The organism is Streptomyces canus, from assembly GCF_041435015.1.
GTDB lineage: Bacteria > Actinomycetota > Actinomycetes > Streptomycetales > Streptomycetaceae > Streptomyces > Streptomyces canus_G.
On record NZ_CP107989.1, the window covers coordinates 6670220 to 7131592 of the forward strand.

At 70.4% G+C, this 461373-nt stretch carries 391 protein-coding genes, 6 tRNA genes and 11 pseudogenes (1 of these 408 running past the window's edge); 223 read left to right on the forward strand and 185 right to left on the reverse strand.

Annotated elements, in window-relative coordinates; genetic code table 11:
- The first annotated feature begins 21 nt into the window (after positions 1-21).
- Both OG841_RS30520 and OG841_RS30525 read left to right on the forward strand, forming a co-directional pair.
- Positions 22-588, forward strand: coding sequence for an SCO2584 family spore wall biosynthesis protein (locus OG841_RS30520; RefSeq protein ID WP_328638584.1), 567 nt, complete (start codon positions 22-24; stop codon positions 586-588).
- A 78-nt stretch (positions 589-666) separates the two neighbouring features.
- Positions 667-1737, forward strand: coding sequence for an SCO2583 family membrane protein (locus tag OG841_RS30525; RefSeq protein ID WP_328638583.1), 1071 nt, complete (start codon positions 667-669; stop codon positions 1735-1737).
- A 38-nt stretch (positions 1738-1775) separates the two neighbouring features.
- Here the strand turns inward: OG841_RS30525 and OG841_RS30530 are convergent, their stop codons facing one another.
- Positions 1776-2876 (reverse strand): M48 family metallopeptidase, encoded by a 1101-nt coding sequence (locus OG841_RS30530; RefSeq protein ID WP_328638582.1) that lies wholly within the window; start codon positions 2874-2876, stop codon positions 1776-1778.
- A gap of 145 nt (positions 2877-3021) precedes the next feature.
- Between OG841_RS30530 and OG841_RS30535 the strand changes: the two genes are divergently transcribed.
- The 7 genes from OG841_RS30535 (at position 3022) to OG841_RS30565 (ending at position 7380) form a co-directional block, all read left to right on the forward strand.
- Positions 3022-3180: a hypothetical protein gene (locus OG841_RS30535; protein ID WP_328638581.1), complete on the forward strand. Its 159-nt coding sequence runs from the start codon at positions 3022-3024 to the stop codon at positions 3178-3180.
- Positions 3181-3298: 118 nt separating this feature from the next.
- On the forward strand, positions 3299-3463 hold the full coding sequence (locus tag OG841_RS30540; RefSeq protein WP_031051387.1) for a hypothetical protein: 165 nt from the start codon (positions 3299-3301) through the stop codon (positions 3461-3463).
- A 79-nt stretch (positions 3464-3542) separates the two neighbouring features.
- Positions 3543-4181, forward strand: coding sequence for a nicotinate-nucleotide adenylyltransferase (gene nadD, locus OG841_RS30545; protein ID WP_057615891.1), 639 nt, complete (start codon positions 3543-3545; stop codon positions 4179-4181).
- A gap of 16 nt (positions 4182-4197) precedes the next feature.
- Positions 4198-6012: an LCP family protein gene (locus tag OG841_RS30550; RefSeq protein ID WP_328638579.1), complete on the forward strand. Its 1815-nt coding sequence runs from the start codon at positions 4198-4200 to the stop codon at positions 6010-6012.
- A gap of 115 nt (positions 6013-6127) precedes the next feature.
- Complete coding sequence (gene rsfS / locus OG841_RS30555) at positions 6128-6571, forward strand: ribosome silencing factor (protein WP_057615887.1); 444 nt, start codon at positions 6128-6130, stop codon at positions 6569-6571.
- On the forward strand, positions 6568-7227 hold the full coding sequence (locus OG841_RS30560; protein ID WP_328638578.1) for a histidine phosphatase family protein: 660 nt from the start codon (positions 6568-6570) through the stop codon (positions 7225-7227). The genes rsfS and OG841_RS30560 overlap by 4 nt, the downstream gene beginning before the upstream one ends.
- A gap of 80 nt (positions 7228-7307) precedes the next feature.
- Positions 7308-7380 (forward strand) — tRNA-Ala (locus tag OG841_RS30565).
- Positions 7381-7437: 57 nt separating this feature from the next.
- Here the strand turns inward: OG841_RS30565 and OG841_RS30570 are convergent.
- Positions 7438-8286, reverse strand: a complete 849-nt coding sequence (locus OG841_RS30570) for a helix-turn-helix transcriptional regulator (RefSeq protein WP_371567301.1) — start codon at positions 8284-8286, stop codon at positions 7438-7440.
- Positions 8287-8511: 225 nt separating this feature from the next.
- Between OG841_RS30570 and OG841_RS30575 the strand changes: the two genes are divergently transcribed.
- The 4 genes from OG841_RS30575 (at position 8512) to OG841_RS30590 (ending at position 10530) form a co-directional block, all read left to right on the forward strand.
- Positions 8512-9879 (forward strand): MFS transporter, encoded by a 1368-nt coding sequence (locus tag OG841_RS30575; protein ID WP_365115207.1) that lies wholly within the window; start codon positions 8512-8514, stop codon positions 9877-9879.
- A gap of 69 nt (positions 9880-9948) precedes the next feature.
- Positions 9949-10122 carry a hypothetical protein gene (locus tag OG841_RS30580; protein WP_106409891.1) on the forward strand — a complete coding sequence of 58 codons (174 nt, stop codon included), beginning with the start codon at positions 9949-9951 and terminating at the stop codon, positions 10120-10122.
- A 3-nt stretch (positions 10123-10125) separates the two neighbouring features.
- Positions 10126-10359, forward strand: a complete 234-nt coding sequence (locus OG841_RS30585) for a hypothetical protein (RefSeq protein ID WP_003976229.1) — start codon at positions 10126-10128, stop codon at positions 10357-10359.
- 98 nt (positions 10360-10457) lie between these two features.
- Positions 10458-10530 (forward strand) — tRNA-Ala (locus tag OG841_RS30590).
- A gap of 114 nt (positions 10531-10644) precedes the next feature.
- On the opposite strand, the gene OG841_RS30595 is transcribed toward OG841_RS30590, so the two are convergent.
- Entirely contained in the window at positions 10645-12258 is a 1614-nt protein-coding gene (locus tag OG841_RS30595) for an NADH-ubiquinone oxidoreductase-F iron-sulfur binding region domain-containing protein (protein WP_328638576.1), read from the reverse strand.
- Positions 12255-13589, reverse strand: a complete 1335-nt coding sequence (locus OG841_RS30600) for a cytochrome b/b6 domain-containing protein (RefSeq protein ID WP_328638575.1) — start codon at positions 13587-13589, stop codon at positions 12255-12257. The genes OG841_RS30595 and OG841_RS30600 overlap by 4 nt, the downstream gene beginning before the upstream one ends.
- Positions 13590-14037: 448 nt before the next feature.
- On the opposite strand from OG841_RS30600, the gene leuS reads away from it, so the two are divergent.
- The 8 genes from leuS (at position 14038) to holA (ending at position 25125) form a co-directional block, all read left to right on the forward strand.
- Positions 14038-16911: a leucine--tRNA ligase gene (gene leuS / locus OG841_RS30605; protein ID WP_371567308.1), complete on the forward strand. Its 2874-nt coding sequence runs from the start codon at positions 14038-14040 to the stop codon at positions 16909-16911.
- A 154-nt stretch (positions 16912-17065) separates the two neighbouring features.
- Positions 17066-17800 carry a hypothetical protein gene (locus OG841_RS30610; protein WP_371567310.1) on the forward strand — a complete coding sequence of 245 codons (735 nt, stop codon included), beginning with the start codon at positions 17066-17068 and terminating at the stop codon, positions 17798-17800.
- Between the two features lie 72 nt (positions 17801-17872).
- On the forward strand, positions 17873-18718 hold the full coding sequence (locus OG841_RS30615) for a DegV family protein (protein ID WP_328638572.1): 846 nt from the start codon (positions 17873-17875) through the stop codon (positions 18716-18718).
- A 122-nt stretch (positions 18719-18840) separates the two neighbouring features.
- Complete coding sequence (locus OG841_RS30620) at positions 18841-20067, forward strand: ComEA family DNA-binding protein (protein ID WP_328638571.1); 1227 nt, start codon at positions 18841-18843, stop codon at positions 20065-20067.
- Entirely contained in the window at positions 20064-22748 is a 2685-nt protein-coding gene (locus tag OG841_RS30625; RefSeq protein WP_371567313.1) for a ComEC/Rec2 family competence protein, read from the forward strand. The genes OG841_RS30620 and OG841_RS30625 overlap by 4 nt, the downstream gene beginning before the upstream one ends.
- Positions 22729-23583 (forward strand): arylamine N-acetyltransferase family protein, encoded by an 855-nt coding sequence (locus tag OG841_RS30630; RefSeq protein ID WP_328638570.1) that lies wholly within the window; start codon positions 22729-22731, stop codon positions 23581-23583. Before OG841_RS30625 ends, OG841_RS30630 begins: the two co-directional genes overlap by 20 nt.
- Positions 23584-23644: 61 nt before the next feature.
- A complete protein-coding gene (locus tag OG841_RS30635) occupies positions 23645-23890 on the forward strand; it encodes a hypothetical protein (protein ID WP_311716642.1) in 246 nt (81 codons plus the stop codon).
- 245 nt (positions 23891-24135) lie between these two features.
- Positions 24136-25125, forward strand: coding sequence for a DNA polymerase III subunit delta (gene holA / locus OG841_RS30640; protein ID WP_328638569.1), 990 nt, complete (start codon positions 24136-24138; stop codon positions 25123-25125).
- Positions 25126-25541: 416 nt separating this feature from the next.
- Here holA and rpsT read toward each other — a convergent pair whose 3' ends face one another.
- Positions 25542-25802 carry a 30S ribosomal protein S20 gene (gene rpsT, locus OG841_RS30645; protein ID WP_057615865.1) on the reverse strand — a complete coding sequence of 87 codons (261 nt, stop codon included), beginning with the start codon at positions 25800-25802 and terminating at the stop codon, positions 25542-25544.
- 255 nt (positions 25803-26057) lie between these two features.
- Between rpsT and lepA the strand changes: the two genes are divergently transcribed.
- Both lepA and OG841_RS30655 read left to right on the forward strand, forming a co-directional pair.
- Positions 26058-27926: a translation elongation factor 4 gene (gene lepA, locus OG841_RS30650; RefSeq protein ID WP_371567317.1), complete on the forward strand. Its 1869-nt coding sequence runs from the start codon at positions 26058-26060 to the stop codon at positions 27924-27926.
- A gap of 231 nt (positions 27927-28157) precedes the next feature.
- Complete coding sequence (locus tag OG841_RS30655; protein ID WP_328638567.1) at positions 28158-30032, forward strand: AMP-dependent synthetase/ligase; 1875 nt, start codon at positions 28158-28160, stop codon at positions 30030-30032.
- 83 nt (positions 30033-30115) lie between these two features.
- On the opposite strand, the gene OG841_RS30660 is transcribed toward OG841_RS30655, so the two are convergent.
- On the reverse strand, positions 30116-30664 hold the full coding sequence (locus OG841_RS30660; protein WP_328638566.1) for a response regulator: 549 nt from the start codon (positions 30662-30664) through the stop codon (positions 30116-30118).
- A gap of 13 nt (positions 30665-30677) precedes the next feature.
- On the reverse strand, positions 30678-34754 hold the full coding sequence (locus tag OG841_RS30665) for a HAMP domain-containing protein (RefSeq protein ID WP_328638565.1): 4077 nt from the start codon (positions 34752-34754) through the stop codon (positions 30678-30680).
- A 156-nt stretch (positions 34755-34910) separates the two neighbouring features.
- Here OG841_RS30665 and OG841_RS30670 point away from each other — a divergent pair, with 156 nt between their 5' ends.
- Together OG841_RS30670 and hemW are read left to right on the forward strand one after the other, a co-directional pair.
- Entirely contained in the window at positions 34911-36902 is a 1992-nt protein-coding gene (locus OG841_RS30670) for an ATP-binding SpoIIE family protein phosphatase (protein ID WP_328638564.1), read from the forward strand.
- A gap of 31 nt (positions 36903-36933) precedes the next feature.
- A complete protein-coding gene (gene hemW, locus OG841_RS30675; protein ID WP_328638563.1) occupies positions 36934-38166 on the forward strand; it encodes a radical SAM family heme chaperone HemW in 1233 nt (410 codons plus the stop codon).
- A gap of 215 nt (positions 38167-38381) precedes the next feature.
- Here the strand turns inward: hemW and OG841_RS30680 are convergent, their stop codons facing one another.
- Positions 38382-39221 (reverse strand): DUF3097 domain-containing protein, encoded by an 840-nt coding sequence (locus OG841_RS30680; protein WP_328638562.1) that lies wholly within the window; start codon positions 39219-39221, stop codon positions 38382-38384.
- A gap of 31 nt (positions 39222-39252) precedes the next feature.
- The gene (locus OG841_RS30685) at positions 39253-39984 is read right to left on the reverse strand and encodes an MBL fold metallo-hydrolase (RefSeq protein WP_328638561.1); all 732 of its coding nucleotides are present in this window, start codon (positions 39982-39984) and stop codon (positions 39253-39255) included.
- A 150-nt stretch (positions 39985-40134) separates the two neighbouring features.
- Between OG841_RS30685 and hrcA the strand changes: the two genes are divergently transcribed.
- The 10 genes from hrcA to OG841_RS30735 all read left to right on the forward strand — a co-directional run bounded on the left by hrcA (position 40135) and on the right by OG841_RS30735 (position 51005).
- Positions 40135-41151: a heat-inducible transcriptional repressor HrcA gene (gene hrcA / locus OG841_RS30690; RefSeq protein WP_057615852.1), complete on the forward strand. Its 1017-nt coding sequence runs from the start codon at positions 40135-40137 to the stop codon at positions 41149-41151.
- On the forward strand, positions 41152-42291 hold the full coding sequence (gene dnaJ, locus OG841_RS30695) for a molecular chaperone DnaJ (RefSeq protein WP_007381949.1): 1140 nt from the start codon (positions 41152-41154) through the stop codon (positions 42289-42291).
- 166 nt (positions 42292-42457) lie between these two features.
- Positions 42458-43534 (forward strand): nitronate monooxygenase, encoded by a 1077-nt coding sequence (locus OG841_RS30700; RefSeq protein WP_328638560.1) that lies wholly within the window; start codon positions 42458-42460, stop codon positions 43532-43534.
- Positions 43531-44280, forward strand: a complete 750-nt coding sequence (locus OG841_RS30705) for a 16S rRNA (uracil(1498)-N(3))-methyltransferase (protein WP_371567323.1) — start codon at positions 43531-43533, stop codon at positions 44278-44280. Before OG841_RS30700 ends, OG841_RS30705 begins: the two co-directional genes overlap by 4 nt.
- Positions 44281-44297: 17 nt before the next feature.
- Positions 44298-44690, forward strand: coding sequence for a VOC family protein (locus OG841_RS30710; RefSeq protein ID WP_328638558.1), 393 nt, complete (start codon positions 44298-44300; stop codon positions 44688-44690).
- A 210-nt stretch (positions 44691-44900) separates the two neighbouring features.
- Positions 44901-45434 carry a hypothetical protein gene (locus OG841_RS30715; protein WP_328638557.1) on the forward strand — a complete coding sequence of 178 codons (534 nt, stop codon included), beginning with the start codon at positions 44901-44903 and terminating at the stop codon, positions 45432-45434.
- 45 nt (positions 45435-45479) lie between these two features.
- Positions 45480-48695, forward strand: a complete 3216-nt coding sequence (locus OG841_RS30720; protein WP_328638556.1) for a S41 family peptidase — start codon at positions 45480-45482, stop codon at positions 48693-48695.
- Positions 48696-48729: 34 nt separating this feature from the next.
- Entirely contained in the window at positions 48730-49083 is a 354-nt protein-coding gene (locus OG841_RS30725; RefSeq protein ID WP_328638555.1) for a histidine triad nucleotide-binding protein, read from the forward strand.
- A 6-nt stretch (positions 49084-49089) separates the two neighbouring features.
- Positions 49090-49995 (forward strand): ribonuclease Z, encoded by a 906-nt coding sequence (locus tag OG841_RS30730; protein ID WP_328638554.1) that lies wholly within the window; start codon positions 49090-49092, stop codon positions 49993-49995.
- Between the two features lie 20 nt (positions 49996-50015).
- On the forward strand, positions 50016-51005 hold the full coding sequence (locus tag OG841_RS30735) for an adenosine deaminase (RefSeq protein WP_328638553.1): 990 nt from the start codon (positions 50016-50018) through the stop codon (positions 51003-51005).
- A 17-nt stretch (positions 51006-51022) separates the two neighbouring features.
- Here OG841_RS30735 and OG841_RS30740 read toward each other — a convergent pair whose 3' ends face one another.
- Entirely contained in the window at positions 51023-52207 is a 1185-nt protein-coding gene (locus tag OG841_RS30740) for an MFS transporter (protein ID WP_328638552.1), read from the reverse strand.
- 187 nt (positions 52208-52394) lie between these two features.
- Positions 52395-53177, reverse strand: coding sequence for an IclR family transcriptional regulator (locus OG841_RS30745; protein WP_328638551.1), 783 nt, complete (start codon positions 53175-53177; stop codon positions 52395-52397).
- Between the two features lie 115 nt (positions 53178-53292).
- Between OG841_RS30745 and OG841_RS30750 the strand changes: the two genes are divergently transcribed.
- From OG841_RS30750 to OG841_RS30760, 3 genes are all read left to right on the forward strand, one after another.
- Positions 53293-54237: a 5-dehydro-4-deoxyglucarate dehydratase gene (locus OG841_RS30750; RefSeq protein WP_371567328.1), complete on the forward strand. Its 945-nt coding sequence runs from the start codon at positions 53293-53295 to the stop codon at positions 54235-54237.
- On the forward strand, positions 54234-55523 hold the full coding sequence (locus OG841_RS30755; RefSeq protein ID WP_328638549.1) for a glucarate dehydratase family protein: 1290 nt from the start codon (positions 54234-54236) through the stop codon (positions 55521-55523). The genes OG841_RS30750 and OG841_RS30755 overlap by 4 nt, the downstream gene beginning before the upstream one ends.
- 283 nt (positions 55524-55806) lie before the next feature.
- Positions 55807-56964 (forward strand): carbohydrate kinase family protein, encoded by a 1158-nt coding sequence (locus OG841_RS30760; RefSeq protein WP_328638548.1) that lies wholly within the window; start codon positions 55807-55809, stop codon positions 56962-56964.
- Between the two features lie 295 nt (positions 56965-57259).
- Here OG841_RS30760 and OG841_RS30765 read toward each other — a convergent pair whose 3' ends face one another.
- Positions 57260-57976, reverse strand: a complete 717-nt coding sequence (locus tag OG841_RS30765) for an FAD binding domain-containing protein (protein ID WP_328638547.1) — start codon at positions 57974-57976, stop codon at positions 57260-57262.
- A 227-nt stretch (positions 57977-58203) separates the two neighbouring features.
- Between OG841_RS30765 and OG841_RS30770 the strand changes: the two genes are divergently transcribed.
- Genes OG841_RS30770 through OG841_RS30785 form a run of 4 tightly spaced genes read left to right on the forward strand, consistent with a single transcriptional unit; the run spans position 58204 to position 62504 of the window.
- Positions 58204-60333 carry a PhoH family protein gene (locus OG841_RS30770; RefSeq protein ID WP_371567330.1) on the forward strand — a complete coding sequence of 710 codons (2130 nt, stop codon included), beginning with the start codon at positions 58204-58206 and terminating at the stop codon, positions 60331-60333.
- Between the two features lie 13 nt (positions 60334-60346).
- The gene (gene ybeY / locus OG841_RS30775) at positions 60347-60844 is read left to right on the forward strand and encodes an rRNA maturation RNase YbeY (protein ID WP_007381932.1); all 498 of its coding nucleotides are present in this window, start codon (positions 60347-60349) and stop codon (positions 60842-60844) included.
- On the forward strand, positions 60841-62148 hold the full coding sequence (locus OG841_RS30780) for a hemolysin family protein (RefSeq protein WP_328638545.1): 1308 nt from the start codon (positions 60841-60843) through the stop codon (positions 62146-62148). The genes ybeY and OG841_RS30780 overlap by 4 nt, the downstream gene beginning before the upstream one ends.
- A complete protein-coding gene (locus tag OG841_RS30785) occupies positions 62145-62504 on the forward strand; it encodes an MmcQ/YjbR family DNA-binding protein (RefSeq protein WP_328638544.1) in 360 nt (119 codons plus the stop codon). The genes OG841_RS30780 and OG841_RS30785 overlap by 4 nt, the downstream gene beginning before the upstream one ends.
- Here OG841_RS30785 and OG841_RS30790 read toward each other — a convergent pair.
- Positions 62466-62945: pseudogene (locus OG841_RS30790) on the reverse strand (MFS transporter); the annotation flags it as partial. The gene OG841_RS30785 and the pseudogene OG841_RS30790 overlap by 39 nt on opposite strands.
- A 38-nt stretch (positions 62946-62983) precedes the next feature.
- Here OG841_RS30790 and OG841_RS30795 point away from each other — a divergent pair.
- The 5 genes and pseudogenes from OG841_RS30795 to OG841_RS30815 all read left to right on the forward strand — a co-directional run bounded on the left by OG841_RS30795 (position 62984) and on the right by OG841_RS30815 (position 67153).
- A pseudogene (locus tag OG841_RS30795) lies at positions 62984-63464 on the forward strand (hypothetical protein).
- 165 nt (positions 63465-63629) lie between these two features.
- A complete protein-coding gene (locus OG841_RS30800; RefSeq protein ID WP_328638543.1) occupies positions 63630-63983 on the forward strand; it encodes a cytidine deaminase in 354 nt (117 codons plus the stop codon).
- Positions 63984-64186: 203 nt separating this feature from the next.
- Positions 64187-64660 (forward strand): hypothetical protein, encoded by a 474-nt coding sequence (locus tag OG841_RS30805; protein WP_328638542.1) that lies wholly within the window; start codon positions 64187-64189, stop codon positions 64658-64660.
- Between the two features lie 143 nt (positions 64661-64803).
- Positions 64804-66120, forward strand: a complete 1317-nt coding sequence (locus OG841_RS30810) for a beta-xylosidase (RefSeq protein ID WP_328638541.1) — start codon at positions 64804-64806, stop codon at positions 66118-66120.
- Positions 66121-66169: 49 nt separating this feature from the next.
- Positions 66170-67153 carry a WxL protein peptidoglycan domain-containing protein gene (locus OG841_RS30815; protein ID WP_328638540.1) on the forward strand — a complete coding sequence of 328 codons (984 nt, stop codon included), beginning with the start codon at positions 66170-66172 and terminating at the stop codon, positions 67151-67153.
- A 25-nt stretch (positions 67154-67178) separates the two neighbouring features.
- Here OG841_RS30815 and OG841_RS30820 read toward each other — a convergent pair whose 3' ends face one another.
- Together OG841_RS30820 and OG841_RS30825 are read right to left on the reverse strand one after the other, a co-directional pair.
- Positions 67179-67517, reverse strand: coding sequence for a P-II family nitrogen regulator (locus tag OG841_RS30820; protein ID WP_328638539.1), 339 nt, complete (start codon positions 67515-67517; stop codon positions 67179-67181).
- A complete protein-coding gene (locus OG841_RS30825) occupies positions 67514-68824 on the reverse strand; it encodes an ammonium transporter (RefSeq protein WP_328638538.1) in 1311 nt (436 codons plus the stop codon). The genes OG841_RS30820 and OG841_RS30825 overlap by 4 nt, the downstream gene beginning before the upstream one ends.
- A 174-nt stretch (positions 68825-68998) precedes the next feature.
- Between OG841_RS30825 and era the strand changes: the two genes are divergently transcribed.
- Complete coding sequence (era, locus tag OG841_RS30830) at positions 68999-69958, forward strand: GTPase Era (protein ID WP_057615799.1); 960 nt, start codon at positions 68999-69001, stop codon at positions 69956-69958.
- Positions 69959-70050: 92 nt separating this feature from the next.
- Here era and OG841_RS30835 read toward each other — a convergent pair whose 3' ends face one another.
- Positions 70051-70905 carry a helix-turn-helix transcriptional regulator gene (locus OG841_RS30835; RefSeq protein ID WP_328638537.1) on the reverse strand — a complete coding sequence of 285 codons (855 nt, stop codon included), beginning with the start codon at positions 70903-70905 and terminating at the stop codon, positions 70051-70053.
- A gap of 118 nt (positions 70906-71023) precedes the next feature.
- Between OG841_RS30835 and OG841_RS30840 the strand changes: the two genes are divergently transcribed.
- Complete coding sequence (locus OG841_RS30840; protein WP_328638536.1) at positions 71024-71878, forward strand: NAD-dependent epimerase/dehydratase family protein; 855 nt, start codon at positions 71024-71026, stop codon at positions 71876-71878.
- Between the two features lie 94 nt (positions 71879-71972).
- Here the strand turns inward: OG841_RS30840 and OG841_RS30845 are convergent, their stop codons facing one another.
- From OG841_RS30845 to OG841_RS30860, 4 genes are read right to left on the reverse strand one after another with little or no spacing between them, the layout of a single operon-like run.
- Positions 71973-73211: an MFS transporter gene (locus OG841_RS30845; RefSeq protein WP_328638535.1), complete on the reverse strand. Its 1239-nt coding sequence runs from the start codon at positions 73209-73211 to the stop codon at positions 71973-71975.
- Positions 73208-74530 (reverse strand): GH1 family beta-glucosidase, encoded by a 1323-nt coding sequence (locus OG841_RS30850; RefSeq protein ID WP_328638534.1) that lies wholly within the window; start codon positions 74528-74530, stop codon positions 73208-73210. Before OG841_RS30850 ends, OG841_RS30845 begins: the two co-directional genes overlap by 4 nt.
- Before the next feature lie 58 nt (positions 74531-74588).
- Positions 74589-74855 carry a protealysin inhibitor emfourin gene (locus tag OG841_RS30855; RefSeq protein ID WP_328638533.1) on the reverse strand — a complete coding sequence of 89 codons (267 nt, stop codon included), beginning with the start codon at positions 74853-74855 and terminating at the stop codon, positions 74589-74591.
- Between the two features lie 21 nt (positions 74856-74876).
- Positions 74877-75944 carry a M4 family metallopeptidase gene (locus OG841_RS30860; RefSeq protein WP_328638532.1) on the reverse strand — a complete coding sequence of 356 codons (1068 nt, stop codon included), beginning with the start codon at positions 75942-75944 and terminating at the stop codon, positions 74877-74879.
- 329 nt (positions 75945-76273) lie between these two features.
- Between OG841_RS30860 and leuA the strand changes: the two genes are divergently transcribed.
- The 5 genes from leuA to OG841_RS30885 all read left to right on the forward strand — a co-directional run bounded on the left by leuA (position 76274) and on the right by OG841_RS30885 (position 83030).
- Positions 76274-77995, forward strand: coding sequence for a 2-isopropylmalate synthase (leuA, locus tag OG841_RS30865; RefSeq protein ID WP_328638531.1), 1722 nt, complete (start codon positions 76274-76276; stop codon positions 77993-77995).
- A 186-nt stretch (positions 77996-78181) separates the two neighbouring features.
- Complete coding sequence (locus OG841_RS30870; RefSeq protein WP_059205416.1) at positions 78182-78874, forward strand: TerB family tellurite resistance protein; 693 nt, start codon at positions 78182-78184, stop codon at positions 78872-78874.
- Between the two features lie 138 nt (positions 78875-79012).
- A complete protein-coding gene (locus OG841_RS30875; protein WP_371567339.1) occupies positions 79013-81088 on the forward strand; it encodes an MMPL family transporter in 2076 nt (691 codons plus the stop codon).
- Complete coding sequence (locus tag OG841_RS30880) at positions 81085-82368, forward strand: sensor histidine kinase (protein WP_328638529.1); 1284 nt, start codon at positions 81085-81087, stop codon at positions 82366-82368. Before OG841_RS30875 ends, OG841_RS30880 begins: the two co-directional genes overlap by 4 nt.
- Positions 82365-83030 carry a response regulator transcription factor gene (locus OG841_RS30885; RefSeq protein WP_328638528.1) on the forward strand — a complete coding sequence of 222 codons (666 nt, stop codon included), beginning with the start codon at positions 82365-82367 and terminating at the stop codon, positions 83028-83030. The genes OG841_RS30880 and OG841_RS30885 overlap by 4 nt, the downstream gene beginning before the upstream one ends.
- Before the next feature lie 24 nt (positions 83031-83054).
- On the opposite strand, the gene OG841_RS30890 is transcribed toward OG841_RS30885, so the two are convergent.
- The 3 genes from OG841_RS30890 to OG841_RS30900 all read right to left on the reverse strand — a co-directional run bounded on the left by OG841_RS30890 (position 83055) and on the right by OG841_RS30900 (position 85537).
- The gene (locus OG841_RS30890; RefSeq protein ID WP_328638527.1) at positions 83055-84005 is read right to left on the reverse strand and encodes a dihydrodipicolinate synthase family protein; all 951 of its coding nucleotides are present in this window, start codon (positions 84003-84005) and stop codon (positions 83055-83057) included.
- A gap of 96 nt (positions 84006-84101) precedes the next feature.
- Complete coding sequence (locus OG841_RS30895) at positions 84102-85013, reverse strand: hypothetical protein (RefSeq protein ID WP_328638526.1); 912 nt, start codon at positions 85011-85013, stop codon at positions 84102-84104.
- Positions 85010-85537 carry a SigE family RNA polymerase sigma factor gene (locus OG841_RS30900; RefSeq protein WP_057615769.1) on the reverse strand — a complete coding sequence of 176 codons (528 nt, stop codon included), beginning with the start codon at positions 85535-85537 and terminating at the stop codon, positions 85010-85012. Before OG841_RS30900 ends, OG841_RS30895 begins: the two co-directional genes overlap by 4 nt.
- Positions 85538-85618: 81 nt before the next feature.
- Here OG841_RS30900 and OG841_RS30905 point away from each other — a divergent pair, with 81 nt between their 5' ends.
- Positions 85619-86056: a phosphatase domain-containing protein gene (locus OG841_RS30905; protein WP_328638525.1), complete on the forward strand. Its 438-nt coding sequence runs from the start codon at positions 85619-85621 to the stop codon at positions 86054-86056.
- On the opposite strand, the gene bla is transcribed toward OG841_RS30905, so the two are convergent.
- The gene (bla, locus tag OG841_RS30910; protein WP_328638524.1) at positions 86049-86978 is read right to left on the reverse strand and encodes a class A beta-lactamase; all 930 of its coding nucleotides are present in this window, start codon (positions 86976-86978) and stop codon (positions 86049-86051) included. The two genes, OG841_RS30905 and bla, sit on opposite strands and share 8 nt — an antisense overlap.
- 88 nt (positions 86979-87066) lie before the next feature.
- Here bla and OG841_RS30915 point away from each other — a divergent pair, with 88 nt between their 5' ends.
- Entirely contained in the window at positions 87067-88173 is a 1107-nt protein-coding gene (locus OG841_RS30915; RefSeq protein ID WP_371567344.1) for an abortive phage infection protein, read from the forward strand.
- Here OG841_RS30915 and OG841_RS30920 read toward each other — a convergent pair.
- Entirely contained in the window at positions 88163-88606 is a 444-nt protein-coding gene (locus OG841_RS30920) for a GNAT family N-acetyltransferase (protein WP_328638522.1), read from the reverse strand. The genes OG841_RS30915 and OG841_RS30920 overlap by 11 nt on opposite strands.
- Before the next feature lie 80 nt (positions 88607-88686).
- Between OG841_RS30920 and OG841_RS30925 the strand changes: the two genes are divergently transcribed.
- Genes OG841_RS30925 through OG841_RS30950 form a run of 6 tightly spaced genes read left to right on the forward strand, consistent with a single transcriptional unit; the run spans position 88687 to position 95155 of the window.
- Entirely contained in the window at positions 88687-89433 is a 747-nt protein-coding gene (locus OG841_RS30925) for an SCO2525 family SAM-dependent methyltransferase (protein WP_328638521.1), read from the forward strand.
- A gap of 45 nt (positions 89434-89478) precedes the next feature.
- The gene (locus OG841_RS30930) at positions 89479-91332 is read left to right on the forward strand and encodes an SCO2524 family protein (RefSeq protein WP_328638520.1); all 1854 of its coding nucleotides are present in this window, start codon (positions 89479-89481) and stop codon (positions 91330-91332) included.
- Between the two features lie 3 nt (positions 91333-91335).
- A complete protein-coding gene (locus OG841_RS30935) occupies positions 91336-92253 on the forward strand; it encodes an SCO2523 family variant P-loop protein (protein WP_371567347.1) in 918 nt (305 codons plus the stop codon).
- Positions 92250-93239: an SCO2522 family protein gene (locus OG841_RS30940; RefSeq protein WP_371567349.1), complete on the forward strand. Its 990-nt coding sequence runs from the start codon at positions 92250-92252 to the stop codon at positions 93237-93239. Before OG841_RS30935 ends, OG841_RS30940 begins: the two co-directional genes overlap by 4 nt.
- A complete protein-coding gene (locus tag OG841_RS30945) occupies positions 93236-94189 on the forward strand; it encodes an SCO2521 family protein (RefSeq protein ID WP_371567351.1) in 954 nt (317 codons plus the stop codon). The genes OG841_RS30940 and OG841_RS30945 overlap by 4 nt, the downstream gene beginning before the upstream one ends.
- A gap of 15 nt (positions 94190-94204) precedes the next feature.
- Positions 94205-95155 carry a DUF6879 family protein gene (locus tag OG841_RS30950; protein ID WP_328638516.1) on the forward strand — a complete coding sequence of 317 codons (951 nt, stop codon included), beginning with the start codon at positions 94205-94207 and terminating at the stop codon, positions 95153-95155.
- Here the strand turns inward: OG841_RS30950 and OG841_RS30955 are convergent.
- Complete coding sequence (locus OG841_RS30955) at positions 95143-96624, reverse strand: alpha/beta hydrolase (RefSeq protein ID WP_371567354.1); 1482 nt, start codon at positions 96622-96624, stop codon at positions 95143-95145. The genes OG841_RS30950 and OG841_RS30955 overlap by 13 nt on opposite strands.
- Positions 96625-96840: 216 nt before the next feature.
- Here OG841_RS30955 and recO point away from each other — a divergent pair, with 216 nt between their 5' ends.
- On the forward strand, positions 96841-97593 hold the full coding sequence (gene recO, locus OG841_RS30960; RefSeq protein WP_069759073.1) for a DNA repair protein RecO: 753 nt from the start codon (positions 96841-96843) through the stop codon (positions 97591-97593).
- A 19-nt stretch (positions 97594-97612) separates the two neighbouring features.
- Entirely contained in the window at positions 97613-98461 is an 849-nt protein-coding gene (locus OG841_RS30965) for an isoprenyl transferase (protein ID WP_371567356.1), read from the forward strand.
- Between the two features lie 33 nt (positions 98462-98494).
- Here OG841_RS30965 and OG841_RS30970 read toward each other — a convergent pair whose 3' ends face one another.
- From OG841_RS30970 to OG841_RS30990, 5 genes are all read right to left on the reverse strand, one after another.
- Positions 98495-100894, reverse strand: coding sequence for a M4 family metallopeptidase (locus OG841_RS30970; RefSeq protein WP_371567358.1), 2400 nt, complete (start codon positions 100892-100894; stop codon positions 98495-98497).
- 147 nt (positions 100895-101041) lie between these two features.
- Positions 101042-101458: a Fur family transcriptional regulator gene (locus tag OG841_RS30975; protein ID WP_371567360.1), complete on the reverse strand. Its 417-nt coding sequence runs from the start codon at positions 101456-101458 to the stop codon at positions 101042-101044.
- Between the two features lie 58 nt (positions 101459-101516).
- Positions 101517-102419: a metal ABC transporter permease gene (locus tag OG841_RS30980; RefSeq protein ID WP_328638512.1), complete on the reverse strand. Its 903-nt coding sequence runs from the start codon at positions 102417-102419 to the stop codon at positions 101517-101519.
- On the reverse strand, positions 102419-103195 hold the full coding sequence (locus tag OG841_RS30985) for a metal ABC transporter ATP-binding protein (protein WP_328638511.1): 777 nt from the start codon (positions 103193-103195) through the stop codon (positions 102419-102421). The genes OG841_RS30980 and OG841_RS30985 overlap by 1 nt, the downstream gene beginning before the upstream one ends.
- Positions 103192-104139, reverse strand: coding sequence for a metal ABC transporter substrate-binding protein (locus OG841_RS30990; protein WP_328638510.1), 948 nt, complete (start codon positions 104137-104139; stop codon positions 103192-103194). Before OG841_RS30990 ends, OG841_RS30985 begins: the two co-directional genes overlap by 4 nt.
- Before the next feature lie 162 nt (positions 104140-104301).
- Between OG841_RS30990 and OG841_RS30995 the strand changes: the two genes are divergently transcribed.
- The 4 genes from OG841_RS30995 to OG841_RS31010 all read left to right on the forward strand — a co-directional run bounded on the left by OG841_RS30995 (position 104302) and on the right by OG841_RS31010 (position 108068).
- Entirely contained in the window at positions 104302-105684 is a 1383-nt protein-coding gene (locus OG841_RS30995) for a glycine--tRNA ligase (protein WP_057615743.1), read from the forward strand.
- Positions 105685-105766: 82 nt separating this feature from the next.
- Complete coding sequence (locus OG841_RS31000) at positions 105767-106378, forward strand: LysE family translocator (protein ID WP_328638509.1); 612 nt, start codon at positions 105767-105769, stop codon at positions 106376-106378.
- 66 nt (positions 106379-106444) lie between these two features.
- Complete coding sequence (locus OG841_RS31005; RefSeq protein ID WP_328638508.1) at positions 106445-107455, forward strand: aldo/keto reductase; 1011 nt, start codon at positions 106445-106447, stop codon at positions 107453-107455.
- 25 nt (positions 107456-107480) lie between these two features.
- Positions 107481-108068 (forward strand): TetR family transcriptional regulator, encoded by a 588-nt coding sequence (locus OG841_RS31010; protein WP_062043107.1) that lies wholly within the window; start codon positions 107481-107483, stop codon positions 108066-108068.
- 6 nt (positions 108069-108074) lie between these two features.
- Here OG841_RS31010 and OG841_RS31015 read toward each other — a convergent pair whose 3' ends face one another.
- Complete coding sequence (locus OG841_RS31015) at positions 108075-108281, reverse strand: hypothetical protein (protein WP_371567365.1); 207 nt, start codon at positions 108279-108281, stop codon at positions 108075-108077.
- A gap of 98 nt (positions 108282-108379) precedes the next feature.
- The gene (locus tag OG841_RS31020) at positions 108380-109807 is read right to left on the reverse strand and encodes an MFS transporter (protein ID WP_371567367.1); all 1428 of its coding nucleotides are present in this window, start codon (positions 109805-109807) and stop codon (positions 108380-108382) included.
- Positions 109808-109908: 101 nt separating this feature from the next.
- Between OG841_RS31020 and OG841_RS31025 the strand changes: the two genes are divergently transcribed.
- From OG841_RS31025 to OG841_RS31035, 3 genes are all read left to right on the forward strand, one after another.
- Positions 109909-110808 (forward strand): MmyB family transcriptional regulator, encoded by a 900-nt coding sequence (locus OG841_RS31025; protein ID WP_328638506.1) that lies wholly within the window; start codon positions 109909-109911, stop codon positions 110806-110808.
- Between the two features lie 85 nt (positions 110809-110893).
- Positions 110894-111406, forward strand: coding sequence for a hypothetical protein (locus OG841_RS31030; protein WP_328638505.1), 513 nt, complete (start codon positions 110894-110896; stop codon positions 111404-111406).
- 9 nt (positions 111407-111415) lie between these two features.
- Positions 111416-115759: a cation-translocating P-type ATPase gene (locus OG841_RS31035; RefSeq protein WP_328638504.1), complete on the forward strand. Its 4344-nt coding sequence runs from the start codon at positions 111416-111418 to the stop codon at positions 115757-115759.
- Positions 115760-115865: 106 nt separating this feature from the next.
- Here the strand turns inward: OG841_RS31035 and OG841_RS31040 are convergent, their stop codons facing one another.
- Positions 115866-117497: a transposase gene (locus OG841_RS31040; RefSeq protein WP_328638503.1), complete on the reverse strand. Its 1632-nt coding sequence runs from the start codon at positions 117495-117497 to the stop codon at positions 115866-115868.
- A gap of 204 nt (positions 117498-117701) precedes the next feature.
- Positions 117702-119162 (reverse strand): MFS transporter, encoded by a 1461-nt coding sequence (locus OG841_RS31045; protein WP_328638502.1) that lies wholly within the window; start codon positions 119160-119162, stop codon positions 117702-117704.
- Between the two features lie 96 nt (positions 119163-119258).
- Between OG841_RS31045 and dusB the strand changes: the two genes are divergently transcribed.
- Positions 119259-120413, forward strand: coding sequence for a tRNA dihydrouridine synthase DusB (dusB, locus tag OG841_RS31050; RefSeq protein WP_328638501.1), 1155 nt, complete (start codon positions 119259-119261; stop codon positions 120411-120413).
- A 678-nt stretch (positions 120414-121091) separates the two neighbouring features.
- Here dusB and OG841_RS31055 read toward each other — a convergent pair.
- The 3 genes from OG841_RS31055 to OG841_RS31065 form a co-directional block, all read right to left on the reverse strand.
- Positions 121092-122843 (reverse strand): CDP-alcohol phosphatidyltransferase, encoded by a 1752-nt coding sequence (locus tag OG841_RS31055; RefSeq protein WP_371567370.1) that lies wholly within the window; start codon positions 122841-122843, stop codon positions 121092-121094.
- Between the two features lie 175 nt (positions 122844-123018).
- On the reverse strand, positions 123019-124959 hold the full coding sequence (locus OG841_RS31060) for an amylo-alpha-1,6-glucosidase (protein ID WP_328638499.1): 1941 nt from the start codon (positions 124957-124959) through the stop codon (positions 123019-123021).
- Entirely contained in the window at positions 124956-126380 is a 1425-nt protein-coding gene (locus OG841_RS31065; protein WP_328638498.1) for an MGH1-like glycoside hydrolase domain-containing protein, read from the reverse strand. Before OG841_RS31065 ends, OG841_RS31060 begins: the two co-directional genes overlap by 4 nt.
- Positions 126381-126500: 120 nt before the next feature.
- On the opposite strand from OG841_RS31065, the gene OG841_RS31070 reads away from it, so the two are divergent.
- The 4 genes from OG841_RS31070 to OG841_RS31085 all read left to right on the forward strand — a co-directional run bounded on the left by OG841_RS31070 (position 126501) and on the right by OG841_RS31085 (position 135665).
- The gene (locus tag OG841_RS31070) at positions 126501-127703 is read left to right on the forward strand and encodes an ROK family protein (protein WP_328638497.1); all 1203 of its coding nucleotides are present in this window, start codon (positions 126501-126503) and stop codon (positions 127701-127703) included.
- A 418-nt stretch (positions 127704-128121) separates the two neighbouring features.
- Positions 128122-130842 carry a pyruvate, phosphate dikinase gene (ppdK, locus tag OG841_RS31075; protein WP_328638496.1) on the forward strand — a complete coding sequence of 907 codons (2721 nt, stop codon included), beginning with the start codon at positions 128122-128124 and terminating at the stop codon, positions 130840-130842.
- A 519-nt stretch (positions 130843-131361) separates the two neighbouring features.
- Positions 131362-132933 (forward strand): sigma-70 family RNA polymerase sigma factor, encoded by a 1572-nt coding sequence (locus OG841_RS31080; protein WP_328638494.1) that lies wholly within the window; start codon positions 131362-131364, stop codon positions 132931-132933.
- A 281-nt stretch (positions 132934-133214) separates the two neighbouring features.
- Positions 133215-135665: a non-reducing end alpha-L-arabinofuranosidase family hydrolase gene (locus OG841_RS31085; protein WP_328638493.1), complete on the forward strand. Its 2451-nt coding sequence runs from the start codon at positions 133215-133217 to the stop codon at positions 135663-135665.
- A gap of 216 nt (positions 135666-135881) precedes the next feature.
- On the opposite strand, the pseudogene OG841_RS48655 reads toward OG841_RS31085, so the two are convergent.
- Positions 135882-136013: pseudogene (locus OG841_RS48655) on the reverse strand (YceI family protein); the annotation flags it as partial.
- Between the two features lie 119 nt (positions 136014-136132).
- Positions 136133-137851 carry an LPXTG cell wall anchor domain-containing protein gene (locus tag OG841_RS31095; protein WP_328638492.1) on the reverse strand — a complete coding sequence of 573 codons (1719 nt, stop codon included), beginning with the start codon at positions 137849-137851 and terminating at the stop codon, positions 136133-136135.
- Between the two features lie 758 nt (positions 137852-138609).
- Here OG841_RS31095 and OG841_RS31100 point away from each other — a divergent pair.
- Together OG841_RS31100 and OG841_RS31105 are read left to right on the forward strand one after the other, a co-directional pair.
- The gene (locus tag OG841_RS31100) at positions 138610-138900 is read left to right on the forward strand and encodes a hypothetical protein (RefSeq protein ID WP_365115281.1); all 291 of its coding nucleotides are present in this window, start codon (positions 138610-138612) and stop codon (positions 138898-138900) included.
- A 29-nt stretch (positions 138901-138929) separates the two neighbouring features.
- Positions 138930-139856, forward strand: a complete 927-nt coding sequence (locus tag OG841_RS31105; RefSeq protein ID WP_365115283.1) for an oxidoreductase — start codon at positions 138930-138932, stop codon at positions 139854-139856.
- A 22-nt stretch (positions 139857-139878) separates the two neighbouring features.
- Here the strand turns inward: OG841_RS31105 and OG841_RS31110 are convergent, their stop codons facing one another.
- The 4 genes from OG841_RS31110 to OG841_RS31125 form a co-directional block, all read right to left on the reverse strand.
- Positions 139879-140529: a LysE family translocator gene (locus tag OG841_RS31110; RefSeq protein ID WP_328638489.1), complete on the reverse strand. Its 651-nt coding sequence runs from the start codon at positions 140527-140529 to the stop codon at positions 139879-139881.
- A gap of 306 nt (positions 140530-140835) precedes the next feature.
- The gene (gene nirD, locus OG841_RS31115; protein ID WP_328638488.1) at positions 140836-141186 is read right to left on the reverse strand and encodes a nitrite reductase small subunit NirD; all 351 of its coding nucleotides are present in this window, start codon (positions 141184-141186) and stop codon (positions 140836-140838) included.
- On the reverse strand, positions 141183-143777 hold the full coding sequence (gene nirB, locus OG841_RS31120; RefSeq protein ID WP_328638487.1) for a nitrite reductase large subunit NirB: 2595 nt from the start codon (positions 143775-143777) through the stop codon (positions 141183-141185). Before nirB ends, nirD begins: the two co-directional genes overlap by 4 nt.
- A 1-nt stretch (position 143778) precedes the next feature.
- Complete coding sequence (locus OG841_RS31125; protein WP_365115286.1) at positions 143779-144993, reverse strand: NAD(P)/FAD-dependent oxidoreductase; 1215 nt, start codon at positions 144991-144993, stop codon at positions 143779-143781.
- Positions 144994-145222: 229 nt separating this feature from the next.
- Between OG841_RS31125 and OG841_RS31130 the strand changes: the two are divergent.
- Together OG841_RS31130 and cpt are read left to right on the forward strand one after the other, a co-directional pair.
- Positions 145223-145505, forward strand: a pseudogene (locus tag OG841_RS31130) (hypothetical protein); the annotation flags it as partial.
- Between the two features lie 127 nt (positions 145506-145632).
- Positions 145633-146178, forward strand: coding sequence for a chloramphenicol phosphotransferase CPT (gene cpt, locus OG841_RS31135; protein WP_371567376.1), 546 nt, complete (start codon positions 145633-145635; stop codon positions 146176-146178).
- Here cpt and OG841_RS31140 read toward each other — a convergent pair.
- A complete protein-coding gene (locus OG841_RS31140) occupies positions 146162-146788 on the reverse strand; it encodes a class F sortase (RefSeq protein WP_328638484.1) in 627 nt (208 codons plus the stop codon). The genes cpt and OG841_RS31140 overlap by 17 nt on opposite strands.
- 111 nt (positions 146789-146899) lie before the next feature.
- Complete coding sequence (locus OG841_RS31145) at positions 146900-147418, reverse strand: hypothetical protein (protein WP_328638483.1); 519 nt, start codon at positions 147416-147418, stop codon at positions 146900-146902.
- Positions 147419-147695: 277 nt separating this feature from the next.
- Between OG841_RS31145 and OG841_RS31150 the strand changes: the two genes are divergently transcribed.
- From OG841_RS31150 to OG841_RS31160, 3 genes are all read left to right on the forward strand, one after another.
- Positions 147696-148277, forward strand: a complete 582-nt coding sequence (locus tag OG841_RS31150; RefSeq protein WP_328638482.1) for an NADPH-dependent FMN reductase — start codon at positions 147696-147698, stop codon at positions 148275-148277.
- Between the two features lie 63 nt (positions 148278-148340).
- On the forward strand, positions 148341-148769 hold the full coding sequence (locus tag OG841_RS31155; RefSeq protein ID WP_365115353.1) for a VOC family protein: 429 nt from the start codon (positions 148341-148343) through the stop codon (positions 148767-148769).
- A 186-nt stretch (positions 148770-148955) separates the two neighbouring features.
- Positions 148956-150140 carry an IS701 family transposase gene (locus tag OG841_RS31160; RefSeq protein WP_365124102.1) on the forward strand — a complete coding sequence of 395 codons (1185 nt, stop codon included), beginning with the start codon at positions 148956-148958 and terminating at the stop codon, positions 150138-150140.
- A gap of 160 nt (positions 150141-150300) precedes the next feature.
- On the opposite strand, the gene OG841_RS31165 is transcribed toward OG841_RS31160, so the two are convergent.
- From OG841_RS31165 to OG841_RS31175, 3 genes are all read right to left on the reverse strand, one after another.
- Positions 150301-151200 (reverse strand): aminoglycoside phosphotransferase family protein, encoded by a 900-nt coding sequence (locus tag OG841_RS31165; protein WP_371567379.1) that lies wholly within the window; start codon positions 151198-151200, stop codon positions 150301-150303.
- A 76-nt stretch (positions 151201-151276) separates the two neighbouring features.
- Positions 151277-151621, reverse strand: coding sequence for a hypothetical protein (locus OG841_RS31170; protein ID WP_371567381.1), 345 nt, complete (start codon positions 151619-151621; stop codon positions 151277-151279).
- An 85-nt stretch (positions 151622-151706) separates the two neighbouring features.
- The gene (locus OG841_RS31175) at positions 151707-153362 is read right to left on the reverse strand and encodes a M4 family metallopeptidase (protein WP_328638479.1); all 1656 of its coding nucleotides are present in this window, start codon (positions 153360-153362) and stop codon (positions 151707-151709) included.
- Between the two features lie 130 nt (positions 153363-153492).
- Here OG841_RS31175 and OG841_RS31180 point away from each other — a divergent pair, with 130 nt between their 5' ends.
- Positions 153493-153912: a gamma-glutamylcyclotransferase family protein gene (locus tag OG841_RS31180; protein ID WP_371567383.1), complete on the forward strand. Its 420-nt coding sequence runs from the start codon at positions 153493-153495 to the stop codon at positions 153910-153912.
- Position 153913: 1 nt separating this feature from the next.
- On the opposite strand, the gene OG841_RS31185 is transcribed toward OG841_RS31180, so the two are convergent.
- Positions 153914-155995 carry a molybdopterin oxidoreductase family protein gene (locus OG841_RS31185; RefSeq protein ID WP_371567385.1) on the reverse strand — a complete coding sequence of 694 codons (2082 nt, stop codon included), beginning with the start codon at positions 155993-155995 and terminating at the stop codon, positions 153914-153916.
- Between the two features lie 303 nt (positions 155996-156298).
- Between OG841_RS31185 and OG841_RS31190 the strand changes: the two genes are divergently transcribed.
- From OG841_RS31190 to OG841_RS31200, 3 genes are read left to right on the forward strand one after another with little or no spacing between them, the layout of a single operon-like run.
- Positions 156299-157819 (forward strand): amino acid adenylation domain-containing protein, encoded by a 1521-nt coding sequence (locus OG841_RS31190; RefSeq protein WP_371567387.1) that lies wholly within the window; start codon positions 156299-156301, stop codon positions 157817-157819.
- On the forward strand, positions 157816-159063 hold the full coding sequence (locus tag OG841_RS31195) for a hypothetical protein (RefSeq protein ID WP_328638475.1): 1248 nt from the start codon (positions 157816-157818) through the stop codon (positions 159061-159063). The genes OG841_RS31190 and OG841_RS31195 overlap by 4 nt, the downstream gene beginning before the upstream one ends.
- Before the next feature lie 12 nt (positions 159064-159075).
- Positions 159076-159843 (forward strand): enoyl-CoA hydratase-related protein, encoded by a 768-nt coding sequence (locus OG841_RS31200; protein WP_328638474.1) that lies wholly within the window; start codon positions 159076-159078, stop codon positions 159841-159843.
- A gap of 55 nt (positions 159844-159898) precedes the next feature.
- On the opposite strand, the gene OG841_RS31205 is transcribed toward OG841_RS31200, so the two are convergent.
- A complete protein-coding gene (locus OG841_RS31205; RefSeq protein ID WP_365115306.1) occupies positions 159899-160588 on the reverse strand; it encodes a SanA/YdcF family protein in 690 nt (229 codons plus the stop codon).
- A gap of 211 nt (positions 160589-160799) precedes the next feature.
- Between OG841_RS31205 and OG841_RS31210 the strand changes: the two genes are divergently transcribed.
- From OG841_RS31210 to OG841_RS31230, 5 genes are all read left to right on the forward strand, one after another.
- Positions 160800-161594, forward strand: coding sequence for a sirohydrochlorin chelatase (locus OG841_RS31210; protein ID WP_328638472.1), 795 nt, complete (start codon positions 160800-160802; stop codon positions 161592-161594).
- Between the two features lie 56 nt (positions 161595-161650).
- Positions 161651-162892, forward strand: coding sequence for a deoxyguanosinetriphosphate triphosphohydrolase (locus OG841_RS31215; protein WP_328638471.1), 1242 nt, complete (start codon positions 161651-161653; stop codon positions 162890-162892).
- A gap of 155 nt (positions 162893-163047) precedes the next feature.
- A complete protein-coding gene (locus OG841_RS31220; protein ID WP_328638470.1) occupies positions 163048-164313 on the forward strand; it encodes an NAD(P)/FAD-dependent oxidoreductase in 1266 nt (421 codons plus the stop codon).
- A 29-nt stretch (positions 164314-164342) separates the two neighbouring features.
- Positions 164343-166250, forward strand: a complete 1908-nt coding sequence (gene dnaG / locus OG841_RS31225) for a DNA primase (RefSeq protein ID WP_328638469.1) — start codon at positions 164343-164345, stop codon at positions 166248-166250.
- Positions 166251-166399: 149 nt separating this feature from the next.
- A complete protein-coding gene (locus tag OG841_RS31230) occupies positions 166400-167689 on the forward strand; it encodes an RNA polymerase sigma factor (RefSeq protein ID WP_328638468.1) in 1290 nt (429 codons plus the stop codon).
- Between the two features lie 46 nt (positions 167690-167735).
- On the opposite strand, the gene OG841_RS31235 is transcribed toward OG841_RS31230, so the two are convergent.
- The 4 genes from OG841_RS31235 to OG841_RS31250 form a co-directional block, all read right to left on the reverse strand.
- Positions 167736-169664 carry an ABC transporter ATP-binding protein gene (locus tag OG841_RS31235; protein WP_328638467.1) on the reverse strand — a complete coding sequence of 643 codons (1929 nt, stop codon included), beginning with the start codon at positions 169662-169664 and terminating at the stop codon, positions 167736-167738.
- A complete protein-coding gene (locus OG841_RS31240; protein WP_371567392.1) occupies positions 169664-171397 on the reverse strand; it encodes an ABC transporter ATP-binding protein in 1734 nt (577 codons plus the stop codon). The genes OG841_RS31235 and OG841_RS31240 overlap by 1 nt, the downstream gene beginning before the upstream one ends.
- Before the next feature lie 169 nt (positions 171398-171566).
- Positions 171567-173009, reverse strand: a complete 1443-nt coding sequence (locus tag OG841_RS31245) for a xylulokinase (protein WP_328638465.1) — start codon at positions 173007-173009, stop codon at positions 171567-171569.
- 141 nt (positions 173010-173150) lie between these two features.
- A complete protein-coding gene (locus tag OG841_RS31250) occupies positions 173151-173456 on the reverse strand; it encodes a YtxH domain-containing protein (protein ID WP_328638464.1) in 306 nt (101 codons plus the stop codon).
- Positions 173457-173614: 158 nt separating this feature from the next.
- On the opposite strand from OG841_RS31250, the gene OG841_RS31255 reads away from it, so the two are divergent.
- The 6 genes from OG841_RS31255 to OG841_RS31280 all read left to right on the forward strand — a co-directional run bounded on the left by OG841_RS31255 (position 173615) and on the right by OG841_RS31280 (position 178063).
- Positions 173615-173687 (forward strand) — tRNA-Asn (locus OG841_RS31255).
- Positions 173688-173693: 6 nt separating this feature from the next.
- Positions 173694-173766 (forward strand) — tRNA-Asn (locus tag OG841_RS31260).
- Positions 173767-173933: 167 nt separating this feature from the next.
- Positions 173934-174007 (forward strand) — tRNA-Ile (locus OG841_RS31265).
- Positions 174008-174840: 833 nt separating this feature from the next.
- A complete protein-coding gene (locus OG841_RS31270; RefSeq protein WP_328638331.1) occupies positions 174841-175494 on the forward strand; it encodes a response regulator transcription factor in 654 nt (217 codons plus the stop codon).
- Positions 175485-176753: a sensor histidine kinase gene (locus OG841_RS31275; protein WP_328638330.1), complete on the forward strand. Its 1269-nt coding sequence runs from the start codon at positions 175485-175487 to the stop codon at positions 176751-176753. Before OG841_RS31270 ends, OG841_RS31275 begins: the two co-directional genes overlap by 10 nt.
- A gap of 38 nt (positions 176754-176791) precedes the next feature.
- On the forward strand, positions 176792-178063 hold the full coding sequence (locus OG841_RS31280; protein ID WP_365115314.1) for a COG4705 family protein: 1272 nt from the start codon (positions 176792-176794) through the stop codon (positions 178061-178063).
- Between the two features lie 377 nt (positions 178064-178440).
- Here OG841_RS31280 and OG841_RS31285 read toward each other — a convergent pair whose 3' ends face one another.
- Positions 178441-179232 carry a COG4705 family protein gene (locus OG841_RS31285; RefSeq protein ID WP_328638328.1) on the reverse strand — a complete coding sequence of 264 codons (792 nt, stop codon included), beginning with the start codon at positions 179230-179232 and terminating at the stop codon, positions 178441-178443.
- A gap of 185 nt (positions 179233-179417) precedes the next feature.
- Here OG841_RS31285 and OG841_RS31290 point away from each other — a divergent pair, with 185 nt between their 5' ends.
- The gene (locus OG841_RS31290) at positions 179418-180905 is read left to right on the forward strand and encodes a hypothetical protein (RefSeq protein WP_328638327.1); all 1488 of its coding nucleotides are present in this window, start codon (positions 179418-179420) and stop codon (positions 180903-180905) included.
- An 11-nt stretch (positions 180906-180916) separates the two neighbouring features.
- A complete protein-coding gene (locus tag OG841_RS31295; protein WP_365115316.1) occupies positions 180917-181849 on the forward strand; it encodes a lysylphosphatidylglycerol synthase transmembrane domain-containing protein in 933 nt (310 codons plus the stop codon).
- A gap of 94 nt (positions 181850-181943) precedes the next feature.
- On the opposite strand, the gene OG841_RS31300 is transcribed toward OG841_RS31295, so the two are convergent.
- Positions 181944-182771: an ABC transporter permease gene (locus OG841_RS31300; protein ID WP_328638325.1), complete on the reverse strand. Its 828-nt coding sequence runs from the start codon at positions 182769-182771 to the stop codon at positions 181944-181946.
- A gap of 174 nt (positions 182772-182945) precedes the next feature.
- Positions 182946-183341, reverse strand: a complete 396-nt coding sequence (locus OG841_RS31305) for a winged helix-turn-helix domain-containing protein (protein WP_328638324.1) — start codon at positions 183339-183341, stop codon at positions 182946-182948.
- A 407-nt stretch (positions 183342-183748) separates the two neighbouring features.
- Between OG841_RS31305 and OG841_RS31310 the strand changes: the two genes are divergently transcribed.
- Positions 183749-185398 carry an alkaline phosphatase family protein gene (locus OG841_RS31310; RefSeq protein WP_328638323.1) on the forward strand — a complete coding sequence of 550 codons (1650 nt, stop codon included), beginning with the start codon at positions 183749-183751 and terminating at the stop codon, positions 185396-185398.
- Positions 185399-185798: 400 nt separating this feature from the next.
- Here the strand turns inward: OG841_RS31310 and OG841_RS31315 are convergent, their stop codons facing one another.
- From OG841_RS31315 to OG841_RS31325, 3 genes are read right to left on the reverse strand one after another with little or no spacing between them, the layout of a single operon-like run.
- Positions 185799-186887, reverse strand: a complete 1089-nt coding sequence (locus OG841_RS31315; protein ID WP_371567398.1) for an ABC transporter substrate-binding protein — start codon at positions 186885-186887, stop codon at positions 185799-185801.
- Between the two features lie 59 nt (positions 186888-186946).
- Complete coding sequence (locus tag OG841_RS31320) at positions 186947-187828, reverse strand: ABC transporter permease (protein WP_371567399.1); 882 nt, start codon at positions 187826-187828, stop codon at positions 186947-186949.
- Positions 187825-188685, reverse strand: a complete 861-nt coding sequence (locus OG841_RS31325) for an ABC transporter ATP-binding protein (RefSeq protein WP_371567401.1) — start codon at positions 188683-188685, stop codon at positions 187825-187827. The genes OG841_RS31320 and OG841_RS31325 overlap by 4 nt, the downstream gene beginning before the upstream one ends.
- 236 nt (positions 188686-188921) lie before the next feature.
- On the opposite strand from OG841_RS31325, the gene OG841_RS31330 reads away from it, so the two are divergent.
- Positions 188922-190586, forward strand: a complete 1665-nt coding sequence (locus OG841_RS31330) for a sensor histidine kinase (RefSeq protein ID WP_328638319.1) — start codon at positions 188922-188924, stop codon at positions 190584-190586.
- Entirely contained in the window at positions 190583-191272 is a 690-nt protein-coding gene (locus OG841_RS31335) for a response regulator (protein ID WP_371567403.1), read from the forward strand. The genes OG841_RS31330 and OG841_RS31335 overlap by 4 nt, the downstream gene beginning before the upstream one ends.
- A 176-nt stretch (positions 191273-191448) precedes the next feature.
- Here OG841_RS31335 and OG841_RS31340 read toward each other — a convergent pair whose 3' ends face one another.
- Positions 191449-192525 carry a sodium-dependent transporter gene (locus OG841_RS31340; RefSeq protein ID WP_371567405.1) on the reverse strand — a complete coding sequence of 359 codons (1077 nt, stop codon included), beginning with the start codon at positions 192523-192525 and terminating at the stop codon, positions 191449-191451.
- 169 nt (positions 192526-192694) lie between these two features.
- On the opposite strand from OG841_RS31340, the gene OG841_RS31345 reads away from it, so the two are divergent.
- Positions 192695-193534, forward strand: coding sequence for a COG4705 family protein (locus OG841_RS31345; protein ID WP_371567407.1), 840 nt, complete (start codon positions 192695-192697; stop codon positions 193532-193534).
- 218 nt (positions 193535-193752) lie between these two features.
- A complete protein-coding gene (locus OG841_RS31350; protein WP_371567409.1) occupies positions 193753-194214 on the forward strand; it encodes an ATP-binding protein in 462 nt (153 codons plus the stop codon).
- 37 nt (positions 194215-194251) lie between these two features.
- Here the strand turns inward: OG841_RS31350 and OG841_RS31355 are convergent, their stop codons facing one another.
- The 5 genes from OG841_RS31355 to OG841_RS31375 are packed head-to-tail and all read right to left on the reverse strand — an operon-like array spanning position 194252 to position 198242.
- Positions 194252-195631, reverse strand: coding sequence for a sensor histidine kinase (locus OG841_RS31355; RefSeq protein WP_371567411.1), 1380 nt, complete (start codon positions 195629-195631; stop codon positions 194252-194254).
- On the reverse strand, positions 195628-196290 hold the full coding sequence (locus tag OG841_RS31360; protein ID WP_328638314.1) for a response regulator transcription factor: 663 nt from the start codon (positions 196288-196290) through the stop codon (positions 195628-195630). The genes OG841_RS31355 and OG841_RS31360 overlap by 4 nt, the downstream gene beginning before the upstream one ends.
- Complete coding sequence (locus OG841_RS31365) at positions 196265-196975, reverse strand: phosphatase PAP2 family protein (RefSeq protein ID WP_328638313.1); 711 nt, start codon at positions 196973-196975, stop codon at positions 196265-196267. The genes OG841_RS31360 and OG841_RS31365 overlap by 26 nt, the downstream gene beginning before the upstream one ends.
- On the reverse strand, positions 196972-197577 hold the full coding sequence (locus tag OG841_RS31370) for a phosphatase PAP2 family protein (protein WP_328638312.1): 606 nt from the start codon (positions 197575-197577) through the stop codon (positions 196972-196974). The genes OG841_RS31365 and OG841_RS31370 overlap by 4 nt, the downstream gene beginning before the upstream one ends.
- Positions 197574-198242 carry a DedA family protein gene (locus OG841_RS31375; RefSeq protein WP_371567414.1) on the reverse strand — a complete coding sequence of 223 codons (669 nt, stop codon included), beginning with the start codon at positions 198240-198242 and terminating at the stop codon, positions 197574-197576. The genes OG841_RS31370 and OG841_RS31375 overlap by 4 nt, the downstream gene beginning before the upstream one ends.
- A 211-nt stretch (positions 198243-198453) precedes the next feature.
- Here OG841_RS31375 and OG841_RS31380 point away from each other — a divergent pair, with 211 nt between their 5' ends.
- On the forward strand, positions 198454-198972 hold the full coding sequence (locus OG841_RS31380; RefSeq protein WP_328638310.1) for a hypothetical protein: 519 nt from the start codon (positions 198454-198456) through the stop codon (positions 198970-198972).
- Between the two features lie 101 nt (positions 198973-199073).
- On the opposite strand, the gene OG841_RS31385 is transcribed toward OG841_RS31380, so the two are convergent.
- The 4 genes from OG841_RS31385 to OG841_RS31400 form a co-directional block, all read right to left on the reverse strand.
- Positions 199074-199799, reverse strand: a complete 726-nt coding sequence (locus OG841_RS31385; RefSeq protein WP_328638309.1) for a cation transporter — start codon at positions 199797-199799, stop codon at positions 199074-199076.
- Position 199800: 1 nt separating this feature from the next.
- Entirely contained in the window at positions 199801-200136 is a 336-nt protein-coding gene (locus OG841_RS31390; RefSeq protein WP_328638308.1) for an ArsR/SmtB family transcription factor, read from the reverse strand.
- A 192-nt stretch (positions 200137-200328) separates the two neighbouring features.
- Entirely contained in the window at positions 200329-201048 is a 720-nt protein-coding gene (locus tag OG841_RS31395) for a polysaccharide deacetylase family protein (RefSeq protein ID WP_328638307.1), read from the reverse strand.
- Positions 201045-202433 (reverse strand): glycosyltransferase, encoded by a 1389-nt coding sequence (locus tag OG841_RS31400; protein WP_328638306.1) that lies wholly within the window; start codon positions 202431-202433, stop codon positions 201045-201047. Before OG841_RS31400 ends, OG841_RS31395 begins: the two co-directional genes overlap by 4 nt.
- A 142-nt stretch (positions 202434-202575) precedes the next feature.
- On the opposite strand from OG841_RS31400, the gene OG841_RS31405 reads away from it, so the two are divergent.
- The gene (locus OG841_RS31405; RefSeq protein ID WP_328638305.1) at positions 202576-203001 is read left to right on the forward strand and encodes a BlaI/MecI/CopY family transcriptional regulator; all 426 of its coding nucleotides are present in this window, start codon (positions 202576-202578) and stop codon (positions 202999-203001) included.
- Between the two features lie 4 nt (positions 203002-203005).
- Complete coding sequence (locus tag OG841_RS31410; RefSeq protein WP_328638304.1) at positions 203006-204013, forward strand: M56 family metallopeptidase; 1008 nt, start codon at positions 203006-203008, stop codon at positions 204011-204013.
- A gap of 31 nt (positions 204014-204044) precedes the next feature.
- Here OG841_RS31410 and OG841_RS31415 read toward each other — a convergent pair whose 3' ends face one another.
- Both OG841_RS31415 and OG841_RS31420 read right to left on the reverse strand, forming a co-directional pair.
- Entirely contained in the window at positions 204045-204239 is a 195-nt protein-coding gene (locus OG841_RS31415; RefSeq protein ID WP_371567418.1) for a hypothetical protein, read from the reverse strand.
- 1045 nt (positions 204240-205284) lie between these two features.
- A pseudogene (locus tag OG841_RS31420) lies at positions 205285-205815 on the reverse strand (transposase); the annotation flags it as partial.
- Positions 205816-206396: 581 nt separating this feature from the next.
- On the opposite strand from OG841_RS31420, the gene OG841_RS31425 reads away from it, so the two are divergent.
- The 8 genes from OG841_RS31425 to OG841_RS31460 all read left to right on the forward strand — a co-directional run bounded on the left by OG841_RS31425 (position 206397) and on the right by OG841_RS31460 (position 215082).
- Entirely contained in the window at positions 206397-207356 is a 960-nt protein-coding gene (locus OG841_RS31425; protein WP_328638303.1) for a helix-turn-helix transcriptional regulator, read from the forward strand.
- 221 nt (positions 207357-207577) lie between these two features.
- The gene (locus OG841_RS31430; protein ID WP_328638302.1) at positions 207578-208957 is read left to right on the forward strand and encodes an APC family permease; all 1380 of its coding nucleotides are present in this window, start codon (positions 207578-207580) and stop codon (positions 208955-208957) included.
- Between the two features lie 189 nt (positions 208958-209146).
- Positions 209147-209494: a hypothetical protein gene (locus OG841_RS31435; protein WP_371567421.1), complete on the forward strand. Its 348-nt coding sequence runs from the start codon at positions 209147-209149 to the stop codon at positions 209492-209494.
- Between the two features lie 17 nt (positions 209495-209511).
- Positions 209512-211827, forward strand: a complete 2316-nt coding sequence (locus OG841_RS31440) for a N,N-dimethylformamidase beta subunit family domain-containing protein (protein ID WP_371567423.1) — start codon at positions 209512-209514, stop codon at positions 211825-211827.
- Positions 211828-211994: 167 nt separating this feature from the next.
- A complete protein-coding gene (locus OG841_RS31445; RefSeq protein ID WP_371567425.1) occupies positions 211995-212150 on the forward strand; it encodes a hypothetical protein in 156 nt (51 codons plus the stop codon).
- Positions 212147-213586 (forward strand): gamma-aminobutyraldehyde dehydrogenase, encoded by a 1440-nt coding sequence (locus OG841_RS31450; protein WP_371567427.1) that lies wholly within the window; start codon positions 212147-212149, stop codon positions 213584-213586. Before OG841_RS31445 ends, OG841_RS31450 begins: the two co-directional genes overlap by 4 nt.
- An 813-nt stretch (positions 213587-214399) precedes the next feature.
- Positions 214400-214633: a type II toxin-antitoxin system VapB family antitoxin gene (locus tag OG841_RS31455; RefSeq protein WP_053672219.1), complete on the forward strand. Its 234-nt coding sequence runs from the start codon at positions 214400-214402 to the stop codon at positions 214631-214633.
- Positions 214630-215082, forward strand: coding sequence for a PIN domain nuclease (locus OG841_RS31460; protein ID WP_328638297.1), 453 nt, complete (start codon positions 214630-214632; stop codon positions 215080-215082). The genes OG841_RS31455 and OG841_RS31460 overlap by 4 nt, the downstream gene beginning before the upstream one ends.
- A gap of 349 nt (positions 215083-215431) precedes the next feature.
- On the opposite strand, the pseudogene OG841_RS31465 reads toward OG841_RS31460, so the two are convergent.
- The 5 genes and pseudogenes from OG841_RS31465 to OG841_RS31485 all read right to left on the reverse strand — a co-directional run.
- Positions 215432-216424 (reverse strand): annotated as a pseudogene (locus OG841_RS31465) (KGGVGR-motif variant AAA ATPase); the annotation flags it as partial.
- Positions 216424-219240, reverse strand: a complete 2817-nt coding sequence (locus OG841_RS31470) for a TIR-like protein FxsC (protein ID WP_328638296.1) — start codon at positions 219238-219240, stop codon at positions 216424-216426. The pseudogene OG841_RS31465 and the gene OG841_RS31470, both read right to left, overlap by 1 nt.
- 37 nt (positions 219241-219277) lie before the next feature.
- A complete protein-coding gene (locus tag OG841_RS31475; RefSeq protein ID WP_328638295.1) occupies positions 219278-220213 on the reverse strand; it encodes an AAA family ATPase in 936 nt (311 codons plus the stop codon).
- Positions 220210-222267 carry a hypothetical protein gene (locus tag OG841_RS31480; RefSeq protein WP_328638294.1) on the reverse strand — a complete coding sequence of 686 codons (2058 nt, stop codon included), beginning with the start codon at positions 222265-222267 and terminating at the stop codon, positions 220210-220212. The genes OG841_RS31475 and OG841_RS31480 overlap by 4 nt, the downstream gene beginning before the upstream one ends.
- Entirely contained in the window at positions 222264-223220 is a 957-nt protein-coding gene (locus tag OG841_RS31485; protein ID WP_328638293.1) for an alpha/beta hydrolase, read from the reverse strand. The genes OG841_RS31480 and OG841_RS31485 overlap by 4 nt, the downstream gene beginning before the upstream one ends.
- A 2214-nt stretch (positions 223221-225434) precedes the next feature.
- On the opposite strand from OG841_RS31485, the gene OG841_RS31490 reads away from it, so the two are divergent.
- From OG841_RS31490 to OG841_RS31505, 4 genes are all read left to right on the forward strand, one after another.
- Positions 225435-226871, forward strand: a complete 1437-nt coding sequence (locus OG841_RS31490) for a carboxylesterase family protein (RefSeq protein WP_371567431.1) — start codon at positions 225435-225437, stop codon at positions 226869-226871.
- 128 nt (positions 226872-226999) lie between these two features.
- Entirely contained in the window at positions 227000-228022 is a 1023-nt protein-coding gene (locus OG841_RS31495; protein WP_328638291.1) for an alcohol dehydrogenase catalytic domain-containing protein, read from the forward strand.
- A gap of 43 nt (positions 228023-228065) precedes the next feature.
- Complete coding sequence (locus OG841_RS31500; RefSeq protein ID WP_371567433.1) at positions 228066-228521, forward strand: YybH family protein; 456 nt, start codon at positions 228066-228068, stop codon at positions 228519-228521.
- 160 nt (positions 228522-228681) lie between these two features.
- A complete protein-coding gene (locus OG841_RS31505) occupies positions 228682-229089 on the forward strand; it encodes a VOC family protein (RefSeq protein ID WP_371567435.1) in 408 nt (135 codons plus the stop codon).
- 102 nt (positions 229090-229191) lie between these two features.
- Here OG841_RS31505 and OG841_RS31510 read toward each other — a convergent pair whose 3' ends face one another.
- Entirely contained in the window at positions 229192-230127 is a 936-nt protein-coding gene (locus OG841_RS31510; RefSeq protein ID WP_371567437.1) for a helix-turn-helix domain-containing protein, read from the reverse strand.
- Between the two features lie 126 nt (positions 230128-230253).
- Here OG841_RS31510 and OG841_RS31515 point away from each other — a divergent pair, with 126 nt between their 5' ends.
- From OG841_RS31515 to OG841_RS31525, 3 genes are all read left to right on the forward strand, one after another.
- Positions 230254-230649 carry an MmcQ/YjbR family DNA-binding protein gene (locus tag OG841_RS31515; protein WP_371567439.1) on the forward strand — a complete coding sequence of 132 codons (396 nt, stop codon included), beginning with the start codon at positions 230254-230256 and terminating at the stop codon, positions 230647-230649.
- On the forward strand, positions 230646-230954 hold the full coding sequence (locus tag OG841_RS31520; RefSeq protein WP_371567441.1) for an MmcQ/YjbR family DNA-binding protein: 309 nt from the start codon (positions 230646-230648) through the stop codon (positions 230952-230954). The genes OG841_RS31515 and OG841_RS31520 overlap by 4 nt, the downstream gene beginning before the upstream one ends.
- A 160-nt stretch (positions 230955-231114) precedes the next feature.
- Positions 231115-232428 (forward strand): replication-associated recombination protein A, encoded by a 1314-nt coding sequence (locus OG841_RS31525; RefSeq protein ID WP_371567442.1) that lies wholly within the window; start codon positions 231115-231117, stop codon positions 232426-232428.
- 362 nt (positions 232429-232790) lie between these two features.
- Here OG841_RS31525 and OG841_RS31530 read toward each other — a convergent pair whose 3' ends face one another.
- Together OG841_RS31530 and OG841_RS31535 are read right to left on the reverse strand one after the other, a co-directional pair.
- Complete coding sequence (locus tag OG841_RS31530) at positions 232791-233204, reverse strand: PIN domain nuclease (protein WP_328638284.1); 414 nt, start codon at positions 233202-233204, stop codon at positions 232791-232793.
- Positions 233201-233416, reverse strand: coding sequence for a type II toxin-antitoxin system VapB family antitoxin (locus tag OG841_RS31535; protein ID WP_031047790.1), 216 nt, complete (start codon positions 233414-233416; stop codon positions 233201-233203). The genes OG841_RS31530 and OG841_RS31535 overlap by 4 nt, the downstream gene beginning before the upstream one ends.
- Before the next feature lie 554 nt (positions 233417-233970).
- Here OG841_RS31535 and OG841_RS31540 point away from each other — a divergent pair.
- Together OG841_RS31540 and OG841_RS31545 are read left to right on the forward strand one after the other, a co-directional pair.
- Positions 233971-235209 (forward strand): IS110 family transposase, encoded by a 1239-nt coding sequence (locus OG841_RS31540; RefSeq protein WP_328638283.1) that lies wholly within the window; start codon positions 233971-233973, stop codon positions 235207-235209.
- 119 nt (positions 235210-235328) lie between these two features.
- On the forward strand, positions 235329-235865 hold the full coding sequence (locus tag OG841_RS31545) for a hypothetical protein (protein ID WP_328635796.1): 537 nt from the start codon (positions 235329-235331) through the stop codon (positions 235863-235865).
- On the opposite strand, the gene OG841_RS31550 is transcribed toward OG841_RS31545, so the two are convergent.
- The 5 genes from OG841_RS31550 to OG841_RS31570 form a co-directional block, all read right to left on the reverse strand.
- Positions 235822-236739 (reverse strand): IS5 family transposase, encoded by a 918-nt coding sequence (locus tag OG841_RS31550; protein ID WP_328635795.1) that lies wholly within the window; start codon positions 236737-236739, stop codon positions 235822-235824. The genes OG841_RS31545 and OG841_RS31550 overlap by 44 nt on opposite strands.
- An 838-nt stretch (positions 236740-237577) precedes the next feature.
- The gene (locus tag OG841_RS31555) at positions 237578-238078 is read right to left on the reverse strand and encodes a 3'-5' exonuclease (protein WP_371567445.1); all 501 of its coding nucleotides are present in this window, start codon (positions 238076-238078) and stop codon (positions 237578-237580) included.
- Between the two features lie 315 nt (positions 238079-238393).
- Entirely contained in the window at positions 238394-239161 is a 768-nt protein-coding gene (locus OG841_RS31560) for a transposase (RefSeq protein WP_371567446.1), read from the reverse strand.
- A gap of 89 nt (positions 239162-239250) precedes the next feature.
- Entirely contained in the window at positions 239251-240927 is a 1677-nt protein-coding gene (locus tag OG841_RS31565) for a hypothetical protein (RefSeq protein WP_371567448.1), read from the reverse strand.
- A 199-nt stretch (positions 240928-241126) separates the two neighbouring features.
- A complete protein-coding gene (locus OG841_RS31570) occupies positions 241127-245026 on the reverse strand; it encodes a LamG domain-containing protein (RefSeq protein ID WP_371567450.1) in 3900 nt (1299 codons plus the stop codon).
- A 343-nt stretch (positions 245027-245369) separates the two neighbouring features.
- Between OG841_RS31570 and OG841_RS31575 the strand changes: the two genes are divergently transcribed.
- Positions 245370-253940, forward strand: coding sequence for a ricin-type beta-trefoil lectin domain protein (locus OG841_RS31575; protein WP_371567452.1), 8571 nt, complete (start codon positions 245370-245372; stop codon positions 253938-253940).
- A gap of 1 nt (position 253941) precedes the next feature.
- The gene (locus OG841_RS31580; RefSeq protein ID WP_328638278.1) at positions 253942-254466 is read left to right on the forward strand and encodes an SMI1/KNR4 family protein; all 525 of its coding nucleotides are present in this window, start codon (positions 253942-253944) and stop codon (positions 254464-254466) included.
- Between the two features lie 128 nt (positions 254467-254594).
- On the opposite strand, the gene OG841_RS31585 is transcribed toward OG841_RS31580, so the two are convergent.
- Both OG841_RS31585 and OG841_RS31590 read right to left on the reverse strand, forming a co-directional pair.
- On the reverse strand, positions 254595-254801 hold the full coding sequence (locus OG841_RS31585; RefSeq protein WP_371567454.1) for a tyrosine-type recombinase/integrase: 207 nt from the start codon (positions 254799-254801) through the stop codon (positions 254595-254597).
- Positions 254802-254934: 133 nt separating this feature from the next.
- On the reverse strand, positions 254935-255117 hold the full coding sequence (locus OG841_RS31590; protein ID WP_328638277.1) for a hypothetical protein: 183 nt from the start codon (positions 255115-255117) through the stop codon (positions 254935-254937).
- A 252-nt stretch (positions 255118-255369) separates the two neighbouring features.
- Here OG841_RS31590 and OG841_RS31595 point away from each other — a divergent pair, with 252 nt between their 5' ends.
- The gene (locus OG841_RS31595) at positions 255370-255690 is read left to right on the forward strand and encodes a hypothetical protein (protein ID WP_371567456.1); all 321 of its coding nucleotides are present in this window, start codon (positions 255370-255372) and stop codon (positions 255688-255690) included.
- Positions 255691-255856: 166 nt separating this feature from the next.
- Here OG841_RS31595 and OG841_RS31600 read toward each other — a convergent pair whose 3' ends face one another.
- The 3 genes from OG841_RS31600 to OG841_RS31610 all read right to left on the reverse strand — a co-directional run bounded on the left by OG841_RS31600 (position 255857) and on the right by OG841_RS31610 (position 260212).
- The gene (locus OG841_RS31600; RefSeq protein ID WP_266697342.1) at positions 255857-257233 is read right to left on the reverse strand and encodes an IS1380 family transposase; all 1377 of its coding nucleotides are present in this window, start codon (positions 257231-257233) and stop codon (positions 255857-255859) included.
- Positions 257234-257317: 84 nt separating this feature from the next.
- Positions 257318-259351, reverse strand: coding sequence for a hypothetical protein (locus tag OG841_RS31605; protein ID WP_371567458.1), 2034 nt, complete (start codon positions 259349-259351; stop codon positions 257318-257320).
- Positions 259352-259399: 48 nt separating this feature from the next.
- Complete coding sequence (locus OG841_RS31610; protein ID WP_371570878.1) at positions 259400-260212, reverse strand: ISAs1 family transposase; 813 nt, start codon at positions 260210-260212, stop codon at positions 259400-259402.
- 549 nt (positions 260213-260761) lie between these two features.
- Here OG841_RS31610 and OG841_RS31615 point away from each other — a divergent pair.
- Positions 260762-261772 (forward strand): annotated as a pseudogene (locus OG841_RS31615) (major capsid protein).
- Between the two features lie 189 nt (positions 261773-261961).
- A pseudogene (locus OG841_RS31620) lies at positions 261962-262344 on the forward strand (GNAT family N-acetyltransferase); the annotation flags it as partial.
- Between the two features lie 24 nt (positions 262345-262368).
- Here OG841_RS31620 and OG841_RS31625 read toward each other — a convergent pair.
- Complete coding sequence (locus tag OG841_RS31625; protein ID WP_371567460.1) at positions 262369-263802, reverse strand: glycoside hydrolase family 43 protein; 1434 nt, start codon at positions 263800-263802, stop codon at positions 262369-262371.
- Between the two features lie 406 nt (positions 263803-264208).
- On the opposite strand from OG841_RS31625, the gene OG841_RS31630 reads away from it, so the two are divergent.
- Together OG841_RS31630 and OG841_RS31635 are read left to right on the forward strand one after the other, a co-directional pair.
- Positions 264209-265774 carry a sigma-70 family RNA polymerase sigma factor gene (locus OG841_RS31630; protein ID WP_371567462.1) on the forward strand — a complete coding sequence of 522 codons (1566 nt, stop codon included), beginning with the start codon at positions 264209-264211 and terminating at the stop codon, positions 265772-265774.
- Between the two features lie 1143 nt (positions 265775-266917).
- Positions 266918-267982 carry a LacI family DNA-binding transcriptional regulator gene (locus OG841_RS31635; protein WP_328638271.1) on the forward strand — a complete coding sequence of 355 codons (1065 nt, stop codon included), beginning with the start codon at positions 266918-266920 and terminating at the stop codon, positions 267980-267982.
- Here OG841_RS31635 and OG841_RS31640 read toward each other — a convergent pair.
- The 4 genes from OG841_RS31640 to OG841_RS31655 all read right to left on the reverse strand — a co-directional run bounded on the left by OG841_RS31640 (position 267945) and on the right by OG841_RS31655 (position 272669).
- A complete protein-coding gene (locus OG841_RS31640) occupies positions 267945-269345 on the reverse strand; it encodes a glycoside hydrolase family 32 protein (protein WP_371570881.1) in 1401 nt (466 codons plus the stop codon). The genes OG841_RS31635 and OG841_RS31640 overlap by 38 nt on opposite strands.
- Before the next feature lie 5 nt (positions 269346-269350).
- A complete protein-coding gene (locus tag OG841_RS31645; RefSeq protein ID WP_365117564.1) occupies positions 269351-270211 on the reverse strand; it encodes a carbohydrate ABC transporter permease in 861 nt (286 codons plus the stop codon).
- 65 nt (positions 270212-270276) lie between these two features.
- Entirely contained in the window at positions 270277-271263 is a 987-nt protein-coding gene (locus OG841_RS31650) for a carbohydrate ABC transporter permease (RefSeq protein WP_328638270.1), read from the reverse strand.
- Positions 271260-272669 (reverse strand): ABC transporter substrate-binding protein, encoded by a 1410-nt coding sequence (locus OG841_RS31655; RefSeq protein ID WP_328638269.1) that lies wholly within the window; start codon positions 272667-272669, stop codon positions 271260-271262. The genes OG841_RS31650 and OG841_RS31655 overlap by 4 nt, the downstream gene beginning before the upstream one ends.
- 209 nt (positions 272670-272878) lie before the next feature.
- Here OG841_RS31655 and OG841_RS31660 point away from each other — a divergent pair, with 209 nt between their 5' ends.
- Positions 272879-274456 (forward strand): glycoside hydrolase family 32 protein, encoded by a 1578-nt coding sequence (locus tag OG841_RS31660; RefSeq protein WP_371567464.1) that lies wholly within the window; start codon positions 272879-272881, stop codon positions 274454-274456.
- A 376-nt stretch (positions 274457-274832) separates the two neighbouring features.
- Here the strand turns inward: OG841_RS31660 and OG841_RS31665 are convergent, their stop codons facing one another.
- A complete protein-coding gene (locus tag OG841_RS31665; protein ID WP_328638267.1) occupies positions 274833-275465 on the reverse strand; it encodes a TetR/AcrR family transcriptional regulator in 633 nt (210 codons plus the stop codon).
- Between the two features lie 175 nt (positions 275466-275640).
- Here OG841_RS31665 and OG841_RS31670 point away from each other — a divergent pair, with 175 nt between their 5' ends.
- The 4 genes from OG841_RS31670 to uidA all read left to right on the forward strand — a co-directional run bounded on the left by OG841_RS31670 (position 275641) and on the right by uidA (position 280654).
- Complete coding sequence (locus tag OG841_RS31670; protein ID WP_371567466.1) at positions 275641-276933, forward strand: sugar ABC transporter substrate-binding protein; 1293 nt, start codon at positions 275641-275643, stop codon at positions 276931-276933.
- Positions 276930-277883 (forward strand): carbohydrate ABC transporter permease, encoded by a 954-nt coding sequence (locus tag OG841_RS31675; protein ID WP_371567467.1) that lies wholly within the window; start codon positions 276930-276932, stop codon positions 277881-277883. Before OG841_RS31670 ends, OG841_RS31675 begins: the two co-directional genes overlap by 4 nt.
- 1 nt (position 277884) lies before the next feature.
- On the forward strand, positions 277885-278760 hold the full coding sequence (locus OG841_RS31680; protein ID WP_371567469.1) for a carbohydrate ABC transporter permease: 876 nt from the start codon (positions 277885-277887) through the stop codon (positions 278758-278760).
- An 88-nt stretch (positions 278761-278848) separates the two neighbouring features.
- Positions 278849-280654: a beta-glucuronidase gene (gene uidA / locus OG841_RS31685; RefSeq protein WP_328638263.1), complete on the forward strand. Its 1806-nt coding sequence runs from the start codon at positions 278849-278851 to the stop codon at positions 280652-280654.
- A gap of 22 nt (positions 280655-280676) precedes the next feature.
- On the opposite strand, the gene OG841_RS31690 is transcribed toward uidA, so the two are convergent.
- The 4 genes from OG841_RS31690 to OG841_RS31705 form a co-directional block, all read right to left on the reverse strand.
- Positions 280677-281735, reverse strand: coding sequence for a VWA domain-containing protein (locus OG841_RS31690; RefSeq protein ID WP_371567471.1), 1059 nt, complete (start codon positions 281733-281735; stop codon positions 280677-280679).
- 43 nt (positions 281736-281778) lie between these two features.
- On the reverse strand, positions 281779-282762 hold the full coding sequence (locus tag OG841_RS31695; protein WP_328638262.1) for an HpcH/HpaI aldolase/citrate lyase family protein: 984 nt from the start codon (positions 282760-282762) through the stop codon (positions 281779-281781).
- Positions 282752-283969, reverse strand: coding sequence for a CaiB/BaiF CoA transferase family protein (locus OG841_RS31700; protein WP_328638261.1), 1218 nt, complete (start codon positions 283967-283969; stop codon positions 282752-282754). The genes OG841_RS31695 and OG841_RS31700 overlap by 11 nt, the downstream gene beginning before the upstream one ends.
- Positions 283970-284092: 123 nt before the next feature.
- The gene (locus tag OG841_RS31705) at positions 284093-285019 is read right to left on the reverse strand and encodes a LysR family transcriptional regulator (RefSeq protein WP_328638260.1); all 927 of its coding nucleotides are present in this window, start codon (positions 285017-285019) and stop codon (positions 284093-284095) included.
- Between the two features lie 180 nt (positions 285020-285199).
- Here OG841_RS31705 and OG841_RS31710 point away from each other — a divergent pair, with 180 nt between their 5' ends.
- Both OG841_RS31710 and OG841_RS31715 read left to right on the forward strand, forming a co-directional pair.
- A complete protein-coding gene (locus OG841_RS31710; protein ID WP_371567475.1) occupies positions 285200-286633 on the forward strand; it encodes a CitMHS family transporter in 1434 nt (477 codons plus the stop codon).
- Between the two features lie 59 nt (positions 286634-286692).
- Positions 286693-288087 carry a prolyl oligopeptidase family serine peptidase gene (locus OG841_RS31715; protein WP_365117536.1) on the forward strand — a complete coding sequence of 465 codons (1395 nt, stop codon included), beginning with the start codon at positions 286693-286695 and terminating at the stop codon, positions 288085-288087.
- A 78-nt stretch (positions 288088-288165) separates the two neighbouring features.
- Here OG841_RS31715 and OG841_RS31720 read toward each other — a convergent pair whose 3' ends face one another.
- Entirely contained in the window at positions 288166-290610 is a 2445-nt protein-coding gene (locus OG841_RS31720) for a SpoIIE family protein phosphatase (RefSeq protein WP_365117533.1), read from the reverse strand.
- 135 nt (positions 290611-290745) lie between these two features.
- On the opposite strand from OG841_RS31720, the gene OG841_RS31725 reads away from it, so the two are divergent.
- The gene (locus tag OG841_RS31725; protein WP_328638256.1) at positions 290746-292209 is read left to right on the forward strand and encodes a benzaldehyde dehydrogenase; all 1464 of its coding nucleotides are present in this window, start codon (positions 290746-290748) and stop codon (positions 292207-292209) included.
- Between the two features lie 90 nt (positions 292210-292299).
- Here the strand turns inward: OG841_RS31725 and OG841_RS31730 are convergent, their stop codons facing one another.
- On the reverse strand, positions 292300-293685 hold the full coding sequence (locus tag OG841_RS31730; protein ID WP_371567478.1) for a mucin-1: 1386 nt from the start codon (positions 293683-293685) through the stop codon (positions 292300-292302).
- A 180-nt stretch (positions 293686-293865) separates the two neighbouring features.
- Here OG841_RS31730 and OG841_RS31735 point away from each other — a divergent pair, with 180 nt between their 5' ends.
- From OG841_RS31735 to OG841_RS31760, 6 genes and pseudogenes are all read left to right on the forward strand, one after another.
- Positions 293866-294885, forward strand: coding sequence for a LacI family DNA-binding transcriptional regulator (locus OG841_RS31735; RefSeq protein ID WP_328638254.1), 1020 nt, complete (start codon positions 293866-293868; stop codon positions 294883-294885).
- Positions 294886-295005: 120 nt separating this feature from the next.
- Complete coding sequence (locus OG841_RS31740; protein ID WP_371567480.1) at positions 295006-296346, forward strand: ABC transporter substrate-binding protein; 1341 nt, start codon at positions 295006-295008, stop codon at positions 296344-296346.
- 139 nt (positions 296347-296485) lie between these two features.
- Positions 296486-297439 (forward strand): carbohydrate ABC transporter permease, encoded by a 954-nt coding sequence (locus OG841_RS31745; RefSeq protein ID WP_328643524.1) that lies wholly within the window; start codon positions 296486-296488, stop codon positions 297437-297439.
- Positions 297440-297446: 7 nt separating this feature from the next.
- The gene (locus tag OG841_RS31750) at positions 297447-298289 is read left to right on the forward strand and encodes a carbohydrate ABC transporter permease (RefSeq protein WP_328638252.1); all 843 of its coding nucleotides are present in this window, start codon (positions 297447-297449) and stop codon (positions 298287-298289) included.
- 91 nt (positions 298290-298380) lie between these two features.
- Positions 298381-298800 carry a hypothetical protein gene (locus OG841_RS31755; protein WP_371567483.1) on the forward strand — a complete coding sequence of 140 codons (420 nt, stop codon included), beginning with the start codon at positions 298381-298383 and terminating at the stop codon, positions 298798-298800.
- Positions 298788-298868: pseudogene (locus OG841_RS31760) on the forward strand (DNA-binding response regulator); the annotation flags it as partial. The gene OG841_RS31755 and the pseudogene OG841_RS31760, both read left to right, overlap by 13 nt.
- Positions 298869-298926: 58 nt before the next feature.
- On the opposite strand, the gene OG841_RS31765 reads toward OG841_RS31760, so the two are convergent.
- From OG841_RS31765 to OG841_RS31780, 4 genes are all read right to left on the reverse strand, one after another.
- The gene (locus OG841_RS31765; RefSeq protein ID WP_328638250.1) at positions 298927-299406 is read right to left on the reverse strand and encodes a MarR family winged helix-turn-helix transcriptional regulator; all 480 of its coding nucleotides are present in this window, start codon (positions 299404-299406) and stop codon (positions 298927-298929) included.
- A gap of 11 nt (positions 299407-299417) precedes the next feature.
- Complete coding sequence (locus OG841_RS31770) at positions 299418-300479, reverse strand: alkene reductase (protein ID WP_328638249.1); 1062 nt, start codon at positions 300477-300479, stop codon at positions 299418-299420.
- 53 nt (positions 300480-300532) lie between these two features.
- Positions 300533-301438 (reverse strand): NADP-dependent oxidoreductase, encoded by a 906-nt coding sequence (locus OG841_RS31775; protein WP_328638248.1) that lies wholly within the window; start codon positions 301436-301438, stop codon positions 300533-300535.
- A 164-nt stretch (positions 301439-301602) separates the two neighbouring features.
- A complete protein-coding gene (locus tag OG841_RS31780) occupies positions 301603-302739 on the reverse strand; it encodes a DUF418 domain-containing protein (RefSeq protein ID WP_371570884.1) in 1137 nt (378 codons plus the stop codon).
- A gap of 236 nt (positions 302740-302975) precedes the next feature.
- Between OG841_RS31780 and OG841_RS31785 the strand changes: the two genes are divergently transcribed.
- A complete protein-coding gene (locus OG841_RS31785) occupies positions 302976-303161 on the forward strand; it encodes a hypothetical protein (RefSeq protein WP_328638247.1) in 186 nt (61 codons plus the stop codon).
- 141 nt (positions 303162-303302) lie between these two features.
- Positions 303303-303479: pseudogene (locus OG841_RS31790) on the forward strand (ATP-binding cassette domain-containing protein); the annotation flags it as partial.
- An 84-nt stretch (positions 303480-303563) separates the two neighbouring features.
- On the opposite strand, the gene OG841_RS31795 reads toward OG841_RS31790, so the two are convergent.
- A complete protein-coding gene (locus tag OG841_RS31795) occupies positions 303564-304673 on the reverse strand; it encodes a sensor histidine kinase (protein ID WP_371567486.1) in 1110 nt (369 codons plus the stop codon).
- On the reverse strand, positions 304670-305341 hold the full coding sequence (locus tag OG841_RS31800) for a response regulator (RefSeq protein ID WP_371567488.1): 672 nt from the start codon (positions 305339-305341) through the stop codon (positions 304670-304672). Before OG841_RS31800 ends, OG841_RS31795 begins: the two co-directional genes overlap by 4 nt.
- Before the next feature lie 191 nt (positions 305342-305532).
- Here OG841_RS31800 and OG841_RS31805 point away from each other — a divergent pair, with 191 nt between their 5' ends.
- Positions 305533-306726, forward strand: coding sequence for a DUF418 domain-containing protein (locus OG841_RS31805; protein ID WP_371567490.1), 1194 nt, complete (start codon positions 305533-305535; stop codon positions 306724-306726).
- A gap of 43 nt (positions 306727-306769) precedes the next feature.
- Here the strand turns inward: OG841_RS31805 and OG841_RS31810 are convergent, their stop codons facing one another.
- Positions 306770-306985, reverse strand: coding sequence for an ABC transporter permease (locus tag OG841_RS31810; RefSeq protein WP_371571075.1), 216 nt, complete (start codon positions 306983-306985; stop codon positions 306770-306772).
- Here OG841_RS31810 and OG841_RS31815 point away from each other — a divergent pair.
- Positions 306926-307435: pseudogene (locus OG841_RS31815) on the forward strand (sensor histidine kinase); the annotation flags it as partial. The gene OG841_RS31810 and the pseudogene OG841_RS31815 overlap by 60 nt on opposite strands.
- Before the next feature lie 23 nt (positions 307436-307458).
- Here OG841_RS31815 and OG841_RS31820 read toward each other — a convergent pair.
- From OG841_RS31820 to OG841_RS31830, 3 genes are all read right to left on the reverse strand, one after another.
- Positions 307459-309012, reverse strand: a complete 1554-nt coding sequence (locus OG841_RS31820; RefSeq protein WP_328638243.1) for an APC family permease — start codon at positions 309010-309012, stop codon at positions 307459-307461.
- 144 nt (positions 309013-309156) lie between these two features.
- A complete protein-coding gene (locus tag OG841_RS31825; protein WP_371567492.1) occupies positions 309157-309747 on the reverse strand; it encodes a hypothetical protein in 591 nt (196 codons plus the stop codon).
- Positions 309748-310687: 940 nt separating this feature from the next.
- Positions 310688-311359: an ANTAR domain-containing protein gene (locus OG841_RS31830; protein ID WP_371567494.1), complete on the reverse strand. Its 672-nt coding sequence runs from the start codon at positions 311357-311359 to the stop codon at positions 310688-310690.
- A gap of 277 nt (positions 311360-311636) precedes the next feature.
- On the opposite strand from OG841_RS31830, the gene OG841_RS31835 reads away from it, so the two are divergent.
- The 5 genes from OG841_RS31835 to OG841_RS31855 all read left to right on the forward strand — a co-directional run bounded on the left by OG841_RS31835 (position 311637) and on the right by OG841_RS31855 (position 314729).
- Positions 311637-312632: an anti-sigma factor RsbA family regulatory protein gene (locus OG841_RS31835; RefSeq protein WP_371567496.1), complete on the forward strand. Its 996-nt coding sequence runs from the start codon at positions 311637-311639 to the stop codon at positions 312630-312632.
- Between the two features lie 92 nt (positions 312633-312724).
- Complete coding sequence (locus tag OG841_RS31840) at positions 312725-313066, forward strand: hypothetical protein (protein ID WP_371567498.1); 342 nt, start codon at positions 312725-312727, stop codon at positions 313064-313066.
- 218 nt (positions 313067-313284) lie between these two features.
- On the forward strand, positions 313285-313929 hold the full coding sequence (locus OG841_RS31845; protein WP_328638239.1) for a ScbR family autoregulator-binding transcription factor: 645 nt from the start codon (positions 313285-313287) through the stop codon (positions 313927-313929).
- Positions 313930-314276: 347 nt separating this feature from the next.
- Positions 314277-314504, forward strand: a complete 228-nt coding sequence (locus OG841_RS31850) for a hypothetical protein (protein ID WP_365117521.1) — start codon at positions 314277-314279, stop codon at positions 314502-314504.
- Positions 314505-314579: 75 nt separating this feature from the next.
- Entirely contained in the window at positions 314580-314729 is a 150-nt protein-coding gene (locus OG841_RS31855; protein WP_328638237.1) for a hypothetical protein, read from the forward strand.
- A gap of 48 nt (positions 314730-314777) precedes the next feature.
- Here the strand turns inward: OG841_RS31855 and OG841_RS31860 are convergent, their stop codons facing one another.
- From OG841_RS31860 to OG841_RS31875, 4 genes are all read right to left on the reverse strand, one after another.
- On the reverse strand, positions 314778-315815 hold the full coding sequence (locus OG841_RS31860) for a rod shape-determining protein (protein ID WP_328638236.1): 1038 nt from the start codon (positions 315813-315815) through the stop codon (positions 314778-314780).
- Between the two features lie 160 nt (positions 315816-315975).
- Complete coding sequence (locus OG841_RS31865; RefSeq protein ID WP_371567500.1) at positions 315976-317664, reverse strand: carboxyl transferase domain-containing protein; 1689 nt, start codon at positions 317662-317664, stop codon at positions 315976-315978.
- Positions 317657-319102, reverse strand: coding sequence for an acyl-CoA synthetase (locus OG841_RS31870; RefSeq protein WP_371567501.1), 1446 nt, complete (start codon positions 319100-319102; stop codon positions 317657-317659). Before OG841_RS31870 ends, OG841_RS31865 begins: the two co-directional genes overlap by 8 nt.
- A 36-nt stretch (positions 319103-319138) precedes the next feature.
- Positions 319139-320512, reverse strand: coding sequence for an SLC13 family permease (locus OG841_RS31875; RefSeq protein WP_328638233.1), 1374 nt, complete (start codon positions 320510-320512; stop codon positions 319139-319141).
- 209 nt (positions 320513-320721) lie between these two features.
- Between OG841_RS31875 and OG841_RS31880 the strand changes: the two genes are divergently transcribed.
- Positions 320722-321429, forward strand: coding sequence for a FadR/GntR family transcriptional regulator (locus tag OG841_RS31880; protein WP_328638232.1), 708 nt, complete (start codon positions 320722-320724; stop codon positions 321427-321429).
- A gap of 38 nt (positions 321430-321467) precedes the next feature.
- On the opposite strand, the gene OG841_RS31885 is transcribed toward OG841_RS31880, so the two are convergent.
- Positions 321468-322337 carry an ATP-grasp domain-containing protein gene (locus tag OG841_RS31885; protein WP_371567502.1) on the reverse strand — a complete coding sequence of 290 codons (870 nt, stop codon included), beginning with the start codon at positions 322335-322337 and terminating at the stop codon, positions 321468-321470.
- A 124-nt stretch (positions 322338-322461) separates the two neighbouring features.
- Between OG841_RS31885 and OG841_RS31890 the strand changes: the two genes are divergently transcribed.
- Positions 322462-323526 (forward strand): MerR family transcriptional regulator, encoded by a 1065-nt coding sequence (locus tag OG841_RS31890; protein WP_365117509.1) that lies wholly within the window; start codon positions 322462-322464, stop codon positions 323524-323526.
- 5 nt (positions 323527-323531) lie between these two features.
- A complete protein-coding gene (locus tag OG841_RS31895) occupies positions 323532-324146 on the forward strand; it encodes an O-methyltransferase (RefSeq protein ID WP_365117507.1) in 615 nt (204 codons plus the stop codon).
- A gap of 7 nt (positions 324147-324153) precedes the next feature.
- On the opposite strand, the gene OG841_RS31900 is transcribed toward OG841_RS31895, so the two are convergent.
- The 10 genes from OG841_RS31900 to OG841_RS31945 form a co-directional block, all read right to left on the reverse strand.
- Positions 324154-324753: a hypothetical protein gene (locus tag OG841_RS31900; RefSeq protein ID WP_371567504.1), complete on the reverse strand. Its 600-nt coding sequence runs from the start codon at positions 324751-324753 to the stop codon at positions 324154-324156.
- Complete coding sequence (locus OG841_RS31905) at positions 324728-325561, reverse strand: FkbM family methyltransferase (RefSeq protein WP_328638226.1); 834 nt, start codon at positions 325559-325561, stop codon at positions 324728-324730. The genes OG841_RS31900 and OG841_RS31905 overlap by 26 nt, the downstream gene beginning before the upstream one ends.
- A complete protein-coding gene (locus tag OG841_RS31910; protein ID WP_328638225.1) occupies positions 325558-325797 on the reverse strand; it encodes a Trm112 family protein in 240 nt (79 codons plus the stop codon). Before OG841_RS31910 ends, OG841_RS31905 begins: the two co-directional genes overlap by 4 nt.
- A complete protein-coding gene (locus OG841_RS31915) occupies positions 325794-326699 on the reverse strand; it encodes a hypothetical protein (protein ID WP_328643521.1) in 906 nt (301 codons plus the stop codon). The genes OG841_RS31910 and OG841_RS31915 overlap by 4 nt, the downstream gene beginning before the upstream one ends.
- 23 nt (positions 326700-326722) lie before the next feature.
- Positions 326723-327463: a class I SAM-dependent methyltransferase gene (locus OG841_RS31920; protein ID WP_371567507.1), complete on the reverse strand. Its 741-nt coding sequence runs from the start codon at positions 327461-327463 to the stop codon at positions 326723-326725.
- Positions 327460-328830, reverse strand: coding sequence for a condensation protein (locus tag OG841_RS31925; protein WP_328638223.1), 1371 nt, complete (start codon positions 328828-328830; stop codon positions 327460-327462). The genes OG841_RS31920 and OG841_RS31925 overlap by 4 nt, the downstream gene beginning before the upstream one ends.
- On the reverse strand, positions 328827-333020 hold the full coding sequence (locus OG841_RS31930; protein ID WP_371567509.1) for a DUF3367 domain-containing protein: 4194 nt from the start codon (positions 333018-333020) through the stop codon (positions 328827-328829). The genes OG841_RS31925 and OG841_RS31930 overlap by 4 nt, the downstream gene beginning before the upstream one ends.
- Positions 333017-333757 (reverse strand): class I SAM-dependent methyltransferase, encoded by a 741-nt coding sequence (locus OG841_RS31935; RefSeq protein ID WP_069759195.1) that lies wholly within the window; start codon positions 333755-333757, stop codon positions 333017-333019. The genes OG841_RS31930 and OG841_RS31935 overlap by 4 nt, the downstream gene beginning before the upstream one ends.
- Positions 333754-334935, reverse strand: a complete 1182-nt coding sequence (locus tag OG841_RS31940) for a glycosyltransferase family 4 protein (protein WP_371567512.1) — start codon at positions 334933-334935, stop codon at positions 333754-333756. Before OG841_RS31940 ends, OG841_RS31935 begins: the two co-directional genes overlap by 4 nt.
- A 193-nt stretch (positions 334936-335128) precedes the next feature.
- Positions 335129-336118: a DUF3068 domain-containing protein gene (locus OG841_RS31945; RefSeq protein WP_328638221.1), complete on the reverse strand. Its 990-nt coding sequence runs from the start codon at positions 336116-336118 to the stop codon at positions 335129-335131.
- Positions 336119-336528: 410 nt separating this feature from the next.
- Here OG841_RS31945 and OG841_RS31950 point away from each other — a divergent pair, with 410 nt between their 5' ends.
- The 4 genes from OG841_RS31950 (at position 336529) to OG841_RS31965 (ending at position 339766) form a co-directional block, all read left to right on the forward strand.
- Positions 336529-336681 (forward strand): hypothetical protein, encoded by a 153-nt coding sequence (locus tag OG841_RS31950; RefSeq protein ID WP_020116177.1) that lies wholly within the window; start codon positions 336529-336531, stop codon positions 336679-336681.
- Between the two features lie 3 nt (positions 336682-336684).
- Positions 336685-337908 (forward strand): PucR family transcriptional regulator, encoded by a 1224-nt coding sequence (locus tag OG841_RS31955; RefSeq protein ID WP_328638220.1) that lies wholly within the window; start codon positions 336685-336687, stop codon positions 337906-337908.
- Positions 337909-338147: 239 nt separating this feature from the next.
- On the forward strand, positions 338148-338921 hold the full coding sequence (locus OG841_RS31960) for an IclR family transcriptional regulator (protein ID WP_280857388.1): 774 nt from the start codon (positions 338148-338150) through the stop codon (positions 338919-338921).
- Positions 338918-339766: an SMP-30/gluconolactonase/LRE family protein gene (locus tag OG841_RS31965; protein WP_371567516.1), complete on the forward strand. Its 849-nt coding sequence runs from the start codon at positions 338918-338920 to the stop codon at positions 339764-339766. The genes OG841_RS31960 and OG841_RS31965 overlap by 4 nt, the downstream gene beginning before the upstream one ends.
- Here the strand turns inward: OG841_RS31965 and OG841_RS31970 are convergent, their stop codons facing one another.
- From OG841_RS31970 to OG841_RS31980, 3 genes are read right to left on the reverse strand one after another with little or no spacing between them, the layout of a single operon-like run.
- The gene (locus OG841_RS31970) at positions 339767-341254 is read right to left on the reverse strand and encodes an FAD-dependent oxidoreductase (protein ID WP_371567518.1); all 1488 of its coding nucleotides are present in this window, start codon (positions 341252-341254) and stop codon (positions 339767-339769) included.
- On the reverse strand, positions 341184-342479 hold the full coding sequence (locus OG841_RS31975; protein WP_365117497.1) for an MAB_1171c family putative transporter: 1296 nt from the start codon (positions 342477-342479) through the stop codon (positions 341184-341186). Before OG841_RS31975 ends, OG841_RS31970 begins: the two co-directional genes overlap by 71 nt.
- Positions 342476-343075: a toxin-antitoxin system, toxin component family protein gene (locus tag OG841_RS31980; RefSeq protein ID WP_328638217.1), complete on the reverse strand. Its 600-nt coding sequence runs from the start codon at positions 343073-343075 to the stop codon at positions 342476-342478. The genes OG841_RS31975 and OG841_RS31980 overlap by 4 nt, the downstream gene beginning before the upstream one ends.
- A gap of 179 nt (positions 343076-343254) precedes the next feature.
- On the opposite strand from OG841_RS31980, the gene OG841_RS31985 reads away from it, so the two are divergent.
- Genes OG841_RS31985 through arfA form a run of 5 tightly spaced genes read left to right on the forward strand, consistent with a single transcriptional unit; the run spans position 343255 to position 348926 of the window.
- The gene (locus OG841_RS31985; protein WP_328638216.1) at positions 343255-344604 is read left to right on the forward strand and encodes an extracellular solute-binding protein; all 1350 of its coding nucleotides are present in this window, start codon (positions 343255-343257) and stop codon (positions 344602-344604) included.
- A complete protein-coding gene (locus OG841_RS31990) occupies positions 344601-345551 on the forward strand; it encodes a carbohydrate ABC transporter permease (protein ID WP_371567522.1) in 951 nt (316 codons plus the stop codon). Before OG841_RS31985 ends, OG841_RS31990 begins: the two co-directional genes overlap by 4 nt.
- Positions 345548-346408 (forward strand): carbohydrate ABC transporter permease, encoded by an 861-nt coding sequence (locus tag OG841_RS31995; RefSeq protein ID WP_328638214.1) that lies wholly within the window; start codon positions 345548-345550, stop codon positions 346406-346408. The genes OG841_RS31990 and OG841_RS31995 overlap by 4 nt, the downstream gene beginning before the upstream one ends.
- 10 nt (positions 346409-346418) lie before the next feature.
- Positions 346419-347384, forward strand: a complete 966-nt coding sequence (locus OG841_RS32000; protein ID WP_371567523.1) for an arabinan endo-1,5-alpha-L-arabinosidase — start codon at positions 346419-346421, stop codon at positions 347382-347384.
- A gap of 21 nt (positions 347385-347405) precedes the next feature.
- Complete coding sequence (gene arfA / locus OG841_RS32005) at positions 347406-348926, forward strand: arabinosylfuranosidase ArfA (RefSeq protein WP_328638212.1); 1521 nt, start codon at positions 347406-347408, stop codon at positions 348924-348926.
- A 4-nt stretch (positions 348927-348930) separates the two neighbouring features.
- On the opposite strand, the gene OG841_RS32010 is transcribed toward arfA, so the two are convergent.
- Positions 348931-351918: a glycoside hydrolase family 35 protein gene (locus OG841_RS32010; protein WP_371567526.1), complete on the reverse strand. Its 2988-nt coding sequence runs from the start codon at positions 351916-351918 to the stop codon at positions 348931-348933.
- A gap of 110 nt (positions 351919-352028) precedes the next feature.
- On the opposite strand from OG841_RS32010, the gene OG841_RS32015 reads away from it, so the two are divergent.
- The 7 genes from OG841_RS32015 (at position 352029) to OG841_RS32045 (ending at position 357554) form a co-directional block, all read left to right on the forward strand.
- Positions 352029-352487, forward strand: a complete 459-nt coding sequence (locus OG841_RS32015) for an RrF2 family transcriptional regulator (protein ID WP_328638210.1) — start codon at positions 352029-352031, stop codon at positions 352485-352487.
- A gap of 99 nt (positions 352488-352586) precedes the next feature.
- A complete protein-coding gene (locus tag OG841_RS32020; RefSeq protein WP_107104973.1) occupies positions 352587-353117 on the forward strand; it encodes an RNA polymerase sigma factor in 531 nt (176 codons plus the stop codon).
- Positions 353114-353932, forward strand: a complete 819-nt coding sequence (locus tag OG841_RS32025) for a zf-HC2 domain-containing protein (protein ID WP_328638209.1) — start codon at positions 353114-353116, stop codon at positions 353930-353932. The genes OG841_RS32020 and OG841_RS32025 overlap by 4 nt, the downstream gene beginning before the upstream one ends.
- Before the next feature lie 32 nt (positions 353933-353964).
- Positions 353965-354774 (forward strand): ABC transporter ATP-binding protein, encoded by an 810-nt coding sequence (locus OG841_RS32030; protein WP_328638208.1) that lies wholly within the window; start codon positions 353965-353967, stop codon positions 354772-354774.
- Complete coding sequence (locus OG841_RS32035; protein ID WP_328638207.1) at positions 354771-356165, forward strand: hypothetical protein; 1395 nt, start codon at positions 354771-354773, stop codon at positions 356163-356165. The genes OG841_RS32030 and OG841_RS32035 overlap by 4 nt, the downstream gene beginning before the upstream one ends.
- The gene (locus OG841_RS32040; RefSeq protein WP_328638206.1) at positions 356162-356737 is read left to right on the forward strand and encodes a hypothetical protein; all 576 of its coding nucleotides are present in this window, start codon (positions 356162-356164) and stop codon (positions 356735-356737) included. Before OG841_RS32035 ends, OG841_RS32040 begins: the two co-directional genes overlap by 4 nt.
- 166 nt (positions 356738-356903) lie before the next feature.
- Entirely contained in the window at positions 356904-357554 is a 651-nt protein-coding gene (locus tag OG841_RS32045) for a DUF4360 domain-containing protein (RefSeq protein WP_328638205.1), read from the forward strand.
- A 44-nt stretch (positions 357555-357598) separates the two neighbouring features.
- On the opposite strand, the gene OG841_RS32050 is transcribed toward OG841_RS32045, so the two are convergent.
- Entirely contained in the window at positions 357599-358384 is a 786-nt protein-coding gene (locus OG841_RS32050; RefSeq protein WP_328638204.1) for an intradiol ring-cleavage dioxygenase, read from the reverse strand.
- A gap of 146 nt (positions 358385-358530) precedes the next feature.
- Here OG841_RS32050 and OG841_RS32055 point away from each other — a divergent pair, with 146 nt between their 5' ends.
- The 9 genes from OG841_RS32055 to OG841_RS32095 all read left to right on the forward strand — a co-directional run bounded on the left by OG841_RS32055 (position 358531) and on the right by OG841_RS32095 (position 366455).
- Positions 358531-358836, forward strand: a complete 306-nt coding sequence (locus OG841_RS32055) for a hypothetical protein (RefSeq protein WP_266522857.1) — start codon at positions 358531-358533, stop codon at positions 358834-358836.
- 153 nt (positions 358837-358989) lie between these two features.
- A complete protein-coding gene (locus OG841_RS32060) occupies positions 358990-362301 on the forward strand; it encodes an AfsR/SARP family transcriptional regulator (protein WP_328638203.1) in 3312 nt (1103 codons plus the stop codon).
- A gap of 80 nt (positions 362302-362381) precedes the next feature.
- A complete protein-coding gene (locus tag OG841_RS32065) occupies positions 362382-362591 on the forward strand; it encodes a hypothetical protein (RefSeq protein ID WP_328638202.1) in 210 nt (69 codons plus the stop codon).
- A gap of 109 nt (positions 362592-362700) precedes the next feature.
- Positions 362701-363045, forward strand: coding sequence for a DUF1330 domain-containing protein (locus OG841_RS32070; protein ID WP_328638201.1), 345 nt, complete (start codon positions 362701-362703; stop codon positions 363043-363045).
- 77 nt (positions 363046-363122) lie between these two features.
- A complete protein-coding gene (locus tag OG841_RS32075; protein WP_328638200.1) occupies positions 363123-363602 on the forward strand; it encodes a hypothetical protein in 480 nt (159 codons plus the stop codon).
- A 246-nt stretch (positions 363603-363848) separates the two neighbouring features.
- Positions 363849-364544, forward strand: coding sequence for a WXG100-like domain-containing protein (locus OG841_RS32080; protein WP_328638199.1), 696 nt, complete (start codon positions 363849-363851; stop codon positions 364542-364544).
- Positions 364541-365350: a hypothetical protein gene (locus tag OG841_RS32085; RefSeq protein ID WP_328638198.1), complete on the forward strand. Its 810-nt coding sequence runs from the start codon at positions 364541-364543 to the stop codon at positions 365348-365350. The genes OG841_RS32080 and OG841_RS32085 overlap by 4 nt, the downstream gene beginning before the upstream one ends.
- A complete protein-coding gene (locus OG841_RS32090; RefSeq protein ID WP_328638197.1) occupies positions 365343-365897 on the forward strand; it encodes a hypothetical protein in 555 nt (184 codons plus the stop codon). Before OG841_RS32085 ends, OG841_RS32090 begins: the two co-directional genes overlap by 8 nt.
- Positions 365898-365924: 27 nt before the next feature.
- Positions 365925-366455 (forward strand): SUKH-4 family immunity protein, encoded by a 531-nt coding sequence (locus OG841_RS32095; RefSeq protein ID WP_371567532.1) that lies wholly within the window; start codon positions 365925-365927, stop codon positions 366453-366455.
- A 12-nt stretch (positions 366456-366467) separates the two neighbouring features.
- Here the strand turns inward: OG841_RS32095 and OG841_RS32100 are convergent, their stop codons facing one another.
- Positions 366468-367265 (reverse strand): alpha/beta fold hydrolase, encoded by a 798-nt coding sequence (locus OG841_RS32100; RefSeq protein ID WP_328638195.1) that lies wholly within the window; start codon positions 367263-367265, stop codon positions 366468-366470.
- A 229-nt stretch (positions 367266-367494) separates the two neighbouring features.
- Between OG841_RS32100 and OG841_RS32105 the strand changes: the two genes are divergently transcribed.
- The gene (locus tag OG841_RS32105) at positions 367495-368451 is read left to right on the forward strand and encodes an arabinan endo-1,5-alpha-L-arabinosidase (RefSeq protein WP_328638194.1); all 957 of its coding nucleotides are present in this window, start codon (positions 367495-367497) and stop codon (positions 368449-368451) included.
- A 13-nt stretch (positions 368452-368464) separates the two neighbouring features.
- On the opposite strand, the gene OG841_RS32110 is transcribed toward OG841_RS32105, so the two are convergent.
- The 8 genes from OG841_RS32110 to OG841_RS32145 form a co-directional block, all read right to left on the reverse strand.
- Complete coding sequence (locus tag OG841_RS32110; RefSeq protein WP_328638193.1) at positions 368465-370162, reverse strand: pyridoxal phosphate-dependent aminotransferase; 1698 nt, start codon at positions 370160-370162, stop codon at positions 368465-368467.
- 175 nt (positions 370163-370337) lie between these two features.
- Positions 370338-371546: an aldose epimerase family protein gene (locus tag OG841_RS32115; RefSeq protein ID WP_371567535.1), complete on the reverse strand. Its 1209-nt coding sequence runs from the start codon at positions 371544-371546 to the stop codon at positions 370338-370340.
- The gene (gene mmsB / locus OG841_RS32120) at positions 371452-372696 is read right to left on the reverse strand and encodes a multiple monosaccharide ABC transporter permease (RefSeq protein WP_328638192.1); all 1245 of its coding nucleotides are present in this window, start codon (positions 372694-372696) and stop codon (positions 371452-371454) included. Before mmsB ends, OG841_RS32115 begins: the two co-directional genes overlap by 95 nt.
- The gene (mmsA, locus tag OG841_RS32125; RefSeq protein WP_371567538.1) at positions 372693-374243 is read right to left on the reverse strand and encodes a multiple monosaccharide ABC transporter ATP-binding protein; all 1551 of its coding nucleotides are present in this window, start codon (positions 374241-374243) and stop codon (positions 372693-372695) included. The genes mmsB and mmsA overlap by 4 nt, the downstream gene beginning before the upstream one ends.
- 41 nt (positions 374244-374284) lie before the next feature.
- A complete protein-coding gene (gene chvE, locus OG841_RS32130) occupies positions 374285-375391 on the reverse strand; it encodes a multiple monosaccharide ABC transporter substrate-binding protein (RefSeq protein ID WP_057616007.1) in 1107 nt (368 codons plus the stop codon).
- Positions 375392-375535: 144 nt separating this feature from the next.
- Positions 375536-376504 (reverse strand): hypothetical protein, encoded by a 969-nt coding sequence (locus tag OG841_RS32135; protein WP_328638190.1) that lies wholly within the window; start codon positions 376502-376504, stop codon positions 375536-375538.
- A gap of 121 nt (positions 376505-376625) precedes the next feature.
- Positions 376626-377630, reverse strand: a complete 1005-nt coding sequence (locus OG841_RS32140) for a zinc-dependent alcohol dehydrogenase (protein WP_328638189.1) — start codon at positions 377628-377630, stop codon at positions 376626-376628.
- On the reverse strand, positions 377627-378787 hold the full coding sequence (locus tag OG841_RS32145) for a mandelate racemase/muconate lactonizing enzyme family protein (RefSeq protein ID WP_266522820.1): 1161 nt from the start codon (positions 378785-378787) through the stop codon (positions 377627-377629). Before OG841_RS32145 ends, OG841_RS32140 begins: the two co-directional genes overlap by 4 nt.
- Positions 378788-379254: 467 nt before the next feature.
- On the opposite strand from OG841_RS32145, the gene OG841_RS32150 reads away from it, so the two are divergent.
- From OG841_RS32150 to OG841_RS32175, 6 genes are all read left to right on the forward strand, one after another.
- A complete protein-coding gene (locus OG841_RS32150) occupies positions 379255-380274 on the forward strand; it encodes a LacI family DNA-binding transcriptional regulator (RefSeq protein WP_328638188.1) in 1020 nt (339 codons plus the stop codon).
- Positions 380275-380392: 118 nt separating this feature from the next.
- Positions 380393-381394: an ABC transporter substrate-binding protein gene (locus OG841_RS32155; protein ID WP_328638187.1), complete on the forward strand. Its 1002-nt coding sequence runs from the start codon at positions 380393-380395 to the stop codon at positions 381392-381394.
- Positions 381395-381537: 143 nt separating this feature from the next.
- Positions 381538-383076 (forward strand): sugar ABC transporter ATP-binding protein, encoded by a 1539-nt coding sequence (locus OG841_RS32160; protein ID WP_328638186.1) that lies wholly within the window; start codon positions 381538-381540, stop codon positions 383074-383076.
- A complete protein-coding gene (locus tag OG841_RS32165; RefSeq protein ID WP_328638185.1) occupies positions 383073-384158 on the forward strand; it encodes an ABC transporter permease in 1086 nt (361 codons plus the stop codon). The genes OG841_RS32160 and OG841_RS32165 overlap by 4 nt, the downstream gene beginning before the upstream one ends.
- On the forward strand, positions 384158-385189 hold the full coding sequence (yjfF, locus tag OG841_RS32170; RefSeq protein WP_328638184.1) for a galactofuranose ABC transporter, permease protein YjfF: 1032 nt from the start codon (positions 384158-384160) through the stop codon (positions 385187-385189). Before OG841_RS32165 ends, yjfF begins: the two co-directional genes overlap by 1 nt.
- A gap of 145 nt (positions 385190-385334) precedes the next feature.
- Complete coding sequence (locus OG841_RS32175; RefSeq protein ID WP_442759703.1) at positions 385335-386519, forward strand: SCO2400 family protein; 1185 nt, start codon at positions 385335-385337, stop codon at positions 386517-386519.
- 40 nt (positions 386520-386559) lie between these two features.
- On the opposite strand, the gene OG841_RS32180 is transcribed toward OG841_RS32175, so the two are convergent.
- Complete coding sequence (locus OG841_RS32180; RefSeq protein ID WP_069759237.1) at positions 386560-386994, reverse strand: MarR family winged helix-turn-helix transcriptional regulator; 435 nt, start codon at positions 386992-386994, stop codon at positions 386560-386562.
- A gap of 91 nt (positions 386995-387085) precedes the next feature.
- On the opposite strand from OG841_RS32180, the gene OG841_RS32185 reads away from it, so the two are divergent.
- Positions 387086-388084: an NADP-dependent oxidoreductase gene (locus OG841_RS32185; RefSeq protein WP_371567546.1), complete on the forward strand. Its 999-nt coding sequence runs from the start codon at positions 387086-387088 to the stop codon at positions 388082-388084.
- 96 nt (positions 388085-388180) lie between these two features.
- Positions 388181-388600, forward strand: a complete 420-nt coding sequence (locus OG841_RS32190) for an organic hydroperoxide resistance protein (protein ID WP_365117454.1) — start codon at positions 388181-388183, stop codon at positions 388598-388600.
- Between the two features lie 75 nt (positions 388601-388675).
- Here OG841_RS32190 and OG841_RS32195 read toward each other — a convergent pair whose 3' ends face one another.
- Positions 388676-389827, reverse strand: coding sequence for a serine hydrolase domain-containing protein (locus OG841_RS32195; RefSeq protein ID WP_365117451.1), 1152 nt, complete (start codon positions 389825-389827; stop codon positions 388676-388678).
- Positions 389828-389842: 15 nt separating this feature from the next.
- Positions 389843-392377 carry a M14 family zinc carboxypeptidase gene (locus OG841_RS32200; RefSeq protein WP_371567549.1) on the reverse strand — a complete coding sequence of 845 codons (2535 nt, stop codon included), beginning with the start codon at positions 392375-392377 and terminating at the stop codon, positions 389843-389845.
- 175 nt (positions 392378-392552) lie between these two features.
- On the opposite strand from OG841_RS32200, the gene OG841_RS32205 reads away from it, so the two are divergent.
- From OG841_RS32205 to OG841_RS32215, 3 genes are read left to right on the forward strand one after another with little or no spacing between them, the layout of a single operon-like run.
- Positions 392553-393416, forward strand: a complete 864-nt coding sequence (locus tag OG841_RS32205; RefSeq protein WP_371567550.1) for a hypothetical protein — start codon at positions 392553-392555, stop codon at positions 393414-393416.
- Positions 393417-393440: 24 nt separating this feature from the next.
- Positions 393441-394244, forward strand: a complete 804-nt coding sequence (locus OG841_RS32210; protein WP_371567552.1) for an EI24 domain-containing protein — start codon at positions 393441-393443, stop codon at positions 394242-394244.
- Positions 394228-394710, forward strand: a complete 483-nt coding sequence (locus OG841_RS32215; protein ID WP_365117439.1) for a GNAT family N-acetyltransferase — start codon at positions 394228-394230, stop codon at positions 394708-394710. Before OG841_RS32210 ends, OG841_RS32215 begins: the two co-directional genes overlap by 17 nt.
- Here the strand turns inward: OG841_RS32215 and OG841_RS32220 are convergent.
- A complete protein-coding gene (locus OG841_RS32220; RefSeq protein WP_328638175.1) occupies positions 394658-395905 on the reverse strand; it encodes a pyroglutamyl peptidase in 1248 nt (415 codons plus the stop codon). The two genes, OG841_RS32215 and OG841_RS32220, sit on opposite strands and share 53 nt — an antisense overlap.
- 75 nt (positions 395906-395980) lie before the next feature.
- On the reverse strand, positions 395981-396937 hold the full coding sequence (locus OG841_RS32225; protein ID WP_365117436.1) for a LysR family transcriptional regulator: 957 nt from the start codon (positions 396935-396937) through the stop codon (positions 395981-395983).
- A 58-nt stretch (positions 396938-396995) separates the two neighbouring features.
- Between OG841_RS32225 and OG841_RS32230 the strand changes: the two genes are divergently transcribed.
- Together OG841_RS32230 and OG841_RS32235 are read left to right on the forward strand one after the other, a co-directional pair.
- Positions 396996-397385: a RidA family protein gene (locus OG841_RS32230; protein WP_328638173.1), complete on the forward strand. Its 390-nt coding sequence runs from the start codon at positions 396996-396998 to the stop codon at positions 397383-397385.
- A gap of 11 nt (positions 397386-397396) precedes the next feature.
- On the forward strand, positions 397397-397720 hold the full coding sequence (locus OG841_RS32235) for a YrdB family protein (RefSeq protein WP_328638172.1): 324 nt from the start codon (positions 397397-397399) through the stop codon (positions 397718-397720).
- A 3-nt stretch (positions 397721-397723) separates the two neighbouring features.
- Here OG841_RS32235 and OG841_RS32240 read toward each other — a convergent pair whose 3' ends face one another.
- Positions 397724-398305, reverse strand: coding sequence for a TetR/AcrR family transcriptional regulator (locus OG841_RS32240; protein WP_328638171.1), 582 nt, complete (start codon positions 398303-398305; stop codon positions 397724-397726).
- Positions 398306-398409: 104 nt separating this feature from the next.
- Between OG841_RS32240 and OG841_RS32245 the strand changes: the two genes are divergently transcribed.
- Positions 398410-400839, forward strand: coding sequence for a beta-glucosidase (locus OG841_RS32245; protein ID WP_328638170.1), 2430 nt, complete (start codon positions 398410-398412; stop codon positions 400837-400839).
- A gap of 73 nt (positions 400840-400912) precedes the next feature.
- Here OG841_RS32245 and OG841_RS32250 read toward each other — a convergent pair whose 3' ends face one another.
- Together OG841_RS32250 and OG841_RS32255 are read right to left on the reverse strand one after the other, a co-directional pair.
- A complete protein-coding gene (locus OG841_RS32250) occupies positions 400913-401884 on the reverse strand; it encodes an aldose epimerase family protein (RefSeq protein WP_328638169.1) in 972 nt (323 codons plus the stop codon).
- A gap of 10 nt (positions 401885-401894) precedes the next feature.
- Positions 401895-402779 (reverse strand): SGNH/GDSL hydrolase family protein, encoded by an 885-nt coding sequence (locus OG841_RS32255; RefSeq protein WP_328638168.1) that lies wholly within the window; start codon positions 402777-402779, stop codon positions 401895-401897.
- Positions 402780-403030: 251 nt separating this feature from the next.
- Between OG841_RS32255 and OG841_RS32260 the strand changes: the two genes are divergently transcribed.
- Entirely contained in the window at positions 403031-403525 is a 495-nt protein-coding gene (locus OG841_RS32260; protein ID WP_266565254.1) for a DUF3145 domain-containing protein, read from the forward strand.
- Between the two features lie 67 nt (positions 403526-403592).
- Here OG841_RS32260 and fabF read toward each other — a convergent pair whose 3' ends face one another.
- The 5 genes from fabF to OG841_RS32285 all read right to left on the reverse strand — a co-directional run bounded on the left by fabF (position 403593) and on the right by OG841_RS32285 (position 408522).
- Positions 403593-404864 carry a beta-ketoacyl-ACP synthase II gene (gene fabF, locus OG841_RS32265; protein WP_328638167.1) on the reverse strand — a complete coding sequence of 424 codons (1272 nt, stop codon included), beginning with the start codon at positions 404862-404864 and terminating at the stop codon, positions 403593-403595.
- A 101-nt stretch (positions 404865-404965) separates the two neighbouring features.
- Complete coding sequence (locus tag OG841_RS32270) at positions 404966-405214, reverse strand: acyl carrier protein (RefSeq protein WP_159767134.1); 249 nt, start codon at positions 405212-405214, stop codon at positions 404966-404968.
- 77 nt (positions 405215-405291) lie between these two features.
- The gene (locus OG841_RS32275) at positions 405292-406287 is read right to left on the reverse strand and encodes a ketoacyl-ACP synthase III (RefSeq protein WP_328638166.1); all 996 of its coding nucleotides are present in this window, start codon (positions 406285-406287) and stop codon (positions 405292-405294) included.
- 16 nt (positions 406288-406303) lie between these two features.
- The gene (locus OG841_RS32280; protein ID WP_328638165.1) at positions 406304-407227 is read right to left on the reverse strand and encodes an ACP S-malonyltransferase; all 924 of its coding nucleotides are present in this window, start codon (positions 407225-407227) and stop codon (positions 406304-406306) included.
- 89 nt (positions 407228-407316) lie between these two features.
- Positions 407317-408522 (reverse strand): PucR family transcriptional regulator, encoded by a 1206-nt coding sequence (locus tag OG841_RS32285; protein ID WP_306981937.1) that lies wholly within the window; start codon positions 408520-408522, stop codon positions 407317-407319.
- 82 nt (positions 408523-408604) lie between these two features.
- Here OG841_RS32285 and OG841_RS32290 point away from each other — a divergent pair, with 82 nt between their 5' ends.
- The gene (locus tag OG841_RS32290; protein WP_328638164.1) at positions 408605-409258 is read left to right on the forward strand and encodes a pirin family protein; all 654 of its coding nucleotides are present in this window, start codon (positions 408605-408607) and stop codon (positions 409256-409258) included.
- Here the strand turns inward: OG841_RS32290 and OG841_RS32295 are convergent.
- Positions 409255-410070 carry a serine hydrolase domain-containing protein gene (locus tag OG841_RS32295; RefSeq protein WP_328638163.1) on the reverse strand — a complete coding sequence of 272 codons (816 nt, stop codon included), beginning with the start codon at positions 410068-410070 and terminating at the stop codon, positions 409255-409257. The two genes, OG841_RS32290 and OG841_RS32295, sit on opposite strands and share 4 nt — an antisense overlap.
- A gap of 236 nt (positions 410071-410306) precedes the next feature.
- Positions 410307-410777, reverse strand: coding sequence for a GNAT family N-acetyltransferase (locus tag OG841_RS32300; protein WP_328638162.1), 471 nt, complete (start codon positions 410775-410777; stop codon positions 410307-410309).
- Between the two features lie 97 nt (positions 410778-410874).
- On the opposite strand from OG841_RS32300, the gene OG841_RS32305 reads away from it, so the two are divergent.
- Together OG841_RS32305 and OG841_RS32310 are read left to right on the forward strand one after the other, a co-directional pair.
- Positions 410875-411339 carry a MerR family transcriptional regulator gene (locus OG841_RS32305; RefSeq protein WP_326668906.1) on the forward strand — a complete coding sequence of 155 codons (465 nt, stop codon included), beginning with the start codon at positions 410875-410877 and terminating at the stop codon, positions 411337-411339.
- On the forward strand, positions 411336-412352 hold the full coding sequence (locus OG841_RS32310) for an aldo/keto reductase (RefSeq protein ID WP_328638161.1): 1017 nt from the start codon (positions 411336-411338) through the stop codon (positions 412350-412352). The genes OG841_RS32305 and OG841_RS32310 overlap by 4 nt, the downstream gene beginning before the upstream one ends.
- A 1-nt stretch (position 412353) precedes the next feature.
- On the opposite strand, the gene OG841_RS32315 is transcribed toward OG841_RS32310, so the two are convergent.
- The 3 genes from OG841_RS32315 to OG841_RS32325 are packed head-to-tail and all read right to left on the reverse strand — an operon-like array spanning position 412354 to position 415177.
- The gene (locus OG841_RS32315) at positions 412354-413211 is read right to left on the reverse strand and encodes a DUF4429 domain-containing protein (protein ID WP_328643518.1); all 858 of its coding nucleotides are present in this window, start codon (positions 413209-413211) and stop codon (positions 412354-412356) included.
- 58 nt (positions 413212-413269) lie between these two features.
- Entirely contained in the window at positions 413270-414487 is a 1218-nt protein-coding gene (locus OG841_RS32320; RefSeq protein ID WP_328638160.1) for an alpha/beta hydrolase, read from the reverse strand.
- A gap of 54 nt (positions 414488-414541) precedes the next feature.
- The gene (locus tag OG841_RS32325) at positions 414542-415177 is read right to left on the reverse strand and encodes a TetR family transcriptional regulator (RefSeq protein ID WP_328638159.1); all 636 of its coding nucleotides are present in this window, start codon (positions 415175-415177) and stop codon (positions 414542-414544) included.
- A 67-nt stretch (positions 415178-415244) separates the two neighbouring features.
- Between OG841_RS32325 and OG841_RS32330 the strand changes: the two genes are divergently transcribed.
- Both OG841_RS32330 and OG841_RS32335 read left to right on the forward strand, forming a co-directional pair.
- Positions 415245-416864, forward strand: coding sequence for an MFS transporter (locus OG841_RS32330; RefSeq protein WP_371567560.1), 1620 nt, complete (start codon positions 415245-415247; stop codon positions 416862-416864).
- A 271-nt stretch (positions 416865-417135) separates the two neighbouring features.
- Positions 417136-417447, forward strand: a complete 312-nt coding sequence (locus tag OG841_RS32335) for a hypothetical protein (protein WP_057615275.1) — start codon at positions 417136-417138, stop codon at positions 417445-417447.
- 248 nt (positions 417448-417695) lie between these two features.
- On the opposite strand, the gene OG841_RS32340 is transcribed toward OG841_RS32335, so the two are convergent.
- Both OG841_RS32340 and aceE read right to left on the reverse strand, forming a co-directional pair.
- A complete protein-coding gene (locus tag OG841_RS32340) occupies positions 417696-418433 on the reverse strand; it encodes a potassium channel family protein (protein ID WP_328638157.1) in 738 nt (245 codons plus the stop codon).
- Positions 418434-418512: 79 nt separating this feature from the next.
- Positions 418513-421245: a pyruvate dehydrogenase (acetyl-transferring), homodimeric type gene (gene aceE / locus OG841_RS32345; RefSeq protein ID WP_328638156.1), complete on the reverse strand. Its 2733-nt coding sequence runs from the start codon at positions 421243-421245 to the stop codon at positions 418513-418515.
- 343 nt (positions 421246-421588) lie between these two features.
- On the opposite strand from aceE, the gene OG841_RS32350 reads away from it, so the two are divergent.
- The 6 genes from OG841_RS32350 to OG841_RS32375 all read left to right on the forward strand — a co-directional run bounded on the left by OG841_RS32350 (position 421589) and on the right by OG841_RS32375 (position 426062).
- A complete protein-coding gene (locus OG841_RS32350; protein ID WP_020116104.1) occupies positions 421589-422020 on the forward strand; it encodes a DUF3052 domain-containing protein in 432 nt (143 codons plus the stop codon).
- Positions 422021-422130: 110 nt separating this feature from the next.
- On the forward strand, positions 422131-422589 hold the full coding sequence (locus OG841_RS32355; protein WP_057615270.1) for a peroxiredoxin: 459 nt from the start codon (positions 422131-422133) through the stop codon (positions 422587-422589).
- A gap of 96 nt (positions 422590-422685) precedes the next feature.
- Positions 422686-423261, forward strand: a complete 576-nt coding sequence (locus OG841_RS32360) for a calcium homeostasis/redox stress adaptation protein (RefSeq protein WP_030323468.1) — start codon at positions 422686-422688, stop codon at positions 423259-423261.
- Between the two features lie 125 nt (positions 423262-423386).
- Complete coding sequence (locus tag OG841_RS32365; RefSeq protein WP_326668915.1) at positions 423387-423962, forward strand: TerD family protein; 576 nt, start codon at positions 423387-423389, stop codon at positions 423960-423962.
- A gap of 125 nt (positions 423963-424087) precedes the next feature.
- Complete coding sequence (locus OG841_RS32370) at positions 424088-425236, forward strand: DUF475 domain-containing protein (protein ID WP_328638155.1); 1149 nt, start codon at positions 424088-424090, stop codon at positions 425234-425236.
- A gap of 88 nt (positions 425237-425324) precedes the next feature.
- Complete coding sequence (locus OG841_RS32375; RefSeq protein WP_328638154.1) at positions 425325-426062, forward strand: TerD family protein; 738 nt, start codon at positions 425325-425327, stop codon at positions 426060-426062.
- 6 nt (positions 426063-426068) lie between these two features.
- Here the strand turns inward: OG841_RS32375 and OG841_RS32380 are convergent, their stop codons facing one another.
- Positions 426069-426863 (reverse strand): TerD family protein, encoded by a 795-nt coding sequence (locus OG841_RS32380; RefSeq protein WP_365117403.1) that lies wholly within the window; start codon positions 426861-426863, stop codon positions 426069-426071.
- 206 nt (positions 426864-427069) lie between these two features.
- Between OG841_RS32380 and OG841_RS32385 the strand changes: the two genes are divergently transcribed.
- The 3 genes from OG841_RS32385 to OG841_RS32395 are packed head-to-tail and all read left to right on the forward strand — an operon-like array spanning position 427070 to position 431536.
- Entirely contained in the window at positions 427070-428233 is a 1164-nt protein-coding gene (locus OG841_RS32385; RefSeq protein WP_266565292.1) for an HpcH/HpaI aldolase/citrate lyase family protein, read from the forward strand.
- Between the two features lie 25 nt (positions 428234-428258).
- Entirely contained in the window at positions 428259-430712 is a 2454-nt protein-coding gene (locus tag OG841_RS32390; RefSeq protein WP_371567565.1) for a phosphoribosyltransferase, read from the forward strand.
- A complete protein-coding gene (locus tag OG841_RS32395) occupies positions 430712-431536 on the forward strand; it encodes an HAD family hydrolase (protein WP_328638151.1) in 825 nt (274 codons plus the stop codon). The genes OG841_RS32390 and OG841_RS32395 overlap by 1 nt, the downstream gene beginning before the upstream one ends.
- Here OG841_RS32395 and OG841_RS32400 read toward each other — a convergent pair.
- Both OG841_RS32400 and OG841_RS32405 read right to left on the reverse strand, forming a co-directional pair.
- Positions 431511-432143, reverse strand: coding sequence for a DedA family protein (locus OG841_RS32400; RefSeq protein ID WP_328638150.1), 633 nt, complete (start codon positions 432141-432143; stop codon positions 431511-431513). The two genes, OG841_RS32395 and OG841_RS32400, sit on opposite strands and share 26 nt — an antisense overlap.
- Before the next feature lie 57 nt (positions 432144-432200).
- Positions 432201-432422, reverse strand: coding sequence for an FmdB family zinc ribbon protein (locus OG841_RS32405; RefSeq protein ID WP_328638149.1), 222 nt, complete (start codon positions 432420-432422; stop codon positions 432201-432203).
- Positions 432423-432524: 102 nt separating this feature from the next.
- On the opposite strand from OG841_RS32405, the gene OG841_RS32410 reads away from it, so the two are divergent.
- Positions 432525-434150 carry an alkaline phosphatase D family protein gene (locus OG841_RS32410; RefSeq protein ID WP_365117395.1) on the forward strand — a complete coding sequence of 542 codons (1626 nt, stop codon included), beginning with the start codon at positions 432525-432527 and terminating at the stop codon, positions 434148-434150.
- Between the two features lie 177 nt (positions 434151-434327).
- Positions 434328-435692, forward strand: coding sequence for a carbohydrate-binding protein (locus OG841_RS32415; RefSeq protein WP_328638147.1), 1365 nt, complete (start codon positions 434328-434330; stop codon positions 435690-435692).
- Positions 435693-435732: 40 nt separating this feature from the next.
- Here OG841_RS32415 and OG841_RS32420 read toward each other — a convergent pair whose 3' ends face one another.
- From OG841_RS32420 to OG841_RS32450, 7 genes are all read right to left on the reverse strand, one after another.
- Positions 435733-436827 carry a serine hydrolase domain-containing protein gene (locus OG841_RS32420; protein WP_328638146.1) on the reverse strand — a complete coding sequence of 365 codons (1095 nt, stop codon included), beginning with the start codon at positions 436825-436827 and terminating at the stop codon, positions 435733-435735.
- A complete protein-coding gene (locus tag OG841_RS32425; protein WP_371567569.1) occupies positions 436824-437744 on the reverse strand; it encodes a DUF6895 family protein in 921 nt (306 codons plus the stop codon). Before OG841_RS32425 ends, OG841_RS32420 begins: the two co-directional genes overlap by 4 nt.
- Positions 437741-438718, reverse strand: a complete 978-nt coding sequence (locus OG841_RS32430; protein ID WP_328638144.1) for a DUF6895 family protein — start codon at positions 438716-438718, stop codon at positions 437741-437743. Before OG841_RS32430 ends, OG841_RS32425 begins: the two co-directional genes overlap by 4 nt.
- Complete coding sequence (locus tag OG841_RS32435) at positions 438715-439428, reverse strand: hypothetical protein (protein WP_371567571.1); 714 nt, start codon at positions 439426-439428, stop codon at positions 438715-438717. The genes OG841_RS32430 and OG841_RS32435 overlap by 4 nt, the downstream gene beginning before the upstream one ends.
- 13 nt (positions 439429-439441) lie before the next feature.
- A complete protein-coding gene (locus OG841_RS32440) occupies positions 439442-439630 on the reverse strand; it encodes a hypothetical protein (RefSeq protein ID WP_328638142.1) in 189 nt (62 codons plus the stop codon).
- Positions 439631-439770: 140 nt separating this feature from the next.
- Complete coding sequence (locus OG841_RS32445) at positions 439771-441144, reverse strand: hypothetical protein (RefSeq protein ID WP_328638141.1); 1374 nt, start codon at positions 441142-441144, stop codon at positions 439771-439773.
- 80 nt (positions 441145-441224) lie between these two features.
- The gene (locus OG841_RS32450) at positions 441225-441995 is read right to left on the reverse strand and encodes a DUF4097 family beta strand repeat-containing protein (RefSeq protein ID WP_371567573.1); all 771 of its coding nucleotides are present in this window, start codon (positions 441993-441995) and stop codon (positions 441225-441227) included.
- 245 nt (positions 441996-442240) lie between these two features.
- Between OG841_RS32450 and OG841_RS32455 the strand changes: the two genes are divergently transcribed.
- A tRNA-Val gene (locus OG841_RS32455) sits at positions 442241-442312 on the forward strand.
- Between the two features lie 46 nt (positions 442313-442358).
- On the opposite strand, the gene OG841_RS32460 is transcribed toward OG841_RS32455, so the two are convergent.
- A complete protein-coding gene (locus OG841_RS32460) occupies positions 442359-442697 on the reverse strand; it encodes a hypothetical protein (RefSeq protein WP_365117383.1) in 339 nt (112 codons plus the stop codon).
- Positions 442698-442748: 51 nt separating this feature from the next.
- The gene (locus OG841_RS32465) at positions 442749-444044 is read right to left on the reverse strand and encodes an MFS transporter (RefSeq protein ID WP_328638138.1); all 1296 of its coding nucleotides are present in this window, start codon (positions 444042-444044) and stop codon (positions 442749-442751) included.
- 235 nt (positions 444045-444279) lie between these two features.
- Between OG841_RS32465 and OG841_RS32470 the strand changes: the two genes are divergently transcribed.
- A complete protein-coding gene (locus tag OG841_RS32470; protein WP_328638137.1) occupies positions 444280-444705 on the forward strand; it encodes a DUF6003 family protein in 426 nt (141 codons plus the stop codon).
- An 87-nt stretch (positions 444706-444792) separates the two neighbouring features.
- Here the strand turns inward: OG841_RS32470 and OG841_RS32475 are convergent, their stop codons facing one another.
- Both OG841_RS32475 and OG841_RS32480 read right to left on the reverse strand, forming a co-directional pair.
- Positions 444793-445758, reverse strand: a complete 966-nt coding sequence (locus OG841_RS32475; RefSeq protein WP_328638136.1) for a YihY/virulence factor BrkB family protein — start codon at positions 445756-445758, stop codon at positions 444793-444795.
- Between the two features lie 62 nt (positions 445759-445820).
- Positions 445821-446369 (reverse strand): YciI family protein, encoded by a 549-nt coding sequence (locus OG841_RS32480; RefSeq protein WP_328638135.1) that lies wholly within the window; start codon positions 446367-446369, stop codon positions 445821-445823.
- Positions 446370-446546: 177 nt separating this feature from the next.
- Here OG841_RS32480 and OG841_RS32485 point away from each other — a divergent pair, with 177 nt between their 5' ends.
- Positions 446547-447743, forward strand: coding sequence for an MFS transporter (locus OG841_RS32485; protein ID WP_328638134.1), 1197 nt, complete (start codon positions 446547-446549; stop codon positions 447741-447743).
- 84 nt (positions 447744-447827) lie between these two features.
- Here the strand turns inward: OG841_RS32485 and OG841_RS32490 are convergent, their stop codons facing one another.
- Complete coding sequence (locus OG841_RS32490; protein ID WP_328638133.1) at positions 447828-448814, reverse strand: alpha/beta fold hydrolase; 987 nt, start codon at positions 448812-448814, stop codon at positions 447828-447830.
- A gap of 154 nt (positions 448815-448968) precedes the next feature.
- Here OG841_RS32490 and OG841_RS32495 point away from each other — a divergent pair, with 154 nt between their 5' ends.
- A complete protein-coding gene (locus OG841_RS32495) occupies positions 448969-449481 on the forward strand; it encodes a GNAT family N-acetyltransferase (protein ID WP_328638132.1) in 513 nt (170 codons plus the stop codon).
- A 41-nt stretch (positions 449482-449522) separates the two neighbouring features.
- Here OG841_RS32495 and OG841_RS32500 read toward each other — a convergent pair whose 3' ends face one another.
- Complete coding sequence (locus OG841_RS32500; protein WP_328638131.1) at positions 449523-450437, reverse strand: ketopantoate reductase family protein; 915 nt, start codon at positions 450435-450437, stop codon at positions 449523-449525.
- Positions 450438-450554: 117 nt separating this feature from the next.
- On the opposite strand from OG841_RS32500, the gene OG841_RS32505 reads away from it, so the two are divergent.
- Positions 450555-450785: a DUF2277 domain-containing protein gene (locus OG841_RS32505; protein ID WP_030325559.1), complete on the forward strand. Its 231-nt coding sequence runs from the start codon at positions 450555-450557 to the stop codon at positions 450783-450785.
- A gap of 152 nt (positions 450786-450937) precedes the next feature.
- Here the strand turns inward: OG841_RS32505 and OG841_RS32510 are convergent, their stop codons facing one another.
- Positions 450938-451966, reverse strand: a complete 1029-nt coding sequence (locus tag OG841_RS32510; RefSeq protein ID WP_328638130.1) for a zinc-binding dehydrogenase — start codon at positions 451964-451966, stop codon at positions 450938-450940.
- A gap of 47 nt (positions 451967-452013) precedes the next feature.
- Positions 452014-452991 carry an aldo/keto reductase gene (locus OG841_RS32515; protein ID WP_371567578.1) on the reverse strand — a complete coding sequence of 326 codons (978 nt, stop codon included), beginning with the start codon at positions 452989-452991 and terminating at the stop codon, positions 452014-452016.
- A 215-nt stretch (positions 452992-453206) separates the two neighbouring features.
- Between OG841_RS32515 and OG841_RS32520 the strand changes: the two genes are divergently transcribed.
- Positions 453207-454100 (forward strand): helix-turn-helix transcriptional regulator, encoded by an 894-nt coding sequence (locus tag OG841_RS32520; protein WP_328638128.1) that lies wholly within the window; start codon positions 453207-453209, stop codon positions 454098-454100.
- A 57-nt stretch (positions 454101-454157) separates the two neighbouring features.
- Here the strand turns inward: OG841_RS32520 and OG841_RS32525 are convergent, their stop codons facing one another.
- From OG841_RS32525 to OG841_RS32545, 5 genes are all read right to left on the reverse strand, one after another.
- Positions 454158-454769 carry a DedA family protein gene (locus tag OG841_RS32525; RefSeq protein WP_328638127.1) on the reverse strand — a complete coding sequence of 204 codons (612 nt, stop codon included), beginning with the start codon at positions 454767-454769 and terminating at the stop codon, positions 454158-454160.
- A gap of 172 nt (positions 454770-454941) precedes the next feature.
- Entirely contained in the window at positions 454942-455391 is a 450-nt protein-coding gene (locus OG841_RS32530; protein ID WP_328638126.1) for a DoxX family protein, read from the reverse strand.
- Between the two features lie 88 nt (positions 455392-455479).
- Positions 455480-457438 carry an FAD/NAD(P)-binding protein gene (locus tag OG841_RS32535; RefSeq protein ID WP_371567581.1) on the reverse strand — a complete coding sequence of 653 codons (1959 nt, stop codon included), beginning with the start codon at positions 457436-457438 and terminating at the stop codon, positions 455480-455482.
- 178 nt (positions 457439-457616) lie between these two features.
- Positions 457617-459296 (reverse strand): alkaline phosphatase D family protein, encoded by a 1680-nt coding sequence (locus tag OG841_RS32540; RefSeq protein WP_371567583.1) that lies wholly within the window; start codon positions 459294-459296, stop codon positions 457617-457619.
- Between the two features lie 71 nt (positions 459297-459367).
- Positions 459368-460012, reverse strand: coding sequence for an HNH endonuclease family protein (locus OG841_RS32545; protein WP_328638123.1), 645 nt, complete (start codon positions 460010-460012; stop codon positions 459368-459370).
- A gap of 346 nt (positions 460013-460358) precedes the next feature.
- Between OG841_RS32545 and OG841_RS32550 the strand changes: the two genes are divergently transcribed.
- Together OG841_RS32550 and OG841_RS32555 are read left to right on the forward strand one after the other, a co-directional pair.
- Positions 460359-460940, forward strand: coding sequence for a TMEM165/GDT1 family protein (locus tag OG841_RS32550; RefSeq protein ID WP_328638122.1), 582 nt, complete (start codon positions 460359-460361; stop codon positions 460938-460940).
- Positions 460941-461131: 191 nt separating this feature from the next.
- A protein-coding gene (locus OG841_RS32555; protein ID WP_328638121.1) for an HAD-IA family hydrolase crosses the window boundary here: on the forward strand, positions 461132-461373 show its beginning. The gene runs 427 nt beyond the window's last position; 242 of the gene's 669 nt are visible here — the first part of the coding sequence; it begins with the start codon at positions 461132-461134; the stop codon falls past the right edge of the window.

Sequence of the window (461373 nt, forward strand, 5' to 3'; positions counted from 1 at the left end):
CCCCAGGTCTACTCTGGATCCGTGCCGGAGGACGTGGGGGGCACGCCGTTCCCTGACGGCTGGGAGCCCGACGACGACCACGACCGCGGGGTGTCGGACGAAGAGTTCGCCTCCGTGGTCTTCGACGAGGCCTTCGTACGGGCGGCCGTGGTGCACGAGCCGACCGCCGTCGAGCGCCTCCTGGCCGCGGCCCAGGCGAGAGCGGAGGCCTCCGAGGCCGAGGCCCGCCGCGCACGCGCCAGAGGCGAGCGGTACGAGGACGGCTACCGACCCGGCGCTTTCGGCCATGATCCCGAACTCGACGACCTGGACGACACCGAGGTCCTCGAAGGCCGCTACGGCGCCCCGGGGACGTACGGCAAACAGGTCCGCTGGCACCGCCCTGTCGCCTGGATGCTGGCCCTTGTCATGGGCATCGGCATGGTCGCGCTGGCCTTCACGGCGGTCTACCGGGGCGCCTCCTCCGGCAGCCGGGACCGGGTTCCGCCCCCGGCCTCGACCGGTCTGGAGCAGGGGAGCCCGGTGACGCCCTCGGCGTCCGCCGACTACTCCCAGCCAGCCGTCTCCGCGGTCCCGCGAACGCCCTGACACTCCTGGTGAGAACCTGTCAGAACTTGTCGCACGGCAGGGCGTTTACCTGAGCTCCCCGAGACCTACCCTGAAGATATGGGAGGGCCAGGAGACCCACCTGAGGGGACACCCGAGGGCGGCCCCGTGGGTGGTGAGGACGAGTACCGATCCGTCGTCTTCGACGAGTCGTTCGTCCGCGCTGCCCGCCTCCAGGAGTACTCCGCGCAGGAGCGCATGACCGACCACGCGCCCGCCGTACGCCGCCGCCCGCCGTTGCGCCGGGGACTGTCCCGGCAGGCGCTGATCCTGTTCCTGCTGATCGCCCTCGCCTTCGGCACCGCGATCTACATGGGTGTACGGCACCCCTACCAGACCTCCGCGGCCCGCCGGCCCGTGGAGCCCCTGCGGATGACCGTCATCCCGCTGGCCCCTGCGGGCAAGGTCCCGGGGCACGCCGACGTCGAGTACCTGTACGGGCACAGCCCGGCCGCGCAGTACCGCGTCGGCGCCGAGGGCATCCCGCTGCCGGCCTCCCGCCGCACCGCGCACTTCTCCGACAGCCAGGTCGTGTCCGCGCTGAGCACCGCCAAGGACTACATCGTGCGGTCCTCGCTCGACCCGGACGTCCTCGTCGGCGACCAGGTCCGTGCCGTGCGGGTGCTCCTCGACACGGACCAACTCGACCAGTTCGACCAGAGTTTCGCCCACCCGGCCGCGGACGGACGGCACGCGCCGACCGGGTGGCTGGTTCGCTTCGACCCCGCGGAGACGCGGCTGGCCGACCACAGGATCCGGGTGCAGGGCAGTCTGCAGGCCGCCGAGACCGACTCGTCGACGCTGGAGGTCACGGCGGACCACACCTTCGTGTACGCGCTGCGTTCCGCGGCCGCGGACGCCAGGGCCGAGGTGTCGCTGTTCACCGTCCGGCGTGAGCTGCACTTCCGGTTCGACCGGGACGATCTGCGGATGCACACGGCTCAGCTGGTCGTGTCCTACGTCCAGGCCGGGCCGCTCTCCTGCGCGGAGGACTCCACGAACCGGCTGCATCCCTTGCTGGCCGGGGAGACGGCGAAGGCAGGCGGGCCGGCGGGGACGGATCCCTATGCGACAGGGAGTGCCACGGCGCTGTGCGGGTCATTGGCGACCGGTGCGCAGCCGAAGGTGTGACCGGGGCACGGGGTCGCATCCCCCCGTACCCCGGGGGCTCAGTCCTCCTCGTCGGTGCGGGACGTGTCCGTCGGCGGCTCGTCCTCCCGTGGGGCCGAGTTCGAGAAGCCGCCGAAGCCCCTGCGCACCCTGCCGCCCAGATCGCCCGCTCCGCCCGCGATGTCGCTGACCAGCTTCATCAGGGGGTCCTTGGAGCTCTTGACGTTGGTCGCGTAGCTCGCCGCCGACTCGCGGAAGGAGTCCGTGACCGAGGTGTCCTTGTCCTCGGTGCGGCGCGGGTAGTGGCCGTCCATGATCCGCTGGTAGTCGCGGGACTCGGCCCACTTCTTCAGCTCGGCCGCCCGCACGGTGGTGAAGGGGTGGGTGCGCGGCAGGACGTTCAGGATCTTCAGCACGGAGTCGCGCAGGTCGCCGCCCGCCTCGTACTCCTCGGCCTGCTTCAGGAACGCGTCCACGTTCATCTCGTGCAGATGGTGACCGCCGGCCAGCTTCATCAGGCCGCGCATCGAGGCCTTCAGGTCCTGGCCGACCAGCAGGCCCGCCCGGTCCGCCGACAGCTCCGACTTGCGGAACCACTCGCGCAGCGCGGTCACGATCGCCATGATCGCGATGTTGCCCAGCGGGATCCACGCCACCCTGAGGGCGAGGCTGGTCAGGAACAGCAGTATGGTCCGGTAGACCGAGTGGCCGGACAGGGCGTGGCCCACCTCGTGGCCGACGACCGCCCGCATCTCCTCCTCGTCGAGCAGGTCGACCAGACCCGTGGTGACGACGATGATCGGCTCGTCCAGGCCGATGCACATCGCGTTCGGCTGCGGGTCCTGGCTGACGTACATCGGCGGGACCTTCTCGAGGTCCAGGATGTAACACGCGTCCCGCAGCATGTCGTTGAGGTACGCGAACTGCTGGTCGGAGACGCGTACCGAGTCGGACAGGAACAGCAGCCTCAGACTCCGCTCGGGGAGCAGACCGCTGAGCGCCTTGAACACCGTGTCGAAACCGCTCAGCTTGCGCAGCGCCACCAGGGCGGAGCGGTCGGCGGGGTGTTCGTACGCACGGGAGGAGATTCCCGGGAAACGCCTGCGCTGCCTGCTCGGCACGTTCTCGTGCCCGTTGTTCTGATGGCCGTCGTCGGACATGTCTTCCCCCATGTGCGTCTTTGGCTGTGCCCTGTGACCTCTGTGATCCTTTGCGGACCCTTGTGCGGCCCTTTGCGCCCCCGAAGCAGAGCCCAGCCTAGGCGGAGATAGCGTGGACGGGCAGTACAGCGAAGGAGTCCACGTCATGGAGCACACCCGGGCCGCCTGGCTCACCGAGGCCGCGAGGGCCGCCGAGCAGCAAGGGTCCGGAGATCTGCTCCGGGTGGTACTGGTCGTGATGTTCCTGGGCTGTGCGTTCACCGCGTGGTTCCTGCTGCGGGGGTACAAGCGGAAGGACGACTGACAAAGGGCGAAGGTTCCCCGCCGTCCCCCAACGGTGGAGTCGGCGTGATCGCCCTCACCGCGCCCGCTTACCATGGGCCGACGTCTTTATCCCGCCCACCGGATAGGTCCTGCCGAAGATGAGCTTCCACAGCACCGCTGCCCAGTTGGTCACCCTCGCCGCAGAGGGCGAGGAGCACGGCGGCAACCACGAGAGCCTCGACCCCTTGGTGACCGGCGGCGCCGCGTTCCTCATCCTGCTGCTCCTGCTGTGGATCACCACCCGTTTCAACCGCGACCGCTGAGGCGCCGAGTGCCCAAACCGGGGCATTTGGGGCCTCCGCCGGCCGGTGCCCTCAGGTCGGGCCGGTAGGGTCTGCACGCATGGGAGAGCAGGACATGCCTACCGGCCCGGGCAACAGCCCGTCGAACCCCGGCAAGCGCCGCCTCGGCGTCATGGGCGGAACGTTCGACCCGATCCACCACGGGCACCTCGTGGCGGCCAGCGAGGCCGTCGCGCAGTTCCACCTGGACGAGGTGGTGTTCGTACCGACCGGCCAGCCGTGGCAGAAGACCCACCGCCGGGTCTCCCCGGCCGAGGACCGCTACCTGATGACGGTCATCGCGACCGCCGAGAACCCGCAGTTCTCGGTCAGCCGCATCGACATCGACCGCGGCGGCGCGACCTACACCACGGACACGCTGCGCGACCTCAAGTCCCTCAACCCCGACACCGACCTCTTCTTCATCACGGGCGCCGACGCCCTCGGTCAGATCCTCACCTGGCGGGACGCGGAAGAGCTCTTCTCCCTCGCGCACTTCATCGGAGTCACCCGGCCCGGCCACACCCTGGCCGACCCCGGGCTGCCCGAGGGCGGCGTCTCCCTCGTCGAGGTCCCCGCCCTGGCCATCTCCTCCACCGACTGCCGGGCGAGAGTCGCCAAGGGCGACCCCGTCTGGTACCTGGTGCCTGACGGAGTCGTGCGTTACATCGACAAGCGCGAGCTGTACCGCGGCGAGTGAGCCGAGAGGGGCACCGGTGAACGACCGATACGACGCGGGCTACGGCGACGATCAGGAGAACCAGTACGCACTCGTCGGCTACGACGAGTACGGCCGGCCGGTGTACCAGCAGGTCCCGCCGCAACAGGCCCCGCAGCAGCAGTACGACCCCTACACGCAGCAGGGCTACGGCTACGACCCGTACGCCACGGGCAACCGGCAGGCCGCGCCGTACGACACGGGCACCCAGAACCCCGTCCCGCCGTACGACCCCTACGGCGCCGGCGACACCGGTCAGCAGGCGCCCGTGCCGCCGTACGACCCCTACGCCAACGGGGCCCAGCAGGGCGGCGGTTCGGCGGCCGCGTATGACCCCTACGGCCAGGCCGCCGCGAGCGGTCAGCAGCCCCGGGTCGCCGAGCAGACCGCCTACATCCCGCACCAGGCCGGGCCGGCCAGGGGCACGCAGACCGGCCAGGGCTACCGCCCAGCGGTCGAGGAGGACCTTGCCGACGCCGGTCGTCCCGGCGCCGCCCGTCCCGGTGCGGGCCCCGCCGACGAGGACGAACGGCAGTACCACACGGAACAGTTCGCGTTCGTCGAGGACCCCGACGGTGACTCCGAGGACGTCATCGACTGGCTCAACTTCACCGAGAACCGCACCGAACGCCGTGAGGAGGCCAAGCGCCGCGCCCGCAGCCGGCTCGTCGCCCTGGTCGTCGTCCTCGCCCTGGTCGCGGTGGGCGGCGTCGGCTACCTCTGGTACGCCGGAAAGCTGCCCGCCCTGTCGGACCAGGAGAGCAAGAAGGGCACCACGATCGCGGCGAGCGCCCAGAACCGCGACGTGATCGTCGTCCATCTGCACAACACCGCGAAGGGCGGCACCTCCACCGCGCTGCTCGTCGACAACACCACCACCAAGCAGGGCACCACCGTCCTGATCCCCAACTCCCTCGCCCTGACGGCGGACGACGGGACCACGACGACCCTCGCCAAGTCGGTGGACGACGACGGCTCCTCCGGGACCGTCGACTCCCTCGACACGGTCCTCGGCACCGACATCGAGGGCACCTGGCGTCTGGACACCCCCTATCTGCAGAACCTGGTCGACCTCGTCGGCACCATCGACGTCGACACCAACACCGCCGTGCCCGACCCGGACGCCAAGAAGAAGGGGCAGGCGCCCCTCGTGAACAAGGGGAAGGGCCAGACCCTCAGCGGCAAGATGGCCGTCGCCTACGCCACCTACCGCGCCTCCGGCGAGGCCCAGAACGCCCAGCTGGAGCGCTTCGGCCAGGTCATGCAGGGCGTGCTGCGCAAGCTGTCCTCCGACCCGACGGCCGCGACCACCACCGTGCAGACACTGGCCCAGATCCTGGACCCGCCCCTGACCGACAAGGATCTCGGCACCTTCCTCGCCAAGCTCGCCGACCTCGCCAAGGGCGGCGACTACAAGACCGCGCTGCTGCCCGTCCAGCAGGACGGCACGCTGAGCGCGGCTGCCAGTGCCAGCGTGGTCAAGGACGTCCTCGGCGGCAAGGCGAAGAGCCCCGACAGGGACGCGGCCGTGAGCGTCTCCGTCCAGAACGCCACCGGCACCAAGGACAACACCGAAAAGGCCCGCGTCGTCCTCCTCAACGGCGGCTTCACCTTCGTCGACGGCGGCACGCCCTCCTCGGCGCAGGCCACCTCCAAGGTCGTCTACGCCGACGCCGCCGACAAGGCGAACGCCACCGAGGTCGCCAAGACCCTGGGCCTGCCCGCCGGCGCGGTCACCAAGGGCACCCTGTCGTCGAGCGCGAATGTCTCCGTGGTCCTCGGCCGGGACTACAAGCCGTCCTCCTCGTCCTAGGCCCGGGCTCCGGCTCCGGAAACGGCACCCCGCGTGATCTCCGCGATCACGTGGGGTGGCGTCGGCGGTCCGTGAGACCCTTGATGTCAATCGACCGCCGACCGAAAGCCTTGTAGTGACCGCCACTGACCGTTCTCTCGAGCTCATCAACGCCGCCGCGCAGGCGGCCGCCGACAAGCTCGCCCATGATGTGATCGCCTACGACGTCAGCGACGTCCTGTCGATCACCGACGCCTTCCTGCTGGCGTCCGCACCCAACGACCGCCAGGTCAAGTCCATCGTCGACGAGATCGAGGAGCGCCTCTCGAAGGAGCTCGGCGCCAAGCCGGTGCGCCGCGAGGGCGACCGCGAGGCCCGCTGGGTCCTGCTCGACTACGTGGACATCGTCGTCCATGTCCAGCACAGCGAGGAGCGGGTCTTCTACGCTCTGGAGCGGCTGTGGAAGGACTGCCCCGAGCTGGAGCTGCCGGCCGACGCCAAGGCGACCCGCGGCAAGGCGGAGGAGCACACCAAGCTCCGGGCCGAGGAGGACGCCGCCGAGTTCGGGGAGCCGCGGTGACCGCTCCCGCCGACCGGAAGGGCCGGGGCCGCCGCGTCATCCTGTGGCGACACGGCCAGACCTCCTGGAACGTGGAGCGCCGCTTCCAGGGCACCACCGACGTCGAGCTCACCGAGACCGGTGTCGGCCAGGCCCGCAGGGCCGCCCGGCTGCTGGCCTCCCTCGAGCCCGACGCCATCGTCGCCTCCGACCTCCAGCGGGCCGCGAACACCGCGGCCGAGCTCTCCGCGCTCACCGGCCTTGAGGTGGCCCACGACGAGGGCCTGCGCGAGACCTACGCGGGCGTCTGGCAGGGGCTGACGCACGAGGAGATCATCGCCCGGCACGGCGAGGAGTACGCCGCGTGGAAGCGCGGTGAGCCGGTGCGCCGCGGCGGCGGCGAACTGGAGACCGAGGTCGCCGATCGCGCCGCTCCCGTCGTGCTCCGGCACGCCGAGAAGCTCCCCGAGGACGGCACCCTTGTCGTGGTCAGCCACGGCGGCACGATCCGCACCACCATCGGCCGGCTGCTCGGTCTGGACGCCAAGCACTGGGAGAGCCTCGGCGGCCTCTCCAACTGCTGCTGGTCCGTCCTCGGCCAGGGCGCCCGCGGCTGGCGCCTCATGGAGCACAACGCCGGCACCCTCCCGGAGCCGGTGCTCGGCGACGACGACTGAGGACTCCGGACCGGATTTCACTTCCGGCAGGTCGCAGGCTAAAGTTCTTCTTGTTCGCCCGCCGAGCGGGAAGAACACAAGGGGCTATAGCTCAGTTGGTAGAGCGCCTGCATGGCATGCAGGAGGTCAGGAGTTCAATTCTCCTTAGCTCCACAGATCGACACTCTGTTGAGTTGTCAAAGATCGGTGATCATCAGGGTCCCGCCTCCTTCAGGAGGCGGGATTTTCTGTATGCTCCCGCAGCCGCGCCGCTTTCTCCCGCGTCTCCTCGTCCTCCGGTGTGTAGACCACGATCCGGCACTCCGGCATCCCGTCGATCGACAGCGACTGGGACGTCATCCGCAGTACGCCCACCGCCTTGTGACGGAACGTCTTGACCCGTGGCCCCGGTTGCACCACCACTCCGCTCGCCCACAGCTCGGCGAAGTACGGGCTGGCCGCCGCCAGCGCGGCTATGAAGCTCTCCCAGGCCGGCTCGCCCACATGTCTGCCGTACGAGGACCGCAGCGTGGCGACCATGACGGGCAGCTCGCGCTCCCGGTACATCACCGGACACGCCCGCTCGGACACCGTGAACAGCGTCCACAGCGCGTTCGCCACCCCGATGTCGACGATCTCCGGGATCAGGAACAGGTCCCGGTAGCCGGGATTGGTGGCCAGGATGTCGTAGCGCGAGTTGTAGACGACCGCCGGGAGCGGGTCGAGGGCGTCGATGATGCCCTGCACCTCCGGGCCCGTCGACCGCGTCAGACCCTCCGGGTCCGGGGCGAACGGCACCTGCGCCAGGCGGTACAGATGCTCCCGCTCCGGAGGGTCGAGCCGGAGCGTGCGGGCCACGGCGTCCAGGACCTGCGCGGACGCGTTGATCGGCCGGCCCTGCTCCAGCCACGTGTACCAGGTCACACCTACGCCGGAGAGCTGGGCGACCTCCTCGCGCCGCAGTCCCGGGGTGCGGCGCCTGAGGCCCGGCGGCATGCCCACGTCGGCCGGAGTCACCCGGGCCCGCCTGCTGCGCAGGAACGAGGCCAGCTCGGGCCGTCGTCGCTGTGTCGTCCTCATCGTCACGTCCCCCTCGTCACGACCATCCTCGGTGCTGCACCCGGCGCTTGCCAGGTGCCGGCAGTACCAGCATCGGCGGGCTCTCGGCACCCTTACCGGGATGTCCTCAGGCTCGACGGCATGACGACAACGCCCCGGACGGGACCGGATCCCGCACCCGTTTCCCCACCTGCCAAAAGTGAAGCACCCGCCACTGACAACCGGCCCCGGCCGCTGCTCGCGCTCGTGCTCGCCGCCCAGTTCATGGCCCTGCTCGACGTGTTCATCGTGAACGTCGCGGCCCCGACGATCGGCACGGAACTGCACGCCTCGGGCGCCCAACTCCAGCTGGTCGTCGCCGGATACGCCATCACGTACTCGGTGCTGCTGATCACCGGCGCCCGGCTCGGCGAACGGTTCGGGCACGGCCGGGTGCACCTCGCCGGGCTCGCCCTGTTCACGACGGCCTCGCTCGCCTGCGGGCTGGCGCAGGGAGCCACCGAACTGATCGTCTTCCGGCTGGTGCAGGGCGCCGGTTCGGCGGTGATGATCCCGCAGGTGCTCAGCCTGATCCAGCGCAACTTCACCGGCGAGGCCCGGATGAAGGCGCTCGGCGTGTACTCGGCGGTCCTCGCGGTCGGCGCCGCCGCCGGGCAGGTCGTCGGTGGACTCCTGGTCAGCGCCGACCTGTTCGGCACGGGCTGGCGGCCGGTGTTCCTCGTGAACGTGCCGGTGGGTCTCGTCCTGCTCGCTGCAGGCACGCGGGTCCTGCTGCCCGGGGACCGTCCGGCGCCCCGGGACCGGGCGCGCGGTCTCGACCTGCCCGGCCTGGTGCTGCTCGGCGCGGCCGTGTCGCTGTGCACGGTGCCGCTGGTGCTCGGGCAAGAGGAGGACTGGCCGCTGTGGTCCTGGCTGTCCCTGGCCGCCGCCGCGATCCTGTTCACCGTTTTCTGCGGCTACGAGTCCCGGCTGGCCAGGCGCGGCGGGGCCCCGCTGATCACACCGAGCGTGCTGCGCCATCCCGGCATGGCCCTCGCCGTCTTCCGGATCATGGCGGTCATGGCCGTCAACGGCGGCTTCCTCTTCGTCCTCACCCTGTACGTGCAGGGCGGCCTCGGCTACAGCGCGCTGCGGGCCGGGCTCTCCTTCGCGCCGACCGCGGTGATCTTCGGCATCGTCGGACTGACCTGGCGCTCCTGGCCGGCTTCCTGGCAGCGGCTGTTGACGCCCGCCGGGTTCGTGATCATCGCGCTGGCCTCGCTGGGCGTGGGCCTGTCGCTCAAAGACGGCGGAGACGGCGGTGTCGCGCTGTACGCGGCGTACGCCGGCGTGGGCGTGGGGCTCGCGCTCGCCTTCAGCCCCACACTCACCGGAGCCCTCGCCACGGTGCCGCCCCGGCACGCTGCGGACGCCAGCGGTCTGCTCGCCACGGTCACCCAACTCGGCCAGCTGATCGGCGTCGCGGGCTTCGGCACACTGTTCTTGAACCGACTTGAGTCACTCGGCCCCTCTGAGGCGTATACCTCTGCGGAGGCGCTTTGGACGTGCACGTTCGCGCTGGCCGGGACCGCCGCGGTGGGCGCCGTGTCCGGACTGGTACTCAGGCGTCGCTGACCGTATTGGTCCGGCCGTGGCAGAATCAAACGGCCGGAAGGGGGCGCGGCCCGACGGGAGGGAGTAGTGATGCCTGCGAGCATCCTCGTGGAGGTCGGCCACCTCCGCGAAGCGGCGTCGACAAGGGACACGACGGTCCGCCTCATCTGCCCTTCCTGCGGTTCTGTCCACGTCGCCCAGGTACTCGGCGACAACGGCGGGATCTCCTACGTGTGCACGGCCTGCGGCCACAGCTGGAGCTGACGGATGGGTGCACACAGGCGAAAGTGCGACTGGTGCGGCAGCGGGACGCCGATCGTGCGGGACATGGAGCCGGTCAATCCCGACTACCAGTACTGGTGCGAGGAGTGCGCGCGGGCGCTGATCATAAAAGGCGACCCCATCGAGACGTACCGCGAACTCGAGGGTGAGCCGATCTACGGCCGACTCCTCGAAGAACACTGCACGCTGAAGCGGTTCTACTCGTTCGTGACCGCTTGACGGCGTCCCTCCCGCCCCCAGGGAAACGATTTGGTGTTCCACCCGGTGGACCGTGTAATGTTGGCGTCGCCGCCAGGGAAACCGGCGGAGTGCAGCACGGGGCTATAGCTCAGTTGGTAGAGCACCTGCATGGCATGCAGGGGGTCAGGAGTTCAAATCTCCTTAGCTCCACAGAAAGATCCCGCCGGATCATTGATCCGGCGGGATCTCGGCGTTTTCAGAGGAAGTTGTGGCCGGACAGCCGAAAGGGCCGCCCTCTTCAGGCGGCCCTTTCGTGGTATCGGTTCAGCGGCCCAGCGCGCGGCGCCCGCGGCCCTGGGAGAGGACCGGCAGGTTGCGGGAAGGCCCCTTGTCGCGTGCTGTCTCCTCCTCGAGGCGCAGGGCGAGCGCGGGGCAGCGACGCACCGCGCGGAGCGCCTTCGCCTCGGCGTAGCGCGGCACCTGCGCCTGGGCGACGGTCGGGAAGCCGTCGGCGCCGAGTTCGAAGACCTCGGGCAGGATGTCGGCGCACAGACCGTGGCCACGGCAGAGAGTCCAGTCGACGTAGATCTTCTGACGGCTGGGACCGTTCTCCTCGGCCTCGGCGCCACCCGGGAGGCCGGTGGGTGTCCTGCCGCCCTCGAAGAGCGGCAGAACGCCCTCCACGGGCCGTCCGCAGCCGTTGCCGAGGACATGGGCGGCCAGGTCGTCCGTGAACGCCTTGATGGTCGACTCCAGGAACATCGCGGAGCCGTCCGGGTGCGAGCAGGCGCCGCGCCGCTTCACGTTCTTGGCGACCTGCTTGAGGGCCTCCAGGGCGGCAGGGCCGCCGCCGTTGAGGATGTCCTCCATGCCGCGCGCGGCGGCCGGCAGACCGAGATAGCAGGGGCCGCACTGACCCGCGCTCTCCTCGGCCAGCCACTGCGCCACACGCAGCGACTCACCCAGCGGGCAGGTCTCCTGAGTGATCGGCAGGATCGCGCCGGCGCCGAGCGCGCCGCCCACGGCGTCCAGGGAGTTGCGGGAGACGATCGCCTCGTTGACGGTCGCCGCGTCGATCCACTTGCCGTGGTAGCCGCCGGTCAGCACGCCCTGCGGGACCGGCGGGGCGCCGGCCAACTGCAGGACGTAGCGCAGCGGTACGCCCGTGGGGACCTCGATCACCATCGGGCGCGCGACGGCGCCGGAGACGGTGAGCATGACGGTGCCCGGCTCGTCGTACAGCCCGGTGTTGCCGTAGCGCTCCGGGCCGATGCGGGCGGCGATCGCGAGCTGCGCGAAGGTCTCGGCGTTGGACAGCAGGGTCGGCGCCCCGCCGACGCCACTCTGGGAGGCGCTGATCTTGCGGCCGGGCGGGATGGCCGGGCCACCGTCGATGGAACGGATCAGCGAGGCCGCCGCTCCGGTGACCATACGGACGGGATTGCGCTGCACGCGTGCGCGTAGAGCCGATCTGCGGCCGTTGCTGAGACCGCGTTCGGCGAGGGCGGCCTCCATGGACCGCTGGGTGGACTCCCGGGTGACCCCCACCACGAGCGTGCGGGCACCCAGGGCTTCGGCGGCCAGGAGGGCGCCGTCCAGGATGAGGTGCGGGGCACGGTTGATGAGCACCGTGTCCTTGCGGCAGGCCGGTTCGTCCTCGCTGCCGTTGACGACGACGACCGGGCGGACGCCGCGCTTGATCGCCGCCTCGGCGACCGAGCGCAGCTTCTTGTGGAAGGGGAAGCCGGCGCCGCCGCGCCCCTTCAGGTTGATGGCTTCGGAGAGCTTGGCGAGCTGCTCCCCGCCCATGGGTTCGAGCGGCCCGTGCACCTTCAGGTGCATGGGCAGGTCAAGTCGTTCGACAAGGTCGAAACCCGACGTGAGCTGAGGAAGACCGACCACGCGGACTTCTGGTACGTCGGGCAGGGCCTCGTTCACCTATAGCCTCCGGAAGGCGTGTTCCAAGGTTCGCCCGAGCCCGGTGTGTCGAAGTCGTACGACTGACCGGGCGTTGCATCCGTGGCGGGACCGCTGTTGTACGTGTCATTCGGGTTGTACGTGCCGTAAAGGGTGTTCGTCTCACCGGTGTCGCGCACATCACCTGAGAGATAGCCGGCCGTGCCCGAATTGCCACCATAGGTCGGGATGTTGTACCCCGTGTCCTGGAGCGGGTCGTAGGCGGAGGGGGGCGCTTCGCCTACCGGTGGCGGGGAGGGGACCGGCCAGCTGCCGGAGGTGCTGCCGCCGGTGTCCATGCGCGCGATGGGGTCGGTGGCGGCCTGCATGTCCATCGGCATGTCCATGCGCGCGGTCTGGCCGGTGTCGAAGGGCTGCTGTGTGTTGGGTGACACGGCGCGATAGGCGGCGGCGAATCCGCTGCCCGCGGGCTCCGGGGCCGGTGGGGCCTGGTAGAGGGGCATGCCGCCGGTCTGCTGGGTCAGGCCCTCGTAGCCGGGCAGGGTGGACTCGGAACGCCGGCCGGCGGACTCGGCGGGCCGGCGGCTCTCGCGTCCAGGCGCGGCGGTTTCCGCGGCCCTCCTGGCGCGGCTGGCTTCCAGTCCCTCGCGGCCCGGCCGCTCCTCGGCGCCGAGGAGCATGGCGATCCGGTCGGTGACCTTGCGCTTGAAGGGGCGAGGTGCCGAGCGCAGGGCGAGGGCCGCGATGACACCGAGCACGCAGAGCGCGTACATGTACGTGAAGATCGGGGCCTTCACCGCGCGCCCCGCGTACAGGCCGTGGACCAGCCCGGCGCACCAGGCCGGGTAGGCCAGCATGTGCATCGCCCGCCACCGTGCCGCGACCGGGGCCGGGGACGCGAACCGGTTGCGCAGGGCGCCGGTGATGCCGACGAAGATCATGAGCTGGCCGGCCAGGGTGCCGAGACCTATGAGGCCTCCGCTGCTGCTGAAGCCGAGCCCGAACGGGATGAAAGCGGCGATCCAGGTCGTGTGGTCGAGGGTCAGTTTGATCCCGATGTGCAGCAGGAGGAACGCGATCGAGCCCACGGCGGTGATCCGGTGGATCCCCTGCGCGACGATCCGCTGCCGGGTGTTGAGGATCAGCCGGTCCTGTGCGACGAGCCCCCAGATCACGGAGCAGGTGAGGAGGACGAGCGTCACCACGCCCGCTCCGAAGTTGAGGAAGTCCTGGAGCCAGACACCTCCGTACACCACGACCAGAGGGATGGCCAGCAGAAAGACGGCCGTCGCCACCCCGTAGGTCGATCGGCCGGTCCTGGGGAGCGTGCTGCTAGTACTACGAGGGTTCATGGGGGCAACTCCGAGCGGTTCGGGAAGGCGGTCCCGCTGCCGCACTCTAAGTGGCGCCATACCGATGGGTACGGCATTTGAGTTATTGCGTTGTTATCAAACGACTGCGGGGCCGTTGTGATGTCCCTTAGTAGCTGTTACGCGAAGTAACCATTGGCCATGGCTCAGTTCCTGGGTCGGATCGGACGGTTGCGCTCGACTGCGGCGGCGAGTGCGGCACCCGGTGCCAAAGAGGCATACGTAAGCTCGTCGCGGCTTGCTCAACGGCTGCGGTACTCTGACGCCATGCGTGCCGTACGCCTTCTGCTTAGCGAGCCGCGCTGATCAGTCCCGACCACCGGTGAAGACGTGGTCGGAATCGGCGCGGCGTCCCCTCCTGTGCGAGGGGATTTTTCGTTTCCGGACGACACAGCCGCTGGCAGAGACGATCGATGGAGCTTTGAGGACCATGAGCGAGACGAACCCCGCTGCCGCCGAGGTGGCCGCGCCGCACCGCTACACGGCCGCCGTCGCGGCCGAGATCGAGGCACGCTGGCAGGACGTCTGGGATGCCGACGGCACCTACGCGGCGCCGAACCCCAAGGGTGACCTGGCGGGCGACCCCGGGCTGGTCGCCAAGCCCAAGAAGTACGTCATGGACATGTTCCCGTACCCCTCCGGTGCGGGTCTGCACGTCGGCCACCCGCTGGGCTACATCGCCACCGACGTCTTCGCCCGCTTCCAGCGGATGACCGGCCACAACGTCCTGCACACCCTGGGCTTCGACGCCTTCGGCCTGCCCGCCGAGCAGCACGCCGTGCAAACCGGCGAGCACCCCCGGGTCACCACCGAGGCCGCCATCAACAACATGAAGTCCCAGCTGCGCCGGCTGGGCCTGGGCCACGACAAGCGCCGGTCGTTCGCCACGATCGATCCGGAGTACTACAAGTGGACCCAGTGGATCTTCGTCCAGATCTTCAACTCCTGGTACGACGACGAGGCGAAGAAGGCCCGCCCGATCTCCGAGCTGGTCGCGCGGTTCGAGTCCGGTGAGCGCGCGGTTCCCGGTGGCCGTTCCTGGGACGCCCTGTCCGCCGCCGAGCGTGCCGACATCCTGGGCGAGTACCGCCTGGCGTACGCCTCCGACGCGCCGGTCAACTGGTGCCCGGGTCTGGGCACCGTGCTGGCCAACGAGGAGGTCACCGCCGACGGTCGCAGCGAGCGCGGCAACTTCCCCGTCTTCAAGGCCAAGCTGCGCCAGTGGAACATGCGGATCACCGCGTACGCCGACCGCCTGCTGGACGACCTGAACGAGCTGGACTGGCCCGAGGCCATCAAGCTGCAGCAGCGCAACTGGATCGGCCGCTCCGAGGGCGCCCGCGTCGACTTCCCGATCGACGGCGAGGCGATCACGGTCTTCACCACGCGTCAGGACACCCTGTTCGGCGCGACCTACATGGTGCTGGCCCCCGAACACCCGCTGGTCGAGAAGTTCACCCCGGCCGCCTGGCCCGAGGGCACGCACGACGTGTGGACCGGCGGCCACGCCACCCCGGGTGAGGCCGTCGCCGCCTACCGCGCCCAGGCCGCCTCCAAGTCGGACGTCGAGCGCCAGGCAGAGGCCAAGGACAAGACCGGTGTCTTCACCGGCGCGTTCGCCACCAACCCGGTCAACGGCGAGCAGATCCCCGTCTTCATCGCCGACTACGTCCTGATGGGCTACGGCACCGGCGCGATCATGGCCGTACCGGCGCACGACACGCGTGACTTCGCCTTCGCGCGCGCCTTCGAGCTGCCGATCCGCTGTGTGGTGGAGCCGAGCGACGACCGGGGCACGGACGCCTCGACGTGGGACGACGCCTTCGCCTCGTACGACGCCAAGATCGTGAACTCGCACGGCGAGGACGTCTCCCTGGACGGCCTGGGCGTGGTCGACGCCAAGGCGCGCATCACCGAGTGGCTGCAGCGCAAGGGCATCGGCGAGGGCACTGTCAACTTCCGGCTGCGCGACTGGCTGTTCAGTCGCCAGCGCTACTGGGGCGAGCCCTTCCCGATCGTCTACGACGAGGACGGCATCGCCCACTCCCTGCCCGAGTCGATGCTGCCGCTGGAGCTGCCGGAGGTCGAGGACTACTCGCCGCGCACCTTCGACCCGGACGACGCGGACACCTCCCCGGAGACGCCGCTGTCCCGCAACCAGGACTGGGTCGACGTCACCCTGGACCTGGGCGACGGACGGGGTCCCCGCCCGTACCGCCGCGAGACCAACACCATGCCCAACTGGGCCGGCTCCTGCTGGTACGAGCTGCGCTACCTGGACCCGCACAACAGCGAGAAGCTGGTCGATCCGGAGATCGAGCAGTACTGGATGGGCCCGCGCGCGGGGCAGCCGCACGGCGGTGTCGACCTGTACGTCGGCGGCGCCGAGCACGCCGTGCTGCACCTGCTGTACGCGCGCTTCTGGTCCAAGGTCCTGTACGACCTGGGGCACATCTCGTCGCCCGAGCCGTTCCACAAGCTGTACAACCAGGGCATGATCCAGGCGTTCGTCTACCGCGACAGCCGGGGCTTCCCGGTGCCGGCCGCCGAGATCGAGGAGCGCGACGGCGCCTTCTTCCACAACGGCGAGCAGGTCAAGCGCGAGCTGGGCAAGATGGGCAAGTCCCTGAAGAACGCCGTCACCCCCGAGACGATCTGCGAGGAGTACGGCGCCGACACCCTGCGCCTGTACGAGATGGCGATGGGCCCGCTGGACGTCTCGCGTCCGTGGGACACGCGCGCGGTGGTCGGCCAGTACCGCCTGCTGCAGCGGCTGTGGCGCAACGTCGTCGACGAGGCCACCGGCGAGGTGACCGTCGTCGACGCCGAGCCCGACGAGACGACGCTGCGTGCCCTGCACAAGGCGATCGACGGGGTGCGCCAGGACCTGGAGGGCCTGCGTTTCAACACCGCCATCGCCAAGGTCACCGAGCTGAACAACCACCTGACCAAGGCGGGCGCCGCCGTTTCTCGTCCGGTCGCCGAGTCGCTGGTGCTGCTGATCGCGCCGCTGGCCCCGCACATCGCCGAGGAACTGTGGCGCAAGCTGGGCCACACCGACTCGGTCGTCCACCAGGACTTCCCGGTCGCCGACCCGCGGTACGTCGTGGACGAGACCGTGACCTGCGTGGTGCAGGTCAAGGGCAAGGTCAAGGCGCGCCTGGAGGTCTCGCCCGCCATCTCCGACGACGAGCTGGAGAAGGTCGCGCTGGCCGACGAGAAGGTCGTGGCGGCGCTGGACGGGGCGGGTATCCGCAAGGTGATCGTGCGGGCGCCGAAGCTGGTGAACATCGTTCCGGCGTAGGGCCCGTCCGGCGTGATCCGCCGGCCAGGACCTCTGGCCCCTAGGGGCTGTGTGCGGGCAGGTTCGGGGTTCCTCCGGAACTCAGGGCCTGCCCGTGGCGTTTACCTTTGAAGAGCGGCACGGCGACCGCCGGGCCGGGCGGAGGAGGAGTTTCGTGGAAGCGGTGATCGCGATCGTGGCCCTGCTCTTCGTGCTCTTCGTGGCGCTCGGGGTGTACGCGACAGTGAAGGCGGTCGGCGCCGCCAAGCGCGGTGTGGACCGCACCATCACCCAGGCCCGGCGCACGGTCGAGGACCACACTCTGCGCGCGAAGTCCTTCGCCCAGCTCGGCCCGGCGGGCGAACTGGCCCAGCTGCGGCTGAAGCTGCGCACCTCGATGCGGGCCACCCAGGAGGCGCTGCACGCGGGCGTGGCCGAGGACGAGTCCCTCAAGGAGTCCCTCGGCCTCTTCCAGCGGCTCAGCGCCCACGGCCACGAACTGGACGGCGAACTCAAGCGCCTGGAGTCCGAGCCCGACCGTAAGACGCTCGCGGAGCGCCTGCCCGGCCTGCGGGAGCGCACCGAGCGTGTCACACAGTCGGCGGACTCCCTGCGCTGGGCGGCACGCGACCGCGCGCGCCGCTTCGCCGACGACGACCTGGACACGCTGAGCGCGCAGATCGACGTCGAGTCCGGCGCCTTGCGGCACTGGACGAAGACCGAGCCCGCCGCGACACCGCCCCCATGGCCCGAGACCTCCACCGCCGGTGGCAGCACCGAGCAGCAGACCTGGCCCGAGACGCCACGCTCCCGTACCGCCGAGGAGCCGACGCGGCCCGCGATCACCCCGCCGGGCCCTCGTCCCACCTACCCCTGGCAGAAGAAACCCCGTCCTGAGAGCACGACTTGATCCGGACACGGCAGCCCCAGGTGACAGGGGCCGGGCTGCCACCCGGACGCTACGGCAGGTAACCTCCAGCTCATGTCCCGCCATGTCGCGATCGTCACGGATTCAACGGCCTACCTGCCGCAGGGGACGATGGAGCGGCACGGCATCACAGCGGTACCCCTGACCGTGGTCCTCGGTGATCGCGCGCTGGAAGAGGGCACCGAGATCTCCACCCGGTCACTGGCCCAGGCACTGCAGAAGCGACGCTCCGTCACCACCTCGCGGCCCAGCCCCCAGGTGTTCGCGGAGCACTACCGCAAGGTCGCCGAGTCCGGCGCCACCGGCATCGTGTCGCTGCATCTGTCCGCCGAGCTCTCCGGCACCTACGACGCGGCGGTCATGGCGGCGCGCGAGGCGCCGGTGCCGGTGCGCGTGGTCGACACCGGCATGATCGCCATGGCTCTCGGCTTCTGCGCGCTCGCCGCCGCCGAGACCGCGGAGACGGGCGGCACGGTCGACGAAGCGGTCATGGCGGCGGAGAAGCGGGCCGCGGGCACGTCCGCCTACTTCTACGTCGACACCCTCGACTATCTGCGCCGTGGCGGCCGGATCGGCGCCGCGCAGGCGCTCCTCGGTTCCGCGCTCGCCGTCAAGCCACTGCTGCAGCTGGTCGGCGGGCGGATCGAGCCCCTGGAGAAGGTGCGGACGGCCTCGAAGGCCATCGCTCGCCTCGAGGAGATCGCGGCCGACCGGGCCGGCAGCGCGCCGGTCGACATCGCGGTCCATCATCTGTCCGCCCCCGACCGGGCGTCGGCTCTCGCGGACCGTCTGCGCGCGCGGGTGACGGGACTTGTCGACCTGCATGTGAGCGAGGTCGGGGCGGTGATCGGGGCGCACACGGGACCCGGGTTGCTGGGGGTCGTGGTCTCGCCCCGGTGAAGGAGCCGCGCGGGGTACCTGAGTCCCTCGTCCGGGTGGCGGAGTTTTCCACAACCGGTGGGTAATCCCCGGGAATTGGCCAAGATCATCGCGAGAGTGCTGATGTGGCCGATCCTCGGCGCATGGCACTTCGATCACGCTCACATACAGCGACGGCGACCAGCGGGCCGGGCCGAGGCCCCCATTCCGACGGGCGCTCACGGCATCGGCGACCGCCCGGCACCCAAGGCCGGGTCCGGCATCGGCATGCCGCCTCGGCGGACGAACTCCAGCGGCGGGCGGAGGTGCTCTTCGCCGAACGGGCCGGGGAGCGGAGGGACTCGGGGAAGGGGCCACCGCCGGAGGGGCCGCGGCTGGACGACGAGGCGGCGTGGGGCGACCCGGAGCACCGGGAGGCTGCCCGTGCCGTCGGTGCCGTCCACGTCGCCGAGGCCGGATCGGCCGCCGACGCGGTCGGGTTCGTGGAGAGGGCTCGGTGGGAGGCGGGTGCTGCCGAAGAGAGCCGGCGGGACGGTGGTTCCGCGGAGGGTGCCCGGCGGGACGCCGGTTCTCCCGAGGGGGTCTGGCGGGACGCCGATACCAGGGGCGGCGCCTGGCGAGACAGCGATTCCGGGAAGGGGGGCGGGGACTGGCGGGAGCGGGCCGGGTCGGCTCTGCGGGAGCGGATGCCGGTGTGGTTGCAGGCGCGGTGCGGGCTGGAGCGGCGGAACGTGGTCGCGCTCTCGGTGCTGCTCGTCGTGGCCGCGGTGTTCGCCGTGCAGCACTTCTGGACGGGCCGGACGCAGTCCGTCCAGGCACCCGAAGTGGTCCGCGCGGCGGCCCCGTTCGGGGAGAACGGGGCAAGCGGCGCGGGTGGACGGCCAGGGTCGGCCGGGCCGGCCGTCTCGGGCGGGGTCCCGAACACGGCAGGACCGGCCGGGGCCGAGATCGTCGTGGATGTCGGTGGCAAGGTCCGTGAGCCCGGCATCCAGCGGCTGCCGGCCGGCTCGAGGGTCGCCGACGCGCTGAAGGCGGCCGGTGGAGTGCGGCCGGGCACGAACACCGACACACTCAACCGGGCGCGGTTCCTCGTGGACGGCGAGCAGGTGATCGTCGGCGGCCCGTCCGCACCCGCGCCCGGCACAGGAGGTTCCGCCCCCGGCGGTGGCCCAGCGGCGGCTCCCGTCTCCTTGAACACGGCCACCGTGGACCAGCTCGACACCCTGCCGGGCGTCGGCCCCGTCCTGGCCCAGCACATCGTCGACTACCGCACCCAGCACGGCGGCTTCCGCTCGGTGGACGAACTGCGCGAGGTCAACGGCATCGGCGACCGCCGTTTCGCCGATCTGCGGAATCTCGTACGGCCATGAGGCACGGCTCCAGGATGCGGCGACGGCATGAGAGCGAGGCGCCAGTGCGGGCCGCTGTGCACGCTGCCTCGGGGAAGCGCCTCGGGGACGCCCACCCCCGGCAGGAAGGGCCTACGGATCTGCGGCTGGTACCGGCGGCGCTCGCGGCCTGGGGCACGGCCGCTGTGACCCTGGACGCCTCGCCGGGATGGGTCACGGGGGTGGTGGCCGGGTGCCTGATGCTCGCCTGCGTGCTGTTGTCGGGACGGTGGCGCGGAGTGCGGGGCCCGGGAAGGGGCGGCCGGGTGCCGGTCGCCGCCGTGCTGCTCTGTGTCACGGCGGCCGCCGTGTCCGCCGGGCTGCACGGGGCCGATCTGCGAAGGGGGCCGGTGCCCGCGCTGGCCCGGCAGTACGCCACCGTGACCGCCGAGGTCGAGGTGACCTCCGACCCCCGGCTGACCCGGCCCCGGATCACGGGGGACCACACGGCCCCGATCGCCGTCGTCATCGGCGCCGACATCCGGCGGGTGGAGACGGCGGACGGGCGGGCGGTGGTGACGCGGGCGCCGGTGCTGTTGATCGTCGACGCGCGTGCGGGGACCGGCGCGGGTGCACAGGGGGCCCGTGGTGCGCCGCCCGCCGTGGAAGGTCCGGCTCGCTCGCCCTGGCTCGGGTTGTTGCCGTCCACGCGGGTGCGGGTCACCGCGCGTGCCGCGCCGACGTTGACCGGGGGTGACCGGGTCGCGGCCGTACTGCGGGTGCGGGACCGGGGAGGGCCCGAGGTCGTGGGGGAGGCGTCGGGGACGCAGCGGTTCGCGGGGCGGTTGCGGGAAGGGCTGCGGGAAGCCACCGACGGGTTGCCGGCGGATGCCCGGGCGCTGTTGCCGGGGCTGGTCGTCGGCGACACCTCGCGGATCACGCCCGAGTTGGACGAGGCCTTCAAGGAGACGGACCTCGCCCACACGCTCGCCGTCTCCGGCAGCAACCTCACGATCCTGCTCGCCCTGCTCATCGGGCCGCCCGGACTCGCCCAACTCGTCGAGCGACGGGGGCTGGCGCCTCGCCTCGGGGCGTCGCTGCGGACGACCGCGTTGCTCGGCGGCGGGCTGACGCTGGGGTTCGTCGTCGTGTGCCGGCCGGACCCGAGCGTGCTGCGGGCCGCGGCCTGCGGGGCCGTCGCGTTGCTCGCTCTCGCGACCGGACGCCGCAGATCACTGATCCCGGCGCTGGCCACCGCCGTACTGCTGCTGGTGCTGTACGACCCGTGGCTGGCCCGCAGTTACGGCTTTCTGCTCTCCGTGCTGGCCACCGGCGCCCTGCTCACGCTCGCGCCGCGCTGGAGCCTGGCGTTGCGCCGGCGCCGCATCCCGGCACGGCTGGCGGAGGCGTTGGCCGCCGCGGCCGCCGCGCAGGCCCTGTGCGCGCCGGTGGTCGCCGTCCTGTCGGCGCGGGTGAGCCTGGTGGCGGTGCCCTGCAATCTGCTCGTGGAGTTCGCGGTCGCCCCGGCCACGGTGCTCGGCTTCGCGGCGCTGGCGACGGCACCCGTGGCGATGCCGGTGGCCAAGGCGCTGGCCTGGTGCGCGAGTTGGCCCGCCGGATGGATCGCGAACGTCGCCCGGACCGGGGCGTCGCTGCCCGGCGGGGGAGTGGACTGGCCGGGCAGCTGGACAGGGGCGGAGCTGCTGGCTCTCGTCACCGGGCTCCTGCTGCTCGTCGGGAGACGGCTGCTGAGGCATCCCTGGTGGTGTGCCGTCTGTGCCATGGCGTTCGTGCTGGCGGTCGTGCAGCCGCCCCCGCTGACCCGGGTGATCACGGGCTGGCCACCGCCGGACTGGCGGCTGGCGATGTGCGACGTGGGCCAGGGCGACGCGGTGGTGCTGGCGGCGGGCGAGGGCACGGGAGTGGTCGTGGACGCCGGACCCGATCCGGGGCTCGTCGACGACTGTCTGCGCACGCTCGGCGTCACCGAGGTGCCGCTCGTGGTGCTGACCCATTTCCACGCCGACCATGTGGCGGGACTGGCCGGGGTGCTCCGGGGGAGGTCGGTGGGGGCGATCGAGACGACGGGGTTCGAGGAGCCGCTGGACCAGGCCGAGGCGGTACGGCGGGAGGCGGCCGCTCGGCGCATTCCGGTGACGCGTGCCGTGGCCGGGGAGGAGCGGCGCACGGGAGCACTGACCTGGGAGGTGCTGTGGCCGCCGGCGGGCCCGGCGACAGTGGCGGCGACGGACGGGCCGAACGACGCCAGCGTCACGATGCTCGTCCGGTCCGCCGGGCTGCGCTTCCTCCTCCTCGGGGACCTCGAACCCCCGGCCCAGCAGGAGCTGTTGAGGTCACCGGCGGGTGCGCGGCTGGCCGGGGTGGATGTCCTCAAGGTCGCTCACCACGGTTCGGCCTACCAGGACCCGGAGCTGATACGCCGGGCCGCCCCGCGGCTCGCGCTCATCTCCGTCGGCGCCGACAACTCGTACGGCCATCCGGCTCCCGGTACGGTCGCCGCGCTGCGGGCCGGGGGTGCGGTGGTGCTGCGGACGGACCGGGACGGGGCGCTGGCGGTCGCCGGGGCGGGCGGTGGAAACGGAGCCGGAGACGAGGACGGAGGACGTGTGGGTCGCGGCGTCGGTGGAGGTGGAGGCGGTGGCGCGGGCGGTGGGGAGCTGTGGGTGGCGCGAGACTGGAGGCATGAATCCCACACAGGTTGACGCGTACCTCCGCCGACTGGGAGTCCAGCACCCGGGGTGGCCCACCGTGGAGGTCCTGCGCGAGCTGCATCTGCGCCATCTGCAGACCGTGCCCTTCGAGAACCTGTCGGTCCATCTCGGCGAGAAGATCGTGCTGGAGGAGGCGCGGCTGGTGGAGAAGGTGGTGGGCGCCCGGAGGGGAGGGTTCTGCTACGAACTGAACGGGGCGTTCGGGGCATTGCTGGCCGCGCTCGGCTTCGACGTCACGCTGCTCGCCGGCCGGGTGTACGGGGACGAGGGTCGGCTCGGGATCCCGTGCGACCATCTCGCGCTGCGGGTGGGGACGGTGGATGGGGGCGAGTGGCTGGCCGACGTCGGGTTCGGGGCGCACAGCCACTACCCGCTGGCGTTCGGGGCGCGGGGCGAGCAGGAGGATCCCGGCGGGACCTTCCGGATCGTCGAGGCGGGGCCCGATGCCGCCGGGGTGCGGAGCGGGGACGGTGCGGTGAAGAAGGGAGGGGGTGACGCCGCGGATCTGGATGTCCTCATGGGCGGCAGGAGTCAGTACCGGCTGGAGGTGCGGCCCCGGGTGCTCGGTGATTTCGTGGCCGGGGCCTGGTGGCACAGCACCTCGTCGGCCTCGCACTTCACCCGGTCACTGGTGTGTTCGAGGGTGACGGAGGACGGCGGGCGGATCACTCTCAGCGGCCGTACCTTCAAGGTGACGGCGGCCGACGGGGCGCGGGAGGAACGGGAGTTGGAGACGGACGAGGAGGTGCTGGGGGCGTACCGGGAGAGGTTCGGTATCGAGCTCGACCGGGTGCCGACTGTGCGTCATCCGGACGGGAACGGCTGAGTGCAGGTCGTGCCGAAGGGGTGAGCGGTCGGGCACCGGGGGCGAGCTGGAAAATGGTGCCGTGAGCGATGTGAGACATGTGCTGGTGCTGCCCGATCGGGATGCCGCGGAGGAGGTCGTCGAGGCGCTCTCGGAGCGGTTCGGGGTGGATGAGGAGCCGCAGGTCGTTCGGGACGCGCTGGCGGGGGAGGACGACGCGGAGGACGCGCAGTGGCTTGTGGTGCTGCGGGACGCGGCGGGGCGGCTGGACGCCGGGGAGCTGAACGAGTTCGTGGGGGAGTGGGACGGGTGGCGGGAAGAGCCGTGAGCCCGCGGCGGCTTGGCCGGGTGAGGTGGGGCCGGGTTCGTCCGGAGGCCCGGTGGGCTGGGCGGGGGTGAGTTTTCGCTCGCCCGCGCCGGCGGGGCGCTGCGCAGGCGGCGCTGCTGGGCCGGCGTGAGCGCGCCCGTCCAGGGGCGCGAGGAACTGCGCGACCAACCCGCACCAGCCCCCAACCAGCCTCTCACCGGCCCGCAGCCACGGCGCTGTCAGTGCCGCGTGCCATGCTGTACGCGATGGCCAAGAAGACTGCTCATGACGACCCTCTCGCCCCTGTGACCCTTGCCGTGGGCCAGGAGGAGCTCCTGCTTGACCGGGCTGTGCGGGAGGTGGTCGCCGCTGCTCGGGCCGCGGACGCGGATACGGATGTGCGGGATCTGAGTCCGGAGCAGTTGCAGCCGGGGACGCTGGCCGAGTTGACCAGTCCGTCGTTGTTCGCGGAGCGCAAGGTCGTGGTCGTGCGCAATGCGCAGGATCTCTCCGCCGACACCGTCAAGGATGTGAAGGCGTATCTCGGGGCGCCCGCCGAGGAGATCACTCTGGTGCTGCTGCACGCGGGGGGAGCCAAGGGCAAGACACTGCTCGACGCCGCGCGGAAGGCGGGGGCGCGAGAGGTCCTCTGTCCGAAGATGACCAAGCCGGCGGACCGGCTGGCCTTCGTGCGGCAGGAGTTCCGGGGGACGGGGCGGTCCGCCACCCCCGAGGCGTGCCAGGCCCTGGTCGACGCGATCGGGAGTGATCTGCGGGAGCTGGCGTCCGCCGTGACTCAGCTGGTCGCGGATGTCGAGGGGACGATCGACGAGGCCGTCGTGGGGCGGTACTACACGGGGCGGGCGGAGGCTTCCAGCTTCACCGTTGCCGACCGGGCCGTGGAGGGGCGGGCCGCGGAGGCGTTGGAGGCGTTGCGGTGGTCGTTGTCGACCGGGGTCGCGCCGGTCATGATCACCAGTGCGCTGGCCCAGGGCGTGCGGGCGATCGGGAAGCTGTCGTCCGCCCGGGGCGGGCGGCCCGCCGATCTCGCTCGTGAGCTGGGGATGCCGCCGTGGAAGATCGATCGGGTGCGGCAGCAGATGCGCGGGTGGACGCCGGACGGGGTCTCCGTCGCGCTGCGGGCCGTGGCTGAGGCGGACGCGGGGGTGAAGGGCGGGGGCGACGATCCCGGGTACGCCCTGGAGAAGGCGGTTGTGGCGATTGCTCGGGCGGCGCGGTCCCGGGGTCGCGGCTAGCGAACGGCGTGCCTGTGTCTGTGCCCGTGCGGGTGGGACGGGGTGTGCTTCGGTGTGGGAGCCGTCGCGCCGTCGGGGTGCCGCGCATGGCCGTAGCGCATCAGCGTCATGCGGTCTTGCCGCCGGGTGCATCGTGTTCCGGCTCGGTCGGGGACAAGGCCACCGATCTCGACGATCCACGCACGTCATGACGAATCCGCGCACGTCATGACGAAGGCCCCGGTCACGCTGCCCTGGGGAAGGGCACGGCACCGGGGCCTTCGGCTCAAGCTGTCGGAGCCACGCCCGCGTGGCGAACGCAGGCCGCGCGTGGCTCCTGGGGGCCGGTCGGGAGCGGATGAGAGAGGGCCCGCTCTGGGTCCTTCCGGCGGTTCGGTCCCGTAGCACGGGACCGGTCAGATCAGAAAGAGTCAGCCTTAGAGGCCGGCGACCTTCGAAGCAAGCGCCGACTTCTTGTTGGCGGCCTGATTCTTGTGGATGACGCCCTTGGCGACGGCCTTGTCGAGCGCACGCGCAGCAGCGCGCTGGTACTCGGTGGCCTTCTCGGCGTCACCCGCGGCAGCGGCCTCACGGGCCTTGCGGATCGCGGTCTTCAGGGAGGACTTGACGGCCTTGTTGCGCAGCCGGGCCTTCTCGTTGGTCTTGATCCGCTTGATCTGGGACTTGATGTTCGCCACGAATGAGCCTCTACAGGTTCAGGCACGGGGCCAGGAGGATTTCCACGGAGGGAAACCCAGGGTCCCGTACCAGGTGATTTCTCGGAGTTGTGCCTCGCGCTGAGAGGGCATGAGGACACAGCCACTCAGACTACCAGCGGCTCCGCGAGTGGCCCAAACCGGTCGCCGGTCCCCGCCCGTGGGACCATGGAGGCTACGTATCGATCCGACCCGAGACCGCAGACACTGCGGACGCCTCAAGAATCAGGACCCTGCGTGCCCGCGATCCCCAGCCACGTGCCCGAGCCGAGCCGTACCGACCCGGCTCAGATCCGCAACTTCTGCATCATCGCGCACATCGACCACGGCAAGTCCACGCTCGCCGACCGGATGCTCCAGCTGACCGGCGTGGTCGACCAGCGCCAGATGCGTGCTCAGTACCTCGACCGTATGGACATCGAGCGTGAGCGCGGAATCACGATCAAGTCGCAGGCGGTGCGTCTGCCGTGGGCCCCGACCCACGACAAGAGCAACACGCACATCCTCAACATGATCGACACCCCGGGGCACGTCGACTTCACCTACGAGGTCTCGCGGTCGCTCGCCGCCTGTGAGGGCACCGTCCTCCTCGTCGACGCCGCCCAGGGCATCGAGGCCCAGACCCTCGCCAACCTCTACCTGGCGATGGAGAACGACCTCAAGATCATCCCTGTACTGAACAAGATCGACCTGCCGGCCGCCCAGCCGGAGAAGTTCTCCGAGGAACTCGCCAACCTCATCGGCTGCGACCCCGAGGACGTGCTCAAGGTCTCCGCCAAGACCGGGCTCGGCGTCGAGGCGCTGCTCGACAAGGTGGTGGCGGAGGTCCCCGCCCCGGTCGGCGTCCAGGACGCTCCGGCCCGCGCGATGATCTTCGACTCCGTCTACGACTCCTACCGGGGCGTGGTGACGTACGTACGAGTCATCGACGGACAGCTCAACAAGCGCGAGCGCATCCGGATGATGTCCACGAACGCCACGCACGAACTGCTGGAGATCGGGACCAACTCGCCGGAGATGCTCTCCGCCGACGGTCTCGGTGTCGGCGAGGTGGGCTACATCATCACCGGCGTGAAGGACGTCCGCCAGTCCAAGGTCGGTGACACGATCACCACCCTGAACAAGGGGGCGACCGAGGCGCTCGGCGGCTACAAGGACCCCAAGCCGATGGTCTTCTCGGGTCTGTATCCGCTGGACGGCTCCGACTATCCCGAGCTGCGCGACGCCCTCGACAAGCTCCAGCTCAACGACGCCGCCCTCGTCTACGAGCCGGAGACCTCCGCGGCCCTCGGCTTCGGCTTCCGCGTCGGCTTCCTCGGCCTGCTGCACCTCGACGTGATCCGGGAGCGGCTGGAGCGCGAGTTCGGCCTCGACCTGATCGCCACGGCCCCGAACGTGGTCTACCGCGTCCTCATGGAGGACGGCACCGAGCACACCGTCACCAACCCGAGCGAGTTCCCGGAGGGGAAGATCAGTGAGGTGTACGAGCCCGTCGTACGCGCCACGATCCTCGCCCCGTCCGAGTTCATCGGCTCGATCATGGAGCTGTGCCAGACCCGGCGCGGCACCCTGCTCGGCATGGACTACCTGTCCGAGGACCGGGTCGAGATCCGCTACACGCTTCCCCTCGCGGAGATCGTCTTCGACTTCTTCGACCAGCTGAAGTCGAAGACGCGCGGTTACGCGTCTCTGGACTACGAGCCCACCGGCGAGCTGGCCTCCAGCCTGGTCAAGGTCGACATCCTGCTGCACGGCGACAAGGTGGACGCCTTCTCGGCGATCACGCACAAGGACGCGGCCTACGCCTACGGTGTGCGGCTCGTCGCCAAGCTGCGCGAGCTCATCCCACGGCAGGCCTTCGAGGTGCCCATCCAGGCAGCCATCGGCTCCCGGGTCATCGCCCGCGAGACCATCCGCGCCATCCGCAAGGACGTCCTCGCCAAGTGCTACGGCGGTGACATCTCCCGTAAGCGGAAGCTCCTTGAGAAGCAGAAGGAAGGCAAGAAGCGGATGAAGATGGTGGGTTCCGTGGAGGTTCCGCAGGAGGCCTTCATCGCCGTGCTCTCCAGCGATGACAGCGCGGGGTCGGGCAAGGGCAAGAAGTAACCGCGGGTTACAGCCGGTTACCCGTCGAATCGGACGGAAAGGGGTCCGTCGTGCGAAAGTGCGGTGGACCCCTACGCGTGCGTAGTGTCGCGCTCTGTGCGAAGTGACAGGCCGCCGCCCCTTACGAACGGGTCGGCCGCGCTTTACTCTGATCCCTGCTCGATAGTTACTCGCGAGTTAAACAAGCCGAAACCTGAGCCAGCCGCATTGTCGCGGGCCCCGGAGGATGTCGTGAGCGACACACAGACACTGATCGAGAACCGTCCGCCGAGTGTGGCGACCGTCTTCCTGGAGCGCGTTGCGGCCACGCCGGACGCCGAGGCGTACCGGTACCCGGTACCGGCGGCCTCCGGGCAGGGCCCGGACGACTGGAAGTCGCTCAGCTGGGCGCAGGCCGCGGAGCGGGTGTACGCCATCGCGGCCGGGCTGATCGAACTGGGAGTGCAGCCGGAGCAGCGGGTCGCCCTCGCCTCCGCGACCCGGATCGAGTGGATCCTCGCGGACCTGGGCATCATGTGCGCCGGCGCCGCCACGACCACGGTCTACCCGCAGACCAACGCCGACGAGTCGGCGTTCATCCTGTCCGACTCCGAGAGCCGGGTGCTGATCGCGGAGGATGCGGCCCAGCTCGCCAAGGCGGTCGAGAAGCGCGGCGAGCTGCCCGCCCTCACCCATGTCGTGGTGATCGACCCGGCCGGCGTCGAGACCGCCGACTGGATCCTGACCCTCTCCGAGCTGGAGGCCCGTGGTGCCGCCCGCCTCGAGAAGGACCCCGAGCTGATCAAGGAGCGGGTCGGCGCGATCACCAAGGACCAGCTCGCGACGCTGATCTACACCTCCGGCACCACCGGCCGTCCCAAGGGCGTACGGCTGCCGCACGACAACTGGGCCTACATGGCGAAGGCGACCGCCGCGACCGGCCTGATCAGCAGCGAGGACGTGCAGTACCTGTGGCTGCCGCTCGCCCACGTCTTCGGCAAGGTGCTCACCTCCGGGCAGATCGAGGTCGGTCACGTCACCGCCGTCGACGGCCGCGTCGACAAGATCATCGAGAATCTGCCGGTGGTGCAGCCGACGTACATGGCGGCCGTCCCGCGGATCTTCGAGAAGGTCTACAACGGGGTCGCCGCGAAGGCCCGTGCGGGCGGCGGCGCCAAGTACAAGATCTTCCAGTGGGCCGCCGAGGTCGGCCGCGCCTACGCCAAGGAGAGCCAGGACAACTTCCGGCGCACCGGAACCGCGGGTGCGTCCTTCGGGCTGAGCGCCAAGCACAAGGTGGCCGACGCGCTGGTCTTCTCGAAGATCCGGGAGGCGTTCGGCGGGAACCTGCGGGCGTGTGTCTCCGGGTCCGCCGCGCTCGCACCCGAGATCGGGTACTTCTTCGCCGGCGCCGGCATCCACATCCTCGAGGGCTACGGCCTCACGGAGTCCTCGGCGGCCTCCTTCGTGAACCCGGGCGAGGCCTACCGCACCGGTACGGTCGGCAAGCCGCTGCCCGGCACGGAGGTCCGTATCGCGGACGACGGGGAGATCCTGCTGCGGGGCCCGGGGATCATGGAGGGGTACCACGGGCTGCCCGAGAAGACCGCCGAGGTTCTCGAGGCCGACGGGTGGTTCCACACCGGGGACATCGGTGAGCTGTCGCCCGACGGGTATCTGCGGATCACCGACCGCAAGAAGGACCTCATCAAGACGTCCGGCGGCAAGTACATCGCGCCCGCCGAGGTCGAGGGGCAGTTCAAGGCGGTGTGCCCGTACGTGTCCAACATCCTGGTGCACGGGGCGGACCGGAACTTCTGCACGGCGCTCATCGCGCTGGACGAGGTGTCCATCCTGGAGTGGGCCAAGGAGAACGGGCTCGAAGGCAGGTCGTACGCGGAGATCGTCGCCGCGCCGGTCACCGTCTCCATGGTCGAGGGCTATGTGAAGCAGCTCAACGAGGGGCTTCAGCGGTGGCAGACGATCAAGAAGTTCCGGTTGCTGCCGAGGGACCTGGACGTGGAGCACGGTGAGATCACGCCGAGTCTCAAGCTGAAGCGGCCTGTGGTGGAGCGGGAGTACAAGCACCTCATCGACGAGATGTACGCGGGCTCTCGCGAGGCGTAGGGCGTTACCAGAGGGGTGGCGGGGCTGGTCGCGCCCACGCGGCGAAGCCGCATATCGATACAGCCCCGCGCCCCTGCGTCACCTCACCGTTTCTCCAGAAGGTGCCGGAGTTCCTTCACCTGGGTGCGCTGAGATTCCGTCAACTCGTCTTCCAGGGCTGCCAGTCGCTTGCCGACCTCCTCATAGTCCATCCGTTGTCGCGCCAGCAGTCTCTCCAGCTGCAGGTTCTTCCGGTGCAGTTCCAGGAAGACGCTCACCTTCGCCCTCAGCACCCAGGGGTCGAACGGCTTGGTCAGGTAGTCCGCGGCGCCCGTCGCGTAGCCGCGGAAGGCGTAGCCGGAGTCGTCCTCCGCGCCCGTGAGGAAGATGATCGGGACGTCCTTCGTCTGGTCCAGGCGTTTGATGTGCGCCGCCGTCTCGAAGCCGTCCATGCCCGGCATGCGGACGTCCAGGAGGACCAGGGCGAACTGGCGGCGGAGCAGGGCCTTCATCGCCTCCTCGCCCGAACGGGCGCGGAACAGTGGTTCGTTGAGGGATCCCAGGACGGCCTCCAGCGCGATCAGGTTGTCCTCCATGTCGTCGACCAGGAGGATGCCCGCGCTCTCGTCGGTCCTTGCCTCGGCGCTGCTCATGTGACTGCCTCATTCAGTCGTCGGTGGGCGGGACCACCGCTTCCTCTGCGTCGGTCCGCTCCTCCGCCTGAGCGCCCTCGGGGTCCAGGAGCGCCCAGACGACGGTCAGCAGCTGGTCGACGTCCACCGGCTTGGGTACGTAGTCGTTGGCGCCGCGCGCGATCGATTTCTCACGGTCTCCGGGCATCGCCTTCGCGGTGAGCGCGACGATGGGCAGCCCCGACCAGCGCGAGGTGCGGCGGATGGCGGCGATGGTCTCGTAGCCGTCCATCTCCGGCATCATGATGTCCATCAGCACGAGTTCCACATCCGGGTTGCGCTCGAGGGTCTCGATGCCCTCGCGGCCGTTCTCCGCGTACAGGACCGGCATGCCGACCCGGCCCAGCACATGGGTGAGGGCGAAGACGTTGCGGATGTCGTCGTCGACGATCAGCACCCGCCGTCCCGACAGCACCTGACCTGCCCGGCCCGCCGTCCACGCCTCCAGCTTGGTGGGGGCCGGCCAGGAGTCCTCGGCGTCGTGGGCGGTCGGGTAGGGCTCGGTGGACAGGTCCTCCGGGGCCGGCAGGAGACGGTCCTCGGTGGTCGGGCCGGTCGCCGGGTGGCCGGGGCTGACGACGGGGACGTAGAGCGTGAAGGTGGAGCCCTTGCCGGGTTCGCTCTCCGCGACGATACGGCCGCCCAGCAGGCCCGCGATCTCCCGGCTGATGGACAGACCGAGCCCCGTGCCGCCGTACTTGCGGTTGGTCGTGCCGTCGGCCTGCTGGAACGCCTCGAAGATCACCGGGAGCTTCTCCCGGGCGATGCCGATGCCGGTGTCGGAGACCGCGAAGGCGACCACGTCGTCGCTGTCGCGGACGTACACGTGCTCGGGGTCCTTGATGCGGTTCACGCGCAGTTCGACCCGGCCGCCGGCGGTGAACTTGATCGCGTTGGAGAGCAGGTTGCGCAGGATCTGCTGGAGGCGCTGCTCGTCCGAGTACATCTCGCGCGGCACGTCCTCGCCCACCGCCACCTCGAAGGCGAGCCCCCGGTCCAGGGTGAGCGGGCGGAAGGTCGCGTGGACGTAGTCGAGCAGCTTGATCAGCGGCAGTTTCTTCGGGCGTACGTCCATCCGGCCGGCCTCGATCTTCGACAGGTCCAGGATGTCGTTGATCAGTTGGAGCAGGTCCGAGCCCGACCGGTGGATCGTCGTCGCGAACTGCACCTCCTGGTCGGAGAGACGGCCGTCGGGGTTGTCGGAGAGGAGCCTCGCCAGGATCAGCAGGGAGTTCAGCGGCGTGCGCAGTTCGTGGGACATGTTCGCCAGGAACTCCGACTTGTACTGCGACGAGGTGGCCAACAGGGCCGCCTTCTCCTCCAGTTCCGCGTTCGATCGCTGCAACTCCGCCTGCTGCTTCTGGAGTTCGTCCGAGCGCTCCTGGAGCTGCATGGCCAGGCGCTGGGACTCGCCCAACAGGGACTCGGTGCGGGAGTTGGCGATGATCGTGTTGATGGCGACGCCGATGGTGTTCACGAACTGGTCGAAGAAGGCCAGGTGGACATCGGAGAAGCGGGAGAAGGACGCCAGCTCGATCACGCCGAGGAGCTTGTCCTCGAAGAGGATCGGGATGATGACGACGCTGGCCGGGGCCGCCTCGCCGAGCCCGCTGTTGATCTTGATGTAGTCCGGCGGGGCCTCTTCCACCAGGATGCGCTTCTTCTCGCGGGCCGCCTGGCGCACCAGGCCGTGGACCGGCATGCCGCCGGTGTCGACGGTCGCGCCCTGCGCCGAGCCGTAGCCCGCGATGAACGCGAGTCCCTTCGCGGGAACGGTGGTGCGCAGAGCGGCGCCGTCCTCGTCCGGGTCGGCCAGGAAGAACGCCCCGTACTGGGCGTTCACCAGCGGGGTCAGCTCGCGCAGGATCAGGTCGGCCACCTCCATCAGGTCCCGGTGGCCCTGCATCAGGGCGGCCAGGCGAGCGAGGTTCGACTCCAGCCAGTCCTTGGCCCGGGTCGTCTCGCGGAGGTTGGCCACCATCAGGTTGATGTTGTCCTTGAGCTCGGTGACCTCGCCCTGGGTCTCCACGGTGATGGCGCGGGACATGTCGCCCTGGGCCACCGCGGAGGCGACCTCGGCGATCGCCCGGACCTGAGTGGTCAGGTTGGACGCCAGCTCGTTGACGTTCGTCGTCAGCCGCTTCCAGGTGCCGTACACGCCCTCGACCCGTGCCTGGCCGCCGAGTTGGCCTTCGGAGCCCACCTCGCGGGCCACGCGGGTGACCTCGGAGGAGAAGGAGGAGAGCGTGTCGACCATGGTGTTGATGGCGGTCTTCAGCTCCAGGATCTCGCCGCGCGCGTCCACGTCGATCTTCTTGGACAGGTCGCCGTTGGCCACCGCGGTCGTCACCTGGGCGATGTTCCGCACCTGTGACGTCAGGTTGTCGGCCATGTAGTTGACGTTGTCGGTCAGGTCCCGCCAGACCCCGGAGACACCCAGCACCTGGGCCCGCCCGCCGAGCCGGCCGTCGGTGCCGACCTCGCGGGCCACGCGGGTGACCTCGTCGGCGAAGGCCCGCAGCTGCTCCACCATCGTGTTGACGGTGTCCTTCAGTTCGAGGATCTCGCCGCGGGCGTCGACCGTGATCTTCTTCGACAGGTCGCCGTTGGCCACGGCCGTGGTGACCTGGGCGATGTTGCGGACCTGCGAGGTCAGGTTCAGGGCCATGAAGTTGACGTTGTCCGTGAGGTCCTTCCAGACGCCCGACACGCCCCGCACCTGCGCCTGACCGCCCAGGTTGCCCTCGGTGCCGACCTCGCGGGCCACCCGGGTGACCTCGTCGGCGAAGGCCGACAGCTGGTCCACCATCGTGTTGATGGTCGACTTCAGCTCGAGGATCTCGCCCTTCGCCTCGACCGTGATCTTCTTGCCGAGGTCGCCCTGGGCCACCGCCGTCGACACCAGCGCGATGTTGCGGACCTGCGAGGTCAGGTTGTCCGCCATGAAGTTGACGTTGTCGGTGAGGTCCTTCCAGACGCCACTGACACCCCGCACTTGAGCTCGTCCGCCGAGATTGCCCTCGGTGCCGACCTCGCGGGCCACGCGGGTCACCTCGTCGGCGAAGGCCGACAGTTGGTCGACCATGGTGTTGATCGTGGACTTCAGCTCGAGGATCTCGCCCTGCGCGTCGACCGTGATCTTCTGACTCAGATCTCCGTTCGCCACGGCCGTCGTCACCTGGGCGATGTTGCGCACCTGCGACGTCAGGTTCGACGCCATGAAGTTGACGTTGTCCGTGAGGTCCTTCCAGACCCCGGACACCCCGCGTACCTGGGCCCGGCCGCCCAACTGCCCCTCGGTGCCGACCTCGCGGGCCACCCGGGTGACCTCGTCGGCGAAGGCGGAGAGCTGGTCGACCATCGTGTTCACGGTCAGCTTCAGTTCGAGCAGCTCGCCCGTCGCCTCGACCGTGACCGTACGGGTCAGGTCGCCGCGGGCCACCGCCGTGGTCACCAGGGCGATGTCCCGAACCTGCGCGGTCAGCCGGGACGCCATGGTGTTGACCGCCTCGGTCACGTCCCGCCAACTGCCCGACAGACCCGTCACCTTGGCCCGCCCGCCCAGCCGCCCCTCGGTGCCGACCTCGCGGGCCACCCGGGTCACCTCGCCCGTGAACAGGGAGAGCTGGTCGACCATCTTGTTCACGGCCCGGCCGAGACGTCGTAGATCACCGCGCAACTGCCGGTTGCCGTCGTGCAGATCGACCCGCTGGGTCAGATCACCGCCGGCCACCGCGTCCAGGACCCGGGTCGCGTTGGCGGCCGGGGCCACCAGGGCGTCGAGCAGCTGGTTCACGTCGTTGACCCGGGAGGTCCACGACCCCTGCCCAGGGCTGGGGGAGAGCCGCTCGTCGAGCCGGCCGTGCCGCACCAGCTCCCGCTTCACACGGTTGACCTCGCCGGTGAAGTGGACGTTGCGGTCCACCAGCTGGTTGAAGACGGCCGTCAGTTCCGCCACGATCCCGTCCCCGGACTCCGGCATCCGGCGGAAGTCGCCGTCCCGGGCCGCGGTCATCGCGGCGAGCAGAGGGCGCAGATCCGATGCTCGCATCCGGTCGGCATTCTGTCCGTCTTCGAGCACAGCTGTACCACTGTTCTCACTCATGGCGGCCCACTTCGGTAACTCGGCGCTTATGGGCGTGGCCAGTCTGTCACTCTGTCCGCATCGACTGAGGTGTATTCGTCCGAACTGGTTCGGGAGACGGACATGGGGGCCATTCCTGCGCAACGGGAGTCCGTTGCCCGTGCGTCCGACGTGCCGACGCGCGACGGCGACGCGCTCCCGCACGCCACGGCGCGCGCCCACGCCGCCCTTTCCGGCGGTCCGCTCGCGCCGGGCTCGGCGCGGGCCCTGTTACGGGCCGCGTTCACCGAATGGACCGAACTCGCCCTGCCCGGAACCGAGTTCCTCACCGACCGGCAGGCCGACGACGCCGTGGTCGTGGTCAGCGAGCTCGTCACCAACGCCGTCATCCACGCGGGCACCGACGTCGAGCTCGACTGCCGCCTGGAGGCGCACACCGGTGCCCTCGTCGTGGAGGTCCTCGACCACCATCCCTCGCGGGCCCCTCGCGACGGTGACCCCGAACCGTCGTACGGCACACCGGAGTACGGGCGTGGGCTGCGCCTGGTCGCCGCGCTCTCCGAGACCTGGGGCATCACCTACCGCACGGGCGCCAAGACCGTGTGGGCGCAGCTGCCGGCCGGAGGCAAGGAGGCCCTCGACGGGATCCAGGCGTACGCCGGGGACCGCGCACGGGACCGGGCGCTGCGGGTCGCCGGGATACTCGCCCCGGAGTCGCCCCCGTTCCGCGCCCCGGTCCCGCCCGCGCCCGCCGCTCGCGGTGAGCACGACCGGGACTGGCTGAATCGCGGGGCGCTGTCCTTCCTCGCCGAGGCCTCCGACCTGCTCGCCGGCCAGCTCGACGAGAACCTGGTGGCCGCCCTCGCCGGCCAGCTGATCGTGCCGCGGCTGGCCGACTGGTGCGCGGTGTGGCTGGAGGACGAGGTCGCCGGGCGCTGGGGGTCTCCCCGTCCGGGGGAGGCCGAGACCGGGACCGGCTGGGGCGAGGGCGGTGTGTCCGGGCCCCGGCTGGCCCGGGTCTGGCACTGCTCCGAGACCCGGATCGAGGATCTGCGGCAGGCGTTGGAGAAGGAGCCGCCCGGCACCGGGCCGGACCATCCCGGCCCGGTGCCGTTCCCCTGGCCCGCCGAGGCACTGGGCCCGCACGGCACGCACGGCTCCGCCCTCGCCTACCGCCTCACGGCCGGCGGCCGCCCGCTGGGCACCCTGGTCATCGGCCGGGCCGGGCTGGTCTCCTTCCCCGACGAGATCACCGGGCTCCTCGAGGACCTCAGCCGCCGGGTGGCGCTGGCCATCGGCGCGGCCCGCCAGTACGCGCGCCAGGCCACCATCAGCGCGGTGCTCCAGCGCGGACTGCTGCCCGGTGCGGTCGCCGAGATCCCCGGGGTGCGCAGCGCCCTGGTGTACGAGCCGTGCGACAAGGGCGGGCCCAGCGGCGACTTCTACGACCTCTTCCCGGCCGGTGACGGCCGCTGGTGCTTCGCCGTCGGTGACGTGCAGGGCAAGGGCCCCGAGGCCGCCGTGGTGATCGGTCTCGCCCGGCCCTGGCTCCGGCTGCTGGCCCGCGAGGGCTACCGCGTGGCCGATGTCCTCGACCGCCTCAACCAGCTGCTCCTCGACGACGCGACGGAGGCCGCGGACGCGGCGGCACGGGCCCTGGCCTCCGCGGGCGGCCGCCCCATGAACCCCGGCGACGGCCCGCAGACCCGCTTCCTGTCCCTCCTCTACGGCGAGCTCGCGCCCTTCGAGGGCGGAGTGCGCTGCACCCTCGCCTCCGCCGGGCATCCGCTGCCGCTGCTGCTCGGATCGGGCGGCGAGGTCCGTACGGCCGCGCGGCCGCAGACCCTGCTCGGGGTCGTCGAGGACGAGACGTACACCAGTGAGACCTTCGAGCTGCGGCCCGGCGACAGCCTGCTGTGCGTCACCGACGGGGTGACCGAGCGGCGCAGCGGCTCCCGGCAGTTCGACGACGAGGACGGGCTCGCGGACGCGCTGGCCGGCTGCGCGGGGCTGGACGCCGAGCTGATCGCGGAGCGGATCAAGCGGCTGGTCCACGAGTTCGGGGCGCGGCCGCCGGAGGACGACCTGGCGCTGCTGGTGTTGCAGGCGGAGTAGGAGTCCGCCGGGGTGCGGGACAATGGAGGACATGCCTTCCGCACTCCCCGACGGCGAACCCGTCCCCGACGACGGCTCACTCCCCGCGTCCGCGCTCACCGGGTCCGCCGACCGCCCGCTCGGTTTCTATCTGCACGTCCCGTACTGCGCGACCCGCTGCGGCTACTGCGACTTCAACACCTACACCGCGACCGAGCTGCGGGGTTCGGGCGGGGTGCTGGCCTCCCGCGACAACTACGCGGAGACGCTGATCGACGAGATCCGCCTGGCGCGCAAGGTCCTCGGCGACGACCCGCGCCCGGTCCGCACGGTGTTCGTCGGCGGCGGTACGCCCACGCTGCTGGCCGCCGGGGATCTCGTACGGATGCTGGGGGCGATCCGTGACGAGTTCGGGCTGGCCGCGGACGCGGAGGTGACGACCGAGGCGAACCCGGAGTCGGTGGACCCGGCGTACCTGGCCGAGCTGCGGGCGGGCGGCTTCAACCGGGTGTCCTTCGGGATGCAGAGCGCGCGGCAGCATGTGCTGAAGGTGCTGGACCGTACGCACACCCCGGGGCGGCCCGAGGCGTGTGTGTCCGAGGCGCGGGCGGCGGGGTTCTCGCATGTCAACCTGGATTTGATCTACGGCACGCCCGGGGAGTCGGACGACGACTGGCGGGCCTCCCTGGAGGCGGCGATCGGGGCCGGACCGGATCATGTGTCGGCGTACGCGCTGATCGTCGAGGAGGGCACCCAGCTGGCTCGGCGTATCCGTCGGGGCGAGGTGCCGATGACGGACGACGACGTGCACGCGGACCGGTATCTGATCGCGGACTCGGTGCTGGCGGAGGCCGGGTTCGACTGGTACGAGGTGTCGAACTGGGCCACGTCCGAGGCGGGCCGGTGCCTGCACAACGAGCTGTACTGGCGGGGCGCGGACTGGTGGGGCGCCGGGCCCGGAGCGCACTCGCACGTGGGCGGGGTGCGCTGGTGGAACGTGAAGCATCCTGGCGCGTACGCGGCGGCGCTGGCCTCCGGGAAGTCTCCGGGGGCGGGGCGTGAGCTGCTGTCGGACGAGGACCGGCGGGTCGAGCGGATTCTGCTGGAGCTGCGGCTGCGGGAGGGTGCGCCCCTGTCGCTGCTGCGCGAGGAGGGTCTGACCGCCTCTCGGCGGGCGCTGGGGGAGGGGCTGCTCGAGGCGGCGCCCTACGAGGAGGGCCGGGCCGTGCTGACGCTGCGGGGGCGGTTGCTGGCGGACGCAGTGGTGCGGGATCTGGTGGATTAGGCGCCTGGTGGGGGTGACGCGTCGGGTTGTGCGGCGGCTGCGGGTTCGTTGTGGCTGGTCGCGCAGTTCCCCGCGCCCCTTGGGTGGGTGCAGCTGCGGCAACCTGCTCAGGGGCGCGGGGCTGTATCGATGTGCGGCTACCGCCGCGTGGGCGCGACCAGCCCCCACCGGCCCGCAGCCGTACGACCCGCCCGCGGACTCGCCGCGCGTATCCGCTACGGCGCCGTGACGAAGTCGATCAGTTCCTCCACCCGGCCCAGCAGCTCCGGCTCCAGGTCCTTGTAGGAGCCCACCCGCTTCAGGATCGCCTGCCACACCGCGCCCGTGTTCTCCGACGGCCAGCCCAGCGCCCGGCACACGCCCGTCTTCCAGTCCTGGCCGCGCGGTACCCGGGGCCACGCCTCGATGCCCAGGGACGACGGCTTCACCGCCTCCCAGATGTCGATGTACGGATGGCCGACGACGAGGGCGTGTTCGCTCGTCACCTCCTGTGCGATGCGCCACTCCTTCGTGCCGGGGAGCAGGTGGTCGACCAGGACGCCGAGGCGGGCGTCCGGGCCCGGCGCGAATTCGGCCACGATCGACGGGAGGTCGTCCACGCCCTCCAGGTACTCCACGACCACGCCCTCGATGCGCAGGTCGTCGCCCCAGACCTTCTCCACCAGTTCCGCGTCGTGGCGGCCCTCGACGTAGATACGGCCCGCGCGGGCCACGCGCGCGCGGGCGCCGGGGACGGCCACCGATCCGGACGCGGTACGGGAAGGTCGTACCGAAGCGCCCGAAGCGCCCGAAGCGCCCGAAGCGCCCGAAGCGCCTGACGGCTTCACCAACGTCACCACCCGGCCCTCCAGGAGGAAGCCGCGCGGCTCCAGCGGGAACACCCGGTGCTTGCCGAAGCGGTCCTCCAGCGTCACCGTCCCCGCCTCGCAGCGGATCACCGCACCGCAGAAGCCCGTCCCCGGCTCCTCGACCACCAGACCGGGCTCGGCGGGGACCTCCGGCACCGGCTTGGGCTTCTTCCACGGAGGGGTCAGGTCGGCGGAGTACTGGCGCATTCGGATGACGATAGGAGAAGCGGCTCGGGAGTCATGACGACACGCCGAAGCGGGCCGCCAGCGCGTCCCGTTGTGCCCGGACGAACGCCGCGTCCACCACCGCTCCGTGACCGGGCACGTACAGCGCGTCCTCGCCGCCCAGGGCCAGCAGCCGGTCCAGCGCGGCGGGCCAGTGCGGCGGTACGGCGTCCGGGCCCGCCTGCGGTTCGCCCGACTCCTCGACCAGGTCGCCGCAGAAGACGACCTCCGGGGAACCGGGGACGAGGACGGCGAGGTCGTGGGCCGTGTGGCCGGGGCCGACGTTCGCCAGCAGCGCCTGGCGGCCGCCGCCGAGGTCGAGCGTCCACTCGCCGGAGACGTGATGCCGGGGACAGACGAGGGCGTCCACCGCCTCGTCGGCCACCGCCGCGTCCAGTCCGTTGCGCACCGCGTCCGCCCGCAGCTCCGCGCGGCCCAGCCGTCCCCTCAGCACCGTCTCCGCACCCACCGCGCCGAACACCTCCGCCCCCGCGAACGCCGACGCCCCGAAGACATGGTCGAAGTGGGGGTGGGTGAGAGCGAGATGGGTCACACGATGGCCGGCGAGTTCCTCGGCCTGTGCGCGCAGGCGGGCGCCCTCCGCGAGGCCGGAGCCGGAATCGATCAGCAGGGCCGTGCCCTCGCCGATCACCAGGCCCGCCGTGCAGTCCCAGCCGGGCAGCCGGCACCGCCCCACCCCGGTCGCGACCCGCTCCCACCCGAGCTCTTCCCAAGTCACCGTCATACCGCGACGCTAGCCGTACGACCCGTCACGCCGGGACCAGCCTTGCCCGGGGACTACCCCACCGCCGTACACTGGCCGGGGAGCGTTGGCACTCGGACGGACAGAGTGCCAGGCGAGGTGCCGAGGGAACGACTTCTGGAGGTGTGCGCGATGCTGAGTGAACGCAGGCTCCAGGTGCTGCGCGCCATCGTCCAGGACTACGTCGGCACCGAGGAGCCGGTCGGGTCGAAGGCCCTGACCGAGCGGCACAACCTCGGCGTCTCCCCGGCGACCGTCCGCAACGACATGGCGGCCCTGGAGGACGAGGGGTTCATCGCCCAGCCGCACACCAGTGCCGGGCGCATCCCGACCGACAAGGGCTATCGGCTGTTCGTCGACAAGCTCGCGGGCGTCAAGCCGATGACCGCGCCCGAGCGGCGCGCCATCCAGAACTTCCTCGACGGCGCGGTGGACCTCGACGACGTCGTGGCCCGGACCGTGCGGCTGCTCGCGCAGCTGACCCGGCAGGTCGCCGTCGTGCAGTACCCGTCCCTCACCCGCTCGACCGTGCGGCATGTGGAACTGCTCTCGCTCGCCCCCGCGCGCGTGATGCTCGTGCTGATCACGGACACCGGCCGGGTCGAGCAGCGCATGGTCGACTGCCCGGCACCCTTCGGGGAGGCCTCGCTCGCCGATCTGCGGGCCCGGCTCAACAGCCGGGTCGCGGGGCGCCGGTTCGCCGACGTGCCGCGACTGGTCGAGGACCTGCCCGAAGGCTTCGACGTCGAGGACAGGGGTACGGTCACGACAGTGCTCTCCACTCTCCTGGAGACACTCGTCGAGGAGAACGAGGAGCGGCTGATGATCGGCGGCACCGCCAATCTCACCCGCTTCGGACATGACTTTCCCCTCACCATCCGGCCCGTCCTGGAGGCCCTGGAGGAGCAGGTCGTCCTCCTCAAACTCCTTGGCGAGGCGGGGGATTCGGGCATGACCGTACGCATCGGTCACGAGAACGCCTACGAGGGACTCAACTCCACTTCGGTGGTGTCGGTCGGCTACGGTTCGGGCAACGAGGCAGTCGCCAAGCTCGGCGTGGTCGGACCGACCCGCATGGATTACCCGGGAACGATGGGAGCGGTACGCGCAGTGGCACGGTACGTCGGACAGATCCTGGCGGAGTCGTAAGTGGCCACGGACTACTACGCCGTTCTCGGCGTGCGCCGCGACGCGTCGCAGGATGAGATCAAGAAGGCGTTCCGTCGGCTCGCGCGCGAGCTGCACCCGGACGTCAACCCGGATCCGAAGACCCAGGAGCGGTTCAAGGAGATCAACGCCGCCTACGAGGTGTTGTCGGACCCGCAGAAGAAGCAGGTCTACGACCTCGGCGGCGACCCGCTCTCGCAGGCCGGCGGCGGTGGCGCGGGCGGCTTCGGGGCCGGTGGGTTCGGGAACTTCTCGGACATCATGGACGCGTTCTTCGGTACGGCGTCGCAGCGGGGTCCGCGCTCGCGCACCCGGCGCGGCCAGGACGCCATGATCCGTCTCGAGATCGAACTCGACGAGGCGGCCTTCGGCACCACGAAGGACATCCAGGTCGACACGGCGATCGTGTGCACCACCTGCAGTGGTGAGGGCGCGGCGCCGGGGACCTCGGCCCAGACGTGTGACATGTGCCGCGGCCGCGGTGAGGTGTCGCAGGTGACGCGGTCCTTCCTGGGCCAGGTCATGACGTCCCGGCCGTGCCCGCAGTGCCAGGGCTTCGGCACCGTGGTCCCGACCCCGTGCCCGGAGTGCGCCGGCGACGGCCGGGTCCGCTCGCGCCGCACGCTGACCGTGAAGATCCCGGCCGGTGTGGACAACGGCACGCGGATCCAGCTTGCGGGTGAGGGCGAGGTCGGTCCCGGTGGCGGTCCCGCCGGTGACCTCTACGTCGAGATCCACGAACTCCCGCACTCGCAGTTCCAGCGGCGTGGCGACGACCTGCACTGCACGGTCACGCTCCCGATGACGGCGGCGTCGCTCGGCACGAAGGTGCCGCTGGAGACGCTGGACGGCATGGAGGAGGTCGACATCCGGCCCGGTACCCAGTCCGGCCAGTCGATCCCGTTGCACAGCCGGGGCGTCACCCACCTGCGCGGCGGCGGCCGGGGCGACCTCATCGTCCACGTCGAGGTCCAGACCCCGACCAAGCTGGACCCCGAGCAGGAGCGCCTGCTGCGCGAGCTGGCGAAGCTGCGCGGCGAGGAACGGCCCACGGGGCAGTTCCAGCCGGGGCAGCAGGGGCTGTTCTCGCGGTTGAAGGACGCGTTCAACGGCCGTACGTGAGGTGTGGGACGACTGCCGGGGGTCCGGGGGTCGTCCCCCGCGGGCAGACACAGTCAGCCGGGGCAGCAGGGGCTGTTCTCGCGGTTGAAGGACGCGTTCAACGGCCGTACGTGAGGTGTCCAAGGCCCGATTCGGACTTGTTCGGAGGACGTGACAACATGCCGTCATGTCCTCCGCGCTGACCGATCTCTTCCGTCACCCGATCGTGCAGGCCCCCATGGCGGGCGGCGTCTCCGTGCCGCGGCTCGCCGCCGCCGTGTCCGAGGCGGGCGGGCTCGGGTTCCTCGCCGCCGGGTACAAGACGGCCGACGGGTTGTACCAGGAGATCAAGCAGCTGCGCGGACTGACCGGGCTGCCCTTCGGGGTCAACCTGTTCATGCCACAACCCGAGTACGCCGACCCCGCGGCCGTCGAGGTCTACGCCCATCAGCTCGCCGGCGAGGCCACCTGGTACGAGACCGAGCTCGGCGACCCCGACAGCGGCCGTGACGACGGGTACGACGCCAAGCTCGCCGTACTCCTCGACAACCCCGTGCCGGCGGCCTCCTTCCACTTCGGCATCCCGAGCAGTGAGGTCCTGGAGTCGCTGCGCCGGGCCGGCACCTTCACCCTCGTCACCGCGACCACCCCCGAAGAGGCCCTCGCCGTGCAGTACGCGGGCGCCGACGCGGTCATCGCGCAGGGCGTGGAGGCAGGCGGTCACCAGGGCACCCACCGGGACCTCCCCGAGCAGGACGGCTCCGGCCTCGGTCTCCTCTCCCTCGTCGCCCAGATCCGGGAGACGGTGACCATCCCGATCGTCGCCGCCGGCGGCATCATGCGCGGCAGCCAGATCGCCGCCGTCCTCGCCGCGGGCGCGAGCGCGGCCCAGCTCGGCACGGCGTTCCTCGCCACGCACGAGTCCGGCGCCCACGACGTGCACAAGCAGGCGTTGACCAACCCCCTCTACGTCCGCACCGAGCTGACCCGCGCCTTCTCCGGCAGACCGGCTCGTGGCCTGGTCAACCGATTCCTGCGCGAGCACGGACCGTACGCGCCCGCCGCCTACCCCGAGGTCCACCACCTCACCGCCCCGCTCAGGAAGGCCGCCGCCAAGGCCAAGGACGCCCAGGGCATGGCGCTGTGGGCGGGCCAGGGGCACCGGATGGCGCGCGAGCTGCCCGCGGGGCAGCTGGTGGAGATACTCGCCGCCGAACTCGACGCGGCCAGGACAGCGTTGTCAGGCACGGGGGACCTGCGATGACCGCACCGGTGTTCGTGGTCGAGAACTTCGACGCGGGCGGCGGCGGACGCTACGTCCTCGACGGCCCCGAAGGCCGCCACGCCGTCTCCGTGAAGCGGCTCCAGCCCGGCGAGGACGTCATCCTCACCGACGGGGCCGGGCGCTGGGCCGACTGCGTGGTGCTCGGCACCGAGGGCAAGGACCGGCTGATCGTCCAGCTGGACTCGGTGGCGGAGGAACCCCGGGCCCAGCCCCGCATCACCGTCGTCCAGGCCCTCCCCAAGGGCGACCGCGGTGAACTCGCCGTCGAGACCCTGACCGAGGTCGGCGTCGACGCCGTCGTGCCCTGGCAGGCCGCCCGCTGCATCACCCAGTGGAAGGGCGACCGGGGCCTGAAGGCGCTCGCCAAGTGGCGGGCCACCGCCCGCGAGGCCGGCAAGCAGTCCCGCCGGGTCCGCTTCCCGGAGGTCGCGGACGCGGCGACGACCAAACAGGTTGCCGCACTTCTCGCCAAAGCCGACTTCGCCGCGGTGCTCCACTCCGACTTCGACCGCGGCAGCGAGCCGCTGGCCACCGCCGAACTCCCCGACGAGGGTGAGATCGTGCTGGTCGTCGGTCCCGAAGGAGGCGTCGCCAAGGACGAGTTGGCGCTCTTCGAGGAGGCCGGTGCGCGCGCCTACGTCCTCGGGCCCACCGTGCTGCGTACCTCGACCGCCGGAACCGCGGCGACCGCTCTGCTCCTCGGCCGCACCGGCCGCTGGTCCTGACCCCTGGAAGGACGGCTGTGGAACTCGCCCAAGTACGTCTGCTCGTCACCGACTTCGCCGCCTGCTACCGCTTCTACGCCGAGGTCCTCGGCCTCAAGCCCCAGTCGGGGGCGACGGGCGGGCCGTACGAGAAGTTCAGCCCCGCCACCGGCTCGGCGGGCATCGCCCTGCAGGACCGGTCGATGATGGCGGCGGTCCTCGGTGAACTGGGCGACTCGGCCACCGGCCACCGCTCCCTGGTCGTGCTCCGCGTCGACGACCTGGACACCTACTGCGAGCAGATCGCGTCCCGTGGTGCCACCCTGCTGCACGGCCCGTCCCCGATGACGGACCGGATGCGCGTCGCCCACCTCAAGGACCCGGAGGGCAACCTGGTGGAGCTGCAGCAGTGGCTGCTGCTGCGCACCTGAGCACCACGTCGAACCGGTCCCAGCCGTCCAACTCCACTGCACCGGGCAGCCCGTAGCCGTCGGAGCTGCCCCCTCGCTCGCCCTCCCGGAAGACGACCCGGGTGCGGACTCCGTCGAGGACCAGGTGGAGCACATCGCGGTGCCCGACCGGCGCACAGGTGGCCGTATGCGCCCTACCGTCCCGGGCGGGTCAGTGGCAGGCTGCCCTCCATGGTGGCGTTGAGACGGAACTGGCGTCGGCCGCGCGGGGTGCGAGTAGCGGGTGTGATCGGGGTTGCCGTGCTGGCCGTGGGCGGGGTCGCCGCGTGCGATCCGACCGGCGTGGTCAGCTCCGCGACCGTGTCGTACACCACCGACCAGCTGGTCACCAAGGAGCTGAACCGGCAGAAGGCCGACGTGAGTTGGCTGACCTGCACGGCCACGTACGACAACGGCGACCGGACACCGAGTTCCAGTGTGAACACCGTCGCCACCGTCGACTGCGACGGGAAGACACGGGACGGCAAGGACATCACCGTCAAGGGCAAGGTGACCCGGACCGTCAGCGGCGCGTGTGTGCGCGGAGACCTCACCGCCACCGTCGGCGGCAAACAGTGGTTCCACGTGGAGGGACTCGGCGACTGCAACGCCACGCCCACCCCGCCGGCCGACAACCCGCGACAGCCAGGCCCGACCGTCACCGTGACCGTCACGAAGACCATCTGGTGCCAGAAGGACCCGCAGTGCTGGCCCGACGGCAAGTGATCGAAACCTCTGTGCACGGGGACGGCCCGTGCGTAGGGTGATCGGGTGACACAGCCTGCGACGTCTGCATATCTCCGGTTTCCCCATCTGCAGGGCGAGCTGGTGGCCTTCACCGCCGAGGACGACGTGTGGCTCGCGCCGCTCGACGGCGGGCGCGCCTGGCGGGTCAGCGCGGACAACGTACCCGTCACCCACCCCCGTATCTCGCCCGACGGCACGACCGTCGCCTGGACCTCCGCCCGCGACGGCGCCCCCGAGGTGCACATCGCCCCGGTCGACGGCGGACCGTCCAGGAGGCTGACCCACTGGGGCAGTGCACGCACCCAGGTGCGCGGCTGGACCCCGGAGGGCGAGGTCCTCGCGATCACCACCCACGGCCAGGCCAGCCTGCGCCGCAGCTGGGCGCACACCGTCCCGCTCGACGGCGGCCCCGGCACCACCCTGCCGTACGGGCCCGTCGGCCAGGTCGCGTACGGACCGGCGACCGTGATCCTCTCCGCGCCCATGGGCCGGGAGGCCGCCTGGTGGAAGCGGTACCGGGGCGGTACGGCGGGCAAGCTGTGGATCGATCCCGAGGGCGACGGCGCATTCGTACGGCTGCATGAGGAGTTGGACGGAAACCTGGAGTACCCCGTGTGGGCGGGCGACCGGATCGCCTTCCTCTCGGACCACGAGGGCACCGGGGCCGTCTACTCCTCCCTCGCCGACGGCTCCGACCTGCGACGGCACACGCCTCTCGACGGCTACTACGCCCGGCATGCGGCAGGCGACGGCACCCGGGTCGTCTACACCTCCGCCGGCGAACTGTGGATCCTCGACGACCTCGACGGCGCAGAACCTCGCCGCCTGGAGGTCCGGCTCGGCGGACAGCGTGCCGACCGGCAGCCGTTCCCCGTGGACGCCTCCCGCTGGTTCGGCTCGGCCGCTCCCGACCACACCGCGCGCGGCAGCGCGGTCGCGGTGCGCGGTGCCGTCCACTGGGTCACCCACCGTTCGGGCCCGGCCCGCGCCCTCGCCGCCGAACCCGGCGTCCGGGCCCGGCTGCCGCGCACCTTCCGCACGGAGGGCGAGGAGTGGGTGGTGTGGGTGACGGACGCGGAGGGCGACGACGCCCTGGAGTTCGCGCCCGCCACCGGTCTCGCCCCCGGCGCCACCCCGCGCCGCCTCGCCGCGGGACAACTCGGCCGCGTCCTGGGTCTGGCCATGGCCCCCGACGGCAGCCGGGCCGCGGTCGCCGCGCACGACGGCCGGGTGCTGCTCGTCGAGCGGGAGACCGGCGAGGTCCGCGAGGTCGACCGCAGTGAGGACGGCGATGTACGAGGGCTGACCTTCTCGCCCGACTCGGCCTGGCTCGCCTGGTCGCACCCCGGCCCCGCCCCGCTCTGCCAGCTCCGCCTCGCCAACACCACCGACCTGTCGGTCACCGAGGCGACCCCGCTGCGCTTCCAGGACTACGCCCCCGCCTTCACCCTCGACGGCAAGCACCTGGCCTTCCTGTCCAACCGCTCCTTCGACCCGGTCTACGACGAGCACGTCTTCGACCTCGCCTTCGTGGTCGGCGACCGCCCGCACCTGATCACCCTGGCCGCGACCACCCCGTCCCCGTTCGGCCCGCAGCGCCACGGCCGCCCCTTCGAGGCCCCCGACAAGGACGAGACCCCCGACAGCGAGGGCACCCCGGCCACCCGTATCGACCTCGAGGGCCTCGCCGACCGGATCGTGCCCTTCCCGGTGGAGGCCGGCCGCTACTCCAACCTCCGCGCGGCCAAGGACGGCGTGCTGTGGCTCCGGCACCCCGTCCAGGGCGTCCTCGGCTCCTCCCGGGCCACCCCGGACGACCCCGACCCCAAGACCGACCTCCAGCGCTACGACCTCGCCCAGCAGCGGCTCGAGCACCTCGCCGCCGACGCCGACCACTTCGCCGTCAGCGGCGACGGCAAGCGGGTCCTGCTGTGGACCGACGGCCGCCTGAAGGTCGTACCGAGCGACCGCCGCGCCTCGAACGACGACGACAGCGACACGAACATCTCCGTCGACCTCGGCCGCATCCGCCAGACCGTCGACCCGTCGGCCGAGTGGCGCCAGATGTACGCGGAGACCGGCCGCATCATGCGCGACCACTTCTGGCGCCCGGACATGAGCGGTGTCGACTGGAACGGCGTGCTCGACCGCTACCGCCCCGTCCTGGACCGTCTGGCCACCCACGACGACCTCGTCGACCTCCTCTGGGAGGTCCACGGCGAACTCGGCACCTCCCACGCCTACGTCACCCCCCGCGGCGGCCACGGCCACGGCCCACGCCAGGGCCTGCTCGGCGCCGACATCTCCCGCCACGAGGACGGCCCCCACGGGTCGGCACAGTGGCGTATCGACCGCATCCTGCCGACCGAGACCTCCGACCCCGACGCCCGCTCCCCGCTCGCCGCACCCGGCGTCGCGGTCCGCGCCGGGGACGCGATCGTCGCGGTCGGCGGTCACCCCGTCGACCCGGTCACGGGCCCCGGTCCCCTCCTGGTCGGCACGGCGGGCAAACCGACCGAGCTCACCATCTCCCCGTCCGGCGGCGGCGAACTGCGGCACGCGGTCGTCGTACCGATCTCCGACGAGGAACCCCTGCGTTACCACGCCTGGGTCGCCGACCGCCGCGCCTACGTCCACGAGAAGTCCGGCGGACGGCTGGGGTACTTGCACGTCCCGGACATGCAGGCCCCCGGCTGGGCCCAGATCCACCGCGACCTGCGGGTCGAGGTGGCCCGCGAGGGGCTCGTGGTCGACGTCCGGGAGAACCGCGGCGGCCACACCTCCCAGCTGGTCGTCGAGAAGCTGGCCCGCCGGATCGTCGGCTGGGCGTTGCCGCGCGGAATGCGCGCCTACAGCTACCCGAGGGACGCGCCGCGCGGTCCCGTCGTGGCGGTGGCGAACGAGTTCTCGGGATCCGACGGCGACATCGTCAACGCGGCGATCAAGGCGCTGGGCATCGGCCCGGTGGTGGGAACGCGCACGTGGGGCGGGGTCATCGGCATCGACAGCCGCTACCGCCTGGTCGACGGCACGCTGATCACCCAGCCCAAGTACGCGTTCTGGCTGGAGGGTTACGAGTGGGGCGTGGAGAACCACGGGGTCGACCCCGACGTGGAGGTCGTGCAGAGGCCGCAGGACTACGCGGCGGGCAGGGACACGCAGCTGGACGCCGCGGTGCGGATCGCCCTGGAGGCATTGGACAGCAGTCCTGCCAAGATTCCGCCGACCCTGCCTGACTAAGATGCCCCCCGAGATCCGAGGCGAAAGGAACACCATGCCAGGGGAACCCCAGGGCGACTGCCTGTTCTGCAAGATCGTCGAAGGCCACATCCCGGCGACGATCATCCGGGAGACGGACACCACCATCGCCTTCCGGGACATCAACCCCCAGGCCCCCACCCACGTCCTGGTGATCCCCAAGGCCCACTACGAGACTGCGGCGGTGCTCGCCGCCGCCGCGCCCGAGCTGGCCGCCGACGTCCTCCGCGAGACCCAGGCCGTCGCCGACGACGAGAAGCTGGAGAGCTACCGCACGGTCTTCAACACCGGCAGCGGCGCCGGCCAGACCGTCTGGCACGCCCACGCCCACGTGATCGGCGGCCGCGGCCTGCACTGGCCCCCCGGATAACCCACCGTGTCCGTACGTGAACTGGTCGTCCTCGGCACCGCCAGCCAGGTCCCCACAAGGCACCGCAACCACAACGGCTATCTGCTGCGGTGGGACGGCGAGGGCATCCTCTTCGACCCCGGCGAGGGCACCCAGCGTCAGATGCTGCGCGCCGGGGTCGCCGCCCACGACCTCAACCGGATTTGTGTCACCCACTTCCACGGCGACCACTCCCTCGGCCTCGCGGGCGTGATCCAGCGCATCAACCTGGACCGGGTCCCGCACGAGGTCACCGCCCACTACCCGAAGTCGGGGCAGCGTTTCTTCGACCGGCTGCGGTACGCGACGGCGTACCGGGAGACCGTCCGGCTCACCGAGGCACCGGTCGCCGAGGACGGGGTCATCGCGCGCACCGGCGGCTACACCCTCCAGGCCCGCAAGCTCTCCCATCCCGTCGAGTCCTACGGCTATCTCCTCACGGAAGCCGACGGTCGCCGCATGCTCCCCGACCGCCTCGCCGCGTACGGCATCAAGGGGCCCGACGTCGGACGGATCCAGAGGGAAGGCTCCCTCAACGGCATCTCCCTCGACGACGTCAGTGAGGTTCGCCGGGGCCAGCGGTTCGCGTTCGTCATGGACACCCGCCTCTGCGACGGCGTCCACGCCCTCGCGGCCGGCTGCAACCTGCTCGTCATCGAGTCGACCTTCCTCGACGAGGACGAGCAACTCGCCGTGGAGCACGGCCATCTGACCGCCGGTCAGGCCGCGAGGGTGGCCCGCGACGCCGGCGTACGGCATCTCGTGCTCACGCACTTCAGTCAGCGGTACTCCGAACCGGAGGAGTTCGAGCGGCAGGCGCGGGCGGCCGGCTACGAGGGCGAGCTGACCGTGGCCCACGACCTCCTGCGGGTCCCGGTTCCGAAACGGCGATAAAGCGGCCGTACGATGCTCCGATGTCCCTCCCCAAAGCTGAACTGCACCTGCACATCGAAGGCACCCTGGAGCCGGAGCTGGCTTTCGAGCTGGCCGCGCGCAACGGCGTCGAGCTGCCGTACGCCGACACGGACACGCTCCGCAAGGCGTACCGGTTCGAGGACCTCCAGTCCTTTCTGAACCTGTACTACGAGCTCATGGCCGTCCTGCGCACCGAGCGGGACTTCGAGGACCTGGCGAACGCCTATCTCGCCCGGGCCGCGGCGCAGGGGGTGCGGCACGCGGAGATCTTCTTCGACCCGCAGGCGCACCTCGCGCGGGGCGTGGAGATGGGGACGGTCGTGGAGGGGCTGGGGCGGGCGCTGGCCCACAGCGAGGCCGTGCACGGTGTCTCCACGCAGCTGATCATGTGCTTCCTGCGGGACGAGTCCGCGCAGTCCGCGCTCGAGACCCTCGAGGCCGCCAAGCCGTATCTCGACCGGATCGTCGGTGTGGGGCTCGACTCCGCCGAGGTGGGGCATCCTCCGGTGAAGTTCCGCGAGGTGTACGAGGCCGCGGCGGAGCTGGGACTGCGGCGGGTGGCTCACGCCGGGGAGGAGGGGCCGCCGGAGTACATCGTCGAGGCGCTGGACGTGCTCGGGGTGGAGCGAATAGACCATGGGCTGCGGTGCATGGAGTCTGAGGAGCTGGTCGCGCGGCTGGTGCGGGACCGGGTTCCGCTGACCCTGTGCCCGTTGTCCAACGTGCGGCTTCGTACGGTCGATGTGCTCGCCGACCATCCGTTGCCGGCGATGCTGGACGCCGGGTTGCTCTGCACGGTGAACTCCGACGACCCGGCGTACTTCGGGGGGTATGCGGGGGACAACTTCGACGCGGTGCGCTCGGCGCTGGGCCTGGGCGAGGAACGGTTGCGGGAGCTGGCCCGCAACTCCTTCCTCGCGTCCTTCCTGGAGCACGATGAGGAGCTGCGGGCCCGGTACCTTGCGGAAGTTGACGCGTACGAGTTCTGAGGTGGCACCGGCGGCACCTATGCGGCCGTTGCCTTGTCGTACGCCTGGGTCTCCACCGGGATCTGCACCACCGGCAGCGTGCGCCTGCCCGCACCCGTCGCCACCGCCGTCATCGGTACGGCGATCAGCAGCAGGCCGACGGCCAGGACCGTCCCCATCGCCGGGAAGCCGGCCTGTGTGGCCAGCAGGCTGCCGGTCAGCGGGCCCGCTGCCGTGCCCAGAGAGGACGCCGAGCCGACCAGGACCGCCCAGCGGCCGCGGGGGTCCAGGGAGGCGGCCAGGCCGATGACGTACGACAGGACGATCGGGTAGAGCGTGTTCCACGCGATCTCGCCGGACGCGAAGGACGTCAGGTCGGTCGCCGAGGCACTGAGGGTGATGCAGGCGGCGATGAGGACGGTGCCGCCGCCGATGGGGAGCGCGCGGCCGAGGCGCGGGCCCAGGGCGCCCGCGCCGACGACGCCCAGCAGGCCCGCGCCGAGGGCGATCGCGAAGACCGCGCCGACCGTCGCCTCGGAGAGGTGGGCCTGGGTGAGGCCGATGCGGCCGCTGACGCCCCAGAGGGCGTTCTGGGCGAGGGACCAGCAGAGCAGGGTGCCGGCGAGGAGGAGGCCGGCCCGGGGGCGGGGGAGCGGGGCACGCGTCTCCTGGCTTCGGGCGGGGGCCGTGGCGAGGGGGAGACGGCCCGTCAGGGGCCAGACCGCCAGCGCGGTGAGGGCGATCGCGGCCAACGGCCGGCCGTGACCGGGGCCCAGGTGGGGGACGGTCAGGTACACGGCGCCCGCGAGTGCGGAGACGCAGAGGAGGCCGACCGTCGTGGTGCGGTGCGGGTCCGGCTGGGCGGCGATGCCGGTGGCGGCCACCGCCGTCGACGTACCGGATCCGAAGCCGCCGATCAGCGCGCCCACGACGACGGCCGGGACGGCGTGGGCGAGGGCGGCGCCGCCGTAGCCGAGGACGGCGAGGGTGAGGCCGATGCGGGCGAGGGTGCGGGGGCCGACGCGGTCGACGCGGGAGGCGAGCAGGAAGCCTGCCGCCGCCGAACTCAGCAGCAGCGCGCTGCCGACGGCACCCGCCTCGGTGGCGGTGAGCGGAAGCCCCGAGTCCAGCCTGCCGACCGTGGTCGGGAGGAGGTAGGGGGCGAGGTACCCGGCCGTGAAAAGGGCAACGAGGGGCCAGGGCAGGGTGGTGCGGGCGGACACGGGCGTTCCCAGGGCATGCGAAAGAAGCGGCTCGAAAAGGGGGGTGGCGCAGGCCGTCGACGGACAGGAACGCGCGAAGAATTTGTATCAAGCACGCGGTTGCGGAAGAAGCCCGGGCTGCGTGATGTGGCTCACGTTTCGTTTGGGGCGAGGGAAGTCGGGTAGACAAGCGCGCTTCACTGCCCGCCTAACGCCAACCGGGGGCGCCCCCCGCGCCCGGTGCCGTCGCCTCGATCTTGACTCTGATCTCGCGCATCACCGCGATGATCTGCTGCTCGTGGTCCGGCGTCAGACGGGCGACCGGGACCGAGCAGCTGATGGCGTCCTGCGCGGGGGAGTCGTAGCGCAGACAGAACCCGAAGCCGACGATGCCGAGGACGCCCTCCTCGCGGTCGATCGAGTAGCCGCGTGCGCGAACCTCGGCGAGGTCCGCCAGCAGGGACTCGCGAGTGGTGTGGGAGTTCGGGGTGAGTGCCTCGTACGGCCCCTCGGGGAGCCTCTCGTCGGGCCACTCGGCCAGCAGTGCCTTGCCCAGCGCGCCGACGTGCGCGGGCAGCCGGCGGCCGACCCTGCTGATCGTCCGCAGGTACTCGTGCGACTCGCGCGTCGCCAGATAGGCCACGTCCCGGCCGTCGAGCCGGCCCATGTGGATCGTCTCGCCCAGCGCCTGGGACGCCTCGTCGAGATACGGCCGTACGACCCGCACGCGTGGGTCGGAGTCCAGATAGCTGGTGCCGGTGAGCAGGGCGTGGATGCCGATGCCGTAGAGCGAGCCGGTGATGTCGGTGCGGACCCAGCCGCGCGAGATCAGGGTCTGGAGCAGCGCGTACATCGAACTGCGCGGCACCGCCAGCGCGTCCGCGAGCTCCTGGAGCCGTGCCGGGCGGTCGCCGCGCGCGGCCAGCAGTTCGAGGAGCTCGACGGTGCGGGCCGCCGACTTCACCTCGCGGACGCCACCTGTCTCTGACATGCGCCGATGGTAATCGGCCCGCCAAACCCCGCGCCGACCCATTGACGGACCCGATTCGCCTATCTAATCTCCATCTCCATACGTAGATTTCGTCTACATGGGGAGATGAGCGAGGGTGACCCTCGACCTGGACACGGCCCGACGACTGCGGGACGGCATGGCACGCGGTGTGCTGTCGTTCCCGCTCACGAGCTTCCACGACGACGGCACCCTCGACCCGGACGGCTTCCGCACGCATGTCGCCGCCCAGATCGCCACCGGCCCCGGCGCGCTCTTCCCGGCCTGCGGCACCGGTGAGTTCTTCTCGCTGGACGAGGACGAGTACCGGCAGGTCGTCACCATCGCGGTCGAGGAGGCCGGCGGCCGGCTGCCCGTCGTCGCCGGCATCGGCTACGGCTGGGCGCAGGCCGTTCGTTTCGCCCGGATCGCCGAGGAGGCGGGCGCGGACGCGCTGCTGGTCCTCCCGCACTACCTGGTCGCCGCCCCGCAGGACGGTCTGGTCGCGCAGCTGGAGCAGATCGCGGTGCGGACGCGGCTGCCGCTCATCGCCTACCAGCGCGGCCAAGTCGCCTTCGGCATGGACGCGTTCAGGCGGGTCGCCGAGATCCCCGGTGTCATCGGCCTCAAGGACGGACACAGCGACCTCGACCGGCTCCAGCGCCTCACGCTCGCCGCCCCCGAAGGCTTCCTGTTCTTCAACGGCGCCTCCACCGCCGAGATCCAGGCCCGCGCCTACACCACCGTCAACGTCCCCGCCTACTCCTCGGCCGTCCACGCCTTCGCCCCCGAGATCGCGAACGCCTTCTTCACCGCCCTGCGCGACGGTGACGAGGGCGACGGCACGGTCGGGAAACTGCTGCGCGACTTCTACGTTCCGCTCGTCGAACTCCGCGACCGCGTACCCGGATACGCCGTCTCGCTGGTGAAGGCGGCGGCACGGCTGCGGGGGCGCCCGGTCGGGCCCGTGCGCGCGCCGCTCACCGATCCGTCGGCCGCCGACCTGGCGGACCTCGAGCGGCTGCTGGCCTCCGGACTCGACCTCGTAGGAGCCGACCTGTGAACCTCACGATCACCGACGTCCGCCTCACACCGATCCTCGTCGCCGATCCGCCCCTGCTGAACACGCAGGGCGTCCACCAGCCGTACACCCCCCGGCTGATCGTCGAGGTCGAGACCGCCGACGGGGTCACCGGGGTCGGGGAGACGTACGGCGACACCAAGTACCTGGAGCTGGCAAGGCCGTTCGCATCGAAGCTGATCGGACGTCAGGTGGGTGACCTGAACGGGCTGTTCACCGTCGCGGATCAGGTGACCGTCGATTCCTCCCGGGTCTCCGGACAGGTCGACGTCGGCGGGTTGCGAGGGGTGCAGACGGCCGACAAGCTGCGGCTGTCCGTGGTCTCCGGGTTCGAGGTCGCCTGCCTCGACGCGCTGGGCAAGGCCCTCGGGCTGCCGGTGCACGCCCTGCTTGGGGGCAAGGTGCGCGACGCGGTCGAGTACAGCGCGTATCTGTTCTACAAGTGGGCCTCTCACCCTGAGGGCGTCGCCTCCGAGAAGGACGACTGGGGGGCGGCTGTCGACCCCGCGGGGGTGGTGGAGCAGGCCCGGTTGTTCACGGAGCGCTATGGCTTCACGTCCTTCAAGCTCAAGGGCGGGGTGTTCCCGCCGGACGAGGAGATCGCGGCGGTCAGGGCGCTGGCCGAGGCGTTTCCCGGGCACCCGTTGCGGCTCGATCCCAACGGGGCCTGGAGCGTGTCGACTTCGCTGAAGGTGGCCGCGGAGCTCGGCGATGTCCTGGAGTATCTGGAGGATCCCGCGCTGGGGACGGCGGCCATGGCCGAGGTCTCCGCCGGGACCGATGTCCCGCTGGCCACCAACATGTGTGTGACGACCTTCGCGGAGATCAAGGAGGCGTTCGCCCGGGACGCGGTTCAGGTGGTGCTCTCGGATCACCACTACTGGGGCGGGCTGCGGAACACCCAACAACTCGCCGCGATCTGCCGGACGTTCGGGGTGGGAGTGTCCATGCACTCCAACACGCATCTGGGGATCTCGCTCGCCGCGATGACGCATGTCGCGTCCACCGTGCCCAACCTTCACCACGCCTGTGACTCGCACTATCCATGGCAGTCGGAGGACGTGCTCAGCGAGCGGCTGACGTTCGAGGGCGGGGCCGTGAAGGTCTCCGACGCGCCCGGCCTCGGTGTCGAACTCGACCGGGAGAAGGTGGAGTTCCTGCATCGGCGGTGGCTCGATGACGACGGTTCGCTGCGGGAGCGGGACGACGCCGCGGCCATGCGGGTGGCCGAGCCGGGGTGGGTCACGCCGGTTGTGCCTCGCTGGTAGCGCTGGAGGGGGCTGCGTGCGGACGTGCGGTCCCTCTCGCCGCGTTCAGGGTTCCGCCGACCCGCGGCGGGGGTCGTGACGAGCGGATTCGGACGCGGACGGAGAGGGCCCCGGCGGTCACCGCTGCCCCTGGAGCCCCTGGAGCCCCACCCGGCGCGCCCGGACGGCGCGCCCGGGACCTGCGACGGCCTGACGTGGCGGGCGGGTCGCAGGTGAGCGCCGACGCGTTGTCGGCCGTGTGGTGCAGACTGGCCTGATCCGCACCACGTCCAGGGAGCGCACCGTGATCGCGTCCAACGCGTCCACCGGAAAGGGACCGTCGCACTTCGGAGGGACCGGGCACGGCCAGGCCCGGGTCGACCCTCTCGCAGCTCTGCGCGTATCCGACGATCCACCCTGGGACGTCTATCTCACCGGCACCGTGTTCCTCGACATCATCTTCACCGGGCTCGACTCCGCCCCGGTGCGCGGGACCGAGTCCTGGGCGCGCGGGATGGGGTCGAGCCCCGGCGGAGTGGCGAACATGGCCACGGCCCTGGCCCGGCTCGGGCTGCGCACCTCACTGGCCGCGGCCTTCGGCGACGACCACTACGGCGAGTACTGCTGGGACGCCCTCGAGCAGGGCGAGGGCATCGACCTCTCCCCGTCCCGGACGGTCCCCGGCTGGCACTCCCCGGTCACCGTGTCGATGGCGTACGAGGGCGAACGCACCATGGTCTCGCACGGCCACGAGCCGCCCCCGGAGGCCGTGCTCGTCCAGGAGGGCGCGCCTGACTGCCCCCCATGCGCGCGTGCGGCGGTGGCGTCCCTGGAGCCGGGAAAGCGTGCCCCCTGGATCGCTCAGGCGGCACACGAGGGCACCCGCATCTTCGCCGACGTCGGCTGGGACGAGACCGGGGCGTGGGACCTGGCGGGCCTCGCCGACCTCGAACACTGCGAGGCCTTCCTGCCGAACGCGCAGGAGGCGATGCACTACACCGGCGCCACCTGCCCCCGGGAGGCCGCCCATGCCCTCACCGAACACGTACCGCTCGCCGTGGTCACCCTCGGCGCGGAGGGCGCGTACGCCGTGGACCGGCGTACCGGGGAGACCGCCGAGGTCCCGGCGATCGAGGTCCAGGCGCTCGATCCGACCGGCGCCGGGGACGTCTTCGTGGCCGGCTTCGTCACCGGCACCCTCGCGGGCTGGCCGCTGGCGGACCGCCTGGCCTTCGCCGGCCTGACCGCCGCGCTCTCCGTCCAGGAGTTCGGCGGCTCCCTCTCCGCGCCGGGCTGGTCCGAGATCGGCGCCTGGTGGCGCAAGGTCCAGTCCGTCGACTCCCAGGACCCGACCGCCCTGCGCCGGTACGCCTTCCTGGCAGACCTGGTCCCGGAGGAGGAGTCCCCGGTCTGGCCCCTGCGACGGGCGGTACCGACGATCGGATTCGGCCGGTCGGTCTGAGGGCGGGCCGGAGGTATCGCCGCCGGCCGGTTCTGTCCCTGCGGCTCGTCGGTGTCGGGGGGGGGGGGGGGCGGTGTTGCGGTGGGGGCGGCCTGCTTCCGCGGGCTCGGCGGGGAGGCGGGGCCTGGTGGTGTCGCGGCTGGGTGGTCCGTGTTCCTGGCTCGTTGACGGTGACGGAGGTGGCCGGGCGGTATCACCGCTGGTCGACCTGTCCCTGCGGCTCGTCGAGGAGGTCGAGGTCGGGCCCCTGTCGCCTCGGGCGGTCCGGCTCCGCGGCACCTGGAGCAATGGTTCGTCAGTGCCCGGCTGTCCGCTCCAGCACCGACACCACCTGCTCCCGGACCACCTCGCGGGCCGCGGCGGGCAGCGCCCCGATCGTCGTACCGCTCAACACGTCGAGCACGCTGTCCGCGCCGGCGTCGCAGGGCACGCTCTCGCTCAGGAACTCGTAGCCGTCGCGGACGGCGACGCGCAGGACCGGGCGGTCGTCCGCGTGGACGGCCGTGGCGACGACCAGGGGCGGTGGGCCACCCGGAGCCTCGGCCACCTTGCGGTAGCCGCTGACGAGTGGATCGCGCCAGTGCAGGCTCAGCAGCAGCGGCTTCTTGGCCAGCAGCTCGGCGAGGTCGACCTCGAACGGCCCTTCCGCCGCCAGCACCTGCGCCCGGGCGTCCAGGACGAGCGCCGCGGGCAACAGACAGCGCAGGGTGCTGCCGACGATGTTCCCGCCGACCGTGGCGGCCCGGCGCACGGCCCCGGTGCCGATGCCGGCCGCGGCCCGGTGCAGCACCTCCGGCACCCGCTCGTCGATCCGGTGCAGCAGGACCGCCGCCCCCACCTCCCCGGCCCCGAGGACGTTCGCCTCCGGCACCTCGCGCAGCGACACGGCCTGCTCGGGAAAGCCGTCGTGTTGCCAGGCGGCCCACACCAGCGTGGCACCGCCGACGGGTACAGCCCCGTCGGTCAGACACTCCTGTGCCTCGGGCAGGGACGTGGGCAGACGCAGCAGCACGGTCTTCCTTCTTCGCACAGTCGAGGACTTCGAACACACGGGGCAGTGAGCGCATTCTTTCCGGGGCCCCGGGGGAGCATGCAGGGCTCACCGCTGCATTCGGGGCGCCCCGACCGTCGAAAAGCCCTACGGCGTTGTCAGTGCACCGTCGTACCCTTGAAACCGCGAGGCCGCCTTCCACTGCGCGGCCATGACGAGGAGGAACCGCAGGCGTTGAGCGCCGGCCCATGACTCAGACACCCACAGGTCACAGCCCCGCGCAGGGGCAGGCGAGAGCACAGTTCACGGTCCCCGCCCAGCACCCCATGGTCACGGTCCTGGGATCCGGCGACTCCCTCCTGCGCGTCATCGAGAAGGCCTTCCCGGCGGCCGACATCCATGTCCGGGGAAACGAGATCAGCGCGACCGGCGAGGCGGCGGACGTCGCCCTCGTCCAGCGCCTGTTCGACGAGATGATGCTGGTGCTCCGCACCGGACAGCCGATGACGGAGGACGCAGTGGAACGCTCGATCGCCATGCTGCGAGCGAGCGAGAACGGGACGAGCGACGGCCAGGAGACCCCGGCCGAAGTGCTCACACAGAACATCCTGTCCTCGCGCGGCCGCACCATCCGCCCCAAGACCCTCAACCAGAAGCGGTACGTCGACGCGATCGACAAGTACACGATCGTCTTCGGCATCGGCCCCGCCGGCACCGGCAAGACCTACCTCGCCATGGCCAAGGCGGTGCAGGCCCTGCAGTCCAAGCAGGTCAACCGCATCATCCTGACCCGCCCGGCGGTCGAGGCGGGAGAGCGGCTGGGCTTCCTGCCCGGCACCCTCTACGAGAAGATCGACCCCTACCTGCGCCCGCTGTACGACGCCCTGCACGACATGCTCGACCCGGACTCGATCCCGAAGCTGATGGCGTCGGGGACGATCGAGGTGGCGCCGCTGGCGTACATGAGGGGTCGTGCGCAGCCTGTCTTCACGAACGTCCTGACTCCGGATGGTTGGCGTCCCATCGGCGACCTTCAGGTCGGCGACCTGGTCATCGGCTCGAACGGCGAACCGACCCCGGTCCTGGGTGTCTACCCGCAGGGCGAGAAGGACGTCTACCGCGTCACGGCCCAGGACGGCTCCTGGACCCTGTGCTGCGGCGAGCACCTCTGGACGGTGCGGACGCGCGACGACAAGCGACGTGACAAGCCGTGGCGTGTCCTGGAGACCCAGGAGATGATCGGCAACCTTCGGGCGGCGCACTACCGCCGGTACGAGCTGCCGATGCTGACGGAGCCGGTCAGCTTCCCCGAACGTGAGGTCCCCATGGACCCGTACGCGCTCGGGCTGCTGCTGGGCGACGGTTGCCTCACGGGTTCCACCACTCCGTCCTTCGCGACGGAGGACCGTGAGCTCGCCCAGGCACTGGAGGCCGCGCTGCCCGGTGTCACGCTGCGGCACAGGAGTGGACCGGACTACGTCCTCAACCGGATCAAGTCACCCGGTGATGTCGTCACCCTGGAGAATCCCGTCACGCGGGTCATGCGCGAGCTGGATCTCCTGCGTACTCGCTCGCACACCAAGTTTGTCCCGGACGACTACCTGTACAACTCTGCCGAAGTCAGGCTGGCAGTTCTCCAGGGCCTGCTTGATTCCGACGGGGGACCGGTCACGCAGAAGGACCGTACATGCCGGGTGCAGTTCTCGACCGCGTCGATCCTCCTGCGTGACGACGTCATCGCCTTGGTCCAGTCGCTCGGTGGCGTCGCCTACACACGCCGTCGCCTCGCCGAAGACCGCAAGCAGGGGACGGCTCTGGCGGCCCACCGCTACGACACCCATGTCGTCGACATCCGTCTCCCCGAGGGCGTCGAACCCTTCCGCCTGGCCCGTAAGCGCGACAAGTACCACGCAGCCGGAGGCGGCGGACGCCCGATGCGGTTCATCGACAGCATCGAGCCCGCGGGCCGGGAGGAGACCGTCTGCATCCAGGTGGCGGCCGAGGACTCGCTGTACGTCACGCAGGACTACCTGCTCACGCACAACACCCTCAACGACGCCTTCATCATCCTGGACGAGGCCCAGAACACGAGCCCCGAGCAGATGAAGATGTTCCTCACCCGCCTCGGCTTCGACTCGAAGATCGTGATCACGGGTGATGTGACGCAGGTCGACCTGCCCAGCGGCACCAAGTCGGGGCTGCGCCAGGTCCAGGACATCCTGGAGGGGCTCGACGACGTGCACTTCTCCCGCCTGTCCTCCCAGGACGTCGTACGGCACAGGCTGGTCGGCCGTATCGTCGACGCGTACGAGAAGTACGACAACGAGAACGGTACGGAGAACGGCACCCACAAGGGCGGCCGGAACAAGCGGAAGTAGACAAACCAGCACCATGTCGATCGACGTCAACAACGAGTCCGGAACCGAGGTCGACGAGCAGGCGATCCTCGACATCGCCCGCTACGCGCTCGCGCGGATGCGTATCCACCCGCTCTCCGAGCTCTCGGTGATCGTCGTGGACACCGACGCCATGGAGCAGCTGCACATCCAGTGGATGGACCTGCCGGGGCCCACCGACGTCATGTCCTTCCCGATGGACGAGCTCAGGCCGCCCAGCAAGGACGACGACGAACCCCCGCAGGGCCTCCTCGGCGACATCGTGCTGTGTCCCGAGGTCGCCAAGCGGCAGGGCGAGGAGGCCGAGACGCAGCACTCCATGGACGAGGAGCTCCAACTCCTCACCGTCCACGGCGTGCTGCACCTTCTCGGGTACGACCACGAGGAGCCGGACGAGAAGGCCGAGATGTTCGGTCTGCAGGCGGCGATCGTGGACGGGTGGCGGCAGGAGAAGGGGCTCACCGGCCCGTCCCCCGCGCCGACCGTCTCATGAGCCTGCCCCTCGTCTCCGGCGCGATCGCCCTGGTCGTCGTCGCCTGGCTCGCCGCCTGCGCGGAGGCGGGCCTCGCGCGCGTCTCCAGCTTCCGCGCCGAGGAAGCCGTACGCAACGGCCGGCGCGGCAGCGCCAAGCTCGCGCAGATCGCCGCCGACCCGACCCGGTATCTCAACGTGGCGCTGCTGGTGCGCGTCGCGTGCGAGATGGCGGCGGCCGCCCTGGTCACCTACGCCTGCCTTCAGCAGTTCCCGGGCACCACCCGCGCCCTGCTGGTCGCGATCGGGGTCATGGTGCTCGTGTCGTACGTCGCCGTCGGCGTCTCCCCGCGCACGATCGGGCGTCAGCACCCGCTCAACACGGCGACCGCGGCGGCGTACATCCTGCTCCCGCTGGCCCGGATCATGGGTCCGATCCCGTCGTTGCTGATTCTCATCGGCAACGCGCTCACCCCCGGCAAGGGCTTCCGCCGCGGCCCGTTCGCCTCCGAGGCGGAGCTGCGCGCGCTGGTCGACCTCGCCGAGAAGGAGTCGCTGATCGAGGACGAGGAGCGCCGGATGGTGCACTCGGTCTTCGAGTTGGGCGACACGCTGGTGCGGGAGGTCATGGTCCCGCGGACCGATCTCGTCGTCATCGAGCGCTACAAGACCATCCGCCAGGCGCTGACCCTCGCTCTGCGCTCGGGCTTCTCGCGTATCCCCGTGTCCGGGGAGAGCGAGGACGACATCGTCGGGATCGTGTATCTGAAGGACCTGGTCCGCAAGACGCACATCAACCGGGACGCCGAGTCCGAGCTGGTGTCCACCGCCATGCGGCCCGCGGCCTTCGTGCCCGACACCAAGAACGCCGGTGACCTGCTGCGCGAGATGCAGCAGGACCGCAACCACGTCGCCGTCGTCATCGACGAGTACGGCGGCACGGCCGGCATCGTCACGATCGAGGACATCCTCGAGGAGATCGTCGGCGAGATCACCGACGAGTACGACCGCGAGCTGCCGCCGGTGGAGGATCTCGGCGACGACCGCCACCGGGTCACCGCCCGCCTCGACATCACCGACCTGGGCGAGCTGTACGGGCTCGACGAGTACGACGACGAGGACGTGGAGACCGTCGGGGGGCTCCTGGCGAAGGCGCTGGGCCGTGTGCCCATCGCCGGGGCCTCCGCCGTCGTCGAACTTCCGGACGGCCGGCAGCTCCGCCTGACCGCGGAGGCCGCGGCCGGACGCCGGAACAAGATCGTGACGGTTCTGGTGGAGCCGGTGGGCGCGGCCGGAGCGGCCGAAGAGGAGAAGGAGTCCGAGTGACCCCTCAGGAACTGCGCACCCTGTGCCTGTCCTTCAACGCCGCGGTGGAGGACTTCCCGTTCAGCCCGGAGATCTCGGTCTTCAAGGTGCTCGGCAAGATGTTCGCCCTGAGCTGGATCGACGCACGGCCCCTCAAGGTCAACCTCAAGTGCGACCCGGAGGACGCGATCCGGCTGCGCACCGACCATCCCGGGCTGATCGCCCCCGGCTACCACATGAACAAGCGCCACTGGAACACCGTCACCGTCGACGGCGAACTCCCGGACCGTCTGGTCCGGGAGCTCGTCGAGGACTCGTACGACCTGGTGGTGGCTGGTCTACCGCGCGCCGACCGGCTCCGCCTCGACCGCCCCTGAGCGCACCCGCAGTCCCGTCGCGACCAGGACCGCCGCCGCCAGGACGATCACCGTGTCCAGGGCGAGGACCGTGTGGACGCCGGAGAGCAGGTCGTCCGAGGTGGTGGCGAGGACGCCCAGCAGCGGGATGCCCACGGTGAGGCCGACCTGCTGGGTGGAGGTGACCAGGCCGGTGGCCAGGCCCTGCTCCTCGTCCGGGACACCGGAGGTCACGGTGATGCCGTACGAGATGATCGCGCCGAGGTGGCACATGCTGGCCAGGGAGACGGCGGCCGTGGCGAGCCAGACGGACCAGCTCCCGGTGCCCAGGCCCAGCAGGGCGGCGATCAGGGTGCCCTGGCCGACGAGCGAGCCGACCAGCGTGCGGCGCGGGCCGAAGCGGCCGATGACCCTGGGGGCGTAGGTGCCGGCGACCGCCGACAGGACGCCCTGGACGCCGAACCAAGAGTGAGCGGCATCGTGAGCTGCGCGAGTTCCTGATGAGCCAGCGGGCGCGGGTCTCGCTCGCCGACGCCGGGCTGCCGGACGGCTGGGCGCGGCGGCGCACGCCCGGACTGCGGCGCGAGGAGGTGGCGGTGCCGGGTGCTGCGGCTGAGCAACGCCGAGCGGCGGCATCTGTACGTCCTTGCCGGGCTGAACCCGCCCGCGCCCGAGCCTGCCGCGGAACACGGCTGTGAGGGGCTGCTGCGGCTGATCGACGCGTGGATGCCGTATCCGGCGCACATCATGGACGCGTACTACAACTGCGTGCTGTACAACGAGGCCGCGGGCTGGGTGCTCGGTATGCGGCCGGAGAACCGGCTGTTGTGCGTGGAGTCCACGGCGATGCGGGTGCCGGCCCGCCCCGACCTGACGGTCGTGCTCCACACCCCCCTGGACGAGGCACACACCGCGGCCAAACTGGAGTGGCTGGCCTCACCGGAGGGGCGACGAGGGGCGAGGTGTCCGGTTGCGGGGTGAGGTGTCCGGTAGGGGTGTCCCCGGCCCTGGCCGGCGGACCCGTGGCAGCCGGTGACCCGGGGATGGGGGCACACCCCGTGGCCTGAGCCAACCCGGGGTTCGTGGGCGTACCCCAGGGTGACCCCGTGGCGCGGTCCGGGCCGGAGTGCTTCGTATGCTCCTGTCATGACCGACAACAGTGCGCTTGACCCCGAGGACCGCAAGATCGTCACCCTGGCTCGTTCGGCACGGGCTCGTAACGGGGTGCCCGAGGGGGCGGCCGTACGGGACGACACCGGGCGGACGTATGTCGCCGGGACGGTGGCTCTTCCCTCGTTGCGGTTGAGTGCTTTGCGGACGGCGGTGGCGATGGCCGTGGCGTCGGGGGCGAAGTCCCTGGAGGCGGCGGCCGTGGTGACGGACGCCGAATCGGCCTCCGACGAGGACCGGGCCGCAGTCCGGGATCTGGGCGGCCCGCAGACTCCGGTGCTGGTGGCAGGGGTCGACGGCACCGTGCGGAGCACCGTGACCGCAGGCTGATACCCCCGGTAACACTTGGCCGGAATTCCGGCTTGCCGTCCCCCGTCCCACGCGCATCAATGGAACCGGAAGTTCCGACGGACCGTCAGATCCAGCTCGCGCGGCGTCCCGCACCACGCCCGTGGAGCCCCGCCGTCCGTCGGGACGCACCCCCCGTCCATCCCCACATGGCAGTCCCCACCACGGGAAGGGAACCGGATTCCATGAAAGGCAAGCGCACAGGCACGGGTGCGGCACTGGCCGTCGGCACGCTCGCGGCCCTCGGACTCGCGTTCGCACCCACCGCCCTGGCCGTCACCCCGGACACCGCGACCATCGACGCGGACTGTGGCCTCTACGGCAGCGGCCAGGCCACCCTCACCGCCACCCAGGACGGCACCGCCGCCACCGTCACCGTCACCTCGGCGATCAACGCGCCGCTCGCCCTCGACGAGGACTCGATCGCCTCGACCCTCACCTTCGTGAACGCGAACGGCGGCACCACCACCTTCACCGGCACGGAGAACCCCGCCATCGCGGCCGGCGATCCTGTCACCGTCGGCCCGCTCAACGGCACCGTGGCGTCCGGCGACAGCCTGGAGTCGTACGGCGGTTCGCTCCAGATCGTCGTCTTCGGGATCACCGTCACCTGCACGGCGACCGGTCCGCAGTCGCCCGGACCCTTCGTGTTCGACTGATCCTCCCGGCGCGCCCCGTGGTTGCCGCAGAAACTGACAGCTCGTCAGGTTTCTGCGGCAACTCCATTGACTTCTCACGCGATCCACACATCAATGCCCCCTGTCGGCACAGGACTTCAGGAGCTTCCGGAGGGGGCACATCCATGGGTTCGACGACTCGAAGACGCCGTCTGGCGTCCTTTATCGGGGCGACCGCGCTCGCGGTCACCGCGGGCGGCGCACTGGCCTGTCCGGCCGGTGCCGCCACCAACGTGGACTTCGCCACGCACTGCATCCCGCCCGCGGTCGCGGGCATCCCGCCGATCGACGGCACCACGACGGCCTCCATCGCCGTGGACAACACCAGCCCCAAAGTGGGCGACACCGTCACCGTGACCTACACGGTGGTCAAGCCGGCCGCCAGCAACCCCACGGCCATCGCACTGCCGGCCGACATCATGACGCCGACGGGCAAGATCACCCTCGGCGGCGCCCAGACCGGTGCCGTGACGGTCGCCGGACCGAAGAAGAACGACCCGGTGCCGGGCAACGGCGCCTTCCCGTCGTTCTCGATGACCGGCACCTTCAAGGTCACCTCACCCGGCGCGATCACCCTCTCGCCCGGCGACTACAACATCCACACCAGCTACATCCTCGAACTCGACACGCCCTGCACGGTGATCACCCCGCCCGCCCCGGTATCCGAGACGGTCACCGCGACGGACACGAACCCCGTCAACGAGCGGGACATCGCGCTGGGTTCGGCCTCCGGGAAGCCCGGTGACAGCGTCACCGTCACCGGCAGCAAGTTCACCCCGGGCGCGACGGTCACCCTGGCCGGGCGGTCCGGCGCCGCCCAGACCGCGGACACCGCCACCGTCACCGCCAACTCCTCGGGTGCCTTCAGCGGCTCGCTCGTCGTCAACGACAAGACGACGACCGGTGTCGTGGCATACGAGGGCAGCGCGTACAGCGACGCCAAGGGGGCGGGGCCGAAGGCGTACGTCGTCATCGACGACACTCCCGTTCCGGACGGCAGCCAGAAGGTCACCACCACGGTGAAGGCGGGCACGCTGTCCATGTCCCAGGCCGGGGACGCCGTCAGCCTCTCGGCGGTGGACTACGGCAAGGGCGGGGCCTCGACCGGTGACCTGAACAAGGTGACCGTCCAGGACTTCCGCGGCGGACCCGCCGGCTGGTCCCTCACCGGCAAGGTCACCGACTTCACCGGACCCGGCGCCAAGATCGACGCCGGTGCGCTGAGCTGGAGTCCCGCCTGCGCCACCAAGGCGGGCAGCCCGAGCACCTGCCAGGCCGGTTCCACCGGCGCGGTCGGATCCTCGGGAGCGACGCTCGCGTCCACGCCCAACGGCACGCTCACCGGCGGTGAGTTCACCGTTGGCGCCGGACTCTCCCTGAACGTACCGGCGTTCACGCCTCCCGGCACGTACTCCGGCGTTCTCACCCTCACGCTCAGCTGACCGTACGGGCGCCCGCACCCGCCCGTCCGCCTCTTGGGGGTCCGCACCCATGCGCAAGCTGTACGTCCTCATCCTGAGCCTGTTCCTGGTCACCGCCGCCGCACCCGCGCACGCAGCCGACAACGGCAGCTGGTCCGTGTACCCCGCCGCCTCCCAGATCGCGGCGCGGCCCTACTTCTACCTCTCCGCCGACCCCGGGCAGACCATCGACGACAAGGTGGTCGTCACCAACAAGACCGGTCGGCCGCTGACCTTCCGGCTCTACGCCGCCGACGCCTACAACACCGCCCGCGACGGCGGTTTCGCCGTGCGTACGGTCGCCGAGAAGCAGCGCGGGGTGGGGGTCTGGGCGAAGCCCGCGAAGTCCCGGGTGACCGTCGCCGCGCACGGCAAGGTCATCGTGCCCTTCACGCTGTCGGTGCCCGAGGGTGCCGAACCGGGCGACCATCCCGGCGCGTTGGTGGCGCTGGACGAGCGGATCGACAAGGGCGACGGCGCGGTGGCGCTCGGTGTGCAGCGGGCCGTCGCCGCGAGGATCTATCTGCGGGTGGGCGGACCGACCGTGCCGGCGATCGCCGTCGAGGACGTCCGCGTCAGTCATCACCAGCCGCTGGTGCCGGGGTTGGGGGACAGCGGTGCGACGATCTCGTACACCCTGCGCAATACCGGCAACGTCACCCTGGACCCGAAGGTGGAGCTGCGGGCGACGGGGTTGTTCGGACGTACGTTGCTCGCCCGCGAACTCGCCAGGATCCCGGGGGAGTTGCTGCCCGGGCAGCGGGTGCGGCTGAGTGAGCCGTGGCGGGGCTCACCGCAACTCGACTGGGGCGACGTGAAGTTGACGGCGAGCGCGAAGGACACGCGGGAATCGGCGAGCGCGTCCTTCTTCGCCCTGCCGTGGCTGGTCGCGGTGATGCTGCTCGTGGCGGTGATCGTGGGCGTGGTGTTGTGGGTGCGTTTGCGGCTGCTGCGCCGTGAGGCTGGGCGTGCTCACGCGGCGGAGCCGCACATCGACACAGCCCCATGCCCCTGAAAGAGGCGCGTCACCTACCCCTTGTTCAGAGCGCGTCCGGCCCGCGCTCGCCGGTCCGGACCCGTACGACCGTCTCCACCGGCAGCGCCCACACCTTGCCGTCACCGATCTTGCCGGTCCGGGCGGCCCTGACGATGGCGTCGATCACCGGGTCCGCGTCGGCGTCGTCGACGACGACCTCGATGCGGACCTTGGGCACCAGATCGACCTGGTACTCGGCGCCGCGGTACACCTCGGTGTGGCCGCGCTGACGGCCGTAGCCGCTGGCCTCCGTCGCGGTCAGACCATGGACGCCGATCTCCTGGAGTGCGGTCTTGACCTCGTCGAGGCGGTACGGCTTGACGATCGCGGTGATGAGCTTCATGCCTGGGTCTTGACCTTCTGGGCGGAGGGGACGGAGGACGCGCCGACCGGGGCACCGTGGCCCAGGACGCCGTGATCGTATGCGGTCTCGGCGTGCACCGTAAGGTCCAGGCCGGTGTGCTCGTGCTCCTCGTCGGCCCGGAAGCCCAGCACCTTGTCGATCAGCTTCCCGAGGCCGTACGTCACCAGGAAGGCGTACGCCCCCACGGCGACCACGGCCACCAGCTGCTTGCCGAGCTGGGCGAGCCCGCCGCCGTACAGCAGTCCCTCCGTGCCGCCGGTCATCTCCTTCACGGCGAATACGCCGATCAGGAGCGTGCCGATGACTCCGCCGACCAGGTGGACGCCGACCACGTCGAGCGAGTCGTCGTAGTTGAGCTTGAACTTCCAGCCCACCGCGTAGGAGCAGACGACACCGGCGGCGAGGCCGACGACGAGCGCGCCGAGGAGGGAGACCGAGCCGCAGGACGGGGTGATCGCGACCAGGCCCGCGACCGCGCCGGACGCGGCGCCCAGGGTGGTGGGGTGGCCGTCGCGCTTCTGCTCGACGAAGAGCCAGCCGAGCAGGCCGGTGCAGCCGGCGGCGAGGGTGTTGAGGAAGGCCGCGGCCGCGAGGCCGTTGGCGCCGAGAGCCGAGCCCGCGTTGAAGCCGAACCAGCCGAACCAGAGCAGGCCCGCGCCCAGGATGACCATGGGAAGGTTGTGCGGCCGCATCGCGTCCTTCTTGAAGCCGAGACGCGGGCCGAGCACGAGCGCGAGGGCGAGACCGGAGGCACCGGAGGTGATTTCGACGGGCAGACCGCCCGCGAAGTCGAGGGCGCCGAGCGTGTCCAGGACCCACCCGCCCGGGCCCCACACCCAGTGGGCGACGGGAACGTATACGAGCAGTGCCCAGACCGGGACGAACACCAGCCACGCCCCGAACTTCGCGCGGTCCGCGATCGCGCCGCTGATCAGCGCGGCCGTGATGATCGCGAAGGTGAGCTGGAAGGTGGCGAAGAGGAGGGTGGGGACGGTGCCGTGGACGCTGTCGGGGCCGAGGCCGCTCATGCCGGCGTGCTTCAGGTCGCCGATCAGGCCGCCGAACGTGTCGTCGCCGAAGGCGAGGGAGTAGCCGGCGGCCAGCCACACCACCGTGACCAGGGCGATCGACACGAAGCTCATCATCAGCATGTTGAGGACGCTCTTCGTGCGGACCATGCCGCCGTAGAACAGGGCGAGGCCCGGGGTCATCAGCAGGACGAGGGCGGTGGCGGCGAGGAGCCAGGCGGTGTCACCGGTGTCGATGCCTTGTGCGGCGAAGGACATGGAGGTCTCCAACGAGGTGGGGGCTCGTCAGAGGGTCACTGGTGTGCGTTTCCGGTTGTGCACGAGGGTGTTTCCGCCGTGTTTCATTGCGCTGGGGTTTCCGGAAGCTCACGGTCGGGCCGGTGTGCGGGCGCCTGTGCGGCGGGGCTCTGTGGATCAGGGAGAATGGGGCGCATGAGCGTTCGCAGTCAGTCATCCGAGCCGCCGGCATCGTCGGAGGCACCCCACCGCGCCGGCTTCGCCTGCTTCGTGGGCCGCCCCAACGCGGGCAAGTCCACCCTTACGAACGCTCTGGTCGGCCAGAAGGTGGCGATCACCGCGAACCAGCCGCAGACCACGCGGCACACGGTACGCGGAATCGTGCACCGGCCCGAGGCCCAGCTGATCCTGGTCGACACCCCCGGACTGCACAAGCCGCGCACGCTGCTGGGGGAGCGGCTCAACGACGTCGTGCGGACGACCTGGGCCGAGGTCGACGTGATCGGCTTCTGTCTGCCGGCTAACGAGAAGCTCGGGCCCGGTGACCGTTTCATCGCGAAGGAACTTGCGGGGATCAAGAAGTCCCCGAAGGTCGCGATCATCACGAAGACGGACCTGGTCGACTCCAAGACCCTGGCCGAGCAGCTGATCGCCGTCGACCAGCTCGGCAAGGAGCTGGGCATCGAGTGGGCGGAGATCGTCCCGGTGTCGGCGACCGCGAACAAGCAGGTCGACCTGCTGGCGGACCTGCTGATCCCGATGCTTCCCGAGGGCCCGGCGCTCTACCCCGAGGGCGACCTCACCGACGAGCCCGAGCAGGTCATGATCGCGGAACTGATCCGCGAGGCCGCGCTGGAGGGCGTCCGCGACGAGCTCCCGCACTCCATCGCGGTGGTCGTCGAGGAGATGCTCCCCCGCGAGGACCGCCCCGCCGACAAGCCCCTCCTCGACATCCACGCCTTCGTCTACATCGAGCGCCCCAGCCAGAAGGGCATCATCATCGGCCCCAAGGGCAAGCGCCTCAAGGAAGTCGGCATCAAGTCACGCAAGCAGATCGAGGCGCTCCTCGGCACCCCGGTCTTCCTGGACCTTCACGTCAAGGTGGCGAAGGACTGGCAGCGGGATCCTCGGCAGTTGCGGAAGCTGGGGTTCTGAGGGGGGCGGTCGGCGTCGGGGGTCGCGGGCAGGTCGAGGCGCTGGCACGTCGGCCGCGCGGCGGTAGCCGCGTGTGGATGCAGCCTGCGGTTCTAGGGGGTCGCCGCCTGTGGGGACAGGTCCTGCAGGCCCACCACCCTGAGCAGTTGGAGTCGTTCGTACGCCTCCGTGCCGGGGCGGGCCGTGTGGACCACCAGGAGGTGGTGGTGTTCGTGGCTGACCATGACCTCGCAGTCGAGGTCCAGTAGGCCGACCACGGGGTGGACGAAGCGCTTCGTCGCCTTGTTGCGCTGGGACACCTCGTGCTCGTCCCACAGGCGTGCGAACTCCTCGCTGGCCGCACGGAGTTCGGCCACCAGCGCGGTCGGTTCCGGATCGTCGGGGCGGGCCGCGGCCACCGCGCGCAGGGTGGCGACCTGGGTGCGCGCGTGGTCCGCGAGGTCCTCCTCGGGAAAGAGCGTGCGCGCGGTCGGGTCCAGGAAGAAGCGCCGGACCAGGTTGCGGTCGCGGCGCGGGCGGGACATCACATCGCCCACCAGGGCCCTGGCCATCGCGTTCTGCGCCAGCACCTCGCCACAGTCGTTCACCACCTGCGCCGGGGTGTCGTGCAGCCGGTCCAGGATCAGCAGCAGCCCCGGGCGGACGTGCGCCGACGCCGTCTCGCGGCGCGGGGGCTCCTCGCCGGTCAGGTGGAACAGATGGTCCTGCTCCACGTCGGTCAGGCGCAGCGCCCGGGCCAGCGCGGTCAGCATCTGACGGGACGGGCGCGGACCACGGGACTGCTCCAGTCGCGTGTAGTAGTCCACCGACATCCCCGCCAACTGCGCCACCTCCTCGCGGCGCAGACCGGGCGTGCGGCGCCGGGCGCCCGGCGCCAGACCCACGTCGGACGGGTTCAGCCGGGCGCGGCCACGGCGCAGGAAGTCGGCGAGTTCGGCTCGGTTCACCCCTCCAGCGTGCGGCACCCCGTCCGGCTTATCCAGGGACTGCCGATCCCCCGATCAAGAGGTCTCTCCCGGTGCCTGCCCGGCCGTTCCACGCTGGTCCGGACGAGAGGAGCACAACATGCTGACTTTGGTGACAGGTACGACGGGACAGGTCGGCCGGCGCTTCGTGCCCAGGCTGCTGGCGCAGTCCCGGCCGGGGGAGCAGGTACGGGTGCTGGTGCGGGACACGGCCCGCGGTGAGCCCTTCGCGGAACTCGGCGCCGAGGTCGTCGTAGGAGATCTGCGCGACACCGACGTCCTCGGCAAGGCCGTCGCGGGCGCCGACGCGGTCGTGAACGTCGCCGCGGCCTTCCGGGGCGTGCCGGACGAGGAGGCCTGGGCCGTCAACCGGGACGCGGCCGTGGAGCTGGGCCGTGCCGCGGTGGCCTCCGGCGTTCGGCGGTTCGTGCAGGTCAGCACCGGCCTTGTGTACGGCGAGGGGCGGGGGCGCCTGCTGACGGAGGAGGACGAGAGCCGGCCCGGCGGTTCCATGTGGGGTGCCTATCCCGCGTCCAAGGCGGAGGCCGAACGGGAGCTGTTCGGGCTGGAGGGGCTCGACGTGCGGGTCGGGCGGCTTCCCTTCGTCTACGGCGAGGGGGATCCGCATCTCGCCCAGTCCCTGATGTGGGCGAAGAACTGGGCGTCGGCCCAGCGGCTGCACATGGGGCACCATGCGGATGTCGCCCAGGGGCTGCTGCGGATCCTGCATGCGCCGGGGATCGCGGGCCGGGTGTACAACATCGCCGACGATGCGCCCGTGACGGCGGTGGAGCTGCATCAACTCAACGGGGTCGAGATTCCGGGCGAGTCGTACGAGCGGGTGGATCCCGATCCGTGGCTGGTGATCATGTCCACGGAGCGGATTCGGCGGGAGCTGGGGTATCGGCCGGTGTATCCGTCGGTTTATGCGGCTCGGGAGGCTGGGGCGCTGTAACTCCGGGCCGGTTGTTGTCTGCGGCCCGGTGGGGGCTGGTCGCGCCCACGCGGCGGAGCCGCACATCGATACAGTCCCGCGCCCCTGGGGAAACCTAGTCAACGCCCCTTATACGGCCAACTAGCACCGCCCCCGCCAAACCCACCACCGCCGCCACCCCGTACAGCGCCCGGTACCCCCCGAGGTGCGTGACGATCGGTGCCGCCAGGGCGGGGGCCGCCACCTGGGGCAGCGAGTTGGCCACGTTGATGACGCCCAGGTCCTTCCCCCGGTCGAGAGCCGTCGGCAGGACATCCGTCATCAGCGCGAAGTCGACCGACATGAACACCCCGAGGCCCACCCCCAGCAGCGCCGCCACGACGATCGCGCTCGGCCAGGTCTGCCACACGGCGAGCACTCCCGTGGCCACCGCCATCAGCACACCGGACCAGCGCACGAAGGGCTTGCGGCGCCCCACCCGGTCCGACCAGACGCCGCCCACCACGACCGTGGCCAGCAGCGCCACGCTGTCCACCGCGGTCAGGATCAGCACGCCCCGCTCGGGGTCGTCGTAGTGCAGGCGGTCCCGCAGGTAGTAGAGGAGGTAGAGGAGCACCAGCGCGTTGCTGAGGTTGATCAGGAAGCGGGTCAGCCAGGCCCAGGCGAAGTCGGGGTGGCGGCGGGGGCTCAGCCGGAAGCCGCGTGCGAACGACCGCCACGACCAGGTGGGGCGGTCCGCCGCCGCCAGCCGGAGATCCCGGTGACGGAGCACGTACGGCAGCACCCCCGCCAGCGTGAACACCGCGCACGCGGCATAGCCCGCCGCGATCCCGCCGGCCGCCGTCGCCAGACCCGTGCCGACGACCGCGCCCAGGATCTGGGCCGCCCCGATCCAGCCGCCCACCGCGCCCCGCTGGAACCGCGGCACCCGGTCCGGCACGGCCGCGGTGACCGCCGCGAAGGCCGCGTTCAGGGTCAGCTGGACCAGACACCAGGCGAGCGTCATGACCCACAACCCGCCCGCCCCGGCGAGCACCAGCAACGACAGCGCGCCGCCCGCCGCACCGGCCACGATCCAGGGGCTACGGCGGCCCCGGCGGGCCGTGGTCCGGTCCGACAGCGCGCCGAAGAACGGGTTGGCCGCCAGCGACACCACCGCGCCCACGCCGGTCACCCAGGCCAGCAGCGTCTCCTTCGACATCCCGGCGCCGGGCGCGAAGTCCTCCGCCTGCCGGGCCAGCAGGATCTGCAGCGGGCCGTACCAGCCCACCCAGATCGCCACGTTGGCCAGCGACAGGGACGCCGTCCAGCCCTTGCCGACCCGCTCGACGGGCTCCGAGAGAGCCGTGCTCACCTCTGGGCCCGGAGCAGCTCCTGGTACCACGCGTACGACGCCTTGGGGGTCCTGGCCAGCGTCTCGAAATCGACGTGCACCAGCCCGAACCGGCGGGCGTATCCCTCCGCCCACTCGAAGTTGTCCATCAGCGACCACACGAAGTACCCGCGCACGTCCACACCCGCCTCGACCGCCTGGTGCAGGGCGCGGATGTGGCCGTCCAGGTAGGTGATCCGGTCCTGGTCGTCGACACCCTCGTAGGAGCAGCCGTTCTCCGTGATGACGACGGGCGGGAGCCGGTCGCCGTAGCGCTCATGGAAGGCGGTGAGGAGTTCGGTGAGCCCCTGCGGGACCACCGGCCAGCCGAAGTCCGTCACCGGGACGTCCTCGATCTCCTGGACGGAGAAGGGGAGTTCGGCGGGGATCGTCAGACCGCCGAACTCGATGTCCTCGCCCTGCGGTGCGCCCACGCGGGTCGGGGCGTAGTAGTTGACGCCGTAGAAGTCCAGCGGCTCGCTGATGATCTTGAGGTCGGCGGTGACGTCCCCCGGCATCAACTCGCCCAGTCCTGACGGGTATTCACCCAGCAGGACCGGTTCGGCGAACAGCCGGTTCAGGAGCAGGTCGTAGAAGTCCGCCGCCTCCAGGTCCGGTTGCTCCTGGGAGGCCGGCCACGTGGGGCCGTGCGAGTTGGCGATCCCGATGTCGGTGGCGCCGGCCGCGCGCAGTGCCTGGACGGCCAGGCCGTGGCCCAGGAGTTGGTGGTGGGCGGCGGGCAGGGCGTCGAACATCAGCTGCTTGCCCGGGGCGTGGGCACCGAGCGCGTGGCCGAACAGGGTGTGTTCGGCGGGCTCGTTGAGGGTGATCCACTTCTTGACGCGGTCGCCGAGACGGTCGGCCACCACGGACACGTACTCGGCGAACCGGGACGCCGTGTCCCGCTCCAGCCAGCCGCCCTTCTCGTGGAGTGCCACCGGCAGGTCCCAGTGGAAGAGCGTCGGGACCGGACGTACGCCCGCCGCGACCAGTTCGTCCACGAGACGGTCGTAGAAGTCCAGGCCGCCCTCGGAGCGCACTCGCGGCCAGGAGATCGAGAAGCGGTACGCGTCCACGCCCAGCCCGGCCAGGAGGGCGACGTCCTCGCGGTAGCGGTGGTAGTGGTCGCAGGCCACCGCCGCCGTCGAGCCGTCCTTCACCCGTCCCGGTTCGGCCGTGAAGGTGTCCCACACGGACTGCTCACGCTCGTCCGCCGCGCCCTCGATCTGATGGGCCGAGGTCGAGACGCCCCACAGGAAGCCGGCCGGGAACCGGGGGATCGCATGCTCTTGAGTCGCCATGCGCCGGATCATCGGTACCGGCGGGTAGGTAAGTCAACGGGCAGGCGTGAACAAGCAGTTACGCGCCCTCTTTGAGCACCTTCGAGATCAGCCTCCGCTGCTCCTCCGTCAACCGGGGATCGGCCGCGTACACCGTCCTGCCGTCCACGGTGATCTCGTAACTGAAGCCGTCCGGAACCCCGATGGGCCGGGTGCCCCGGCCGGCGGCGAGAGCCTTCTCGGCCAGGGCCTGCCATTCGTGGGCATCGGGCCGCCCGGAGGTGTCGACCTCCTTGTGCCGCTCGATGCCCGCGAATCCGCCCGTGCGCCGCACCTGAATACGCATGGGTCCCTGTCTAGTACGGACTCAGAGGATCCGCACCCCGACCTGCTCCCAGGCCTTCGACACGGCCTGGAGTTCGTCGCCCTCCTTGAAGCGGGCCTTCGCCGCCGCGACCGTGAGCTTCGCGAAGTCGGTGAACAGGGCCCGGTCCGAGAGTTCGCCGCCGGTCAGGACGTCGTACCAGATCTGGCCCGCCTTCTCCCAGGCATGGCCGCCGAGTGCGTTGGCCACCAGGTAGAACGCGTGGTTGGGGATGCCGGAGTTGATGTGCACGCCGCCGTTGTCGCGGCCGGTGCGGACGTAGTCGTCCATCGTCGCGGGCTGCGGGTCCTTGCCGAGCACGTCGTCGTCGTACGCGCTGCCCGGCTCCTTCATGGACCGCAGGGCCTTGCCGGAGACGCTGGGCGCGAGCAGGCCCGCCCCGATCAGCCAGTCGGCCTCGGCGGCGGTCTGGCCGAGCGTGTACTGCTTGATGAGCGAGCCGAAGACGTCGGACATCGACTCGTTGAGGGCACCCGGCTGGCCGTAGTAGGTGAGGTTCGCCGTGTACTGCGTGACGCCGTGGGTGAGTTCGTGGCCGATGACGTCGATCGGGATGGTGAAGTCGAGGAAGATCTCGCCGTCACCGTCGCCGAACACCATCTGCTCGCCGTTCCAGAAGGCGTTGTTGTAGTTCTCGTCGAAGTGGACGGTCGCGTCGAGCGGGAGGCCGTCGCCGTCGATCGAGTGGCGCGCGTAGGCCTTCAGGTAGAGGTCGAAGGTGGCGCCGAGACCGGCGTAGGCGCGGTTGACGGTGGCGTCCTGGCCGGGCTCGGAGCCCTCGGCGCGGACCTTCCTGCCCGGCAGGTCGGTCTTGTGCCCGGCGTCGTAGAGGGTGCGCAGCGGCTGGTCCGACGGTGCCTTCGCCGTCGGCGCGGCCGCGAGGCCGAACTCGGTCGTCACGCGGCGGCGGCCGCGCAGCTCGCTGTCGCGCATCAAGGTGCGCCGGGCGGGACCGGAGAGTGCGGGGTCGTCGTTCCGGGCCAGCTTGTCGAGGACATGCGGCGGAATGACGGTGCAGAAGACGGGCTCGAAGCCCCCGTGAGTCGTCATGCCCGGCACCCTTGCACTGAGTCATGACCGTGTCACTACCCGCAACCATGATTGGTGAAATATACGGACAGGTAAGCGCACGCTCCGTGACGAAGTGGTATGGCGCACTTTTTGTCCGCTTCTCTCCTTTTCGATTCCCCGGTCCCGCATACTGATACGGCGCCCCGCACGGGGAGCGGCTCCGCTAGCATTCTGCGCATCATGCGTTTCGGGCTTCTTCTTCTTAGCTGCCGCGGCGAGGGCCTGTAGTCCAGGTCGACTCCCTCCCCGCGGAGCTTCGCGTTGCGTGTCGGCCGTCCTTCCCGGACATCCCTAGGAGCCCCGCAATCATGGCGAACCGCCAGCAGCCCAGCACCATGCCGATCCACAAGTACGGCCGGTACGAGCAGGTCGACATCCCGGACCGCACCTGGCCGAACAACCGGATCACCGTCGCCCCCCGCTGGCTCTCCACCGACCTGCGTGACGGCAACCAGGCCCTGATCGACCCGATGTCGCCCGAGCGCAAGCGCCGGATGTTCGATCAGCTGGTCACGATGGGCTACAAGGAGATCGAGGTCGGTTTCCCGGCGTCCGGGCAGACGGACTTCGATTTCGTACGGTCGATCGTCGAGGAGCCGGGCGCGATCCCGGACGACGTCACCATCTCCGTCCTGACCCAGGCCCGCGAGGACCTGATCGAGCGGACCGTCGAGTCGCTGAAGGGCGCCAAGCGCGCGACCGTCCACCTGTACAACGCCACGGCTCCCGTCTTCCGCCGCGTGGTCTTCCGCGGCTCCAAGGACGACATCAAGCAGATCGCCGTCGACGGCACGCGCCTGGTGATGGAGTACGCCGAGAAGCTGCTGGGCCCGGAGACGGACTTCGGCTACCAGTACAGCCCCGAGATCTTCACCGACACCGAGCTGGACTTCGCACTGGAGGTCTGCGAGGCGGTGATGGACGTCTACCAGCCCGGTCCGGGCCGCGAGATCATCCTCAACCTGCCCGCCACCGTGGAGCGTTCGACGCCGTCCACGCACGCGGACCGCTTCGAGTGGATGAGCCGCAACATCTCCCGCCGCGAACACGTCGTCATCTCGGTCCACCCGCACAACGACCGCGGCACCGCCGTCGCCGCCGCCGAACTGGCGCTGATGGCCGGCGCCGACCGCGTCGAGGGCTGTCTGTTCGGGCAGGGCGAGCGCACCGGCAACGTCGACCTGGTCACCCTGGGCATGAACCTGTTCTCGCAGGGCGTCGACCCGCAGATCGACTTCTCCGACATCGACGAGATCCGTCGTACGTGGGAGTACTGCAACCAGATGGAGGTCCACCCGCGCCACCCGTACGTGGGCGACCTGGTCTACACGTCCTTCTCCGGCTCCCACCAGGACGCCATCAAGAAGGGCTTCGACGCCATGGAGGCCGACGCGGCCGCGAAGGGCGTCACCGTCGACGACATCGAGTGGGCGGTCCCGTACCTGCCGATCGACCCCAAGGACGTCGGCCGCTCCTACGAGGCGGTCATCCGCGTCAACTCGCAGTCCGGCAAGGGCGGCATCGCCTACGTCCTGAAGAACGACCACAAGCTGGACCTGCCCCGCCGGATGCAGATCGAGTTCTCGAAGCTCATCCAGGCCAAGACGGACGCCGAGGGCGGCGAGGTCACCGGCTCCGACATCTGGGCGACCTTCCAGGACGAGTACCTGCCCAACCCCGAGAACCCGTGGGGCCGTATCCAGGTCAGGAACGGCCAGTCGACGACGGACACCGACGGTGTGGACACGCTGCGGGTCGAGGCGACGGTCGACGGCGAGGACACGGTCCTCACCGGTAGCGGCAACGGGCCGATCTCGGCCTTCTTCGACGCACTGACCAAGGTCGGCATCGACGCCCGGCTGCTGGACTACCAGGAGCACACGATGAGCGAGGGTGCCTCCGCGCAGGCCGCCTCCTACATCGAATGCGCGATCGACGGCAAGGTTCTGTGGGGAATCGGCATCGACGCGAACACGACGCGTGCGTCGCTGAAGGCGGTCGTCTCCGCCGTCAACCGATCCGCTCGATAATCCCTCTGACCGGTGGTTTTGGGGCCTTGATCGCTGTATACGGCGATCAAGGCCCCCGTCGTTTATCGGCCACCGGCGCGTGGAGGTCACGGGTAGGTCTCGTCGGGGGGCTGACTCCGCCCCGCTGATGTGGCTAACATCACGCAAGCGCGGCGATGTTGCCGCGGGGTTACGCGGAGGTGCGACGTGCTGCCAGGACGGGGACGAACCGGTGCCGCCAGGCCTGCGCGCCTCCTGGGCACCCGTACCGCGTGGACGACCGTCGGCGACGGCGAGTTCTTCTGCCCCGGATGCGGGGGCGACCGCAACTTCCAGCGCCTGACGGGCCGTCGCCGCCTCGTCCTCCTGGGCGTCCCGGTGCTGCCGCGCGGTGACACCGGCCCGGTGGTGGAATGCGCGGCCTGCCGACGCCACTTCGGCACGGACGTCCTCGACCACCCGACCACGACCCGCTTCTCCGCGATGCTCCGTGACGCCGTCCACACCGTCGCGCTCGCGGTCCTGGCGGCGGGCGGCACCTGCTCGCGCACCTCCCTGGAGACCGCGGCCGCCACGGTCCGCGCGGCGGGCTTCGACGACTGCACGGAGGACCAGCTGGAGGCCCTGGTCGAGGCCCTCGCCCAGGACACCGGCCGCGTCTACGACCGCCCCTGCGGAGCCGGCCTCGCCATAGAGCTCCACGAGGCCCTCGACCCGCTCGCCCCCCACCTCGCCCCCGCGGGCCGCGAGTCGATCCTCCTCCAGGCCGCCCGCATCGCCCTCGCGGACGGCCCGTACACCCCGGCGGAGCGGGACGTCCTCACCACCGTGGGCACGGCCCTGACGATCTGCGCGGACGACGTCACCAGGCTGCTGGTCGCGGCCCGGACGCCGTCCTGATACTCCCCCGGGAGTAGTCCGCGCCCCGGGCCACCCCCGGCAGTACCCCCCGACTCGCCCTCCCGCCCGACGAACACCGGCCCTTTCGCCGGGAGTCTGGAAGCGATCCAGACATCCGAACCGGAGGGAGGCCCGTCGATGGGGGCCGTAAAGATGAGCGCACGGCGACGACGTGCTGTGCCCTGGCTGGTGCTGGGGTTGTGGATCGTCGTGCTGGCAGCCGTGTCGCCGTTCGCGTCGAAGCTCGCGGACGTGCAGCGGGACCGGGCCGTGGACTATCTGCCGGCGAGCGCGGACTCGACGCAGGTCGCGAAGATCCAGGACCGGCTGCCCGGAGGCGAGGCCACGCAGATGGTCGTCGTCTACCACCGGGACGGCGGGCTGACGGCGGCCGACAGGGCGACCGCCGCCGAGCAGATCGGGCGGATCGCGGACGCGCACACGCTCACCGCCGAGCCGCGGGGCATTCCGTCCAAGGACGGGACCACCGTGATGTATCCCGTCGCCAGCACCGAGCCGGGCACGGACGAGAAGGCCCGCGACCGCCTCGTCAACGACGTGCGGGACGTCGCGAAGGGCGAGGACGGGCTCGGCGTCGAGGTCGGCGGGGAAGGGGCCCTCGCCACCGATGCCGGCGAGGTCTACGACTCGCTCGGCGGGCCGCTGCTCTACACCACCGCCGCGGTGGTGGCCCTGCTGCTGATCGTCATCTACCGCAGTCCACTGCTGTGGCTGGTGCCGCTCGGGGTCGCGGGCATGTCCGAGTTCCTGGCGCGGGCCGTCGCCTACGGGCTCAACCAGGGGTTCGGAACCTCCGTCACCGGTCAGAGCTCCGGCATCATGACGATCCTCGTGTTCGGCGCCGGGACCGACTACGCGCTGCTGCTCGTCTCCCGGTACCGGGAGGAGCTACGGCGGACCGAGCGGCCGTACGACGCCATGGCGGCCGCGCTGAAGGGCTGCGGGCCCGCCGTGCTCGCCTCGTCCGGGACCGTGGCCGCGGGCCTGCTGTGCCTGCTCGCCGCCGACCTCAACAGCAGCCGCGGCATGGGCCCGTTGGGGACGGTCGGGGTGCTGGTCGCGCTCGCCGCGATGATGACGCTGCTGCCCGCGGTCCTCGTGCTGCTCGGCCGCCGGGTGTTCTGGCCGCTGGTGCCGCGCTACGGCAGCACCCCCAAGGCCCGCCGGTCGCTGTTCGCCGCGATGGGCAGCTCGGCCGGGCGGCGGCCGCTCACCGTGCTGGCCGGCGGGGCCGTGCTGCTCGGGGCGCTCGCACTGGGCGTGCTGAACCTGCCCGGCAGCATCAAGCAGGAGGACTCCTTCACCAGCAAGCCCGACGCCGTCGCCGCCATGGGGACGCTCGCCGAGGCCTATCCGGAGCGGGGCACGCAGCCCATCGGCGTCATCACCCCGGCCGACCGCGCCGACGCGACCCTCGCCGCGATCCGTGGCACCCAGGGCGTCGACAGCGCCCAGAAGGGCCGTAGCGGAGACGGCTGGACCGAGATCTCCGTCACCGCCCAGAACGCTCCCCAGTCCGCCGGGGAGACCGCGACCATCAAGGCACTGCGGGACCGACTCGACGGCTCCTACGTCGGCGGGCCCAGCGCCCAGCAGCTCGACCTGGAGGACACCAACGCGCGGGACCGGACGATCGTCGTGCCGATCGTCCTCGTCTCCGTGCTGCTCATCCTGATCGCCCTGCTGCGGTCCCTCGTCGCGCCGCTGATCCTCGTGGCCGCCGTGGTCGCCGTGTGGGGCGCCGCCCTCGGCATCGGCGGACTGGTCTTCGGGCCGGTGTTCGGGTTCGAGGGCACCGATCCGGGGCTCGGGCTGCTGTCCTTCGTGTTCCTGGTCGCCCTCGGCGTCGACTACGGCATCTTCCTGATGCACCGCATGCGCGAGGAGTCCCTGGCCGGCGCCGAACCGGTCACCGCCGCCCTCACCGCGCTGCGCACGACCGGCGGGGTCATCGCCTCGGCGGGCCTGGTCCTCGCGGCCACCTTCGCGGTGCTGACCAACATGCCACTGGTCCAACTCGTCGAACTGGGCTTCGTGATCGCGGTGGGCGTGCTCCTCGACACCTTCCTCGTGCGGACCTATCTCGTCACCAGCGCGGCCGTCGCGCTGCGCCGGAAGGTGTGGTGGCCGGGCCCGCTGTCCCGGGCGCCCGAGCCGCCGGTCCAGGCCGAGCGTCAGCCGGAACCCGTGTGACGAGGTCACTCCTGGGCGCCCTTCTCTCCCGGAAGGGCGCCTTCCTCCCCGAGGATGACACCGTGCACGAGACCACGAGGCCCCGCCCGGGGGACCGGATCATGGCGGCGGTCAACCGCGACCCGCGGACCGCCCCGCACGGCACCCGCAACGACGCGCTGCTCGCCGTCGTGCTGGCGGTGGCGGCCGTGTGCGCCGCGCTGTTCACCGACGAGGCCCGCCGCCCGGACGCCCTCGGGTGGACTCTGCTGCTGGCCGTCCATGTGCCGATCGTGTGGCGGCGGCGCCGCCCGATGCTCGTGCTGGCCGCGCTGGTGGCGCTGATCGTTCCGTACCACGCCCTCGAGTACAACCACCTCGCCCCCACCCCGGTCGCCTACGTCGCCCTCTACACGGTCGCCGTCACCGGCCGCCCCCTGCGGACGGTCCTGACGGGCGCCACCGTCCTCGGTGTCTCCACGAGCGTCATGCTCACCGTCAGCACCCATCAGGCCGTCGAACTGCTGCGGACCTCCGGCTGGATCATCGCGGTCCTCTTCTGCGGCATCGACGTCCGCTACTACCGCCAGTACGTCGCCTCCATCGTCGAGCGCGCCGTCCGCGCCGAACGCACCCGCGAGGAGGAGGCCCGCCGCCGGGTCGCCGAGGAACGTCTGCGCATCGCCCGGGACCTGCACGACCTGCTCGCCCACAGCATCACCCTGATCGGCGTCCAGACCTCCGTCGCCGCGCACGTCCTGGCGGCCGACCCCGAACGCCTCGACCGGGAGGCGGTCGCCCAGTCCCTCGACGACATCGCCGAGACCTGCCGGACCGCCCGCGGCGAACTCCGTACCACCCTGGAGGTACTGCGCGAACACGGCCTGTCCGACACCCGCGGCCCGCTGCCCGGCCTCGACGGCCTGCCCGACCTCGTCGCGGCGGCCCGGCTCTCGGGCGCCCGCGTCGAACAGGACCTGCGCATCCGCACCGATCCGCCGCCCGCCGTCGGCGCCGCCGCCTACCGGATCGTCCAGGAGGCGCTCACCAACGCGGTCCGGCACGCGGGACCCGAACCCGCCGTACGCCTGAGGCTGTACGACGAACCGGGCGCCCTGCGGGTGTCGGTGACCGACGACGGCACCGGGCCCACCCCCGGCGGTATCCCCGGCTTCGGGCTCGTCGGCATGCGGGAGCGGGCCCGCAGCGTCGGTGGCACACTCGACGCCGGACCACGCCGGGAGGGCGGCTTCGAGGTGACGGCGGCGCTGCCGCTCACCATGGGGGAGGGAACCGTATGACCATCCGCGTGCTGCTCGCCGACGACCAGACCCTGGTGCGGGCCGCGTTCGCCATGCTCGTCGAGTCGGCGCGGGACATGGAGGTCGTCGGGGAGGCGGGCAGCGGACGGGAGGCCGTGGGGGCGGCCCGCGAAGTGCGGCCCGACCTGGTGGTGATGGACATCCGCATGCCCGACCTGGACGGCATCGAGGCGACCCGGCTCATCGCGGCCGACGAGGAGCTCGCCGGGGTGCGGGTGCTGGTCCTGACGACCTACGACACCGACGAGAACATCGTCGAGGCGCTGCGCGCGGGGGCCTCCGGGTTCCTGGTGAAGGACACCCGGCCGGCCGAACTCCTCGACGCCATCCGCACGGTGGCGGCCGGCGAGGCCCTGCTGTCGCCGGGGCCGACGGCCCGGCTGATCGAGCGGTTCCTGCGCAGCCCGTCGGTGCCGGTGCCGGGCGGTGGGCCCGAGTGCCTCTCCGACCGGGAGCGTGAGGTGCTGGCGCTGGTCGCGCGCGGCCTGAACAACACCGAGATCGCCGAGGCCCTGGGCCTCAGTCCGCTCACCGCCAAGACCCACGTCAGCCGGATCATGGGGAAGCTGGGGGCGCGGGACCGGGCACAACTGGTCATCGTGGCGTACGAGTCGGGGATGGTGACTCCGGGGACCCTGTGACGGACGGGTCGTCCCGGCATTCCGTCAAGCAGGTCCGTCCTGGAGCAGCCCGGCCCCGGCCAGGAACCGGCCCACCCGCTCCACCTCCGCCTCCGACAACGGCACCTGCGGCTCCGCCGTCGCCGGGCAGTCGATCACGCCCCGCAGATACAGGGCCGCCTTGAAGGCGCCGAGCGCCGACGACGATCCGCCCATGCGGGCCCGGTCGCCCACGCCCACCATGCCGAACAGGGCACACAGCCGCTCCTGTTCGGCGCGGGCCGCCTCCAGGTCACCGGCGCGGAACAGGCGGTCGAGCCGGACGTACCCCTCGGGGTCGACGTTGGCGAGACCGGGCACCGCCCCGTCCGCGCCGACGGCGAGGGCCGCGTCGACGATGAGTTCGGAGCCGGTCAGGACACTGAACTCGATGATGCCCGGGTGGGCGCGGGCGCCGGAGACGACCGTGCGGAAGCCGGCGAGGTCTCCGCTGGAGTCCTTGAGGCCGGCCAGGACGCCCTCGGCGGCCAGGTCCAGGACCACGTCCGCGGGGAGCTTGGTGTGGACACCGCTCGGCAGGTCGTACGCGATGACCGGCACCGGGCTGCCGGCCGCGACCAGCCGGTAGTGGCGGGCGATCTCCACCGGGTGGGTACTGGCGTAGAACGGGGCGGTGACGACCACCGCGTCGGCGCCCGCCGCCGTCACCGCCCGCACATGGTCCAGGACCCGTGCCGTCGTCATGTCGATCACCCCGGCCAGCACGGGCAGCCGGCCCCCGACGTGCCCGGCCACCGTCTCCACCACCAGCCTGCGCTGAGCGTCCGTCAGGAAGGCCGCCTCGGACGACGTACCGAGCACGAACAGCCCGTGCACTCCACCCGCGACCAGATGATCGACGAGCCTGAGCAGCGACGGGACGTCCACCTCGCGGTCCGGCGTCAGCGGCGTGCAGACGGGCGGGACGACTCCGGTCAGCGGGGTGGGAAGGGTCATCGGGGCTCCTCGGGATCGGCCGTCCACCGATCTTCCCTCAAAGGGTGAGGGGGGCGCCGACCCCTGTACGGCGCCCCCCTGTCCCGAGCGGTCCTGCTACTGCACCTGCTGGTACGACGTGTCCTCGTCGGAGTCGTAGATCAGCTTGCCGCCCTGGTCGTAGCCCTTGATGTGCGGGTTCCTGGTGACCTGTTCGGTCAGGGTGCCGGAGGCGACGAACCAGCCGTGGTCGAGGACCGCCTCGCTGCTGGCGCCGCCGTAGGAGACGGTCACCTTGGCCACCGTCGGTTCGACCGTGCCGATGAAGCCCCAGCCGAACGGCAGCTTCCAGTTGCCCTTGTCCATGAAGGACTGCTGGTAGAGCTTGCCGCCGTTGATGTCGGCCAGCACGGGCGGCGAGTCCGGCTGCCGGTCGCTGCCGACGCTGGTGTTGAGCCCCGAGGTCTCGCCGTCCTTGATGTTGCAGATCAGCCGGGTCTGCTTCGGCTTCTCCTTCACGGCGACCACGAACATGCCGTCACCGGGCGAGTTGGAGTCACCGGTGCTGTTCAGCGCCAGGATGATCCGGTACTCCTCGGGCTTGCCCAGGTCCGAGGAGTCCATGCCGCCGTGAGCCACGCTGTCCCGGTCGTAGGCGAGGCACTTGTCGAGCCCCACCGCCGCCTGCTTCAGCGTGATCCCGTCCCGGAGCTGCCCCGCCGTGGCCGGTCCCGCGGGCCCGCTGGGCGTGGGGGAGGGGATCGGTGTCGGTGTGGCGCTCGCCGAGGCCGTGGGTGTCGTCGCCGTGTCGGCCGTGCCCGTCCCGCCGCCGCCCACCGCGAACGCCCCCACCGGCACCGCGGCCAGCGTCACCAGAACCGCCCCGGCCACCGCCACCCGGCGGCGCCGCTCCACCACGCCCTGGCGGCGGATCTGCGGATACGGCACCGGCGACGGACGGATCGTGTATGCGTCCTCGGCGAGCAGCTCCCGCAGTTGCTCCTCGAAGTCCCGCTCCTCTTCGCTCATTTCGTGCCTCCCTGCGGGGCGCGGTCCATGACCTGCGCGAGCCCCGGATACGTACGCAACTTCGCCAGCCCCTTGGACGCCTGGCTCTTGACCGTGCCCGGGGAGCAGCCGAGCACCTCGGCGACCTCCGCCTCCGACAGGTCCTCCCAGTACCGCATCACGACCACGGCCCGCTGCCTGGGCGGCAGCCCGGCCAACGCGCCCAACAGCACCCCGCGCTCCTCGACCCGCGCCACGGCCTCGTCCCGCCCCGCCCGCTCCGGCGGAGCGTCGGTCAGCGACTCCTTCACGCGCCGCTTGCGGAAGCGGTCACTGTTGCAGGTGACGAGCATCCGGCGGACGTACGCCTCCGGGTTGTCGCTGCCCGACACGCGCCGCCAGGAGCGGTACGCCTTCGCCAGCGCCGTCTGCGTCAGGTCCTCGGCGTGATGGGCGTCGCCGGTGAGCAGATAGGCGGTTCGCACGAGGTGCGACCACCTGGCTCTGACGAATTCCTGGAACCGATCCTCTTGTTCGGCCTGCATCAAGCACCCTCCCTCGCCCACCAGACCACGGTGGGGGCGGATTCGGTTGCCCGGGAGTCGATGACAGGTTCGAATGGGGTCATGAACGGGTGGGACGAACAGGGCCCGGGTGTCCTCCGGCTGCCGTCCGGGCGCCTGGTACGGGGCCGGGGCCTGCGGCACGCACTGGACCCGGACACGCCGAGACCGTCGTACGGCGTCTATCTGCTCGGCGGCAGCCCGCCGGAGGTCCCCTGGGCCTCCCGCTGGCTGCGCTGGCCGGACTTCCGCCTGCCGGCGGACCACGGGGAGGCCCGCGGCGTCCTGATCGACGCCTGGGAACGGTCGGCCGCCGAACGGGTCGAGATCGCCTGCGGGGGCGGCCGGGGCCGCACCGGAACAGCCCTGGCCTGCCTGGCGGTTCTGGACGGCGTGCCCCCGGAGCGGGCGGTGGCCTACGTCCGGGAGCACTACGACCGGCGAGCGGTGGAGACGCCGTGGCAGCGCCGGTACGTCAGGCGGTTCCGGCCGGTCAGGTGAGGGTGTCGGCGACCGCCCGCGCCGCGTCGGCGACCAGCGCGTCGTCCCGTACGGCGTCCTGCGCGGGCATCGTCGACAGCACGGCCAGGATGATGGGGTCGCCGTCGTCGGTCCAGACCACGCCGACGTCGTTGGCGGTGCCGTAGGAGCCGCTGCCCGTCTTGTCGGCGATCGTCCACGTCTTCGGCAGTCCCGCGTGGAAGCGGTTCACGCTGGTCGTGTTGTTCAGCAGCCAGTGGGTGAGCAGCTCCCGGTCCCGGCGGTTCAGCGCGTCGCCGAGGACCAGCCGGCCGTAGGTGCGACCGATGGCGTACGGGTTCGTCGTGTCCGTGCGCCGCCACGGCTCGGCGGTGTTGAGCTCGGGCTCCCAGCGGTCGAGGCGGGTCACCCCGTCGCCGAGGGAACGGGCGAAGCGGGTGATCGCGGTGGGGCCACCGAGTTCGCGCAGGAGGAGATTGCCGGCCGCGTTGTCGCTGTAGGTGATGGCCACGTCGGCGAGCTCGGCGATGGTCATGCCCTCCGCCAGATGCGCCTTCGTCTGGTCGGAGCCCGGCATCACCAGGTCGTCCTCGGTGTAGTGGATGCGGCGGCCGAGCACCTCGCCGTGCCGGTCCAGGTCGCGCAGGACGGCGGCGGCCGCGAGGGTCTTGAACACGGAGCACATCGGGAAGCGCTCGCCGGCGCGGAAGCCGACGGACCGCTTGGTGGCGAGGTGGTGGGCGAAGACGCCGAGCCGGGCGTCGTACCGCTCTTCCAGCGCGCGCAGACGGGCGGTGACGTCGTCGGCGGCATACGCGGTCGTGCCGGTCAGGACGGTGGCCGTGCCGGCGGCCAGGAGGGCGCGGCGGGACAGTTTTCCGGAGCCTAAGATCTTTCTCTCCTTCGCTCGGGGACAGAGGCCGATCTCTTCCGTTCTCTTCAATGATCGACGCCCGCGGTCATCCCTTGGTTGCACCTCCGTAGACCATCGGCGGACGGACAGACCTGTCCGCGGCCGACACAGTGGCGACATGGAGAAGACGACGGGGATCAACCGGACACAGTTTCTCGCCGGGGCCGCTGCCGTGGGGGCCGCGGCGCTCCTGCCCTCGGGACGGGCCGACGCGAAGGGACGACGGCACGGACTCACACGCCACGGCGTCGTCTACACCGTCGGCGAGGGCGAGACTCCTGCCACCGCCTGGAACGCCGCCCGCATGCGTGCCGACGTCCGCGCCATCCGTGACGACCTGCACGCCGACACCCTCGACGTCACCGGTGACGGCGTCGAACGCCTCACCGCCACCGCCGCCGAGGCCGCCGAACGCGGGCTGCACGTCTGGCTCCAGCCGACCCTCGGGGACGTCCCGCGGCGGGACATCCTCGACCACCTCGCCGAGTGCGGCCGGTTCGCGGAGCGGCTGCGCCGGCAGGGCGCGAGCGTCGAGCTCAGCGTGGGCTGCGAGTTCTGGCTGTTCGTGCCGGGGATCCTGCCGGGGGACACGGTCCTGGAGCGCGTCGAGAACCGGATGAAGGGCACCTTCGACCCGGTGAGGATGCAGCGCGAGCTGGACCGCTTCACCGCGAAGGCGGCCGAGGTGGGCCGCTCGGTCTTCCACGGCCGCCTCAGCTACGCCGCCGCTCAGGACGACGAGGTCGACTGGAACCTGTTCGACGTGGTCGGCATCGACTACTACTCCTCCTTCCGCCACTCACGGGACTACGTACGGGAGTTGCGCCAGTACGTGCGCTGGGGCAAGCCGGTCGCCATCACCGAGTTCGGCACCTGCACCTTCGTCGGCGCACCCGAGGCGGGCGGTATGGGCTGGAACATCGTCGACTACGACAAGGACCCGCCGGAGATCAAGGGGAACGTCGTTCGCAGCGAGCACACCCAGGCCGTCTACCTCACCGAGCTCCTGGACGTCTTCGAGTCGATGGACCTCTACGCGGCGATGGCCTTCGAGTTCCTCACCGCCGACGCCCCCCACCGCCCCGACGACCCCCGCCACGACCTCGACATGGCGAGCTACGGCATCGCCAAGGCGATCAAGGACCGCCCCGACGACCCGTGTTCGGACTGGCACTGGGAGCCCAAAGAGGCCTTTCACGCGTTGGCCGCACGGTTCACGGGGTGAGCCTCATGAGGAGCCGCGGCTCTCCCGCTCCGAAATACTCGGGGTCGGGGGCACCTTGCGCGACGAACCCGAGGGATCTGTACAGCAAAATGGCCGAGCCGTTGTCGGGCTCGACCGTCAGCCAGATCTTGTGCGCGCCCTCGGACCGTAACCGGCTCAGTATCGCCATCATCAACCGGCGCCCCAGCCCGTTCCTCCGCAACTCGGGGGTGACCCCGAGACTGATGATCCAGCTCAGCGCGTTGTGCGGCGGTGAGGCGAGGACATAGCCGTGCAACCGGAGCTCGCTGTCCTCCACGACGAGCAGGTGGTCGCCCCAGATGTCGAAGTACTGCCTCAGCACAAAGAAGGGATACGGCGCCGAAGGGAAAGCCTCGGCGTCGATGCGGGCGAGCTCGGGGAGATCTTTCTCCTCAACTGCTCTGATCCGCATCCGCTTTTCCCCGGATATAGGAATCATGTGACAATTCATACCCTGGCTGACCGGGTGCATGTGAGCTGGTACATTGAACCATGACCTCGCTCAATGGTGACGTGGCCTGGGATGACTTCAATCCCAGGGAATACAATAGGCGCAACTATCTCTTCAGACACCCGGACGACGAAGAGATCCTTTCTCTGGTTCGCGATCACTTCAGCGATCATTTTCGAAAAAGTTCCGGTCGGGTTGGTTCCGGTATTGACGTGGGGGCCGGTCCGAACCTCTATCCCGCCCTCGCCATGCTTCCCTGGTGCGACAGGATCACCCTCCTCGAACGTTCGCTCGGCAACGTGCGGTACCTCGGAGAGCAGCGCGACTCCTACGACGGCATGTGGGACAAGTTCTGGGACGTCCTGTGCAAGGAGGAGGCGTACCGCGCGCTCGGTGTGGACCCCAGGGTGCGTTTCAGGGAGGCGGTCGATGTCCGGAAGGGCGACATTTTCGACCTTGGTGGCGGAGCGGAGCGCTGGGATCTCGGGACGATGTTCTTCGTCGCCGAGTCGATCACCGAATCGCTCGATCAGTTCCGGCTCGGAGTGGCCTCCTTCATGACGGCCCTCAAGCCCGGCGCGCCCTTTGCCGCCGCTTTTATGGAGAATTCAAAAGGTTATTACGTGGACGGTCGGAAATTTCCCGCGACCAGCATCGGGAAGAGGGGCGTCAGCAGTGCCCTGAAAGGCTACGCGGACGGTGCGAACATTTATCGACTGGGCACTCCGGATGATTTGCGTGAAGGATATACGGGAATGATTGTTGCTTGCGGCCGCCGGAACGGCTGACTGTTTCCTTTCTTCGGTGACGGGTCTGTGTGAGGGGCATGGGGTATGCAGATCAAGCCACGTGAATGTCTTCTCGAAATCTGGCGTTCGGTCGCCCGCCACTCCTTCCGGGACGGCGTGTGGGACTGGGGGGAGTGGGGGCGTCGCAGCAGCGTGGCCGATGCCGAGCGGCTGCTCTGCCTCCTCTACCCGGCCACTGAGATCCCCGCCTTCCGGCTGGACGACCCGGACACCACTCAGCGGGACGTCATGGAAGCCCTGAAGCGGATCGGAGATGCCGCCGATATTCCCGGCGGCATCGTCGGGATCCTGGCCGAGTTCATGGAGGGCCACCGCGGAGGCGACCTCGACCCCACCTTCGCCGGCGGTTACTACTTCGTCCCGGAGGATCCGAGCCAGGAACTCTCCAAGGAACAGCGGGAGTTGGGTGTTGTCGACTCCTATTCGATGTCGGTGACCCTGTGCCTGGCCGCACTGGGCTTCCTCAACATCTATCGCGGCAAAACCCGCCGCGATTCCACCGTCGCCCGGATCGACGAACTCAGAGCGGCCACCAGCCTGCGGCTCACCGCCGCCATGGTCAGTCTGCTGCGCTCCTTCACCGTCAACACCTTCGGCTTCCACTCGCCCCAGGGGCAGGCGCTGTGCCAGCTCGTCGGCCAGGGGCAGCTGTCCGAACGACAGGCTTTCCAGGAGTTCCAGAGGCGGTTCAGGCCGCTGCGTTCCGTCATCAGTGAGAGCGCGGTCCTGGGCCTGGAGCCGGAGACCCGTGAACGCGTCAGCAGTGACGCCCAGTTGTTCGAGTGCGGCTGGGCCTGGAGCCTCGTGAAGGACGCGCCGACCGTCCCGACCGTCGAGGAGATCGGAGTACAGGTCGAAGGCGCCGCCCATCCAGCCCCCCACCTGTACTTCACCGTCGTTGCCCTCGACGGCATCCAGGACCTGTTCTCCGAACGAACCCTCACTCTGGGCCTGCTCAACGCCGAGCAGCAGCGGCTCGCCGAGGCTTTGCGGCTGCGCTGGGAGATCACCCAGCAGTACTGGTCGGGCATCGCCCGCTTCGGTGAGGGCAGCTGGCCGCTGGAGGACATCCCTTGGCGCACCACGGGCGGGCGGGAGCCGGAGTCGGAGTACTTCTCCCTCTCCGTCGCCTCCATCCTCGTGCACGATCTGGTACGCAGGCGGGCCACCGACGACGACCTCGCCCGCACCGTCACCGTGATGGAACGCCTCGCCGAACGCGGCCGGATCACCAGTCGTATGACCACGGGCGACCCGGCCGTCCGCCTCCACAACCCCGGCGTCTTCCTGCCCCTCCAGGGCAGCGAGGTCCTCGGCCCGGCCATGCAGTGGACCATGACCGACTTCTCCGCCCAGCTCCTGAAGCGGACCATCCAGCTCAGTTCCCTGTCCCGCAACGTCGGCTCCCGGGAACGGCTGCTCGGGCTCGGCGAGCGGATCCTCGACCACCTGTGGCAGCGCCGCATCCGAGACGGCGAGGGCGTGGGCCTGTGGGACAACGTCCACGCCGCCTACCCGGAGTCGCCGGACCGGCAGGGCCCGCTGTCCTGGAGCATCACCGAACGCGTCGCCGAATGCATGGTCGCCGCGAACGTCCTCTACACACAGCCCCCGGTCCGAAGCGCCGAACTGGAGGCCTCCGCACGGTCCCTGCTCGGCGAGGCCACCCACCTCCTCGGCAAGGAACAGATGGAACCGGCGCCCGTGCCCACGAGCGAGGAAGGCATGCTGCTCAAGAGCATCGAGGCGGATCTGCGTCGCGCCCGGCACATTCTCGACAGGCAGCCCGGCACCGCCGTCGCGCTGGCCCAGCGCGTGCTCGTGCGCCTCGACTCTCTCGCCCGGGCCCGCGAGAGCAGTACACCGCGGGGGGTGTGAGCCGTGCTCGTCTTCGCCGCCTCCGACAAGGGAGGCACCGGCCGCTCCGTCACCAGCGCCAACCTCGCCTACCATCGCGCCCTCGGCGGCGACGCCGTCTGCTACCTGGACTTCGACTTCGGCTCGCCCACGGCCGCCGCCGTCTTCGACGTACCGGGCGTCACCGACGAGGCCGAGGGCCGTGGCCTGCATTCCTACCTCAAGGGCAAGATCGCCGAGCCGCTCCTCATCGACGTCTGGGGCCGCACCGAACACCCCGTGCTGCGCAGCCGGCCCGGTGGCGCCGGTCGGCTGGTCCTCCTGCCGGGGGACCGCGGCGGCGGCGAGTTCGTCACCGACGAGGACAACCTGCGCCGGTGTGTCGACCTCGTCGTCCGGCTCCACCGCGACTTCGACCTGATCGTGGTCGACCTGAGCGCCGGACGCAGCTACGCCATGGACCTGGTCCTCGCGGCCACCGCTCGTGGCCCGTTGCGCAAGATGCCGACCCGATGGCTGGTCTACCACCGCTGGACCCGGCAGCACGTCTCGGCCGCCGCCGAACTCGTCACCGGAAAACAGGGCCTTCTCAGCGCCGGGGAGGCCATGGGGCACGACCGGAACACCCTCCTCGGCGCCATCCGTTACGTCCGGGCCGCCGTACCCGACCTGGAGTCGCCGGTGTGGGAGAAGGCCCCGCCCGAGCAGTCCCGCTGGATGCGCGAGTGTGACAGTCAACTCGAAGGTCTCGCCGCCCAGTTGGGTATCGGCCGAACCAGGATGCTGGGCTCGGTCCCCCTCGAACCGGTCCTGCAGTGGCACGAACAGCTCATCACCGAAGCCGATGTGCACGACAGCCGGATCGCCAACATCAAGACCTGGAAGGCGCTGGGGGAACTGGCGCAGCGGCTGACCGAGGACAAACACTGGGGGCAGCTGTGACAGCAGCCGGAGCACTCTTCCACGAGGTCAGCGCCGAGACCCACACCGAGGCCGTGCCCTGCTCACATCTCTCCCTGGAACTCGGCCACCTCTACATGGAGGACTTCGCCGAAGGCCCCGAGCGGCTGCGTCGGCACTTCGCCGCGGTCCGCCCCTGGGCCGATGCCGCCCGCGCCTTCGTCGCCGGACTGCCCATGGGCAAGCAGCCGCGGATCAGTACCTGCTTCCTCGTCGACGACTACTTCAGCCGGCTTTCGACCCCCGCCGAACTCGTGCCGCCCCTCCTCGACGCCGCGGACAGCGCCGGCCTGTCCATCGACTACCTGGCCCGCGAGTCGGGCTGCGCGGTCACCGACCCGTCCCGTCCCGACCAAGCGGAACTGGCCGAGTCCGTGCTGAAACGGCTCGTCGAGTCGCCGCCGCCGGGCAGCAGCGGCTTCCGCCCGCCCGTCAGCCTGACCGGCTGGCTCACCAACGGGCGACGCGCACCGGACCGCCGTACCAGCGCCGCCCTGGAGACCACCGGCGTCTGGCAGCCGCCGAGCGAGACCGAGGCACGCGGCCACTCCGTCTTCATGGACGTCGAGTTGTGGTACGAGCGTGAGCAGAGCCGCGTCTGGTCCTGCGCCTTCCTCGCGGCCGTCTGGCAACTGGCCCGCCTCGGCCTGCTGCGCGACGACGGCAGGTCCGTACTGACACCCGCCCAGTGGAACAAGGACGCTTTCCCCGACGACTGGGCCGCCCTGCCGCCCCTCGTCAGGCTCAACCCGTCGGCGGCGCCCTTCTGCGCGTACTACACGTGCAGCGTCCTGCCGACCCGGTTCCTGCCGGTCGAACACGCGGTACGCACCATCCTCGAACAGACCCACGTGGACCCCGCCGCCGTCCGTCAGATCGCCGAACGCTCGGAGGGCGAAGGGCTCACGGTGCCCTCAGGCGTCGTGGAGCGCACCTCCTACGTCTTCCCGCCGGGACTCACGTCATGAGCAGCCCCGAAGACACCATGTGCGGTGAGGTGCGCACCTGTCTGCTGCCGACCCGCCACGCCGTGAACGGCCAGGTCGCCGAGGTGCTGCTCAGGCTGCGCCCCGACGAACGCGTCAGCGTCTCCCAACGGCCCAGTCCTTACGCCGTCTCGCCGGACGTCCTCACGGGAGTGGACTGCCGGCTGCCCACCGCCAACAAGGTCAAGGTCCGCGCTGTGGGCACCGTGGCCACGCGGGCCGTGCTCACCGAGGGCCGGGTGCTTCAGGCGACGGCCTACTTCCGCGCAGCACCCCACGGACCGGACCGGCGCCGGCCCTGGGGGCACTACTTGGTTCGGCCCGGCGTACTCGTCCCCGTCGGGCGGCTGCCCCAGCGGGAGTTGACACAAGGCTTCCTGAAGGGCGGCCAGCCCGGCGAACTGGACATCGGATCCATCGCCGAGGGCCTGCTCACGCACATCTGCCAGGACGACCTGCTCGACCAGGACAGGCCGCTCGCCGCACCTGGTACGCGACTGCGCTGGGCGGCCTCACCGGGCCCGGACGGCGAGCCCGCCCGACTGGTCCGCTTCACTCTCGCCGAACTGGGCGTACGCGCCGTCGAGTTGAGTGTGCCGCCAGGCACCGGGCCACGCGCCGTGGCCGGGCTGTGCGAGGACCTCGCCCTGCACGACTGGCTGCTGACGACAGTCGTCAACGAGCTCGACGGAATACCGCTCGGTTCGATGGGGGGGACCGCCGCCCTGAAGGTGCTGAGCCCCCTCGTCGAACATCTGCTGCACCTGTGGATGCCCAGAGCCCGCGTGGACCGGTCGTTGACCGCCCCGTGGGAGTCCCTCGAACAGGAACCCGGGTTCACCCGGCAGTGGCAGACGCAGGTCCAGCGCATCCGTGACCAACTGGCCCTTCAAGCAGTCCTGTTGCAGAGCAACGCACTGGCCACAAGCTGACCGGGGGAGAAAGAGATGGGTACATCCATAACGACCGTCCAACACGGGCACCGGGAGGACGGCGCTCGGCGACTGCTGCAGAAGTTGCTGGTCACCGTCCTGGTGGGCCTCGTCGTCTACGTCCTCACCGACGTGGTCTCGCCGTCCCAGGAGGAACAGTGGAAGGTGGTCCTGGCCGTCCTGTGCAGCGGCGCCGTGCTGATCGTTCAGTACATGATCACCTTCACCAAGCAGCTGGGTGATCTGGAGGAGGTCGTCGAGCGGCGCTTCACCGACATCGGCGAGGCGACCGAACTTTTCAACCAGGTGCAGAAACTCCGTATGGACGGGGTCCCCACGCTGGCCAAGAGCGTCACCGAGATCATGACGACCGGGCCCGAGATCCTGCACCGGTTCACCCATGCCGAGGTCGAGCGCGTCGCCGAGCAGATGAAGAAACTCGTCAGTCTCAGCACCGCGTGCCCGGGCGAGAACGACGACTGGATGCTGACCCTCACCGACTGTGCGGAAACGAGCATCGACGCCATCAGCACCTCCGTCGACCGGAACTTCTGGGACTCCGAACCCGCGGGCCGTTACCTGGACGCCCAGGCCGAGGCGAAACGGCGGGGCGTGAAGATCCGGCGGTTGTTCATCGTGGACAACCCCGGGGCCGTCGGCTCCCTGGACACCCTCTGCAAGGAGCAGCGGGACCGGGGCATCGACGTGCAGGTGGTGGCCGTACAGCAGCTGCCCTACATCCGGCGGGGCCAGACCATCGACTTCATCATCTTCGACGGTGTGATGACCTACGACATCTCGACGGACCTGATGGGCATGAACCTCGCCACCCGGATCAGCGCCGAGCCGCGTGAGGTCCAGAAGCTGGTCAAGCGGTTCAGGGTGCTGTGGGACGCGAGCCACCCCAGCACCCCCGGCGATCCCTCGCCGAACGGTGCCGGAGCCCCGTCCGCTCAGACGCAGTAGAGGTCCGCGGCCGGCCGCCTGCCCGTGGCCAGGAAGCGGGACACGGTCGCGTCCCCGCACGCGGTGCCGTTGCCGAGGTAGGCGTCGTGGCCGGTGGAGTCGTTGGTGACCATGACGGCACGCCGGCCGAGCGCCTCGCGGAGCTTGAGGGCACCGCTGAGCGGGGTGGCCACGTCCCGTTCGTTCTGCACCATCAGGACGTTGGCGGGACCTCGGCCGGTGACGTGCACCGGCGCCTCCTTCGGCTCCCACGGCCAGGCGGCGCACGGCATCGCGTTCCTCGGCATGCCCCCGGTCAGCGGGTACCTCGCGCGGCTCTCGGCCACGCCCTCGCGGTAGACCGCCGGGTCGCTCGGCCAGTCGGCGTCGTTGCAGATGGTGGCGGCGGCGACCGCGGCGAGGTTCTGCAGGACCGCCTCGGGCGGTCCCGCCGGCGCGGGCGGCACCGTGCCCTGCTGCGCGGCGAGGATCAGCTTGGCGAGGGCCGGATAGTCGTCCGGGTCGTAGAAGGAGTCGAGCATCGACTGGCGCAGGACGTTGCCGTTGAGCTCCGCCGGGTTGGCGCCCGGCCAGGGGATCGGCTCGCGGTCGAGGCGGGCGGCGAGGCGCAGGAAGAGCGGGCGGACCTCGGCGGCCGTGTCGGCGAGACGGTCCGGATTGCCGGGTGCGGAGGCCCACTTGGCGAACTCCGGGAAGGTGTCCTCGGCGCCCCGCTCGAACGCGGCCAGCCAGGCGCGTTCCGCGAGGACGGGGTCCGGGTGGTCGTTGCTGTCCAGGACGACGCGGTCGGTGCGCTGCGGGAACAACTGGAGGTAGGCGGCGCCGACATAGGTGCCGTAGGACACGCCCCAGGCGGACACCTTGCGCTCGCCGAGCGCGGCGCGCACACGGTCGAGGTCGCGGGCCTCGTTGAGGGTGGTGATGTGCCGGATGAGCTCGCCGCCGTTGCGCGCGCAGGCGTCGGAGATGCGCCGGCCCGCGGCCATGGTCGCGTCGACGGAGCCGTCCGGAGCGGGCCAGGGCAGCAGGGTCGTGCGGGCCAGGTCCCGCTGTTCGAGCCCGCAGTCGACGGCCGTCGAGGGGGCCATCCCGCGCGGCGCGAACCCGATCAGGTCATAGGCGTCCCGCACGGACTGCGGCAGCTTCTGCCCCTTCTCCGACGGGTCGTTCATGCTGTCACCGCCGGGTCCGCCGGGGATCAGCAGCAGGGCACCGCGCCGGGCGTCCGGATTCTCGCTGCGGATACGGGAGACGGCGATCTCGATCTGCGGGCCGTCCGGGGCGGCGTAGTCCATGGGCACGGAGACGGTCGCGCACCGCTGACGCGGATCGAGACCACTGCCCTCGCACTGGGTCCACTTCAGCGCCTGGGCGCCGGAGGAGGCGGAGGCGGACAGCGGGGTCAGGACACCGAAGACGACACCCGAGGCGGCGGCGATCAGGGCGAGGCTTTTCGTCATCTGCTTCATGGCAGGAGCCTCGCGGATCAACCGCCATGATCCCATCCGGTCAACTGCCGTATGCCCAGGGGGGTTTACCCCCCTCGAGTCCTGGGGCCCTCAGGGGCGGCGGCCGACCGTCACCGGGCACACCGACGACCACGGCTCCCGCGTAGGCGAGAATGGGCTCATGAGTCTGTTCCGCTACGACGGCATCGCGCCGCGCGCCCCATGGGGAGGCGTGCGATGAGTCTCTTCCGGGACGACGGGGTCGTGCTGCGGACGCAGAAGCTGGGGGAAGCGGACCGGATCATCACGCTGCTCACGCGCGGGCACGGGCGGGTGCGGGCCGTGGCCAGGGGGGTGCGGCGGACCAAGTCGAAGTTCGGGGCGCGGCTGGAGCCCTTCTCGCATGTCGACGTGCAGTTCTTCTCGCGGGGGAGCGAGCTGGTGGGGCGCGGGCTGCCGCTGTGCACGCAGAGCGAGACCATCGCTCCGTACGGTGGCGGGATCGTCTCCGACTACGCCCGGTACACCGCCGGGACGGCCATGCTGGAGACCGCGGAGCGGTTCACCGACCACGAGGGCGAGCCGGCTGTGCAGCAGTACCTGCTGCTCGTCGGTGCCCTGCGCACCCTCGCCCGGGGCGAGCACGCGCCGCACCTCGTGCTCGACGCGTTCCTGCTGCGCTCCCTCGCCGTCAACGGCTACGCGCCCAGCTTCAGCGACTGCGCGAAGTGCGGCATGACCGGGCCGAACCGGTTCTTCTCCGTGGCCGCCGGAGGCTCTGTCTGCGTGGACTGCCGGGTGCCCGGCAGCGTCGTACCGTCGCCGCAGACCCTGGAACTCCTCGCCGCGCTGCTTACGGGAGACTGGGAGACCGCGGACGCGAGCGAGCCGCGGCACGTCCGGGAGGGCAGCGGGCTGGTGTCCGCCTACCTGCACTGGCATCTGGAACGCGGGCTCAGATCGCTGCGTTACGTAGAGAAGCAACCCTGAGAGGGAGACGAGAACCACCATGGTCGTACGCGGGATCCTCGGTCGTCAGCGCCGTGAGTACAGGACGCCGGAGCCGCACCCGTCCGGTGCCCGCGCGCCGAAGCTCCCCGGTGAGCTGATCCCCGAGCATGTGGCGATCGTCATGGACGGGAACGGCCGGTGGGCCAAGGAGCGCGGGCTGCCCAGGACGGAAGGGCACAAGGTCGGCGCCGAGCGGGTGCTGGACGTGCTCCAGGGCGCCATCGAGGCCGGCGTGAAGAACATCTCGCTGTACGCCTTCTCCACCGAGAACTGGAAGCGCTCGCCCGACGAGGTCCGCTTCCTCATGAACTTCAACCGGGACTTCATCCGCAAGACCCGCGACCAGCTCGACGAGCTCGGTATCCGGGTGCGCTGGGTGGGCCGGATGCCCAAGCTGTGGAAGTCCGTGGCCAAGGAGCTCCAGGTCGCCCAGGAGCAGACCAAGGGCAACGACAAACTGACCCTGTACTTCTGCATGAACTACGGCGGCCGGGCCGAGATCGCCGATGCCGCGCAGGCCCTCGCCGAGGACGTGAAGGCGGGCCGGCTCGACCCCTCCAAGGTCAACGAGAAGACCCTCGCGAAGTACCTGTACTACCCGGACATGCCCGACGTGGACCTGTTCCTGCGGCCCAGCGGCGAGCAGCGCACCTCCAACTACCTGCTCTGGCAGAGCGCCTACGCCGAGATGGTCTTCCAGGACGTCCTGTGGCCCGATTTCGACCGCCGTGATCTGTGGCGGGCGTGTGTCGAGTTCGCCTCCCGGGACCGGCGCTTCGGCGGAGCCGTCCCGAACGAGGAGCTGCTCGCCATGGAGGAAGCGATGAAGGGCGAGCCGGAGAACTGACCTCCGACCCGCCCGTCGTCGTCGTTCAGGGGATCAGCTCGTCGTCACCGCCGTGTCGTCGATCACGAAGCTGGTCTGGAGCGAGGAGTCCTCGACGCCGGTGAACTTCAGGGCGACCGTCTGACCGGCGAAGGCCGACAGGCTGAAGGACTTCTGGACGTATCCGGAGGCCGCGTTCAGGTTCGAGTACGTGGCCAGGGTCGTCGACCCGGCGGTCACCGTCAGCTTGTCGTACTGCGTGCTGGTGGTGGTCTCCGCGGTGTCGACGTGCAGGTAGAAGGTGAACGTCGTTCCCGTGCAGCCGCTCGGGATCGTCACCGACTGGGAGAGCGTGTCGGTGTGGGTGGAGCCGTAGCCGTCCAGCCAGGCCTTGTACGAGCCGGTGCGGGCGGCCTGGCTGCTGGAGTTGGTGATCACCCCGCTGCTCGCGGTCCAGGTGGTGCTGCCCGACTCGAAGCCCTGGTTGCCCAGCAGCTGGGAGGAGGTGCAGCTGCCGCCGCCCGACGAGCTCACCGTCCAGGTGAAGGACGCCGTACCGGTGGCTCCGGTGCTGTCGGTCACCGTGACCGTGGTGCTGTAGCTGCCGGCCGTGGTCGGGGTGCCGGAGATCAGCCCCGTGGAGCTGCTGATCGACAGACCGGTCGGCAGTCCGGTCGCGGAGTAAGTCGGTGAGCCGCTGTTGGTGGAACTGGCCGAGACCTGAAGGGATACGGCGGTCCCGACCGTGGTGGACTGGCTGCCCGGGTTGGTCACCGTCACACCGGTCGACGGCACGGTGATGTGGCTGCCGACGTTGATGCCCGCGAAGGCGTTGCCGACCCCGGCGTACTGCGCCGAGCCGGCGCCGTACAGCGACGCGGCGGCGTTCAGCGCGGCGGTCCGGGCCCCGGCGTAGTTGGTGCTGGACGTCATGTACGTCGTCAGCGCCTTGTACCAGATCTGCAGGGCGGCGGCCCGGCCGATGCCGGCGACGGCGACCCCGTCGGACGTGGTGCTGTTGTACGTGACCCCGTTGATGGTCTTGGTGCCGCTGCCCTCGGAGAGCAGGTAGAACATGTGGTTCGCGGGCCCGGACGAGTAGTGCACGTCGAGGTTGCCGACCCCCGAGTACCAGCTGTCGGCCGAGCCGCCGTCCTTGCTCGGCTTGTCCATGTACCGCAGCGGCGTGCCGTCGCCGTTGATGTCGATCTTCTCGCCGATGAGGTAGTCGCCGACGTCGGAGGAGTTCGCCGCGTAGAACTCCACTCCGGTGCCGAAGATGTCGGAGGTCGCCTCGTTCAGGCCCCCCGACTCACCGGTGTAGTCGAGGCCGGCGGTGTTGGAGGTGACGCCGTGGCTCATCTCGTGACCGGCCACGTCCAGTGAGGTCAGCGCGTGGGTGCCGCCGGAGCCGTCGCCGTAGGTCATGCAGAAGCAGTCGTCGTCCCAGAAGGCGTTGACGTACGACGAGCTGTAGTGGACGCGGCTGTACGCGGCGACACCGTCGTTCTTGATGCCGCTGCGGCCGAAGGTGTTCTTGTAGAAGTCCCAGGTCTCCTGGGCGCCGTAGTGGGCGTCGACACCGGCGGTCTGGGTGTTGGAGCCGGAACCGGTGCCCCAGACGTCGTCGGTGTCGGTCATCAGGGTGCCGGTGCCCGACGTGCCGTTGTTGAGGCTGTACGTCTTGTGGCCGCCGCGCGAGGTGTCGTACAGCTGGTACGTCGAACCGGACAGCGTGGTGCCCATGGTCACCGTGCCGCTGTACTGGCTGGTGCCGGTGCCGGTCTCGACGCCCTCGAAGCGGGAGAGCTCGGCGCCGGTCGTGGCGTCGGTGACGACGTGCAGCTTGCTGGGCGTGCCGTCGTCCTGGAAGCCGGAGACCACCGTCTCCCACGCGAGCTTCGGCGTGCCCGAGCCCGCCCAGATCACCTTGCGGGCACTCTGTGCGGCGGGGTTCTCGGCGTCGAGCGCCTTGGCGGTCCTCAGCGCCTTGGTCTCGGCGGACGCCTTGCTGTACGCGGCGGTCGTGGACCTGACCGAGACGGTACGGCGGTTGTTGTTGAAGGTGGTGCTGAGCGTGCCCGTCGCCTGGGCGGCCGGGGGCGTGTGCACGACCAGGTCGCCGCCGAGGACGGGAAGACCGTCGTAGGTGCGCTCGTAGCGGGTGTGGAGGGTGCCGTCGTTGTCCTTGACGACGTCCTTGACGACCAGCTTCTCCTTGGCGCCGAGGCCGAGGGAGTCGGCGGTCGCGCCGGTCCTGCCCGACGCGCTCTTGATCAGCGCCGTGCGCTGGGCCGGGGAGAGCTTCGCCTCCAGGCCTCCGGCGCGCAGGGGGCTGGGGTGGGGGGCTGCGGGCTTCGCGGTCGCGGGGACCGTCTGGATCCCTACGGCGAGCAGTGATGCGGCGGCGACCAGGGACGCGGCGGCGGCCGATCTTCGGGGGGAGGGTCTCACTCGTACTCCTACTGCGACAGGGGTGGAGGTGCCGTGCGGGAACTGCGTGAGAGCTGGGGGGAGCGTGGCACTGTTGACCCGTCCATGTCATGCAAAGGAGGCCGAGTCAAGGGTTAACCCTCGGCTCGGCTGTGAGGTCCTTGTGTGTCAGCCCTGGGCGGCCGCGCAGTCCGCGCAGGTGCCGAAGATCTCCACGGTGTGCGCCACGTTGACGTATCCGTGCTCGGCGGCGATCGCGTCGGCCCACTTCTCGACGGCCGGTCCCTCGACCTCCACCGCCTTGCCGCAGACCCGGCAGACCAGGTGGTGGTGGTGCTCGCCGCTGGAGCAGCGGCGGTAGACGGACTCGCCGTCGGAGGTGCGCAGGACGTCGACCTCGCCCGCGTCGGCGAGGTTCTGGAGGGTGCGGTAGACCGTGGTCAGACCGACGGCGTCACCCTTGTGCTTGAGCATGTCGTGCAGTTCCTGTGCGCTGCGGAACTCGTCGACCTCGTCGAGGGCCGCCGCCACGGCGGCCCGCTGCCGGGTCGAGCGGCCCTTCACGGGCGGTCCTGCGGTCGTCACGGGTTCCTCCTTCGTTCGGCGCCTGCCGGGCCATTGTGCCAGCCCGGCCTGTGCCGGGTCAGACGCCGATCGTGCCGTCCGACTCCCGACTGGCCGGAATCGCACACTCCGCGGGGTCCGGGGCGGGTTGCGCGGCCGCGGCCGCCCGGGCCCGTCGCCTGGCCAGCGGGGTGGCAAGGCCCGTCAGCACGATGAACGCCCCGATGGTCAGCAGCACGATCGTCGCGCCGGGCGGCACGTCCTGGTAGTACGAGGTCACGGTGCCACCGATCGTCACCGTCACGCCGATCGCCACCGCGACCGCGAAGGTCGCCGCGAAGCTCCGGGTGAGCTGCTGCGCCGCCGCCACCGGCACCACCATCAGCGCGCTCACCAGCAGCAGCCCGACCACGCGCATCGCCACGGTCACCGTCACCGCGGCCGTGACCGCGGTCAGCAGGTTGAGCGCGCGCACCGGGAGACCGGTGACCCGCGCGAACTCCTCGTCCTGGCTGACCGCGAACAACTGCCGGCGCAGACCGAGGGTGACGAGCACCACGAACGCGGCGAGCAGACAGATCGCCGTCACGTCGGACTGCGAGACCGTCGAGAGCGAACCGAAGAGGTAGGACGTCAGGTTGGCGTTGGAGCCGCCGGGCGCGAGGTTGATGAACATCACGCCGCCGGCCATACCGCCGTAGAAGAGCATCGCGAGGGCGATGTCACCCCGCGTCCTGCCGTACCAGCGGATCAGCTCCATGAGGACCGCGCCGAGGACCGAGACGAGGGTCGCCATCCACACCGGTGACCAGGAGAGCAGGAATCCGAGACCGACGCCGGTCATCGCGACATGGCCGATGCCGTCGCCCATGAGGGCCTGGCGGCGCTGGACGAGGTAGATGCCGACGGCGGGGGCGGTGACGCCGACCAGGACGGCGGCGAGCAGCGCCCGCTGCATGAAGGCGTAGTCGAGGAAGTCCATCAGCTCAGCAGTCCCGTGCGGATCGGCTCGTGGTCGTGGGGGTGGACGTGGTCGTGGCCCGGCAGGGCGTGCTGGCCGACGGCTCGCGGGGGCGGTCCGTCGTGCTGGACGCAGCCGTCGCGCAGGACGACCGCCCGGTCGATCAGGGGCTCCAGCGGGCCGAGTTCGTGCAGCACGAGCAGCACCGTGGTGCCCTGGGCGACCTGTTCGCCGAGCGTCCGGGCCAGCACCTCCTGGCTGGCCAGGTCCACGCCCGCCATCGGCTCGTCCATGATCAGCAGTTCGGGTTCGGCGGCGAGCGCGCGGGCGATCAGCACCCGCTGGTGCTGGCCCCCGGAGAGGGCATTGACGGAGTCCTTCGCGCGGTCCGCCATGCCGACCAGCTCCAGGGCCCGGCGCACGGCTTCCTTGTCGGCCTTGCGGAGCACACCGAAGCGGGCGCGGGACAGGCGCCCGGAGGAGACGATCTCGGTGACGGTCGCCGGGACGCCGCCCGCGGCGGTGGTGCGCTGCGGGACGTACCCGACCCGCGCCCAGTCCCCGAACCGCCCGCGCGGGGTGCCGAAGAGGTCGATCTCCCCTGCCGACAGGGGCACTTGGCCGATGATCGTGCGGATCGCGGTGGACTTGCCGGAGCCGTTGGCGCCGAGCAGCGCGACGACCTCACCGCGGTGCACGGTGACGTCGATGCCGCGCAGGACGGGCCGCGAGCCCAGGTCGGCGCGGACTCCGCGCAGCGCGATGACGGGCTCGGTCATGCCGTCCTCCGGTGTCATTTCGCTCCCAGGGCGCTCTGCAGCGCCTTGAGGTTGGCTTCCTGGACCGCGAAGTAGTCCTTGCCGCGGGACTTGGCGGTGATGCCCTCGATGGGGTCGAGGACGTCCGTCTTCAGTCCGGCGTCGGAGGCGATGGTCTTCGCGGTCTTGTCGCTGACGAGCGTCTCGTAGAACACGGTCGTGACGCCGTCGGCCTTCGCCATCTTCTCAAGGTCCTTGACGCGGTCGGCGCTGGGCTCGGACTCGGGGTCGAGGCCGTTGATGGCCTCCTCGGTGAGGCCGTAGCGCTCGGCGAGGTAGCCGAAGGCGGCGTGTGTGGTGACGAAGACCTTGGTGTCGGTGTTCCTGAGCCCGGTCTCGAACTCGGTGTTCAGGGCGTCGAGCCTCTTCACGAGAGCCGCGGTGCGTGCCTTGTAGTCGGCCGCGTGGTCCGGGTCGGCCTTCTCGAAGGCCTTGCCGACGCCTTCGGCGACCTGGGCGTAGCGCACCGGGTCGAGCCAGATGTGGGGGTCGAGACCCTTGAGTTCGCCGTTCGCGTGGTCGTCGTGTTCGGCCGCGTGGCCGCCGACCTCGTTGCCGTGCTTCTCCAGCTCGGTGAGGGAGGAGGCGTCGATCTTGGTCTTGATCTCGGACTGGCTCACCGCGTCGTCGACGGAGGGCTGGAGGTTCTTGAGGTAGAGCACCGCGTCGGACTCCTGGAGCTGCGCGGTCTGCTTGGCGCTGATCTCCAGGTCGTGCGGCTCCTGACCGGGCTCGGTCAGGCTGGTGACGCTCACATGGTCGCCGCCGATCTGCTCGGCGAGGAAGGCCATCGGGTAGAAGGACGCGACGACGTCGAACTTGCCGGTGTCGCCCGCGGCGGCGCTGTCGGTGGAGCAGGCGGAGAGGCCGGCGAGGGCAGCGGCCACGGCGACCGTGGGTATGAGGTGGCGTCGTACGTTCATGACAGTCATTTTCATCAAATATGGAAACCGTTGTCAACAAACGGGCTGAGCGGCACCGATTTGATTGGGGGGCAGCCTCCGCCGGTAACCTGAGGCATTCGCTCTGAAGCACTGCTCCGTAGAGATTGCTTCGTCGCCCGTCGTCGTAATGAAGAGAGCACCGTGGCCGCCGACAAGATCGACACCATCGTCAGCCTGAGCAAGCGCCGTGGCTTCGTATTCCCCTGCAGTGAGATCTACGGTGGCCAGAAGGCCGCCTGGGACTACGGACCGCTGGGTGTCGAGCTCAAGGAGAACCTGAAGCGCCAGTGGTGGCGTTACATGGTGACGTCCCGCGAGGACGTGGTCGGTATCGACTCGTCCGTGATCCTGGCCCCCGAGGTCTGGGTCGCGTCCGGTCACGTCGCCACCTTCTCCGACCCGCTCACCGAGTGCACCTCCTGCCACAAGCGGTTCCGCGCGGACCACCTGATCGAGGCCTACGAGGCCAAGCACAAGCGCGAGCCGGAGAACGGCCTGGCGGACATCAACTGCCCCAACTGCGGCAACAAGGGCCAGTTCACCGAGCCGAAGCAGTTCTCGGGTCTGCTCTCCACCCACCTCGGGCCGACGCAGGACACCGGTTCCATCGCCTACCTGCGCCCCGAGACCGCCCAGGGCATCTTCACCAACTTCGCCCAGGTGCAGGTCGCTTCGCGCAAGAAGCCGCCGTTCGGCATCGCGCAGATGGGCAAGTCCTTCCGCAACGAGATCACGCCCGGCAACTTCATCTTCCGCACCCGCGAGTTCGAGCAGATGGAGATGGAGTTCTTCGTCAAGCCGGGCGAGGACGAGAAGTGGCAGGAGTACTGGATGGAGCAGCGCTGGAACTGGTACACGGGCCTGGGTCTCCGCGAGGAGAACATGCGCTGGTACGAGCACCCGGCCGAGAAGCTCTCGCACTACTCCAAGCGCACCGCCGACATCGAGTACCGCTTCCAGTTCGGCGGCAACGAGTGGGGTGAGCTGGAGGGCGTGGCCAACCGCACCGACTACGACCTCGGCGCCCACTCCAAGGCCTCCGGCCAGGACCTCGCCTACTACGACCAGGAGGCCGGCGAGCGCTGGACGCCGTACGTCATCGAGCCCGCGGCGGGTGTCGGCCGCGCGATGCTGGCGTTCCTGCTCGACGCGTACGTCGAGGACGAGGCGCCCAACGCCAAGGGCAAGCTGGAGAAGCGCACGGTGCTGCGCCTCGACCACCGCCTGGCCCCGGTGAAGGTCGCGGTCCTCCCGCTCTCCCGCAACGCCGAGCTGTCCCCGAAGGCCAAGGGTCTCGCCCAGGCGCTGCGCCAGAACTGGAACATCGAGTTCGACGACGCCGGTGCCATCGGCCGCCGTTACCGGCGCCAGGACGAGATCGGCACGCCGTACTGCGTGACGGTCGACTTCGACACGCTCGAGGACAACGCCGTGACGGTCCGCGAGCGGGACTCCATGAAGCAGGAGCGGGTGTCTCTCGACCAGATCGAGGGGTACCTGGCCGGGCGTCTCGTCGGCTGCTAGCTCCACCCGTTGCTCTTTGGCCCCCGATACAGGCCTCGCTTTGGCCCTGTGTCGGGGGCCGTTCCGTGTCCAGGCTGGCCCCATGAGCCTCGCCTTTCTCCTCACCACCCTCGTCGTGGTCGCCACTCCCGGCACCGGAGTCGTCTACACGCTCGCCGCCGGGCTCTCCCGCGGTCCTCGCGCCGGCGTCGTCGCCGCGTTCGCCTGCACGCTCGGGATCGTGCCGCACGTCCTCGCCACCGTCACCGGCCTCGCCGCACTGCTGAACGCGAGCGCGGTGGCGTTCCAGGCGGTGAAGTACGCCGGGGTCGCCTACCTCCTGTACATGGCCTGGGCGACCGTGCGGGACACGGAGGTGATCGAGGTCGACCGGGGTGGCGCGCCCGTCTCCGCGGCACGCGTGATCGCCCGGGGGGTGCTGATCAACCTCCTCAACCCGAAGCTGACGATCTTCTTCTTCGCGTTCCTGCCCCAGTTCGTGAGCCCGACCGAGCCGCACGCCCTGCCGCGCATGCTCGTGCTGAGCGGGGTCTTCATGCTCGCGACCTTCGTGGTCTTCGCCGCCTACGGGGTGCTCGCGGCCTCGGTCCGCAGCCATGTGACCTCCCGGCCCCGGGTCATGGCCTGGCTGCGGCGGAGCTTCGCGGCGTCCTTCGTGCTGCTCGGAGCCAAGCTGGCCACGACCGACGCGTGACCGCACATGACAGATGACAGCTGACAGATATTGAAATCTGTCAGCTGTCATGGCACGCTGGACGCCATGACGATGCGAACCCGAACCCTCGGAACCACCGGCCCCCAGGTCTCCGCCCTCGGCCTCGGCTGCATGGGCATGTCCGGCATGTACGGCGAGACGGACCGCGCGGAGTCGATCGCCACCCTCCACGCCGCCCTGGAGGCCGGCGTCACCCTGCTGGACACCGGCGACTTCTACGGCATGGGCCACAACGAACTGCTGATCAACGAGGCACTGCGCACCGCTCCGGCCGCCCTGCGCGAGAACGCGCTGCTCAGCGTGAAGTTCGGCTCCCTGCGCGACCCGGACGGCGCCTGGTCCGGCTTCGACGGCCGCCCCGCCGCCGTGAAGAACTTCGCCGCGTACTCCCTCCAGCGCCTCGGTGTCGACCACATCGACGTCTACCGGCCCTCCCGGCTCGACCCGCAGGTGCCGATCGAGGAGACCGTCGGTGCGATCGCCGAACTGGTGGAGAAGGGCTGGGTCCGGCACATCGGGCTCAGCGAGGTCGGCGCCGACACCATCCGCCGGGCCGCCGCCACCGCCCCGATCGCCGACCTCCAGATCGAGTACGCCCTCATATCCCGTGGTCCCGAGCGGGAGATCCTGCCCACCGTGCGCGAGCTGGGCATCTCCGTCACCGCGTACGGAGTGCTCTCGCGCGGGTTGATCTCCGGCCACCTCACGGCCGACCGGCGGCTCGCCGCGAACGACTTCCGCGCCCACTCGCCCCGCTTCCAGGGCGAGAACCTCCAGCACAACCTCACGCTGGTCGAGTCCCTGCGTAAGATCGCCGAACAGAAGGGCGTCACGGTCGCGCAGATCGCCATCGCCTGGGTGCTCTCGCAAGGTGACGACATCGTGCCGCTGGTCGGCGCGAGGACCCGCGAACGGCTCGGCGAGGCACTCGGCGCCCTGGACGTGACCCTGGACGCCGCCGACCTCGCGGCCATCGAGGGCGCCGTACCGGCGGACGCGGCGGCCGGCCAGCGGTACGCGGCCCCGCTGATGGCCATGCTCGACAGCGAACGGTGAACACCGTGCCAGGTACGGTCTAGGCATGCCCCCGAGCACCGAGACCCTGACCGCCGAGCGCATCCTCGAAGCCACCGAGGAGGTGCTGCGCCGCCACGGCCCGGCCAAGGCCACCGTGGTCGACGTGGCCCGCGCGCTCGGCGTCAGCCATGGCAGCGTCTACCGGCACTTCCGGACGAAGGCGGCGCTGCGGGAGGCGGTGACGAAGCGGTGGCTGGACCGGACGACGGGGGTGCTGGCCGGAATCGTCGAGGCGGACCGTGACCCGGAGGCCCGGCTGCGGGAGTGGCTCGCAGCGCTCTTCGAGGCCAAGCGCCGCAAGGCGGGCGACGATCCGGAACTGTTCGCCACGTACACGGTGCTGACCGGTGAGAACGTCGAGGCGGTCGTCGAGCACCTCACCGAGCTGACCGACCAGCTGACCCGCGTCGTCCAGGACGGCATCGACGCGGGCACCTTCACCGTCACCGCCCCGGCCACCACGGCCCTGGCCCTCTTCCAGGCCACCGCCCGCTTCCACGACCCCGGCTATGCCGGTGAGTGGGAAAAACCGGGCGCGGAAGAGGAGTTCACCGCCCTGCTGGACCTGCTGGTACGCGGCCTGAAGGCCTGAGGGCCGCTACGTCTGCGACCGGTCCACCGTCGCCCGGTGTTCCTCCGCCAGGTGTTCCTCCGCCTTCAGCCAGGGCAGGAACTGCGCTCCCTTGCGCCAGCCGCAGGTGTCACATCTGATCGTGCGTTGCGCGCCCTTGCGCTGCACCTGGACCACGTGTTCGCGGCCGTGCTCGTCCCAGCGGCTCACCCTGCTCGTGTTGATCTGCAACATGTGCCTCGCCTCCGGCTAGGAGTGTGCAGCAAGAACAACATCAACAGCAGTATCTTCACGCGGCGTTCGCGAGGACTTGAGCCAGGCCGGTGGCCCGGTCAGGCGATCGTGCGCGGCAGACGCAGGCTCAGTACGCCCGTCAGGGCCACCCCGGCCAGCTGGACGAGGAGCGTCGTCACCAGGGCGTCCCGCATGCCCATGCCCGGCGCCAGGGCGAGGAAGAGGGTGCCCAGCGTGGCCACGCCGAGGGCCAGGGAGACCTGCTGGGTGGTGACCATCACGCCGCTGCCGACACCGGCCCGGGCAGGCGGCACCTCGGACAGGACGATCCGGAAGACCACGGGCAGTTGGAGGGCCTGGCCGACTCCGGCGATCGCGCCGCCGGGGAGCAGGGGGAGCAGCCCGAGGTCCGGCCAGGAGGAGCGCGCGGCCAGGATCATCAGACCCAGACCGACCCCCTGGATCAGTGCGCCCGCGGTCACCACCCGGGTGCCGTGGCGGGCGATCAGCCGCGGTCCGGCGATCGACGTGAACAGGAACGTCACCGCCAGCGGGACCAGTGCGAGACCCGCCTGGACGGGGCTGCGGCCCGCCCCCTCCTGGAGCGCCACCGCGATCACGAACATGAAGCCCGCGAAGCCCATCGAGAAGGGCAGGATGAGCAGCAGACCGCGGCGCAGGGACACCAGCTGGAAGAGGCTCGGCGGGACCAGGGGTGTGCGGCCCCCGCGGTCCGCCCTGAGCTCCACGGCGAAGAACGCCCACGCCAGGAACGGGAACGCCGCCAGCGACAGCCACGTCCACAGCGGCCAGCCCGCCGCCCTGCCCTCGGTCAGCGGGGCCAGCAGCGCGAGCAGGGTCGCCGCCAGCAGGACCGTGCCGGGGCCGTCCACCGGCTCCGGGCGGGGGGAACGGGTCTCGGGGACCGTACGGGCCGCGAGGAACAGGCCGAGCAGGACGACCGGGACGTTCACCAGGAACGCCGCCCGCCAGCTCGTGCCCGCGATGTCGGCCGCCACCAGGACACCGCCGAGGATCTGGCCCGCCACCATGGCGAGCCCCGCCGTGGCGCCGTACAGGCCCATCGCCCGCGCCCGGCGGGGTCCGGCCGTCGCCGACTGGATCGTGGCGAGGACCTGCGGCAGCATCGCCGCCGACGCGGCGCCCTGGGCGACCCGCGCCGCGACCAGCGTCCACGCGGTCGGCGCGAGCCCGCACGCCAGTGAGGTCAGTCCGAAGGCCAGCATGCCGCCCAGGAACAGCCGGCGCCTTCCGAAGAGGTCGCCGAGGCGGCCGCCGAGGACGAGAAGGACGGCGTAGGACAATCCGTAACCCGCCACGACGAGTTCGAGGACCGACTCGCTCGCGGAGAGGTCCGCGCCGATGGTGGGCAGCGCGACGTTGACGATGAAGAAGTCGATGAGGGGGAGTGCCGCGGCGAGCAGCACCGTGAACAGTCCGAGGCCGCTCAGCCGGGGTGGCGCGGCCGGGCGGACGGAGTGCGGAGTGGTGGTTTCGGTGGTCACGCCCCTGAGCCTGCGCCCGCTCCCATGGGGGTACCAGAGTCTCCTTATCCTGGTAGAAGAACCACCTGGCAACAGGGTCCCGACGCAGGCAGGCTGGAGGCATGACGACCATGGCCCAGGAGACAGCCGTACCGGTGATGCCGACCGCGTCCGCCTCGGCGATCCGGCGCCACGAGCTCGCCGCCTTCCTGCGCCACCGCCGCGAGCACATCGCCCCCGAACAGGTCGGTCTGCCCCGCGGCCGCCGGCGCCGCACCCCGGGCCTGCGCCGGGAGGAGGTCGCCCAGCTCTCCGCGGTCGGCGTCACCTGGTACACCTGGCTGGAGCAGGCCCGTGACATCCAGGTCTCCGTGCAGGTCCTGGACGCCCTCGCCCGCGCACTGCTGCTGGACCCGACCGAGCGCTCGCACCTCTTCCAGCTCGCCGAAGCCGTCGACCCGACGCCGGCCACCGTCTGCCCGTCGATCACCCCGGCGATCCAGCAGGTGCTCGAACAGCTGGAGCCGGTCCCGGCCTGCGTGCAGAACAGCCGCTACGACATCCTCGCCTACAACCGCACCTACGGCCTGCTGCTGTGCGACCTGGACGCGGTGCCGCCCGAGGACCGCAACTGCATGATCCTCTCCTACACCCACGATGACTGGCGCTCCTCGATCGTCCACCTGCCGGAGGCGCAGCGACTGATGGCGGCCCGCTTCCGTGCCACCATGGCCGGACACCTCGCCGAGCCCGGCTGGAAGATGCTCCTGAAGCGGCTGCGCACGGAGTCCCCGGAGTTCCGCGAGGTCTGGGACCGGCATGAGGTCATCGAACACCGGGGCCGCCGCAAGGAGTTCGTGAACCGTTACGTCGGCCATGTCTCCGTCGACCACACCGACCTGTGGCTCGGCCCCGAGGCGGGGCCGCGCATGGTGACCTACGCCCCCGCGGACGAGGAGTCCCGGCTGCGGCTGGAGAAGCTGCACGCGATCGCGCTGGAACGGGCCCGACAGCGCCCCTGACCGGTTGTCGCCGGTGGGGATGATCGCCCGCAGTGCGGGAACCCGGTCGGTCGGAAGAGAAGACCCCCCACAGGCGAGGCGAGTCATGGCCGAGCAGAAGTCGTCGCAGCAGGTAGCAGAGTCAGGATCACCGTCAACGGCGCAGGGGCTTCCGCAGCCGCTGCGGGCGGCCGCGTCGGTACTCGGGAAGGTGCCCGGGGCCGGGACGGTGGGCCGGGTGGCCGGTGGAGCGCTGGACCGGGTCGGCGCGGTGTCCCCGCGCGGCCGGCGGCTCGCGGTGTACGCCGGGGCCGGGGTGCTCGGCGTCGCGGGCGTCGTCGAGTGGCCCGTCGCGGTCACCGGGGCGGCGGTGGCGTGGCTGACGCAGCCGAGGCCGGGTGAGCGGGAGGAGCACGGCGAGTCGGGGGACGAGAGCCGGCCCACACCCCGGGTCCTGGCGTCGTCACACGGCAGGCCGTCCCACTCGTCGCACGGTTCATCGCCCTCCCCGTCCCTCCGCACACCCTCCGACAAACTCCCTCCGCACGAGACGGCGTCGCCGTCCGACCGGGGCGGACCCGGCGGCGCCACCGCGGGCCGTACCCGATCCGGCGACTGAGGACCACCGATGAACCGAGGACTCACGACGGCCGCCGCGGGCCTCGTCCTGGCCGGCCCGCGCCTGCTGGCCAGGAACACGCCCGCCGCGGTCGGCGCGGCCGCGGGAGCGGTGGCCGGAACGGCCCGGGCCGGCGTACGCACGGCGGACTTCGCGGCCCGGGCGACGAGGGCCGCTCGCGCGGCCCTCCCGGGAGCACCGCAGGACTGGCGAGCGGGCCGACGGGCCCATATGGCGCTGCGCGCGGAGACGGACGCGGACGGACAGCGCGGAGAGCACGGAGAGCACGGGGAACAGCGGTCCGACGCGGAGGCCGGTGCCGGACCCTCCTCTGCACCGCCCCGCTCCACCCGCACCGAACACCGCGCCCGCCGTCTCGTCACCGCCCTCGCCGAGCACCCCGACATCGCTCTGGCCTACTGGGACCAGGGCCTCGGGCGGCTCGTCGTGACCGCGGCGGAGGGAGTGGCCACCGAGCGGGTCGTGGAGCGGGTCTCGGTGCTCGCCGAGCGGTACGGGCTGGTGGCGGCTGGCCAGGATGTCGAGGAGCTCGCCCACCCCGGTGCCCCCGGCTCCATCCGGACCGCAGGCGTGGCGCTCGCCGCCGACGCCGTCGGGGTCGCCGCCGCGTTCGCCGGGTCCGCGCTGCGGCTGCCGGCCTCGCCGCGGCCCGTGACGGCGGTCGTGACGTTGCTGCGGGAGAACCCTCGCTTCAGGGGCTGGCTGCGAGGGCGGCTCGGCGACGCGCGGATGGACGTGGCGCTGGCCGTCGTGAACGCCGCCGTGCACGGCGCCGGGCACAGCCCCACCTCCCTGCTGCTCGACGGAACGCTGCGCACCTGCCAGCTGGCGGAGGCGGTCGTACGGACGGCCACCTTCGAAGCCGTCCACGACGACCTGTGCGTCCCGGACCGGGACAGCGTGCCCGTCGACCTGGCCCTGCGCCCGCCGCCGTGCCCCTCGCCCGCCCAGGAGTACGCGGGCCACGCATCAGCCGGCAGCATCGCCGGTGCCGTCGCCGCGCTGCTCGTCAAACACGATGTGACCGAGGCCGCGGAGGCGGTCCTCGCGGGCTCCCCGAAGGCCGCGCGCTACGGCCCCGCCGCCTTCCACGCCGTACTGAGCGCAACGCTGTCCCGCTCCGGCGTCCTGGTGCGCGACCCGGACCGGCTGCGCCGGCTGGAGACCGTCGGCACCGTCCTCCTGCACCCGAGCGCCCTGCGCACCCCGGGCGCGGGCGCAGACCCCTGGGCGGAGGCCGTGCTGGACGCGGCCCGGCGCGCCGGACTCCGCGTCGTCGTCGTGGACGACCCCGCACTGGCCGACTTCACCGGCCTCGCGGACCAAGTCGTGGACGCCGACCGTCCGTTGAGGGACATCGTCGACCAACTCCGCGACGACGCCGAGGGCGATGACGACGCCGAGGGTGGTGGCGTTCTCACCATCGCCCGCCCCCAGGACGCCGACGTCGTCGCCGGACTCCTCCGCGGTGACGTGGCCGTCTCCCTCACCGACGGCGGCTGCGCGGTCGCCTGGGGTGCCGACGTCCTCGCGACGCACGGACTGCCCGACGTCTGGCGGCTGTTGACGGCCGTGCCGGCGGCCCGCGCGGTCGGCCGCCGCTCCCAGACCCTGGCCCGCTCCGGCGCCGCCCTGTCCGGACTCCTCGTCGCCGTCGGCGAGTCGGGCCGCGGCCGACGCCGTACGGCACTCCCCGGTCTCCGGCACGCACCCGTCGACGCGGCCGCGGCCGCCGCCCTCTTCACCGGCACGCGTGCCGCCCTCCGCGTGGCCGGCGCGAGCCTCCCGCACCCGCGTCCCCGGGTGGCCTGGCACGACCTGGACCCGGACGACGTACGCGACCGGCTGGAACAGGAGGCGCCCCCGGAGCCGACGCTCGTCGAGCAGACGACCGAACGGGTCCGTACCGCCGCCGACACCGTCGTACGACTGCCCGTGCTGGCCCCCGTCAGATGGTCGGCGCAGCTCGCCCGGGCCGTGCGCGGGGAGCTGGACGACCCGCTGACCCCCGTCCTGGCGGTCGGCTCTGCCGCGTCGGCGATCCTCGGGTCCGCGATGGACGCCCTGCTGGTGGTCGGCGCCCTCGACCTGAACGCGCTCGTCGGCGGACTCCAGCGGCTGCGCGCCGAGCGGGCCCTGTCCGGGCTGCTAGCCCAGCAGAAGCAGAAGGCCCGGGTCGCGGAGGAGGACGCGGAACCGCAGGTCGTCGACGCCGCCAAGCTGAGCCCGGGGGACGTCATCGAGCTCACGCTGGACGACGTGGTGCCCGCGGACGCCCGCCTGCTGTGGGAGGACGGCCTGGAGGTCGACGAGTCCGCGCTGACCGGCGAGTCCCTCCCGGTGGACAAGTGCACCGACCCGAGCCCGCGCGCCCCCGTCGCCGAACGGCACTGCATGGTCTTCGAGGGCACGACCGTGGTGGCCGGACGGGCCCGCGCGGTCGTCGTGGACACCGGCGACCGCACCGAGGCCGCCCGCGCCGTCACGCTCGCCGCCCGTACCCCGGCCGCCGCCGGAGTCCAGGCCCGGCTCCAGGAACTCACCCGCAAGGCACTGCCGTTGACGATGGCGGGCGGTGCCGCGGTCACCGGGCTCGCCCTGGTACGCGGCACGCCCCTGCGGCAGGCGGTCAGCGGTGGGGTCGCGGTCGCGGTGGCCGCCGTACCGGAAGGGCTGCCGCTGGTGGCCACGGTCGCGCAGCTGGCGGCGGCCCGCCGGCTCAGCGCGCACGGCGTCCTGGTCCGCGCCCCGCGCACCCTGGAGGCGCTGGGCCGCATGGACACCATCTGCTTCGACAAGACCGGCACGCTCACCGAGAACCGGCTGCGCCTGGTCCGGGTCACCGACGCGGACGGCACGGTCCACACCCTCGACGAGCCCGGCGCCGACGGCCCGCTGCGCATCGCCGCCCGCGCCTGCCCCCGGCTCGACGGCGACTCCGGGCAGCGCCCGGCCCACGCCACCGACGAGGCCGTCCTGGACGCGGCCGCCCCCGACGAGGAGTGGACGCAGCTGGAGGGCCTCCCCTTCGAGGCCGGCCGCGGTTACGCCGCCGCCGTCGGACGCCCGGGCGACGGTTCCCCGGTCCTGGTCCTCAAGGGCGCCCCGGAGACCGTGCTGCCCGCCTGTGCCGACCTGCCGACCGAGGCCTCCGACCGGGCCCAGTCCCTGGCCCGGGACGGCCTGCGCGTCCTGGCGGTGGCCCGGCGTCCGCTCGACGGCGACGAGAAGGCTGTACCCGAAGAGCCTTTGCGCGACCTGGAGTTCGTGGGCCTGCTGGCCCTCGCCGACGTCGCCCGGGAGACCTCCCCGGACCTGGTCCGCGGACTGCGCGAGGCGGGCGTACGGCCTGTCGTGCTGACCGGTGACCACCCGCAGACCGCCCACGCCATCGCCACCGACCTCGGCTGGCCCGAGGACGCCACGATCGTCACCGGCGACGAGCTGGCCGCCGCCGACCGCTCGGCCCGCTCCCGGATGCTGCGCGACGCCGATGTCGTGGCCCGGGTCGCGCCCGAGCAGAAACTCCAGGTCGTCGAGGCGCTCAGAGACGCGGGCCGGGTCGTCGGCATGGTCGGCGACGGCGCCAACGACGCGGCCGCCATCCGCGCCGCCGACATCGGCGTCGGCATCAGCGCCCGCGGCTCGGCCGCCGCCCGCAACGCTGCCGACCTCGTCCTGACCGGCGACGACCTCACCGTCCTCGTCGAGGCCGTCCGGGAGGGCCGTGCCCTGTGGCACAGCGTCGCCGACGCCATCGCCATCCTGATCGGCGGCAACGCGGGCGAGGTGGGCTTCGGCATCCTCGGCACGCTCCTGTCGGGCTCCGCGCCCCTGTCCACCCGCCAGATGCTCCTGGTGAACCTCTTCACCGACCTGTTCCCGGCGATGGCGGTGGCGGTGACGCCGACGGAGAAACCCACGGAAGACGAGCCCTCGGTCGACACGATCCTGGGCGCCGCGCTGACCCGACAGATCCGCGACCGCGCGATCACCACCTGCCTGGGCGCCACCGTGGCCTGGCTGATCGGCCGCTTCACCCCGGGCACGGCCCGCCGCTCGACGACGATGGCACTGTGCGCGGTGGTGGGCACGCAGCTGGCCCAGACCCTGGCGGACCGCCGGGAGAGCCCCTTGGTCCGCTTCACGTCCCTGGGCTCGGCGGTGGCGTTGTTCGCCGTGGTGGAAATCCCGGGCGTGAGCCAGCTCTTCGGCTGTACGCCGCTGGGGCCGCTGGCGTGGGCGGGGGTGGCGGCGGCGATCGTGCTGGCGCTGGCGGGGCAGAGGTTTGTACCTGCACTGGAGCGAACGGTACTGAATCGACTGAGCTGACGTGATCCACCGAGGGGCGCGGGGCTGTATCGATGTGCGGCTACCGCCGCGTGGGCGCGACAAGCCCCCACCGACCCGCGGCCGCCGAACTACGCGCTGACCGTTCCTAATCAGTGAGCAGGAGTGAGTCTTGGACCCATATCTGGTCACTGCGGATATCCCGAACGGTGTTGGATGTCCTGGTCGCCCGCTTTCGCTCCGTGTCCGGTGACACGGATCGTGTCCGTGGTCCGGGGATACGGGGGCGGGTTTCCTCGCGCCGCCGGGTGTCCGGTCGGGCCTGGACGGTCCGATGCCCCGCACCATCACTCTGGTGGGGCGGGGGCGGTGTCGTCCGTCGCCTGATCGGGTGTCCGAGGGCGCGTCGCCCGACCGCGATGCTTGCCGCATCGTGCCGGGAAATCTTGCGGGTTGTCGTGGTGAGCGGCTGCTGCCAGTGCTGGGCGCCCCAGCGGGAGGTGTAGGCCGGGTCGACCGCCACGATCGCGAAGTTCTGTTCGGCGGCCATCGAGACGAGGCGGGCTTTGAGCTTCGCGGTGGGGAAGCGGGAGATGAGGCGGCGGAAGCGTTTGTTGCGGCCGTGCTTCTCGCGGCTGGTGCCGTCGGTGAAGTCGAGGTCCTCGATGGCGATTGCGGCGGCCCCGCAGCGGCGGGCATGGTGTAGGAGCCTGGTCAGCGTGTGCCGGATCTGCGCGTCCCGATGCTCCGCAGTGCCGGTGAGGTCGTAGAAGAAGCGCTGCGGCTCGCCGACCGGGTTGCCGTGCACATCCAACTGCCAGGCGGCGAGGTGGTCGTCGTTCATGTCCACCCCCACCACCCCCCGCGCCAGCGCCGCCTGAAGCGGCAGCACCGGAGCGGCGGCGCGCTGCCAGGATGCGGTGACATACCAGCGGCCGCGCACCACATCGTGGTGGATGCGGTAGGCCACCGCCCGGTTGACGGCGATCCGATCACGCCACTCCTGCCCCCGATGCCGGAACCGTACGGTGGCGTCGAGGACGTAGCGGCCATGTGGCGCGTTCGCCAGGTGAGCCAGCGGGGCTGGGAGCTTGAGGGAGACCTGTCCGGTGTCGGTGACGCGGATCGTTTCGTTGCCGAAGCGTTTGCCGGATTCCCCGTCGGCGGCCAGGAACATCCGCTGCGCCTGCCAGCGCTTCCGCCACGCCTGCTCGTCCAGTCCGGCCGCCGCAAGGTGGTGGCGGGTGTTCGCGAGGCGTTTGCCACCACGCACCACACGCACTCGGCCCGCCGCCCAGTCAGCCTCCACCACCGCCAGCCGGTCCTTCAGGGTCTGCAGGCGGCGGGACTTGGCATGCCACTCGCCCCGCGAGGCATACCCGCGCACCAGCCCCGCGCGCTTGTCGGCCTTGGCCCCCAAGGGCCGGGCCAGCCGCGCCTCGATGGAGGCGATCTGCCCCCGCAGCCAGGCCATGTGGGCGGCCTGCCCGCGCCGGGCCAGCGCCCACTGGTCATGGCTGGCCTTGGTGATACTGCCCGCCCACCGCGCCGACGATCTCCCCGTCAGCTCCCGCTTGCGCACCGCCCACCCCGCGGCATCATGTGCCAGCCCCTGCCGGGACCGCTCCGCGAGATCACCCGCGGCCAGCGAACCCAAGTAGACGCCGACCTCGGTGAGGACCGCCGCGTCCGCATCCGACACCCGCAGCCGGTCCCGGATCGCCACTCCGGCCGGGCCGGGCACCACGAACGACGCCGCCACCTCCCTCAGTGCGCCCACCCGTACACCCCCGCCCTGCCGAAGATCCCCTCTCCAAGGCAGTCAACGAGCAGCATCCGCAAAGGTCACCCATTCGACCCACGAACTCCAGTTCCCTCCCGAAACCGCAGGCAGCACACCCCCATCGGGAGACGCTTCTGGCGCGCAGATGAACTACCGCATCCAGTACATGCGCTCACTCACGATCACCAGAAGTCACTTCTGCTAAGTGCAGCGGCAACAGTTCCCAACCCCCGCCGCTTCACGAACCTCCACGGACTCCAGCCGCTCAGCCGTCCGCTCAGCCGAACGCCGGGCCCACGGCCCAGTGGTCACCGCCCCGAGCACCAGCACAGAAAGCCCGCACCCGGCCAGAATCCACCACCCCGGCACAGCGGCGGACACGAACGCCTCCTTGTACGACGACGCGCCCACTCCCGAGGCCAGCACCGCCCCGATCACGGCGACACCAAGCGTCTGCCCCAACTGCCGGCTCGTGGACGCGACGGCGGCGGCAACCCCCGCCTGGGCCCGCGGCATCCCCGACACCGCCGTGTTCGTGATCGGCGCGTTGACGAACCCGAACCCGATCCCGAACAAGACGTACCCGAGGAACAGCGTCACGTCGGAGGTCTCCGCGTCGAAGGCCGCGAAGAGCACCCCGCTCACGGTCATGGCGATCCCCGCGATCACCAACGGCAGCCGCGGCCCCCGGCTCCCCACCAGCCGTCCGGCGAGGGGCGCGCACAGGAACATCGGTACCGCCATCGGCAGCATCCACAGGCCGGCGTGCAGCGCGTCAAGACCGCGGACGTTCTGCAGATACAGCGTCGACAGGAACAGGAACCCGCCGAGCCCCGCGAACGCGCTGATCGCGATCACCGTGGCCCCGCTGAACGGCGCGGACCGGAAGAACCGCAGGTCGATGAGGGGCTCGTCACGCCGGGGCTCGTACCAGAGCAGTCCGGCCAGGGCGACGACGGCCACGACGGCGAAGGGCAGGACGTAGGAGAACCCCGAGGCCGGCGCCTCGATGATCGCGTACGTCAGTGAGCCGAACAGCGCGATCACCAGGACCTGTCCGACCGGGTCGGGACGGCGGGCCTTGGGCGCCCGGGACTCGGGGACGTACCGCAGGGTGAGCAGCAGGGCCGCGAGGCCGACCGGAAGGTTGACCCAGAAGATCGAGCGCCAGCCGACCGAGTCCACGAGCACGCCGCCCACCAGCGGTCCCGCGGCCATGGAGATGCCGACGACCGCGCCCCACACCCCGATCGCCCGGGCGCGCTCGCGCGGGTCCGTGAAGGTGTTGGTGATGATCGACATCGCGACCGGGTTGAGCATCGAACCGCCGACCGCCTGCACCATGCGGAAGGCGATCAGCGCCTCCAGGTTCGGCGCGGCGGAACACAGCGCGGAGCCGATCGTGAAGACGATCAGGCCCGCCATGAAGACGCGCTTGCGGCCGATACGGTCGCCGGTGGAGCCGGCCAGCATCAGCAGGGAGGCGAGGACGAGGGTGTACGCGTCGATCGTCCACTGGAGGCCCGCCGTGCTCGCGTCCAGACCCCGCTGCATGGCGGGCAGGGCGACGTTGAGGGCGGTGGTGTCGAGACTCACGATCAGCAGGCTCATGCAGCAGATCGCGAGTACCAGCATGCGTCGGCGAGGGCTGAGCTCGGGCATGCGGGCCATCGTACGCCGATTTCAATAGTGCGTCTAACTAATGGTTGGTACATGATCGATGCGGGGGCACCCCGAGCGGTGCGTGACAATGGGGGAATGTCCACGACCGCGCCCACCGAGAACACGCCCCTGCGGATCGGTCCGCACACCGTGCAGCCGCCTGTCGTCCTGGCTCCGATGGCCGGGATCACCAACGCGCCCTTCCGCACCCTGTGCAGGGAGTTCAGCGGGGGCAAGGGGCTGTTCGTCAGCGAGATGATCACGACCCGGGCGCTCGTCGAGCGCAACGAGAAGACCATGCAGCTGATCCACTTCGACGAGAGCGAGACGCCTCGTTCGATCCAGCTGTACGGCGTCGACCCGGCCACCGTCGGCAAGGCCGTCCGCATGATCGCGGAGGAGGATCTCGCCGACCACATCGACCTGAACTTCGGGTGCCCGGTGCCGAAGGTGACGCGGAAGGGGGGCGGGTCCGCGCTGCCGTACAAGCGGCCGCTGCTCCGGGCGATCCTGCGCGAGGCGGTGAGCGGGGCGGGGGATCTGCCGGTCACGATGAAGATGCGCAAGGGCATCGACGACGACCACATGACGTATCTGGACGCCGGGCGGATCGCGGTCGAGGAGGGGGTCACCTCCATCGCGCTGCACGGTCGTACCGCCGCCCAGCACTACGGCGGCACGGCGGACTGGGACGCGATCGCCCGCCTGAAGGAACACGTGCCGGAGATTCCCGTGCTCGGCAACGGGGACATCTGGTCGGCGTCGGACGCGTTGCGGATGGTGGCGTCCACCGGCTGCGACGGGGTGGTCGTCGGGCGGGGGTGTCTGGGGCGGCCGTGGCTGTTCGCGGACCTGGTGGCGGCGTTCGAGGGGCGTCCGGAGAACATCGCGCGGCCTTCGTTGCGCGAGGTGGCCGATGTCATGGTCCGGCACGCCACGCTGCTGGGCGAGTGGATCGGTGACGAGTCCCGCGGGGTCATCGACTTCCGTAAGCACGTGGCCTGGTACCTGAAGGGCTTCGCGGTCGGCAGCGAGATGCGCAAGCGGCTCGCGATCACGTCGTCGTTGGCGGAACTCCGGTCGGGCCTGGACGAACTGGATCTCGACCAGCCCTGGCCGGTCGGCGCGGACGGGCCGCGTGGTCGCACGTCCGGCAACAACCGTGTCGTCCTCCCGGACGGCTGGCTGAAGGACCCGTACGACTGCGCGGGCGTCGGGGAGGACGCGGAACTGGACACGTCGGGGGGCTGATGCCTCCGGCGGTTGGGCGGGGGGTGCCTGTGGCGGCCTGTTTCGGCTCCGGTGGGGGCGTGGGTGGGTCGGGGCCGGGGTGGCGAACGGTCCGTTGTGGCGCGGGCGACTGCAACTCCCCAGGGGCGCGGGGAACTGCGCGAACCGGCCCCCACCGGCCCGCTGCCGCCCGGCAATCCGATCCGGCACCCCCCCGTAGGCGTCCCGCCCAAGCCCGGCGCAGCTGCCCGCGGGGAACTGCGCGACCGGCCCCGACCGGCCCGTACCCGCCCGGCAACACGACCCGGCACCCCCGTAGCCGCCCCGCTCCAGCCCGGCGCAGCTGCCCGCGGGGAACTGCGCGACCGGCCCCCGCCGGCCCGCTGCCGCCCGGCAACACGACCCGGCACCCCCGTAGCCGCCCCGCTCCAGCCCGGCGCAGCTGCCCGCGGGGAACTGCGCGACCAGCCCCCACCGGCCCGCTGCCGCCCGGCAATCCGACCCGGCACCCCTGTAGGCGTCCTGCCCCAGCCCGGCGCAGCTGCGTGCGGGGAACTGCGCGATCAGCCCCCACCGGCCTTCAGACGCACTGAGCCCCGACCCGGCATCCCCGTAGGCGCCACCAGCCGCAACGGACCCGCACTCGCCCGACAACCGACCCGGCGCCCCGCACGCGCCCCGCCCAAGCCCAGCGCAGCGTTACCCCTTCGAGGGGTGCGGAGTCGAGCCGTACGCCGTCAGGAAGCGGTCTCGGAAGGAGCTCATCTTCCAGACCGGGGCGTTGTGCGCCGGCTTCAGGCCGTCGGTCCAGTTCCAGGACGCGATCTTGTCGAGGACCTTCGGGTCCTTGGCGACGATCGAGATCGGCACGTCACGGCTGGCGTTCTCCCCGCTGACCCGGGCGATCGGCTGGTGGTCGCCGAGGAAGACGAGGACCGTGTCGTCGCTGCCGTAGCGCTCCAGCCACTGGGTCAGTGAAGTGACCGAGTACGAGATGGACTTGCCGTACTCCTGCTTGGAGCGGGTGGAGTCGGCGATGATCTCGGACGCTTTGTTGCCTGCCCTCTGGATGCCCTTGAAGATCGAGCCGTCGCCCAGGTCGTCCCAGTCGACCATCTTCGGGATGGGCGCCCAGGGCTGGTGGCTGGAGGTCAGGATGATCTCGGACATCAGCGGCTTGTCGCGCTTCTTGCCGTGGACCTGGCGCTGGTAGGCCTCCAGGGCGTACTGGTCGGGCATCGTCGACCAGCTGAACTTGGGTCCCTGGTAGCCGAGTTGGAAGGCGTTGTAGACCTTGTCGAGGTCGTAGTACTTCTGCTCGGGCCAGCCCTTCTGGACGCCCGGCATCACCCCGACCGTGTCCCAGGCGCCGGTCTTCTTGAAGGCCTTCGTGAGACTGAGGTGGTCGCTGGCCATGACCGTGCGGTAGCGCTGCTGGTTGTCGATCCAGAGGCCGGTGAGAGTCGTCGAGTGGCCCAGCCAGCTGCTGCCGCCGTACGTCGCCGAGGTCAGCCAGCCGCTCTTCGCGTGGAAGCCGGCCTTCGCGAGGGCCGCGGTGCTGGTGTCGAGGGTCTTGTCCACGCCGGGCGCGATGGCCGGGTCCTCGACGGCGCTGCGGCCGTAGCTCTCGATGAAGGTGAAGATCATGTCCTTGCCGCGCAGGTCGGGCACCAGCTGGGAGCCGGGCGTGTTCCCGAAGGCGTCGACCTTGGCCACCTTCTGGAACTCCGCCTCGTCCCGCACGGTGTACAGCACTCGCTTGGCCTGGGCTGCGGCGAGGGCGGCGGTGTGTTCGGAGGCCAGGGGAGTGCCGAAGATCTGCAGACCGAGCGCGGAGCACGTGACCCAGACGGTGGCCGCGAGGAGGGTGCCCCGGGTGGCGGTCTGCCGGTCCAGGACCAGCAGACCACTCAGCCGGACCATCGCCAGCGCCATGACGGCCACCACGACAAGCACCAGGACGACCGTGCCTACCACCGCACCGACCGCCACACCCTTGCCCATCGAGTCCGCGACATAGGACTGCGCGTCGTCGAGCAACTCCCAGTCGAGGACGGCATTGAAGGGCCGCCCGAGGTAGTCGTTGAATCCCATGTCGAGCAGGTTCAGGATCGTCATCACCCCGAGCCCCGCCCCGGACACCGTGGCCACCACCAGCCGCGGCCGACGCGGCAGCGCCAGCATCACGGCCGCCCCGAGGATCGCCTCCGCCGGAATCCGCACGAACTCCCGCATGTGCAGATAGGTGACCTTGTTCGGCAGGAGCAGGGCGCCGAGGACGAGCAGGGCGGCGAGGATGTTGAGGGTCCACCGCGTGTTGCGTACGGCGGTGGGGTGCGCCTCCCGCAAGCGGACCAGACGCGCGCGCACGGACGGCTTCTCGGCCGGCGCACCGTCCGCACCCGTCGCCTCGGCCTCGGGTGACGTGCTCTCTGCAAGGGTCTCGGACACCCGAGGGTCCTTCCGTACGGGTCCTGGTAGGAGGCGGACCCGATATGGGGTCTCGGATCCGCCACATTCCCGTACGTCCGGCTTCCGGCAGCAGTTCACCGCCGCGGGCAAACACCGGGCAAACGCGTGGTCAACGGTCAGGTGAGGGCTTTTCGCACGGCCTCACCGCGGAGCACTACGCGCCCCCCACCGCCGTCAGCAGCGCGAGCGGCGCCGCAGCGGACCGTGCCTCCCGCACACACGCGTGCGGATACGGCACCGGCTCTCCATGGGAGTCCCGCCCGTACCCCGCCAGAACCTCCGGCAGTCGGTGCCCGGTGGCCGTGGCCGCGTCCACCAGCCCGTGCGCCACCGCCCGCGCCTCGTCGTGCAAGCCGTACCGGGCCAGGCCCAGCGTGATCAACGCGTTGTCGTGCGGCCACACCGAGCCCCGGTGATAGGAGAGCGGGTGGTACGCCGCCTGTCCGGCCGCCAGTGTCCGCACTCCCCACCCGGAGAAGAAGTCCGGCTCCAGCAGCCGCCGCCCCACCAGCTCGCCGTACTCCTTGTCGAGCAGCCCCGACCACAGCAGATGCCCGGCGTCGGAGGCCAGCGCGTCGACCTGTCGGCCCTCGCCGTCCAGCGCGAGGGCGGGGAAGGTACGGTCCGGCATCCAGAAGTCCCGCTGGAAGCGGTCCCGCAGATCCGCCGCGGCCTGTTCGAGGAGCGCCGCGTAGGTCTCGTCCTCCCACACCGTGCGCGCGACCCACGCGGTCCGGCGCAGCGCGTCGTACGCGTAGCCCTGGGCGCCCGCCGCCATCACCGGTCCGCTCGCCCGTGCTCCGTCGGCGCCGCAGATCGCGCCGGGGGAGTCCTTCCAGTTCTGGTTGGCGAGGCCGCCCTGGTCGGCGCGGTAGACGAGGTAGCCGCGCGAGGTGAGTCCGCCGTGGTCGAGCATCCAGCCGATCGCCGCACGGGCGTGGGGCTCCAGGCGCCGGGCGAGCGGGAGGTCCCCGGTGTGTTCCACGTAGGCGCCGAGCAGCACGAGGAACAGCGGGGTGGCGTCGACCGAGCCGTAGTAGCGGCCGTACGGCACCTGCCCGAAGTGGGCCAGCTCTCCGTGCCGCACTTCGTGCACGATCTTGCCGGGCTGGGCCACGGAGGCCGCGCCGGTCTCGGTCGCCTGGGTCGCGGCGAGCGCGGGGAGCGTCGCGGCGGCCAACTGGGGGCGGTAGGGGAGGGCGAAGAGCGAGGTGAGCAGGGCGTCCCGGCCCAGCAGGGTCAGGAACCAGGGGGCTCCGGCGGCCGGGACGCGCAGTTCCTCGCCGTCGGGGCCGGTCGCCGGTACCTGGAGCGAGGCGAGGTCGGCGAGACCGCGGGCGCAGGCGGCGGCGAGCTCCGGCCAGCCGGTCGGGAAGGCGATGCCCTCCACGTACTCGCCTTCCAGCGAGAGGAGTTGGTCGTTCAGCGCGGCCGGAGAGCTGGGTACCCGGCGGGCCCGCCTGTCGCCGTGCGGGCGGGCCATCACCCGCAGGGTCAGCTCGGCCGTGCCGTGCGGCTCCAGGTCCAGCGTCCAGACCAGGCGCCTGGCTCCGGTGCCCGTCTCCTCGACGCCGTCCGGGGCGGGGTCGGCCGTCACCGTCGTACAGGAACGCCATTCGGCGCGCTGATAGGTGAACTCCACGCCGTCGTCGAGGACTTCGCGGCGGCGGGTCGCGCCGGTCTTCGTGTAGGTGCGGTGGTCGGAGCGGAGTTCGAACTGGTCGGTGAAGTCGGCGTCGGCGGTGACCGCGAGGCGGACCGTCGTCGGCAGCGGGCGGTTGCTGGTGACCCGGAGGGATTCGACGAACGAGCCGTCCCCCACCGCCTGTTCGCGGAAGAGTGTGCAGGCGGGCGGCTCCTGGCGGCCGCCGCGCGGGACGAGGACACAGCGCGCGGTGTCGCCTTCGGCCACCGGCGACAGGGCCTCCGGTACCGCGCCGTCGACCGTGAGCTGCCAGCGGCTCAGGTGCCGGGCGTCACGTACGAACAGTCCGTCCGGGGAGCTGCCGCCGCCCCGGACGCCGCTGATGTCCCCGCCGTCACCCACGGCAGCGAACGTCCCGCCGTGCACGAGCAGATGATGCCGGTCCGTCATCGCCGGATCCCTCCCTTGAGTCCCATGTCCGCCGTGACTGTGGTGTCGCTGTGCAGCAGGTCGAGCGCGAGCGCGGCGGTCCAGCTGAAGCCGGTCGCCCCGCAGGCCTCTCCGGTGAACGGGTCGACGTACTCCGCGAAGTCGGTGGTCTCCGCGAGCTCGAGGGCCGACTCCCGCAGCGCGTCGGCCCGTCGGTGCTCGCCGTGGGTGCGGAGCCCGCGCTCCAGCAGCCAGGCGGTGTTGAACCAGGCCGGGCCGCGCCAGTAGCGGTGCGGGTCGAAGGCCTCGCCGAGGAGGTCGTAGCTGGGCAGGAGGCGGGTGGTGGTGCCGAGGCCGAAGTGGGGGCCGGAGGCGGTCCGCACGACCGCCGTGACGATGTCCCGCGGCAGGCCGGGGAGCAGCAGGGGGAGCAGGCCGGAGACTCCGCGCTCGGGGATCAGGGCGCCGCGCCCGTCCTGGGCGGATCCTCGCAGATCCCGGCACAGGAACATCCCGCGCGCCGGATCCCACAGCCGCTCCACCAGCGCCGTCGTCAGCCGCTCCGCGCGCGCGTGCCGGGCCGTGCCGGGCGCCCCGAGCTCGTCGGCGATCCGGGCGAGGGCGTGTTCGGAGGCGATGAGCAGGGCGTTGAAGGCGGGGTCCTCGACGGCGAACTCTCCGCCGCCGTCGGCGTATCCGGCGTCCCGGTAGTCCGTCGCCAGCCGCACGTACCGCCCGTAGTCCAGATCCGTCGGCCGGTCCTCGGCGGCTCCGTGGTCGAGGTCGGCGCGGCGGAAGGAGCGGGCCGGCGCCGGGGTGACGCGGGAGAGCGGGAGGTCCCAGGCGGGGCTGTTGTCCATACCCTGCTCCCAGGGGTGCACGACGGACGCGAGGCCGCCTCCGCCCAGGTCGCGGCGGTGCAGGAGGTAGCGGTGCCAGGCGGCCAGGCGTGGGTACATCCGGGCGAGGAAGCCGCGCGCACGGGACAGCCCGGGGTCGGCGCGGTGGACCAGCCACACCGCCAGGGCGTGGACCGGTGGCTGCACGATGCCGGACGTCTGTACGGTGCGCGGGGCGCCCGCGGCGCGCCCCGCGGTCGAGGAGCGCCAGAAGTCGGGGCTCGGGAAGTACGCGTCGAGCGGTACGGAGGGGTTGAAGACGATGTGCGGGACGCGCCCGTCGCCCCACTGGGCCGCCAGCAGCGACTCCAGCTCCGTCTGCGCCCGCAGCGGGGACAGGTGGCGCAGACCGATCGCGATGAACGCGGAGTCCCAGGACCACTGGTGCGGGTACAGACTGCGCGAGGGCACCGTGGAGGCGCCGGTCCAGTTGCCCTCCAGCACCCGCGCCGCCCTGACGTGCAGGGGATGTGACGAACCCGGCGGATCGTATGCGATCGAACGCGCCGCGGAAGGGGTGATGAGCTGGGCAGTGCGATCCACTCGGGGCTCCCCGAAAGACGTGTGACCGACCGGTTCGGTCAGGGCTACCGTAGGGTTACGTCTATTTAACACGCAAAACTCAGAATGTAATGCAGAGTTGAGAAACACAAGGGGGTGCGCATGACCGGACGGAGTCAGACCGGCGCCGGAGATCTGCTCGAACTGGTCCGCAGCGGGCGAGCCGTCACGCGCGGCGCGCTCCAGCAGGCCACCGGACTGTCCCGGGCGACCGTCGGCCAGCGCCTCGACCGGCTCTTCCGCGCGGGCTGGCTGCGCGAGGGCGCCGGGGGCCCCGTCGACTCCCCGCTGGGCGGCCGCCCCTCCATCACCCTGGAGTTCGACGACGCCCATGCCGTCGTCCTCTCCGCCGACCTGGAAACCCGGCACGCGCGCGCGTGCGTGCTGTCCCTGACCGGCGAGATCCTCGCCGAGCACAGCGGCACCCTGGTGATCGAGGACGGACCGGACGCCGTGCTCGGCGAGCTGGGCCGCTGGTTCGCCGAGCTGCTGGAGAAGGCCGGGCACCGGGCCGAGGAGGTCTGCGGGATCGGACTCGCCGTACCGGGCCCGGTCGACCTGGAAAGCGGCCGGGTGGTCCAGCCGCCGATCATGCCCGGCTGGGACGGCTACGACATAAGAGGCCGCCTGGCCGGAGCCTTCACCGAGCACACCAGGACCGGTCCGGTTCCCGTGCTCGTCGACAACGACGCCAACCTCATGGCGTACGGCGAACAGCGCACGGCCTACCCGGACTGCTCGGCGTTCGTGCTGGTCAAGGTCTCGACCGGCATCGGCGCCGGAGTCGTGGTCGACGGCTCGGTCTACCGGGGCGTCGACGGCGGTGCGGGCGACCTCGGCCACATCCGGGTCCCCGCGGGCGCGGAGGCGCTGTGCCGGTGCGGTTCCTACGGCTGTCTCGCCGCCGTGGCGAGCGGTGGTGCCGTGGCGCGGCGGCTGGCGGCGGCCGGGGTGCCGGCGGCCTCGGGCTCGGATGTGCGCGACCTGCTGGCGTCCGGGCATCCGGAGGCGGCGGCGCTCGCACGCGATGCCGGCCGGCAGGTCGGGGACGTGCTGGCGACGGTCGTGACCCTGCTGAACCCCGGGGTCCTGATGATCGCCGGAGATCTGGCCGGTACTCCCTTCCTCACGGGCGTCCGGGAGCTGCTGTACCAGCGGGCGCTGCCCCGCTCCACCGCCCGGCTGGAGGTCGTGACCTCGCGGCTGGGGGAGCGGGCCGGGCTGATCGGGGCGGGTGCGCTGGTCGTGGAGCATCTGTACGCACCCGAGCGGATCGAGGAGAGGCTGCTGGCCATGGGCGTATGACGCCCGTGTTTCCACCTCCGTTTCCGTCCGGATGCCCGTCCGCATGGTGAAATCCGGCACCCTGTGGCAGCGTGATTCTCGCCACCCTTGAGAAGGGTGCCGCTCGGATGAGCGGATCTTGGGCGACTGCACTTCTCCAAGGGGTGGCACTGAGTGCCACCCCTTGATCGTTCATCGATCGAAATCAGGCGTGCGAATAGCTGCTCGAATGAGCGGTTAGGAGGGTCTGTGGGGGTGGCCGCGTTCAAGAAGTGAAAACATCCGCCGCGTGTCGCTTGCCAAGCTTTGACTTTCGATCCGCTGGCGGACGACTGGTTACGGGCGTATGACGCCCGAGTAGACGTACCCAGACGCCTTCGATCTGGGTATGTTCCTCGCCGTCAGGGCAGCCACCGCGTCCTCGAGGGAGTCGAGACCCGTGTCGGAAAACAAAGAACCCCACGTAGCCAAGTTCGTCTACGACTTCACCGAGGGAAACAAGGACCTCAAGGACCTCCTGGGTGGCAAGGGCGCGAACCTCGCCGAGATGACCAACCTGGGACTCCCCGTTCCCCCCGGCTTCACCATCACGACGGAAGCCTGCAAGGTCTACCTGGACAGCGGTGAGGAGCCCGCGGCACTGCGTGACGAGGTGAGTGCGCACCTCGACGCGCTGGAGCAGCGCATGGGCAAGAAGCTCGGCCAGGCCGACGACCCGCTGCTCGTCTCGGTCCGCTCCGGCGCGAAGTTCTCGATGCCGGGAATGATGGACACGGTCCTGAACATCGGTCTCTCCGACAAGTCGGTCCAGGGGCTCGCCAAGCAGGCCGGCGACGACCGTTTCGCCTGGGACTCCTACCGACGGCTCATCCAGATGTTCGGCAAGACCGTCCTCGGCGTCGAGGGCGACCTCTTCGAGGAGGCCCTCGAGAAGGCCAAGGAGGCCAAGAAGGTCACGGTCGACACCGACCTGGAGGCCGCCGACCTCAAGAAGCTCGTCACCGCCTTCAAGAAGATCGTCAAGAAGGAGGCGGGACGGGACTTCCCGCAGGACCCGCGCGAGCAGATGGACCTCGCCATCCACGCGGTCTTCGACTCCTGGAACACCGACCGCGCCAAGCTCTACCGCCGCCAGGAGCGCATCCCCGGCGACCTGGGCACCGCGGTCAACGTCTGCTCGATGGTCTTCGGCAACCTCGGCCCCGACTCGGGCACGGGCGTCGCGTTCACCCGTGACCCGGCCTCCGGCCACCAGGGCGTCTACGGCGACTACCTCCAGAACGCCCAGGGCGAGGACGTCGTCGCGGGCATCCGCAACACCGTCCCGCTCGCGGAGCTGGAGCAGATCGACAAGAAGTCGTACGACCAGCTGATGCAGATCATGGAGACGCTGGAGAACCACTACAAGGACCTCTGCGACATCGAGTTCACCATCGAGCGCGGTCAGCTGTGGATGCTCCAGACCCGGGTCGGCAAGCGCACGGCGGGTGCGGCCTTCCGGATCGCGACCCAGCTGGTGGACCAGGGCCTGATCGACGAGGCGGAGGCGCTCCAGCGCGTCACCGGCGCCCAGCTCGCCCAGCTGATGTTCCCGCGCTTCGACGAGAACACCAAGGTCGCGCAGGTCGGCCGGGGCATCGCGGCCTCGCCGGGCGCGGCCGTCGGCAAGGCGGTCTTCGACTCGTACACCGCGGTGAAGTGGTCGCGTTCGGGCGAGAAGGTCATCCTGGTCCGCCGTGAGACCAACCCGGACGACCTCGACGGCATGATCGCGGCCGAGGGCATCCTGACCTCCCGCGGCGGCAAGACCTCCCACGCGGCCGTGGTCGCGCGCGGCATGGGCAAGACCTGTGTCTGCGGCGCGGAGGAGCTGGAGGTCGACACCAAGCGGCGCCGGATGAAGGTCCCGGGCGGACACGTCGTCGAGGAAGGCGACCTGATCTCCATCGACGGCTCGTCCGGCAAGGTCTACCTGGGCGAGGTCCCGGTCGTGCCGTCGCCGGTCGTCGAGTACTTCGAGGGCCGGATGCACGCGGGTGCCAACGACGCCGACGAGCTGGTCGAGGCCGTGCACCGGATCATGGCGTTCGCGGACCGGAAGCGGCGCCTGCGGGTGCGGGCCAACGCGGACAACGCCGAGGACGCGCTGCGCGCCCGTCGCTTCGGCGCCCAGGGCATCGGCCTCTGCCGTACCGAGCACATGTTCCTCGGTGACCGCCGCGAGCTGGTCGAGCGGCTGATCCTGGCCGACACGGAGACCGAGCGCGAGGAGTCGCTGAAGGCGCTGCTCCCGCTGCAGAAGCAGGACTTCGTGGAGCTGTTCTCGGCGATGGACGGGCTGCCGGTGACGGTACGGCTGCTGGACCCGCCGCTGCACGAGTTCCTGCCCGACATCACCGAACTGTCGGTCCGCGTGGCGTTGGCGGAGTCCCGTCAGGAGCCGCACGAGAACGAACTGCGGCTGCTCCAGGCCGTGCACCGGCTGCACGAGCAGAACCCCATGCTGGGCCTGCGCGGAGTGCGCCTCGGCCTGGTCATCCCCGGCCTGTTCACCATGCAGGTCCGCGCGATCGCGGAGGCGGCGGCCGAACGCAAGAACGCCAAGGGCGACCCGCGCGCGGAGATCATGATCCCGCTGGTGGGCACGGTCCAGGAGCTGGAGATCGTCCGCGAGGAGGCCGACCAGGTCGTCGCGGAGGTCGAGGCGGCGACGGGCGTGGAGCTGAAGCTGTCGATCGGCACGATGATCGAGCTCCCGCGCGCCGCGCTGACCGCCGGCCAGATCGCGGAGGCCGCGGAGTTCTTCTCCTTCGGCACCAACGACCTCACCCAGACGGTGTGGGGCTTCAGCCGGGACGACGTGGAGGCCTCCTTCTTCACGGCCTACCTGGAGAAGGGCATCTTCGGCGTCTCCCCGTTCGAGACGATCGACAAGGACGGCGTGGGCTCCCTGGTGAAGCTGGCCGCCGAGGCGGGCCGCGTGACCCGGCCCGACCTCAAGCTCGGCGTCTGCGGTGAGCACGGCGGCGACCCGGAGTCGGTCCACTTCTTCCACGAGGTGGGTCTGGACTACGTCTCCTGCTCCCCGTTCCGCATCCCGGTGGCCCGCCTGGAGGCGGGGCGCGCGGCGATCACGGCGAACGGCAGCGACCACCGGTAGGCCCCTGACGGCCTCTGGTACCCCGGATCCGCCGCCCGTCCCCGACCCTCATCCGATGGGCGGCGGCTCCGGATCACGAAGAGAGGGCGGCACCCTTGTGCGGGGGTGCCGCCCTCTCTCGTGCATCATCTGCCAGGACGGTCAAGCCAAGTCGACGACATGTGGGCGCTGATCGGGCTGCTGCTGCCGCCCTGGCCGCAGAAGTCGCCGCTCCGGCGGTCCCGAGTCGCCCTGCCCGTGGCGGCGTGATGTACGGCGCGCGAGCCATCGTCGAGATCGTCGGTCGTGAACGGGCCGTCCACGAGTTGGTCGTCGGCTACCCGAACGCAGCCCGGATGATCTGTGGGAGTCGGCCATGGAACACCGCAGGCAAGACGATGACGCGCCGTACCGGGCCTCCTGGTTGGCGCGGGCTGCTCCAGTGACCCAGGACACGGGCTCTGTCTGTACGCATGTGCCGAGGTTATGGTGTGGCGCCGTACCCGGCGGATCGGTCCCCTGGGGGAGGGGGAGGTCGGAATGAGGCTCATGGACGCGGACCACGCGCAACTGGTCGTCGCGGCGCAGGCCGGGGACGACCGGGCGCGTGAGGAGCTGATCGGCGCGTACCTGCCGTTGCTCTACAACGTCGTCGGGCGAGCCCTGAGCGGACATGCCGACGTCGACGACGTCGTCCAGGAGACCCTGTTGCGCGTGGTGCGCGACCTGCCTGCCCTGCGTGACCCGGACAGCTTCCGGTCCTGGCTGGTGTCGATCACGCTCCGCCAGATCAGTAGCCACCGGCACCGGCAGCGCGCCTTGGCCGGCCGGACCACGGGCATCGACGAGGCAGACCACGTACCGGACGCCGGCGCCGTGCCCGAGGACATGACGATCCTGCGTCTGCACGTGTCGGACGAGCGCCGTCAGGTCGTCGAGGCGGGCCGGTGGCTCGACCCGGACCACCGGGTGCTGCTGTCGCTGTGGTGGCAGGAGTGCGCCGGATCGGTGAGCCGTGACGACATCGCCGCCGCGACGGGGCTCTCGGTCGCCCACGCCGGAGTGAGCCTGCAGCGCATGCGTGAGCAGCTGGAACTGAGCCGGACGATCGTCGCCGCGCTGGCGGCCGACCCGCGCTGTCCGGGGTTGGCCGAGACCGTCGTCGGCTGGGACGGTCCCCGTACGTCGGTGTGGCGCAAGCGGATCGCGCGGCACACCCGCGGCTGCCCGGTCTGCACGGCGACGACGACGCAACGGGTGCCGGCCGACCTCCTGCTGCTCAGCCTCGCGCCGCTGGCCGTCCCGGCCGCTCTCGTCGCCGCGCTGGCCGCCAAGGGTCTGGTGTCGGGTACGGCCATGAGTGCCGCCGGGCTGGCCACGGCACACGCCGGAGTCGGCACGGCGGCTGCGTCGTCGGGGACAGGGGTTGGGGCAGGTGGTCTGCACGGCTCGCTGATCGGGAAGCTCTCCGCGATGGGAGCTCATCCGCTGGTGGGCCTCACCACCGGCGCGGTGCTCATCGCCGGGACCGCCACCTACGCGGCCTGGCCCGAACCGGCGCGTCGAGTGCCCGGCGTCACTGCCGCTCCCACGGCCGGCGAGCCCACGCCGAGCCCGTCGCGAAAGAGCACGCCGGCCCGGCCGGCCCCGGTGAGTCCGTCCGCCGTCGCGGACCTTGTTCCGCTGGGCGCGCGGTCGCTGGAGTCCGTGGACGAGAGGGGCCTGTACGTCACGTACACCGGCGACTTCGCGACGCTCGGCCGGGTTGCCCCGTCCAGCGGCGCGCAGAGCCGGCAGCGGGTCACCTTCACGGTCGTCCGGGGGCTGGCCGACACCCGGTGCGTCACCTTCCGCGCCGCCGACGGCCGCTATCTGCGCCATCGTGACCTGCGGCTACGGCTGAGCGGCAACGACGGCAGCGAACTGTTCCGTGAAGACGCCACCTTCTGCCCGAGCCCCGGGTCGGTCGCCGGTTCGGTGACCCTGCACGCGCACAACTATCCCGGCTCGGTCCTGCGCCACCGTGACGGCGGCATCCGGCTCGACGGCTCCGACGGCACTCGGGCCTTCGCCGGCCAGGCTTCCTTCATCGTGCGCGGGGCTTTGGCCTGAGAACTGGTGCGCACTCCCTCTCGGTGAGGGCGACCGGACAGCCGGGCTCGGCATAACGCTTTTTGCCTGCGAGATGCATCACTGGGCAATCGTCCGGATGGCGCGACTTTTTCGTTACGAGACCGCGGGCTCGGAGGCCTCCTCTTTCGTGGGGTGCACTTCCCGCCGCTCTCACCATGACGTGTCGGCGCGGCAGGCTCCCCGACTTCGCCGTTGACGTATCCCCTGAAGAGAGCCCCTCCCATGACGCGACACACTCACGGACGCACCCGAGGAGAATCATGAAGGGCATGCACCGGCTCGGCCGGCGTCCCCGGACATGGGCGATAGGAGTGTCGGCCGCGGCGGTGCTGGCCGGTGTCGTGACGCTGCTTCCCAGCTCCGCCGGAGCCGCGACCTTGGGCGCGCAGGCGGCCCCCTCCGGCAGGTACTTCGGCACCGCTGTGGCCGCCGGAAGGCTCGGCGACTCGACGTACGCCGCGATCTCGGACCGGGAATTCAACATGATCACCCCGGAGAACGAGATGAAGTGGGACGCCATCGAGCCGTCCCGCGGCAATTTCACCTTCGGCCCCGCCGACCAGATCGTCAGCCATGCCCTGGCACACGGCCAGCGCATGCGCGGCCACACCACGGTCTGGCACTCGCAGCTCCCGACCTGGGTCAGTTCCATCACCGACGCGGCCACGCTGCGCAGCGTGATGAAGAACCACATCACCACCGAGATGACCCACTTCAAGGGCAAGATCTACGCCTGGGACGTGGTCAACGAGGCGTTCGCCGACGGCGGCAGCGGCCAGCACCGCAGCTCGGTGTTCCAGAACGTGCTGGGCAACGGCTTCATCGAGGAGGCCTTCCGCACCGCCCGGGCCGCCGACTCCTCGGCCAAGCTCTGCTACAACGACTACAACATCGAGAACTGGACCGACGCCAAGACCCAGGGCGTCTACGCGATGGTCAAGGACTTCAAGTCCCGCGGCGTGCCCATCGACTGTGTCGGCTTCCAGAGCCACTTCGGCACCGGCGGCCAGCCGTCCAACTTCCGGACCACCCTGGCCAACTTCGCCGCTCTGGGCGTTGACGTCCAGATCACCGAGCTGGACATCGCCCAGGCGTCGGCCACCAACTACGCCAACACGGTCAACGCCTGCCTGTCCGTGGCCCGGTGCACCGGCATCACGGTATGGGGCATCCGTGACAAGGACTCCTGGCGCAGCAGCGAGAACCCCCTGCTGTTCGACAGCAACGGCAACCCCAAGCCCGCCTACTCCGCCGTCATGAACGCCCTCAAGGCCACCCCCGGTACCGCGACCAGCGCGACCCCGACCACGACCACGGGCGGGACGACCGGCGGGACCGGTACCGGTGTCGGAGCGATCAAGGGCGCCCCCTCCGGTCGCTGCATCGACATCAACAACTTCGCCACCGTCAACGGCACCCAGGCGCAGCTGTGGGACTGCAACGGACAGACCAACCAGCGCTGGACGTACACCTCCGGCAAGCAGCTGATGATCTACGGCGACAAGTGCCTGGACGCGAAGGGCACCAGCAACAGCACCGCGGTGGTCATCTGGGACTGCAACGGCGGCGCCGGCCAGCAGTGGAACATCAAGACCGACGGTACGATCGCCGGCGTCCAGTCCGGCCTGTGCCTCGACGCCGTCGGCGCGGGCACCGCCAACAGCACCAAGATCCAGCTGTACTCCTGCTGGTCCGGCAGCAACCAGAAGTGGACCGGCGTGACCGGGACGGCGACCCCTGCCCCGACCTCGACCCCGACAACGGCAACGCCCGCGTCGACGGGCAACACGTGTGCCCTGCCGTCGACCTACCGGTGGTCGTCGTCGGGTCCGCTGGCGCAGCCGGCGAACGGGCAGGTCGCGCTGAAGGACTTCACCACCGTGACGTACAACGGCAAGCACCTGGTCTACGCGACCACATCCGACGGAACGAAGTGGGGCTCGACGGGGTTCAGTCCCTTCACGAACTGGTCGGACATGGCGACGGCCCGCCAGACCCGGATGAACGAGCCCGCGGTGGCGCCTCAAGTGTTCTACTTCGCGCCCAAGAACGTCTGGGTGATGGTGTCCCAGTGGAGTCAGTGGCCGCTCTACTACCGCACGTCCAGCGACCCCACCAACCCCAACGGCTGGTCCGCAAAGCAGCCGCTGTTCACCGGCAGCCTCCCCGACGGCCCCGGGCCGAACCAGAAGAACGCCCCGATCGACCCGACCATGATCGCCGACGACCAGAACATGTACCTGTTCTTCGCCGCTGACAACGGCAAGATCTACCGGGCGAGCATGCCGATCGGGAACTTCCCGGGCAACTTCGGCTCCTCGTACACGACGGTCATGAGCGACACAACGAACCTTCTGTTCGAGGCGCCGCAGGTCTACAAGGTCCAGGGCCAGAACCAGTACCTCATGATCGTTGAGGCGCAGGGGGCGAACCGCTACTTCCGCTCGTTCACCGCCTCCAGCCTGAACGGTCCGTGGACGGTCCAGGCGGGCAGCGAGAGCAGCCCCTTCGCGGGCCAGGCCAACAGCGGTTCGACCTGGGCCAAGGGCGTCAGCCACGGTGACCTGGTCCGCAACAACCCCGACCAGACCATGACCATCGATCCCTGCAACCTGCAGTTCCTCTACCAGGGCCTCCCCAGCAACACACCGGAGAACACCGACTACTTGAAACTGCCGTACCGGCCGGGCCTGCTCACCCTGCAGCGCTGACCCGCCTGATCCACGAGACAGCGGCAGCACCTCAAGGAACCCCAGCCGTGCGTCGGCTGGGGTTCCCCGCTTTCGTGGACGTTCATTGTTCATCGTTTGTCCTGTGGCCCCGGCGTCGTCAGCGCTGGTGCGTTCCGCTCACGGACATGGATGGCCCAGGGGTGGCGAACATCGGTGCAGCGGTTGGCGCTGAGAGTGCGACGGAAGCTGTTCGCCCTGGACGACCTGGTTGTAGTTCATGGCGAAGTCCTCGCGCGGCAGTTCCACGGTGGCCCGGAACGCGGCTCGTGGGCCGCCCCACGGGTCGGGACCGGTGCCGAGGTGGGCCAGGTCCAGGTCAAGGACCCGGGCCTTGTTTGTTTCCTGACCGCCGACGCCGACGCCGACGCCGACGCCGACGCCGACGGCCCGGCAGCACGCCACGGGTGGGTGGCGTTGCTGCCGGGCCGTCAGTCACTCACGGGGTCTCACTTCCCGTGCAAACCCCTGCGGCGACGTCCGCGAAGCACCAGCACGCCGCCGGCAGCGATGACCAGCAGGCCACCGAGGGCGCTGTACGTGACAGCAGCGCTGCTCGCCCCGGTGGAAGCCAGGTCGCCGGACGTGCTGCTCGGGGTCTGCTGGCCGACGGGCGCGCCGACCTCCCCCTGCGCACGGGTACCGGTCGTGCCGGGGGCCGAGACAACCGGCGTGACGGCGGTCGGCGTGGGGGCGGGCGTCGGCTTGTCAGCGCCGGCGGTCCCCGACCTGGGCTTCAGCTGAAGGGTCGTGATCGAGTACGGCGGCAGCGTCTGTGCGGCCGCCGTGCCCCGCTTCGCCGTCGTCAGGGCGGTGTCTCCCTGGGCATACGAAACGGTCGTGACCGCCCCTGCGGCCGGGGTGAATCCGGCGTACGAGAGCGACACCTGCGCCGCGTTCTGTGGGCTCTTGTTGGTCAGCATGACGTTCAGCCCGCCGGTGCTGTTCCGCACCGCGTGCACAGTGACCGACGAGTTGCCCGAGGACGACTTGACCATGATGTCGCCAGGCTTCGCCAGTGCGGTCAGCGAGCGGATGCCCCAGTAGGTGGGGAAGGGCGTGTCGCGCGTCGGTTCGCACTTCCCCCCGGCGCAGGTGCCGGCGGAGAGCACACCCCCGTCCTGGTAGTCGGTCTGGCCATGGACGGTGGTGGGTGCTTGGTCCGTGCCGTTGTGCAGGTTCCACCAGTCCACGTGGGTGGCGCCTTGCTCGAACCAGGTCATGTAGGTGTCCGGCGCGAACAGGGCCGCGGCCTGGCTGGTCTGGGCGGGCGAGCCGACGGCGCCGTTCTCGGTGACCGCGATCTCCACCGAAGCGGCGCGCGAGCCCGTGTACTTGGCGATCAGCGAGCGCAGCGAGGACCTGACACCGGCGATCCGGGAGGGGGTGTTCAGCAGGTCGGCCGTGGTTTTGCCGCCCGGATACCAGTGGACGATGACGAAGTCGATCGAGCCTCCCGCGATGGAGAGCACCGTGTTGTTCCAGTCGGCGGTGTCACCGGGAGCCTTCTCCGCATCCGGCCAGAAGCCGGGGGTGGTGAGCACCGCTCCGATCTTCACCTTCGGATCCACGGCCTTCATCGCCTTCGAGTAGGCGACGAGGTTCTTCCCGTACTCCTTCGGGCTCTTGTCGGCGTGGTGGTCGGTTTCCCAGCCCTTGCCGTTGCCGTAGTGCCCGTTGCCGTAGACCTCGTTGCCGATCTCCCAGTACTTCACGCCGTAACCCTTGTCGACGTTGGAGTACTTGACCCAGTCGGCGGCCTCCTGGGGGGTGCCGGAACCGTAGTTCGCGGTCAGGATCGGCTGGGCGCCGACCTTCTTCGCGGTGGCCATGAAGTGGTCGAAGTCGGTGTTGGAGGGGATCCAGCCCTTGCCGTCGCCGTAGGTGTGGGTCTTCCAGTGGTATTCGTCCGCGCCGGAGCCGCCGGGATAGCGCAGCTGCCGAACTCCCGCGGCCTTCATCAGCGATGTCACCTTGGGGGTCCCCATGTGGTCGTCGCCGAAGCCCGTGTTGAGGCCGACACCACTGCTGGGCACCGTGCCCAGGGAGGTACCGGCATTCACACGGATGTCGACGGTCGGCGCGGCGTCCGCGCTGGGCGCCAGGGCGCCGACGCCGACCGAGGCGGCGAGCACCGCCACAGCCCCCGCGACCAAGCGCCGGCGCATCCGGCTACGGCGCGGCGTGCGAGCCCAAGGCATCGGCTGTTCGGCGGGTCTCGGGTCGTCTGATGACACGTAATGCTCCGATCAGGGTCTTAACACAGAGGGCGTAGCGCCGCTGACCACGGCTCGCCCTCGTCGGTACACCCCTAAGTGGCCACTCAGAGCGGAAAGGTTGCCGTCTCAATCATTCTTCGCCGAGACGCGGTCGCACCGTCTCTCCGGACCCGGTGACCCGGTGACCCGGTGACCCGGGGACACGTCCGGGCTCCCTTTCCACCTCGTCGGCGCGAACCATCACATGCTTCCGGCCGCACACCGCCCGCGGTGGCCGAGCGGCTGAAGCCGCTCAGGAAGCACAGGAAAAGACAGGCGGCGGCCGCCGCCACCGCCACCGCGACGGCCCTGTTCTCGCATAGCTACCGCCAGGTGGTATGTAGCGCTGAGTAACTACTTGGGGCTGTGGTCGCGCTGCTCGGCCGTCATGCCGGGGCCCTCGTCGGAGACATGCAGGTCCACCCAGCCGGGGCGCAGGGCGTCGGGACTGTGTCGATGGGTGCCGACGTGGCCTCCGCGGGGGCCGACGCGCGGACCGCCGGGGCGGCGTCCGCCAGTGTTGAGGCGGTGGGTGCCGGGACGGCGACCATGGGTGCTGGAGCGGCGGGAGCCTGGACGGCGTCCGCGGGTGCTGGGGCGAGGGGCGTCGGCGCCGGGGCGCCTGGCGGGTGTGGGCCTTCGGGAGCAGGGCCTCCGCCGAGCCGGCCTTGGGGAGCAGGGTCTCCGACACGGCCGTCGGCGGCGAGGGACGCGCATTCGACACGGTGGCCGCCGGTCCCGGAGCCGCCGCCTCCTGGCCCGACATCTCCCACGCCCACGATTTCTCCGCAGCCGGGGCTTCCGAGGGGCCGGGCGCCCGGCCGGACGGCTTCCGCACCGCAGCCTCCTCCGCAGCCGAGGCGTTCCCGGGTGATCCGGGGCCCGGGGCCGAATGGTTCTACCTGGACACGCGGCCCGTGCCCGACGATGACGCGCCGCGTCCACCGCTCGTAGGCTGAGTCCCACCGGCTGCGGAGGGAGCCCGGCCATGTCAGGTTGGAGTGCGAAGGCCATCCCCGACCAGAGCGGACGCGTAGCCGTCGTCACCGGGGCCAACAGTGGCATCGGGTATGTCACCGCGCGGGAACTCGCCCGTCGGGGCGCCCGCGTGCTGCTCGCCTGCCGCAGCGAGGCGCGGGGCGTCGGGGCCAGGGACCGACTGGTCGGCGAAGTCCCGGGTGCGGACGTGGAGTTCGCCCGCCTGGACCTCGGGGACCTGTCCTCCGTACGGGAGTTCGCGGCGACGTATGCCTACCACCGCCTCGACCTGCTGATCAACAACGCGGGCGTGATGGCACTGCCGTACGGCACGACCGCGGACGGCTTCGAGACGCAGTTCGGGGTGAACCACCTGGGCCACTTCGCACTGACCGGGCTGCTGCTGCCGACGATCCTCGCGACACCCGCCGCGCGCGTCGTGGCCGTCTCAAGCACGGCGCACGCGCTGGCCAACATCGACATCGACGACCTCAACAGCGAGCGCCGCTACCGCCGTTGGGTCGCCTACGCCCGCTCCAAGACCGCCAATCTTCTCTTCGTCCACGAACTGGCCCGCAGGCTGGCGGCCCACGGCTCGGACGTGGTCGCGGCGGCGGCGCACCCGGGGTACGCAGCCACCAACCTCCAGACGGCGGGCCCGAAGATGGCCGGCCGCAGGGCGGCGGAACGCTTCATGCGGGTCGGCAACCGATTCTTCGCCCAGTCCGCCGACGCGGGCGCGCTCCCGACCCTCTACGCGGCCACCGCCCCCGACGTGCCGCCCGACTCCTTCACCGGACCGTCCCTGGCGGGGTGGCGCGGTTCCCCGGCCCCCTCCTGGCGGGCCCCGTGGACCCGCGACGACCGGGCGTCCCAGCGGCTTTGGGCCGCTTCGGAGGAACTCACCGGGGTGGCGTACGACGCCCTGAAGGTCTGAGCCCGCTGAGGCCCTGAGCGCCTCAGTCCTTCCGGCCCGTCACCGCCACCGTCACACCCAGGCCGATCATGGTCAGCCCGCCGACCCCACCCACCCGGGAGAGGCGGCGCGGCGAGCGGGCGAACCAGCCCCGCGCGGTCGCCGCGACCAGCCCCCACACGGCGTCGGAGACCAGCGCGATGACGTTGAACACCAGCCCGAGCAGCAGCATCTGCGCGGCCACATGGCCCTGGCCGCGGTCCACGAACTGCGGCAGTACGGCGGCGAAGAACACGATGGTCTTGGGGTTGGTCACGCCGACCGCGAACCCCTCCCCGAACGTCCGCAGACCACCGTGCCCCGCCGCCGCAGCCGTCACGTCCTCGGCGAACGCCGCACGCAGCGACCCGCGACCGCGCCATGCCTTGACACCCAGGTACACGAGGTAGGCGGCACCGGCGAGCTTGAGCGTGGTGAAGACCAGGACCGAGCGCTCCACGATCGAGCCGACCCCGAACGCGACGGCCAGGACCAGCACGTAGGCGCCGACCGTGTTCCCCGCCACCGTGGTCAGGGCGGCCCGCCGGCCCTGAGCGAGCGCCCGGCCGATCACGAACAGCACGCTGGGTCCGGGGACCACGATCAGCAGGAACGACATGGCCGCGAAGGCGAGAAGACGGTCGGTGGGCACCATGCCGCCATGCAAGCACGGGGGACCCGCGCCCTCCAGCGGATTTCCGCCGACGGGCCCTCTGCCGCGCACCTCGGGCCGTGGAGCGAAGACCCTGCGCCGGGTCACCCAGCTCTTCCAGCGCACCGCCGACGGTCTGGTGAAGGCCGAAGCCGGTGGCCACGACGTCCGGGCCACGTCCGGGCACCCGTTCCGGGCCCGGCGCGGGTGTTCGACTTCGAGGACTACGCGACCGACCTCGACGGAGTCTCAGCGCGGGGCGGTCACCGGACGGTGCCCGCCCCTTCCGTTCCGAGCCGCGGCCCGGGCTTACGCCGCCCGCACCGCGTACGTCGTGATCCGTACCGACTCGTCGTCCAGGCACTGCCCGGTCTCCAGGTCGAAGCGCTGCTTCAGCAGGGGCGAGGCCACGAACGGCCGTCCCTGGTGGGTGCCGGTCAGGCCGCGGGAGAGGACCGCCGCGCCGCCGAAGGGGTCGCGGTTGTCGACGGCGTACAGGTTGCCGGCGCGGTCGCGGAACAGGGCGGCCTGACGGCCGTCGGGCAGCAGGGCCGCCACGCCCCGGCCGGGGAGCAGCCGGGTCAGCTCGCAGACCGCGAACCAGTCGTCGTTCAGCTGGAGTTCGACCTTCAGGTCGGTGGTCTCGGGTGCCAGGGTCATCGCTGGGCGCTTCCTTCCAGGGGGCGGTGGCCGATGGTCAGCAGCGGCAGGTCGGGCTTGATCTGGTCGCGCTCGGCGACGAAGCCGACGACCGGGTCGGGGGTGTCGGGGGCGTTCACGAAGGACACGAACCGGGCTAGTTTCTCGGGGTCGTTGATGGTGGTCGCCCACTCGTCGGCGTAGTGCGCCACGTGGGCCGTCATCAGGGACTCCAGCTCCTCGCAGATGCCGAGGGAGTCCTCCACGACCACGTCACGGACGTGGTCCAGGCCGCCGGGGATGCGCTCCAGCCAGGTCGAGGTGCGCTCCAGACGGTCCGCGGTGCGGATGTAGAACATCAGGAACCGGTCGATCAGCTTGATCAGTTCGGCGTCCGAGAGGTCCTGGGCCAGCAGGTCCGCGTGGCGGGGGGTCGCGCCGCCGTTGCCGCCGACGTACAGGTTCCAGCCGTTGGAGGTGGCGATGACGCCGAAGTCCTTCGACTGGGCCTCGGCGCACTCGCGGGCGCAGCCGGAGACCGCCGACTTCAGCTTGTGCGGCGACCTCAGGCCCCGGTAGCGCAGCTCCAGATCGATCGCCATGCGGACCGAGTCCTGGACGCCGTAGCGGCACCAGGTCTGGCCGACGCAGGACTTCACCGTGCGCAGGGACTTGCCGTAGGCGTGGCCGGACTCGAAGCCGGCGTCCACCAACCGGGTCCAGATCAGCGGGAGTTGCTCGACGCGGGCGCCGAACATATCGATCCGCTGACCACCGGTGATCTTCGTGTAGAGACCGAAGTCGCGGGCGATCTCGCCGATCACGATGAGGCCCTCCGGGGTGATCTCACCGCCGGGGATGCGCGGGACGACCGAGTAGGAGCCGTTCTTCTGGATGTTGGCGAGGAAGTGGTCGTTGGAGTCCTGCAGCGAGGCCTGCTCGCCGTCCAGGACATAGCCGCTCGCGCCGATGGTCGGGGCGAGGGAGGCGATGATCGAGCCGACCGCCGGCTTGCAGATCTCGCAGCCGTCGCCGCCCTTGGCGCCGTCGCGGCCATAGCGGTCCAGGAGGTCCTGGTAGGTGTTGATGCGCAGGGCCAGGACGATCTCGTAGAGCTCCTCGCGGGTCTGCGAGAAGCAGCCGCACAGGCCCTTGTCGACCTCGACGCCGGACGCCTCCAGCTCGGCGGTGACCAGCTGGCCGAGCACCTTGACGCAACTGCCGCAGGTCGTACCGGCCTTGGTGCACTTCTTCACCTCGGGCACGGTCGTGCACTGGTGGTCGGTGACCGCGGCGCGGATCGTGCCCTTGCGGACGTTGTTGCAGGAGCAGATGATCGCGTCGTCCGGCAGCGCGGTCGGGCCGAGCTGGACGGACTCCCCGGCACCGGCGGGCAGCACCAGCGACTCGGGCTTGACCGGCGGAACCGAACCGGTGAACGCCTTCAGCGTGCCGTACGCCTCCGCGTCGCCGACCAGGATGCCGCCGAGCAGCGTGCCGTCGCGGCCGATGACGAGCTTCTTGTACAGGCCCGCACGGGAGTCGGAGTAGACGACGTCGAGGCAGTCCGCGGTCGCGCCGTGCGCGTCACCGAAGGAGGCGACGTCCACGCCGAGCAGCTTCAGCTTGGTGGACAGGTCCGCGCCGAGGAAGGCGGCCTCGTCGGAGGCGATGGTCGCCGCGGCCGTCTCGGCCTGCTCGTAACCGGGGGCCACCAGGCCGTACACCCGGCCGTCGGAGGCAAGCGCGCACTCGCCGATCGCGAAGACATGCGGGTCGGAGACCGTGCGGCACTGCTCGTCGACCGTGATGCCGCCGCGCTCGCCGACCGTCAGACCGCAGTCGCGGGCCAGCTGGTCGCGGGGGCGGACACCGGCGCTGAACACGACCAGGTCGGTGGCGAGTTCGCTGCCGTCGGAGAGCTTCATCCCGGTGACGGCACCCTCCGCGTCGACCACGATCTCCTGCGTGCCCACCCCGGTGTGGACGCTCAGGCCCATCTCCTCGATGGTGCGCAGCAGCGCCGCGCCACCGCCCTCGTCGACCTGCACCGGCATCAGCCGCGGCGCGAACTCCACGATGTGGGAGGTGAGTCCGAGACCCTTCAGCGCGCCGGCCGCCTCCAGACCGAGCAGACCGCCGCCGACCACGGCACCGGTGGTGCGCGTCTTCGCGTACTCCTCGATGGCGAGGAGGTCCTCGATCGTGCGGTAGACGAAACAGCCCTGGGCGTCCTTGTTGGGGACCGGCGGCACGAACGGGTAGGAGCCGGTGGCGAGGACGAGGGTCTCGTACGCGAAGACCTGACCGGACTTCGCGGTGACCTGCTTCGCCTCGCGGTCGACAGCGACGGCCGGGTCGCCGACGTACAGCTCGATGCCGTGCGTCTCGATGAACTCCATGTCGGTCACGGAGAGGTCCTCGGGCGTCTTGCCCGAGAAGTACGAGGTGAGCGCGACGCGGTCGTACGCGGGACGCGGCTCCTCGCACAGCACGACCACGCGGTGGGTGGCGGTCATGCCGCGCTCGGCGAGTGCTTCGAGGAAGCGCTGGCCGACCATGCCGTGGCCGACGAGCACGATCGTGGGGGTGGGCCCCGGGGTGGCGGTCATCTCAGGAGCCTCCATCGTTGGTGAGCAGGTGGAGCAGCGGGCCGCCGTCGGAGGGGAGCGGCTCTGCTCCCTCCCAGGCGCGGGCGAGCGCGCCGACGGTGCCGAGTTCGCCGACGAGGACCCCGCCGACCAGGCGGTCGTCGCGGACGACGACCTTGCGATAGGTGCCGCGGGTGGCGTCCGCGAGCTGGACGACGTCGTCGCCCGGGAGCGCCTCGGTCTCGCCGAACGCCGCCAGGTCGAAGGCGGTCTGCCCCGGCAGCGTGAGCCGGGTCAGCGAACGGGTCCCGGTGTAGCGGGCGTTCACCCGACCGGCCAGCAACTCGGCGAGCACATCGGCCTGTTCGAGGGCCGGCGTGGCGAGGCCGTAGACATTGCCGTCGTGCTGGGCGCAGTCGCCGATGGCGTGGATGTACGGGTCGGACGTGCGCAGTTCGTCGTCGACGACGACTCCCTTGCGGACCTGAAGCCCCGCGGTCTGCGCGAGACCGACACGGGGGTGGACCCCGCAGGCCAGGACCACGATCTCGGCGTCCAGGGCGTATCCGTCGGCCATCTCGACCGAGCGGACCGCGCCGCCGACGCAGCGCACGTCACGGACGCGCAGATCGGTGTGGACCTCGACGCCGAGGTCGCCGAGGTGGCGCCGGACCAGCTTGGACGCGCTCGGGTCGAGCTGGCGCTCCATCAGCCGCTCGGACTGCTGGGCCAGCATGACCTGGGCGCCACGCTGGGCGAGCGCGCGGGCCGCCGAGACCCCGAGGAGCCCGCCGCCGATCACGACCGCCTTCACTCCCGGCCGGACCGCCTTGGACAGGCCCAGGCAGTCGTCCATGGTGCGGAAGGCATGGACGCCCTCCGGCAGCTCGTGGTCGGGGGTGAACAGACCGCGCAGCGGCGGCAGTACCGGGTTCGAGCCGGTGGCCAGAACCAGCCGGTCGTATGCGATCTTCGAACCGTCCGCGCACTCGACGGTCCGCGCCTCGCGGTCGATGCCCACGACCCGGGCACGGGTCAGCGCGGTCGGCGCCGGAAGCGCGATCACGTCCGGGGTGTACCGTCCCGCCAGCACCTCGGCGAGGAGCACCCGGTTGTACGGGCGGTGCTCCTCCTCGCCGACGAGCGTCACGGGCGTGCCGAGCTCTCCGAGCCGCCGGGCGAGTCGGACGCCCGCGAGCCCGGCGCCGATCACCACCACACGCGTATTCGAGGTCATATCCAGGAGCCTGCGTTGCGGGTGTTACCCGACCGCATCACGTCTGTTTCCCGCGAGGAACGCTGCCCTCAGCTGGTGCCGGGACCGGATGTGAGGGTTCGGCGCGGACGGCCGGTGCGCACTGTGAGGAGGGCCGCGGTGCGGGCGTCGACGCCGGTGAGGGCGTACGGCCTGGTCTACGACCCGTCCTCTCCCGGCCCCCGGTACGGCGCCCGCGCTCCGCCGCCGTGTGACGGTACCCACGTTCCGCCGCCGCGATCCCGCGGTCCAGGGTGTCCCGGGGGTGTGCCTCACGGCCCTCGGGCCGGTCCCGCTGCACGGTCTGCCGACCGGCACCCCGGCCCTGTACGCGCTCGGCACCAACAAGGCGGTCGCCATCGTCGGCACCTCGGGGGCCGCGGTGACGTACGGCCGGCCGTCCGCACACGGAGGTGCTCAAGCCGCTGATCATGGTCGTACTGCTGGGTGTCGCCCCCTTCGTCAGCCTGCGCCCCGCCTTCGGCGCCGCCCCGCATTGCCGCACCGACGACGGAGCACGGGCGATGTTCGCTCGGCACGGCACCGCCCTGCGGCGGCGGCATCGCGCTGGTCGCCGATATTGCGTACGAACAGCGGCTCGCCTGACGCTACGGTGGCGCCGTGACGACTCAGGTGATCGTGCTCAACGGCGGGTCCAGCTCGGGCAAGTCCGGGATCGTGCGCTGTCTGCAGGCGGTTCTGCCGGACCCGTGGCTGGCCTTCGGGATCGACGGGTTCGTCGAGTCGATGCCCGCCTCGCTCCAGTCCTCCGGCACGGGCATCGAGTTCGCGGCGGACGGCGGAGTGAGCGTGGGCGAGGAGTTCACGCGGCTGGAGGCGGCCTGGCGGGCCGGGGTCGCCGCGACGGCCTGGGCGGGCGCCCGGGTGATCGTCGACGACGTGTTCCTGGGCGGAGCGCACTCCCAGGAACGGTGGCGGAAGTCGCTGGACGGACTGGACGTGCTGTGGGTCGGCGTCCGGTGCGACGCGGAGGTGGCCGCGGGGCGGGAGATCGTCCGGGGCGACCGGTCGCGGGGGATGGCCGAGAAGCATGCGGAACTCGTCCACCAGGGCGTGGTCTACGACCTCGAGGTCGACACCACCCACACCGAGGCCCTGGACTGCGCGCGCACCATCGCCGAGGCGGTCGTCAGCGGTGCCCCGTGAGATGCGCGAACACCACCACGTTCCCCCGGTAACCGGTCGAGCGTGAGTAGCCGCCGCCGCAGGTGATCACCCGCAGCTCGGGCCTGCTCGCGGCCCCGTACACCTTCTCGTCGGGGAAGGCCTTCGCGTCGTACACCTCGACCGCGTCCACCGTGAACACCGCGACGCTTCCGTCGCGCCGGTCCACCTCGATCGCGCTGCCCTTCCGGAGGGCGCCGAGGTCGTAGAAGACGGCGGGTCCTTCGGCGTTGTCGACATGCCCGGCGACGATCGCGGTGCCCGTCTCGCCCGGGGTGGTGCCGGACTCGTACCAGCCGGCGAGGTTCTTCCTGCCGGCCGGGGGGACGTCGAGACTGCCGCTCCGGGTGAGGGCGAGGCCCATCAGCGGCGCGTCCACGCGGATCGAGGGGATGCGCACGCGGTCCGGCGGGGACGGCGACAGCGCGGGCGCCGCGGCCCGACGGGTGTCCACACCCGCGTGCGCCTGGGCCGCGGACGGCTGCGGCGGGGCGTGTGTCTCGGCGCCGCTGCGCAGCAGCCACGCGCCGGTGCACAGGGCCACCACGGTGACGCCCGCTATGACGGTGTTGCCGAAGCCGCGGTTGCGCACAGGAACCTCCTCCTCGACGGCCTGCCCGTCCCCCTCCGGGCCGCGAGGGGCATCGGACCCGGAGGGGGAGGGGACATGCGGTACCGGCGGACGGACAGCGGAGGGTGTCCGTCAGATCCCGTCGCCTCTCGCCCGGCGATGCAGGAGCCAGGTACCGCCCGCGGCGGCGACGGCGAGAGCCGCCACACCGGCCGCGGTCTGTACGGGATCGGGGCCCAGAGCGCCACCGACCCCCGTCTTCACACTTCCTCTGGGATGCACCGACTGACGCTGCGAGGTCAGCGTGACCACCAGGTCACCGGTCACCCGCCGGCCGCCCTCCGCACAGGTCGCGGCGATCTCGTACGTCCCCGGCTGCGCGCTCGGCGGCACTCGGAACTGTCCGATCGCGTCACCCTCGTGTGTGCTGGGCGCCAGCGTGAAGGAGTCCGCGCCCACCGCGCTGGCGTCTCCCTGCGCCGTACCGCCGTCCCCGCACGCGGCCGTGTTCACCGTGACCTGGCCGCCGGGCACCGCGGACGACGGGAAGATCTCGAGACCGTCCGAGTCCCCCGCGTACGCGGGGGCACAGACGAGACCCGCGGCGACGACGAGCGCGCTGCCGGTCAGCAGCCGGGCGGTGGGGCGCATGATGCTCCTTCGAGCTCTCGAGTGGATCCCTGTGCCTTCGAGGTAAGTGGCAGTGGGCCGAGCCCGCTTCCTGAGAGTTCGTCAGAAATGTGGTGAATGGGTGTCAGATCGCCGTGACCCGGGCCGGGTCGGGCGGAGTTTCAGCAGGTCATCGCCGTACGGCGGGCAGGTCGCCGAAGAGAACCCGAAGAGTGCGGGGCGCGCGTGTGAACGGGTGACCCGTCGCCCGCGATCCGCGCTTGACCTCAACGTTGGTTGAGGTATCAGGCTGGCCCGCATGCAGACAGACACCGCTCCTCTCCACGTCGCCCTGGTCATCGGCAGCAACCGTCACGGCCGCTTCGGTCCCGTCGTCGCCGACTGGCTCCTCGACCGCCTCCGCGATCGCGACGACCTGGTCCCCGCGATCGTGGACGTGGCCGAGACCGACCTGCCCATGACCATGGCGCCGAGTCCCGAGGTGACCGCCGCCCTCGCCTCGGTGACCCCGAAACTCGCGTCGGCGGACGCCTTCGTGGTCCTCACCCCCGAGTACAACCACTCCTACCCGGCCGGCCTGAAGAACCTGATCGACTGGCACTTCACGGAGTGGCAGGCCAAGCCGGTGGCCCTCGTCTCCTACGGCGGCATCTCGGGCGGCCTGCGAGCGGTGGAACACCTCCGCCAGGTCTTCGCGGAACTCCACGCGGTGACGGTCAGGGACACGGTGAGCTTCCACAACGCGGGGGGTTCTTTCGCGGACGGTCGGTTGAAGGATCCGTCGGGTCCGGACGCCGCGGCGAAGACGATGCTGGACCAGCTGGTGTGGTGGGGGCGGGTGCTGAGGGAGGGGAGGGCCGCCAGGTCGTACGGAGGGTGAACGGCCGGCGGTCGGGGATGTCGCGCCGGGCCCCCGTATCGGCGCTACGGTGAGGCGATGGGCATGGAACAGCGCATCACCCTGATCACGCTGGGCGTCTCGGACCTGGCCCGTTCCAAGGCCTTCTACGAGGCTTTGGGCTGGCGCGGCCAGGAGGTCGCGGAGACCGTCTTCTTCCAGGCCGGGGGGCTGGGCCTGGTCCTGTGGAGCCGGGAGAAACTGGCGGCGGACTGCGGCCTCGAACCGGGCCCGGCGTACGGCTTCGGCGGGATCGCCCTCGCCCACAACGTCCGTTCGGCGGCGGAGGTCGACGCCCTCCTGGCGAAGGTGGCCGAGGCGGGTGGCACGATCACCAAACCGGCCGCGGTGAACGAGATCGGCTTCTACTCCAGTGCCTTCACGGACCCGGACGGCCACGCCTGGGAGCTGGCGTACAACCCGGGCTTCCCCTTGGCGGAGGACGGCACGCTCACGCTTCCGGACTTCGGCTGACGCCCGTGGCTGGGCGCCCCAATCCGAAGGGACGCCCCCATGGCGTCGCCGCCGGTCGCCCGGGAGTGCGTGCCGGGCCCCCGCCTCCGCGACGTCGGCCTGGTCCGCGGGACAGGGTCCAGACCTGGCCTAGTACTGCAACGGTCTTTGCCGTGACTGCTGGCCAATTCGGTCGTTGGTGTGGTTATGGGTGGGGACCTTGCTGATGTCAGGCTGTGGGCGGGTGAACTGGACGCTCTGCATGAGCGGTTCGTGCACAGGTTCAACCGGGAGGAGCCACGTCAGTCGGCGCTGGCTTACATGCGGGGCCTGGTCGCTCCGCTGCAGCGCAAGAACGGCTGGACGCTGGCGGAGGAGGCCGGACACGCCGGTCCCGATCGCATCCACCGACTGCTGAACCGGATCGAGTGGGACGCCGACGAGGTCCTGAACGACGTACGCGACTACGTCGTGGAACACCTCGGAGACCGGGATGCCGTCCTGATCGTCGACGACACCGGCTTTCTCAAGAAGGGCATCCGCTCGGCCGGTGTGCAAAGGCAGTACTCCGGAACCGCCGGCCGCACCGAGAACAGCCAGATCGGTGTGTTCCTCGCCTACGCCACCGGCCGCGGACGCACGTTGATAGACCGCCGTCTGTATCTGCCCACGTCCTGGACGGACGACCGGGACCGCTGCCGGCGGGCCGGCATCGACGACCACGTCGCCTTCGAGACGAAGGTGGCCATGGCCAAGGCGATGGTCCGCCGGGCCATCACCGACCGGATCCCTTTCGGATGGGTGACGGCGGACGCCGCCTACGGCTACAGCAAGGGCTGGCGCTTCGAGCTCGAGCAGGCGGACGTCTTCCACGTCATGGCCACCACCCGGCACGACACCGTCGTCACCCGCTGGTCCATCGACCACCCCGTCCACGGCCTGTTCCCCGGCCTGCCCCGGCAGAAATGGAAACGCCGTTCCTGCGGCGAGGGAGCCCATGGCCGGCGGATCTACGACTGGGCCCGCGTCGAAGTGAGGCCCTGGCACCGCGAGGACCGCCGGCACTGGGTCCTCGCCCGCCGCAGCGTGAGCAGGCCCGAGGAGATCTCCTACTACATCGCCTACTGTCCCGCCGACACCACCCTGGACGAGCTGATCCGCATCGCGGGCAGCCGCTGGGCCGTCGAGGAATGCTTCCAGACCGCCAAGCAGGAGTGCGGCCTGGACGACTACCAGGTCCGCCGCTACCCCGGCTGGCACCGTCACATGACCCTGGCCATGGCCACCCACGCCTGCCTGACCGTCCTGCGAGCCCGACAGCTGGACACCGACAAAGCAGAAACGGATCCTCCCAGCTCATCCATCTCAGCCTCGCCGAGATCAGACGTCTGATCACCCGCCTCACCGACCGTCGTCCCACCCCGGCCGACCACATCCTGCACTGGTCAACCTGGCGACGACGACGCCAGCACCAAGCCCGCATCAGCCACTACAAACGACGCGGACACAGCCCCTGAACTGCCCAGCACTCAGAACAAGCACCGTTGCAGTACTAGGCCGCGGCGAGTACTTCTTCCAGGGCCCGCATGCCCACTGCCGCGAGGACGGGGTTCTTTCCGCCCCGGTAGTAGTGCACCGCGCCCACCCCGAAGCGCAGGGCCCAGCCGCGCCCCCGCTCCCAGGTGGCGTCGTCGACGTCGGCCGCCGAGCGGAACACCTCGCGGCTCTCGCGGTCGAACAGCGTCCACGCCGGCAGCATGTCCGCCGCCGGGTCCCCGGTGCCGAGGCCGCCGAAGTCGATGACCGCGGTGAGTCGGCCGTTCTCGGTGAGCAGGTTGCCGGGCAGGAGATCGGCGTGGAGCCAGACGGGTTCCCGTTCCCACTGGGGCAGTTGGAGGGTCTCGTCCCAGAGCCGGGTCGCGCGGTCGGCGTCCAGGATTCCGTCGGCGTCGAGGTCACGGATCGCGAGCCGGGCGTAGTCGTCCCGCCCCTGGAGGGGCCCACCACGGAAGGACGTCGGCGCACCGGCGGCGTCGACCTCTCGCAGCGCGACGAGGAACCGCCCCAACTCGACGGCGGCCTCCGTGTGTTCGCGGATCGGTGAGTCGTAGGCGTTGTCCCCGGCCAGCCACCGGTACACGCCCCACTGAAGCCCGTACCCCCGCCCCGGCTCCCCCAGCGCCAACGGCTCCGGCACGGCCAGCGGCAGATGCGGTGCCAGCCCGGGCAACCACCGGTGTTCAAAGGCGATCTGCCCCGCCCCACCGGGCAACCGGGGCAGCCGTACGACCATGTCGTCCCCGAGCCGGTACATCGCGTTGTCGGTCCCGGAGGACTCGACCCGGCTCACGGAAAGTCCGTCCCACTCCGGAAACTGATCCGTGATCAGTCCCTCGACCAGCGCCGCGTCGATGTCGAGCTCGTCGGCGTGCATCTTCGTGGTGGCGGACATGCGGCTCCAGGGCAGGGAGGCGGGCATCGGCGGTGGAGCGTAACCGCGCTCCGGGGGGCGGAGCCATCGCTTTTCGTCAGCCCTCCGGGCCGGAGAACCCCTCCGCGAGCGCGCGATGCCCCGCCGCGGCCTGCGGGGCCTCGGCGGGGGTGACGGACGAGCCCGGCAGCCGGCCGAGGCGCTCGATCTCGTCGGCGAAGCGCAGGTGCTCCGAGCGGGCGTGCTCCCGGCACGGCAGGCACGTCACGTGGTCCGGTCGCGGCGAGGTCATGGCGTACGGCACCCGCAGTCCGCACCCGGTGGCGACGACGCTCGGCAGGTCCCCGGCCAGGCCGAAGGTGGCCGCGAGCATATTGCGGACGGCGGCCTCGCCACGGACCACCTTCACCTCGACATGGATGTGCGGGTCGTCCTCGCTCAACCGTCGTCCTCGCTCAACCGCCCTCCTCCTCCCACGGGTACGGCCGCCCCGGATCCCGGGACGGCCGTGTCACACGCGAGAGCTCTCAGTTCACGTTCACCGCGCTCCAGGCCGCCGCCACCGCGTTGTACTCCGTACTGCCCGCGCCGTACAGGTCCTTCGCCGCGTTCAGGGTGGCCGTCCGCGCCCCCGCGTAGTTCGTCGAGGACGTCATGTAGACCGTCAGCGCCCGGTACCAGATGGCGCCCAGCTTGTCGCGGCCGATCCCGGTGACCGTGGAGCCGTTGGAGGTGGGGGAGTTGTAGCTGACGCCGTTGATCGTCTTGGCGCCGCTGCCCTCCGCCAGCAGATACGCGAAGTGGTTCGCGACCCCTGAGGAATAGTGGACGTCGAGGTTGCCGACCGAACTGCTCCAGGAGTCGGCGGAGCTGCCGTCCTTGGAGGGCTTGTCCATGTAGCGCAGGGCGTCGCGGCCGAAGCCGGAGCGGACGATCTTCTCGCCGATCAGATAGTCGCCGGTGTCCGAGGAGTTGCCCGCGTAGAACTCCACCAGGGTGCCGAAGATGTCGGAGGTCGCCTCGTTGAGTCCGCCGGACTCGCCCGAGTACGTCAGCGCCGCCGTCTTCGAGGTCACGCCGTGGGACATCTCGTGGCCCGCCACGTCCAGTGACACCAGCGGGCCGAGCTGGGTCCCGTCACCGTCGCCGTACGTCATGCAGAAGCAACTGTCGTCCCAGAAGGCGTTGTTGTAGTTCGTGCCGTAGTGGACGCGGTTGTAGGAGCCCTTGCCGTCCCCGCCGATGCCGTTCCTGCCGTGGACGTTCTTGTAGTAGTCCCAGGTGACGTCGGTGCCGTACTGCGCGTCCACCGCCGCCGTGGCCCGGTCCGAAGTCGCCCCCGTGCCCCAGTGGTTGTCGGCGTCGGTGAACAGGGTCGCGGGCGCCCGGCTGATGCAGATGTTCAGGAAGCACAGGTCGGTCTTGTTGGCCGCGTCGCCGGTGTAGGTGTTCCCGCGGGTCGCGTCCTTCAGCTGGTACGTCGACCCCGACTGTGTCGTCTGCAGCGAAACCGTCCCGCTGTACAGCGACTTGCCGTCGCCGGCCGCCTGCTCGATGCTGTCCCACGCGTCGATCTGCGCACCCGTCCGCGCGTCCGTCAGTACCGTCCGCGCCACCGGGTTGCCGAGGGCGTCCTGTGCGGCGGCGTTCGTCTGCCAGGCCAGCTTCGGCGCCCCGTGCAGGGCGTCGACGACCAGCTGCGGCTTGGCGGTCAGCTTCTTCAGTGTCTCGCCGAGGTTGGCGGCCTTGAGGGCGTTCGCCGCGAGGTCGGCCGCCTTCGGCGCGGACAGGACCGGGGTGACGTCGGAGAGGGATATCGCGCTCTTCGTGGCGCGCGAGGAGCTCTTGTACGCCCCGCCGGGCGTCAGGTGGACCACGAAGTCGCCGCCCAGTACGGGCAGTTGGCGGTAAGTGCGGTCGTAGCGGACGTGCTGGGTGCCGTCGGCGTCGACGATCACGTCACGGACCTTCGTGTCCTGGGCGGAGGTGAGGCCCAGCGCCGAGGCCCGGTCGGCCAGGACGGAGGCGGCGTTCTCGAGCGCGGTGGCCCTGGTCGGCCTGTCGGCCGCACCGGCGGCGGGGGAGAGGGCGGCGGCCAGCAGGGTGGCGGCGGTGGCGGCGACTCCGGCGGTGGCGAGACGGCGGGAACGGGCACCTCGGACGTACGGCCGTATCCGACTCATCGGTCTCCTCTGAAAGGCGCCAACGCGGCGCGTGGGGGTGGCGCGGACGTTGACCAAGATTTAAGAGGTCATGACAAGCCGTGTCCATACCGCGTCACGTGCAGGTTTGTGAGGGGAGAGAATCGTTTCTGTGACCCCTGCGAGACTCCCGTTCTTCGTCTACGGCACCCTCCGCCCCGGCGAGGCCAACCACGACCTCTTCCTGTGCGGCCGCATCCGCTCCGAGGAGCCGGGCCGACTCACGGGTGCGCTGCTCTACGACGGTCCCGGCTACCCGTACGCCGTCGAGGGGGCCGGGGGGACGGTCGCGGGGGAACTCGTCACCCCGCGGGCCGATGCCTACGCCGAACTGCTCGCCGTGCTCGACGAGTTGGAGGAGTACCGCCCAGGAGACCCGGGCAACCTGTACGAACGGGTCGCCCGCGAGGTGATCCGCACGGCCGACGGCACGCCCGTGCGCGCCTGGGTCTATGTGGCGGCACCCCCCGTCGCCATCCGCCTGCGCGCCCGCGGCGAGCTCATCGAGAGTGGCGACTGGCTGCTCGGGTGACCTACCGCTCGACCGTCTCCAACCGCACCGCGCACGCCTTGAACTCCGGCATTCGTGACGTCGGGTCCAGTGCCGGGTTGGTGAGGGTGTTGGCGCGGCCCTCGCCGTACCAGTGGAAGGGCATGAAGACGGTGTCCGGGCGGATGCCGAGCGTGATGCGGGCCGGTGCCACGGCCCGTCCGCGCCGCGAGACCACGGCGACCGGGTCGCCCTCGGCCGCCCCCAGCCGCTCCGCGAGCCGCGGGTGCAGCTCCACGAACGGCCCCGGCGCGGCGGCGTTCAGCTCGTCCACCCGGCGGGTCTGCGCCCCGGACTGGTACTGCGCCACGACCCGGCCCGTCGTCAGCAGCACCGGGTACTCCTCGTCGGGCTCCTCCGCGATCGCCCGGTGCGAGACGGGGACGAAGCGGGCCCGGCCGTCCGGGGTGGCGAAGCGGTCCAGGAAGAGGCGCGGGGTGCCGGGGTGCACCACCGTGTCCTCCGTCGGACACGGCCAGAACACCCCGTTCTCCTCCGCCAGCCGCCGGTAGGTGATCCCGGAGTAGTCGGCAGGGCCGCCCGCGCTGGCCCGGCGCAGCTCCTCGAAGACCTCCTCGGCGTCGGTCGGGAAGCCCTTCTCCACCCCGAGGCGGTCGGCGAGCTCGTGCATGACCTCCAGGTCGCTGCGGATGCCGTCCGGCGGCGTGATCGCCTGCCGGCGCAGCAGCACCCGCCCCTCCAGATTGGTCGTCGTGCCCGTCTCCTCGGCCCACTGCGTGACCGGCAGGACCACGTCCGCGAGGGCGGCCGTCTCCGAGAGCACGACGTCACAGACGGCAAGGAAGTCCAGGGACTTGATGCGCTCCTCGATGTGCGCGGCGTGCGGCGCCGACACCACCGGGTTGGAGCCCATCAACAGCAGCGACTTGATGTCCGTGCCGAGCGCGTCGAGCAACTCGTAGGCGCTGCGCCCCGGTCCGGGGAGCGAGTCGGGGTCCACGCCCCACACCCCGGCGACATACGCCCGTGCCGCCGGGTCGTCCAGCTTGCGGTAGCCGGGCAACTGGTCGGCCTTCTGGCCGTGTTCGCGCCCGCCCTGTCCGTTGCCCTGCCCGGTCAGACAGCCGTAGCCGCTGAACGGCCGCCCTGCCCGCCCGGTCGCCAGGCACAGGTTGATCCACGCGCTCACCGTGTCGGTGCCCTTGGACTGCTGCTCGGGCCCGCGCGCGGTGAGCACCATCGCGGACTCGGGCTCGCAGAACAGCCGTACGGTCTCCCGGAGCTGGGGCACCGGAACGCCGGTGATCCGCTCCACGTACTCCGGCCAGTGGGCCATCGCAGCGGCCCGCGCGTCCTCCCAGCCGGCCGTGCGCTCACGGACGTACTCCTCGTCGACCAGCCCCTCGGCGACTACCAGGTGCAGCAGACCGAGCGCCAGCGCGAGGTCCGTTCCCGGCCGGGGCATCAGATGCAGGTCGGCCTGTTCGGCGGTCTTGGTGCGGCGAGGGTCGATGACGATCAACGTGCCGCCGTTCTCCCTCAGTTCGGTGAAGAACCGCAGGGACGGCGGCATGGTCTCGGCGAGGTTCGAGCCGACGAGGATCACACAGCCGGACTTCGGGATGTCCTCCAGCGGGAAGGGCAGCCCCCGGTCCAGGCCGAAGGCCTTCATGCCGCCGGCCGCCGCGGACGACATGCAGAAACGCCCGTTGTAGTCGATCTGCGAGGTGCCGAGGACGACCCGCGCGAACTTGCCCAGCGTGTACGCCTTCTCGTTCGTCAGGCCGCCCCCGCCGAAGACCCCGCACGCGTCCGGACCATGCTCCGCGCGCGTGCGGGACAGCCCCTCGGCGATCCGGTCCAGTGCCTCGTCCCAGCCGGCGGGCACGAGTGTGCCCCCGGAGCGCACCAACGGGGAGGTCAGGCGCACCCGGGACGAGAGCACGGCGGGTGCCGTACGGCCCTTGCCGCACAGCGCCCCCCGGTTCACCGGGAAGTCCGCGCGCTCGCTCACCTCGACGGTCCCGTCCGGAGCGGGGGTCAGGTTCATGCCGCACTGCAGGGCGCAGTACGGGCAGTGCGTGGGCGTCACGGAGTTCTGCATGCCCTTCAGCGTGCTTCGGCCGTGTTACGCCGGGGACGGCTCCGTGTTACGCGGCCAAGACGGCGACCTCCCGATCGGCACCCGGAAGCGGTGAGGCGCACACTCGTCCACCTGAGAGTCGTCGCAGGGCGGGACGGAAGTTGCCTGCGATGTGAAAGACGCCACATATGGCGCATTCCGTTGCGTGCTTGGCCGATCTCGCATCGTTGAGAGTTGAAAAACCGCGGCTACAGTCGAGCGCGGATCCAGCTTGGCGCCAGGCAAACCGTCCATGCGAGAAGCCAGCCAGGAGGTTCCCCCAGCATGCCTCTGCGCCATTTAGCCCCCCGTGACCGGTACCTCTTCCGGGTCTACGGCCACGGTCCCGCCGTCTCCGTCCCCGACCCGTTCGTCCACCGCGCCGTCGAGCGCCACGCGGCCGCCACCCCGCGCGCCGTGGCCGCCGAGCACGCCGGCGCGACGATCACCTACGGCGAGCTCGACCGGTACGCCGACGCCCTCGCCACCCGTCTGATCCGCGAGGGCGTACGGCCCGGCGACCACGTCGGACTCTTCGTACGCCGATCCATCCCGATGCTCGTCGGCCTGCTCGGCATCCTGAAGGCGGGCGCCGCCTACGTCCCGCAGGACATCGGCCTCGCGCCCCCGGCCCAGCTCGCCCACGTGATCCGCACCGCCCGCACCCGGATCGTCCTGGCCCTCGCCGAGCACGCGGCCCGCGTCCCGCGGGGCCCCCACGTGATCACCCTCGACGAACCGCTGCCGTACGAGCCGTCGAGCGCGCCCCCGCCGACCGTGCGCCCCGACGACGGCTGCTACGTCCTGTTCACCTCCGGCACCACCGGCCGCCCCAACGGTGTGAAGGTCACCCACCGCAACGTCGCGGGCATCCTCCTCACCGAACCCGGCGGCCTCGGCATCCGCCCCGGCGCCCGCGTGGCCCACCTGCTCAACGTGGCCTTCGACATGGCGGCCTGGGAGATCCTCGGCTGCCTCACCCACGGCGGCACCCTCGTCATCCGCGGCCGGGACATCACCGCGACGGCCCGCACGGCCGACGTCCTGATCGCCACCCCGACCGTCCTGTCCGGCATCGACCCGGCCGCCTGCCCGCGCGTCCGCACGGTCGCCGTCGCCGGTGAGCCCTGCCCGCGCCCCCTCGCCGACCGCTGGGCCCGCCAGGCCGCCTTCTACAACTGCTGCGGCCCGACCGAGACGACCATCGTCAACACGATGAGCCGCCATGACCCGGCGGCCCCCCTGCTGACCATCGGCCGCCCCACCCCCAACAACACGGTCTACGTCCTGGACGCCGACCGTCGTCCGCTGCCCATCGGCGCGGTCGGCGAGATGTGGGCGGGCGGCGACGGCGTCTCGGCGGGCTACCTGGACAACCCCGCGCTGAACGCCGAGCGCTACGCCCCCGACCCCTTCCTCGGCGGCGACCACCGCATGTTCCGCACCCGCGACCTCGGCCGCTGGACCCCCGACGGCGAGCTCGAGCACCTCGGCCGCACCGACGACCAGGTCAAGGTCCGCGGCTTCCGGGTCGAACTCGACTCCGTGTCCTCGGTGCTGGAATCGGTCGAGGGCTGCGCCCGCGCGGTGACCCTGAAGCGGGACGCCCGCACCCTGGTGTCGTTCGTCTGCCCGGCGGACGTGGACCCCGGCGCGGCGAGGCGGGCGGTGGCGGAGGCGTTGCCCTACTACTGCGTGCCCGAGAGTGTCATGGCCCTGACGCACCTACCGGAGACCGACCGCGGCAAGATCGACAAACAGGCCCTGTTGCGGATGGCCGACGAGCGCTTGGCGGTGGCCCGATGACGACCGCACCCGTGCGCGAGACGACCGACCTCCCGCCCCTCACCTCCGCGGCGAGGCGGCTCCTGAAGCACCCGCGGCTGATGCACTACAACCGGCTGGCCGGACTGGTGATCGCGGCCAACCTGGCCTTCCTGTGGGCGGCTTGGCCCCTGTCGACACGGACCCTCGGCCACGCGGCGCTCGCCAACCTCGCCCTCGCCGTGATCGTCCGCCAGCAGTACGTCGTCAACTTCCTCTTCCGGCTGGCCACCTGGCCCCGGACGACCTGGCCGCTGAAGATCCGCTGGACGCTCGGGAAGGTCTACCACTTCGGCGGACTGCACGTCGGCGGAGCACTGGCCGGGACGGCCTGGTTCCTGGCGCTGACGGTCACGGCGCCCAACGGCCCCCTGATGGCGGTCGGCTGGACCCTGCTGTCACTTCTCGCAGTCATCATCGCCACCGCCCTGCCCCCCTTCCGCTCCCGCCACCACGACCACTTCGAGAAGATCCACCGCTTCGGCGGCTGGACCGCCCTCGCCCTGTTCTGGACGCACACCCTGCTGTCGTCCGCCGGACCGGCGTCACTGGCGGTGCTCGCACTGGTCACCTTCAGCGTGGCGCTGCCCTGGTTACGGCTGCGCAAGGTGGCCGTACGCCTCGAACGCCCCTCCTCCCACGTCGTGCTGGCCCGCTTCGACCACGGCGAGACCCCCTTCGCGGGCTCCTCCACCGCGATCAGCCGCAGCCCGCTGAGGGAATGGCACTCCTTCGCCAACGTCCCCGCACCCGGCGAGCCCGGCTTCCGGCTCACCATCTCCCGGGCCGGCGACTGGACGGGCGCCTTCATCGACGACCTGCCGGCGAAGGTCTGGGTGAAGGGCATCACCACGGCCGGAGTCGCCAACATCGAGACCCTGTTCACGAAGGTGGTCTACGTGGCGACCGGCAGCGGCATCGGCCCCTGCCTGCCCCACCTCCTCGCCGCCGAGGTCCCCTCCCGCCTGGTCTGGGCGACCCGCGACCCCCGCACCACCTACGGCGACGCCCTCGTCGACGAGATCCTCGCCGTCCAGCCGCACGCCCTGGTCTGGGACACCTCACGGCGCGGCAAGCCCGACATGGTGCGCCTCGCGTACGAGGCCTACCGGGACTTCGGCGCCGAGGCGGTCATCTGCATCTCCAACAAGAGGCTGACCTGGCAGGTGGTGCACGGCCTGGAACGGCGGGGGATCCCGGCGTACGGCGCGATCTGGGACTCCTAGAAAGGGACGTCGATGAACAACCTGAAGCTCGAACGGCACGGCGGGGTCGTGACCGTACGTCTGCACCGCCCGCACGTCCGCAACGCGCTCAGCTCCGAGTTGCTGTCCGAACTCCTCGACGTGCTGCGCCCGTTGGACCAGGACCCCGAGGTCGGCTGCTACGTCGTCACCGGCTCGGAACGCGTCTTCGCGGCGGGAGCCGACATCAAGGAGATGGCCGGGAAATCGGCCGTGGACATGGCGGCAGAGGACTACTTCGCCGCGTGGGAGGAGTTCGCGGACCTGCGCACCCCGAAGATCGCCGCCGTCAACGGCCATGCGCTGGGCGGAGGCTGCGAACTGGCGATGATGTGCGACCTCGTCATCGCGGGGGAGTCGGCCGTCTTCGGACAGCCGGAGATCAAGCTGGGCGTGATCCCGGGCATCGGCGGCACCCAGCGCCTGACCCGCCTGGTCGGCCACGCGAAGGCGATGGACCTGGTCCTCACCGGCCGCACGATGGACGCGCGGGAGGCGGGACGCTGCGGTCTCGTCTCCCGGGTCGTACCGGACGACCGGGTCCTGCCGGAGGCCCTGGAGGCGGCCGCGACGATCGCCTCGTACGGGCGTACGGCGGTCAGGGCGGCCCGTGAGTGCGTGCACCAGGCCCTGGAGACCGGCCTGCGCGACGGCATCCGCTTCGAACGCCGGGTCTTCCACGCCCTGTTCGCGACGGCCGACCAGAAGGAGGGCATGACCGCGTTCCTCGAGAAACGCGCCCCGCGCTTCACCGGCCGGTGACGGCGCGCCCGGGGGCGGGGCGCTGTGCCCCGCCTCCCGGGTCACCTCAGCGGCCTCAGTGGCGGGCCGAGGCCAGCGCGTCCGTCACTCCCGGCTCCTTCGGCCCCAGGAACCGCGGATCCGGCCGGAGCACCACGTCCACAGCCGCCTTGCCCGCCGCGAAGAGCTCCCGGGTGCCGCCGTAGTACCAGGTGGCGTCGTGCTGGGCGTCGACACCGATGCCGTACGACGAGACACCCGCCGCCTGGCAGAGCGCGACCGCGCGCCGGATGTGGAAGCCCTGGCTGATCAGCACCGCGTTGTGGACGCCGAAGATCTTCCTGGCGCGGACGCAGGAGTCCCAGGTGTCGAAGCCGGCGTAGTCGCTGACGATCCGCGTGTCCGGAACGCCGTGCCGGGTCAGGTACGCGCGCATGGCGTCGGGCTCGTCGTAGTCCTCGCGGCTGTTGTCGCCGGTGACGAGGACGACCTCGATCCGGTTCTCCCGGTACAGCTTCGCCGCCGCGTCGAGCCGGTGCGCGAGATACGGCGACGGCTCGCCGTCCCACAGCCCGGCGCCGAAGACGACGGCCACCTCGGTGCGCGGCACGTCGGCCGTCGTCCGCAGCCGGTCGCCCGTCACGACGTACATCCACGTCGACGGCAGCAGCGCGAGCACACACCCCGCCATCACGGCCTGCACGAGCCTGCGCCGCCCGGCACGCGTGCGTGGCAGGCGTGGTCTGCGCACCCTCGGCAGTCGCATGGACGGTCCCTCCCCGGTCGGCCCTTCGCCAACGAGAGACGTACCGTCAGGCCGATCGGTTCGCCCGCCGGTGCGTGACCAGCCTCACTGCCGGACGAGAATGCGCAGGTCACGCCGCCTCACACCCCCACGCCCCGCATGGTGAACCGTCGGAAAGCACGCGTTATTGCCGTGAAACGGGGTGGCAACCTCAGGCCGTCACCATCGTTCCATGAACCGGATCAGCAGCCAGCCCGGCCTCGTCTCCCTCGACGACAGGCGCCGCCCCGAGCCGCCCGCGCTCGTCCTGGTGGCCCACGGCAGCCGCGACCCGCGCACGCTGAACACGGTCCACAGGCTCCTGGACCAGGTCCGCGAGCAGCGCCCCGGCCTGCCGGTGCACCTGGGCCACATCGAGCTGAACGAACCCCTGCTGCCGGACACGCTGGCGTCCCTGGGTACGGCGGAGGCCGTCCTGGTCCCGCTGTTGCTCAGCCGCGGCTACCACGTGAAGCGGGACATCCCGGAGATGGCGGCGGCCTCCGCGGCACGCACACGCGTGGCCGCCCCGCTGGGCCCGCACCCGCTGCTCGTGGAGACCCTGCACGCTCGCCTGATCGAGGCGGGCTGGAGCGCGGACGAGGAGACCCGCCGTACCGGCGCGGTGGTCCTCGCGGCGGCGGGCTCCCGCGACCCCGACTCGGCCGTGGACACCCGCCGCACGGCTCACCTCCTGTCGGACCGCCTGGGCGTCCCGGTGGTCCCGGCCTACGCCTCCGCGGCAACTCCCACGGTCGAAACGGCGGTCCGGGCACTGACGGCACGGGGCCGCCACAGGGTGGCGGTGGCGTCGTACTTCACGGCCCCGGGCCTGTTCGCCACGCAATGCGCAGAGAAGGCTCCGTGGATGGCGTCGGCCCCCTTGGGCACGCACCCGGCGATGGCCGACCTGATCCTGCACCGCTACGACCAGGTCGCCGGCCGAAGGGGCGAGACCAGCCACGAACTGCCCGCACTCGCCGTATAACCGGCACTCGGCAGACGTACAGGCGAATTGTCAGTCCCTGCCCGTACTGTCGAGACATGCCGTACGACCTGCAGTCAACCGAACGTTGGGCCTCAGAACCCGACAAGCGCCCCGGCCGCACCGCCTTCCAGCGCGACCGCGCCCGCATCCTCCACTCCGCCGCGCTCAGAAGGCTCGCCGGCAAGACACAGGTCGTCACACCAGGAACCCGCAGCCACGCCTGGGACGCCAGCCCCCGCACCCGGCTCACCCACTCCCTGGAATGCGCCCAGGTCGGCCGTGAGCTCGGTGCGGCCCTCGGCTGTGACCCGGACCTGGTCGAGGCCGCCTGTCTGGCCCACGACCTCGGCCACCCCCCGTTCGGCCACAACGGCGAACAGGCGCTGAACGAGTTCGCCGACGACTGCGGCGGCTTCGAGGGCAACGCCCAGTCCCTCAGGCTCCTGACCCGCATCGAACCCAAACGCTTCACCGACGAGGGTTCGGTGGGACTGAACCTCACCCGAGCCACCCTCGACGCCGCCACCAAGTACCCCTGGCCCCGCGGAGCGCACTCCTCCCGGAAGTTCGGCGTCTACGAGGACGACCGGCCCGTCTTCGACTGGATCCGCAAGGACGCCCCGGGCTCCCGCACCACCTTCGAGGCCCAGGTGATGGACTGGGCCGACGACGTCGCCTACTCGGTCCACGACGTCGAGGACGGTCTGCACGCGGGCCACATCGACCCCAACTACCTGCACGCCGAACCGGAACGCCGGGCCGTCTTCGAGGTGGCCCTCGGCCGGTACGTCCCCGCGGACACCGACCCGGCGGAGCTCGCGGAAGCCCTCGACCGCCTCCAGGACCAGCCCTGGTGGCCGCACGGCTACGACGGTTCGGCCGTCGCGCAGGCCCGCCTCAAGGACGCCACCAGCCAGCTCATCGGCCGCTTCTGCCTGTCCGCAGAGGCCGCGACACGCGAGCGGTACGGCACCGGGAGACTCACGAGATACGACGCCGAACTCGTCGTACCGCACGAGGCCCGCCTGGAGTGCGCGGTCCTCAAGGCCGTCGCCGACCGGTACGTCATGCAGCGCGCCGAGCAGGAGCGGCTGCGGGCCGACCAGCGGATCGTCGTCGCCGAACTGGCCGAGGTGCTCACCGTCCGCGCCCCGGACGGCCTCGAGCCCCAGTTCCGCGCGCTGTTCGACGACGCGCCCGACGACCGTGCGCGCAAGCGGGTGATCGTCGACCAGATCGCGTCCCTCACCGACGCGTCCGCCCGTTCGCTTCACGCCCGTCTCACGGGACACCTGTGATGCTTGCGGGACACAAGTTGTGTGGAGGAGACGGGAGTGACATGAATCGAGACCGAATGTGACCCTCCGTGGCCTGATCGGGCCACTCCCTCTTCCCCCATCACACTCCGTGCGGGACGCTCCCATGTGGCGGCACCCTTACGAGGAGGCATCAAGTGGTCGACGCGGATCAGACATTTGTCATCGTCGGAGGAGGTCTCGCCGGCGCGAAGGCGGCCGAGACGCTCCGCACGGAGGGCTTCACCGGCCGCGTGATACTGATCTGCGACGAACGCGACCACCCCTACGAGCGCCCGCCGCTCTCCAAGGGCTACCTCCTCGGCAAGGAGGAGCGCGACAGCGTCTTCGTCCACGAACCCGCCTGGTATGCGCGCAACGACATCGAGCTGCACCTCGGCGAGACCGTGGACGCCATCGACCGTACGGCGAAGACGGTCCGCTTCGGCGAGGACGGCACCGTCGTCCGCTACGACAAGCTGCTGCTGGCAACGGGCGCGGAGCCGCGCCGGCTGGACATCCCGGGGACCGACCTCGCGGGCGTCCATCATCTGCGCCGCCTCGCCCACGCCGAGCGTCTCAAGGGCGTCCTGGCCGCCCTGGGCCGGGACAACGGCCACCTCGTGATCGCCGGCGCCGGCTGGATCGGCCTGGAGGTCGCGGCGGCGGCCCGGGAGTACGGCGCCGAGGTCACCGTCGTCGAACACCATCCGACCCCGCTGCACGGCGCCCTCGGCCCCGAGCTCGGCAACCTCTTCGCCGAGCTGCACCGCGAGCGCGGTGTCCGCTTCCACTTCGGCGCGAGACTGACGGAGATCGTCGGGCAGGACGGCATGGTCCTCGCGGCCCGTACCGACGACGGCGAGGAGCATCCCGCGCACGACGTCCTCGCGGCGGTCGGCGCGGCCCCGCGCGTCGCTCTCGCGGAGGCGGCCGGGCTCGAACTGGCGGACCGGGCGCACGGCGGCGGCGTCGCCGTGGACGAGCAACTGCGCACGTCCGACCCGGACATCTACGCGGCGGGCGACGTGGCCTCCTTCCACCACGCCCTCTTCGGCGACCGGCTGCGCGTCGAGCACTGGGCCAACGCGCTCAACGGCGGCCCCGCGGCGGCGCGAGCGATGCTGGGCCGCCAGGTGACGTACGACCGGGTGCCCTACTTCTTCTCCGACCAGTACGACCTCGGAATGGAGTACAGCGGCTGGGCACCCCCCGGCTCGTACGACGAAGTGGTGATCCGGGGAGACGCCGGGAAGCGGGAGTTCATCGCCTTCTGGGTGAAGCAGGGCCGTGTGCTGGCCGGCATGAACGTCAACGTGTGGGACGTCACAGAGCCGATCCAGGGACTGATCCGATCCAGGGCTCAGGTGGACACGGAGGCGCTGGCGGACCCGCACGTTCCCCTCGTCAGCCTCGTCCCGTAGGTGTCAGTACCTCCCCGTAGACTTCACGCGTGGCAGGACGGATCAACGACGAGGACGTGAAGGCGGTACGGGACGCGGTCCCGATCGACGCCGTGGTGTCCGAGTACCTCCAGCTGCGCAACGCGGGCGGTGGCAACCTCAAGGGCCTGTGCCCCTTCCACGACGAGAAGTCGCCGTCCTTCCAGGTCAGTCCGAGCAAGGGTCTCTTCCACTGCTTCGGCTGCCAGGAGGGCGGCGACACCATCACGTTCGTGATGAAGGTCGACCACCTCACGTTCTCCGAGTCGGTCGAGCGTCTGGCCGCCCAGGCCGGCATCACCCTGCGGTACGAGGAGGGCGGCTACAACCCCTCCCACCAGCGCGGCGAGCGCATCCGCCTGGTCGAGGCGCACAAGATCGCCGCCGACTGGTACATGGAGCAGCTGGCCACCGGTCCGGAGGCCGACACCGGCCGTCAGTTCCTCGCCGAGCGCGGCTTCGACCAGGCCGCCGCCGCGCACTTCTCCGTCGGCTACAGCCCCCAGGGCTGGGACCACCTCACCCGCTTCCTGCGCGGCAAGGGCTTCAGCGACAAGGAGCTCCTGCTCTCCGGTCTCTCCCAGGAGGGCCGCCGCGGCCCCATCGACCGCTTCCGCGGCCGGCTGATGTGGCCCATCCGCGACATCGGCGGAGACGTCGTCGGCTTCGGCGCGCGCAAGCTCTACGAGGCGGACAACGGCCCGAAGTACCTCAACACGCCCGACACGGCGATCTACAGGAAGTCCCAGGTCCTCTACGGCATCGACCTCGCGAAGAAGGACATCGCCAAGGCGTCCCGCGCGGTCGTCGTCGAGGGCTACACGGACGTCATGGCCTGTCACCTCGCCGGCGTGACGACCGCGATCGCGACCTGCGGCACGGCCTTCGGCGGCGACCACATCAAGATCCTGCGCCGACTGCTGATGGACAACGGATCGGCCCGCGTGATCTTCACCTTCGACGGCGACGCGGCCGGCCAGAAGGCGGCTCTGCGCGCCTTCGAGGACGACCAGAAGTTCGCCGCCGAGACCTACATCGCGATCGCGCCGGACGGCATGGACCCCTGCGAGCTGCGCCTCGCCAAGGGCGACGAGGCGGTCGCCGACCTGGCCGAACCCCGCACCCCGCTCTTCGAGTTCGCACTGCGCCAGATCGTCGTCCGCTACGACCTCGACACCCCCGCCGGCCGCGCCGCCGCCCTCGACGAGGCCGCCCCGATCGTCGCCCGCATCAAGAACAGCGGCGCCCAGCACGAGGTCGCCGTGCAGCTCGCCGGCATGCTCGGCATCCTCGACACCCAGTTCGTGGTCAAGCGGGTGGCCCAGCTGGCCCGATGGGCCCGCGACCGCGGCGGCAAGGGCCCGGCCCCGTCGGGACGCGGCCCGCAGCAGCCGTCGTACGACGGAGCACACCGCCCCGCCGTCTCCGGCCCCGCCCTCACCCTGCGCAACCCCGTCTACGCCACCGAGCGCGAGCTCCTCAAACTCGCCCTGCAGCGCCCCGAGCTGGTCTCCCCGGCCTTCGACGCGTACGGCATCGACGAGTTCACCGCCCCGCCCTACGCGGCCGTACGCCAGGCCATCATGGACGCGGGCGGCGCGGAGTACGGCGTCCAGGACTCCCAGGACTACCTCGTCCGGGTCCGCGAGGCCGCCCCCGACGACGCGGTCCGCGCCATGGTCACGGAGCTGGCCGTCGAGGCGATCATGCGCAAGACGGTCGACGAGAACTACGCGGGCGATCAGCTGGTCACGGTCCGCCGCCGTGCCGTCGACCGCCGCATCCAGGAGATCCAGGGCACCCTGATCCGCCTCGGCTCCGGCGGCGACCCGGCCCACCTGGCCGCCGTACAGAACGAGGTGTGGGTACTCCAGCAGTACGGCCAGGCACTGCGGGAGCAGGGCGCGGCCGCTCTCTAGCGCCGGTTCCCGTACGCCTTTCAAGTGGTTTGGGGGCCGTCGCCCCGCCTACTCGTAAGGCAAAGTAACCACGCGGTCACGGACCGGACTCAAAAAGTCCCCGCACGCCCCTCGTGGCGGCTGTGTGTCGTACTCCACACTGGGTTCCGGTGCCTGAGTCCTCGGAGCGCGGCCGATCCGCCCCCAGCGGGTCCCTGACCCCCGCGGTTCCGCTCATCGCGTACGGGACGGACAGCGGCGAGGCCGCCGACTCCGCTCCCGAAGTACCGCTGCCGCACTCCTTGGCAGCGATCATCCTGGAGGTCGCCCCCGTGCAGACCCAGACCCTGACACAGACCGAGAACGGTACGGACGACACGACAGAGCAGGACGCCGAGCCCGACGTCCTCGTCGCGGTGCCCCCGCAGAGCCGTGTCGCGCACCACCCCGAGGCGGAGCCGGACCCCCCGCCCGCGGAAGCCCTCGAGAACGTGGAGACCGAGCCGGTCGAACCGCCCGAGCCGCCCCGCGGCCGCGTCGACACCGGCGGCCCGTCCTCGGACCTGTTCCGCCAGTACCTGCGGGAGATCGGCCGTATCCCGCTGCTCACCGCGGCCGAGGAGGTCGACCTCGCCCGCCGGGTCGAGGCCGGCCTGTTCGCCGAGGAGAAACTGAGCAACGCCCCCGACCTGGACAGCCAGTTGGCGCTCGACCTGGACCGCCTGGTCGTGCTGGGCCGCATGGCCAAGCGCCGCCTCATCGAGGCGAACCTGCGTCTCGTCGTGTCCGTCGCGAAACGGTACGTCGGCCGCGGCCTGACCATGCTCGACCTGGTCCAGGAAGGAAACCTGGGCCTGATCCGGGCGGTCGAGAAGTTCGACTACGCCCGCGGCTACAAGTTCTCCACCTATGCCACCTGGTGGATCCGCCAGGCCATGTCCCGGGCCCTCGCCGACCAGGCCCGGACGATCCGCGTCCCGGTCCACGTCGTCGAGTTGATCAACCGGGTCGTCCGCGTCCAACGCCGCATGCTCCAGGAACGCGGCTACGAACCGACCCCGGAAGAGGTCGCGACCCACCTCGACCTCGCCCCCGAGCGCGTCAGCGAGGTCCTGCGCCTGGCCCAGGAACCGGTGTCGTTGCACGCGCCGGTCGGCGAGGAGGACGACGTGGCCCTCGGCGACCTCATCGAGGACGGCGACGCCGCCTCCCCGGTCGAGTCGGCGGCGTTCCTGCTCCTCAGGGAACATCTGGAGGCGGTGCTGTCGACCCTGGGCGAACGTGAGCGCAAGGTCGTCCAACTCCGGTACGGCCTGGCCGACGGCCGCCCCCGCACGCTGGAGGAGATCGGCCGCATCTTCGGCGTCACCCGGGAACGGATACGCCAGATCGAGTCCAAGACGCTCAACAAGCTCCGCGACCATGCCTTCGCGGATCAGCTTCGGGGCTATCTGGACTGAGGAAACCGGACGGGGAACGGGGCCGCTTCCCAACGGCCCCTTCCCGCTAGTCCACCTCGGCCACCGCCTGCGCGAACTGCGCCTTGTACAGCCGTGCGTAGGCCCCGTCCGCCTCCAACAGGTCGGTGTGGGTGCCCTGTTCGACGATCGAGCCGTTCTCCATCACCAGGATCGTGTCCGCGTCCCGGATCGTCGAGAGGCGGTGGGCGATGACGAACGACGTGCGGCCGTGCGCCAGTTTCGCCATCGCCTTCTGGATCAGGACCTCCGTACGGGTGTCCACCGAAGACGTCGCCTCGTCCAGCACCAGGATCACCGGGTCCGAAAGGAACGCCCGGGCAATGGTGATGAGCTGCTTCTCACCCGCGCTCACCCCGCTGCCCTCGTCGTCGATCACGGTGTCGTAGCCGTCGGGGAGGGTCCGGATGAACCGGTCCGCGTGGGCCGCCCGGGCCGCCTCCTCGATCTCGCCCGGAGTGACCTCCCGCGAGGCCCCGTACGCGATGTTCTCCGCGATCGTGCCGCCGAACAGCCAGGTGTCCTGGAGCACCATGCCGATCCCGGCGCGCAGGTCGTCCCGGGACATGCGGGCGATGTCCACGCCGTCGAGCGTGATCCGGCCGCCCGAGACGTCGTAGAACCGCATGAGGAGGTTGACCAGGGTGGTCTTTCCGGCTCCCGTCGGCCCGACGATCGCGACCGTGTGTCCGGGTTCGACCTTCAGCGAGAGGTCCTCGATGAGCGGCTTCTCGGGGTCGTAGCGGAAGGAGACATGCTCCAGAGCGACCCGCCCGCGCAGTTCCTCGGGCCTCGCGCTCGACACCGGGTCCGCCTCCTGCTCCTCCGCGTCCAAGAGCTCGAAGACCCGCTCGGCCGAGGCGACACCCGACTGCACGAGGTTCGCCATCGACGCGACCTGCGTGAGCGGCATCGAGAACTGCCGGGAGTACTGGATGAAGGCCTGCACATCGCCGATGGACAGCGCGCCGGACGCGACCCGCAGCCCGCCCACGACCGCCACCAGCACGTAGTTGATGTTCGAGACGAACATCATCAGCGGCTGCATGACCCCGCTGTTGAACTGCGCCTTGAACCCGGCCTCGTACAGCGCGTCGTTCTGCTCGGCGAACTGCGCGGCCGACTCGTCCTGGCGGCCGAACACCTTCACCAGGTTGTGCCCGGTGTACATCTCCTCGATGTGGGCGTTGAGCTTGCCCGTGGTGCGCCACTGCTGCACGAAGTGCGGCTGCGAGCGCTTGCCCACGCGCGTGGCGACGACGAACGACAGCGGCACGGTGACCAGCGCGACCAGGGCCAGCAGCCAGGACACCCAGAACATCATCGCGAGCACACCGATGATGGTGAGCAGCGAGTTGATGAGCTGGCCCATCGACTGCTGGAGGGTCTGCCCGATGTTGTCGATGTCGTTCGTGGCCCGGGACAGCACCTCGCCGCGCTGACGCTTGTCGAAGTACGACAGCGGCAGCCGCGACAGCTTCGTCTGCACGTCCTCGCGCATCCGGAACATCGTGCGGTTGACGGTCCGGTTGACCAGCCGGGTCGCCACCGCCATCAGCAGCCCCGCGACGAGGAACACCCCGACGGCGAACAGCAGCACATGTCCTACGGCGGTGAAGTCGATGCCCTCGCCGGGCGTGAAGTCGGTGCTGCGGAGCATGTCGGCGACCTGACCGTCGCCGCGTTCCCGCATCGACGCGAGGACCTGCTCCTTGCTGGCGCCGGCGGGCATCTGCCGTCCGACGATGCCCGCGAAGACCAGGTCGGTGGCCTGGCCGAGGATCTTCGGCCCGACCACGTTCAGGCCGACGCTCAGCACGACGCAGAACAGCATCGCGTAGAGGGTCAGCCGCTCCGGCTTGAACTGGGCGAGCAGCCGCCTGCCGGACACCTTGAAGTCGATCGACCGGTTCTCGGGACCGCCGCCCGCCATCATGCGCCCCATGGGCCCGGCCATCAGGCAGCCTCCGCTTCCGTGAGCTGGGAGAGCACGATCTCCCGGTAGGTCTCGTTGTCCGCCATCAGCTCGCGGTGGGTGCCGGTGCCGACGACCCGGCCCTCGTCGAGGACGACGATCCGGTCGGCGTCGCGGATGGTGGCCACCCGCTGCGCGACGATCACGACGGTCGCCTCCGAGGTCTCCTCGGCGAGCGCCGCGCGAAGGGCCGCGTCGGTCGCGTAGTCGAGGGCGGAGAAGGAGTCGTCGAAGAGGTAGATCTCCGGCCGCTGCACGAGCGTGCGCGCGATGGCGAGCCGCTGCCGCTGACCACCGGAGACGTTGGTGCCGCCCTGCGCGATGGGGGAGTCGAGGCCGTTCTCCAGCCCGGAGACGAAGTCCTTGGCCTGCGCCACCGCCAGCGCGTGCCACAGCTCCTCGTCCGTGGCGTCGGGATTGCCGTAGCGAAGGTTCGTGGCGACCGTGCCCGCGAAGAGATACGGCTTCTGCGGCACGAGCCCGACGGTCTTGGCCAGCAGCACGGGGTCGATCTCGGCGACGGCCACCCCGTCGACGAGCACCTCGCCGTCGGTCACGTCGAACAGCCGGGGGACGAGCCCGAGCAGCGTGGACTTGCCGCTGCCGGTCGAGCCGATCACGGCGGTCACCTCGCCGGGCCGGGCCACCAGGTCGATCGCCTTGAGCACCGGCTCCTCGGCGCCCGGGTAGCGGAAGCCCGCGCCCCGGATCTCCAGATGCCCGTGCCGTCGCAGCTCGCGGACGGGCGACAGGGGAGGCACCACGCTGGAGGAGGTGTCGAGGACCTCCTGGACGCGCTCGGCGCACACCTCCGCGCGCGGCACCATCATGAACATGAAGGTGGCCATCATCACGGACATGACGATCTGCATCAGATAGGCGAGGAACGCGGTCAGATCACCGATCTGCATCCCACCGCTGTCGATCCGGTGCGCCCCGAACCACACCACCGCGATCGAGGACAGGTTCACCGTCGTCATGACCACGGGGAACATCAGCGCGAGCAGGTTGCCGGTCTTGAGGGACATCTCCGTCAGGTCGCTGTTCGCCCTCCGGAAACGGTCCTCCTCGTACGTGTCGCGCACGAACGCCCGGATGACCCGGTTGCCGGTGATCTGCTCGCGCAGCACCCGGTTCACCGTGTCGAGACGCACCTGCATGGACCGGAACAGGGGCCGCAGCCGCCGTACGATCAACGTCACGCAGATGCCCAGCGTCGGCACCACGGCCACCAGCACCCCGGACAGCGGTACGTCCAGGCCGAGCGCCAGCACGATGCCGCCCACGCACATGATGGGCGCCGACACCAACAGGGTGAACGTCATCAGGGCCAGCATCTGGACCTGCTGCACGTCATTGGTCGTACGGGTGATCAGCGTGGGCGCACCGAACTGGCCGACCTCGCGCGCCGAGAACGACTGCACCCGGTCGAAGACCGCCGCCCGCAGGTCCCGGCCGAGCGCGGCGGCGGTCCGGGCCCCGTAGAACACGGCCCCGATGTTGCACACCACCTGCGCCAGCGAGATGCCGATCATCAGAGCGCCGAAGCTCAGGATGTAGCCGGTGTCGCCGTTCACCACGCCGTTGTCGATGATGTCCGCGTTCAGCGTGGGCAGGTAGAGGGTGGCGCAGGTCTGCAGGAACTGCAGCAGCACCAGGAGGGTGATGGGTTTCTTGTAGGGCCTGAGATAGGTCCGTAGAAGTCGTATGAGCACGCTACGTCTCTCGGAGTCGGCGACGGGGCGAGTGGTTGCCCCTGGCCCCTATCGTCGGACACCCCACCCGTGTTACCTCAACCGATTAAGCCGACAGCAGTGCTTCGTACGGCCTTACGGGCCCTCAAGGGCCCGGACTCCTACCGGACTCTTACGTTCCGCCACTTGCCTACCGGAACGCCCCCGGGTATGTCTGCTCCCGCACCGACACGTACTGCTGCCGCACCGCCTGCCCCACCGCCAACTCCTCGCCGGGCTCCAGGACCTGCGCGGCCGGGCCCTGCCACATCGGCGGGGTGCGCGGATCGAGCGTGCCCTGCGAGACCCCGAGCGCCCAGGCCGCCTGCCGGGCGGCACCGATCGCCGCGTAGTCCGCCGGCTGCGGCACGACGACCTGCGCGCCGAACAGCGCGGGCGCGGCGGCCTGTACGGCGGACAGTTCGGCGGCGGCCCCCAGCAGGAACACCCGCCGCACCTCGACACCCCGGCCGCGCAGCACGTCGAGCGCGTCGGCGAGCCCGCACAGCATGCCCTCGAACGCGGCCCGCGCCAGATGCTCCGGCTTCATCGACTCCCGCCGCAGCCCGCTCAGTGTCCCCGCGGTGTGCGGCAGGTTCGGCGTCCGCTCCCCCTCCAGATAGGGCAGCAGTACGAGGCCGTGGGCGCCCGGCGTCGACTTCATCGCCAGCTCGGACAGGCTCTCCAGGTCGTTCAGCCCGAGCATCTCGGCGGCCCCGCGCAGGGTCCGTACGGCGTTCAGGGTGGTGACGACGGGCAGGTGCATGCCGGTCGCGTCGGCCAGCGAGGTGATCATCCCGCCGTTGTCGACGAGGGCCTCGGGGTGCACGGCCATCACGGACCCGGACGCGCCCAGCGACACCACGGCGTCGCCGAGCCCGATCCCGAGGCCGAAGGCGGCGGCCATGGTCTCACCGGTCCCGGCGGAGATCAGCAGCCCCTCCGGGGTGGTACCGGCCGCGTCCGAGGGTCCGATCACCTCGGGGAGCATCGCCTGGTGGCCGAGGGCCAGTTCGACCAGGTCGGCGCGGTAGGCGCCGGTGGCCGCGGACCAGTAGCCGGTGCCGGAGGCGCCGCCGCGGTCGGTGGTCCTTCTGACCGGCCGCCCGAGGAGCTGCCACACCAGCCAGTCGTGCGCCTGGAGGAGCACGGCGGTGCGCAGGGCGGCGTCGGGCTCGGTCTTGTTCAGCCAGCGCAGCTTGGTGACGGGCTGGGCCGCCTGCGGCACACATCCCACCGCCTGGGCCCAGGCCTCGCGCCCGCCGAGCGCGTCGACGAGGTCGGCCGCGGCGACCTGCGCGCGCTTGTCGCCGCCGACCATGGCGGGACGGACGGTGTTGCCCTGGGCGTCGAGGGGTACGACGGCGTTCTGCTGCGACGACACGCCGATGGCCTGCACACCCTCGAGGAGACCGCCGCCGGCGGCTTCACCGAGGGAGAGGAGCCACGCCTGGGGATCGACGTCGGATGCGCGGCCGCCGCCTTCCACCGGGTGCGCGGCGTACCCCTGCTTGAGCACGGCACCGGTGTCTGCGTCGCAGACGACGATGCGAGTGAAATCGGGTGAGCTGTCCAACCCGGCGACTATCCCCATGGCGCAAATTCTATGGGCGTAGCGTCGTGCCGGCGCGCACGGATTCGCCGACGCGGAACCGCCGTGACCGCGCGCACCTCATGGCGGAGCCGCGGACCGGCACCGCCCTGAGCCTGTGGGTGGTGTGCGTCACGGTCGGCGTCACGTGCTGCTGGTGCCCCAGTCGTCGTCCGGCGCACCGTTCGTGTTGCGGTCCCGGAGCGAGCGCACCCGCTGGGTCACGGACTCCGGCACCCGGTCGCCGACCTTGTCGCTGACCGCGTGGTAGGCCTTGCCGGCGAACTGGCGGCCCTGCTGGGCCGCCGTCTCCGCGGTGTTGCGGACGGCGGGGTTCTGGGAAACCTGGCGGGCGGACTTCTTCAGCTGTTCGTAGCGCTCGCGCCCGGCACGGGTGCCCAGCACGTAACCCAGAGTCAGTCCGACCACGAACGTGAGCTTGTAGCGCATGGCGGCCACCCTTCCCTTGTGTAGGTCTCCGGTGCGATGTCGGTGTCGGGGGAACCGATTGGCGGAGCACCCCCCTGCTTGCGCTAATGTATGTGTCGCAGCGAGCGCCCGCCCCCTGGCGAATACCCAGGGAGGTACGTTCGATGCAAACGAGGCGATCCTCCGTAGCTCAATTGGCAGAGCAGCCGGCTGTTAACCGGCAGGTTACTGGTTCGAGTCCAGTCGGGGGAGCTTCGATCTTCCGTAGCTCAATTGGCAGAGCAGCCGGCTGTTAACCGGCAGGTTACTGGTTCGAGTCCAGTCGGGAGAGCAGGAGAAGGAGGACCCCGATGGGGTCCTTTTTCATGTCCCCCGCAACCGTGCAGGTCACGGCGTAGTCCTCGAGGGCATGCGAAGTCGCCCCTGCGAGGCAGGAGATCGTATGAGCGGCTATGCTGCGGCAGACGGCGCGCACGCATGTACGCGACACGCCGCTATGGGGCGGTAGCTCAGCCGGTTAGAGCAGCGGACTCATAATCCGTCGGCCGTGGGTTCGAGTCCCACCCGCCCCACCGTGCACGTCTGTGACCTGCGGAAACGTCTCATCTGGGGTGCGGATACAGGACTTTGGGCTGCGGGGCTGAATCCGCTGCTCGTGAGTTCAACTCTGTGGCCGTCAGTGTGCGTTGGGATCGCTTTGACCTGCGCAGACGTATCAGCCCACGGCTGGAGGATGGTGTCGTGGGTGGGCTGCGCGAGCCTCTGGACGTCAAATTCTGGACGCTGGCTGGACACGACGATTCAGAGGTGCCGCCCGGGGACCTTCGAGTAGGCGGCTCTGCCGGGCCGGCGGCTGGGTACGGAGTCGGCCCGAATGGGGTGCGGTCCGAGCTGGGGCGCGAAAACGGCCCGTACTGGAAACGGCCCGGAATGCAGGTGCAGCGGAGCCGGCACGAGTCGGGGCACCGTCACGGACAGGACGGCCACGACTCCCATCACGGAGGCGGCGCAGGCGAGAGCCGTGGCCTTGAGCCGCTACGCCGCGGCCACGTCACACAGGGCGAGTTCGCGGCTGACGCCGACGACGCGGCGTGCGCGAGACCGACGGCGACCTGGAGGACTGTGCAGTCGAGCTGGTTGCCTCGGCCGCGCCGTAGAGGTCAGTCGGTCTCGAGACGTTCTGGGGCCCGCCCGTGGATCGAGACGCCGTGCGGCCGGACGCCGATGTACAGCCTGCGTTTCCCGACCCGGTAGGCGCTCATTCCGTACGACAGTGCCACCCGGTCCACGCCACCCGTTGCGCTCTTCCCGCGAGCCCCGCCGCGGCTCGGCCGGCCGCGCCCCCGGCGTCACGTACCTGGCCGGGCAGATGGAGTATTGAGATGCGAGAATCTAGGGTCAGCGCGTGGCTTTCATCCTGGTGTGCGAAGACGACGCGGCGGTTCGCGACATCCTCAGGCGTGCCCTGGAGCACGACGGTCACACCGTTTCCGTCGCCCCCACGGCAGACAGCCTGCTGCGGCAGCTCGCACCGGTGCCCCAGCTGCTCGTCCTGGATCTCGGGCTGCCGGACGCAGACGGCCGCGATGTCTGCCTGGCTCTGAGGGCTCGCGGCGTCGACGTGCCGGTGTTGATGCTCACCGCCCTGGACGGTCTGCACCACAAGGTGGGCGGCTTCGAGGCAGGCGCCGACGACTACATGACCAAACCCTTCGACATCCCGGAATTGCTGGTCCGCGTCCGGGCGCTGCTGCGCCGGGCCACCGTGGCGCCCGCATCGCACGAGGTTCTCCTCGATCCGGCGAAGCACATGGTGACCTACGATGCGGTGAGCATGAGCCTGACCCCGACCGAGTTCCGCCTACTGGGCCGCCTGATCGCCTCGCAGGGCGACGCGGTACGTCGGCACGCCCTCGTCGCCGCCGGCTGGCCGCACGGGGCACACGTCAGCGACAACACCCTCGACTCCTATGTGCGCCGGCTGCGGACCAAGCTCGGTCCGCTGGGTGTGGCCCGGCGTCTGGCGACGGTCCGCGGCGTGGGCTACCGATGGCAATGACGGGATTCCGCAGAAGCGTCGTCGCGCTCACCGTCCTGATCGCCACCGCCGTGGTCGCCATCCTGGTCGTCGTCTCGCATGTGCTGCTGAGCAGGGTGACGGACGCCGACGCACACGATCTGGCCCGTACGCGCGCCGAGGCGGTCGCGGCGAACGTCACCGCCAAGGGCGGCCGTGTCGTGCTCACGGAGAACGGCAGTGAGGCGTTGGACGAGGTCGCCTGGGTGTATGTCGACGGCCGCCTGATCGACGGGAACGTACCGGCGAGCGTGGTCAGGCGTGTCAAGGAGCTGGTGGACTCGAGGCGTTCGCAGACCGCGACCGCCGGCGACTCCCTCCTGTACGCGCGGCAGGTCCCGGTCGACGGCCACCACGTCATGGTGGTCGTCCGGGTGGACCTCACGCCTTATGAGACGTCCGAGCAGCGCAGTCTGACCTTGTCGTTGATCCTGGGCGGCCTCACGATCCTCCTCGCCGGCGGTGTCGCGCATCTCGTGGTGCACCGCGCGCTGCGGGTCGTGCACGAAATGGCCGCCCTCGCCGACGACTGGGGCCATCACGAACCCGGGCGCCGCTTCAACCTCGGGGTCCCCCGCGACGAGTTCGGGGAACTGGGACAGACGCTGGACCGCCTCCTGGAGCGCGTCGACAACGCGTTGGCGGACGAGCGCCGGCTCACCGACGAGATCGCCCACGAGCTGCGGACACCGCTCACGGTGCTGCGGGGCGAGGCGCAGCTGGCTCAGCTGTCCGGAGAGCCGGTGCCGCCGGAGGCGGTACTGAGCGAGGTCGACCGCCTCGACGCGGCGATCACGACGATTCTGCGCGCCGCGCGCGCCCGCACGGACGAGGGAACCCGGTGCGATCTGCGCTCCGCCGCGCGGCAGGCGATCGGCGGTCGCGCGGTCGAGGTCGCCTTTCCCGCGAAGATCGAGGTGGCCATGGCGCCCGACGTCGCCGTGTCGCTGCTGTCACCACTGCTGGAGAACGGCCTGCGGCATGCGAAGACGGGTGTGTGGATCACCGCGCGCAACCAGGGTGCGGCCGTCGTGGTCGATGTCCTGGACGACGGCCCAGGGTTCGATCCCGCGGACGTCGAGCGGGTGTTCGAGGCGGGTGTGACCGGCGGCGATGGCTATGGGCTGGGGTTGCCGGTGGTCCGGCGTATCGCCGCCTCGGCCGGTGTGGAGGTCCGTGCGATCGCGGACGGCCGCGGTCATGTCGAGGTGACGCTCCCGGCCGTGCGTGCGGTCACGTAGTCAGGTTGCTTGCAGGTTCCCCGCGTAAACCTGGCCGCATGACAACGACAACGGAAGAGCGCACGCGCAGCGGGCCCCTCATGCTCAACAAGGTCCCCGAGGTCACCATCTGGTTCTGGGTGATCAAGATCCTGTGCACCACTGTGGGTGAGAGCTTCGCCGACTGGATCAACATGAAGCTGGGCGTCGGCCTGGTGAACACGGCCTGGATCTTCACCGCGGTGTTCGTCGTGGTCCTGGCGGTCCAGCTGCGGCTGAAGCGGTACGTGCCGTTCCCGTACTGGCTGACCGTGGTCGTTGTCAGCGTCACGGGCACCCTGTACACCGACATCCTGACCGACCAGCTCAACGTGCCGCTGTGGATCAGCTCCGCGGTGTTCTCGGTGCTGCTCGCGGTGGTCTTCGGCGTGTGGTGGCTGCGCGAGCGCACGCTGTCGATCCACTCGGTCACGACGCTTCCGCGTGAGTCGTTCTACTGGCTCGCCGTTCTCGTCACCTTCGCGCTCGGCACCGCGACCGGCGACTGGACCCTGGAGCTGACCGGCTGGAGCCCGGGCGCCTCGGTGCTGCTGCCGCTCGGCCTCATCGCGGCGATCACGCTGCTGTGGAAGTTCGGCGCGAACCCGGTGCTGTCCTTCTGGCTCGCCTACATCCTGACCCGCCCGCTGGGCGCGAACATCGGCGACTGGCTCGCCTCCCCGAAGGTCGCTCAGCCGGGCGAGCCGACCGGCATCGCACTGGGCACCTTCACCACCAGCCTGATCTTCCTCGGCCTGATCCTGGCGACGGTGGTCTACCTGACGGTGACGCGCTCGGACGTGACCGAGACCCACGACGCCACCCACGCCGCCCACGCCACCGGCAACCTGCGAAAGGAGCGCGTCGGTCTGGCCGGCTTCGGACTGCTCGCCGTCGCCACCACGAGCCTGCTGATCTGGGCCCACAGCCAGCCGCACACCGGCCCCGCGCCGGAGGCCGACAACACCTCCGCCGTCCAGATGGCCCCCGGCGTGGCGGTGAAGAAATTCCCGCCCGCCCAGGTCACCGCCCTGAAGACCCTCGCCTCCGCCTCGCTCAAGGACGCCCGCTCCGGGAACGCGAAGGGTGCGCACACGGCCGCACAGTCGCTGCGTGACCTGTGGGATGCCGACCAGGCCTCGCTGCAGCCGCTGGACCAGACCGGCTGGACCTCCATCGACGCCCAGATGGACAAGGTGCTGGGGACTTTCGGCATCGATCACTCGAACCCGCCCATGCCGCCCGCGCAGCAGGAGAAGGAACTGAACGCCCTCCTGACGGACATGGGCTGACAGGCCACCCCACGCCCGGCCGGCGGAGGTGGCGAGTCGCCTGCGCCGGCCGGGCGTATCCGCGAACTCCGTTGGGGGGCGAAGCCGGTGTTGATGGCTCCGACCGCCCCGTGTCTCACAGTGAGCCACCACCGCAGCCGGGAATCCTTTTGGCTGGCTTGCGGCCGAACGACCTCCCACATGGTCAGCCGTGCTTCCGAGGAGATGGCGATTCCGCTCGCTGGAACTTCTTGGCGAGAGGCCACAGAGCGCCGGCCCGACTGAGCACACCGGGCCGACACCGTACGCCGGGGGTGCAAACCATCTCCCGACCTGCGGATTCCGGTGCCTTGATCGGCTGCGCCACCCGGCTCTGTCGGGAGTTGCGCGGTCCTACTTCACGACGCGGTGTGCGCGCCCCTGTCGCGTTGTGACACGGCCAGGTAGCCGACGAATCCGATGATCGCCACCGTCCACGCGAGGGTGACCGGTGCCAGGCCGAGGGCGAGGCCGCCGCGGGTGTGGGGGAGGGCCATCCAGTCGGCGAGGGAGGCTCCGAGGGGGCGGGTGATGACATAGGCGGTCCAGAAGGCGGTCACCGCGCCGAGGGCCCCGAAGCGGTGGGCCAGGGCGGGTACGCAGATGGCGGCTGCGAAGAGGGCGACCGAGCCCAGGTAGCCGAAGCCGACGGTGGCGGTGAGATCGCCCGTGGCGGTGCCGAGGGCGAAGGTGGCGAGGACGGCCGCCCAGTAGAACGCCTCGCGGCGCCGGGTCCGGATCGTGTGGATGGAGAGGGCCCGCTCGCTCGCGTACCAGAGGGCGAAGACCGCGGCCAGTACGACGAGGAACGCCGGCGTCGAGACGGCGTACGGCACGCCGAGGCCGACGTGGAGGACATCGGCGGCCATGGTGCCGAAAACGCTGACCATGACGACGGCGGTCCAGTAGGCCCAGGCGACGTACCGGCGGAGCGTGAACTGCACGGCCAGGGACGCCACCAGGGCGAGGCCGCCGAGCGCCACCGCCGGGATCGGGCCGAGCGTGCGGGCCAGGAGGTCCGACGCCGTCTCGCCCATGCCGGTGGTCAGCACCTTGATGACCCAGAAATAGACGGTCACCTCCGGCACCTTGTTTGCCAGTTGGCGTACGGGGGCGAGGGGGCGTTCATCGAGGACAGGCTCTGCGGTCATGATCCGCACGATCGCACTTCGAGCATGAACGCAACCTGAACGCTTCGCGGGGCAGCGGCTGCTTGGCACTACGCCGTTCGGACTTCTTCTCACCCGCCTCTCACCGGCGAACCGTACGGTGAAATGGCCTCCTACGAAACGTAGGAGTACATGGTTCCGGGGCGCGTGACGACGAAAGGTGCGGGATGGCCGACGGCTCGAACGTCACGATGACCGGTGCCACTCGCACCGGCTTCCCACCGTGGACGGCCCGTCCTCGGCGCCGGTGGGGCGAATCTTGGCTCGCGGCCGTCGCGGGGGCTTTCACGCTGGCCCAGCTCGTCCTCGTACGACCGGATCTTGGTCTCGGCTGGGACGAGACGGTCTACGTCAGCCAGGTCAGCGGACAGGTTCCCGCCGCCTTCTTCAGTGCGCCCCGCGCCCGCGGCATCTCTCTGCTTGCCGCGCCGATCGCGTCGTGGTCCGACTCCACCGCCCTTCTGAGGGTCTACCTGGCGGTTCTCTCCGGGCTGGGCCTCTACTTCGGCCTGCGCGTCTGGCGAGCCCACGTCATGCCGCGCGTCCTGGCGCTGGCGGGCGCGCTGTTCGCCTCCCTGTGGGTGACGCTGTTCTACGGCCCGCAGGCCATGCCCAACTACTGGGTCGCCGTCGGCGCGCTGGCCTGCGTCGGCTCCTTCCTGCGCGTCCGCGCCAACGCAGGGGATCGGGCAGCCTGGTGGGGCGTGCTCGCGGGCGCGGCACTGATGGCGTGGATGCGCCCGATGGACGCCGTCTACGTGGTGGTCCCCCTGCTCGCTCTCGCCCTGCGCCGCCCCCGCCTGCTCGCCGTACTGGCCGCCGGTCTGCTGGCCGGCGCTGGTGAGTGGGTGATCGAGGCGTACCTGAGCTACGGGGGCCTTGCGCAACGCCTCTCCGACGCCTCCCGCATCCAGGGCGGCCTCGGCTGGCATCTGGCGGTGGTCGACCAGCTGCGCAGTCTCGGCGGGCGTACCCTCTGCCGTCCCTGCACCGGATCGGTCCCCAACGCGCTGGTGACCCTGTGGTGGTTCGCGCTGCCCGTCCTGGCCGTGCTCGGCGCGCTCACCGCCGTCCGCGCCCGCCGCGCCCTGCCCGTCCTGCTGCCGCTGGCCTGCGCGGTCACGGCCGCCGTCCCCTACCTGTTCCTCATCGGCTACGCGGCCCCCCGCTTCCTGCTGCCCGCCTACGCCTTGCTCGCTCTCCCCGTCGCCCATGGCCTCGCTCACCTGGTCAGCGCCCCGACTCGGGGGAGCGCGCGTGCCGTCGCCGTGAGCCTGGTCTCGGCCTGCCTGGCGGCTCATCTGGCCGTGCAGTACGTCGTCCTGGAACACACTCTGCACAGTTCCGCTGCCCACCGTGACAACTGGTCCCGCACCGCCTCAGCCCTGCACACGCTCGGCGTACGGCCCCCGTGCCTGCTCAGCGGCTACGAGGCCGTGCCCATCGCCTTCTACGCCGGTTGTGGCTCGGCGCAGACCGACGGCCACGACACCAGCATCAGCGCGGCCGCACTGGCCCGGGCCGCCCGCCGGACCACTGTCGCCGTCCTCGCCCAGCCCGGCGACCGTCCGCCCGGCTACGCGCGCACCTGGTCCATGGAGCGGGCCGGCGTCCTCCACGCCTACGTCGCTCCCTTCGTCCGGCAGGGGCGGTGACCGTGGCGACGGTGTCCGACAGCGTGACCGTGACCGCGGGCAGGCGCCACTACGTCCGGCTGGGCATCACCCTCGCGGTGCTCGTCCTCGCCGGCGGCATGCTCGCGGCGCACCGGGCCACCCTCGACAGCGGTACCGACCAACTGGCCGCCGCCGACGGGGAGTGGCTGGTGCTCGCCTGCTTCGCCACTGTCGCCACGTGGGTGTGCGCGGCTGTGGCGCAGCAGGGGGCGGTCGTCGAGCGGTTGCCGAAGGGACGGCTCGTGGCCGCTCAGTTCGCGGCGTGCGCCGCCAACCACATCCTGCCCGCAGGGGCCGGGGCGAGCTTGGTCAACCTGCGGTTCCTGACGCGGTGCGGCCTGTCCACCAGGCGCTCGGCGACCGCGCTGGCCGTGAAGGCGGCTGTCGGCGGGATCGTCCGGTGCGTGCTGGGCGTCGTCCTGCTGGTGGCATCACCGGGCGCTGTCCCACTGTCGGCACGGGTCCCACACGTGCTGGTCCTGGCGCCGGTGGCGGCGGCAGCCGTCGTGCTGGTGGTGGTGGCCAGCGGTCGGCTCAGGCGGGCGGTGGGGCGAGCCGTGACCGACGTGCGGGAGGTGCATCGCTCCCGGGGGCGGGCCTGCGCACTGTGGGGCGGCTCGGTCGCGTTCGCGTTGCTGCACGCCGGCGTGGTCGTGGCCGTCGTCCATGCGCTCGGTCTCGCGTTGCCCACGAGCCACGTGGTGATGGCGTACCTGGTTGCCAGCGGGGCGGCGGCCCTGCTTCCCACGCCCGGTGGACTGGGGTCGCTGGACGCCGCGCTCGCCTTCGCGCTCACGGCCGCCGGAGCACCGGGGCAGACGGCGATCTCGGCGGTCATCGGCTACCGCCTGCTCACCGGATGGCTGCCGATGGCACCGGGACTGCTGGTCCTGGGGTGGCTTGCCCGCCGGTCGGCGCTCTGAACCGGTGGCGGTGCTCGCTGCCCCACACATCAGCAGCACCGCCTGTGGCGACGTACGTGCTCGACGCTGCGACCTTGAGCAAGTCCTGAACGGCTCATGGACGTTTCATCGGCCGCCTTGCCTTGCGTGGCGATCCGGTCGGCGCGCCGGGTAGCGGGCGGTGCAGGTGATGGCGGGCGACGAGTTCGAGCGTCACCGCGACCGCGACGGACTGCACTGCCATGAGCGCGATCAGGACGAACAACTGCACCGCCCCGGCCATCACGGGACTCGCCCCTGCCATCAGCATGCCGACGAAAGCACCGGGAAGGGTGACCAACCCGACCGTCCGAGTCTGGTCCAGGCCGGGCAGGAGTGCCTCTGATGCCGCGGGGCGGGCGATCTCCATCCGTGCGTCCCGGTCCAGGAAGCCCAGGGCCATCGCGGCTTCCACTTCCCCGTGGCGCTGGGTCAGTTCGTCCAGGGCACGACGTCCGGCAAGGACGGTCACGGTGAGTGCGCCGCCGATGAGGATGCCCGTGATCGGGATCAGTGCTATGCCTCGCAGCGGGACGAGCCCCGTCAGCAGCAGTGCCGCGACGACCGGCATCACGCCGGCGGCGATCGGGGCGGCCGTGAACCACCAGGTGTGGTCGCTGGTGATTCTCCGTCCGGCCGTGCGCACCGCCACCGAGAACATGACGACAAGGAACGCGAACAGCCCTGGCACGGACTTGACGGCCCACGCGATGACCACCGACACGACGGCCAGCTGGGCTGCGGCCCTCAGTCCGGCGACAAGGATCTCCCGGGCTCGGCTCTTGTACGGGTGCGGGTCGAGATGGAACCGTCCCGCGACCACCGCCGCCGCCAGGATCAGAGCGGCGAGGAGGACGCCGAGGGTGATGTTGACCGGGACGAGGGATGCCGCACTCGACGTCACGTTCCCCACCTGAAGGAGCCGCTGCCTGGGCCGGGTGGTGCCGTGCAATCAGCCAGACCGCGCACCTGTTGCCAGCAAGGCAGTCTACGTCGACGCTGCGCGGGCCGAGCCCTCGCGATGTGCCGGATGATCACTGGCAGCCGCTCACATCCAGCCGGGCGCCGACGGCCGTTCTCAATCCACCTGATCCGGCTGCCGTTCCAGCCTGTATCCGTGCCCTCGCAGCGTGGTGATCTCCGGTAGTCGGACAGGACCGCCCCCGGCCTGCACCGCGTCGGTCAGTCTGCGTCGCAGGCCCGCCATCGTCGCGTCGAGAGTCTTGGTGGGGCCGAACCAGTTCTCGTCCCATACCTCGGCCATCAACGTCTCCCCCGACACCGCCTCGCCGACCCGCTCGGCCAGCACCACGAGCAGGTCGAACTCTTTGGCCCGCAGGGGGATTTCGACACCGTGCAGCGTGCATCGCCGAGCGGAGAAGTCGACGACCAGATCGCCCAGCCGCACCGGCTTCCGGACCGGGGCAGCCACTGCCTGCCGCCGCAGATGCGCTCGCAGCCGGGCGAGCAGCACGGACCGAGAGGCTGGCGGGTGGCGGATCGAAGACGCCGGTCGGGACCTTGACCGGCATCTGTGCAGTTCGTGGCTCTCGGGGTCGCGCGTGCCGAAGGGCCCCGGCTGTGGCGAACTCGAAGCCTGGTCGGAACGGACGCCGAGCTCGTCGCTCAGACCGAACCCAGCCGTTGTCGCCGACGGTCGACGGCCTCATCCCGTTGACGACGCCCGCCCGGGTGGCGAACGGGCCGGGCTGCTCGCCGGGTCTGTGGACGTCCCTCCGTTTTGAAGAATCGCAGACCTGCTTGATGAAGACACGACCGCTTCTTCCGTGTGCGTTCACACATGCGCCGTTTCCGGTATGCAAGGCGCGACTCTGATGGGCCCGGCGCTCGAATCGCCCCAAAGAGCCGGGAGATGCACAGATGTCCAGAAGTTATGTCAGACTCGCAGCCGTTTTCGCTGCTGCCGGAGCCCTGACCGGCGTGTCCGCCGTCCAGCCTTCGGCGTTCGCCGCCTCCCACCACCAGGCCCCCGCCAGGCACGTTCTGCTGATCTCGGTCGACGGTCTGCACCAGTCGGACCTGGCCTGGTACGTCTCCCGGCACCCGGATTCCGCGCTGGCCCGGCTGGTCGGCGGTGGTGTGGAGTACACCCACGCCAAGACCACCACGCCGTCCGACTCCTTCCCCGGCATGGTCGCCCAGGCGACCGGTGGCGGTCCCGGCACCACCGGCGTCTACTACGACGACACCTACAACGCGTCGCTCCTGCCCGCCGGGACCACCAGCTGCAAGGCCGTCAAGCCCGGTGTCGAGGTGGACCTCACGGAGGACCTGGACAAGAACCAGGCATCCATCGACGCCGGTCAGGGCATCACCGGCCTGCCCGACAGCATCCTGTCGATGACGGGCAACCCGTCGAGCCTGATCAACGCCTCCAAGCTGCCGGTCGACCCCAAGACCTGCACGCCGGTCTACCCGCACTCCTACCTCAAGGTGAACACCGTCTTCGAGGTGGCCCGCAGCGCGGGTCTGCGCACTGCGTGGTCGGACAAGCACGCAGCCTACGAAATCCTCAACGGGCCCTCGGGCACCGGCATCCAGGACCTGTTCACGCCGGAGATCAACAGCGACGCCCTCGGCTACCCGGCCGGCAACGACTGGACCAAGGACAACCAGGCCACCGAGCAGTACGACGGCTACAAGGTGAAGGCCGTCCTCAACGAGATCGACGGCTACGACCACAGCCGCACCCACAAGGTCGGCACCCCGGCGATCTTCGGCCTCAACTTCCAGTCGGTCTCCACCGCGCAGAAGCTGCCGGCCTCCGACGGCCTCCAAGGCGGCTACACCGCCAAGAACGTGCCCGGACCGCTGCTGACGAAGAACCTGGACTTCGTCAACGCCCAGATCGGTGCCCTGACTTCTGAGATCGCCGAGCGGCACCTGGCCGGCAGCACCACGATCATCCTGTCCGCCAAGCACGGCCAGTCGCCCACCGACCCCACCGCGCTCATCCGGGTCGACGACGGCCCGCTCCTGGACGGCCTCAACGCCGCCTGGAAGAAGCTCCATCCCTTGGCCGGCGACCTGGTCGCGCACTCCGTGGACGACGACGCGATGCTGCTCTGGCTGACCGACCGCTCGCAAGCCGCCACCGACTTCGCCAAGAAGTACCTGCTCGAGCAGAGCGGCACCGGCACCGACATCAACGCCGCACCCAAGGCCTTCACCCGCAGCGGGCTCAGCAAGGTCTACGCCGGGAAGGCCGCGGCCCGCTACTTCCACGTCGAAGCCGGCGACGCCCGTGTCCCGGACGTCTTCGGCGTCGCGCAGTACGGCGTCGTCTACACCAGCGGTACCAAGAAGATCGCCGAGCACGGCGGCGCCCACGCCGACGACCTCGACGTCCCGTTGGTCGTGTCCGGCGCCTCGGTTCCAGGCGGCGTGCGCGACTCCGCGAGCGTGCAGACCAAGCAGATCGCACCGACGATCCTGAGCCTGCTCGGTCTCGACCCCCGCTCGCTGCAGGCCGTGCGCGAGGAACACACCACTGCGCTGCCTGTCCGCTGACCAGTCCGGTGCACCCCGGCCTGACGCGGGTGGGGCGCACCGGCGCGTGGTCGGCAGCGATGGAGCAACAGATCTGCCGACCTCGTTCGTTTCGGGGGCTCGGAAACTTCGGGATGACGACCGCTCGGCGGTCGGCAGCGCAGGGAACGCCTCGTGCAGGGCCCCTGCGTCAGTCGCAGATCGTCTCGGTTCCGACGGCAGACCGGCAGTCGTGACCGTGGACGCTGTAGGCAGGTCGTGGGGTCGGGCGGGCGTGGGCGGTGCTCGCGGTCGGGCCCGCCCGCTCATGGTCCGCACCGAGCAACCGGCCATGACGGCGCCGTCGCGGCCACGATTCACCGGGGGCCGTGCGGGCCGCCCAGGTGGAGGCCACGTGGGCGGCATTGCGCCGGGTAGGAGTTCAGCCGGTCGGTCCTGCCGGGGTCGTGGTGGTCTTGAAGCCCTCTATCTTGTTGGCCTTCAGAGCGAACTCATTGGTGAAGGTCGTGCCGAGGTTCACCTTCGAGGTCGCGTGGCCGACGAGTTCCTCGGTCGCCAGGACGGTCTTCGGGCCGCCGGCCGGCATGATGCCGTCCGGGAGGAACTGTCCCTTGTCCTGGTCCAGGGCCTTGATGTAGTCGGCCTTGGTGACCAACTGGTTCGACACGTACGACTGCGGGAGCTTGTTCGCGATGTCGGCCGCGCTGTGCGTGTTGATCCAGTGCATGGTGGCGACGAGCGCGTCGACGACCTTCTGCGCAGCGTCCTTGTGCGAGTTGACCCAGCTGGTCTGGGCGAGGACGGTCGCTGCCGGCCAGGTGCCGCCGAGCGCCTTCCTGGCGCCGGCGGTGGTGGCCAGGTCGATCGCGGAGGTGCCGATGCCCTTCTTCTCGATCGCGGCCACCGTCGGCTGCGTCGTCATGACGCAGGCGGTCTTGCCGTTCTGCAGCGCGGCGATGGCCGTGGAGCCCTGGCTGACGCCGATCCGGCTGAACTGGCCGGCCTTGACGCCCTTCTGTGCGCCGATGAACTGGGTGAGAGTGTCGGTGCCGGACCCGATGTCGGTGACGCCGAGTGTCTTCCCCTTGAAGTCCGCGCCGGAGTGGACGCCGCTCTTCGGGACGCACATCTCCCGCTCGCCCGGCGCGCCGGACAACTGGACGAGGCTCTCGACCGCCTTGCCCTTCACCTGGAAGTCGATGGTGTGGACGTACCAGGCGCCGGCCATGTCCACCTGCCCGGAGGCCATGGCGTCCTCGGCGCCGACGCCGCCGTCCTGCTCGGTGCTCAGTTCGACGTTGACGCCGTACTTCTTGTAGTAGCCGAGCTGCTGGGCGAGCTGGTACGGCAGGTAGATCTGCTTGTCGAGGCCGCCGGCCATGAGCTTGACGGTCGGCGTGGAGCCCGAGCTGCTGGTCGAGGCCGAGGAGTTGCCGGAACAGGCGCTGGTGGTGCCGAGGGCGAGAACGGCGAGGACGGACGCGGCGACGGCGGCGGGTCGTCTGGACATGACTGATCACGTTCCTTTGCTGAGGGTGTTCGGTGAAGGAGGGGGGAAGGGCTGGGGTGTCAGATGGTGTTGGCGGCCTCGGTCGGGGCCGGCGGGCGCCAGGACAGCAGCCGGTGTTCGAGCTTGCCGATCAGCCACTCGGCGCCGAGCACGATGACCGAGATGACGAGCATCGTGGCGAACACGCCGTTGGGGTCGAAGTTGTTCTGCGCGGTCTTGATGACCAGGCCGAGTCCGCTCTGCGCGCCCAGCACCTCGCCGACCAGCGCGCCGACGATGGCGAAGCCGAAGGCGCTGTGCAGGCTGGCGATGATCCAGGTGAGCGCGGAGGGCACGGTGACATGCCGGATGATCTGCAGCTGCGAGGCGCCGAGGACCTTGGTGTTGGCGAGGATGTTGCGGTCGACCTCGCGGACGCCCTGGAAGGCGTTGAAGAAGACGATGAAGAACACCAGCACCGCGGCGAGCAGGATCTTCGGCAGCACACCGATGCCGAACGCGACGATGAAGATCGAGCCGAGGACGATCCGCGGGATCGCGTTGACCATCTTGATGTAGGGGCCCAGCACGTCGGCGAGAAAGCGGCTCTGGCCGAGCGCGACGCCGAAGACCACCCCCGTCACGGCCCCGAGGGCGAAGCCGGCGAGCGCCTCCTGGATCGTGGTCCAGATGTTGGCGTAGAACGACCCGAACTCGGTGCCGTGCCGGAACAGGTCGACCAGCCGCTGGGCGATGCCGGACGGCTGCCCGAAGAAGAACTTGTCGACGATCCCCCAGGCGGTGAAGGCCTGCCAGCCGCCGAGGACGAAGACCGCGAGACCGATGCGACCCGCCCACACCAGGGCGGTGCGCCGCCGGACGGCGCTCTTGGCGGCGGCCGTGGCCGAGACCTTGAATCCGTCCTCGATCGGGGTGTTGGAGACGGTGGACGTCGTACTCATGCCGTACCTCCTGCGGTGCGTGCGTAGGCGCGCTCCACCTCCTCGCGCAGGCAGTCCCAGATCTGGTGCTGAAGTTCGATGAAGCGGGGCTGGAAGCGGATCTCCTGGACCGCGCCGCGCGGACGCGGCAGGTCGATGTCGAAGACCGCCTTGACCGAGCCGGGGCCGGACGTCATGACGACGACCCGGTCGGCGAGCGCCACGGCCTCGTCGAGGTCGTGGGTGATGAAGATGACCGACGGGCGGATCTGCTCCCACAGGCCGAGCAGTTCGGTCGACATGATCGCCTTGGTCTGCACGTCCAGGGCGCCGAACGGCTCGTCCATGATCAGGATCTGGGGTTCGTTGATCAGCGCCGCGGCCATCGCCACGCGCTTGCGCATGCCGCCGGAGAGCTGGTGCGGGTAGCGGTCCTCGAACCCCGTCAGGCCCACCCGGCGCAGCCAGTCGCGTGCCGATGCCTGGGCCTGCTGCTTGGGCACCTTGCGGAAGACCGGGCCCATCAGGACGTTGCCGAGGACCGTCTTCCAGGGCAGCAGCGCGTCGGTCTGGAACATGAAGCTGACGCCGTCGGTGACGCCGTCCACCTCACGGCCGCCGACCTTGACCGAGCCCTCACTGGGCCGGTCGAGCCCGGACACCATGCTCAGCGTCGTCGACTTGCCGCAGCCGGTGGGGCCCACCACCGCACAGAACTGGCCAGGCTCCACAGTGAACGAAACGTCCTGCAGCGCCGTGAACACCTCACCCGCGGGAGTCAGAAACCGTTTGGTGAGTCCTGAAATCTCGACTCGTGCGCTGTCCCGGCCGGTCTTCTGGGCGCCTGGGCTCGTCGCGACATCGTTTCGTGAAGCCATCTGAGGCTGTCTCCTTCCTGACCTCGGAGGTCGAGGAAGGCAGACGCTAAAGGCCGTCCGGGGTTACGTCGCTGTTTCAGACGTATCTCGCGTTAGTCGTGTTAAGAGGGGTTCTGCGCGTTCTGCTCGGCCGGCCGGGGGGTGGGCAGAGTGGCCCCGGTGGGACACAATCACGCCACCACGGGTACGGCGAAGGGGTCGGGCCCGGCAGCACGACAAGGGCGTAGGCACCTGTGATGCCCATCCGTATCCGGATCGGCCGCGGCGGGAACGGGAGGCTCTCCGCGCGGATCCTGGCCAGCCAACTGGCCATTCTGGCCCTCACGGGAGTCATCGGTTTCGTGCTGTTCGCTTTCGCCCAGCGGGGCGAGATCGACCGTGCCTACGAGCAGCGGGCACTGGACATCGCGCAGACCACCGCCGCCGAGCCGCAGATCAAGCAGGCCGTGGAGTACGGCGGTGGCGGCGACATCGTGCAGCGCGTGGCCGAACGGATCCGGAAGGCGTCGGGAGCGTCGTACGTGGTCGTGATCGACCTGCATGGCATCCGCCACTCGCACCCGGACGCGGCGCTGATCGGCGAGCCGGTGGGCGATCCGATCGTGGTGCTGGACGGCCGCACCCACGTGGGCTCCGACCAGGGTGCGACCGGGCGGTCCGCCAACGGCAAGGCTCCGCTGTACGGGCCCAGCGGGAAGCTGGTCGGCGAGGTGTCGGCCGGTATACCGGAACGCGATGTGCTCGGCGAGCTGTGGCGGGAGCTGCCTACCTTCGGCCTGTATGCCGCGATAGCCGTCGCGCTTGGCTCGGCGGCGGCGTTCCTGCTGGCCAGGCGGCTGAAGCGGTCGACCTTCGGGCTGGAGCTGGAGGAGATCGCCGGACTGCTCCAGGATCGCGAGGCCATGCTGCACGGCATCCGGGAAGGCGTGATCGCATTCGATCCCGACGGCCGGATCACCGTGGTCAACGACGAGGCCCGCGACCTGATCGGTCTCGGGACGGCGCTCGGAAGCAGGCTCGAGGAGGTGCTGCCCGACGGGCGGCTTCGCCGGGCCCTGGACGGCACCCTGACCGGAACCGACCTCAACGTGCTGACCGACGACCACTGCCTGGTGGTCAACCGGATGCCGGTGACGCTGCACGGCCGGGAGCTGGGCGCGGTGGTCACCGTACGCGACCGCACCGAGCTGGTCGGGCTGCTGCGCGAACTGGACTCGGTGCGCGGGCTGACCGACGCCCTGCGCGCCCAGCAGCACGAGTTCACCAACCGCATGCACACCGTGGCCGGGCTGCTCGACATCGGCGACCACGACGCCGCCTACGAGTACGCCGTCGAGTCGGCCGGCGCCGACCAGGCGTTGACCGAGTCCGTACGCGAACGGATCGGGAACGCGCTGCTCGTGGGGCTGATCGTCGCCAAGACCACGGTGGCCGCGGAACGCGGGGTACGGATGGTGCTCAGTGAGGACTCCGCGCTCGGCGAGGACCCGCCGCATCTGCGCCGGCTGCTGACCATCGTCGGCAATCTGCTGGACAACGCGATCGACGCGGCGGCCGACGGACCGCCTCCGACGGGTGGCCGCGAGGTGGAGCTTTCGCTGATCGAGGCCGTCGATTTGGTGATGGTGCGGGTCGCGGACAGCGGCCCGGGGATTCCGTCGGGCGCCGCCGAGTCGATCTTCGAGGACGGCTGGTCGACCCGGCCCGACCGTGGCACCGCCCGGCGCGGGCTGGGGCTGGCCCTCGTCCACCGGCTGACACAGCGGCACGGCGGGACGATCACGGTCAGCGAGGGGCCGGGCGCGGTCTTCACCGTCATGCTGCCGCTACCGGAGGCCACTCCCGTACCAAGGGACGCACAGTTCACGACGGCCTCGCTGACAGGGGGTGATCGCGGATGATCCGGACCCTGGTGGTGGAAGACGATTTCCGCGTCAGCCACATCCACTGCGACTACGCGTCCCGCGTCGAGGGCTTCGAGGTGGTCGGCCGGGCGTCGACCGTGGCCGAGACGCTCGACGCGGTGCGCACCCTCCACCCCGACCTGCTGCTCCTCGACGTCTTCCTGCCGGACGGCAGCGGACTCGACGTGCTGCGGCAGCTCAGTGGAGACGAGGGAGGCGCCCGCCCCGACGCGATCATGATCACCGCCGACAGGGACATCACCTCGGTACGGACCGCCATGAAGCTCGGCGCGGTGGGTTACGTGGTCAAGCCGTTCGGCTCCGCCGACCTGGCCGAGCGGCTCACCGCCTACCGCGAACTCCAGCACCGCGTGGACGCCCTCGGCCAGGCTCCCCGGACCGACCAGGCCGACGTGGACGCCCTCTTCAGCGCCGCCCGGCCACCGGCCGTTCCCCGGGTCCCGGCCAAGGGGCACTCCGCCCCTACCCTGGCCCTCCTGCACCAGGTCCTCCGCACCACCCCCGATGCCCTGTCCGCGGCCCAGGCCGCCGAACTCACCGGCGTCTCCCGCGCCACGGCCCAGCGGTACCTCTCGTACCTCGTCCGGGAGGGCATGGTGCGTCTCGAACTTCGCTACGGGGCCACCGGCCGTCCCGAGCACCTGTACCGCATCGCGCACTGAGCGGGCGCTTTCGTCTGCCGAGCCGGTCGAGCCGACGGCAAGTGGCGGGTTGGGCGCTGTCTCGGCTTCTGCCATCGGCCACGGTGGTGAAGTCGCCGTATTCCTGGGCGGGTCCTACGCCTTGGTGCGTGTCCTTCCACCGCGTTCATGCTGCTGCCCGTCGCCGAGAGCGGTGTTCACGGTGATGCAGGGCAGGGCGGGTGCCGGCGACCCGCTGTCCGAACAACCCGGCTCGCGGCTGTCTTCTGCAGCAGCCCGTAGGCGAGCACCGGCAGGAGCAGGTGCGGTTTGTCGGGCAGTGCGGTGGTGATCAGGACCGCGCTCGCGCTGCTGTTGTTCATCCCGCAGGCGAGGGTCAGCGAGGACGAGGCGGGGGCGTCCAGGCGCAGGAGCCGCGCGGCGGTCCGGCCCAGCACGAAGGACAGCAGGCAGACGAGCGCCGCCACGACCAGTGCCGCGCCGAACAGCAGCGGGCGCGGATGCGCGAGGAAGGAGCCCAGGGCGCCACTGGCGTTGACGTAGGTCAGGACGAGCGATCCGGTCAGCGCCACGGGCACGATCACGCGCAGGGCCCGGCTGAGCCAAGCCGTCGGCAGTACGAGGCGGAACAGGATGCCGGCTGTACAGGGGAGGACCACGGTGACGAGGGCGAAGCCGCCGCCGGCCGTGCGGCCGGTCGTTGCGAGCGTGTCCGCGTGACCGCCGTCGAGGAGCGGCATCAAAGTGGTGATGACCAGCGGGATGGTGAGCGGGCTGAGGAGGGTGGAGGCGAGGACGAGTCCCACCATGGCGGGCTGGTCGCCGTCACCCTTGCCGGTCCAGACGGTGGCTCCGGCGGCCACAGGCATCGCCACGATCAGGATCATCGCGGTGATCAGTCCGCTGCCGCCGTCGCTGTCCGGGGTGCGGTGCAGTCCGAACGCGACGACGGGGATGACCAGGAGCGGGATGGCGAGGTGGAGGACCAGCCCGGCCACCAGGGCGATCGGCTTGCGGAGCAGGCGGCCCAGTTCGCGGACGGGTACCTGGATTCCGGCGGAGAAGAGCACCAGGGACAGAAGTAGGGGGGCGGTGCTCAGGGGCAGGCCGGTGAGGGTGCCGATGGGCACGGTGTGGTCGCGGCGCAGCCACAGGCCGGGGCCGGGCAGGAGGAGGGCGGCGACGTAGGACAGCACCACGGCCCGGCCGAGCCGACGGCGCAGCCAGGCCGTCACCCGGTCGGCAGGTGGTGGGGAGGCAGTCGGACGGTTCAAGGCGGCCTTCTTCCGTGGCGGCGGAGGGGACGGAGCGGAACGCCGCTATGCAGGAGCCGTGATCATGAATCGTCATGGCACTCATAGTGCTCGGGTGACGCGGATGGGGCAGCCGATGACGCACGGCAGTCAGGATGCGTTCAGGTATCCCGTGGCACGGTCGCGCCTCATGACATACGAGACCTCACAGACGCTCGCGCCCTCGGAGGGCGACACCCAGGTGTCGCCCTCCGGTCGCCGACTGGGCTGGAACAAGGTGCCCGAAGTCACGGCCTACTTCTGGGTCATCAAGGTGCTGTGCACGACGGTCGGCGAGACGGCGGCCGACCTGCTCAACGAGAAGGCCGGTCTCGGCCTGACCGGTGTGTCGGTGCTGATGAGCGCCCTGCTGGCGGTCGTCCTGGTGGTGCAGTTCCGTACCACCGCCTACCGTGCGGGGGTGTACTGGCTCGCCGTCGCCCTGATCAGCGTCGTCGGCACGCTGATCAGCGACAACCTCGCCGACAACATGGGCGTACCGCTGGAGGCCAGCACCACCGTCTTCGCGGTCGTCCTGGCGATCGTCTTCGTGGTCTGGTACCGGCGCGAGCGGACCCTGTCCATCCACCACATCGACACCATGAGCCGCGAGTCCTACTACTGGCTCGCCGTGCTCTTCACCTTCGCCCTCGGCACCGCGGCCGGTGACCTGGTCTCGGAGCGCATGGACCTGGGCTACTGGCTCTCCGCGGTCCTGTTCGGCCTGGCCATCGCCGCAGTCGCCCTCGCCCACTTCGAGCTCGGCCTGGACGCGGTGTGGAGCTTCTGGATCGCCTACATCCTCACCCGTCCGCTCGGCGCGTCCATCGGCGACTACCTCTCCCAGCCCGGCGGAGACGGCGGCCTGGGCCTGGGCACCGTCATCACCAGCGCGTTGTTCCTCACGGTCATCCTCGGCCTGGTCGTGTACCTCTCGGTGACCCGCAAGGACGTGGCGCAGCCGCAGCACACCGCCCGAAACGCAGCCTGAGCAGGCACACTGCAGGCGTTCAGGATGCGCTCCGACAACTACCTGCCTATGAAGGATGTGGCCTGAACGTGCAGGTCACAGGCTTGGTTCTCGCGGGATCGCCGGGACTGTGGCGGCGGTGAGGGACGCTTCTGACCGTGGTGTGTGGCGTGATTTCGGGGGTATTCGAGGGGCCTTAGCCGTGTTGCTCAGGACGAGGGTGGCGGTGTGGTCCAGTGGTGCCCGAAAACGAAGATCTGCCACTGGCCAGCCGCCCGATACTGTCGGCTTTGACCTTCGCCGGCAGTGGGCCGGTTGCGGAAGCCCGGGATGCCGCACGTATCTTCCTGACCGAGGTGCAGGCTGTGCACGGAATCCCGTTGTCGGACCGTGCGATGGGCATGGTGCAACTCGTGGTCAGCGAGCTGGTGACCAACGCGCACAAATACGCGCCCGGCCCGTGTCTGCTGGACCTGGAGATCCGCGACGGTGCCGTGGAGGTCAGCGTGTGGGACACCGATCCGACGCTGCCGGTGGCTCAGAGTCCTGATCCGGGCCGGGTCGGGCAGCACGGGCTGGAGATCGTGATCGGCGCGTGCCGGAGCTTCGAGATGCGACGTGAACCCGTGGGCAAGCGCATCATGGCCGCGATCACGCTGGCTGACGATCCCGGCGGGAGTCCCGCCGGTCACGTGATGTGAGCATTCATCGAGCCGCTGGCGGGCCGTCTGAATCACGTCATCCGGCGGGCAGGTCGACCAGGAAGCGTGCTCCGGGTGTGTGCTCGGGGTCGTGGGAGACCTCGCCGCCGACGGCGCGGGCCAGGCGCCGCGCGAGCGGCAGTCCCAGGCCCGCCCCGTCGTGCCCGTCGCCCAAGTCCGCGCGCCGGCCGGGCTGGAAGAGATCGTCGAGGAATTCCTCCGGTACGCCAGGACCGTCGTCGGTGACATCGATGCGGACGCCGCCGCCGGGCACCTGCCTTGCAGACACGGTCACCGTGGAGCCGGCGTAGCGAGCGGCGTTGGCCAGCAGCGGGCTGACGATGCGTTCGAGAAGGGCGGAGGTGACGCCCGCCTCGAACTGCTGGTCCGGCACGTCGAGGGCGGTCTTCAGCTGCTTTCGTGTGTCGAGGTCCTCGACCAGCCGTCGCAGCACGGGAGCGACAGCGGTGGCACCTATGGTCGTGGTGGTGTTCTGCGCGCCTTCGCGGGCGTCGTTCAACAGCGTGTCGCAGATGGTGCGCATGGACTGGGCGGCCTCCGCGATCACCTCGTGGGTGGCTGCGGTCTCGTCGGCCGAGCGCGGGCGGGCCCGCCACCAGTCGAGCTCGGCGACGATCCGGGTCAGCGGGGTGCGCAGTTCGTGGGACAACTCCCCGGTCAGCTGCTGCTCGTGGCGCAGCACGGTGCGGATGCGGTCCAGCAGTGCATCCAACGAGGTGCCCAGGCGGGCCAGTTCGGCCGGCTGGTCCTCGGCGCCGAATCGCTGGTCGGAACCGACGGCGCTCCACTGGGTGGCCTGGTCGGTCATGGTGCGCACGGGGCGCAGCGCCCGTCCGACGGCCAGCCGCGTCAGCGCGTAGGTGCACGCGAGCATGACAGCGTCCAGGATCAGGGAGCCCGACAGCAGGGTGCCGGCGGAGTTGCGGTAAGGGGCGAGATCCACGGCCGTGATGACGGTGGCGGTGCTGCGTGGGCCGGACACGGGTTGGGAGCACAGGCGGACGAAACGGGGGTTGCCGGTGTGCACGGTCGCGCAGACCGGCCTGGCCCGCGCGGCGAGCCGGTCGGCGGCCTGGGTCAGCGCACTGTCGGCCGCGGCGGACGGCGGTTTCTCCAGCAGCCGTGTCCCGGTGTAGATCCACACGTTCGCGTCGAGCAGGCTGTCGTTGGCGGTCTCCAGGACCCGCACTCGGGGCCCGCTGGTGTCGACGGTGGTGGCGACGGCGGCGGCGCGGTTGCGTAGTTCGTCGTCGGCCTGGTGCTGGAGGTGCCGGTCCATCGCGGTGTTGAACACGACGGTCAGTACGGTCATCAGGAGCGCGGCGGTGGTCAGCGCCACGAGCGAGAGCCGACCGCGCAGCGTGCGGGGCGCCAGACGGCGTGCGAGCCGGTTCATGACAGCCGGTGCCCGATCCCGCGTGTCGTGGTGAGGGCGAGACCGCTGCCCGCTTCGCGCAGCTTGCGGCGCAGTCGGCTCAGATACTGGTCGAGGGTGTTGTCGCTGACCTGGGCGCCGTCCGGCCAGGCGGCCCTGACCAGGTTGCGGCGGGACACGAGGGTCCCGCCCGCGGCCATGAGCGTGGCCAGCAGACGGAACTCCGTGGGAGACAGGTCGATGTGGTCGTCGCCGACGCGCGCGCTGTGCCGGGTCGCGTCCAGGACCAGGTCACCGGCGGTGGCCACGGCCGGAGGTGCGGCCCGTTTGAGTGCGGCCCTCAGCCGGGCGACGAGTTCGGCGAGATGGAACGGCTTGGGCAGGTAGTCGTCGGCTCCGGCGGAGAACCCGGACAACCGGTCGGTGAGGTGATGGCGGGCCGTCAGGAAGATGATCGGGGCGGCGAACCCGCCCGCGCGCAGCGCCTGGCAGACGTCCCGGCCGTCCGCGTCGGGCAGCCCGACGTCCAGGACGACGGCCGCGATGTCGTCGGTGGCCAGCCGCAGAGCGGTGGCGCCGTCGGCGGCGGGCACGGGGTCGAAATCCTCGTCGAGCAGGCCGCGACGCAGCACGTCACGCAGGGCGTGATCGTCCTCAACGACCAGGATCTTGTGGCGCATGATCCTCCGTCGGATTGTCCGGCGCATGGGGCGTACCAGAGAAGAACGATGCGGGCAGCCATCGGGCCATCGCGTACAGGCACACTCCGAGCCATCCGGTGGCGAACAGCCAGCCGCCGATGACGTCGGTGAACCAGTGCACGCCGAGATAGACCCGGGACAGGCCCACCAGCCCGCCCCAGCACCCGATGACGACCCGGAGTGGGGTGGCGCCGTGTGGGGCGCGCAGTGAGACCGTGACGATCAGCAGCCCGGCAGTGAGGGTCGCTGTGGTGGTGTGTCCCGAGGGGAACGCCCAGCCGCCCGCGGACGCCGCCCAGTCGGTACGGGCGGGACGCGGCCGCTGGACGATTTCCATCACCCCGTAGCGCAGCGCCTGACCGGCTCCCAGACAGGCAAGGCCCAGTGCGGCCGCCCCCATCCGTCGCCGCACGGTTCGTCCCGCGACCACGCCGGCCACCACGGCGAGGATGTAGGGGACGGCACCGCTGCCGGTATCGGTCACCCCTCGGGCCAGAGCCCCGGCGACGTCCGGCCGATGGCCGAGCGACCAGGTCAGGAAACCGTCGTCCGGCCACAGCTGAGCGCCATTCTGGCCGATCACCACTATCGTGAGGACGCCGAACGCCACCCAAGCGCCGAGACCGACCGTCCCAGCCAGGTCGGCGGCGTCGCGCCGCTTCATGGGGCGCTCAGCAGCCGACGCAGGCGGCCAGAGCCGACCCATCGGTCCCCCGATCGCGACCACCGTCGCAGCACGAGCATCGCCATCAGTGCGACGAGGCCACCGACCAGCACGCCTGCCACGACGTCGTGCGGATAGTGCGCGCCGACCCACACCCGCGAGACCGCCATCGCCAGTGCCGCCACGGTCGCGACCGCCCCAAGCCGAGGCGAGACGAAGAGCAGGGCCACGGCGGCGGCGGCCGCGATCGCCGCGTGGTTGCTGGGGAAGGACCAGTCGCCGGGCGCCGGACACGCCTCCAGGGTCTTCACCCGAAGGCTCTGGCACGGCCGGTCCTCGCGCACCGCCAGCTTCGTCAGGGCATCCACGCCATACGCGACGACCACGACCACCGGTACGGCCAGCGCCCTCACCGCCGCCGCATCCCCACCCCGCCGAGCGAACCACCAGCCCACTACCGCGAGCACGGCGAACACCGCGAGCCCGTACGTCGACCAGAACGACACCGCTCCGCCCAGCCAGGCCGGCGCATGCCGGGCCAGACGCACCACATCCAGATACGCGGTGCCGTCGACAGACGACCCGTCGAAAGCCATGATCACCTGCGTCCTCCCTCGGGCCGGCCATCCCGCCGAGCCCTGTACACCTCGGCAGCCAGGGGGGTGAGCGACACGAAAATGATCAACGCCACCAGCGGGAGCAGGTAGCGGTCGACGTTCGGGATCGACAAGCCCAGCGCGTACCCCGCGAGGGTGAGTCCGAGGCTCCACACGAGGCCGCCGACGATCTGCCACAACGTGAACGTGCGCACCGGTACCTCCAGCGCGCCGGCCATCGGATTGAGTACGGTCCGCACCACTGGCACGAAACGGGCCAGCGTGATCGCCTTCGCGTGTCCGTATCGCTCCAGCAGTTCCTCGGCGCGTTTCGCACCCTCGCGCAGACGCTGCGAGCGGCTACGGGCCAGCAGTGCTCCACCTGCCTTCCTGCCGAGCACATAGCCGCACTGCGCCCCGGCCAGGGCGCCGGCCGCAGCCGCGACCAGGAGCGGTCCCAGCGCCAGGTGCACACGCGACTCCGCCGAGCCCGTGCACAGCAGACCGGCGGTGAAGAGCAGCGAGTCGCCCGGCAGGAAGAAGCCGACCAGCAGTCCTGTCTCGGCGAACATCACCACCCCGACGCCCAGCACGCCGAACGCCGCCAGCAGCGAATGAGCGTCCAGTACGTTCACGGCCAGCTGGGATGCCGGATGGATCGGTGTGGTCATGGCGAGGGCGCCTTTCCTGCGGACAAATTCACGCAAAACTCCCTTACTGGCTGCAGCCTGTCCATCCGCATGCATGTGGCCTGGATGGAACCGCACTCGCCGAGCCTACAGCTACAAGATGTAGTAGATGTGCTGTGGGTGACCGGGTGCAAACGGTCACTCAAACGCAAGTGGTGTCCCGGGCGCCGGGCCCCAGCAGTTGCATCGAGGGATGGCCTTCGTGGTCGCGATCGGTCTGTTCATCGGGACTCGGGCCACCTGGACCACTGCGATGGGGGGCATCTCCTACCACTTCACCGACGGCAGCGGTCACCTCGGCTGCTACTCCTACGGCAGCCGGCTGCTCCTGCTCGGTCTGCTCGCCGCCACCCTGCCGTTCGTCCGGCGTCTCGGCCCCGCCCTCACCGTCCTGCCGTGGGTCGCGTTCTACCTCGCCACCCGCTCCCGCCGCCGCGTTCGCCGCCGCCTGGCAACGGCGCCTTCCCCACGCACCAGGCGTGCGAAGGCAGACGTGGCGGACAGGTTGCTTGCCCCCGCCCTCGTGTGCGTCGCGGTCACCGCGGCGAGCCCGCCGTCCCTGCGCATGAGCCTCTCGCTGCCCTTCGTTACGCATCACGCGCGCGTGGGTGTCACCGCCATTCAAGTGCGGGACGTCAACACCACCAGTACGGCGCTCACCCCGCACTTAGCGAGCCGCACCGGCCAGGGTGCCTCCAACGGTGGACCATAGCCTCCGGCCCCGCAGTGCTTGCTCCGCACGCCTATGCCGAGGACGACGTGAAACGAGAACGCGTTCCGACAGACGGCAGCCGCGCCTTCGTCGTGGACTGATCAAGCTCCCCCGCAGCAGTCACAGCCGGGGCGGCAACCGCACACGTCCACCGGTGCCTGAGCGGACGGCACTGCCGAAGCGGGGGCTGCGCAGCATCCCTTGCCCTGCCAGGCATCACGCCCCTCCTTGACGGCGATGGCGGCGATGACCAGGGCGGCGATGGGGTCGGCCCAGGACCAGCCGAGGGTGGCGTTGAGGGCCAGGCCGACCAGGAGGACGGCGGACAGATAGGTGCACAGGAGGGTCTGCTTGGAGTCGGCGACCGCGGAGGCCGAGCCGAGTTCGCGGCCCGCTCGGCGCTGGGCGGCGGAGAGGAACGGCATCACAGCGAGGGAGAGGGCGGCGATGACGATGCCGGGAACGGAGCGTTCGGCCTCGCCGGTGCCGGTCAGCGCGCGGATGGCATCGACGGTGACGTACGCGGCGAGCGTGAAGAAGGAGACGGCGATGACGCGCAGGGTGCGCTGCTCACGGGCCTGGCGTATGGCGTGGTCAACGGCGGAGAACTGCCAGGCGACCGCGGTGGCGGAGGAGACCTCGATGACGGAATCGAGGCCGAAGCCGATCAGGGCGGTCGAGGAGGCGAGAGTGCCGGCGGTGAGGGCGACGATCGCCTCGATGACGTTGTAGGTGATGGTCGCGGCAACGAGGAGCCGTATCCGGCGGGTGAGCGCGTCGCGCCGGGCGGGAGTCGGCCCGAGGGATATGGATATCTCGGCGGCCATGTCAGCAGCACCCCTTCTCGGCGGCGTCCGGGCAGGTGCGATCGGTCTCGACGGCGACCACTGCGGTGCGCAGGTCATCGAGCGCGTGGCCGAGCCGTTCGTCGGCGAGCTCGTAGCGGGTACGGCGGCCGTCGGGCACGGTGACGACCAGGCCGCAGTCGCGCAGGCACGCCAGGTGGTTGGACAGCCGGGTGCGGGAGATTGCGAGCGCGTCAGCGAGGTCGGCGGGGTACGCCGGGGCGTCGCGCAGGGCGAGCAGGATGCGGCAGCGGATGGGGTCGGCGAGCGCGCGGCCGAACCGGGCCAGCACCTCGATGTCGGAGGCAACAGTCAGCACGACACGACAGTACACGTGATCCTGAATTCAGGAAATCCTGGATCAACTCCCCGAGTCAGACATACGTGAACCAGTAGCGAGGGAGGGCATCAGGCGGGCGTACCCGCACAAGCGCGCCTGGCGAAGCCGCAGCAGCTGCCGGCGAGGCGTGGGTGCCGAGCCCGTACCCCGCCTGTTCGGCGTACGGGCTGTTCAGCCGTGGTCGCGCAGCGGACCGACGCCGTAACCCCGTTCCTGACAGGTGTCGAGGATCCGGGGCAGCGCGCCCAGCGTCGAACGCCAGGCGCCGGGGGCGGAGGTGCAGTCGGAGTCGTGGAGCAGGATCGTGCCGCCGCCGTCCAGGTCGGCGGTGACGGTGCGGTGGACGGAGTGCGGGGTGGCGCGTGCCGTCCAGTCCTCCCCCCAACAGGTCCACAGCACCGGGGTCAGGTCGAGGCGGCGGGCCGCGAGGTGGGCCGCGGTGGACATGACGCCGTACGGGGGCCGGAAGAGCGAGGGCTGCCGTCCGGTGATCGCGGCGACGGTGTCGCGGGCCCGGCGGAAGTCGTCATAGGTGGCGCGCGGGCCACGCAGCAGCAGAGGGCGGTGCAGCCAGCCGTGGACGGCGACCTCGTGGCCGGCCGTGGCGATCTCGCGGACCAGACCGGGGGAGCGGTGTGCCTCGCTGCCGAGCAGGAAGAACGTGGCGCGCACTCCGCGCCCGGCGAGCAGCCGTAGAAAGTGTGGGGTGGAGCGGGGGTCGGGGCCGTCGTCGAAGGTCAGGGCGATGTGGTCCGGGCGGCCGCGGCCCGAGAGGCGGGGCATGAGGCGGTTGCGCAGCGGCCCGAAGGTGGAGACCACGGGTGCGGCGTAGGCGGTGAGGACGGGTACGGCGGCGAGGGCGGCCGTGCGCAGCGTCGGGGCGATGGTCACGAGTGGTCGCCTTCCGACGGGGAGGTGTGCTCCCGGGGGAAGCCATCCGGGTCGAGGCGGTGGCTGATGGCGTGGATGAGGTCGGGACCGTCGTACGTAGTGGCCACCCCGGTGGCGACGGCGCCGGCGCACACGACGGACGCGAGGACGGCCGTGGCGGCGAGCCGGCGCGTCGTCCGGTGCCGGTGTGCAACCGGGCGAAAACCTCGGTCGGGGACTCCTGACCGGTGCACGCGCGCAATCTCGGCTGTTGGGCAGCCGTCGGGGGACTGAGCGAACAGGGCGAATCCCGTTGCCCGTTGCCGGTGTCCGAGGGGGCCGTCGATCAGCTCGCACAGCACCGCCTTGAGGTCGGGCGGGTCGCGTATCCAGACGGCCGCACCGGCCTCGTCCAAGGCGGCGGCGTTGGTCAGCCCGTGCCCGGGTATGCAGCGGTAACTGGCGACGGGCAGGCCGCAGGCGAATGCCTCCAGCGAGGTGAGCCCGCCGGCGTTCTGGACGAGGACGTCGGCGGCGTGCATCAGGGAGGGCATGTCGTCGACCCAGCCGAAGGCATGGTCGATGCCGTCGGCGCGCAGCTGCTCGGCCAGGGCCTCGTTGCGGCCGCAGACGACGACCGGGACGGCGGCGCCGCAGTCACGCAGCTCCCGGGCCACCGTACGGACCGGGCCCACCCCCCAGGACCCGGCGACCAGCAGAGCCAGCGGGGCGTGGGACGGCAGCCCGAACCTCTCCCGGGCGCGGCCACGCCCCCGTGCGTCGCAGGGCCGAAAGCGGGGGTCTGTGACCGGCCCGCGCACTCGCACGTCGCGGGCCCCGGCGGCCCGCGCCTGGGCGGCGGGCACGGCGTGAGCGGCGAGGTGGACGTCCACACCCGGCGCGACCCACAGCGGATGCACCGAGAAGTCGGTCAGATAGGTGAGGACCGGCACGGCCAGCCGACCGTCCAGGCGCAGGTTGCCCAGGACCCGGCTGGCCCCGGGATAGGTGGAGACGACGGCACCCGTGCCCGGCGGCAGGGCGCGCAGTACCCGGTCCTGCGCCGTGCGTAGCAGCGCCCGCGCCACCGGCCCGCCGCCCCCCGCGCGCTCGGTGCTGTTGTAGATCCGCTGGTAGGCCCAGGGGGCCCGTACCAGCAGCCGGTGATAGCCCTCCTGGACGGTGCGGCCCAGGTGGGCGGGGAGCAGGTCCAGGAGGTCGAGGCGGTCCACGGCGTAGCCCTGCGCGGTGAGACGGCGGGCGAGCTCGGCGGCGGCACCGTCGTGACCGGCTCCGACGCTCGCGGAGACGAGCGCGACCCGTCCGGCGCCGTCTGTCGCGCCGGGCTGCGGGGGAGCGGCGCCGGTGAGCGGGGATCCGGGCGCCGTGCTCGCGGGGTGGGGCATGGGTCTTCCTCCGCAGGGGACGGGAGCGGCGGAACTCTACGAGTTGTAGTAGTTCGCGGTCCGAAGCCCGGAGCATACCTCCTACAACTAGTAGGAGATGGCCGGGTAGTCTGTGCGGACGGACGGCGAACGGAGGCATCCGGTGCAGGAACGAGGGGATGGCGGCGCCCGCGAGGCGTCCGGCAGGCGAGCCCGTGGCGAACTGGAGAGCGATGTGCTCGCCGCGCTCTGGGGCGCCGACGGCCCGCTGACCGCCGGCCAGGTCCGGGAGGCGCTGCCGGGCGACCTGGCCTACACGACCGTCCTGACCATCCTGTCCCGGCTGTACGACAAGGAGATGCTCGTCCGGCACCGCGAGGGCCGCGGCTACGCGTACGAGCCGGTGCGCGACGAGGCGTCGCACACCGCCCAGCGCATGCGGTCGCTCCTTGAGGGTGGTCCCGACCGCGAGGCGGTCCTGGCGCGCTTCGTCTCGGAACTGTCCGAGCAGGACGAGCACGTATTGCAACAGCTCCTGTCCGGGCACGACGCTCGCACCGGAGATGACCGCTCAGCAGGGAGGGCGTAAAACCGTGCTGTTCAGCGTCTACGTCCCCTTCGCGGTCACGGCTGTGCTCGCCGTGCTCGCGCCCCGACTGGCCCACGTGCTGCCCCCGCGCCGCGCTGCCTGGGCCCTGGCCTGCGCAGCGCTCGTGACCGCGATCGGCTGGGCGGGGGCACTCGCCCTGCTCGCCTTCACCGGCGTGGCACAGATTCCGGAAGTCGCGGAGGAGGGCCGCTGGTCCGTGGCCGCCCTGCAAGCCGAGGATCCGGTCTACCTCGTGGTCGCGGGAGGCAGCGCCCTCATGCTGGCCGTGGGCGTCGTCTCGCTGGGCGTGGCCGTCGTGAGGCAGGCCCGCCTCTTCGTCCTGGCGCGGCGGGAGTGCGCCCGGCTGCCGGAGGACACGGAACTGGTCGTGGTCGACGACGACGTCCCGATGGCCTTCGCGTTGCCCGGGTCGCCGGGCCGGATCGTGGTCTCCCGGGCAATGCTGCGCTGTCTCACCGACCGCGAGCGCGAGGCCCTCCTCGCACACGAGCGGGCTCACCTGCGCTGCCGCCATCGCCTCTTCCAGATCCTGTGGCGGCTCGCGGCGGCCTTGAACCCGCTGCTGCGACCGCTGGCCGTCGCGGGCGGCTTCGTCCTGGAACGCTGGGCCGACGAGGAGGCCGCGCAGCGCGTCGGCGACCGAAAGATCGTCGCGCACGCCGTCGGGCGCGCCGCGCTGGCATCCGCCGGTACCTCATTCCCGGCCGCACTGGCCGCGACCGGCGGGGAAGTGCCGCAACGGGTGCGAGCCCTGCTGGCCCCGCCGCCCCCGCGCCGGAGCCTGCCCCTGGTCGCGGGCGGCCTCCTGCTCGCCGTGTGCTGCGCGAGCCTCGCCAACGCCGCATCCGACAGCGATCAGATGATGGACAGCGCACAGTGCGCGGCGTACGCCGCCACGGCGAGCGCACCGCCGGCCGGAGAACACCGGCACGTGCCCGACTTCTGCTTCGAGGAACACGATCGCCGGGAACTTCAGGAGCACCGCCCGTAACGAGGCGGCCGGACCTCTCGGCTACGCGTATTCAGGTCGCGAGCAGTCCGCGGCCGAACCAGTCCTCGCTGACGCGGACCGCCGGGCAGGGCGAAGACGTAGCCACCGCCGCTGGGGGAGAGCCGACGATAAATTCGTCGGTCAGGCGGGTCCGGGTGGCCTCGCACTGCCGCTGCACGTCCTGCTGAGCAGTCCGCTCGGCGGCGGTCCCCTTCTGAGGCGGCACCCGAGACGACCCGTCGGAGCCTGTGCGCGATGGAAAGGGAATCCGCTGCGGATGGTTTCGAGACCCACTCCGCGGGTGGGGAGAGGGTCGGTGAAGCGGGTGCGCGTGCCCATCTGGGACGCCTTCTGGACGCAGGTTGGACACAAGGATCGGAAAGGACTGACAAGGGCCGAGAAGGGGTGAGGCGCCAAACTCGTTCTGAGCTGGGAAAACGGCCAAGATGGGCATTGGCCGACAAGGGTCGCCAAGATCCTCAAAGGACTCATAATCCGTCGGCCGTGGGTTCGAGTCCCACCCGCCCCACCTGCGCAGGGTTCTGACCTGCGGAAACGTTCAACTTTGGGTGTCGGATCGTCAACTTTGCCTGTACGGACTGAATCCGCTGCTCGCGAGTTTGGAGACCGTCGGCGCTCGGGGGAGCTCCAACCCCTCTGACCTGCGGCGAAGTAGGTTCTTGTGGTTGTCGCTCGCCGTCCGGGCGACTGCCCTGAGGCTCGATACCAAGGTCCAGGGACCGGACAGGGACCGGGACGACGCAGCCGTGTCCAGTCCGACGATGTCTCCACGCCGACTCGCTGTCCCATTTGCAGGTTGCGCGGCACGGGTTGTTGTCCCCAGCGCGGCAGTCGAGTACAGGGCCGACAGTGGAGGCAGTGCGGATACCGGCACGGCGGGTGCGTGGGCGCGGGTAGGGCGACCTCGGCTGTTCATCGTGTTTTGGGGCACTGTCGCCTTCGTGTCGCTCGATCAGTGATGTCGTCCAGGGGTGCCGGCGGCCTGCGTGCCGATGGCGCATCTGGTGTTCGGCGGCGGCAGCTAGCCGCTGGGAGAGCGTCCCGGCGGTGGCTGATGGATATAGGAAACGGCCCGAAGAGGAAACTGCCCCGATGGGTTACGCGACCCTCTTGCGCGGAGCCCTGCGGTTCGACTGGTCAGGCCGGTGCGCCGGTCACCAACAGGCCTTGTTCAACTTGGGTGGTGAGCGCCCTGCTGGGAGCCGACGCGCTCGGGATCATCGCCGCGCCGGCCGACTGGCCGGTCACTTGTCGACGAACGCGAACAACGGATGATGGCCGAACGTCTTTTTCCAGGTCTTGGCGGCGTTTTGCTTCTCGGAGTGCGCCAGCACCAGCACGCCGTCGATGTCCACGATGACCGCGCCGCCAGCGTCCGGAGCCGCCTCGCCGGCCAGCCGCCAGACCCGCTCGCGGACTTCGGCCCGTGCCCGACGGACCGCCACGAGCGCACGGGGCCCGGCCGAGGCCAGGGTGTCGACCAGGCGGGAGACTGTCGGGTCGGAGGCCACCGGCCCGAACACGGTGGGCTCGGCCCGCAGCATCGCGACATCGGCCAGGCAGTCCCCGCCCAGGGCCACGGTAAGCGCGAGGTCCAGCAGAATCTTGCCGGGATCATGGACCGCACGCGCCTTACACCACGGCGCCAGCGCCGCCGATATCGCCGCATCCAGCCCCGCCTTGCGGGCGGTCTCGACCAGCAGCACGGCGCCGGACTGCGAGACCACCCCGCCACCGCCCTCGACGCGGACACGCGGGTACGACCCGCCACGCTTACTCACCTGGAAAGTTCCTCCGGCCGGAGCGGGAACAGGGACCTAGACAATCCTCATTCTCGCTGGTCAGAGGCTCTTTCTGCATTATGGCCACCCGTCGTCGACATGATGCTGGGTGAGCGCGTCCAGCGATGTCTCCGCCACATGCGCAGTGACGCTCATCGCTGTGATGCGTCGCCGTCGCGGATCGGGACGGCGACGGAGCGGATACCCGCGGGAGCTCTTCGTCCGCGACTGCCCATCCGCGCCCTCAGTTCGGTGTCGAGTTCATCGACGCCGAGCCGCCAGAGGGGGACGCCGGACCTGCTGGGCTCGGCAAGGACGTCGCAATACGCTGGTGCGTGAGGAAAGACCCCGATCGGCCCGCACAGGCATGCCGCCCGGACCGTGTCGTTGGATCCTGTTAACCCGGCAGCCAAGGATCAGAAGCAGGACCGGCCAGGCTCATTCTCCCAGGCGGTCACCAAGAGCGCGATGTACAACCGCAGCTCGCACCCTCAGGTCCCGAAAAAAGACGCTGCTATCGTGAGGTGGGGTAGCCCAGCTTCGAGAGGGATCCGCTGATGCAGCCATCCCACACCCGAGTCTTGGTCGAGGCGGCCTACGCAGCCGGAGCCGGTGACCGGCGCGAGGCCGCGATGACGGTGCTGAGGCTGCTTGAGCCGGTGACCCATCACGACGCCAGCGCCCTCATGCTCTGGGACCCGATGGCCCGTGCGCACCGCGCACTCGCTGTGGTCACCTACGGTGATGAAACGGTTGCCGCACTGGGTGACCGCTATGCGGCGAGCGCCGAGAACCGGCCGGTCCGGGAGCGGCACCTGCCGTTGCGGATCGACGACATGCCGGGCGATTACCGACGGTCCCCGATGTACCGAGAGGTGCTCGGACCTGCCGGCTTCGCAGACGGCATGACCGCCTGCCTCTTCTCGGACAGCGGTGCGTACACGGGCATGCTGCATTTCTCCGCGGCGGCGCGCGGCGCGTTCCGGGACGACGCGGCCGAACTCCTCAAGGCCCTGGTGCCCGCGCTTGCTCAGATGTGCGACGTGGCTCGACGGCAGACCACCGGATGCGCCATACCGCCGGGAGCGAACGCCACTCTGATCGACCACACCGGCCGTGCTTGGGCCGTCGAGTCATGCGCCCCGGCGCTCGCGCCCACGCAGCCCGAGTTCACCGGCTTTCTGCGTCGCTTCATGGCCTCGGCGCAGGTCGCCGCCACTGGGCTGCAGGCGTCGAGTGAAGGGTGGCTCTCGCTGCAGGTCCTGAAGGTGGCCGATCCGCTGGGACGGCCAGAGCCGGCTGTACTGGTGCAGGAGCTTCCGACGGCCGGCTTGCCCTATTCACTCTCGCCGCGCGAGTACGACATCCTGAACGGGATGGCGGCAGGGTTCTCGAACCAGCAGCTGGCATCGCAGCGAGACGTCTCCTTGCGCACGGTGACCACGCACGTGGAGCGGATCCTCCACAAGATGGGGCAGCCTTCGCGAGCTGGCGCGGTGGCGTCGGCGCTGCGCGAGGGGATTCTCAGCTTGGACCGCTGACCGCCGCTGTCGGTAGGAATGCGTATTGAGCCACAAGGTGGCCTAGCACCATATTCGAGGTGAAGAGAAGCCCGCGCTGAAGGCGGTCCCCACCCGCCGAGCCGGCTGTTGCCGACCCCGCGTCTTCCCCTGCTGTCGCCGCTCACGGTGCCGACAGCCGACCGGGGCTCGTTCATCCCTCAGGAGGCCCGGCCATGAACGTTCCAGAAGCTCCTCAAACAGTGCCCGAAAGACCCGGCGGCACAGATGACGACCGCGACCGGCTGCACGAGCTCGGTTACGAGCAGGAGCTCGCCCGCACGCTCAGCCTGGCCGACGTCGTCATCTACGGCCTGATCTACATGGTGCCGCTCGCCCCCGTCGCGGTGTTCGGCATCGTCTATAACATGGCCGCCGGCGCCGTCGCCGCGGTCTACGTGGTGGCCGCGATCGCGATGCTGTTCAGTGCCATCAGCTACAAGGAGATGGCGGTCCGGTTCCCGGTCGCCGGCTCGGTCTACAGCTACGTGCGGATGGGCAGCAACCGCTTCCTCGGGTTCGTCTCCGGGTGGGCCATCCTGCTCGACTACCTGCTGCTGCCCGCGCTGCTGTGCGTCTTCGCAGCCAGCGCGATGACCGGAGTGGTCTCCTGGGTGCCCGCCTGGATCTGGGTGGTGATCTTCGTCGCCGCGACCGCCCTGATCAACATCATGGGCATCAGCGTCACCGCGACGATGAACAAGATCTTCCTCTACATCCAGCTGGTCGTACTGGCCGTGTTCTTGGTCTGGGCAGCCGTGCTCATCCTCCAGGGCCAGGCCCACCTGTCGCTCAACCCGTTCATCCCCGCGGACGGCGGCTCCTGGTCCCTGGTCCTCGGTGCGGTCCCCGTCGCCGCGCTCAGCTACATCGGCTTCGACGCGATCTCGACACTGAACGAGGAGGCGGAAGGCGGCGGCCGTACGGTCTCCAAGGCCACCATGATCGTCCTCTACCAGGTGACCGCGCTGTTCGTCGTGCAGGTCTTCGTGGCGGGCATCCTGGTCCCGACCGGGACGAAGTTCGCCGACGGCGACCCGGTCAACAACGCCTTCTACAACGTGGTCGGCACGGCCATGGCGGGCTGGTTCAAGACGGTCCTCCTGCTGACCGCCGCCCTGATCGCGATCTTCGCCAACACCATCGCCTCCAACGCCACCTCCGCCCGCCTGGTCTTCAGCATGGCCCGCGACGGGCAGCTGCCGAAGTTCCTGTCGCGGGTCAGCCACAAGCACCAGGTCCCCCTCAACGCGATGATCTTCATCGCGCTCCTGTCGGTGGGAGTCGGCATCCTCGGCGTGGAGCAGTCGGGACTGCTGACCACCCTGGTGACCTTCGGCGCGATCACCGCCTACGTCCTCCTCCACGTCAGCGTCTTCACCCACTTCGTCGTCCGAGGCGGAAGCCGCCGCATTTTCGTCCACTGGGTCTCCCCGATCCTCGGCGCCGCGCTCCTCCTGGTCGCGCTGTGGAACGCGGACCCCAACGCCAAGATCGTCGGCTCGTGCTGGCTCGTCATCGGCCTCGGCGTGGCGGCGTACTTCAAGCTCACCGGCCGTTCGCTCGGCGACTCCGACGCCTGACCGCACTCCCGCTCACCGCCGGGCAGCACTCGGCATCGGCCCGAGACGCCGTCACCTTGAGGCGCAGGCCAGCCCCAGTCGCGGCCCGGCGGTCGCGAGTCCCCTCACACAGGAAAGGCACCCTCCCGTGAGCCCATCGTCCTTGTCCCACCGCACCGCGAAGGTGTCCCAGCAGCAGGAGGTGAACTGATGCGCACCGGTGCAGACCGCTCGGCAGAGCTGCTCGAAGTGTTCCGTCTGCGCAGCGAAGAGCGCCTGCGCAAGGAGTGCACCCATGAGGTCGCCGCCGCCCATGACGCGGCTCCGTTGGGACCGCACGACGACCGCACGCAACGCGTGCTGCGGGCGTTGCGCAGCCTGCGCGTCTCGGGCAAGCACATCATCTTCTCCGAAGGCCCCGACGGCCCCTGGCGCGTGTCGAAGATCGCCTTGGGCATGCCGGGCAATCTGCTCCTGACCGAACAGTCCTTCGGGGACTACGAAGACGCCATGCGGTACATCTTCACCGCGCGTGCCGCGACACTGCAGCAGAACTAGAAAGAAACGAGAAGGTCATGGCACTCGCGAGCGGCCGCACGACGACCCAGAACGTCTTCGGCTACACCGATCGCTTCTCCGCCCGCCCTGGCGAGCAACTGTCATTCCACATCAGCTGTGAAGGCCCGCTGGCCTACGACGCCGCCCTAGTGCGCCTGCGGCACGGATACGACGGGCAGGCGGGGCCCGGCTTCCTGGAGACCGAGGTCCCCTCCACCATCGACGGCACGTACCCGGGGCAGTACTACGCCTGCCAGCCCGGCTCCTACGTCGAAGTCCCCGACCCAAAGGGCCTGCTGGCGACCCCTGACGCGCTGGTCATCCGCGCCGCCGTCTTCCCGACGCTGCCGCGCGACAACCGTTCAGGGAGCCTGGGCGCCTATCGGGTCAGCCAGAGCTCGGTCGGCTTCACCGGCGAGCGCCAGGCGGTCATGGGCACCTGGGACGCGGCGACCATGACTGGCTGGGCCCTGCTGCTCGACGAGGGCAAGCCGTCCTTCGTATGGAGCGAGGGCGGTCAGCGGCGGACCCTCACCCTGGAACAGGAGCTGACGGCACACCAGTGGTACCGGCTCGAGGTCGAACTGCCACGCTCGGCGGGGCAGATCACCCTGCGGCAGACCCCGCTGGACCACTGCGCGGACCGGGTGGCACCGGCCGCCGCAGCCGCCGTACCCGAGCAGGCGAACGCACCCGCCTCGGCGGCCTGGACGGCTTCCTCGATGCCGTTCCGTATCGGCGCGCTGGCTCGCGAGGACGGTGACCGGCTGCTCGCGGCAACCGCGTTCAACGGGAAGATCGGTGGCATCCGCGTCGAACGCGCCGCCGACGACGCCTCCAGGACGCGCGAGCCGGTTGCTGCCTGGCACTTCGGCCGCAGCGAACGCCCCGACGGGCTGCTGTTGTGGGATGTGGTCGACGAGGGCCCGCACATGCTGCACGGCCTCTGCGTCAACGCGCCCGTCCGGGGCGTCACCGGGCCCGAGTTCCAAGGTGTCGTGGAGGACTTCCGGCTCGCGCCGGACGAGTTCGACGCCATCCACTTCCACGACGACGACCTCGCTGACGCCCAGTGGCCTGCGGCGTTCACCTTCGAGGTGCCCGAGGACCTGCCCAGCGGCGTCTACGCGGTGCGGCTGCGGGCCGAGGGCATCGAGCAGCACGTGCCCTTCCTCGTCGGGCCTGGCCGCCGACGCAAGGATGTCGCCATCTTGTTCCCCACGGCCACCTACCTGGCTTACGCCAACGACCGGATCGCCTTCGAGGCGGACGGTATGGAGATGCTCCTCGGGCACACGCCCATCGTCCACAAGGAAGACCTGGTCCTGCAGGACCACCCCGAGTTCGGCCGCTCCCTGTACGAAATCCACAATGACGGGTCCGGTGTGGTGTTCGGAAGCGTCCGCCGTCCGCTGATCAGTCTGCAGCCGCGGTACCGGGCCTCGTTCATGAGCGAAGGTCCCTGGGGCCTGCCTGCCGACCTGTCCCTGGTGCACTGGCTGGAGACTGCGGAGTGCGAGTTCGACGCCCTCAGCGACGAGGATCTCGACCGGGAAGGCTACGACTTGCTGCGCGACTACCGCGTTGTGATCACCGGAAGCCATCCCGAATACGTCACGCGGCGCGAGCTCGACGCCCTGGAGGAGTTCACCGCGAACGGCGGCCGGCTGATGTACCTGGGCGGCAACGGGTTCTTCGCGACTGCCTCCTACGACCCCGACGCGCCGCACCTGATGGAGCTGCGCCGGGCCGACGGCGGCACCCGCCCCCACCAGTCTCCCTTCGCCGAACGCCGCCATACCACCTCGGGCGAGGCCAGCGGCCTGTGGCGCAACAAGGGCAAGGCCCCGCAGCGTCTGGTGGGAGTCGGGATGGCGGCCCAGGGCTTCGACCGCTGCACCTACTACGAGCGCCTTGCGGACAGCCAAGATCCGCGGGCGGCCTTTATCTTCGAAGGCGTCGGCGAGAACGAGCTCCTGGGCGACTTCGGCATCATCGGCGGTGGCGCGGCCGGCTCCGAGATCGACTGCTGGAACCCGGCGCTCGGCTCGCCGCCCGGAACCCTGGTCCTGGCCACCTCCGGGCCCTTCTCCGACAACTACCTGCTGGTGACCGAGGAGATCTTCGAAATGCTCCCGGGGATGGGCGGAACCGAGCAGCCGGCAGTCCGCTCGGACATGGTCTACTGCGCGCTGGAAGGCGGCGGCGGATTCTTCTCGGTTGGATCCATCGCCTGGACCGGGTCGCTGTCCCACAACGGGTACGACAACAACATTGCGAAGATCACAGGCAACGTTCTGCGGCGCTTCCGCGACGAGAAGCCACTGGAGTAGCCCGCCCCTGCTGCCGAAGGTGATGCGCTCCGCCAGCGGAGCGGATCACCTTCCGAAATCCGGCTGCGCATCCAGCACATGGAGCAGGGGCACAGGCCACTCCCTGCGGCGGCTTCCGCGCTCCCGATACCCGGCACCGCTCTGGTGCTTGGCAGGAGTCGGGGCAAGTGGGAAAGCCGGTCAAAGTCGCCGCCGTGCTGGTGCTGCCGTCCTCATTCCCCGTCCATCTGGCCCAGCGGCTGTCGTCCGACGTCGCCCCCCAGGCAGCCGAAGCCAAAGAAGCACGCGAGGAACCACCAATGTGCCGACTGGAGACCCAGTGACCACCGTTCTGCGCACGCTGCGAAACTACATCGGCGGCGAGTACCTGGCCGCCGCCGACGGGCAGACCATCGAGATCGTCAACCCGGTGACCGGCGAGTCCTACGCGACCTCGCCGCTGTCCGGCCGGGAGGACGTCGACGCCGCCATGGCCGCGGCCGCGGCCGCGTTCCCGGCGTGGCGCGACACCACCCCGGCCGAGCGACAGCGCCTGCTGCTGAAGATCGCGGATGCTTTCGAGGCGAGGGCCGGGGAACTCGTCGCCGTCGAGTCCGAGAACACCGGCAAGCCCCTGGGGCTGACGGCGAGCGAAGAGGTGCCACCGATGGTGGACCAGATCCGCTTTTTCGCCGGCGCCGCGCGCCTGCTGGAGGGCCGATCGGCCGGTGAGTACATGGACGGCATGACCTCCATCGTCAGGCGTGAGCCCGTCGGGGTCTGCGCGCAGGTCGCACCGTGGAACTACCCGATGATGATGGCAGTCTGGAAGTTCGCCCCGGCGCTCGCCGCAGGCAACACGGTGGTCCTGAAGCCGTCGGACACCACCCCGGCCTCTACCCTGCTGATGGCCGCGATCATCGGGTCCATCCTGCCCAAGGGCGTCTTCAACGTCGTCTGCGGTGACCGCGACACCGGCAACCTGATGGTTGAACACCCCACACCGGCGATGGTCTCCATCACCGGCTCCGTACGAGCCGGCAGGCAAGTCGCCGAGTCCGCGGCCAGGGACGTCAAGCGCGTCCACCTGGAGCTGGGCGGCAAGGCGCCGGTCGTCGTATTCGCCGACGCCGACATCGCCCAGGCGGTCGAGTGCATCTCGGTGGCCGGCTTCTTCAACGCCGGTCAGGACTGCACGGCCGCGACCCGCGTCCTCGTGCAGGAGTCGGTTCACGACGAGTTCGTGACGGCGCTGGCGAGGGCCGCCACCGGCACAAAGACCGGCCGACCCGACGACCCGGACGTTCTGTACGGACCGCTCAACAACGCCAACCAGCTCACGCAGGTCTCCGGCTTCATCGAGCGTCTGCCCGCCCACGCCAAGATCGAGGCAGGCGGCCATGGCGTCGGCAACAAGGGCTATTTCTACGCCCCCACCGTCGTCTCCGGCCTCAAGCAGGACGACGAGATCATCCAAAACGAGGTGTTCGGCCCGGTCATCACCGTCCAGCCCTTTCGCAACGAGGCACAGGCCCTGGAATACGCCAACGGCGTCGACTACGCCCTGGCCTCGTCGGTGTGGACCAAGGACCACGCACGCGCGATGCGCATGTCCAAGACGCTGGACTTCGGCTGTGTGTGGATCAACACCCACATCCCACTGGTCGCCGAGATGCCCCACGGCGGCTTCAAACAATCCGGCTACGGCAAGGATCTGTCCGCGTACGGCTTCGAGGACTACACCCGTATCAAGCACGTCATGACGTCACTGGACGCGTGACGCCCGCGCCGACGCTGCCAGTGCCGAGCCGGATCGCCTAGCCGGGATCCCGACATCCGCCCGAAGTGAGGAAGGGATCCGCTGCAGAGGAGTTCGAGAACCCCTCTGAACTGGAGCAACGTCCAGGGAGCCGGGTTCTCCTCGTCCATCCTGGACGCGTTCGGGACGCAAGGATAGAAGCAGACCGGGCGGAGCATCTGCGCAAGGGAAGGGGAATCCGCTGCGCCATGCTTCGACCGCGTCCGCTGAGCTGGAGCGACGCCGAGGATTCCGTATCGGGCAGGTCTCCCAATGAGCGGTAGGGACCGTGTAGGGACCGCAAGGACAGGAACCAACCGACAAGGACCGCGCAGGACCGACGCAGGTGCACGCGTCTGACCTGCAAGAACGGTGTGAATCGGCATGGATCGGCAAGGGCCGCCAAGATCCTCAATGGACTCATAATCCGTCGGCCGTGGGTTCGAGTCCCACCCGCCCCACCACTCGCTACGCGAGCAGAATCGATCTGACCAGCAACTTAGCTGGAGGGTCGGGCGAGTTGAGGGTCGTGGCGGCCCTGTCGCGATCATGATTTCATGATCGTCTGGACAGATTCTGGACGCCGATTCCGGTCAAGTCGGGCATGGCGCCTATGTGGTATTCGTGTCGACGTCGAGCAGCTCTTCGCCGCCTCGCCGCGTGGCGGGAAGCGGCTCATGGGAACGCCCCGACATCCAGCGCACTTCCCTCGCGTGGTCTGTTTGTGATCGATGGCTGCGCCCAATGTTGGTGATGTATCTTGGGCACATACATCGTGGATGTTGGAGGTGTCCGATGTCCGTCACGCAGATTGATCTCGACGACGAGGCGCTGGCCGAGGCCATGCGGCTCATGGGCGTCACGACGAAGAAGGAGACCGTCAACGCGGCCCTTCGGGACTACGTGGCGCGGATCAAGCGGCTTGAGGCTGCGGAGAAGCTGGCCGCGCGGGGTGCGCGTGGAGAGTTCGAGCAGGCCGCGGCGGCGCATGACGCGGAGAAGCGTGCGCGACGCGAGGCCTTCGAGTGATCACGTATCTGGTGGACACTTCGGCTCTGTGGCACCTGTTTCGCACCCCAGGCGCATTGCGGCCCTGGGAGGGACACATTGCCGCCGGGGTGTTCCACCTCTGCGAGCCGACACGTGCCGAATTTCTCTACTCGGCAACCAGTCCGTCCCATCGGGATGAGCTCGCAGAGGAACTGGACGCGCTCTGCTTGCTCTCTCCGGTTCCGAAGAACGCCTGGCGTTGGGTCGACACCGCCCAGTACAAGCTGACCCAGCGGGGCCAGCATCGGGCGGCTGGAGCGATCGACCTGTTGGTGTGCGCGACGGCTGTGCACCATGGGCACACTGTCCTCCACGTGGACAATGACTTCGCGACAGTGGCCGGAGTCCTCAAGGAAGTTGAGCAGCGCGACGTACGGGTCTGGTCAGCTGAGAGATTCAAATTGTCGAGACCCGATGGGACTGGCTGATCGATGGCCGGGCTGCGGGTTCCTGGCTGTCCCTTGCCGCTGGTCAGGTCGTCGGCGAACCTTTCGAAGACCTCACGCTGCCACCAGAACACGTCGGTGTCAGGGAAGCTCGAGAGCTCACCGGTCGGTCGATGGGGAAAAAATAGGTCATTGTTGACCTTCACCAACGCGGAGCCATTTTGTCCGGTTCGGTTGAGCCGGAGTGCCTTCCGCGGGGTGCGCGTAGAACTGTGAGTCGACTACGGCCTTCGCTTCGAAGCGCACCACGGAGCCGAAGATCCCCCCGTCTGCTTGGTTCTCGGGAGATCATTCGAGGTGCCGGTGTCTCTGCCTACGATCCGAGTCCGTCGAAGGCGGCTCGGCAGCGCAGCCGCACGGGTTCGGGCACCGGCGGCAGCGCTGTGACCTCGCCGTCCGAGATGACGGTGGTGAGCCGCTCGAAGGCTGAGAGCAGCGACCCCGACCGCCCGCCCTCGTCGCCGAACGTGGCGAGACTCTCCTCGTACGCGTAGTGCGGCCGGTACGGGATCTCGACGCGCCCCCAGTAGTCGGCCGCGTCCTCGCGGCTCAGCCCTGTCGGCACCCCCTCGAAGGCTTCCCTGGCCGCCGTCCGTCCGGCGTCAGCCCGCTGTTTCTCACCGTCGTCGACCCTCATGGGCACGGGCAGCACACGGGTTACGCGCCGGAGGTGGTGCCGTGCCACATCGTGCGCCACAGAGGCCGCGCCTTCCAGGGACTGTCGGGTGAGCGTGAAGCAGTCCACCAGGACGTCGGGCATCTGGACGGTGCAGATGTTCGCGATGTCCGACAGTCCTGTCCTGCTGTCGATGAGCACGTAGTCGTATGTCGCCTTCATGTCGTCGCGCAGTGCGTCCAGGAACAGGCTGCCGCCGAGCCGTTCGTAGAAGTTGTCCCAGTCGAAGGTGCTCACTGCCGCACCGTAGGCACGGTTCTGACGCCCGGCGGAGAGGAGGTCGAGCGACCCGCTGTCCGCGAACGGCGCCCCGAAGGCCGTGGCGTCCACAGACAACGCGTGGGGTTCGACGCTGGCGTAGGGGAGGTGCCAGGAGTCGGAGCGTGGGATGTCGCTGGAGCCGACGGCTGCGAAGGAGTAGTCCTGGAGCAGGTCGATCACACCGGTAGTGGCGGCCAGCCCACCCGGATCGAGGAACGGGTGGAAGTAGCGGTGCAGCCCGGGAGCCTCCAGGTCCCAGTCGACTGCGAGGACACGTTTGCCGTTGGCGGCAAGGATCCACGCGATGTTGGCCAGGGCCATGGTGCGACCGGCGCCGCCCTTGTACGAGTAGAAGGTGACGATACGGCCGGGACGGGTGTTCGTCATCACTCCCCCTCCCCGTCGGATCTCAGGTCCGAGAACGGGTCGGAAGGGCCCGTCAGGCGAGGCCGGGGCACGTGCGTACCCGGAGGCGGATGGGCCTCCGCGTGCTTGAGGTACTGCCGGGTGATGTGGGCCACGACGGCGGGAAGCACATCGGTGAAGGCTTTGAGAGTGGGTACGCCATTGACCGCGATGCGCACATCTGTGCGGCGGCCTCGATCCGCGATCTGCGGAAGCGTACGCTCCAACTCCTCGGAGAGTCTGCGCCCGTCCTCGCCGTGGTTCTGCAGATCCGCACGGCTCCAGGGGACGATCATGCTCACCCAGGGCCGCGAGTTCGCGTCGAAGGCCTGCAGTCTGAGCCTGCGTCCCTCGTCGGCGAGGGCCCACCTGTCCAGCAGGAGGATGTCGGGACTGGCGGACCTCGCCTCCTGCTCCCCGGACTTCGCGCTCTCGGCCGGTTCGTCATCGAAGGAGGAGACGGTGACGCGGTAATCGAGCGACCGGACGAGATCCTCCGCGAGGTTCACCAGCGGACGGGTGGACTCCGCGTGGTAGGGGTTCCAGTCCTGGGCGTCCTCGCCGTAGGGCCGCACGTCACGGTCGTCCGGGATGTCGTCCTGCGTGGGTGCCGCCACGACGAGGCGGATGTGCCGAGGGCCCGTACCCTGCGGTTTGAAGGCGCTCGGGGTGTTCTCGTACGCCCGTGGACGGCCGCTCGGCAGGGGTGATTCGTGCGCGGCCTCCACGATGCGCCGGGCCAGATGGAGGACGACCTCCTCGTACTCGTCGCGCAGTCTGCTGAGCTTGATCAGCCCGTAGAGGCCGTTGGTCGCGTAGCGATCGCCGTACCCCGCCTGATCGACGTGGATGTGACGCACGGAGTCGGGAAGCGCGCTGTGGTCGACACGCGTCCACAGCGCGGGAACGATCGGGGAACCGACATCGACCCCGGTCGCTCGCGCATGCAGCACTCGCTCGTTGAACGCGAACCACTCCCTGCCGCACATCTCGCTCGTGAAGTAGCGCGGGGAGAACAAGGGCACCAGCACTCGGCATTTCGCGAGGTTCTCAGCGAGCTTTTCCGGCCATCCTTCCCCCGACCGCATTTCCCGGTCCATGAAGCCCGCGGGTGCGCCGGCCGGTAGATCCGTGAGCGCGTAGATGTGGTTGCACAGGTCTTTGAAGAACACGTTCACCCAGTGATCGGGATCCCCTGCTTCCGGACCCCAGGGCGGAGTATGGGCGTAACTCAGGAAGAAGTACGGTCGGATGTCGGCCCCATACCGTTCGCGTTGCCACGTGTCCACGACCCGTTCCCGTCCCGTCAGTGGCGGTCGGCCTCCCGCCGGCAGTCCCAGCAGCTCCTGCGTCCGGCGCCGCTCGTTGGCGAACGGCCGCTCCCCGGCCCGGTGTTGTGCGCGGACCAGCGGGTCGTACGCTACCGCAGGCAGTCGGCCCGGCCGCTCCGCACGCTCGATGGCCCGGTCCATACGCCGTACCTCGTGCACCGTCAGTTCCCGCTCCAGCTGTCCTCGCACCTCGTCCGGCACGATCAGCTCGACCGGCCCGTCCCGGTCCGCGTCGATCGCGAAGAGCCCGCTGGTGAGGAGTTCAGCCACGTCGCCCACGGTGGCCTGAGGGACCAGCTCCTGGCGGATCAGATGGAGCAGCCCCATGCCCAGTCGGCCGAACGGTGCGCACAGGACGGCGAGTCGGGCCGCCGCGGGGGACGCCGTTCGCAGGAACCCCTCGGCGGTGACACCGCCGGGTCGCCCTCGGGAACGGCTGCTCAGCCGTCCGCCGCGGGGCACCAGCACCGCTCCGCATCCCTCGGGGGCGCCCCGCATCAAGGTGCGGGACCAGCGGTCCAGGGAATGCGGCGACGTCGACAGCACCGGGACCGGCAGCCAGGCGCCGGTGTCCCCGGCCGGTTCGTCGTCCGGCAGCAACGGCGGGTCGAAGATCAGGTGCGGGCTCACCGCCCCCGGCGCCCCGGGCCGCACTCTCACAGATGGCAGGTCGAGGGCGGTCCTGCGCCAGAGCTTCGGGGGGAGCGGGTTGAGCAGGGCGACCGGTGTGGTCAGCGACCAGGCGCGGATCCGGCGCCACACCTCCGGCTCCCGCCAGCCCGGTGCGGCACAGTCGGACACGACGACGACCAGCCGACGGGCGTCGGGGGAACGCGGTTCGTCGGGGCCTGTCAGCCTGCCCAGTCTGTCGCGGAGTTCGAGCCCCTCAGGGCCGAAGCCGAGTTCGCGCACCTGGAGGGTGCGGAAGGCTCCGAGGCGGTCCAGGAGGGAGGTGAAGTCTTCGACCAGGTCCTGCCACACCCGCATGGCAGGGGAGCGATCGACGACCAGGACGAGGCCGAACCAGCGCTCCGGGGCCGGCCGGAACACGGGGATGAGCTCGCCGCTGCGGGCATAGCCGTCGACGGTGGCAGCGACGTCGAGGGCGGATCTGCGGCCCCGGGGCCACGGCCGTTTCCACGGCCTCAGGGCACGGGTCACCTCCTGGGGGAGCGGTAGTCCTGCTCCCTTCGGGGTGGCCACAGCAGCACCGGTTATGCGGGTACTCGCCCTGGCGAGACGTTCGTGCAGGGGCCGCCCGGCCTCCGGACCGGTCGCGGTGCCCGGGCCGTCCTTGCCGGTCGGTGCCACGGACGGCGGCACGGGAGCCCCGGCTGTCGGCTGCGGCGGTGAGACCTCGACTGGCGGGTCCGTCACGGCCTGGTTCATCCGTGCCGCCAACCAGAGCACTTCGGCCAGAGCAGTGCCGTCCAGGTCGGGTGCCACGGCGTCGAGCGCGCGCACCACGCGCCCGAGTGGGTCCAGAGGACCCGTGGACCGGTCCTCAGGCACGGGACAGCTCGCGCAGGACCAGTTCCATGACCTCCTGCCGGTCGGCGTCGGTGAGAGCCGAGCCGTTCGTGAGCAGGTGTACGGCGTTCAGCAGCTGGTCGACGGCGAGGCTCCCGCCCGCCGTGACCCGGTTGACGAACTCCTGAACGAGGCGATCTACCACGGGCGCCTGCCCAGCGTCCGAGACAGGTCCCAGATGGGCCTCGACCACGGCCCGAAGCGCCTCCACGGTGGGCTTCGGCATCGTGAAGCGGATGCATCTCCGCAGGAAGGCCGCCGGGAAGTCACGCTCGCCGTTGCTGGTCATCACGATGAACGGGAACTGGTCGCACTGGACCCGGCCCCGTTCGATCGCGGTGCGTGCGTCGCTGTCCCAAAGGCGGACGCGGACCACCTCCTCGGCGTAGCGGCCGAGTTCGGGAATCTCGTACGTACCGCGCTCCAGTACGTCGAGCAGATCGCTGGGCAGGTCGAGATCACTCTTGTCGATCTCGTCGATCAGCAGCGCCCTGGGCCGCGGCGAGGGGAGCAACGCGGTGCCCAGCGGCCCCAGTCGGAGGAAGGGGGCGATGTCGTCGTCGCCCTCCGGACCGGACAGCCGCTGGGCGTGGATACGGCCGAGGGCGTCGTAGCGGTACAGCGCCTCGTTGAGCGTGCTGCGCGAGGTGATGTGCCAGCGCAGGGGCTCGCCCAGCTTCAGTTCGGCCGCGACCTGTTCGATCACTGTGGACTTCCCGGAGCCCGCCGGACCTGTCACCAGGAGGGGGCGACGCAGAGCCAGGGCCGCGTTCACCGCGGTGGCCAGGCCGGGCGGTGGCTGGAACTGCCGGTGCAAGGTCTGCCGAGGGAAGCTGCGCCATGGCGGCGGGGCGCCGAGTTCGACGTCACGAGGGATGCCGTCCCCGACGTAGTAGGGCTGCCAGGTCATGTGGAGATCTCTCCCTTGGTGACGAACGCCTCGAACCAGTCGCAGAAGTCGAGCCATTCCGTGTCGTGCCAGATGCTCCGCAACAGCGCCAGATGCTCGTGGCCGTCGGGGCGCTTCCGGGTCTCCGGCGCCCAGCTGTTGCGGTAGGCCTCGCTGAACTCCGCGGGCAGCAGATGCCAGTACCGGTCCAGGGTGTCCACGCAGCCGTCGGGCATCCCTCCGTCGGCGCCGGGCCACATCACGATCGGCACGTGCTTCAGCAGCAGTTCCATCACCTCTCTGATCCGCTGCGGCCGGTCCCGCAGGGCGATGGCCCCGGTGTAGTCGCCGCGCTCCAGCCGCGCCTCCAGTTCCTTCGGGCGCTCGGTCTCATGCCGGTCCAGCCAGTCCACCGGCGCACGTCGGGTTCCGTACCCATTCATCTCGGCGAGTCTCTCGCGCGCGTCCTCGTTGATCCAGGACATGTGGTCCGGCGGGCACATCCGCTCGCTCCATCGCAGGACGACGTCGTGCATGAGACCGAGCCGTCGGCCGTAGCTCGTCTCCTCGGGCCGCCATTCCAGCAACAGGGAGGCGGGCGCGGCCACCTCGACCCGGCACAACGGCCCCATCGGTCTGCTCTTCTTCCAAGCCCACTTGAGCACCTCCCTCAGCGTCTGCTGCACGCCGGGCCCGCTCGGGACGCACTCGAAGTCCTTCTTGGCGCAGACGTCCCCGCGGTCGAGGAGGAACGCCTGCAGCGTCTCGGGCCACAGGTCGCCCAGCGTGGCGTGCAGACTCACGACGAGTCGCAGCCGGTTCCGGCGGTCTCGGGTGGTCAGGGCCGCGAAGGCGTCGTCGAACTCGACCTTGGCGTCCACGGCGTCCGTCCATGCCCTGAACTCCGCGATGTCCTTGGCGAGTCCGTCCTCCACGGCGAGCTCGGCGACAAGGGACGCCGGGCGGGCGATGGGCGTCTCGCCCTGTCGCTGCGCACGGAACCGGAGGTACTCGACCGCGTCACGCAGCAGGTCCCGGCCGCTGGTCTCCGGCAACGGTTCCGCACAGCGGCCCGCGGCCCGCCACAGCGCCCCGCGCAGCCGTCCGGACGTCAGATGCCCGCCGGGCCAGGAGTTGAGCAGATGGACCGTGCGCAGTACGTCGCGCAGGCCGTCGACTACCTGCAGGGCCTCGTCGGGTGCGGCACGTTCGTGCAGCGTCGCGCGCAACCGGTCGAGTGTGTCGACGCCTCTGACGGGTCCTGGCAGCAGCGCCAGGGCGCCCAGCGGGGCCAGGGCGCGTTCCAGTTCCTCAAGGCCGATCGGCCCCAGCCGCGAGCCGGCCCGCACGAGATGGCCGGCGTTGCGGGACACCCACGGTCGCTCACCGAACCGCGCCCCGACGAACTGCACCAGGCGGGCGTCCTGACCGGGCACGTCGTCCCGCACGGCCTCGAAGAGCGCGTCCGGGTACAGGAACTCACCGGCGCCGGCCACCCCCTGGTCGAGCACCCGGACGACTCCGCGCGAGAACGCCAGCCCGTGCGCCTCCTGGGCGGCACCGACAGCCATCATGAGCGACAGCCGGGTCGCGCCGTCGCGCACTCCCGCGTCCACGGCGCCCAGATCGGGCGTCGCACCGCCCGCGTGGCAGGTGTCGACGAGGGCGACGATCCCGGGCAGGCCGGGCATTTCGAGGGCGCGTTCCAGTGCTTCGGCCACATTGACGGCGGATCCTGTCTCATCGCACCGTGAGTCGCCGGCCATCAGGAAGAGTCTCGGATTCCTGCCGGAGGTGATGCCGTGTCCGAGGAAGGCGACAACGAGCAGGGCCCCGCTTTCCCCGGCCCGCCGGGCGGCACCCCGGATCGCCGCCTCGACGCGGGCCTGGCCCGCCGACGCGCCGTACAGAAGGGCCGATTCGACAGCCGGCGTGGGCCTGCAGGCACCCCGCCAGTCGTCGGTGAGCGCGTCCCTCAGGTCCCGTGCAACATCCTCGAGCCCGCGGAGGACTCCCAGCTCTTCGCACTGCGGCGCGATGACAAGGGCGTGTCGGAGCGGAAGCGGGGCTGTCATGACCTTGTGACCGCATCGAGGGCCCCGATGACGGGCCCGGCGACGCCCGGCTGGGCCAGGTACTTCAGCGCGGGATGCACCCAGGCCCCGTCCGAATCGACACGTCTGGGTTCGGGCAGTACGGACCGGTCGTTGGGTTCGAAGAAGTCCTCCAGGTTCGGACGGCCGACTATGAAGTCGTCGCGGTCCCACACGTTCACCCAGCTCGCGACCGCGTCGGGTACCCGCGGCGGCTGCGGGCGTGTGCGGCGTCCCACCATGGCGCGCAGGCCCAACGGCGAGCCGAGAGTGACAAGGAGCGGGATCTCGCCGGGGTAGCCGGACAGTGCTTCCAGGGCGACGACGGTGCCCAGTGAGTGCGCGACGAGGACGGTGGGCACCGCGGGGTCCAGTTCTTCCGTCACGCGGTGGCGCACCCGCGCGTCGAGGGTCAGGCCCGTACCGTCCGTTTCGCCGCGCGCCAAGTATCGTGCGACCTGGCTCAGATGCCCCACCATCAGTCGTGCGCTCGCCCATCTGCCGAACGTCCGCAGTCCGGGAACGCACAGGACGGTGTTCGCGGCGCTGAGCACCTGCCCTGCCACCGAACCGGAGCCCTGTACGGCACCTTCCGGAGCGAGTTGCGCCTGCGCGTGGCAGAGCACCGGGACCTCACCGTCGTCGTCCGCGCGCTCGGCCAGCCGTTCGTCGATGGCCTCACGCAGCAGAGCGCGTACGTCGTCGGAGTGGATGTCCTCCGTGTCCGCGCCGCTCTGCGCCTCCGGGGCTGTGAACAGGTCGCCGTAGTAGGCGAACCGTACGTCCGCCATCGAGCCGGCCATCAGCCCGGGCACCCGCAGGGCATGCCCCGCGTCGAGCCCGCCCTGCTCCAACGCGCCCAGCCAGTGGTCGAGTTCAGCAGCGGGATTGCGCGCCCCGCCGACACCATGGACGAACACCAGACGCGGCTTCATGGCCCCCCCCGAGTGAAGCTGCGCCCGTGGCCGGGGCGCCTCACGAGCATAGCGACGAGCGGTGCGACGGGGGACAGGTGCGCAACCACTCGGCCCGCCGTCGGTCGCGGTGTGCCGAATCCGCCGGTGGCGAGGAGGAGGGCGATGGCTTCGGCGACGGCCAACCGGACCAGCATCACGCCGGTCAGCGTCAACATCTTCGCCCACGCAATGAAAACACCCCCGGCACCTTCCGTGCCGACGTAATCAGCCGGCGGGCAGAACACGGGACCGAGCGAGCAGCCTTCACTACGCCATGACCATGGCTGCTGCGCTGTCGTGCGGGCGCGGCCCCGTCCACATGGCCCTGTGTGGACGTGGACGGCGTCGAAGGAGACAACGCAACCCACATGCCTGTCTCCGGCCTCACCAGCACGGTCGACGTCGGTAGTTAACTCACCGGCGCCACGCACACGTCGTCCTTCAAGGGGAAGCGTCGCCGATCTGCAGACCGGGGTCGGCACTGCGTTGACCCCCGACCAGGTCGCCGCCTGTCGGACACGCCCGGTCACGTCCTCTTGCCGTCCGACAGTACTTCGGCCATCCGGGACGTGTTCGGGACGCAGGTTGGACACAAGGATCGGAAAAGACTGACAAGGGCCGGGAAGGACTGAGGCGCCAAACCGCGTCTGACCTGTGAAAACGGCCAAGATGAGCATAGATCGACAAGTGTCGCCAAGATCCTCAAAGGACTCATAATCCGTCGGCCGTGGGTTCGAGTCCCACCCGCCCCACCATGCACGTCTGTGACCTGCGGAAACGTCTCATCTGGGGTGCGGATTCAGGGCGTTGGTCCACGGGGCTGAATCCGCTGCTCGTGAGTTCGACTCCGTTGCCATCAGCGTTAGTTGAGGTCACTCTGACGCGTAAATACCAACCGGCCTGGGCAAAACCGCAGGTAGCTGACCAGCTGACCTCCGCCTCCTGCGTTGCCGCCCCCGCGATGCAGTGTTGATCAAGGGCCACGGGGTGTTCGCTGCGCCCATTTACCCGCCCCACGGCGGGCGGCGAAGCCGCCCTGGGTCGCTGACCTGCGCAGACGTATCGGCCCATGGCTGGAGGATGGCGTCGTGGGTGGGCTGTGCGAGCGTCTGGACGTCGAATTCTGGACGCTGGCTGGACGCGAGGATCCGGAAGTGCTGCCCAGGGACTTTCGAGTGGGCGGGCCTGCCGGGCCGGCGGGGCACGGACGCAGTCCGAATGGCGTGCGGTCCGAGTTGGGACGCGAAACAGCCCGTACTGGAAACGGCCCAGAGAGGACCGACAGGCGGGGCGGGAGCCGCCGGTCTTCCTGCTCATCCCGTTCCTCCCGGGGCAGCGGCGCCTACCGCTGAGGCGAGACGTGGTCCGCTGCCCAGGGCCGCCGAGCGCGTGCTGCTGGTGATCGCCGACGACGTGACGTGGCTCGACAAGGCCGACGCGGCCGTCGTCGGGTTCGTCGTACGGCGCGTCACGGACGCTCCGATGTCGAGCACGACCTTGCCCGACAGTGCGGCGGCGGGAAAGCTCCCGGTAGGGAGCCGGCGGGATGCTCACCACGACCCGGTCACCGGCGCGGGCCGCCTCCTCGGGTGTCGCAGCGCGGGCTCGTCGGTCGAGCTCGGCCAGCGTCTCTGCCAGGGTGTGGGGACCGCGGGATTTGAACAGGTCGTCGGCCGACCGCGATCGCGAGCCGGGCGAGGTTCGTGACGAACGACGGCCTGCTGCGCCCCGATCTCACCGCCGAGGATCTGGTTCTGTTCAGCGGCTCCCTGAGCCAGGCCGCCCTGACGACCGGCGACAGCCATCCGGGCCAGGGGCGCCGCCTCCTGCGCATCTCCCTCGACGACCTCAGCAGCCGCAACACCGCACCCCTACGAGTCTCGATGACAGGGAGTACAGCTCTCACCGCAGCGGGCGCTGTTCGCGCGAAGACGCCGGATCAAGAAGAAGAGACCGACCTCTTTCGGGAGGTCAGGCTGGCCCCGTTCGCCGACGATCCGGCCGTCGGTCATGTAGTAGAAGCTCATGGCCTGCACCGAGATCTTGTTGCCCAAGTGTCACCTGGTGACCACCGGGTGACCGCCACACGCCGGGCGTCTTGTCGGATCCCGGGAAACGATGGGAGACGTCACCGCGAGCAACCAGCCGCCGAAGCACCGCGCGAACGCCCGAACCGCGCTGGAAGGACATGTCATGACCGCTACCGCTCCCAAGGCTCCGACTGCACCAGGGGTGCGGTCCCGGTGGGGGATCCCGTACGCCACCGCCGAGCGGTATCGCCGCCCCGTGGTCGCGGACTTCGATCCAGACCGGCCCTATGACCGCAAGGGCGTCGTCTCTGTCCAGTCCGACAGCGGCGACTGGCTCGAAGCGGACAGCGGGATGGGCGAGGACTGTCTGAACCTGAACGTGTGGGCCCCTGAGCAGCCGGCCGACAAGGCGCTCCCGGTGGCCGTGTACGTCCATGGAGGCGGATTCGAGTTCGGCGCGAACACGCAGATCACCTCGAACGCCGCCGGTCTCGCCGCGTCGGGGCGCGTGGTGGGTGTGTCGGTCAACTACCGGCTCGGCGCCCTGGGCGCGCTCTCGCTCTCGCAGTATGGCGGGCGGCTCGCCGAGGCGAGCAACCTTTTCCTGCAGGACGTGATCGCCGCGCTGACCTGGGTCAAGCGGAACATCGCCCACTTCGGCGGCGATCCCGACCAGGTCACGGTCTACGGCCACAGCGCCGGCGCCTACTCCACCTTCGGTCTGCTCGGCGCCTCCTCCGCCGATGGCCTGTACCGGCGACTGGCCGGGTTCTCCGGCGGGCCCGCTCGTAGCGTCCCGGCCTGGTGGGCCGAGGAGCTCGCGCACCTGTTCGTCACCGAACTCGGCGTAGCGGACAACCCGGAGAAGCTGCTCGACCTCGACGCGGTCTCCCTGAGGGACGCCCTGCGCAAGGTCGCCCCGACGGACCTCGGAGTCCGCGGCGGGGTGGACAACAAGGCCACCGGCGTCGTCCTGGACATCGGGCAGCCCGGCGCGGTGGTGCACGCCCATCCCATGGACGTCCTGGCCTCGGGCGCGCACCGCGATGTCGACGTGCTGCTGAGCATGGCGAGCGACGACATGGGCTGGTGGGTGGCGAACGACCTCGACCGTTTCGACCCGCACACCCTCGACCGCGTCGTCGACGAGGTTGCGGGGTGGCGTATTTCCCGCTCCCGCGCGAAGAAGATCGTCGATGCCTACGACCGGGGCGGCCGTACCCCGGCCGAGGTCCGCGCCGCGGTCATGGCGGACTACCTCTTCGCGCTCCCCGCGGCCCGCGGCGCCCTGGCGCACGCCGCCGCGGGCGGCACCGCCCATCTGCTGATGATCGGGCCCGCCGAGGGCGCGCCCGCGGTGCACGGCACCGAGATGTACGCCCTGGTCGGCCAGGAACAGCCGGGCCGCAGCGCCGAACAGGCCGAGCGTGACACGCGTATCCGCGACATCGTGCTCGACTTCGTCACCGGCGAGCAGACCCGACTGTGGCCCGCCGTCACGGACCGGCCCATTTCGGGAAGCGTCGGAAACCCGCCCTTCGAGGCCCATGCCCACTACCAGGCGGCGCTCGACCTGTGGGAGGGCATCGACCGCCCCTGACGGTCGCCGCGCGATCCCGAAATGCAGAACGGCGCAGGGTCACCACTGACTGATCACCCGGGCACCTGTGCCTGGAGCCCCGGCTCCGCCTTCACATTCCCGGGGACGAACAGAACAAGGAGCTCGGCATGAGTCAATCGACAGCAACCGGCGGCGCCGCACCGGCCACGATGCGGGCCGTCGTCGTCACCCGGCCCGGCGGCCTCGACGCACTTCAGATCAAGGACGTGCCGGTGCCCGTCCGCAAGCCCGGGTGGGTGCGGATCAAGGTGAAGGCGTTCGGCGTCAACGAGTCGGAGGTCACCACCCGCAAGGGCGAGTCGGATGCGGTGGTCACCTACCCGCGCGTGCCCGGCATCGAGGGCGTCGGCGTGGTCGACGAGGCCGACGAGGACAGCGGGCTGCGGCCGGGACAGCAGGTGGCCACGATGATGGGCGGCATGGGCCGCTCGTATGACGGCGCGTACGCCCAGTACGTCACCGTCCCCGCCGGGCAGGTCATCCCGTTCGAGACCAGCCTGCCGTGGGACGTCGTCGGCGCGCTGCCCGAGATGTTCCAGACCGCCTACGGATCCCTGACCCGCGGCCTGGACCTCAAAGCCGGACAGACGCTGCTGATCCGCGGCGGCACCTCCACGGTCGGGCTGAGCGCGGCCACCATCGCGAAGGACCTCGGCGCCACCGTCATCTCCACCACCCGCAGCCCCGACCGGACCGGGGAACTGCGGGCCGCGGGCGTCGACCATCCCCTGGTCGACAACGGCACCCTCGCCGACCAGGTGCGCGAGCTGATCCCCGACGGCGTCGACGCCGCCCTGGAACTGGTCGGCTGCTCGGTCCTCCCCGACACCCTGCGCACCGTCCGCCGGCACGGCACGGTCTGCTTCACCGGAGCCCTGGCAGGCCAGTGGTCCATCCCGGACTTCACCCCGTTCATGATCCCCTTCGGGGTACGCCTGACCTCCTACGGCGGTCAGGCCAGCGACCTTCCGGCCGACGTCTTCGCCCACCAGCTCCAGGCCATCGCCGCCGGACGCCTCAACGTCCCGGTCGCGAAGGTCTACCACGGCCTGGAACAAGTCCGAGACGCCCAGGCCGACCTCGAATCCGGCACCACGCCGGGCAAGCACGTCGTCGTCCTGGACGACTGAAAGAAACACATCCCCTGGTTGGCCGACAGGCACCGGCTGGGGCATGCACAAAGAAAGGGAGGACGCCGTGGGCGTCAACAAGGAAGAAGTCAGCAAGACCCTCATCGAGCTGGAGAAGTCGTACAACGAACGGTTCAGCGTCGGCGACCCGGGCGGCTACCTGGACGGCTTCGCGGACGAGGTGAGCTACTTCGACCCGATCCTCGGGAACATCGTCGTCGGCAAGGAGAAGACCGTCGCGTGGCTGTCGTCCATCTACTCCCACCCGCACATCGTGCGCAGCGAGTACCTCAACCCGACGGTCCACGTCGGCGACAGCGGCGACTTCGCCGTCCTGGCTTACAACCTGAAGACCTACGTGCTCGACGAGGACGGCAACGAGAAGCAGCGGCGCGCCTGGAACGCCACGCACGGCTACCGGCTCGTCGACGGTCAGTGGCTCATCGTGCACTCCAACTGGGCGTTCTCCCAGACCGTGACCGAAAGGATCGCCTCCTGACCGCGGCGCAGCCTGTGGGCCCCAGCCTGACCGGGTTCCTCCGGCATGGCGAGCGGGGCCCCGCCTGTGCCGCCGGCATCCGGCCAGTGGTCGTCCCAGCCGCACCGATCAGCTCCGAGACACGCCCCGCGACACCAGCGCACCCGAACGTCAGGATCCCATGATCACCGACACCGCAACCGACGCCTACAGCTCCTTCACCGTGACCGACCTGGAATCGACCCGCGCCTTCTACCACGACGTACTCGGACTGAACGTCGAAGACCAGGACGCCATGCTCACCATCCGCCTCCCCGGCGGCGCGAGCACCGTCGCGTACGCCTCCCCCAACCACCAACCAGCACGATTCACCATCCTCAACATCGTCGTCCCTGACCTCCCCAGTACTGTCGCGGACCTCACCCGACGCGGCGTGGATTTCGAGCGCTACGACGGAGTGCAGATCGACTCAGACGGGATCTACCGCGCCAACGGCCCCTGGTTCGCCTGGTTCACCGATCCCTCCGGCAACGTTCTTGCCGTCTGCGAACGCGACCTCCGCACGGCCGGCGCGAGGCGTACCGGATGATCGACGGCGACTGGCACGTCGGGCACTCCCACTGGGCGTTCACGCAGACCGCGAAGGCAGCCATCTCCTCCTGACGGGCAAGGCGCCTCCGCCGCGTTTGCATCACGCGCCGGTCCTCGCCTCGCCGGCAGCGAAGGCGGCCGGGGTGAGGCCCGTGCGGTCGCGGAAGAAGCGGCCGAAGTTCGCAGGGTCGGTGAAGCCGAGGTGGACGGCCACGGTCCGGGCATCCCACCGGGCAGCTCCCAGCAGGCGCCGGGCTTCCAGGAGGCGCCGCTCGTCGATGAGTTCACGCACCCCCTTGCCGGTGGCGTCCCGGGCGGCCCGGCTGAGGGTGCGGACCGAGCAGCCGAGCAGTTCGGCGTAGTCCGCGGCTTGGTGCAGTTCACGGAAGTGCAGTTCCAGGGCGTCCAGGAAGCGTCCGTACCTGTCGGAGCGGCCCGTGCCGGCCGTGGCCGTGCCATCGAGGGCGATGCCCGGGGAGTTGGCCAGACGCAACAGCAGCGATTCGAGCAGGCTGCGGCGCAGAGCGTGGTGGATGTCGAGGGGGCGCCGCCCGAGTGCGCGGTGTTCGTCCAGGAGCTGGAGCGCCGTCTGCTGGAGCCAGGCGGCGTCATCGGCTTGCGGGCTCAGCACGGCCGGGGCGTCGTGCGCGGTGAGCGGGGCCAGCAGACGGGCGATGTCGGGCCGCAGTACATCCGGTTCGAACAGGACGAACGGGCCGCGGGCGGAACCGGGCGGATGAAAGCACAGCGTGTGTCCGGGACGCACCCAGAGCCACTGGCCGGGGGCGATGGTCCGCGTGACGTGGTCGACGTCGTGCAGCAGCTCGCCCTCGGTGACGGCGATGAGGTAGTGGAAGGTGGCGCGGACCGGACGGGGCGGGTTCCACGGCCAGTCGTCGTGCTGGGCGAAGAAGTCCTCGATGGTGTTCACCTCCAGGCCGTACGGAGTACCGACCGGGGGCTGGAAACCGTACAGCGGAACCGCAGCCGGTTCAGCCCGTCTGCTTGGGCTGGGGTGTCGCTTGTTGACCATCATGTGTCCGCAGTTTACTGCGCCTTATGTCGGTTTCGGGGAGAGAGTGGGAGGCGCGCCACGACCGCGCGGCGCGCCACTCGCGTCATGGGGTGCCCAGCCCGAGCTCGCCCGATGAAGGAAACGTTCTTGAACGAAACGACCCTGCACAGGACCGCCGCCGCCTGCGCCGAGGAGCTTCCCGGAGCCCAGCTCGAGTATCCCTTCGGTGACGACTGGGAGGTCTTCAAAGTACGAGGCAAGGTGTTCATGCTGATGACCGACGTCCCGGGGCGTCCCGTCGTGATCCTCAAGGCGGACCCCGGCGAGGCCGAGGCCCTGCGGGAGCAGTACAGCCACATCACCCCCGGCTACCACATGAACAAGAAGCACTGGATCACCCTGGAGAGCGGGGAAGGCGTCGACGAGGAGCTCGTCAGGGAGCTCGTCACCGACTCCTACCGGCTCGTCGTCGCCCACCTGCCCAGGGCCGAGCGGCCCGTCGACCCGCACAGCTACGGCACCGGCACGCGGGCGGCCCGGTGAGCGCGGCTGGTGACCGGTTCCAGGACACCGCCCGCCAGACGGCCCTGGCCCTCCCCGACGTCAGCCACGGCTACCCCTTCACCCCGGGACTCGACGTGTACAAGGTCGCGGGCAAGATCTTCCTGATCGTCACCGACGACCCGGACGACCAGATCATCACGGTCAAGTGCGAACCCGAACACGCCCGCGCGCACGTACGCGGCTACGCCTCGATCACACCGGGCCGCTACCTCGACAAACGCCACTGGATCTCGCTCGGTCCTGGCCCCGGCATCACCGAGCGGCTGATCACCGACGCGGTCTAGGATTCCTACGACCTGGTCGTCGAGCGGCTGCCGCGACACAACCGCCCCAGTGTCCGATGAACGCCGCGAGCTTCCCCACGATCGGCTGAGCCGACGCCTGTCAGTGCCCTGTGCACGGCTGGCCACGTCCGCACACGTCCGCCTGCGACCCGAGAGACCGATGGAACCAACCGAAGCGACCCTGCCGCTCTTCGGCGAGGAGCCCTCCCGGCCCCTCGCCGACCGCCTGCGCCCCACCCAGCTGGACGACGTCGTCGGGCAGGACCACCTCCTTGGCCCGGACGCCCCGCTGGGCCGCATGGTCGCCCAGCAGCGCCTCGGCTCCGCCATCCTGTGGGGGCCGCCCGGCGTCGGGAAGACGACCATCGCCCGGCTCCTCGCGGACGCCGGGAACCTGGCCTTCGAACCGGTGTCGGCCACCTTCTCCGGCGTGGCTGATCTGCGGAAGGTGTTCGCCGCCGCGCGCAGCCGACGCGGCATCGGCCAGGGCACCCTGCTGTTCGTCGACGAGATCCACCGCTTCAACCGTGCCCAGCAGGACAGCTTCCTGCCCTACGTCGAGGACGGCACGGTCACCCTGATCGGCGCCACCACGGAGAACCCGAGCTTCGAACTCAACGGCGCCCTCCTGTCCCGCACCCAGGTCCTCGTCCTCAAACGCCTCGACGAAGCCGCACTGTCCACGCTCCTCGACCGCGCCGAGCAGCTCACCGGCCACCATCTGCCCCTGGACGACGACGCCCGCCGCGCACTGATCGCCATGGCCGACGGCGACGGCCGCTACCTCCTCAACATGGCCGAACAGATTCAAGCCCTCCCGGACACCGAAACCACCCTGGACACCGCCGGGCTCGCCCATCACATCCAGCAGCGCGCCCCCTTGTACGACAAGGCGCAGGAGGGCCACTACAACCTGATCTCCGCGCTGCACAAGTCGATGCGCGGCTCCGATCCGGACGCAGCCCTGTACTGGCTCGCCCGCATGCTCGACGGCGGCGAGGACCCCCTGTTCGTCGCCCGCCGCCTGGTCCGCTTCGCGAACGAGGACATCGGCATGGCCGACCCGCACGCCATCCAGCAGGCCCTCGCCGCCTGGGACGTGTACGAGCGACTGGGCTCCCCCGAGGGCGAGTTGGCGATCGCCCAGGCCGTCGTCTACCTCGCCGCCGCCCCCAAGTCCATCGCCGTCTACCGCGGCTTCAACGCCGCACACCGATCCGCCCGGCACACCGGCTCACTCATGCCACCCGCCCACATCCTCAACGCCCCGACCCGACTGATGAAGAACCTCGGCTATGGCAAGGACTACCAGTACGACCCGGACACAGCCGACGGCTTCTCCGGTGACGACTACTTCCCCGACGACATGGGCCGCGAGACGTACTACCAGCCCACCCGCAACGGCTACGAAGCCCAGATCGCCGAGCGCCTGCGCCACTGGGCCGCTCTACGTGCCCGCCGGCAACGCGGCTGACCGGCCGACGCCCGCGACGTCCTTTCCGAAGGAGAGAACAGATGGCAGGCCGGACAGCAGCAGACTTTTCGATGGTGTCCCGCCGAGTGGTGTAGCAGCGATCTCTGCATAGCCCCTGGTCATGGGGCGGCCATCGCGCAACTCTCCGAGTAGCGAAGCTCGTTGAGTGAGAGGTGACACGATGGCCTTGTCCCAGCATGACTTACTCCGCCTGATGGAGTCACTGCGTACGGCGGACGGAATCGAGTTGATCAGGGTCCTGGCCCAGCGGTCCTGCAGGAACTCATCGAGGCCGAGGCCATACTGCCTCGGGTAGGCGGTCGGCGAGAGGCTTGACGCCCGTCCGTGCGACCGCGCGGACTCTACTGCCTGAGGTCGATCATGCGGACCGGCTGCCCCGTCGTGCGAGCGATGGTTTCGAAGTCGTGGTCGAAGTGGAGCAGGGTGAGGCCTGCTTCTTCCGCGGCGGCGGCCACCAGGAGATCGACGGGGCCCGCACTGCGGTGTTCCCCTTTGGTGGTCAGTTGTTCCTGGACGATGCGGGAGCGGCGGTAGGTGCCGTCAGGCATGTGGCACCACGCGTAGTGGGCGTCGAGTGCAGCCTTCAGTCGCGCGCGGTCCGCGGCTGAGCGGGCCGAGTAGAGGACCTCGAGTTCGGTGATGTCGCAGATCGCGACGAGGCCGGCGCCGATCCTGTCGTCCCACTCAGTTGTGGTCTGGCGGAGCAGGACGCGGGCGAGGGCGGAGGTGTCGATGAGGTAGTCGGCGACGGTCACGGCCGGTACTGGTTCTTGTTCAGGAGAATGTCGATGTCCAGGGCTCCGTCGGTCACCAGTTGCCGGGCGTCTTCGAGTGCGCGCAGGCGCCGGTAGCGGGCGGTGACCTCGCGCAGGGCGGTGTTGATGGTGTCGCGCTTGGTGGTGGTGCCGAGTTCCTTGGCGGCTTCTTCCAGTGCCTCGTCGTCGAGGTCGATCACGGTGCGACTCAAGATGGCCTCCTCATGCACACTGCGGTGTATATCAATATACATGATTGATTGTATATTGATGGGTTGGCGCACCCCTCGGTGGTCTGTTCTCAGATCCGTGGCCTTGCAGCGAGTGCGTCAGAAGAGGGGTGTGTGCAAGGGACTTCCCGGGGGCTCCTAATCCTTGAGTAAGCGGTTCCGGTTGGCTCCGTCAGGGGCGGCCCGGACTGTTGATGTGGTGCGGTTTGCGGCGGCCTCGTGGGCACCGGGCTGACCCCTCTGGGTTCCTGGTCCTCTGAGACCTTCTGAAAGACCGGTGGCGCCCGGTGTCTTCGGGCCGCTGCGAAACCCACCGGCCTGTGCCGAACGTTGATCGTCGTGGTGCAAGCCCTCCGCACGGTGACCCCCGCGTACTCCGCGAGCCGTTCGAGCTCTGATCGAGACCGGGGCCCGCGCGGTGCGCTGGTGTCGCGAACGGCTGGTGAGATGGCGGACCGTCGAGTCCTGGGATTAGGTCGCCGCGTGGCCCGCACAGGCTTGTCACCTGCGCAAACGCACGATGAGAGGGGAACGGCTTGAGCGTGTTCTGCGGGATCGACTGGGCCGAGTCGCACCACGATGTGGCCCTGGTAGATCAAGACGGCCAGCTGGTGGCCAAGCGCCGCATCAGCGACGACCTCGCCGGCTACCGGCTGCTGCTGGACCTGCTCGCCGAGCACGGCGACAGCCCCGAGACGCCGATACCAGTGGCCATCGAGACCTCCAGTGGCCTGCTCGTGGCCGTCCTGCGCACCGGCCGGCGGAAGATCTTCGCCATCAACCCGCTGGCCGCCGCCCGCTACCGCGACCGTCACGGCGTCTCGCGCAAGAAGTCCGACCCCGGCGACGCCCTGGTCCTGGCCAACATCCTGCGCACCGACATGCACGCCCACCGGCCACTGCCCGACGACAGCGACCTCGCCCGCGCCATCACCGTCCTGGCCCGCGCCCAGCAGGACGCCGTCTGGGCCCGCCAGCAGATCGCCAACCAGATCCGCTCGCTGCTGCGCGAGTACTACCCCGTCGCCCTGGACGCCTTCCTCGGCAAGCAAGGCGGCCTGACCCGGCCCGAGGCCCGCGCGGTGCTCGCCGTGGCGCCGACCCCGAGCACGGCGGCCCGGATGACCCTGCCGCAGCTGCGGGCCGCGCTCAAACGGGCCGGCCGCAGCCGCGGCATCGACGCCGAAGCCGAACGCCTCAAGACCGCCTTGCGGTTCGAGCAGGCCCACCAGCCCACGCTCGTCGAGGAGGCCATGGGTCGACAACTGCTCGCGCTGCTCACACAGTTGGATGCGGCCTGCAAGGCCGTCGAGGACCTCACCGAGGCGGTGGAGGCGTCTTTTCGTCGGCACCCGGACGCTGAAATCCTGCTCAGCTTCCCCGGCATGGGCATCCAGCTCGGCGCCCGGGTGCTCGCCGAGATCGGTGACGACCGCGCGCGGTTCGCCGATGCCCGGGCACTGAAGGCATACGCAGGATCGGCCCCCATCACCCGTGCCTCGGGCAAGAAACGCTTCGTCGGACGCCGCTACATCAAGAACAACCGCCTGACCAACGCCGGCCATCAGTGGGCCTTCGCCGCGCTCACGGCCTCGCCCGGAGCAGCTGCCCACTACCGGCGACGGCGCGACCGCGGAGACTGGCATGCCCAGGCCCAGCGGCACCTGTTCAACCGCATGATCGGCCAGCTCTACCACTGCCTGCAGACCCGGCAGCACTTCGACGAACAGCATGCCTTCACCTCCTCCTCGGCGGATCTGGCCGTAGCGGCTTGACTTCTTAGAAGCTGTTGTCTTTTCGGGCGTGATCGGTGCGTTTCCGCTGGTCGGGGATAGCAGTGGTGATTCCGTGGGAGTCGTGGCCTGTCGGGTCGTCGCTCCCCGGGAGGTCACGAATGCCGTCCGTCGTCGGACTGCTGGAACAGCACGAGGTCGCCGCTCGCCGTCGAGTCGACGGGCTGCGGGAGGAGGCCGACCGCATCCAGGCCGAACTGGCCGCGGCCGAGCAGGAATGGCAGGAGTGGGCGATTGCCCGCAGGCGGGTCGACACGGTGCTGGCTCCGGACGGCGGCAACACCGCCGGCACAGAGGTCACTGAGGAAGCGCGGGATGCGGACGCGCCGCCGGAACCCCGGGACGCGGCGAAGCCGAAGTCGCAGGTTCCGGTGTGGCGCCAGGGGCTGGCCTGGTCGGTGCTGTCGGTCGACTACCAGCGCATCCTCACGACGCTCGCAGACCGGGACCGGCTCCATCAAGGGCCGCTGACCTGCCAGGAGATGGCCCAAGCGTTCGGCATGGACGTGGTGCCGGCACGAGTGGAGGCACTGCGGTCGAAGGCGAAACGCCTGGTCGCGCGGGGCTGGCTGGCCGAGCGGCAGCCGGGCCGGTTCACCCTCGCGGCAGGCGTGACCGGGCCAGGCGGCGCGTCATGAGCAGGGTCATCGACCAGTAGACCATCGCCTCGGCGCTGGCCGTGCGCCGCTCGAAGTCGCGCACCAGACGGCGGCTTCGCATCAGGTGGGCGAAGAACCGCTCGACGATCCACCGCTTGGGCAGCACCACGAAGCCGCGCATGTCGTCGCTGCGTTTCACGATCGCCAGGACCAGCGCGAGCGTGGCCAGGCAGTGCTCGACCAGGCTGCCGGTGTAGCCGCCGTCGGCCCAGACCAGTTCCAGCCGGTGGTGCACGTCGGCGACCTGCCCAAGCAGGCCCTGGGCGGCGATGCGGTCACCGGTGTCCGCGGCGGTGACCATCACACCCAACAGCAGGCCGAGCGTGTCGACCACGACATGCCGCTTGCGCCCGTTGACCAGCTTGCCGCCGTCGAAGCCCCGGCTGTCCGCGCCGACCACCGCGTCCGCTTTGACGGACTGCGAGTCGATCACCGCGGCCGTCGGCTCCGCATCCCGCCCCAGTTCCTCGCGGGCCCTCGCGCGCAACCGGTCGTGGAACTCCTTGACCAGAGCGTTGTCCCGCCAGCGGCGGAAGAATGCGTAGACGCGGTCCCACGGAGGGAAGTCGGCGGGCATCGCCCGCCACTTGATCCCGTTGTCCACGAGATACCGGATCGCATCGAGCATCGCCCGGTGGCAGTACCCCTCCGGCCGGCCTCCCCGGCCGCGCATCCAGCCCGGCACCGGCAGCAGCGGGCAGACCGCGGCCCACTCTCCGTCCGTCATGTCGGTCGGGTAGCGAGGCTGCCGCTTCCCGTTGTCGGCGGCGTTTCCGAACCGGTGAGCCAGGCAGTCACACTCCCAGGTGACCGCGCTGGACTGCCCGGCCATCGGCACGCAAGACTGCTGCACCAGGGCCTCCTGCTGCTCGGTGATTCGACACCAACGAGCTGTTCAGGAGGCCCTGTTCGTATGCGCCCAGCGTCCCGCGACCACCCGATCGGGACTCCCGTTCGACGCGCATCCCTCAAGATCGAAAAGACAACAGTTTCTTAGGCACGTGAGATGTCTTTCAGCGTTCGAACTTCCAGGTGAGGCGGGAGGTCGTCACAGGTGAGAACGGTTCCGGCGACCGCCTTTAAGCCAGTCGGACAGGTTGAGCGAGGGAGTCGAGGTGGTGCCGGAGGCCAGGGTGCGTGCCCAGGCCGAGCACTGTGGCCGCGCCGACGAGGAACTTGTTGTCCGACATGACGTACTCCTGGACGTGTGCCTTCAGGGGCTGAAGCCTGTGCCGTACGCGACCTGCAGCTCGGCGGACGACACCGCAAGCAAGGCGGGGAGCCGGATCCACGGCGGTGCCCCGCTGTCGTTTTTGCGGCGAGCCTGGTCGCCGTACTGCCCTGCTCCCCGAATCGACCGCTCCAGCCACGCGGTTGGCCACACCGGAACTCGGCCACCCGAGCGTAGACGTTTGGCCTGTGACCACTGCCATAGAGGCTCTGCCTCAGCACCCGGGGGAGAGCCTCCGCGCGGTTGGAAGGGGAGTCCGCTGCGGGCGGGCTCGAGATCCCCTCCCGAGCTGGGGCGCTGGTCTTCGTTCCCGGCCGGACCAAGCTCCGCCCTGGCCCCGCGCCCGCAGGGACGTTCCCACATGAACAGGCCGGCGACACCCCTTAGCCGACGGCCGACGCCGCCTGTAAAAGCGAACACGGTAGGCAGGAAACGCCGCCGTAAATCGCCGCGGGGTACGTCAGCCAGCGCCACGGGGGTTGTCCGGGTGGTGGTGGATCCAGGCCAGGCCTGCGGGATCGAGGTGGCGGCGGGCGCGTGTGACAGCGACATAAGCCAGGCGGGCTTCGGCCCCGTTGACGGGTCCTGGAATCGGGCGTCCCGCCTCGTCCAGAACGTCGGTTTCGGGCGGTGGGGGGAAATCGGGTGTGATCCGTACATGGGACCATTCCCGGCCTTTGGCTTTGTGGACGGTGGACACCGTGACCTGGGCTGTGGATTCTGGGGCGAGTTGCTCGACGGCTTGGAGGATGGCGTCGGGTCCGTGCTCGTCCACGAGGTTGGCGAAGGGCTGCAGACCGCTGGCAGTGGGGTCGTGTTCGGCGTATTCGCGCAGAGTGGGCCAGCTGGTGAACAGCAGTAGCTCGGGATGGTGGGTGCGCCTTCCCTGGATCAGATCGCGGGCAGCCTGCGCCAGGGAGCGCAGCGTGTCCGGGACGTCCGCAGGCACCTCGCGCGCCACGTATTGGAGTATGAAGTGCCTGCGCATCTGCGCACCTGCCAGTGCCGTGAGAGAACCTGTGTGTGGCATCGTCGCCAAGTGGCGTGCTCGGGGCACCGGTGCCTGTTGCTCATCCGGGCGGATCAGGGCCGGACCTGGCACCTCGCCGATGTGTGTGCAGCGTGCGCCGCAGTCACTCTCCAGGCTGCCCGTGTCCGCGAGCCCCAAGAGCGCTCCCAAGGTGATCGGCGCGTACCGACACCTGCGGGCGGGGACCCACTGGAGGAACCCGCTGAGTGGGTCGAGCTCTAGAGGTTGTCCCGTATGGGGTCTGAGCTATCCCGTGAGGGCCATGTTGTGGAGGCGGGCGATGCCGAGTGCGGCTTGGTGGACCCCGTTGCCCTTGAGTCGGCAGTCCCGCAGAATCTTCCAGTTCTTCAGCCTGGGCAAGGCGTGCTCGACGCGTGCCCGAGCGCGACGGTGGACCGAGTTCTCCGCTTCCTGTACGGGACTCAGATGCTCTTGACCACGACGTTTTCGGTGCGGAATGAGCAGGCCGGTGCCCTGGTAACCGCCATCCGCGATGGTGGGGACACCGCGGCAGACCCGGTCGACTCCGGACTCGCTGAAAGCCCGGCAGTCGTTGCGACTGCCGGGCAGCGGATCGCCGATGGCCACCACCAGGCGGCTGTTGGCGTCGATGACCACCTGCAGGTTCGTCGAGTACCGGTAGTTCTTGCTCGAGGCCGCGATGCTGCGGTCTCGCGTGGGGACCAGGGTGCCGTCGACGATGTAGACGGTGTCTTCGCGTTTGCGGCGGGCCGGTGAGATCGCCAGCAACGGTGCGAGGTGGTCCAGAACCCGGTCCGCGGCCGACTTGGAGACCCCGAACAGCGGCGCCACCTGCCGCAACGTCAGATTCGTGCGCCAGTACGTCGCCACCAGCAACACCCGGTCCTCGAGCGGCAATCGCCACGGCCGACCTCGCTGAATGTCACCACCGCGCCGGCGCACCAGTGCGACGAGCCCGTTGAACTGCTCCGGACTCAACCCGACAAACGGCTCGATCCACTGCGGATCATCCGCTGAGATCACCCCACCCATGATCGGACAACGCCCCAACAGTCACACCGGTTACGGGACAACCTCTAGCACCGCGAAGTCCAGCCGCCCTACAGCCAAGCGGCGGGGGTTCAGCGGACGTCGACGTAGTCGGTGACCCGGGCGCTTCTGAGGTAGTGGTCTCCGGTCTGGCGGCTGAGGGCGATGGCCCAGGTGCCGTCCTTTTCGGCGGTCACCATGCCGATGAGGTGGCCGTGTTTGTCGCTGTCGAGTTCGCAGATGTAGTGGTAGGTGGTGGAGCCGCGGGGTTTGAAGTAGAGGGTGGGGGAGCCGCCGCTGAGAGGCTTCCAGGTGGTGCCCTTCTGGTACTGGAGGGTGCCGCTGAAACTGATTGGTTGTGACTTGCGGACCGGGTCGGGATGGGCTCGGAAGCCGGTGATGCGGGTGGCGTAGCGGTAGAGGTGGACGGGCTTGGTGGTGCTGGTGCCCAGGTCGGGGTTGCCGTTGAAGCGGGCGCGCCAGTAGGCGTCGGTGTTCCGCGTGGTGAGGGTACGCGCGAACGTCTCGTCGACGAGCGGTTTGTTGTGGCGGACGGGGACGGGGATGGTGGTGGCGTCCCTCCAGCCGCTCTTGCCGTCCTTGGAGTACTGCAGGGTGACGGTGGGTTTGGCGGGCCACTTCGCGCGCGGATCTTCGTAGTAGACGTACCCGGAGACATGCAAGGTCGCGTCATCGTTGAGGGAGACGCTCATGCCGAGGTGGGTGGTGTAGGCGACGTGCAGGCTGAAGGGCTGGATGGCGACCTGCTGGAAGGGCATGTAGTCGGTGCCGGCGACGAGTTCGGCGCTCGGTGCGGGGTTCTGCGAGGAGACGTGCAGCGTGTAGCCGCCCTGGCTGTCGGTGGTGGTCTCGCCGGCCACGAAGTCGGCATTCCCGTGGGCGTCGAGGCCGTCGAGGGCGATGTCGGTGTGCGGCAGCGGCTGCCAGCCGGAGGCGGTCTGGATCTCGGCGTGGCCGGCGATGGTTCCGGTGGCGCCCTGCTTCAGGTTCAGGGCGTGGGTGCTGGCTGTGAAGCGGACCGGTGCCTGGGTGGTGTGCAGGTACTGCGGGGCCGTCAGCAGGTCGATCGCCCCCGGATAGGCGGCGGAGGCCTGAGGCGCTGCGGACAACTGGAACGACGGCTCGGTGGGGACGAAGGCGGTGGTGAAGCGGCCGCCGGCAGTGGCGGTCGCGCTGACCTGGCTGCGCCCGGTGTTGACGGCCACGGGGATGCCCTCGGCTGAAGCGGGCGTGTCGGGGAGGCGTGGATCGGCGACTTCGACGGTGCCGCTGACGGAGACGTTCTGGTGGAGGTAGTCCGGCGCGCTCGGGGCGGCGGTGAGGTCGGAGATGGTGACGATGGTCCGGTACTGCAGGGTGTGGGGCGAGAGGGCACCGGTGAGGGTGGCGCCGGAGGCGTCCTGCAGGTCGACGGTCACGCGGTAGTCGCCGAGCTGGGCCAGGTGGACGGGCGCCTGCCACGTTCCGGAACGCGCGTCCTGCCCCGAGTACTGGGTGAAGTCCTCGGTCGATCCGGCTTCCGGTGTCCCGTCCGGCGCGTCCAGCGGATAGAGGTGGGCCGTGATCCGAGTGATCGGGCTTTCGGAGTGTGCCGTCACGAAGAGCTTGCCCGGCTGGTACCAGCCGTCGGCGTCGGACAGGACGGGACCGCCGGATGCGCCGTCCGCGTGAGCCGGGGAAAGGCCCGTGAACAGGGAGGCGGAGAGCGCGGTCGCTGTGGCAGCCGCCAGGAAGGTGTTGCGTCTCAAGAGTGTCCCCTCAGGGAATCGGTCGACTGCCCGCGAGAGCGCCGGGGTTCGACTGGCGCGCTTAGGTGGGGCAGGTGATCGAGAACTGTAGTGGTGTGGTTTCGGCATGTAGATGTGTGGGTGGGGTGTCGTTGTCCTGCGAGATCGACAGGCGCTCGACCGGAGGGCCTCGGTCGAGCGCCTGAACGTGCGTTTTTACTCAGTTGACGTGGCTGATGGCCGGGTTGTCACCGGTCGCGGCGGCGTCGGCAGGGGGCAGGGCGGTGTTGTAGAGGTGGATGTCGCTGATCTCGCCGTTGGCGTATTCGCCGTAGGCGCCCAGCGCGACGCGGCGACCGATCTGGAGGGAGCCGGTGGCGTTCCACGGGGTGCCGCCGAACGCTTTCGTGTCGACTTGGCGTCCGTTGACGTAGAGGGTTATTTGGTTCGTGGCGGCGTCGAAGACGCCGACCAGGTGGGCCCATTGGCCGATGGCCGGGGTTCCGCCGTAGGTGCCCGTGAAGGATGTACCGGTGTTGTCGTTGTGCAGGTTGAAGGCCCAGGCGTGTGCGCCTGAGGAGTAGTAGAGCTGGAACCCGTTGGAGTTTCCGGCGGTGTCGGACTGGGACACGAAGGTCGAGTTGGCCGCGAGTGAGGTGGGGTTGACCCAGGCCGAGACGGTGAAGCTCTTGGAGGTGTCGGTGGCCGGCCCGGTGGTCGCGGCGTATCCGGTGGTTCCGGTGAGTTTGAGGATCTTGCCGCGGTTGGTGTCGGTAGCCCAGGAATAGGCTCCGCTCAGGGTGGCATCGAGCGTGCCGGCGTTGTCCCTTGTGGTGGTGCCGCTGCCGTCGTCCAGGTTCCACCAGTGGGTGGCGGTGTTGGTGGCGCTGCCCAGCGAGACAGGTGCCGTGAAGTTGGCGGTGGTGCCGGTCGGGGCGGTTCCTGGGTACTCGATCAGCTCGCCGTGGATGCCGGTGACGTAGAGATCGGGGTTGTGGTCGGGCCCGCCGGCAGGACTGTTCAGGTCTCCCGGCGAGGCGATGGCCGGGTAGGTGCTCGGCGACAGGGTCAGCGGCAGACTGGTGTGGGTGGAGGCGTGCAGGAGTGGAGGCAGCCCGCTGGAGTCGAGAGCGAGAGAGTAGGTGTACAGGGCGCCGGTGGTGTTGTCTCGTGCCCACAAGGTGGGGGTTCCGTTGACGGTGCCGGGTGCGATAAGGGTGAGGCCGGTCCAGTCACCGTCACCAAGCAGGACCGGGTTGGCGAGGTGCTTGCCGTTGTTGGATTGGTAGATCCACAGTTTGCCGTTTTCCACGGTGATGACGGCAGGGTGGCCTTCGGTGTTTCCGTAGACGTTGCCGGGTATGACGAGCTGGCTGATGCTCCAGGGTGCAGTCTGGGTGTATCCGGCGCCTGCGCAGCGGCTGTCAGGAACGGTCGGCTGGCAGGGGTCTTTGGGCACGGGGGTGCCAGAGCGCTTGCCGATGTAGCCGGGGTAACTGGACCAGGGAACAAGCTGGGTGGCGTTGTCATCCGCAGGATCAAGATCGTTCGGGACGACGTACAACTGGGATGTTGTGCGGTTGTAGGCAATCAGATCGTCGACGTCCGCGCCGTGCAGATTGCCACGGTGAGCGATGAGGTAGTTGTTCCAGCTGGTTCCGTCGGGCGAGTCGGCCGGGGTTGAGACGAGGGCTGGGCCGTTGATCGGGGGAGGCGTGCCGGTGACCGACCCGGTCTGGGCAGGGGTGGCGCTCTGGGCGGGGTCGGTGTCGCCGGGGATCAGTTCGAGGTCGCCGGTCTTGGTGGTGGCGAGCAGGTCGGGGACGCCGTCGCCGCTGACGTCACCGGGGGTGATCTTCGTGTCGGGATTCCAGGGCACGGTGAAGGTGTAACTGGAGGGAGCCTGCGAGATGTTGCCGGCCGCGTCGACGGCCGCGACGTACAGGGTGTGCACGCCCCAGGTGGGCAAGGTGAGAGGGATCTTGCCGGTCGCGGTGCCCTGACTGTCGGTACTGGTGATGGCCACCGGCTTGCCGGTGGTCGCGGTCGGCTGGCTGTCGAGGAGCCATAGGAAGTGATCGACGCCGCTGGACAGGCATGCGTTGGGCGTGCAGCTGCTGTCGGAGGGAGCGCCGTCCGCTGCGGTGACGGTGAAGCTGGTCTGGCTGCCGGTGTAGATACCGCTAGCCGTGGCGCCTGTGCCAACCGGCGGGACGTCGGAGTTGGTGGCGACGTCAGGCGTGTCCGGCGGGGTGAAGTCGGTCTTGAACCAGCAGTGGTCGCTGATATCGGATGTCAGGCTCAGGGCTGAGTTGTTGTCCTGCGCGTAGGCGTCCCACCCGTACTCGTGGCCGTCTTTGAGGGTGAACCCGATGGGCAGACTGACGTCTCTGGCGGTGTCCGCTGAGACGTAGCCGGTAGCCCGGCTTCCGTCATCTTGGGCGTTGCCGCTGGAGTCGAGGACGGTGCGGTCCCAGACGTGAAAGATCGCCTTGACGTTCTCGCCGGAAACATTCGACTTGACGGTGGAGTGGAGCTGGATGTTGCTCCCGGCGTTGGAGTACGTGGTGGCGCCGATCCAGCCGTCGCCGCTCGTGACGCAGGAGCCGGTCGCGCCGGTCGCAGGCGGTGCGGTGAGGAGCTTGACCGGCACGTCCGGGGGAATGTCGAATTTCACCGTCATGGTGAGGACACTGGACATCCGCAGGTAGTCGTCGTTGCTGGAGGAGATGCTCTCGTCGCCGTAGAGGGCGACCGTCCAGTAGTCGCCGCTGGCGCTGTGGTACGTAGCAATCCGCTGGGCTTGATCCTTGACCTTGAAAGTCGCGGTGTGGTTGCTGCAGTTGCTGCCGGAGTTGGCCGCGCTGGGAATCGTGGTCGTGACTGGGTCGTAGCTGCCGTCGACGGTGCCCGGTTTGTTGTTCCAGTCGGTGCCGGAGTCGATCGCGCCTGTGGTGTGGAGGGTGATCGGCTGGTTCTGGGAGCAGTCCCAGCTGGCCGCGTAGGTGGAACTCACCGTGATGGAGGCGCCGTAGACCTGCATGGAGGGGTCGAGACCGCTGGTGGGAATGGCGTAGTAGGAGCGCTCCAGGCCAGTGCCACAAACCCCGCCCCAGCGCTGGTAGCCCACGCCCTCACCATTGGGTTGCGGCTTGTCGTACTGCGGGCTGTCGGAGCAGGTGGAGCTGGAGTAGACCTCGTCGTAGTGGCCGGAGGCCTTGGTGACCGGGTTGCTGAACGGGTCGATGTATACCGGGTAGGTCGTTGCCGGGTCGTTCAGCACGGTCGTGTCCGGTGCCAGGGTGAGGCCGCTGGAGGTGGTGCTCATCGGCACCGTGTCTACGTTGGCTCCCCCGCCGGGGCCGTCAGCGGAGGATGTCGCGGGGACGTTACCGGTCGTGGTCGCTGCGGGCGCACTTTGCGTCGGGGCGTCCGGAAGAGGGCTGGAGTCCCACATCAGCGGGCGGGGGCTGGTGTAGGCGACGGTGCCGTCGGCGGCGGTCGCGTCCATGCCGCCCGAATCCGTAGCGGAGAGGGTCAGGCCCTGGGTGGAGGCGGCCTCGGTGAGTTTCTTGATGTGCGGGTTGGCGGCGGCTGTGGCGTCGTGGACGATCAGTACGTCGCTGAAGCCGCCCTGGTCGGTGACCGAGACGGATAGATCCACGCCGGGCAGCACCGACTTGTACAGGGCCGTGTCGTCGCTGACGGCGGGCGCGGGCAGGGTGAAGGGCATGGTCAGGGCCATGCTGTGCCCGTCTTCGTTGGTCAGGGTGACCAAGGGGCCGTTGCCGCCGCCGGACAGGGTGACGTCGTTCGGCGTGGCCCTGGGGGAGAGGGTGCCGTTCGGATTGGTGGCGAGGGTGGCGTCGACGGGTGTCCAGACGCCGTCCTTGAGGACCCGTACCGGCATGACGTTGGTGGTGGAGGTGAACATGCCGTCCGGGTTGGCCGTGACGGTGGAGGTCTGCGTCGTCAGGGGATCGACGGGCACGTCCTGACCGCTGGCGACGGCCTCGGACTGGGCAGCCAGCAGCGGATCAGACGGGACTGACTCCTCGGCACGTGCCGAGGCAGCGGGGACGGTGAGCAACAGACCTGCCAGCGCGGGTATCAGCGCCACACGGCGCAGTTCCCGTCGCGCATGCGACTTTCGGGTATGTCCGGACAACGCGACACAAACCTTCCTCTATTTGCCAATACTTTGCATTTGTGATCTCTGTCACATCTGCGGACGTTGAAGACGTGGCAGGTGGCGCACATGGTGTCCGGGTTTGTCGCGAGGTGATGATGTTCAGCCCTTCACGGAAAGGGCACACCAGGCACTCAGTTGGCATGCGTTATCGCCATATCGTCGGCACAGGCTATTGAGCTGGCCTCCCGCGATCAATAGCCTCCCGTCGATCACATGCTTCGTGTGGTCGCGGTGACGGTCTGTCAGGACCGCAGGTATGTGGGGGTTACAGGTGAGTGGCAGACCGCGTTGGTTCGCGAGCGTCCAGTACCGAATCTGGGGTCGGACACTCACACTCGCCACGGCGGCGATCGCGCTGCTGGCACTGCTGGCACTGCTGGCTCCGATGGCAGTCGCTGGGGGGAGCATCGGGCCGTACCGCTTCAAGGGCACGGTGTGGAACCCGAAGACCCTGCCGAAGACGCCGACGGTCGGCAGTCATACGCTCCACCGGTCCCCCGCCGCACACCCGAAGGGCTACAAGGCGGTGACCCGGTACCGGGTCACCAATCCCGTGTGGCCCAAGGCGGGGACCAAGACCGTGGGCCTGACCCGGACCGTTTCTGCCCCGGCGGCCAAGACGGCCGGCACACCCAGCGCCGCAAGCAGCACACCAACTTCCGCGCCGGCCACGACGGTTCCTGTGACGAAGCCCGTCAAGGCGGGCACCCTGCCGGTGTGGGTGTCCCCTGCTCCGTCTACCGGGGACTCGTCGAAGTCGAAGACCGCGATCGCGCCCGCAGCGGTCCAGGTCAAGGTGGCCTCGCATGCGCAGACCCTGCGTGCCGGTGCGGATGGCATGCTGCTCGGCTTCACTCGTACCGATGCCAACGCCGGTAAGAGCCGGGTGCGGGCGGTCATCGACTACTCGTCGCTGGCCAAGGCGTACGGCGGCGGCTTCGGCTCGCGGTTGCGGCTGGTTCAGGTGCCGGGATGCGCGCTGACCACTCCTCAGCTGGCGCGGTGCCGGACACAGACACCGATCGCGTTCACCAACCGGGCTGCCGCGGACCAACTGACGGCGACGCTCACCCTCAACTCGTCCTCGGGCTCCGTGCCGTCTTCCTCCGACACCAAAGCCGCGCCGATGGCGATGTCCGCGCAGACGGCGATGTCCGCGGAGACGGCGGCGGTCGAGGTCACCTCGGGCAGTGCGGGTTCACAGGGCAGTTACGCGGCAACATCTCTGGCCCCTTCCGGGAACTGGCAGACATCGGGCACAGGTGCGTTCACGTACTCCTACCCGATCGACGTTCCCTCCGCGGTCGGCGGCAACGCCCCCTCGGTGGGTCTGTCCTACGACTCGCAGTCCGAGGACGGGGAGACCTCGGCGCGTAACTCCCAGGCCTCCTGGGTCGGTGACGGCTGGGATTACCAGCCAGGGTTCGTGGAGCGGACGTATCGTTCCTGCGGGTCCCTTCTGGACAGCAGCGGCAACAAGATCCTCAAGGGGTCGGGGGACGAATGCTGGGCCGGGGACAACGCCACGATCTCCTTCGGCTCGCACTCCGGGCAACTGGTGCCGGACGGCGTCGACTCCAGTGTGTCGGGTGAAATCAAGCAGTGGCGGCTGCAGGGCGATGACGGGACGCTGGTGCAGGAGCTGTCCGGGGCCCCCAACGGACTGCAGGACGGTATCTACTTCCGCGTCGTGACCACCGACGGCACAGCCGCCTACTTCGGTGCCGACCACTCCCCGACCGGCCCCGGCACCTCCGGCGGGATGCAGTCCGGAACTCCTGGCGACTCCTCGACCGACGCCGCCTGGGGCATGCCGGTGCTGCACCCGCAATCGGGCGATCCGTGCTACGACTCGGCCAAGGGCAAGACGTCACAGTGCGCCAAGCACGAAGGCTGGCGCTGGAACCTGGACTTCGTCGTGTCGCCGAGCGGAATCGTGCAGCGCTACGACTACACGAGCGAGACGAACTACTACGACCTCGGTGGCGGCCAGGCGGCCTCCGGTGACTCCGGCACCCTGGCCTCGTACGTCCGCAGCGGAAAGCTCGACAGCATCTCCTACGGCTACAGGCTCACCGACGAGCAGAGCGGACGTACCCCCGCCGCTCAGGTCACCTTCACCTCCAAGCAGCGCTGCCAGACCACGAGCAGCTTCACCGACTGCTCGGCGGGCAACCTCAACGACAGCACGGCCCCGCACTGGCCCGACGTGCCATGGGACCTGCACTGCGACTCCACCGACAGCACCACCCTGCCTTCCGGGTCGACCTCGGTGCCCACCAACGTCTGCGTCACTATGGGGCCGACGTTCTGGTCCACCACCCGTCTGGACAGCATCACCACCAAGGTCCACGTCAAGGACGCCACCACCGATGCCCTCACGGCCGTCGACAGCTACCAACTCGGGCAGGTCTACTCCGATGCCGGCGGCACGGTGGACCCGGTCACCGGCACGACTGTGGACCCCCAGGACGCGGGCTCTCTGCAGGCGGTGATGTGGCTGCAGTCGATCCAGCACACCGGCAAAGACACCTACGGCAACGGCAACAGCGACATCGAGCTGAACCAGGTCGCCTTCACCGGCACCGAGATCGACAACCGCGTCAGCGACACCTCACCGTCCGCGCCGCCCCTGTACCGGCCGAGGATCTCCTCGATCCAGACCGAGACAGGCGAGTCCATCGCCGTCGACTACAACCTCAACCCGTGCGCGAACAAGACGCTGTCCATCTCGGCCGCCGACGCCAACGCCAACTCCTGCTACCCGGTCTACTGGACGGTGCCCGGGGCCTCGAAGCCGATCGCGGACTGGTTCAACAAGACCACCGTGCACACGGTCACCGCCTCCGACCTGACCATCGCATCCCAGTACAAGCCGAACTCCCAGAACATCCCTGCCGGCTCGGAGACGCAGGTCTCCACCTACAGCTACGCCGGGGCCGCCTGGCACCGCGACGACTCGGCGCAGACGGACGACCAGTACCGCACTTGGGACCAGTTCCGCGGCTTCCGCACCGTCACCGTGCAGACCGGGCAGGCCCCCGAGCCCGTCACCCAGCAGACCACCACCTATCTGCAGGGCATGGACGGCGACTACAAGTCTGACGGCACCCGCCGCTCGATCACCGTCGCCGCCAAGGTCGGCAGCTCCACGGTGCAGAATGTCCCCGACGTCAATCAACTCGCGGGTACGGCCCTGGAGAGCGACACCTATACCGCGGCGGGTGGCTCCATCAACGCCGTGACCGTCAGCGGTCCGTTCACCTTCACCACCACCGCTCACGCCACCCAGACTCCGTGGACGGACTGGACCCAGGACGACAACCCCGGCCAGACCAAGCCGACCCTGTCCACCCTGCCCGACCTCGCCGCCTACCGCACCAAGACCACCCAGTCGAACGGTTACGACCTGCTCGCGGACGGGACGTGGCGTCACACGCAGACCGACACCACCTACGACAGTCAGGGCCGGGTCTCGACCGTCGACGCACACGGTGACGTGAGCGTGGCCGCGCAGGAGAAGTGCTCCACCACGACGTACGCGGCGCCGTCGGCCGGCAACACGATGACCCTGTCCTACCCGGACCAGGTCACCTCCGTCAGCGGTCCGTGCGGCACTGCGGTCTCCGCCAGCACACTGCTGGCGGACAAGAAGATCTACTACGACGGCGACGGCACGCTCACCAACCTGGGCACCTTCGGACAGCTTGACCAGGCCGGCAGCACAGCCATCGGCCAGGTGAGCGCCGTGCGCACCGCCACCGACTACACCGGGGGCACTGAGAACTGGCAGACGAGTACGGCGATGAAGTACGACGGTGGCGGTCGCATCACCGACAGCGTCGACGTCACGGGGCAAAACACCCATACCGCGTTCAGCCCGGCATGGTCCCTCCTCGGCGGCAACACCAACCCGACCAGCATCTCGACCACCAACTCTCAGAGCTGGAAGGTCACCTCGACCCTCGACGCACTGCGCGGTCTGCCCACAGAGAACGTCGACGCCAACAACCGCAAGACCGATATCACCTACGACGCACTCGGGCGGCGCACGGCCGTCTGGCTGCCGGGCCGCGACAAGGCCTCGGGCCAGAGCGCGGACAGGACGTTCGCCTACTCGATCAACTCCGGCGCGCTCGCCGCCCCGGGCGGCACCATCACCTCACCCGGTGCCCCCTCCGCGGTGACCACGAAGACCCTGCGCGAGGACGGCACATACGCCTCCTCGATCACCATCTACGACGGAATGCTGCAGCCGCGACAGACCCAGGCCACGGCCGATGGCGACACCAACTCCGGCCGGATCATCTCCGACACCTTCTACGACTCCCACGGCTGGCAGACCGCCTCGTTCGCGCCGTACTCCGAGCCGAACAACTCCCCCTCCACCACCCTGTACGCGGCGAACGAGAACCAGATCCCGTCGGAGACCACCACCGCCTACGACGGTGAGGGCCGCGCCATCACCGGCACGCTGTGGCATCAGGCCGTCCAGCAGTGGCACACCACCACCAGCTACCCCGGCGCCGACGAGACCGACACCACCGCCCCCGTCGGCGGCCGCTCCACCGCGACCTACACCAACGCGCTTGGCCAGACCGTCAAAAGCGTCGTCAAGAACAGCGGCAGCCTGGCCAAGCTCAGCAAGGGGCAGGTCATCCCCTCGGGCACGTCACTGACGTCCGCCAGCGTACGGCTGGCCATGCAGGCCGACGGCAATCTGGTGCTGTCCTCCCTCGCCACCGGCAAGACCCTGTGGTCGACCAGCACCTCCGGCAACCCAGGAGCCTTCGCCACGCTCGGGAGCGACGGCAACTTCGTCGTCTACAACGCCGGTGCCACCACCGTCCTGTGGTCGAGCGGGACCGCCACCGGCACCGTGATGCAGATCCAGAACGACGCCAACATGGTGCTGTACGACAGCACCGGCGCCGCGATCTGGACGACCAACACCTGGCACCTGGCCACCCAAGCCGACGCCACCACCGCGTACACCTACACCCCGGCCGGCCAGGTCGACACGATCAAGGACAGCGCCGGCAACACCTGGTCCTACCACTACAACCTGCTGGGCCAGAAGACCTCCCAGAGCGACCCGAACACCGGCACCACCAGCTACGACAAGTACGACACCGTCGGCAACCTGCTACAGACCACCGACGGGCGCGGCCAGGTGCTGTCCTACGCGTACGACTGGGACAACCGCCCCACCGCCGAATACAACAGCGCGTGGTCGGCCACCCCCGACCCCGCCAAGAAGCTCGCCTCCTGGGCGTACGACACGCTCGCGAAGGGCTACCCGACCTCCTCCACCCGGTACGTCGGCGGAACATCCGGATCGGCATACACCCAGGCGGTCACCGGCTACAACACGGCCTACCAGCCGACCAGCACCACCCTGACCATCCCGGCCACCGACGGCTTCGCCGCAGCCGGCCAGTCCACCGCACCCACCAGCGGCACCGTCACCTACACCGCGTCCGCCTTCTACACCCCGACCGTCGGCCTGCTGTCCACCCTGCGCTACCAGGCCGACGGCAACCTGCCCGCCGAAGACATCGACTACGGCTACACCCAACAGGGAAACCTCGACGGCATCGGCGGATTCATCACCGCGGCCAACACCCCCGATTACCTGGACACCGCCGTCCACGACCCCTTCGGCCGGGTCCTGCAGACCAACTACGGACCCACCGGCAAGGAACTGGCCACCTTCGCCCAGTACGACGCCACGACCGGTCGGGTCACCCAAACGTCCAGCATGCTGCAGACCTCCACCACCGCCCTGGACGTGGCCAACTACCGCTACAACCAGGCCGGCGAGATCACCGCGATCGACGACCTGCAGAACAACACCACCCACGACACCCAATGCTTCACCTACGACTCCTTCCAGCGACTGACCGCCGCATGGACGGACACCGCAGGCATCACCAACTCCACCAGCGCCCCGGTCGGGAGCGTCGGCGGCTGCAACACCGGCCCCGTACAGACCACCACCACGGCCCCCGTCACGACCACCACGGTCGGCGGCCCGGCGCCGTACTGGCAGACCTACACCTACGACCTGCTCGGCGACCGCACCGGCATGGTCAACCACGACACCACCGGCACCGCGGCCAACAACACCACGCAGACCACCGCCTACACCGGCACCGACGGCACCACCACCGCGACCCTGCCCGATCAGGCCGGCACCACGACCAGCAGCAACCCCACCACCGGCAGTGCAACCTGGACACCGAGCTACACCGACCCGGCCTACAACAACAAGAACGCCGGCGACACCATCAGCCGGAAGGCCACCACCACCGGCCCGCTCACCACCGGCTTCACCCTCACCGGCGGCGGCAAGCTCTGCATCGACGACGCAGGCGCCTCCACCACCCCCGGCGCAGTGGTGCGCACCTACACCTGCAACGCCTCCGCCGCCCAGAACTGGACGATCGGCACCGACGGCACCGTCAAGGTGCTCGGCACCATGTGCCTGGACACCACCGGCAACGCCAGCACCGCCGGCACCCTCCTGGTGATCGACACCTGCAACAGCGACGCCACCCAGAAGTGGAAGGCCACCAGCACCGGCACCCTGGTCAGCAACGCCAACAGCACGATGTGCGTGACCGACCCGGCCGCCAGCGCCACTATCCGCACCCAGCTCACCCTCGCCACCTGCGGCAGCGCCGGCCAGAGCTGGACCACCGCCGGCACCGGAGCCGTGCCGCCCGGACAGACCCAGACCCTCACCTACGACGCCGAGGGCCGCACTGCCACCGTTGCCACCGGATCGGGCACACACACCAACACCAGCAAGTACCTCTACGCCGCCGACGGCAGCCTGCTGGAACAGACCAGCGCCATCGACGGCACCGACAAATCCCGCATCCTGTACCTTTTCGGTGGCAGCGAACAGATCACCCTGAACGTCTCCGCCAAGACCTGGACCGGCTTGCGCAACATCACTGGCCCGGACAGCACCACCATCACCCGCTCCAGCACCGGCACCGTCACCTACCAGGTCGCCAACGCCCAGGGCACCGCCACCGCCGCCATCGACGCCAGCACCCTGGCGGTCACCCGCCGCTACTACGACCCCTACGGCAACTCCCGCGGCACCAAGCCCACTTCCTGGGTAGCCGCCGACGAAAACCACGGCTACCTCGGCCAGCCCACCGACGCCACCACCGGCCTCGACCTCCTCGGCGCCCGCAACTACGACCCCGCCCAGGGCCGCTTCCTCGCCCCAGACCCCATCTTCCAAGCCGGCGACCCCAACCAGATGGGCGGCTACACCTACGCCGCCGACAACCCCTCGAGTAGCAGCGACCCCACGGGATTCGACCCTGCGAGCTGGGGGGAGTCACCCCAGTGCCAGGCAACCGGCATCGGCTGCGGCAGCACGACAAAGAAAAAGTCCGGCAACGCGGACAAATCAAACGGCAACACAACTGCCGCGCCGTCCGCTACCCCCACACCTTCCTTCGGCCCCGTCCCCGCCTCCACACAAACTCCCACGCCGTCTCTCGGCGAGACTCCGTGCCAGCCGGCCGACTTCGGCACCAGCCGGTGCGAGAGCTACGGCGGCGGCAAGCTCTTCCTCGCCACCGTAGGCACGGCGGTCGTGGCCGGCGCTGTCACGGTATGCGTGGAGACCGGCGTCGTGGACTGTGTTGCCGGTCTGGCTATGGGGGTCGCGGACGCCGAGGCGGGCGGGAGTCTGCTTGCCGGTACCCGCGTCATCGTGGGACTGGGCAGTGCTGCGGCCGAGACAATCGAAGAAGCAGACGAGTTGGCGGCTGAGGCCAGCGCGGCCAAGCAGGCCACTGAAGATGCCGCGGCTGCCAGAGGTGCCGCGGCCAAGAAGGCGGACGCCCAGGCCCAAGCCGAACACACCAATACCGAAGCCGCAGCACCAGACACCCCGAGCAAGGGCGAAAGCACCTCCACTGCGAAAGAAGGCTGCAGCTTCTCACCAGACACCCCAGTCCTGATGGACAACGGCAAGACGACGCCGATCGGCAAGATCAAAGCCGGCGATAAGGTCGAAGCCGCCGATCCCGCAACCGGAAGGCACCGGGGCACCCGCACCGTTCGGCACGTGTGGATCAATCACGATCACGACCTCCTCGACCTGACCGTCCGCACCAAAGATGGCCACACCGCCATCCTCCACACCACCGCCAATCACCCGTTCTGGGACGACACCACCCACACCTGGATCGCCGCCGGCAAACTCCACCACGGCGACGCCCTCAACACCCCCACCAACGGCCACGCCTACGTCGTTAACACGCAGCCCACGCCAGGTGCGGCAAACCGCTGGAACCTCACTGTCCAGCAACTCCACACGTACTATGTGATGGCCGGATCCACGCCGATCTTGGTTCACAACACGAAGCGCTGCGAAACAGATCCGACGTGGGGTGGGAGCGTACAATTTGCGGGGCCGGACGCCTTGGGGCGCCCTCAAGGCATGTCCGCCGCCGTTAGCCGCCCAATGATTGGGGAAGGCACGCCAGCAGACCCTGACATTCGTCCGCCGGGATTCACCGGAGGGCGTCCGATTGGAGATCAGGCACGTGGTCACTTGCTTGGAAGGCAGCTCGGTGGCTCGGGTGATATCCCAGAGAATTTGGTAACGCTTCTTCAGAATCCTGTGAATACTCCCATCATGAGCGGATTTGAAAGGCAAGTTCGACTGGCTGTAGAAGGTGGTCAATTTGTCCAATACTCGGTCACCCCTATATATGAGGGAAGAAATCTAGTGCCGCGCGCCGTAACCCTTTCCGCGTATGGCAACGGAGACTTCAGTCTAAATGTCTCAATTTTGAATGGGAGGTAGCATGAGCATCGATGAGCTAGCGTCCGTCGTGTCGCCTCCCCCGGGTGTCCAGCCTGATGAAGTCGACTGGCAATCTGTCGAGCATCTGATTGGCTGTGTTTTGCCCGCCGACTATAAGGAGATGGTCCGGCGATACGGTCCGGGCTGTTTCTCGCAGTTCATTCACATCTATCAGCCGTCGAGTGAACTGCGGGCCATTGATCTTCCTACTCAAGTTGGTGAGTCGTTGTGGGCGCTCAGATACCTGAGAGACGCCGGTGAGCCAATGCCGTATCGGATCGACGATCCAGTGGAAGTGCTCGCTTTCGGTCGAACGGACAACGGAGACGTCCTCTTTTGGAGGCGTACGGACATCGATGCTCCCGATACATGGACCGTTCTTGTGAAGGAGCCTCGGGGTGAAGAGTGGTTCGAATTCCCTGGTGACATGTCGGGATTCTTGGCCAAGGTCCTAGATCGTACAATTGCTGTGCCTATTTTTCCGCGACGATTCCCGTCAATGGCACCGATATTTGAGTCTTACTAGCAGTCTTCCTTAATTGCGCCAGTGGCCCCGCCGGATTTGTTTCCAGTGGGGCCGTTGTGCTGTTTGACGGCAGTAGTTGACGGCAACGTCAGCGGACGGGTGCTGCACGAAGCGGCGGGCCGTCGCCGTCATCGGGCTTGGAGGCGGTGTCGGTGAGGTTGCTGAGGGCGTGGCCGAGGAGGTCGATGGCCTGGCGGGCGGAGGCGGACGTGGGCGTAGACCGTTGCGGTCGCGCCGATGTGGGCGTGGCCCAGGAGCTCCTCGATGACGACGAGCTCGACGCCCTGCCACAGGAGAAGCGTCGCCGTCGAGTGGCGTAGGTGCGCGTCGCGCACTAGCTGTATTGATCACGAGCGTTGTTAACGCGGGGTCGGACTTGATCGTGGCGAAGGCCCCGTGTGTGGTGGAGGTGTCGAATCTTCACCGCACGGAGGCCTTCGTGTCCCACCGTAATGCCCGGCTGACCGTTCACGGCAGGCGGCTGGCTGCGCCGGTGCGTGAGTTCGTCCCGCTGCCGTCGCCGTCGCCGATGTTGAGGCAGTTCTGCGGGTCGGTGTCGAGGCGGGGTGTGATCAGGTGGAAGAGCTCCGGATCGGGCTTGCGCCGTCCTTCTTCGCAGGAGAGCACGCGTGCGTCGACCGGCGTGGCCAACGGCGCTGCGGCCAGGTCTCAGCCCAGGGCGTCGGCAAAGTCGGGTGGTGTCCGCTTTGGTGCTCTGTCCGGTGTCGAGGCGTGCGCTTCAGCGCACTTGGGGACGCAGATAGTGCGGTTCGGGGAGCCCGAACCACAGCCCGATCTCATCGGGGGCGCTAACTTTGCAACGTCCCTGGGTGGAACCGCGGCAGCCATGCTCGATTGACGGGTTCGATGTGGTTGTCGCAGCAAGGGCGGAGCGCGAGGTAGGTGCGGGTTCCCATAGGCGCTCTACGATGGTTTGCCGCTCCGGGCGAGCAACAACCTGTAGACGCCAGTGAGGGCGGCGAGAAAGGTGGCCGCGACGCCTGCGAGAGATACAACGGCAAGTCCGATCGCGCAGATGGTCTGGAGCATCATGTGTCTACGCAGATTGCGGACCCAGGCTTTTTCGTCGACCGGACGTCCCAGGTTTCCGGCCACCCCCTTGATACGTTCGGGCTGTCGTTTCATATGGCTCCAGTTGTTTCGGAACGTAAAGACGAACAACAGTGCGAAGGGGCCAAGGAAGATCGCGACCTGTGTGAATGAGCTAACCTCGATCTTTCTTGACGGTCCGCGAGGGAGTCGGTGGACCGTTTCGCTTTCGGTGGCTGATTGCGGGCAGGCCGTGGGCCCGAGTGTCGCGTCGGGTGGGCGCCGGGTTCCACTGCTCCGGGTGGGGTGGTGCTACTCGCAGGGGTAGGGAAGCTGCTGGTCAGCCGGGGTTCGGCAGGAGTGTGAGCCGTGCGAGGGCGTCTGTGATCTCGTTGGTCCAGGGCCAGTGGGCCGCGAGGCGGAGGATGCGGCGCCGGCCGGTGGTGACGAGCTGGGCGGCTGCGGAGAACAGGCGGAAGCGGAGGCGGCGGGGTTCCCAGAGACGGGTCTGGCCGGTCAGGGCGAGCATGGGCATCCAGGCCAGCAGGTCGAGTGCGATCTGGACGATCTCCAGCCACACCTTGTTCTGCGCGGTGTCGTGCAGGGGCAGATTGCGCAGGCCCGTCGCGCGGGCAGCTCGGATACGGTCCTCGGCCCGGGCCCGCAGCCGGTGACGGAGCTCGAGTTCGGCGATGGGACGGCCGGCGGTGTTGGTAGCAAAGCAGGTGATCCGCATGCCGTCCGCATCGGTGATCCTCAACTGGGCCCCGGGATGCGGCCGTTCCTTGCGGACGATCAGCCGCATGCCCTTCGGCCAGCCCTCAAGCAGGTCGCCGGTGAGCTCGGCGACCCAGGCCCCGTCGCGGACCTCGCCGCCGGTCTCGACGGCCGGCGTCCATGCCGATGCCGGGATCTTCAGGACGTGCTGGTGAATGGCTTCGGTGATCACCATGCCGACCGAGTAGGACAGCCAGCGCCCGCGCTGGGCGATCCAGGCGACGAACTCGTGGGTGCCGCCCGCGGAATCGCAGCGGATCAAGGTCTGTCGCCCCCGCCGGTACTTCGTGGGCAGCTGAGCGAGGGCGAGGCGGGCGGCCTCGATGTGGTCGGCGGCCGTGTTCGAGCCCGCGTTGCCCGCCCTGAGAAGGGACGCGACAGGTTCACCGGTGCCACCGGAGCCGTGATCGACGAAACCCATCAGCGGGTGGTGACCGTAGGTCTTCTTCCAGGTCGGGGCGGCGTCCTGCTTGTCCGAGTGGGCGATGACCAGCACTCCGTCCAGATCCACGGTCACCTGCCCACCAGCGTCCGGAGCCCCGTCGCGGGCCAACTTCCAGACCCGGCAACGGACTTCGGACCGGGCTGTGCGGATTGCGGTCAGTGCCTTCTCGCCCGAGGCGGCAAGGGTGTCGATCAGGCGGGAGACTGTCGGGTCGGAGGCGACCGGCCCGAACACGGCTGGCTCGGCCCGAAGCATGCCCACATCTGCCAGGCAGTCCCCGCCCAGCGCGACCGCCAGCGCCACATCCAGCAGGACCTTGCCCGGATCATGCACCGCCCGCGACTTGCGCCACGGCGCCAACGCCGCCGATATCGCCCTGTCCAGGCCAGTCTTGCGGATCGTCTCCACCAGCAGCACACCGCCGGCCTGGGAGACCACCCCGCGACCACCACCTTCGGTACGGACACACGGGTAGGACCCGATACGCTTCTTCACCTGGAGAGTGCTTCTTTCACGCGACGACCTGGACCCTAGACAAGTCCCATCGTTGCAGGTCAGGAGCACTCTCCGCGTTTCTGATCACCTACCGGACGCCCTGCCACGTGAAAGCGCGAGGCTAAGCAGGTGCGGGCTGTCCTGTAGCGGAGCGCGAGCATAGGCAACTGCAGCGGACCAGATGGCGAACGATCCCAAGGCGCAGTAGAGCAGTTGGTCCTGAAGGACGTTGAACAGGGGCGGATCCTCGGTGGCGGGCGGTACGCGGCACCCAACCGCCACTGTGAGGCCGCACAGCACTGCCACGCCGTAGCCGCCTCCGTAAGCGATTGCCATCGATGTCAGCGAGGCTGGCAGAGTCGCCGCCACCCGCCCGGACCAGATGCCGCTCAACGTCAGCCAGAGCACACTGCAGAAGACCGCTGCTCCGGCGACAGCCGCCAACGAGAGCGCACTCCGCGTCGTCTTGATCGCCTGCAGGACGGCCGTGCTCACGATGATCGACTCCGTCGTGAGCAGCCCGAGAAGGGTAGCCGCCACCACAGCAGCGCCGACATACCAGGACGTGAGTCCCTGGGCGGGGCGGAACGTCAATGCCAGTGCGGCGATCCAACTGATCGACCCCAGCAGGGCTAATGCGCTCGCCGACCGCGCGAGTCGGATTTTGTCATCCGATCCGGAGAATCGGGCGCGGGTATTGATGAGGAGTGCCGCGCTACAGGCACCCAATGCGACAATAACCATCACCCATGGGTGCCTGGCCCAGGGGAGTACCGACGTCGCGGCTTCGAAGCCGGCCGCCTTCGCCCCGGAGATAATGAAGGAGAAATAGGCGACCATCGCGCCGCAACCGAGTGCGAGTAGGGAGACTGCGCTTTGCGGTACATGAGGCTTCTTGTCCTTGGTTTCCGGCGTGAACGATGCCGCTCGCAAGTAGTAGGTCTCGATGGCAATGTACGGGTACTGGAGCAGGAGCGCGGCCAGCCCGAGCACGTACTTGGTGGCGGTGTTACTGAGAGTGCCGCTTCCAATCCACGGGGCCAGCACAGCCATCACGATGACGACGACGACCGGGATCCAGAGCTCGAGACCGGGCGGGCCCTTGGCGTGGCCCCACATAAGGATCAGACAGAGCAGGCTGATAGCAGCCGTTGCCAACAGCACCGTCAACTTCACGTGCGACGGGCCTTCGTCGAGAGTCAACGCTCCCATGAGCATCGCTGAACCGCAGACCGTAAATGCTTGCCATCGCCCCTCGCCAGAAAGCCGCATCGGCGAGAAGACGCCGAATATGAGCGTGGTAGCACAGAAGACCACGATGGCCGTGTGAGCCAGCACGCCTTTGTGGACTGAGAGGACGAATACGGAGAATCCTGCGGACCCGACCGTGGCCAGAAGGACGTCAGCGATGGGCATGCGTGCTCGGATGACTGTGCGGACCAGGACGGCTAGGGCAATCAATGCCAGAACCGTGCCCGCCAGGGACGCCAACGCTGCCTCCGTAATCCCATGCCCGACGCTGTCGTGGAACAGAAGCCAGACGTACGAGAAACCGACGGTCAAAAACAGGATCGGCGCTGATGTCCCGAACACCTCCACGGAGAACCGCGCATCCATCCGCTGCCGCTCGCGCCACCTGACCAAGACCGCGACGAGCGAGCCCGCCAGTGCGGCACATGCCAGGACAAGAAAGGCCGCGTGATACAGCCCGGCCCAGTTGAACACACCTGGCCTCGGGAGGGTCCAGTTGAGGCGAGGATGAGGATCCGCCAGCCATGCAAACTGGGTCGCGACACCAGCCGCCGCGGCACCGACGGCGGCACCGACGACCCATCGCCACTGCTTGACACCCGCGCCTCCAAGACGGGCCGCGGCCCACGCCAGTTCGCCGAGCAGAAGGGGCAGAAGTAGCCCGTCCCCCACGGTGGCGCTTCGGAAGTCCCATAGTCCAGGGAGGTGCGGCTTGTGGGAGGCGGCCAGCCAGAACATCAGCAAACCACCGAAACCAAGAATGAAGGTGGCCGTACCTACGCACAGCCCCAGGAGAAACGCACGTCCTGGCGGCACGGAATGAACGGGCCAACCTGGAGGCTGCGACAGCGATGCGGAAGGGGGCATCAATGGGTCCTCTCGAAATGGCTGACCGCGGCTCGGACGGAGATCTCGCTAGCCCGAGATTCCTAGATAAGTTGATCTCTGATGGCTCGTTGCAGGTCGCCGGGGCTCTTTGGGGTATGGCCTTAGTGCGCGATACGGAGAGGTCCAGTTCGAAGATATCCGACGGGGCGCGCAGTGGTCAGCGCTTCGGCGAAGTGCTGATGCCCGTTTCGTGATCATGTGAGTCCGAGGAGCTGGAGGGGTCGGCTCGGGTTTCGGGCGTTGTGGCGGAGCCCGGCGGCGATGTTGGTGATTCCTGCCAGCTTCAGGGCTCCGATGGCGAGGTTGCGCCAGGTGGCCATGGTGCGGGGTGCGTTGCCGGTCCGGAGCTGGGAGGCGTCCTCGGCGAAAGGTGGTGTCTCTCACGTGGTGCAGGGCCTCGATCTTCCAGTGGTCTCGGACCAGGGTGGCGAGCTGGGCAGGGATGGCCTGCTCTGCGGTGAGGCTGGTGACGGCGTAGACCGTCTTGATGGTGGTCTTGCCGGTCTTGCGGTCGGTGCGGCGGCGCTTGATTTGGATGGCCTGGCGGGCACCCGGGAAGAGCAGGTTGTTCACGGTGGCGACCTTGATGCGCCGGATCTCATCGCGGCCGTGGCCGGCGTTGCGGGTCCGTCCCTGGAGCGGGATCTCCCTCCAGGGAAGGGATTTGAGCTGGTTCCGCAGGTGCTTCTGGTTGCCCTTGACGATGACGATGTAGTGGGCGCCGCGCGTCAGGAGGTAGGTGGCGTGTTCGCGCTGGGGGTGCAGGGCGTCGGTGGTGACGACCGTCCCGGCGAGGTCGGCGACGGTGTACGACCAGGGCGTGTCGCACTCCGCGTGGATCGCGCGGGTCGGGGACCTGAGCGAGCTGTTCCAGCAGCGCCGGGCACCTCCTCAGGTGCCACGGCGTGATGCTCGCGTACACGCGGTCAGCGCGAGGACGAGCTGGTCAAGGGCATGCGGGATCAGCGATGATGCGTCGGCAGGCACGGTCTTCCAGGTAGATCACGGGGCGTCGAGAACTCCATGATCTTGGACGGCCGTGCCTGTCCTGCTACGGGGTAACCATCAGCTGGGAGACCGTCACGAACCGGACGCCTACCGACTACGCCGAAGCCCTGGGTCTCAGCCCGGGCAGACCAGCTGCCCGACAGGGGACCTCAAGCCGACGTCGGAAAGTCCGCGGGACGACAGCGGCGACGGCGCTGCCACTACAAAGGCCCTAGACCCGTGACGGGGCGCGGAGCCGAGCGGCTCGACCTCGACCCGTGGCGCGGGCCCGGCCATAGGGGCGGACCGCGTGACACCCAAGGCTGGACGTTCCTTCAGCTAACATGCCTGGCAGTCGCTGGTTTAGGGCCGGACTCCTGCGAAGCACCAGGAGTCCCGTTCATGCCCGAGCCGTTCGAGCTCCCAGACGACGTCAGCGCCCTGGACGACGAGCAGCTTGCCGACGCCCTTGCGGGCGCCGTCCAGGCCTTCGACGCCAAGGCCAAGTCCAGTCTCGTCACCCCTACCGACATCGAGGACCTGCGCGCCCTGGCCACCGCCGTGGAGGACATGCGCAAGGAGCAGCAGGAGCGCATCGATGCAGCCAAGCAAGCCGCAGCGGAGATCGAGCAGCTCGCCGCGCAGGTCCGGGGCGACGACCCAACCGCCACGGACCCCGAGGTGGAGGAGCCCCCGGCGCGGGAGACTGCGGCAGCCGAGCCGGAGACCGCCCCGGCGCCGCAGCAGGTCTCCGCGTCCTCCAGCCTCGTCAAGCGGATCAACCTGGCCTCGGTGCGCGCTTCGCAGCCGCGCGTGCTGCCCGAGCCGCCAGCCCCGGGCACGCAACTCACCGCCGCCGTGGACGTCCCCAGCTACACCCCGGGCGCTCCGCTGGACTTCGGGCAGGTTGTCACCGGCATCATCAGCCGCGCCAACGCGCTGAAGACCGCGGGCGGCGGCACCGGGCAGGTCATCTCCTACCGGCACCCGTTCCAGCAGGAGTTGATCGTCACCGACTCCAGCAGTGCGCCGGAGGGCACAACGGTGGCGATCGCCGCGCAGAATCAGGGGCGGCTTCCGTAGGGTGACCTCGTAGCTTCTGGCGGCTGGTGTGCGCCGTCGGAGACGCTGTATGACATCACCGGTGTGGCCTGCCCGGACATGCTGTGGGATGCCCCGGAGATCCAGCTTGCGCGCGGCGGCCTGCGCTACTACAAGCCGCTGTCCCTGGACGTCGGGTCCCTCACGTGGGTGCACACCGAAGTTGACGACATCTCCGGTGCCACGAAACCCTGTTTCAAGATCCCCTGCCCCGACCCGGTGGAGGTGCGCTGTGACGCCGTCGGTGTGTGCCTCGAAGCGGGCATTTTGACTCAGCGGCACTTCCCGGAGCTACTGAATTTGAATGCGTGATGTCGGGAAGCTTGCGGCTCGGCGATGAAGGGCCACTGCCCTTATAGATCGGCCCACGTGCGGGTTTCGGGTCCCTCCATCTGCCCGGCCATGGACACCGACATCCAGATCGGGCTGACGGGTCAGAAGCTGCTGCCGTTGTCGGTCGTTTAGGCTTTTACCCGGCGGGCGTGCGGTAGTTTGCCCGCCGTGATTGAACTTGGACCGGTCGCCTGGCTACCTGCCCCGATCAGGACCGAGCGGCTCGTGCTCCGCGAGTCCGAGGCTCGGGACCGTGCGGCGCTAATCGAGCTGTTCGCCTCGCCAGAGGTGGGCACCTACCTCGGAGGCCCTCGACCGCGTGATGAGCTGGAGGGCGCGGTGCCTGAGGTGCCCGGGCAACGCCCTGGCTTTTTTGTGGTCGAGCTCGACGGAGCGATGATCGGCATCGTCACGCTCGATCGGCGCGGCGCAGAGCGTCCGGGTCACGTCCGCCCGGAAGGCGGGGAGGCAGAGCTCGGCTACATGTTCCTGCTTCTTGCCTGCACGGGCATCGGGAGGCAGAGGAAGGGGATGCCGGCGCTCTCCCATGGAGGCGCCGGCATCCCGGTTTCAGGTCAGTTCGTCACGCGGAAGGTGGCGTCGCTGCGTGCTGTCGCGGTGGTGATCGGGTCGAGCCGGAGTTCGTAGGCGTAGTGGCGGATGTACCGGTCGGGGTGGTTGTACGACTGGAACGACGACCAGGTGGAGTCGGCGAGTCCGGCGCCTTGGCGGAAGGTGGCGTCGGCGGCGAACTGGCTGGTGCCGTCGTTGTAGGCGAGCTGGAAGTCGTAGTTGGAGTGCCGCAGGAAGTAGCCGGGGAAGTTCACCGACTCGAAGGAGACGGTGCCGGTGCCCGCGAGGCCGGTCCTGATCCGGAACTCGGAGTCCGGGCTGGTGCTGACGTTCTGGTCGATGCGCACGTCGAAGTTGGTGTGGCGCACGTACCGGTCCTGGTAGTTGTACGACTGGAGCCGGTTGATCGCGGTGTTGGGCCAGCGCGCGAGGACGCGGGCCTCCTCGGCGGCGGTCAGGTTCAGGATCCAGCCGTGGCGCTTCTTGGTGCCGCCCATGTTGTAGCTGCCCGACGCCTGCTTCTGGTAGGCGGCGGGGTTCGACGGGTCGGTCGTCAGGACCGGCATGTAGCCGCCGCCCGAGGCGTACTGGTCGAGGTAGAGCGCCCACTTGTTGGTGCCGTTGAACTTCATCCACATCGGGCCCTCGACCATGGACCCGGGCAGGCCGATGCCGGAGAGGTCGCCGAGCCTGGTCCAGGTCCCCAGGATCGAGTTGCTGCCTTCGATCGTGATCTGGCCGTCGCCGGAGGCCCGCACGTAGCGGTAGTTGCCGACGCCGGCCGGCATCTCGATGATCTGGGTGTCGATGATTTCCTGGGTGCCGGGGCGCTCGATGTAGCTCTGCGGCGTGGTGATGGTGCGGAAGTCGCTGGTGCGGGCGTAGAAGATGCGGTGCTTCGTCGCGCCGTTGAGGGGCACGTTCGTCGCCCAGTACAGCACGTAGTCGTTGCTGGCCGGGTCCCAGATCGCCTCCGGCGCCCACGCGTTGCGCCCGTCGGGGATGGCGCCGGCGACGTTCAGCAGCCATGGCTGTGACCAGGTGACCAGGTCCGTCGACTCCCACACCACAAGACTGCGGCTGCCGTCGTTGATGGACTGACTCCACGTCTGCCCGCAGCCGATGCACAGGTCGGTCGCGATGATCCAGTATTTGCTGCCATCAGGGGATCTCACGAATGCGGGGTCGCGCACACCCTTCGTGCCGACCGGGGAGCGCAGGACCATGCCTCCGCCGTTGAGGTCGTTCCAGTGCAGGCCGTCCGTGCTGTGCGAGAGGTACATCTGCTGATTGGTCGACCCATCCCCGGTGAAGTGCACCATCAGGTAGCCCGGGTCGGCGGCGGCGGCTCGCTGAGGGGTTGTCAGGGTTTGTGCTGTGAAGAGCAGGGCGACAGCGACGAATATCGCCGCCAGCCGGTTGAGAAGCACGGACATGTGCATTCCTGTCTTTCTGCGGGTGCCGTGGCGAGGTGAAAGACATCCTTGTTTCGCGCCGGGAGCGGGAGCGGAGGCGAGCCAAAAGGTTCCGCCGAGTACATGCCTGGTTCGAAATACCGGACATTGTTCGTGAAAATCAGCGAAAAGTTAGAGCTGAGCAAGAGTGGGTGTCAAGAGGGAGAAGCCAAGAGAAGCGGCATTGCCTCCGTCTGTCCTCACCGATGGGGTCGTCCGCAGGAGTCCTCCGCTCAGGAGACGCACCGGCGCGTCGCGTATAACGGAAAACACGGAACGGATGTGGGCGGGCGGCACCTGCGAAGCGACCCACGCAAATCCTCCGGATTCGCTCTGACACACTGTCGCCCTCGATACATCGGCAAGGCGACGGGACAGGTGGGGCGGGGTGCGCTCGAAGGACACGCAAGAACGGCCGGACGTCGCCGTCGTCATGGCAGCGCGGGCCGGGGACCGGCAGGCCTCGGAACAGCTGATACGGGACTGTCTGCCGTTGGTCTACAACATCGTCGGGCGGGCGCTGGACGGGCACAGCGACGTCGACGACGTGGTCCAGGAGACGATGATGCGGGTCCTGGACGGGTTGCCCGGACTGGAGCAACCGGATCGGTTCCGGTCCTGGCTCGTCGCCATCACCGTGCGACAGATCCATGACCGGTGGCGCAGAGGACGCACCTGGCTCACTGCGGAGCCCCTGGAGGAGAACGCCCACGAAACAGACCCGCAGGCCGACTTCTCCGACCTGGCGATTCTTCGGCTTGCGCTGTCGGGCCAGCGGCGTGAAGCGGTGGAGGCGACCCGCTGGCTGGAGGACGAGGAACGCGAGGTACTCGCGCTGTGGTGGATGGAGAGCGCCGGTGAACTGAGCCGCGGCGAGCTCGCGGCGGCCTGCGGCCTCACACCGCAGCATGCCGCGGTCCGAGTCCAGCGGGTCAAGGAACGGCTGGAGACGGCGCGCACCGTCGTACGAGCCCTGACGGCCTCGCCGCGCTGCCCGGACCTGGCCGCCGTGCTCGCCTCGTGGGACGGACGGCCGTCCGGGCTGTGGCGCAAGCGGCTGGCACGCCATGTCCGCGACTGTCCGCAGTGCCTGTTGAGTTCGTCCGACCTGATACCGGCGGAGGGGCTGCTGGCCAGCTTCGCGCTGGTGCCGGTGCCGGCTGGCCTGGCCGGCCTGGTACTGGCCAGGGCGCTGGGGGCGCGCTCGGCCGGGGCGACCGTCAGCGCGGGCACGCGTACAGCGAGCGGTGCAAGCCGTACGGCGCGGACGATCGGCAGGCTGGCCGCCAAGCCCGCGGCGGCGGCAGCCGCAAGTGCCGTCACGCTCGCCGCTGCCGGAGTGGCCTGGTACATGGCCACGGGATCGCACGAGCCGGCCCCGCGGCCCGACGTCGCGGCCCCGCTGTCGGCCGCCGCCTCGTCCGTGCCGCCGTCCCCGAGAAGGTCCGCCTCACGGACACCGACACGGACACGGACATCGACGCCGACAGCAGCCCCGGCGACGACGGCTGAGGCGCGGTTTTCGGGGCGGCATCTCCTACGGTCGGTCGACAGCCCCGGCGACTACGTGGGCCAGGCCGGCCGACTCGGCATCCTGGGCCCCGTCGGCGCCACCAGCTCCGCGGCCACCCGGCAGGCGGCCACCTTCACTTTCGTTCCCGGCCTGGCCGACCCCCGCTGCTACTCACTCAGGGACGCCATGGGCAGGTATCTGAGGCACTACGCCTTCCGCATCCGGCTGGACACCGACGACGGATCCGTCATTTTCCAGAAGGACGCCACCTTTTGCCCCCGCTCCGGTTCCACGGCCGGTTCGGTCTCCCTGGAGTCGTACAACTACCCCGGCCGCTACCTCCGCCACCGGGACGACCTCCAGCTGTGGCTCGACCCTGCCGAGAACACGGCCGCGTACCGGGCCAGCCGCTCCTTCGTCCTCGTGGCGCCCTGGACCTGACACTGAACGGCCTTGGTCGGAAACTCGCGTGACGTCGGGTCAGGCCGACGAGGACGCGCCGGGTGTCCTCTCGGCCATGCCGTAACCCTGTTGCCGTGCGAAATGGGGCCGATTGGCCGCGCCGGAAGGAAATTGTTCGACCTATCGGGCATTGTTCGTAAAGTATTGACGTTGACTCGCGGCTCAATTCACGCTCACGCAGCGCGATGTCATACGGGCGGCACGTCAGCACCTCGGCCGAGATCTCGGGGCCCCTCCTCAGTGATGTCTTCAACACCTTCCGCGCCGACAGTTTCTTCAGGGCGGTCAGCCCCTGGGCCTGACCGACTTCCCCTGCACGGCGGGAGGGACCCGCAGGGCCGTGCCGTGAGGGTCACCACGGCCCGGTCAGGGGGGGTGGTGAGGTACGTCGGCAGTCGCCGGGCGGCCGAGCTGATGCCGTCGTCGCGCCCTTCATCAACCCGTGCCCCTTGGCCTCGGTCCGGTCGTGGCACCGTCGTCGGCCGACGTGGTCGTCGCCGGCACCGCCTGCTCCTCCGCTCGGGCGGCACGGGCACAAGCAAAGACGCTCGGCCACAAGACGCCTTCTGGGCGGCGTCGCCACGACGCTGCTCCCGCTGACCGTCATGGCGGCGTCTCCACAGCGACGGTGACGCCTGCCTCGCCGCCACCCCCACCCTTACCGTCGACCTGGGCACCACCACCGGGGCGTTCCGCGGCGGTGCCTCCGGGACCAACAACTGACCGAACAGATGGCTCTCCACGCACATGGATGAGTTGCGATAACAGCGGCAGAAGCTCCGTCAGCACATTGCGGGCGGAGCCTCTGCGCGGGGGAAGGGGAACGGGACGGACGCTGCGGCAGCTGACATCGTCCATCCGGGACGCGTTCGGGGAAACGTTCCTCGTGAGGTGTCGGGCCGAACTCCCGGTCATGTTGCTCTCGCCTGCACGTATGCGCCCGGAAACGTAGCTGGTGAGCGTGCCGGCAGCGGCAGCGGCGGGGGACGGTGACCTGCACCCCGGCCTGCCGAGGCCGGCGGCTGTTCCACCGCGGTGTCCCCTTCGGTCTGCGGTGGCGGGCTCCGCAGCAGCTCCCGCGGGTAGGCTTGCCTGATCAGGCAAAGCCGGCGGGGACGAGGCATGGGCGGGGTCGAGAAGACGCGGGGCGGCGGGGCCGAGCGGGCGACCTCGCGGGATGTCGCCCGGCTTGCCGGGGTGTCGCACACGGCCGTGTCCTTCGTCTTCAACGGGCGTGCCCAGGGCAACCTCTCCGCCGAGACACAGGAGAAGATCCGCAAGGCGGCCGAACAGCTCGGCTACCGGCCGAACGCGGTCGCCCGTGGCCTGCGCCGGCGTCGCACCGCCGTGATCGGCCTGGTCACGGACGAGATCGCCACCTCGCCGTTCGCCGGGCGGCTGCTGCGCGGGGCCATGGACATGGCGTGGAGCAGTGAGCACCTGGTGCTCACCGTCGACTCCGGGCAGGACCCGGTCGCCGAGGACGCGGCTGTCGCCGAGCTGCTCGACCGCAGGGTCGACGGGATCATCTACGCCGCGCTGTCGTTGCGCCGCGCCCGAGTCCCGGAAGGGCTGCACCGCACGTTCGCCGTGTTCGCCAACTGTCTCCCCGAGGACGGCTCCCTCCCGGCCGTCATCCCCGCCGAGCGGGCCGGTGGCCGCAGCGCCGCGCGCGTCCTGCTCGACGCGGGCCACCGCCGTGTCGCCCTGGTGGGCGGTCTGGACGACATCGCGACCGCGGAACGGCTGCGCGGCTTCCGGGACGCACTGCGGACGGTGGGGCTGACCGCCGAGAAGGACCGGATCGTACGGACGGGAGGGGAGATCTCCGCCGGGTACCAGGGCGCGCTGCGGCTGCTGGACGGTGTGCCCGCCCACCGGCGGCCCACGGGGATCGTCTGTTACAACGACCGGGTCGCCGCGGGCGTCCTGCACGCCGCCGCGCGCCTGGGCCTCGACGTGCCCGCCGAGCTGTCCGTCGTCGGCTATGACGACCAGGAACACATGGCGGCTTTCCTCAGCCCGCCCCTCACCACGGTCGCTCTGCCTCATCGCGCGATGGGAGAGACGGCCGTCCGCCTGCTCCTGGACGCCATCGACAGCGGGACCGCGCCGCCGGTCACCACCCGGCGGCTGGAGTGCCCCGTCGTCACGCGAGGTTCAGTGGGACCAGCTCCCAGCCCGTGACCTCGACGTCCGCCCCCGGCACGGTCAGCTCCGCGATGTCGTCGTCCCGTCGGTACACCCGTTCCGTGGCCGTCGCCCGGTCACCCGCGAACAGTTCCAGCAGGGAGCCGTCCACGAGGATCCGTACGGTGAGGGTCTCGCCCGGCGGGGTCGACAGGACCAGGGGGGCCGTGCCGTCCGGGCGGGAGCGTGGCCAGGCCGTGCGGTCCAGGGTCACCGTGCCGGACGCCGGGTCGAGTCGCACGGTCAGTTCGGCCCCGGACGCGGCCCGCAGCAGACTCACGGTCGCCGCCGAACGGGCGGTCACCAGCAGGTCGTACGCGAGGGGGAGTGGCCGGTGCGGTCCTGGTGCGGCCGTGAACGGGACGGCCGCTCGCAGGAGTTCGAGTTCCGGAGCCGGTACGACCCGTAGCGTGCCGTCCTCGTGGGTGTCCATCACCCGGGGTGCCGTGAGGACGCCGGACCAGCCCGCGCGGTCCACCTCCTCGGGCGGGCGTGACTCCCAGGACCAGCCCCAGAGCAGGGCGCGGCCGGACTCCGTGTCCTGGAGGACGGAAGGGGCGTAGAAGTCACGGCCGAGGTCCAGCGGGCCGCCGCCCGTACCGGCCGCGAACCTCGGTCCGCCGTCCGCCCGCTCCACCAGACGGCCCGTGAGGTACGCGGTGCTCAGCGGGTCGCCGTCCCACAGGGCCACCGCCAGCACCCAGTCGCCCCCGGGGGTCGCCCACAACTGAGGGCACTCCCAGCCGATCGCCCGCTTGCCGAAGGCGCGGGCCGCCGCCGGGTCCCGGCCGTCCAGCAGGACCCCGGCGAACCGCCAGTCGTACAGGTCCTCACAGTCGTACACGAGGACGGACGGGGTGCCGTCGGCGTGGCCGGCGCCCATCAGCGCCCAGCGGCGCCCGGCGAAGCGGAAGACGAAAGGGTCCCGGAACATCGTCACGTCCAGACCGGGTGGTGGGCCGGAGACCACCGGCACCGGCAGTTGCTTCCACTTCAGCAGGCCCTCGTCCTCGGCCACGGCGAGACAGATCGCGCTCAGGCCCTGGTGGGCGTGGTCGATCCCGGAGTACACCGCTGTCGGTACACCCCCGTCGTCCACCACGCAGCCGGACCAGCAGCCCGCCTCGTCCGGGCCGTCGGGCGTGGGGCGCAGGGCGATCCCGTGGTCGTCCCAGTGAGCGAGGTCGGGACTGGAGGCGTGGCCCCAGTGAACGTTCGTGTGCACGGGGGCGTCGGGGTTGTGCTGGTAGAAGAGGTGGTATCGATCGCCCCAGCGGAACGGGCCGTTCGGGTCGTTCATCCAGTTGGCCGGTGGGCGGACCCTGAAACGCGGGCTGTTGGCGTCGGCCGGCCGGCTCACGGAACTCAACGATTGACTCCTGCGGATGTGATGCCCTCGCGCAGAGGGCGCTGGCCGACCACGAACACGATGACGGCGGGGATCATGGAAAGGACGACTCCGGCGAGGACGACGGAGATCGAGCCGGTGCCGAGGTTGCCCTGGAGGGAGACCAGGCCCAGGGGCAGCGTGAGGTTCTCGGTGGAGGTTTCGAGGATCAGCGGCCGGAAGAACTCGTTCCAGTGGTAGTTGAAGGCCAGCACGCCGACGATGGCGAGACCGGGGGCCGCCAAGGGGGCGTACACCGACCGGAAGACGCGCCACGGACCCGCGCCGTCGATCATCGCCGCCTCGCCCAGGTCCTTCGGCATGCCCAGGAAGTACTGGCGCATCAGGAAGGTGCCGAAGGCCGTCGGGAAGGCCGGGACGATGAGGCCGAGCAGGGTGTCGGTCAGACCCATCGTCTTCAGTTCCAGGAAGACCGGGACCATCGTGACCTGCAAGGGCACCATCATCGTGGCCAGGACCAGCGCGAACAGCGGCTTCTTGAAGCGGAATTCGAGGCGGGCGAAGGCATAGCCCGCCAGGCCCGCGGTGATCATCTGGCCGGCCGCGATCAGCGCGGTCACCAGGGCGGAGTTCAGTGCATACAGCCACACGTCGATCTGGTCGAAGACCCCGCGGTAGGCGTCGACGGTGGGGTCCGTGGGGATGATCTTCGGCGGCAGGTCGAAGGACTCCGCCGGCGTGCGCAGTGACGTCGACACCGTCCAGATGACCGGGCCGAGCGTCAACAGGGCACACAGCGCCAGGCCTGCGATCCGGCCCCAGGGCGCCAGGCGGTGCCGTGCGCGTGACGGGGTGGGGCTCGTGCGGGGACCCGGCATCGCACCCGATGCCGATCCCGATGCCGAACCCGAGAGGGTACTCGTGCTCATCTGACTCACCCGGCTCACTGGTAGTGGACGTAACGCCGGCTGAGCCGGAACTGGAGTGCGGTGACCGCCATGATCAGGGCGAAGAGCAGGACGCCCACGGCGGACGCCTCGCCGAAGCGGAGCTGCTCGAAGGCGGTCTCGTAGATGACCATCACGACCGTGCGTGTCGAGTCGCCCGGACCGCCCGCTGTAAGGACATACGGCTGCTCGAAGACCTGGAGGGCGTTGATGATGCCGACCACGGACGCCACCAGCAGCGTGGGCGACAGCAGCGGCAGGGTGATGGCGAGGTGTTTGCGCACCCCGCTCGCGCCGTCCAGTGAAGCCGCCTCGTGCACCTCTTTCGGGATGTTGTTCAGGCCGCCGACGAACAGCAGGAACGAGAAGCCGAACTGCTGCCAGACGTACGCCAGGACCACGGCCGCCATCGCCCCGTTCTCCGAGGTCAGCCAGGGGACCGAGGGGATACCGACCGTGCCGAGGAGCCAGTTAACGGGGCCGAAGTCCTGGTTGAACAGGTACTTCATCACGACCGAGATGGACGCGGCGGACAGCACCAGCGGGAAGAAGAACGCCGAACGGAACACGGACCGCAGCCACTTGGGCATCCGGCCGTTCACCGCGATCGCCAGCACGAGCGCGATCAGCAACTGGAGTGCGACCGCGAGCACCATGAAGACGAGCGTGTTGCGGAAGGAGACGAGGACCGTCGAATCGGTCAGGATCTCCCGGTAGTTGGCCGCCCCGGCCCACCGCGGGTCGTCGATCACGTCCCACTGGAAGAGGCTGAGGACGACTGAGCCGGCGATCGGTACGACCGTGAAGACGACGATGCCGACGACGGTGGGCGCGAGGAACAGTACGGCGAGGAGGCGGGTGCCCCGGGTGCGGATGGTGGTGGCGGCCGTGGACTCGGACGCCTTACGGGTCTGACCGGTCCTGCGGTTCCTGCGGGTGCGGGCGGGCTCCGGACCTACGGGCCTGATCTCGGTGTTCGTCACACTTCACGCTCCATGGCCTTCTCCAGGTCCCCCTGCAGCCGGCGCAGCGCGGGACGCACCGCGCCGGGGCTGGCAAGGGCGGTTCCGGTGTGCTTGATCAGCAGCTGCTCGACCTCGTTGACCTGCGGCGGGGCCGGGATCGGGCCGGTGGTGGGGATCTTGTCGAGGGTGTCGTAGAAGACCTGCCAGTGGGCCGGGCCGGTCTCCCGGTAGCGGGCCTCGTCGACCATGGAGCGGCGGGCCGGAGTGGTCTGGTTGGCCGCGAAGAGCTGGGTCATCACGTCCTTGCGGGCGGTGTACTTGATGAACTCCCAGGCCTCGTCCCGCAACTTCGACGTGCGCAGCATCGCGTACCCGGCGGCGCCGAACTGGTGACGCCGGGTACGGCGGCGCGGGAAGTACCGCACGTCGTAATCGGCCGGTTTCATGCCCGCCTCATGCAGGCCGCCCGCCCAGAAGCCGCCCGCGGGCGTGACACCGACGCGGCCGGTGGAGAAGACGCCGACGAGGTTGCGGCCGTCGCCGCCCTCCGGTCGGGTGCACAGGTCCTCCTGGATGAGGGAGGAGAGATAGTCGTAGACCTCCGCGACGCGGTCGGAGTCGGCCAGGGGTGTCGTCCACCGGTAGCCGCCGCCCCGGCCGCGCCGCTGTGCCTCGGGATAGAAGGAGTTCCAGAGCCAGTCGCCGCCGGGGGCCTTGGACTCGGTGAGGAGGTTGGTGCCGTTGGCGAAGAGCCAGGGGACCACTCCGCCCCACAGCCGGTTGGTCCAGAAGTACGGGGTGAACCGGTCGCCGTTGCTGCGTTTCATCGCTCGCAGCAGCGTGGTGAAGTCGTCGTGGGTCCAGTCGTCGTCGGGGAGGTCGGCACCCGCGCGTTCGAGGACCCGGCTGTTGAGGTACATGTCGGCCGCGTTGAACTCGACCGGCAGCTGGTAGAGGCTCCCCTCGTACATCATCGACTCGACCAGCGAGGGATGGACGTCGGCGAAGTACGAGCGCAGCTCGGCCGCGTCCCGCTTGGCCCACCTGTCCAGCGGTACGCCGAGCCGCTGGGCGAAGAGCTGCACGCCCTCGGTGGCGACGTACACGAGGTCGGGTGCCGTGCCCGCGGCGATCTGGGTGAGGATCTTGGAGAAGAAGTCCGACCAGTCGTAGGCCTGTACGGGGTTGATGCGGATCCTGATGTCGGGGTGGACCTCGCGGAAGCCGTCGCGCAGGGCGCGCTGCGCCTCGGGGTTGAAGGCGGAGCCCAGGGTGGCGATGACGAGCGAGCCGTCGTCGCGGCCGGGGATGTCGGCGGCGGTGAGGCGGTCCCATTCGGCCGCGACACCGGCGAGAGCGGCGGCTCCGGCGCCGTACGCGCCGTAGCGCATCAGGGCCCGTCGGGAGAGGAGCGAGTCGGTCATCGGCGAGCCTAACTCGTGTTAGCCGAAGGGTGATCCCACGATGATGAGAACCCTGCCGCGGCCCTGTCAAGGGATGTGCGCGGATGGGGAGTTGCGAACGGACCGAGTGCGTGAGGGCTTGACCTTTAACGAGTTAGGTATACGGTTCCGGTCCACATGAGCCGTGTCCCGACGACGACGTCGGGGAAGGGAGCCGCACGATGCGTGGCATGAAGAGGAGTCCGCTCGGCCCGGGGGAGACACTGTCCAGGCGGTCGCTGCTGACGGCCTCGGCCGTCGGCGCCGCCGGTGTTCTGCTGCCGGACCTCGTGGGGCTGGCGGTGGCGGTGCCCCGTGAGGCGACGGCCGCGTGCTCGGGCAGCTACCGCGCCGCGTACCACTTCACGGTCCCCGACCAGTGGATGAACGACCCGCAGCGCCCGATCTGGATCGACGGCGAGTACCACTGCTACTACCTCTACAACCCCGACTACTCGACGGGCGGCACGACGGCCGGCACGGCCTGGCGCCTGGCCACCAGCACCGACCTCGTCTCCTTCACCGACCGGGGCATCGCCGTGCCGAAGGACACGACGCCCAACGGCGATGTCTGGTCCGGCTCGGCGGTGGTCGACACGGACGGCACGGCGGGCTTCGGCGCGGGCGCCGTGATCGTCCTCGCCACCATGGCGCCCGACGACGTCACCCAGGCCCAGTACCTGTACTACTCGACGGACGACGGCCGCACCTTCACGAACCACGGCACCGCTCCGGTCCTCCCCAACCCCGGGGTACGGGACTTCCGCGACCCCAAGGTGATCCGTGACGAGGAGCGCGGGCGGTGGGTGATGGTGCTCGCCGAGAACGACAAGGTCGGCTTCTACCACTCCGCCGACCTCAAGGCGTGGACGTACGTCGGCGGCTTCGTCAAGGGTGGCATCGGCGTCCTGGAGTGCCCCGACCTGTTCCGGATCAGGGCGGACGACGGGACCTGGAAGTGGGTTCTGGGCGTCAGCGCCAACGGCAAGGGCTCCGGACTGCCGAGCACGTTCGCGTACTGGACGGGTTCCTTCGACGGTACGACCTTCACCGCGGACGCGTCCGATCCCCAGTGGCTGGATCACGGCTGGGACTGGTACGCGGCGGTCACTTTCGACAAACGTGACGCGAGCGGGGTCCTGGACCCTGACGCGCGGTATGCGATCGGCTGGATGAACCACTGGGACTACGCGAACACCACGCCCACCATCGAGTGCGACGGCTTCAACGGCACCGACTCGATCGTCCGCGAGGTGCGCCTGAAGCACGCGTCGGGTACGTATTACCTGGCGTCCCAGCCGGTGGCGGCCCTGGACGACCATGTGTCGCGCACGGTGGACCTCGGCGACATCGCGGTCGACGGCATCCTGCCGCTCGACTACACCGGTACCGCGTACGAGCTGACCTGTGAGATCACCTGGGACCAACTGGTGGGCGCCGGCCTGCAGTTGCGGCGGTCGTCGGACGGCGGGCGGCACATCGACGCGGGGGTCTACGGCGACTACGCCTTCGTCAACCGCGGTTACACCGTGAGCCCCGACGCCTCCGGCCGCTGGCAGGAGAGCCGCACGCCGTTCGACCGGTCCGCCGGCACGGTCCGCCTGCGGATCCTCGTCGACCGCACGTCCGTCGAGATGTTCGTCGGCGACGGCCGGTACGTGCACTCGACCGAGGCCTTTCCCGACCCGTCCGACACCGCACTGGCGCTGTTCACGATCGACGGGCAGGCGGTGTTCCGGAACGTGGTGATCCGGGAGTTCGCCGTCTGATCCGACGGGGAGGTGGCCGGGGCGGGCCGAGAGGCTGTCGACGACCGGAGCGCCAGGTCTCTTCAGCGGTCGAAGTGCGGTCGGCGTCGGGGGGTGCTGTGAAGCCGGTACGGCGGTTGACCCCGCCGGTGAGGAACGCCGTGAGGATGTGGGCACCGAACTGGGGCAGTATGCGCCAGCTGGTGTCCAGGGCGTTCACGTGCTGAACGTTGTTGCTTCGCGGCGTTCATGAACAGCCCCAGGAGCCTGACCGTCAGCAGTGTCCGCCGGGCCCGCGAGCCTCGGCCGCGACGAGGGTGGGCGCCCACGTGGTCTACGCCCACGCCGCGTAGACCGCCGGGCGCGGCCAGCTGTGGGTGAGGAGCACAAGGGGCTGCTACGGGTGCCGGTCGCCGACCGCGGGATCGCCCAGCAGATCCTCCAGGCCGGCCGACATCCCGGCCAGGAGATCACGCCGCGGGTCGATGAGCCACTGGAGTTGGAGGCCGTCCCACATCGCGACAAGGGCCGCCGCGATCAGCTCGGGATGCCTCCGGTTCGAGATACGACCCAGCTCCTGGTCCCTGCGCACCGCGGTCGTGAAAGCGGTGACGACCCGCTCGTACCTGTCACGGAACCACTCGTGCGCCGGGTGGTCGGGAGCCGAGGCCTCCGCGGCCATCAAGGCGAGGAGCCGCAGCATCTCCTGCCTTTCCAGGTTGCGGCGGACGTACCGCAGGACCGCGTAGGCCACACCCTTTCCCCGGCTGTCGGCCTCGAAGGAGTCGATGCTCGCGGAGTCCGCGTTCTCGAGGACGGCCACGAGGAGCGCGCTCTTGCTCGGAAAGTGGTGCACGACGCTGGTCAGGCTGAGGTCGAGCTGCTTGGCGATCTCCCTCAGGGACCCTCCACGGTAACCGCGAGCCGCGAACACGGCGGTCGCCGAGGCGACGATCTCGGCCCTGCGCTGTGCGCTCTTGGCGTACGGGCCTCGGCGAGTGGCCGGACGGGCCGCCGTCTTCTCGGTCATACCCCCAACCCTAAGCGGGCGGTGCGGGGCAGTGTCCGGCCGATAATCCGCCAACATCACCCTGACTGAAAGTGTGGCACCTGTTCGGTTTTCGCTGTACGGTCTCGCTGACCCACACCACGACGTGCGGTAGGGCCGCTCACGCATCCACCGGGTGGAGAGGAGACGGACAAGGATGTCCACCTCGCATATGTCGAAAGCGATCATCGGCGGTCTGGCCGCCACACTGGTTCTGGCCGGTTGCGGCCGGTCCGACACACAAGGCAGTGGGGGCGCCAAGGGCGCTCCCATCAGCGACTCACCTGCCAAGGGCGAGATCAACGTTTGGGCCATGGGTACCGAGGGTGAGCGCCTGCCCGAGTTGGCCGCGCGCTTCCGGAAGGCCAATCCGGACGCGAAGGTGAAGGTCACGGCCATCCCGTGGCAGGACTACGCCAAGAAGGTCGAAACGGCGATCGCCTCCCAGGACACGCCGGACGCCACGCTCGTCGGATCCGCCGACCTGACGAACTTCGCCTCGACGGGCGGGCTCGAGCAGGTGCCGGCCGGTCTCGTCGACACCTCGTCCTTCTACCGAGGCGCCGCTCAGAGCACCACGTACGACGGGGGCACGTACGGCGTCCCCTGGTACGTGGACACCCGCGTCCTGTTCTACCGCAAGGACCTGGCACAGGCAGCCGGAGTCTCCGCGCCGAAGACCTGGAAGGAGTACGGCCCGTTCCTCAAGGCCCTCCAGAAGCAGGGAGCGAAGTGGGGACTGGCGCTGCCCACCGGCGTGGCGGCGAGTTGGCAGAGCGTGCTGCCCTTCATGTGGGAGGCCGGCGCGCATCTCATGAACGAGGACAACACCAAGTTCGCCTTCGACACACCCGAGGCGCTCAAGGGGCTGGAGTACTACGAGTCGTTCTTCACGTCGAAGACCTCGACCCGCAACGGGACGGTGAGTCTGGGGGAGATCGAGCCGCAGTTCGTCGCCGGTTCCACCGCGGCACTCATCTCGGGCCCCTGGGAAACGGCACTGCTGAAGGGGGCGGGCGGAGCGGATTTCGTCAAGGACAAGGTGGGGGTCGCCACGCTCCCCAAGGGGCCGACGTCCAACGCCAGCTTCATCGGGGGAGGGCACTGGGCGGTGTTCAAGAACGCGAAGAACCGCGACGGTGCCTGGAAGTTCATCCGGTGGCTCTCCCGGCCCGACGTCCAGCAGGACTGGTACGAACAGTCCGGAGACCTTCCCGCCGTGCAGGCGGCCTGGAATGAGGGGAAGCTCACGTCGGACCCGACGCTGGCCGTCTTCCGATCCCAGCTCCGGACCGCGCTGCCCGGCCCGACCGTCACCACGTGGAAGCAGGTCGCAGCGGTCCTCGATGCCGAGATCGAGAAGGTGGCCAAGGGGGTCTCGTCACCGAAGGCCGCCCTGGAACGGATCCAGGCGAAAGCGTCCGCGATCGGAACGGGGCAGCCCCGATGACCACGGCCACCTCCCTGAAACCCGCACGCGAGGTGTCTTCCACCCGGCAGCCGACTCAGCGGTCCAGGCGCGGTTCCGGACACCTGCGGCGCACAGTGGTCGCCTGGGCCTTCTGCTCACCCTTCGTCCTGCTGTTCGGCACGTTCGGCATCTGGCCGGTCTTCTCGTCACTGTCGATGAGCGTCACCGACATCACCAGCAGGGACGTGCGGACGCCCTTCAGCGTCACCTTCGTCGGCCTGGAGAACTACACCGCGCTCTTCGACGATCCCACCTTCGTCCGCGCCGCTTTGAACACGCTCTACTTCGTCGCGGTGGGCATACCCCTGACGATGCTGCTCTCCCTCGCCGTCGCCGTCGCGCTCAACTCCGGGATCCAGCGGGCGAAGGGCTTCTTCCGGGTCGCCTACTTCGCCCCGGTCGTGACGAGCATCGTGGCGGTGGCGGTCGTGTGGAGGTACCTCTACAAGTCCGACGGAATGATCAACTCGCTCCTGTCCGTGGTGGGAATCTCCGGGCCGGACTGGCTGAACGATCCCGACTGGTCCATGCCCGCCCTCATACTGATGGCCGTCTGGCGGCACTTCGGCATCCCCATGGTGATCTTCCTGGCGGGCCTGCAGTCGATACCGCCCGAACTGCACGAGGCGGCCGTCGTGGACGGCGCGTCCCGCTGGCGGGCCTTCCGCAGCGTGACCTTGCCGCTGCTGCGGCCCACCACGCTGGTGGTCGCCATCCTGCTCAGCATCAGCTACCTCCAGTTCTTCGAGGAACCGTTCGTCATGACGAGCGGCGGCCCCTTGGACAGCACGACGTCGATCAGCTACTACGCCTACCAGCAATTCGGCTTCGGGAACTACGGAGTGGCATCGGCCGCGTCCTATGTGCTGGTCACCGCGATCGCCCTGCTGAGCCTTCTTCAGTTCCGCATCTTCCGAGCGAGGGCCTGACATGACCGCCACCGCCACAACGACGGGACCAGCCTTCCGGGACCGGCGCCCGTCCCGGCGAGTCCCCACCGCTCGTCTCGTTCTCTACGGCGCCCTCGTGCTCGGACTGCTCGCGACGCTGGCGCCCTTCGCCTGGATGTTCCTCGGCTCGGTGAAACCGACGGGCGAGATCGTCGCCCATCCGAGTTCCTGGCTTCCCCGGACCCCGACCCTCGCCAACTTCGAACAACTGCTGTCCAAGCAGAACTTCGGACTGTACTTCCTGAACAGCACAGTCGTCGCCGTGGCCTGTGTGCTGGGAAACCTGCTGTTCTGCTCGATGGCCGGATACGCCTTCGCGAAGATCGAGTTCGCGGGGAAACGTCTGCTCTTCGGCCTCGTCCTCACCATGCTGATCATCCCCGGCGTCACCACCTTCGTCCCGCTGTTCGTGCTCGTCAGCAACATGGGACTGGGCAACTCCTACCTCGGGCTCATCCTGCCCTTCCTCGTGACACCGTTCGGCGTGTTCATCATGCGGCAGTTCATCCGGGACATCCCGGACGCCCTCGTCGAGGCGGCGCGCCTCGACGGTGCGGGCGAGGCCCGGATCTTCCTCAGGGTGATCCTGCCGTTGACACGGCCGGCGCTGGCGACACTGGCGATCCTCACCTTCCTCGCGCAGTGGAACAACTTCCTGTGGCCGCTCGTCATCGCGCAGACCGAGGACCACTACACGCTGCCCGTCGCCCTCGCCCTCTTCTCCACGGGAGCCAACGGCACCAACTACGGCCTGCTGCTGGCCGGGGCGGTCACGGTCGTCACACCGATCATCCTGCTCTTCCTCGCCCTGCAACGGCATTTCATCCAGGGCATCGCCAACACCGGCATCAAGTAGACCGGGCCGCCCCCCGCCCTGGGTGCCCTTCGTCCCCGTCCTTTCGACCGCCGCGTCGACAGACGCACACGGAACAGGAGAACCAGCCATGCTTCGTCCCCAGGACGGCCCCACTCGTGAACGCCGCTCTCTCGGCGGCCTGTGGAGCTTCCGCCTGGACGCGGAGGGTGCCGGCCGTGCCGAGGGGTGGTGGCGCTCGCAGCTCGCGGGCGCCGTGGACATCCCTGTGCCGGCCAGCTACAACGACATCTTCCCGGACACGACCGTCCGTGACCATGTCGGCGACGTCTGGTACCAGACACAGGTATGGGTTCCCGCTGGGTGGGCGGGGCAACGGACGGTACTCCGCTTCGACTCCGCGACGCATCGCGCCACGGCCTGGGTCAACGATGTCGAGGTCGTTCGGCACGAAGGCGGCTACACCCCCTTCGAGGCCGACGTCACGGCGCACCTGCGGCCCGGTGCCGAGAACCGTGTCACCGTCGTCGTCAACAACGAGCTGACCTGGGAGTCGATACCCCCCGGCCGAGTGGAGGAACGCGAGGACGGCCGCCGGGTGCAGCGCTACTTCCACGACTTCTTCAACTACGCGGGACTGCACCGGCCCGTGTGGCTCTACACCACGCCCCTTGTCCACATCACCGACATCACCGTGACCACCTGCCTGGAGGACACGACCGGCCTCGTGGCCTATCGCGTGGACAGCACCGCACAAGCCGAAGAGCACGTCGTACGTGTCGCGCTGCGCGACGCCTCCGGGGCCGAGGTCCAGGCCGCCACCGGAGCGGTGGGGACCCTCAGGATCGCCGACGTGCACCCCTGGGCGCCCGGGGACGGCTACCTGTACGAACTCGAGGCCACGGTGTGGAGCACCTCCGGCGACCTCGTCGACAGTTACCGGCAGTCCGTGGGCGTGCGCACGGTGGAGGTACGGGGCAAGGAATTCCTGATCAACGGAATCCCCTTCTACTTCAAGGGCTTCGGCAAACACGAGGACGCCGCCGTGCGCGGCAGGGCGCACGACGACACCCTGATGGTGCATGACTTCGCCCTGCTGGACTGGACCGGCGCGAACTCGTTCCGCACCTCGCACTACCCCTACGCCGAGGAGGTGCTGGACTACGCGGACCGACAGGGTGTGGTGGTCATCGACGAGACGGCGGCCGTCGGCCTGAACCTGAACATCGCGGGAGGTGTCTTCGGCTCCGGCCGGAAGGTGTCCACGTTCTCGCCCGACACCGTGGGTGAGAGCACACTTCGCACGCACCTGCAGGCGGTGAGGGAGCTCGTGGAGCGCGACAAGAACCATCCGAGTGTCGTGCTGTGGTCCATCGCCAACGAGCCGGACAACGTCCAGCCAGAGGCGCGCGACTACTTCGCGCCTCTGGCTGCCGAGGCACGCCGGCTGGATCCCTCACGGCCCGTCGCCTACGTCAACGCGCTGATGGGGAAACCGGACGAGTGCGTGGTCACCGACCTGTTCGACGTCGTGCTTCTCAACCGTTACTACGGCTGGTACTTCGGCCCCGACGACCTGGCGGCGGCCGAGACGGAGCTGGAGGCGGAACTGCGGCAGTGGGCCGAGAACGACAAGCCCATCGTCATCACCGAGTACGGATCGGACGCCTACCCCGGACTGCGCGGCGTCGTACCCAGCCCGTGGACCGAGGAGTACCAGACCGAACTGCTCGACGTGTATCACCGGGTGTTCGACCGTGTCGACGCGGTCGTCGGCGAGCAGGTCTGGAACTTCGCCGACTTCGCCACCGCGCCCGGTGTCTTCCGTGTCGACGGCAACAAGAAGGGCGTATTCACCCGCGAACGTCGCCCGAAGAGCGCGGCGTTCAGTCTGCGCGCCCGCTGGCGGAAGGCCGACTCCGACTCAACGGACTGACGACGCGGTTGACTCATCGCATTCAGAGCATGATGAGCAGACGTGTCTCCGGCTTGAGTTTCCTGTTCACCGAACGACTCTGCACGTACACCTCCAACCTGGGGTTGTTCCCCGCTTTCACGGAGACGGTCCCCTGGACATCCGTACCGAACAAAAGGCTGCGTGCCGCGTCGCCGGTATAGGCGCGGTCGGTGTCCTTTTCGACCACGATGACTTCCTTGTTCTGCTGAACCTGAGCCCGGGCGCCCAGCTGGTAGTAACAGGAGCCTCGTTCGTACGTCACGCCCGGATGCGAGTTGACGAAGGAGCGAATCTCGACCTCCTTGTCGACTTTCAGGAGCCGGTATTTGTCGGCCGGAATCGGTTCGAGGTTCGCCCGCACGTCGTCGACCGATATGTCCTGGCCGACGGCGAAAAGGTTCTTCGTGCCGCGCACCCCCTGCTCTCGTCCGCGGAGGAAGCTGGTGGCGGCAGCGCGCACGGTGCCGATCGCCTCCTCGACGCCCTTCTGGGAGTCCGCATCCCAGATGGCGATGTTGCCGGCCGGGAAACCGTAGTTCTGGGCGGTGCGCTTGGCCAGGGAGTTCGGCACGAGGATCGCGGAGGTCCAGTGGCCCGGAAGCCCGCGCATCTTCGCCGTGATCTTGTCGAGCCAGGGGCCGAGGATGGTCATGTCCCCGTCGTGCCGCCTGTCGCCGCCGGAGGCGTTCTCCTCACCGTCCGTGACGACGATCTGGAGGAAGCTGTGCTCGCCATATTCCTCCCAGATATGGCCCAGGTCGTCCAGGGACTTCAGAGAGGCCTCGATGAGGGCCGTAGCGCCATTGTTGACCTGGTACAGCCCCCGCATGGACGGCAGATGCTTCACGTCCATGTCCCAGACCAGGTTCTCCACCTTGTGATCGAAGGAATAGAGGCTGATCCGTGTCTCGTGGCCGAGGCTGTCCGACTCCGCCTTCAGCCCCGCCACGAACTCGTCCACCACCTGAATGAGCTGACTTTGGTGCGGACGCATCGAACCCGAACAGTCCACCACCAGCGCGACGTGATTCACCTTGTGCTGGATCTTGTTTGCGGACACGTTTGTGTTCCCCCTCCGAGGCTCCCCGAATGATGTCTTCATTTTATGAGGAGGCACTGACAACAGCGCTGACGCGAACCAGCGCTTCGTGTCGTTCGAGGACAAGGCGTGCCGTAGCGGCCATGGCCTCGTCGACCATCTCGCCTCGGAACACGACCGCGCCCGTCCCCTCCCGCTGTGCCGCCTCGACCGCCGCGATCAGCTCTGCGCAGCGGGCGACTTCGTCGGGACCGGGAGAGAACACGTCGTTGATCACGGGGACATGGGAGGGGTGGATCGCCATCATCCCTTCGTAGCCGAGGGAGCGGTTCTGTTCGGCGAATGAGCGCAGCCCCGGCAGATCGGTGATGCGCGTCCACAATCCGCTGACCGGGTGCGGTACTCCGGCTGCCCTGGCGTCCAGCAGGACGCGGGAGCGCAGAGACAGCGTTTCGGTTCCCTCGGGGCTCCAGCGGTAGCCGACGGCGCGTTCCACGTCGCCTCCGGGGGCGGTGAGTGCGCCCAAGTAGGCGATGCGTGAGGCGGCTCGGGCGATGTCGTAGGCCTCGCGCAGGCCACAGGCCGTCTCCAGCAGGGGCACCAGAGCGACCCGCCCCGGCGGCAGGCCCTGTTCCTGTTCGCACCAGCCCAGCAGCCGGTCGGCAAGCCTCACGTCCTGGGCTGAGCGGACCTTGGGGAGCACGATGCCGGCGAGCCCGGGCCGTACGACCGCCCGCAGTTCCTCGGCACCCGCCCAGCCCTCCAGCGGGTTGACACGGACGAAGAGGGCCATCCGTCCCGCCTGACCGGACGTCTCGGTGGCGGCCTGCGCGAGGGCGTCGGCCACCTGCGCCCGGGCGGCGAGCTTGCCGGCGGCGGGCACCGCGTCCTCCAGGTCGAGGATCGCCGCGTCGGCGCCCGCGGCCCGGGCCTTGGGCAACCAGCCGGTTCTGTTGCCGGGGACGAAGAGGAGGCAGCGCAGCGGGGGCCGGTCGACCGCTGCCGCGTCCACCTCGGCGAGCCTCTCCGAAGGCTCCTCAGATGACATCGCTCTTCTCCAGGTGAGCCAGTTCCTCCGCACTGAGTCCGAGCCACTGTCCGTAGACGAGGTGGTTGTCCTGCCCGAGGGCGGGCCCGGTCCGCCAGACCCGGCCGGGCCGCTGCCGGAAGTGCGGGATCACCGCCTGCATACGCACCGGACCGAGGTCGGGGTCGTCGACGGTGACGATGTCCTCGCGTTCGGCGTACACGGGGTCGGCGGCGATGTCCGCGGCGTCGAACACCCGTGAGGCCACGACTTCGGCACGGGCGAACTCCTCCAGGCACTGGCCGGTGCCGCGCTCCGCCACCCAGTTCCGCAGGCCCTCGTCCAACTCTCCACGCCGGGCGTGCTGTTGCCGCGCTGTGGCGAAGTCCTTCTCGGGGAGTCCCAGCAGACAGGCGATGTTGCGAACCGAGCGCAGCGTCGCGGAGGTCACCGTGATCCACTCGCCGTCACGGGAGCGGTAAGTGTTGATCACGGCCGCGGGGGCGACCGCCAGCTGGTTGCCGGAGCGTTCGGGAACGTGGCCCAACTGGTCGTGGACGATGACCTGCCACTCGACGAGACGGAACAGGGACTCGAAGAGAGCGAGGTCGATCCACTCGCCGTCGAAATCGGGGTCGTTGTCACGGCGGTGCAGGGCGGCGAGGACGGCGTAGGCGCCCATCAGGCCGGTCACGGCGTCGCCGTGGGAGAAGCCGGTGTGGACGGGCGGGCCGTCGGGAAACCCGGTCAGGTGGACGACTCCGCTGCGCGCCTCCCCCATCTTGCCGAAGCCCGGGGCGTCCGCCTGCGACGAGGTGGCGCCGAATCCGGAGATCTGCAGCAGTACGGCCCGGGGGTTGATCCGGTGCACGGAGTCCCAGTCGAGTCCCCAGCTGCGCAGGCGTCCGGCGCGCAGGGTGACGATGACGACGTCCGCCCATGCGACGAGTCGGCGGGCGACAGTCCGGCCGGCCTCGTGGTGCAGATCGAGGGTGACCGAGCGCTTGTTGCGGCCGGCGACCTTGAACCACAGGGCGACACCATCTCGTTGGGGCCCCATGGCGCGGGCCGCGTCTCCGGCTCCGGGGGGTTCCACGTGGACGACGTCGGCCCCTTGGTCGGCGAGCATCGAGCCCGCCAGCGGCCCGGCCACCACATGGGCGAACTCGACCACTTTCAGCCCGCGCAACTGCCCGTGTCCGCTGGTGTTCCGCTGGTCCTCCGACACCTGTGTGCTCCCTCGCCCTGCTGTCCGGGTCTTCAGACTGCAGGAGCGGAGAAATGCTTGTCGAGCAACAGAAGACCATCAATCAATGCGAAGAACGCATGAATCGTCGAACGATCGGGCCCTTCACGCCCACGAGACCCCGGGCGGGAGGGGGCGGCGCTGAAGGCGGAACTCCTCAAGCGTCTCCAGGAACCGCTGCGTCACGACCGGGAGCGTTCGACGGGCGCGCAGCGCGATGTCCAGGCGCCGGTCCACGACGGGGTCCACCAGAGGACGGCAGACGATGCGTCCGGCGCCCATCAGCGGGAGCACGAGGGCGGGCATCGCCGACACCCCGAGGCCGGCGGTCACCAGTCCGCCCACGGTCGCGATACTGCCCGCCTCGGCCGCCGGTGCCGCGTGCGCGTCGATCTGGGCGAACGCCGCGTCGGTGAGCCGGCGCACGCTCGAGTCGCGCCCGACGGCCAGGAACGGCTGACGAGCCAGGTCGTCCCAGGCGACTTCGTGGCGGTCGGCGAGCGGGTGGCCTTCCGGCAGCACCGCGACGAAGCGGTCCCTGACCAGGGGGCGGTGCTCCAACTGCTCGGGCGGGTCCCCGACGGTGGTGATCGCGAAATCGGCGTCACCGGACAGGACCCGGTCCAGTACCAGCCGCTCCAGCCCGTCGAGGAGGCGTACCGCCACCTGCGGGCGCCGCTCACGGAAGTCGGAGATCACCTGCGGCAGGAGCACCGCGGCGACCGAGGGCAGGGTGGCCACGGCGACCGTTCCCGACTCGCCGAGCAGGAAGCGCCTGAGTTCCTTCATGCCCGCACGGTGGGCGGTGACGATCTGCTCGGCGATCCGCAGGGCCTCGACGCCCGCCGCGGTCAACTGCACATTGCGGGTGTCCCGTTCGAGGAGTTGGACGCCGAGCTGCCGTTCCAGGTCCGCGACGGCGCGGCTGAGCGAGGACTGGGACACGTGCATCTCCGCGGCAGCCGCGGTGAAGCTCGCGGCCCGGGCGACGGCCGTGTACGCCGTCAGTTGTCGCAGGGTGGTGGCCTCCATGGCCGACGAGCATAGGGCGCGACCGCGTGCATTGATGCGCTTATCGCATGGACAGATCTCCGTTTGATGCTGGACACCGATCCGGTGGTGCTCCGAAACTCTCGCGTAACACCTCGGCTCGCCCTCGCCCGACTCCGCCCACCGCCGCCGAGGGCCGTTCCCGAGAAAGCGAGCGCCGCCATGCTGGCAGCCCTGGGCTTCGCCACGATCGCCGTCCTCCTGCTGGTCACCATGACCAAACGCGCCTCGGTGCTGGTCGCTCTGATCCTGCTGCCGGTACTGGCGGCGCTCATCGGCGGTTTCGCGAGCGATCTGGGCGAGTTGACTCTCGGCGGGCTGTCCAAGGTGGCCCCCACCGGCATCATGATCGCCTTCGCGGTCCTGTACTTCAGCCTGATGGTGGACGCCGGGCTCTTCGACCCCCTGATCCGAGCTCTGTTGCGCGCGGCGCAGGGAGACCCGTTGCGGATCACCGTCGCCACGGCCGTCCTCACGTTGTGCGTGGCCCTGGACGGCGACGGCGCCTCGACCTTCCTCATCACCGTCTCCGCGCTGTTGCCGGTCTACAAGAGGCTCGGTATGAACCCCTTGGTGCTGTCCGGAGTGGTCTGCTTGGGCGCGGGCGTGATGAACATGGTCCCTTGGGGTGGGCCGACCGTACGGGCCATGGCGGCGCTGAAGCTGGACAGTTCCGACGTCTTCAACCCCGTGCTGCCCGCGATGGGCTTCGGCGTCGCCTGGGTGCTGGTGGCCTCGTACCTGCTCGGCCGCCGGGAGCGCAACCGTCTCGGCACGCTGCCCCCGCCGGGTCCGGCCACGGACGTGCGCCAGGGTGAGGACGAGCGGGACGCCCGTGAACCCGTCGCCTCGACGGCTGCCGCGGCAGCCGAACCGAGCCGGCAGGCCACTGCCACGACGGCCGACGGGCAGGAGCCGCAGGCCATCCGGTCCCCCGGGGACGGGCCAGGCGCCGTCCGGGTCCCGCCGCTGCCGCGGACCTGGCTGAACATCTTCAATCTCCTGCTCACCATCACCCTCGTGGTCTGCCTGATCCAGGAAGTGCTGCCGCTTCCGGTGCTGTTCGTCCTCGGGTTCGCGATCGCGGTGCTGGTCAACCATCCGACCTGGGAGCAGCAGCAGGCGCTGCTCGACCAGCACGCCAAGAGCGTGGTCCTGGTCACCACGATGATTTTCGCGGCCGGCGTCCTCACCGGGATCCTCAGCGGCACCAAGATGATCGACGAGATGGCCGAGGCGTTCGTCTCCGTCGTCCCCGACTCGTTCGGGTCGCACCTGCCCGTCGCGGTGGCCGTCACCGGCATGCCGCTGAGTCTGGTCTTCACCCCGGACGCCTACTACTTCGGGGTACTGCCCGTGCTCGCCGAGACCGCGAACGGTTTCGGCACGGACCCGGCCGAGGTCGCCCGGGCCGCCATTCTCGGCCAGATGACCACGGGGTTCCCGCTGAGTCCGCTCACCGCGTCCACGTTCATCCTGGTCGGCATGAGCGGTGTGTCGCTCGGCGAACACCAGCGCTTCATCTTCCGCTGGGCCTTCGCCACCACGCTCGTCATGACCGCCGGCGCCCTGGTGACCGGCGCCTTCCCCCTGTGACCGGAGCCACGTACAGAGGCACCTGACCCGGATGCCCCCACCGACTGAGACGAGGACCCATGAGACGGATCACCAGACGCACGGTGCTCGCAGCCACCGCGGGTGCGGTCACGGCGCCGACCGTGAGCACGGCGGCCGCGGCGGCCGCCGACCACTCGACAGCGCCGTCCGAGGGACGACAAGCGGCCCCCGGACTCGATCCGGTCCTGCGGACGGACCTCCTCACGCAGGTGACGCCGAGGAACAACTGGCTGGTGACAGCGGTCGCCCTCCGGTACGCGCAGCGCGTCGACTTACGCGGTGGGGTGATCCTGCCTTCCGCCTTCGAGGTGAAGGCCACCGTGGGCGGGCAGACAGCGGCTCGCACGGTGACCCGGGTCTACTCCAACACCGCCGCCGAAGTGGACGACCGCCCTCACCCCGGACGACCGGGGGAGTACCTGATCGTCGAACTCGACCCGAACGACTCCAACGCGCGGGCCGCCGGCACCGATCCCCTGCCGCTCGACCGTGCGTACTCCGTCAGACAGGTGGCTGACATACGTACCCCGGGAGGCGAAACGGTGCTCAGGGCCGGTCCGTTCGCGAACCGGAACGACGACGTCATCACTCCCGTGGTCGACGACTTCACCGCCGGTTCCTTCACCGACTCCGCGGGTTTCGAACTGGACTTCCGGCTGTACCAGCCTGCGGGCTTCCTTCGGAATCCTGGGACGCGCACGCGGTACCCGCTCGTCATCACCCTGCACGGCGGTGGCGAGGTCGCGGACAACAACATGACCCAGCTCACTTCCAACCGGGTCGCGGTCACGTTCGCGAAACCGGAACGACAGCGCCGCGACCCCGCGTTCGTCCTCTCTCCGCAGATCCCCCTGCCCCGTCCCATGGACGGACCCGACGGCACGGACTGGACCGACGCCAAGGTCCAGGCCGCTCTGATCGAACTCATCGACACCTTCGTGAGCGCGCACTCGCGAGTGGTGGACAGGGACCGGCTCTATCTCGTCGGACTGTCCTCGGGCGGTCGCGGTATCTACAGCCTGCTGTCGAAGCGGCCCGACGCGTTCGCGGCCGCCCTGCCCACAGCCGGCTGGGGCGACCCGGCGGTCATGGAAAAGATCACGCACATCCCGATCTGGGCCGACCACTCCGTCGACGACCCGGTCGTCCCCTACCGGGAGGGGCGGTTCGGCAAGCCCGGCACCTGGACCCTGATGAACGCCCTGGAGACCGCCGGCGCACGGGTCAGCCGGGGGGAGTGGGCCAACGATCTGCCGAAGGCCCAGTTCGAGGCCAGGTCACGGGCTCTCCTGCGGGAGGCCAGGGCCACGCGCAGCCATGTGCTGTTCACGAGCTACACGGCCGGAACGACACCGCTGAACCCACACCTCGCATGGGCCCAGACGTACGAGAACGACGTGGTCATCGACTGGCTTTTCGAACAATCCCGATAGCCGGCCCCTCGCTGTGCGGTCGCCGCGCTCCCACCCGCCCTCCCGTGATGCGCCGTGGGGACCTGATCCGCTCCGCTGTCAGGTGGTGGGGAGGGCCTGTTCGGCCCAGATCGTTTTGCCGGTGTGCGTCTGGCGGGTCCCCCAGCCCTGGGTGAGCTGGGCGACCAGGAGCAGGCCGCGACCGCCTTCGTCGTAGGTGCGGGCGCGGCGCAGGTGGGGGGCGGTGTTGCTGGCGTCGGAGACCTCGCAGATGAGGTTGCGGTCGCGGATGAGCCGGAGCTGGATGGGGGCGCCGCCGTAGCGGATGGCGTTGGTGACGAGTTCGCTGACGACCAGTTCGGTGACGAAGGCGGCTTCCTCCAGGCCCCAGGTTGCCAGCTGCCGGCAGGTGTTCTTACGGGCCTCGGCGACCGCTGAGGGATCGTGCGGCACGTCCCAGGTGGCGACATGGGCGGCGTCCAGGGCGCGGGTGCGGGCTATCAGCAGCGCCACGTCGTCGGCGGGGCGGTCCGGGAGCAGCGTCCGGACCACGGTGTCGCAGGTGCTCTCCAAGGACGAGGCCGGCCGTGCCAGCACCTCGCGCAGCGCGTCGAGGCCTGTGTCGATGTCGTGTCCACGGTCCTCGACGAGACCGTCGGTGTACAGCGCGAGGAGGCTGCCTTCGGGCAGTTCGATCTCGGTGGCTTCGAAGGGCAGGCCGCCCAGCCCCAGCGGCGGGCCCGCGGGGACGTCGGGGAATTCCACGGCGCCGTCCGGAGTCGCCACCGCGGGTACGGGGTGGCCCGCGCGAGCCAGGGTGCAGCGCCTGGAGACCGGGTCGTAGACGGCGTACAGGCAGGTCGCGCCGATGTCGCCGTTGGTGCCGGCTGCGCTGTCGGCCTCGGCGGACAGGTGGATGACCAGGTCGTCCAGGTGGGTCAGCAGCTCGTCGGGCGGGAGGTCGACATCGGCCAGGGTGCGCACGGCGGTGCGCAGCCGTCCCATGGTGGCCGAGGCCTGGATGCCGTGGCCGACGACGTCGCCGACGACGAGCGCCACCCGGGCGCCGGACAACGGGATCACGTCGAACCAGTCGCCGCCGACGCCGGCCTGCGTGCTGGCGGGCAGGTAACGGGAAGCGACGTCGACGGCGGCCTGAGGGGGCAGCCGCTGTGGCAGGAGACTGCTCTGGAGGGTCAGGGAGGTGCGGCGCTCGCGGGTGTAGCGGCGGGCGTTGTCGATGCAGACGGCGGCCCTGGCGGTGATCTCCTCGCCCAGGAGCAGGTCGTCCTGCTCGAAGGGTTCCGGGCGCCGGTGGCGGGAGAAGGTGGCCACGCCGAGAGTGATGCCGCGGGCGCGCATCGGCACGCCCAGCACCGAGTGGAAGCCGTAGCGTCGCATCCGTTCGGCCCGGTCCGGCGTCTGACTCGCCACCCGGTCCATCGAGGAAGTGGTCACGTTCTCGATCAGCGGCCGGCCGGTGGTCAGGCACCTGGCCGCAGTCGAATCGTCCGGGTACGCGGCCACCGTTCCGCGCTCCACCACGACCTCGGGGGAGCCCTCCAGGACGGACTGGTAGGCGACACGGCGCAGCATGACGGGGCTGGGCGGTGAACCGGCGCGCGGGTCGTCGCCGCCTTCGATGGCGGGGAGCAGGTCGACGGTGACGAAGTCCGCGAGCTGGGGGATGGCCACGTCGGCGAGTTCCTGAGCGGTCCGGGCGAGGTCCAGAGTGCTGCCGATGCGGATGCTGGCTTCGTTGAGCAGCGCCAGGCGTCCCCGGGCCAGGTGCTCCTCGGTCATGTCGTGTGCGGAGAGGAGCACCCCCCGTACCGTTCCCCCGGCGTCCCGCACCGGGGTGAGCGAGGTCGTCCAGATGCTCTCGCGTTCGTGGCCCGCCAAGTGCAGGATCTGCTGCAGATGCTGCTGTTCGCCGGTCTCCAGCGCCCGCCGCATGCACTGTTCCGTCCGGTCGCCCTCCGGGTCGACCACGATCTCCGACACGCGCAACCCCTGCATCGCCGCTTCGGGCAGGCCGATCACCCGTTCCATGTCCGCGTTCGCGCGCCTCAGCCGGAGGCCGGTGTCGTAGAGCGCCGTCGTGGACGGGGACCGCGTGAACGCCCACTTCACCAGTGCGTCGTTCTGGAGAGGCGACGACGGCCGGGCCAGCGGGGAGACCAGGAGCCACTCGCCGCCCCCCTTGACCTCGCCGTCGGGCTCCCGGCGGTGGGCCAGCAGGTTCACCGCGAGGCGATGGCCGTCCCGGTGCAGGAGAGTCGCCGTTCCGTTCCACCGCGGCAGCGTGTGCAGAGAACGCAGCGTCTCGGCGGGCGGCGCTCCGGCGAGCAGCGTCGCCGCGGGCCTGCCGACGACCTCGGCGGACCGGTATCCGAGCAGCCGCCGTGCTCCCTCACTCCACCCGGTCACGATGCCGTCCGGATCCATGGTGGCTCTGGCTGTGGCCGACTCGTCGATGAGGTCGTCCGGCCGGCGCGACGACCGGTCGTCGTCGGCGGCCTCCGAACCCGTCATCACGTTCATCCGCCCTCACCTTGGTCTTTCCACCGTGCGTCCCGCCCCGGCCAGGAGCAACCGGGAGAGTGGTGAGACATATATGCTTTATAAGGGTATAGGCGCAAAAAAGATATAAATAAATGGGTGACGGAGGGGCGTGCCATGACTGCCACCGGCGAAGGAACGTGGCCGGACGCGACCGAATGGACCGGGAAGATCTACAGCGGCGGCTGGCGGCAGTCCGAGGGCGGGGTTCAGTCGGTGAACGAACCCGCCACGGGAGAGCGGCTGGCGGAGGTGGGCGTGGCGGCGCCCGCGGATGTCGCCCGGGCCGGGTCCCTGGCCGCCCGGGCTCAGCGGGCCTGGGCCGGAACGACACCCCAGGAGCGCGCCGAGGTCCTGCTCCGTGCCGCCCGGGTACTGCGCGAGAACAGCGGGGCGATCCGTGAGTGGATCGTCCGGGAGTCCGGAGGCGTCCCGGCGAAGGGCGACTACGAGATCGCGGCCGGACTCAGCCAGCTGAGTCAGGCCGCCGGGCTCGCCTCGCTGCCTCGCGGCGAGATCCTGAACCCGCCGACACCCGGCCAGGCCAGTTGCGCATGGCGGGTACCGCTGGGCGTGGTCGGCGTCATCAACCCCTGGAACGCCCCCCTGCTGTTCGCCATACGGGCCCTCGCACCCGCCCTTGCGCTGGGCAACGCCGTCCTGCTCAAGCCCGATCCCCACACACCGGTGTCCGGCGGCGTCGTCGTGGCGCGGCTGTTCGAGGATGCCGGACTGCCCGACGGGCTGCTCCACGTCCTGCCCGGAGGGCGCGGCACCGGTGAGGCGGTCGTGGCCGACCCTCACGTCAATATGGTCATGTTCACCGGCTCCACCGAGGCAGGACGGGCGGTCGCCCGGGCCGCGGGCGACGGGCTCAAGCGGGTGGCTCTGGAACTGGGCGGCAAGAACTCGATCGTCGTGCTCGACGACGCGGACGTGGACGCCGCCGCGGCAGCCGGGGCGATGAGCTCCTTCGGCTACCAGGGGCAGGCCTGCGTCGCCGCCGGACGCCATCTGGTGCACGCCGACCTCGTGGAGCCGTACACCGAGGCATTGATCGGACAGGCCAAGGCCTTGCGCGTCGGCGACCCCCGAGAGGAGGGCGTGGCGCTCGGTCCCGTGATCAGCGAGCGCCAGGCCGCGAGGATCGAGCGCATCGTGGACGAGAGCGTGGCCGCCGGGGCGCGGGTGCTGGCCGGCGGGCGCCGCGACGGGCTGTTCTACCCGCCCACCGTCCTGGACCACGTCGAGCGGACCATGCCCGCCTTCACCGAGGAGGTCTTCGGGCCCGTCGCCCCCGTCGTCGCGTTCCGTACCGACACGGAGGCCGTCGAGATCGCCAACGACACCGAATACGGCCTGACGGCGGCTGTGCACTCCCGTTCGGTGCCGCGGGCGGCGGCCATCGCCGAGCAGTTGCGTACCGGCATGGTGCACCTCAACGACGTCTCCGCCAAGGACGCCGCGAACGCTCCCTTCGGCGGGATGGGAGCATCGGGCAATGGCTCCCGCATCGGCGGCACCGCCAACCTGGAGCAGTTCACCCAGTGGCGCTGGATGACGGTGACCGAATCGGTCTGACGCCCACGGTGCCCACCGCGTCCGCGCCGCAGTTCGGCCAGGTGCGGTCCGGGTCATGTCGGTCGTACGAGTCCGGTGCGATGTCATCAGTCACTGTCGACGTTGGTGCCGTCGATCTGGCGGTAGGCGGTGGAGGCTCCCTACCGGCCCTGGCCAGACGGCCGACGCGTCGTCGCGGCCCGGGTCGGGCAGGCGGACCGGGCGGACGGGGAGCGTGCGGGTACGTCCTTCCGTCACCGCTGTCCAGGGGGCGGGGTGACCCGAGTAGCACAGGCCGGTCAGGGCGAAGACGCCGTCGGCGTAGACCTCGACGTACTCACCGATGGTGAGGATGCGCAGGGTGGCGGCGGGCTCGGTCAGGTCGGACTCGCCGAGCCGGCTGCCCTCGGGGCCGGTGACCCAGAGGTTCTTGCCGTCGCACCCGACGGCCAGGGCGGGCCGGCCGTCGTCTCCGGTCCGCAGGGTGATCTCGATCCGCCCGGAGACGTCCACGTCGCCGACCGCGTGCAGCGCCGGCTCCTCCGTCTCCTCGCCGAGCCAGCCGTCCAGGCCCGGCCACCACTCCAGGCGAGGCGCCGAATCCTCCGGTACCACAAGGGACTTGGGCTGGGCGAGCATCCCCCGGCAGCGCTCGCCGGAGTCGGTGAGGCCGACTCGGCGCGGGGTGGTGTGCAGCACGACGGGTGAGCCGTCGGGAGCGGCGATGACGCGCGGGGCGTAGGCGCCCGTTGGGCCGAGTGGGCCGCGGCGGGTCCAGGGGCCGCGTAGCCGGGGCGCCGTCCACGCCTCGAAGCCGCGCGTTGCGCCGATCGAGCCGATCAGCAACCAGCTGCCGTCGTCGAGGCGTTCCAGGACCGGGCACTCCAACTCGTCCACGTCGCCCGGTGAGATGAGCGGGGGCTGCACGGTCCAGTGCTCCAGGTCGTCCGAAGTCGCCCACGCCACACAGCCGCTGACCTCGACCGGCAGCGAGGCGTCGGCGGCGCAGACCACCATGACCCAGCCGTCCGACTCGTCGTCACGCACGACGAACGGGTCGCGCCAGCCCATGCGTTCGCCGGTGCGGTACCACCGCCCGTCCGCCTCGACGACCGGCCCGGTGCCGTGGCGCCGCCAGCCGGTGCCGTCCGTGCGGTCCGCGTACGCCAGCCCGACCGACTGCAGCGGCCAGCCGTCGGGGGTGAGACCGGAAACGCCCGTGTAGAACATCGCCATACCGGTGCCATGGCGGAAGGGGTGCATGGTCCACACCGCCTGCTGGTCGAAGCGGCCGGGCAGGCCGTTGCCGAAGGCGGTGCCCTCCGGCTTCCAGCGGACCAGATCGGTGGACGTGGCCCGGCCGTACGACGTCTCCATCCTCAGGTGGTCGAACTCGGCCGTCCACGGGCCCTGCAGGTGCAGCACGGCGTAGGTGCCGTCGTCGTCGCGGAGCAGGGCGAAGTCGTTCACGCAGAGGCCGGGCGGGGCGTATCGCATGCACAGTTCCTGTCGGCTCGCAGCGCGCAAACGCGTGCGCTGACCAGTGATCCAGAAGGTCTCGCTTGAGAATCGGCCCCAGTAAAACTGAACGCAAACGCTTGTGCAACAAGAGGGCCGGGTTTACGGTCGCGTCACCCCCAGATCACACCGACGTGAAACCGACGGGAGAAATGCGCTGTGACCGTCAGCATCACCGATGTCGCCCGCGCCGCCGGAGTATCGGCGTCCACGGTGTCCCGCGCCCTGCGCGGCCGGCAGGGCGTGTCCGACGAGGTGCGCGCCCGGATCACGGCCGTCGCCGCGCAACTCGGCTATACGGCGTCCCAGTCGGCGTCCAGCCTGGCGAGCGGGCGCACCTTCACCATCGGCGTCGTGGTCCCGTACGTGGGCCGCTGGTTCTTCGGCACGGTGCTGGACGCCGCCGAGCACGTGTTCAGCGCCGCCGGTTACGACGTCCTGCTGTACAACCTGGGCTCACCGGAGACACGCAAGCGTTTCTTCACCAGGATGCCGGTCCGCAAGCGGGTGGACGCGCTGTTGTCGCTGCTCATTCCCGACGAAGAGGAGTCGGCCGCACTGCGTTCCCTGGGAGTGCCGCTGGCCGGCACGGTCGGCGGCCCCAGGCCCGGCTTCACCGTGGTCGGCATCGACGACCGGGCCGGCACGGAGAGCGCCGTACGGCATCTGGTGAACCTCGGCCACCGCCGGATCGGCATGATCAGCGGGTCGAGCGGGCCGCAGCACTGGACCACGCCCATCGCGCGACGCCAGGCGTACCTGGACGTGCTGGCCGAGGCCGGGATCGAGCACGATCCGGCCCTGGAGGCGGACGGCGACTACACCGTCGAGGGCGGCGAGCGGGCCATGACCGAACTGCTGGCCGCCTCCCGGCCGCCGACGGCGGTGTTCGCCCAGTCCGACGAGATGGCGATGGGCGCGCTGCGCGCCCTGCGGCGGCACCGGCTGAAGGTGCCGGACGACGTGTCCGTCGTCGGCTTCGACGATCACGAACTCGCCGACGTGATCGGACTGACCACCGTCGCCCAGCCGGTGGCCGGCCAGGGCGCCGAGGCCGCCCGGCTGCTGCTGCGCCAGCTCGACGAGCCGGGCACCGAGGCACCCGGGCACGTGCAGATGCCCATCCGTCTCGTCCTGCGCGAGACGACCGCCCCGCCGCGCCCGCGCGGACCTCAGTGACCCCGCCGAGCCCGCGCCGACCCCAGTGACCCCTCCCGGCCGTCAGGCCCGAGGCCCCACGCCCCACGCCGGAAAGCACCAGCGCACTTCGAAACCCTCGCACCGCACGGAGGCACATCCATGAGCTCGACCAGCAGAAGGTACCGCCGCACGGCCTGTACGAGCCTGGCCCTCGTCCTGCCCCTCGTCGCCCTGGCCGCCTGCGGCGGCGGCAGCGGTGGCACCTCCGCCGACGCGGGCAGCGGCACGGGCACGATCAGTGTCTGGGCCCACCAGGGCCAGAAGAGCGAGGACACCGCCCTGCAGAACGCGGTGAAGTCCTTCAACTCCTCGCAGAGCAAGATCAAGGTCGAGCTGAAGCTCATACCCGGCAACGACTACACCAAGACCATCACCGCCACCGACGCCTCCCAGCTGCCGGACGTGATGGAGTTCGACGGACCGACCATGGCGAACTTCGTCTACAACAAGAAGCTCGCCGCGATCGACTCGTACGTCTCCGCCAAGACCCTGGGCAACGCCACCGACGCGAGCAAGGCGCAGGGCGAGATCGACGGCAAGCACTACGGCCTGGGCATGTACGACTCCGGGCTCGGCGTCTACGGCAACAAGAAGCTGCTGGACGCGGCCGGGGTGAAGTACCCGACGGGCCTGTCCGACGACTGGACGGCCGCTCAGTTCACGGCCGCGCTCAAGGCGCTCAAGGCCAAGGACTCCGACGGCAAGGTCGTCGACCTCCAGGAGAACAACGGCCTGGCCACCGAGTGGGGCACGTACGGCTTCTCCCCGATCGTCTGGTCGGCCGGCGGCTCCCTGCTCAAGGACGGCAAGGCGGAGGGCGCCCTGGACACCCCGGCCGTGGTCTCGGCCATGAAGACCTTCCAGTCCTGGAAGGCCTCCACCGACCCCAACACGGACGGCAACGCCTTCGCCAAGGGCCGCGTCGCTCTCAGCTGGGTCGGCCACTGGATGTACCCCGCCTACAGCAAGGCCCTCGGCAGCGACCTCGTCGTCCTTCCCCTGCCCGACTTCGGCAACGGCCCCAAGGCGGGCCAGGGTTCGTGGGCCTGGGGCATCGGCGCCAACACCCAGAACGCCAAGGCGGCCGGCGCCTTCCTCGACTACCTCATGAACGACACCAACGTCACCGCCATGACGACGGCCAACGGCGCCCCGCCCGCGACGAAGACCGCGCTCGCCGCCAGCACCCTCTACAAGAAGGGCGGCCCGCTCCAGCTCTTCGCCGACCAGCTCGCCAAGCCCTGCGGCGACAGCGCCATCACCACGTCCTGCGTCGCCGTGACCCGCCCGGTGACGGCCGGATATCCCACGGTCACCGCCAAGTTCAGCGACGCCCTGAACTCGATCTACGGCGGCGCCGACCCGAAGAGCGCGCTGGCCAAGGCGGCCCGCGCCATCGACCAGGACTTCTCCGACAACGCCGGATACAAGATCCCGTAGGACCGTGTCGGCCGCGGCGGGTACGCGCAGACGCTGCCCGCCGCGCCGGGAACAGGACCCACCCGTGAAGACAGTGGAACCAGTGGACCCCTTGGACCCCGCGCCCGCCGCGGTCCCCGACCGGGAGCACAGCCCGCCCATGACCGCCGTGAACACCGCCCGGCCGATACGTTCCGGGCCCGAGAAGAGGCCCAGGAATCGCGACTGGTTGCACGGACTGCTGATGTCCGCCCCCGCCGTCGCCGGGCTCGTCGCCTTCGTCGGCATCCCGTTCGGCTACGCCGTCGTCCTCTCCTTCTACAACGTGCGCCTCGGCTCGCCCCTGGCCCCCTCGTTCTTCGGCGTGGAGCAGTACCGGCGGCTGTTCACCGACCCGGACCTGTCGGGCCCCTTCCTGCGGGCCCTGCTGAACAACCTGACGTTCGCCGTCGTCGTCGTACCGCTCCAGACGGGCCTGGCGCTGGCGCTGGCGATCCTGCTCAACCGCAAGCTCAAGGCCATCGGTTTCTTCCGCTCCCTCTTCTTCATGCCGGTCGTCTTCCCCATGACGCTGGTCGCCGTGATCTGGCGGCTCATCCTCGCCCGCAGCGACCAGGGCCTGCTCAACTCCGCGCTGCACGCGGTGAGTTTCGGCAACTGGGGCGCCTTCGACTGGCTCGGCGACTCCGCCACCGCCATGGCCTCGGTGATCGTGCTGTCGGTATGGCAGGGCGTCGGCTTCCAGATGGTCATCCTGCTGGCCGGCCTCCAGCAGATCCCCGGCGAGCTCTACGAGGCCGCAGATCTCGACCGGGCCACGCCCTGGCAGCAGTTCCGGCATGTCACGCTGCCCGGCATCCGCGGCACGCTCGTCTTCGTCGCCATGCTGACCTCGGTGCTGTCCTTCCGGGTCTTCGACCAGGTGTACGTCCTCATCCACGGCGGCGGTCTCGACGAGGACGCCACGCGGACGGTCATGTACCAGGCCGTCAGCACCGCCTTCGACCAGAACAACATCGGTCAGGCGTCCGCGATCACCGTCGTCTTCTTCCTGATCGTCGTCGCCCTGACCCTCATCCAGCGCCGCGTCGTCCGGCCCGACAACGAGGACTGACCCCACCATGGCCACGACCCGCGCGCCCCTGCGCCGCTTCGCCGACTACGCCGTCCTCAGTGTCCTGGCGTTCCTCTTCGTGCTGCCCGTCCTGTATCTGCTCCTCGGCAGTCTCAAGCCCTCCGACGACGTACTGAACGGCCTGAGCGGCTTCCTCCCCACTCACCTGTCCTTCGACAACTACGCGCACGTCCTCGACGCCCTGAACTCCGACAGCACCGGCTACTTCTGGCGCTTCATGGGCATCTCGCTGCTCGTCGCGTTCGTGGTCGTGACCGGTGGCCTGTTCGTCAACTCGATGGCCGCGTACGGAATGTCACGGCTGAAGTGGCGGGGCAGGGAGGCAGTCTTCACGCTCGTCCTGCTGCTGATGCTGGTCCCGTTCGAGTCGGTGGCCGTGCCGCTGTTCTACATGTTCAACGAGCAGCGCAACACGATCTACATCCAGGCGATCCCGTTCGTGGCCAACGCCTTCTCGGTCTACCAGTTCCACACGTTCTTCCGCTCGATCCCGCCGAGCATCGAGGAGGCGGCCCGGCTGGACGGCGCGGGTCCGTGGCGCACCTTCTTCGCGATCGTCGTCCCGATGAGCAAACCGGTCTTCGCCTCCGTCGCGATCCTGACCTTCCTCACCCAGTGGGGCTCCTTCCTGTGGCCGGTCCTGATGGTCTCCGACCCCTCCGTCCGGCCCCTCCCTCTGGAGATGAGCGTCTTCCAGGGCCAACAGCCCCCGGACTGGGGCCAGATACTCGCCTTCGGCGTCCTTCTCGTCCTGCCCGTCCTGATCGTCTTCGCGTTCTTCCAACGCTGGTTCGTCCAGGGCGTGGCCAGCTCCGCGGTCAAGGGCTGAGCGAAGGCCGACCGGGCCTCCGCCGACGGCGCCACCGCACGGGTGGTGTTCGAGGCGCCCAGCGGTCCTCGGCTTCGCCGGCCCGCGGATCATGAAGGGCACGCTGCACACCCGCCGTATGAAGGCGCTGGAGCGCGGCGAGGGCGAGGTGATGGGCGTGCGCTTGGCGAGGAGGTTCGTCACCCGCAACCCCATCAAGGTGCTCGCGGTCTCGGTGGCCGGCCTGGCCGTGCTGGCCATCCCCGCGATGTCCCTGAAGATGGCCCTGAACGACGACTCCGGAAAGCCCCCCGGCACCACCCAGCGCATCGCCTACGACACCCTCGGCAAGGGCTTCGGGCCGGGCTTCAACGGACCGCTCACCGTGGGCGTCGACGCCCGGGACAGCGACCATCCCAAGGCGGCCGCCCAGGACGCGTACACCATGCTGAGCAAGCTGGACGATGTCGCGGCCGTCCGTCCTCCCTCCTTCAACCAGGCCGGCGACGTGGCCCTGCCAGCCGCATCCTGACCGCGCTGGAGGTCACCAACCGGGTTCAGGCCGCACTCGTGGCCCGCGACGCCGGCCTCACCACCTGACCGCAACGGCACGCGGGCCCGTCACCGGTGCCGTGCCGCGCCCAGCTCGTCGTGGGAGTTACTCGCACTCCTCCCGCGGAAGAGCGCGGCTGCTGAGCGCGTCGGTGATGGCGTGGGCGGTGCGGACGAAGGACTCCGCCTGCTGTTCCGACAGGTCCCGTGCGGAGGTCTCCTCCAGGGCCTGCCACATGGCCGCGATGGGCTCCCGCATGGCACGCCCCTTGTCGGTGAGGTGGACGACCATGACGCGCCGGTCGTGTGCGGCCGGCTCACGCACGAGGAGGCCGGCGTCCTGCATGCGGCGCAGGGACTTGGAGACCGTGGAGTGGTCGAGCCCGACGCTTTCGAGCAGCTCGGACTGGGTCTGGCCGTCCCGGTCGAGGAGCTGCATCAGCAGCAGTTCCTGTCCGGGATGCAGGTCCATCTCGCGGAGCATGGCGGCGGCGCGGGCGCGGTGAGCGCGCGCGAGCTGGAAGATCGCGTAGCTCATCGGCCCCTCGCCGGCCGTCGTGGGAGTGCGTGGTGTCGGGGCGGCCATGGTGCGGTTCCTCAAGCGGTGTGGATGGGGTAGTCGGTGTAGCCGGCCACTCCGCCGCCGTAGAAGGTCGACGGGTCGGGGGTGTTCAGCGGCGCGTCAGAGCGTAGCCGCTCGACGAGGTCCGGGTTGGCGAGCGCGAGGGAGCCGACGGAGACGAGGTCGGCCGTGCCGTGGTCGATGTCCTTGGCGCGGGTGGGCAGGTCGGTGCCGGCCCGGTTGAGGATCAGCGTGGTCGGCCACAGCGCGCGCAGGGTGCCCAGCAGATCTTCGTCGCCCGCGTGCAGCACGTGGAGGTAGGCGAGGCCGAGCGGGCTGAGCGCACGCAGGAGCGCCGGATACAGCTCGGCGGTGTCGGACTCGGCGATGTCGTTGTAGGGGTTGCCGGGGGAGATGCGCAGGCCGGTGCGGTCGGCGCCGATCTCCTCGGCCACGGCGGTGGCGACCTCGACGGCGAAGCGGATGCGGTTGTCGAGGGAACCGCCGTACTGGTCGGTGCGCTGGTTGGTGTTGTCGGCGAGGAACTGGTGCACGAGGTAGCCGTTGGCGCCGTGGATCTCGACGCCGTCGGCGCCTGCCGCGACGGCGGCCGCCGCGGCGCGCCGGAAGTCGTCGACGGTCGCCACGACCTCCTGCGTCGACAGCGCGCGGGGCGTCGGCATCTCCTGGGGCCCGGACGCCGTGAACATCGCGCCCTGCGGCTGGACCGCCGAAGGGGCGACCGGTCGGCGGCCGTGGGGAGTGTTGTCGGGGTGGGCGATGCGTCCGGTGTGCATCAGCTGGATGACGATCCGGCCGTCGGCCGCGTGCACGGCGTCGGTGACCTTGCGCCACCCGGCGATCTGGTCGTCATTGTGGATGCCGGGGGTGAGGAGGTAGCCCTGGCCGTCGGCGTTGGGCTGGGTTCCCTCGGTGATGATGAGCGCGTGCGAGGCCCGCTGGGCGTAGTACTCGGCGTTCAGTTCGGTCGGTACGCCTTCGGGGGTGGAGCGGTCACGGGTCATGGGGGCCATGACCAGGCGGTGCGGGAGGGAGATGTCGCCGACGGTGGTCGGTGTCCACAGGGCGTTCAGCATGAGCGGTCCTTCGGTGCGGTGATGATCGGAACAAGAGGGGAAGGCGGGCGTGATCAGTCGAGGGTGAGGACGAGCTTGCCCCGGCCATGCCCGGCGTCGCTGACCTGCTGGGCCGTGGCGGCCTGGGCGAGCGGGTAGGCGGTGACGGTGGTGACGACCTTGCCGGTCGCGGCGTCCTGGGCCAGGGCGGCCAGGCGGGCGGCCGAGCGCTCCTGGCCACCGCTGGAGAAGGTGATGCCGAGTTGGTGCGCGCGGAAGTCGGCGATGGTGACGATGCGCTCGGTGCCGCCGCGCAGGGCGATGGAGTCCTCCAGGGCCCCCTTCCCGGCCAGGTCGAACACCGCGTCCACACCGTCGGGGGCGAGCGCCCGGACCCGATCGACGAGACCCTCGCCGTAGACGGTCGCGGTGGCGCCGAGCGAGGTGAGGTAGTCCTGGTTCGCGGGGCCGGCGGTGGCGATGACACGCGCTCCGCGGGCCGTGGCGAGCTGGACCGCCAGGGTGCCGACCGCTCCGGCCGCGCCGTGCATCAGTACGGTCTCCCCGGCGGCGACGCCGAGCAGGTCCAGGACCCGCTCGGCCGTCTCGCCCGCCACCGGCAACGCGACCGCGTGCTGCCAGTCGAGGCCGGCGGGCTTGGGCGCCACGGTGGTGGCCAGCGCGTACTGGGCGTACGAGCCGGTGTCCGACCAGCCCAGCACCTCGTCGCCCACCCGCACGTCCTGCACGCCCTCCCCCAGGGCGTCCACCACGCCGGCGAGCTCGGCACCGGGGACGGCGGGGAGCGGCGTGGGGAACGCGGCCTGCATTGCCCCGGAGCGGATCTTGCCGTCGAGCGCGTTCAGCCCGGCCGCCCTGACGCGGACGCGGATCTGCCCGGGGCCGGGCTGCGGGACCTCGATGTCCGCCTCGCGCAGCACGTCCGTGCCTCCGAAACGGTCGAACAGGATGGCTTTCATGACGACTCCTCTCGTGCCGCCACCCATTTAGGTGGCTGGACACATAACCAAGGTAACAGCAAACATGTGGCTAGCCAATCATTTGCTGTCATGGTGGCGGAGAGAGGTGGTCGGCGACGGTCGGGCCGGGGTGGGACGTGGCGGCGAGCCACCCCGGCCGGGCCTCATCGGATGTGCTTGGCCGGCTTGGTGGCGGCGTTGAGCAGGTACTCCAGGGGTCCGCGGCGGAAGAAGCGGGACCAGGTAGCGGCGAACACGATCGCCCCGAGGACGAACAGGAGCAGCGTCGTCCAGGACTCCTCGTCGGGGGTCGCGCCGAACCACGGCAGCCAGCCCTGTATGACGAAGTGGCCGACGTAGGCCGTCAGGGACATGGTCCCCACGGCGATGACCGGCTTGGCCAGGCGGCGCAGTCGCGGCAGGCGGTCCATCGCCACCGTCGCGCCCACGATCACGAGGATCGCGACTCCCACGCTGCCGATGATGTCGAACGTGGTGCCGCTGTGCGGCCCGGCCGTCAGGAGCGACGATACCTGGGGCTCGAACGACCCGCTGTCGAGGGGCATCGACCCGGAGCCGGCGGACGCCGGCCCGTCTTCCGCCGTGCTCCTCAACGCGTCCTTGCCGGCCAGCAGCAGGGACATGCCGTACGCGGTCACCGTGAGGGCGGCGCCGAGCGCGGCCAGGCGCCACTGGACGGCGGTCTGGGACAGGTCGAGGCGGGCCAGCGCCATACCGGCGATCACGAACGCAATCCACGTGATCGTCGGGTAGAAGCCGGTGAACAGCAGATCGAGTACGCCCACCTCGCTGAGCCGGTGGAGCGGGTCGTAGGTGTTGATGCTCTGCCGGACCGACTCGGTCAGCAGCGAATTCAGGGCGAACGCCAGCTGTGGTGTGACGAGGGCGAGGGAGAGGGCGACGATCGCGAGTGTCCTGGCGCGCAGGCGCACCAGGGGCAGGGCCAGCAGGAAGTAGACCCCGTAGAAGCCGAGGATGATCACTCCGCCGTATTCCATCGCCATCGCGGTGCCCAGCGCCAGCAGGACCACGGCGCGGATCGCGATCCTGGCCCTCGCCTGACGGCCGGCCAGGCCGGTCTTCGGCTCCCGGCGGCCGGCGATCAGCATCACCGAGAACCCGGCGAGGGTGGCGAACAGGACCGACGAGTGACCGTCCGCCATGTACCGGACCCAGCTGGCGACGCCGTCCGTGGCCGACAGCGGGGGGCCGATGTGCACGACGTACATGCCGAACACCGCCAGCGTGCGGGCCAGGTCCACGCCGACGAGGCGTCCCATCGAAGGACCCGGTGAGGCCGGCCCGGCGGACTCGGGTGAAGTACGGGACTGCGGAGGCGAGTTGTCCTGCGGAGCCGATGTCTCCTGCGGGGGCTGCATCTTCATACGGAGAATCTCGCGTGGCCGTCGGGGGGAGGACCATCCGGCAGTCTTCGGTAGGGGCCCCGCCGGTCGGCGGGGGTGGACCCGACGGTCGCCGGATGGGCGCGGGCCGGCCGGGCCTCCAGGCTGGAGGCATGACACACCGAGCGGGACACAAGGAGCCCCTGGAGCGTGAGGCCCTCTCTCGCAGGGGCGAGTTTCTGGAATTCCTCGGGCTTACGGCCGCGGCGGGTGCCTTCGCCCTGTTCGTCGTCCGTCCCGACGTCTCCGCGGAGGTGGTGCACTACCTCGCCACGCGGACCGCCGGTTTCGCCCCCTGAGCCAGAAGGCAAGGAAGACGGCCAAGGCCCTGTACGCACATGTCCGGCCACACCGGTGGGCCGTCGCCCTCGGGTTGCTGTGCGCCCTGGTCGGGCCACCGGGGGACTGGTCCAGCCGCTGGCCACGAGGGCCCTGGTGGACCGGTCGGACACCGCGGTTCCAGGCTGTCGGGCGGCGAGCGGCAGCGCATCGCCGTCGCCCGCGCACTGCTGCGCAAGCCCCGGCTGCCGCTTCTGGACGAAGCGACCTCACCACTCGACGCCGCCAACGAGCCGGCACTCCGGGACGTCATGGTGGACGTGGCCCGCGAGACCACCGGGTGAACCAGGACCGGCTGTACACGCAGCCGGCCGCCACCCGGCTCCTGGCCCCCGTGCGGTGACCCACCACCCGCTGTTCGGTCAGTCCGCACCGAGGGGAATCCGCAGCCGCACCCGGTAACCGCCCTCCGCCGTCGGGCCCGCCTCCAGGGTGCCGTGCAGGATGTCGGCCCGTTCCCGCAGGCCGACCAGGCCATGCCGCGAACCGGGCAGGGGCAGGGAGGGACGCGTGGGCGCGGTGTTGACGACGGTCACTCCGACGTCGTCGCCGTCCTGCCACAGTTCGACGCGGGCCGTGGCGCCGGGGGCGTGCTTGCGGACGTTCGTCAACGCCTCCTGGACCGTGCGGTAGACGGCCCGCTGGGCGGGTGTGCCCACGGCGGGCGGAAGCTCCCCCGACAACTTCGCGTGAGTGCCGCTCGACTCCACCAGTTTGCGCAGATCGGCCAGTGTGGGCTGCGGCGTCAGCTCGGTGGCACGGCCGCCCGAGGCGCGCAACAGTGTGACCATGGTGCGCAGTTCGTCGAGGGTGGTGACGCTCAGCGAACGGATGGTGCGGGCGGCCTCCTCGGCGTCCGCGTCCCTGGCGGCGACCTGAAGGGCCCCGGCCCGGACGGCGATCAGGCCGACCTGGTGGGACACCACGTCGTGCATCTCGCGGGCCAGCTGGGCGCGTTCGCGGGCGAGGACGGCCTGGGCGTGCAGCGCCCGCTCGTGCTCCCGGGCCTCCTCGATCTCGGCCAGCCGCCGCGCCAGGTCCCGTCGCGCCTGGAGGAGCTGGCCGAAGAGGACGGGGGCCGCGGCGGTCGCCAGGCTGTACACGAAGATGACCAGCGTCATGGTCCGGCCGACGTCGGCCAGGGGCCACGGAGTACTGCCCGCGACGGCGGACAGGGCGACGCACACCGCGAGAAGACGGCGGTCGCGGGACCGTTCGGCCAGCGTGAAGAGCGAGACGAGCACGGCGACGGCCACATCCTGCATCAGCGCGATGGGCAGGGTGAGCACGAAGACGCCGAGCGGAAACCGGCGCCGGAAGACCAACGCCGAGCAGCCGAGCGCCGCCAGCGCGACGCCGACCCGCGTGTGGTCCCACATGTTGAGCCATACGTCCACGGCCGCGACCGCCGCCAGGACGACGTCCACGACCGGCGCGGGAACCCGCTGCCACGGTGCGGGGGCGCGTCTCATCGCCCGGCCCGCGGCTGCGGGCGCTCGCCGAGCAGCCCGGCCCGTTGCGCGAGCAGCGCGGCCTGCACCCGGCTGGTCACCCGCAGCTTGGTGAGGATGGCGCTCACATGGTCCTTGACCGTGCCGGCCCCCAGATGGATGCGCGCCCCGATGTCGGCGTTCGACAGCCCCTCCGCCACCAGGACGAGGACGTCACGCTCGCGGGCGGTGAGAAGCCGGACGCGGGCCGCGTCCGCGTCGACGGCCGACGAGGTACCGGGGTGGCTGTGCAGCAGTGTCCGCGAGGCCTTGGGGGAGAGCACCACACCGCCCGCGGCCAGGGTGCGCACCAGGTGGGCGAGCTGCTCCGGTTCGGTGTCCTTGAGCAGGAAACCGGCCGCGCCGGAGTGCAGCGCGGTCAGGATGTACTCGTCGGCGTCGAACGTCGTCAGCATCGCCACCACCGCAGCGTCAGGCATCGTCCGCAGCTCGCGCAGGACGGTGAGCCCGTCGACGTCCGGCATCCGGATGTCCAGCAGCACCACGTCGGGCCGCTCCCGGCGGACGGTCTCGACGGCGTCGCCACCGCTCGCGGTCGCGACGACCTCGATGTCCTCCGAGGCACCCAGGATGAGCCCGAACCCGGACCGGACCAGCGCCTCGTCGTCCACCACGACTACCCGGATCACGTGCGCTCCGCCTCACCTTCGTCCATGTCGTCCACCCCCTGCCGAATCGACCTTAAAGCCCCCGCGAAGCCCCGACGGCCCGGTGAGCGGCAGCTCCAGCCACCCGGCGGGGTACCACCCTCCGGTCGGCAGGGGCGTCGCGGCCTTCTGCCGGATACTCCACGACCGGCCCGGTCTCCAGCCTGAGGGGCATGACACAGCACGCGGACTCCCCACCGGCCGTCGCACCATCCCCTGAACACCAGCGCGGTGAGCCCACGCCGGGCGTGGGCCGACTCATCGGGCTGGACCTGGCCCGCGGCCTGGCCGTCTTCGGCATGTACGCGGTCCATGTGGGCCCCGCCCCGGACCAGGGCGGTGTCATCGGCTTCCTGATGGAGCTGGCGCAAGGCCGTTCCTCCGCCCTGTTCGCCGTCCTGGCCGGCTTCGCGGTCGCCCTCATCACCGGGCGCCGCACACCGAAGACCGGGCAGGCCGGCCGCCAGGCCGTCGCCAAGGTGATCATCCGGGCCGTGATCCTTCTGGCCCTCGGCACCGCCCTGACCATGACCGGCACCCCGGTCGTGCCGATCCTCGCCTTCTACGGACTGTTCTTCCTGCTCGTGCTCCCGCTGTACCGGCTGGGCGCGAAGCCGCTGGCGATGATCGCGGTGGGCTGGGCCCTGGTCGGCCCGCAGCTGTTGTACGCGCTGAAGCCGGTGGTCGGCGGCCGCGCGTTCCCGACCGTCGGCCAGGCCGACGGCGTCGTCTCGCTGCTCTTCACCGGCGGCTATCCGGCCCTGACCTGGGTCCCGTTCGTCATCGCCGGTATGGCTGTCGCCCGCTGCGACCTGGCCGCCACGGCCGTCCGGACACGCCTCGCCGCCACCGGCGTCGCCCTCGCCGTCACCGGCTACGGCGGCTCCTGGCTGGCGGTGCGGCTCGTGCCCGGTGCCGCCGAAGCCGTACGGGAGGCCGCGGGCGGCGGCACGTCGTCCATGTCGTCCGCCTCGCCCGGCAGTGACGGCATCTTCGGCGACGGCCCCGCCGGGATGCTGGTCGCCTCCCCGCACAGCGAGGCGACCCTGTCCATCGTGGGCAACACCGGTGTGGCGATCCTCGTGATCACCGCGTGCCTGGCCGCCGTGGACGCCTTCCCCCGGCTGCGCCGCCTGGCCGGGCCCGTCATCGCGGTCGGCTCGATGTCGCTGACGGCGTACGTCCTCCACATCGTCGCCATCTGGCTCCTGGACACCGAGGGAGCGGCCGTCCAGCCCTTGTACATCCTGCTCGGCTTCATCGTGTCCGTCACCGTCCTCGCCACCCTCTGGTCCCGCTTCTTCCGGAGGGGGCCGCTCGAATGGCTGATGGGCCGGGCGACCGCCATCGCCCGGCGCATCCACTGAGACGCATCCGAGCGCGACCAGATCCCCCTGCGCGTTGCCGCTGCTACGTCGTCGCCAGGGCTTCCGTCGGGGTCATGCGGGCTGCGCGCAGGGAGGGGTAGGCGCCGGCCAGCATGCCGATCAGGAGCGCGCCGCCCAACCCGGCGGTCACCGAGGTGAGCGGGATGACCGGTGGCCAGTCCTGATGGGCGGCGTAGGCGACGGTGGCCGGCTCCGGCTGCACCCCGAACCCCTGCGTCTGCGGGAACTCCTCGATCACGTGGCCGCCGCCCACCGAGGCCGGGCCGAAACCGCCGGCGTCACGCTCACCACCCGCGTCGAGGACACCCCCACCCTCCGCGCCGACCCGGTGCGGCTGCGCCAGGCCCTCGGCAACCTGCTGTCCAACGCCCTGCGGCACACCCCACCCGGAGGCACCGTCACCCTGAGCTGCCGCCGTGCCGGCGACCAGGTCGTGATCGAGGTCGCCGACACAGGCACCGGTATCGCCGCGGATGACCTGCCCCACGTCTTCGACCGCTTCTGGCGTGCCGACAAGTCCCGCAGCCGCCAGACCGGCGGCAGCGGCCTGGGCCTGGCCATCGTCCGCCAGCTCACCGAGTCCCACGGCGGCACGGTCTCGGTGACCAGCACCCCGCACACGCGAACGGTCTTCACCCTGCGCCTGCCGTACGCCTCCGACCAAGGGGTGACGCGGGCCGTTCGGTGACCGCTGTCCCCGGGTGCCGGGTGTCAGCCGAGCAGCTCGCCCGCCCGGGTGGCCGCCTCGGCCTCCGCCCTGCGCGTAGGCGCCCCCAGTGCCCAGAACAGGACGCCGAGGAGCATGAATCCGAGCAGCGGGAGGGCCTCCGTCAGGAGGTACTTGACGCGTTCGTGGTGGCTCCAGCCGTCCGGTGCGTAGTCCGGGCCGAACCACCCGTCGCCGGTGCCCGGGGCGACCAACTGGAGGCAGGCGAACAGGACGAGCAGGGTCAGGACGATGCTGATGGCGAGCGGGGCGGGCGCCTTGTACGGGCGCGGGACGTCCGGGGCCTTGCGGCGCAGCACCGCGAGCGCGGGGAAGATGCCCAGGTAGCTGACCAGGGTGGTGGAGACGGCCAGGCCCAGGACCGCGCCGAAGAGTTTCGCCGCGCTGCCGTTCGTGAGTTCGTGGGCCAGGACCAGGACGGCCGTGGAGACCAGCCCGCTGAGGACGTTGACGCGGACCGGCGTGCCGAAACGGCTGGAGATGACGCCGAGGAAGCGCGGGGCCGCGCCGTCGTAGCCGGAGACGGCGAGGGCGCGGTCGGAGCCCATCACCCAGGTCACGCCCGAGGACAGCACGGTGAGGATGAACAGGACCGCGGCCAGGTCCCCGAGCACGCTCCCGGCGCCGCTGAGGGTGGCGGTGCCGTCGCCGGCGACATGGCCGCCGTAGACCGTGAAGACCTGGCGGATCGCGTCGATGAAGCCGCCGAGGCCGCTGATGGCCTTGACGGGCAGTACGAGCAGGATGCCGAGGATCGGCAGGGCGTAGAGGAGCACGGAGAGGGCGGCGCTGCGGAAGACGGCGTACGGCACGTCCTTCTGGGCGTCGGTCATCTCGTCGCCCGCGGTGCTCGGGAGTTCGAAGCCGACGTAGTTGAACATCAGGACGGGCACCAGGCCGACGAAGCCCGCGTACGTCGGGGAGAAGTCGCCGAGTCCGAATCCGTGCAGGCCGTGCTGGACGCCGTAGACGACGACCGTGGCGGTGAACAGGCCGAGCAGGAGGAAGCGGCTCCACGCGCCGATGGTGGGGATCCACTTGCCGACGTCGAAGGAGAGGATCGCGGCGAGGACCCCGATCCAGACGAAGGCGAGGGTGAAGACGTAGAAGGCCGGGGTGCTCAGGTCCTTGCCGCCGTTGAAGAAGGTCGTGTACGCGGTGACGGCGGAGACGGAGAGGGTGCCGCCGAGCCAGACCGGATTGGTGATCCAGTAGAGGAAGTTGTTGACCGCGCCGGCCAGGCGGCCGAAGGCGCGGCTGGTCCAGATGTAGGGGCCGCCCTCGTCGGGGAACGCGGCGCCGAGTTCGGCGGTCAGCAGGGCCGAGGGGACGAAGAACACGGCGGCCAGCACGAGGAGCCAGGTGAACGCCTCCGCGCCGGAGGAGGCCACCGTGCCGATGGTGTCCACGCCCACGATGGTGCACAGCAGGAAGAACAGGATGTCGAAGCGGCCGAAGTGCTTGCGCAGCTTCTGGCGTTCCGACCGGGCTGCCGTCGGCGCGTCCGCCGGCTCTGAGGTTATGGGGCCAGCGGTCACCAGGGGGCTCCTGCCGATGAGCGGTACAGGCGGAATTCGGCCAATGATCGGCGCCGCCGCACATGCTCACAAGCGTTCATTGGGAACTCTTGACCGGATATTGCCGAAAAGGCACAGGGATACGTCGGCCACGAGGAGAGTGCTCTAGGTGTCCGCGAGCTCCGCGCGCAGGGAGTCGCGCAGTCGGCGGAGGTCGTCGGCGGGACGGCCCAGGCCGTTGAGGTGCAGACGGGCCGCCTCGGTGCGGTCGACGGGGCGGACGGTGAAGGCCAGGTTCATCGAGGCCCGCAGCATCCACAGGTCGTAGGCGAGCAGCCGGGCCGCGCGGGCCTGCGCCGCCACCAGGTCCGGGTCGCTCGTCCCCAGGTCCTCAAGCCGGGCGCGCAGCCGGTGCAGGGCGATGCTCTGCTGCCCGCAGTCGCGTGCCGTACCGCGCGACACCGGACCGGGTTCGCCGCATGCGGCCACCGCCTCGTCGGCCGGCGTCTGCGCGGCCACCGCCTCGTCCAGCACCGCGACGAGCGCCCGCAACTGGTCCGGGCGCGACGGGCGCGACGGGCGGACGGGGGCCGGGCGGCGATGGGGGCGCGGGAGTGGCCGTACGGCGGCGAGCAGGTCCACGGCGGCGAGCCACCGCCCGGCCCCGAGTCGCCGTATGGCCGCGCGCCACCGCGGAACACCGAGCCGCCGTGCCACTCGGGGCGCGGGCGCGTCCTGAGTTGTGCTTGTGCGCATGGCCCCTCCTGGCGTCCGTGGCGTCTGTGGCGGCCCCCCGGCTGGGGCTGCGGGTCGTCGCGACCGAGTGGTCCCGGCGGTGCGTGCCGCGGGGCCCCGCGACAGCGATGTTCCAGGCCCCGGCGGCAGGTTTCCGCGGCCGCGGAGAACCGGGCCCCGCCCGTCGCCCGCGGCGGCCCCGGGCTGCGGGCCCCGTGACCGTGGTGGTCCCGGCGTCGGTGCCGCGGCCGGCAGGGCCCGCGACCGCGATGCTCCAGGCCCGGCCGGTGAGGGCCTGCGCGACCGGCGCGGTCCCGGGCCGCGGGGCCCGCGACCGCGACATTCCGAGTCCGGCCGGTGGGGCCTGGGTCACCGCGGAACGGGGCCCGTCGGCAGGGCCTCGCGACCGCGGAGAACCGGGCCCCGCCCGTCTTGTCCCTCCAGTGTGCGCCTCGTGCGCGGCCGGGTGTTCCTGTGCGTCCCGTCCGGCAAGGCTTGATCGGGCGTTCTCAGGGGTAGTTGTCCTCCCCCGGGAGTAGCGGGAGGCGGTGCGGTCGTCCCGGGGAGGCAGGGCAGGTGCCTCCGTGGGCACGATGTGCGGGCGGGTCTCGGGGACGAGGCTGGTTCGTGTCGGGGAACAGAAAACCAGCCCGAGGAGGGCGCCATGAACCGCCAGATCCGCGTTCGCGTCAGCCGTCGGCCCTCGTCCTCCCGTGACACCCGGCAGCCCGAGATCGACCGCAGGACACCGTCGGGACGGCTGCTGCCGTACTGACACCGGTCCGGGCAATCCCTCGACGTCACGACCGTCCACGGGCGGTCGACATCCTCTCCGGCACACCGGCCCCGTAGCGCCGGTACAGCCCGGCCGCAGCTCCACGCCCGGCAGCGGTACACCCACCGCCCCGGCGCGTGGCTCGACGTCCGCAGGACCGCCCGCTCGTCGACCCGCCCCTCGGCGTCAGTTCAGGCAACGGTCGATCGCCGTCCGCAGCGCCTGCCGCAGCTCCGGCGACGGCAGCGGGCCACCGCCCCCGGCCTCTGCCGTGACCACCGCCGCGACCTTGCGCAGCTTGGTGTTGGAGAGCTGGGAGGCCTCCCGCAGGACGTTCCACGCCTGGTCCGAGGAGCAGGCGTGGGTGGCCATCAGGACCCCACGTGCCTGGTCGATGACCGGGCGGCTGACGATCGCCCGCCGGAGCTGCTCGACCTCCGTGCGCAGCAGGTCCAGCTGTTCCGCGCGCTCCAGGACCACCGCGGAGGGCACGGGCTCGCGGTGGGTCTTGGGGCCGTGCAGCGGATCGTCGGGATCCAGACCGGCCATCTCCAGGACGCGGCGCGGCTGGTCGTTCCAGCCGGTCGCCGTCACCCGTACGCGACGGCGGCGGCCGTAGGTGTCGAGGACCTCCAGACACCGCAGTCCCGTCGTGTCCATGAAGGCGACGCCGGTCAGGTCCAGATCGACCCGGCCGGTGCCGTCCGGCAGCCGCGCCAGGGCCTTGGTCAGGGTGTCCGCACTGCCGTGGATCAGATCGCCGCGCAGGACGAGCACGGCCCTGCCCCCCTCCACGCCTACGTCGATGGTCAGGTTGTTCAGTCGCCCTGCGAGCGATGTGTGTGCCGCTGAGCTCATGTCCGCCTCGCTGCTCCCCACAGTCGTCACGACGTTGAGTCACCGATCGCCACCGGCTCCCGGCCCGGTCCGAGGGTGTGGCCGCGCGGGACCCGGCGGTGCTGGAATGCGCCTGCCCGGCGCGTCGGCGAGTACACCCGGCGCATTGGGGAGTGACAGGCGCTTCCCGGGGGTAAACGCGGTCTCGTCCAGGTAGTGGCGGAGAGACGTTTCTGGCGGGGAGACGTATCGAAGGGAAGACAGCCCGGTCGGGAGAGTGGAGAGCAGGTGTGGACATATGGCCCGAGACGCCCCGGCGCCGCCGTCCGGCGGGCGGGAGCGCGGTGACGACGCCGTGAACGCCGTGGTCGAGACCGCGGGCCCGTTCGTGCATCCCGCGCTCTTCTACCGCGACGAGCGGGAGTACCTCGCCGGTGTGGTGCCGTTCGTACGCAAGGCGCTCGCCGCCGGGGAACCGGTGGCCGTGGCCGTGCCCACCGAGAACCTGCGGCTGCTGAAGGCGGAGATCGGCACCGGGGAGGCCGTACGGTTCCTCGACATGCGGGAGGCCGGGCGCAACCCCGGCCGGATCATCCCGGGGGTGCTGCGCGCCTTCGCCGACGCCCAGCCGCCGGGCACCCGGGTGCGGATCGTCGGTGAGCCGATCTGGGCCGGCCGCACGGCCACCGAGTACCCGGCCTGCGTCCAGCACGAGGCGCTGATCAACGCGGCCTTCCAGGGCCGCCCGGTCACCATCCTGTGCCCGTACGACACCCGGCGCCTCGACCCGCAGGCCGTGGCCGACGCCTACGCCACCCACCCCGTGGTCGTCGACGCCGGCTCCGGGCGCGAGGAGGAGAGCGGACGGTACGACTTCGAGGCCGTGCACGCCCGCTACAACACACCGCTGCCACCGGCCCCGGACGTGCCGGCCCACGCCTTCGTCGCCGACGTGCTCGGCGAGATCCGGCACTTCGCCACCGACGCGGCCGAGCGGCTCGGACTCGGGCGGCCCCGGCTCGAGGACCTGGCGCTGGCCGTCGCCGAGCTGACCACCAACAGCGTGGTGCACGGCGGCGGTTCGGGCCTGCTGCGGGTGTGGGCCGAGGACGGGCACGTGGTGTGCGAGGTCCGCGACCGGGGACACCTCAGCGACCTGCTGGCCGGCCGCCGGCCGCCCTCGCGGGACCAGCACGGCGGCCGCGGCCTCCTGATCGTCAACCTCGTCGCCGATCTCGTGCGGGTGCACACCGGGCCGGAGGGCTCCACGGTCCGCTGCTGGTTCGCCCTCTGACCCGCGCGGGTCAGAGGGGCCTCAGGGGATCCGGCCGCCGCCCGGCGACCCTACGGTCTTGGTGTCCCGGCCGCAGCGGAGAACGGGGAGACGTGGACGCCGTACACATCACCGGTACGACGCGGCTGTACGCCGTGCTGGGCGACCCGGTACGCCAGGTACGGGCGCCCGCCCTGCTCAACCCCGTGTTCGCCCGGCTCGGACGGGACGCCGTACTGGTCCCCGTACAGGTCCGGCCGGACGGACTGCCGGAGTTGATCCGAGCCCTGACCGCCGTGGGCAACCTGGACGGGCTGCTCGTCACGGTTCCCCGCAAGCAGACCTGCCGGCGGCTCGCCGACTCCGTCACCGACGCCGCACTGAGCGGCTCGGTCAACGCGCTGCGCCGGCGACCCGGCGGCGGCGCGGTGGACGATGGTGCGCGGATGGACTGAAGGAAGAGCTCGGGGGCGTCGAACGACGCGGAATCCGTCTGGTCAAGGAGCGGGGAAACGCGCATGATTGCCCCCTGAGGACGTGTTTGAGCAGGGCAAACGTCGAGCTGGACGTCCTGGAGGCCCGATGGGGCGCCGCGCCAAAACAGTACCAGTTGGTTGGTTTTTTGTGAGGGGGGAAGACAAACTGGTATCGGTTCACGGAAGGGGTTGGTGGCGTGGTCAGGCAGGAACGCGCGGAGGTCACTCGGGCGGCCATTCTCGACGGGGCGGCACGCGCCTTCGACGCGGAGGGGTACCACGGGACGACACTCGGTGACATCGTCAAAGAGGCGGGAGTGACGAAGGGCGCCCTCTACTTCCACTTCGCGTCGAAGGAGGAGCTCGCCCAGGCGCTCATCGACGAACAGTTCTCCGTCCTGGATCCGACGGCGGGCGGCGAGAAACCCGGGGTGCAGACCGTCATCAACACGCTGCACACCATGGCCCGGCAGCTGGTGGACGACGTTCGTGTGCGGGCCGGTATCCGGCTGGTCATCGACCAGAGCTCCAAGACGGGCATCGTCAGCGAGCCGTACACCCGGTGGATCGAGCTCTTCCGGGGCTGCCTGGTCCACGCCCAGGAGCGCGGGGACGTCAAGGCGGACGTCGACCCCGGCCGGGTGGCCCGGCTCATCGTCGGTTCCTGGACCGGACTCCAGCTCAGTTCCCAAGTGCTCACCGGTCGCGCGGACTTGAGAGAGGAGACCACCCTCATGTGGGAGATGCTGCTGCCGAGCATCGTCCCGCCGCGCAGGCTGTCCCGCTTCCGCTCGGAGGGCAGCGTCCGCGACGGCGTGCGCGAACTGGTCGGCGTCGAGTAGCGGCGGTGCGGTACGCGGAGGCGGCGGTGCGGGGGTTGCCGTGGTCGCCGCGTACCGGCGGGAGAGTTCCCGGAGGTGCCGCCGTGCGCCGATCCGTCCCGGCCCGCCGGGGAGGCTCCGGGGCGCCGTCCAACGCCATCCGCAGCCCCGGCGCCGACCCGCCCCGGCGGAAAAGCAACCGACTGCGACCGTCGCGTGTCCTCAGCGTCCGCCCCGGAGTGGGGCCTGCGGCGGCCCTGGGCTGTCGCCCGGTTGGCCTTCGCGGATGCTCCGGCCGTCATCCGGCAGCGTGGTCGCCGCCTGTCGTGGGCAGCCCGCCCGGGAGTGGGGCCCGGGCCGTCACCCGGATGCCCGTGCACGTCCACCTCGCTGCGGTGGTCGCCTGGTCGGGGTGGGTGGCGTGCCCCGGAGTGGGGCCTGCCGTGGCCCCCGGCTGTCGCCGGGGGGCCGCCATTTCCGCGGGGGACATCCCCGAACTGCTCGCACTCGGCGTGGCGGCCGTCTTCGCCCCGGGGACGCCGACCAGGGAGATCACCGACTGGGTGCACACCCGCCCGGGCCGAGCGGCGGTCTGACACCGAGCCGCCCACCTTCGTCTCCGATGTGCTCGGCGAGATCCGGCACTGCGCGACCGACGCGCCCGAGCACGGATGCAGCTCGGCTCCCAGGTCCTCAGCGGGCGGGCCGACCTGGCCGAGGGGACCACTCCCCTGTGGGAGCTGCTGCCGAGCATCGTGCCGCCGCGGCGACTGGAGCGGTTCCGTCCCGAGGGCATGGCGCTGGTGCCCGAGATGGTCTGACGGGGTCTCACGGGGGTGCGTGAAGATCGCCGTGGCGCCTGCCGTGCCTCAGGTGGCCAGCGGGTCGAGCGACAGCGGCTCGATGCGGCCCTCCAGCATGTACCCCAGTCCCTGTACGGCGCAGACGTCGGGCCGCTCGGCGATGTGCACCGGCATTCCGGTCGCCTGCCGCAGCATCTGGTCGAGCCCAGGGAGCAGGGCGGAACCGCCGACCATCATGATCCCGCGATCGGCGAGGTCGGCCACCAGGTCGGGCGGACAGTTGCGCAGCACCCGGCCGATCCCGTCCAGGACGGCGGTCAGCGGGGTCTCGATCGCGTCCCGTACGGCGGCGGTGTCGACCTGCACGGAGCGCGCGAGGCCGGTGGCGACGTCCCGGCCGTGGATCTCGGTGGAGGCGGGGCCCTGTGGGGTGAGGCCGTTGCCGGAGAGGGCGAGCTGCAGCGGTCGTACGGACTGGCTCGGCAGCATCAGCTCGTGCTCGTGACGCAGGTGCTGCACGATCGCGTGATCGACGGCCTCACCGCCGACCGGGATGCGCTCGGCGGTCACGATCGACCCGAGCGAGAGCACGGCGACCTGGGTGGCTGCGGCCCCGCACACCATGATCATGGTGGCCTCGGGCCGCTCGACGGGCAGTCCGCAGCCGACGGCGGCGGCGATGAGGGTGTCCACGAGTTCCACGCGCCGCGCCCCGAGTCCCACGAGGGTCTCGATCGCCGCGCGCCGGGCCAGCGGGTCGGCGTCGTGCGGGGTGCAGGCGGCGGCCCGCAGGCGGGGCTTGCGGCGCAGATTGCGGCGGATCTTGTCGCCGAGCAGATGGCGCAGCATGCGCTGGGCCATCTCGATGTCGACGACGGTGCCGCCGGAGACGGGCCGTACGACACGGATGTAGTCGGGGGTGCGGCCCGTCATCTTCTCGGCGAACTCGCCGACCGCGATCAGCGCGCCGGTACGGGTGTTCACGGCGGCGGCCGACGGCTGGTCGACGACGAGCCCGGCCCCCCGCACGTACACCCGCGTCCTCGCCGCACCCAGGTCGACGGCGAAGTGGCAGCGGCGCAGCTGCTCCAGACTGGCGGTCATCGCAGGTCCTCCCGAGAGCACAGACCGTGGGCCGCGCCGGGTGGCGGGCTTAGTGGCATTGTGCGGCGGTGAGGGAGGAGCGGCCCTTATTGAGGGGCCGGGTGGGGTGCGGCTAAATGGGCGTTTTTGTCATTTATGCCTGATGTGAATGTTTTGTAAGTCATGGCAGTGTTTTCCTCTCGGCGTGGGCGATCACCCCGAGCTCCACCAAGTCCTGTGGCCGGATCCGCAGTTGGTCCGCGGTCGCCTCGATCTCCGCCCGCGGTCGCTTGAGGATCGCCGCCGCCGGTTCGGGTGCGATCACGGAGAAATAGCTGTCCGGGGTGGCGTACGTGGCGCCGGGTGCCGCCAGGGCCAGGGCGCCGCCGGAGCCGCCCTCGCCGATGAGAAGGGTGGTGATCGGGGTGCGGGCGGAGGCGACCGTGGTGAACAGGTCGGCGATGGCCGCGCCCGCGCCCTGACGTTCGGCCTCCGCGTCGTTGGCCGCGCCCGGGGTGTCCACCAGGGTGAGCACCGGGATGCCCAGCCGGTCGGCGAGGCGGATCAGGCGGGTGGCGGTGCGGTAGCCGGCGGGGCGGGTCGCCGTGCCGGTCTGGGCGGCGTAGGCGATCGTGCGGCCCCCGCGCTCGCCGAAGCCGCACAGCATGCCCGGGTCGGTGCCGCCGCAGCGGTCCCCGGAGAGGGCCGCGCGGTGGGTGAAGTAGGCGTCCAGGTAGGCGGTCGCGCGCGGGCGCCCCGCGGAACGGGCACGCCGGACCGCGTCCCACCCGGTGGCGGGGAGATCGGTGGCGCCGAGCGGGGCGGGGACGGGGGCGGGTTCGGTGTGCGGTGGGGGGTGGTCCGTGTCGGTCGGGTCCGGCGGTGGGGGGTTGGTGCTGCCGGGTCCGGCTACCGGTGCGGGATGGGCCGCGTCGGTGGTGCCGGATGTGGGGTGTCCTGCGGGGGTGACGGACGGGGTGGGGTGGGCCGCGTCGGTCAGGTCCGGGGGGCGGGTGCTTCCGGGTGCGGCGTGTCCTGCCGGTTCGGCGCGCGGTGTGGGGCGGGCCTCGCCGGTCGGGTCCGTGGGCGTGGAGTCGGTGCTGCCGGGTGCCGAGTCGCGGGGGACGGGTGCCGCGTCGGCGGCACTGTCCGACGGCCTCGCCAGCAACCGCAGCCACATCCCCAGCGTCCGCCGCAGCTCCTCCGGCCGTACGACCGCGTCCGCCGCCCCCGCCGCCACCTGGGCCTCCGCCGTGTACGCCGACGGGTCGGCGTCCGGGGGGCGGACCCGGGAGCCCGCGAAGCCGACCTGGGCGCCCGGAAGGGCGAGGACGACGTCCGCGCCGGCGCCCAGGGTGGCCCAGCCGCCGCCCGTGGTGGGGTCGCGCAGTACCGCGATCTGGGGGAGACCGGCCTGCCGGGTGAGGGCCGACTGGCGGGCCACGCGCTGAAGTTGGGTCAGGGCGAGCATGCCCTCCTGCATACGGCTGCCGCCCGTGGCCACCAACGGGACGACGGGAAGCCGGTGTTCGCGGGCGTACCGGTACGCCGCCTCCAGACGGTCCCCGGTGCGTTCGCCCAGCGAGCCGCCGAGGAAGCCGAACTCGAAGGCGATCAGGACGGCTCGGGTGCCCTCGACGCGCGCGGTGCCGCAGATGACCGACTCCTGCTCGCCGGTGCGTTCGGCGGCACGGGCGCGCGAGGCGTCGTAGCCCTGCCAGGCGAGCGGTCCGTCGGGCTTCGACTGCCGTTCGGGGTACGGGATTTCGGCGAAGTGGTCGGTCACCAGGGCCACGGCCTCACGGGCGGACAGGCGCCCGGCGGGCAGGCGCCCGGCGGGCAGGCGCCCGGCGGGCAGGCGCTCAGCCATGCAGCGCCCGCTTCATGATCTTCCCCATGTCGTTGCGGGGGAGGGCGGTGAGGTGGTGGACGACCCGCGGACGCTTGTGGGGGGCGAGGCGGGTGGCCACGTGGTCCGCCAACTCGTCCAAGGCGGGCGGGGACTGGGGATCCTGCGGGACGATCCACGCCACGATCCGCTCGCCCAGATCAGGGTCCGGCTCCCCGGTCACGGCGGCCTCCCGCACCCCCGGGTGTTCGAGCAGCGCGTTCTCGATCTCGCCCGCCCCGATCTTGTAACCCCCGCTCTTGATCAGGTCGGTGGCCTTCCGGCCGACGATCCGGACGTATCCGTCCGCGTCCCGCACCGCCATGTCCCCCGTGCGGAACCAGCCGTCCGCCGTGAACGCCGCCGCCGTAGCGTCCGGCCGGTTGAGGTACTCGGTGAACAGGTTCGGCCCGCGCACCTGGATCTCACCGACCGTCTCGCCGTCGTACGACGTGATCGGCGACCCGTCCTCCTCCACCAGCCGCAGCTCCACGCCCGGCAGCGGTACGCCCACGGTCCCGGCGCGTGGCTCGCCGTCCGCGCGCACGCTGGTGTTCATCAGGGTCTCCGTCATGCCGTAGCGCTCGATGACCCGGCGGCCGGTCGTTGCCGTGATGCGCTCGTGGTCGTGGACGGGGAGTGCCGCCGAGCCGGAGACGAGCAGCCGGGCCCCGCCCAGTGCCTTCACCAACTCGGGGTCTGTCGCCAGGGTTTCGGCGATGCGGTGGTACATCGTCGGGACGCCGAAGAGCATGGTCGCGCCGGCGTTCAGCTCACGGGCCACCCCGTCCGTGCTGAACCGGCCGAGGTGACGGACCGAGCCGCCGCGGCGGAGCGGGCCGAGGATGCCGAGGACCAGGCCGTGCACATGGAAGAGGGGCAGGCCGTGCACCAGGACGTCGTCCGACGTCCACTGCCAGGCGTCGGCGAGGGCGTCCAGGGTGGTGGCGATGGCCCGGCGGGGGAGCACGGCGCCCTTCGGCGGGCCCGTGGTGCCGGAGGTGTAGACGACCAGGGCGGGGTCGCCGTCCTGCGCCGCACTGTCGGAGGCGGTGCGGCCGGTGGCGTGCACGTCGATGTCGACGCGCTCCAAGTGACCTACGGCTGCGGGTAGTTCGGCACCCGGCGGGACGAGCAGCAGGCCCGGCCTGCTGTCGTTCAGGATGTGCCCGAGCTCCTTCTCCCCGGACTTCGGGTTGAGCGGCACCGCGGCGACACCGGCCTCCAGCGCCGCCACCACGGCCACCGCGGTCTCCAGTTCCGCGGTCGCCCAGACGGCCACGCGGTCGTACGGCGCGAGACGGCCCGCCAGGGCGCCGGTCGCGGCCGCGAGATGCGCGTAGGTGAGTGAGCGGTCGCCGAACCGCAGGGCGGGACGGTCCGCCGTGGCGCCCCTGAGGGCCGGGAAGAGAGAGGTCACGCTTCACAACTCCTAACGTGTTGTCGCCTGTCGGTCCTACCCGAAGCCCGGAACCACCAACACCAGCCACACCACCGCGGGTACCACCGCCACCACGATGCCCCCGTAGATCATCAACTGCCGGAAGAAACGCTCGCGGTCCACGTCCGGTGCCGCGGCCAGCACCAGCGCGCCGTTCGTCGAGAACGGGCTCACGTCCACGACCGTCGCCGAGACCGCCAGCGCCGCCACCATCCCGACCGCCCCGATCTCGCCCTGCGCGAGGAACGGCACCGCCAGCGGGATCAGCGCGCCCATGATCCCCACGGACGAGGCGAACGCGGAGACGATCGCGCCGATGTAGCACAGCAGCACGGCGGCCAGCAGCGGGACGCCGATGCCGCCGACGCCCTCACCGGCCCACTTGATCGTGCCGATCTCCTCCAGCACGCCGACGTAGGTGAGGACACCGCAGATCAGCAGCACCGTGGACCAGGCGATCTGCCCGACCGCCTTGCGGCTGTCCTCCGGCCAGGCGGCGCTCAGGATCACCGCGAGGGTGATGGACGTGAGCCCGGCGTCGAGGTCGAAGGCGAGGACGGCGACGACGAGGGCGACCAGAGCGGTGAGGGTGGCGATCCGGGCGGGAGTGAGACGGGTGGTGTCGGGGGCCTCGGTGCGCGTGGCCACGGCGGTGGCGGGGCCGGTGCCGGAGGAGGGAGCGGCGAGGGCGGAGGGAGCGGGGCCGGTGCCGTCGGCCGGTGCGTCCCGCTTGTCGGGAGCGCCCCCGGACCCGGCGGCCTCCTCCAACGGGACCGCACCCTGCGCCCACAGCTTCAGCCCGCCGAACAGCACGAACATCACGCCCGCGATGACGAGGTTGACGATGAGCGAGGCAAGGAAGAGGAACACCTCGTTGCCCGGGAGGTGCTCGCGCTCCACGATGCCGTTGACGATCGTGCCGTAGATGCTGATCGGGGAGAAACCGCCGCCCTGGGCGCCGTGCACGACCATCGCGCCCATCAGCAACGGGCTGATCCCGTACCGCGCGGCGAAGCTCAGCGCGATCGGCGCGACGATCGCCACCGCGGCCGGGCTGACCGCGCCGATCGCCGTCAGCGCGCCGGTGATCGCGAACATCACCCACGGGATCAGCGCCACCCGCCCCCGCACGAGCCGGATCGACGCGTGGACCAGCCAGTCCGTGGTGCCGTTGGCCCGCGCGATCGCGAACAGGTACGTCACGCCGACGAGGACGACGAACAGGTCGCCGGGGAAGCCGGCGAAGATGCCGTCCGCGTCGAGGTCGGCGACGAGCTCGCCCACGGCGAAGGCGGCGGCGAAGGCGAGGGCGCCCATGTTGACGGAACGGGTGGTGGCGATGACGAAGACCACGACCAGGACGAGGATCGAGATGAGTTCTGGGGACATACGGGCTCCCGTCGTTGGGCCCCGGAGCGGTGGGGTGGCCGACTGGCTCAGTGGTCAATTGGCTGAGCCACTCAGCCACATGGGGGGATGGCTGGTTAGCGTGGTGCGGACCGCGCGGCCCGTCAAGGGGGCGCGCAAAATTGGCTCAGCCACTTGGCCAATTGGCCACCTATGGGGTGTTACTCTCCCGACGAACGAGAGGGGGACCCGTGACCGACGCCCTGCGCCCCATGACCAAGCCGCGGCTCTACGAGCAGGTGCTCGACCGGCTGCGCCAGTACGTCGCCGAGGGCGGGCTCCGGGCCGGCGACCGGCTCCCGCCCGAGCGCGACCTGGCCACCCGCCTCGGCGTCAGCCGGGCCTCCGTGAAGCAGGCGATCGTCGTGCTGGAGGTCCAGGGGCTGGTCGAGGCCCGGCACGGCGGCGGGACGTATCTCGTCCGGGACAGCCTCGATGTCGAGCCCGTCGAGAAGATGGTCGAGCGTCGCCGGCGCCTGCCCGATGTCCTCGACGCCCGCGAGGCCCTGGAGACCAAGCTCGCCGAACTGGCCGCCGAGCGCCGAACGGACGAGGACCTCGTCGCCATGCGCATGGCCCTCGCCAAGATGGCCGGGGAGATCGAGGACGGCGGTCACGGCATCGAGGGCGACCGGCTGTTCCACGCGGCCGTCACCGCCGCCGCGCACAGCGCTCTGCTCGCGGAGTTCATGCGCTCCATCGCCGACCAGATCGCCGAGAGCCGCACCGAGTCGCTGCGCCAGCCGCACCGCCCCGAGCGTTCCCTCGCCCAGCACCGGGCGATCCTCGACGCGATCGCCCTCCAGCGCCCGGGTCAGGCGGCCACGGCGATGCGCCGCCATGTCCGTACGGTGGCGAAGGTACGGCTGCTGGACTGGGAGCCGGAGGAGGGCGAGTAGCGGCGACCGCCGCGCGTCGAGGGTGACCCGGGATCGCGCTACCGCGCGGCCCGCAGCACCGCTTCCACCACCGTCCGCACCGACGCCGGGTGCAGGAACAGGAAGAGGTTCGGCTCGACCAGCTCCAGTTCCATCACCCGTGGCTGCCCGTCCTCGCCGTCGACGAGGTCCACGCGCGCGAACAGCAGCTCCGGCGCATCCGGTACGGCGGCCAGGGCGCGCTCGGCGACCGCGAGTTCGGCCGGGGTCGGCGTCCAGGGCTCCAGGCCCGGGTGGGCCACCTTGGTCGCGTCGAAGGCCGTCCCCGGAGCGAGGACCGCCCGCTTGCGGCTGGCGTGCAGCAGCCGGCCCCCGAAGAACTGCAGTGCCCGCTCACCGCCCGTGTCGATGCCCCGCATGTACGGCTGCACCATCGCGGTCAGCCCCTCGGCGTGCATGCGCTCCAGCTGCCGTACGGCACTGTCGTGCTGCTCGGGCGTGTACCGCGCGGCATACCGCGCGCCCGCCCCGGACGTGGGCTTGACGACGTACTCGTGGTCGCGGGGCAGATCGGCCGGGTCGCCGGGCGCGAGATACCGGGTCGGCACCACCGGCACCCCCGCCTCCGCGAGCTCCCCGATGTACCGCTTGTCGGTGTTCCAGCGCACGACTTCCACCGGGTTGGCGAGCCGCGTCACCTTGCCGCACCGCTCGGCCCACGCCACGAACTCGGCCGCCCGCCAGCTGTAGTCCCAGGTGGACCGGATGACGGCCAGGTCGTACCCGGCCCAGTCGACCTCACTGTCGTCCCAGAACACGGCCTCCGTCTCGGCCCCGGCCTCGCGCAGCGCGGCCACCAGCACGGGCAGATCGGCGTCCTTGCTGGGTTCGGGTCGGGGGTCGTAGGTGACGAGGGCTATGCGGGGCACGGCGGGTTCCTTTCCCATGGGTCTCGTCCGGCAGGCTATCCGCGGCAGGGGAAAGCACGGCAATCCGTTTACCTTCCCCCTTGGTGAAGCCCCACCATCGAGGGCGAGGAACGGAGGAGGCCGTATGGAGTGGCTGACGATCGGGGCCTTCGCGCGGGCGTGCCGCCTGTCGCCGAAGGCGTTGCGGCTCTACGACGAGCTGGAGCTGCTGCGTCCGGCCCGCGTCGACGCGGCGACGGGCTACCGCTACTACACGCCGGCCCAGCTCGAGCAGGCCCGGCTGGTGGCATGGCTGCGGCGGCTGGGCATGCCACTGGCCCGGATCCGTACGGTGTGCGCGCTCCCGCCCGCTGCCGCCGCCGACGAGATCCGCGCGTACTGGGCGCAGGTCGAGGCGGAGACGGCCGTACGGCGGGATCTCGCCGCGTTCCTCGTCGACGAGCTGACGGCGACGCCGAGGAAGGACACCACCGTGCTCGAACTGCGTTACTCCGCCCACTCGGACCGGGGCCTGGTCCGCGCCGCCAACCAGGACACCGCCCACGCGGGCGCCCGCCTGCTCGCGATCGCCGACGGCTACGGCCCGGCGGGCGCCCCCGCCAGCAGCGCGGCCGTGGCGGCGCTGCGGTTCCTGGACACGGCCGACCTCCCGGCCGGCAACGTCCTCAACCTCCTGGCGGACGCCGTGCACGGGGCGACCGAGGCGGTACGGGACGTGGCCGGCACCGACGAGAACGGCACGACCCTGACCGCCCTGCTGTGGACCGGCTCCCGCCTCGCCCTGGTGCACATCGGCGACTCCCGCGCCTATCTCCTGCGTGGCGGCGCCCTCTTCCGCATCACCCACGACCACACGGTGGTCCAGTCGCTGATCGACGAGGGCCGGCTGACGGCGGAGGAGGCCGTCATCCACCCCCAGCGGGCCCTGCTCCTCAAGGCCCTCACGACCGGCACCCCGGACCTGAAACTGCACGACGCCGAACCCGGCGACCGCTATCTGCTGTGCTCCGACGGCCTCTCGGGCGTCGTCCCCGACACCACCATCCGCGAGCTGCTCGCCACCGCCACCGCCCCCGACACGGCCGTTCACTCCCTGGTCGACGCGGCGAACACCGCGGGCGGCCCGGACAACGTCAGCTGTGTGGTGGCGGACGTGGTGGAGACGGCGGCCCGAACCCCGGCATCATGACGGCCATGTCGATGTCCGGAACCGACGCGTACGACAGGGAACCCCACCTCCCCCCACTCGTCGAACGAGCCCTCGCCGCGGCCCGCGCCCACGACTTCCCCTACTCCTGCCGGCCCGAACAGGGCCGTCTGCTGCACGCCCTGGCGGGCGGGGCCCGGACCCTCATCGGGGAGACCGGTACGGGCTGCGGGGTGGGCCTGGCGTGGCTGGCGTCGGGGGCACGGGACGGCGTACGGCTCCTCAGCGTCGAGCGTGATCCGGAGCGCGCCCGCGTCGCCGCCGACGTGTTCGCCGACCGTCCTGACGTGCGGATCCTCCACGGCGACTGGCGGCGCATCGAGGACCACGGCCCCTACGACCTCCTCGTCCTCGACGGCGGCGGCACCGGCAAGACCCCCGACGACACCCCGGCCGACCCGGCCCGCCTCCTCACTCCGGGCGGCAGAATCGTGATCGACGACTTCACCCCGGCGTCGGACCGGCCGCCCCGGCACGGCGGTTCCGTGGACCGCCCCCGTGTCTTCTGGCTGGAGCACCCCGCCCTGGACACCGTCGAACTCCCCCTGGCCGAGGACCTGGCCACGCTGGTGGGCACGCGGCGCAGGAGCGGCGGGCGGTAGGGCACGATCAGCGCACCGTGAGCCTCTGCAGCAGGCCCCACGTGAACTCGGCCACCACCTCCCGGCGCACGCCCTTCTCGTCCGGGGCCGTGAACGTCAGGCCCCAGCGCGTCGGGGCCGTGCCCTCCAGGGGGCGGGCCGGGGGGAAGGCCCGGGCCGCCTCGTCCACGGTGCAGGACCAGGGGGTGAGGCCTTCGAGGGTGCGAAGGTCAGGGCCTTCGGCTTCCGGTGCCCTGATCAGCCACTCGTTCCACACCGTCGAGCCGTTCGGCGCCAGGAGTGCCTCGAAGCGGAGGTCGGGCCAGAGGGGGACGGGCCAGAGCCAGGCCTCGCACTCCAGGTCGCCGACCTTGCGGGTGAGGACCGTCTCGGGGGCACCCAGGACCGAGCGGTAGCGCGAGGCGGGGGTGCGGGCCCGATGCGGGGGAGAACGGATCATCGCCTGCCAGCGCTTGTTGGCCTCCCGCATGTCCGCGATCGAGACGCCCAGCGTGTGCCGGGCGTCCTCCACCAGGCCGGGGTTGTGGTCGGCCATGCGGCGCAGCAGGACCAACTGGAAGTCGAGCGGGGTGAAGGGCGCGCTAGCCGCCTGCTTTCCGGAGGGCATGCCCCCCATCGTCCCCCACGGCACTGACACCGGGACGGCGTCCGTCCGGCAGGAAGAGGACCGAGTTGATGTACCGGGGGCGGTGGAGGAAGGGCAGGACCCGACGGAGGAGACCCTGGTTGACGACGTACGACGCCGTCGCCTGGTGTGCCTCCAGGGGGAAGCCGGACAGCGGGACCCAGGTGGCGCGGGGCAGCACCCAGCCGTCGTAGCCGAGGAGGGACAAGTACGTCACCACCGGGGCGATCGGCTGGATCCGGGACTCCAGTTCGACGAAGAGCGCGGGCCGGTCGCGCGCGAGGATTCCCGTGGCCCCGCGCAGCACCGCCAGCTCGCTCCCGTCCACGTCGATCTTGATGAAGCCGACGTCCTTGAGATCCAGTTCGTCCAGCGTGACGCAGCGGACGTCCACCGCCCGGCCGTGGATGTCCCGCCGGACCAGGGAGGACACCCCCCGGTCGCCCTCGTCGCCGGGCGGCAGCCACAGCCGGGCCGTGCCCGGCCGGTCCGTGGCGGCGGCCTGCACGACCTGGACGTTCGCCGGTGCCGCCGCGGTCAGCAGCCGGGCCAGATGGGGTACCGGCTCGACGGTCACCACCCGCCGCGCCCGCCCGGCCAGCCGCCGCGTCCACGGCCCGTACCAGCCGCCCACGTCCACCGCCGTCCCGCAGTCCGCCGGACACAGGTCGGCAAGGCGCGCCAGCTCCGGTTCGAAGCGCGGGTACACGGCCCGGGCGGCCGCCGCGACCAGCCGGGTGGGCAGAAGGGGGGCCACTCTGGCAGCCCAGGTACGAGCCGGTCCGGTCATGGAGCCATCCCGGGGGTCTGGGGGGAACCCCCGGTGCAGCGCCGCAGTAAGTCTTCGTGTTCGTCGTCCGTCACCTGCTCGCCGGAGGCGGGCAGCAACTGCGGGATGCCGTCGACGATCGGATAGCGCCGGCGCAGTCGCGGGTTGTACAGGGCCTCGTCCGGCGGTACGAGATGCAGGGGGCCCTTGTCGAGCGGGCAGCCCAGGATCTGCAGCAGCGGGTCGTCGGGGTTCATGGGGGCGTCAACTCCTTGGCACCGATGGGGGGTTTGGGCGCCGGATCGTGCTTGGGCATGCTGAGCAGTACGGCGACGGCGAGCACCGTGCCCGCGAGGCGCAGCGCGAGTCGCAGCGGGTCGTGGGGCAGGGACTCGCCGAAGGAGAGTGTGCCGAGCACCGCCGTGTACAGGCAGGTCACCGTCGTGCACACCGGCACGATCAGCGAGGCCCGGCAGCGTTGCAGCGCCGCCTGCGACATCACCAGACCGAACGCCCCGGTGAACAACAGGAGATACGGATACGGAGAGGCCAACAGCTCAACTACCGCTCCACCAAGTCCACTTGACGTCAGATAACTCGACACGCCCTTGATCGCGAGCGAGCTGACCCCGTACAGCAGGCCCACCGCCACGCCGTACTCGACGCCGGTCGTCGGCATGCGGTGCCGGTGCCTGGTGCGCCGCTCGGCGGACCCGTACAGCCACACGCCCGCCGCCAGCGACGGCACGCACACCAGCAGGATCAGCTGGTACGGGGCGTCCCGGCTGACGTGGTCCGAACCCTCCTTCAGCGACAGCACGACCATGAGGAGCGCGGCGAGGATGGCGCCCAGCGCGTACCGCTCCCGGCCGGTCGTCTCCTCGCCCAGCAGCCGGGCCGACAGCAGGACGAGCAGCACCAGACCGGAGACGAAGATGCCCTGCGCGGCCGCGATCGGCAGCGTCCGGTAGACCGCGAGCTGCGCCCCGAACCCGGCCGCCAGCGAAAGCGAACCACCGATCCACAGTGGACTTCGGAGGACCAGCCCGAGCAGCCGCGCCGGTTGCCGGATCGACACCTCGGGCAGGGAGGTGAGCGCCCGTTTCTCCAGGACGAATCCGACGCTGTACAGGGTGTTCGCCAACAGGGCCGCCGCCACTCCCCACCACATCGTCCCGCCCCCTAGGTCTTGCGCGCATGCAGCAGCAGGATCGACGCGAGCGACGGTCTGGCACACGCCAGCCGGTCCAGCGCGCGCAGCGGACGCGGCACACCGTGGAAGGGCGCCCCCTCCAGTCGTACGACCTCGAAACCGGCCGCCGCGACGAACTCCCGGAGCGCACGGGCCGTGTACAGCCGCAGATGCCCCACGACCTCCCGCCCCGGCCTGCCGTGGATGGCCCGCAGGCTCACCTCCGAGAACACCGGCTGGACGCCGGCCAGCAGCAGCCCGCGGTTGTACCAGGCGGCCAGGTTCGGTGTGGACAGCATGAGATGACCTCCCGGGCGCAGGATGCGGCGGATCTCGTCGAGCGCGGCGTCCGGGTCGACGAGATGCTCGACGACCTCGCTGAACAGCACGGCGTCGACGGACGCGGACGCGAACGGCAGCCCGGGACCGGTGAGTTCGCCGCGGACGGCGTACGGCAGCCGGGTCCGGGCGCGTTTCAGGGCGTCCTGGGACCAGTCGACGCCGACGATCGTGTGGCCGGTGAGGAGCGGTGCCGCCGTGGCGGCCGCGGTGCCGTCGCCGCAGCCGATGTCGAGGACGGTGCGCCGGGTCCTTCCGGGGGCTCCGAGGGCCGTGGCCAGCATGCGGGCCTGGCGCAGTGAGCGGGGGGTGCCGGAGGCGACGGGGACGGCGGGGTCCTCGTAGAAGTCTCTGAGGCCGCCGCCGCGGCGCGGGGGTGCGGTGGTGTTCACGGTGCCACCTCCGTGGTGCGCAGGTAGTGCTCGAACAGGTCCCGCAGGTGGGTGCCGTCGCCGTGGCTGAGCAGGGCGCGGGACCAGCGCAGCGCGAGATGCAGCCGGCCCGCGGTGGAGGCGGTCGTGACCGTGAGGCCGCGGGGCATCCGCGCGGGCGCCGAGAACCACACGGCGTGCGCGCGGCCGGCCTCCTCACCGAAGTCCAGGGGGTACGGGATGCGGCCGATGTTGCTGAGAAGGGTGGTGGAGGTCCAGGGAGCCGCCGCCCTGCGGAGGCCGCGGGTGAGGGCGGCCCGCCAGGCGACCGGGGTGACCGGGGCGGTGAGGACGCCTGCGCCGTGGCCGAGCTGGGGACGGCTGAGGGATTTGAGGGCGCGGGTTCGTTGTGCCGTGCGGCTCAGGAGTTCCGGCATGTCTTTCGGTTTCTTCGCCAACTCCTCTGGTGAGAAGGGAACTTCGACTAGTCGGGTGCCGTTTCCTATCTCCATCGTCATGTCCCTGGGGCGGTCGTCCACGGGCATGGTGATGCGCAGGGGGCGGGGGGCTTCTCCGTGCTCCCTGTTCCAGTGGGCGATCGTCAGGGCCGTGGCGACCATGAGCTGGTCGTTGACCGTGTAGGGGGAGCCCTTGGGGCGGCGGGAAAGGGCGAGTTCGGTGACGAGGAGGCCGTTGCCGGGGGAAGGTTCGGGTGTGCCTTGGGCTACGCGGGCCGGGCGGGTCCAGTTGGAGGGGGTGTTCTCGGGGGGTGCGGGGGGTTCTTGTGGGCGAGTGGGCGCGGGTGTCGGGGAGTTGTCCTTACCGCCGTAGATTTCTGCGGCTGTGGCGAGGATGCGGAGGCAGGCGGGGCCGTCCAGTGCGGTGTGGTTGATGGTGAGGAAGAGGACGGTAGAGGTCGTCTTTCGGGTGCGGCTGAGTGGGGGCTGGTCGCGCAGTTCCCCGCGCCCCTGGGGTGGGTGCACTCCTACCAAGTCGGTCGCCTCGCTACCTTCTGCCGGGCCTGCCTCCTCGACCACCTCCAGTCGTATGGGTGGAGACAGCGAGAGCGGTGGTGTTTCCATCAGCGCCCTTGTCCTCGCGTCCCGTAGTGCGTTCCTCCCCGGATTCGGAAAGGCCACCACCTCCACATCCGGCTCCGCCGTCAGTTCCCACTCGTAGCGGCGGCGGTACCAACCCCCCGGAGCCTCCCGCATCAGGATCCGCGGGTGGCGGTGCAGGGCCTCCAGGAACGCCTTCCGGAGCCGGGACCGGTCCAGCCGTCCCGGCAGGTGCACCTCGATGTGGACCGTCTCCGGTTCCTCCTCCTGGAGGCAGTGGCGGGAGACCTCGTCGACCACCGGGAACGGGATGCGTGTCGGTGGGGTCATGTCGGTTCCGTCCTCCCCTTGCTCACCTCGACCGGCGGCAGGTGCTGGGTCGGTGCCTCGGAGTCGGGCGGTGTCTCTTGCTCACGCACACTCACCAGAGCCGCGAACAATCCGATCAGGGCCAGGAGTTGAGCCACGTGACCGAAGGCCCCGTCCGCCGCGCCCACCGGCTCACCGGCTCCCACCGCCGCGGCGATCCCCGCCCCGGTCAGTGCCACGAAGGCGATCGGCACCAGCAGTCCGTGGCGCCGGGACGCGAGCAGCGCCAACGCCGGGACCAGCAGGGCGAACCAGCCCGCGACGACCACGCCCACCACCGTGAGCGACACGACTCCTAGCCACACTCCCGGCGCCGGGGGCACCCGCTGCGGCTCGTCCGGGTTCGGGGAGCGCCTGCGCCACAGCACCAGGCCCACCAGCACCGCCAGTGCGACCCCGCTGCCGATCAGCGCGCCGTCGTAGGTCGTCGCGGGCTCGTACGACAGCTTCACCGTGCCGCCCTCCCCCGCGGGGATGCGCCAGCCCTGCTGCCAGCCGTCGAGCCGCAGCGGGGACAGCGACTTCCCGTTCAGGGTGGCCTTCCAGCCGTCGTTGTAGTTCTCGTACGTCGTGAGGTACGAGGCGGCGCCCGACCCCACGGTCACCTCGCGTTTGTCGCCGAGCCAGTCCCGGATCCGCAACTCCCGTGCCAGGGAGGTCGGTTCGGCGACGGTGCCGCGGGTCAGGGTGACGCCGGTCAGGGCGAGCGGCCCGGCGTCCCCGCCCTCGACGACGTGCTCACCGGAAGCGAGGGACAACTCGGCGTCCGAGCGGCCCGACTGACAGAGCGTCACTGTCAGCTCCCGCCGGTCGGTCAGGTCCCGGATCCGGCCCGACACACCGGTCTGGTACAGCTTCCCGTCGACCGCGAGCACCGGCCCCTGGCCGCACGGCAGGGAGAACTTCCGCGTGGCCTTCGGCTGCGGGGTCCGGTACTGGTCGAGGGCCGGGATGTAGGCCTCCGTGAGCCCCACCGGGAGTTGGAGATCCTCGTCCGCGACCGGGTTGTGCAGGGTCAGCGGGGCCGTCTTGGTGATCGTGATGTCGAGGCGGTCGGTCGTGATCGCCGGGAAGCGCACCGCGCCGTTCTCGTCGACGCCGGCGACCGTGGCGCCGTCGGGCGAGGTGATGTCGACCTCGGTGGGGCGGGAGGAGAGTCCGCCGGCGGGCGCCAGCACCACTTCGCCGATGGGCTGTTTGCCGTTCCAGCTGAGGTGGACGGTGGGCCGGTCGCCCGCGATCCAGGCCGTGGTGAGGTCGCCGTCGGTGAGGTTGCGGGCGGACAGGCCCGTGCCGAGGCCGGCCGTGGAGTCGGCGGTGGCGGTGATGCGGTCGCGCTGGTCGGGGGCGACCTCGTACAGCAGCTTGTCGAGTTCCTCTCCGGCCACCGGTACCGCGCTCGCCTTCACCGAGTACGTTCCCGTGGCCGCCGTGTCGAAGCGGCGGTGCAGGCCGGCCTCGGTGCCGGTCGGGGAGATCCCGGCCGGGTCGGGGACCCGGTGCAGGGAGACGATCTCGGCGGGCGCGTCGGAGGAGTCCGCGTCCGCCGGCAGCCGCAGCAGCCGGGTCACCTGCACGTCCGGCAGGGCGATCTCGGAGAACCCGGCCCCGGCGAGACCGGTCCGGCGCGCGACCGAGTCGACGATCGTCAGCTTCATCCAACCCGTCGTACCCGGAGGGGCCTTGACGCTCTGCGTCGATCCGTCGGCCCGCAGGAAACTGGTGCGTGAGCCGTTCTCCGTCTCCACCCGCACCTTGGTCGCCGCCGACCGCACGCTCTCCTGCGGCAACGGCGTGACCTTGAACGAGGAGGGCATGTCGTACGCGGGGTCGGAGAACCCGATCCGCAGCCACTGCCCGTCCGGCGAGCCCGCCATGCCCTCCGCCCAGGCGGTGTCCGGGTTGCCGTCGAAGGCGTTGACCGGGTCGAACTGCGGGAGGTGGAACAGCCAGTTGCCGTACGACGACGCCGTCACCGTGCGGGCGCCGCGCAGTTCGGCCACCGTCTGGTGCGAGAGTCCCTTGGCCGGCAGGATCTGGTGCGGCTTCTCGCCGGCGTCCTGGGTGGCCCCGGAGGCGTTCCGCTCGTCCTCGGTGTACGTGTACGAGGTGTTCGCGTTGACGAGCCCGAACCGGGTGTCCGCGCGCCGCAGCCCGTCGCCGACGACCTGGAGCGGCGGGGTGCCGAGCCCCGGGTGGTTGTCACCGGTCAACACCGTGGCCCGGCCCCGGAGTTCGGTCGCCAGCGGCAGCAGCGACTCGGGTCCGCCCGAGACCTGGACGGTGTCGGCGACCGGCTGCAGCCCCGCCTGACCGGGCCGTGGCACGTCCTCGCTCGCCGGACGGAAGATCTCCACCGCCCGCTGCCTCGGGTACAGCCCTTCGATCTGGAGCGGGGTGTCGTGCGCGATCTTCCCGCCCGTCATGAGCGGCCCGAGGCCGGTCACCCGCTCGTAGCCGGACTGTTCGAGGGCCCGCTTGACGACCGAGGACGACACGGTGCCGATCTGGTCCGGGTCGAGGTCGTTGCGGACGACGACGTAATAGACCCCGGCCCGGCTCAAGTAGTCCGCGAGTCCCGGGATCTGACCGCCGGTCAGCAGCGCCTGCTCGACCGCGTCCGTCGTGCGCCGGTTGCCGGGGGTGCCGAAGGGGACGTAGTCCCGTTGGGCCCACCGGGACTCGGCGAGCACGTCGAGCGGTTGGTCGATGGGGGAGCCCCAGGAGTAGATGCCGTGGGCGGTCGCGGGGACGACGAGGGCGCGCGAGTCGGGGGAGTACTTCTTCAGCCAGTCGGCCGTGGACTGCCAGTACGTGGGCAGTTGCTGGAAGGAGCCCGGGTTCAGGATCGTGCCGTTGAGATACGGCCACATCAGCCCGGGCAGGACGAGGACCGCCGCGATCAGCGGTGCGTACCGGCGTCCTCTCATCTCACGCGCCCCGCGCGGTTCGGCGGCCACGCCCACCAGATGGGAGAGGCCCAGCACCAGCGCGAGCGCCAGCCCCGGCTGGAACTTGTAGATGTTGCGGAAGGGGGCGAGGCCGCCGTCCAGCCAGTCCTGCACGAGCCCGTGGAAGGGTGCGCCGAACGCGCCGCCGTATCCCGCGAGCAGCACCAGGACGGCGGTCAGCACGGTCAGCACCAGCCACCGGCGTTCCGGCATGTCCCGCCGCGCCAGGCCCGCGAGACCGAGGCCGGCCGCGAGCGCCGAGCAGAGGATCACGATCACCGAGGAGGCCACGGTCCAGCCGGCCGGCAGCCACGCCTCCCCCAGATGCAGATAGGCGACCCAGTTCCCGGCCCCGCGCAGGGCCTCCGTCGCCGACATCGTCTCGGTCGTGGTCCGCGCGCTCTCGACGTACGGCAGGAAGTTCTCGCCGTAGAGGCCGAGCAGCAGGAGGGGGATCACCCACCAGGCCGTCGCCAGGATCACGCCCGGTACCCACCAGGCGATCAGCTTGCGCTGCCGGGGACCGGGTGGCCGGGAGAGGAGGTACAGGCCGACGGGCAGCAGAGAGGCCAGTGTGGAGGCCGCGTTCACCCCGCCCATGAAGGGGATGACCAGCGCCGAGCGCAGGGCGGCGATCCGGGCGCTGTAGCGCTCGTTCGTCAGCGGCAGCAGCACCCACGGCAGGAAGGCGCCGGGCAGTGCCGCGGCGGAGGTCGAGCCGATGACGATGGTGAAGACCGGCCACAGGGCGTATGCGACGGCGGCGAGCAGACGGGACGCCCCGTTGCCCACGCGCAGCCGCTCGGCCAGCCGCAGCGCGCCCCAGAAGGCGACCGACACGATCAGCGACAGCCACAGCCGCTCCACCAGCCACACCGGCAACTGGAGGGCGTGGCCCAGCCAGTAGAACGGCAGCATCGGCCACAGATAGCCGACGTACTGGTCCTGGATCCCGCCGAAGGAGCCCTGGTCGTGCCACAACTGCCCGAGATCGGCGAGGAAGCGCCCCGGGTCCGAGGTGACGCCCAGCTTGGTGTCGAAGGTCTGCCGGCCCGGGTGCACCACGAGGAACAGCACGAAGACCACGGCCCAGAACCCCAGCAGCCAGCGCCGCGACCGCGGGCCCTCCGGGGGGCCCGCCATGCTCGCGGTGGTGGGGACGGCTGCCGGAGGAGGGGCCTGGACCGTGGACGTCGTCATGGTGGACACCGCCGGAGGATGAGGAGGAGGTTCCAGGTGGCCACCTCACGGATCCCGGGAGCCCGGACGACGGTCTCCGCGAGGAAGGGCCAGTAGCGGGAGCGCGCCGAGACGACCGTGACGTCGTCCCGGGCACGCACCTGCCGCAGGGTCGGGCCGATGTGCACGGCGAACAGGTTCTCGCCGAGGGTGTGCTTCGCGGCCTTTCCGGTACGGCGCCGATAGCGGGCACGGGCCCGTTCGGCGCCCAGGTAGTGCCAGGGCGCCCACTCGTGACCGCCCCACGGGGACAGCCAGTTGGTGAACGACACGTAGATCAGCCCACCGGGCCGGGTGACCCGCACGAGCTCACTGAGGAAGGTCTCCGGATCGGCCACGTGCTCCAGCACGTTGGAGGAGAAGGTGACGTCGGCGGCCGCGTCCCGCAGGGGGAGCAGATAGCCGTCGGCGATCACGGTGGAGTCGGGTGGCTTCGCTCCCAGTTCGGTCGGATCGGGCTCGAAGAGGAACGCGTCGGCACCCCGTCTGCGGAACTCCTCGGTGAAGTACCCGCTGCCGCCGCCGACGTCCACGACGGTACGGCCGGCGACGGGACCGTCGTAGGCCTCGACCTGGTCCACGGCGTCGCGGGCGAGCAGCGCGTAGCAGGACTCGGGGTCGTCCTGCTCATGGAGGAAGGCCCGGAAGAGAGTGAGGGAACGCCGAAGGGAGGGGTCCTTCGCCCGAGGCCGTGTCACGGTCCCCAGCCCCTCACCGCCTCGGCGGCAACGGCCCGGAACTGTCTGACGGTCCGATGCCAGCGATACCGGGCCGCCCGGTCCCGGGCGGCCTTGCCCATCAGCTCACGGCGATGCCCCGACAGGGCGAGGGCGCACCAGGCGGCGGCGAACGAGGACTCGCCCCGCGCGAGCACGCCCGTCTCCCCGTCCACGACGGAGTCCCGCAGTCCGGGCACATCGAAGGCGATGGTCGGCGTCATTCGGGTCGCGGCCTCGGTGACGACCAGCCCCCAGCCCTCCACGGCCGAGGGATGAAGCAGCAGCCACGCCTCGCACAACAGCCGGTGCTTCTCGGCCTCGGAGACATGCCCGGTGAACTCCACGCCAGGACCGGCGAGTTGCTCCAGCCGGGACCGCTCGGGCCCGTCTCCGACGATCACCAGCCGGCCACCGGTCACCGGCCGCACCCGCTCCCAGAGCCTCAGCAGCAGATCGATCCGCTTGTACTCGACCAGCCGGCCCACGGCGACGAAGAGCGGTTCGGGCGAGCGGCGGACGAGTGGCTCCGGCTCCTCGACGCCGTTGTGCACGACGCGGATACGGTCCCGCTCGACTCCGATCGCCCGCAGGGCGTGGGCCGTCGACGGGGACACGGCCACCAGCAGGCTCCGGTGTCTGGCCGCCGCACCGGCCAGGGCCCAGTGTTCGAGTCTTCGGCCGATCCGGGCGGCCGGCGCCAGGGGCCCGCCGAACCGCATCTTCCACAGGTCGGTGTGCACATGGTTGACCAGACACAGGGTGGGGCCGTGGTGCCACAGGGGCGCGAGGTACGGCATGCCGTTGCACACCTCGACCAGCAGATCGGTCTCGCCGACCTGGCGGGCGAAGGCAGTACGAGCGCGCAGATAGTGGCCGAACTCGCCGCCCGCCGACACGACGCGGTAGTCCCGGTAGGAGGCCGGGCCGCCGCACAGCAGGGTCACCTGGTGGCCGAGCCGGGTCAGTCCGTCGGCGAGCCGGTCGACCAGCAGCTCGGAGCCGCCGGCCGCGGGATTGTCCAGGTCACGATGGGCGAGAAAAACGATTCGGCGCGGAGGTGGGGGGAGCGCCGAGGAGTGGTGCGGGCTGTGCGATGAGGGTTGCCGCTGCGACGCCTGGGGAGGCGTGTGCAACGGATGGGGCACGTGCTGGGGCATAGGTGCTCCAACTCGTCTCAGGGTGCGGAACTCAGCAGTGTCTTTCCGTCTGGTTGTGGGGGGACTGAGCGTTTCCCAGGAGGAGGATGTGGACGGGCTGTGTTCAGGTGGGGTGGCACAGTTTTCGCCCACCCGTACGCCGTGGCTACTCACCCAGGTGACAATTTCCGGGCTTATTAGAGCTGACGTCCAGTCACATCGTGAGAACGGGCTCGGGCGTATCGCTCATATCGGTGGACTCGGGGCGCCTGCGTCCCCGTACCACCAAAACGCCCCCCACAGCAGCCAGTACGAATCCAGCCACGGCCGCCCCGATCGGCAACGTCTCGCCCACCGCGCGCAGTTGGCCGCTGTCCCGCTTCGCCAGCCGCACCGCCTCCTTCTGGGTCGCGGTGGTGAACGCGATCTTCGGGCTGTCCAGCAGGACCACGGCGTCCTTCTTCGCGCCGGGCGCCCGCAGGGTGCGCTTCGGGCCGACCTGTGCGTAGACCACCCGGCCGGTGCGCTGGTCGACGACCAGCTCGATGCCGTGGTTGGAGTACCACTCCTCGGCCAGCACCTGCGGCCGGTCGGGCTCGTCCACGATCGTGCCCGGCACCAGCCGTGTCCCGACCTTCGCCGGGGCGACCGTGCCGGTGAACCGGTAACCCGTGTACCCCTGAACCTTCTTCGTACCCTGGTAACGCAACGTCACCGTCGAACCCAGGGAGTTGTCCCACCACTGGTAGGAGCGTCGCTGCACGTCGAAGGGGAACTTCAGATAGGCCTCGCCCTCGATGTACGGCTTCTCGCCGCAGCAGTGCACGGGCTTGGTGGTCTTGCGATCCATCACCCAGCGGTGCGGGACGAATTCGAGCGCGTCGTGCGGGTCGGCGGCCGGCAGCGACTTGTCGGTGTCGACGGTGGTGGTGACGTCCCACACCGCGGCCCGGCCGCTGCGCTCACTGTCCTCGACGTCACCGCGCACCCGCTGGGTGACGGTGATCCGCTGTCCGGGAACCGTCTCCAGTTCCTCGGTGTCGAAGACGCTGCCCGTCCCGCGGTAGACCGCGGTCTGGTCGATGTCGATCGGATTCACGGCCGCCCGCGGAGCCACGTACCACGCGAGCAACGGCGCCAGTACCAGCAAGAACGTGCCGAGTCCCAGCAGAATCAGGGAGATTGGAGAGGCTGTACGGCGCATCCGGACACTCCAGGGGCGTGAGTTGACGGAGTTCGGGCCGCTCTGGGCCCTGTCGTCACACTCCCGTCGTCCGCCCGTAGGGCGGGCCGAGCGGCGTCTGGTGCGTGCAGCTGCAAGGCGGAGGAGGGCGTCGACGCGGAGCGTCGGCAACCGACGACAACGCCGCTGGGGGTCCCCCCCCACGCCTTTTGGGCAGTGGGGGAGTGCGTGCCAGGCGTCGCTCGGCAGGCGGGAGTGTGACGACAGGGCTCTTGGGCCGGAGACCGTATGCGTGTTGGCACGGGGTGTCAATGTCTTGACGGATTGTCAATGTCCTGTCGACACTGGGGCGACAGGCAGGGTGGGTACCGGACGGGTTCCGGGTGGGGACGTACGCCGGATCGAGCCGCTCGAGAGAGGCTGCCCCTGCGATGTCCAGACTGCTCGCCGCCGCACTGACCGTCGTGGTCGCCGCTTTGCTCGCCCTCGGTGCCGCGCTCGGCATCGTCGCCCTGCTGGAGGCGACGCCCGAGCAGCCCAACACCCCGTTGATCACCTACGAGCAGACGGACCAGGGGAGTTGACCCGTGCCCGCCCGCCCGGCAGCTGTGAACACCCGCTCGGCCTGGCACGACGTCCCCCGCCTCCAGGTCCGCCGCTTCGCGGCCATCGCCATGGCCGAGGCGCCGGCCCTCGCGGAGGAGATCCTGCGCGAGATCCGCCGCGAGTACCCCCATCTGCCGGTGGTCCTCGACGAGTCCGGCGAGCCGATGGCGCTGGTCGGCATCCGCCGCGCGATCGAGGTCTTCGTCCAGCACCTGGAGACGGCGGAGGGCCGTCCCACGGTCCCCCCGGGCGTCTTCCAGGAGTTCGGCCGCGGCGAGGGTCTGAACGGCCGGAGCCTCGACTCCCTCCAGGCGATCTACCGCATGGGCGTACGTCTGGCCTGGCGCCGGTTCGCCGACATCGGCCAGCGCGTGGAGATCCCGCCGCCGGCGATGTACGAGCTGGTGGACGCGGGCTATGAGTACCTGGACGGCCTGGTCGACCAGTCGGTCCGGGGCTACGCGGAGGCAGCGGCCCGCCAGGCGGGCGAGCGCCTGCGCCTCCAGCGCCGCCTGATGGAGTTACTCCTGGCCGAACGCCACCGGGGCGACCCGGCGGACGCGCTGACGGAACGCGCGGCCCGCATCGGCTGGCCCCTCCCGAAGAAGGTGGCGGTCGGCGTCCTGCTCCGTCCGGCCCGGGAGGCGGTGCCCCCCGCGGTGGGCCAGGGAGTCCTCCTGGACATGGACTACGAACAGCCCCGCATGGTCGTCCCGGAACCGGGCGCGGCGGGCCGCCCCGAACTTCTGCACCGGGCCCTGACCGGCTGGGCGGGCGCGATAGGACCCCCGGTCCCGCTCGCCGACGCGGCGAAGTCCCTCCGCTGGGCCGAGGCCGCCGTACGCCTGATGGAGCGCGACCTGCTCCCCGCCGGGGACGTCCTGTACTGCACCGAACACACCGAGGCCCTGGTCCTGCTCCAGCCGGAGGAGCTGATCGACGATCTGGCCCTGCGCTGCCTGGCCCCCCTGCGGCACTGCGGCCCCACCCACGGCCGCCGCCTCGCGGAGACCTTGCTGGCCTGGCTGGAGACGAGGGGCGGGGCCCCGGAAGTGGCGGCCCGCCTGGGCGTCCACCCCCAGACCGTCCGCTACCGCCTCCGCCAGATCCGGGAGCTGTGGGGCGACGAGATCGACGACCCGGACCGGCGGTTCGAGCTGGAGCTGGTACTGCGGGCCCGACGGTTGCGGGGAGAGCTGGCATGAGAGGCGGCCACCCCGGCCCTCAGTGAGCGCCCACGCAATGTGACGTGTCGCACACGAACACGCGGGAACCGGCAGCTCGCACCCCTGCCCTTCCTGCGGAAACGGGCCGGACGGGGAGTTCGTGACCCGCATGACCATTGCCGGAGGAAAGAGCCTGTCGCTAGCCTGTGTTCGTCATGCCGATCGTCTGTTGAAATTTCGAACGCAGACGCCTTAGACACACAGAGAGGGGGCCGGTTGTGGGACGCCTCGTACCTGCCGTGACCCGGGCTCTCGATATTCTCGAGCTCTTCCTCGACGGAGACGGGACGCTCTCCGCCCCCGACATCGTGCGCAGGCTGCAGCTGCCGCGCACCACCGTGCACGAGCTGGTGACCACTCTCGCCGCCCGGTCGTACATCGTCCAGGTCCCGGGCCAGCCGGGACGCTACCGGCTCGGCGTGCGGCCCTACCAGCTCGGCAGCCGGTACGCCGAGCAGCTCGACCTCGCCGCCGAGGGCCAGCAGGTCGCCCGGTCCGTCGCCGAGACCTGCGACGAGACCGTACACGTGGCGATCCTCGAGGGCACCGACGTCATCTACATCGCCAAGGTCGACTCGACGCACGCGGTGCGGATGGTGTCGGCCGCCGGCCGGCGCCTGCCCGCGCACTGCACCTCCGTCGGCAAGATGCTCCTCGCCTCCCTCCCGGAGCCGCAGCTCGCCTCCCGTATCCCGGACGACACTCCGCTCCCCGGTATGACGCCCAACAGCATCACCGACCCCGCCGCCCTGCGCGAGGCCCTCGACGAGATCCGGCAGCGCGGAGTCGCCGTCGAGAACCGTGAGTCCAACCCGGACGTGTCCTGCGTGGCCGCCCCGGTCCGCGACCGCACCGGGCAGGTCGTCGCCGCGCTCTCCATCTCCGTGCCGATGATCCGCTGGAGCGACGACCGCCGCGGCGAGCTGGAGCAGCTCGCCGCCAAGGGCGCCGCCGAGCTGTCCGAGCGCCTCGGCCACCGGAGCGTGGGATGACCCGCTTCACGAAGTACGACGTCGCCGTACGCGCCGAGGCCACCCTCGGTGAGGGGCCCACGTGGGACGGCGAGCGGCTCCTGTGGATCGACATCCTCGGCGCCCGGCTCCACACCTACGACCCCGTCTCCGGCCACCGCTCGGTCCGCGTCCTGGACCAGCACATCGGCGCCGTCAAGCCCCGCGCGGGCGGCGGACTCGTCCTCAACCTCCGCGACGGCGTGGCCCTGCTGGACCCCGACGACTCCTTCCGCTGGCTCCACCACGAGCCCCTCCCCGGCCGCCGGGCCAACGACGCCGCCGTGGCCCCCGACGGCTCTCTGTGGGCGGGCACCATGCGCTACGACGAGGCCCCGGGCGGCGGCACCCTGTCCCGGATCACGGGTGACGGCACGCACCGCACCGTCCTCGACGACGTGGCCGTCAGCAACGGCACCGGGTGGAGCCCGGACGGCCGGCTCATGTACTACATCGACTCACCCACCCGCCGCGTCGACGTCTTCGACCACGAGAGCGGGCGGCTCTCCGGCCGTCGGCCCTTCGTCGAGATCGAGGACGGCGCCGGCTTCCCCGACGGGCTCACGGTCGACGCCGACGGATGCGTCTGGGTCGCCCTGTGGGACGGGGGAGCGGTCCGCCGCTACACACCCGACGGCACCCTCGACCACGTGATCACCCTCCCGACCCCGCGCGTCACCGCGTGCGCGTTCGGCGGCCCGGACCTGACCGACCTGTACATCACGACCGCACGGGTGGGGCTGGACGCCCCGCACCCGGTGGCGGGCTCACTGCTGGTGGTACCGGGGGCCGGCAAGGGCGTGGCGCAACAGCCGTTCGCGGGCTGACTACTGAAGCTCCGCCCTCTTCAACTCCTCCGCGGACAAGGGCGGTTCGGTCAGAGTCGGCTTCAACGGGCCCACCGCCGCCGCCAACAGGACACCCGGCGCCAGCAACACCTCCGCCCGCCGCTCCAGCGACGTCACGTCGGTGACGCGGCGGGCGATCCGTCCGTTCCCGGTGGCCGTGTACATCAGCCGGTCGACGTACGCGGCCACCAGGCGGTCCCGTGCCGTCGGCCCCTCCGCCGTGGCACCGGGGTAGAACACGTCCTGCCCTATCGCCAGATCCCAGGCACCGCCGACCGGCCGGGCGATCGCCTTCTGGATACGACGGGCCAGACCGGGCGCGCCCCAGCCATGCCGTCGTACCACCGCCCGCAGGGCCACCGCGCCCTGGGCCGCCACCGACATGCCGTGCCCGTAGACCGGGTTGAACGCGGCGACGGCGTCGCCCAGCACGGCGAAGTTCTCGGGCCACACCGGCATCCGCTCGTAGTAGTGGCGGTGATTGGCCGTCGTCCTGGTCAGCGTCACGTCCGTCAGCGGCTCGGCACGTTCGGCGAGGTCGGCGACGATCGGGTGGCGCAGCTCCGCACGGGCGTACCGGGCGAAGTCGGCGGCGTCGGCCGAGGGTTCGCCGCCGCGGGTGCCGTACAGCGTGACCAGCCACTGCCCGTTCTCGATCGGCAGCAGCACACCGCCGCGTCCGGGACGTCCGGAGCGCGCGTCGGGCTGGACGCTGATCACGGGGTAGCCGTCGCGGGCGAGTTCGGGGGCGCGGTAGCGGCGGCTGGCGTAGGTGAGACCGGGGTCCACGGTGCGGCTGCGGGGGGCGGGCAGGCCGAGCTCGGTCAGCCAGCGCGGGGTCCGTGAGGAGCGGCCCGTCGCGTCGACCACCAGGTCGGCGCGCAGGGTGCGTTCGGCGCCGCCCACCCGCACCCGGACGCCGGTCACCGCCGCGCCCGTGCCGTCGAGCCCGAGCACCTCGGAGTCTTCGAGCAGCTCGATCCGGTCGTCGGCCAGCACCTGGGCCCGCACCGTGGCGTCCAGCAGGTCCCTGCTGCACAGCAGCATGAAGTGCGACTCGTGCCAGCGGCGGAACCAGCCCCTCGGCGACAGCGCCACCATGTCCGTGGTCACCGGCAGCCGGTGCGCCCCCGCCGACCGCAGCCGCCGCGTCACGCCCGGCAGCAGTTCCTCCAGCGCGATCGCCCCGCCGGACCACAGCTGGTGGACGTGCCGGGCCTGCGGAAGCCCCTTGCGGGGCGCGGGACCGGGGGGCAGCACGTCGCGCTCCACGACGATCACCCGGTCGGCGAGTCCGGCCAGGGCGGCGGCCGCGAGCATGCCGCTGTGGGATCCCCCCAGGACGACGGCGACCGTGGCGGGGGAGGGGCGCCGCGTCAGACTCGCCTCGCGGCGGTCATCCTCGCCGGCCTGCTTTCCTGCCGGGGGTCTGGGGGGCGTCGTCCCCCGGGAAGACGCAGTACTCATGCGTGGACATGCTCTCTGCCGGGACGGTGGCGCGGCCGCGCACCGCCGTGATCTCGTCGGGACTGCGCAGGGCCTCGGAGACGGCGTGGATCTCCTGCAACAGGTAGGTGGTGTCGAAAGCCGTCGTGTCGTCGCCGTCCGTGGCGTGCCGACCGGTCTCGACGGCCTCCAGGATCGTCACGGCGGCGGCGAGGGCCTGGGCCCGGCCGGGCGCGGCGCCGAGGGCGAGGGCGGTGTCGTGGGCCCGCCGCCGCAGGTCTTCGTCGAGGCGGCGGGAGAGCTGGAGGAGCGCGTCGCGGATGTAGGTCTCGCGGCGGATCAGGCGGATCTCGGGGGCGGCCCACAGGGCGAGTGGCTCACGACGGCCCGTGACGGTCCGCAGCAGCCGGGCCAGCGGCTTCAGGCTCCGGCACCGGCGGCGGATCAGCCAGCGCCCGTGGAAGTACTGTCCGGCGTGCGGGACGATGACGCCGGTCGCGACCATGGTGGCGCCCACGCAGGCGGCGGACGGCGCGATGTTGGTGTTGAGCCAGTCCAGGTCGTGCCCGGTCCACCGGGCCGTGATGGCGGTGAACTTGGCGGCGCTGAAGAGGAGGTTGGTGACGTATCCGACGGTCAGGAACCTCAGCCCCCAGCGCAGCCACCCGTCGAGTCCCTCGGTGCGGATCCAGGTCCAGATGAGCCGGGCGGTGATCAGACAGGCCGCCGTGTGCACGGTCAGGTAGAGAAGGATCTCCTCGCGCATGAAGGGGGTGGTGGCGTAGTACGTGTCCAGGTCCCGGATCTGTTCCACCGGTACGTCGGCGAGCGCGAACAGGACCCACAGCGCGACCACCACGGCCGTGTAGACGGAGACCACCCACCGGGTTGCACGTCGCGTCTGCTCCCGGCGGTCGGTGTGGCCGTTGCGCCAGTGCACCACCAGCAGCAGCCAGGACGCGGACAGTGCGGTGATCAGGGAGTACACCCAGGGTGCCGCGATGTTCGGCACACCGGTGACCCGGTTGGTCCAGGCGATCGTGCCGGGGGCCGCGAAGACGAACACCGCGCAGGCGAGCAGCAGCACACCGCCGACGGCACGCAGCAGAGGGTCCCGCCACAGCTTGACGATGCTGGGCAGTTTGATCGCCAGGGCCGCGCCCAGGACCAGGCCCGGCAGCCAGAAGGATATGTACAGGCCGGTGAGGAACGCGGCCGGCCCGTCGGCCAGCTGTGGAGCGGTCACCGGGTCCCGCCTCCGCGGCCTCGGTAGCCGAGGGATCTCTGGACCGGGTCGGCGGCGGCACGGTCGCCGCCCCGTCCCGACGCGTAGGACCAGAACACCGCCGCCAACCGGTGCCCGAAGTCGTCGGCCTCGGCCTCGTCCGCCTCGCGGGAGCCGTTGCGGGCCGCCACGGTCAGGGCGACGGAATCCCAGCCGGGCCGACCGGCCAGCGCGTCCGCCGCGGCCGCGTGATGGTGCGAGTGGCCCGCGTGCAGGTGCCACAACTCATGGCCCAGGATGACCAGTTGCTGCATCGCCTCGGCCCGCTCCTCCACGATGACGAGGTCGAAGTCCTGGAACTCCACCCACAGTCCGGTCACCGCGATCTCGTCGGGGAACCGCTCGAAGCGCAGGTCCACGGGCCGTCCGCCGCGGCGCGCGCTCATCTCCTGGCACAGGGCCCGGCACAGCTCGGGCACGTCGGCCGGGGGGCGGGGTCTGGCCCGGACCGCGGCGCTGAGGTGGGAGACCAGATCGCGCATGGCCGAGGTCGCACGGGTGCGTCGCAGCGCCGAGGCGATCCGGGCCGCACTCCTGCGCGCGCCCGCGATGTCCATCCCACCCCCTGAACTCTCCCGCCGCCGTAGGACGGGCTGTTCGAGACTACGCGCACGGAACTGTCCCGTCACGCGATCCGATTTTGCTGTCCGGGCCATTGACTAGAAAGCGCTTCCTGCCTACGGTCCCGTTCGAAGTTACGAGCGCAATTCGAGATATCGAACAGATGGGGCAGGGAATGGGACGACCTGACCTGAGCCGCAGGCAACTTCTCGCCGCGGCGGGCGGGCTGACCGTCGCCGCGAGCTTCGGCTTCGCGGCCCTCGGCACCGGCGCCGACGCGCTCGCCTCCGGTGCGGACACCCGGGTGCGCTACTGGAACCTCTTCAGCGGCGGCGACGGCGCCAACATGATCGCGATGCTGGACGCCTTCCGCAAGGCCCACCCGGACATCGACGTGAAGGACTCCACCCTCCAGTGGGGCAACCCCTTCTACACCAAGCTCGCCATGGCGGCCGCGGGCGACCGCGCACCCGACCTCGGCGTCATGCACATGGGCCGGGTCACCGGCTTCTCGCCCGGCCGCCTCCTCGACCCGTGGGACGTCGACCTGCTCGCCAAGTACGGCGTACGGGAGCAGGACTACAACCCGGCGCTGTGGAAGCGCGGCGTCATCGACGGCAAGCTCTACGCCCTCCCGCTCGACATCCACGTCCAGCTCTGCTTCTACCGCAAGGACGTCCTGGGCAAGGCGGGCCTGCTCGGTGACGACGGCCGGATGATCCCGGTCACCTCCACCGACGAGTGGTTCGACGTCCTGAAGAAGGCCAAGGCCGCCCAGAAGAAGGGCCTTCAGACGATCGGCCTGTGGACCAACGACCAGAACTTCCAGTGGTGGTTCTTCGTCGCCTTCTACACCCAGCTCGGCGGCAAGTGGTTCGACGACGCCAACACCGAGGTCCTCTTCGACCCCGACAAGGCCACCCAGGTACTGGAGTTCCTCCGCCGGCACGTCACCGACGGGTACGTCATCCCCGGCGCCCCCACCGGTGAACAGTTCATCAACGGCGCCCCCTTCACCTGGGAGGGCAACTGGTCCGTGCCGGTCTTCTCCGGTGCGAAGCTCGACTACGGCGCGACCCCGCTGCCGCCCGTCTTCGGCAGACAGGCCACGCACGCCGAGTCGCACGCCTTCGTCCTGCCGCACCAGGCGGGCCGCGGCGGCGCCACCAACGAGGGCGCCCACGAACTCGCCGCGTACGTCGTCACGCACGCCCTCCAGTGGGCGGCCGGCGGGCACATCCCCGCGTACACGCCGACGCTCTCCACGGCCGCGTACAAGAAGCTCACCCCGCAGAACGAGTACGCCGGCGCCATGGACCACCAGGCCACCGAGCCGAAGGTGTGGTTCGCGGGCTCCACCGGCGTGCTCGCCCAGGACCTCGGCCCGGTCGTCGTCTCCTCGACGATGGGCTCCGCCAAGCCGGCGTCGGTGGCGCGGACGATGAAGAAACACCTCACCAAGCTCCTCGCCTCGAAGAACCCGATGGACGGCAGGACCGCCGCGCAGGGAGGTGCGATCGCATGACGACCAGCGCTCACATGACGACCGGAGCCGTCGCCGCACCGGCACGGGCCAGGACCGCGACCGCCGCGGCGACCGTCCGTCGCAAGCAGGGCTTCCAGCACGGCGGCTGGTTCGTCGCCCCGTTCCTCGCGCTCTTCGCGCTGTTCGTGATCTGGCCGCTGCTGCGCGGCATCTACCTCAGCTTCACGGACGCCAACATCTCCGGCGACGGCGCGAGTTTCGTCGGCCTGGACAACTACCGCGAGGCCCTGAACGACTCGGCGATGTGGGACGCGCTCGGCCACAGCGCGTACTTCACGCTGCTGGTCGTCCCGTGCATCACGGTCCTCGCCTTCCTGCTCGCGATGCTCGCCCACCACATCGAGCGCGGCAAGTGGCTGTGGCGGCTGTGCTTCTTCGTGCCGTTCCTGCTGCCCTCGACGGTCGCCGCCAACATGTTCCAGTGGCTGTTCACCCAGGGCATCGGCCTGATCAACGAGACCTTCGGGCTCGACACACCCTGGCTGACCGACAAGTCGTACGCGATGCTCGCCATCGTCATCGAGACCCTGTGGTGGACCGTCGGCTTCAGCTTTCTGCTCTACCTCGCCGCCCTCCAGGGCATCCCCGACCACCTCTACGAGGCCGCGAAGCTGGACGGCGCGAACGCCTGGCAGCGCATGGTCCACATCACGCTGCCGATGCTGCGCAACATCACCGGCCTGGTGATCGCGCTCCAGATCCTCGCCTCGCTGCAGCTCTTCGACCAGGCCGTCGTGATGATGGACTTCGGGCCGGGGCCGGAGGTCAGCACCCGCTCCTTCGTCCAGTACACCCTCGAACAGGGCTTCACCAGCTACCGCGTGGGCTACGCCTCCGCGATGTCCATCATCTTCTTCGTGATCATCGCAGTCGTCGCCCTGGCGCGGATGTGGCTGCTGCGCACCCGTGAGGAGAGCGGCCGATGACCACCGCCGTACAGGTCCGCAAGAGCCCCCGTAAGCCCTGGACGCCCAGCCAGATCATCCTCACGCTGATCGGTGTCGCCGTCTCCGCCGTGTTCGTGGCGCCGATCGCGGCGGCGCTGTTCACCTCCCTCAAGTCCGAGGCGGAGGCGGCCGAGATCCCGCCGCACTGGCTGCCCGAGGTCTGGACGGCCCAGGCGTGGAAGGCGCTGTGGGAGACCGGCAACATCACCAACTGGTTCATCAACTCGCTGGTGGTGTCGGTCTGCGTCACCTCCGTCGTGCTGACGGTCAGCGCCCTCGCCGGATACGGCTTCGCCCGCACCGAGTTCCGCGGCAAGAGCGTGCTCATGGGCATCGTGATGTCGGGCCTGATGATCTCCCCGGCGGTCCTGGGAGTGCCCCTCTTCACGACGGTCCAGCAGCTGGGGATGGTCGACACGTACTGGGGCATGATCCTCCCCCAGTGCGCGCCGGCCGCGATGGTCTACATCCTCTACAAGTTCTTCCAGGGCGTCCCGCGCGAACTGGAGGAGGCGGCCTTCATCGACGGCGCGGGCCGCTGGCGGGTCTTCTTCACGATCGTCGTCCCGCTCGCGAGGCCGTCTCTGGCGGCGGTCGGCATCTTCACCTTCATCGCCTCCTGGAACAACTTCCTGTGGCCCTACATGGTGACCAACAACCCCGACCTGATGACCATGCCGAACGGCATCGCGACCGTCATGAACTCCTACGGCATCCAGTGGGCCCAGCTCATGGCCGGCGGCCTCATGGCGGGCCTCCCGCTGATCATCGTCTTCGTCTTCTTCCAACGCCAGATCGTGGCGGGCGTGGCCCACACGGGTCTGGCCGGTCAGTGAGGAGGCCGAGTTGAAGCGCCTGAGATACGTCACCCTTCTGACCGCCGCCCTCGTCGCCGTGCTCCCGACCACGGCACAGGCGGACGTCACCTACCCCGACCCGCTCCCGGTCACCGGGCAGCAGATCATCCACGATCCGACGGTCGTCCGGCTCAAGTCCGGTGGCTACGCGGCCTATTCGACCGGTGGGGTGATCGGCGCCCGGCTGTCCAAGGACCTCAGGCACTGGACCGACGCGGGCAACGCCTTCGCCGAGCCGCCGAGCTGGTGGTACGAGTACAACGACACCGGTGACCCCTGGGCGCCGGACGTCTCGTACCGCGCCGGCCGGTACTGGCTCTACTACGCCGTCTCCTCCTGGGGCACCAACCACTCCGCGATCGGCGTGGCCACCTCCCCGTCCGGCCTCCCCGGCACCTGGACCGACCACGGCAAGGTCTTCACCTCCGAGACCACCGACTCCTGGAACGCCATCGACCCGGCGGTCGTCCGGGCGGACGGCAGGCTGTGGATGTCGTTCGGCTCGTACTGGACGGGCATCCGCATGGTCGAGCTGAGCCCGGTCACCGGGAAGGCCCTCCCCGGTGCCACCGTCCACCACCTGGCCACCCGCCCCGACGCCCCGTACGCGGTCGAGGGCCCGTACCTCGTCAAGCACGGCCGCTACTACTACCTCTTCGCGTCCTACGACGCCTGTTGTGCGGGAGTGAACTCCACGTACAAGATCAGGGTCGGAAGGTCCACGACGATCACGGGCCCGTACGTCGACAGCACCGGCAAGCCGCTGCTGGAGGGCGGCGGCGACCTGCTGCTGACAGGACACGGGAGGTACATCGGCACGGGAGGCGAGTCGGTCTTCCGCGCCCGCGGCCAGGACTGGCTGGCCTACCACTACTACGACGCAGACGACAACGGCACACCGAAGCTGGGCCTGAACAGGCTCGGCTGGGTGCGTGACTGGCCCGTTGTCACGTAATTCCGTTCCTGAAAGGTCCCCATGAGCAAGTCCACCGCCCGCTTCACCCTCGACCCCGCCTTCAAGGTCGGTGAAGTCAACCCCCGCCTCTTCGGCTCCTTCGTGGAACACCTCGGGCGCTGCGTCTACACCGGCATCTTCGAACCGGACCACCCCACCGCCGACGACAAGGGCCTGCGCCAGGACGTCCTGGACCTCGTCCGCGAACTCGGCGTCACCGCCCTGCGCTACCCGGGCGGCAACTTCGTCTCCGGCTACAAGTGGGAGGACTCCGTCGGCCCCGCCGAGGATCGCCCCCGCCGCCTCGACCTCGCCTGGCACTCCACCGAGACCAACCGTTTCGGCCTCTCGGAGTACATCGACTTCCTCCGCAAGGTCGGCCCCCAGGCCGAGCCCATGATGGCGGTGAACCTCGGCACGAGGGGCGTCGCCGAGGCCCTCGAACTCCAGGAGTACGCCAACCACGCCGACGGCACGGCCCTGTCGGACCTCCGTGTCGCCCACGGCGACAAGGACCCCTTCGGCATCAAGCTCTGGTGCCTCGGCAACGAGATGGACGGCCCCTGGCAGACCGGCCACAAGACGGCCGAGGAGTACGGCCGGATCGCCGCCGAGACCGCCCGCGCCATGCGCCAGATCGACCCCGGCGTCGAACTCGTCGCCTGCGGCTCCTCCAGCCAGTCCATGCCCACCTTCGCCGCGTGGGAGGCGACGGTCCTCGAGGAGACGTACGACCTCGTCGACTACGTCTCCCTGCACGCCTACTACTGGCCGGAGGACGGTGACATCGACTCCTTCCTCGCCTCCGCCGTCGACATGGAGTCGTTCATCGCCAACGTTGTCGCGACCGCCGACCACGTGGGCGCCAAGCTCAAGTCGAAGAAGAGGATCAACCTCTCCTTCGACGAGTGGAACGTCTGGTACCTGCCCGAGTGGGAAGCGCGCGCCAAGGAGTTCGAGCGGGACGACTGGCCCGAGGCCCCCCGTCTTCTGGAGGACAACTACAGCGTCCTCGACGCGGTCGTCTTCGGCTCGCTCCTCATCGCTCTGCTGCGGCACGCCGACCGCGTCACCGTCGCCTGTCTCGCCCAGCTCGTCAACGTGATCGCCCCGATCATGACCGAGCCGGGCGGCCCGGCCTGGCGCCAGACGACGTTCTTCCCGTTCGCGCAGGCCTCGACGTACGGTCGCGGTGAGGTCCTCGACGTACGGGTCGACTCGCCGACGTACGAGACGAAGAAGTTCGGCGAGACGGACCTCCTGCACGCCACGGCCGTGCGCGCCGAGGACGGCACGGTCACCGTCTTCGCCGTCAACCGCGGCCAGAACGACCCGCTGCCGCTCGAAGTCGCCCTGAGCGGACTGGACTTGACGAGCGTCGTCGAGCACAGCGTCCTCGCGGACGCCGACCCGGACGCCCGCAACACCCTCGACACCCCCGAGCGGGTCGCCCCGCACGCGGCCGAGGGCACCGCGCTCCAGGACGGCACCCTCACCGCCGTACTGGAGCCGCTGTCCTGGAACGTGATCCGGCTGGCCTGACGGTTCAGCGGCCGGGGGAGTCCACCGGTGTCACCGGCACTCCTCCGGCCGAGGCCCCCATCGCCGTCAGCCGTACGTCCCTGGGCCCCGACTCCGTCGTCCCGTCGGACAGCACCGCCAGCGCCAGGGTGTTGGTGCCGCGGGTGCGCAGGATGCCGTTCGGCAGGACGAAGGTGTGCTGCGGGCCCACGTCGTTGACGTACTGGCCCATGTTCCAGCCGTTGAGGAAGATCTGGACGCGGTAGGCGCGCTGCGGATCGTCGTCGAGGGTGAGGCCGACCGAGGCGTCGATGCCGGCGTCGACGGCGAGCCGGAACGTCGTCCGGTACCAGGTGACCCCCTGGAGCCGGTCGGCGCGGGGCAGCTCCGCGGCCTCCCAGCCGTCCTCGGCGAAACCCGGCAGATGCCAGCCCTTGCGCTCCCCGTACAGGCCGCCGTTGTTGAGCGGACCGCGCACCGGGTCGGAGGTCGTCTCGCCCTGGATGCGCCAACTCGCCTTCGGTGAACCGCCCTTGAAGGTGACCTCCGTCAACCCGCGGGCCACCTTGTGGGAGTCGGCGGATCCGCCGTCCATGTCGTGCGCCATCCGCCGTACCAGGACGGACAGCACGCGAGGCGACTCTTCGGCGGCCGGTGGCACCTCGAAGGTGGCCGTCGCCGTCCAACTCCCCTTGCGCGCCGTGCTCTTGTCCGGCACCGGCATCCGGTGCGTGCCCAGCGGCTCGCCGTCGAGCCACGCCATCAGCAGCCCCTGTGTGCCGGTGCTGTAGGCGAGGGACACCGACTCCAGGTCGTCCGCGTCCGTCAGGCGTCCCCGGTACCAGACGTCGCCGTAGTGGAAGCCGTAGTCGTCGGCGAACAGCACCGGCCCGCCCTTCGGGACCGGGGTGACGCTGTACGAACCGGTGCGGTCGGCCGTCGTCCAGCCGGAGTCGTCGTAGTCCGGGGCGGACTCGAAGTTCTCGGTACGGCGCCGCCAGCCGCCCAGTGCGGGCAGCCGCACCTCGCCCACCGCGGGCACGGGGAGCTGTCCGGGCGTGGCCGGCATATCGGCGCGCAGGCTGCCCATGGGGGTGACCGAGGTACGCAGCGGGCGTCCGTTCCAGGTGATCCGGCCGATGCCGCGCGGGGCCCACACCTCCATGCCCGTCCCCTCGACGGTGTCGCCGGTGAGATGGGCGGTGACACCGTCCAGGGTGGCCTCGCGCACCAGCGAGGGCCCGTACACCAGTACCGTGCCGGTCGGGGTGTCCACCGGGAACAGCCTGAGCGCGGCCGCGTCGTCGGCGAGGACCACCAGCAGCGGGGTGTCGCTGCCGCCCGCCTCGATCCGCACCCGGGCCAGCCCGCCGACGCCCATCGGCGCGGTGATCCTGAGGACACCGAGGTCGTAGTTCCACGCGGGTTCCGCGTCGCCCCGGGTGACCAGCGGCTCCTCCGGGCACTCCAGCAGGACCTGCGCCATCTCGCCGTGCGGGGCCGTGAACACGGCGACGTCCATCCGCCCGACCTTCAGGTACATCATGGGCTGCGCGGTGGCGTACTTGAGGGTGCGCCCGCCCAACTGCAGGTTGGCGGTGAGCAGTCGGGCGTCATGGGCGGCGACGGTGAACGCCACGTCGATCCCGGCGGCCGGGACGGTCGTGGTGATCGGCGCGTCGGTGTCGTTGCGCACGACGTACACCTGGGAGCCGGTGTCCGGGTTGGTCAGGTGGTACACCTTCAGCCGCTCGTCCTCGGCCCGCACCGCGTCCGCCCGATCCAGCTTGGCGAAGTCCGGCACGGTCCCCAGGAGATGGCCGAGCTGGTGGACCGGGGCGAGCTTCGGTGTCTGGCGGCGCGCCTCGTCGATCGCCGCCCCGTAGTCGTACGACGTGTAGACCTGCGGCGCGGGCAGCCAGCCCCACGAGGTGCCGCCGAAGGTCATGTAGACGTTGTGCACGGTGATGCCGTTGGCGAGGTTGGTGAGCTGGAAACGCCGCTCGTAGGCCGCGTCCCGGGTGTACCGCGCCTCTGCGTACCCCTTGCCGTCGAAGGTGGCCCCACCCCACGGGTCGAACCAGCCGCCGCCGAACTCCGGGATGAACCCGGGTGTCCTGGGGCTGGCCGTCGCCCCGCCCTTGAGGCCGCCCTCCCCGAAGTCCCCCCAGTCCGGCGGCGCCTGGGCCGGGTCGGGATACCCGTCGAAGCCGTACAGCCAACCACGCTCCTCGCCCCCGGTGTTGAAGGAACCGGGGGCCCAGTAGCCGTTCCTGCCCTTGTCGTTGTGGAACAGCGGAACGTCGATCCCGTCGGCGCGCACCTTCTTGTACAGGTGGGACATGTAGTCGCGGCCGAGGCTCTCGTCGACGAAGGCGTCGTACTCGTTCTCGATCTGGTAGAGCAGGACCGTGCCCCTGCCCTTGGTGAACAGGTGCCGGGCGGCGATGGCGTTGACCTCGGTCAGCCACTCGTCGACGTAGGACAGATACGTCGGGTCGGAGGTGCGGGCCCGGCCGGCGGTCGCCGCGAGCCAGCCCGGGAAGCCGCCGCCGTCGACCTCGGCGTTGATGTACGGGCCGGGGCGCAGGATCACGTACAGGCCGGTCTCGGTGGCCGTGCGCAGGAACAGATCGAGGTCGCGGACACCGGTGAAGTCGTACTGGCCGGGGCCGGGGGAGTGGTAGTTCCAGGCCACGTACGCACTCACCGCGTTGAAGCCGTGGGCGCGCATCTTCTGCAGGACGTCCCGCCACAGCGACGGACTCGGCAGCCGGAAGGGGTGCATCTCGCCCGACCGCAGCACCAGACGCCGGCCGTCGACCAGCAGCGAGTACTTGTCGTAGCCGACCTTGTGCCGCACCCGGTCGGCCGCGGGCGCGCCCGGTGCGGGCCCGGTGGGCACGCTGTGGGAGGCGTACGCCCGGGTGGTCTCCCCACCACTGCCGCTCAGCGCGAAGCCGAGCGCCGTGGTGCCGGCGAGGGCGCTGAATGTACGTCTGCTCAGCTCCAAGGGAGCGCCTCCTGGTCGTGCCGCGCTAGCGCCAGTCCGTCCGTGGGTGTGAGTGGTGTGCCTATTGTGGCGTGGCCATTGTCTACGCCCCAACGCCGCACAATTGTCGTATGAGGATCTCTGCACGGGCGGACTACGCGGTACGGGCGGTGCTGGAGCTTGCCGTGAGGCAGGACGTGGAACCGGTGAAGGCCGAGGCCATCGCTCTGGTCCAGGACATTCCGCACAAGTTCCTTGAGGGGATTCTCGGCGACCTGAGGCGCGGTGGGATCGTCGACAGCAGGCGTGGCGGGGGCGGCGGTTACCGCCTCGCCCGGGAGGCCTCGGCCATCACGGTGGCGGACGTCATCCGTGCGGTCGACGGGCCGATCGTCTCGGTGCGCGGCGAGCGCCCCACCGGTCTGGAGTACACCGGCTCCGCACAGCCGCTGCTCCCGCTGTGGATCGCCCTGCGGGCCAACGTCCGCAAGATCCTGGAGGGCGTCACCATCGCCGACATCGCGGGCGACGCGCTCCCGGAGCCGGTCCAGCAACTCGCGGCCGAACCGGCCGCTTGGGAGAACCCCTGATTCCATGCCTGTGTGACGTGGATCACGGCGAGGGGAAAACCTGCCGCCGGGGCCGGGCGTCTAGCAGGTGTGAGATCAGTCAGAGCAGCGCTGCACGAGATGGACGAGGAGCGTCTCGTCCGGCTGGTGGCCAAAGGCGACCGTGCCGCGTTCGAGGAGCTGTACCGGCGTACGTCGCCGTGGATGGTGGTGCGGCTGCGCCGCCGGTGCGTGGACGAGCAGATCGTCGCGGAGGTCATGCAGGAGACCTACCTGGCGGTGTGGCGTGCGGCAGGTGCGTTCGCCGGGACCGCTGTCGGGGGGACGGCCACCGGCTGGCTGTGGACGATCGCGGCACGCCGCCTGGTCGACGCGTTCCGGCGCAGGGCGCACCACGCGGAGCCGCCGCCGGCCGCCGCCCCGCCCGACGTGGCACCCGCCGCCGAGGAGTTGGCGCTCGCGGAGACCGTCGGCGGTGACGTCGGGGACGCGCTGCGGAGCCTCGCACCGGAGCTGAGACAGGTACTGCAGGCGATGGTGCTCGACGGGCTGTCCGTCCGCGAGACCGCGGTCCTGCTCGGGCTGCCCGAGGGCACGGTCAAGACCCGTGCCCGCCGGGCCCGTATCGAGATGCGGAGGGCGCTGGCATGAGTGTCGAACACGCGTCGAGGCGAATCATCGAGGGATACGTACGCGGCGGCGCGGACCTCTCCGCCGACGAGGTGTGGGCCGTGGAGGCGCATCTGGAGATGTGCCGGGTGTGCCGTGACCGGCTGTCCGCGGCGGTCGGTGCCGGGGCGCCCGACGTGGCGCGGCTCGTCGACACCGTGTGGTCCGGCCTCGAACCCCGACTCGCGGTCACCGCCACGATGCCGCGCCGACGGCGCTGGTCGGCGCGGCTGTCGAGGTGGATGACCCCCACGATGGTGCCGTGGCTGGCCATGGCCGTGGGCGTGACGCTGCTGACCCTGCTGCTCGACCTGGCCTACACCGGTTCCGGCGAGGTGTCGCTGGTGCTGCTGCTCGCCCCGGTGCTGCCCGTGCTCGGCGTCGCGGCGTCCTGGTCGCGCGGTCTGGACCCGGCCTACGAGCTGACGGCCTCGGTGCCCAGGAGCGGGCTCCATCTGGTGCTGCGGCGCACCGTGTCCGTGCTCGGCGTGGTGGTCCCCGCGCTGCTGGTGGGCGGCTGGGCGACGGGAGTGATGGTGGTGCAGTGGTTGCTGCCCTGTCTGGCCTTCACCTCGACGACCCTGGCGCTCGGCGGTGTCATCGGTGTGACCCGCGCCGCCTTCGTGCTGGCCGCCGTGTGGGCCGGTGTGGTCGTGGCGCCGACCCTGGCCACCAGCCGTACGACCTTCGCCCTGCAGACAGGCGGTCTGCCCGCCTGGGGACTGATCCTCGCCCTCGGTGTCGGTGTCGTGATCGCCCGCAGAGGCGCGTACACCCTGCTGGGAGCCCATCGATGACCATCGGAAAGAACTCGGGAAAGGAACACCGCATGACGTCCGCCGTGAGCGCGGCCGACATCGCACCGACGGCCTACGCCTGGGAGATCCAGGCCACCGGGCTGAAGGTCAGGGTCGGCAGGAAACGGATGGCCGTCGACGGCCTCGACCTCTCGCTGGGCATCGGCGTCCACGGCCTCCTCGGCCCCAACGGGGCGGGCAAGACCACCCTCATCCGGACGCTGGCCACCGTGCTGCGCCCCACCGAGGGCAGCCTGGAACTACTCGGTGAGTCCGTGGGCGGCATGGGCGAGCACCGAGCGGTGCGCCGCCGAATCGGCTATCTGCCGCAGGAGTTCGGCTACTACAAGCGCTTCACCGTGCGCGAGTTCGTCGAGTACATGGCGTGGCTGAAGGAGGTGCCCAGAGCGAGCATCCCCGCGGCGGTGCAGCGCGCCGTGGAGCGGGTGGGTCTGGCGGACCGCGCCGACGAGAAGATGAAGGCCCTGTCGGGCGGCATGGTGCGCCGGGTCGGTATCGCCCAGGCCATCGTCAACGACCCGACGATCCTGCTCCTCGACGAGCCGACGGTCGGCCTGGACCCGGCGCAGCGGCTGCGCTTCCGCGAGCTGCTGCAGGAGTTGGGTACGGACACCTGCGTGCTCGTCTCGACCCATCTGGTGGAGGACGTCGCCGCCGCCTGTACCGACGTGGTGCTCTTCGCCGAGGGGCGGCTGGTCTTCAAGGGGCCTCCGGACGAACTGGCCTCGGTGGGCGGCCCGGAGCACGAGGGTGACAGCCCGCTGGAGCGCGGCTACTCGGCCATGCTGCTCAACCCCGAGCAGGGAAGGGGGACGTGGTGAACGGCCGGGTTCTGCGCATCGAGTTGAGGCGTTCGGTGGCCCCGTGGGCCGGTGTCGTGGTCCTGGTGCCGGCGCTGGCGTTCCTCTACCTGCTGGACGGCAGCTGGTGGAGCGGCACCACGGCGTGGACGGCCCAGTGGACGTCCATGGCCCTGTGGACCCGCTCCCTGCTGTTCTACCTGTGGCCGCTTGCCGTGGGGCTCGGTGCGCTGCAGGGACTGCGTGATCATCGCTCGAAGATGTCCGAGCTGCTGACGAGCACCCCGCGGCCCGCCCGGCACCGCGCGGCCACCCTGGCGGGCGCGACGGCGATCACGCTGGCCTCGGCCTTTGCGCTTCTCGTCCTCGTGGGCGGGGTCCAGGTGCTCGCCCACACCGAGTACATGCACCTCGGGTGGTTGCCGATCTCGCTGGTGGGGGTGCTCTCTCTCGTAGCGGGGGCCGTGCTGGGCATGGGGGCCGGGCGGGCTCTGCCGTCCGTGCTCACCCCGCCCGCGCTGGCCATGGGCGCCTTCGTGTTCACAGCCCTCATGCACATGTCTTTGGGCCGGACGGAGACGAGCACGGCGGCGGGGGTCCCGGCCACGGAGCCGAACCGGATCTCGCTGCTGTCACCGGCGCTGGAGGACGTGCGCGAGGCGTTCGTCACGCTGTCCGCCCCCGTGCACGTCGGGCAGACGATCTGGCTGCTCGGCATGGCCGCGACCGGCTTCGCACTGCTCGTCGCCACGACCCCGCGCACCCGGCTGACCGCCCTGACGCCCGTCCTGGCGGGTGCGGTGATCGCCCTGCTCGTCCTCCCCGCCGACGCGCGCCGGATGTACGTCGTCGACAAGGCCGCCGCGGAGCTGGTGTGCGACGGCCCGGTGTGCGTGACGAAGACGCAGCAGGCACGACTCGCCGACCTCGCGGGCCCCGGCAAGGAGGCGCTGCGCCTGCTGCGCGGAGCCCTCGGTGATCAGGCGCCGGACTCGGTCCGGGAGAACACCGCCGTACTGCCGGAGGGGTCCACGCCGCGGTGGTCCCGCGGGACCGTTCTCCTCGACTTCGACGACGACCTCGTCGCCACCGCGAAGGGCGAGGAGCTGACCTGGGCCCTGGTCGCCAAGGGCATGGTGCCGGGGTGCACCCCCGTCGGCTGGAGCGGCATGGGCGGAGACGAATACGCGCGGACCGTCGCGCTGGGCTGGGTCCTCGGAGACCTCAAGCCGCTCGGCGGCCCGTCGGCACGTCTGCCCGCCCGGGCCGATGCCGAGACCCGCACGGTGTGGAAGGAGCTCATGGCGCTGCCACGGGCCGAGCAGCTCTCGCGGATCAACGCGATGCGCGCTGCCGCGCTCTCCTGCGAGGGCGACCCGTTCGACGCGCTGAAGGGCGGTGCGTCCCGGTGAGATGGCTGACGTTGTACGCGCGCTCGCGTCAGGTACCCGCGTCGCTCGCCGCGGTGCTGATCGGCGCGATGACGGTATGGGCACTCGCCCGGGACGGGAACGCGGGACCCGTTGATCCGAAACTGCCCGCGCTCATCCTCACCACGGGGGCGATGGCGGTCTCGGTCGGGCTCGGCGGGCAGGACCTCGCGCTGGACCGGACGGCCGCGATCCGCTGGATGTCCCGCAGAGCGGCGCACGTGCTGCTCGCCGGTGTGGCCGTCGCCGCGTCGCTGCTGACGGTGCAGACCATGGGCGTGTCCATGGCCACCACCGCGTTCGTCGTCCGGGACAGCGCGGGCCTGATGGGCCTGGTCGCCCTCGGCGCCGCGCTCTCGGGCGGCCAGTACGCATGGACGCTGCCGTTCGCCTGGCTCTCGCTGGTGTTCCTCGCCCCGCCCCCGACGAGTACGCCGACGCACGTGGCGATGTGGATGCTGCTGCCTCCCGGCACGGCGGCGGGCACCTGGACAGCCCTGGTCCTCACGGTCGTCGGTACCACGGCCTACGCCGTCGCCGGTCCGAGGCGGTAGCCGCCCAACTGGGGCTGCTTACACGTGAGTTCGGACAACAGTGGAATGGCTGGAGTTCGCTCTGGCGGTGCCACAGGGCGCTCCCTACGATTCGATCGCCGCGGTGCTTCACAGAAACCACACAGGTTCTCCACGCTTCAACAACAGCGCAGAGGAGAGACCCCCCATGGCAAGTGGACTTCTTCTGGGCGGCGCCGTCGCCGCTCTCATGGCCGCGGCGGTGCCCGCGCACAACCCGTCCGGCGGGTTCGTCGACCCGCCCCCGGACAAGATCGTCATCAACGTCGCCACGGTGAACGGCTCCGGCTGTCCCGCGGGCACGGCGGCCGTCGCCGTCTCCGAGGACAACACCGCGTTCACGGTGACCTACAGCGACTACCTCGCCCAGGTCGGCGGCAACTCCGACCCCACGGCGTTCCGCAAGAACTGCCAGCTCAACCTGATCGTCCATGTCCCGCAGGGCTTCACGTACGCCATCGCCGAGGCGGACTACCGGGGCTTCGCCTCGCTCCAGGCCGGCGCGAGCGGCGTCCAGCGGGCCTCGTACTACTTCCAGGGCTCCTCGCAGACGGCCGCCAAGACCCACACCTTCCCCGGCGCCTACAACGACAACTGGCAGGCGACCGACACCACGGACTGGGCCCAACTGGTGTGGGCGCCCTGCGGGGTTCAGCGCAACTTCAACATCAACACCGAGGTCCGGGTGAACGCGGGCTCCTCCTCGCCGACCAAGGTCAGCTTCATGACGATGGACTCGACCGACGGTGACATCAGCACCGTGTACCACATGGCGTGGAAGGAGTGCCCCGGCAGGTGAACGGGCGTCGCCCGCCGCTCCTGTGGGCGGCGGGCGACGCGTGATCAGCGTTCGACGCCGAGGGTCAGGGTGCCGGAGTAGCCGGCGGAGGGGCTGCTGCCGAGGGCGGTCAAGGTCAGGAGGCCGGACGCGGCGCCGCCGTCGTCGTAGATCCCGTCCTGGGCGAGGGTGGTGCGGCGGACCGTGTTGGCCGAGTACGGCGAGAGCGCGCCGACCTTGGCGGTGACCGTCTCGTCGAAGAAGAGCTGGCCGGTGTGGAGCTCGGTGCCGCCGGTGAAGGAGCCGTCGGAGGTGAGGGTGACGCCGACGTGCACCTTCACGTGGATGTGGACGCAGCGGCCTATGTACCAACCGGGGTAAACCGTCGTGATGTTGGCGACGCCGTTGGAGTCGGTGAGCACGCCGCCGCGCAGGAAGGTGCCGCTGTCGGGCTCGTTGTGGCCGTTGTTGCCGACGTAGCCGGAGTACTCGCCGAGCGCGTCGCAGTGCCAGATCTCGACGAGGGCGTCACTGATCGTGGCGCAGGTGTCGTCGTCGACGACGGTGAGGGCGAGTTCGAGCGGGAAGCCGGTCTTGCCCTCGGTGATGTCGGCGCGGACGTACTGGCCGTCGAGGTAGTAGGGGCCTTCGGTCATCTCCTTGGTGAGGGTGCAGACCGCCGCGGCGGCCACGGGGGCCGTGTCGGGGGACGCCTGGGTGCGGGACGCGGCGGCGCCCACGGCGAGGGCGGCGGCGGTGGCGCCCGTGGCGACCAGGACGGTGCGGCGGGCGACGGTGTCTCTCGTCGAGGGCTCGGACATGGGGGTCTCGTTCCTGGGGGTGTCTGTCATGAGCACGACACCATAAAAGCGGTCGCTGTTGATGGGCTGTCAGTTCGGCAAAATGAGGGATCGTCAAGTTTCTTGCGAGACAGGTTGCGGTGTCTGGAGGGGTGGACGCGGTACCGTACCGGGGCGTATGCCGACAAGGAGGGTAAATGGGGCTTACCGTGCGGGTCGAACGGCGCATCGCGGAGGACTTCCCCGGCCGGGACGGCGAGGTGGTGGGAGATCTCCTCACCGAACTGGTCAACCACCTGACCGACCGCGGCGACCGGGAGGACAAGGAACGGATCGCCGCAGCGACGCTGCTGTGCGGACAGGGCCGGGTGGACCGTCTCCTCGACGCCGTCCAGCTGGCCAAGGAGGACTGGCGGGACGTGCTGGTGGGCGCGGGCTTGGCGGACGCGGGGTGGAGGGAGCGGTTGGAGGCGGACTTCGGGCCGGCGGCTCCGGCCGGCTGACCTACGGGTGCGAGCCCCACGGCGGCTGTCGAACCGCTGGTCTCGACGTGGCTGTGGGGCCGCCTGCTCCTCCGCTCCCGGATTGTGCGGGTTGTGCGATGGCTGTCCCCCAGCAGGGCGGGGGGTGCTGCAATGCTGGTGAGTTTGCCGGTGATGCACGCGACGGGAGGCACGGCCGTGGACGGGGGATCTCCTGACCTGCTCCGATTCGAGGTGCTCGGGCCGTTACGGGCGTGGCGCGGCCCGGTGCGGCTGGAGCTGGGGCCGGTCAAACGACAGGCGGTACTGGCGGCACTGCTGCTGAGCGAAGGCGCCGTGATCAGTCATGAGCGGCTGCTCGACGCGGTATGGGGCACGCAGCCACCCGCCGGCGGTCCCAAGGTGCTGCCCACGCACGTCAACTCCTTGCGCAGGGCGCTCGATCCGAAAGGAGCACCCCCCGCGGAGTCGGTGATCCGCAGCGGCAAGGGCTGGTACCGCTTCGCCGTCGAGGGCGTCCGGCTCGACACGGCGGAGCTGGCGGAGCGCAGCCGCGCCGCGCTGCGCACCGGCGCGGCCGGAGACCTGACCACCGCGGCGGAACAACTGGCGTCCGCACTCGGGCTGTTCCGCGGCGAACCCCTGGCCAACCTGCCGGGACCGTTCGCGCGGGCGGAGCGCGAGCGGCTCACGGAGCGCCGCCGGACCCTGCGGCTGGAGCGGCTCAAGTGCCTCGTCCAGCTGGGCCGCTTCGGCGACGCCCTCGACGAGCTCGGCGGCCCGTCCGCGTTCTCGGTGGCCGACCGCTACGACGAGTCGCTGACGGCCCTGCGCATCAGAGCGCTGTACGGCAGCGGACGCCAGGCGGAGGCGCTCACCGCCTATGAGGAGCTGCGGATACGCCTGCGCGACGAGCTCGGCGCCGACCCCGGTGAGGAACTGCGCCGACTGCATGGGGCGTTGCTGCGCCAGGACGACGCGTTCCTGCTCCCTGCGCCCCCGCCGACCCCCGCGCCCCGAGAGGGCAAGGTTCCCGCCGAACTGCCGCACGACGCCGCGGGTTTCGCGGGCCGCACCGGCGAACTGGCCCTGCTCCACGCCCTGCTGCCGCCCGAACAGGGCCGCCGGGACCCGGCGAACACCGTCGTCATCTCCGCGATCGGCGGCGCAGCCGGCATCGGTAAGACCGCGCTCGCCGTGCACTGGGCCCACCAGGTCCGCGACCGTTTCCCGGATGGCCAGCTCTATGTCAATCTGCACGGCTTCGACCACGACCGCCGCCCCCTCGAACCACGCGAGGCCCTCGAACTGCTGCTGAGCGGCCTGGGCCTCAGGGCCTCGGAGATTCCCCCGGACCAGGAGTCTCAGGCCCGTGTCCTGCGCACCCTGCTGTCCGGCCGTCGCGTCCTTGTCCTCCTGGACAACGCGGCCTCCGCCGATCAGGTACGACCGCTGCTCCCCGCCACCCCCACCTGCTGTGTCCTCGTCACCAGCCGCAACCGCCTCGGCGACCTCGTCGCCCGTGACGGTGCCCATGCCCTGGCCCTCGACCTCCTCCAGCCGGACGCGGCCCGCGCCCTGCTCAGCCGGACCCTCGGCGCGCACCGCGTCGACCACGACCAGCACGCGGTCGGCGAACTGATCCGCCTCTGCGGCAGCCTCCCCCTGGCCCTGCGCGTGGCCGCCGCGAGGCTGGCGGGCGACCCCGCGCTGCGCACGGCCGACCTCGTCGCCGAGATGACCGAGGGCAGCCGACTGGACGCGCTGGAGACGGACGGCGACGCAGGCTCTCCGCTGCGTACGGCCTTCTCGGTGTCGTACGGCGCCCTGACGCCGGACGCGCGACGGCTGTTCCGGTTGCTCGGCCTGTTCCCCGGAGCGGACTTCACCGCGGAGGCCGCCGCGGCCTTCCTCGACGCACCGCTGTCCCGGGCCCGCCGCCTGCTCGGCACGCTGGCCGCGGCGCATCTGGTCGAACCCGTGACGGCGGGCAGGTACCGGTTCCACGACCTGGTTCGCGAGTACGCCGGGGAGCGCGCACTGGCCGAGGAGACGACGCCGGAGCGTGAGGCCGCGCTGGAGCGGCTCCTGCTCTGGTATCTGCACGCCGCTCGTGCCACCGCGGGAACCGGACTCTTCCCGGAGCTGCCCAGCAGCCTCAGGGCCGGCGAGTACCCGGGCGTGCCCTCGGACGAGCCCGGACGATGGCTGGACGCGGAACGGGCGAATCTCCTCGCCGTCATCGACCACGCCGGCCGTCACGGCCCTCGCCCCGTCGCCTGGTACCTGACGTCCACCCTGTTCAGCCAGTTCTGGATCCATGTGTCCCGGAAGACCTGGCTGACCACCGTGAAGACGGTACTGGAGGCGGCCGAAGCCGAAGGTGACCTGTTCGGCCAGTCCGCCACGCATTGCAGCCTCTCCGCGGCCCGATGGGATCGGGGGCACGTCCGCCAGGCGATGGAGCACGCCACCCGCGCCCTGGACATCAGCCGGGAACTCGGCTGGACGGCCGGCGAGGCGTCGGCCCTCGGCCTGAGGGCCTTCGCGAAATGGAGCATGGCGCGCCTCGACAGCGCGTACGACGACCTGACCACCGGGTTGCGCCTCTTCAGCGCGGTCGGCAACCCCCACTTCGAAGGGTTCGGGCTGGTCGGCCTCGGTATGGCCTGCCGAGATCTGGGCCGGTTGCGCGAGGCCGCCGATCACCTCGAGCGTGCCCTCGGCCTCGACGCGGAACGCAGCCGGTGGGACAACGGCCCGGCCGTGCAGGTGCTGGGCGGGGTGTATTGGGAACTCGGCCGCCTCGCCGAGGGGCTCGACCTTCTCGGACCGGGGGTGACCTCCGACGAGAGGGGCGGTTATCGGGACGGCCGCGCGATGATGCTCGCCGCCGCGGCGAAGATCTACCTCGAACTCGGCCGCCACCAGGAGGGGTTGGCGTTGGCCGAGCGAGCGCTGGCGATGGACAGGGACACCAAGCGGTACTGGATCCAGCCCGGCATCCTCAACACGGTCGCCGCCGCCCACCGGAAACTGGGGCCTCCGGACGAGGCCCTCCGGGCCGACCGGCAGGCTCTCGCCCTGGCCCGTGAGGCGGGCTTCAGCCGCGCCGAGGCCGACACTCTCGTCAGCCTCGCCCTCACCCACCAGCTGCTGGGCCGCCTCGACGAGGCGCGCGCCCACGCCGAGGAGGCCCTGCGGCTGGCCCGTGCCCACTCCTTCCGTGTGGTGGAGGGCCAGGCCCTGACCGCCCTGTCCGAGACGGCCGAGTCCGGGCAGGACCGCGCCACCGCCGTCGCACTCGCCGAGCAGGCCCTGACCGTCCACCGGGAAACCGGTCACCGCCTCGGCGAGGCCCGCACCCTCGTGGCACTCGCCGGCCTCCACCGGAGCACCGACACGACCCGTGCCGAACTGCTGGGCCAACAGGCCCTCGCCGTCTTCGCGGACGTCGGAGTACCCGAGGACGTCACCCGTCTCTGAGTTCCATCCCGGCCGGTTTCGCCGGCTCGACCAAGTCGTCGAAGAGGGCGGCCACCGGGTCCACGGGCGGATTCAGTGCCGTGAGTACGGGGCGGAGTTCCTTCCAGTCCGCGACCGGGAGGGTGCCGAGACAGTCCTGCGCCGAGGCCGCGTCTCCCTCGCAGGACGCCCTGAACCTGCTGGCCAGCTGGGCCGCGACCGACGACGACATCGAGCGGTCCGCCCCGGACGACGACTCGGAGCCGGCCGACCCGGCCGACCCGGCCGACCCGGCCGAGACACCCGACTGAACGACTCGGTGGCTTCCCTGACCGGCTTACCTCCCGGGTAATCGACCCCGGTTCGCCCCGCGTGCCAGGCTCGTCGGCGTACGGAGCCCTACCGACCGGGGAGGACACCATGACCGCCTACGCCATCGCCCACCTGCGGGAAGCTCCGCCGCATCCGGAGATCGCCGAGTACATCGAGCGCATCCCGGCCACCTTCGAGCCGTACGGCGGACGCTTCCTCGTGCATGGCGCGGGGCACGAGGTGAAGGAAGGCGGCTGGCCGGGACATGTCGTGGTCATCGGCTTCCCGGGGATCGCCGAGGCGCGGGCCTGGTGGGACTCCGCGGCGTATCAGGAGATCGCCCCGCTGCGTTCGCGGCACATCGAGGGCGACATCATCCTCGTCGAGGGCGTTCCCGACGGTTACGAGCCCGCGGTCACCGCCAAGGCGATGCGGGACGCGCTCGCTTCCTGAGGACGTGCTCCCGACTCCCGTGTCCCATGCGACTGTTGGATACTGGGGCGACTGGCGTACGGAAGGGGGAGGTTCGCGTGCCGGACGGACGTGAGGTGGACCAGGCGGCGTTGCTGGATGTCGCCAAGGACGAGGACCGGGCACGCAGCCTGCTCCGCGCGCTGCGCACCCTGGGCACCGGGCCCGATCCGAAACTGCGGGAGATGGCGCGCGGGGTGCTGCGCGGTGACCTCACCGCCGAACAGGCCTTCACCGACCCGGAGTACACCGCCGCCCTGTTCTCCGGCGCCGACAAGGTCCGTCGCGCGGGGGAGCGGCGTTCCGACGCCGAGGCCCGCGAGGCCCGCGAGGCCGGCGAGCGTTTCGGGGAGTGGCAGCAGGCGCGTCGCACCGAGGAGGAGCGCGAGGATCAGGGCACGGCACAGCCCGACACGGCGCCCGGTACGGATCCGGGGCAGCAGCCCGCCGGCCCCTGGCGGCACTCCGGCCCGGGCGGGGTGGGCGGCCCGGGCGCCCTGGGCGGCCCCCGCCCGGCAGGCCCGTTCGGCCACCGCTGAACACCGTGCCTGCCCTGAGCCCCGTGCCTCCGCCGCCGAATTCCAGCCGCCGAACGCGAGACTGCCTCCCGTCGCGCCGACACGAACCCTTCTCATCCCGCCCCACCGGGGAGCCCCCCGCCCCACCGACAAACACCCCCACCCCACTCCCTCCCGCACCCCCGGCAAATCCCGCCTCTCGTAGTAAAGTTCGGCCGTCGTACGCGTGACCTGAAATGGTCCTGCCAAGACAAAGGGGGAACGAACATGGGGGTCGTGCTGCCCGACGAGGCGGCCTGGGTGCTGGACCTCATCGGCGTCGAGTGGCCCAACGTCGACGAGGACGACTACCGGGACATGGCCGACGGCCTGCGGTCCTTCGCCTCGCAGATGCGGGAGGGCAAGGACGCCACGGCGAGCGTCGTCCGGGAGTTCCTGGAAGGGAACGAGGGCATCGCGACCGCGGCCTTCCAGCAGCACTGGGGCAAGGTCAGCGACGTACACCTGGAACGGCTCGGCGAAGCGGCCGACCTCGGGGCGATGGCCCTGGACGGCGCCGCCGTGGCCGTGGCCGGAGCCAAGGTCGCCGCCATCGTCCAACTGGGCATCCTCGCCGCCGAGATCATCGCCGCCCAGGCCGCCGCGCCGTTCACCCTCGGGCTCTCCGAAGTCGGCGCGCTCGGTGCCACCCAGGCCACCCGCCTCATCGTGCGGCGGCTGCTGAAGGAGGCCGAGCAACTGCTCGTCGAGGAGCTCATGTCCGTCGCGATGGGCCCGGTCTACTCCGCGCTCGGCACCATGGCCACCGACCTCGTCCTCCAGCTCGGCGCCAACGCCGTGGGACTGCAGGACGGTTACAGCCCGGGCAAGACCCTGCACGCGGGCAGCGAGGGCTTCTCCGAGGGGCTGGACGCCGCCACGGGGACCACGGGGACGTTCACCTCGAAGGGAGGCGCCGCGTGAGCGACACCGTACGCAGCGACCAGGACCTCCACGAGAGGCTCGCCGACCGGATCACCTCCCAGGCCGACGAGCACGAGTCCGGAGCCCGCCCCCACCTGCGCCGCAGCCGTGCCGGGCTGAACCGGACGCGCGGCAAGGGCGCCCTGGCGGCGGCCGTCGAGACCGGGGCCGAGAAGATCCTCAAGGCCATCGAGGAGGCCGAGGACCAGCTCCACAAGCACCTCCAGGACGTGTCCAAGGGTGTGCGGGCGATGGGGGACAACCACGCGCGCAACGACAAGAACATCGAGACGATGCTGCAGAGCATCGTCAAGCGCTCCCGCGACCAGGACACCGTCCGCGACGGCGGCGGCATCGGCAAGGACCGGCCGGACACGACGAAGGACCCGCACACCGTCACGCTGGAGTGGAAGCCCGGCATGCCCAAGCAGGCCTTCGAGCGCAAGGCACGGGCTCTGCAGCGGCTCGGCGAGGAGGGGAACCTCTTCAAGTTCAAGGGCAAGACCGAGGACTACCGTGACAAGGAGATCACCAAGCAGTACAAGGGTGCGCTGGAAGCGCTGATCCGCAGGAACCACAAGGACGACCCCGACTTCGCCGAAGAGGCCGCGGTGGCCGCCCGTAAAATGCAACCCGACCACGTCAACGAGCTCCAGACAGGTGGTCCGGACGCGTGGCGTAACCTGCGGATGCTCGACCGGACGACGAACTTCGACATCGGCACGCAGCAGATACGTCCGCAGATCAGGGATCTTCCGGACGGCAATCCGATCAACATCGACATCAAGTGGTGGCCAGATGACTAACGCGAGCCCGGCGTCGGCCCGTCTGATCGCGACGGTGGACGCTCTGCGGGCGGCACTGGCGGAGAGCCCGGACGTGCTGTCGTTCACGCTCGGCGGGACGATCGACGAGGAGACGGCCGCCGCCGCGGAGGCCGACGGGGTGCCGCGGGAGTTCCTGGACTTCTGCCGCGTGCTGGACGGCGCGAGCTGCGGGCCGTCCGTGCAGCTCTTCGGCCTGGAGGAGGCCGAGGAGCACCAGTTCTACTGCGAGCCCGTCGTCGACTCCCCGCTGCCGCTCTCCCCGGAGAAGCTCTACTGCGTCGGGATGATCCAGGAGGCCCCGGTCTACCTCGACCGCGCGGGCGGCGGTGTCCTCGGCGCCCCGGAAGCTGGCCCCGACTGGGTCGACGCGGAGCGCTTCGACGAGCTCGCGCCCGGCGTCGAGACGTTCTTCCTGGAGCGGCTGGCCACTCCCGCCGGGTACAAGCGGCTCGCGCTGGTCGACGACGAACTGGTGGAGTACGACGACTGGCTGAAACTGTTGCGACGGGCCGGTCTCACCGGCTGAGGCAGGACGAAGGGAAGCAGAGAACGCATGGCCACCCATGACGAGATGACGGAGCTGTTCGGCGCGGACCGCGTGGTCACGCTGGACCGTGCCGTCGCCGAGGAGCGCGGACTGTCCGAGGCCGACGCCGAGGTGCTGTGCGAGGTCGGTGTGCCCGTCTTCGTCGACGTGCTGTTCACCCTCGACACCGCCGAGGAGGGCCCCGATCCCTTCACCGTGGTGCCGGTGGCCGCGGGCGGCGACGAGACACACATCCTCGTGCTCGGCGGCCCCACCGACGACCCCGCGATGCGGTACTGCCTCGACATGGACCGCGGTTACGTCATCCTCATGTCCTTCGACGCCGAGCCGCGCGCCGAGATCGTGAACCGGACCCTCGCCGACCTCGTCGAGTTCCTGTACCGCTTCGCGCTGCGCACCAAGCACCTGGAACAGGCAGCGCCGCAGGACCGCGCCCCGTACACCGACAAGCTCGTCGACTACCTCAAGGCCCGCGACCCGTACGCGTTCGCACAGCCGGACAGCTGGTGGTCGATGGTCTTCGAGCAGGTCGGCTGAGTCCTACGGCGCTCATGCCCCGGAGTCCCAGAACTCCCGCAGCGCGGCGTTGACGGCGGCGGGCCGCTGGGTGTGCGGGTAGTACCCGGGCACCCGTACGAGGCGAGCCCCGAGGGAGTCCGTGAGGGACTCGGCGACGGCGATCAGCGGGAGACCCACGTGCTCGCGGTACGCCGTCGGCGCGTCCTCCCAGGTCCCGCAGATCATCAGAACCGGCACGGCGGCGCCCGGGATCGCCGCCCACGGGATCCGCGCCTCCCAGATCGGCCGCTCCCGCATCGACGTGGCGGCGGCCCGCAACCGACGTGGCGTGGGCTCCGGCATCGGCAGCCCGATGCCCTCCGTGGACGCACGCAGAAACCGCTCCGGCGTGACGTCGTCCTCCGGGACGCCCGGAGCACCGCCGCGTACGCGGTCCAGGAGGTCCGCGACGACGGGACGGTCCGCGGCCGCGGTGAACGCGGAGGGCTGGATCAACGCGAGGGAACGGACGAGATCGGGCCGCCGCGCGGCGGCGAGAAGAGCCGCGACACCACCGTTCCCGTGCCCCACTAGGTGCGCGCCACCGCCCAGCACCTCCAGGACGTCCCCGGCATCGACCTCGAAGTCACCGCGCGCGGTGTCCGGACTGTCGCCGTAACCCCGGCGGTCCATCAGCAGCAGCCGCCTGTCGTCGGCGAGGGGCCGCTGCCCGGCGAACCCGTACACGGCGTCGCTGCCCCAGGTGAGGATGTTGTGGACGAAGACGGCAGGGGCCCTCTCCCCGGCTCCCTCCCGGTCGTCCCACACGGTCACGTGTACGGCCGTCATGAACCCCCCTCACAGGTTTCGCCAAGGAACACTTCAGGTACGGCGTGGAGTCTGCCGTGCATGCACGGACACCGACCACGCACCTGGAGCACGACCACTGAGGTGTGCGCGGACCATTGACGCGCAAGGGGTTCGATTCTACGGTCCCGTCCGAAGCTCTGATCGGCGATCGGCATGTCGAACACCCTCGCTCGCATCCCCCCACTCGCATCCCCCAAGGAGCGTCAGCGTGCGCCGCACCTCACTTCTGGCCGTTCCCGTCGCCTTCCTGCTGGCCCTGATCCCGGGCACGGCATCCGCCTACCCCAACCCCGGGACCGTCACCGGCGCCACCACCATCCACGACCCCACGATGATCCGCACGTCGGCGGGCCGTTATCTGCTGTACGGCACCGGCGGCGGCCTCGGCTACCGCACCTCCACCGACCGGATCGCGTTCACCGCCGGCAGCGACGCCTTCACCACCAAGCCGGGCTGGTGGTCGTCGTACGCCACCGAGGCCTGGGCGCCGGACATCTCCTACCAGGGCGGCAAGTACCTGATGTACTACGCCGTCTCGACCTTCGGCTCCAACAAGTCCGCCATCGGCCTCGCCACTTCGAGCACCGGCCTGGCCGGCTCCTGGACCGACCAGGGGACCGTCTACACCTCCACGACCGCCAGCGACTACAACGCCATCGACCCGAACCTGTTCGTCGACGGCGACGGCAAGTGGTGGCTGTCCTTCGGCAGTTGGTGGACGGGCCTGAAGATGATCCAGATCAACCCGGCCACCGGCAAGCAGCTCTCCACCAACACGACCCGGTACGCGATCGCCTCCCGGCCCACCGGGACCAAGGCCGTCGAGGCGCCGTACGTCGTCAAGCGAAACGGCTACTACTACCTCTTCGCGTCCTACGACACCTGCTGCGCCGGCACCAGTTCGACCTACAAGGTCAAGGTGGGCCGCGCCACCAGTGTCACCGGGCCGTACGTCGACAAGAACGGCGTCTCGATGACGAACAACGGCGGCACCCCGGTCCTGGAGTCGCACGGCCGGTACATCGGCCCCGGCGGCCAGTCGATCATGAGCGACACCGACGGCGACCTGATCGTCTACCACTACTACGACGGCAACGACAACGGCACACCCAAGCTCGGCATCAACCTGCTGAACTGGAGCAGCGGATGGCCCGTCGCCTACTGACCGCGGACACCGCTCAGCCGGCCTGCCCCATCCCCGCCGCGTTCGGCCAGCTCTGAGCGTTGGGCCAGCCGGTGGCAGGCGCCTGGGACAGCTCCTGCGGAGCCCCGGGCGCCGGCGCGGTCATGCCCCGCACCTGCGCGGCCGTAAGCCCGCCACGGGCCGGCACTCCCACCGGAGTCGGCCCGCTGGGCGGCGCAAAGGGCGCCGGAGCCGCAGGAGCCGGCGGAGGCGTCGGCATCGGGGCAGGGGCGGGCATCGGAGCCGGCGCCGGCATCTGGGCCGGCATCGGCATCCCCGCCCCCATGGAAGCTGCCGGTCCCATGGAAGCTGCCGCACCCATGGAAGCTGCCGCACCCATGGAAACTGCCGGTCCCATGGAAGCCGCCGCACCCATGGGCGCCGCCGCGGCCACCGCCATCGGCTGGGCGACCGGCATCGGCATGCCGACGCCTCCGCCCATCCCCCCACCGCCGACGGCCATCGCGGCCAGGTCCTGCATGCCCGCCCCGTTGGTCTGGCCGACCAGCCGGTCCACTGCCGCCGTACCCGAGCTGTAGCTGGTCCCTTGAGCGAGCTCGGGCACGGCGGCTCCCCTCCTGGTCCCGTAGAGCACCTGTTCCAGGCCGGACACCAGGCGACGCACGTCCACCTGGGGGCGCACCACGAGGCGCAGGAAGCGGCTTGAAGAGCCGATCTTGTTGCCGCACTCGCGGACGAGGATCCGGTGCTCGGTGAGCATCCGGTCCCGGACCACGGTGCCTTCGGCGCCCACGGGCAGGCGCACGAAGAGGAAGTTCCCCTGGGAGGGGTAGACGGTCAGGCCGGGCAGTGCGGCGAGCTGGCTCGCCATGTCGAGACGGTCCCGGCGAACCTGATGGAGGCTCTGCGCGTACTCGGCGCCGTGCTCCTTGAGCATGAACACCACGTACTCGGCGAAGGCGTTGAGGTTCCACTTCGGCAGCATCGAGCGGACCCGGCCCGCGAGGGCGGGGTTGGCGACCATGTAGCCGAAGCGGATGCCGTGCAGGCCGAAGTTCTTGCCGAGGCTGCGCAGGACGATGACGTTCGGCCGGATCATCGCCTCCTGGACCACCGAGGGCTCCTGCTCGGCGTCCGCGAACTCCAGGAACGACTCGTCGATGACGATCAGGTCCAGGTCGGCCATGGCGTCCATGAACTGCACGAGCGCGTGCTTGTGGAGGAAGCCGCCGTCGGGGTTGTTCGGGTTGCAGATGACCGCGACCCGCGTGCCCCGGGTGCGTATGAACTCGGCGTACTGCGCGAGGTCCAGGGCGAATCCACTGGACTCCTGGAGCGGGAACATGTCGACCCGCTTGCCGGTCTCCATCGGCTGGTCGGTCCAGCGGCCGAAGGTGGGGACGGGGATGGCGAGGGACTCGCGGACCAGCAGGTGATCGATCCAGGTGATCAGTTCGGTCGAGCCGTTGCCCATCGCCACGGCCTGTGGCGGGAGTTGGAGCAGGTTGCACAGCTCGGCGGTGATCGTGTCGGCGCTGCTGGGGTAGTACGTGATGATGTCCTTCAGCCGCGAGGCCATGGTGTCCATCATCGCCGGAGTGGGAAAATAGGGATTGCAGGGGATACAGAAGTCCACCGGCCCCGTCCCGTCGCCGCCCTCACGCGCCAGCGCCGCCATGGACGGGCTGTGCGCAGCCGTGCTGCGGAACAACGAGGTGACGTTGTCGGCCATCGAACCTCCGTATGGGGCGGACCCGGCGGGGACGACCGGGTCCGTCGTCATTGGGTGGCCCGCGCGGGGGAGCACGGGCCGCCCTTACATACGGACGCCTGCGTGGCGCTGTTCAACAGGTGTGAAAGAAGTGTGAGTTCGGGAACCCCGGGCCCGAACTCGTCATCTCACCAGGTCAGACGCCGAACGAGTGAATCGTCGTCGTCTTATACGTCTGCCCCGGCCGCAGCGTTGTCGAGGGGAACGACGGGTGGTTCGGCGCGTCCGGGAAGTGCTGCGTCTCCAGGCACAGCGCGTCGCCCTGGCGGTAGGTGTGGCCGCCGGTGCCGGTGAGGGTGCCGTCGAGGAAGTTGCCGGAGTAGAACTGCAGTCCCGGCTCGACGGTGGAGATCTTCAGCGTGCGGCCCGACGACGGGTCGCGCAGGGTCGCCACGTGCTCGGGCTTGGCCGTGATGCCCTTGTCGAGCACCCAGTTGTGGTCGTAGCCCTTGGCGAGGACCTGCTGCTCGTGGCCGGCCCGGATGTCCCGGCCGATGTGCTTGCCCTTGCGGAAGTCGAAGGGCGTGCCCGCGACCTCCGCCAGCTCACCGGTGGGGATCAGACCCGAGTCGGTGGGCGTGTAGCGGGAGGCGGCGATCCTCAGCTCGTGGTCCTCGATGGTGCCGGTGCCCTCGCCGCCGAGGTTCCAGTACACGTGGCTGGTGAGGTTGACGACGGTGGCCTTGTCGGTGGTGGCCTCGTAGTCGATCCGCCACTCGCCGTGCCGGGTGAGGGTGTACGTCACCTTCACCTCGAGGGTGCCCGGGTAGCCCATCTCGCCGTCGGCGGACGTGCAGTACAGGTGCAGTCCGACGTCCGAGCCCTCGGTGAACGGCTCGACGTCCCACACCCGCTTGTCGAAGCCCTGGGTGCCGCCGTGCAGGCTGTTGTCCCCGTCGTTGACGGAGAGCTGGTGGCTCTTGCCGTCCAGGGTGAACCGGCCCTGGGCGATGCGGTTGCCGTACCGGCCGATCAGCGCGCCGAAGTACGGGCTGGAGGCGACGTAGTCCTCGACGCGGTCGAAGCCGAGGCAGACGTTCGCGTACCGGCCGTCCCGGTCGGGGACCTCCAGGGACTGCACGATCCCGCCGTAGGACAGGACCTTCAGCCGTGTGCCGCCGTTCTCCAGCGACCACCGGTCGACCTCGGTCCCGTCGGCGAGCCTGCCGAAGAGCGTCTTCACCGGTCTTTCCTCTCCTCCCATGGGAAGGGCCCCGCCTTGCGGCGGGGCCCGATCCGGTCGGTCCGGTCTACGAACCGACCCTGCGCTTGTTCCACACGTCGAAACCGACCGCCGCCAGCAGGGCCAGGCCCTTGATGACCTGCTGCCAGTCGGTGCCGACACTGAGGAGGTTCATGCCGTTGTTCAGCACACCGAGGACGAGACCGCCGATGATCGCGCCGAGGACGGTTCCCACACCGCCGCTCATGGACGCGCCACCGATGAACGACGAGGCGATCGCCTCGAGTTCGAAGTTCAGGCCCGCCTTCGGTGAGGCCGCGTTCAGGCGGGCTGCGACCACCAGACCCGCCAGGGCCGCGAGCACGCCCATGTTCAGGAAGACAAGGAAGGTGACCTTCTTGTCCTTGACGCCGGACAGCTTCGCGGCCGGCAGGTTGCCGCCGATCGCGTAGATGTGCCGGCCGAAGACCGCGTTGCGCATGACGTAGCCGTAGCCGACCACCAGCACACCGAGGACGAGCAGGATGATCGGCGCGCCCTGGTAGCTGGCGAGCAGCATCGTCACCGCGAGGACCGCGGCGGCGATCGCGACGAGCTTGAGCAGGAAGGCGTTCCTGGGCAGCACGTCCAGCGCGAACTCCTGCTGGCGCTTGCGGTCGCGGACCTCCTGGTAGACCACGAAGGCCAGCAGCGCGAAGCCGAGCAGCAGGGTGAGGTTGTGGTAGTTGGTGTTCGGGCCCACCTCGGGCAGGAAGCCGTTGCCGAGCTTCTGCAGACCGTTCGGGAACGGGCCGAGGGTCTGGCCCTCCAGCAGGATCTCCGTCAGACCGCGGAAGAGCAGCATGCCCGCCAGGGTGACGATGAACGACGGTATGCCGAGATACGCGATCAGATAGCCCTGGACCGAGCCCGCGACCGCGCCCACCACCAGGGTCAGCACCAGCGCGACCGGCCAGGCCACGTCGTGCTGCACGGTCAGCACGGCCGCGAAGGCGCCCACGAACGCGGTCAGTGAACCGACCGACAGGTCGATGTGCCCCGCGATGATCACCAGCATCATGCCGATCGCGAGGATCAGGATGTAGCTGTTCTGGAGCACCAGGTTGGAGACGTTGCGCGGCAGCAGCAGGTCGCCGTCGGTCCACACCGCGAACAGCGCGACGATCAGGCCGAGCGCGATCAGCATGCCGTACTGCCGCATGTTGCGGCGCAGCCCGTTCAGCATCAGCTGGAGCAGGCCCTCGCCGGAGGACGACCCCCCGCTCTTGCCCGGCGGCGCCGCGGCCGGAACCTTCGTCACATCGGTGCTCATCGCGTTACCTCTTTGTCCTTCGTCATCTGGCGCATCAGCACTTCCTGCGTGGCCTCGGCCCGCGGAACCTCACCCGTGAGCCGTCCGGCGGCCATGGTGTAGATGCGGTCGCACATGCCGAGCAGCTCCGGCAGCTCGGAGGAGATGAAGACGACCGCCTTGCCCTCGGCCGCCAGCTGGTCGATGACCGTGTAGATCTCGTACTTGGCGCCCACGTCGATGCCGCGCGTGGGCTCGTCCAGGATCAGCACCTCGGGACCCGCGAAGATCCACTTGCTGAGGACGACCTTCTGCTGGTTGCCGCCGGACAGCCTGCCCACCGTCTCGAAGACGGTCGGCGCCTTGATGTTCATCGACTTGCGGAAGCGCTCGGCGACCTTCCGCTCCTCGTGCTCGTCGACCACACCGCGCTTGGCGACCTTGTCCAGGGCGGTCAGCGAGATGTTCCGGTTGATGTTGTCGATGAGGTTGAGGCCGTAGTGCTTGCGGTCCTCGGTGACGTACGCGATGCCGTGCCGGACCGCCTCAGCGACGGTCTTCGTACGGATCTCTTCGCCGTCCTTGAAGACCTTGCCGCTCGCGTGCCGGCCGTAGGTGCGCCCGAACACGCTCATCGCGAGCTCGGTGCGCCCCGCGCCCATCAGGCCCGCGATGCCGACGATCTCGCCGCGGCGCACATGGATCGACACGTCGTCGACCACCTTGCGCTGCTGGTCGATCGGGTGGTGGACGGTCCAGTCGCGGATCTCCAGCGCCGGGGCCGCGTCCACCTCGCCCTCGTACGGGGTGCGCTCGGGGAAGCGGTGGTCGAGGTCGCGGCCCACCATGCCCGAGATGATCCGGTCCTCGGTGGTCTCCGGGGCCTTCACGTCCAGGGTCTCGATCGACTTCCCGTCGCGGAGGATCGTCACCGAGTCGGCGACCTTGCGGATCTCGTTGAGCTTGTGGGAGATGATGATCGAGGTGATGCCCTGCTTCTTCAACTCCAGGATGAGATCCAGGAGTTTGCCGCTGTCCTCGTCGTTCAGAGCCGCGGTCGGCTCGTCGAGGATGAGCAGCTTCACCTTCTTCGAGAGTGCCTTGGCGATCTCCACCAGCTGCTGCTTGCCCACACCGATGTCGGTGATCCGGGTCTCCGGGTGGTCGCTCAGACCCACCCGGCGCAGCAGCTCGGTGGCGTGCTTCAGCGTGTCGTTCCAGTTGATGAACCCGCCGGAGGCGTGTTCGTTTCCGAGGAAGATGTTCTCCGCGATCGACAGGAACGGCACCAGGGCCAGTTCCTGGTGGATGATCACGATGCCGTGCTGCTCGCTCGCCCGGATGTCCTTGAACTGGACGACCTCTCCCTCGAAGAGGATGTCGCCCTCGTACGTGCCGTGCGGATGGACGCCGGAGAGCACCTTCATCAAGGTGGACTTCCCGGCGCCGTTCTCACCGCAGATGGCATGGACCTCGCCTTGACGGACGGTCAGTGTGACGTCCGACAGCGCTTTGACGCCGGGAAAGGTCTTGACGATCGAGCGCATTTCCAGGACGGGTCCCGCCATGGTCGTGCCTTTCAATCAGAGGAATGTGCCGACGGGGCTGACTAGTTGAGCTCGCTGGCCTTGTAGTAGCCGGTGTCGACCAGTTCCTTCGTGTAGTTGCTCTTGTCGACGCTGACCGGCTGCAGCAGGTAGGCGGGGACGACCTTGGAGCCGTTGTCGTACGTCTTGGTGTCGTTGACCTCGGGCTTCTTGCCGTTGAGGACGTCGTCCACCATGGTCGAGGCAACCTCGGCGAGCTTGCGGGTGTCCTTGTAGACGGTCTGCGTCTGCTGACCCGCGATGATCGACTTCACCGAGGCGAGCTCGGCGTCCTGGCCGGTGATGACCGGGAGCGGCTTGCTGGCGGAGCCGTAGCCGTCCGACTTCAGGGCGGCGAGGATGCCGATGGAGATGCCGTCGTACGGCGACAGGACCGCGTCGACCTTGCCGCTGCCGTACGTCGAGGTGAGGATGTCCTCCATGCGCTTCTGTGCGGTGGCGCCGTCCCAGCGCAGTGTGGTGACCTGGTTGATCTTGGTCTGGCCGGACTTGACGACGAGCTTCTTGCTGTCGATGTACGGCTGCAGCACGCTCATCGCGCCGCCGAAGAAGTACTTGGTGTTGTTGTCGTCGTTGGAGCCGGCGAACAGCTCGATGTTGAAGGGGCCCTTGCCGCTCTTCAGACCCAGCTTGTCGACGATGTAACTGGCCTGCAGCTCACCGACCTTGGTGTTGTCGAACGACGCGTAGTAGTCGACGTTCGGCGTGCCGAGGATCAGACGGTCGTAGGCGATGACCGGGATCTTGGCGTCCTTGGCCTGCTGGAGCACGTTGTTCAGCGACTTGTTGTCGATGGCCGCGACGATCAGGCCCTTGACCCCCTGCGTGATCAGGTTCTCGATCTGCGAGACCTGCTGGTCGGGGTCGTCCTCGCCGTAGACCAGCTTGGTCTTGTAGCCCTTGGACTGGAGGTTCTTGACGACGTTGTTGCCGTCGGCGATCCAGCGCTCGGAGGACTTGGTCGGCATCGCGATGCCGATCGTGCCGCCCTTGGCGCTGCCCGTGCTCTCCTCGCTGCCGCCCTTGCTGTCCTGGCCGCAGGCGGTGAGGGTGAGGGCGAGAGAGGCGGCGCCGGCTATGGCGGTGAGTGCGGCTCGACGAGTACGCATGATCATCATCCTTGATGTCGGGAGGCCGGATGTCCGGCGGTACGGGTGCCTGGGGGCGGTGCGGGGGAGCGGCCGGGAGAGGCTGGGTTGTGTCGGAGTCTGTTCGACTGCGTCGGCTTTTGTGAAGGGGCGTTGTCCGGAACGTTATGCAGGCGTTTCGAACCGCTTCAGCGCGCCCGGCAGCCGAGAGCCGAGCGGCGCCATGTCGCCGTCCGCCCCATGCCGTGCGAGCAGGTCCAGGGCGAGCCGTCCGCGCCGCACTCTCTCCTTGGCGGTGGACAGCGTGAGATCGCGCATGTGGTGCCCGTACGGGTAGATCCCGGGGGCCTTCGACAGGCCGAACTTCAGATAGAGCGGTGCGCCGCGCCGGATCAGCTCGGCGACCTCGTACATCCGCACATAGCCGCCGAGATCGTCGGGGGCCTCGATGTACATGTCCATCGGGGCGGCCGACACCCGCCGGATCTCGGTGAGGTGATCGAGCGTCAGATCGCTGGGCACGTTGATCGAGTCGCCGCCGAGGTTCTCGTACACGGCGTACGCGGTCGGGTTCACCGGCCCGATCAGCGCCGACACCTTCAGCGTCGTGTCGGCCGGGATGATCCCGGCGGACCGCGCCCGGTGCAGCGTCCACAGCACACCCTCGTCGGCGACGAGCAGGCACTTCACACCGAGCTCGGTGGCGCGTACGGCGTCCTCGACGCATCCGGCGACCGCGTCGTGGCCCCGGGCGCGCAACCCGGCCCCCCGGGAGTCGGTGCGGGTGGAGCCGCCGATGTCCCAGGTGCCGCGGGGGCCGGTAAACAGGCAGAGTTCGATGTCCCGCTCGGAGGTCGCCTCCACCATCTCGGTGATCTCGGCGTCGGTGAGCATCCAGACGCCCGAGCCCTGGCTGATCCGGTGGATCGGCACATCGAGCCGCGAGGACTCCTTGAGGACCACGCCGAGGGCCTCGGGGCCCTCTACGGAGGGCACCTCGGTGCGCCAGCGTCCGCCACCGGGGAAGGTGTGCGGGGACGCGTCGGAGGGGTCGGGGGCGGGCGCGTTCAGGCCCAGCGCGGCGAGTGCTTGCTCGCCGGGTCGTCGGGCCGCGCTGGCGGTGGTCTCGGTCACAAGCTGTCCTTCGTGTTCGGTATTTCGGACGACATTCGCGGCTCTGGGTGCGCAAGGCTCTGGATGTACGCCGGTACGAAGTCGTCAGCTACCCCGTACCGGCGTACGGCTCAGCGGTGTGTCATGGCCGGAGGAGGACCTTCCCGACCTTCGGGTCGCCGGACCCCACCAACTCGATGGCCTGGGGGAACTGGTCCAGCGCCAACTCGTGTGTGACGAGCGGCAGCGGATCGAGCAGCCCGGCCCCGAAGACCCGCACCGTGTGCGCCCAGGCGTCCGGCGGCGCCCCGAACACGGTGTGCACCTCCAGCTGCCGTACGACGAGATCGGTGGGGTCGAGTCCGTCGGCGCCCGCGGCCGGGATGCCGGTGAGGACGAGCCGGCCACCGCGTCTGAGCAGCGCGGCGGCGGTGTTGGCGGCGGACGCCGATCCGGCGGTCTCGATGACGACATCGAAGTCGTCCGGCAGCTCCTGGTCCCGGGTGCGGAAGTCGGTGGCGCCGAAGGTCCTCGAGAGTTCCGCACGGTCCGGGCGGGTGCCCACCACCAGCAGCTCCGACGGCGACCCCGCCTTCAGGAACTGGACGGCGAACATCCCGAGCGTCCCCGTACCCACGACGGCGACCCGCTCGCCGGGCCGCGCGTTCGCCTTGAGAGCGGCGGCGGCGATGCAGGCGGCGGGTTCCAGGAGCGCGGCCGCCGTCAGGTCGGCGTCGTCCGGGAGGGCGTGCAGCAGCCGGGCCGGCAGGGTGAGCGTGGCGGCCATGGCGCCGGGCTGGGTGAAGCCCGTCTCCTCGTAGCCGGCCGTGCACAGCGTGGTCTCGCCCGCGTGGCAACGGTCGCAGACCTGGCAGTTCCGGAAGCCCTCGCCCACCACCTTGCGGCTGACGAGCGACGCCGGAACCCCGGAGCCCACCGCCTCGACCGTGCCGGACCACTCGTGGCCGGGCGTGAGGGGGTAGCGAACGTACCCCTCGGGCCGGTTGCCCTGGTACACCTCGCGGTCGCTGCCGCAGATGCCGACGGCGTGGACGCGGACCAGCGCCTCGCCGGCGGCGGGCTCACGAGGGGTGTGCTCGACGAGCTGGTGCTCGCCGGGCGCCTCGATGACGACCGCGGTGCTCACTGCGCGGGGCTCTTCGGCTTGCGCTGCTCCCAGCCGTCGGCCCACAGGTCGAACCGGGCCTGCTGCTGCGGGAACTCGGCGGCGGCGTCGACGTCCAGCTCGACACCGAGGCCGGGGGCGTCGGACAGGTGGAAGTAGCCGTCCACGACCTGCGGGGCGCCCTTGACGACCTTCTTGATCTCCGCGTCGGCGAAGTCGTTGAAGTGCTCCAGGATCTTGAAGTTCGGCGAGGTGAAGCCGACCTGGAGGGAGGCGGCGGTCAGGACCGGCCCGCCCACGTTGTGGGGCGCCACCAGCATGTAGTGGGTCTCGGCGGTCGCGGCCAGCTTCCGGGTCTCCCAGATGCCGCCGATGTGGCCGACGTCGGGCTGGATGATGTCCACGGCCTGGCTCTCGAAGAGCTCGCGGAACTCGATGCGGTCGTGGATCCGCTCACCCGTGGCGACCGGCATGTCCACCTTGGCGGCGACCTTCTCCAGCGCCTTCAGGTTCTCCGGCGGCACCGGCTCCTCGAGCCAGGCGGGCTTGAAGGGCGCGAGGTCCTTGGCCAGGCGGACGGCCGTGGCGGGTGAGAAACGGCCGTGCATCTCCAGCATCAGCTCGGCGTCCGGCCCGATGGCGTCACGGACGGCCTCGATGAGCGAGACGGCGTACAGGCTCTGCTCGTGGTCGAGCTCGAAGTGCCCGGTGCCGAAGGGGTCGATCTTGAGCGCCTTGTAGCCGCGCTCCATGACCCCCTGGGCGGCCTTGTGGTAGGCCTCCGGGGTCCGCTCGGTGGTGTACCAGCCGTTGGCGTACGCCTTGACCTTGTCGGTGACCTTGCCGCCGAGCAGCTGCCAGACGGGCACACCCAGGGCCTTGCCCTTGATGTCCCAGCAGGCCATCTCGATCACGGCGATGCCGGACATCACGATCTCGCCGGCCCGGCCGTAGTCGCCGTACTTCATACGCTTGACGAGGTCCTCGACAGCGAACGGGTCCGACCCGAGAATGTGGTTGGTCTTCGCCTCGTGCAGATAGCCGAGCAGGGCGTCGGTGTGGCCCAGCATGCGGGTCTCGCCGACTCCGGTGAGTCCCTCGTCGGTGTGCACCTGGACGTAGGTCAGGTTCCGCCACGGCGTCCCGACCACGTGCGTGCTGATTCCCGTGATGCGCACGTCAGCTACTCCCTACACTCTCAGCTTGTTCGAAATTTCGGCTCACGTTCGAAATGCTGGCACGACCGTAAGGACGACGTGGTCGGAGTGTCAATGGGTCGGGTGGTCGAACGCGTAACGGTTTCGATGTGGCGCCCACATGGCTGCACATGGAGGTTGTACGGCCGCGCGAAACCGTCCCCCTCCTCAACTCCTGCAGCTTGAGGCGTTATTCAACCGTGACGACACTTCTCGCTGCAGCCCTCTTGACCGCCGTGAATTGTTAGCGCTCACAATTACCTCCGCATTCACCGATCGGTGCCCACCGGCATCCAAGGAGGTACGAGCGTCGTGTCGGCACTGCTCCCAGCCACCCCACCGGTCGATGTCACGGGGTTGTCCGGAACGCCGGAGTGACCCGGGCGGCGCGGAATCGTCCGCCCACGACACAGGACCTGCCCACAAGCGATCGCCAAGGAGGTGCGGCCGTGAACGACGTACAGCTCCGGCCACCCACCATGGCCGATGTGGCACGCCTGGCCGGGGTGTCCCACCAGACCGTCTCGCGCGTCCTGGGGGATCACCCCAATGTGCGGGACGAGACGCGTGCCAGGGTGCTGCGTGCGATCGAGGAGATGGGCTACCGCCGCAACTTCTCGGCGCGGGCCCTGGTGACCCGGCGCACCCGGACCCTGGGTGTGGTCGCCTCCAACACCACCCTCTACGGACCGGCCAGCACGCTGTTCGCGCTGGAGGAGGCGGCGCGCGCCAAGGGGTACACCGTCTCGACGGTCAGCCTGCGCAAGCTCGCGGTGGAGACCCTCTCCGAGGCCCTGGACCATCTCAGCGAGGGCGGGGTGGAGGGGGTGATCGCCCTCGCTCCGCAGCGGTCGGCGGTCGAGGCCCTCGCGGAACTCCGCCATCCCTTCCCGGTGGTGGCCGTGGGGACCGGCTCCGGCGCGGACATCCCCAGCGTCAACGTGGACCAGCAGTTGGGCGCCAGGTTGGCCACCGGCCATCTGCTGGCTGCCGGTCACCGCAACGTCTGGCATCTCGCCGGACCCGAGGACTGGCAGGAGGCCGCCGACCGGGCCGTCGGCTGGCGGGCGACCCTCGAAGCGGCGGGCGTCGAGCCGCCGCTGCCGCTGCGGGGGGACTGGAGTCCGCTGTCGGGCTATCGTGCGGGCCAGGAACTGGCCGGCTGGGTGGGCCGCGGACTGACCGCCGTCTTCGTCGCCAACGACCAGATGGCACTGGGGGTGTTGCGGGCGCTGCGTGAGGCGGGCGTACGCACTCCCCAGGACGTCGCGGTGGTCGGCTTCGACGACATCCCGGAATCGGAGTTCTTCGCTCCACCGCTCACCACCGTCCGGCAGGACTTCGCGACGGTGGGCAAGCGGAGCATCGCCCTGCTGCTGGATCTCATCGAGGGCCGGGCGCCCTCCGGGACGCCCGGAGTCGCCATCGAACCCCAACTCGTCGTCCGGGCCAGCACCGCACCCGACTGACGCGACACCAAGCAGTACCAATCGGCAACATTCGCACACCAGTGTGACCGATATTTCGAATAATGATCGACAGGCTGGACGCAGTGCGATCGGTCCTGGCTCTTCAAAGGAGAAGAACATGCTCAACAGAAGGAACTTCCTCACTGCGGCGGTCGGCGTGGCGGCGGCGGGCACCCTGGCGGCCTGCGCCAAGGAGGACAAGGGATCCAGCACCTCCTCCGACGGCAGCAAGGCGATCACCCTCGGCTTCTCCCAGGTCGGCTCCGAGAGCGGCTGGCGCAGCGCCAACACCGACTCGGTGAAGTCCGCGGCCAAGGAGGCGGGTTACAACCTGAAGTTCTCCGACGCCCAGCAGAAGCAGGAGAACCAGATCTCCGCCATCCGCAGCTACATCGCGCAGAAGGTGGACGTCATCGCCTTCTCCCCGGTCGTCGTCACCGGCTGGGACGCGGTGCTCAAGGAGGCCAAGACCGCGAAGATCCCGGTGGTCCTCACCGACCGCTCCGTCGAGACCTCCGACGAGTCCCTGTACGTCACCCTGGTCGGCTCCGACTTCACCGACGAGGGCCGCCGCGCCGGCAAGATCCTGGAGAAGGTGCTGGAGAAGGCCGGCCACAAGGGTCCGGTGAAGATCGCTCAGCTGGAGGGCACCACCGGTGCCGCCCCGGCGATCGAGCGCGCCAAGGGCTTCAAGGAGGTCATGGACGCCGACCACAAGGACGACTGGAAGATAGTCGTCAGCCAGACCGGTGACTTCACCCGCGCCGGCGGCAAGCAGGTCATGGCGGCCTTCCTCACGTCCAACCCGGACATCAACGTCCTCTTCGCGCACAACGACGACATGGCCATCGGCGCCATCCAGTCCATCGAGGCGGCCGGCAAGAAGCCCGGCAAGGACATCCTGATCGTCTCGATCGACGGCGTGAAGGACGGCTTCGTGGCCATGTCCGAGGGCAAGATCAACGCCATCGTCGAGTGCAACCCGCTGCTCGGCCCGCAGCTGATGGACACCGTGAAGAAGGTCAAGGCCGGCGAGTCGGTCGAGCGCTGGATCAAGACCAAGGAGGGCGACTTCATGCAGGACCAGGCCAAGGCCGCGCTCCCCAGCCGCAAGTACTGAGCGACCGCACGCACTGATTGACCGCGGTACCGACCGACCGCACCCACCGGCAGGGAGCCTCCGGCAGGCCGAGCACAGCTCGGCTCAGGGAGGCTCCCCGCGGGCCGTGAACGAGATTCGCCGAGTCCATGAGGAGCGCTGCCATGGCAGAGCCGCAGCCCGTCCTGGAGATGACGGGCATAGTCAAAGAGTTTCCGGGGGTAAGGGCTCTGTCGGGCGTCGACTTCCGGCTCTTCCCCGGCGAGATCCACGCCCTGATGGGCGAGAACGGGGCAGGGAAGTCCACCCTGATCAAGGTGCTGACCGGGGTCTACTCCCTGGACGGCGGCACCGTCACCCTCGACGGCAAGGCCGTACGGATCGGCAGCCCGCTGCAGGCGCAGCACGCCGGCATCAGCACGGTCTACCAGGAGGTCAACCTCTGCCCCAACCTGTCGGTGGCGGAGAACATCTTCATCGGACGTGAACCCACCCGCGCGGGCCGCATCCAGTGGAAGCGCATGCGCAAGGAGGCGGCGGAGCTCGTCGACCGCCTCGGCCTCGACATCGACGTCACCGCGCCGCTGTCCTCTTACCCCCTCGCGGTGCAGCAACTGGTCGCGATCGTACGGTCGGTGGGCACCGGCGACAGCGACGGCGAGGGCTCCGGCACCAAGGTCCTGGTCCTGGACGAGCCGACCTCCAGCCTCGACCGCGACGAGGTCCTCGAACTGTTCCGCCTGATGCGGCAGTTGAGGGACGAGGGCGTGGCGATCCTCTTCGTCTCCCACTTCCTCGACCAGATCTACGAGATCTGCGACCGTATGACCGTCCTGCGCAACGGCACCCTGGTCGGCGAGCACATGGTCCGCGACCTCGACCAGGTCGGGCTGATCGAGCTGATGATCGGCAAGGCCCTGGACCAGCTGGAGGAGCTCCACGACCAACAACTCCACGCGGACGTGGGCGAGTCGCTGCTGAAGGCGGAGGGCCTCGGCAGGGCCGGCGGCATCGCCCCCTTCGACCTGGACATCAAGAAGGGCGAGGTCGTCGGCCTCGCGGGCCTGCTCGGCTCCGGCCGCACCGAACTGGCCCGGCTGCTCTTCGGCGCCGATCAGCCGGACAGCGGCACGGTGACCATCGGCGGCAAGCAGGTCTCCATGAGCGCCCCGAACGACGCCATCGGCGCCGGGGTCGCGTTCTGCTCGGAGAACCGCAAGACCGAGGGCCTGGTCCCGGATCTGACGGTCCGTGAGAACATCATCCTCGCCCTGCAGGCGGCCCGCGGCTGGACCCGTCCCATCCCCACCGCCCAGCGCGACGAACTCGTCGCCAAGTACATCAAGGCGCTGGACATCCGCCCCGCCAACCCGGAAGCCCGGGTCGGCCAGTTGAGCGGCGGAAACCAGCAGAAGGTGCTTCTCGCCCGCTGGCTGATCACCCAGCCGAAGCTGCTGATCCTGGACGAGCCGACGCGCGGTATCGACATCGGCGCCAAGACGGAGATCCAGAAGCTGGTGGTCTCCCTCTCCGAGGACGGCATGTCCGTGCTCTACATCGCGGCCGAGCTGGAGGAGGTCCTCCGCCTCAGCCACACCATCGGGGTGCTGCGCGACCGCAAGCTGGTGGCACAGCTCACCAACGGGCCCGAGATCACCCCCAGCAAGATCCTCGAGACCATCGCGAGCGGAGAACACCAGTGACCACCACCTCCCGCTGGCGAGCACTGACGCACCATCACCTGTTCTGGCCGGTCGCGGTCCTGGTAGCCCTGCTGCTCGTCAACGTCCCCTTCACGCCCGACTTCTTCGCGATCCACATGACGAACGGCCACCTCTACGGCAGCCTCGTCTCGATCGTGCTGTTCGGCTCGCCCCTGATCCTGGTGGCGGTCGGCATGACCCTGGTCATCGCCACCGGCGGCATCGACCTCTCGGTCGGCGCCGTGGTCGCCATCACCGGGGCCCTGACCTGTTCGTACATCAGCGACCAGGCCGACCAGGGTGCCCTGTCCTCCGTGCTGCTCGCGATGGGCCTCGGCCTGATCGCGGCGGTGGTCTGCGGCCTGTGGAACGGCTTCCTCGTCGCCAGGATGGGCATCCAGCCGATCATCGCGACCCTCATCATCATGGTTGCCGGCCGTGGTGTCGCCCAGCTGATCACCGACGGCCAGATCATCACCATCAACAGCGAGCCGTACAAGCTCATCGGCGGCGGCTACTGGCTGACGCTGCCCTTCTCCATCTTCGTGGTGGCCGCGGTCGTGGCCGTCACCGTCCTGCTGACCCGCCGCACGGCCCTCGGCCTGCTCGTCGAGTCGGTGGGCGGCAACGCCGAGGCCAGCCGTCTGGTGGGCATCCGGTCGATGCGCATCAAGATCATGGTGTACGTGTTCTGCGCGGTGTGCGCGGGGATCGCGGGCCTGATGATCAGCTCCAACACCTCGGCCGCGGACGGCAACAACGCCGGCCTGTGGATCGAACTCGACGCGATCCTCGCCGTCGTCATCGGCGGCACCTCGCTGCTCGGCGGACGCTTCTCCATCGGCGGCACGGTCATCGGCGCCCTGGTCATCCAGACCCTCACGACGACGATCTACACCATCGGCGTTCCCACCCAGACCAACCTGGTCTTCAAGGCAGCCGTCGTCATCGTCGTGTGCCTGCTCCAGTCCCCGAAGTTCCGCGCCAAGGTCTTCGGCGCCCGCGCGAAGGCCGCGGCCCCGGCAGCGCCCGCCGCGGTCGCCGAGCCCGCCGACTCCGCTCCCAAGATGGAGGTGTCGTGATGAGTACGACCACCAAAACTCCCGCGACACCGGGCGCTCCGGAGCGCCGTACGACGTCCAGGTCCGCCCGCCTGCTCGGCGACCGACGGCTGCCCGTCCTGGTCACGGCCGGCCTGTTCCTCGTGATGTACATCGTCGGCCTCAGCCGGTACCAGAACTACGGCTTCGGCGACTCGCAGGTGTTCCTCAACCTGTTCATCGACAACGGCTATCTGCTGGTCGCCGCCGTCGGAGCCACCTTCGTCATCATGTCCGGCGGCATCGACCTGTCCGTGGGCTCGGTGATCGGCTTCACGACGATGCTCACGGCGTGGCTGGTGCAGGACGTGGGCCTGCCCCTGCTCGTGGTGATCCCCATATCCCTGGCCGTGGGAGCGTTCGGCGGCTTCCTCATGGGCTATGTGATCCACAACTTCGAGATCCAGCCGTTCATCGTGACGCTCGCCGGTCTCTTCCTCTTCCGGGGCCTGTGCCTGGTCATCAGCAAGGAGTCGATCGCCATCGACGACTCCGAGGTGAGCAGCCTTGCGCAGACGCGGGTACCGCTGGGCGTGGGGGACCTGTCGATCGGCGCCGTCGTGGCCCTGGTCGTCCTGGCCGCGGCCTTCTACATCCTCCACTACACGCGTTTCGGGCGCCGGGTGTACGCCATCGGCGGCAACGAGCAGTCGGCCCTGCTGATGGGCCTCCCGCTGGGCGGCACGAAGATCGCGGTCTACACGATGAGCGGCTTCTGCTCCGCGCTGGCCGGCCTGCTCTTCATGCTCTACATCCAGTCCGGTGACCCGCTGCACGCCGTGGGCATGGAACTCGACGCGATCGCCGCGGTGGTCATCGGCGGCACCCTGCTGACGGGCGGCTCCGGCTATGTCCTGGGCACCCTCTTCGGCGTCCTCGTCCTCGGCCTGATCAAGAGCATCATCCAGTTCGAGGGCACGCTCAGCTCCTGGTGGACGAAGATCGCCACCGGTGTGCTGCTCTGCGCGTTCATCCTGATCCAGCGCGTGATGACGACCCGTAAGAAAAACTGAGCCGACGGGGAACCGGCGATGTCGGTTTCGATGCGATCGGGGTGGAACATCCTCCACCCGCCGCGCCGGAACGGTCGGTTCCCCACACAACCTTCACAGCTGTCTCTAGGAACGCTACCGGTTGGGAACTTAATCTTCCCGCGTCATGGACTTCTGCCTCCCGTGCCGACGGCACCTCAATGGCGCCCTCGCTTGCCCGGGGTGCGGCACCTCGATCGAAGAGCTACGCGCGTACGCCCCCCGTGTACCGGCCCAGGCCCAGCCGCAGGAGCCTTCGGTGACCCCGGCGTACGTGGCGTACGGAGCCGAGGAGCAGTACGGCGGCCCTTTCCTTGCGGGGGACGCCCATGCGGGCGCGTACGCGGGCGGGACGGGTGGGTACGGCGGTCAGGGGGCGGCCGGGGCGTACGGCACGGGTGCGACTTCTCAGTACGGCGGAGGCGGCGACGAGTTCACGCCGTACGGCGGAGACGGGCACGGCCCCACCTCGTACGGCCCGGGTGGTGTGGCGCACGACGCCGGCGGTCACGGTGGCATGGCGTACGGCGGGGACGGTCGTGGCGCAGCCTCCCCCGCGGGCGATCCCACAGGTGGTCGATCGGCGGAGGCCGGGGCGGGCTACGGCTCGACCGGGGCCGACATCGGCTCGGGTGCCGGCGTCGAGGCCGACGTGAGCGGCGCAGTGGCCGAGGGCGCGGCGGAGCCGACCGGCGGCCGGGCCTCGCGGCGGCGCGCGCGGGGCCGGAGTGCGGAGAACGCCGACGCTCCCGCCCCCTCCGTGAACCCCGAGGACGCCCACGCCGACGAGCACGACGAGGACGACCTCGACGACCCCACCGGCGGAGCCAGTCGTCGCGATCGCAAAGCCGCGGCTCACCGCAGGCGCCGCCGCCGGACCCTGCTGGTCGCTGCCGGGTTCGTGCTCGCGGCCGGCGGTCTGAGCCTCGCGGAGCTGGGGATGGACGCCCCCGGGTCTTCCCCCAAGCCGGCCGCGGCGGGCGGGGAGTCGGCCGAGGGCGGCGCCGCCCCGGAGGCGAGCGAGTCGGCGTCGGCGGCGGCCGACTCCGGTGGAGCCGTTCCTTCGGGATCACCCTCCCCGAAGGTCTCCGAATCCCCGTCGGCCTCCGCGTCCAAGAGCGAGGACGCCGACGCAAGCAAGAGCCCCGACCCTCAGTCGGCGCCCACCAAGGCTTCCGGTGCGTCCACCCCCACCGCGACATCCACGTCCGCGGGCGGCGGCTCGGCCCCCACCGCCACCCCCACCACCCCGGCCCCGAGCCCGGACCCGTCCCCGACGGAGTGCGAACGTTTCCTGTGGTGGTGCACCTGAGACCTTCGCTCAAGTGAAGCGAAGGCTCCGGAAGCAACGCCTACGCGTCCCGCATCCGCCGCAACAGATCCCGCAGTGACTCCCGCTCCCCCTGGGACAGCCCGGCCAGCGGCTCCCGCGCGAACCGCAGCCCCTCCCGCAGCTCACGGGCCACCTGAACCCCCGCTTCCGTCGCCGCCGCCACCTTGACGCGCCGGTCCGCGGGGTCGGGCCGCCGCTCCACCAGCCCGCGTGCCTCAAGACGGTCGACTATCCCGGTGACGTTCGACGGCTCGCACTTCAGTTTCTGGGCCAGCTTGCGCATGGGCAGCGGCTCGAGGGACAGCAGACTCAACAGCCGCGCCTGCGCCCCGGTGAGGAGGTGCTCCGCGGCCGCGTCCTCGTAGTCCGAGTAGAAGCGGGCCACCACGTCCCCGATGAGCTCCACGACTTCCATGGTCAGCGCGTCGGGCCGGGTCTTGTGAGGAGTGGGCATGGGCTCCAGGGTACCCCTTTACTTGACAACCTGAAATATTCAGAGGCATTGTTGTTTCAGGTACTGAAGTAAATGGAAAGGTCCAGGCATCATGATCAACCGCGAATGGCACCTCCTCTCCCGCCCGGTCGGCTGGCCCAAGCCGGAGGACTTCGCCCTGGTCGAAGCCGAGGTCCCGACCCCCGGTGAGGGCCAGGTGCTGGTCCGCAACAAGTACCTCTCCGTCGACCCGTACATGCGCGGCCGCATGAGCGCCGCGAAGTCGTACACCGCCCCCTTCGAGCTCGACAAGGTCATGCAGGGCGGCGCGGTCGGCGAGGTCGTGGAGTCCAACGCCGAGGGCATCGCCGTGGGCGACCACGTGCTGCACTTCTTCGGCTGGCGCGAGTACGCGGTCGTACGCGCCGAGAGCGCCGTCAAGGTGGACGCGGACGCCGCGCCCCTGTCGACGTACCTCGGCGTCCTCGGTATGACCGGCCTCACCGCCTACGCCGGCCTCCTGCGCACCGCCTCCTTCAAGGAGGGCGACTCGGTCTTCGTCTCCGGCGCCGCGGGTGCAGTCGGCAGCCAGGTCGGCCAGATCGCCAAGCTCAAGGGCGCCTCCCGGGTCATCGGCTCCGCCGGCTCGGACGAGAAGGTCAAGCTGCTCGTCGAGGAGTACGGCTTCGACGCGGCCTTCAACTACAAGAGCGGCAAGGTCAGCGACCAGCTGCGCGAGGCGGCCCCGGACGGCATCGACGTCTACTTCGACAACGTCGGCGGCGACCACCTGGAGGCCGCCATCGGCTCCCTCAACCAGGGTGGCCGGATCGCGGTCTGCGGCATGATCTCCGTCTACAACAACACCGAGGCGGCCCCCGGCCCGCGCAACCTCGCCCGCCTGATCCAGACCCGAGGCCGGATCGAGGGCTTCCTGGTCGGCGACCACTACGACCTCCAGCCGGAGTTCGTCTCCGAGGTCGGCCCGTGGGTGGCGTCCGGACAGCTCAAGTACCGCGAGACGGTCGTCGAGGGCATCGAGAACAACCTGGAGGCGTTCCTCGGGGTCCTGCGCGGCGACAACACCGGAAAGATGATCGTCAAGCTGTAGCCCTGTGCTGGATTTCCGGCATGCGGTAACTTCTTTCCGAATTCCGCCGTCGATCGTGGGCGCGAGTCGCGGTGGACCGAGGAGGAAGACACCCGCATGTCCATCCAGCAGACCGATGTCCTCTACACGGCCGTCGCCACCGCCGAGAGCGGCCGCGACGGCCGTGTCGCCACCGACGACGGCAGGCTCGACGTGGTCGTCAACCCGCCCGAGGAGATGGGCGGCAGCGGCAGCGGCACCAACCCGGAGCAACTCTTCGCCGCCGGGTACAGCGCCTGCTTCCAGGGCGCCCTCGGCGTCGTAGCCCGCCAGGAGAAGGCCGACCTGTCCGGCTCGACGGTCACCGCGAAGGTCGGTATCGGCAAGAACACCGACGGCTTCGGCCTCATCGTCGAGATCTCCGCGACCCTCCCGAACCTCGCCCCGGCCACGGCCCGCGCCCTCCTTGAGAAGGCCCACCAGGTCTGCCCGTACTCGAAGGCGACCCGCGGGAACATCTCCGTGACGCTCGCCTGACGGAGCTCGTTGGTCGTACAGGGCGGAGGCGGCACTCCTGGACGTGGGGTGCCGCCTTTGCTCCTGCCCTACGGCTCACACGGCCAGAGCCGCCTGATGTACGGCCCTCACGAACCGCTCGTTCTCCGGCGCCGCCCCTCCCGGGAACGCCATCCGGCGGCGCGTGTAGCCGTAGGCCAGGCCACTGCGGGGATCGGCGAAGGCCTGGGAGCCGCCGGCGCCGCTGTGGCCGAAGGCGCCGGCCCCGAGGAAGGGGTGCCACATGTCGGCCGTGGCCTGGAAGCCCAGCCCGTAGGACTTGTGGGCGCGGGCCACCAGGTCGTAGCCGATCGACTGGATCTGGCCCACCTCGGCGATGGTGTCCGGCTTCAACAGGGGCGGCCGGTCGGCCACTTCGCTGATCGCCGCCGCGTACATCCCGGCCAGCCCGCGGGCGGCCGCCACTCCGCCCGCCGACGCCGGCCCCTTCGCCCGTACGGCACGGGAGTTGGCGTAGCCCACCAGGTCACCCGGGTTGGACACCTGTTGGTTGAAGGCGATCGCGGCCAGGGTGTGCGGACCTGCCGGCGCCGCGTCCAGCAGGGCCTGCTGCTCGGCGGTCGGGGCCATCGGCTGCACCGAGCGGTAACGGGGTTCCAGCGCCTCGGGCAGCCCCAGGTGGAAGTCCAACCCGTACGGCGCCCGGATCCGCTCCTCGTACACCTCCTGGAGCGAACGGCCGGTCGCCCGGCGCACGATCTCGCCGCTGAGCGCCCCGATCACCAGCGCGTGATACCCGAACGCCGTGCCGGGGCGCCAGAACGGCTTCTGGTCCGCGAGCCGTTCCGCCACCGCCCGGTCGTCCGTCAGCTCCTGCGCGCTGAACCCGGCGTCCAGCCCGATCACCCCGGCCCGGTGCGCGAGCAGATCGCGCAGGGTCAGCTGGCCCTTGCCCTCGGCCCCGAACTCCGGCCAGTAGTAGGTCACTTTGCGGTCCAGCTCCAGCGTGCCCTCCTGGACCAGGAGCGCGGCCACCAGATGGGCGGCACCCTTGGTCGACGAGAAAACGCCGTAGAGGGAGTCCGGTCCGACGCCCTCGCCCGCCCACAGATCGACGACCCGTCGACCGTGCACATACGCGCTCAACTGCCCCTCGTAGTCGGGCCGTTCGCCCGCCACGAAAGCGGCGAACTGCTCGCGCACCGCCTCGAAGCCGTCCGCGACGGTGCCGTGGATCTCCTGCGTCATCCGCTCTCCTCAACCTCAGCCGCTGCTCGCGTGTGCCATGGTGAACAATGCCCGCCCGACCTGGGCGAACTCCCCCTTCGGGTGATCCCTGAAGAGAGGTTCGGTGCCGAACAGGACGGCGCTTTGGCCGCTGACGACCGAGGCCTGCCCGGCCGCGGCGGCGGGACCGCCGGAGCCGTCCGGCAAGGGCCGCCAGTGCCCGGAGACCAGCGGACCGCCGGTGGCGTACGACTGTTCCACCCGCACCCCCGGCCCGAGATCGGTGAACCAGACCGGCGCGTAGACGAACCCGTGATCGGGGGAGCCCGGGGCCCCGGCCGTCACCGGCCCCGAGTTCACCACGCGCACCACGCCGTTGGCGTCCCCGTTGCCCTCCACCGGCTTCGCGGCCAGCAGCCCCGTGGCCGCGCTCAGTTCGGCCCCGGCGACCCCGCGGCCGACGAGCCCGTGTCCGGCGCCCAGGAAGGCGTCCAGGGCCGTGCGGGCACCGGTGGTGAGGGCGTCGCTGTCCAGCCCCGCCGACACGAACAGCACGTCCACCGACGACCAGTCGAAACCGGCGTTCAGGACGGCCGTCGAGACCGGGGTGACCTCGAAGTTCATCTCCCGCAGCGCGAACAGCTCGCCGGGCGTCACGGCGGCGGCCACGCGGGTGCGGTGGAGCGCGGCCGTGCCGGTCTGCCGGGTCGCGTCGAGGACGACGTCGTAGGCGCGGGCGGCTTCGGCGGCACGGTTCCGCGCCGACGCGGGCACGATCGCACTGCCGTCGGCGGCCCGCCGTACCGAAACTCCTTGCCGGAGCAGCGAGTTGAGGGCTGCGATCTCCTGCGGGTCGGTCAGCCGCAGCCGCAGATCTCCGCGCGGTGCGACGTGACCGACGTGCGCGGCGGCCCGGACGCGCCTCAGTGGCGCACCGGCGAGGCTCCCCGACGTCACCGGCGTGACCGTCGCGCCCCACAGCCGGCCCAGGCTCCAGCCCGAGATGTCGTACATCACCGAGACCTTGTCGCTGATGTCCCGGCCGTCCGCGAGCAGCACGTTCGCCAGGCCCCGCTTCGGCTGGCGCATGTCGACGACGTACGAGCCCTTCGGATACGTCCGTCCGCCGAGCCGGAGGTCACGGCTCGCGCGGCCGACGCGGACGTCGTTGGCGAGGAGGTGGTCGACCAGCCGGGCGGCGGCCGTCGAGCCCGAGGGAATCACGTACGCGCGGGGGAAGGAGGTGGTGTACACGTCCTCGGGCCCGATGCCCGGCACCCCGGGAACCGTCTCCTCGGACACCGGCACCTGTGCGGCCCCCGCCGCCCCGCGCCGGAAGACCTCGATCTGGTCGGCGATCAGCGACGTGCGCTGCTCCTGCACGAAGTCGAGCGTCGCCCTGATGGCCGCGCCCGCCACGGCCGTGTTGATCGCGGACCGGCGCCGCAGCTCCGCGACGGGCAGGCTGTCGTACAGGGAGTTGTTGACGGCCAGCGGGATCTCGACCGTGTGCGCGGCGACCGTGCCGTGGAAGGCCGCGTACTGCGGGGTGAAGATCGGCGGCCAGTCGTCCCAGCCCTCCTCCTGGTCCCGGAAGGGGATCTGCGCGGGCTCGACACCGTCCTTCGCGGGGGAGTAGCCGAGGCCGTTGACGGCGGCCTCCATGCCGAGGGCGTTGGCGTAGGTGTTCTTCAGGAAGAGGTCGTACTCGTAGTTCTCGCCGTGCGGGGGAGTGGTGGGCTCGATGAGCGTGCCGTTGACGTACCCGTGCAGGTCGAGCATCACGGCCGGCTGCTTGTCGATCTCGATCTGCCGCATCGCCCGCACCTCGGGCTGCGAGGCGGTCACGAAGTCCCGGTTCAGGTCGAAGCCGCTCGCGTTCGCGCGGGTTCCGGCGATCCGGCCGTCGGGGTTCGCGGTGATGTTGAAGTACAGGCGGGAGTGGGCGAGAAGGCTCTTCGTACGGGTGTCCTCGGCGGTCGCCAGCTGCTCGACGATCTTCAAGGAGGCGTCCGTGCCCTCCCACTCGTTGCCGTGGATGTTGTTGTTGAAGAAGACGGGCGCCTTGTAACCGGCCTTGATCTCCTTGGACTTGGCGGCACTCGCGGGCGCGTTCTCGATCAGCTCGCGCATCCGCTCCTGGGCGCGGGTCCGGGCGGTGGTCTCCGGGGCGGTCACGGTGACCAGGTAGAGCCGGTGCCCGCCCGCCGAACGCCCGGCGACCTCGACGCTCACCCGGTCGCCCAGCCGCTGGAGCGCGTTCAGCCGCGGGGCGATCGCGTGGTACGGGGTGAGGCCCAGCTTGACGGACTTGTCCGCCGGGTTCACCGGGTCGGGGGTGAGGACCTGCTCGCGCGGATAGCCCCGGGTGGTGTCCGTGAAGCCGGTGGTGGAGGCGGTGAGCGCCCGCCGGGTGGCGCTCTCCGGGGCCCGGGCCACGCCGTGGTCGCCGGCGCTCTCGCGGGTGGGGGGCTCGGGGTCGGCGCTCGCGCTGTTCGGGGTGAGCAGCAGCGAGCCGGTGAGGGCGATGAGCAGGACAGGTCTCGCAGGAACGGTTCTCGTGGTGTGCACGCGTACCTCCTGAGGGGCTTCCTGAGATCGGTACGGCGAGATGTACCTGTTCGACTCAACCGCAACAAGAGGGAGTTCGTGGCGCGGATGCCACGGATGGCGCAACTCGGGTGCCCGGACGGGGCATGCTGAGGGCGGCGGAAGCGGGCGGCGAGCGAGTCCACAGGAGAGGCCCATGGCGACGATCCCTTCGCTCCCCAGCAGGGACGAAGTACTGCGCATGGCACGGAACACCACCGACATCACCGGCCAGCTCCTGGACACGGCCCAGAACATCACCAGGATCGCGATCAACACCTTCGATCCCCGGGACGGTTCGGGTCCCGAGGTGCTGCGCGTCCTGCGCGAGACGACGGCGGAACTGGCCGAGGCGAGCGCGTCCCCGCAGGCCCAGGAGGCGTTCTACCGGATCGTCGACACCCTCACCCGGCTCGGCACCACCGGCGCCCCGCTGGCCGTGCACCCGGTCAGTGAACCGGCGCGGGCACTGCTGGCGGCGCTGGGCGACAGTCTGCTGCCCGTCCTGGACGCGGTGGAGCCGGCGGTGGAGGAGTTCGCGACCGCGCTGGGCGAACTGGTCGAGGCGACTTCCCCGTTGCTCCCCGCGGCGGCGGGCGTGGCCGCGGGGACACTCCTGGCCCTGACTCCCCTGATCCGCGCGGCGACCGGGGTCCTGCGCGACTCGACTCCCGAACTCCGGCGGATCGCCGACGCGTTGACGGCTGCGCTGGCCCCGCTGATGCCCTTGCAGGTGACCCTGGCCGAACGCGCGGCGGCCGCCGGTGCGGGGGCCGTACGGGCGTCCCTGCCGCCCCTCGCCGACCTCACGGACGTGGCGGCGGCCACGGCGAAGGCGGCCCGGCCGGCGCTGATCGCCGGTGAGGAATTCTTCGTGTCCGGCCTGGAGCGGCTCCAGCCCGCGCTGATGGCCGCGGCCTCCCACGCGGGCAGCGTGGCACGGGCGGTGGCGGTCAGGGTGTCGGCGGCGGTGTCCCCGGCGGCGGAACAGGGGGTGGTGGTGGCCGTATCCCCGGTCTGACGGGCACCCGATAGGGTTCGGGGCATGCGTGATCTCGGGGCGGGCTTCCACTATCTCCTGAAGGGCCAGCGGTGGGTGGCCCGGCACGGCAAGCAGTACGGTTTCGGCCTGATCCCGGGCCTGATCACCCTGGTGCTGTATGGGGCGGCACTGGTCGCCCTGGCCACCTGGGGTGAGGACTTCGTGTCCTGGGCGACGCCGTTCGCCGACGACTGGTCGAGTCCGTGGCAGGGCCTGTTCCGGGGCTTCCTCACGGTGGTCCTGTTCGCGCTGGCCCTCCTCCTCGCGGTCCTCACCTTCACGGCGGTCACCCTCCTGATAGGCCAGCCCTTCTACGAGAACCTCTCCGAGAAGGTCGACCGGGACGTCTCCCCGGACGGCACGGCCCCCGAGTCCGGCCTCCCGCTCTGGCGCGAGCTGTGGATCTCGGCGAGGGACAGCCTCCGCATCGTCGTCCGCGCCGTCCTGTGGGCGGTCCTGCTCTTCGCCCTGGGCTTCGTCCCCGTGGTCGGCCAGACCCTGATCCCGGTACTCGGCTTCTTCGTCACGGGCTTCTTCCTCACCGAGGAGCTCACCGCGGTGGCCCTCCAGCGCCGAGGCGTGGACCTCCGGGCCCGCCTCACGCTGCTGCGCTCCCACAAAACCCTCATCTGGGGCTTCGGCACCCCCCTCGCCCTGGCCTTCGTGGTCCCCTTCGTCGCGGTGTTCCTGATGCCGGGCGCGGTCGCGGGGGCGACGCTGATGGCACGGGAACTGCTGGGGGAGGAGACACAGGACGGGGAGGACGAGTCCGACGAGGAGACGGTGTCCGGTGGGCTCGGAGCCTGAGGCGAGGATCCGCCCGGCGACGGTCACGGACGCGGAGCCCGTCTTCCGCCTTCTCCGCGCCTTCGCCACCACCTACCGCCCCGGCCACGACCGCTTCACGACCGTCACCTTTCCCGAGGTCCTGCGGGCGGCCGCCGAGCACCGCGCCGAGTTCCTGGTGGCCGACCAGGAGGCCCAGGTCGTCGGATACGCCTACGCGGCCCGGATGCCGACGCTGTTCGCGGGCGGCACGATCCTCGAACTCCTCGAACTCGCCGTGGACACGCCCCTGCGCGGCCGCGGTACGGGCTCCCGGCTCGTCCGGGCCATGCAGGACCGCGCGCGGCACGCCCAGGACGTGGAGGTCACCGTCCCGACGCGCAGGGCCGCCGACTTCTACCGCCGCCTGGACTTCACCGAGACGGCGACCTACCTCAAGTGGCCTTCTCCACCGCCACCACCAGAATCGCCCGCACCTGCGCGATGATGTCCAGCCGGTTCCTCACGAACCCCGGATCGGTCACCGTCCCCGTCGCGGGATCGGTGTTCCCGGCTCCGAACTCCAGGACAGGCGTGTGCACATGCCCACCCGGCAGCACGTCGTGCAGTCCGAGCCGGTCCCGCAGCAGCGTGACCCGGTAGGCGATCTCGTTGGAGAGATAGTTCCCACCGCCCCCGGCCCGCGCCGTGGACCCCGCGCTCGGCCCGTCCGCCCGTACGACAGGCACGGTCCCGCCCGCCGGGATCTCGGTCACACTCGTGTTGTCGTAGACGGGGAAGCGCCCGGTGTCCGCGTCCACGATCGCCTTGTACGGCAGCGTCGTCGACGTCCACTGCGGTTGCGAAGCCGGATCGGCAACCGGCACCACCCCCGTCACCCCGACGTTGTCGTTGTCCGGAAAGCCGCCCCGCCAGGCCCCGTTGGTCCGCTCGACGTCGAACCGCCCCACCCGCCCCTGGCTCACGGTCGTGAAGAGATCCACCTTCTTCAGATACGGCCGCAGTGCCCGCTCCACGGTCCGGTCCGTGAAGTCCTGCCATCGCACGGGGAAGACGACGGTCTCCACGCGCGCAGGACCCTCCGCCGTCTCGATCACGGTCCCGTCGAGCGCGAGCGCACTCGCCCCGGACGGATTCGAGATCCGTATGTCCCGGTCCAGCGTGAACGGATCGAACCCGGTCACCAGGACCCGCTTCAGCCGGTCCCCGCCCGGATACCGCACAGCGGTCTGCCCCCGCGAGGTCCGCTCCAACTCAGCCAGCAGGGCGGCACGTTGGGCCTCGGAGAGGCCGAAGGACGGCTCCCAGGTCCGTACTTCACGGGTCATCCCCAACCGCGCCCAGTACAACGGCCGATCATCGTCACGGCTCAGATCCCCACCGGTCGGCCCCCGCCCCTGTGCCCGGTCGACGGCCCGCTTCCACAGCGCGGACCCCTGCCGTACGACGATCTTCCGCGCCTCCGCGTAGGAACGCGCCGTTCCGAGCGCCCGCGTGAAGCGGAGCGGCACGGCGTCGAATCCGGACCGTTCGAGGATCTCCCGCGGCACGGCCTGGTCGAGCCGCTGCTCCTCCACCGTGGGCGAGGGCGCGGCCGCGGCGGCCGCGGGGCTCGCGGGGGCCGCCGACCCCGTCAGCAGGACCAGTCCGAGGATGCCGATCCGAACACGTAGGGAAATCAAGGGAGTTCAGGTCCTTCCGTCGCTGTGGGGCGCGAGTGGTGCCGGACGACGGCAGTATCGCGTGACGGAAGTGGTCTACGCCATGGGGGCCGACGGACCGGGAATCCGCCCCGCCGCCTCCCGCAGCGCCCCGACGAACGCCTCCACGGCCGGCGAAGGCGACCGCCCCCGCAGCACCGCCGCGTACACCGCCCGCGCCGGAGCCCCCTCGTCGAGCACCGGCAGCAGCACGACGTCCGGCCGCACGGACTCCGCGGCGAGCGCCGGGACCAGCGTCACGCCGAGCCCCGCGGCGACGTACCCCTGCTTGGCGGTCCACTCGCCGACGACATGCGCGATCCGTGGCCGGAAGCCCTGCCTCAGAGCGGCGTCGAGCAGCGTCCCCTCGGGGCGCGGGCTCCCGGAGATCCAGTCGGCGTCCGCGAGCCGCCCGAGCCGCACCGGGCCGGCGCCCTCGCCCACCAGGGGATGGCCGGCCGGGACGGCGACGTACAGCGACTCGTCGAGCAGATGGCGCAGTTCGTACGCCGACAGCGGTGCGCCGCCCGTCGTGGAGACGACCGCGAGATCCAGCCGCCCCTCGGTGAGCCGGTCGAGGAGTGCCGGCGTGAGCCCCTCCTCGCGGGAGACCCGCACACCGGGATGGCGGGTGCGGAAGGCGCCGAGGGCGTGCGGGACCAGCGCCGCGTCCGCCGTCGGGAACGCCCCGAACCGCAGTCGCCCGCCCGCCACTTCACGCAGCGCGGCCAGTTCGCGCGCTGCCGCGTGCAGCGCCCCGGTGACGGTCTGCGCGTACGGCACGAGCGCGCTCCCGGCCTCCGTGAGCCGTACGCCCCGCGGCAGCCGGTCGAACAGCGGCGCCCCGCCCAGCGCCGCCTCCAGCGAGGAGATCTGCCGGGACACCGCCGACTGCGTCCAGCCCAGGGTGCGCGCGGCCACGGTGAACGACTCGTGCCGGGCGACCTCCAGGAAGACCCGCAGCCAGACGGTGGCGAGGTCGGGAGGAGGAGCGGTGCGATGCGGGTTCGGCATGGCGGCCATGCTGGACATTCGCTTGTCGCATCGCAAGGGCGGACCTAGCGTCGACGGCATGCAGATCACCCTCGACAGTCCCGCCGGCGCACCCCAGCCGCTGAGCCCCTACTACTCCCAGGTCGCCCGCGTCGAACAGGCCGACGGCAGCGCCCTGTTGTTCGTCTCCGGCCAGATCGCCGAGGGTGCCACGCTCGCCGAACAGTCCCGGGGCGTCTTCGAGACCCTCGCCGCGCTGCTGGAGGCGCACGGGGCGAGCCTGGCCGACGTGATCAACATCCGCACCTACCTCACCGACATCACGGAACTGGAGGAGTACGGCGCCGTGCGAAGGGAGTTCCTCACCGGCACCCCGCCCACCAGCATGACCTTCGAGGTGTCCCGGCTCTTCCGGCCGGAGGCGCGGATCGAGATCGAAATCGTGGCGGCGGTGCCGGGGACCGGGTGATACTGCCGCCCATGAAGGCGGTCAACGCGGGTGTTCTCTTCCTCATCGAGCTCGGGGCCCTTGCGGGTGCCGCGTACTGGGGCTTCACCCAGGAGATCGGCCCGACCTGGCTGCTCGGCCTCGCCGCACCCGCCGTACTCGTCGCCCTGTGGGCGCTGTTCGGCTCACCGCGCGCGAAGTACAGGACGAGCGGCGCCGGTCGCGTCGGCTTCGAGGTGTTCTGGTTCGGGGCGGGCGCGCTCGCCCTGTTCGCCGCCGGAGCCCAGGTCTGGGCGGTCGCCTTCGCCGTCGTCTGCGTGGTGAGCAAGGCACTTGCCGTCGCCTGGAGCCAGTGACCCTCACTCCGCCGTCTCGCCCAGAAGTCGCAGAAAGTCCCGGAACGCCCCGGGCATGTCCACCGACTCGGGGTCCAGCAGCCACTGGTACTGCAGGCCGTCCATGACCGCGACCAGCAGCGGCGCGGTGCGTTCCGGGCTCAGCCCGTTGGGGAGCCGGTCGCCGTACTCGGTGCGCAGGGCCACCGTCATCGACGCGCGCACCCGGGTGTAGCGGTCGGTGAAGTACTCCCGTGCCGGATGCCCTTCCGTCACGCTCTCGCCGAGCAGTGCCGAGAAGGTCTGGATGATCCCCGGCCGCATCGCGTTGTACTCGACGAGCGAGGCGAGCAGGTCGACCCGCCAGTTGCCGTTCGGCACCGCGTCCCACTTGTCCCGCTCCTCCAGCACCGCGACCAGCAGCGCGTCCTTCGTCGGGAAGTGGTGGAGCAGCCCCTGCTGGGTCAGCCCGACCCGCTCGGCCACCGCGGCGAGGCTCGCGCCCCGGTAGCCGCGCTCGGCGATGACCTCCAGGGCCGCCCGGACGATCTCGGCCCGGCGCTCCTCACTTCTGGTCCTGGCGTTCATGGCGTCACCGTACGACATCCCGGAAACCGGAATATAACAGCCGTATAACGAAACCTACCACTCACCAGGTAATCGATGCACGATGAGGGGACCCGCACGGACTTCAACGAGGAGGCACCGTCATGGCGGCACCCACTCCCGCCGACCAGGCCCGCGAGGCGGCCGTCGAAGCGGCGCTGGCCGGGCTCGACCTCGATGCCAAGGCAGGGCTCCTGGCAGGCCAGGACATGTGGACCCTGCCCGCGCTCCCCGAGATCGGCCTGGACTCCCTCGTCATGTCGGACGGCCCGGTCGGTGTCCGGGGCGTGCGCTGGAGCGCCGACGACCCGTCGATCGCCCTGCCCTCCCCGACCGCGCTGGCCGCCACCTGGGACCCCGAACTCGCCCGCCGCGCAGGCGTACTGCTCGCCCAGGAGGCCCGCCGCAAGGGCGTCCACGTCCTCCTCGCCCCCACCGTCAACCTCCACCGCTCCCCGCTCGGCGGCCGCCACTTCGAGGCCTACAGCGAGGACCCGTATCTCACCGGACGGATCGGCGCCGGATACGTCACCGGCGTACAGGAGGGCGGTGTCGGCACCACCGTCAAGCACTTCGTCGCCAACGACGCCGAGACCGACCGCTTCACGGTGAACAACCTGGTCTCCGAACGCGCCCTGCGCGAGCTGTACCTGGCTCCCTTCGAGCTCATCGTCGAGAACGCCCACCCGTGGGGCATCATGACCGCCTACAACACGGTCAACGGCACGACGATGACCGAGCACCACCACCTGGTCAACGAAGTCCTGCGCGGCGAATGGGGATTCGACGGCTACAACGTCTCCGACTGGATGGCCGCCCGCTCCACCAAGGGCGCCATCGAGGGCGGCCTCGACGTCGCCATGCCCGGCCCGACGACCGTCTACGGCGAGGCCCTCGCCCGGGCCGTGCGGGACGGGGAGGTCGAGGAGAGCGCGGTCGACACGGCCGTACGCCACGTGCTGCGGCTCGCCGCCCGCGTCGGCATCCTGGACGGAGCCGAACCCGTCGTCACCGAGCTCCCGGAGACCGTCGACGGCATCGAACTGGCCCGCGAGATCGCCCGCCGCGCCTTCGTGCTGGTCCACAACCAGGGCGCGCTTCCGCTGAAGGCCGGCACGGTCGCCCTCATCGGCGCCGCCGCCCGCGACGCCCGCGTCCTCGGCGGCGGCTCCGCCACCGTCTTCCCCGACCGGATCGTCTCCCCGCTCGACGGCCTCACCGCCGCCCTCCCCGAGGGCACCCTCAGCTACGCCGTCGGCGCCGACCCCAACACCGAACTCGCCGTCGCCGACAAGGGGTTCAGCCTCGAAGCGGTCTGCCGGGACACGGACGGAGAGGTCATCGGCACGGCCTCCGTGCCCAACGGCCAGATCCAGTGGATGGGTGCGGACCTCCCCGAGGGCGTCACCCACGACCGGTTGCACACCGTCGAGTTGAAGGGCTCCTTCACTCCGCGCGAGAGCGGCACCCACACCTTCGGCATCAAGGGACTGGGCGCCTTCACGCTGGTCGTCGACGGCACGACGTACTACGACGACGTCCAGCGCACCGACAAGGACGACCCCTTCGTCACCTTCTTCGGCGCCCCCGAGCCCCGCGCGCAGGTCGAACTGACCGCGGGCGAGCCGGTCGAGGTCTCCCTCACCCACGTCGTCGTCCTCCCCGAGGAGGTCCCGATGAAGGTCGTCACGTTCTCCCTCGCCCACCAGGACCCGCGGCGCGACCCCGACGAACTGATCGCCGAGGCCGTCGAGGCGGCACGCAACGCCGACACGGCCGTCGTCGTGGTCGCCACCACCGAGCGCGTCGAGTCCGAAGGCTACGACCGGAAGGACCTCGCGCTCCCGGGCCGCCAGGACGAGCTGGTCCGCGCGGTCGCCGCCGCCAACCCGAACACCGTCGTGGTCGTCAACTCCGGCTCCCCGGTGGAGCTGCCCTGGCGCGAGGACGTCGCCGCCGTCCTGCTCGGCTGGTTCCCCGGCCAGGAAGGGGGCGCGGCCCTCGCCGACGTGCTGACCGGCGCCCACGAGCCCGGCGGCCGCCTCCCCACCACCTGGGGCACCCTGGCCGACGCCCCGGTCACCCGGGTCGCTCCGGAGGGCGGCGAACTCCCTTACGACGAGGGTGTGTTCATCGGATACGCGGCCTGGGAGAAGGAAGGCCGCACCCCGGTCTACCCCTTCGGCCACGGCCTCGGCTACACCCACTGGACCTACGAGTCCGTCGAGGTCCGGGGCACCACCGTCCGGGTCGGGCTGCGCAACTCCGGTTCCCGCCCGGGCCGTGAGGTGGTCCAGGTCTATCTGGCGCCCGCCGGACCCGATGCCGAGCGCCCGGCCCGCCGGCTCGCCGGGTTCGCGGGGGCCGTGGCCGGTCCCGGAGAGCGCGTCGAGGTCACCGTGGAGATCCCGCGCCGGGCCTTCGAGATCTGGGACGAGAAGACCTCATCGTGGTCGTATGTGAAGGGTTCGTACGAAATCCAGGTGGGGCGCTCGATCGGCGACCGCCGGGTCACCGCGACGATTAACGTCTGATCCGAGGGGGCACAGCCCTCACACAAGCAGCCCCGGCCCGGGACCTGACCCCTGGGCCGGGGCTCGTGCGTGTCTACCGGCTCGTGAATCCGTAGACCGTCTCCGAGCGGTAGGTCTCTCCCGGCAGCAGCACCGTGCTCGGGAACTCCGGCCGGTTCGGGGAGTCGGGGAAGTGCTGGGTCTCCAGCGCGATGCCGTCGCCGGGTGCGAAGGGCTCGGGCAGATGGTCCGCGGTGTACAGCTGGAGCCCCGGCTCGGTGGTCGCCACCGTCAGCACCCGGCCGGATCCAGGATCGGACAACTCGGCTACCTCGACGGCCCGTTGGGTGACCCCCTTGTCGAGCACGAAGTTGTGGTCGTAGCCCGCGCCGACCTTGCGCGCCCGACGGAAGTCGAAGCGGGTGTCCGCGACCTCCTCGATCCCGGTCGGGATCAGATCGGCGTCGACCGGGGTGAACCGCGAGGCGCCGATCCGCAGTTCGTGCCCGCCCGCGTTCCCGGAGCCGGCCAGGTTGAAGTAGCTGTGGTTGGTCAGGTTGACGATGGTGGGCGCGTCGGTGACCGCCTCGTACGCGATCCGCAGCGCGCCGGACTCGTCCAGGCTGTACGTCCCCGAGACCTCGAGGCGCCCCGGGAAGCCCTCCTCGCCGTGCGCGCTGACCCGGCTCAGCCGCACCCCGTGCTCGCCGGCGGGCTCCATGTCCCACACCCGTTTGTCGAAGCCGTTCTCGCCGCCGTGCAGGGAGTTGGGCGCGTTGTTGGGGGCGAGGGCGTAGGTCAGCCCGTCGAGCTCGAAGCGGCCGCCCGCGATCCGGTTCGCGTACCGTCCGATGAAGGCGCCGAGATACGGACCGGAGTGCTCCAGATATCCGTCCAGCTCGGCGAACCCCAGCACCACGTCCGCCGTCCGCCCGTCCCGGTCCGGAACCTCGACCGACTGCACGATCCCGCCGTACGACAGGATCCGCACGCGGACGCCGGCGCGCTCCAGGGTCCAGCGGTGCACCGGGGTGCCGTCGGAAAGTGTGGCGAAGAGTTCGTTCATGTGCGGAACTTTAAGTCACGGACCTGATCTTGCGGTATGCGATCTCCGCCAGACGCGCCTGTCCGTTCACACTCGGGTGGAACCAGTCCCAGTGGCTGAGCTGGTCGGTGCCGAACCGGTAGTCGTACACCGCGCCCCCGTCGTACCTGCAGTGCCCGTCCTCGGCGCACACCTGCTTCAGTACGGAGTTGTAGGCCTCCACCCGCTCCTGCACGGTGTCCCGCCGCTCGGTCGCCGCCGCGTCCAGGGCGTCCGCGTCGGCCAGCATCGACGGACACACGCCCAGCTTCCACACCTGCTTGCCCAGCGGATTGGCGCGGCCCTCGGACCACAGCCGCTTGAGGTTCGGCACGCTCGCCACGTACACCTGCGCCTTGGGCGCCTGTTTGCGCAGCACGCTCAGCGCGTCCTCGAAGCCGGATCGGAACGCGGACACCGAGGTCATCGCCGCGGTGGAGTCCCGGCAGGCGTCGTTGGCGCCCACCATCACCGTGACCAGCCCGGGTGTCCGCGCCGCCGCCCGTGCCATCTGCCCGGGCAGATCGGCCATCCGCGCCCCGGACACCGCGTAGTTCCAGCTGCGCTCGGCCGCCTTCGCCCGCCCCAGCAGCCGTACGGCGAGAGAGTCGACCTGGGTGCTGCCGCCGGTGGCCCAGGACACGTCGGGGCAGTCCTTCAGGATCCCGCAGGCGTCGAAGCCGCGCGTGATGGAGTCGCCGACAGCGGCCATCGAACCCGGGCTGCTGTCCCACGCCGGAGTCGGCTTCGGCGAGGGTGTGGCCTTCTGCGTGGGGCCCGCCGCGTCGCCCCCCACCGCGTCGCACCCGGCGACGCCCAGGAGAGCCGCCGTCAGAACGGCGACGACGGCCCGTGAACGGGGGCCCTGCTTCCGCATCCGTGGTGATCCCCTCGTGAAAAGGATGGTCCTCTCATAACAACGCAGAAGAGTTCCCGATGGCCGCGAGGGAACGATCGACACCCGTACTAGCGTCCTGCCGGGTGAATGGCGGGCGTTTCGGGGCACTGGGACCGACGGTACGTCACACTCCTTGCCCCGCCGCACGGTAGCCTCGCCATCAACGTGGCCGGCCGGCATCGCCGCCATGCCGGCCAGCAAGACCTGTCCCGCTCTGCCCGGAGGTCCCGGTGACGACACGTGGAGTTCTGTACGTGCACTCCGCGCCGCGCGCGCTGTGCCCGCACGTCGAGTGGGCCGTCGCCGGGGTGCTCGGCACGCGCGTCAACCTCGACTGGATCCGGCAGCCGGCCGCACCGGGCACCTGGCGCTCGGAGTTCTCCTGGAAGGCCGAGGTGGGCACGGCGTCCAAGCTCGCGTCGGCCCTCAGAGGCTGGCACCTGCTGCGCTTCGAGGTCACGGCCGAGCCCTGCCCCACCGCCGAGGGCGAGCGCTACAGCTGCACCCCGGAACTGGGCATCTTCCACGCCGTCACCGGCATCCACGGCGACATCCTGATCCCGGAGGACCGCCTGCGCGCGGCCCTGACCCGCTCGCAGCGGGGGGAGACGGACCTGGAGGCCGAGCTGGCCAAGCTCCTCGGCAAGCCCTGGGACGACGAACTGGAGCCCTTCAGGTACGCCGGTGAGGGCGCCCCGGTCCGCTGGCTGCACCAGGTCGTCTGAAGGTCTCCGCACACGTGAAGGGCCCCCACCGACCGGTGGGGGCCCTTCAGTTGCGTACGAACGATTCTCAGACCGTACGGAACGCCAGCACCACGTTGTGCCCGCCGAACCCGAACGAGTCGTTCAGCGCGGCGATACGGCCCTCCACGGGCAGCTTGCGGGCCTCGCCGCGGACGACGTCGGCGTTGGCCTCCGCCTCCGGGTCGAGGTTCTCGACGTTGATGGTCGGCGGAGCCACCCGGTGGTACAGGGCGAGCACCGTCGCGACCGTCTCCACGCCGCCCGCGCCACCCAGCAGGTGACCGGTCATCGACTTGGTGGCGGACACGGCCATGTGATCGGCGTCGTCGCCGAACACCTTCCGCAGTGCCTTGAGCTCGGCGATGTCACCGGCCGGAGTCGACGTCGCGTGCGCGTTCACGTGCACGATCTCCGCCGGGTCCAGGTCGGTGCTGTCCAGCAGGTTCTCGAGCGCGCGCGAGATGCCACGCCCCTCGGGCTCCGGCTGCACGATGTCGTGCGCGTCGGCGGAGATGCCCTGTCCCACCGCCTCGGCGTACACCCGCGCACCGCGCGCGGCGGCGTGCTCGGCGGACTCCAGGACGACGACCCCGGCGCCCTCGCCGAGGACGAAGCCGTCCCGGGCGACGTCGTAGGGACGCGAGGCGCCCTCGGGGTTCTCGTTGTTCTTGGACATCGCCATCATGTTGCCGAACGCGGCGATGGGCAGCGGGTGGATCGCCGCCTCCGTGCCACCGGCGACGACGACGTCGGCGCGGCCGGTACGGATCATCTCGATGCCGTAGCCGATGGCCTCGGCGCCCGACGCGCAGGCGGAGACCGGGGTGTGCACGCCCGCGCGGGCGCCCACCAGCAGACCCACGTTGGCGGACGGGCCGTTGGGCATCAGCATCGGCACGGTGTGCGGGGAGACGCGGCGGACGCCCTTCTCCTTGAGCACGTCGTACTGGTCGAGAAGGGTCGTCACACCACCGATGCCGGAGGCGATGACGGCGCCGAGACGGTCGGGGTCGACCTTGTCGTCCTCGCCGGCCTTGGCTTCGAAGCCCGCGTCGGCCCACGCCTCCTTGGCCGCGATCAGCGCGAACTGCGCCGAGCGGTCAAGACGGCGGGCCTGCGGCCGGGGAATCACCTCGGTCGGCTCCACCGCGATCTGCGCGGCGATGCGGACCGCCTGCTCAGCGGCCCACTCCTGCTCCAGGGGCTTGACGCCGGACTTGCCGGCGACCAGACCCTCCCAGGTAGAGGCTGCGTCGCCACCCAGCGGTGTGGTTGCGCCGATACCGGTGACGACCACGGTGCGATTGGTCGGGCTCACGGGAAATCTTTCTCCAACGTTACGAGGATTAAGCGGCGCCACCGCCGGGTGGCGGGGCCGGCACGTCCGGCCTGGAGGGCTCCTGACGGAGCCCGGGGGACTCAGGCCTGGTGCTTGAGGATGTAGTTGGTCGCGTCGCCGACGGTCTTGAGGTTCTTGACGTCGTCGTCCGGGATCTTGACGTCGAAGCGCTCTTCAGCGGCGACGACGACCTCGACCATGGACAGCGAGTCGACGTCCAGGTCGTCGGTGAAGGACTTGTCCAGCTGGACGTCCTCAACCGGGATGCCGGCGATCTCGTTCACGATGTCGGCAAGACCGGCGACGATCTCTTCCTGAGTGGCGGCCATTTGGCGCTCCTTCGTTTTCTTATCCAGAGGGTTGGCAGTGCTTCCCGTCCCGGACCGGGTGATCCGGCACGGAGTGCCTAGGGGAGGGTAACGACAGTGGCGGCGTAGACGAGACCCGCCCCGAATCCGATGACGAGCGCGGTGTCGCCGCTCTTCGCCTCGCCGGTCGCCAGGAGCCGCTCCATGGCGAGCGGGATCGAGGCGGCCGAGGTGTTGCCGGTGGTGCGCACGTCACGCGCGACCGTGACGTGCTCCGGCAGTTTCAGCGTCTTCACCATCGAGTCGATGATCCGCTCGTTGGCCTGGTGGGGAATGAAGACGTCCAGGTCGTCCGGGGCGATCCCGGCCGCGTCCAGCGCCTGCTGGGCGACCTTCGCCATCTCGAACACGGCCCAGCGGAACACCGCTTGGCCCTCCTGCGTGATCGCAGGGAACTTGCCCGTGGAGTCGTACTCGGTCCACGCCACGGTCTGCTTGATCGTCTCGGACTTGTCGCCCTCGGAGCCCCAGACGGTGGGGCCGATGGCCGGCTCCTGGGCGGGGCCCACGACGACCGCGCCGGCACCGTCGCCGAACAGGAAGGCCGTGGCGCGGTCCTCCAGGTCGGTCAGGTCGGACAGCCGCTCGACACCGATGACGAGGACGTACTCTGCCGAGCCCTCGACGATCATGCCCTTGGCGAGGGTGAGGCCGTAGCCGAAGCCCGCGCAGCCCGCCGAGATGTCGAAGGCGGCGGCCTTGTTCGTGCCCAGCTTGTCGGCGATCTCGGTCGCCACGGCCGGGGTCTGCTTGAAGTGCGAGACGGTCGAGACGATCACGCCGCCGATCTGCTCGGCGGAGATCCCGGCGTCGGCGATCGCCTTGCCGGACGCCTCGATCGACATCGCGGCGACGGTCTCCTCGGCGTTCGCCCAGTGCCGGGTCTGGATGCCGGAGCGCGAGCGGATCCACTCGTCGGACGAGTCGATCGTTTCGAGGATCACCTCGTTCGGCACGACCCGGGTCGGGCGGTAGCCGCCGACACCGAGGATGCGCGCGTACGGGGCGCCCTTGCTGGGCTTGATCTTCGACATGCTCTCGTGCTCCTTCTCAGGCACCGTGCTCGGCGATGAGCTCGCGAGCAGCGTCGAGGTCCTCGGGGGTCTTCAGTGCCAGCGTCTTGACGCCGGGCAGCGCGCGCTTGGCGAGGCCGACCAGCGTGCCGCCGGGGGAGACCTCGATGAACGCGGTGGCGCCGAGCTGCTTGAACGTCTCCATGCACAGGTCCCAGCGCACCGGGTTGGCGACCTGCCCGACCAGTCGCTCCAGCACCTCGGCGCCGGTGGCGACGGCCTGGCCGTCCTTGTTGGAGACGTAGGTGACCGTCGGGTCGGCTGCCGCCAGGTCGGCGGCGGCCTTGGCGAGCGCGTCGACCGCGGGAGCCATGTGGTGCGTGTGGAAGGCGCCGGCGACCTTGAGCGGGACGACCTTGCGGACGCCCTCGGGCTTGTCGTCGTTCAGCACGGCGAGCTGCTCCAGCGTGCCCGCGGCGACGATCTGCCCCGCGCCGTTGACGTTCGCCGGGGTCAGACCCAGCTTCTCCAGGTGCGCGACCGAGACTTCGGGGTCGCCGCCGAGCAGCGCCGACATGCCGGTCTCGGTGATCGCGGCGGCGTCGGCCATGGCCAGACCCCGCCTGCGTACGAGGGTGAGCGCGGCGGTGTCGTCCAGAACGCCCGCGAAGGCGGCGGCGGTGATCTCACCGACACTGTGCCCGGCGACCGCGCCGGGGGCGATGTCGGTGATGGCACCGAGTGCCGAGGCGGACAGGATCCCGGCCGCGACCAGCAGCGGCTGGGCCACCGCGGTGTCACGGATGGCGTCCGCGTCGGCCTGTGTGCCGTAGTGGGCGAGGTCCAGGCCGATGGCGTCGGACCACGCGGCGACGCGGTCCGCGGCACCGGGGAGTTCGAGCCAGGGGGTCAGGAAGCCGGGCGTCTGGGCGCCCTGGCCGGGAGCGACGAGTACGAGCACTCTCACACTCTCTCTTGAGGGCGGCCCAAGCCGCCCGTGGGGACAGGGACGAAGAACATGGAGGGGTTTTGTGGGCCCCCGACAAAAGCCTAGGGCTGGGGATCTCCGTCGGCCAGACGCCCCAGGATGAGCGCGATCCGCAGGGTGAACGCCGAACGTACATCGGAGGGCGACCAGCCGGTGACGTCAGTCACACGTCGAAGCCGGTAGCGCACGGTGTTGGGATGCACGAAAAGCATCCGGGCCGCACCCTCCAGACTGGACGCCTGTTCGAGGTAGACGGAGAGCGTCTCCAGGAGCGCGGAACCGGCCTCCTCCAGCGGTCTGTAGATCTCCTCCACCAACTGCTGGCGCGCACTGGGATCCCCGGCCATCGCGCGTTCCGGAAGCAGGTCGTCCGCCAGGACCGGGCGCGGAGCGTCCTGCCAGGCGGAACACGCCTTGAGCCCGGCGGCGGCGGCCTGCGCGGACCGGGTGGCGGCGAGCAGATCGGGTACGACGGGCCCCGCGACCACGGGTCCGGCCGCATAAGGCCCGATCAGGGACTTGGCCACGGCGAGGGGGTTGTCGCTGCCGCCCGCGATGACGACCAGTCGGGAGCCGAGCACTCCGGTCAGCACCTGGAGCTTGGCGTGCCGGGCGGCCCGTCGGATGGCCTCGACGGTCAGCTCGGAGTCGCCGTCGGGAGCGGTGCCGAGGAGGACGCACACATGCTCGGGAGCGTTCCAGCCCAGCGCGGCGGCCCTGCTCACGGCCCCCTCGTCGGCCTCACCGCTGAGCACGGCGTTCACGACGAGCGACTCCAGCCGGGCGTCCCAGGCACCGCGTGCCTCGGCGGCCTGGGCGTAGACCTGGGCGGTGGCGAAGGCGATCTCGCGGGCGTACACGAGCAGGGCCTCGCGCAGCACGGACTCGTCACCGGGGGCGGCGACCTCGTCGATCGCGCTCTCCATGACCTCGATGGTCGTCCTGACCATCTCCACGGTCTGGCGGAGCGTGATGGCCCGGGTCAGCTCACGGGGAGCGGTCCCGAACACGTCGGTGGAGATGGCCTGCGGGGCGTCCGGATGCCGGAACCACTCGGTGAAGGCCGCGATACCGGCCTGGGCGACCAACCCGATCCAGGAACGGTTCTCCGGAGGCATGGCCCGGTACCACGGCAGCGTCTCGTCCATGCGCGCGATGGCCTGCTGCGCGAGAGACCCGGACGACTTCTCCAGCCGCTTCAGGGTCGCGACATGGGCGTGGACGCCGGGCGCGTCGGGGTCGGACTTGCGGTGTTCGGGTTCGGGCACGGGGACAAGACTGCCTTATCCGGACGTCAACGCGCGCCGCCGGGTACCGACTGCGGCCCACCCCGGGGACTACCGTGGTCCCGTGACGGACGTACGGCGCGCGACGGAGCGCTACCCAGGCGGGGATCCCGGGGCCGGGATCGAGTCGTGGCACGCCTTCTCGTTCGGGCCGCACTACGACCCCGACAACCTCCGCTTCGGCGCGCTGATCGCCTGCAACGAGGAACGGCTCGTGCCCGGCGCCGGGTTCGACGAGCATCCGCACAGCCACACCGAGATCGTGACGTGGGTGGTCGAGGGGGAGCTGACGCACCGGGACTCGACGGGGCACGAGACGGTCGTACGCGCCGGTGACGTCCAGCGGCTCAGCGCCGCCGCGGGCGTCCGGCACATCGAGCGCAACGACGCCGAGACCCCGCTGACCTTCGTGCAGACCTGGCTGGCGCCCCTGGAGCCGGGCGGTGAGCCGGCGTACGAGATCGTCCGCGGGATCGCCGACTCCACGCCGTACGCCGTCCCGGAGGCGGGCGCGATGCTCCACGTGCGGCGGCTGGCCGCGGGGGAGCGGACCGCGGTGCCGGACGGGCGGTATCTGTACGTCCATGTCGTGCGGGGCGAAGTGCGGCTGGACGGCGAGGAGTTGGGGCCGGGCGACGCGGCCCGGGTCACCGACGCCAAGGAACGGGATTTGGTGGCGGCGACCCCGGCCGAGCTGCTGGTGTGGGAGATGTCCTAGAGGCTTGCCAGCACGGCGTCGGTGAACGCCGGCCACGCCTCGACCGCCCACGGTCCGAACGCGCGGTCGGTCAGCGCCACACAGGCCGCCCCCGCGTCCGGGTCGATCCACAGGAACGTGCCGGACTGGCCGAAGTGCCCGAAGGTGCGCGGGGAGGACGAAGAGCCCGTCCAGTGGGGGGACTTGCCGTCGCGGATCTCGAAGCCGAGGCCCCAGTCGTTGGGGTTCTGGTGGCCGTAGCCGGGGAGCACGCCCTTCGTGCCCGGGTACTGGACCGTCATCGCCTCCGCGACCGTGCGCGGGTCCAGCAGCCGTGGCGCCTGCACCTCCGCCGCGAACCGGAGAAGATCCTCGACCGTCGACACACCGTCCTTCGCGGGGGAACCCTCCAGGGACGTCGACGCCATGCCCAGTGGCTCGAGCACCGCCTGCCGCAGATACTCCGCGAACGGGATGTCCGTCGCCTTGGCGACATGGTCGCCGAGCTGCTCGAACCCTGCGTTCGAGTACAGCCGCCGCTCCCCGGGAGCAGCCGTCACCCGGTGCTCGTCGAAGGCCAGCCCCGAGGTGTGCGCGAGCAGATGACGCACCGTCGATCCGCTCGGCCCGGCCGGCTCGTCGAGCTCGATCGCTCCCTCCTCGTACGCGACGAGGACGGCGTACGCGGCGAGCGGCTTGGTGACCGAGGCCAGCGGGAAGCGCCGGTCGACAGGACCGTGGATACCGAGGACCGTGCCGTCACCGCGCACCACCCCTGCCGCGGCGGTGGGAACCGGCCAGTTTTCGATCAACGCGAGGCTCTGCAAGGACATGCCGTCGAGACTAGGGCCTGTCCGGCGGATCATGCCGACGTCGCGGGGTCTGGTACGCACTCCCCCACTGCCCAAAAGGCGTGGGGGGACCCCCAGCGGCGTTGTCGTCCCTCGCCGACGCTCCGCGTCGACTCCCTCCTCCGCCTTGCAGCTGCACGCACCAGACCCCGCTCACCTGCACTGATCAGGCACCGTTGCTCGCAGTCGGCCTGATCCGCCGGACAGGCCCTAGCCGCTCAGAGCTTCAGCATCATCGTGGGGTCCGGCTTGTGGACGAAGCCGAGGGAGACGTAGAGCGGCTCGGCCTCCGGGGACGCGGTCAGCATGACCTGACCGGCGCCCCGCTCGCGGAACCACGCCAGCAGTTCGTCCATGCACGCGCGCGCGTAGCCGCGCCGACGCGCGTCCGGGTCGGTGGCGACGCTGAAGACGTACCCGGCCAGGCCGTGCGGATTGGCCGCCTTCCCGATCCGGTAGTCGACCGTCCCGACCACCAGTGCCGCCAGCATCCCCGGCCGGTCCGGGTGGTCGACGACGAAGGCCGCGAAGTCGCCGTCGGCCTCGGCCAGCTTCCCCCGCAGCGACGGCAGCGCCTCCGTGTGCCACGCTGTGGAGCTGTCGCCGCCGGGCAGAGCGTCGATCATCACCTGGCGCAGCCGCAGTACTTCTTCGGCGTCCTCGGTCGTGGCACGGCGTACGAGACTCATGCACCGCACGTTAGCGATCGCACCCGAGAGCCGTCCTGCCGATTTCTTACCGGTTCCGCTTGCTTCGAGTGCACTCCAAGGCCATAGCGTTGGGGTCATGACGGTGATGGAGACCACGGGTACCAGGACCGACAGCTGCGCGGCTCCGCCGCACCCCCACCGGCGTCCGGCCGGACAGGACAGCTACACGATCAGCGAGGTCGTCGCCTTCACCGGCCTGACCGCGCACACCCTGCGCTGGTACGAGCGCATCGGCCTGATGCCGCACATCGACCGCTCGCACACCGGCCAGCGTCGCTACAGCAACCGCGACCTCGACTGGCTCGACCTCGTCGGCAAGCTCCGGCTCACCGGCATGCCGGTCGCCGACATGGTGCGGTACGCGGAACTGGTGCGGGAGGGCGACCACACGTTCACCGAACGGTTCGAGCTCCTGGAGACGACCCGCCGGGACGTCCTGTCCCGGATCGCGGAGCTCCAGGACACGCTCGCCGTGCTCGACCGGAAGATCAGCTTCTACGCCGACGCCGGTCGCGCCTACGAAACGGAGAAGGCAGGATGACGGACAGCACCATCCCGACCGCACGGCTCGGCGACACCGGTCCCGAGGTCGGAGCCCAGGGACTCGGCTGCATGGGCATGAGTTTCGCGTACGGCCCCACGGACGCGAAGGAGTCCCGGGCCACCCTGGAGCGGGCGCTGGAACTAGGCATCACGCTCTACGACACGGCGGACGCCTACGGCAACGGGGAGAACGAGAAGTTCCTGTCCCCGTTCTTCAAGGCCCACCGCGACGAGGTCGTGATCGCCACCAAGTTCGCCCTGTCGATCCCGCCGGAGGACCCGACCCGGCGGATCATCCGCAACGACCCGCCGTACATCCGCCAGGCCGTCGAGGCGAGCCTGAAGCGCCTCGACGTCGAGGCGATCGACCTCTACTACATGCACCGGCGCGATGTGCACGTGCCGATCGTGGAGTCCGTCGGCACCATGGCCGAGCTGGTGCGCGAGGGCAAGGTCAAGCACCTGGGCCTGAGCGAGGTCACCGCCGCGGAGCTGCGTGCGGCGCAGGCGGTGCACCCCATCGCCGCCGTGCAGTCGGAGTGGTCCCTGTTCAGCCGTGACATCGAGGCCAAGGTGGTCCCGGCGGCCCGCGAGCTGGGCGTGGCGCTCGTGCCGTACTCGCCGCTCGGGCGCGGCTTCCTCACCGGGTCCTTCACCAACGCCGACAAGGACCTCACCGCCGACGACTTCCGCCGCCAGCAGCCCCGCTTCACGGGCGAGAACGCGACGGCGAACGCGGCCCTGCTGGAGCCGATCCGTACGGTCGCCGAGGCCCACGGAGTCTCCCTGGGCCAGGTCGCCCTGGCCTGGGTCCAGCAGCAGAGCGCGGTGCACGACCTCCCGGTGATCCCGATCCCGGGCACCCGCAAGCCCGGCAGGGTGGCGGAGAACGCGGCGGCGACGGGCATCGAGCTCACCAAGGAGGAGCTGGAGCTCCTGGAGCCGATCGCGGCACAGGTGGCGGGCGACCGGTACGCGGACATGCGGTTCTCGTCCGCCGGCCGGGAGTGAGCTAGAGCTCCGCCAGCAACTCCGCCTTCTTCACGGAGAACTCCTCGTCGGTGACCAGGCCCGCCTGGTGCAGTTCTCCGAGGTGGCGGATGCGCTCGGCGATGTCGGCGGGGTCCCGGCGCGGCGCGGTCGCGGCCGGGACCGCCGCCGCGGGCCCCCGTCGGCGTACGGCGGCCAGGACCGCCGCCGCGAACGGCAGCGACTCATGGACCGGCCCGTACCCGAGCCCGAACACCACCGCCGCCGGATCCTGATCCGCCTGCACCGGCCCCGGCTCCCCGCGCAGCAGCCGCAGATGCCCCTCGAAGACCTCCGGCGACCGCCACTCCACCCCGGTCAGCTCGGACACCGGGAAACTCTGGTCGCCGGCCTTCCACTTCGCCGAGGACGCTCCCGTCCAGAACCACCGGAAGTGCACGGTACGGCCGTCGAAGGACGCCTTCCCGTCGTACGCCTTGAACTGCAACGGCACCTCGGGCGCCGGCACCAGGAATCGTTCGGCCGGCTCGTCGTCCTCTTTCAGGAGCGTGCGCAACTCGTCCGCGTAGTACTCGGCGAGCGTCTCCTTGTCGCCCGGCAGCACCAGCCGGTACGGATCGCACCCTTCCTTCAGCTGCCCCGCCGCCGCCTCCACGAGCGGATCCGCCCCCGGTCGCGGCTCGGCGTGCAACACCACCGTGCCCCGCTTGCCGGGAGTCAGCGTCACCCCGGAGATCGCCTCCAGGGGGATCCGCCGCTCTCCCAGCGCCTGGAAGAGCTTCGGTGTTCGAATCCCCCGTTCGTAGCGGATGAGCACGGAGTCGGACTCGAACTCCCAGGCGGCATGAAATCCGGCCAGTACGTCACCCATGCGGGTCATCGTATTCGGCACGAGCTTCTTCGTCCCCTCCTCGCGCAGACCGCAGTTCCTGCAGTCTCTACGCGCGTCCGGCCGTGGCCGTGCCGGACAAACCGGCGCGACAGGCTTCGTCCTCGTGGGCGCAGTGCACTGAGCGGTATGCGCCAATGCCGATCTCGGCGAAGTTGAGCAGGCTCTCCGTTCCGGGCTCGAAGTAACCGGCGTGACCGTCCGCACCCCGCGCGGACAGCACGCGCGCGCCGAACGCGGAGGACACCGGGTCGGCGCCGTGGCCGAGCCCACCGACCTCCATGTACGGCACGTCCTGGATCCAGTCGTCGGCGTCCCGCATCGCCCACACATGGGCGGTGGTACGCAGATGGGAGGCGTTGGCGACCCGCATCCCGGGGCTGCCGGCCACCGCGATGTCGGCCACCCGGTCGGGCAGTGTGCGCGCGGCCACCCCGCACACCACGGAGCCGTAGCTGTGGCAGAACAGGGAGACCGGCGAGGCGCCGGGCAGTGCGCGCACCAGCGCGTTCAGCCGGACGGCGCCGGTCTCGGCGCGCATCGCGGTGGCCGAGTCGATGCCGAGTCCGGCGGGTGCCGTGTAGTCGGCCCAGGCGATCACCGCCGTACGCGTGGCAGGGCTCGCCGCACGTTCGGCCTGGTAGAGGGCCTTGGCCATGCCGACCGGCGCGGAGTAACTGCGGCTGGTGCGCTGGAAGGTGAGCAGGTCGGTGTCGACGCCGGGCACGACGAGGGAGATCCGCTCGGCCGTGCCGAGATCGCCGAAGACCTCCGCGACCCGGCCGGAGCCGTCGGGGTCGAAGGCGAGGATGTGGCGCTCCGGAGCCGTCAGCGACTCGAAGCGGTGCATACGGCGGCCCGCCTCCTGCTGACCGGCCGGCGTGAGCCGGGTGTCGTGCATGCGGCTGCGCTCGACGGTACGGGCCTGCAGGAGCGCGAGGCGGTTGGCCTGGTAGCGCAGGGTGACGGGGGCGCCGTTCATGTTGCCGACCGCGAGCGGGTAGCGCTGGGCGAGGTGGACCCGCTCCTGGGAGGTGAGCGAGGCGAAGAAGCGCGTGAGCCGGTCGGGGGCGGTGTCCGGGTCGGGCAGCGGGTGTCCGTGCAGGCGACCGTCCGCCCAGGACTCGAGCGAGGCCTGGAGAGGCGTGGCCTCCCTCTGGTTGCGCAGCGCGGTCCAGCCGGTGGTCGCCAGCATCACGAACACCACGGCCAGCGCGAGCAGTGCGCGCCAGACGTTGAGTTGCGGGGAGGTGTCGAAGGAAGTCACTGAAAGGACACACTAGGAGAACGGGACGGTCTCGGGTTAATCCAGTGACGGGGATCACGTTTTGGTGTAAGAGAACCACTTGCCGGTCAGGGCCGGGCCGAGCAGCTCCAGGTGCGAGACCGTCAACGCGCGCATGGCCTCCAGACTGAACTCCCCGTCGGTCAGCCACTGCCGTTCCGTCACCCGCATCACACCGCTGAAGACGGCCACCAGCAGTCTGGGTCGCGGGTCGGTGGCCGCGTCGAGGCCCTCGCGTTCGGCGAGCACACGCGTGAGCACCTCCTCGACCTCCGCCGAGCGCCGCAGATGGGCGGCGAGCAGGACGGGTGTCGACTCGATCACCCGGTACATGGCCAGGAAGCGCGCCACCGGCACGACCGACTCGACGACCTCGTGCAGCGTGTCCCAGCCCTCCAGTACGGCCTGGCGCAGCGCCTCCAGCGGGGGTTCGTGCGACGGACGCGCGCGTACGGCGTCGACGAAGCGCGTCACCGTCATCTCGTCGAGCGCCAGCGCCGCGTCCTCCTTGCCGGCGAAGTACCGGAAGAAGGTGCGCTGCGAGACCCCGACGGCGTCGGCGATGTCGTCGACGGTCGTCCGCTCGTAGCCCTCGGTGGTGAAGAGCTCGATGGCGACCCGCAGCAGTGCCTCTCGGGTGCGCTGCTTCTTGCGTTCGCGCAGAGTTTCCATTGGTGTCAGTTACCGACTTGTGAATTGGTTTGTCAATTGTCAGTGGCTGTCACTAGCCTCGAACACTATGACTAGTCAGACCACCATCGATACGACGGGGCCGGAGGACAGGGCGTCACAGTCCCCGTCGGATCAGCCGCCCGCCGCGGGCCTGCGCGGCCACCCGTGGCTCACCCTTCTGACCGTGGCCGTCGGCGTCATGATGGTGGCCCTCGACGGCACCATCGTGGCCATCGCCAACCCGGCCATCCAGGCCGACCTCAAGGCGAGCTTCGCGGACGTCCAGTGGATCACCAACGGCTACTTCCTCGCGCTGGCGGTCGCCCTGATCACCGCGGGAAAGCTCGGTGACCGCTTCGGTCACCGCCAGACCTTCCTGATCGGTGTCGTCGGCTTCGCCGCCGCCTCGGGTGCGATCGGACTGTCCAGCAGCATCGCCGCGGTCGTCACCTTCCGCGTCCTCCAGGGACTGTTCGGCGCCCTGCTGATGCCGGCCGCGCTCGGTCTGCTGCGGGCCACCTTCCCGGCCGAGAAGCTCAACATGGCCATCGGCATCTGGGGCATGGTCATCGGCGCCTCCACCGCCGGCGGCCCGATCCTCGGCGGTGTCCTCGTCGAGCACGTCAACTGGCAGTCGGTGTTCTTCATCAACGTGCCGGTGGGTGTCCTCGCCCTCGTCCTCGGCGTGCTGATCCTGCTCGACCACCGCGCCGAGAACGCCCCGCGCTCCTTCGACATCCTGGGCATAGCCCTGCTGTCCGCCGCCATGTTCTGCCTGGTGTGGGCGCTCATCAAGGCCCCGACCTGGGGCTGGGGCGACGGACTGACCTGGACCTTCATCGCCGTGTCCCTCGTGGGGTTCCTCCTGTTCGCCGTCTGGGAGACGAAGGTCAAGGAGCCGCTGATCCCGCTCGCGCTGTTCCGCTCGGTGGCGCTGTCGGCGGGTGTGGTCCTCATGGTCCTGATGGCGATCGCGTTCATGGGCGGCCTGTTCTTCGTGACCTTCTATCTGCAGAACGTGCACGGGATGAGCCCGATCGACGCCGGTCTCCACCTGCTCCCGCTGACCGGGATGATGATCGTGGGCTCCCCGCTCGCGGGCGCCATGATCACCAAGCTCGGCCCGCGGGTGCCCCTGGCCGGCGGCATGGCGTCCGTCGCGATCGCCATGTTCGGGATGTCCACGCTGGAGACGGACACCGGCAGCGCCGTGATGTCGCTCTGGTTCGCCCTGCTGGGTCTCGGCCTCGCACCCGTGATGGTGGGCGCCACCGAGGTCATCGTGGGCAACGCGCCGATGGAGCTCTCCGGTGTGGCCGGCGGTCTCCAGCAGGCCGCGATGCAGATCGGCGGCAGCCTCGGTACGGCCGTCCTCGGCGCCGTGATGGCCTCCAAGGTGGACGGCGACCTCGCGGCCAACTGGAACGGCGCGGGTCTCCCGGCGCTCACGCCGGCTCAGCTGGACCAGGCGTCCGAGGCGGTCCAGGTGGGCGTGCCCCCGGTCGCCAAGGGGACCCCGGAGGCGATCGTCGCGAAGATCACCGACGTCGCCCATGACACCTTCATCTCCGGCATGAGCCTGGCGTCCCTGGTCGCCGCGGGGGTCGCGGTGGTGGCGGTGTTCGTCGCCCTGCTCACCAAGCGCGGCGCGAACGCGGAGGCGGGCGCGGGTGTGGGGCACATCTGACGCCTGATCCGGCACCTGACGGGACGTCAGTGTTCTTCGCCTATCAGGGTGAAGAGGCTAAAGATTTCTCGCCCTCGGTACGCGCCGCAGGTCACAGTAAGTCAAGCCCTCCGCACGGCACGCTCGTGCGATGCGGAGGACGGACGGCGCTGCGGCGCGCTGCCGGAGGGGGGCGGCGCGCCGCAAGGCCGGAGGATTAACCGCCGAGACCGGGGTACTCGCATCGTTGAACCCGAGACGAACCCAACCAACCAAGGGTGTCAGGGAGTTGATGATGGCGGGCTTCGGACACGGAACGCGCAGGTACCCCCGATCACGTGGCCGGACGTGGTCACGGACCGGGCCGGATCGCGCGACGCTCGGAATCATCGGAGTCATCTGCGCGATCGCGGGATTCTTCGTGCTGGGGATCATCCTCGGCCCCGTGGCGATCGTCTGCGGCTGGCTCGCCATGGGCCGCACCTGGTCGGGCGGCAACCGTGCCTGGCCTGCTCTGGTCGCCTTCGTACTGGGCGCCATCGACACGCTCCTGGCGATCATCTGGCTCGTCGGAGCGGCCACCCCGGGCAGCGGGTTGTTCTGACCCGGGGCGCGTGAGGGAAGGGCCCCCGGTGGGACGACCGGGGGCCCGCCCATGCCCGTGTCCGGCCGGATGGCCTGCACAGGGCCGCGACCTCCGCCCGCAGGGGCGCCCTGCCCCTCCGCCTGTAGGGGGATCGTCCTCGGCCTCGTCGTGGGCGTCCGCGACTGGCTCGCCCCGGGGCCACCCGGTCGGTTGGTCAGCGCGTCCGGTCCGCTCCGGTCGTCCCGTTCGGGCCGGTCCAGGCCCCGTCAGCCGCCGACGGACGTCTTCCGCAGGGCCGCGACCTCCGCGCGCAGGGCCCGTACTTCCTCCGTCAGGGCCTGGATCGCCTCCGTCTGCCGGCGTTCCTCCACGTCGTCCTTCTCGAACCGCTCGATGAACCACGCGGCGATGTTCGCGGTCACCACACCGAGCAGGGCGATCCCGGAGAGCATCAGCCCGACCGCGACCATCCGGCCCAGTCCGGTGGTCGGGGCGTGGTCGCCGTAGCCCACGGTCGTCATGGTCGTGAAGGACCACCACACCGCGTCACCCAACGTGCGGATGTTCCCGTTCGGCGCGTCCCGTTCCACCGAGAGCACCGCCAGCGACCCGAACATCAGCAGTCCCACGACCGCCCCGGCCACATACGTCGTCACCCGGATCTGCGAGGTCATCCGCGCCCGCTGTCCCACCAGCAGCAGGGTGGAGACCAGCCGCAGCAGCCGCAGCGGCTGTATGAGCGGCACCACCACGGCACACAGGTCCATCCAGTGCTGCCGTACGAATGCGCGCCGCTCCCGCGCGAGCGACAACCGCACGAGGTAGTCGACGGCGAAGACCCCCCACACCACCCACTCGACCACCGTGCACACCGCCGTCAACGACCGTCCCGCCGAGGTGTCCACGATCGGCACGGCATAGGCCACGGCGAACAGCACCGCGAGCGCCAGAAGGGGCCGCTGGGTGTGCTGTTCCCAACGGACCTGCGCTGACTGTTCCTTCATGACCGCATCGTAAGGAAACGGTAAAGGGCGGTGGAGCACAGCTCCACCGCCCTTCGTCCGTTCCGGCCGGGCGCAGCGGTTACGCGTCGCCGCCCGCGGCCCCCGGGTCAGCCGCCGAGACGTCCAGCAACTGGTACCGGTCGATCGCCTGCTTCAGCACCGAGCGGTCCACCTTGCCCTCCCGCGCCAGCTCCGTCAGCACACCCACCACGATCGACTGGGCGTCGATGTGGAAGAACCGCCGCGCCGCACCCCGGGTGTCCGCGAAGCCGAAGCCGTCCGCCCCCAGCGACTGGTACGTACCCGGCACCCACCGCGCGATCTGGTCGGGAACCGCGCGCATCCAGTCGGACACCGCCACGAACGGCCCCTGCGCCCCGGCCAGCTTCCGCGTCACGTACGGCACCCGCTGCTCCTCCTCCGGGTGCAGCAGGTTGTACTCCTCGCAGGCCACGGCCTCGCGCCGCAGTTCGTTCCAGGAGGTCGCCGACCAGACGTCCGCCTTGACGTTCCACTCCTCGGCGAGGATCTTCTGCGCCTCGACCGCCCACGGCACGGCCACACCGGAGGCCATGATCTGTGCCGGGATCGACCCCGAAGTGCCCTCGGAGAACCGGTAGACGCCCTTGATGATGCCCTCGGCGTCCACGTTCGCAGGCTCGGCCGGGTGCCGGATGGGCTCGTTGTAGACGGTGAGGTAGTAGAAGACGTCCTCGCTGTCCGGGCCGTACATCCGGCGCAGACCGTCCTGCACGATGTGCGCGATCTCGAAACCGAACGCCGGGTCGTACGCCACACAGCCCGGGTTGGTCGAGGCGAGCAGCTGCGAGTGCCCGTCCGCGTGCTGCAGCCCCTCACCGGTCAGAGTCGTACGCCCCGCGGTCGCGCCCAGCACGAAACCGCGCGCCAGCTGGTCCGCCATCTGCCAGAACTGGTCGCCGGTGCGCTGGAAACCGAACATCGAGTAGAAGACGTACACCGGGATCAGCGGCTCGCCGTGCGTCGCGTACGCCGAACCCGCCGCGATCAGCGAGGCCGTGCAGCCCGCCTCCGAGATGCCGTCGTGCAGCATCTGCCCGGTCGGCGACTCCTTGTACGCGAGCAGCAGTTCACGGTCGACCGACTCGTACTGCTGCCCGAGCGGGTTGTAGATCTTCGCGCTCGGGAAGAACGAGTCCATGCCGAAGGTGCGGTACTCGTCCGGCGCGATCAGCACGAACCGCCTGCCGAGCTCCTTGTCCCGCATGAGGTCCTTGAGCAGCCGTACGAACGCCATGGTCGTGGCGATCGACTGCTGACCCGAGCCCTTCTTCACGGTCGCGTACGTCTTGTCGTCCGGCAGCGCGAGCGGCTTGGAGCGCACGACACGCGTCGGGACGTAACCGCCGAGACCCAGTCGGCGGTCGTGCATGTACTGGATCTCCTCCGAGTCCCGGCCCGGGTGGTAGTAGGGCGGTGCGCCCGACTCCAGCTCCTTGTCGGAGATCGGCAGGTGCAGCCGGTCGCGGAAGCCCTTGAGGTCGTCGACCGTCAGCTTCTTCATCTGGTGCGTGGCGTTGCGGCCCTCGAAGTTGGGCCCCAGCGTCCAGCCCTTGACGGTCTTGGCGAGGATGACCGTCGGCTGGCCCTTGTGCTCCACGGCCGCCTTGAACGCCGCGTAGATCTTCTTGTGGTCGTGACCGCCGCGGCCCAGGTGCAGGATCTGGTCGTCGGTCATGCCCTCGACCATCGCGCGCAGGCGGTGGTCGTCGCCGAAGAAGTGATCGCGGATGTAGGCGCCGGACTCGGTGGCGTACGTCTGGAACTGGCCGTCCGGGGTGGTGTTCATCCGGTTGACGAGGATGCCGTCGCGGTCCTGCGCGAGCAGCGGGTCCCAGGTGCGGTCCCAGATCAGCTTGATCACGTTCCAGCCGGCGCCCCGGAAGACCGACTCCAGCTCCTGGATGACCTTGCCGTTGCCGCGCACCGGGCCGTCGAGGCGCTGCAGGTTGCAGTTGACGACGAAGGTCAGGTTGTCCAGGCCCTCGCGCGCGGCGATGGTCAGCTGGCCGAGCGACTCCGGCTCGTCCATCTCGCCGTCGCCGAGGAACGCCCACACATGGGACTTGGACGTGTCGGCGATCTCGCGCGCGTGCATGTAACGGTTCATCCGCGCCTGGTAGATCGCGCCGATCGGGCCGAGGCCCATCGACACGGTCGGGAACTCCCAGAAGTCCGGCATCAGCCGCGGGTGCGGATACGAGGACAGTCCGTGCGGGGCCTTCGACTTCTCCTGGCGGAAGCCGTCGAGGTTGTCCTCGCTGAGCCGGTCCAGCAGGAACGCGCGCGCATAGATGCCCGGGGAGGCGTGGCCCTGGAAGAAGACCTGGTCGCCGCCGTCGCCCTCGTCCTTGCCACGGAAGAAATGGTTGAAGCCGACGTCGTAGAGGGACGCGGAGGAGGCGAAGGTGGCGATGTGGCCGCCGACGCCGATCCCGGGACGCTGGGCACGCGAGACCATCACGGCCGCGTTCCACCGGGTGGCGTTCAGGATCTTCCGCTCGATCTCCTCGTTGCCCGGGAAGAACGGCTCCGCCCTGGTGGGGATCGTGTTGACGTAGTCCGTGCTGCGCATCTCCGGCACGGCCACGCGCTTCTCGCGGGCCCGCTCGATGAGCCGCAGCATCAGATAGCGGGCCCGCTCCCGGCCGCGCTCGTCCACGGCGGCGTCGAGGGAGTCGAGCCACTCCTGGGTTTCCTCGGGATCGAAGTCAGGAACCTGACTCGGAAGGCCGCCAATGATGATCGGGTTGCGATCGGATCCGGAAGCCACGCTGTTCCTTACCTGTCAGAGGGCCGTATTTCTGTATGCCTGCACCGCTCCCCATCGTGTACCTCGGGGGGCCAAACGTCATCTCTACTCCGTGGTAACCCGGTGCTCCGCGCCCGGGTATGGTTCCCAAACACGCAAAGAGGGCAGAAAGGTGTGGCATGTGTCACGACGTGACCGCGATGATGTGCCTGGAGTTGCGTCGACACGTTCCGGAACGTCACCGTTTCGGCGGTCTGAAACGCCGGGTACTTGCGCGATCCGCCCCGCCCGTGTGGACTACGGCCAATGCTTCGCGCACGCGCGTGGCTGAGACCATCATCAAGACATGATCAGGAGGCAACCCGTGAGCGCGACCGCGGACCACGCGGAGACGAGCCCTGCCGTGAGGCTGGGGTTCCAGCCCGAGCAGGTGGTCCAGGAGATCGGCTACGACGACGACGTAGACCAGGAACTCCGCGAGGCCATCGAGCAAGTCATCGGCAGCGACCTTGTGGACGAGGATTACGACGACGTCGCCGATGCCGTGGTGCTCTGGTTCCGTGACGAGGACGGCGACCTGACCGATGTGCTGGTGGACGCCACCACGTACATCGAGGAGGGCGGCTCGATCCTGCTGCTGACGCCGAAGACCGGCCGGGACGGCTACGTGGAGCCGAGCGACATCTCCGAAGCCGCGACGACGGCAGGCCTGTCCGCCTCCAAGAGCGTCAGTGTGGGCAAGGACTGGAGCGGCAGCCGGCTGGTGACGCCCAAGGCGGCCAAGTCCAAGAAGTAGCCCTGTGGGACCGGACGGGCCGGCGCGACCGGCCCGTCCGCATACCCGTGGTGATCGCTGCGTAGGGTGGTTGCGTCACTCGAACAGCCTCCCGAAGGGACATCCACGCGATGGCGATCCAGGTCGGCGAAAAGGCCCCCGACTTCGAGCTCAAGGACAACCACGGCCGGGCCGTGAAGCTGTCCGACTTCCGCGGCAGCAAGAACGTCGTGCTGCTCTTCTACCCCTTCGCCTTCACCGGCGTGTGCACCGGTGAGCTGTGCGAGCTGCGTGACAACCTGCCGCAGTTCTCCGACCGCGACACCCAGCTGCTCGCCGTCTCCAACGACTCCATCCACACCCTGCGCGTCTTCGCCGAGCAGGAGGGCCTGGAGTATCCGCTGCTGAGCGACTTCTGGCCGCACGGCGAGGTATCCCGCGCCTACGGTGTCTTCGCCGAGGACAAGGGCTGCGCGGTGCGCGGCACCTTCGTCATCGACAAGGAGGGCGTGGTCCGCTGGACCGTCGTCAACGCCCTGCCGGACGCCCGTGACCTGAACGAGTACGTGAAGGCGCTCGACACCCTGTGATTGTTCGCCTCCAGGGACTGCGTGGTCCGGGAACCCGTCACTAGGATCGAATCGTTGATCCGGCAGCATCTCAACCAGCAAACCTATGGAGGACTCGTGGGAGTCAGCCTCAGCAAGGGCGGCAACGTATCGCTGACCAAGGAGGCCCCCGGCCTGACCGCGGTCATCGTGGGTCTGGGGTGGGACGTCCGCACCACGACCGGCACCGACTTCGACCTGGACGCCAGCGCACTGCTGCTGAACTCGGCAGGCAAGGTCGCCAGCGACGCCAACTTCGTCTTCTTCAACAACCTCAAGAGCGCGGACGGCTCGGTCGAGCACACCGGCGACAACATCACCGGTGAGGGCGAGGGCGACGACGAGCAGATCAAGGTCAACCTCGCCGCGGTCCCGGCCGACGTCGACAAGATCGTCTTCCCGGTCTCGATCTACGACGCCGAGAACCGCCAGCAGTCCTTCGGCCAGGTGCGCAACGCGTTCATCCGCGTCGTGAACCAGGCCGGCGAGGCGGAGATCGCCCGCTACGACCTCTCCGAGGACGCCTCCACCGAGACCGCCATGGTCTTCGGCGAGCTCTACCGCAACGGCGCGGAGTGGAAGTTCCGCGCCATCGGCCAGGGCTACGCCTCGGGCCTGCGCGGGATCGCCCAGGACTTCGGCGTCAACGTCTAGGAGCTGTCCACCGGGCGGGCCCTCGGACCGGCCCCGGCTCTCTTCGTCCGGCGCCGCACGGTTTGCGTGCGGCGCCGGACGTGCAGGAACAGCACAGAAACACACTCTCGGGGAGGGAACAGCACATGGGCGTCACGCTCGCCAAGGGAGGGAACGTCTCCCTGTCCAAGGCCGCCCCCAACCTCACCCAGGTGATGGTCGGACTCGGCTGGGACGCGCGCTCCACCACCGGAGCCGACTTCGACCTCGACGCCAGCGCCCTGATGTGCAGCAGCGGGCGGGTCCTGGGTGACGAGTACTTCGTCTTCTACAACCAGCTCAAGAGCCCGGACGGCTCGGTCGAGCACACCGGCGACAACCTCACCGGTGAGGGCGAGGGCGACGACGAGTCGATCCTGGTCGACCTCTCCCAGGTGCCGGACCGGTGCGACAAGATCGTCTTCCCGGTGTCGATCCACGACGCCGACAACCGCGGCCAGACCTTCGGTCAGGTCAGCAACGCCTTCATCCGCGTGGTCAACCAGGCCGATGGCCAGGAACTGGCCCGCTACGACCTCTCCGAGGACGCCTCCACCGAAACCGCGATGATCTTCGGCGAGCTCTACCGCTACCAGGGCGAGTGGAAGTTCAGGGCGGTGGGGCAGGGCTACGCGTCGGGCCTCAGGGGCATCGCTCTCGACTTCGGAGTCAACGTCTCATAACGCGATATGAGCAAAAGCCGGGGCAGGGTGGGGCCTCGAGGGCGCCCGACTACACTTCGCTTCAAAGTTTCGTAAAGCCGAGTGCGGCACGGGGGTCCCCCGTACACGTACGGATTGGGTAGCCAGTGGTTCTCAAAACCTTCGGCTGGTCGTTCGCGGTCACCGCGCTCGGCTTGGTCGCTGCGGTCCTCTACGGGGGGTGGGAGGGCTTCGGTGTCGTGGCGATCCTCTCCATCCTCGAGATCTCCCTGTCGTTCGACAACGCGGTGGTCAACGCCGGAATCCTGAAGAAGATGAACGCCTTCTGGCAGCGCATCTTCCTCACGATCGGTGTCCTGATCGCCGTGTTCGGCATGCGGCTGGTCTTCCCCGTCGTGATCGTCGCGATCAGCGCCAAGATGGGGCCCATCGAGGCGGTCGACCTCGCCCTCAACAACAAGGACCACTACCAGGAGCTGGTCACCGACGCGCACCCGGCGATCGCCGCGTTCGGTGGCATGTTCCTGCTGATGATCTTCCTGGACTTCATCTTCGAGGACCGGGACATCCAGTGGCTGCGCTGGATCGAGCGGCCGCTGGCCAAGCTCGGCAAGGTCGACATGCTGTCGGTCTGCATCGCGCTGGTCGTCCTGCTGGTCACCGCGTTCACCTTCGCGACCCACGCCCATCAGCACGGCGGCACGCATGTCGACAAGGCGCAGACCGTCCTGATCTCCGGCATCGCGGGTCTGATCACCTACATGGTCGTCGGCGGTCTCTCCGGCTACTTCGAGGACAAGCTCGAAGAGGACGAGGAACGCGAGCACGAGGAGGAGGAACAGGCCGAGCGCGAGGGCAAGCCCAAGTCGGCGGTCCTGATGGCCGGCAAGGCCGCCTTCTTCATGTTCCTCTACCTGGAGGTTCTCGACGCCTCGTTCTCCTTCGACGGCGTGATCGGCGCGTTCGCCATCACCAACGACATCGTCCTGATGGCGCTGGGTCTCGGTATCGGCGCGATGTACGTCCGGTCCCTGACCGTGTACCTGGTCCGCCAGGGCACCCTCGACGACTACGTCTACCTGGAGCACGGCGCCCACTACGCGATCGGCGCCCTCGCGGTGATCCTCATGGTCACCATCCAGTACCAGATCCACGAGATCATCACCGGTCTCGTCGGTGTCCTCCTGATCGGCTGGTCCTTCCTGTCCTCCGTGCGCCGCAACAAGGCACTGGCGGCCGCCGAGGGAAAAGCCGAGGGCTCGGACGAGAAGACTGAGGTCTCGTCCGGGGTGTGACACCCTTCCCGGTGAGGAACGCTCTGAGCGGGGCGGCCGGCCTCCGGCCGCCCCGCCGGTTTTCTCCAAAGTGAACATGGGGGCGGGAATGGGCTTCTTGGACGGACTCCGGGGCGGCCGCGAGGTCGACTTCGACTCGGGCAGCGCGGCCAGCAACGCGATCGAACTGACCAAGCGGCACAACCGGGTCTCGCTCACCAAGCAGGGCGCGGCGACCGGGAACCTCCGCGTCAACCTGACCTGGCGGATGCGGACCTCCGACATCGGGGGCTCACAGCGGGAGTCGCTGCTGCGGCACCCCTTCAAGGCGCTCAGGCCGCCGGAGGTCCTCGGGCACAGCCAGAGCATGGTCAACGTCGACCTCGACCTGGGGTGCCTGTACGAGCTGGCCGACGGCACCAAGGGCGTCGTCCAGCCGCTCGGCGGGCTACTGGGGGACGTGAACGCGCCGCCGTACGTGAAGCTCAGTGGGGACGACCGGTTCGGGTCGGCGTCCGGCGAGACGATGTACGTCAACCTCGATCACCGGGACCAGATCAAGCGGCTGCTGGTCTTCGTGTACATCTACGACCAGACGCCGGCGTTCGACCGTACGCACGCCATCGTGACGCTGTATCCGAGCAATGGGCCGCGGATCGAGATAGGCCTCGACGAGCGGCACCCTCAGGCCCGGTCCTGCGCGGTCGTGATGATCGAGAACGTCAAGGGCGAGCTCATCGTGCGGCGCGAGGTGCAGTTCGTGTACGGGTTCCAGGGCGAGCTGGACCGGCTGTACGGGTGGGGGCTTCAGTGGGGGCGGGGTTACAAGGCGAAGGCCGACCGGTGAGGGCCGCTACCGTCCGATGAACTGCGGCCCCTGGGGCGGCATACGGAACTCCGCCGCCGGTACCGGAGTCACCGGCTGCGGGTAGCCGTACCCCGCCGCCGCCACGGGGGCTGTCGCCGGAGTCGCCTGCTGGGGGTAGCCGTAGGCCGGCTGAGTGGGGACCGAGGCGGCCGACTGGGCCGGTTGCTCCGGGGGCAGGGGGAACGACGTGGCCTCGGGCTGGGGCGGGGTCTCCGCGGAGTCGGACTCGTCCACCACGATGCCGAAGTCCGTGGCCAGGCCCTGGAGGCCTTCCACATAGCCCTCGCCCAGGGCGCGGAACTTCCAGCCCTCGCCGCGGCGGTACAGCTCGCCGCAGATCAGGGCGGTCTCCTCGCCCGTCTCCGGCTTGATGTCGAAGTAGAGCAGCGGCTCGCCGTCGGCGACCGAGGCGTCGTACAACAGGATGCGCAGGCCCTGCACGCGGCCGAAGGTGGCGTTGTCCACCGACGCGTCGTCCACCGACGCGACCAGGAGAATCTGGCTGACGTCGGGCTCGACACCGGTCAGATCTGTCTGGATCGTGTCGGTGGGGCCCTCGGCGACGCGCTTCTTGCCGAGGAGCCAGACCTTCCCGGAGGGGTGCCGGGGCTGGTTGTAGAAGACGAAGTCCTCGTCGGATCGCACACGACCGTCGGGACCGAGGAGGAGCGCCGAGGCATCGACGACCGGGACCCCCTGCCCGGGCGCCCAGCGCAGCACAGCGCGTACCGTGGTGGCTTCCAGCGGGACGTTCGACCCTTTCAGCATGGCGTGCGTCATGCGGTCATCCTGCCCTCTCGGTCCTGATCACGACAACGCGGGGGTGCGGGACACCGGTTCATGTCGTACCGGTGTCGACAAGGTCGTGTTTGTCTGCGTTACCTGAAATTCATGCCCGGTGGGAACCTCGGACATGGGTACCTACGTACTATTACCGGCCACCTGTGATCGGTTCACAGGCGGCACAGCTGCCACGGGGGAGTCATATGCGTCATTTCGGGCACATCGCCCCTGAGGTGCGTCAGCGCCTCTTCCACCAGGAGCCCTGCGAGTTCACCGCGGACTCCTCGGCCCGGCTGCTCTCCGCGGCCCTGGGCGCCACGCTCTACAGTCCGGCCACGCGGCCGCGGCTCGCCGACGACATCGTCAAGCAGACCGGACGCGGCGTGGTCTCGATGGTGCTGTGCCTGGAAGACTCGATCGGTGACGACGACGTCGCAGAGGGCGAGGAGAACCTCGTCCGGCAGTTCACGGACCTCGCGGACCGGCAGGTGGACCTGCCCCTGCTCTTCATCCGGGTCCGCCACCCCGAGCAGATCCCCGATCTCGTACGACGGCTCGGTCCCGCCGTCCGGCTGCTGTCCGGATTCGTGCTCCCGAAGTTCACCGAGGAGCGCGGCATCCCCTTCCTGGAGGCCCTCTCCGGCGCCGAGGTCGCGAGCGGCCACCGGCTCTTCGCCATGCCCGTGCTGGAGTCTCCGGAGCTGCTCTACCGGGAGACGCGCGTAGAGACCCTGGAGGGCATCGCGCGCGCGGTCGACAAGTACCGCGACCGGGTTCTGGCGCTGCGCCTCGGCGTCACCGACTTCTGCTCCTCCTACGGCCTGCGCCGCGCCCCCGACATGACCGCCTGGGACGTCCAGATCGTCGCCTCCGTGATCGCCGACGTGGTGAACATGCTGGGCCGCGCCGACGGCACCGGCTTCACCGTGACCGGGCCGGTCTGGGAGTACTTCCGGGTCCAGGAGCGCATGTTCAAGCCGCAGCTGCGCCGCAGCCCCTTCCTGGAGGGACAGGCCGAGGAACTGCGCGAGGCGCTCATCGAGCACGCCATGGACGGCCTGCTGCGCGAGATCACCCTCGACCAGGCCAACGGCCTGCTCGGCAAGACCTGCATCCACCCTTCCCACGTACTGCCGGTGCACGCACTGTCCGTGGTCAGCCACGAGGAGTTCAGTGACGCGCAGGACATCCTGCGGCCCGAGCGCGGTGGTGGCGGGGTGCTGAGGTCGCAGTACACGAACAAAATGAATGAAGTGAAGCCGCATCGCGCCTGGGCGGAGCGGACCCTGCTGCGCGCCGAGGTCTTCGGGGTGGCCAACGAGGACATCGGCTTCGTGGAGCTGCTCGCCGCCGGAATCTCCGGCTGATCATTTCGTGGACACCAAGGGACGCATGAACAAGGCAGTGAACGACCAGGTCTGGTCGGGGACGTGGGTCGCCGACCGGCTCGGCGTCGAACTCGTGGGCGACAGCCGGCTGACCGACCTGCTGGGACTGGCCCTGCGCCGCAACCCCAAGCGGGCCCATCTGCTGGTCTCCAACGTGCTGGGCAAGCACGTCCCGCAGTCGCCGTCGGTGGTCTACGGCCAGGGCTTCGCGCTGGGCCGCAGGGTTCGCGACCTGCTGGGTGACGAGGAGGCGGCCCGAGCGGTCGTCCTCGGCTACGCGGAGACGGCGACAGGTCTCGGCCACTCCGTCGCCGACGGCATCGCCCTCGCCCCCTACCTCCACTCCACCCGCCGCCCGGTCCCCGGTGTGGTCCCCGCGGGCGGCTTCGAGGAGTCCCACTCCCACGCCACGAGTCATCTGCTGTTGCCGGAGGACCCGGCCCTGCTGGCCGGGGACGGCCCATTGGTCCTCGTGGACGACGAGTTCTCGACCGGTAACACGGTCCTGAACACGATCAGGGATCTGCACGGACGGCATCCGCGGGGCCGGTACGTGGTGGTCGCCCTGGTGGACATGCGGTCGGAGGCGGACGCGGGGCGGCTGGAGGATTTCGCGCGGGAGATAGGCGCGCGGGTCGACCTGGTGGCGGCGGCTTCGGGCACCGTACGCCTGCCCGATGGGGTGCTGGAGAAGGGGCAACAACTGGTCGCCGAGTACGAGAGTCACCTAGGGGCGCGGGGAACTGCGCGACCAGCCCCCACCTGCCCGCACCCGGCACTCGACCGCATGGACCTCATGTGGCCCCGAGACGTCCCGGACGGAGGCCGCCACGGATTCACCCCGGCACACCGAATACGCCTGGAATCCGCCCTCCCCGCCATGGCCGCAAGGCTCGCCGAGGCGCTGCCGCAGGACGCGCACCGCGTCCACATCCTCGGCTTCGAAGAGCTCATGTACGCCCCCCTGAGACTCGCCCGAGAACTCGAACAGGTCGCTGAAGGCGCCGAGGTGACCTACTCCACCACCACCCGCTCGCCGGTGCTCGCCGTCGACGACCCCGGATACGCCATCCGCAGCCGGATCGTCTTCCCCGCCCACGACACCCCCGCCGACGGCCCCGGCGACCGCTACGCGTACAACGTCGCCGGCGCCGGTTTCGACGCGATCGTCGCCGTGGTCGACTCCACGGCCGACACCCCCGAACTGCACGCCCCCGACGGCCTCCTGGCCCAACTCGCCGCGCACACCCGGCAGGTCGTCCTCGCCGTCGTCCCCAGCTACACCCCCGAAAGGCGCCCCATGCTCCCCGAGCCCCTCCGCGGCCCCGCCTTCTCCTCGTACGCCCCCGAGGAGGTCGGCTGGCTGCTCCAGGACCTCTCGGACGTCACCCTGGAGGCGCCGACCGAGGAGCGCGAAGAGGCCATCCAGAGCGGCGGCGCGCACTACGCGGAGTCGCTGCCGGTGGAGTACCAGCCGAGCGACCAGTACCAGGAGCTGTTCCGGACGGCTCTCCAGGAGTCCTCCGCGCGGCTCGCCCAGGCGGTCGGCGCGGTGACGGAGATCGTGCTCCAGGAGCGCTCGCCCCGCCCCGTCCTGGTCTCCCTCGCCCGCGCCGGTACCCCCGTCGGCGTGCTGATGCGCCGCTGGGCCCAGTTCCGCCACGGCCTCGAACTGCCGCACTACGCGGTCTCGATCGTCCGGGGCCGCGGCATCGACGCCAACGCCCTGCGCTGGCTGGCCGGACACCACGACCCCGCCGATGTCGTGTTCGTCGACGGCTGGACCGGCAAGGGCGCGATCACACGTGAACTGGCCGAAGCGATAGAGCAGTTCGAGGCAGAGGGCGGTCCCGTCGGCTTCGACCCGGAGATCGCCGTACTCGCCGACCCGGGCTCGTGCGTGAAGACGTACGGCACCCGCGAGGACTTCCTCATCCCCTCCGCGTGTCTCAACTCCACGGTGTCCGGCCTGATTTCGCGTACGGTCCTGCGCGCGGACCTGGTCGGCCCGGACGACTTCCACGGCGCGAAGTTCTACCGCGAACTCGCCGGCGCGGACGTGTCGGTGGACTTCCTGGACGCCGTCGCCGCCCGCTTCCCCGAGGTCGCCGAGGCGGTCGGCGCACAGGTCAAGGAACTCCTCGCCGGCGACCGGGAGCCCACCTGGGAGGGCTGGGCGGCCGTCGAACGCATCAGTGAGGAGTACGGCATCCACGACGTCAACCTCGTCAAGCCGGGCGTCGGCGAGACCACCCGGGTGCTGCTGCGCCGGGTGCCCTGGAAGATCCTGGCGCTGGCCGGTGCGGGCGCCGACCTGGACCACGTACGCCTGTTGGCCGAGCAGAGAGGTGTCCCGGTGGAAGAGGTCGCCGAACTCCCGTACACCTGCGTGGGGTTGATCCACCCCAAGTACACGCGGGGCGCGACGGGCGCCGACGGCAGGGCGGTGACCCTCTGATGCCGACGCAGCCTCCGGTGCTCGTGGCGAGCGACCTCGACCGTACGCTCATCTACTCCGCCGCCGCTCTGGCGCTCACCATGCCGGACGCGCGGGCGCCCCGGCTGCTCTGCGTCGAGGTGCACGAGAGCAGGCCGCTGTCGTACATGACGGAGACCGCGGCCGGGCTGCTCTCCGAGCTCGGGGACGCGGCGGTCTTCGTGCCGACGACGACCCGCACCCGCAAGCAGTACCAGCGCATCAACCTGCCGGGCCCCGCGCCCACGTACGCGATCTGCGCGAACGGCGGCCACCTGCTGGTCGACGGCGTCACCGACCACGACTGGCACACCCGCGTCACGGCCCGCCTCGCCGACGAGTGCGCACCCCTCGAGGAGATCCGCGCGCACCTCCAGGAGACGGCCGATCCCCTGTGGGTGCGCAAGCACCGGATCGCCGAGGACCTCTTCGTCTACCTCGTCGTCGAGCGTGAACTGCTGCCCGAGGACTGGGTGAAGGAGCTCGCGGTGTGGGCCGAGAACCGCGGCTGGACGGTCTCCCTCCAGGGCCGCAAGATCTACGCCGTCCCCAAGCCGCTCACCAAGAGCGCGGCCATGCGCGAGGTGGCCCGGCGCACCGGGGCCGCCCTGACGCTGGCCGCGGGTGACTCCCTGCTGGACGCCGACCTGCTCCTCGCGGCCGACCGGGGCTGGCGGCCCGGACACGGGGAGCTTGCGGACGTGGGCTGGACGGCCCCGGCGATCACCGCCCTGCCGGAGCGGGGTGTCGCGGCGGGGGAGCGGATCCTGCGCGAGTTCCTCAGGACGGCTCGGACACCTCAGTAGGGCTCGGCCGACCTCGCCGCAGCAGTCGTACGGCGATGAAGGCCACGACCGCGAGCGCGGCGACCGCGAGGACGATCTTCGAGTACGCGGACATCACGTCGGTGACCTGGGTCCAGTTGGCGCCCAGGGCGTGGCCCGCGAGGACGAACGCCGTGTTCCACAGGGCGCTGCCCAAGGTGGTCAGCGCCAGGAACACGGGCAGCGGCATGCGTTCGACGCCGGCCGGGATGGAGACGAGGCTCCGGAAGACCGGGATCATCCGGCCGAAGAACACCGCCTTGGTGCCGTGCCGCAGGAACCAGGCCTCGGTCCGCTCGATGTCCGAGACCTTGACGAGGGGCAGCCGGGCCGCGATGGCCACCGTGCGGTCCCGGCCGAGGAGCGCGCCGACGCCGTAGAGGGCGAGGGCGCCGATCACCGAGCCCGCCGTCGTCCACAGCAGCACGGCGACCAGGCTCATCCGGCCGGTGCTCGCCGCGAAGCCCGCGAGCGGCAGGATCGCCTCGCTCGGGATGGGCGGGAAGAGGTTCTCCAGGGCGATGGCGATCCCGGCACCGGGCGCGCCGAGCGTGTCCATGAGGCCGTTGACCCGGTCGATGGCTGACATGGGCCCACGCTAGGGAGGCCGACCTGAAGGCAGGCTGAAGAGGGGTGCGTACGGCGGTCAGCCGCAGCAGCCTCCGCCGCAGCAGCCGCCTCCGCCGCCACCCCCCTGGGGTGCCGGGGCCGACGCGGACGCCGAGCCGCCCACCGCCACCGTCGACAGCAGCTTCACCGTGTCGTCGTGGCCCGCCGGGCAGTCGGCGGGGGCGGAGGACTCGGCCATGGGACGGCTCAGTTCGAAGGTGTCGCCGCAGGTCCGGCAGCGGTACTCGTAGCGAGGCATGAACACAGGTTAACCGGCGCCCCGGCGAGGTGCCCGAATTATGATCTTTGTCCGGTTAGCATACGGGGGTTCTCTGCCGACGATCAACCGTGGGGGGACCCCTTGGCTGTGCGACATGACCCCGAACTGCTCGCCGCCGCCCGGTACTTCGGGCGGCGCCGCTTTCTCACGGTCACCGCGGCGGCCGCCGCTCTCGCGTTCAGCACCCAACTGCCGGCCCGGGGCGCGGCGGGCTCCACCGAACTCGACTCGGCGAGGATGGCCAGCGATCCGTTCACCCTCGGCGTCGCCTCCGGGGACCCGCTGCCCGACTCCGTGCTGCTGTGGACCCGGCTCGCCCCCGCCCCGTTCGAGCCGGACGGCGGGCTGCCCCAGCAGTACGTCACCGTCCAGTGGGAGATGGCCCTCGACGAGCGCTTCAGTGCTCCTGTCCGCAGCGGCGTCGACATCGCCTACGCCGAGTACCACCACACCCTGCACGTCGACGTCGCGGGCCTCGAGCCCGACCGTGTCTACTACTACCGGTTCAAGACCGGAACATGGATCAGCGAGACGGGCCGTACGCGCACGGCGCCGGCCACCACCACCGCCGCCGCGTCGCTGTCCTACGCCGCCGTCTCCTGCCAGGCCTACCACGACGGGTACTACACGGTGCACCGCCATCTCGCCCAGGACGACGTCGACGTGGTCTTCCACCTCGGCGACTACCTGTACGAGTACGCCGTGAACGCCACGGGCGGCCAGCGCGCCTACACCGACCGCAAGCTGCCCGCCCTCTTCAACCGGGAGGCCATGACCCTGGAGGACTACCGGCTGCGCTACGCGCTCTACAAGAGCGATCCGGACCTGCGGGCGGCCCACGCCGCGCACCCCTTCGTGGTCACCTGGGACGACCATGAGACCGAGAACAACTACGCGGGCGCCATCAGCGAGAACGACGATCCTCCGGAGGTGTTCCTGCTGCGTCGCGCCGCCGCCTACCGGGCGTACTGGGAGAACCAGCCGCTGCGCGGCGCGCAGTTGCCGAACGGTCCCGACGCGCGGCTCTACCGCCGGCTCCAGTGGGGCACCCTCGCCCAGTTCGACATCCTCGACACCCGGCAGTACCGCTCCGACCAGGTGTACGCGTCCACCAAGCACTCCGGCGGTCCGCTCCAGGACGACCCGACGCGCACCATGACCGGGGCGGCGCAGGAGAGCTGGCTCATCGACGGCTGGCGTGACTCACAGGCCCTGTGGAACGTGATGCCGCAACAGGTCTGCTTCTCGCAGCGCAAACTCGACCTCACGTCGGAGCCCATGATGTCCATGGATGCCTGGGACGGCTACCGGGCCTCGCGCCGCAGGATCCTCGACGGCGCGAAATCGGCCGGGGTCGAGAACCTGGTGGTGATGACCGGGGACGTGCACGCCGGCTACGCCTTCGACATCAAGGACGACTTCGACGACCCGGCCTCCAGAACCCTGGGCACGGAGTTCACCGCCACGTCGGTCGCGAGCGGACGGGACGGCGCCGACCGGCCCCCCACCTGGGAGACGTATCTCAAGGCCAACCCGCATCTCAAGTTCTACAACGGGCGCCGCGGCTATGTGAGGGTCACGCTCGACCGGCAGCAGGCGCAGGCCGACTTCAGGACCGTGTCCGCCGTGACCAAGCCGGGTGCGCCGATCACCACCGCCGCGTCCTTCGTGACGCAGGCCGGCAACCCGGGCCTCCAGCCCGTCTGAGGAACTGCCGGGCACCGCTAGCCGGTGTGACGGCCCGTCGGCATCCCGTGCTCCGCCGGGCGGCCCTTTCTTGTCGTCCGATGCGTGGAACGGGCAGGAAGCGGACATTGTCCGTCCGGTTATCGGCAAAACCTAGGGATTCGAGACCTTTTGTACTCACACCCGAGGAGATGCCTGATGGTCCACAGACACGCTTCGGCCGGCTGTGCCGCGTTGACGCTGCTCAGTGCCCTCGTGCTCACGGGGCTGCCCGCGGCCGCGGCCGTCGAGCCCCCCGCGCCGACGCCGGCGCCCTCCGCCGCCGAGATGCTCGGCGCGAACAAACCCTCGCCCGCGGTCCTGCGGGCGCTGAAGCGTGATCTGCGCCTGACCGAGGATCAGGCCAGGACGCGCCTGGTCAACGAGGCCGAGGCGGGCACGCGCGCGGGCCGCCTCCAGAACGCGCTGGGCAAGCGCTTCGCGGGAGCGTGGGTGAGCGGAGCCACCTCCGCGGACCTGACGGTGGCGACCACCGACGCCGCGGACAGCCCCGCCATCGAGGCCGGTGGAGCGCGGGCAGTGGTCGTCAGGACTCCGCTGCAGGACCTGAAGGCCGCCAAGGCGAAGCTGGACGCTTCCGTGACCGGCGAGGCCCTGGACACGCCGGTCCGGTACATCGACGTACGGACCAACCGGGTGACGGTGCAGGCGAAGAGCCGCGCCGCCGCCGACACGCTCATCGCGGCCGCCCACGTCGACAGCGCGATCGTGGACGTCAAGGTGTCGGCCGACCAGCCGCGCGCCCTGTACGACATCCGGGGCGGTGACGCCTTCTACATCGACGGCACGGCCCGCTGTTCCGTGGGATTCGGCGTCACCAAGGGCGACCAGCAGGGGTTCGCGACGGCCGGCCACTGCGGGAAGGCGGGGGCGAAGACCACCGGGTACAACCAGGTCGCCCAGGGCACCTTCCAGGCATCCGTCTTCCCCGGGAAGGACATGGCCTGGGTGGGCGTCAACAGTGACTGGACCGCCACGCCCGCCGTCAAGGGCGAGGGCGGTCAGAACGTGCAGACCGCCGGCTCGGTGCAGGCCCTGACGGGTGCCTCGGTGTGCCGGTCCGGTTCCACCAGCGGCTGGCACTGCGGCACGATCGAGCAGCACGACACGAGCGTCACCTACGCCGAGGGCACCATCGACGGCGTGACCCGTACGACGGTGTGCGCGGAGCCGGGCGACTCCGGTGGCCCGTACATCTCGGGAGCCCAGGCCCAGGGCGTCACGTCCGGGGGCTCCGGCGACTGCACGAGCGGCGGAACGACCTTCTACCAGCCGATCAATCCGCTGCTCAGCACCTACGGCCTCACTCTCAGGACAAGCACCGGCCAGAGCGGCACCACCGCCCCCGAGGACGGTCAGAGTGGTGGCTGGGCCGCGGGTCAGGTGTACGAGGTGGGCGCGCGGGTGACCCTCGACGGCGTCTCCTACGAGTGCCTCCAGCCCCATCAGGCGCAGGCCGCGTGGCAGCCGGCCCTCGCTCCGGCCCTGTGGCAGCGCGTCTGAGGACGCGGTGACGTCGGCGATGCCGGAGCTCGTCGGCCCACTACATCTCTGCCAGCAGGGTGTACGCGGTCGGCACGAAGGCATCGCCGGCGCGGAAACGGCGGGTGCACATGGCGGCCAACGCCGTTCCGATGTCGGGCCGGAATCCCAGGAAGGCCTGCTGACCGAGTGTCGCCCCGCCGTGGAAGTACATCGGACCGCGCTGCGTGGGGTGCTGGAACCACGCCACCGTGTGCACATGCCGGTGTCCGAGGCCGCGCCGGAGCACAGGGCGGCGTACCGCGCGCAGCGCAGCGGTCAGCGGTCCGCCCGACGGATCCAGATGTGCTTCCAGGAACGTGAGCAGATCGTGCGGGCCGGCCCGGACGGCGCCGGCCGCCTGGAAGCCGCCGACGGTCAGTGGTGGAACGGGCGTGGTGCCGTCCTTGCGGTGCCCGGTGGCGTCGGTGTCCGGGCCGCCGGGGGTGAGGGTGGCGTCGCGCAGCCGGAGCGGCTCCAGCACCTGACCGGTGAGCAGTTCGTCCCACGGGGTGGCGGTCGCCGCCGTCAGGGCGTGACCGAGGACGGCGACACCGAAGTTGGAGTAGTGCCAGCGGGTGCCGGGCCGGTGGCGTTGCCGGTGGCGCAGAAAGGCGTCGACCACGCGCTCGGCCGGATAGCGGGCGTAGGGGTTGGTCCGCCACGCCGGCAGCGCCCGGACGAAGAAGTCGGCGGGCAGGGCGGGCAGTCCGGAGGTGTGGGTGATCAGGTGGGCGAGGGTGACGGGATCCTCGCCGGGCCGCCGAGCCGGATCCAGCAGGGCGGCGGCGGGCTCGCCCGCGGACAGCCGGCCCGTCTGGGTCAGATGGGCCAGCAGCAGTCCGGTGAACGTCTTGGAGGCCGAGCCCATTTCGTAGCGCAGCTGATCGCGGGGGACGGGCGGGGCTGGCGCGCTGCCCCCGGTGCGCACGGTGCGGCGACCGTACCGGGAGAGGGCGAAGACGACGTCGGGCGCGTGCACGGCGTCGACGGCCTCGTCGAGCCGCTGCCGCACCGCCTCGTCGTCGCCGGGTGCCTCCCGCCACGTCACGCCGGTGACGTCGAGCGGGTCGCCCGGCCAGGGGGCGGGGCGCGCAGGGCGTGCGCCGACTGTCATGACGGTGTGTGCGCCAGCCGCGTCAGGGCGCGGGACGTGGCCAGGACGGAGGCGAAGGCGGCGACCAGCGTCGGGTGGTAGACGACGTCGAAGACCTCGTCGGGTGCGCCCTGCGGCATCGTGCGCACGGCGGGCATCGCGCCGTCGGGCTGCTGGGCGGCGGCGAAGCCTTCCCATGCCCGCTCGTCGAACGTGGGGCGGGGCAGACAGGCGTCGACGACGAGCAGTTCACCGAGCAGGTCCCAGCGTTGCAGGTCGAGCCAGTCGTCCAGCCAGGCCGGCAGCCAGTCCGCGAGGTAGTCGGCGACCTCGGCCGGCAGACCGTCGGGGTTCTCTCCCCAGTCGGTGAGATGGAAGACGGTGTGGGTGATGTCGTAGGCGATGTGCCCTTCCACGGTCCAGGGTTCGGGTGCACGCCCCAGCCACGTCGCGCCGACGACGTCGGCCTCCGGGACCCGGGGCGCCAGGCCGAAGCGGCGCTGGAAGGCGGACAGGCCCAGGCGCCGGACCGGTGACATCTCCAGGGCGGCGTAGCTGTCCAGCCGCTGGTTGAGCTGGAAGGCCCGCTCGGCCTCGGGGCTGCTGTAGCCCAGCTCCTTGAAGGGCAGGTACACCTCGAAGGGGATGGGCGAGAGGGGTTCGGTGTGCTGCCCGTGCACCAGCATCCGGCCGCCGTCCAGGGTGTGGCGCCAGGCGTGGTCGATCAACTGCCGTGCCAGCGCGGCCTGTCGGGACCCCGCCACGCCCTCGCGGAACAGCACCTTGCAGATGAGCGCCAGTTCGCCGACCGGTTTGAAGCGTTCCAGGAAGCCGACCTCCGGGTCGGCGTCCAACTCCAGCCGGAATCCGTCGCGGTGGGCGTGCAGCCACTCGAGAGCACCGACCCCGACGTTGTGGATGAGGCGCGTGTCGTTCATCCCGGCACTCCCTGTCCGCCGTCCGCCGCGAAGGCCTCCGCGTCCCCGGCCGCCTCGCGCAGCCGGTTGACGGTCAGCACGGCGGCGAAGGCCGTCATCAGTGTCGAGTGGTAACAGTCGATGAAGTCGGGTGCGGTCGTACGGCCGCCCCGGCCGCCCACCTCCGGGACGGCGCCCGAGTCGTGCTGCGCGACCGACAGTCTCGCCCAGGCCTCCTGGAACAGAGCGCGGTCCGGCGGGCCGGGCAGACTGCTCGCCACGGCCAGCAGTTCGCAGCTCAGGTCCCACTGCTCGTCCTCCAGACAGGTGTCGAGCCAGGGCGCGAGCCAGTGCCGGAGGTAGGCCGCGACCGGTGGGGGTACGGCCTGCGGGGTCAGGCCCCAGTCGGTGAGATGGAAGATCACATGGGTGAGCGTGTAGCCGGCGGCCAGCTCGAACGTCCACGGCTCCGGCAGACCGGCGAGCCAGGTGCGGCCCAGTGCCCGCGGCATGTCCTCGTGTTCCGGGAGGCCGCTGCGGCGCTCGGAGTTGAGCACGCTCAGGCGTCGGTTCGGTTCCTGCTCCGTCAGGTGCCAGCCGCGGGTCCGGGCCACCGTCGCGGTGGCGCTCTCGTAGCCGGCGTGGCGCAGGCCCGCCGACGCGAACGCCGCGTAGATCTCCAGCGGATAGGTCGCGAAGGGTTCGAGCCGCTGCAACTCCACGAAGAGGGCGCCGCGTTCGGTCTGTTGCCACGCGAACGACAGCAGGTCCGACGCCAGCACGTGGAGCGGGTCGGCCGGATCGGTGTGCCGTCGTACACAGACGCACACCTGGGCCAGCTCGCCGAAGGGCTTCCAGGTGGTGTTCACGTTGCCGTGCTCGGCGAGCGCGTCGTCGCCGAGCGCGAATCCCTCGCGGTGGGCGGACACCCAGGCCAACGCGGCCGCGCCCAGAGCCCGGACCTCGCGCGTCGCCGGGACCTCGTGGCCCGTCACACCGGCACTCCGGCGCGCATCAGTTGAGCGGCCTCGACCTGGAACGCCACGCGGGCGTCCGCGCCGCCCATCTGCGCCACGAACTCCAGCCCGGTGTCCAGGCCCAGCGTCTGCGGCACCTCGTCGAGGAGGACCAGCCAGCGTCCCGCTCCGGCTGCCTGGAGCCAGTCGCGGCGGCGGACCGCCCGGACGAATCCCCGGGCGACGTCGACCGGGCGGCGGCGCGCCGCACGGGCCACCGCGCTGTCCTCGCCGGGGAGCGCGAGCGGGGCGAGCACCGCGAGTTGGTGGGTCAGGAACTGCCACGGCGCGTCGTCGAGCCAGGACGCCTCGGGCTCGGTGTCGTCGCCCGACGCGCCGTCGAGGGACGCGTCCAGCCGCAGGAGCGCCCGTCGCATGGCCCAATGGCTCCACATCGAGGTGGGAGGGGCTCCGGCGGGTGGTGGGTAGGCGTGTACGGCCCTGCTGAACACGGCGAGATCGTCCGATGTCGGGGGCGCGCAGCGCAGCAGGACGCTCGGCAGGACGACATCGGCTCCGACCACCCGTACGGCGGCGAGGGCCGGGTCGGCGGTCGCCCCGGGGCCGTTGCCCTGCGCGACCGTGCCCGCGAGCCGGAAACGGTCCCCGCTCCGAAGAGCGGAGACCAGTTCCGACATGAGGCCCTGCACCGCGCCCGCGAGGCGGGTCGAAGTGCCTGACTGCTCCATTCGGGTTCTCCCGTCAGCCCTTCTTCGGCCGTGGCGTCGGAGGCGAGAGGAGGAGTTGGCTCGACGACGACACCAGAGCGAGCGCCGCGCACTGGCGGCTGTCGCGGTAGTAGCCGTCGGCCTCGACCGGGTCGAGAGCCGCTTCGACGTCGATGCCGGGTGCGTCGGTGAGGTCGTCGAGCAGGAACTCGGGGGAAGACATACCACCATCTCCTTTATGAGAGGTATGTGGGTCTCATTCCATGTCACCCCATTCGAGCGATCTATGCAAAAGAGGGAGATTTGTCTATCTCGTGCGAGATTCAATCTCCCGCTCGCGAGTGGATGACGAGTGACGCACTCTCAGTGCGAGCCCCCGCGCTCCTCGCGGATCTGCGAGACCACCCGCGCCACGGTCTGCCGTACCGCTTCCGTCTCGGTGAGGAAGTGCCAGTAGTCGGGGTGGCGGCCCTCCAGGGTGGCGATCGCCCGGTCCAGGCGGGCCACGGAGTCGTCCAACGGGCGTGCGTGCCTGGGGTCGGGGGTGTTGCGGCCGCTCATGGCGAGGCGTTGGGCGTCGCGGAGGGCGAAGCGGGTGCGGTCGATCTCCTGCTGGGGGTCCTTCTGCACGGCGTTCAGCCGGCGCAGCCGGTCGCCGGCGGCGGAGACGGACTCGTCGGTGGTGTTGAGCAGGGCGCGGACCGTGGAGAGCAGGGAGGTCGCGTCCGGCCAGCGCTGCTCGTCCCGCGCGGCGCGGGCCTCGCGGAGTTTCCGCTCGGCCTGCCGTACGTTCTCCGTGGCCTGGTCCGGGACGTGCTGGAGGTCCTGCCAGCAGGCGGCCGTGAAGCGGCGGCGCAGTTCGCTGAGAACCGGGTCGACCTGGCCCGCGCGGGTGGTCAGGGCCTCGGCGCGGGTGCGCAGGGAGACGAGCCGGTGGTCGATCTCCGCGGCCCGCTCCGGCAGCCGCTCGGCCTCCACCCGGATCGACTCGGCCTCCCGCGCGACCCGTTCGGCCCGCTCCAGTGTCTGCGGCACGCCATGCTGTCCCGCGCCCTGGTTGAGCTTGGTCAGTTCGGGGCCGAGGGCGGCGAGCCGGGCGGCGAGGTCGTCCGCCTTCAGCCCCGACTTCCGTACGGCGTCCAGGGCGTTGGAGGCGGCCAGCAGCCCCTGCCGGGCCCGCTCGACGGCCGGGGCGAGGCGGGCGAGCTGGGTCTCGGCCTTGCCGAGCAGCGGCCCGAGGCTGTCGCCGAAACGGTCCAGCTCCCGCTTGACGTTGCCGAGGTCGTCCTTGGCCCGGGTGAGCTCGGTACGCGCGTGTGCGGCGACCGAGGCCTCCAGGTCGTCCCGGTCGAGGTCGTGGGCGTCGACGGCCTCGATGTAGCGCTGACTGGCCTCGTCGATCCGCCCGCTGACCGCCTGGAAGTCGGCGACCGCCCGCCGGGCGGCGGGGGAGTCGTCGACGGCCCTGATGGTCTCGATCGAGATCCGCAGATCCCGCTGGGCGGTGTCCAGTTCGTAGAACGCGGCGGCGGCGGCGTCCTTCGCGGCCTGCGCCTCGGCCCGCTGGCTCTCCGCCCGTCCGCCGAACCAGCGCCGGGTGCCGCCGCCGGCGAACGAGGCCGGCAGCGCGAGGGCGGCGAGCAGAGGCAGACCGACGAGGGTGAGGGTGTCCTTGAGCGCCTGGCGGTGTGCGCGCGGCACCGACGACGAGTACGGCTGCGATGGTGTCGCCGTCACATCCCTCTCCCGTGCTGTGTTCCGTCCTGGCGGTGCCCGGTGTCATTCTCCCACCGGTAAGGGACGAACACACGGGCCGGTTAGTTCGCGGTTCGCACCGTGACCTTCCCGTCTCCGCTCTGGGCGGACACCACGTGGTCGCTGGAGTCGGACCGGGGCACCGACACATCGACCCCTCCGTCGCCGGTTTTGGTGTCCACGCGGTAGGTGGCCTTCGGCAGCTCGACGGTCACGGAGCCGTCGCCGCTGCGGGTCTCCACCCGGTCCGGTACGGCACCGAGTTCGAGATGGAGCGAGCCGTCCCCGGTACGGGCGGTGATGCGGCGGGAGGTGACGTCCGCCCTCATGGAGCCGTCGCCGGTGTGCAGCTCCAGCGGCCCGCTGGAGTCGGTGACCCGCACGGAACCGTCACCGGTGCTGATGCTCAGCGGCCGGGTGAACCCCCGGGCCCGCACACTGCCGTCGCCGTCCTGGACCTTCACGCCGATGTCCCGCGGCACCTCGATGCGGTGCTTGGCCGCGCAGTCGGCCACGACACCGCTGCACTTCATGCGCAGCACCAGCCGGTCGTCCTTCATCGACCAGGTCACCTCGGGGTCCTTGCCGAGGGCGACGGTCCCCTGGAACCAGCGGGTGACCTCGATCGTGCCCGCCTTGTTCGAATCGGCGGCGACGATCTCCAGCGCCGAGTCGTCGGAGTCGACGGTGAGGGTGCGGCCGTGGAGGGCGAAGGACTTGTGGTCGGGGGTCTTGTCGTCCCCGGCGGAGGCGCCGCAGGCGGTGGCCCCCGCGACGACGAGCGCGACGACTCCGGCCGCGGCGGCGGCACGTACGGGAACGGAACGGACCATGATGATCTCCCCCTGATCTAGCCCTGGACGGGCGATCGCGGGCAGTCCGCGACCCTGCTTCGACCCTAGGGACCGGGGCTCCCGCGGGGGATCCGGGTCGCTCCCGGATCGAGGGTGGGGTTTTCCCCCGTATCAACCCTGACTCCTGCCTGACTCCTGCACTGACTCCTGCACTGAGTCGGCCGGGCCCCGGCCAAGGGTTTGCAGGACAGGGTCCCGGGCAGGGTAGGCTGTCGACTCGTCTCGGGTGCGTAGCTCAGGGGTAGAGCGCCTGCCTTACAAGCAGGATGTCGGCGGTTCGAAACCGTCCGCGCCCACACCGGAAGAGGACCCCGGCCGATCTCGGCCGGGGTCCTTCGTCGTTCAGCCGGTTTCCGGCCTGCGGAACGCGTGCTTCAGCTTGGTGCGGGCATCCACGCGTTCCGGTGTCGCCACGTCCGTCCAGAAGCGGTGGGTGGTGACGAAGACCGCGAGTTCGTGTTCGCGCTGCCGGAGCTTTTCCACCTCGGCCTGTTCATCGGGGGTCCAGCCGGGGGATGCGGGGCGCTCCACCTTCCGCCAGCCGTTGCTGTCGCTGAAGCCGTCCAGCGGGGCGACCGACCAGGGAAGCCGCTTGAGCAGGGCCGACAGCTCGGCCCGGACCTGATGCAGCTCCTCCTGACCGGCGAGGAGGTCACTCGGAAAGTCATAGGTCGTAGCCACGGCACAATGCTACGCCTGTTCGATTTTGGGTGGCGAGTGGCTTCGGGAGGTTCATGCGAACGGGGGCGTCCGGTCCCTCCCCTCTCCTGCACACGCGGGAAGCGACCGTCCCAGGCGGGCGAGCGGGGACAGGGCCATCACCACCGGGGACAGCAGCATGCCCGCGGCCGTCACCAGGAGGCTGGTGCGCAGCCCCCACTCCTGCGCGAGGAATCCGCCGAGCAGGGAGCCGAGCGGGGTCATCCCCATGCCGACGAACGTGATCGTGGCGGCCACGCGGCCCTGCATCCCGTCCGGGGTGGCCGTCTGCCGGACGGCCATGACCATGACGTTCACCAACTGGCCGCCCGTCCCGAACACGAAGCCGACCGCGAGGAGCACGGGAAGCGTCACCGCGGCGGAGCCGTGCAGCGCCGGCACGCACAGGAACGCGCCGTCGCCGAGTGCCGCCGCGGACAGGAGCACCACGCCGTAACCGAACCGGCCCGGCAGCCGGGAGGCCAGCACCGAGCCCAGGAGCGCGCCCGGCCCCGTCGCCGCGAGCGCCAGCCCGACGGCGGTGCCCGACAGGTGCAGCTCCCGCGGCAGGAAGAGCAGATAGACGGTCATCATGGCCGCGAAGCAGAACTGGAAGGCTGCCGAGGCCAGGCACACGGTCCGCAGCGAGGTGTCGCCGACGACGAAACGGAGGCCCTCGTGGATCCGCCGCCCTATGCGAGGGGGCCGTTCCGAGCGCTCCGGGATCGATTCGCGGCGACGGATCCGCCGGATCGACAGGAACGACAGCGCGAAGAACAGCGCACCGGCGGCGGTGGCGATCGGCGCCGACAGCAGGGACACCAACGTGCCGCCGAGGGCGGGCCCGCCGATCTGCGCCGCGGACCGGCTGCCCTCGAGCGCGCTGTTGCCCCGCACCAGCTGATCGTGCCTCACCAGCCGCACGAGAGACGCCTGGTAGGCCACGTCGAAGAACACCGACAGGGCCCCCACGGTGAAGGCCACCACGAGCAGCGCGGGCAGGCCGAGCAGACCGAGGAGGCCACCCAGGGCGGCGGCGGCCAGTGCCAGGGTCCGGCCGACGTCCGTCAGCACCATCACCGTGCGGGTCCGCCATCCGTCCACCCACGCGCCGACGAAGAGCGAGAGCAACAGGATCGGCGCCTGTCCCACCGCACGCAGGACACCCAGCTGGCCGGCACTGGCGTCGAGGGCCAGGACGGCGAAGAGCGGCAACACCAACAGGCTTGTGTGTTCACCGAGTTGGGAGGACGTCTGGCCCACCCAGAGTCGACGGAAGTCACGGTCCCGCCACAGGCTCGACGGGGCGGGGCGACCGGAATCGGACATGGCGGAGGAAGCGGACGGCACGGAGATCCTCGGATCGAAGGCTGCTGTGCCACACCGTCAGGGCAGCACGCGATGACAGGCCGGACGGCCTACGACGTCAACGCGCGCTCGGAAGACCGGGCATGTCCTCGCTCCTCTTCGGTCACTCGCCCAACCAGAACATTAGCCGGGCGAGGCTGGGTAATGGGATGGCGATCAGCCCCTGTTGAGGAGCGGTGATGAGAAGGAGCCGAGGATGACCGACGACGCCTATCTGTTTCTGCTCGACGACGCGTCCGCGCGACTCGGCGTGACCCCCGCCGCCGTCGGCGGTCTCGCGTGCATGGACACTCCCGCGGTGCGCGCGTGGCTGGACGCGCAGGGAACCACGGCGACCTCCCCGCACCTGCGTCTGCTGCCACCGGAGGAGACCGCCGCCGTGCCCGAGGGGGCCGAGCGGCTGCCCGTGCCGCTGAGCGACGAGGAACTGAGCCGGCTCCGCCACCACCTGGCGCCGGAGCCGCTCGCCGGGGTCGAGGAGGAGCTGCTCGCCTACCGCGACTGCGCGGACGGCCGGGACGGCCTGATCGGACGCGCGCTGGCCGCCGGCGTGCCGCCGCACCGCGTCGTCGAGCTGACCGGCGTGGACCCCGCGACGGTCACGGCCGCGGCGGCAGGCTGACGGCGGGATTGCCGTCGTCGAACCGGCGTGGACCCCGCGACGGTCTCCGCCGCACGGAAGACTGACCGCGAGACTGCCGCCTCGGCCTCACACCCCCGGGCCGGGGTCCGGATGGACGGCCGACTCGATGCCGGCGCGGGCCGCTTCCAGCTGCGCGGCGAACGCGATGCCGAGGAAGAGCGCGACGGCGGTCAGGTTGGCCCACAGCAGCAGGGCGATGAAGGCGGTGAGCGGCCCGTACACGGCGCCGAAGGCACCGCTCTCCTCGACGTACAGGGCGAGCAGCCAGGTGGCCGCCACCCACAGCAGCAGATGTACGGCCGAGCCGAAGGCCAGCCAGGTGTAACCGGGCTGCACACGGCGCGGCGACCAGCGGAAGATCACGGCGGAGGCCACCCAGGCCAGCGCGAGCCCCACGGGGAGGTCGAGCACACCCCACCAGCGCGGCCCGCCGCCGTCCCGGCCCGCGGACTCGGCCACCGCGTCGCCGACGGCCTCGCCGGCCACCAGCGTGAGGAACCCCAGCACCAGGGGCAGACCGGCGGCGAGCGCGAGCACGAGCCCGCGCGCGTACTTGTGCGGGAAGGGCCGGTCGCGTTCGATGCCGTAGATACGGTTCGCGCCGCGTTCGATCTGGCCCATGGCCGAGGCGAGGTTCAGCAGCGCGAAGCCCAGACCGAGCCACAGGGCGAGCGTGCTCCAGACATCGCCGTGCGCGGTGCGCCGCGTCCCGTCGAAGGCGTCCTTCACGATGTCGGCGCTCGCGCCCGGCACGATCCGGCCGAGCGTGAGCTCGATGATCCGGCCCACGCCCTCCGTGTGCACCGACGTGGCGAGACCGACCAGCGCCACGGTGCACGGAACCAGCCCGAGCACCACCTGGAAGGCGAGGGCCCGGGCGTTGGTGAAGCCGTCGGCGTAACGGAACCGCGCGAAGGAGTCGGCCAGCAGCCGCAGCCCGCCGTAGTGGCGCAGGGCGGTGAAGGCCTCGTCTCCGGAGAGCTCGTCCCCGATCATGTCCCTGGTCTGCGGGACGCGGACGGCGGTACCCATGGCGTGGACGCTCCTTGCTCGGACGGCCGGTCCCTGTGCGGTTGCCCCGAGAACCAGGGTTGTCAGCGTCGTCCGCCGAACTCCCACTCATGGACCTCCACGGCCGCGTACCGGTCCGCGGTCAGCACGGCCCGTGCCCGGTCCGGGTCCGGGGCACGGACCAGGGCCGCCGTGCCCAGCCAGGCGGTGGCGTCGTCGGACAGGAGAGGGCCGTAGGCGATCAGGTCGTCCCTGCCGGGCGGTACGGCCAGGTCGGCGGCCTCTCCCGTGCCGAGACCGAGCACCAGATACCGGTCGCCACCGGTCCGGCCGCCGGGAAAGTCCCACATGGTGCGGCCCAGCAGGTTGCGCCAACGGCGCAGCAGTACGTCCCGGTACGCGCCCGCCTGATAGTTGGGTTCGTCGAACGCGAACGCGCGGGCGGCCGCCGGATCGGGCAGGTCGACGATGTGTACGCTGCCCGTCGGTGTCTCACCGTCGGCGGCGAACGTCGGCCCACGGGCGATCAGTTCGGCCGCGAACCGGTCCATGTAGGACCAGTGCGCTTGCGTCAACTCCTCGCGCAGCGGCAGGGAGCCGGGCCGGTCACGGTGGTAACAGAAGAACTCCATGACCACGGAGCCTTGTCGACGGACGGCGTCATCTCAATGGCATTTCGTGCCTCGCATTCGTCCAAGTGTCGTCGTTTCTTTGTCCATGGACCGATCCGCGGTCGGGACGCGAGGGTCGGTTCATGGATGCGGATCTTGAGGATTGTCGTGCATAGCCCGGTGATCGGACGGTCAAGGATGCCAAGAGGGCTCGTCGCGCTGGCCGTCGGTGGGTTCGGGATCGGGCTGACCGAGTTTCTGATCGCGGGGCTGCTGCCCCAGGTGGCGGAGAGTTTCGCGGTGTCCGAGGCGGCCGCGGGGCGGCTGATCTCCGGATACGCGTTGAGCGTGGCGGTCGGTGCGATCGCCCTGACCGCGGCGACCGCGCGGCTGCCCCGCAAACACGTCCTGGTCGGCCTGGTGGTCCTGTTCGTCCTCGGCAACCTGCTGTCCGCGATCGCGCCGAGCTATCCGGTGATGCTGCTCGGGCGGATCGTCGCGGCGCTGTGTCACGGCTCGTTCTTCGGCATCGGGTCCCTGGTCGCGCGCAGCCTGGTCGCACCCGAGCGCAAGTCCCGCGCGGTGGCCGTCATGTTCGCCGGGCTGACCGTCGCGAACGTGCTCGGCGTGCCGTTCGGCGCGCTGGTGGGGGAGCGCTGGGGCTGGCGGGCCGCGTTCTGGGCGGTCACCGCGATCGGCCTGCTGGCGCTCGCGGGAATCATCGCGTTCGTGCCGAGGAGGGCCGGAGAGACACCGCCGACGGAACCGGCGGCCCCCACCGGCCTGCGCGCCCAGCTCGGCGCGTTCCGGTCCGGGCAGGTCTGGCTGACCCTGGTGGCCACCGCGCTCGGCTACGGCGGGATGTTCGGCGCGTTCAGCTATATCGCCTACACGTTCACCGAGGTCGGCGGCTTCTCCTCGGCGGATGTCGCCTGGCTGCTCATGGTGTACGGCGTCGGCCTGGTCGTCGGGAACCTGATCGGCGGGCGGGCCGCCGACCACGACCGTGACCGCGCGCTGGTCCTCGCCCTGGCCGGACTCACCGTCACCCTGGCCTTGTTCGGGCTGCTCGCCACCAGCGCCACGGCATCGGTGGTGCTGGTGTTCCTGATGGGGGTGTTCGGGTTCGCCGGTGTGCCCGGCATGATCACCCGCGTCACCGACTACGCGCACGGGGCCGCCCTGGCCGCCAGTGCCAACGTGTCCGCGTCCAACATCGGCAACGCGCTGGGCGCCTGGGCCGGAGGCCTCGCGATCACCGCGGGCCTCGGCTACACCGCACCGCTCTATGTCGGCGCCGGCATCGTGCTGACCTCCGTCCTCGTCATGACCGTCGCCGCGCATCGAGCGAGGACGACCGGAAGGCAGGCCCGCGAGTCAATGGTCCGGCGATGACTTGCGCTGTCGACAACCCAGGCGGAGCTCCCCCCGCCTCGAACTCCTCAACGGCGGCGACCGCACGCCCACGGTGAACGTGCGCTACCGCCCGGTCCCGACCGATCCCAGCCAGTCGGTCAGGTGACGGCCGACCTCCTCGGGGCGTTCCTGCTGGATCCAGTGGCCGCAGCCGTCCAGGAGATGGGCGCCGCGCAGACCGGGGAGGGTGGCGGGGAAGGCGTCGATGGCGTCGGAGAGCCAGGTGGTGGAGGCGTCCAGGGTGCCGCCCAGGAAGAGGGAGGGCTGACGGATCGCCGCGCCCGCGTGGGCGGCCAGATCCTTCCAGTCCCGGTCCATCGCGCGGTAGCGGTTCAAGGCGCCGGTCAGGCCCGTGCGCTCGAACTCCCCCGCGTAGACGTCGAGATCGTCCTCGGTGAGCCAGGACGGGAGGCGGTCGGTCGGGAAGCGGTCGCGAAGCCGGCCGCCGGGTGCGACGAAGTGGGGGTCGGCGGGCATGAGGTGGGCGTCGGCCGTGGGCATCGTGTCGGCCGAGAGCGCGGCATAGAAGCCCGCCAGCCAGCCGCGGACGTCCGGTTCGATCTCGCGCTCGGCCCGGCCGGGCTCCTGGAAGTAGGAGACGTAGAACTCCTCCTCCCCGCCCAGCCGCGCGAAGACCTCGCTGGGGCGGGGGCCGCCGGGCGGGGTGTACGGCACGCTCAGCAGGGCGACCGCGTGGAAGACGTCCGGCCTGAGCAGCGCCGAGTGCGCGGCGATCGTCGCGCCCCAGTCGTGCCCGACGACCACCGCGGAACGCTCGCCGAGTGCCTCCACCACGGCCGCGTTGTCCTCCACCAGCTCGGTCATCCGGTACGCCGCCACCGCCGCCGGCTTCGAGGAGCGGCCGTATCCGCGCACGTCCACGGCGACCGCGCGGTATCCGGCCGCGGCCAGCACCGGCAGCTGGCGGCGCCACGAGTACCAGGACTCAGGGAAGCCGTGCAGCAGCAGGACCAGGGGCCCGCTGCCCTGCTCCACGAGATGGATCCGGCCGGCGGGGCCTGGGACCAGACGGTGGGTGCGGTGCGGCATGTGTCCTCCGTGCGTGCGGCGGTGCGGTGACGGCTCACGGACTGCGGCTCACGGCGATCCTGCAGCGTACGGCGGAGTGGCGCGAGGTCTGTTGCCGGTTCGGCAAAACCGCAGGCCGGGGCCGTTGTCAGACGTGGCGCCTAAGGTGGCTGGCATGGATACGGAGCAGGTGCGGCTGGTGCCCTGGGCGGAGGGCGACTTCTGGCTGCTGGAGCGGACCAACAGCCCCGAGATGACCGAGCACTTGGGCGGTCCCGAGAGCGAGGAGAAGCTCGTCGCACGGCATCGGCGTTATGTCGAGCTGCCGGCGGGCCGGATGTACCGCGTCACGCTCGCGGACGGCGGAGAGTCCGTGGGCTCGGTGGGGTTCTGGCAGCGCGAGTGGCGGGACTCCCTGATATGGGAGACCGGGTGGGGGATCCTGCCGGAGTTCCAGGGACGGGGACTGGCCGCGCAGGCGGCCCGCGCCGTCGTGGAGGAGGCACGGGCCGCCGGAGAGCACCGGTATCTGCACGCGTTCCCGAGCGTGGAGCACACCGCGTCGAACGGCGTCTGTCGCCGTGCGGGTTTCACGCTGCTCGGACAGGCCGAGTTCGAGTACCCGAAGGGGCACTGGCTCACGTCGAACGACTGGCGGTTCGACCTGACGGGCGGCGACGGCGGCTGAGGGCGCGCGTGAGGGTGGACGGTGGCGGTCGGGGTGGGCCGTCAGCGGGCGGTGTCCGCCAACTCCCGTACCACCCGGGTCGCGACGGGCACCTTCACCCCGTGCCGGTCCGCCGCGCGCAGCAACGCCCCGCCGATCGCGTCCAGTTCGAGGGGGCGGCCCGCCTCCGCGTCGCGCTGCATCGAGGACTTCGTCCGGGGTGGGAAGGCGTCGTAGCGGGCGAGCGCTTGGGCGGGGTCGGCAGGGCCGCCGCAGGCTGCGCTGACCGCGGCGGTCTCCTCGACCAGGGCGGTCAGCTCCTCGCGGTGGCGGGTGCGTACCTCGCCGAGGGGGAGGCCGTGCAGGGTGGTGAGGAGGGCGAAGGGAGCGAGGAAGGACATCTTGGCCCACAGGGCGGCCGACTCGTCGTCCAGGACCCGGGTCCTGGGGCCGGCCTCGGCCACGGCGGAGGCCAGTGCGCCGAGGCGCTCGCGGGGGACGCCGTCGCCGGTCAGGTCGAGCTCGGCGAAGGGGCTGCCGTGCTCGATGACGCCCGGCGCGATCCGTGTCGACTCGACGCGGATCACCGCGGGGGCGACCCGGTCCGGGCGGTAGCGGGTGCGCAGGGTCGCCGGGTGTTCCACGCCGTTCAGGAGGGGGACGACCAGGCCGTCGCCCAGGGCGGTGGGCGGGACGCGGTCGACCGCGGGGTGGAGGGAGGTGTGCTTGACGGCGATCAGGCAGGCGTCGACCGGTTCGCGCAGCTCGGTGTCGGCCTCCACGGGGGTGGTGAAGTCGCCGAAGGTGCCGCTGCGGATCTGGAGGCCGGCCGTGCGCAGGGTGTTCGCCGTGTCGTCGCCCGCCAGGCAGATCACGCGGTGTCCGGCGCGGGCGAGGAGGGCGGCGAGGAGGCCGCCGGTGCCGCCCGGGCCCAGGACGGCCAGGGTCAGTTTCTGGTGCGCGGAGTCGTGCGCCATGTCGGATGGGTCCTCTCGTCGGTCGGCCCCGGAACCGGTGGCCGCCTCGCCGAGGATCATGACATTCGGAACGGGTGGACGGAAGCGCCGATCCGCTCGGGGAGGGAGACTGTCGGTATGTGCCGCAGTATCAAGACGCTTCGTCCGCCTGTGTTGCCCGAGGAGGCGACGGAGGAGGAGATCCGGGCCGCCGCGCTTCAGTATGTGCGCAAGGTGTCGGGTTTCCGGGCCCCCGCCGCCCACAACCAGGAGGTCTTCGACCGGGCCGTGGAGGTGATCGCGGAGGCCACGGCGGAGTTGCTGGCGGGCCTGGAAGTCCGCGGAGCGGCTCGACGCGAGGCGGGGTGACCTGGGCGGGCGCCGGGTCCGGGGGCCGGCCGGAGTAGGTCGTGCTCGCCTCCGGCGGGTGCCGCCTCGGCTGGACCTGCCGGGGTCCAGTGGGGCTGACGCCCGTCGGCATGAGCGGAATGTCCTTCGCTGTACGGGCGGGGAGCGGGTGGTCAGGGGCGGATGAGGGCCTTGAGGACCTGACGGTCGGCCATGGCCCGGTAGGCGTCCGGCGTCCGGCCGAGGGGGAAGGCCTCGTCGAAGACACGGCCGGGGGCGATGGTGCCGTCCAGGACGTCGGCCAGCAGTTCCGGGATATAGGCGCGGGCGGGACTGGCGCCGCCGGTCAGGGTGATGTTGCGCATGAACTCGGCCGGGCCGATCGGTCCCTGCTCGTATTGGGGAACGCCCAGGCGGCTGATGGTGCCGCCGTCCAGGACCGCGCCGAGCGCGGTGTCCAGGGCCTGGCGGGTGCCCACGGCCTCGATGACCTTGTCCACGCCGCCGGTCAGCTCGCGGACGCGGGCTATGCCCTCCTCGCCACGCTCGGCGACGACGTCGGTGGCGCCGAACTCACGGCCCAGGCCGGTGCGCGCTTCGTGGCGGCCGGCGAGCACGATCCGCTCGGCGCCGAGCCGCTTGGCGGCGATCACCGCGCACAGGCCGACCGCTCCGTCCCCGACCACGAGCACCGCGTCCCCGCGGGCGACACCGGCGGTCACGGCGCCGTGGTGGCCGGTGGTCATCACGTCCGACAGCGCCAGCAGTGACGGCAGCAACGCCGAGTCGGCGGCCACCGGCAGCTTCACCAGGGTGCCGTCCGCATGCGGGACGCGGACGGCCTCGCCCTGACCGCCGTCCACGCCGTCGAAGCCGTACCGGCCGCCGTTGCGGCACGAGATGTGCAGGCCCTTGGCACAGTAGTCGCAGGTGTTGTCGCTGTACGTGAAGGGGGCGACGACCAGGTCACCGGTCTTCAGGCCGGTCACGTCCGCACCGGTCTCCTCGATGACGCCGAGGAACTCGTGGCCCATGGGGCGGCCGGCGTCGGTGGCGGGCATCGACCCGTAGGGCCACAGGTCACTGCCGCACACGCACGCGGCCAGCGTGCGCACCACCGCGTCTGCGGGCTGGACGATCTTCGGGTCGGGCCGGGCCTCGACGCGGACGTCGCCGGCTCCGTACAACACTGCTGCACGCATCAGGGATCACTTCTCCAAACGGGGGTCGTGCCGGCCGGTACGGGCGATCAGCGTTCGAGCATCTGCGCCTGGGCCTCGGTGTGGGTGTCGCCGGCGGCGGGCGGCAGGCTGCTGAGCTGGTCGAACTGCTCGACGGTCAGCGTGACGGCGTCGGCGGCGGTGTTCTCCTCGACCCGGCCGACGCGCTTGGTGCCGGGGATGGGAGCGATGTCGTCCCCCTGGGCGAGCAGCCAGGCGAGCGCGACCTGCGCGGGGGTGGCGCCGACCTCGGCGGCCAGGGCCTTGACCTCGTCGGCGAGCGCCAGGTTGCGCTGGAAGTTCTCGCCGGTGAAGCGCGGGTTGCCGCGGCGGAAGTCGTTCTCGTCGAGCTGGTCGGTGGAGCGGACGGTGCCGGTCAGGAAGCCGCGGCCGAGCGGGGAGAACGGCACCAGGCCGATGTTCAGCTCCCACAGGACGGGCAGGACGCGCTCCTCGATCCCGCGGGTCCACAGCGAGTACTCGGACTGCACCGCGGTGACGGGCTGCACGGCGTGGGCCCGGCGGATCGTGTCCGGGCCGGCCTCGGAGAGGCCGAAGGCGCGGACCTTGCCCTGGCCGATCAGTTCCTTGACGGCGCCGGCGGTCTCCTCGATCGGCGTGTTCGGGTCCACCCGGTGCTGGTAGTACAGGTCGATGTGGTCGGTGCCCAGCCGCTTGAGGGAACCCTCGACCGCGGTGCGGATGTTGGCCGGGCCGGAGTCCAGGTTCCACGCGCCCTCGCCGGCGTGCGAGACCAGGCCGAACTTGGTGGCCAGCACCACCTTGTCCCGGCGCCCCTTCAGCGCCCGCCCGAGCAACTCCTCGTTCGTGTAGGGGCCGTAGATCTCGGCGGTGTCGATGAGCGTGACGCCCAGCTCCAGCGCCCGGTGCACGGTCCTGATCGACTCCGCGTCATCGGTGCCCGAGCCGGTATAGCCGTGGGACATGCCCATGGCGCCCAGACCGATCCGGGAAACCTCCAGGTCACGCAGTTTGATGTAGCGCATCTCGCCCTCTTCCGATCATGGTGTTGCCGGGTCTCTCGCTCTCGCCCGGCGCGGCAGGTCGTGCCGGTCGAAGCCCGGGCGGCGCGAGGGGTCGGCGTCTTCCTCATTCACCCTCGCCCGGATTGCTCCGGTGTGGCAGGGCGGGCTCTTCGGGGGTAATGACAGGGCCCCCCTCCCGCCCGCGGCGCGGGTGCCCGGCGGGTGAGACTGGAGTCATGGCATCCCAGAGCGCGGACAGCGAGGGCGCCGAGCTGGGCCGCTACCTGCGCGCCCGCCGCACCCAGACCAGCCCCGAACGCGTCGGCCTCACCGTCGGCGCCGGCATCCGCCGCACCCCCGGCCTGCGCCGCGAGGAACTGGCCACCCTCGCCGGCATCAGCATCGACTACTACGTACGCCTGGAGCGCGGCAAGGAGACCCGCCCCAGCCCCGCCGTCCTCGACTCCCTCGCCCGTGCCCTGCACATGGACGACCAGGAACACCAGCACCTGCGCGAGCTCGCCGCCCGTGCGGCCCGCTACGCTCCCGAACCGCCCCCGGTGCCCAGCCGCACCGTGCGCCCCCACCTGAAACTGCTGCTGGAATCGCTGCGTCCGAACCCCGCCTACGTCATCAGCCGCAGCATGGACATGCTGGCCTGGAACCCCGGCGGCCTCGCCCTCTACGCGGGCTTGGAGGACTGGCCGGTCAAGCACCGCAACCTCGCCCGCTACCTCTTCCTCCATCCGGCCGCGCGTGATCTGTTTCCGGACTGGGACCGTCAGATCACCGGCTGCGTCGCCCGGCTGCGCGCCGTCGCCGGGACCGCCCCCGACGCCTCCGACCTCACCCACCTCGTCGGCGAACTGCTTCTGAAAAGCCCGGACTTCGCGGGCCTGTGGGAACGCTACGAAGTCACCGGCCGCAAGCCCGTACAGAAGATCTTCCAGCACCCCCAGGTCGGGACCGTCACCCTCACCTCGCAGTCACTGCACGTGGAAGGCACCCCGGGCCAGCGCATCGGCGTCTACACCGCCGAACCCGGCACCCCCGACCACGACGCCCTGCTCCTGCTCGACATGGCTGCCTCGGCCACCTCGGCGCACAACACGGTGCCTCGGCCGAGCTGACCGTCTGCGTCTGCTCCGGCTCGCGGCCGACGTATGTCCGGACGCCGCCGTCGGCCGCTATCGCGCTTGCGCTGTCTCCGGACGTCGTCGCATCACATACGCCGCCCCGGATCCCGCCCCGAACAGTGCCGCTACCGAGACCGCCGTCGCCAGCCAGGTCGCGCCCAGCCAGTGCGCGCCGAAGTAGCCGAGGGCGACGCTGTACGCGGCCCAGGACAGGCCCGCGAGGGCGGACCAGGGGAGGAAGTCACGGGCTCGGCGGTGCGCGGTGCCGGCGAGGAGCGAGACCACCGAGCGGCCGGCGGGGGCGAAGCGGGCGAGGATCACCAGAGCCCCGCCGCCCGCGGAGAGCGCGTCGCCGAGACGTTCCTGCGCCGTGGTGAGGCGACGTGAGCGGGCGATCGCGCGGTCGAGGCGTTCACCGCCCCGGAAGGCGAGGCGGTACGCCGCCAGGTCGCCGAGGACGGAGGCGGTCGTCGCGCACAGGATCAGAGCCATCACGTCCGGGACCTTGCCGGTCGCCGCGCTGCCCGCGGCCGCGGCCGTCGCGGCCGTGATGACCAGCACCCCGCTGGGCAGCAATGGCACGAACACGTCGAGGAGCACCGACAGCGCGACCATGGCGTAGATCCATGGACTGCCGGTCAGTGACCCCAGATTCTCCAGCACCGCGACTCCCCGTGATTCCCCCGTAGACAGCCATACAGCGTACGCCTGGGCAGCGACAGGAGATTCACGGGGGGCTCATGAGATGGGTGCGGCATGTTCACCCGGCTGCCGCGTCCGAACGCGACGGTGCCCTCCCCCACGGACGTGGGGGAGGGCACCGTACGCGATCGCCTCAGACGGCCACGGGCTCCGCCGCCGGCTTTCGTTCCTCGGCCGAGCGCTTCGCGAACAGCCGGTCCAGGCCGAACGCGCCGGACCCGGTGAAGACCAGCAGCAGGAAGGCCCAGCTGAACATCGCCGCGGGCTCGCCGCCGTTCTCGATGGGCCACAGGGCCGTGGGCTGGTGCACCTTGAAGTACGCGTACGCCATGGCTCCCGAGGCGACGAACGCGGCGACGCGCGTGCCCAGGCCGAGCAGGACGAGGCCGCCGCCGACGAGCTGGATCACGGCCGCGTACCAACCGGGCCAGGTGCCCGCTTCGAGGGTGCCGCCGTCGGTGCCCGCGGCACCGCCGAGGACACCGAAGAGGGAAGCGGCGCCGTGACAGAGGAAGAGCAGGCCGACGACGATGCGGTAAAGGCCGAGGGCGTATGGCTGGGCGCTGTTCAGGCGTCCGGTCATGGTGGGGGACTCCTTCGGTCGGGTCGGTCCCACAGGGGGGTCGCCCCAGGGGGAATGGAACCGAGTCGGCCATCCACGGTAGGGGCCCCTAATCAATGCTTGCAAGTTCAACATTTGGCCACTCGTTTGCCCCTTTGGTCCCTCCTGTTTCGCCCCCCGTCGCACGTAGAACGGCTCTCGCCACCGCATCGGCGTCCGAAAGCGTGACCGAATCCACCCCTGGCCGGGCGCCCGCAGCGGTCACCCAGTGCACTCCCTCCGTGGGGACACCGAAGGCGAACCTCCTTGCGTGGGGCCGTCCTTGACGGTCAATCAGGTGATATGGCCGCCGGGTGACGTCCAGGCCGCCGGTCTCGTAACCGTCGACGATGTGCGGCCGGCACTGGCCCGTCTTCAGCAGCCGGGCGAGCAAGTCGTCGGCGGTGCGCCGCAGATCCGGTTCCGGAAGGCGCGCCTCTATGAGGGTCGTCACGTGTACGGCGGACCCCGGCACCTCGGGCGAGCGGGCCACCCAGGTGCCGTCCGCCTCGCGGACCTCCAGGCGAGGGCCCAGCACGTCCACGGTGCCCGCCTCGATCAGCGCGGTCAGTTCCTCGATGCGGCGGCGGGGCGGGCCGATGGAGAGGAAGGCGTTGAGAGGGGTGTACCAGCGGTCCAGGTGGTCCCGGCGGGACGGGCCCGCGAGGCCGCGGTGGTCGACGATCTGCCGCAGTTCGTTGCGCAGGTCCCGTAGGACGTCGAGGGCCGCCTTCAGGGGGCCGGCGACGTTGCCGAGCGCGGCCTCGGCGGCGTCCCGGCGCAGATGGCCGAGGAGCCAGTGGCGCCATGTGCCGGGGTCCGTGAAGGTCTGTCCGGTGTACGGCCGTGAAATGCGGTCCCAGGACCAGCGGTCGGCGTGCGGGATGCCGAACTCGTCCAGTACGGCGGCCTCTTCGGGGCCACGGTGGTCCGTGGCGAGGAAGCGGTCCCTGAACTCCCCGTTCTCGACGAGGGCCTCGTAGTAGACCGTCTCCACCTCCTTCGCCACCAGCGGCCATATCTCGGTGAGGAAGTCGGGGGCCTCGCCGGAGTCGGCGCGTTTGCGGAAGCGGGCGATCGTCTCGTCGGTGAGGACGAGGGGGAGGTGGCGGCCGTAAGGGCCCTTGGCGTTGTCGCCGCGGGCCTGATACGGGATGCCGCGGCGCGAACCGGCGTACAGGCGCGGCTCGTTGCCGGAAGGGAGATAGCGCAGGGTGCCGGTGTCCGAGCGGACGAAACGGCCACCGCGGCCGGTGGTCAGCAGAGCCATGTGGTCGAAGAAGTTCAGGCCCAGTCCGCGCAGCAGCACCGGCTCGTGCGGCCGTATGCGGGACAGGTCCACGTCGGCCGGGTTCGCGGGCGGGACGTGGCGCAGACCGTGGCGTTCGGCGTGGGCGGTGTGGCTGCGCTGGGGCGCGTCGGCGACGACCGGCAGATGCCCCTGGGCGAGGACCACGGCCGACAGCCCGTACAGCACGGTCCCGTCGTCCAGCGTCACCGTCTGCCGCCCGTCGACGGCGTCATCGACCCGCACCGCCCGTGCCGCGTGCACCTCGACCCTCACAACCCCGGGCGCCTGCCGCACGATCCGGGCGAACACCCACTCCAGATAACGCCCGTACTGCACACGGCTCGGATAGTCATCGGGCCCGAGCGGGTCACCGGAGCCCGAACCCGTGCCGGGCACCGCCTCCCCCTCCGCACCACACTCCGCCCCCCACCGCCCGCAAGCCCACTCGTGCAGGCTCGGCCCCCGGCGTATCGGTCCCGCGCAGTCCACGCTCTCGTCGGTGAACAGGGTGACCTGGGAGGCCACCGTGTTCATCAGGAGGTCGGCGGACTGGGTGGGGCGCCATACGCGGCCGGGGCCCGCTGGGGACGGGTCGATGACGTGGACCGTCAAGTGGGCGCCGGGCGGGAGGAGTTCGGGGGCGGAGGCGCAGAGGCGTTCCAGGACGCTGGTGCCGCGGGGCCCCGCGCCGACCAGGGCGACGGAGACGGGCGTGTGGTCCGTGGTCGGTGCGGGCAAGAGCGGGACTCCCGGGCGTGTGGGGCGCGTGGCGGAGCCGTGGAGCTCCACCGGAAGCGGACGGTCCGCCTCATCATGCCGTCGGGAGTACGGGGTGCCGAGCCTGGAGGGCCCGGACTGTGGGATGCATCACGAGCATCCCGTGCCACAGGCGCAACAAACGGCCGGAACGAGCCGATTACCGGGCGAGCCGGGACGCCTCGCGCCCGCTCCCTCCGGTGAGTTCGGACTCCGAGACCGTCACCAGCCGCGTCCGCCCCTCGCCCGACTCCCGTGCCTGGTCCAGCCGAAGCCGCGCCGAACGCCCGCTCAGCGTCAGCGTCATGAGCTGGTTGCCGAACCACGGGCCGCCCGTGTGCCGCCAGGAGACCGGCGGTTGCTCGCAGCCGCCGTGCCGGGCGAGCAGCCGCCCGAGCGCCCGCGCGGTCGCGCTCCAGCCGAAGCGGAAGCCGAACCGGATATAGCTGGGCACGGAGTTGTGGACGGGCGAGCAGGTGAGCTGGAGGACGCGGGCCTCCGGTCCGCCGGAGTGCCACTTCGGCTCGGCCACGTACGCGTGGTGCACGTCCCCCGACAGCACCAGCACCGTCGCCGGCGCCTCGGCCCCGGAGCCCACCTCGGCGATCAGGTCCGCCAGCGCCGCGAAGGACTCCGGGAAGGCCGCCCAGTGCTCCAGGTCCGCCTTGCGCCGCAGATCCTCCCCGAACCGGGCCCAGCGCGCCCCTCGGTCCCCCCGGCACAGCGCCGCGTCCCACGCCTCGGCATGGTGCACCAGATGCGGCAGCAGCCAGGGCAGCGAGGTGCCGATCAGGAGGTGGTCGTAGGAGTTGCGCTCCTCCAGGACCTGTCCGCGCAGCCACTCGGCCTCGCCGGGGTCCAGCATCGAGCGGTTCTCCTCGTCGAGGACGCGGGCCGCGCGGGAGTCCACCATGAGCAGGCGCACCCGGCCGAAGTCGCGCCGGTAACTCCAGCGCACGGAGGCCGCGTCGGCCTCGGCCCGGCAGGCGAAGGCGCGCAACTCGTCGGTGCCGTCCGGGGATCGGCGTACGACGGCGTAGAGCGGGTCGGCGGCCAGCTCGGCCGGGGCGAGGTTGCCCAGGTGCTGGTAGACCCAGTACGACATCAGGCCGCTCAGCAGCCGCTCCCGCCACCAGGAGACGGCGCGCATGTCCTCGACCCAGGAGGCGGAGGTGTTCCAGTCGTCGATGACGTCGTGGTCGTCGAAGATCATGCAGCTGGGCACGGTGGACAGCAGCCAGCGCACCTCGGGGTCGAGCCAGGACTCGTAGTAGAGGTGGGTGTACTCCTCGTAGTCCGCCACCTGGTTGCCCGGTGGGTCGCTCAGATCGCGGCGTGCGGACAGCCAGCTCTGGGTGGCCCGTGAGGTCTCGTCGGCGTAGACCTGGTCGCCCAGCAGCAGGAGGACGTCCGGCCGTTCGCCCTCCGGCTCGGCGGCGATACGGGCCGCGAGGGTGTCCAGGGCGTCGGGGCCCACGGGGTCCTTCTCGCCCTTCGGGGGCGCGGCCCAGCGGCAGGAGCCGAAGGCGACGCGGACGGTGTCCGTGTCGGCGGGCGTGTGGATGACGGACGGCGGAAACCCTGAGAAGGGGGCCTCGGGCAGCGGCCACACGCGCGTGCCGTCCAGGAACACCTCGTAGGACCGCTCGGTGCCCGGGGCCAGGCCGTCGACCGGAACGAGGGCGTAGTAGTGGCCCGCGATCTGGAAGGTGGGGGCCGCACCGCCGGTGCCGTCCGAGCAGCGCACCTCGGCGGCGCACGGACGGCTCGTCTCGACCCACACGGTCGCGGACGAGCCGTCGACGTACCTGAGCAGTGGTCCCAGCCGCAGTTCGGCCACGTGATCCTCCTCCGTCGCCCCGTACGGTACGGAACGGCGGAGGTCCGCGGGGAGGTTCCGTTACGGAATCGTCAGCAGTTGGCGAGGTAGCTCGTGAGCGCGCTCTTCTCCGCCGAGTCGACGGAGAGGTCGTAGTAGTACTTCACCTGGACCCAGGCGCGGACGTAGGTGCAGCGGTACGAGGTGACCGACGGCATCCACTCGGCCGGGTCCTGGTCGCTCTTGGACTGGTTCACGTTGTCCGTGACGGCGATGAGCTGCGGGCGGGTGACGTCGTTGGCGAAGGCCTGGCGCTGGGCGGTGGTCCAGGCGCTCGCGCCGGAGTCCCAGGCCTCGGCGAGCGGGACCAGGTGGTCGATGTCGAGGTCGGAGGCGGCGGTCCAGGTGGCGCCGTCGTACGGGGAGTACCAGCTGCCGCTGGTGGCGGTGCAGGCGGAGTTGGTGACGACGTTCGAACCGTCCCGCTTGAGGATGTACTCACGGGTGTTGCAGGTGCCGCTGATGGTGATCCACGTCGGGAACAGGTCGCGGGCGTAGCCGGTGCGGTTCTCGGTGGCCACCGTGAGCGAGGCGAGGTAGGTGCGGGCGGTGGCCGCGCTGACCGGTGTGGGGAGGGCGGCGGAGGCGGTCGGGCCGTTGAGGACCGCGACGGAGGCTATGAGGGCGGTGAGCGCCCCGAGTATGCTGAGCCGTCGACGCGCGTAGAACTTCGACATGCGAACTCCCTTGGGGGGCGGGGATGTTGGAGCGCGAGCGAGGGAATGCTCGCGGCTCCGTGTTGCGGGGAGATGTGCGTACGGTGAGAAGTTAGTGACGCGTACATGACACGACAAGGTTTATGGCGAAACGATCACGTACGATGGTGGGCGTTGAAGGGGAGTAGCTCTTCGCCGGACCGTCGACATACTGCTCAGCTCGTCTGAGCCGGCGCCCGGAGGCAGGCCGCGTGCGGCCCGTCGGCGAGACCTTCGGCCAGTAGTGCACTGACTGTGTGCTGCCGTGCCGAGGCGTCGTTTCGCAGGAACACTCTCGGTGGGGCAGCCCCCGACCGATTGAGGACCCTTGATCAGCTTCACCGTGACGGCCGTCGTCTTCGGCGTCGTCTTCCTTGCCGAGCTTCCGGACAAGACCGCGCTCGCCGGCCTCGTTCTCGGCACCCGTTACCGCGCCTCCTACGTCTTCGCGGGCGTCGCCGCCGCCTTCGCGCTGCATGTCGCGCTCGCCGTGGCGGCCGGCAGCGTGCTGACCCTGCTGCCGCAGCAGATCGTGCAGGCGCTGACCGGCGTGCTCTTCCTCGGCGGCGCGGCCGTCCTGCTGCTCAAGAAGGACGACGGCGACGAGGAGATCCGCAACCCCGAGGACCAGTCGTTCTGGAAGGTCGCCGGGGCCGGGTTCATGCTCATCCTGGTCGCCGAGTTCGGGGACCTGACCCAGATCATGACGGCGAACCTCGCGGCCCGCTACGACGACCCGCTCTCCGTCGGCCTCGGTGCGGTGCTCGCGCTGTGGGCGGTGGCCGGCCTCGGCATCGTCGGCGGAAAGGCCCTGATGAAGCGGGTCCCGCTCAAGCTCATCACCAAGGTCGCGGCGCTGCTGATGCTGGCGCTCGGGCTGTGGAGCCTGTGGGAGGCCGTGGCCGGATGAGCTGAACGGTGGGTGAACTGTTCCGGGCGGTTTCCGGGGATGGTGGCGGGAACCGGCCCGATTTTGTACCGTGGAGAAACAAAGTGGCTCCCGCTCGTTTTCCCTGACCGGCGGGCGGGGCCGCCTTGTCCCTCCGGGGGGTGCGGGGGAGACACCTCCGAAGCCCCACGTCCCGCGTCTTGGAGCTGCCGATGACGGCCACCGCCGCCCCCACCGTGCTCACCGCCCGCGCCCTCCTGCTCGACATGGACGGCACCCTCGTCAACTCCGACGCCGTCGTGGAGCGCGTCTGGCGCCGCTGGGCCGATCGCCACGGACTGGACGCCGACGAGGTCATGAAGGTCGTCCACGGCCGCCAGGGGCACGCGTCGATGGCGGTCCTGCTGCCCGACCGGCCCATGGAGCAGAACCTCGCGGACAACGCGCGCATGCT

Excerpts from the sequence above, each read along its gene's own strand:
- OG841_RS30525 (WP_328638583.1), top strand. The coding sequence starts at position 667 with ATGGGAGGGCCAGGAGACCCACCTGAGGGGACACCCGAGGGCGGCCCC.
- OG841_RS30530 (WP_328638582.1), bottom strand. The coding sequence starts at position 2,876 with ATGTCCGACGACGGCCATCAGAACAACGGGCACGAGAACGTGCCGAGC.
- OG841_RS30535 (WP_328638581.1), top strand. The coding sequence starts at position 3,022 with ATGGAGCACACCCGGGCCGCCTGGCTCACCGAGGCCGCGAGGGCCGCC.
- OG841_RS30540 (WP_031051387.1), top strand. The coding sequence starts at position 3,299 with ATGAGCTTCCACAGCACCGCTGCCCAGTTGGTCACCCTCGCCGCAGAG.
- nadD (WP_057615891.1), top strand. The coding sequence starts at position 3,543 with ATGGGAGAGCAGGACATGCCTACCGGCCCGGGCAACAGCCCGTCGAAC.
- OG841_RS30570 (WP_371567301.1), bottom strand. The coding sequence starts at position 8,286 with ATGAGGACGACACAGCGACGACGGCCCGAGCTGGCCTCGTTCCTGCGC.
- OG841_RS30580 (WP_106409891.1), top strand. The coding sequence starts at position 9,949 with ATGCCTGCGAGCATCCTCGTGGAGGTCGGCCACCTCCGCGAAGCGGCG.
- OG841_RS30585 (WP_003976229.1), top strand. The coding sequence starts at position 10,126 with ATGGGTGCACACAGGCGAAAGTGCGACTGGTGCGGCAGCGGGACGCCG.
- OG841_RS30600 (WP_328638575.1), bottom strand. The coding sequence starts at position 13,589 with ATGAACCCTCGTAGTACTAGCAGCACGCTCCCCAGGACCGGCCGATCG.
- leuS (WP_371567308.1), top strand. The coding sequence starts at position 14,038 with ATGAGCGAGACGAACCCCGCTGCCGCCGAGGTGGCCGCGCCGCACCGC.
- OG841_RS30615 (WP_328638572.1), top strand. The coding sequence starts at position 17,873 with ATGTCCCGCCATGTCGCGATCGTCACGGATTCAACGGCCTACCTGCCG.
- OG841_RS30620 (WP_328638571.1), top strand. The coding sequence starts at position 18,841 with ATGGCACTTCGATCACGCTCACATACAGCGACGGCGACCAGCGGGCCG.
- OG841_RS30625 (WP_371567313.1), top strand. The coding sequence starts at position 20,064 with ATGAGGCACGGCTCCAGGATGCGGCGACGGCATGAGAGCGAGGCGCCA.
- OG841_RS30630 (WP_328638570.1), top strand. The coding sequence starts at position 22,729 with ATGAATCCCACACAGGTTGACGCGTACCTCCGCCGACTGGGAGTCCAG.
- holA (WP_328638569.1), top strand. The coding sequence starts at position 24,136 with ATGGCCAAGAAGACTGCTCATGACGACCCTCTCGCCCCTGTGACCCTT.
- OG841_RS30660 (WP_328638566.1), bottom strand. The coding sequence starts at position 30,664 with ATGAGCAGCGCCGAGGCAAGGACCGACGAGAGCGCGGGCATCCTCCTG.
- OG841_RS30665 (WP_328638565.1), bottom strand. The coding sequence starts at position 34,754 with ATGCGAGCATCGGATCTGCGCCCTCTGCTCGCCGCGATGACCGCGGCC.
- OG841_RS30670 (WP_328638564.1), top strand. The coding sequence starts at position 34,911 with ATGGGGGCCATTCCTGCGCAACGGGAGTCCGTTGCCCGTGCGTCCGAC.
- hemW (WP_328638563.1), top strand. The coding sequence starts at position 36,934 with ATGCCTTCCGCACTCCCCGACGGCGAACCCGTCCCCGACGACGGCTCA.
- OG841_RS30680 (WP_328638562.1), bottom strand. The coding sequence starts at position 39,221 with ATGCGCCAGTACTCCGCCGACCTGACCCCTCCGTGGAAGAAGCCCAAG.
- OG841_RS30685 (WP_328638561.1), bottom strand. The coding sequence starts at position 39,984 with ATGACGGTGACTTGGGAAGAGCTCGGGTGGGAGCGGGTCGCGACCGGG.
- hrcA (WP_057615852.1), top strand. The coding sequence starts at position 40,135 with ATGCTGAGTGAACGCAGGCTCCAGGTGCTGCGCGCCATCGTCCAGGAC.
- OG841_RS30700 (WP_328638560.1), top strand. The coding sequence starts at position 42,458 with ATGTCCTCCGCGCTGACCGATCTCTTCCGTCACCCGATCGTGCAGGCC.
- OG841_RS30705 (WP_371567323.1), top strand. The coding sequence starts at position 43,531 with ATGACCGCACCGGTGTTCGTGGTCGAGAACTTCGACGCGGGCGGCGGC.
- OG841_RS30715 (WP_328638557.1), top strand. The coding sequence starts at position 44,901 with ATGGTGGCGTTGAGACGGAACTGGCGTCGGCCGCGCGGGGTGCGAGTA.
- OG841_RS30725 (WP_328638555.1), top strand. The coding sequence starts at position 48,730 with ATGCCAGGGGAACCCCAGGGCGACTGCCTGTTCTGCAAGATCGTCGAA.
- OG841_RS30735 (WP_328638553.1), top strand. The coding sequence starts at position 50,016 with ATGTCCCTCCCCAAAGCTGAACTGCACCTGCACATCGAAGGCACCCTG.
- OG841_RS30745 (WP_328638551.1), bottom strand. The coding sequence starts at position 53,177 with ATGTCAGAGACAGGTGGCGTCCGCGAGGTGAAGTCGGCGGCCCGCACC.
- OG841_RS30770 (WP_371567330.1), top strand. The coding sequence starts at position 58,204 with ATGACTCAGACACCCACAGGTCACAGCCCCGCGCAGGGGCAGGCGAGA.
- ybeY (WP_007381932.1), top strand. The coding sequence starts at position 60,347 with ATGTCGATCGACGTCAACAACGAGTCCGGAACCGAGGTCGACGAGCAG.
- OG841_RS30780 (WP_328638545.1), top strand. The coding sequence starts at position 60,841 with ATGAGCCTGCCCCTCGTCTCCGGCGCGATCGCCCTGGTCGTCGTCGCC.
- OG841_RS30800 (WP_328638543.1), top strand. The coding sequence starts at position 63,630 with ATGACCGACAACAGTGCGCTTGACCCCGAGGACCGCAAGATCGTCACC.
- OG841_RS30805 (WP_328638542.1), top strand. The coding sequence starts at position 64,187 with ATGAAAGGCAAGCGCACAGGCACGGGTGCGGCACTGGCCGTCGGCACG.
- OG841_RS30810 (WP_328638541.1), top strand. The coding sequence starts at position 64,804 with ATGGGTTCGACGACTCGAAGACGCCGTCTGGCGTCCTTTATCGGGGCG.
- OG841_RS30815 (WP_328638540.1), top strand. The coding sequence starts at position 66,170 with ATGCGCAAGCTGTACGTCCTCATCCTGAGCCTGTTCCTGGTCACCGCC.
- OG841_RS30820 (WP_328638539.1), bottom strand. The coding sequence starts at position 67,517 with ATGAAGCTCATCACCGCGATCGTCAAGCCGTACCGCCTCGACGAGGTC.
- OG841_RS30825 (WP_328638538.1), bottom strand. The coding sequence starts at position 68,824 with ATGTCCTTCGCCGCACAAGGCATCGACACCGGTGACACCGCCTGGCTC.
- era (WP_057615799.1), top strand. The coding sequence starts at position 68,999 with ATGAGCGTTCGCAGTCAGTCATCCGAGCCGCCGGCATCGTCGGAGGCA.
- OG841_RS30840 (WP_328638536.1), top strand. The coding sequence starts at position 71,024 with ATGCTGACTTTGGTGACAGGTACGACGGGACAGGTCGGCCGGCGCTTC.
- OG841_RS30850 (WP_328638534.1), bottom strand. The coding sequence starts at position 74,530 with ATGGCGACTCAAGAGCATGCGATCCCCCGGTTCCCGGCCGGCTTCCTG.
- OG841_RS30855 (WP_328638533.1), bottom strand. The coding sequence starts at position 74,855 with ATGCGTATTCAGGTGCGGCGCACGGGCGGATTCGCGGGCATCGAGCGG.
- OG841_RS30860 (WP_328638532.1), bottom strand. The coding sequence starts at position 75,944 with ATGACGACTCACGGGGGCTTCGAGCCCGTCTTCTGCACCGTCATTCCG.
- leuA (WP_328638531.1), top strand. The coding sequence starts at position 76,274 with ATGGCGAACCGCCAGCAGCCCAGCACCATGCCGATCCACAAGTACGGC.
- OG841_RS30875 (WP_371567339.1), top strand. The coding sequence starts at position 79,013 with ATGGGGGCCGTAAAGATGAGCGCACGGCGACGACGTGCTGTGCCCTGG.
- OG841_RS30885 (WP_328638528.1), top strand. The coding sequence starts at position 82,365 with ATGACCATCCGCGTGCTGCTCGCCGACGACCAGACCCTGGTGCGGGCC.
- OG841_RS30890 (WP_328638527.1), bottom strand. The coding sequence starts at position 84,005 with ATGACCCTTCCCACCCCGCTGACCGGAGTCGTCCCGCCCGTCTGCACG.
- OG841_RS30895 (WP_328638526.1), bottom strand. The coding sequence starts at position 85,013 with ATGAGCGAAGAGGAGCGGGACTTCGAGGAGCAACTGCGGGAGCTGCTC.
- OG841_RS30900 (WP_057615769.1), bottom strand. The coding sequence starts at position 85,537 with ATGCAGGCCGAACAAGAGGATCGGTTCCAGGAATTCGTCAGAGCCAGG.
- OG841_RS30905 (WP_328638525.1), top strand. The coding sequence starts at position 85,619 with ATGAACGGGTGGGACGAACAGGGCCCGGGTGTCCTCCGGCTGCCGTCC.
- OG841_RS30915 (WP_371567344.1), top strand. The coding sequence starts at position 87,067 with ATGGAGAAGACGACGGGGATCAACCGGACACAGTTTCTCGCCGGGGCC.
- OG841_RS30920 (WP_328638522.1), bottom strand. The coding sequence starts at position 88,606 with ATGCGGATCAGAGCAGTTGAGGAGAAAGATCTCCCCGAGCTCGCCCGC.
- OG841_RS30925 (WP_328638521.1), top strand. The coding sequence starts at position 88,687 with ATGACCTCGCTCAATGGTGACGTGGCCTGGGATGACTTCAATCCCAGG.
- OG841_RS30930 (WP_328638520.1), top strand. The coding sequence starts at position 89,479 with ATGCAGATCAAGCCACGTGAATGTCTTCTCGAAATCTGGCGTTCGGTC.
- OG841_RS30945 (WP_371567351.1), top strand. The coding sequence starts at position 93,236 with ATGAGCAGCCCCGAAGACACCATGTGCGGTGAGGTGCGCACCTGTCTG.
- OG841_RS30950 (WP_328638516.1), top strand. The coding sequence starts at position 94,205 with ATGGGTACATCCATAACGACCGTCCAACACGGGCACCGGGAGGACGGC.
- OG841_RS30955 (WP_371567354.1), bottom strand. The coding sequence starts at position 96,624 with ATGAAGCAGATGACGAAAAGCCTCGCCCTGATCGCCGCCGCCTCGGGT.
- recO (WP_069759073.1), top strand. The coding sequence starts at position 96,841 with ATGAGTCTCTTCCGGGACGACGGGGTCGTGCTGCGGACGCAGAAGCTG.
- OG841_RS30965 (WP_371567356.1), top strand. The coding sequence starts at position 97,613 with ATGGTCGTACGCGGGATCCTCGGTCGTCAGCGCCGTGAGTACAGGACG.
- OG841_RS30980 (WP_328638512.1), bottom strand. The coding sequence starts at position 102,419 with ATGGACTTCCTCGACTACGCCTTCATGCAGCGGGCGCTGCTCGCCGCC.
- OG841_RS30985 (WP_328638511.1), bottom strand. The coding sequence starts at position 103,195 with ATGACACCGGAGGACGGCATGACCGAGCCCGTCATCGCGCTGCGCGGA.
- OG841_RS30990 (WP_328638510.1), bottom strand. The coding sequence starts at position 104,139 with ATGAACGTACGACGCCACCTCATACCCACGGTCGCCGTGGCCGCTGCC.
- OG841_RS31000 (WP_328638509.1), top strand. The coding sequence starts at position 105,767 with ATGAGCCTCGCCTTTCTCCTCACCACCCTCGTCGTGGTCGCCACTCCC.
- OG841_RS31005 (WP_328638508.1), top strand. The coding sequence starts at position 106,445 with ATGACGATGCGAACCCGAACCCTCGGAACCACCGGCCCCCAGGTCTCC.
- OG841_RS31010 (WP_062043107.1), top strand. The coding sequence starts at position 107,481 with ATGCCCCCGAGCACCGAGACCCTGACCGCCGAGCGCATCCTCGAAGCC.
- OG841_RS31015 (WP_371567365.1), bottom strand. The coding sequence starts at position 108,281 with ATGTTGCAGATCAACACGAGCAGGGTGAGCCGCTGGGACGAGCACGGC.
- OG841_RS31025 (WP_328638506.1), top strand. The coding sequence starts at position 109,909 with ATGACGACCATGGCCCAGGAGACAGCCGTACCGGTGATGCCGACCGCG.
- OG841_RS31030 (WP_328638505.1), top strand. The coding sequence starts at position 110,894 with ATGGCCGAGCAGAAGTCGTCGCAGCAGGTAGCAGAGTCAGGATCACCG.
- OG841_RS31035 (WP_328638504.1), top strand. The coding sequence starts at position 111,416 with ATGAACCGAGGACTCACGACGGCCGCCGCGGGCCTCGTCCTGGCCGGC.
- OG841_RS31045 (WP_328638502.1), bottom strand. The coding sequence starts at position 119,162 with ATGCCCGAGCTCAGCCCTCGCCGACGCATGCTGGTACTCGCGATCTGC.
- dusB (WP_328638501.1), top strand. The coding sequence starts at position 119,259 with ATGTCCACGACCGCGCCCACCGAGAACACGCCCCTGCGGATCGGTCCG.
- OG841_RS31060 (WP_328638499.1), bottom strand. The coding sequence starts at position 124,959 with ATGACGGACCGGCATCATCTGCTCGTGCACGGCGGGACGTTCGCTGCC.
- OG841_RS31070 (WP_328638497.1), top strand. The coding sequence starts at position 126,501 with ATGACCGGACGGAGTCAGACCGGCGCCGGAGATCTGCTCGAACTGGTC.
- OG841_RS31080 (WP_328638494.1), top strand. The coding sequence starts at position 131,362 with ATGAGGCTCATGGACGCGGACCACGCGCAACTGGTCGTCGCGGCGCAG.
- OG841_RS31085 (WP_328638493.1), top strand. The coding sequence starts at position 133,215 with ATGAAGGGCATGCACCGGCTCGGCCGGCGTCCCCGGACATGGGCGATA.
- OG841_RS31095 (WP_328638492.1), bottom strand. The coding sequence starts at position 137,851 with ATGCGCCGGCGCTTGGTCGCGGGGGCTGTGGCGGTGCTCGCCGCCTCG.
- OG841_RS31105 (WP_365115283.1), top strand. The coding sequence starts at position 138,930 with ATGTCAGGTTGGAGTGCGAAGGCCATCCCCGACCAGAGCGGACGCGTA.
- OG841_RS31110 (WP_328638489.1), bottom strand. The coding sequence starts at position 140,529 with ATGGTGCCCACCGACCGTCTTCTCGCCTTCGCGGCCATGTCGTTCCTG.
- nirD (WP_328638488.1), bottom strand. The coding sequence starts at position 141,186 with ATGACCCTGGCACCCGAGACCACCGACCTGAAGGTCGAACTCCAGCTG.
- nirB (WP_328638487.1), bottom strand. The coding sequence starts at position 143,777 with ATGACCGCCACCCCGGGGCCCACCCCCACGATCGTGCTCGTCGGCCAC.
- OG841_RS31125 (WP_365115286.1), bottom strand. The coding sequence starts at position 144,993 with ATGACCTCGAATACGCGTGTGGTGGTGATCGGCGCCGGGCTCGCGGGC.
- OG841_RS31145 (WP_328638483.1), bottom strand. The coding sequence starts at position 147,418 with ATGCGCCCCACCGCCCGGCTGCTGACCGGCAGCGCGCTCGTCGTCGCC.
- OG841_RS31150 (WP_328638482.1), top strand. The coding sequence starts at position 147,696 with ATGCAGACAGACACCGCTCCTCTCCACGTCGCCCTGGTCATCGGCAGC.
- OG841_RS31155 (WP_365115353.1), top strand. The coding sequence starts at position 148,341 with ATGGAACAGCGCATCACCCTGATCACGCTGGGCGTCTCGGACCTGGCC.
- OG841_RS31160 (WP_365124102.1), top strand. The coding sequence starts at position 148,956 with ATGGGTGGGGACCTTGCTGATGTCAGGCTGTGGGCGGGTGAACTGGAC.
- OG841_RS31165 (WP_371567379.1), bottom strand. The coding sequence starts at position 151,200 with ATGTCCGCCACCACGAAGATGCACGCCGACGAGCTCGACATCGACGCG.
- OG841_RS31175 (WP_328638479.1), bottom strand. The coding sequence starts at position 153,362 with ATGAGTCGGATACGGCCGTACGTCCGAGGTGCCCGTTCCCGCCGTCTC.
- OG841_RS31185 (WP_371567385.1), bottom strand. The coding sequence starts at position 155,995 with ATGCAGAACTCCGTGACGCCCACGCACTGCCCGTACTGCGCCCTGCAG.
- OG841_RS31190 (WP_371567387.1), top strand. The coding sequence starts at position 156,299 with ATGCCTCTGCGCCATTTAGCCCCCCGTGACCGGTACCTCTTCCGGGTC.
- OG841_RS31195 (WP_328638475.1), top strand. The coding sequence starts at position 157,816 with ATGACGACCGCACCCGTGCGCGAGACGACCGACCTCCCGCCCCTCACC.
- OG841_RS31200 (WP_328638474.1), top strand. The coding sequence starts at position 159,076 with ATGAACAACCTGAAGCTCGAACGGCACGGCGGGGTCGTGACCGTACGT.
- OG841_RS31205 (WP_365115306.1), bottom strand. The coding sequence starts at position 160,588 with ATGCGACTGCCGAGGGTGCGCAGACCACGCCTGCCACGCACGCGTGCC.
- OG841_RS31210 (WP_328638472.1), top strand. The coding sequence starts at position 160,800 with ATGAACCGGATCAGCAGCCAGCCCGGCCTCGTCTCCCTCGACGACAGG.
- OG841_RS31215 (WP_328638471.1), top strand. The coding sequence starts at position 161,651 with ATGCCGTACGACCTGCAGTCAACCGAACGTTGGGCCTCAGAACCCGAC.
- OG841_RS31235 (WP_328638467.1), bottom strand. The coding sequence starts at position 169,664 with ATGGCCGGGCCCATGGGGCGCATGATGGCGGGCGGCGGTCCCGAGAAC.
- OG841_RS31245 (WP_328638465.1), bottom strand. The coding sequence starts at position 173,009 with ATGGGGATAGTCGCCGGGTTGGACAGCTCACCCGATTTCACTCGCATC.
- OG841_RS31250 (WP_328638464.1), bottom strand. The coding sequence starts at position 173,456 with ATGCGCTACAAGCTCACGTTCGTGGTCGGACTGACTCTGGGTTACGTG.
- OG841_RS31275 (WP_328638330.1), top strand. The coding sequence starts at position 175,485 with ATGGCAATGACGGGATTCCGCAGAAGCGTCGTCGCGCTCACCGTCCTG.
- OG841_RS31280 (WP_365115314.1), top strand. The coding sequence starts at position 176,792 with ATGACAACGACAACGGAAGAGCGCACGCGCAGCGGGCCCCTCATGCTC.
- OG841_RS31285 (WP_328638328.1), bottom strand. The coding sequence starts at position 179,232 with ATGACCGCAGAGCCTGTCCTCGATGAACGCCCCCTCGCCCCCGTACGC.
- OG841_RS31290 (WP_328638327.1), top strand. The coding sequence starts at position 179,418 with ATGGCCGACGGCTCGAACGTCACGATGACCGGTGCCACTCGCACCGGC.
- OG841_RS31310 (WP_328638323.1), top strand. The coding sequence starts at position 183,749 with ATGTCCAGAAGTTATGTCAGACTCGCAGCCGTTTTCGCTGCTGCCGGA.
- OG841_RS31315 (WP_371567398.1), bottom strand. The coding sequence starts at position 186,887 with ATGTCCAGACGACCCGCCGCCGTCGCCGCGTCCGTCCTCGCCGTTCTC.
- OG841_RS31320 (WP_371567399.1), bottom strand. The coding sequence starts at position 187,828 with ATGAGTACGACGTCCACCGTCTCCAACACCCCGATCGAGGACGGATTC.
- OG841_RS31325 (WP_371567401.1), bottom strand. The coding sequence starts at position 188,685 with ATGGCTTCACGAAACGATGTCGCGACGAGCCCAGGCGCCCAGAAGACC.
- OG841_RS31330 (WP_328638319.1), top strand. The coding sequence starts at position 188,922 with ATGCCCATCCGTATCCGGATCGGCCGCGGCGGGAACGGGAGGCTCTCC.
- OG841_RS31335 (WP_371567403.1), top strand. The coding sequence starts at position 190,583 with ATGATCCGGACCCTGGTGGTGGAAGACGATTTCCGCGTCAGCCACATC.
- OG841_RS31345 (WP_371567407.1), top strand. The coding sequence starts at position 192,695 with ATGACATACGAGACCTCACAGACGCTCGCGCCCTCGGAGGGCGACACC.
- OG841_RS31355 (WP_371567411.1), bottom strand. The coding sequence starts at position 195,631 with ATGAACCGGCTCGCACGCCGTCTGGCGCCCCGCACGCTGCGCGGTCGG.
- OG841_RS31360 (WP_328638314.1), bottom strand. The coding sequence starts at position 196,290 with ATGCGCCACAAGATCCTGGTCGTTGAGGACGATCACGCCCTGCGTGAC.
- OG841_RS31365 (WP_328638313.1), bottom strand. The coding sequence starts at position 196,975 with ATGAAGCGGCGCGACGCCGCCGACCTGGCTGGGACGGTCGGTCTCGGC.
- OG841_RS31375 (WP_371567414.1), bottom strand. The coding sequence starts at position 198,242 with ATGACCACACCGATCCATCCGGCATCCCAGCTGGCCGTGAACGTACTG.
- OG841_RS31380 (WP_328638310.1), top strand. The coding sequence starts at position 198,454 with ATGGCCTTCGTGGTCGCGATCGGTCTGTTCATCGGGACTCGGGCCACC.
- OG841_RS31385 (WP_328638309.1), bottom strand. The coding sequence starts at position 199,799 with ATGGCCGCCGAGATATCCATATCCCTCGGGCCGACTCCCGCCCGGCGC.
- OG841_RS31400 (WP_328638306.1), bottom strand. The coding sequence starts at position 202,433 with ATGCCCCACCCCGCGAGCACGGCGCCCGGATCCCCGCTCACCGGCGCC.
- OG841_RS31435 (WP_371567421.1), top strand. The coding sequence starts at position 209,147 with ATGCGCACCGGTGCAGACCGCTCGGCAGAGCTGCTCGAAGTGTTCCGT.
- OG841_RS31440 (WP_371567423.1), top strand. The coding sequence starts at position 209,512 with ATGGCACTCGCGAGCGGCCGCACGACGACCCAGAACGTCTTCGGCTAC.
- OG841_RS31455 (WP_053672219.1), top strand. The coding sequence starts at position 214,400 with ATGTCCGTCACGCAGATTGATCTCGACGACGAGGCGCTGGCCGAGGCC.
- OG841_RS31475 (WP_328638295.1), bottom strand. The coding sequence starts at position 220,213 with ATGACCTGGCAGCCCTACTACGTCGGGGACGGCATCCCTCGTGACGTC.
- OG841_RS31480 (WP_328638294.1), bottom strand. The coding sequence starts at position 222,267 with ATGACAGCCCCGCTTCCGCTCCGACACGCCCTTGTCATCGCGCCGCAG.
- OG841_RS31485 (WP_328638293.1), bottom strand. The coding sequence starts at position 223,220 with ATGAAGCCGCGTCTGGTGTTCGTCCATGGTGTCGGCGGGGCGCGCAAT.
- OG841_RS31490 (WP_371567431.1), top strand. The coding sequence starts at position 225,435 with ATGACCGCTACCGCTCCCAAGGCTCCGACTGCACCAGGGGTGCGGTCC.
- OG841_RS31495 (WP_328638291.1), top strand. The coding sequence starts at position 227,000 with ATGAGTCAATCGACAGCAACCGGCGGCGCCGCACCGGCCACGATGCGG.
- OG841_RS31500 (WP_371567433.1), top strand. The coding sequence starts at position 228,066 with ATGCACAAAGAAAGGGAGGACGCCGTGGGCGTCAACAAGGAAGAAGTC.
- OG841_RS31505 (WP_371567435.1), top strand. The coding sequence starts at position 228,682 with ATGATCACCGACACCGCAACCGACGCCTACAGCTCCTTCACCGTGACC.
- OG841_RS31510 (WP_371567437.1), bottom strand. The coding sequence starts at position 230,127 with ATGATGGTCAACAAGCGACACCCCAGCCCAAGCAGACGGGCTGAACCG.
- OG841_RS31525 (WP_371567442.1), top strand. The coding sequence starts at position 231,115 with ATGGAACCAACCGAAGCGACCCTGCCGCTCTTCGGCGAGGAGCCCTCC.
- OG841_RS31545 (WP_328635796.1), top strand. The coding sequence starts at position 235,329 with ATGCCGTCCGTCGTCGGACTGCTGGAACAGCACGAGGTCGCCGCTCGC.
- OG841_RS31560 (WP_371567446.1), bottom strand. The coding sequence starts at position 239,161 with ATGGGTGGGGTGATCTCAGCGGATGATCCGCAGTGGATCGAGCCGTTT.
- OG841_RS31580 (WP_328638278.1), top strand. The coding sequence starts at position 253,942 with ATGAGCATCGATGAGCTAGCGTCCGTCGTGTCGCCTCCCCCGGGTGTC.
- OG841_RS31605 (WP_371567458.1), bottom strand. The coding sequence starts at position 259,351 with ATGCCCCCTTCCGCATCGCTGTCGCAGCCTCCAGGTTGGCCCGTTCAT.
- OG841_RS31625 (WP_371567460.1), bottom strand. The coding sequence starts at position 263,802 with ATGTCCGTGCTTCTCAACCGGCTGGCGGCGATATTCGTCGCTGTCGCC.
- OG841_RS31635 (WP_328638271.1), top strand. The coding sequence starts at position 266,918 with ATGGGCGGGGTCGAGAAGACGCGGGGCGGCGGGGCCGAGCGGGCGACC.
- OG841_RS31645 (WP_365117564.1), bottom strand. The coding sequence starts at position 270,211 with ATGCCGGGTCCCCGCACGAGCCCCACCCCGTCACGCGCACGGCACCGC.
- OG841_RS31655 (WP_328638269.1), bottom strand. The coding sequence starts at position 272,669 with ATGACCGACTCGCTCCTCTCCCGACGGGCCCTGATGCGCTACGGCGCG.
- OG841_RS31660 (WP_371567464.1), top strand. The coding sequence starts at position 272,879 with ATGAAGAGGAGTCCGCTCGGCCCGGGGGAGACACTGTCCAGGCGGTCG.
- OG841_RS31665 (WP_328638267.1), bottom strand. The coding sequence starts at position 275,465 with ATGACCGAGAAGACGGCGGCCCGTCCGGCCACTCGCCGAGGCCCGTAC.
- OG841_RS31670 (WP_371567466.1), top strand. The coding sequence starts at position 275,641 with ATGTCCACCTCGCATATGTCGAAAGCGATCATCGGCGGTCTGGCCGCC.
- OG841_RS31675 (WP_371567467.1), top strand. The coding sequence starts at position 276,930 with ATGACCACGGCCACCTCCCTGAAACCCGCACGCGAGGTGTCTTCCACC.
- OG841_RS31680 (WP_371567469.1), top strand. The coding sequence starts at position 277,885 with ATGACCGCCACCGCCACAACGACGGGACCAGCCTTCCGGGACCGGCGC.
- uidA (WP_328638263.1), top strand. The coding sequence starts at position 278,849 with ATGCTTCGTCCCCAGGACGGCCCCACTCGTGAACGCCGCTCTCTCGGC.
- OG841_RS31695 (WP_328638262.1), bottom strand. The coding sequence starts at position 282,762 with ATGTCATCTGAGGAGCCTTCGGAGAGGCTCGCCGAGGTGGACGCGGCA.
- OG841_RS31705 (WP_328638260.1), bottom strand. The coding sequence starts at position 285,019 with ATGGAGGCCACCACCCTGCGACAACTGACGGCGTACACGGCCGTCGCC.
- OG841_RS31710 (WP_371567475.1), top strand. The coding sequence starts at position 285,200 with ATGCTGGCAGCCCTGGGCTTCGCCACGATCGCCGTCCTCCTGCTGGTC.
- OG841_RS31715 (WP_365117536.1), top strand. The coding sequence starts at position 286,693 with ATGAGACGGATCACCAGACGCACGGTGCTCGCAGCCACCGCGGGTGCG.
- OG841_RS31720 (WP_365117533.1), bottom strand. The coding sequence starts at position 290,610 with ATGAACGTGATGACGGGTTCGGAGGCCGCCGACGACGACCGGTCGTCG.
- OG841_RS31725 (WP_328638256.1), top strand. The coding sequence starts at position 290,746 with ATGACTGCCACCGGCGAAGGAACGTGGCCGGACGCGACCGAATGGACC.
- OG841_RS31730 (WP_371567478.1), bottom strand. The coding sequence starts at position 293,685 with ATGCGATACGCCCCGCCCGGCCTCTGCGTGAACGACTTCGCCCTGCTC.
- OG841_RS31740 (WP_371567480.1), top strand. The coding sequence starts at position 295,006 with ATGAGCTCGACCAGCAGAAGGTACCGCCGCACGGCCTGTACGAGCCTG.
- OG841_RS31745 (WP_328643524.1), top strand. The coding sequence starts at position 296,486 with ATGACCGCCGTGAACACCGCCCGGCCGATACGTTCCGGGCCCGAGAAG.
- OG841_RS31750 (WP_328638252.1), top strand. The coding sequence starts at position 297,447 with ATGGCCACGACCCGCGCGCCCCTGCGCCGCTTCGCCGACTACGCCGTC.
- OG841_RS31755 (WP_371567483.1), top strand. The coding sequence starts at position 298,381 with ATGAAGGGCACGCTGCACACCCGCCGTATGAAGGCGCTGGAGCGCGGC.
- OG841_RS31765 (WP_328638250.1), bottom strand. The coding sequence starts at position 299,406 with ATGGCCGCCCCGACACCACGCACTCCCACGACGGCCGGCGAGGGGCCG.
- OG841_RS31770 (WP_328638249.1), bottom strand. The coding sequence starts at position 300,479 with ATGCTGAACGCCCTGTGGACACCGACCACCGTCGGCGACATCTCCCTC.
- OG841_RS31775 (WP_328638248.1), bottom strand. The coding sequence starts at position 301,438 with ATGAAAGCCATCCTGTTCGACCGTTTCGGAGGCACGGACGTGCTGCGC.
- OG841_RS31780 (WP_371570884.1), bottom strand. The coding sequence starts at position 302,739 with ATGGGACGCCTCGTCGGCGTGGACCTGGCCCGCACGCTGGCGGTGTTC.
- OG841_RS31785 (WP_328638247.1), top strand. The coding sequence starts at position 302,976 with ATGACACACCGAGCGGGACACAAGGAGCCCCTGGAGCGTGAGGCCCTC.
- OG841_RS31795 (WP_371567486.1), bottom strand. The coding sequence starts at position 304,673 with ATGAGACGCGCCCCCGCACCGTGGCAGCGGGTTCCCGCGCCGGTCGTG.
- OG841_RS31805 (WP_371567490.1), top strand. The coding sequence starts at position 305,533 with ATGACACAGCACGCGGACTCCCCACCGGCCGTCGCACCATCCCCTGAA.
- OG841_RS31825 (WP_371567492.1), bottom strand. The coding sequence starts at position 309,747 with ATGCGCACAAGCACAACTCAGGACGCGCCCGCGCCCCGAGTGGCACGG.
- OG841_RS31830 (WP_371567494.1), bottom strand. The coding sequence starts at position 311,359 with ATGAGCTCAGCGGCACACACATCGCTCGCAGGGCGACTGAACAACCTG.
- OG841_RS31835 (WP_371567496.1), top strand. The coding sequence starts at position 311,637 with ATGGCCCGAGACGCCCCGGCGCCGCCGTCCGGCGGGCGGGAGCGCGGT.
- OG841_RS31850 (WP_365117521.1), top strand. The coding sequence starts at position 314,277 with ATGCCCGTGCACGTCCACCTCGCTGCGGTGGTCGCCTGGTCGGGGTGG.
- OG841_RS31855 (WP_328638237.1), top strand. The coding sequence starts at position 314,580 with ATGCAGCTCGGCTCCCAGGTCCTCAGCGGGCGGGCCGACCTGGCCGAG.
- OG841_RS31860 (WP_328638236.1), bottom strand. The coding sequence starts at position 315,815 with ATGACCGCCAGTCTGGAGCAGCTGCGCCGCTGCCACTTCGCCGTCGAC.
- OG841_RS31865 (WP_371567500.1), bottom strand. The coding sequence starts at position 317,664 with ATGGCTGAGCGCCTGCCCGCCGGGCGCCTGCCCGCCGGGCGCCTGCCC.
- OG841_RS31875 (WP_328638233.1), bottom strand. The coding sequence starts at position 320,512 with ATGTCCCCAGAACTCATCTCGATCCTCGTCCTGGTCGTGGTCTTCGTC.
- OG841_RS31890 (WP_365117509.1), top strand. The coding sequence starts at position 322,462 with ATGGAGTGGCTGACGATCGGGGCCTTCGCGCGGGCGTGCCGCCTGTCG.
- OG841_RS31895 (WP_365117507.1), top strand. The coding sequence starts at position 323,532 with ATGTCGATGTCCGGAACCGACGCGTACGACAGGGAACCCCACCTCCCC.
- OG841_RS31900 (WP_371567504.1), bottom strand. The coding sequence starts at position 324,753 with ATGCCCTCCGGAAAGCAGGCGGCTAGCGCGCCCTTCACCCCGCTCGAC.
- OG841_RS31905 (WP_328638226.1), bottom strand. The coding sequence starts at position 325,561 with ATGACCGGACCGGCTCGTACCTGGGCTGCCAGAGTGGCCCCCCTTCTG.
- OG841_RS31910 (WP_328638225.1), bottom strand. The coding sequence starts at position 325,797 with ATGAACCCCGACGACCCGCTGCTGCAGATCCTGGGCTGCCCGCTCGAC.
- OG841_RS31925 (WP_328638223.1), bottom strand. The coding sequence starts at position 328,830 with ATGACCCCACCGACACGCATCCCGTTCCCGGTGGTCGACGAGGTCTCC.
- OG841_RS31930 (WP_371567509.1), bottom strand. The coding sequence starts at position 333,020 with ATGACGACGTCCACGGTCCAGGCCCCTCCTCCGGCAGCCGTCCCCACC.
- OG841_RS31940 (WP_371567512.1), bottom strand. The coding sequence starts at position 334,935 with ATGCCCCAGCACGTGCCCCATCCGTTGCACACGCCTCCCCAGGCGTCG.
- OG841_RS31945 (WP_328638221.1), bottom strand. The coding sequence starts at position 336,118 with ATGCGCCGTACAGCCTCTCCAATCTCCCTGATTCTGCTGGGACTCGGC.
- OG841_RS31950 (WP_020116177.1), top strand. The coding sequence starts at position 336,529 with ATGTCCAGACTGCTCGCCGCCGCACTGACCGTCGTGGTCGCCGCTTTG.
- OG841_RS31965 (WP_371567516.1), top strand. The coding sequence starts at position 338,918 with ATGACCCGCTTCACGAAGTACGACGTCGCCGTACGCGCCGAGGCCACC.
- OG841_RS31970 (WP_371567518.1), bottom strand. The coding sequence starts at position 341,254 with ATGAGTACTGCGTCTTCCCGGGGGACGACGCCCCCCAGACCCCCGGCA.
- OG841_RS31980 (WP_328638217.1), bottom strand. The coding sequence starts at position 343,075 with ATGGACATCGCGGGCGCGCGCAGGAGTGCGGCCCGGATCGCCTCGGCG.
- OG841_RS31985 (WP_328638216.1), top strand. The coding sequence starts at position 343,255 with ATGGGACGACCTGACCTGAGCCGCAGGCAACTTCTCGCCGCGGCGGGC.
- OG841_RS31990 (WP_371567522.1), top strand. The coding sequence starts at position 344,601 with ATGACGACCAGCGCTCACATGACGACCGGAGCCGTCGCCGCACCGGCA.
- OG841_RS31995 (WP_328638214.1), top strand. The coding sequence starts at position 345,548 with ATGACCACCGCCGTACAGGTCCGCAAGAGCCCCCGTAAGCCCTGGACG.
- arfA (WP_328638212.1), top strand. The coding sequence starts at position 347,406 with ATGAGCAAGTCCACCGCCCGCTTCACCCTCGACCCCGCCTTCAAGGTC.
- OG841_RS32015 (WP_328638210.1), top strand. The coding sequence starts at position 352,029 with ATGAGGATCTCTGCACGGGCGGACTACGCGGTACGGGCGGTGCTGGAG.
- OG841_RS32020 (WP_107104973.1), top strand. The coding sequence starts at position 352,587 with ATGGACGAGGAGCGTCTCGTCCGGCTGGTGGCCAAAGGCGACCGTGCC.
- OG841_RS32025 (WP_328638209.1), top strand. The coding sequence starts at position 353,114 with ATGAGTGTCGAACACGCGTCGAGGCGAATCATCGAGGGATACGTACGC.
- OG841_RS32030 (WP_328638208.1), top strand. The coding sequence starts at position 353,965 with ATGACGTCCGCCGTGAGCGCGGCCGACATCGCACCGACGGCCTACGCC.
- OG841_RS32045 (WP_328638205.1), top strand. The coding sequence starts at position 356,904 with ATGGCAAGTGGACTTCTTCTGGGCGGCGCCGTCGCCGCTCTCATGGCC.
- OG841_RS32050 (WP_328638204.1), bottom strand. The coding sequence starts at position 358,384 with ATGACAGACACCCCCAGGAACGAGACCCCCATGTCCGAGCCCTCGACG.
- OG841_RS32055 (WP_266522857.1), top strand. The coding sequence starts at position 358,531 with ATGGGGCTTACCGTGCGGGTCGAACGGCGCATCGCGGAGGACTTCCCC.
- OG841_RS32060 (WP_328638203.1), top strand. The coding sequence starts at position 358,990 with ATGCACGCGACGGGAGGCACGGCCGTGGACGGGGGATCTCCTGACCTG.
- OG841_RS32070 (WP_328638201.1), top strand. The coding sequence starts at position 362,701 with ATGACCGCCTACGCCATCGCCCACCTGCGGGAAGCTCCGCCGCATCCG.
- OG841_RS32080 (WP_328638199.1), top strand. The coding sequence starts at position 363,849 with ATGGGGGTCGTGCTGCCCGACGAGGCGGCCTGGGTGCTGGACCTCATC.
- OG841_RS32090 (WP_328638197.1), top strand. The coding sequence starts at position 365,343 with ATGACTAACGCGAGCCCGGCGTCGGCCCGTCTGATCGCGACGGTGGAC.
- OG841_RS32095 (WP_371567532.1), top strand. The coding sequence starts at position 365,925 with ATGGCCACCCATGACGAGATGACGGAGCTGTTCGGCGCGGACCGCGTG.
- OG841_RS32100 (WP_328638195.1), bottom strand. The coding sequence starts at position 367,265 with ATGACGGCCGTACACGTGACCGTGTGGGACGACCGGGAGGGAGCCGGG.
- OG841_RS32110 (WP_328638193.1), bottom strand. The coding sequence starts at position 370,162 with ATGGCCGACAACGTCACCTCGTTGTTCCGCAGCACGGCTGCGCACAGC.
- mmsB (WP_328638192.1), bottom strand. The coding sequence starts at position 372,696 with ATGAGCACCGATGTGACGAAGGTTCCGGCCGCGGCGCCGCCGGGCAAG.
- mmsA (WP_371567538.1), bottom strand. The coding sequence starts at position 374,243 with ATGGCGGGACCCGTCCTGGAAATGCGCTCGATCGTCAAGACCTTTCCC.
- chvE (WP_057616007.1), bottom strand. The coding sequence starts at position 375,391 with ATGCGTACTCGTCGAGCCGCACTCACCGCCATAGCCGGCGCCGCCTCT.
- OG841_RS32155 (WP_328638187.1), top strand. The coding sequence starts at position 380,393 with ATGCTCAACAGAAGGAACTTCCTCACTGCGGCGGTCGGCGTGGCGGCG.
- OG841_RS32160 (WP_328638186.1), top strand. The coding sequence starts at position 381,538 with ATGGCAGAGCCGCAGCCCGTCCTGGAGATGACGGGCATAGTCAAAGAG.
- yjfF (WP_328638184.1), top strand. The coding sequence starts at position 384,158 with ATGAGTACGACCACCAAAACTCCCGCGACACCGGGCGCTCCGGAGCGC.
- OG841_RS32175 (WP_442759703.1), top strand. The coding sequence starts at position 385,335 with ATGGACTTCTGCCTCCCGTGCCGACGGCACCTCAATGGCGCCCTCGCT.
- OG841_RS32180 (WP_069759237.1), bottom strand. The coding sequence starts at position 386,994 with ATGCCCACTCCTCACAAGACCCGGCCCGACGCGCTGACCATGGAAGTC.
- OG841_RS32185 (WP_371567546.1), top strand. The coding sequence starts at position 387,086 with ATGATCAACCGCGAATGGCACCTCCTCTCCCGCCCGGTCGGCTGGCCC.
- OG841_RS32190 (WP_365117454.1), top strand. The coding sequence starts at position 388,181 with ATGTCCATCCAGCAGACCGATGTCCTCTACACGGCCGTCGCCACCGCC.
- OG841_RS32195 (WP_365117451.1), bottom strand. The coding sequence starts at position 389,827 with ATGACGCAGGAGATCCACGGCACCGTCGCGGACGGCTTCGAGGCGGTG.
- OG841_RS32205 (WP_371567550.1), top strand. The coding sequence starts at position 392,553 with ATGGCGACGATCCCTTCGCTCCCCAGCAGGGACGAAGTACTGCGCATG.
- OG841_RS32210 (WP_371567552.1), top strand. The coding sequence starts at position 393,441 with ATGCGTGATCTCGGGGCGGGCTTCCACTATCTCCTGAAGGGCCAGCGG.
- OG841_RS32225 (WP_365117436.1), bottom strand. The coding sequence starts at position 396,937 with ATGCCGAACCCGCATCGCACCGCTCCTCCTCCCGACCTCGCCACCGTC.
- OG841_RS32230 (WP_328638173.1), top strand. The coding sequence starts at position 396,996 with ATGCAGATCACCCTCGACAGTCCCGCCGGCGCACCCCAGCCGCTGAGC.
- OG841_RS32235 (WP_328638172.1), top strand. The coding sequence starts at position 397,397 with ATGAAGGCGGTCAACGCGGGTGTTCTCTTCCTCATCGAGCTCGGGGCC.
- OG841_RS32240 (WP_328638171.1), bottom strand. The coding sequence starts at position 398,305 with ATGTCGTACGGTGACGCCATGAACGCCAGGACCAGAAGTGAGGAGCGC.
- OG841_RS32245 (WP_328638170.1), top strand. The coding sequence starts at position 398,410 with ATGGCGGCACCCACTCCCGCCGACCAGGCCCGCGAGGCGGCCGTCGAA.
- OG841_RS32250 (WP_328638169.1), bottom strand. The coding sequence starts at position 401,884 with ATGAACGAACTCTTCGCCACACTTTCCGACGGCACCCCGGTGCACCGC.
- OG841_RS32255 (WP_328638168.1), bottom strand. The coding sequence starts at position 402,779 with ATGCGGAAGCAGGGCCCCCGTTCACGGGCCGTCGTCGCCGTTCTGACG.
- OG841_RS32270 (WP_159767134.1), bottom strand. The coding sequence starts at position 405,214 with ATGGCCGCCACTCAGGAAGAGATCGTCGCCGGTCTTGCCGACATCGTG.
- OG841_RS32275 (WP_328638166.1), bottom strand. The coding sequence starts at position 406,287 with ATGTCGAAGATCAAGCCCAGCAAGGGCGCCCCGTACGCGCGCATCCTC.
- OG841_RS32295 (WP_328638163.1), bottom strand. The coding sequence starts at position 410,070 with ATGTCCTTGCAGAGCCTCGCGTTGATCGAAAACTGGCCGGTTCCCACC.
- OG841_RS32300 (WP_328638162.1), bottom strand. The coding sequence starts at position 410,777 with ATGAGTCTCGTACGCCGTGCCACGACCGAGGACGCCGAAGAAGTACTG.
- OG841_RS32305 (WP_326668906.1), top strand. The coding sequence starts at position 410,875 with ATGACGGTGATGGAGACCACGGGTACCAGGACCGACAGCTGCGCGGCT.
- OG841_RS32310 (WP_328638161.1), top strand. The coding sequence starts at position 411,336 with ATGACGGACAGCACCATCCCGACCGCACGGCTCGGCGACACCGGTCCC.
- OG841_RS32315 (WP_328643518.1), bottom strand. The coding sequence starts at position 413,211 with ATGACCCGCATGGGTGACGTACTGGCCGGATTTCATGCCGCCTGGGAG.
- OG841_RS32325 (WP_328638159.1), bottom strand. The coding sequence starts at position 415,177 with ATGGAAACTCTGCGCGAACGCAAGAAGCAGCGCACCCGAGAGGCACTG.
- OG841_RS32330 (WP_371567560.1), top strand. The coding sequence starts at position 415,245 with ATGACTAGTCAGACCACCATCGATACGACGGGGCCGGAGGACAGGGCG.
- OG841_RS32335 (WP_057615275.1), top strand. The coding sequence starts at position 417,136 with ATGATGGCGGGCTTCGGACACGGAACGCGCAGGTACCCCCGATCACGT.
- OG841_RS32340 (WP_328638157.1), bottom strand. The coding sequence starts at position 418,433 with ATGAAGGAACAGTCAGCGCAGGTCCGTTGGGAACAGCACACCCAGCGG.
- OG841_RS32355 (WP_057615270.1), top strand. The coding sequence starts at position 422,131 with ATGGCGATCCAGGTCGGCGAAAAGGCCCCCGACTTCGAGCTCAAGGAC.
- OG841_RS32365 (WP_326668915.1), top strand. The coding sequence starts at position 423,387 with ATGGGCGTCACGCTCGCCAAGGGAGGGAACGTCTCCCTGTCCAAGGCC.
- OG841_RS32375 (WP_328638154.1), top strand. The coding sequence starts at position 425,325 with ATGGGCTTCTTGGACGGACTCCGGGGCGGCCGCGAGGTCGACTTCGAC.
- OG841_RS32380 (WP_365117403.1), bottom strand. The coding sequence starts at position 426,863 with ATGACGCACGCCATGCTGAAAGGGTCGAACGTCCCGCTGGAAGCCACC.
- OG841_RS32385 (WP_266565292.1), top strand. The coding sequence starts at position 427,070 with ATGCGTCATTTCGGGCACATCGCCCCTGAGGTGCGTCAGCGCCTCTTC.
- OG841_RS32390 (WP_371567565.1), top strand. The coding sequence starts at position 428,259 with ATGAACAAGGCAGTGAACGACCAGGTCTGGTCGGGGACGTGGGTCGCC.
- OG841_RS32395 (WP_328638151.1), top strand. The coding sequence starts at position 430,712 with ATGCCGACGCAGCCTCCGGTGCTCGTGGCGAGCGACCTCGACCGTACG.
- OG841_RS32400 (WP_328638150.1), bottom strand. The coding sequence starts at position 432,143 with ATGTCAGCCATCGACCGGGTCAACGGCCTCATGGACACGCTCGGCGCG.
- OG841_RS32405 (WP_328638149.1), bottom strand. The coding sequence starts at position 432,422 with ATGCCTCGCTACGAGTACCGCTGCCGGACCTGCGGCGACACCTTCGAA.
- OG841_RS32415 (WP_328638147.1), top strand. The coding sequence starts at position 434,328 with ATGGTCCACAGACACGCTTCGGCCGGCTGTGCCGCGTTGACGCTGCTC.
- OG841_RS32420 (WP_328638146.1), bottom strand. The coding sequence starts at position 436,827 with ATGACAGTCGGCGCACGCCCTGCGCGCCCCGCCCCCTGGCCGGGCGAC.
- OG841_RS32425 (WP_371567569.1), bottom strand. The coding sequence starts at position 437,744 with ATGAACGACACGCGCCTCATCCACAACGTCGGGGTCGGTGCTCTCGAG.
- OG841_RS32435 (WP_371567571.1), bottom strand. The coding sequence starts at position 439,428 with ATGGAGCAGTCAGGCACTTCGACCCGCCTCGCGGGCGCGGTGCAGGGC.
- OG841_RS32440 (WP_328638142.1), bottom strand. The coding sequence starts at position 439,630 with ATGTCTTCCCCCGAGTTCCTGCTCGACGACCTCACCGACGCACCCGGC.
- OG841_RS32450 (WP_371567573.1), bottom strand. The coding sequence starts at position 441,995 with ATGGTCCGTTCCGTTCCCGTACGTGCCGCCGCCGCGGCCGGAGTCGTC.
- OG841_RS32465 (WP_328638138.1), bottom strand. The coding sequence starts at position 444,044 with ATGTCCGATTCCGGTCGCCCCGCCCCGTCGAGCCTGTGGCGGGACCGT.
- OG841_RS32470 (WP_328638137.1), top strand. The coding sequence starts at position 444,280 with ATGACCGACGACGCCTATCTGTTTCTGCTCGACGACGCGTCCGCGCGA.
- OG841_RS32475 (WP_328638136.1), bottom strand. The coding sequence starts at position 445,758 with ATGGGTACCGCCGTCCGCGTCCCGCAGACCAGGGACATGATCGGGGAC.
- OG841_RS32480 (WP_328638135.1), bottom strand. The coding sequence starts at position 446,369 with ATGGAGTTCTTCTGTTACCACCGTGACCGGCCCGGCTCCCTGCCGCTG.
- OG841_RS32485 (WP_328638134.1), top strand. The coding sequence starts at position 446,547 with ATGCCAAGAGGGCTCGTCGCGCTGGCCGTCGGTGGGTTCGGGATCGGG.
- OG841_RS32490 (WP_328638133.1), bottom strand. The coding sequence starts at position 448,814 with ATGCCGCACCGCACCCACCGTCTGGTCCCAGGCCCCGCCGGCCGGATC.
- OG841_RS32495 (WP_328638132.1), top strand. The coding sequence starts at position 448,969 with ATGGATACGGAGCAGGTGCGGCTGGTGCCCTGGGCGGAGGGCGACTTC.
- OG841_RS32500 (WP_328638131.1), bottom strand. The coding sequence starts at position 450,437 with ATGGCGCACGACTCCGCGCACCAGAAACTGACCCTGGCCGTCCTGGGC.
- OG841_RS32505 (WP_030325559.1), top strand. The coding sequence starts at position 450,555 with ATGTGCCGCAGTATCAAGACGCTTCGTCCGCCTGTGTTGCCCGAGGAG.
- OG841_RS32510 (WP_328638130.1), bottom strand. The coding sequence starts at position 451,966 with ATGCGTGCAGCAGTGTTGTACGGAGCCGGCGACGTCCGCGTCGAGGCC.
- OG841_RS32515 (WP_371567578.1), bottom strand. The coding sequence starts at position 452,991 with ATGCGCTACATCAAACTGCGTGACCTGGAGGTTTCCCGGATCGGTCTG.
- OG841_RS32520 (WP_328638128.1), top strand. The coding sequence starts at position 453,207 with ATGGCATCCCAGAGCGCGGACAGCGAGGGCGCCGAGCTGGGCCGCTAC.
- OG841_RS32530 (WP_328638126.1), bottom strand. The coding sequence starts at position 455,391 with ATGACCGGACGCCTGAACAGCGCCCAGCCATACGCCCTCGGCCTTTAC.
- OG841_RS32545 (WP_328638123.1), bottom strand. The coding sequence starts at position 460,012 with ATGTCGAAGTTCTACGCGCGTCGACGGCTCAGCATACTCGGGGCGCTC.